General features: G+C 71.3%; 399 protein-coding genes, 11 tRNA genes, 1 other RNA gene, 6 pseudogenes and 1 riboswitch (2 of these 418 only partly in view). Of the genes and pseudogenes, 194 read left to right on the top strand and 223 right to left on the bottom strand.

Annotated elements, in window-relative coordinates; translation table 11 throughout:
- The 11 genes and pseudogenes from ACGFN2_RS04300 to ACGFN2_RS04350 all read right to left on the bottom strand — a co-directional run.
- Positions 1-2186, bottom strand: partial view of a Z1 domain-containing protein gene (locus ACGFN2_RS04300; RefSeq protein WP_393357423.1) — the 5' portion only. The gene continues 604 nt to the left of window position 1, outside the view; the window shows 2186 of its 2790 coding nt (coding positions 1-2186); it begins with the start codon at positions 2184-2186; its stop codon lies off the left edge, out of view.
- A gap of 49 nt (positions 2187-2235) precedes the next feature.
- Positions 2236-3711 (bottom strand): ATP-binding protein, encoded by a 1476-nt coding sequence (locus tag ACGFN2_RS04305; RefSeq protein ID WP_393357425.1) that lies wholly within the window; start codon positions 3709-3711, stop codon positions 2236-2238.
- A 327-nt stretch (positions 3712-4038) separates the two neighbouring features.
- Positions 4039-5200: pseudogene (locus ACGFN2_RS04310) on the bottom strand (IS3 family transposase).
- A 109-nt stretch (positions 5201-5309) separates the two neighbouring features.
- Positions 5310-6113 carry a phosphotransferase family protein gene (locus ACGFN2_RS04315; protein WP_393357427.1) on the bottom strand — a complete coding sequence of 268 codons (804 nt, stop codon included), beginning with the start codon at positions 6111-6113 and terminating at the stop codon, positions 5310-5312.
- Positions 6103-6585: an NUDIX domain-containing protein gene (locus ACGFN2_RS04320; protein ID WP_393357429.1), complete on the bottom strand. Its 483-nt coding sequence runs from the start codon at positions 6583-6585 to the stop codon at positions 6103-6105. The genes ACGFN2_RS04315 and ACGFN2_RS04320 overlap by 11 nt, the downstream gene beginning before the upstream one ends.
- A 38-nt stretch (positions 6586-6623) precedes the next feature.
- Positions 6624-8216: a hypothetical protein gene (locus ACGFN2_RS04325; protein ID WP_393357431.1), complete on the bottom strand. Its 1593-nt coding sequence runs from the start codon at positions 8214-8216 to the stop codon at positions 6624-6626.
- Entirely contained in the window at positions 8213-9247 is a 1035-nt protein-coding gene (locus ACGFN2_RS04330; RefSeq protein WP_393357433.1) for a glycosyltransferase family 4 protein, read from the bottom strand. The genes ACGFN2_RS04325 and ACGFN2_RS04330 overlap by 4 nt, the downstream gene beginning before the upstream one ends.
- The gene (locus tag ACGFN2_RS04335) at positions 9232-9807 is read right to left on the bottom strand and encodes a hypothetical protein (RefSeq protein ID WP_393357435.1); all 576 of its coding nucleotides are present in this window, start codon (positions 9805-9807) and stop codon (positions 9232-9234) included. Before ACGFN2_RS04335 ends, ACGFN2_RS04330 begins: the two co-directional genes overlap by 16 nt.
- Positions 9804-10889 (bottom strand): hypothetical protein, encoded by a 1086-nt coding sequence (locus ACGFN2_RS04340; protein WP_393357437.1) that lies wholly within the window; start codon positions 10887-10889, stop codon positions 9804-9806. The genes ACGFN2_RS04335 and ACGFN2_RS04340 overlap by 4 nt, the downstream gene beginning before the upstream one ends.
- Positions 10886-12301 (bottom strand): protoporphyrinogen/coproporphyrinogen oxidase, encoded by a 1416-nt coding sequence (locus tag ACGFN2_RS04345; RefSeq protein WP_393357439.1) that lies wholly within the window; start codon positions 12299-12301, stop codon positions 10886-10888. Before ACGFN2_RS04345 ends, ACGFN2_RS04340 begins: the two co-directional genes overlap by 4 nt.
- A 56-nt stretch (positions 12302-12357) precedes the next feature.
- A complete protein-coding gene (locus ACGFN2_RS04350; RefSeq protein ID WP_393357441.1) occupies positions 12358-12732 on the bottom strand; it encodes an ATP-binding protein in 375 nt (124 codons plus the stop codon).
- 436 nt (positions 12733-13168) lie between these two features.
- Here ACGFN2_RS04350 and ACGFN2_RS04355 point away from each other — a divergent pair, with 436 nt between their 5' ends.
- On the top strand, positions 13169-14554 hold the full coding sequence (locus ACGFN2_RS04355) for a hypothetical protein (protein WP_393357443.1): 1386 nt from the start codon (positions 13169-13171) through the stop codon (positions 14552-14554).
- A 26-nt stretch (positions 14555-14580) separates the two neighbouring features.
- A complete protein-coding gene (locus ACGFN2_RS04360; RefSeq protein WP_393357445.1) occupies positions 14581-15153 on the top strand; it encodes a GNAT family N-acetyltransferase in 573 nt (190 codons plus the stop codon).
- Positions 15154-15284: 131 nt separating this feature from the next.
- On the opposite strand, the gene ACGFN2_RS04365 is transcribed toward ACGFN2_RS04360, so the two are convergent.
- The 8 genes from ACGFN2_RS04365 to ACGFN2_RS04400 all read right to left on the bottom strand — a co-directional run bounded on the left by ACGFN2_RS04365 (position 15285) and on the right by ACGFN2_RS04400 (position 23726).
- Positions 15285-16196 (bottom strand): hypothetical protein, encoded by a 912-nt coding sequence (locus ACGFN2_RS04365; RefSeq protein ID WP_393357447.1) that lies wholly within the window; start codon positions 16194-16196, stop codon positions 15285-15287.
- The gene (locus tag ACGFN2_RS04370; RefSeq protein WP_393357449.1) at positions 16193-17500 is read right to left on the bottom strand and encodes a WXG100 family type VII secretion target; all 1308 of its coding nucleotides are present in this window, start codon (positions 17498-17500) and stop codon (positions 16193-16195) included. Before ACGFN2_RS04370 ends, ACGFN2_RS04365 begins: the two co-directional genes overlap by 4 nt.
- Positions 17500-17817: a WXG100 family type VII secretion target gene (locus tag ACGFN2_RS04375; protein WP_393357451.1), complete on the bottom strand. Its 318-nt coding sequence runs from the start codon at positions 17815-17817 to the stop codon at positions 17500-17502. Before ACGFN2_RS04375 ends, ACGFN2_RS04370 begins: the two co-directional genes overlap by 1 nt.
- 273 nt (positions 17818-18090) lie before the next feature.
- Positions 18091-19806 carry a relaxase/mobilization nuclease domain-containing protein gene (locus tag ACGFN2_RS04380; protein WP_393357453.1) on the bottom strand — a complete coding sequence of 572 codons (1716 nt, stop codon included), beginning with the start codon at positions 19804-19806 and terminating at the stop codon, positions 18091-18093.
- Positions 19803-20363, bottom strand: a complete 561-nt coding sequence (locus ACGFN2_RS04385) for a MobC family plasmid mobilization relaxosome protein (protein WP_393357455.1) — start codon at positions 20361-20363, stop codon at positions 19803-19805. The genes ACGFN2_RS04380 and ACGFN2_RS04385 overlap by 4 nt, the downstream gene beginning before the upstream one ends.
- Before the next feature lie 344 nt (positions 20364-20707).
- Entirely contained in the window at positions 20708-21478 is a 771-nt protein-coding gene (locus ACGFN2_RS04390; protein WP_393357457.1) for a DUF2637 domain-containing protein, read from the bottom strand.
- 473 nt (positions 21479-21951) lie between these two features.
- Positions 21952-23262: a DUF3631 domain-containing protein gene (locus ACGFN2_RS04395; RefSeq protein ID WP_393357459.1), complete on the bottom strand. Its 1311-nt coding sequence runs from the start codon at positions 23260-23262 to the stop codon at positions 21952-21954.
- 233 nt (positions 23263-23495) lie between these two features.
- A complete protein-coding gene (locus ACGFN2_RS04400) occupies positions 23496-23726 on the bottom strand; it encodes a hypothetical protein (RefSeq protein ID WP_168480677.1) in 231 nt (76 codons plus the stop codon).
- Between the two features lie 94 nt (positions 23727-23820).
- Here ACGFN2_RS04400 and ACGFN2_RS04405 point away from each other — a divergent pair, with 94 nt between their 5' ends.
- Positions 23821-24522 (top strand): helix-turn-helix transcriptional regulator, encoded by a 702-nt coding sequence (locus ACGFN2_RS04405; RefSeq protein WP_359824043.1) that lies wholly within the window; start codon positions 23821-23823, stop codon positions 24520-24522.
- Positions 24519-26306, top strand: coding sequence for a tyrosine-type recombinase/integrase (locus tag ACGFN2_RS04410; RefSeq protein WP_393357461.1), 1788 nt, complete (start codon positions 24519-24521; stop codon positions 26304-26306). The genes ACGFN2_RS04405 and ACGFN2_RS04410 overlap by 4 nt, the downstream gene beginning before the upstream one ends.
- On the opposite strand, the gene ACGFN2_RS04415 is transcribed toward ACGFN2_RS04410, so the two are convergent.
- The 5 genes from ACGFN2_RS04415 to topA all read right to left on the bottom strand — a co-directional run bounded on the left by ACGFN2_RS04415 (position 26306) and on the right by topA (position 36293).
- Positions 26306-26379, bottom strand: a tRNA-Thr gene (locus ACGFN2_RS04415). The genes ACGFN2_RS04410 and ACGFN2_RS04415 overlap by 1 nt on opposite strands.
- A 102-nt stretch (positions 26380-26481) precedes the next feature.
- The gene (locus ACGFN2_RS04420; protein WP_393357463.1) at positions 26482-28071 is read right to left on the bottom strand and encodes an alpha/beta hydrolase; all 1590 of its coding nucleotides are present in this window, start codon (positions 28069-28071) and stop codon (positions 26482-26484) included.
- Between the two features lie 383 nt (positions 28072-28454).
- A complete protein-coding gene (locus ACGFN2_RS04425; protein WP_362603252.1) occupies positions 28455-29690 on the bottom strand; it encodes a DNA polymerase III subunit delta' in 1236 nt (411 codons plus the stop codon).
- A 343-nt stretch (positions 29691-30033) separates the two neighbouring features.
- Positions 30034-33333 carry a dTMP kinase gene (gene tmk, locus ACGFN2_RS04430; RefSeq protein ID WP_393357466.1) on the bottom strand — a complete coding sequence of 1100 codons (3300 nt, stop codon included), beginning with the start codon at positions 33331-33333 and terminating at the stop codon, positions 30034-30036.
- A 122-nt stretch (positions 33334-33455) separates the two neighbouring features.
- Complete coding sequence (gene topA, locus ACGFN2_RS04435) at positions 33456-36293, bottom strand: type I DNA topoisomerase (protein WP_362603599.1); 2838 nt, start codon at positions 36291-36293, stop codon at positions 33456-33458.
- Between the two features lie 508 nt (positions 36294-36801).
- Here topA and ACGFN2_RS04440 point away from each other — a divergent pair.
- Together ACGFN2_RS04440 and ACGFN2_RS04445 are read left to right on the top strand one after the other, a co-directional pair.
- The gene (locus ACGFN2_RS04440; protein ID WP_393357468.1) at positions 36802-37431 is read left to right on the top strand and encodes a hypothetical protein; all 630 of its coding nucleotides are present in this window, start codon (positions 36802-36804) and stop codon (positions 37429-37431) included.
- Entirely contained in the window at positions 37428-37868 is a 441-nt protein-coding gene (locus ACGFN2_RS04445; protein ID WP_393357470.1) for a DUF2752 domain-containing protein, read from the top strand. Before ACGFN2_RS04440 ends, ACGFN2_RS04445 begins: the two co-directional genes overlap by 4 nt.
- A gap of 61 nt (positions 37869-37929) precedes the next feature.
- On the opposite strand, the gene ACGFN2_RS04450 is transcribed toward ACGFN2_RS04445, so the two are convergent.
- The 7 genes from ACGFN2_RS04450 to bldG all read right to left on the bottom strand — a co-directional run bounded on the left by ACGFN2_RS04450 (position 37930) and on the right by bldG (position 45546).
- On the bottom strand, positions 37930-38334 hold the full coding sequence (locus ACGFN2_RS04450; protein WP_362603605.1) for a hypothetical protein: 405 nt from the start codon (positions 38332-38334) through the stop codon (positions 37930-37932).
- A gap of 231 nt (positions 38335-38565) precedes the next feature.
- The gene (locus tag ACGFN2_RS04455) at positions 38566-38763 is read right to left on the bottom strand and encodes a hypothetical protein (RefSeq protein WP_362603607.1); all 198 of its coding nucleotides are present in this window, start codon (positions 38761-38763) and stop codon (positions 38566-38568) included.
- 93 nt (positions 38764-38856) lie between these two features.
- On the bottom strand, positions 38857-40404 hold the full coding sequence (locus ACGFN2_RS04460; RefSeq protein ID WP_393357473.1) for a methyltransferase: 1548 nt from the start codon (positions 40402-40404) through the stop codon (positions 38857-38859).
- 156 nt (positions 40405-40560) lie between these two features.
- Positions 40561-41145, bottom strand: a complete 585-nt coding sequence (locus ACGFN2_RS04465) for a small secreted protein (RefSeq protein ID WP_362603610.1) — start codon at positions 41143-41145, stop codon at positions 40561-40563.
- A gap of 218 nt (positions 41146-41363) precedes the next feature.
- The gene (locus tag ACGFN2_RS04470) at positions 41364-43769 is read right to left on the bottom strand and encodes a sodium-translocating pyrophosphatase (RefSeq protein WP_362603612.1); all 2406 of its coding nucleotides are present in this window, start codon (positions 43767-43769) and stop codon (positions 41364-41366) included.
- A gap of 887 nt (positions 43770-44656) precedes the next feature.
- Entirely contained in the window at positions 44657-45094 is a 438-nt protein-coding gene (locus tag ACGFN2_RS04475; RefSeq protein WP_362603614.1) for an ATP-binding protein, read from the bottom strand.
- Positions 45095-45204: 110 nt separating this feature from the next.
- On the bottom strand, positions 45205-45546 hold the full coding sequence (gene bldG / locus ACGFN2_RS04480; protein WP_046926810.1) for an anti-sigma factor antagonist BldG: 342 nt from the start codon (positions 45544-45546) through the stop codon (positions 45205-45207).
- A 277-nt stretch (positions 45547-45823) separates the two neighbouring features.
- On the opposite strand from bldG, the gene ACGFN2_RS04485 reads away from it, so the two are divergent.
- A complete protein-coding gene (locus ACGFN2_RS04485) occupies positions 45824-48085 on the top strand; it encodes a DEAD/DEAH box helicase (RefSeq protein ID WP_393357991.1) in 2262 nt (753 codons plus the stop codon).
- 168 nt (positions 48086-48253) lie between these two features.
- Here ACGFN2_RS04485 and ACGFN2_RS04490 read toward each other — a convergent pair.
- The 7 genes and pseudogenes from ACGFN2_RS04490 to ssd all read right to left on the bottom strand — a co-directional run.
- A pseudogene (locus tag ACGFN2_RS04490) lies at positions 48254-48445 on the bottom strand (Rv3654c family TadE-like protein); the annotation flags it as partial.
- Positions 48446-48500: 55 nt separating this feature from the next.
- A complete protein-coding gene (locus ACGFN2_RS04495) occupies positions 48501-48896 on the bottom strand; it encodes a TadE family type IV pilus minor pilin (RefSeq protein WP_393357476.1) in 396 nt (131 codons plus the stop codon).
- Positions 48883-49089 carry a DUF4244 domain-containing protein gene (locus ACGFN2_RS04500; protein WP_362603618.1) on the bottom strand — a complete coding sequence of 69 codons (207 nt, stop codon included), beginning with the start codon at positions 49087-49089 and terminating at the stop codon, positions 48883-48885. The genes ACGFN2_RS04495 and ACGFN2_RS04500 overlap by 14 nt, the downstream gene beginning before the upstream one ends.
- 314 nt (positions 49090-49403) lie before the next feature.
- A complete protein-coding gene (locus ACGFN2_RS04505; RefSeq protein ID WP_393357479.1) occupies positions 49404-50246 on the bottom strand; it encodes a type II secretion system F family protein in 843 nt (280 codons plus the stop codon).
- Entirely contained in the window at positions 50243-51163 is a 921-nt protein-coding gene (locus tag ACGFN2_RS04510; RefSeq protein ID WP_393357481.1) for a type II secretion system F family protein, read from the bottom strand. The genes ACGFN2_RS04505 and ACGFN2_RS04510 overlap by 4 nt, the downstream gene beginning before the upstream one ends.
- Entirely contained in the window at positions 51160-52326 is a 1167-nt protein-coding gene (locus ACGFN2_RS04515; RefSeq protein WP_393357483.1) for a TadA family conjugal transfer-associated ATPase, read from the bottom strand. The genes ACGFN2_RS04510 and ACGFN2_RS04515 overlap by 4 nt, the downstream gene beginning before the upstream one ends.
- Complete coding sequence (gene ssd / locus ACGFN2_RS04520) at positions 52323-53531, bottom strand: septum site-determining protein Ssd (protein WP_393357485.1); 1209 nt, start codon at positions 53529-53531, stop codon at positions 52323-52325. The genes ACGFN2_RS04515 and ssd overlap by 4 nt, the downstream gene beginning before the upstream one ends.
- Before the next feature lie 460 nt (positions 53532-53991).
- On the opposite strand from ssd, the gene ACGFN2_RS04525 reads away from it, so the two are divergent.
- On the top strand, positions 53992-54900 hold the full coding sequence (locus ACGFN2_RS04525; protein WP_362603627.1) for an HAD-IB family hydrolase: 909 nt from the start codon (positions 53992-53994) through the stop codon (positions 54898-54900).
- 368 nt (positions 54901-55268) lie between these two features.
- Here the strand turns inward: ACGFN2_RS04525 and ACGFN2_RS04530 are convergent, their stop codons facing one another.
- Complete coding sequence (locus tag ACGFN2_RS04530) at positions 55269-56141, bottom strand: oxidoreductase (RefSeq protein WP_393357487.1); 873 nt, start codon at positions 56139-56141, stop codon at positions 55269-55271.
- A gap of 101 nt (positions 56142-56242) precedes the next feature.
- Here ACGFN2_RS04530 and ACGFN2_RS04535 point away from each other — a divergent pair, with 101 nt between their 5' ends.
- The 7 genes from ACGFN2_RS04535 (at position 56243) to ACGFN2_RS04565 (ending at position 65853) form a co-directional block, all read left to right on the top strand.
- The gene (locus ACGFN2_RS04535; protein WP_393357489.1) at positions 56243-57229 is read left to right on the top strand and encodes an ATP-binding protein; all 987 of its coding nucleotides are present in this window, start codon (positions 56243-56245) and stop codon (positions 57227-57229) included.
- Between the two features lie 431 nt (positions 57230-57660).
- A complete protein-coding gene (locus ACGFN2_RS04540; protein WP_393357491.1) occupies positions 57661-59991 on the top strand; it encodes a bifunctional SulP family inorganic anion transporter/carbonic anhydrase in 2331 nt (776 codons plus the stop codon).
- A 149-nt stretch (positions 59992-60140) separates the two neighbouring features.
- A complete protein-coding gene (gene acs / locus ACGFN2_RS04545) occupies positions 60141-62105 on the top strand; it encodes an acetate--CoA ligase (RefSeq protein WP_393357493.1) in 1965 nt (654 codons plus the stop codon).
- Between the two features lie 470 nt (positions 62106-62575).
- A complete protein-coding gene (gene nhaA / locus ACGFN2_RS04550; protein WP_393357495.1) occupies positions 62576-63970 on the top strand; it encodes a Na+/H+ antiporter NhaA in 1395 nt (464 codons plus the stop codon).
- Positions 63971-64014: 44 nt separating this feature from the next.
- Positions 64015-64473, top strand: coding sequence for a phage holin family protein (locus tag ACGFN2_RS04555; RefSeq protein ID WP_393357497.1), 459 nt, complete (start codon positions 64015-64017; stop codon positions 64471-64473).
- Positions 64470-65408, top strand: a complete 939-nt coding sequence (locus ACGFN2_RS04560; protein ID WP_362603639.1) for an alpha/beta hydrolase — start codon at positions 64470-64472, stop codon at positions 65406-65408. The genes ACGFN2_RS04555 and ACGFN2_RS04560 overlap by 4 nt, the downstream gene beginning before the upstream one ends.
- Positions 65409-65655: 247 nt before the next feature.
- Positions 65656-65853, top strand: a complete 198-nt coding sequence (locus tag ACGFN2_RS04565) for a hypothetical protein (RefSeq protein ID WP_362603640.1) — start codon at positions 65656-65658, stop codon at positions 65851-65853.
- Positions 65854-65935: 82 nt separating this feature from the next.
- Here ACGFN2_RS04565 and ACGFN2_RS04570 read toward each other — a convergent pair whose 3' ends face one another.
- From ACGFN2_RS04570 to nth, 3 genes are read right to left on the bottom strand one after another with little or no spacing between them, the layout of a single operon-like run.
- Entirely contained in the window at positions 65936-67135 is a 1200-nt protein-coding gene (locus tag ACGFN2_RS04570) for a MarP family serine protease (RefSeq protein WP_393357500.1), read from the bottom strand.
- 13 nt (positions 67136-67148) lie between these two features.
- On the bottom strand, positions 67149-67862 hold the full coding sequence (locus ACGFN2_RS04575) for a CoA pyrophosphatase (RefSeq protein ID WP_362603644.1): 714 nt from the start codon (positions 67860-67862) through the stop codon (positions 67149-67151).
- A gap of 53 nt (positions 67863-67915) precedes the next feature.
- The gene (nth, locus tag ACGFN2_RS04580) at positions 67916-68962 is read right to left on the bottom strand and encodes an endonuclease III (RefSeq protein ID WP_393357502.1); all 1047 of its coding nucleotides are present in this window, start codon (positions 68960-68962) and stop codon (positions 67916-67918) included.
- A gap of 445 nt (positions 68963-69407) precedes the next feature.
- Here nth and ACGFN2_RS04585 point away from each other — a divergent pair, with 445 nt between their 5' ends.
- Together ACGFN2_RS04585 and ACGFN2_RS04590 are read left to right on the top strand one after the other, a co-directional pair.
- Positions 69408-70082 carry a Crp/Fnr family transcriptional regulator gene (locus ACGFN2_RS04585; protein WP_006604164.1) on the top strand — a complete coding sequence of 225 codons (675 nt, stop codon included), beginning with the start codon at positions 69408-69410 and terminating at the stop codon, positions 70080-70082.
- Positions 70083-70212: 130 nt separating this feature from the next.
- On the top strand, positions 70213-71022 hold the full coding sequence (locus ACGFN2_RS04590) for a nucleotidyltransferase (protein ID WP_393357504.1): 810 nt from the start codon (positions 70213-70215) through the stop codon (positions 71020-71022).
- Positions 71023-71074: 52 nt separating this feature from the next.
- On the opposite strand, the gene ACGFN2_RS04595 is transcribed toward ACGFN2_RS04590, so the two are convergent.
- From ACGFN2_RS04595 to ACGFN2_RS04610, 4 genes are all read right to left on the bottom strand, one after another.
- Positions 71075-71911, bottom strand: a complete 837-nt coding sequence (locus ACGFN2_RS04595) for an MBL fold metallo-hydrolase (RefSeq protein ID WP_393357506.1) — start codon at positions 71909-71911, stop codon at positions 71075-71077.
- Positions 71908-72897 carry an NUDIX hydrolase gene (locus ACGFN2_RS04600; RefSeq protein ID WP_393357508.1) on the bottom strand — a complete coding sequence of 330 codons (990 nt, stop codon included), beginning with the start codon at positions 72895-72897 and terminating at the stop codon, positions 71908-71910. Before ACGFN2_RS04600 ends, ACGFN2_RS04595 begins: the two co-directional genes overlap by 4 nt.
- 122 nt (positions 72898-73019) lie before the next feature.
- Positions 73020-73484, bottom strand: a complete 465-nt coding sequence (locus ACGFN2_RS04605; protein WP_393357510.1) for a RidA family protein — start codon at positions 73482-73484, stop codon at positions 73020-73022.
- Positions 73481-73642 carry a DUF4177 domain-containing protein gene (locus ACGFN2_RS04610; protein WP_003975360.1) on the bottom strand — a complete coding sequence of 54 codons (162 nt, stop codon included), beginning with the start codon at positions 73640-73642 and terminating at the stop codon, positions 73481-73483. Before ACGFN2_RS04610 ends, ACGFN2_RS04605 begins: the two co-directional genes overlap by 4 nt.
- A gap of 220 nt (positions 73643-73862) precedes the next feature.
- Here ACGFN2_RS04610 and ACGFN2_RS04615 point away from each other — a divergent pair, with 220 nt between their 5' ends.
- The gene (locus ACGFN2_RS04615) at positions 73863-74921 is read left to right on the top strand and encodes an ArsA-related P-loop ATPase (RefSeq protein ID WP_362603655.1); all 1059 of its coding nucleotides are present in this window, start codon (positions 73863-73865) and stop codon (positions 74919-74921) included.
- A complete protein-coding gene (locus ACGFN2_RS04620; RefSeq protein WP_393357513.1) occupies positions 74918-76303 on the top strand; it encodes an ArsA family ATPase in 1386 nt (461 codons plus the stop codon). Before ACGFN2_RS04615 ends, ACGFN2_RS04620 begins: the two co-directional genes overlap by 4 nt.
- A 242-nt stretch (positions 76304-76545) precedes the next feature.
- Here ACGFN2_RS04620 and ACGFN2_RS04625 read toward each other — a convergent pair whose 3' ends face one another.
- Positions 76546-76887 carry a WhiB family transcriptional regulator gene (locus ACGFN2_RS04625; RefSeq protein ID WP_362603659.1) on the bottom strand — a complete coding sequence of 114 codons (342 nt, stop codon included), beginning with the start codon at positions 76885-76887 and terminating at the stop codon, positions 76546-76548.
- A 383-nt stretch (positions 76888-77270) separates the two neighbouring features.
- Here ACGFN2_RS04625 and ACGFN2_RS04630 point away from each other — a divergent pair, with 383 nt between their 5' ends.
- Complete coding sequence (locus ACGFN2_RS04630; protein ID WP_362603661.1) at positions 77271-79460, top strand: transglycosylase domain-containing protein; 2190 nt, start codon at positions 77271-77273, stop codon at positions 79458-79460.
- A gap of 106 nt (positions 79461-79566) precedes the next feature.
- On the opposite strand, the gene ACGFN2_RS04635 is transcribed toward ACGFN2_RS04630, so the two are convergent.
- Positions 79567-80031: a GatB/YqeY domain-containing protein gene (locus tag ACGFN2_RS04635; protein ID WP_362603662.1), complete on the bottom strand. Its 465-nt coding sequence runs from the start codon at positions 80029-80031 to the stop codon at positions 79567-79569.
- 126 nt (positions 80032-80157) lie between these two features.
- Here ACGFN2_RS04635 and ACGFN2_RS04640 point away from each other — a divergent pair, with 126 nt between their 5' ends.
- The 7 genes from ACGFN2_RS04640 to ACGFN2_RS04670 all read left to right on the top strand — a co-directional run bounded on the left by ACGFN2_RS04640 (position 80158) and on the right by ACGFN2_RS04670 (position 91590).
- Positions 80158-81084 (top strand): metallophosphoesterase, encoded by a 927-nt coding sequence (locus ACGFN2_RS04640; RefSeq protein WP_362603664.1) that lies wholly within the window; start codon positions 80158-80160, stop codon positions 81082-81084.
- Between the two features lie 143 nt (positions 81085-81227).
- Entirely contained in the window at positions 81228-81956 is a 729-nt protein-coding gene (locus ACGFN2_RS04645; protein WP_362603666.1) for an integral membrane regulator, read from the top strand.
- A gap of 12 nt (positions 81957-81968) precedes the next feature.
- Positions 81969-82042 (top strand) — tRNA-Pro (locus ACGFN2_RS04650).
- A gap of 750 nt (positions 82043-82792) precedes the next feature.
- Complete coding sequence (locus ACGFN2_RS04655) at positions 82793-86830, top strand: hypothetical protein (protein ID WP_393357516.1); 4038 nt, start codon at positions 82793-82795, stop codon at positions 86828-86830.
- A gap of 663 nt (positions 86831-87493) precedes the next feature.
- The gene (locus ACGFN2_RS04660; RefSeq protein ID WP_362603669.1) at positions 87494-88258 is read left to right on the top strand and encodes a glycosyltransferase family 2 protein; all 765 of its coding nucleotides are present in this window, start codon (positions 87494-87496) and stop codon (positions 88256-88258) included.
- 447 nt (positions 88259-88705) lie between these two features.
- Positions 88706-89374: an ABC transporter ATP-binding protein gene (locus tag ACGFN2_RS04665; RefSeq protein WP_393357993.1), complete on the top strand. Its 669-nt coding sequence runs from the start codon at positions 88706-88708 to the stop codon at positions 89372-89374.
- The gene (locus ACGFN2_RS04670) at positions 89371-91590 is read left to right on the top strand and encodes an ABC transporter permease (RefSeq protein WP_393357519.1); all 2220 of its coding nucleotides are present in this window, start codon (positions 89371-89373) and stop codon (positions 91588-91590) included. Before ACGFN2_RS04665 ends, ACGFN2_RS04670 begins: the two co-directional genes overlap by 4 nt.
- A gap of 4 nt (positions 91591-91594) precedes the next feature.
- On the opposite strand, the gene ACGFN2_RS04675 is transcribed toward ACGFN2_RS04670, so the two are convergent.
- Positions 91595-92506, bottom strand: coding sequence for an FkbM family methyltransferase (locus ACGFN2_RS04675; protein WP_393357521.1), 912 nt, complete (start codon positions 92504-92506; stop codon positions 91595-91597).
- A gap of 258 nt (positions 92507-92764) precedes the next feature.
- Here ACGFN2_RS04675 and ACGFN2_RS04680 point away from each other — a divergent pair, with 258 nt between their 5' ends.
- Entirely contained in the window at positions 92765-93292 is a 528-nt protein-coding gene (locus ACGFN2_RS04680) for a hypothetical protein (protein ID WP_362603672.1), read from the top strand.
- Positions 93293-93370: 78 nt separating this feature from the next.
- Here the strand turns inward: ACGFN2_RS04680 and ACGFN2_RS04685 are convergent, their stop codons facing one another.
- The gene (locus tag ACGFN2_RS04685) at positions 93371-94588 is read right to left on the bottom strand and encodes an amidohydrolase family protein (RefSeq protein ID WP_362603674.1); all 1218 of its coding nucleotides are present in this window, start codon (positions 94586-94588) and stop codon (positions 93371-93373) included.
- A 189-nt stretch (positions 94589-94777) separates the two neighbouring features.
- Here ACGFN2_RS04685 and ACGFN2_RS04690 point away from each other — a divergent pair, with 189 nt between their 5' ends.
- Complete coding sequence (locus ACGFN2_RS04690; RefSeq protein ID WP_362603676.1) at positions 94778-95227, top strand: DoxX family membrane protein; 450 nt, start codon at positions 94778-94780, stop codon at positions 95225-95227.
- A gap of 99 nt (positions 95228-95326) precedes the next feature.
- Here the strand turns inward: ACGFN2_RS04690 and ACGFN2_RS04695 are convergent, their stop codons facing one another.
- Both ACGFN2_RS04695 and ACGFN2_RS04700 read right to left on the bottom strand, forming a co-directional pair.
- A complete protein-coding gene (locus ACGFN2_RS04695; RefSeq protein ID WP_393357995.1) occupies positions 95327-96451 on the bottom strand; it encodes an LCP family protein in 1125 nt (374 codons plus the stop codon).
- 609 nt (positions 96452-97060) lie between these two features.
- A complete protein-coding gene (locus tag ACGFN2_RS04700) occupies positions 97061-99157 on the bottom strand; it encodes a bifunctional polysaccharide deacetylase/glycosyltransferase family 2 protein (RefSeq protein ID WP_362603680.1) in 2097 nt (698 codons plus the stop codon).
- Between the two features lie 597 nt (positions 99158-99754).
- Between ACGFN2_RS04700 and ACGFN2_RS04705 the strand changes: the two genes are divergently transcribed.
- The 3 genes from ACGFN2_RS04705 (at position 99755) to ACGFN2_RS04715 (ending at position 104427) form a co-directional block, all read left to right on the top strand.
- On the top strand, positions 99755-100567 hold the full coding sequence (locus ACGFN2_RS04705; protein WP_362603683.1) for a TetR/AcrR family transcriptional regulator: 813 nt from the start codon (positions 99755-99757) through the stop codon (positions 100565-100567).
- Between the two features lie 303 nt (positions 100568-100870).
- Complete coding sequence (locus ACGFN2_RS04710; protein ID WP_393357525.1) at positions 100871-102163, top strand: cytochrome P450; 1293 nt, start codon at positions 100871-100873, stop codon at positions 102161-102163.
- Positions 102164-102615: 452 nt separating this feature from the next.
- Positions 102616-104427 (top strand): S9 family peptidase, encoded by a 1812-nt coding sequence (locus ACGFN2_RS04715; RefSeq protein WP_393357997.1) that lies wholly within the window; start codon positions 102616-102618, stop codon positions 104425-104427.
- Positions 104428-104514: 87 nt separating this feature from the next.
- Here ACGFN2_RS04715 and ACGFN2_RS04720 read toward each other — a convergent pair whose 3' ends face one another.
- From ACGFN2_RS04720 to ffs, 11 genes are all read right to left on the bottom strand, one after another.
- A complete protein-coding gene (locus tag ACGFN2_RS04720; protein WP_393357527.1) occupies positions 104515-105726 on the bottom strand; it encodes a cation diffusion facilitator family transporter in 1212 nt (403 codons plus the stop codon).
- A gap of 121 nt (positions 105727-105847) precedes the next feature.
- Complete coding sequence (locus ACGFN2_RS04725; protein WP_393357529.1) at positions 105848-106747, bottom strand: SURF1 family protein; 900 nt, start codon at positions 106745-106747, stop codon at positions 105848-105850.
- A gap of 89 nt (positions 106748-106836) precedes the next feature.
- Positions 106837-108396 carry a hypothetical protein gene (locus ACGFN2_RS04730; RefSeq protein ID WP_393357531.1) on the bottom strand — a complete coding sequence of 520 codons (1560 nt, stop codon included), beginning with the start codon at positions 108394-108396 and terminating at the stop codon, positions 106837-106839.
- Entirely contained in the window at positions 108393-109055 is a 663-nt protein-coding gene (locus ACGFN2_RS04735; protein ID WP_362603693.1) for a SigE family RNA polymerase sigma factor, read from the bottom strand. Before ACGFN2_RS04735 ends, ACGFN2_RS04730 begins: the two co-directional genes overlap by 4 nt.
- 515 nt (positions 109056-109570) lie before the next feature.
- Positions 109571-110764: an aspartate-semialdehyde dehydrogenase gene (locus ACGFN2_RS04740; protein WP_393357534.1), complete on the bottom strand. Its 1194-nt coding sequence runs from the start codon at positions 110762-110764 to the stop codon at positions 109571-109573.
- Positions 110761-112032, bottom strand: a complete 1272-nt coding sequence (locus tag ACGFN2_RS04745; protein ID WP_362603696.1) for an aspartate kinase — start codon at positions 112030-112032, stop codon at positions 110761-110763. The genes ACGFN2_RS04740 and ACGFN2_RS04745 overlap by 4 nt, the downstream gene beginning before the upstream one ends.
- 347 nt (positions 112033-112379) lie before the next feature.
- Positions 112380-113045, bottom strand: a complete 666-nt coding sequence (locus ACGFN2_RS04750; RefSeq protein WP_362603697.1) for a DUF5063 domain-containing protein — start codon at positions 113043-113045, stop codon at positions 112380-112382.
- Positions 113038-113637: a recombination mediator RecR gene (gene recR, locus ACGFN2_RS04755; protein WP_393357537.1), complete on the bottom strand. Its 600-nt coding sequence runs from the start codon at positions 113635-113637 to the stop codon at positions 113038-113040. The genes ACGFN2_RS04750 and recR overlap by 8 nt, the downstream gene beginning before the upstream one ends.
- Positions 113638-113688: 51 nt before the next feature.
- Positions 113689-114039, bottom strand: coding sequence for a YbaB/EbfC family nucleoid-associated protein (locus tag ACGFN2_RS04760; protein ID WP_078889642.1), 351 nt, complete (start codon positions 114037-114039; stop codon positions 113689-113691).
- Between the two features lie 166 nt (positions 114040-114205).
- The gene (locus tag ACGFN2_RS04765) at positions 114206-116743 is read right to left on the bottom strand and encodes a DNA polymerase III subunit gamma and tau (RefSeq protein WP_393357539.1); all 2538 of its coding nucleotides are present in this window, start codon (positions 116741-116743) and stop codon (positions 114206-114208) included.
- A gap of 46 nt (positions 116744-116789) precedes the next feature.
- An RNA gene (ffs, locus tag ACGFN2_RS04770) (signal recognition particle sRNA small type) lies at positions 116790-116888 on the bottom strand.
- 130 nt (positions 116889-117018) lie between these two features.
- Here ffs and ACGFN2_RS04775 point away from each other — a divergent pair.
- Positions 117019-117106, top strand: a tRNA-Ser gene (locus ACGFN2_RS04775).
- Positions 117107-117290: 184 nt separating this feature from the next.
- Here the strand turns inward: ACGFN2_RS04775 and ACGFN2_RS04780 are convergent.
- The 7 genes from ACGFN2_RS04780 to ACGFN2_RS04810 all read right to left on the bottom strand — a co-directional run bounded on the left by ACGFN2_RS04780 (position 117291) and on the right by ACGFN2_RS04810 (position 124617).
- The gene (locus ACGFN2_RS04780; protein WP_393357541.1) at positions 117291-118466 is read right to left on the bottom strand and encodes a Zn-dependent hydrolase; all 1176 of its coding nucleotides are present in this window, start codon (positions 118464-118466) and stop codon (positions 117291-117293) included.
- A 135-nt stretch (positions 118467-118601) separates the two neighbouring features.
- Positions 118602-119576 (bottom strand): DMT family transporter, encoded by a 975-nt coding sequence (locus ACGFN2_RS04785; RefSeq protein WP_393357543.1) that lies wholly within the window; start codon positions 119574-119576, stop codon positions 118602-118604.
- Positions 119573-120664 (bottom strand): hypothetical protein, encoded by a 1092-nt coding sequence (locus ACGFN2_RS04790; RefSeq protein WP_393357545.1) that lies wholly within the window; start codon positions 120662-120664, stop codon positions 119573-119575. The genes ACGFN2_RS04785 and ACGFN2_RS04790 overlap by 4 nt, the downstream gene beginning before the upstream one ends.
- 138 nt (positions 120665-120802) lie before the next feature.
- Positions 120803-121723 carry a LysR family transcriptional regulator gene (locus ACGFN2_RS04795; protein ID WP_393357547.1) on the bottom strand — a complete coding sequence of 307 codons (921 nt, stop codon included), beginning with the start codon at positions 121721-121723 and terminating at the stop codon, positions 120803-120805.
- A 548-nt stretch (positions 121724-122271) separates the two neighbouring features.
- Entirely contained in the window at positions 122272-123411 is a 1140-nt protein-coding gene (locus tag ACGFN2_RS04800; protein WP_393357549.1) for a hypothetical protein, read from the bottom strand.
- Positions 123412-123468: 57 nt separating this feature from the next.
- Positions 123469-123921, bottom strand: coding sequence for a hypothetical protein (locus ACGFN2_RS04805; RefSeq protein WP_393357551.1), 453 nt, complete (start codon positions 123919-123921; stop codon positions 123469-123471).
- A gap of 279 nt (positions 123922-124200) precedes the next feature.
- The gene (locus ACGFN2_RS04810) at positions 124201-124617 is read right to left on the bottom strand and encodes a DUF1707 domain-containing protein (protein ID WP_393357553.1); all 417 of its coding nucleotides are present in this window, start codon (positions 124615-124617) and stop codon (positions 124201-124203) included.
- 133 nt (positions 124618-124750) lie between these two features.
- Here ACGFN2_RS04810 and ACGFN2_RS04815 point away from each other — a divergent pair, with 133 nt between their 5' ends.
- Entirely contained in the window at positions 124751-125368 is a 618-nt protein-coding gene (locus ACGFN2_RS04815) for a TetR/AcrR family transcriptional regulator (RefSeq protein WP_362603733.1), read from the top strand.
- Between the two features lie 115 nt (positions 125369-125483).
- Here ACGFN2_RS04815 and ACGFN2_RS04820 read toward each other — a convergent pair whose 3' ends face one another.
- On the bottom strand, positions 125484-126803 hold the full coding sequence (locus tag ACGFN2_RS04820) for a VanZ family protein (protein WP_393357555.1): 1320 nt from the start codon (positions 126801-126803) through the stop codon (positions 125484-125486).
- Positions 126804-127277: 474 nt separating this feature from the next.
- Between ACGFN2_RS04820 and ACGFN2_RS04825 the strand changes: the two genes are divergently transcribed.
- The 3 genes from ACGFN2_RS04825 (at position 127278) to ACGFN2_RS04835 (ending at position 128997) form a co-directional block, all read left to right on the top strand.
- Positions 127278-127631, top strand: coding sequence for a hypothetical protein (locus tag ACGFN2_RS04825; protein WP_393357557.1), 354 nt, complete (start codon positions 127278-127280; stop codon positions 127629-127631).
- Between the two features lie 115 nt (positions 127632-127746).
- Positions 127747-128142, top strand: coding sequence for a DUF6153 family protein (locus ACGFN2_RS04830; RefSeq protein WP_362603736.1), 396 nt, complete (start codon positions 127747-127749; stop codon positions 128140-128142).
- A gap of 159 nt (positions 128143-128301) precedes the next feature.
- Positions 128302-128997, top strand: a complete 696-nt coding sequence (locus ACGFN2_RS04835; RefSeq protein WP_393357999.1) for a DUF305 domain-containing protein — start codon at positions 128302-128304, stop codon at positions 128995-128997.
- A 285-nt stretch (positions 128998-129282) separates the two neighbouring features.
- Here ACGFN2_RS04835 and ACGFN2_RS04840 read toward each other — a convergent pair whose 3' ends face one another.
- Positions 129283-129612, bottom strand: a complete 330-nt coding sequence (locus ACGFN2_RS04840) for an SHOCT domain-containing protein (RefSeq protein WP_393357559.1) — start codon at positions 129610-129612, stop codon at positions 129283-129285.
- 336 nt (positions 129613-129948) lie between these two features.
- On the opposite strand from ACGFN2_RS04840, the gene ACGFN2_RS04845 reads away from it, so the two are divergent.
- Positions 129949-131979, top strand: a complete 2031-nt coding sequence (locus tag ACGFN2_RS04845; RefSeq protein WP_393357561.1) for a TerD family protein — start codon at positions 129949-129951, stop codon at positions 131977-131979.
- Between the two features lie 37 nt (positions 131980-132016).
- Here the strand turns inward: ACGFN2_RS04845 and ACGFN2_RS04850 are convergent, their stop codons facing one another.
- Entirely contained in the window at positions 132017-132466 is a 450-nt protein-coding gene (locus tag ACGFN2_RS04850) for a hypothetical protein (RefSeq protein ID WP_393357563.1), read from the bottom strand.
- 132 nt (positions 132467-132598) lie between these two features.
- Here ACGFN2_RS04850 and ACGFN2_RS04855 point away from each other — a divergent pair, with 132 nt between their 5' ends.
- The gene (locus ACGFN2_RS04855; RefSeq protein WP_393357565.1) at positions 132599-133414 is read left to right on the top strand and encodes a helix-turn-helix domain-containing protein; all 816 of its coding nucleotides are present in this window, start codon (positions 132599-132601) and stop codon (positions 133412-133414) included.
- 4 nt (positions 133415-133418) lie between these two features.
- Here ACGFN2_RS04855 and ACGFN2_RS04860 read toward each other — a convergent pair whose 3' ends face one another.
- The 6 genes from ACGFN2_RS04860 to ACGFN2_RS04885 form a co-directional block, all read right to left on the bottom strand.
- Positions 133419-135077, bottom strand: coding sequence for an APC family permease (locus ACGFN2_RS04860; RefSeq protein ID WP_362603746.1), 1659 nt, complete (start codon positions 135075-135077; stop codon positions 133419-133421).
- 186 nt (positions 135078-135263) lie between these two features.
- Positions 135264-137213 (bottom strand): ABC transporter ATP-binding protein, encoded by a 1950-nt coding sequence (locus tag ACGFN2_RS04865; protein ID WP_393357568.1) that lies wholly within the window; start codon positions 137211-137213, stop codon positions 135264-135266.
- A 591-nt stretch (positions 137214-137804) separates the two neighbouring features.
- A complete protein-coding gene (locus tag ACGFN2_RS04870; protein WP_393357570.1) occupies positions 137805-139001 on the bottom strand; it encodes an ABC transporter permease in 1197 nt (398 codons plus the stop codon).
- The gene (locus ACGFN2_RS04875) at positions 138998-139726 is read right to left on the bottom strand and encodes an ABC transporter ATP-binding protein (protein ID WP_362603750.1); all 729 of its coding nucleotides are present in this window, start codon (positions 139724-139726) and stop codon (positions 138998-139000) included. The genes ACGFN2_RS04870 and ACGFN2_RS04875 overlap by 4 nt, the downstream gene beginning before the upstream one ends.
- A complete protein-coding gene (locus ACGFN2_RS04880) occupies positions 139723-140808 on the bottom strand; it encodes a peptidoglycan-binding protein (protein WP_393357572.1) in 1086 nt (361 codons plus the stop codon). Before ACGFN2_RS04880 ends, ACGFN2_RS04875 begins: the two co-directional genes overlap by 4 nt.
- Entirely contained in the window at positions 140805-141434 is a 630-nt protein-coding gene (locus ACGFN2_RS04885) for a hypothetical protein (RefSeq protein ID WP_393357574.1), read from the bottom strand. The genes ACGFN2_RS04880 and ACGFN2_RS04885 overlap by 4 nt, the downstream gene beginning before the upstream one ends.
- A gap of 132 nt (positions 141435-141566) precedes the next feature.
- Between ACGFN2_RS04885 and ACGFN2_RS04890 the strand changes: the two genes are divergently transcribed.
- The 4 genes from ACGFN2_RS04890 (at position 141567) to ACGFN2_RS04905 (ending at position 147347) form a co-directional block, all read left to right on the top strand.
- On the top strand, positions 141567-142253 hold the full coding sequence (locus ACGFN2_RS04890) for a response regulator transcription factor (protein ID WP_362603755.1): 687 nt from the start codon (positions 141567-141569) through the stop codon (positions 142251-142253).
- 7 nt (positions 142254-142260) lie between these two features.
- On the top strand, positions 142261-143787 hold the full coding sequence (locus tag ACGFN2_RS04895; protein ID WP_393357576.1) for an ATP-binding protein: 1527 nt from the start codon (positions 142261-142263) through the stop codon (positions 143785-143787).
- A 1689-nt stretch (positions 143788-145476) separates the two neighbouring features.
- The gene (locus ACGFN2_RS04900; protein WP_393357578.1) at positions 145477-146001 is read left to right on the top strand and encodes a MarR family winged helix-turn-helix transcriptional regulator; all 525 of its coding nucleotides are present in this window, start codon (positions 145477-145479) and stop codon (positions 145999-146001) included.
- An 89-nt stretch (positions 146002-146090) separates the two neighbouring features.
- Positions 146091-147347 (top strand): SLC13 family permease, encoded by a 1257-nt coding sequence (locus ACGFN2_RS04905; protein WP_393357580.1) that lies wholly within the window; start codon positions 146091-146093, stop codon positions 147345-147347.
- A 56-nt stretch (positions 147348-147403) separates the two neighbouring features.
- Here ACGFN2_RS04905 and ACGFN2_RS04910 read toward each other — a convergent pair whose 3' ends face one another.
- Positions 147404-147568, bottom strand: coding sequence for a hypothetical protein (locus ACGFN2_RS04910; RefSeq protein ID WP_393357582.1), 165 nt, complete (start codon positions 147566-147568; stop codon positions 147404-147406).
- 189 nt (positions 147569-147757) lie between these two features.
- On the opposite strand from ACGFN2_RS04910, the gene ACGFN2_RS04915 reads away from it, so the two are divergent.
- Positions 147758-148936: a sensor histidine kinase gene (locus ACGFN2_RS04915; RefSeq protein ID WP_393357584.1), complete on the top strand. Its 1179-nt coding sequence runs from the start codon at positions 147758-147760 to the stop codon at positions 148934-148936.
- Positions 148924-149568 carry a response regulator transcription factor gene (locus ACGFN2_RS04920; protein WP_362603768.1) on the top strand — a complete coding sequence of 215 codons (645 nt, stop codon included), beginning with the start codon at positions 148924-148926 and terminating at the stop codon, positions 149566-149568. Before ACGFN2_RS04915 ends, ACGFN2_RS04920 begins: the two co-directional genes overlap by 13 nt.
- Before the next feature lie 89 nt (positions 149569-149657).
- Here ACGFN2_RS04920 and ACGFN2_RS04925 read toward each other — a convergent pair whose 3' ends face one another.
- The 3 genes from ACGFN2_RS04925 to ACGFN2_RS04935 form a co-directional block, all read right to left on the bottom strand.
- On the bottom strand, positions 149658-152201 hold the full coding sequence (locus tag ACGFN2_RS04925; protein WP_393357586.1) for an FtsX-like permease family protein: 2544 nt from the start codon (positions 152199-152201) through the stop codon (positions 149658-149660).
- The gene (locus ACGFN2_RS04930) at positions 152198-153112 is read right to left on the bottom strand and encodes an ABC transporter ATP-binding protein (RefSeq protein ID WP_393357589.1); all 915 of its coding nucleotides are present in this window, start codon (positions 153110-153112) and stop codon (positions 152198-152200) included. Before ACGFN2_RS04930 ends, ACGFN2_RS04925 begins: the two co-directional genes overlap by 4 nt.
- Positions 153113-153323: 211 nt before the next feature.
- Entirely contained in the window at positions 153324-154070 is a 747-nt protein-coding gene (locus tag ACGFN2_RS04935; RefSeq protein ID WP_393357591.1) for a TetR/AcrR family transcriptional regulator, read from the bottom strand.
- Between the two features lie 118 nt (positions 154071-154188).
- Between ACGFN2_RS04935 and ACGFN2_RS04940 the strand changes: the two genes are divergently transcribed.
- Entirely contained in the window at positions 154189-155841 is a 1653-nt protein-coding gene (locus ACGFN2_RS04940; RefSeq protein WP_393357593.1) for an FAD-dependent monooxygenase, read from the top strand.
- A gap of 36 nt (positions 155842-155877) precedes the next feature.
- Here ACGFN2_RS04940 and ACGFN2_RS04945 read toward each other — a convergent pair whose 3' ends face one another.
- The 9 genes from ACGFN2_RS04945 to ACGFN2_RS04985 form a co-directional block, all read right to left on the bottom strand.
- Positions 155878-156498: a Pycsar system effector family protein gene (locus ACGFN2_RS04945; protein ID WP_362603776.1), complete on the bottom strand. Its 621-nt coding sequence runs from the start codon at positions 156496-156498 to the stop codon at positions 155878-155880.
- Between the two features lie 35 nt (positions 156499-156533).
- Complete coding sequence (locus ACGFN2_RS04950) at positions 156534-157499, bottom strand: hypothetical protein (protein WP_362603778.1); 966 nt, start codon at positions 157497-157499, stop codon at positions 156534-156536.
- Entirely contained in the window at positions 157496-159766 is a 2271-nt protein-coding gene (locus tag ACGFN2_RS04955) for a hypothetical protein (RefSeq protein WP_393357596.1), read from the bottom strand. Before ACGFN2_RS04955 ends, ACGFN2_RS04950 begins: the two co-directional genes overlap by 4 nt.
- Positions 159763-160749, bottom strand: a complete 987-nt coding sequence (locus ACGFN2_RS04960; protein ID WP_393357598.1) for a hypothetical protein — start codon at positions 160747-160749, stop codon at positions 159763-159765. The genes ACGFN2_RS04955 and ACGFN2_RS04960 overlap by 4 nt, the downstream gene beginning before the upstream one ends.
- A 177-nt stretch (positions 160750-160926) precedes the next feature.
- Complete coding sequence (locus ACGFN2_RS04965) at positions 160927-161619, bottom strand: Crp/Fnr family transcriptional regulator (RefSeq protein WP_393357600.1); 693 nt, start codon at positions 161617-161619, stop codon at positions 160927-160929.
- Between the two features lie 122 nt (positions 161620-161741).
- Complete coding sequence (locus tag ACGFN2_RS04970; RefSeq protein WP_393357602.1) at positions 161742-162560, bottom strand: chitin-binding protein; 819 nt, start codon at positions 162558-162560, stop codon at positions 161742-161744.
- A 145-nt stretch (positions 162561-162705) separates the two neighbouring features.
- Positions 162706-164889: a UvrD-helicase domain-containing protein gene (locus ACGFN2_RS04975; protein WP_393357604.1), complete on the bottom strand. Its 2184-nt coding sequence runs from the start codon at positions 164887-164889 to the stop codon at positions 162706-162708.
- A 125-nt stretch (positions 164890-165014) separates the two neighbouring features.
- Positions 165015-165209 carry a DUF397 domain-containing protein gene (locus ACGFN2_RS04980; RefSeq protein ID WP_393357606.1) on the bottom strand — a complete coding sequence of 65 codons (195 nt, stop codon included), beginning with the start codon at positions 165207-165209 and terminating at the stop codon, positions 165015-165017.
- Positions 165206-166042: a Scr1 family TA system antitoxin-like transcriptional regulator gene (locus ACGFN2_RS04985; protein ID WP_393357608.1), complete on the bottom strand. Its 837-nt coding sequence runs from the start codon at positions 166040-166042 to the stop codon at positions 165206-165208. Before ACGFN2_RS04985 ends, ACGFN2_RS04980 begins: the two co-directional genes overlap by 4 nt.
- A gap of 131 nt (positions 166043-166173) precedes the next feature.
- Here ACGFN2_RS04985 and ACGFN2_RS04990 point away from each other — a divergent pair, with 131 nt between their 5' ends.
- Complete coding sequence (locus ACGFN2_RS04990; protein WP_393357610.1) at positions 166174-166365, top strand: hypothetical protein; 192 nt, start codon at positions 166174-166176, stop codon at positions 166363-166365.
- Positions 166362-166523: a hypothetical protein gene (locus ACGFN2_RS04995; protein WP_362603798.1), complete on the top strand. Its 162-nt coding sequence runs from the start codon at positions 166362-166364 to the stop codon at positions 166521-166523. The genes ACGFN2_RS04990 and ACGFN2_RS04995 overlap by 4 nt, the downstream gene beginning before the upstream one ends.
- Before the next feature lie 175 nt (positions 166524-166698).
- On the opposite strand, the gene ACGFN2_RS05000 is transcribed toward ACGFN2_RS04995, so the two are convergent.
- The 3 genes from ACGFN2_RS05000 to ACGFN2_RS05010 all read right to left on the bottom strand — a co-directional run bounded on the left by ACGFN2_RS05000 (position 166699) and on the right by ACGFN2_RS05010 (position 171062).
- Entirely contained in the window at positions 166699-168933 is a 2235-nt protein-coding gene (locus tag ACGFN2_RS05000; protein WP_393357612.1) for a germacradienol/geosmin synthase, read from the bottom strand.
- A gap of 156 nt (positions 168934-169089) precedes the next feature.
- Complete coding sequence (locus ACGFN2_RS05005) at positions 169090-169998, bottom strand: RimK family alpha-L-glutamate ligase (RefSeq protein ID WP_393357614.1); 909 nt, start codon at positions 169996-169998, stop codon at positions 169090-169092.
- The gene (locus ACGFN2_RS05010; protein ID WP_393357616.1) at positions 169995-171062 is read right to left on the bottom strand and encodes a RimK family alpha-L-glutamate ligase; all 1068 of its coding nucleotides are present in this window, start codon (positions 171060-171062) and stop codon (positions 169995-169997) included. The genes ACGFN2_RS05005 and ACGFN2_RS05010 overlap by 4 nt, the downstream gene beginning before the upstream one ends.
- A gap of 212 nt (positions 171063-171274) precedes the next feature.
- Between ACGFN2_RS05010 and ACGFN2_RS05015 the strand changes: the two genes are divergently transcribed.
- The 3 genes from ACGFN2_RS05015 (at position 171275) to rocD (ending at position 174021) form a co-directional block, all read left to right on the top strand.
- On the top strand, positions 171275-171769 hold the full coding sequence (locus ACGFN2_RS05015; RefSeq protein ID WP_362603805.1) for an Lrp/AsnC family transcriptional regulator: 495 nt from the start codon (positions 171275-171277) through the stop codon (positions 171767-171769).
- A gap of 195 nt (positions 171770-171964) precedes the next feature.
- Positions 171965-172786: a dimethylargininase gene (ddaH, locus tag ACGFN2_RS05020; protein WP_393358001.1), complete on the top strand. Its 822-nt coding sequence runs from the start codon at positions 171965-171967 to the stop codon at positions 172784-172786.
- On the top strand, positions 172786-174021 hold the full coding sequence (gene rocD, locus ACGFN2_RS05025) for an ornithine--oxo-acid transaminase (protein ID WP_393357619.1): 1236 nt from the start codon (positions 172786-172788) through the stop codon (positions 174019-174021). Before ddaH ends, rocD begins: the two co-directional genes overlap by 1 nt.
- A 74-nt stretch (positions 174022-174095) precedes the next feature.
- Here the strand turns inward: rocD and ACGFN2_RS05030 are convergent, their stop codons facing one another.
- From ACGFN2_RS05030 to ACGFN2_RS05040, 3 genes are all read right to left on the bottom strand, one after another.
- Positions 174096-175682, bottom strand: a complete 1587-nt coding sequence (locus ACGFN2_RS05030) for a SulP family inorganic anion transporter (RefSeq protein ID WP_393357621.1) — start codon at positions 175680-175682, stop codon at positions 174096-174098.
- A 74-nt stretch (positions 175683-175756) separates the two neighbouring features.
- Entirely contained in the window at positions 175757-176359 is a 603-nt protein-coding gene (locus tag ACGFN2_RS05035; protein ID WP_393357623.1) for a carbonic anhydrase, read from the bottom strand.
- A gap of 235 nt (positions 176360-176594) precedes the next feature.
- Positions 176595-177194, bottom strand: coding sequence for a TetR/AcrR family transcriptional regulator (locus ACGFN2_RS05040; RefSeq protein ID WP_393357625.1), 600 nt, complete (start codon positions 177192-177194; stop codon positions 176595-176597).
- A gap of 95 nt (positions 177195-177289) precedes the next feature.
- On the opposite strand from ACGFN2_RS05040, the gene ACGFN2_RS05045 reads away from it, so the two are divergent.
- Both ACGFN2_RS05045 and ACGFN2_RS05050 read left to right on the top strand, forming a co-directional pair.
- Positions 177290-177748: a nuclear transport factor 2 family protein gene (locus ACGFN2_RS05045; protein ID WP_393357627.1), complete on the top strand. Its 459-nt coding sequence runs from the start codon at positions 177290-177292 to the stop codon at positions 177746-177748.
- Between the two features lie 195 nt (positions 177749-177943).
- A complete protein-coding gene (locus ACGFN2_RS05050; RefSeq protein WP_393357629.1) occupies positions 177944-179473 on the top strand; it encodes an IPT/TIG domain-containing protein in 1530 nt (509 codons plus the stop codon).
- 85 nt (positions 179474-179558) lie between these two features.
- Here the strand turns inward: ACGFN2_RS05050 and ACGFN2_RS05055 are convergent, their stop codons facing one another.
- A complete protein-coding gene (locus ACGFN2_RS05055) occupies positions 179559-181181 on the bottom strand; it encodes a PLP-dependent aminotransferase family protein (protein ID WP_393357631.1) in 1623 nt (540 codons plus the stop codon).
- Here ACGFN2_RS05055 and ACGFN2_RS05060 point away from each other — a divergent pair.
- The 5 genes from ACGFN2_RS05060 to ACGFN2_RS05080 all read left to right on the top strand — a co-directional run bounded on the left by ACGFN2_RS05060 (position 181180) and on the right by ACGFN2_RS05080 (position 185106).
- Positions 181180-181998: a methyltransferase domain-containing protein gene (locus ACGFN2_RS05060; RefSeq protein WP_393357633.1), complete on the top strand. Its 819-nt coding sequence runs from the start codon at positions 181180-181182 to the stop codon at positions 181996-181998. The genes ACGFN2_RS05055 and ACGFN2_RS05060 overlap by 2 nt on opposite strands.
- 199 nt (positions 181999-182197) lie before the next feature.
- Entirely contained in the window at positions 182198-182797 is a 600-nt protein-coding gene (locus ACGFN2_RS05065) for a TetR/AcrR family transcriptional regulator (RefSeq protein WP_362603823.1), read from the top strand.
- A gap of 16 nt (positions 182798-182813) precedes the next feature.
- Positions 182814-183467, top strand: coding sequence for a peroxiredoxin-like family protein (locus ACGFN2_RS05070; RefSeq protein WP_393357635.1), 654 nt, complete (start codon positions 182814-182816; stop codon positions 183465-183467).
- A 212-nt stretch (positions 183468-183679) separates the two neighbouring features.
- On the top strand, positions 183680-183931 hold the full coding sequence (locus ACGFN2_RS05075; protein WP_362603827.1) for a hypothetical protein: 252 nt from the start codon (positions 183680-183682) through the stop codon (positions 183929-183931).
- An 11-nt stretch (positions 183932-183942) separates the two neighbouring features.
- A complete protein-coding gene (locus ACGFN2_RS05080) occupies positions 183943-185106 on the top strand; it encodes an SPFH domain-containing protein (protein ID WP_362603829.1) in 1164 nt (387 codons plus the stop codon).
- 33 nt (positions 185107-185139) lie between these two features.
- Here ACGFN2_RS05080 and ACGFN2_RS05085 read toward each other — a convergent pair whose 3' ends face one another.
- A complete protein-coding gene (locus tag ACGFN2_RS05085; protein ID WP_362603831.1) occupies positions 185140-185661 on the bottom strand; it encodes a MarR family transcriptional regulator in 522 nt (173 codons plus the stop codon).
- A gap of 310 nt (positions 185662-185971) precedes the next feature.
- Here ACGFN2_RS05085 and ACGFN2_RS05090 point away from each other — a divergent pair, with 310 nt between their 5' ends.
- Together ACGFN2_RS05090 and ACGFN2_RS05095 are read left to right on the top strand one after the other, a co-directional pair.
- A complete protein-coding gene (locus tag ACGFN2_RS05090; protein ID WP_393357638.1) occupies positions 185972-187216 on the top strand; it encodes a cytochrome P450 in 1245 nt (414 codons plus the stop codon).
- 102 nt (positions 187217-187318) lie between these two features.
- Positions 187319-187525, top strand: a complete 207-nt coding sequence (locus ACGFN2_RS05095; RefSeq protein WP_393357640.1) for a ferredoxin — start codon at positions 187319-187321, stop codon at positions 187523-187525.
- An 84-nt stretch (positions 187526-187609) separates the two neighbouring features.
- On the opposite strand, the gene ACGFN2_RS05100 is transcribed toward ACGFN2_RS05095, so the two are convergent.
- Complete coding sequence (locus ACGFN2_RS05100; protein ID WP_362603850.1) at positions 187610-188041, bottom strand: nuclear transport factor 2 family protein; 432 nt, start codon at positions 188039-188041, stop codon at positions 187610-187612.
- A 370-nt stretch (positions 188042-188411) separates the two neighbouring features.
- Between ACGFN2_RS05100 and ACGFN2_RS05105 the strand changes: the two genes are divergently transcribed.
- Positions 188412-188759, top strand: coding sequence for a hypothetical protein (locus ACGFN2_RS05105; RefSeq protein WP_362603852.1), 348 nt, complete (start codon positions 188412-188414; stop codon positions 188757-188759).
- Here the strand turns inward: ACGFN2_RS05105 and ACGFN2_RS05110 are convergent.
- Positions 188714-189649, bottom strand: coding sequence for a helix-turn-helix domain-containing protein (locus tag ACGFN2_RS05110; protein ID WP_393357643.1), 936 nt, complete (start codon positions 189647-189649; stop codon positions 188714-188716). The two genes, ACGFN2_RS05105 and ACGFN2_RS05110, sit on opposite strands and share 46 nt — an antisense overlap.
- A 52-nt stretch (positions 189650-189701) precedes the next feature.
- Between ACGFN2_RS05110 and ACGFN2_RS05115 the strand changes: the two genes are divergently transcribed.
- The 6 genes from ACGFN2_RS05115 (at position 189702) to ACGFN2_RS05140 (ending at position 194375) form a co-directional block, all read left to right on the top strand.
- On the top strand, positions 189702-190757 hold the full coding sequence (locus tag ACGFN2_RS05115; protein ID WP_393357645.1) for an NAD(P)-dependent alcohol dehydrogenase: 1056 nt from the start codon (positions 189702-189704) through the stop codon (positions 190755-190757).
- A 206-nt stretch (positions 190758-190963) separates the two neighbouring features.
- On the top strand, positions 190964-191134 hold the full coding sequence (gene rpmF, locus ACGFN2_RS05120) for a 50S ribosomal protein L32 (protein ID WP_362603858.1): 171 nt from the start codon (positions 190964-190966) through the stop codon (positions 191132-191134).
- 6 nt (positions 191135-191140) lie between these two features.
- Positions 191141-192355: a GTP-binding protein gene (locus tag ACGFN2_RS05125; RefSeq protein WP_393357647.1), complete on the top strand. Its 1215-nt coding sequence runs from the start codon at positions 191141-191143 to the stop codon at positions 192353-192355.
- Positions 192356-192457: 102 nt separating this feature from the next.
- Positions 192458-193000, top strand: a complete 543-nt coding sequence (locus ACGFN2_RS05130) for an LPXTG cell wall anchor domain-containing protein (protein WP_362603862.1) — start codon at positions 192458-192460, stop codon at positions 192998-193000.
- 35 nt (positions 193001-193035) lie between these two features.
- Positions 193036-193740, top strand: coding sequence for an RNA polymerase sigma factor (locus tag ACGFN2_RS05135; protein ID WP_393357649.1), 705 nt, complete (start codon positions 193036-193038; stop codon positions 193738-193740).
- A complete protein-coding gene (locus tag ACGFN2_RS05140) occupies positions 193737-194375 on the top strand; it encodes a hypothetical protein (protein WP_393357651.1) in 639 nt (212 codons plus the stop codon). The genes ACGFN2_RS05135 and ACGFN2_RS05140 overlap by 4 nt, the downstream gene beginning before the upstream one ends.
- Positions 194376-194380: 5 nt before the next feature.
- Here ACGFN2_RS05140 and ACGFN2_RS05145 read toward each other — a convergent pair whose 3' ends face one another.
- Positions 194381-195997, bottom strand: a complete 1617-nt coding sequence (locus ACGFN2_RS05145; RefSeq protein WP_393357653.1) for an apolipoprotein N-acyltransferase — start codon at positions 195995-195997, stop codon at positions 194381-194383.
- Between the two features lie 234 nt (positions 195998-196231).
- Between ACGFN2_RS05145 and ACGFN2_RS05150 the strand changes: the two genes are divergently transcribed.
- Positions 196232-196846, top strand: a complete 615-nt coding sequence (locus ACGFN2_RS05150; RefSeq protein WP_393357655.1) for a DUF4232 domain-containing protein — start codon at positions 196232-196234, stop codon at positions 196844-196846.
- Positions 196847-197030: 184 nt separating this feature from the next.
- On the top strand, positions 197031-197327 hold the full coding sequence (locus tag ACGFN2_RS05155) for a type II toxin-antitoxin system VapB family antitoxin (protein ID WP_006604254.1): 297 nt from the start codon (positions 197031-197033) through the stop codon (positions 197325-197327).
- A gap of 106 nt (positions 197328-197433) precedes the next feature.
- Here the strand turns inward: ACGFN2_RS05155 and ACGFN2_RS05160 are convergent, their stop codons facing one another.
- Positions 197434-197883 (bottom strand): hypothetical protein, encoded by a 450-nt coding sequence (locus ACGFN2_RS05160; protein ID WP_362603871.1) that lies wholly within the window; start codon positions 197881-197883, stop codon positions 197434-197436.
- Between the two features lie 178 nt (positions 197884-198061).
- Between ACGFN2_RS05160 and ACGFN2_RS05165 the strand changes: the two genes are divergently transcribed.
- On the top strand, positions 198062-198712 hold the full coding sequence (locus ACGFN2_RS05165; protein WP_393357658.1) for a LytR C-terminal domain-containing protein: 651 nt from the start codon (positions 198062-198064) through the stop codon (positions 198710-198712).
- A 74-nt stretch (positions 198713-198786) separates the two neighbouring features.
- On the opposite strand, the gene upp is transcribed toward ACGFN2_RS05165, so the two are convergent.
- Entirely contained in the window at positions 198787-199422 is a 636-nt protein-coding gene (upp, locus tag ACGFN2_RS05170) for a uracil phosphoribosyltransferase (RefSeq protein ID WP_362603872.1), read from the bottom strand.
- Between the two features lie 175 nt (positions 199423-199597).
- On the opposite strand from upp, the gene ACGFN2_RS05175 reads away from it, so the two are divergent.
- From ACGFN2_RS05175 to ACGFN2_RS05190, 4 genes are all read left to right on the top strand, one after another.
- Positions 199598-199816 (top strand): hypothetical protein, encoded by a 219-nt coding sequence (locus ACGFN2_RS05175; protein WP_362603874.1) that lies wholly within the window; start codon positions 199598-199600, stop codon positions 199814-199816.
- 210 nt (positions 199817-200026) lie between these two features.
- Positions 200027-200566: a hypothetical protein gene (locus ACGFN2_RS05180; protein WP_393357660.1), complete on the top strand. Its 540-nt coding sequence runs from the start codon at positions 200027-200029 to the stop codon at positions 200564-200566.
- A 70-nt stretch (positions 200567-200636) separates the two neighbouring features.
- Positions 200637-201191 carry a nucleoside deaminase gene (locus tag ACGFN2_RS05185; protein WP_362603878.1) on the top strand — a complete coding sequence of 185 codons (555 nt, stop codon included), beginning with the start codon at positions 200637-200639 and terminating at the stop codon, positions 201189-201191.
- A 79-nt stretch (positions 201192-201270) separates the two neighbouring features.
- Positions 201271-201357, top strand: a tRNA-Ser gene (locus ACGFN2_RS05190).
- A 280-nt stretch (positions 201358-201637) separates the two neighbouring features.
- Here the strand turns inward: ACGFN2_RS05190 and ACGFN2_RS05195 are convergent.
- Positions 201638-202120, bottom strand: coding sequence for a hypothetical protein (locus ACGFN2_RS05195; protein ID WP_393357662.1), 483 nt, complete (start codon positions 202118-202120; stop codon positions 201638-201640).
- 526 nt (positions 202121-202646) lie between these two features.
- On the opposite strand from ACGFN2_RS05195, the gene ACGFN2_RS05200 reads away from it, so the two are divergent.
- The 6 genes from ACGFN2_RS05200 (at position 202647) to ACGFN2_RS05225 (ending at position 207365) form a co-directional block, all read left to right on the top strand.
- Complete coding sequence (locus ACGFN2_RS05200; RefSeq protein ID WP_167392858.1) at positions 202647-202811, top strand: hypothetical protein; 165 nt, start codon at positions 202647-202649, stop codon at positions 202809-202811.
- Between the two features lie 136 nt (positions 202812-202947).
- Positions 202948-203241 carry a Dabb family protein gene (locus ACGFN2_RS05205; protein ID WP_362603883.1) on the top strand — a complete coding sequence of 98 codons (294 nt, stop codon included), beginning with the start codon at positions 202948-202950 and terminating at the stop codon, positions 203239-203241.
- 219 nt (positions 203242-203460) lie between these two features.
- A complete protein-coding gene (locus tag ACGFN2_RS05210; RefSeq protein ID WP_168480565.1) occupies positions 203461-204270 on the top strand; it encodes an RNA polymerase sigma factor SigF in 810 nt (269 codons plus the stop codon).
- 191 nt (positions 204271-204461) lie between these two features.
- The gene (locus tag ACGFN2_RS05215) at positions 204462-205298 is read left to right on the top strand and encodes an RNA polymerase sigma factor SigF (RefSeq protein ID WP_362603885.1); all 837 of its coding nucleotides are present in this window, start codon (positions 204462-204464) and stop codon (positions 205296-205298) included.
- Positions 205299-205847: 549 nt separating this feature from the next.
- Positions 205848-206678 carry a hypothetical protein gene (locus ACGFN2_RS05220; RefSeq protein WP_393357665.1) on the top strand — a complete coding sequence of 277 codons (831 nt, stop codon included), beginning with the start codon at positions 205848-205850 and terminating at the stop codon, positions 206676-206678.
- A gap of 213 nt (positions 206679-206891) precedes the next feature.
- Complete coding sequence (locus ACGFN2_RS05225; protein ID WP_362603889.1) at positions 206892-207365, top strand: VOC family protein; 474 nt, start codon at positions 206892-206894, stop codon at positions 207363-207365.
- Positions 207366-207451: 86 nt separating this feature from the next.
- Here ACGFN2_RS05225 and ACGFN2_RS05230 read toward each other — a convergent pair whose 3' ends face one another.
- Positions 207452-208003, bottom strand: a complete 552-nt coding sequence (locus ACGFN2_RS05230; RefSeq protein WP_362603891.1) for a MarR family transcriptional regulator — start codon at positions 208001-208003, stop codon at positions 207452-207454.
- Positions 208004-208076: 73 nt separating this feature from the next.
- On the opposite strand from ACGFN2_RS05230, the gene ACGFN2_RS05235 reads away from it, so the two are divergent.
- Complete coding sequence (locus ACGFN2_RS05235) at positions 208077-209396, top strand: amidohydrolase family protein (RefSeq protein ID WP_393357668.1); 1320 nt, start codon at positions 208077-208079, stop codon at positions 209394-209396.
- 565 nt (positions 209397-209961) lie between these two features.
- Here the strand turns inward: ACGFN2_RS05235 and ACGFN2_RS05240 are convergent.
- Positions 209962-210900, bottom strand: coding sequence for a helix-turn-helix domain-containing protein (locus ACGFN2_RS05240; protein ID WP_362603895.1), 939 nt, complete (start codon positions 210898-210900; stop codon positions 209962-209964).
- A 258-nt stretch (positions 210901-211158) separates the two neighbouring features.
- On the bottom strand, positions 211159-211377 hold the full coding sequence (locus tag ACGFN2_RS05245) for a hypothetical protein (protein WP_362603897.1): 219 nt from the start codon (positions 211375-211377) through the stop codon (positions 211159-211161).
- 345 nt (positions 211378-211722) lie between these two features.
- On the opposite strand from ACGFN2_RS05245, the gene ACGFN2_RS05250 reads away from it, so the two are divergent.
- From ACGFN2_RS05250 to ACGFN2_RS05260, 3 genes are all read left to right on the top strand, one after another.
- The gene (locus ACGFN2_RS05250) at positions 211723-212196 is read left to right on the top strand and encodes a MarR family transcriptional regulator (RefSeq protein WP_362603899.1); all 474 of its coding nucleotides are present in this window, start codon (positions 211723-211725) and stop codon (positions 212194-212196) included.
- 11 nt (positions 212197-212207) lie between these two features.
- Positions 212208-214805 carry an MFS transporter gene (locus ACGFN2_RS05255; protein ID WP_393357671.1) on the top strand — a complete coding sequence of 866 codons (2598 nt, stop codon included), beginning with the start codon at positions 212208-212210 and terminating at the stop codon, positions 214803-214805.
- 241 nt (positions 214806-215046) lie between these two features.
- On the top strand, positions 215047-215889 hold the full coding sequence (locus tag ACGFN2_RS05260) for a YceI family protein (RefSeq protein ID WP_393357673.1): 843 nt from the start codon (positions 215047-215049) through the stop codon (positions 215887-215889).
- A gap of 52 nt (positions 215890-215941) precedes the next feature.
- On the opposite strand, the gene ACGFN2_RS05265 is transcribed toward ACGFN2_RS05260, so the two are convergent.
- The 6 genes from ACGFN2_RS05265 to ACGFN2_RS05290 form a co-directional block, all read right to left on the bottom strand.
- Complete coding sequence (locus ACGFN2_RS05265; protein ID WP_393357675.1) at positions 215942-216712, bottom strand: TetR/AcrR family transcriptional regulator C-terminal domain-containing protein; 771 nt, start codon at positions 216710-216712, stop codon at positions 215942-215944.
- 145 nt (positions 216713-216857) lie between these two features.
- Entirely contained in the window at positions 216858-218441 is a 1584-nt protein-coding gene (locus ACGFN2_RS05270; RefSeq protein ID WP_393357677.1) for an MFS transporter, read from the bottom strand.
- 156 nt (positions 218442-218597) lie between these two features.
- On the bottom strand, positions 218598-220949 hold the full coding sequence (locus tag ACGFN2_RS05275; protein WP_393357679.1) for an ArnT family glycosyltransferase: 2352 nt from the start codon (positions 220947-220949) through the stop codon (positions 218598-218600).
- Entirely contained in the window at positions 220946-222262 is a 1317-nt protein-coding gene (locus ACGFN2_RS05280) for a glycosyltransferase (RefSeq protein ID WP_393357681.1), read from the bottom strand. The genes ACGFN2_RS05275 and ACGFN2_RS05280 overlap by 4 nt, the downstream gene beginning before the upstream one ends.
- A gap of 292 nt (positions 222263-222554) precedes the next feature.
- Positions 222555-224183, bottom strand: coding sequence for a sensor histidine kinase (locus tag ACGFN2_RS05285; RefSeq protein WP_393357683.1), 1629 nt, complete (start codon positions 224181-224183; stop codon positions 222555-222557).
- Positions 224184-224189: 6 nt separating this feature from the next.
- Positions 224190-224945: a response regulator transcription factor gene (locus ACGFN2_RS05290; protein ID WP_362604087.1), complete on the bottom strand. Its 756-nt coding sequence runs from the start codon at positions 224943-224945 to the stop codon at positions 224190-224192.
- Between the two features lie 508 nt (positions 224946-225453).
- Between ACGFN2_RS05290 and ACGFN2_RS05295 the strand changes: the two genes are divergently transcribed.
- Complete coding sequence (locus ACGFN2_RS05295; protein ID WP_362603915.1) at positions 225454-225999, top strand: NADPH-dependent FMN reductase; 546 nt, start codon at positions 225454-225456, stop codon at positions 225997-225999.
- Positions 226000-226039: 40 nt separating this feature from the next.
- Here the strand turns inward: ACGFN2_RS05295 and ACGFN2_RS05300 are convergent, their stop codons facing one another.
- From ACGFN2_RS05300 to ACGFN2_RS05310, 3 genes are all read right to left on the bottom strand, one after another.
- Entirely contained in the window at positions 226040-226915 is an 876-nt protein-coding gene (locus tag ACGFN2_RS05300) for an amidohydrolase family protein (RefSeq protein WP_362603917.1), read from the bottom strand.
- Positions 226916-227145: 230 nt separating this feature from the next.
- Complete coding sequence (locus tag ACGFN2_RS05305; RefSeq protein ID WP_362603919.1) at positions 227146-228039, bottom strand: DUF2797 domain-containing protein; 894 nt, start codon at positions 228037-228039, stop codon at positions 227146-227148.
- 253 nt (positions 228040-228292) lie between these two features.
- Entirely contained in the window at positions 228293-229351 is a 1059-nt protein-coding gene (locus ACGFN2_RS05310; protein ID WP_393357686.1) for a GlxA family transcriptional regulator, read from the bottom strand.
- 71 nt (positions 229352-229422) lie between these two features.
- Between ACGFN2_RS05310 and ACGFN2_RS05315 the strand changes: the two genes are divergently transcribed.
- Complete coding sequence (locus tag ACGFN2_RS05315) at positions 229423-230223, top strand: NAD(P)H-dependent oxidoreductase (RefSeq protein WP_393357688.1); 801 nt, start codon at positions 229423-229425, stop codon at positions 230221-230223.
- 60 nt (positions 230224-230283) lie between these two features.
- Here ACGFN2_RS05315 and ACGFN2_RS05320 read toward each other — a convergent pair.
- Positions 230284-230357, bottom strand: a tRNA-Met gene (locus tag ACGFN2_RS05320).
- A gap of 218 nt (positions 230358-230575) precedes the next feature.
- Between ACGFN2_RS05320 and ACGFN2_RS05325 the strand changes: the two are divergent.
- Positions 230576-230971, top strand: a pseudogene (locus tag ACGFN2_RS05325) (hypothetical protein); the annotation flags it as partial.
- Between the two features lie 119 nt (positions 230972-231090).
- Here ACGFN2_RS05325 and ACGFN2_RS05330 read toward each other — a convergent pair.
- The 5 genes from ACGFN2_RS05330 to ACGFN2_RS05350 form a co-directional block, all read right to left on the bottom strand.
- A complete protein-coding gene (locus ACGFN2_RS05330) occupies positions 231091-232803 on the bottom strand; it encodes a caspase domain-containing protein (protein ID WP_393357690.1) in 1713 nt (570 codons plus the stop codon).
- A 2-nt stretch (positions 232804-232805) separates the two neighbouring features.
- On the bottom strand, positions 232806-233198 hold the full coding sequence (locus tag ACGFN2_RS05335) for a hypothetical protein (protein WP_393357692.1): 393 nt from the start codon (positions 233196-233198) through the stop codon (positions 232806-232808).
- A gap of 198 nt (positions 233199-233396) precedes the next feature.
- Complete coding sequence (locus ACGFN2_RS05340) at positions 233397-233594, bottom strand: cold shock domain-containing protein (protein ID WP_393357694.1); 198 nt, start codon at positions 233592-233594, stop codon at positions 233397-233399.
- A 46-nt stretch (positions 233595-233640) separates the two neighbouring features.
- A tRNA-Arg gene (locus ACGFN2_RS05345) sits at positions 233641-233713 on the bottom strand.
- Between the two features lie 590 nt (positions 233714-234303).
- A tRNA-Ser gene (locus ACGFN2_RS05350) sits at positions 234304-234394 on the bottom strand.
- Between the two features lie 240 nt (positions 234395-234634).
- Here ACGFN2_RS05350 and ACGFN2_RS05355 point away from each other — a divergent pair.
- Both ACGFN2_RS05355 and ACGFN2_RS05360 read left to right on the top strand, forming a co-directional pair.
- A complete protein-coding gene (locus ACGFN2_RS05355) occupies positions 234635-235372 on the top strand; it encodes an SSI family serine proteinase inhibitor (protein WP_393357696.1) in 738 nt (245 codons plus the stop codon).
- Between the two features lie 193 nt (positions 235373-235565).
- The gene (locus tag ACGFN2_RS05360) at positions 235566-239834 is read left to right on the top strand and encodes a PAS domain-containing protein (protein WP_393357698.1); all 4269 of its coding nucleotides are present in this window, start codon (positions 235566-235568) and stop codon (positions 239832-239834) included.
- A gap of 56 nt (positions 239835-239890) precedes the next feature.
- On the opposite strand, the gene ACGFN2_RS05365 is transcribed toward ACGFN2_RS05360, so the two are convergent.
- A complete protein-coding gene (locus tag ACGFN2_RS05365; RefSeq protein ID WP_393357700.1) occupies positions 239891-241543 on the bottom strand; it encodes a long-chain fatty acid--CoA ligase in 1653 nt (550 codons plus the stop codon).
- Between the two features lie 500 nt (positions 241544-242043).
- On the opposite strand from ACGFN2_RS05365, the gene ACGFN2_RS05370 reads away from it, so the two are divergent.
- Both ACGFN2_RS05370 and ACGFN2_RS05375 read left to right on the top strand, forming a co-directional pair.
- The gene (locus ACGFN2_RS05370) at positions 242044-242316 is read left to right on the top strand and encodes a hypothetical protein (RefSeq protein ID WP_362603933.1); all 273 of its coding nucleotides are present in this window, start codon (positions 242044-242046) and stop codon (positions 242314-242316) included.
- A 184-nt stretch (positions 242317-242500) separates the two neighbouring features.
- Positions 242501-242737, top strand: coding sequence for a hypothetical protein (locus ACGFN2_RS05375; protein ID WP_393357702.1), 237 nt, complete (start codon positions 242501-242503; stop codon positions 242735-242737).
- 72 nt (positions 242738-242809) lie between these two features.
- Here ACGFN2_RS05375 and ACGFN2_RS05380 read toward each other — a convergent pair whose 3' ends face one another.
- Positions 242810-244633, bottom strand: a complete 1824-nt coding sequence (locus ACGFN2_RS05380; RefSeq protein ID WP_362603937.1) for a SpoIIE family protein phosphatase — start codon at positions 244631-244633, stop codon at positions 242810-242812.
- 161 nt (positions 244634-244794) lie between these two features.
- On the opposite strand from ACGFN2_RS05380, the gene ACGFN2_RS05385 reads away from it, so the two are divergent.
- Both ACGFN2_RS05385 and ACGFN2_RS05390 read left to right on the top strand, forming a co-directional pair.
- Positions 244795-249216, top strand: a complete 4422-nt coding sequence (locus tag ACGFN2_RS05385; RefSeq protein ID WP_393357704.1) for a HAMP domain-containing protein — start codon at positions 244795-244797, stop codon at positions 249214-249216.
- Entirely contained in the window at positions 249213-250064 is an 852-nt protein-coding gene (locus ACGFN2_RS05390; protein ID WP_362603939.1) for a response regulator, read from the top strand. Before ACGFN2_RS05385 ends, ACGFN2_RS05390 begins: the two co-directional genes overlap by 4 nt.
- Positions 250065-250118: 54 nt before the next feature.
- Here the strand turns inward: ACGFN2_RS05390 and ACGFN2_RS05395 are convergent, their stop codons facing one another.
- From ACGFN2_RS05395 to ACGFN2_RS05415, 5 genes are all read right to left on the bottom strand, one after another.
- Complete coding sequence (locus ACGFN2_RS05395; RefSeq protein ID WP_362603941.1) at positions 250119-250301, bottom strand: hypothetical protein; 183 nt, start codon at positions 250299-250301, stop codon at positions 250119-250121.
- Positions 250302-250551: 250 nt separating this feature from the next.
- On the bottom strand, positions 250552-250950 hold the full coding sequence (locus ACGFN2_RS05400; RefSeq protein ID WP_362603943.1) for a hypothetical protein: 399 nt from the start codon (positions 250948-250950) through the stop codon (positions 250552-250554).
- The gene (locus tag ACGFN2_RS05405) at positions 250947-251159 is read right to left on the bottom strand and encodes a hypothetical protein (RefSeq protein WP_362603945.1); all 213 of its coding nucleotides are present in this window, start codon (positions 251157-251159) and stop codon (positions 250947-250949) included. Before ACGFN2_RS05405 ends, ACGFN2_RS05400 begins: the two co-directional genes overlap by 4 nt.
- A 90-nt stretch (positions 251160-251249) precedes the next feature.
- Positions 251250-252002, bottom strand: coding sequence for a helix-turn-helix domain-containing protein (locus tag ACGFN2_RS05410; RefSeq protein ID WP_393357707.1), 753 nt, complete (start codon positions 252000-252002; stop codon positions 251250-251252).
- A 631-nt stretch (positions 252003-252633) separates the two neighbouring features.
- Positions 252634-253047 (bottom strand): ATP-binding protein, encoded by a 414-nt coding sequence (locus ACGFN2_RS05415; RefSeq protein WP_362603949.1) that lies wholly within the window; start codon positions 253045-253047, stop codon positions 252634-252636.
- 111 nt (positions 253048-253158) lie between these two features.
- On the opposite strand from ACGFN2_RS05415, the gene ACGFN2_RS05420 reads away from it, so the two are divergent.
- Together ACGFN2_RS05420 and ACGFN2_RS05425 are read left to right on the top strand one after the other, a co-directional pair.
- The gene (locus ACGFN2_RS05420; protein WP_393357709.1) at positions 253159-254013 is read left to right on the top strand and encodes a helix-turn-helix domain-containing protein; all 855 of its coding nucleotides are present in this window, start codon (positions 253159-253161) and stop codon (positions 254011-254013) included.
- Positions 254004-254273, top strand: coding sequence for a DUF397 domain-containing protein (locus tag ACGFN2_RS05425; RefSeq protein ID WP_393357711.1), 270 nt, complete (start codon positions 254004-254006; stop codon positions 254271-254273). Before ACGFN2_RS05420 ends, ACGFN2_RS05425 begins: the two co-directional genes overlap by 10 nt.
- A gap of 1 nt (position 254274) precedes the next feature.
- Here ACGFN2_RS05425 and ACGFN2_RS05430 read toward each other — a convergent pair whose 3' ends face one another.
- Positions 254275-254667 carry a cupin domain-containing protein gene (locus ACGFN2_RS05430; RefSeq protein ID WP_362603955.1) on the bottom strand — a complete coding sequence of 131 codons (393 nt, stop codon included), beginning with the start codon at positions 254665-254667 and terminating at the stop codon, positions 254275-254277.
- Between the two features lie 49 nt (positions 254668-254716).
- On the opposite strand from ACGFN2_RS05430, the gene ACGFN2_RS05435 reads away from it, so the two are divergent.
- A complete protein-coding gene (locus ACGFN2_RS05435; RefSeq protein WP_393357713.1) occupies positions 254717-255577 on the top strand; it encodes a helix-turn-helix domain-containing protein in 861 nt (286 codons plus the stop codon).
- On the opposite strand, the gene ACGFN2_RS05440 is transcribed toward ACGFN2_RS05435, so the two are convergent.
- Both ACGFN2_RS05440 and ACGFN2_RS05445 read right to left on the bottom strand, forming a co-directional pair.
- Positions 255528-256664 carry a methyltransferase domain-containing protein gene (locus ACGFN2_RS05440; RefSeq protein WP_393357715.1) on the bottom strand — a complete coding sequence of 379 codons (1137 nt, stop codon included), beginning with the start codon at positions 256662-256664 and terminating at the stop codon, positions 255528-255530. The two genes, ACGFN2_RS05435 and ACGFN2_RS05440, sit on opposite strands and share 50 nt — an antisense overlap.
- Positions 256665-256784: 120 nt before the next feature.
- Positions 256785-257321, bottom strand: a complete 537-nt coding sequence (locus ACGFN2_RS05445; protein WP_362603961.1) for a SigE family RNA polymerase sigma factor — start codon at positions 257319-257321, stop codon at positions 256785-256787.
- Positions 257322-257798: 477 nt separating this feature from the next.
- On the opposite strand from ACGFN2_RS05445, the gene ACGFN2_RS05450 reads away from it, so the two are divergent.
- Positions 257799-258290 carry a luciferase family protein gene (locus ACGFN2_RS05450; protein ID WP_362603963.1) on the top strand — a complete coding sequence of 164 codons (492 nt, stop codon included), beginning with the start codon at positions 257799-257801 and terminating at the stop codon, positions 258288-258290.
- 140 nt (positions 258291-258430) lie between these two features.
- A complete protein-coding gene (locus tag ACGFN2_RS05455; protein WP_393357718.1) occupies positions 258431-258949 on the top strand; it encodes a DUF6640 family protein in 519 nt (172 codons plus the stop codon).
- A gap of 50 nt (positions 258950-258999) precedes the next feature.
- On the opposite strand, the gene ACGFN2_RS05460 is transcribed toward ACGFN2_RS05455, so the two are convergent.
- From ACGFN2_RS05460 to ACGFN2_RS05485, 6 genes are all read right to left on the bottom strand, one after another.
- Positions 259000-260178, bottom strand: coding sequence for a lipid-transfer protein (locus tag ACGFN2_RS05460; RefSeq protein WP_362603967.1), 1179 nt, complete (start codon positions 260176-260178; stop codon positions 259000-259002).
- The gene (locus tag ACGFN2_RS05465; RefSeq protein WP_393357720.1) at positions 260175-260687 is read right to left on the bottom strand and encodes a MaoC family dehydratase; all 513 of its coding nucleotides are present in this window, start codon (positions 260685-260687) and stop codon (positions 260175-260177) included. Before ACGFN2_RS05465 ends, ACGFN2_RS05460 begins: the two co-directional genes overlap by 4 nt.
- On the bottom strand, positions 260684-262006 hold the full coding sequence (locus tag ACGFN2_RS05470) for an acyl-CoA dehydrogenase family protein (RefSeq protein WP_393357722.1): 1323 nt from the start codon (positions 262004-262006) through the stop codon (positions 260684-260686). Before ACGFN2_RS05470 ends, ACGFN2_RS05465 begins: the two co-directional genes overlap by 4 nt.
- A gap of 1 nt (position 262007) precedes the next feature.
- Positions 262008-262991 carry a bifunctional MaoC family dehydratase N-terminal/OB-fold nucleic acid binding domain-containing protein gene (locus ACGFN2_RS05475; RefSeq protein ID WP_393357724.1) on the bottom strand — a complete coding sequence of 328 codons (984 nt, stop codon included), beginning with the start codon at positions 262989-262991 and terminating at the stop codon, positions 262008-262010.
- Positions 262988-264229, bottom strand: coding sequence for an acyl-CoA dehydrogenase family protein (locus tag ACGFN2_RS05480; protein ID WP_393358004.1), 1242 nt, complete (start codon positions 264227-264229; stop codon positions 262988-262990). The genes ACGFN2_RS05475 and ACGFN2_RS05480 overlap by 4 nt, the downstream gene beginning before the upstream one ends.
- A 282-nt stretch (positions 264230-264511) precedes the next feature.
- Complete coding sequence (locus ACGFN2_RS05485) at positions 264512-264820, bottom strand: hypothetical protein (RefSeq protein ID WP_362603975.1); 309 nt, start codon at positions 264818-264820, stop codon at positions 264512-264514.
- 745 nt (positions 264821-265565) lie between these two features.
- On the opposite strand from ACGFN2_RS05485, the gene ACGFN2_RS05490 reads away from it, so the two are divergent.
- Positions 265566-266489 carry a bifunctional DNA primase/polymerase gene (locus ACGFN2_RS05490; protein ID WP_393358006.1) on the top strand — a complete coding sequence of 308 codons (924 nt, stop codon included), beginning with the start codon at positions 265566-265568 and terminating at the stop codon, positions 266487-266489.
- 122 nt (positions 266490-266611) lie between these two features.
- Here ACGFN2_RS05490 and ACGFN2_RS05495 read toward each other — a convergent pair whose 3' ends face one another.
- The 4 genes from ACGFN2_RS05495 to ACGFN2_RS05510 form a co-directional block, all read right to left on the bottom strand.
- A complete protein-coding gene (locus ACGFN2_RS05495) occupies positions 266612-267370 on the bottom strand; it encodes a class I SAM-dependent methyltransferase (protein WP_393357726.1) in 759 nt (252 codons plus the stop codon).
- Positions 267371-267472: 102 nt separating this feature from the next.
- A complete protein-coding gene (locus ACGFN2_RS05500) occupies positions 267473-267958 on the bottom strand; it encodes a GNAT family N-acetyltransferase (RefSeq protein WP_362604097.1) in 486 nt (161 codons plus the stop codon).
- Positions 267959-268261: 303 nt separating this feature from the next.
- Positions 268262-268747: a peptidoglycan-binding protein gene (locus ACGFN2_RS05505; protein WP_362603979.1), complete on the bottom strand. Its 486-nt coding sequence runs from the start codon at positions 268745-268747 to the stop codon at positions 268262-268264.
- 202 nt (positions 268748-268949) lie between these two features.
- Positions 268950-270095: an SGNH/GDSL hydrolase family protein gene (locus ACGFN2_RS05510; RefSeq protein ID WP_393357729.1), complete on the bottom strand. Its 1146-nt coding sequence runs from the start codon at positions 270093-270095 to the stop codon at positions 268950-268952.
- Between the two features lie 635 nt (positions 270096-270730).
- Here ACGFN2_RS05510 and ACGFN2_RS05515 point away from each other — a divergent pair.
- Positions 270731-271414 carry a PepSY domain-containing protein gene (locus ACGFN2_RS05515; RefSeq protein WP_393357731.1) on the top strand — a complete coding sequence of 228 codons (684 nt, stop codon included), beginning with the start codon at positions 270731-270733 and terminating at the stop codon, positions 271412-271414.
- Positions 271415-271591: 177 nt separating this feature from the next.
- On the opposite strand, the gene ACGFN2_RS05520 is transcribed toward ACGFN2_RS05515, so the two are convergent.
- On the bottom strand, positions 271592-271930 hold the full coding sequence (locus ACGFN2_RS05520; protein WP_393357733.1) for a peptidase inhibitor family I36 protein: 339 nt from the start codon (positions 271928-271930) through the stop codon (positions 271592-271594).
- A gap of 715 nt (positions 271931-272645) precedes the next feature.
- Between ACGFN2_RS05520 and ACGFN2_RS05525 the strand changes: the two genes are divergently transcribed.
- Genes ACGFN2_RS05525 through ACGFN2_RS05535 form a run of 3 tightly spaced genes read left to right on the top strand, consistent with a single transcriptional unit; the run spans position 272646 to position 274386 of the window.
- A complete protein-coding gene (locus ACGFN2_RS05525) occupies positions 272646-273323 on the top strand; it encodes a hypothetical protein (RefSeq protein WP_393357735.1) in 678 nt (225 codons plus the stop codon).
- Between the two features lie 14 nt (positions 273324-273337).
- Positions 273338-273952, top strand: a complete 615-nt coding sequence (locus ACGFN2_RS05530) for a DUF488 family protein (RefSeq protein ID WP_393357737.1) — start codon at positions 273338-273340, stop codon at positions 273950-273952.
- Positions 273949-274386, top strand: a complete 438-nt coding sequence (locus tag ACGFN2_RS05535) for a DUF488 family protein (RefSeq protein WP_393357739.1) — start codon at positions 273949-273951, stop codon at positions 274384-274386. The genes ACGFN2_RS05530 and ACGFN2_RS05535 overlap by 4 nt, the downstream gene beginning before the upstream one ends.
- A 515-nt stretch (positions 274387-274901) precedes the next feature.
- Here the strand turns inward: ACGFN2_RS05535 and ACGFN2_RS05540 are convergent.
- Together ACGFN2_RS05540 and ACGFN2_RS05545 are read right to left on the bottom strand one after the other, a co-directional pair.
- Positions 274902-274988, bottom strand: a tRNA-Ser gene (locus ACGFN2_RS05540).
- Between the two features lie 52 nt (positions 274989-275040).
- Positions 275041-276513: a trypsin-like peptidase domain-containing protein gene (locus ACGFN2_RS05545; protein WP_362604005.1), complete on the bottom strand. Its 1473-nt coding sequence runs from the start codon at positions 276511-276513 to the stop codon at positions 275041-275043.
- Positions 276514-277105: 592 nt separating this feature from the next.
- On the opposite strand from ACGFN2_RS05545, the gene ACGFN2_RS05550 reads away from it, so the two are divergent.
- From ACGFN2_RS05550 to ACGFN2_RS05560, 3 genes are all read left to right on the top strand, one after another.
- Complete coding sequence (locus ACGFN2_RS05550) at positions 277106-277951, top strand: glycerophosphodiester phosphodiesterase (protein WP_393357741.1); 846 nt, start codon at positions 277106-277108, stop codon at positions 277949-277951.
- Positions 277952-278004: 53 nt separating this feature from the next.
- Entirely contained in the window at positions 278005-278682 is a 678-nt protein-coding gene (locus tag ACGFN2_RS05555) for an ATP-binding protein (RefSeq protein ID WP_393357743.1), read from the top strand.
- 112 nt (positions 278683-278794) lie between these two features.
- Positions 278795-279763 carry a DUF5926 family protein gene (locus ACGFN2_RS05560; RefSeq protein WP_393357745.1) on the top strand — a complete coding sequence of 323 codons (969 nt, stop codon included), beginning with the start codon at positions 278795-278797 and terminating at the stop codon, positions 279761-279763.
- Between the two features lie 249 nt (positions 279764-280012).
- Here ACGFN2_RS05560 and ACGFN2_RS05565 read toward each other — a convergent pair whose 3' ends face one another.
- Together ACGFN2_RS05565 and ACGFN2_RS05570 are read right to left on the bottom strand one after the other, a co-directional pair.
- On the bottom strand, positions 280013-280624 hold the full coding sequence (locus tag ACGFN2_RS05565) for a hypothetical protein (RefSeq protein WP_362604013.1): 612 nt from the start codon (positions 280622-280624) through the stop codon (positions 280013-280015).
- A 188-nt stretch (positions 280625-280812) separates the two neighbouring features.
- Positions 280813-281598, bottom strand: a complete 786-nt coding sequence (locus tag ACGFN2_RS05570) for a bifunctional DNA primase/polymerase (RefSeq protein ID WP_362604015.1) — start codon at positions 281596-281598, stop codon at positions 280813-280815.
- 519 nt (positions 281599-282117) lie between these two features.
- On the opposite strand from ACGFN2_RS05570, the gene ACGFN2_RS05575 reads away from it, so the two are divergent.
- Positions 282118-283944 carry a PP2C family protein-serine/threonine phosphatase gene (locus tag ACGFN2_RS05575; RefSeq protein ID WP_393358008.1) on the top strand — a complete coding sequence of 609 codons (1827 nt, stop codon included), beginning with the start codon at positions 282118-282120 and terminating at the stop codon, positions 283942-283944.
- A 246-nt stretch (positions 283945-284190) separates the two neighbouring features.
- Positions 284191-285651, top strand: coding sequence for an aminopeptidase P family protein (locus tag ACGFN2_RS05580; RefSeq protein WP_393358010.1), 1461 nt, complete (start codon positions 284191-284193; stop codon positions 285649-285651).
- 33 nt (positions 285652-285684) lie between these two features.
- On the opposite strand, the gene ACGFN2_RS05585 is transcribed toward ACGFN2_RS05580, so the two are convergent.
- The 3 genes from ACGFN2_RS05585 to ACGFN2_RS05595 all read right to left on the bottom strand — a co-directional run bounded on the left by ACGFN2_RS05585 (position 285685) and on the right by ACGFN2_RS05595 (position 287877).
- A complete protein-coding gene (locus ACGFN2_RS05585; protein WP_393357748.1) occupies positions 285685-286341 on the bottom strand; it encodes a TetR-like C-terminal domain-containing protein in 657 nt (218 codons plus the stop codon).
- Between the two features lie 179 nt (positions 286342-286520).
- Positions 286521-287102: a hypothetical protein gene (locus ACGFN2_RS05590; protein ID WP_393357750.1), complete on the bottom strand. Its 582-nt coding sequence runs from the start codon at positions 287100-287102 to the stop codon at positions 286521-286523.
- A 292-nt stretch (positions 287103-287394) separates the two neighbouring features.
- On the bottom strand, positions 287395-287877 hold the full coding sequence (locus tag ACGFN2_RS05595) for an ATP-binding protein (RefSeq protein WP_362604021.1): 483 nt from the start codon (positions 287875-287877) through the stop codon (positions 287395-287397).
- 246 nt (positions 287878-288123) lie between these two features.
- Here ACGFN2_RS05595 and ACGFN2_RS05600 point away from each other — a divergent pair, with 246 nt between their 5' ends.
- From ACGFN2_RS05600 to ACGFN2_RS05640, 9 genes are all read left to right on the top strand, one after another.
- Positions 288124-288960 carry a hypothetical protein gene (locus tag ACGFN2_RS05600; protein WP_393357752.1) on the top strand — a complete coding sequence of 279 codons (837 nt, stop codon included), beginning with the start codon at positions 288124-288126 and terminating at the stop codon, positions 288958-288960.
- A 145-nt stretch (positions 288961-289105) separates the two neighbouring features.
- Positions 289106-289894, top strand: coding sequence for a YcnI family protein (locus ACGFN2_RS05605; protein ID WP_393357754.1), 789 nt, complete (start codon positions 289106-289108; stop codon positions 289892-289894).
- A gap of 85 nt (positions 289895-289979) precedes the next feature.
- On the top strand, positions 289980-290624 hold the full coding sequence (locus ACGFN2_RS05610) for an SCO family protein (protein ID WP_393357756.1): 645 nt from the start codon (positions 289980-289982) through the stop codon (positions 290622-290624).
- Positions 290621-291067, top strand: a complete 447-nt coding sequence (locus ACGFN2_RS05615) for a copper chaperone PCu(A)C (protein WP_393357758.1) — start codon at positions 290621-290623, stop codon at positions 291065-291067. The genes ACGFN2_RS05610 and ACGFN2_RS05615 overlap by 4 nt, the downstream gene beginning before the upstream one ends.
- Positions 291068-291171: 104 nt before the next feature.
- Positions 291172-293418: a FixH family protein gene (locus ACGFN2_RS05620; RefSeq protein ID WP_393357760.1), complete on the top strand. Its 2247-nt coding sequence runs from the start codon at positions 291172-291174 to the stop codon at positions 293416-293418.
- Positions 293415-294833, top strand: a complete 1419-nt coding sequence (gene efeB / locus ACGFN2_RS05625; RefSeq protein ID WP_393357762.1) for an iron uptake transporter deferrochelatase/peroxidase subunit — start codon at positions 293415-293417, stop codon at positions 294831-294833. The genes ACGFN2_RS05620 and efeB overlap by 4 nt, the downstream gene beginning before the upstream one ends.
- Before the next feature lie 217 nt (positions 294834-295050).
- Positions 295051-295977: a prephenate dehydratase gene (pheA, locus tag ACGFN2_RS05630; protein WP_362604035.1), complete on the top strand. Its 927-nt coding sequence runs from the start codon at positions 295051-295053 to the stop codon at positions 295975-295977.
- A gap of 707 nt (positions 295978-296684) precedes the next feature.
- Complete coding sequence (gene serS, locus ACGFN2_RS05635) at positions 296685-297974, top strand: serine--tRNA ligase (RefSeq protein WP_362604037.1); 1290 nt, start codon at positions 296685-296687, stop codon at positions 297972-297974.
- The gene (locus ACGFN2_RS05640) at positions 297971-298801 is read left to right on the top strand and encodes an HAD family hydrolase (protein ID WP_393357764.1); all 831 of its coding nucleotides are present in this window, start codon (positions 297971-297973) and stop codon (positions 298799-298801) included. Before serS ends, ACGFN2_RS05640 begins: the two co-directional genes overlap by 4 nt.
- Here ACGFN2_RS05640 and ACGFN2_RS05645 read toward each other — a convergent pair.
- The 3 genes from ACGFN2_RS05645 to ACGFN2_RS05655 are packed head-to-tail and all read right to left on the bottom strand — an operon-like array spanning position 298789 to position 300991.
- Positions 298789-299520, bottom strand: coding sequence for a rhomboid-like protein (locus tag ACGFN2_RS05645; protein WP_393357766.1), 732 nt, complete (start codon positions 299518-299520; stop codon positions 298789-298791). The two genes, ACGFN2_RS05640 and ACGFN2_RS05645, sit on opposite strands and share 13 nt — an antisense overlap.
- Positions 299517-300038, bottom strand: a complete 522-nt coding sequence (locus ACGFN2_RS05650) for an Lrp/AsnC family transcriptional regulator (RefSeq protein WP_393357768.1) — start codon at positions 300036-300038, stop codon at positions 299517-299519. Before ACGFN2_RS05650 ends, ACGFN2_RS05645 begins: the two co-directional genes overlap by 4 nt.
- Positions 300035-300991 (bottom strand): MerR family transcriptional regulator, encoded by a 957-nt coding sequence (locus ACGFN2_RS05655; RefSeq protein ID WP_393357770.1) that lies wholly within the window; start codon positions 300989-300991, stop codon positions 300035-300037. Before ACGFN2_RS05655 ends, ACGFN2_RS05650 begins: the two co-directional genes overlap by 4 nt.
- Positions 300992-301314: 323 nt before the next feature.
- Between ACGFN2_RS05655 and ACGFN2_RS05660 the strand changes: the two genes are divergently transcribed.
- From ACGFN2_RS05660 to mltG, 5 genes are all read left to right on the top strand, one after another.
- Positions 301315-301629, top strand: coding sequence for an SAV_915 family protein (locus ACGFN2_RS05660; RefSeq protein ID WP_362604047.1), 315 nt, complete (start codon positions 301315-301317; stop codon positions 301627-301629).
- A gap of 193 nt (positions 301630-301822) precedes the next feature.
- Positions 301823-303163 carry a diaminopimelate decarboxylase gene (lysA, locus tag ACGFN2_RS05665; protein ID WP_393357772.1) on the top strand — a complete coding sequence of 447 codons (1341 nt, stop codon included), beginning with the start codon at positions 301823-301825 and terminating at the stop codon, positions 303161-303163.
- 324 nt (positions 303164-303487) lie between these two features.
- Positions 303488-304225 (top strand): FadR/GntR family transcriptional regulator, encoded by a 738-nt coding sequence (locus tag ACGFN2_RS05670; protein ID WP_393357774.1) that lies wholly within the window; start codon positions 303488-303490, stop codon positions 304223-304225.
- 79 nt (positions 304226-304304) lie between these two features.
- Positions 304305-305570 carry a CynX/NimT family MFS transporter gene (locus ACGFN2_RS05675; protein ID WP_393357776.1) on the top strand — a complete coding sequence of 422 codons (1266 nt, stop codon included), beginning with the start codon at positions 304305-304307 and terminating at the stop codon, positions 305568-305570.
- A gap of 171 nt (positions 305571-305741) precedes the next feature.
- Positions 305742-306566 (top strand): endolytic transglycosylase MltG, encoded by an 825-nt coding sequence (gene mltG, locus ACGFN2_RS05680; RefSeq protein WP_393357778.1) that lies wholly within the window; start codon positions 305742-305744, stop codon positions 306564-306566.
- 42 nt (positions 306567-306608) lie between these two features.
- Here the strand turns inward: mltG and ACGFN2_RS05685 are convergent, their stop codons facing one another.
- The 4 genes from ACGFN2_RS05685 to ACGFN2_RS05700 all read right to left on the bottom strand — a co-directional run bounded on the left by ACGFN2_RS05685 (position 306609) and on the right by ACGFN2_RS05700 (position 310370).
- Complete coding sequence (locus ACGFN2_RS05685; protein WP_362604101.1) at positions 306609-307328, bottom strand: ABC transporter permease subunit; 720 nt, start codon at positions 307326-307328, stop codon at positions 306609-306611.
- A gap of 79 nt (positions 307329-307407) precedes the next feature.
- Positions 307408-308319, bottom strand: coding sequence for an ABC transporter ATP-binding protein (locus ACGFN2_RS05690; RefSeq protein WP_362604057.1), 912 nt, complete (start codon positions 308317-308319; stop codon positions 307408-307410).
- A gap of 82 nt (positions 308320-308401) precedes the next feature.
- On the bottom strand, positions 308402-309313 hold the full coding sequence (locus ACGFN2_RS05695) for an ABC transporter permease (RefSeq protein ID WP_393357781.1): 912 nt from the start codon (positions 309311-309313) through the stop codon (positions 308402-308404).
- Positions 309314-309317: 4 nt separating this feature from the next.
- On the bottom strand, positions 309318-310370 hold the full coding sequence (locus ACGFN2_RS05700; protein ID WP_362604103.1) for an ABC transporter ATP-binding protein: 1053 nt from the start codon (positions 310368-310370) through the stop codon (positions 309318-309320).
- A 325-nt stretch (positions 310371-310695) separates the two neighbouring features.
- Between ACGFN2_RS05700 and ACGFN2_RS05705 the strand changes: the two genes are divergently transcribed.
- From ACGFN2_RS05705 to ACGFN2_RS05715, 3 genes are all read left to right on the top strand, one after another.
- Complete coding sequence (locus ACGFN2_RS05705; RefSeq protein ID WP_393357783.1) at positions 310696-311568, top strand: M24 family metallopeptidase; 873 nt, start codon at positions 310696-310698, stop codon at positions 311566-311568.
- Between the two features lie 206 nt (positions 311569-311774).
- Entirely contained in the window at positions 311775-313583 is a 1809-nt protein-coding gene (locus tag ACGFN2_RS05710) for an SDR family oxidoreductase (RefSeq protein WP_393358012.1), read from the top strand.
- 306 nt (positions 313584-313889) lie between these two features.
- Positions 313890-315059, top strand: coding sequence for a MerR family transcriptional regulator (locus ACGFN2_RS05715; protein WP_393357785.1), 1170 nt, complete (start codon positions 313890-313892; stop codon positions 315057-315059).
- A 151-nt stretch (positions 315060-315210) separates the two neighbouring features.
- Here ACGFN2_RS05715 and ACGFN2_RS05720 read toward each other — a convergent pair whose 3' ends face one another.
- Both ACGFN2_RS05720 and ACGFN2_RS05725 read right to left on the bottom strand, forming a co-directional pair.
- Positions 315211-316560: a carotenoid oxygenase family protein gene (locus ACGFN2_RS05720; protein ID WP_393357787.1), complete on the bottom strand. Its 1350-nt coding sequence runs from the start codon at positions 316558-316560 to the stop codon at positions 315211-315213.
- Positions 316557-317147, bottom strand: coding sequence for a hypothetical protein (locus ACGFN2_RS05725; protein WP_393357789.1), 591 nt, complete (start codon positions 317145-317147; stop codon positions 316557-316559). Before ACGFN2_RS05725 ends, ACGFN2_RS05720 begins: the two co-directional genes overlap by 4 nt.
- A 140-nt stretch (positions 317148-317287) precedes the next feature.
- Between ACGFN2_RS05725 and ACGFN2_RS05730 the strand changes: the two genes are divergently transcribed.
- Together ACGFN2_RS05730 and ACGFN2_RS05735 are read left to right on the top strand one after the other, a co-directional pair.
- Complete coding sequence (locus tag ACGFN2_RS05730; RefSeq protein ID WP_362604067.1) at positions 317288-317899, top strand: helix-turn-helix transcriptional regulator; 612 nt, start codon at positions 317288-317290, stop codon at positions 317897-317899.
- Positions 317900-318039: 140 nt separating this feature from the next.
- Positions 318040-318582: an RNA 2'-phosphotransferase gene (locus ACGFN2_RS05735; protein WP_362604069.1), complete on the top strand. Its 543-nt coding sequence runs from the start codon at positions 318040-318042 to the stop codon at positions 318580-318582.
- Between the two features lie 20 nt (positions 318583-318602).
- Here ACGFN2_RS05735 and ACGFN2_RS05740 read toward each other — a convergent pair whose 3' ends face one another.
- From ACGFN2_RS05740 to ACGFN2_RS05750, 3 genes are all read right to left on the bottom strand, one after another.
- Positions 318603-319166, bottom strand: coding sequence for a hypothetical protein (locus ACGFN2_RS05740; RefSeq protein WP_362604071.1), 564 nt, complete (start codon positions 319164-319166; stop codon positions 318603-318605).
- Positions 319167-319231: 65 nt separating this feature from the next.
- Complete coding sequence (htpX, locus tag ACGFN2_RS05745) at positions 319232-320131, bottom strand: zinc metalloprotease HtpX (protein WP_393357791.1); 900 nt, start codon at positions 320129-320131, stop codon at positions 319232-319234.
- 257 nt (positions 320132-320388) lie between these two features.
- Positions 320389-321288, bottom strand: a complete 900-nt coding sequence (locus tag ACGFN2_RS05750; protein WP_362604075.1) for an LLM class flavin-dependent oxidoreductase — start codon at positions 321286-321288, stop codon at positions 320389-320391.
- Positions 321289-321445: 157 nt separating this feature from the next.
- Here ACGFN2_RS05750 and ACGFN2_RS05755 point away from each other — a divergent pair, with 157 nt between their 5' ends.
- The gene (locus ACGFN2_RS05755; protein WP_393357794.1) at positions 321446-322375 is read left to right on the top strand and encodes an HAD family hydrolase; all 930 of its coding nucleotides are present in this window, start codon (positions 321446-321448) and stop codon (positions 322373-322375) included.
- Between the two features lie 55 nt (positions 322376-322430).
- Here ACGFN2_RS05755 and ACGFN2_RS05760 read toward each other — a convergent pair whose 3' ends face one another.
- The 5 genes from ACGFN2_RS05760 to hisC form a co-directional block, all read right to left on the bottom strand.
- Positions 322431-324110: a GAF domain-containing protein gene (locus tag ACGFN2_RS05760; RefSeq protein ID WP_393358014.1), complete on the bottom strand. Its 1680-nt coding sequence runs from the start codon at positions 324108-324110 to the stop codon at positions 322431-322433.
- Positions 324111-324315: 205 nt separating this feature from the next.
- A complete protein-coding gene (gene cydD / locus ACGFN2_RS05765) occupies positions 324316-327975 on the bottom strand; it encodes a thiol reductant ABC exporter subunit CydD (protein WP_393357796.1) in 3660 nt (1219 codons plus the stop codon).
- Between the two features lie 39 nt (positions 327976-328014).
- On the bottom strand, positions 328015-329016 hold the full coding sequence (gene cydB / locus ACGFN2_RS05770; RefSeq protein WP_393357798.1) for a cytochrome d ubiquinol oxidase subunit II: 1002 nt from the start codon (positions 329014-329016) through the stop codon (positions 328015-328017).
- Between the two features lie 9 nt (positions 329017-329025).
- The gene (locus ACGFN2_RS05775) at positions 329026-330534 is read right to left on the bottom strand and encodes a cytochrome ubiquinol oxidase subunit I (RefSeq protein ID WP_362604083.1); all 1509 of its coding nucleotides are present in this window, start codon (positions 330532-330534) and stop codon (positions 329026-329028) included.
- A 230-nt stretch (positions 330535-330764) separates the two neighbouring features.
- Positions 330765-331844 (bottom strand): histidinol-phosphate transaminase, encoded by a 1080-nt coding sequence (gene hisC / locus ACGFN2_RS05780; RefSeq protein ID WP_393357800.1) that lies wholly within the window; start codon positions 331842-331844, stop codon positions 330765-330767.
- Between the two features lie 401 nt (positions 331845-332245).
- Between hisC and ACGFN2_RS05785 the strand changes: the two genes are divergently transcribed.
- The 3 genes from ACGFN2_RS05785 (at position 332246) to ACGFN2_RS05795 (ending at position 335806) form a co-directional block, all read left to right on the top strand.
- Positions 332246-333346, top strand: coding sequence for a LacI family DNA-binding transcriptional regulator (locus ACGFN2_RS05785; RefSeq protein WP_362600247.1), 1101 nt, complete (start codon positions 332246-332248; stop codon positions 333344-333346).
- Positions 333347-333596: 250 nt separating this feature from the next.
- Positions 333597-334700 carry a metallophosphoesterase gene (locus tag ACGFN2_RS05790; protein WP_362600250.1) on the top strand — a complete coding sequence of 368 codons (1104 nt, stop codon included), beginning with the start codon at positions 333597-333599 and terminating at the stop codon, positions 334698-334700.
- A gap of 224 nt (positions 334701-334924) precedes the next feature.
- Positions 334925-335806: a hypothetical protein gene (locus ACGFN2_RS05795; protein WP_393357803.1), complete on the top strand. Its 882-nt coding sequence runs from the start codon at positions 334925-334927 to the stop codon at positions 335804-335806.
- Between the two features lie 149 nt (positions 335807-335955).
- Here the strand turns inward: ACGFN2_RS05795 and thiC are convergent, their stop codons facing one another.
- Positions 335956-337731, bottom strand: coding sequence for a phosphomethylpyrimidine synthase ThiC (gene thiC / locus ACGFN2_RS05800; RefSeq protein ID WP_362600256.1), 1776 nt, complete (start codon positions 337729-337731; stop codon positions 335956-335958).
- Positions 337726-337882: riboswitch (TPP riboswitch) on the bottom strand. (Overlaps the previous gene by 6 nt.)
- A gap of 71 nt (positions 337883-337953) precedes the next feature.
- Between thiC and ACGFN2_RS05805 the strand changes: the two genes are divergently transcribed.
- On the top strand, positions 337954-339375 hold the full coding sequence (locus ACGFN2_RS05805; RefSeq protein ID WP_393357805.1) for a YibE/F family protein: 1422 nt from the start codon (positions 337954-337956) through the stop codon (positions 339373-339375).
- Between the two features lie 39 nt (positions 339376-339414).
- Here the strand turns inward: ACGFN2_RS05805 and ACGFN2_RS05810 are convergent, their stop codons facing one another.
- From ACGFN2_RS05810 to ACGFN2_RS05825, 4 genes are all read right to left on the bottom strand, one after another.
- Positions 339415-339837, bottom strand: a complete 423-nt coding sequence (locus ACGFN2_RS05810) for an SsgA family sporulation/cell division regulator (RefSeq protein ID WP_362600259.1) — start codon at positions 339835-339837, stop codon at positions 339415-339417.
- Between the two features lie 103 nt (positions 339838-339940).
- On the bottom strand, positions 339941-340711 hold the full coding sequence (locus tag ACGFN2_RS05815; protein WP_393358015.1) for an IclR family transcriptional regulator: 771 nt from the start codon (positions 340709-340711) through the stop codon (positions 339941-339943).
- A gap of 414 nt (positions 340712-341125) precedes the next feature.
- Positions 341126-341350 carry a DUF5326 family protein gene (locus ACGFN2_RS05820; protein ID WP_362600262.1) on the bottom strand — a complete coding sequence of 75 codons (225 nt, stop codon included), beginning with the start codon at positions 341348-341350 and terminating at the stop codon, positions 341126-341128.
- 224 nt (positions 341351-341574) lie between these two features.
- Positions 341575-341892: a cupin domain-containing protein gene (locus ACGFN2_RS05825; protein WP_362600265.1), complete on the bottom strand. Its 318-nt coding sequence runs from the start codon at positions 341890-341892 to the stop codon at positions 341575-341577.
- A gap of 48 nt (positions 341893-341940) precedes the next feature.
- On the opposite strand from ACGFN2_RS05825, the gene ACGFN2_RS05830 reads away from it, so the two are divergent.
- The 5 genes and pseudogenes from ACGFN2_RS05830 to ACGFN2_RS05850 all read left to right on the top strand — a co-directional run bounded on the left by ACGFN2_RS05830 (position 341941) and on the right by ACGFN2_RS05850 (position 345202).
- Complete coding sequence (locus tag ACGFN2_RS05830; protein WP_362600267.1) at positions 341941-342318, top strand: phage holin family protein; 378 nt, start codon at positions 341941-341943, stop codon at positions 342316-342318.
- Between the two features lie 3 nt (positions 342319-342321).
- Positions 342322-342954: a low molecular weight protein-tyrosine-phosphatase gene (locus tag ACGFN2_RS05835; RefSeq protein ID WP_393357809.1), complete on the top strand. Its 633-nt coding sequence runs from the start codon at positions 342322-342324 to the stop codon at positions 342952-342954.
- On the top strand, positions 342951-344078 hold the full coding sequence (locus ACGFN2_RS05840) for a cystathionine gamma-lyase (RefSeq protein ID WP_393357811.1): 1128 nt from the start codon (positions 342951-342953) through the stop codon (positions 344076-344078). Before ACGFN2_RS05835 ends, ACGFN2_RS05840 begins: the two co-directional genes overlap by 4 nt.
- Positions 344079-344414: 336 nt before the next feature.
- A pseudogene (locus ACGFN2_RS05845) lies at positions 344415-344674 on the top strand (LysR family transcriptional regulator); the annotation flags it as partial.
- Between the two features lie 48 nt (positions 344675-344722).
- Positions 344723-345202 carry an NUDIX hydrolase gene (locus ACGFN2_RS05850; protein WP_362600276.1) on the top strand — a complete coding sequence of 160 codons (480 nt, stop codon included), beginning with the start codon at positions 344723-344725 and terminating at the stop codon, positions 345200-345202.
- A gap of 48 nt (positions 345203-345250) precedes the next feature.
- On the opposite strand, the gene ACGFN2_RS05855 is transcribed toward ACGFN2_RS05850, so the two are convergent.
- The 3 genes from ACGFN2_RS05855 to ACGFN2_RS05865 all read right to left on the bottom strand — a co-directional run bounded on the left by ACGFN2_RS05855 (position 345251) and on the right by ACGFN2_RS05865 (position 349187).
- Positions 345251-346186 carry a pyridoxamine 5'-phosphate oxidase family protein gene (locus ACGFN2_RS05855; RefSeq protein ID WP_393357814.1) on the bottom strand — a complete coding sequence of 312 codons (936 nt, stop codon included), beginning with the start codon at positions 346184-346186 and terminating at the stop codon, positions 345251-345253.
- Between the two features lie 49 nt (positions 346187-346235).
- Positions 346236-348104 carry a globin domain-containing protein gene (locus ACGFN2_RS05860; protein ID WP_393357816.1) on the bottom strand — a complete coding sequence of 623 codons (1869 nt, stop codon included), beginning with the start codon at positions 348102-348104 and terminating at the stop codon, positions 346236-346238.
- A gap of 447 nt (positions 348105-348551) precedes the next feature.
- Positions 348552-349187, bottom strand: a complete 636-nt coding sequence (locus ACGFN2_RS05865; protein ID WP_393357818.1) for an HAD family hydrolase — start codon at positions 349185-349187, stop codon at positions 348552-348554.
- A gap of 204 nt (positions 349188-349391) precedes the next feature.
- Here ACGFN2_RS05865 and ACGFN2_RS05870 point away from each other — a divergent pair, with 204 nt between their 5' ends.
- Positions 349392-349949 (top strand): DUF2269 domain-containing protein, encoded by a 558-nt coding sequence (locus tag ACGFN2_RS05870; RefSeq protein WP_393357820.1) that lies wholly within the window; start codon positions 349392-349394, stop codon positions 349947-349949.
- Positions 349950-350043: 94 nt separating this feature from the next.
- Here ACGFN2_RS05870 and ACGFN2_RS05875 read toward each other — a convergent pair whose 3' ends face one another.
- Both ACGFN2_RS05875 and ACGFN2_RS05880 read right to left on the bottom strand, forming a co-directional pair.
- Entirely contained in the window at positions 350044-350487 is a 444-nt protein-coding gene (locus tag ACGFN2_RS05875) for a heme-binding protein (protein ID WP_393357822.1), read from the bottom strand.
- Positions 350488-350588: 101 nt separating this feature from the next.
- Positions 350589-351806, bottom strand: coding sequence for an MFS transporter (locus tag ACGFN2_RS05880; protein WP_393357824.1), 1218 nt, complete (start codon positions 351804-351806; stop codon positions 350589-350591).
- 137 nt (positions 351807-351943) lie between these two features.
- On the opposite strand from ACGFN2_RS05880, the gene ACGFN2_RS05885 reads away from it, so the two are divergent.
- Positions 351944-352462, top strand: a complete 519-nt coding sequence (locus tag ACGFN2_RS05885) for a MarR family transcriptional regulator (protein WP_362600297.1) — start codon at positions 351944-351946, stop codon at positions 352460-352462.
- Positions 352463-352557: 95 nt separating this feature from the next.
- Positions 352558-353010: a GNAT family N-acetyltransferase gene (locus ACGFN2_RS05890; protein WP_393357827.1), complete on the top strand. Its 453-nt coding sequence runs from the start codon at positions 352558-352560 to the stop codon at positions 353008-353010.
- A 36-nt stretch (positions 353011-353046) separates the two neighbouring features.
- Here ACGFN2_RS05890 and ACGFN2_RS05895 read toward each other — a convergent pair whose 3' ends face one another.
- The 6 genes from ACGFN2_RS05895 to ACGFN2_RS05920 all read right to left on the bottom strand — a co-directional run bounded on the left by ACGFN2_RS05895 (position 353047) and on the right by ACGFN2_RS05920 (position 360283).
- Positions 353047-353793, bottom strand: coding sequence for a helix-turn-helix domain-containing protein (locus tag ACGFN2_RS05895; RefSeq protein WP_362600301.1), 747 nt, complete (start codon positions 353791-353793; stop codon positions 353047-353049).
- Positions 353794-354489: 696 nt separating this feature from the next.
- Positions 354490-355626 carry a pyridoxal-phosphate-dependent aminotransferase family protein gene (locus tag ACGFN2_RS05900; RefSeq protein WP_393358016.1) on the bottom strand — a complete coding sequence of 379 codons (1137 nt, stop codon included), beginning with the start codon at positions 355624-355626 and terminating at the stop codon, positions 354490-354492.
- 101 nt (positions 355627-355727) lie between these two features.
- Positions 355728-357176 (bottom strand): serine hydrolase domain-containing protein, encoded by a 1449-nt coding sequence (locus ACGFN2_RS05905; RefSeq protein ID WP_393357829.1) that lies wholly within the window; start codon positions 357174-357176, stop codon positions 355728-355730.
- Positions 357177-357225: 49 nt separating this feature from the next.
- On the bottom strand, positions 357226-357927 hold the full coding sequence (locus tag ACGFN2_RS05910; RefSeq protein WP_362600312.1) for a hypothetical protein: 702 nt from the start codon (positions 357925-357927) through the stop codon (positions 357226-357228).
- 31 nt (positions 357928-357958) lie between these two features.
- On the bottom strand, positions 357959-359221 hold the full coding sequence (locus ACGFN2_RS05915) for a MerR family transcriptional regulator (RefSeq protein WP_393357831.1): 1263 nt from the start codon (positions 359219-359221) through the stop codon (positions 357959-357961).
- An 87-nt stretch (positions 359222-359308) separates the two neighbouring features.
- A complete protein-coding gene (locus tag ACGFN2_RS05920; RefSeq protein ID WP_393357833.1) occupies positions 359309-360283 on the bottom strand; it encodes a GlxA family transcriptional regulator in 975 nt (324 codons plus the stop codon).
- Positions 360284-360425: 142 nt separating this feature from the next.
- Here ACGFN2_RS05920 and ACGFN2_RS05925 point away from each other — a divergent pair, with 142 nt between their 5' ends.
- Positions 360426-361394, top strand: coding sequence for an NADP-dependent oxidoreductase (locus tag ACGFN2_RS05925; RefSeq protein ID WP_393357835.1), 969 nt, complete (start codon positions 360426-360428; stop codon positions 361392-361394).
- Between the two features lie 55 nt (positions 361395-361449).
- Here the strand turns inward: ACGFN2_RS05925 and ACGFN2_RS05930 are convergent, their stop codons facing one another.
- Positions 361450-362295, bottom strand: a complete 846-nt coding sequence (locus ACGFN2_RS05930; protein ID WP_393357837.1) for a helix-turn-helix transcriptional regulator — start codon at positions 362293-362295, stop codon at positions 361450-361452.
- Positions 362296-362343: 48 nt separating this feature from the next.
- On the opposite strand from ACGFN2_RS05930, the pseudogene ACGFN2_RS05935 reads away from it, so the two are divergent.
- Positions 362344-362490 (top strand): annotated as a pseudogene (locus tag ACGFN2_RS05935) (SDR family NAD(P)-dependent oxidoreductase); the annotation flags it as partial.
- Between the two features lie 90 nt (positions 362491-362580).
- On the opposite strand, the gene dnaB reads toward ACGFN2_RS05935, so the two are convergent.
- On the bottom strand, positions 362581-364059 hold the full coding sequence (gene dnaB, locus ACGFN2_RS05940) for a replicative DNA helicase (RefSeq protein ID WP_235463802.1): 1479 nt from the start codon (positions 364057-364059) through the stop codon (positions 362581-362583).
- Positions 364060-364518: 459 nt separating this feature from the next.
- On the opposite strand from dnaB, the gene ACGFN2_RS05945 reads away from it, so the two are divergent.
- Together ACGFN2_RS05945 and ACGFN2_RS05950 are read left to right on the top strand one after the other, a co-directional pair.
- Complete coding sequence (locus ACGFN2_RS05945) at positions 364519-365856, top strand: MATE family efflux transporter (RefSeq protein WP_393357839.1); 1338 nt, start codon at positions 364519-364521, stop codon at positions 365854-365856.
- Positions 365857-365898: 42 nt separating this feature from the next.
- Positions 365899-366774, top strand: a complete 876-nt coding sequence (locus ACGFN2_RS05950; protein WP_393357841.1) for a trypsin-like serine peptidase — start codon at positions 365899-365901, stop codon at positions 366772-366774.
- 79 nt (positions 366775-366853) lie between these two features.
- On the opposite strand, the gene rplI is transcribed toward ACGFN2_RS05950, so the two are convergent.
- From rplI to rpsF, 4 genes are all read right to left on the bottom strand, one after another.
- Positions 366854-367300: a 50S ribosomal protein L9 gene (rplI, locus tag ACGFN2_RS05955; RefSeq protein ID WP_362600333.1), complete on the bottom strand. Its 447-nt coding sequence runs from the start codon at positions 367298-367300 to the stop codon at positions 366854-366856.
- Positions 367301-367318: 18 nt separating this feature from the next.
- Complete coding sequence (rpsR, locus tag ACGFN2_RS05960; protein ID WP_003978893.1) at positions 367319-367555, bottom strand: 30S ribosomal protein S18; 237 nt, start codon at positions 367553-367555, stop codon at positions 367319-367321.
- Positions 367556-367666: 111 nt separating this feature from the next.
- Positions 367667-368257 (bottom strand): single-stranded DNA-binding protein, encoded by a 591-nt coding sequence (locus tag ACGFN2_RS05965; RefSeq protein WP_362600336.1) that lies wholly within the window; start codon positions 368255-368257, stop codon positions 367667-367669.
- Positions 368258-368339: 82 nt separating this feature from the next.
- Positions 368340-368630 carry a 30S ribosomal protein S6 gene (rpsF, locus tag ACGFN2_RS05970; RefSeq protein WP_006604399.1) on the bottom strand — a complete coding sequence of 97 codons (291 nt, stop codon included), beginning with the start codon at positions 368628-368630 and terminating at the stop codon, positions 368340-368342.
- A 229-nt stretch (positions 368631-368859) separates the two neighbouring features.
- On the opposite strand from rpsF, the gene ACGFN2_RS05975 reads away from it, so the two are divergent.
- The 3 genes from ACGFN2_RS05975 to ACGFN2_RS05985 all read left to right on the top strand — a co-directional run bounded on the left by ACGFN2_RS05975 (position 368860) and on the right by ACGFN2_RS05985 (position 371510).
- Positions 368860-369174 carry a hypothetical protein gene (locus tag ACGFN2_RS05975; RefSeq protein ID WP_362600339.1) on the top strand — a complete coding sequence of 105 codons (315 nt, stop codon included), beginning with the start codon at positions 368860-368862 and terminating at the stop codon, positions 369172-369174.
- Positions 369175-369298: 124 nt separating this feature from the next.
- Positions 369299-370417, top strand: coding sequence for a peptidoglycan bridge formation glycyltransferase FemA/FemB family protein (locus ACGFN2_RS05980; RefSeq protein WP_362600342.1), 1119 nt, complete (start codon positions 369299-369301; stop codon positions 370415-370417).
- 61 nt (positions 370418-370478) lie between these two features.
- Entirely contained in the window at positions 370479-371510 is a 1032-nt protein-coding gene (locus ACGFN2_RS05985) for an alanine racemase (protein WP_362600345.1), read from the top strand.
- Positions 371511-371594: 84 nt separating this feature from the next.
- Here the strand turns inward: ACGFN2_RS05985 and ACGFN2_RS05990 are convergent, their stop codons facing one another.
- Together ACGFN2_RS05990 and ACGFN2_RS05995 are read right to left on the bottom strand one after the other, a co-directional pair.
- Complete coding sequence (locus ACGFN2_RS05990; RefSeq protein ID WP_393357844.1) at positions 371595-373076, bottom strand: glycosyltransferase family 87 protein; 1482 nt, start codon at positions 373074-373076, stop codon at positions 371595-371597.
- A 120-nt stretch (positions 373077-373196) separates the two neighbouring features.
- On the bottom strand, positions 373197-375854 hold the full coding sequence (locus ACGFN2_RS05995) for a transglycosylase domain-containing protein (RefSeq protein WP_393357846.1): 2658 nt from the start codon (positions 375852-375854) through the stop codon (positions 373197-373199).
- Positions 375855-376215: 361 nt separating this feature from the next.
- On the opposite strand from ACGFN2_RS05995, the gene ACGFN2_RS06000 reads away from it, so the two are divergent.
- The 4 genes from ACGFN2_RS06000 to ACGFN2_RS06015 all read left to right on the top strand — a co-directional run bounded on the left by ACGFN2_RS06000 (position 376216) and on the right by ACGFN2_RS06015 (position 380069).
- A complete protein-coding gene (locus ACGFN2_RS06000) occupies positions 376216-376896 on the top strand; it encodes a PadR family transcriptional regulator (protein WP_362600352.1) in 681 nt (226 codons plus the stop codon).
- A gap of 45 nt (positions 376897-376941) precedes the next feature.
- On the top strand, positions 376942-378024 hold the full coding sequence (locus ACGFN2_RS06005; RefSeq protein ID WP_362600355.1) for an inositol-3-phosphate synthase: 1083 nt from the start codon (positions 376942-376944) through the stop codon (positions 378022-378024).
- A gap of 79 nt (positions 378025-378103) precedes the next feature.
- Positions 378104-379363, top strand: a complete 1260-nt coding sequence (locus ACGFN2_RS06010; RefSeq protein ID WP_393357849.1) for an MFS transporter — start codon at positions 378104-378106, stop codon at positions 379361-379363.
- A 118-nt stretch (positions 379364-379481) separates the two neighbouring features.
- A complete protein-coding gene (locus tag ACGFN2_RS06015; protein ID WP_362600361.1) occupies positions 379482-380069 on the top strand; it encodes a hypothetical protein in 588 nt (195 codons plus the stop codon).
- A gap of 89 nt (positions 380070-380158) precedes the next feature.
- Here ACGFN2_RS06015 and ACGFN2_RS06020 read toward each other — a convergent pair whose 3' ends face one another.
- Positions 380159-381634 (bottom strand): CCA tRNA nucleotidyltransferase, encoded by a 1476-nt coding sequence (locus ACGFN2_RS06020; protein WP_393357851.1) that lies wholly within the window; start codon positions 381632-381634, stop codon positions 380159-380161.
- A 247-nt stretch (positions 381635-381881) separates the two neighbouring features.
- Between ACGFN2_RS06020 and ACGFN2_RS06025 the strand changes: the two genes are divergently transcribed.
- The 7 genes from ACGFN2_RS06025 (at position 381882) to trxA (ending at position 391551) form a co-directional block, all read left to right on the top strand.
- Positions 381882-384137 (top strand): DUF6049 family protein, encoded by a 2256-nt coding sequence (locus tag ACGFN2_RS06025; protein ID WP_393357853.1) that lies wholly within the window; start codon positions 381882-381884, stop codon positions 384135-384137.
- A gap of 46 nt (positions 384138-384183) precedes the next feature.
- Positions 384184-386409 (top strand): murein biosynthesis integral membrane protein MurJ, encoded by a 2226-nt coding sequence (gene murJ, locus ACGFN2_RS06030; protein WP_393357855.1) that lies wholly within the window; start codon positions 384184-384186, stop codon positions 386407-386409.
- Between the two features lie 107 nt (positions 386410-386516).
- Positions 386517-388238: a serine/threonine protein kinase gene (locus ACGFN2_RS06035; protein ID WP_393357857.1), complete on the top strand. Its 1722-nt coding sequence runs from the start codon at positions 386517-386519 to the stop codon at positions 388236-388238.
- Positions 388239-388453: 215 nt separating this feature from the next.
- Complete coding sequence (sigM, locus tag ACGFN2_RS06040) at positions 388454-389149, top strand: RNA polymerase sigma factor SigM (protein WP_362600376.1); 696 nt, start codon at positions 388454-388456, stop codon at positions 389147-389149.
- Positions 389146-390090 (top strand): anti-sigma factor family protein, encoded by a 945-nt coding sequence (locus tag ACGFN2_RS06045; RefSeq protein WP_393357859.1) that lies wholly within the window; start codon positions 389146-389148, stop codon positions 390088-390090. The genes sigM and ACGFN2_RS06045 overlap by 4 nt, the downstream gene beginning before the upstream one ends.
- Before the next feature lie 114 nt (positions 390091-390204).
- The gene (gene trxB, locus ACGFN2_RS06050) at positions 390205-391179 is read left to right on the top strand and encodes a thioredoxin-disulfide reductase (RefSeq protein WP_393357861.1); all 975 of its coding nucleotides are present in this window, start codon (positions 390205-390207) and stop codon (positions 391177-391179) included.
- A gap of 45 nt (positions 391180-391224) precedes the next feature.
- Complete coding sequence (gene trxA / locus ACGFN2_RS06055) at positions 391225-391551, top strand: thioredoxin (RefSeq protein WP_362600385.1); 327 nt, start codon at positions 391225-391227, stop codon at positions 391549-391551.
- 84 nt (positions 391552-391635) lie between these two features.
- Here the strand turns inward: trxA and ACGFN2_RS06060 are convergent, their stop codons facing one another.
- The 9 genes and pseudogenes from ACGFN2_RS06060 to rpmH form a co-directional block, all read right to left on the bottom strand.
- Entirely contained in the window at positions 391636-392253 is a 618-nt protein-coding gene (locus tag ACGFN2_RS06060) for a GNAT family N-acetyltransferase (protein ID WP_030075726.1), read from the bottom strand.
- 311 nt (positions 392254-392564) lie between these two features.
- Positions 392565-393662, bottom strand: coding sequence for a ParB/RepB/Spo0J family partition protein (locus ACGFN2_RS06065; protein WP_393357864.1), 1098 nt, complete (start codon positions 393660-393662; stop codon positions 392565-392567).
- Complete coding sequence (locus tag ACGFN2_RS06070) at positions 393659-394729, bottom strand: AAA family ATPase (RefSeq protein ID WP_393357866.1); 1071 nt, start codon at positions 394727-394729, stop codon at positions 393659-393661. The genes ACGFN2_RS06065 and ACGFN2_RS06070 overlap by 4 nt, the downstream gene beginning before the upstream one ends.
- A 305-nt stretch (positions 394730-395034) precedes the next feature.
- Positions 395035-395760 carry a 16S rRNA (guanine(527)-N(7))-methyltransferase RsmG gene (rsmG, locus tag ACGFN2_RS06075; RefSeq protein ID WP_362600394.1) on the bottom strand — a complete coding sequence of 242 codons (726 nt, stop codon included), beginning with the start codon at positions 395758-395760 and terminating at the stop codon, positions 395035-395037.
- Between the two features lie 134 nt (positions 395761-395894).
- On the bottom strand, positions 395895-396401 hold the full coding sequence (locus ACGFN2_RS06080; protein WP_362600397.1) for a R3H domain-containing nucleic acid-binding protein: 507 nt from the start codon (positions 396399-396401) through the stop codon (positions 395895-395897).
- 14 nt (positions 396402-396415) lie between these two features.
- On the bottom strand, positions 396416-397555 hold the full coding sequence (gene yidC / locus ACGFN2_RS06085) for a membrane protein insertase YidC (protein ID WP_362600400.1): 1140 nt from the start codon (positions 397553-397555) through the stop codon (positions 396416-396418).
- A 3-nt stretch (positions 397556-397558) separates the two neighbouring features.
- Positions 397559-397876 (bottom strand): membrane protein insertion efficiency factor YidD, encoded by a 318-nt coding sequence (yidD, locus tag ACGFN2_RS06090; protein ID WP_006604423.1) that lies wholly within the window; start codon positions 397874-397876, stop codon positions 397559-397561.
- An 86-nt stretch (positions 397877-397962) separates the two neighbouring features.
- A pseudogene (rnpA, locus tag ACGFN2_RS06095) lies at positions 397963-398331 on the bottom strand (ribonuclease P protein component); the annotation flags it as partial.
- Positions 398332-398352: 21 nt separating this feature from the next.
- The gene (gene rpmH, locus ACGFN2_RS06100) at positions 398353-398490 is read right to left on the bottom strand and encodes a 50S ribosomal protein L34 (protein WP_003949374.1); all 138 of its coding nucleotides are present in this window, start codon (positions 398488-398490) and stop codon (positions 398353-398355) included.
- A gap of 377 nt (positions 398491-398867) precedes the next feature.
- Here rpmH and dnaA point away from each other — a divergent pair, with 377 nt between their 5' ends.
- The 11 genes from dnaA to ACGFN2_RS06155 all read left to right on the top strand — a co-directional run bounded on the left by dnaA (position 398868) and on the right by ACGFN2_RS06155 (position 414301).
- Positions 398868-400802 carry a chromosomal replication initiator protein DnaA gene (dnaA, locus tag ACGFN2_RS06105; protein WP_393357869.1) on the top strand — a complete coding sequence of 645 codons (1935 nt, stop codon included), beginning with the start codon at positions 398868-398870 and terminating at the stop codon, positions 400800-400802.
- A 1017-nt stretch (positions 400803-401819) separates the two neighbouring features.
- A complete protein-coding gene (dnaN, locus tag ACGFN2_RS06110) occupies positions 401820-402950 on the top strand; it encodes a DNA polymerase III subunit beta (protein WP_030075713.1) in 1131 nt (376 codons plus the stop codon).
- Between the two features lie 205 nt (positions 402951-403155).
- A complete protein-coding gene (gene gnd, locus ACGFN2_RS06115) occupies positions 403156-404034 on the top strand; it encodes a phosphogluconate dehydrogenase (NAD(+)-dependent, decarboxylating) (protein WP_362600409.1) in 879 nt (292 codons plus the stop codon).
- Between the two features lie 81 nt (positions 404035-404115).
- Positions 404116-405306 carry a DNA replication/repair protein RecF gene (gene recF / locus ACGFN2_RS06120; RefSeq protein ID WP_393357872.1) on the top strand — a complete coding sequence of 397 codons (1191 nt, stop codon included), beginning with the start codon at positions 404116-404118 and terminating at the stop codon, positions 405304-405306.
- Positions 405303-405836, top strand: coding sequence for a DciA family protein (locus ACGFN2_RS06125; protein ID WP_362600414.1), 534 nt, complete (start codon positions 405303-405305; stop codon positions 405834-405836). Before recF ends, ACGFN2_RS06125 begins: the two co-directional genes overlap by 4 nt.
- Before the next feature lie 319 nt (positions 405837-406155).
- A complete protein-coding gene (gene gyrB, locus ACGFN2_RS06130; protein WP_362600866.1) occupies positions 406156-408210 on the top strand; it encodes a DNA topoisomerase (ATP-hydrolyzing) subunit B in 2055 nt (684 codons plus the stop codon).
- Positions 408211-408260: 50 nt separating this feature from the next.
- A complete protein-coding gene (gene gyrA, locus ACGFN2_RS06135) occupies positions 408261-410879 on the top strand; it encodes a DNA gyrase subunit A (RefSeq protein WP_393357875.1) in 2619 nt (872 codons plus the stop codon).
- A 15-nt stretch (positions 410880-410894) separates the two neighbouring features.
- Positions 410895-411575, top strand: coding sequence for a DUF3566 domain-containing protein (locus tag ACGFN2_RS06140; protein WP_393357877.1), 681 nt, complete (start codon positions 410895-410897; stop codon positions 411573-411575).
- Positions 411576-411662: 87 nt separating this feature from the next.
- Positions 411663-411736: transfer RNA gene (locus tag ACGFN2_RS06145), tRNA-Ile, on the top strand.
- A gap of 189 nt (positions 411737-411925) precedes the next feature.
- Complete coding sequence (locus ACGFN2_RS06150; RefSeq protein ID WP_003958712.1) at positions 411926-412060, top strand: DLW-39 family protein; 135 nt, start codon at positions 411926-411928, stop codon at positions 412058-412060.
- 837 nt (positions 412061-412897) lie between these two features.
- Positions 412898-414301, top strand: a complete 1404-nt coding sequence (locus ACGFN2_RS06155; RefSeq protein ID WP_393357879.1) for a hypothetical protein — start codon at positions 412898-412900, stop codon at positions 414299-414301.
- 54 nt (positions 414302-414355) lie between these two features.
- On the opposite strand, the gene ACGFN2_RS06160 is transcribed toward ACGFN2_RS06155, so the two are convergent.
- Together ACGFN2_RS06160 and ACGFN2_RS06165 are read right to left on the bottom strand one after the other, a co-directional pair.
- A complete protein-coding gene (locus ACGFN2_RS06160; RefSeq protein WP_393357881.1) occupies positions 414356-415888 on the bottom strand; it encodes a serine/threonine-protein kinase in 1533 nt (510 codons plus the stop codon).
- 41 nt (positions 415889-415929) lie between these two features.
- On the bottom strand, positions 415930-416478 hold the full coding sequence (locus ACGFN2_RS06165) for a DNA-binding protein (RefSeq protein ID WP_362600428.1): 549 nt from the start codon (positions 416476-416478) through the stop codon (positions 415930-415932).
- Positions 416479-416604: 126 nt separating this feature from the next.
- On the opposite strand from ACGFN2_RS06165, the gene ACGFN2_RS06170 reads away from it, so the two are divergent.
- Positions 416605-416677 (top strand) — tRNA-Ala (locus ACGFN2_RS06170).
- A gap of 167 nt (positions 416678-416844) precedes the next feature.
- On the opposite strand, the gene ACGFN2_RS06175 is transcribed toward ACGFN2_RS06170, so the two are convergent.
- Positions 416845-417555, bottom strand: coding sequence for a DUF5324 family protein (locus ACGFN2_RS06175; RefSeq protein ID WP_362600431.1), 711 nt, complete (start codon positions 417553-417555; stop codon positions 416845-416847).
- Positions 417556-417874: 319 nt separating this feature from the next.
- Between ACGFN2_RS06175 and ACGFN2_RS06180 the strand changes: the two genes are divergently transcribed.
- A complete protein-coding gene (locus tag ACGFN2_RS06180) occupies positions 417875-418402 on the top strand; it encodes a peptidylprolyl isomerase (protein WP_362600434.1) in 528 nt (175 codons plus the stop codon).
- A gap of 148 nt (positions 418403-418550) precedes the next feature.
- The gene (locus ACGFN2_RS06185) at positions 418551-419468 is read left to right on the top strand and encodes a rhomboid family intramembrane serine protease (protein ID WP_393357884.1); all 918 of its coding nucleotides are present in this window, start codon (positions 418551-418553) and stop codon (positions 419466-419468) included.
- Between the two features lie 235 nt (positions 419469-419703).
- On the opposite strand, the gene crgA is transcribed toward ACGFN2_RS06185, so the two are convergent.
- Positions 419704-419958: a cell division protein CrgA gene (gene crgA, locus ACGFN2_RS06190; RefSeq protein ID WP_362600440.1), complete on the bottom strand. Its 255-nt coding sequence runs from the start codon at positions 419956-419958 to the stop codon at positions 419704-419706.
- Between the two features lie 181 nt (positions 419959-420139).
- Here crgA and ACGFN2_RS06195 point away from each other — a divergent pair, with 181 nt between their 5' ends.
- From ACGFN2_RS06195 to ACGFN2_RS06220, 6 genes are all read left to right on the top strand, one after another.
- The gene (locus ACGFN2_RS06195) at positions 420140-420910 is read left to right on the top strand and encodes a DUF881 domain-containing protein (protein WP_362600443.1); all 771 of its coding nucleotides are present in this window, start codon (positions 420140-420142) and stop codon (positions 420908-420910) included.
- Between the two features lie 37 nt (positions 420911-420947).
- Positions 420948-421670: a class E sortase gene (locus tag ACGFN2_RS06200; protein WP_362600446.1), complete on the top strand. Its 723-nt coding sequence runs from the start codon at positions 420948-420950 to the stop codon at positions 421668-421670.
- Positions 421671-421751: 81 nt separating this feature from the next.
- Entirely contained in the window at positions 421752-421928 is a 177-nt protein-coding gene (locus ACGFN2_RS06205) for a hypothetical protein (RefSeq protein WP_362600449.1), read from the top strand.
- Complete coding sequence (locus ACGFN2_RS06210) at positions 421925-422581, top strand: aminodeoxychorismate/anthranilate synthase component II (protein ID WP_362600450.1); 657 nt, start codon at positions 421925-421927, stop codon at positions 422579-422581. Before ACGFN2_RS06205 ends, ACGFN2_RS06210 begins: the two co-directional genes overlap by 4 nt.
- Positions 422578-424029, top strand: a complete 1452-nt coding sequence (locus tag ACGFN2_RS06215) for a class E sortase (RefSeq protein ID WP_393357887.1) — start codon at positions 422578-422580, stop codon at positions 424027-424029. Before ACGFN2_RS06210 ends, ACGFN2_RS06215 begins: the two co-directional genes overlap by 4 nt.
- A gap of 25 nt (positions 424030-424054) precedes the next feature.
- A complete protein-coding gene (locus ACGFN2_RS06220; RefSeq protein ID WP_362600456.1) occupies positions 424055-424795 on the top strand; it encodes a class E sortase in 741 nt (246 codons plus the stop codon).
- 127 nt (positions 424796-424922) lie between these two features.
- Here ACGFN2_RS06220 and pknB read toward each other — a convergent pair whose 3' ends face one another.
- The 6 genes from pknB to ACGFN2_RS06250 form a co-directional block, all read right to left on the bottom strand.
- A complete protein-coding gene (gene pknB / locus ACGFN2_RS06225; protein ID WP_362600459.1) occupies positions 424923-426905 on the bottom strand; it encodes a Stk1 family PASTA domain-containing Ser/Thr kinase in 1983 nt (660 codons plus the stop codon).
- A gap of 146 nt (positions 426906-427051) precedes the next feature.
- Complete coding sequence (locus ACGFN2_RS06230; protein ID WP_362600462.1) at positions 427052-428521, bottom strand: penicillin-binding transpeptidase domain-containing protein; 1470 nt, start codon at positions 428519-428521, stop codon at positions 427052-427054.
- On the bottom strand, positions 428518-429903 hold the full coding sequence (locus ACGFN2_RS06235) for an FtsW/RodA/SpoVE family cell cycle protein (protein ID WP_362600465.1): 1386 nt from the start codon (positions 429901-429903) through the stop codon (positions 428518-428520). Before ACGFN2_RS06235 ends, ACGFN2_RS06230 begins: the two co-directional genes overlap by 4 nt.
- 23 nt (positions 429904-429926) lie before the next feature.
- Entirely contained in the window at positions 429927-431495 is a 1569-nt protein-coding gene (locus ACGFN2_RS06240) for a PP2C family serine/threonine-protein phosphatase (protein ID WP_362600468.1), read from the bottom strand.
- Positions 431496-431627: 132 nt separating this feature from the next.
- Complete coding sequence (locus tag ACGFN2_RS06245; RefSeq protein ID WP_362600470.1) at positions 431628-432161, bottom strand: FHA domain-containing protein; 534 nt, start codon at positions 432159-432161, stop codon at positions 431628-431630.
- Between the two features lie 10 nt (positions 432162-432171).
- Positions 432172-433005 carry a DUF3662 and FHA domain-containing protein gene (locus tag ACGFN2_RS06250; RefSeq protein WP_362600473.1) on the bottom strand — a complete coding sequence of 278 codons (834 nt, stop codon included), beginning with the start codon at positions 433003-433005 and terminating at the stop codon, positions 432172-432174.
- Between the two features lie 548 nt (positions 433006-433553).
- On the opposite strand from ACGFN2_RS06250, the gene ACGFN2_RS06255 reads away from it, so the two are divergent.
- A tRNA-Leu gene (locus ACGFN2_RS06255) sits at positions 433554-433637 on the top strand.
- Positions 433638-433917: 280 nt separating this feature from the next.
- Here ACGFN2_RS06255 and ACGFN2_RS06260 read toward each other — a convergent pair.
- Positions 433918-434568 (bottom strand): FMN-dependent NADH-azoreductase, encoded by a 651-nt coding sequence (locus ACGFN2_RS06260; RefSeq protein WP_393357891.1) that lies wholly within the window; start codon positions 434566-434568, stop codon positions 433918-433920.
- 126 nt (positions 434569-434694) lie between these two features.
- Here ACGFN2_RS06260 and ACGFN2_RS06265 point away from each other — a divergent pair, with 126 nt between their 5' ends.
- Positions 434695-435057, top strand: a complete 363-nt coding sequence (locus ACGFN2_RS06265; protein ID WP_393357893.1) for a winged helix-turn-helix transcriptional regulator — start codon at positions 434695-434697, stop codon at positions 435055-435057.
- A 61-nt stretch (positions 435058-435118) separates the two neighbouring features.
- On the opposite strand, the gene ACGFN2_RS06270 is transcribed toward ACGFN2_RS06265, so the two are convergent.
- The gene (locus ACGFN2_RS06270) at positions 435119-435553 is read right to left on the bottom strand and encodes a MarR family transcriptional regulator (RefSeq protein WP_362600482.1); all 435 of its coding nucleotides are present in this window, start codon (positions 435551-435553) and stop codon (positions 435119-435121) included.
- 178 nt (positions 435554-435731) lie between these two features.
- Here ACGFN2_RS06270 and ACGFN2_RS06275 point away from each other — a divergent pair, with 178 nt between their 5' ends.
- From ACGFN2_RS06275 to ACGFN2_RS06290, 4 genes are all read left to right on the top strand, one after another.
- Positions 435732-437042, top strand: coding sequence for an ABC transporter permease (locus ACGFN2_RS06275; RefSeq protein ID WP_393357895.1), 1311 nt, complete (start codon positions 435732-435734; stop codon positions 437040-437042).
- Positions 437043-437399: 357 nt separating this feature from the next.
- On the top strand, positions 437400-438842 hold the full coding sequence (locus ACGFN2_RS06280; protein WP_393357897.1) for a DUF2252 domain-containing protein: 1443 nt from the start codon (positions 437400-437402) through the stop codon (positions 438840-438842).
- Positions 438843-439130: 288 nt separating this feature from the next.
- On the top strand, positions 439131-440249 hold the full coding sequence (locus ACGFN2_RS06285; RefSeq protein ID WP_393357899.1) for a J domain-containing protein: 1119 nt from the start codon (positions 439131-439133) through the stop codon (positions 440247-440249).
- A 10-nt stretch (positions 440250-440259) separates the two neighbouring features.
- Entirely contained in the window at positions 440260-440604 is a 345-nt protein-coding gene (locus tag ACGFN2_RS06290; protein ID WP_362600492.1) for a rhodanese-like domain-containing protein, read from the top strand.
- A 227-nt stretch (positions 440605-440831) separates the two neighbouring features.
- On the opposite strand, the gene ACGFN2_RS06295 is transcribed toward ACGFN2_RS06290, so the two are convergent.
- The 6 genes from ACGFN2_RS06295 to paaA all read right to left on the bottom strand — a co-directional run bounded on the left by ACGFN2_RS06295 (position 440832) and on the right by paaA (position 445949).
- Positions 440832-441965 carry an acyl-CoA dehydrogenase family protein gene (locus ACGFN2_RS06295; protein ID WP_393357901.1) on the bottom strand — a complete coding sequence of 378 codons (1134 nt, stop codon included), beginning with the start codon at positions 441963-441965 and terminating at the stop codon, positions 440832-440834.
- 460 nt (positions 441966-442425) lie between these two features.
- Entirely contained in the window at positions 442426-443469 is a 1044-nt protein-coding gene (gene paaE / locus ACGFN2_RS06300) for a 1,2-phenylacetyl-CoA epoxidase subunit PaaE (RefSeq protein ID WP_393357903.1), read from the bottom strand.
- Positions 443469-443966, bottom strand: a complete 498-nt coding sequence (gene paaD, locus ACGFN2_RS06305) for a 1,2-phenylacetyl-CoA epoxidase subunit PaaD (protein ID WP_393357905.1) — start codon at positions 443964-443966, stop codon at positions 443469-443471. The genes paaE and paaD overlap by 1 nt, the downstream gene beginning before the upstream one ends.
- Positions 443960-444679 (bottom strand): 1,2-phenylacetyl-CoA epoxidase subunit PaaC, encoded by a 720-nt coding sequence (paaC, locus tag ACGFN2_RS06310; protein WP_393357907.1) that lies wholly within the window; start codon positions 444677-444679, stop codon positions 443960-443962. The genes paaD and paaC overlap by 7 nt, the downstream gene beginning before the upstream one ends.
- Positions 444676-445002, bottom strand: coding sequence for a 1,2-phenylacetyl-CoA epoxidase subunit PaaB (paaB, locus tag ACGFN2_RS06315; protein WP_362600505.1), 327 nt, complete (start codon positions 445000-445002; stop codon positions 444676-444678). The genes paaC and paaB overlap by 4 nt, the downstream gene beginning before the upstream one ends.
- Positions 444999-445949 carry a 1,2-phenylacetyl-CoA epoxidase subunit PaaA gene (paaA, locus tag ACGFN2_RS06320; protein ID WP_393357910.1) on the bottom strand — a complete coding sequence of 317 codons (951 nt, stop codon included), beginning with the start codon at positions 445947-445949 and terminating at the stop codon, positions 444999-445001. Before paaA ends, paaB begins: the two co-directional genes overlap by 4 nt.
- A 169-nt stretch (positions 445950-446118) precedes the next feature.
- Between paaA and ACGFN2_RS06325 the strand changes: the two genes are divergently transcribed.
- From ACGFN2_RS06325 to ACGFN2_RS06335, 3 genes are read left to right on the top strand one after another with little or no spacing between them, the layout of a single operon-like run.
- Positions 446119-446787, top strand: a complete 669-nt coding sequence (locus ACGFN2_RS06325; protein WP_393357912.1) for a DUF5819 family protein — start codon at positions 446119-446121, stop codon at positions 446785-446787.
- Positions 446784-448169 (top strand): HTTM domain-containing protein, encoded by a 1386-nt coding sequence (locus ACGFN2_RS06330; RefSeq protein ID WP_393357914.1) that lies wholly within the window; start codon positions 446784-446786, stop codon positions 448167-448169. The genes ACGFN2_RS06325 and ACGFN2_RS06330 overlap by 4 nt, the downstream gene beginning before the upstream one ends.
- Positions 448166-448840 (top strand): TrmH family RNA methyltransferase, encoded by a 675-nt coding sequence (locus ACGFN2_RS06335; protein ID WP_393357916.1) that lies wholly within the window; start codon positions 448166-448168, stop codon positions 448838-448840. Before ACGFN2_RS06330 ends, ACGFN2_RS06335 begins: the two co-directional genes overlap by 4 nt.
- A 59-nt stretch (positions 448841-448899) precedes the next feature.
- Here ACGFN2_RS06335 and paaN read toward each other — a convergent pair whose 3' ends face one another.
- Positions 448900-450582, bottom strand: coding sequence for a phenylacetic acid degradation protein PaaN (paaN, locus tag ACGFN2_RS06340; protein ID WP_393357918.1), 1683 nt, complete (start codon positions 450580-450582; stop codon positions 448900-448902).
- Between the two features lie 145 nt (positions 450583-450727).
- Here paaN and ACGFN2_RS06345 point away from each other — a divergent pair, with 145 nt between their 5' ends.
- Entirely contained in the window at positions 450728-452239 is a 1512-nt protein-coding gene (locus ACGFN2_RS06345) for a 3-hydroxyacyl-CoA dehydrogenase (RefSeq protein WP_393357920.1), read from the top strand.
- Between the two features lie 11 nt (positions 452240-452250).
- A complete protein-coding gene (locus tag ACGFN2_RS06350; RefSeq protein WP_362600525.1) occupies positions 452251-452841 on the top strand; it encodes a TetR/AcrR family transcriptional regulator in 591 nt (196 codons plus the stop codon).
- A gap of 98 nt (positions 452842-452939) precedes the next feature.
- On the opposite strand, the gene ACGFN2_RS06355 is transcribed toward ACGFN2_RS06350, so the two are convergent.
- On the bottom strand, positions 452940-453479 hold the full coding sequence (locus ACGFN2_RS06355; protein ID WP_362600528.1) for an Lrp/AsnC family transcriptional regulator: 540 nt from the start codon (positions 453477-453479) through the stop codon (positions 452940-452942).
- Positions 453480-453704: 225 nt separating this feature from the next.
- Between ACGFN2_RS06355 and pdhA the strand changes: the two genes are divergently transcribed.
- The 5 genes from pdhA to ACGFN2_RS06380 form a co-directional block, all read left to right on the top strand.
- Entirely contained in the window at positions 453705-454898 is a 1194-nt protein-coding gene (gene pdhA, locus ACGFN2_RS06360) for a pyruvate dehydrogenase (acetyl-transferring) E1 component subunit alpha (protein WP_393357923.1), read from the top strand.
- Complete coding sequence (locus ACGFN2_RS06365) at positions 454895-455929, top strand: alpha-ketoacid dehydrogenase subunit beta (RefSeq protein ID WP_393357925.1); 1035 nt, start codon at positions 454895-454897, stop codon at positions 455927-455929. Before pdhA ends, ACGFN2_RS06365 begins: the two co-directional genes overlap by 4 nt.
- A complete protein-coding gene (locus ACGFN2_RS06370) occupies positions 455929-457533 on the top strand; it encodes a dihydrolipoamide acetyltransferase family protein (RefSeq protein WP_393357927.1) in 1605 nt (534 codons plus the stop codon). The genes ACGFN2_RS06365 and ACGFN2_RS06370 overlap by 1 nt, the downstream gene beginning before the upstream one ends.
- A gap of 122 nt (positions 457534-457655) precedes the next feature.
- Positions 457656-458576, top strand: coding sequence for an NTP transferase domain-containing protein (locus ACGFN2_RS06375; protein ID WP_393357929.1), 921 nt, complete (start codon positions 457656-457658; stop codon positions 458574-458576).
- Positions 458573-460144, top strand: partial view of a molybdopterin molybdotransferase MoeA gene (locus tag ACGFN2_RS06380; protein ID WP_393357931.1) — the 5' portion only. The gene runs 90 nt beyond the window's last position; the window shows 1572 of its 1662 coding nt (coding positions 1-1572); its start codon is at positions 458573-458575; its stop codon lies off the right edge, out of view. The genes ACGFN2_RS06375 and ACGFN2_RS06380 overlap by 4 nt, the downstream gene beginning before the upstream one ends.

A 460144-nucleotide genomic window follows, 5' to 3' on the forward strand; every position in this document is an offset into this window, starting at 1 on the left:
GTGACGTCTGAGGCTGCGACACCACTCCAGGCGATGCTCCCGCTCCGCTCATCCACCTTCCCGGCGGAGAGCGCATCGAGGCGCGCAACGAACGACTCGAGGAGCTCGTAGTTGTTACGAACCACCTTCTCGGAGAGGTCGAAGATGGTCGTCTCGGGAAGCTCACCTGAGTAGCTGAGGCGGACACGCGTGCCCTGCCTCATCTTGTTGGAGGCCGTGATGCCGAGGCCGAGCGACGAGGTCCTGACCTTGAGACCGTACTCTCGGGGGGTGAGCCCCACCCCGGACATCTCCTCGACGTCGCGCCGGAGTTCGTCAGTGGCCGCAGTGATCTCGGCATACTGGCGCTGCAGCTTGCGTGTCGTGTACAGCCGGCACAAGTCCTCGTAGCGAGGGCGGTAGCCGAACCAGCGGCCCATCTGAAGCAGAGTGTCGTACGTCTTGGAGGCTCGCAGATAGTAGCTGACCGACAGCCCTTCGAGGGTCAGACCGCGGGATAGCTTCTCGCCCCCTACGGCAATGACCGACAGGCCGGTCTCCCGGCGCTCGTAGTACTGGAGAGCATCCTTCGCTGCACCGTTGACGGCCATGGTGGTGATCTTCGCGAGGGCAGCGTGGAGATGGCTCTCGACGTCCTCCCAGTCGAGCCTGCTCCCGGTCATCTCCTCTGTGCAGGGAACGAAGTCCTCCTCCCAGAGCTGCCGCAGCTCTTCCTCGAGTTCTTCGCGGGCACTGCTGAACCGGTCCTGGAGAACGTCGAAGAGCAGACGCACGTGAGCGTCGATCAGGTCCCGAACCTGCTGCTGCACGGCGGTGAAGCGAGTCACGTGCACCAACATGGAGTTGTGCACTGCGACCTGCCCGCGCGCTCGGCGGGCCGCACAGGTCAGGACGAAGGATCGGATGGCGCGCTGTAGCGACTCGGGCAGGAAATCGGGAACCTGATGGTAGGACTTGTGCTTGTCCGGCACCCAGAGGTCCGTGTCCTTGATGTGCCTTATGAGTGGCAGCGACTCGATGTCCTCCTCGTCGCCATCAGTCTGCAGACCGAAGAGACGCTCGGGGCCAAGGTAGTTGGACGGCGCGCGAAGGGTGCGGATGAAACTCTCGGGGAAGAGGTCGGGGCCCAGCTCGTCGTGGTCGGTATCGGGGTTTATGTAGATGTTCGCAAAGGGGGTCGCGGTGTAGCCGACGTAGGACGCCTTCGTGAAGCTGTTGACCAACCGCCTGATGGACTTGTTGATCGCTGACGGCTTGGTGTCGGGGTCCTTGGAGGTGTTCACCCCGGCGTTGTCAGCCTCGTCGTCAATAACGAACAAGGGAAGGTCGGGAACGACCATCCGGCCGGTCTCCGGATCCTCCACGCCGTGGTTGTCGATCACCCAGTCACGCAGGTTGTCGACGATCCGACGGTTCTTCTTGACCACGAGGACCACCGGAACGCTGCCCACCGGGACATTCGCGGAGACCGCAGTCTTCCGGGAGAAGTCCCCCTTCTCGTGGCTGGTGGTGAGCGACGCGGCCTTCAGACGCTTGCCGTGCGACATCGCGCCGACACCTATATGACGATGCGCGTCGTCGTCCGAGCGGAACTGGTACTGGGTGTCGAACCCGAGGAGCCCCTCGTCGATACGGAGCTGAGTCTGGCTGCGCAGGTCATTGTGGATCCCTGCGAACACCACGATGAGCCTGTAGCCGGCATCGGCTGCCTTCGCAGCGAGCCCGATGAACTGCCCAGTCTTGCCAGACTGGACCTGACCGATCACGAGCCCGGTCCGGCGCCAGGTGCCTTCCCGCTGAGGGTCTTCCAGCTCACCAAGAACGTCGTCGGTGCTCTGGTCGAGACGGCGCACGACCTGCGTCGGGAGCTTGGAGACGCTCAGGAGGTAGCGCCGGTAGCGGTCCCAGAAGTCCCATTTCCGGTCGGCCTTCGCGTCGGCGAGCCAGGGCACGTGCCCCTCGTCGTTCTTCATCGCGGAGGAATCGGCCTGGAACACGGAAGCCCGGGCCTCGAGCACCTTCCGCACCTGATCCCGCTCCACGGTGATCCCCTGGGCAGCGAGGATGCTGACCGCGGTGTTCACCGCGAAGTCCACCTCGGCCGGCGTTGCAAGGCGTTCACCTGGCAGGAGCAGCACCGCGGTCTGCTCGGCCTTCTCGAGACTGTCTTCGGGGGTGGTGCTCACAGCGACCTCCAGCGGCCGGGTCGGTTCGGAGTGGGGACTACCAGGTGGGTCAGGAGTTCCAGAAGCCTTGTTGCTCGTCGAAGGGAGGCATGGAGGTGAGTACTTCCCTGGCGTCTTCAGGGGAGCGGCCCTGCCCTAGGAGTGCTTCGTACACCTGGCGGGCGACGTCGATGGTCTCCGGAGCGGCTGGCCCCGGGCCGCCGAAGGGTTCAGGGTCATCGACCGTGTCGGTCTCGTGGAGCATGCGGAGCGCCGTGACTGGGACCGTCTCCTCAAGGAGACGGAGCATCGTGCGGACGACGTCCGGGGTGCCGCCCGGGTCGTGCAGCGCTGCCTTCACCAAAGGGTGCTTTCTGTTGATACGCAGGAGGATGCGGCCGTCCTGACGCTTCACGTTCCAGGCGAACTTCAGCGGGTCACCGTGCGCCCGCGACACCACCTGACCACGCTGTCGTGCGGAACGGGAGGCCGCCTCGCGGGTGTACCTGGCGATCCTCTCCAGGTGACGACGTAAGGAGACAGGAGGAACCACGCTCGCCTTGCGCACGTCCACGCCCCAGTCGACGTCAGCCTCCGCAGGGATGTCCACAGCGATCCGCGCGAGGTTGTACTTCTCCTCGCGCCGCAGGCCACGTATCCCCAGCCAGTCACCGGACAGGATCAGGCGGTCACGGCGGTAGACGTAGAACCCCTGCTGCCCCAGCCATCCGCTGAGGCCGGCAGCCGACTCGTACTCGTCCTCCGAGAGACGCTGTGCCGTGGGGAGGACGAAGGGCTCCACTCGCACCGACTTCGAACCAAGTGGCAGGGGCTCCCAGGGGATCCGCTGTACCGACGGGTGCGTGGACAGGAACGGGTCCCACGGGGAGACGTCGAAGCCGCGAACTCGGATCCGGCACCGGGCAGGGGGCTGCAGGAAACGGGCGAAGACCATCGAGAGGTGGGCTTCGGTACGCTCCGCCTCCGCATAGAACTCGGTCTGCGTCCTTTCGTCGTCGCTGGTCACTGGCGAGTTGTGGTAGCCAGAGAGCTGCTCCCACAGGACGACGGTTCCATGCTGCGTGCTTCCCGCAATCCGGCGTAGGAGAGCCATGGTCGTATCGCCGGGGTCACGGAGAAGCCGCCACTCCTTGTAGTGCTCCACCACACCGAGGTCCCATGTCCGAATGTGCCAGACCCCGTCCCTGACCGTGGCAACGGTGAGCTTGCGGCACTGGGAGAAGGAGGCGGACTTCAGCCCCACTCCGAAACGGCCGAGATCCGTGGCACTCCGCTCGGCGGACGGGCCTCGCGCCGCCACCGTCATGGCGGTCACCAGATCGTGCTCCGTCATCCCCCTGCCGTCGTCCGTCACAGCGATCCAGGAGCTGTGTCCGTCCCAGGTGAAATCGACGTCGATGTTCTTGGCCTCTGCCGAGACGCTGTTGTCCACGAGATCTGCGACGGCAGCGGGAAGCGAGTAGCCGAGTGAACTGAGCGACGCCACCATGCCAGCAGGGTCGGGAGCGGCGACATCAAAGTCCATCTTCACGCTCCGTACCCGGTGCGCCCGGTCAGTCCTGTGCGGTCGATTCATCTGTGCGCTCCGCAGAGCGGCATGTGGCAGGACTTGTCGGGCCTTGTGTGATGAGTACGCTGCCACTCGTCACGCGCCAGCCGATTCCCCCCGTTTGGAGCATGGTACCGAAAGGCGCTTCTCGGGTGTAGGCGATCTCTGTGGAGGGCGTCCGCCAGCTTCGCTGCATGACGCTGAGCCAGCTGGGGTGGCCTAGAGATGCTGCTCAGATAGAACAAGCAGCAACGGGACAGCAACTGACCTGGGGTCTGATGCAGGTTCGGGTGACAGGTTCGGTCACGCGGCCTGGAGGGCCGACGTGGTCATGACGGTCTCGAATTCGAGGGTGTCAGTCGGCCGAGCGACGTTTGTCTGCGGCGTCGGTGGTAGGTCCGCTCGATCCAGGTCACGATCGCGATCCGGAGTTCTTCGCGGGTGGCCCAGAGCCGGCGATCGAGGACGTTCTTCTGCAGCAGGCTGAAGAAGGACTCCATGGCCGCGTTGTCGCCGGCAGCTCCGACCCTCCCTATCGATCCGGCCATCCGGTGGCGGTCGAGCGCCCGGACGAACTTCCGGGAGCGGAACTGCGATCCGCGATCGCTGTGCAGAATGCAGCCGTCGACGCCTCCACGCCGGGCCACGGCATTCTCCAGGGCGGCCACAGCCAGGCGGGACTTCATCCGCGCATCGATGGAGTAGCCCACGATCCTGTTGCTGAAGGCGTCCTTGATCGCGCAGAGGTAGAGCTTGCCTTCGCCAGTGGCGTGCTCGGTGATGTCGGCAAGCCACAGCCGGTTCGCACAGGTTGCGGTGAAGTCACGGCGGACGAGGTCGTCGTGCACCGGCGGGCCAGCCTTCTTGCCCCTGCCGCGCTTCTTGCCGAACACGCTCCACCAGCGGTTGTCCCGGCAGATCCGCCACGCGGTCCGGTCCGCCATCACGGCCCCGGCGCCCCGCGCTTCGTCGACCAGAAAGCGGTAGCCGAACTCCGGGTCGTCACGGTGCGCGTCGTACAGCGCGTTCGCGCGATACGCCTCCTCCAGCACGGCACCGGTCACCGGCTGGTCCAGCCAGCGGTAGTAGGGCTGCCTGGCGAGCTTCAGCACCCGGCACGCAACCGTGACGGGCACCCCGTCCCCGGCCAGCTCCTTCACGAGCGGGTAGATCCTTTTCCCGGCAGATGGGCCTGCGACAGATAGGCCGCAGCCCGCCGCAGGACCTCGTTCTCCTGCTCCAGCAGCTTGATCCGCCGACGCGCTTGCCGAAGCTCTGCGCTCTCCTGGCTGGTCGTTCCGGGCTTGCTCCCGTCGTCGATGTCCGCGCGACGCATCCACTTCCACAACGTCATCGGATGGACTCCGAAGTCAGTGGCCACCTGCTCGACCGTCACACCCGACCCGCGATTCCTCGCGACCCGCACGACGTTCTGACGGAACTCCTCCGAATAAGGCTTGGGCACAGCGACATCCTTCCCACCTGCCCCACAGGGCAAGCCAGTTCAGATGGCACCCGATCGTGCATCAGACCCAGTCCACCAGCGGCACTAGCGGCTCGGTAGTCGCCATCAGCTACGTGACGTTCGAGCCAGGTAGCCTCCCAGCTGCCCGTTCCCGTACGACGCGGTCTGTGCTCAGTGCGGCGTCGGCGAGCAGGTGGATGCGCCAGTACAGATGGAGTCGGCCTTCGGCTGTGGCGCCGGGCTGACTGGCGAGAGCGAATACGGGCGTGGGGTCGTCGAGGCCGAGACGTACGGCGAGGCGAGCAAGGTCGGACCGCTGATCGCCGAAGATGGCCAGCTCCCAGTCGATGAGCAGACGGGAACCCGCGGGTTCCCGAAGGAGGTGGCCCGGCTGCAGGTCGTGATGGAGCAGCACTGGCTGGATGGCGTTGTCGCTGGCGTCGACTTCTTGGTGGAGGAGTCGGGCCACGGCGCGTAGGGACGGGGCGGATGCCGCGTACATGCGCAGGCGGTCGTGGAGGTAGTCGGTCCAGCTGTGGTGCTGTCGAGCGCCGGCGAGGCGGCCGAAGTGTGTGCCGGGGATGCGGTGGATGGCGGCCAGCGGTTCGGTGAGGTCTACCAGGAACCGGTCGATGGGCACAGGCTTCGCGTGTAGTGCGGCCTGTGCGGTCCATGAAGGGGTGCTGCTGCCGCTGGACGCGGCGAGCAGCTGTGGGCATGGGGCACGGTGGCTGGTCAGGAGCCGGAGAGCGGCGGCTTCGTTGGCGGCGCGGCTCGGGTCGCCGTAGTGCTTGAGGATGTACTGCGTCGGTCCTTCCACCGACCAGACCCGGTTGGCCTGGCCGGTGGTGATCTCGCGGGCGCTTGGTGGGACGCGGCCGTCGATACCGTCCATAGCGCTGTCAGGCGACATCGCCGAGGTAGGTGCCGGGGGGCTTGGGCGTCTCCGTGAGGGAGGCGATTGGCTGGCGGATGGCCTGCGGCAGCAGGTTGAGGGCAGGGACCTTGCCCAGCGGTACCCACTCCAGGCCGGTCTGCACCTCGTCCTGGGCATGGCCGCCGAGCTTGCCGGGATCGCTGGTGGGGGTGCACAGGAAGATCGCTTCGATGCGGTGGGTGTCGGCTTCGCTTTCGGGGTGGTCGTGGTTGGCGCCGATGTATTCACGGAGCCACAGCAGCCGCTCGACGGTGACGCTCAGGCCGGTTTCCTCGTCGACTTCGCGGGCGACGGCGTCGCCGAGACTCTCTCCGGGGTGTTGTCCGCCTCCAGGGAGGAAGTAACACTCCTGGTCCTCCCAGACGGCACGCATGAGGAGGATCTGGTCGTCATGGAGGACAACGGCTTTGGCAGAGGTACGAATTTCGGGGGTGGCGAATTCAGTCACTTGCTGGTCCAACTTCCTGATGCGGATTGGGTGGTGCTTCAGCGCTCAGTCTTGCCGAAGGTGGTCGCGTGTCCGGTGATGCGGCGGAAGATCATCCACCAGGGGCCGACGAGACGGATGAACGGTTGGGCGGGACTGCTTGCGATCAACCCTGCTCGGCGGCCACGTGTAGGGCATGGGGCAGCAGCGATGCGACCGGTTGGGGGTACGACCGCGGCATGGAGGGCAGGGGCCAGCCCGATGAGTCGGGCGGTCAGGACGGGGCCATGCAGCATGACGCCCGTGAGGGCAAGCGCGGACCACAGCGGACCGGCCCACCAGGCGGAGACGATCGCGGCGGCGATCAGCGGGGCGCCAGCAACCCAGGCGGCCTCGTCGCTCCATTCCCGGAATACCAAGAGCGCCTTACCGATGCGAGTGAGAGCGCTTGGCAGGTGAGCGACGGCCTTCGCATGGCGGTCCGGTCGGGCTGACGTGTGGAAGGCGAGGGCGTGGAGGTTGGTCAGGCCGTGTGGCTCGGTATAGAGCTCGTCCAGGACGGCGACGGGGGCGGGTGCGATGTCGGCACCGAGGAGGGAGAGGCGGTGGCCGGTGCCGAGATCCTCCATCGGTTCGGGGAAGCCACCGAGGGTACGCACGGTCGGCAGGTGGACGGTCATGCCACAGCCGACGCCGTAGATCATGGGCCGCAGCAGCGTCCTTACGAGGCGCGGGACTTGGGTGGTGGTGAGCCAGTGCGTCAGGCGGATTCGGGCGAGTTCGATGCCGAGTGAGCGGCGGAGCTGGTACAGCCATTCCCCCGCCAGAAACAAGCCGGTGCCGCCAGACGGAAAGGGACGGCGGCCGAGCAGTGGCAGTCGCTGCTGCTGGATCAGAGCCGGCGGCCGGCCGGTGAGCGCCCTGTGGCGAGTAGCCGTCTCGGCGAAGGCGGTCAGCGTACGGACGTCCGGGATGGCGTCGGCGTCGTAAACGCAGAGAAAGGTGTTGTCCACGTCGTTCTCGTCGTGCCAGCCGAGGGGGCCGAGGATCTCGCCGAGGCGGTCGACGGCATGGTTGAGCTGTCCGGCCTTGCGGCCGCCGGTGTCAGGTTGGTGCAGGTGTACCAGACGCAGTCCGACGGCTCGCTGGTTTTGGGCAAGGGCGGCGACAGCTTCGCGTGTCGTGGGCTCTGAGTCGTACAGCTCGGCGAGAAGGGGGAGGCGCTTCTCCCTGGGCGCGGCGTTGACCTCGTCAGCGACGTCGCCGCAGCGGGCGCGGGGGAATGCCCCGCGCAGTTGCGCCTCGGTGAGGCAGCTGGTGTCCGCCAGTGCCCGAAGGCGACCACGGTCGCGCCGACGGGCGTTCTCTTCTCGTTCGGTGGTGATGGCGACGACCACTGCACGTTCTCGTGGGTAGTCGAGGGCCGTGAAGGCGGCGATCGTCTCGGGGGCAAGGGTTTGCTCGCGGAGCATGGGCAGCAGGACCACCAGCCACGGCCGGTCCTCGTCGGTCGAGACGGGGTCTCGGCGTGCGTTGCCCAGCAGCCAACGGGCGCAGAGTTCGACTGCGACGAGTGCCCAGAGCCCGCGGGCCAGCAGGAGCACGAGCAGGACGGGAACGGCGTAGTGGAGCCACAGGTCGGCCAGCATCATCGTTCGTCCTCCAGCAGGCGGTAGACGGAGCGAACTTGATCGGCGATGCGCGGCCAGGCGAAGAGCTCGGCGCGCTCCCGGGCCGCGGCACGTCGTGCAGCGTGGGCTGCGGTTCCGAGTTCGCCGATGAGGGTTTCGACGGCTTCGGCGGCGGCAGCTGCGTCACTGGGCGGTGTGAGCGAGGCGGCCGAGCCGTGGCCCGTGTAGTACGAGATGCCTCCGGTGTCGGTGGCGACTACCGGGGTTCCGCAGGCCAGGGCTTCCAGGAGGGCATTGTTGGCGGTCGCGTCCGTCAGGGGGAGGAAGACGGCCGTGGCCTGGCGGTAGAGCTGGGTGAGGGTGAGTTCGCTGATTCCTTCCAGCACGCGCACGGCCGGGTGCCAGGTGCGCCGGTCGGCCTGACGGGTGACGACGGCGAGCTCGATGTCGTTGCCGTGCCGTCGATGGAGCTGGTCGTGGACCGTGTCCAGGACGTCCCAATCGCGCAGCCACCAGCCCACAGTCAGGATCAATGGTCGGCCGCCGGGCTTCGGGACTCCTGACGGCGCGAAGGCGGCGGTGTCGATGCCGTGCGGGATCAGGTGCACGCGCTCCTCGGACAGGTGGTTGGCAAAGAAAGCCAGCTGGTCGGGGGCGAGGGCGATGATCTGGCTTGCGTGGGCGGCGAGCCGCCGCCAGTTCGTGGTCGGCATGAAGCGGGCCAGGTGTGCGGGTGGCTGGTGATAGGTGACGGCGGTCGGGCCCGGTCGGTGGCGGGAGAACCAGAACTGTTCGTCGCCGTAGAGGATGTGGGCGGGCCCGCGTCTGGCGAGGACGCGTGCATCCGTGGCGAAGTGTTCGGCTGGGTAGAACGGCAGGGGGCAGCGGCGGCGAAGCCAGTGATGGGCGGCAGTGGCGATCTTCTGGCAGGTGATTCCCCGTGGCGGGGTGATGCGCGCGGCTTCCGGCAGGTAGTCAAGGAGTCGGTCGTAGCCCCCATGGTGGCTGTGCCAGGGGACGCGGACGGCCGAGGCGATCACGGTGTGCGGCACGGTGCCAGCGCCCTCGCGGCTGGGGGCAGCAGACTCATGGCTCGGAGTGCCGGCGCAACTGCCGTGGATCTGGTGAGGTGCAGCACGGGCAGCTCATGGGGCTTGCTGGGGCCGAGGTGGTGGTGCCAGCGACGGCGGTGCTGGCGGTGATGGGCCGGGCCCCAGAGGAGAATCGAGTCCCGGGCGAACAGATGCCGGAAGGTCTCCCGGTTGCCGGCGAACAGCTCCTCACCACGGGCAGCTCGCCGTAATGAGCGCTTGAGCAGTCGGGACAGGCAGGTGCGCAGGGGGAGGTCGAGCCAGATCGCCAGCTCGGCGTGCCTCAGAAGCGTCTCGCCGACAGGCCCGCTGTAGTTGCCGTCGGCGATCCAGGTCTCTGCGCCGAGCGCTTCCCTGACCCGGTTCTGGAAGGTCACGGCGTCGACGGGTGTCCAGCCGGCTCCCCAGAACAGGTTGTCGAGGTCCAGGTGAGGCAGTCCCGTGTGACCGGCGATCTCGGCGGCGATGGTCGATTTTCCAGAGGCCACGGGACCTACAACAGCGATGCGCTTCGGGATCACGAGAGCCTCCTGGCAACGGTGTCGGCGAGGCGTTCCAGCAAGTGGGGAGTACGCACACCGGCGGTGACCCTGAACACCGGGACTTTCGTGGCCAGGTCGTCCAGCACCTGACCGGCCTGAGCGCGCAGTCCCTCCACCGACCGGCCCCGACAGACGAACCATGGGTGAAGCCAGTCCTCGTCGTCCGGGGTACAGCACGCGGCGGCCAGCTCGGCACGGGCGGTTTCGCCGTGCAGCCCCTGGATGCTGAGCGGGGTGTCATCGTCGCGAAGCCGTGGCAGAAGCACGAGGCGCAGTGGAACGCCCTCGCGGACCTGGGCTGCGAAGGCGGCGGCGAAATCCCGCGGCGTGCAGCTCGCCTTCTGATCCGTACCGAACGTGCGAGGGAGCACCCGGTGCGGTGGCAGGGCCTCGCGCGGCGTCAGAGCCGACAGTGTGCCTCCCGCGATGCGGATGGACAGTGGGACACCGATGACGTCGGCCGCGTTCTGCGTGAGCATCGCGCGATCGGAGGCCACCAGGTCCGCTCGGCGGTGGCAGGCGAGAGCGGCGAGCACGGTGGTCTTGCCGGCTGTGGTGGGTCCGGCGATGAGCACCCCGTTTCCGTCGATGGACGCCGCGGCGGCATGGAACGCGGTCCAGCCACGGTCTTCGCCGCACCGCATCACGACTTCCCGGACGATGCGCAGCAGATAGCGCTCTCCACGATGTGCATCAGGGTGGAGGACGATGTGCAGGCGCCCGGTGGAGTCGTGCGCATAGAGATGGTCCTGGGACAGGTGCGAGCGGGGATGGGGGTGCCACCAGTCCACGTCACCCACGCGCGACCGCAGGTACGGCTCGCCGCGGAACGGCTCGACGCACCGGCTTTGCACCGTCTGGAGGCGGGCGGACCGGTCTACGAACAGCTCACGGTTGTGGCGGATACGGATGCTGGTCAGCCGACCACAGGGTGGAGCCAGCGCGGCCTCGGGGACGAAGCTGTGCAGGTGAGTGCGCTGTTCGACGGCGAAGTCCTGGTCCACCTCGACATCGAAGACGTGTCCGGCGAAGGTGACCGACGTCGTCGTGGTGGTGGTCATGAGCGACTCCCCGCGGGAACCGCGTCCTGGCTGCTGAGAAGCTCCTCGGTGGCGCCCGTGACCAGGCGGCGTGCGATATCGACGCCCATCTTCACCGCGTGGTCCATGTTGCCGATCTCGTACCGCCAGGTGCCGAACCGGCCGCGAGGGTAGATCGCTTGGCCTTCCAGCCACGGCACCGTCAACGCCAGCGCCTCGTCCCGGTCCAACGTGGGGATCGGGTAGGCGTACGGGATCATCTCCACATGGGCTGTGGCCAGCTCGGCCAGCCCGGGGACCAGGCGATGTCGCCGCAGCGCAGCATCGGCGGCTTTCACCAGGGCACGCTGGTTGACACGAGGCCCGGGCATCACGGAGATCTCCGTCATCCATGAGCTGAAGGCGGTGGTGTCGGCGCCGGGGACGTTGCCAGGCGCGTACTTGCTGAAGTTGGTGGCGCGGTAGAACGGCGCGTCGTCCTCTGGGAAGTAGAACCATGACCGCTCGTCCAGGGTGGGGGCTCGATATCCGAGGCCGACCATGGCGACGGTGGTGTGCTTCAGCCGGCTGGCCGCCTCCCGTACGTCGGGTGGGCTCGTCGTCGTCATGGCGGCGAGTCGGTCCAATGGCAAGGTGGCCACGACCTGGTCGTAAGGCACCGCCTCACCGCTCTCCAGTCGCACGAGGCAGGCGCCCGGATCGATCGACGTGGCCGGGGCTCGGGTACGGACTCGGTTGCCAAGGCGGGCGCCCAGTCGTCGCCAGATCTCTCCAGTCCCCCCGACGGAGGGGAAGGCGAACGTGGAGTTCGGCCCCCACTTCGGTGCGGGGGCTTTGACGCCGTAGAAGGCTGCCAGGATCTCGTCGAGGTCGACCGGTGCCACTCGCTCCGCGACCCAGCCCGCGCTCATTCTCTCTGGTGAGATCGCCCAGACCTTGGTGTTGTACGGGGCGAAGAAGCGCTCGACGAGGCCGCTTCCGTACTGGGTCTGTAGCCACGTCGCGAAGTCGGTGTCGGTCGGCAGGGTCTGTTCGCGCTGTTGGCAGGCGTGGGTCAACGACACCAGGCATGCTTCGGCGTCGGCCTGCGGCAAGCAGTGGAGGTGCTGCTGGAAGGGGTAAGGCACCCAATGGTCGCGGAATCGGATGTACGAGGACCTGTCGTGGTGCAGCAGTTCATGCGGGGCGAAGAGCTCGCCCAGGAGCCGGTCGAACTCTCCGAAGTGGGAGAAGACCACGTGGCCACCCAGGTCCCAGGTGAAGCCGGCACGATCGACCACGGATGACGCCAGCCCCCCGACAGTGGGCGCCGCCTCCAGCAGGGTCCAGTTGCGGTGGCCGAGACGGTCCAGTTCGTTCGCGCATGCCAGTCCGCAGGGGCCGGCACCGAGGATGACGATCCGGCCGGATAAGGAATGTTGGGCTTTGGGCATGGATTCCGCCTTTCTGTATGGGCGTTCGTGATCGGTGTGAACAGGTCGCATCCCCGTCAGATCTCGCCTTTGGGCGTGCGAGGCTTGGGGGCAGTGATCTTGAAGGTGATCCAGACGGTCTTGCCGATGCCGTGCTGCTCGTCCACGCCCCACCCATCGGACAGTTCGTCCACCAGGAGCAGGCCGCGACCCGAGGTGTCATCAAGGCGCGGATGCTGCCGATGCGGCCGGTCCGCATCCTGATCGTGGACCTCCAGCCGAACCACCGATCCGCTGATGGCTAGCCGTGCCCGAAATCCGAAGCTGGGCGGGCCTGCATGTACGAGCGCATTGGTGGCGACCTCTGACAGGCACAGACACACGTCATCGAGGCGGTCCCGGACTCCCCAAGCCGACAGAGCCTCGACGGCGAACTTCCGTGCCTCACTCACGGACGAGCCGTGTGGAGAGAAGGTCCGCTCGCGCCGCAGGGGCGGGCCGCTGTCGCTCCAAGTCGCCTCCGCGCTCCGAATCCCGGTACGGGGCTCTGCCTGTCGCCACATCGCGCTGTCTCCTGCTGCTGGCATTGCCGGAACACCACCTCGTCGCTCGCCTTCAGGGCGGGCATCGAGCCTGACGTCCAAGCGGCACGCCTCACCACGACATGAGTGCCGACGTCTGATTCGGGCTTGGCGAAGTGGACGACATGGGTACCGTCACGTTGCCGCCGTCTCCACCGTCATCTCCTCGCACACGGCAGCTCTTACTCCCGTATGGCGGCATTGCGGGGCTACCGTCGAACCGACGAGCCGACCGGAACCCATCGGGGGATTGATGGCTCAAAGGCCCACTCTTCTACGGACATTGATCACCAGGCGCCACTGGCAGGTGTTCGAGACCTTCAAGCTTCACTTCGAGCGCACTGCCAACGAACTCGCCGAACAGGACCGTGATCCGATGCTTGTCGGCCTGACGGTGTCCAAGCGGCAGTTTGAGCGGTGGTACGGGGGCGAGGTGAAGACCCGCCCCTACCCGGCCTTGTGCCGGGTACTGGAGGCAATGTTCCGATATCCCGTCGACGTCCTGCTCGGTCCAGCGGGCGAGGGCGGTGCCGCAGTCGATGCCGCTCCCCAACTTCGGCTCGTCATGCCGACACCGTCGCCGTCGCCCTCGCTCGAACCCAGCGAAGGGGACAGCGGCTTCGACGGCATCGAGTTCACCAACAGACCCGTTCCAGGCGACAGCGCCGGCCGGGACACGTTAGAGAGGCAGGTCGCCATGGCAGCTCGTCGTGCATTCCGCTTCAGCGCGATGGCAGAAGGCAGCAACGTCGGCCCCGAGACCCTGGACGAGCTACACCAGGAGGTACGTCGTCTCGCCGCCGCCTATCCACGGCTGCCACTTGTCCCACTCCTAGGAGACCTCGTCGAAATCCAGGACCTCTCCTTCCGCTTCCTCGAACACGGCCATGTCCGCCCTGGCCAGGCCCGCGAGTTGTACCTGCTCTCCGCCATCACCTCCGGCATGCTCGCCAAGGCCAGCCACGACCTCGGCGACCCGCGATCGGCGATGACACAGGCCCGGACCGCCTACGTGTGCGCGGACAACGCCGACCACCACGCCATGCGCGCCTGGGTCCGCGGCCTGCAATCCCTGATCGCCTACTGGGACGGCCGACACCAGGAAGCCTCCAAATACGCTGCCCTCGGCATCTCCCAGGTGGCAGGCGTAACCGGCACCAGCGCCGTATGGCTGTCTTGCTTGCAAGCCCGTGCCGGAGCCGCACTCGGCGATGTGGCAGCCGTACGGGAATCCCTCGCAGATGCTGAACGGGCCCGCGATGCGGCGTCCCCCGACGACCTGGACGAGTTCGGCGGCATCATGACCTTCCCCGTACCACGCCAGCTCTACTACGCCGCCGACGCCACCGCCTGGCTGCCGAACACCCCCGAGGCGGAGCATCAGGCTGAAGCGGCCGTCGCCGCCTACCGCCAAGCGGAACCCGAAGAATGGGCATTCGGTGACCAGGCCGGCGCCCACACCGACCTTGCCCTCGCCCGCATCCACGCCGGAAGCCTCGACGGTGTCGATGAGGCCATGCGGCCCGTTCTCGACCTGTCCGCCGATCAGCGCATCAACGGCATCGTTGCCTCGGTGCGGCAGGTCCACACCGCGCTGCGTGATCCCCGGTGGCTCACCGCACCCGAGGCCCGCGTGGCACGGGAGGAAATCGAGGCGTTCACCGCGGCCCCCGTCGCCGCCCTGCCCAGGTAACACCGCCCACGAGTAGGGTCCCCAGCATGCACCCGGTCGACATCGCAGGCCCCCGGCTCCAATTGCGCGAACTCACCAGCGACGACGTGGACGCCGTACACGCCATCTACGGCGACGCCGAGGCCACCCGCCACCTGAGCTTCGAACCCCGAACCCGTGAACAGGTCGGGGAGATCGTCGCCCGCTCCATCGCCTCTTCCGGGGAGCAGCCCCGCACCGAATACGCCCTTGGCGTGATCCGCCAAGAGCAAAGGGATCTGGTGGGCTTCGCCCGCCTGGCGCTCGACCCACACGCCCAGAAGGCCGCCACCATCGGCTTTGCCCTGCGCCCCCACACATGGGGAGCGGGCCTGGGCACCGAAACCGTTCACCTCATGTGCGACCTCGGCTTCAATCACCTTGGCCTGCACCGCATCTGGGCCGCTCGCGCACCGCTGAACTCCGCCTCCGCCAAGACCCTGCTACGCGCCGGCATGACGGAGGAAGGCCGCATTCGGGAGCACGTGTTCGTACGAGGAGCGTGGAGGGACTCGATCACGTACTCGGTCCTGGACCACGAATGGCGGGAGTCAGACGGATCCGCGACGACCAAGGGATGACAGTCACCACGCCGTGACCAAGCGCAGAGCGCCCACCGGCTATGACCGACGCATGCGGTCATAGCCGATGCATCAGCACCGCGTTCGGTCCACCTCGTATCGGGTCAGCAGATCCACGGAGGCGCTCGGCTTCATCCCCTGGACCAAGGCATGGGCTCGGGGCGGCGATACCACCACCAAGCCTTCTGCGCCGAACCAGCTGTCGGCTCATCATGGCCATCGACGATGACGTGCTCTTCGTCGTCGACCGTCAACTCTTGATAGAGGCTGTCAACCTTGTCGAGGTAGCGCTTGTACAGCGTGGCCACGTTCTCCGGGAGTTGGCGCAGATACCCTTCGATGTCATCGCGATATCCGAGCACTTCCCGGTAGAACTCCACGGGGTACCAACCAGATGGCTCCCAGTCATTCTCGGCGCGTCGAGAAAGCTTTTCCCACGCCCCCAGGTATGACTTGGCGATGCGTGCCACCTCGGCAACCTCAGCTGTGATGGTCAAACCATCCGCTTCGCCGCCGGCCCCCTTCAGCGACTGGAGGGATTCCGCAAATGAATCGGCCAGAGGTGTAGCAATCTTCTGCTCACGCACTACTTCCGGAAGGTTCATCACAGGAACATCCGGCAAGCCATCAACAAATGCCTCAACGGCTGCGACTGTGAATGTTGGCTCGTCATCGTCTGACTCGCTCAGCCGGGCCCGTGTTGTCAGCCCCTCTGGGGTAACCAACCAGTGAGCGCTCATGGCGCTCTCCTGAGGAGGGTACAATACGGACGTGCCAAGCATGCTCGCGAGCGCTGCGGAGAATTCGGCTTCTGGAGGCTGCTGCCCCACCGAGTCCTGAGCGTAGATATCCAGGGATAGCGACACGTTGCCCAGGACGCGCGAGTATTCGCAGGACGCCAGGGCATCCCAGTTGCGGTCCTCTTGGTCGCCATCAGCGTCGGCAACATCCACTTCTCTCAATTGAACTCGGAAGATCGCAGCGAGAGCTTCAGCCATGACGCCCGGGTCACAGCTATCAACGAGGAAAAGGTTGTACGTCATGGTGTGTAAGTCCCGTTGTAGATGGCCATGGCCTTTTCGACGACTTCCGGGTTGTTGACGAAGCGAGGGTTACGCGTCAGTTGCGGAGCCGCCGAGAGATCCCCCTTAGCCTTTACGATCTGCGATAGCGCCGCATACTCATTCCGGTCCATTTCCACAAACCCTGGACCCTTGGCAGGGTATACGGTCCCGTTCTCATGGACACCGTAAGTGCGACCGTTGATCTCATAACGCTCACCGTCCGGCAGCCAGGTCGCCTTCCCTTCAGCGATGCCGGCGATATCCTTCTCGACCTCCTGAGAATATCCCGGGAGGATGATGGTGTTCTCTTCTTTGATGTTCTTACCCGCTCGACCTGCGCCACCAATGGTATGCCGATCGTTTGGCCGCTTGAGTGTTTTCCCGGCCGCAGGTCCCTTTATATTGCCTAAGGTTTCCCAGCCACTGGCCTTGGGAGTTCCGGAGGCTCCCCCACCGCTGCCCTCTGTGTTGCGCATCAAGGGGCGCCCGGTCGGGCCGACAGGGCCGACTGGCCCCTCGCCGGCCATCACGAGGCGCGGGCCACCCACATCCAGCTTCATCTTGCCGAAGGCGTTCTTGAAGCCGCCAGCGTCGCCTATAGCCTTCGCGGCGCGGCCCGCGCCGCCCAGGGCGCCCCCCAGCAAGACCCCAGTGGCTCCGGCCTGCTTGATCTCATCTAGGTTGATGCCCTTCTGGTCCCCCAGAAGGTTGCGGCCGCCCTGGGCGACGACCACGTCGACGGTGATGGCTTCGATGCCGCCGATGGCGGCAGTGGCCAGGACCGTTCCGGCGATCTCGGTGACGGTGGCAGAAACGGCGATGCCCGCCGTACTCGCTGCGGCGACGATCGCTTCGGTGGCGCCGACTGCCGCGAGCTCGGTGATACCGCCGGTGAAGACGGCCAGGGCCGTACCGACGACCAGAACCGCGCCGGCGATCTCCAGCTCGTGCTCGATCTTCTTCTTGGCCTCGGCGACCTGGTCCGCGTACTTGTCCAGGGCCTTGGCCATGTCGCGGGCGGCGCTGGCCACGTCGTCGAGGTAGCCCTTGCCGCCGCCGTGGTACTTGCGCCAGAACCCCCCGAACGCCTCGATCGACTTGCCCTTGTTGTTGTCGATGACGTCCTGGGCCTTCTTGTGGCAGGCGGCCGTGCAGTCCTCGACATCGTCCGCGTACGTACGCCAAGCGCGGGCGGCTTCTCGGAGTTCGTCCTCGTCCCCCTCCGGCCACCACATGCCGGTGAGGTCCTGGACGATCTCCTTGGCCTTGTCGGCAGCGCCCATCACTTACCGCCCTCGAAGCCGGACTTGGCCGACTGGTCAGCGTCTTCGTGGTTGGCGGCCATGTCGTTCACGGCCTTGGTGATGCTGGACAGGCCCTTGACAAGGGCTGCGGCTGCCTTCGCGATCTGTGCCTGGTGCGGGGCGTAGGCGTGCTCGAACTTCTTGCCCTGCTCGTCACCGCCCCACGGCTCCCCCAGTCCGCTCAGTGTGTGGCGAAGCTTGGTTGTCGCCCGTTCCAGGGCAACAGACTCTCGGTGGAACGTTGGAGCGGCGGACTTGAGTTGGTCGGTGTCTATGTCAAAGCCGTCGCCAGCCATACCGTGCCTCCCCGTTGGCCGTGTACTCGTAACCCGTCGCGAGCCGCCGACAATGCGTCGGCTCACAGATAGCGACCCTCGCATACGGCACTGACAATCGCCCTGGTGGGAGCGGGTTTCAGCCACGGCAGGACGCTGCCCGAGTAGTGGCAGGGCAAGACCGCAGCCCCCTACCAGGCGGGTTCCAGCAGGGGGCGATTCGCCGAGCGCACGTCCAACCGCTCGTTGCACGACCGCAGCAGAGCCACAGTCGTACAGCGGCGTGTTGGACAGCTAGCGACGCGGGCGACGCTGCTGCGCGGCCGGTGCCGTAGTTGCCACTCCTGGCTGGGCGAAGTCAGGCCCGAGGGGCGGGTGTGGAGCCGCGGTAATGGTGCGGAGGCGGGCTGCTGCGGCGCGGCGGTTGGGGATGGGGTTGCGTCCGGTGTGCTGGATGCGGGTGATCAGGACGCGGGCGGGTTGGCGGGCGGTGGCCAGTTCGCGCTGGGCGGCTGCTTCTTTGAGGAGTTGGTGGGGTTTGTGGCCGCGGGCTTCGGCGTCGGCGAGGACGGTGGCGAGGGCCGGCCAGCCGGTGTCGGTGAGGATCCGCGCGGCGTGGTCGGGGATGGCGGCTCGTACGTCGCTGGCCAGGGTGCGGCGGGTCTCCTCCTTCGGCTGGCGTTGCACGAGGTCTGTGAGTTCCGGGGTGAGAGCGCGGTCGGCGGCGGTCCGAAGGTGCTGGAGAGCTTGGCGGGCGGCATCGGCTTGGTGTGCGTGGCCCTTGGCCTCATGCCAGCGTCCCGCGACGATTGCGGCCCAGACGAGCGCTGCGACCAGGGCAGCGAGGGCGCTGCCGTCGGGGCCGGTGGCGGTGTGGGCGATGTCGCGGGCCGCGTTACGCAGAGCATGGGCAGCTCGGTCTTCTGCCCGGATCTGGGAGCGCTGGGCCCGTGCGAACGCCTTCGAGGCGGCTTGCAGTTCAGCGCGCAGGTCGGTGGGCGCTGTCTGGGCGGTGGTTTCGATCAGTTCTCCGAGGGCGGTGATGTGCGCCTGGGCTCGTGCGTCGTAGGCAAGGTCGGTGTGGAGACTGTCGAGGGCGTCAGTTGCTCGGTGCCAGGGGGTGCTGGGCTGGGCGCGGCGGGCGGTGGGGTGCTCTTCGGGCTGGCTGTATTCGAGGCGGGCCTTGATCTTGGGAAGGGAGAGGTCGGGGGCGATCTTTCCGCCGGGGTGGAAGATCTGTTCGTCGTCCTTGTTGAGGTCGCCGGGGCGGCCGACGGCGTAGCCGAGGAGGTCGCCGGAGGGTCCCCGCTTGGCCTTGACTCGGAGGCCCTCGGCTTCGAGGTAGGCGAGGAGTTCTTCGGCGCTTGTGGCGTGTGGGATGGCGGCGCGGATGCGGTCCTGGAGCCAGTCCTTGCTGGTCTGTTCCCAGCCGAGGCGCTGGGCTTTGTGCATTTCGGCCTGGGTGGGGCGTCGGGTGTTGGTGCGGTCGCCCTTCTTCAGGCGGCGCAGACCGTAGTCCTTCTCGATCTCGCGGCATGCGTCGCCGACGCGTATGCCGCTGTCGTGGAGTTTGGGGCGTCGGCCGTCTTCGCGGACGGTGGTGGCGAGGATGTGGATGTGGTCGTCGGCGTGGCGTACGGCGATCCAGCGGCAGGCCAGGTCATCACCGGCAGGGGCGATGCCGGCCGCGGCGACGACGCGCTGGGCGATCTCGCTCCATTCGGTGTCGGAGAGGTAGCGGTCTTCGGGGGCGGCGCGGACGGGGCAGTGCCAGACGTGGTCGGTGACAGGCTTGCCGAACTCGCTGTTGCGCAGGCGGACGGGCTCGTCGAGGTGGCGGGCGAGTTCGGTGAGGGTGGCCGTCTCGTCGCGGCCGGGGTCGGGCATGCCGAGCATCGCGAAGCCGGCCACGATGTGCGGGTCGAAGTGTTCGTCGTGGGTTCCTCGGCCGTAGAGGTAGGCAAGCAGGCCACGGGTGTTGGCGCCGGGCGCCTTGATGGCGGCGATCATGCGGCAAGGTCCTCCCCCGGGTCGGCAGGCTGGCACAGGGCCTCGGCTATCAGTTCCAGCAGGTGGTGGAGTTCGTCGAGGCGGTGGCGTATGTCGGGTGGGGTGAGGTCACTGTTGAGGGCGCGGGCGATCTGGTTGACGTTGACGCCGATGCGGTTGAGCTGACGCAGGACCTGGGCGCGGAACATGTGCGTGCGGCGGCGATCCTCGGACAGGGGAAGGTTGGCAGTGAACCGGCCGGTGATGAAGGCCAGGACGACATCGGCGGCGAAGCCGGACTCGCCCTTGTAGCCGTGCTCGGTGGCGGCCTCCTGAAGGCCGGCGTGCTCGTCGTCGGTGAACCGCAGTGGGCCCACGCGGACGGTGCGCTTGTTGCCGCTGAAACGACGGATCGTGGGCTGGACGCTCTTCACGGAGGGCTCGCCGGTGGCGCTCTCGGCGGCACGGGCGGGGCGGAGGGTCTCGCGTTGGATGGCGTGGAGCGTGTCCGGGTCGGGGCCACCCTCGGCCCCGACCCCTTGGCCCGGCGTCCCCTGGCGCTGGGCCGTCTCTGCCACCCCTGGGGCGGAGATCCCCGAAGGCCGGCCTTGAGTCGGACTCGGGGTACTACTGGCTCCGCCAGGGGCAATCCATCCGAATGCCCGCCGCAAAAGGCCCATCGCTCCAGGGGACTTCGTCAGCAGCCGTGGCTCGTTGTGAGTGGCCTCGGCGTGGTGTGGGTCGTGCGTCATGGGTGGCTCTCCGGAAGGTGCGAGTGGGGCAGGCGGGCTGACGAGGAAGGGCAGGCAGAGTCCAGGCGGTCCACGGCCCCCTCCACAGGTGTGGATGACCAAGCGGTGAGGGGGCGGTGACCGGTGGCGGGGTGACCGGAAGGGTTCCGGTCACCCCATGGGGCGAGCGGTCAGTCCCTATCGGGACCGGTGCCGGAAGCGGCTTCGAGCTCGCGTCGAAGGACTTCCATCACCTCGGTCAGCCGTTCCCCGCTGACCGTCAGTCCCTTGGCCCGTACAGCCTTTTGGACAATGTCTCGGGTGGCTTTGCCCTGCTCTGCAGCGGAGATCCGACCGATCTCCACGAGTTCGTCGACCGTGGCCCCAGCTGGGCGGCCCCCACGTGGCTTGCTGTCCGATTCCCGGAGCTGAGGTTCCGACGACCGGGCGGAACTGCCAGCCGGTGGCTCAGTGGCACGGACAGCAGCACTGGTCGCTGACTCCGGCCCCTCATCCAACGCCGGTCCCATTCGGCCGATCGGCCGGTCGACCAGCTGGTGGATCTGCCGCATCAGGACGCCGAAGGCCAGCAGCGCGGCGGTCGGGGGTACGGCAGCGACCACATAGTCGAGCAGGGGCTTCGCTCCGGGCCCGCCGGCCCCGCTGACCCCGGCTATGTTCAGCGCGATGGAACCGATCGATCCGGTGGCCGTGAGGGCGATGGCCCACCCATCGGTGAGCCGCCGCAGGCCCGCGCGGAGCATCAGCAACTCTCCCGCGACGATGAACGCATCCAACGTCGCGGGCCAGGCCCATTGGCGTACGGGGGAACTCTTGAGCCCGTGCTGCCCAGCGACCTCGGCAAGGTGCGCGTAGGAGAGCCAGAACCCACCGGCAGTCAGGGCGACGATGACGGTTCCCGCCGCGACGAGCGCATACTGCTCGGCGGTCTGTTTGGTCATCACCTGCTTCCCTCCTGGCCTAAAAGCGCGGCTCCCACCGGTGTCCTGATCGGTGTGGTCGGCGAGTGGTGCGAGGGTGGTCAAGCGGGGTTCTCCTGTGGTGGTGGCGTGGTCCGTCTTGGCCGTCTTGGCCGTTGAAACCGCAGGTCAGGGTGAGTACGGCACAGGTGCTGGCGTTCCGTCTCGGCGGCGGTGCCGACGTATTGCGGCACCGCCGCCCTCGGGTTGGAGCGTGGGGGCGGCAGTGGACGGGGCGGATCCGTCTTCCGTCTTGGCCGAAGCTCCTGTGACCTGCGGCGATACGGCAGGGACGCCTAGGACGGCGCAAGACGGAGGTGGGAGACGTCCTGGCGGTCAGCGCGCCGTTGGTCATCGCGTTGCCGTCTTGAGCCTGGCTGCCGTCTTACCGACATGCCGTTTGACCTGCGGGATCACGGCAGGGACGGCAAGGACGGCAACCGGAGGGGCGGGGCTCAGCCCGAGCTGGGCGTGGGACCGGCGTCGACCGGGTGCACAGTGGGGCAGTAGCGCCGCCACGCGTCGAGGAACTTGTTGCGCATGTAGCCCTTGAGCTGCCTTCCGTCGGCCATGCGCACGTTGCCGGGCCGAATGTCGAAGTCGCGCAGCATCCTGCTGAGCTCTCGGGCCGTTAGGCCGTCACGTCCCCGCTCCGCCCACGGGGCTTCGGCGTCTTGGCGCAGGTGGTGGAGGAGGTCCCCTGTGGACAGGCTGTCCACCTCACGCTGGGCGAAGAAGACCCGGCGGATGTCGGCGAGGATTCGTGCACCACTGGGGTGGTCCTCCTCGGCCGCCACTTCGGCATTGACCATCCGCACGCAGGCGACCCGCGCCAGCCGGGGCCAGCGACCGCCTGCCAGATCGGCGACGATCACCAGGGGCTCCCACGTGTCTGCGGCGCGGTCTTCGACCGGCATGTCCGGCTCCAGGTTCGCGGCCTCCTCCAGCAGCGGCCTGGCCCACGCGTGGATGCGGTCGCGTATCTCGTGCAGGGCGGGGATGTCGCGGCGGGAGCGGAAGGGCCGGACCTTCTCGCCCTCGGCCCGGCGCCGCATGCGGATCACCACCGAACGGTCCATGACCGTGTCAGGCAGGTCACCGATTCCCGCGATGGCCGCCATGGCGAAGGTGGCGAACTTGTGCGGGGTGTGGTCGTTGCCGACGACTCGGGTGACGTACCGGCCGCGCTGATGACCGGCGTTGAGCAGGCCACGCGTCTCCTCGTTCTTCTCCGCCACCTTCGGGCCGAAGATGGTGTCGGCCTCGTCCACCAGCAGCGTCGGCGGCTCCTCCTCATTGATCGAGCGGAAGATGGCCGCCGGTGTGGTGTTGATGGTCAACATCGGCTCGTGGACCGTCTCGGTCAGCACGTCCAGCAGCCGCGACTTGCCGCAGCGCTTCGCCGGGCCCACCACCGCCAGGCGCGGGGCGTGCTGCCACGCGGGCTGGAGATGCGTCGCCGCCACCCAGAGAGTGATCGCGTCCAGCGCCTCCGGTGAGGGTGGGATGACGAACTGCGATATCTGGGCGCGTAGTTCGTCCAGCAGCTTCGAGCCAGCTGTCGGCTCTGCGTCGGGTATAGCCTCCAGCCCGCTCGCCGCATCCGCATCGTCGGCGCTGCATCCGGCCGCACCCTCGCTCGGGTCCGCCGAGGCGCTGTCGGCCTCCGCAGCACGCAGGTGGGCGCCGGGCTGACCGGGGATGGCCGTGGCGGGCCAGCCCGCTCGGGCGGGGGCGGAATAGGACTCGGGGTTCTCGGGTTGCACTGGGCGGCTCCTCGTCTGGCGGTGTCGGGCTTGCACGCCCCTGTCGCCGGGTCGGTTCTCATGGGATTGCTGGGGAGCCTTGGGGCCTCCGGCGTTGCACCGCCGGAGGCTCTCCCCCTTCTCGCGGGCGTCTCGGTACCGCGAGCGACCACGGACAGTACGTCCACGCCACGCCACAGTCCAGCGTTTCTGTGTCAGCTCAGCGCAGAAGCGCCTGCTACGCACCAGCCGCTTCACGCTGCCAGCCCCAGCAGGGCCAACAGGTCCGCCGTCACCACCCGGTAGGCATTGCCGAGTCGCAGCACCTTGCACGGGTACTGATCACGCTTGGCGAGCTCGTATCCCTTGCTCCGCCCCAGCCCCAAAGCTCGGTTGCCTGTCTCCAGGTCAACGGCGGCGGGAAGCTCCAGAAGCTCCTCGCGGCTCATCCCCTTCGCTCGCCCACCAGCTTCGTTCTCGCGCATGCGCGCTCCATCCACGACTGAGCCCTCGGCGAACGCGACCATCGCGCCCGTCTCCAGGTCACGAAATCGACGTTAGGCGAGCTAATGTGTCTACATGACACAACGTCGTAGCGACCATGGATACGAGAAGGCCGACGACGAGGACGACGTCCTTGAGTGGGTGGACCAGGTCATGGCCACCGTGGCCGACGAGGTCCGTAGACGACGGAAGGAACTGGGGTGGAGCGCACAGGACTTGGCCGACAAGTGCGAGGAGATCGGCCACTCGATCCCCCGCAACGTGATCGCCAACATGGAGTCCGGACGCCGCTCCAACCTGCCCTTGGTCGACGTCATGGTGTTGGCCGAGGCGCTGAACACCCCACCCATCTGCCTCATCTATCCCGTCGGCTACGTCGACGGTGTGCAGCGGCTCCCGCTTCAGCACCCCACCTCCCCCGTGAACGCCCTGCGCTGGTTCACCGGGGAGGAGACGGACCTCGGCGTGGACGACGACATGCTCCGCTACTTCCGCGCCCACCACGCCGCCGAGGAGCAACTGCAGAGCGCGCGACGAGATGAGGAGTACGCGCGCTACCACGCCGAGACCGCCCCGAACGCCGACCGAAAGGCCGAGGCCCTCCGCGCTCAGGCTCGTGCCGCCGAGGTGGCTGACGGCGCCGCGAACCGTCTGCGCAGGATCCGCGCCTTCATCCGGGAAGAGGGCGTCACGCCTCCATTCCTGTGGCCCGACCTTGCCGCCGCAATCGATTCACCCGGGAGCGATCCCGATATCACCGAGGAGAATGATCTTTGAAGGGCTCCACCTATCGCCGCTGCTCCTGCCGCGACCCGAAGACCGGCAAGGAACTCGGCACCTCCTGCCCCAAGCGCAACAGCAGGAACCACTGCACCTACTCCATACGCCAGGAGCTCTCGCCCCGTGAGGACGGCAGCCGGCGCTCGTTCGCCCGTGGCGGGTACAGCAGCCTCAAGTCGGCCCAGGCCGACCTCGACCACGTACGCGCTCTCCTTGGACTCGCCGAGTCGGACGACCCCGAAGGCACGGAACTCATCGCCGAGATGCTGGCGGAGGTCAGCCGCGAGCGGTCGCCTCTGCCTGACGTCGAGGAGACGAGGCGGCGCCTGAACGCCGGCCAGGACCTCATCGGCAGCCTGACGGTGAGCGAGTGGCTCGACCGGTGGCTGGCCGGTAAGCGCATACGCAAGTCCGGCCTCAACCGCTACGAGACCGACATTCGCGTGCACTTGAAGCCGCGCATCGGAAACCGGCGGCTGGACCGGCTGCGCGTCAGCCACCTCAGCGAGATGTTCACGGACATCCGCGACGCCAACGCCCAGATCCTGGAGGACAACGCCCAGCGGCGAGCCGCGATCGACGAGCTGGCGGCCGTACCGTGGAAGGGCGTGGAGAACCGTGCTCGTCGCAAGGCGATGAAGGCCGCGATCGACGAGATGCCGCGCTTCCGTCGCATCACCGGCCCCGCCACGCGTCAGCATGTCAAGGCCACTCTTCGCGCGGCCTTGAACGACGCGATCGGGCAGCAGATCATCACGTTCAACCCGGCCGCCCACGTCGAGATCGATCCCGCACGCAAGCCCAAGGCGCTCGTGTGGACGGACGAGCGGGTTGCCAAGTGGGAGCAGACGGGCGAGAAGCCGTCGCCGGTGATGGTCTGGACGCCCCAGCAGACCGGCACCTTCCTCGACTTCGTCGCCGAGGACCACCTGTACGCGATGTGGCACCTGATCGCCTTCCGCGGCCTGCGCCGTGGCGAGGCGTGCGGGCAGCCGTGGTCGGAGACGAACCTCGACACCCACTCCCTCACCGTCTCCTCCCAACTCGTGCAGGACGGATGGGAGATCGAGGCGTCCGATCCCAAGACGGACAGCGGGTATCGCGTGGTCGCGCTCGACGACGACACCGTCGATGTCCTGAAGCGGCACCGCGAGCGGCAGGAAGCGGACCGCGCGGAGTGGGGCTCGGCCTGGATCGAGACCGGCCACGTCTTCACTCAGGAAGACGGCTCCTGGCTCCACCCGGGCAAGGTGACCGACCTCTTCGAGCGCCTCGTCGCCGCCTCCGGCCTCCCGCCGATCCGTCTGCATGACCTGCGCCACGGCGCAGCAACGCTCATGCTGGCCGCCGACATCGACATCAAGATCGTGTCGGACACCCTCGGGCACAGTGACACCCGCATCACGCGGGACATCTACCAGAGCGTCCTGCCCCAGGTCGGCAAGAGCGCCGCCGAGGCGACGGCGAAGCTGGTGCCGCTTCAGCGCAAGGCCGAGGTGGAGAAGGCGGCACGCAAGGCGGCGAAGAAGGAGAAGGCCAAGAAGGCCGCGGCGAAGAACGCCGGCAAGGGCAAGGGCGGCAAGCCGAAGAACAAGGCAAAGCCCAGCCCAAGGCCGACAAGAAGACCGAGCTCCGGAAGCCCAAGAAGTAGGTCGCCGAGCGGCTCCGCTCACGCATCGCTCACGCAAGTCATCCCACGGCACCACGGCCGTGTGACGCGTCATGCCCCGAGCAACGCAAAAGGCCAGGTCACGGGCTATGTGACCTGGCCTTTTTACTGAGCCGCCTTCGGGATTCGAACCCGAGACCTACGCATTACGAGTGCGTTGCTCTGGCCAACTGAGCTAAGGCGGCTTGGTGCGCGGCCCAGTCTACACATTGTGGAGGGGTGCTCTGTAACCGGTTGAGGGGCTGGCCAGGGGGCGGCGGGGCGGGAGGGGGTGGGTGTGGTGTGGGTCACTTGCAGTGGGTGCCCTTTGGGGGGACGGTGCCCTTGAGGAGGTAGTTGTTGATGGCTCGGTCGATGCAGGTGCTGCCGCGGCCGTAGGCGGTGTGGCCGTCGCCGTCGTAGGTGAGGAGGGTGGCGCTGGAGAGCTGGGCGGCGAGGGCCTTGGCCCAGGTGTAGGGGGTGGCAGGGTCGCGGGTGGTGCCGACGACGAGGATCGGGGCGGCGCCCTCGGCCTCGATGCGGTGGGTCGTGCCGGTGGGCTTGACCGGCCAGTACGCGCAGTTCAGGGCGGCCCAGGCGAAGTTTTCGCCGAAGACCGGGGAGGCCTTGCGGAAACTGGGCAGGGCGGCGCGGACCTGGCCGGGGCCGTTGAAGGCCGAGGCGAGGTCGAGGCAGTTGACGGCGGGGTTGGCGTACATCTGGTTGGCGTAGGTGCCGTTCGGGTCGCGCTCGTAGTAGCTGTCGGAGAGGGTGAGCAGCCCGCGGCCGTTGCCGGCCTCGGCCTGGCCGAGGTAGTCGCGCAGGACGGGCCAGGCGCGCTCGTCGTACATGGCGGCGATGACGCCCGTGGTGGCGAGGGATTCGGTGAGCTTCCGCTCCTCGCCGGTGGCCGCCGGATGGGCGTCCAGCTTCTTGAAGAGGGCGGACAGCTGCCGGCCGGCGTCGTCGACGCTCTTGGTACCGAGCGGGCAGTCCTTGTGCTTGATGCAGTCCGCGGCGAACGCCCGGAAGGCGGTGTTGAAGCCGGCGGTCTGGTCGACGTTGACGGTGCGGGAGTCGAGCACCGGGTTCATGGCGCCGTCCAGGACCATGCGGCCGACGCGGGAGGGGTAGAGGCCGGCGTAGGTCGCGCCGAGGAAGGTGCCGTAGGAGGCGCCCACGAAGTTGAGCTTGTCGTCGTCCAGGACGGCGCGCAGCACGTCCATGTCGCGGGCCGCCTCGATGGTGGAGACGTGCTGGAGCAGCTTGCCGGCGCGGGAGGCGCAGCCCTTGGCGAAGCTGCGGTAGGCGCTGATGAGCTTGTTGACCTCGGCCGGTGAGTCAGGGGTCACGTCGGTCTGGGTGTAGCGGTCCATCTGCTTGTCGGTGAGGCACTCGACCGGTGCGCTGCGGGCCACACCGCGCGGGTCCATCGCCACCATGTCGTAGCGGGCGCGGACCGCGGCGGGCTGGGGCGCGTACTGCTGGAGGTAGTCGATCGCCGAGCCGCCGGGGCCGCCCGGATTGACCAGGAGGGAGCCGATCCGGCTGCCGGGGCCGGTGGCCTTCTTGCGGGCCACCGCGAGCTTGAGGTCGGTGTCCGCGCTGGGCTTGGCGTAGTCGAGGGGTGCCTTCATCGTCGCGCACTCGAAGTCCGCCACCCCACAGGAATGCCAGCTCAGCTTCTGGTCGTAATACGGACGCAGACCGGACGGGGTGGCGGCCGGCAGGGGCGCGAGGGAGGCGTCCTCGGCGGGCCGCTGGACGCCGGCCTCCGTTCCGCCGCCCGGGGACGCCTCACCGCCGGCGGACGAACTCCCCGAGGAGCAGCCGGAGATCAGCAGAGCGGTGGCCGCGAGGAGGGCGGCAGAGGTGCGGAGCAGGCGGCTGGTGGCCATGGGCGGTCCCTTGGTCTCGGTCCCTGGAACGTGGAGTGCCGTGAAGGGGAGTGGAGTGGAGCGCGGTGTCGGTCCCTGGAGGTGGAGGGCGGGGTGGGCGGTGGCCAGGCCGGGGGGGGCGACCAGTGGCCGTGGAGGGCAGGACGGCGGCGACCTGTGGTGGCGACCGGTGGCCGTAGCGGCGGGCGATGGATCGGCGGGAGGCGGTGGGGGTCGTGGAGGGCGGAAGGCGCTGGGGTCGTGGAGGGCAGGGATGGACGGAATGGGCGGCGAGTAACGACCCGCCCACGGAGAGTATCCAGCTAAGAGCGTGCTGTCTGCGGCTCCTGTGGATAACGGGCCGGTGCCGCGAAGAGCGGCGGGTCGCCCCAGGGCGGGAGGGGTCAGCCGGCCCGGAGGGCCACCGTCATCGCCTCGACCGCGAGGAGGGGGGCCACGTTGCGGTCCAGGGCCTCGCGGCAGGCGATGACGGCTTCTATGCGGCGGAGGGTGCGCTCCGGGGTGGAGGCGGTGGCGATGCGCTGGACGCTGTCGCGTACCTCGTCATTGGCGAGGGGGACGGACGCGCCCATCTGGAGGGCGAGGACGTCGCGGTAGAAGCCGGTGAGGTCGACCAGGGCCAGATCGAGGCTGTCGCGCTGGGTACGGGTCGAGCGGCGCTTCTGCTTGTCCTGGAGTTCCTTCATGGCACCGGCCGTGCCGCGCGGCAGGCGTCCGCCGGTGCCGGCCGCGGCGCCGAGCGCGGCGCGCAGTTCCTCGGTCTCCTTGGTGTCGACCTCCTCGGCGACCTGCTTGGCGTCCTCCCCCGCGGCGTCGATCAGCTCCTGGGCGGCCTTGAGGCAGCCGCCGATGTCGTCGACGCGGAGCGGGAGTTTGAGGACGGCCGCCCGGCGGGACCGGGCGCGCTCGTCGGTGGCGAGGCGGCGGGCCCGGTCGATGTGCCCCTGGGTGGCGCGGGCGGCCCTGGCGGCGGCCTCCGGCTCGATGCCGTCCCGCCGGACGAGGACGTCGGCGACCGCGTCGACCGGCGGCGTCCGCAGTGAGAGCAGCCGGCAGCGGGAGCGGATGGTGGGGAGGACGTCCTCCACGGAGGGGGTGCAGAGCAGCCAGACCGTACGGGGCGCGGGCTCCTCGACGGCCTTGAGGAGGACGTTGCCGGCGCCTTCGGTGAGGCGGTCGGCGTCCTCCAGGACGATCACCTGCCAGCGGCCGCCGGACGGGGAGAGCGAGGACCGGCGGACCAGGTCGCGGGTCTCCTTGACGCCGATGGACAGCAGGTCCGTACGGACGATCTCGACGTCGGCGTGGGTGCCGATGAGGGCCGTGTGGCAGCCGTCGCAGAAGCCGCAGCCGGGGGCGCCGCCGAGGGCCCGGTCCGGGCTGACGCACTGGAGGGCGGCGGCGAAGGCGCGGGCCGCGGTGGCACGGCCGGAGCCGGGCGGGCCCGTGAACAGCCAGGCGTGCGTCATCTGGGAGGTGCCGGCGTCGTCCGCGCGCTCACCGGGCGCCTGCTCCTGCCCCGTCTGCTGCGCGGTGACGAAGGCGTCCGCATCGCGCGCGGCCGCGGCCAGCGTCGCCGTCACCCGCTCCTGGCCGACCACGTCGTCCCATACCGCCATCGCTGTCCGCCGTTCCTTCCGTGCCGTCCTGCCCGTGCCGCCGCGGAGGGCGGGTGCGTCCGGCCCGCGCACCGCGCAGTGCTCCGCGCCCGACCCATTGTGGTGCAACCCACTGACAAACGAATCCGGACGCCGGCGCCCGGCGGCCGGACGGCCCGCTCCGACGGGCGGAAAACGGCCGTGGGGGGCGCCCGGGCGCGGGGGGCCCCCCCCCGGGGGGCGGGGGGGGGGGGGGGCCGGCGGGGCGGCCCCCCCCCCCCGCCCCCCCCGGCCCCCCCCCGGGCGGGGCCCCCCGCGCCCCCCCCCCCCCCACGGCCGGTCGTACGAGGTGTCGCGGTCTCCGCTAGCGCCGTCCCCGGCCGCCGCGACGGCCGTTCCCGCCCCGGCCGCCGTCCGCGTCCTCGTCGTCGTGCGAACCGAGGAGTTCGTCGGCGAGCGTGGGCAGATCGTCCAGCGGGGTCTCCTCCGCCCATTCGGGGCGGCGGCGCTGCGGGGGCTCCACGGGGTGGCCGGTCGCCGGGTCGATCTGCGGGAGTTCGCGGGTGCGCTCGGTGCGCGACTCCGCGGGCACGGACGCCGCGCCGTTCCTCCCGGAGGCCTCCGGGGTCTCCTTACGGAACATCCACGGCGGCACCCGGTCGGCGGGATCGCCGCTCCGCCGGTCCCCACCGCGCGCGTCCTCGCTCCGTACGGGCGGCAGCACGGCGGTCTCCTCCGGGTCAGCGCCGGTGTCCAGGCCGCGCCAGGGGTCCTGCCTGTCCTGCACCGAAGGCAGCACCGCGGTCTCGTCCGCCGCACGGGAGACCCCGTTGTCCGGCGCCGCGGGCCGCGGCAGCGACTCCTCGGTCCGCTCGCTGTCCGAGCCGGAACCGGAGGCCGGGGCCGCGTCCTCGGGCGCGCTCTCGCCGAGCCGCTTCCGCAGGTCCGCGACGTAGGTCTCCGCCGTGGGCGCGTCGGCCGCCTCCGCCGCCTCGGCCGCGGCTTTGGCCTCCGCCGCAGCAGCCGCCTCGGCCGCCGCCTTCCGCGCCTCCTCGGCGCGCACCAGTGCCGCCTCGGCCTTGCGCTGCTTCTCCAGGCGGCGCTCCTCGGCCTCCTTGCGGAGCCGCGCCTCCTCCTCGTGCTGCTGGCGCAGCCGCTCCTGCTCGGCCTGGCGGGCGCGTTCCTCCGCCTCGCGGCGGGCGCGCTCCGCTTCTGCGGCCAGTCGGGCCTCCTCGGCGCGCTTACGGGCCTCCTCGGCCTGCCGGGCCTCCTCGCGGGCCCGCGCCTCCTCTGCCTCGACGCGCTTGCGCTCCTCCTCCTCGGCGCGCAGCTTGGCGAGCTGCTCCTGGCGTTCCTGCTCCAGGCGCTCCTCCTCCGCCTTGCGCGCGGCCTCCTCCTCGGCCTTGCGGCGGGCCTCCTCCTCGGCGGCCTTACGGGCCTCGGCCTGTGCCTGCACCTCGGCCTCGGACAGCGGGAGCACCTGGTCGAGGCGGTGCCGTACGACGGTGGTGACGGCTTCCGGTTCCTGGCCGGCGTCGACGACCAGATAGCGCGCGGGGTCGGCGGCGGCCAGGGTGAGGAAGCCGGACCGTACCCGCTGGTGGAAGGCGGCGGGCTCGGACTCCAGCCGGTCCGGTGCCTCGGTGAAGCGCTCCCGTGCGGTCTCCGGGGAGATGTCGAGCAGCACCGTCAGATGCGGCACCAGGCCGTCGGTGGCCCAGCGCGAGATCCGGGCGATCTCCGTGGGGGCGAGGTTGCGCCCGGCGCCCTGGTAGGCGACGGAGGAGTCAGTGTACCGGTCGGTGATGACGACCGCGCCGCGCTCCAGGGCGGGCCGGATGACGCTGTTGACGTGCTCGGCGCGGTCGGCGGCGAACATCAGCGCCTCGGCGCGATCCGAGAGCCCGGACGTCGAGACGTCGAGGATGATCGACCGCAGCCGCTTGCCGATGGCGGTGGCGCCCGGCTCGCGGGTCACCACAACCTCGTGGCCCTTGCCGCGAATCCACTCCGCCAGCGCCTCGACCTGGGTGGACTTGCCGGCGCCGTCGCCGCCCTCCAGGGCGATGAAGAAGCCGGTGGGGGCGGGCGCCTGCACCGGGTCGCCGCCGCGCAGCGCCTCCCGCAGGTCACGCCGCAGCGGGATGCCCTGCCGGTCGTCGGCCTTGCCGAGCACCAGCGCGGCGACCGGCAGCAGCAGCGCACCGGTCAGCATCAGGGTGTAGGCGGCGCCGCCGTAGGCGAAGTTGAAGGCCCCGTCGCCGAGGTGGTGCGGGCCGATGACGGCCGCGAGCAGCGGCGCGACGATGGCGGCCAGCGCGATGGAGAGACGGACGACGGCCTGCAGATGCTCGGTCGTACGGGCGGTGCGGGACTCCTCCGACTCCTGGTCCAGCAGGACATGCCCCGTATTGGCCGCGACTCCGGCGCTGACACCGGCCAGCAGCCCGAGCACCAGCACCGTCGTCGGGTCCGGGACCAGGCCCATGGCCAGCAGCGCGAGGCCGGTGGCGGCCACCGCGAGGGCGAGCAGCCGGCGCCGGGAGAGCGTGGGCAGCACCCGCTGGGCGCCGCGGATGCCGACGGCCGTACCGCCGGTCAGCGCGAGGACCAGCAGCGCGAAGGTGGCCGGGCCGCCGGCCAGGTCGTAGCCGTGCAGGACGGCGAGCGAGACGGCCGCGGCGAGGGCTCCGGCCACCGCGGCGCAGGCCGCCACCAGCAGCGGGATCGCGCCCGTACGGCCCTTGTCGGCGGCCGGCCGGGCCGCGTCGTGCGCGTCCTTCTCGTCCTGGGGCCGGCCGGACTTCGCTGCCGCGGACTTCGGCCGGCGCAGCCCCTCCAGGGGGGAGCGCGGCCGCGGCGTCGGCACACCGGGGAACTCGATGAAGTAGAGGATCGACACGGAGGCGGCGAACAGCCCGGCGGCCACATAGGAGCCGAGGGCGGCCTGGTGGAGGTGGAACCAGTCGATGCCGGTGCCCAGCAGCTTGCTGATGAGGGTGACGACCACCAGGGCGGCGGCCGCGATCGGCAGCGAGACGAAGGCGGTGCGCAGCGAGAGGCGGCGCAGGGCGTCCATGTTGTCGGGCAGCGGGCGGACCGCGGCGCCCTCGGGGGGCGGGGCGGGCAGCAGGCCGGGGGCGGCGCTCTCCCGTGCGACGGTCCAGAAGCGCTCGGCGACACCGGTGACGAAGACCGTGACCAGCAGCCAGGCCAGCGCGTTGCCGGGCGTCCAGTCGATCCAGAGGGGCGCGATGACCAGCAGCGCGAGCCGCAGCACATCCGCGCCGATCATCGTCCAGCGCCGGTCCAGCGGGCCGGCCGGCGCCGTCAGCGCGGACAGCGGGCCCAGCAGGACGGCTCCGAAGAGCAGCATCGCCAGCATCCGGGCCGCGAAGACCACGGTGACCGCGAGGGCGGCTCCCCGATAACCGCCGCCGAAGACGGCCTCGCCGCCCAGGGGGACGTACAACGCCGCCTGGAGGGCGAGCAGTACGAGGACAAGCATGGACAGGGCATCGCCGATGCCCCCGACGAATTGGGCGCTCCACAGTCGCTTCAGTGGGGGGAAGCGGAGCAGGGCGCGCACGGCGCGCTCGCGGGAATCCGCCGCTAGGGCGCCTGATGTGGGGGTCACGACCGTTGGCTGCTCGGCACGCGTCATCTCGCCAGCCTATCGATACGGCGCGGAGCGTCGAGCGCCTGCCCGAACAAAGGGGCGGGCCCGACGGAACATGTCCGTCGGGCCCACCCCTTGACCTGCGGTTCCGCCGTGTGGCGCCGCCTTCAGTCCTCGGCCGGCGCCGCCGTCTTCTTCGCCGCCGCCTTCTTCGCGGTGGTCTTCTTGGCGGTCGTCTTCTTGGCCGTGGTCGTCTTCTTCGCCGCGGTCTTCTTGGCCGTCGTCTTCTTGGCGGCCGTCTTCTTGGCCGGCGCCTTCTTGGCCGCCTTCTTCGCGGTCTTCTTCGCCGGCCCCTTGGCGCGCTTCTCCGCCAGCAGCTCGTAGCCCCGCTCGGCGGTGACGGTCTCGACGTCGTCGTCCCGCCGCAGCGTCGCGTTGGTCTCGCCGTCGGTCACGTACGCACCGAAGCGGCCGTCCTTGACCACCACCGGCTTGCCGCTGACCGGGTCCGTGCCCAGCTCCTTCAGCGGCGGCTTGGCGGCGGCCCGCCCGCGCTGCTTGGGCTGCGCGTAGATGGCCAGCGCCTCGTCGACGGTGATCGAGAAGAGCTGCTCCTCGGTCTCCAGGGAACGCGAGTCGGTGCCCTTCTTCAGATACGGGCCGTAGCGGCCGTTCTGTGCGGTGATCTCGACGCCCTCGGGGTCCTTGCCGACGACCCGCGGCAGCGACATCAGCTTGAGCGCGTCCGCCAGGGTCACGGTGTCCAGGGACATCGACTTGAAGAGCGAGGCGGTGCGCGGCTTGACCGCGTTCTTGCCGGTCTTCGGGGTGCCCTCGGGCAGGATCTCGGTGACGTACGGGCCGTAGCGGCCGTCCTTGGCGACGATCTGGTGACCGCTGACCGGGTCCATGCCCAGCTCGAAGTCACCGCTCGGCTTGGCGAGCAGCTCCTCCGCGTACTCCAGGGTCAGCTCGTCGGGCGCCAGGTCGTCGGGGACGTCGGCGCGCTGGTGGCCCTCGGCGTCCTTCTCCCCGCGCTCCACATACGGGCCGTAGCGGCCGACCCGCAGCTTGATGTCCTCGCTGACCGGGAAGGACGAGATCTCCCGGGCGTCGATCGCCCCCAGGTCCTCGACCAGTTCCTTGAGCCCGCCGAGGTGGTCGCCGTCGCCGTTGCCGGCGTCCGCGGCACCGCCCTCGCCGTGCCCCTCGCCGAAGTAGAAGCGCCGCAGCCACGGCACGGACTGCGCCTCACCACGGGCGATGCGGTCGAGGTCGTCCTCCATCTTGGCGGTGAAGCTGTAGTCGACCAGCCGGCCGAAGTGCTTCTCCAGGAGGTTGACCACCGCGAACGACAGGAAGGACGGGACGAGCGCGGTGCCCTTCTTGAAGACGTAGCCGCGGTCGAGGATCGTGCCGATGATCGACGCGTAGGTCGACGGGCGACCGATCTCGCGCTCCTCCAGCTCCTTGACCAGGGTGGCCTCGGTGTAGCGGGCGGGCGGCTTGGTGGCGTGCCCGTCGGCGGTGATCTCCCGCGCGGCCAGCGCGTCGCCCTCGGCGACCTGCGGCAGCCGGCGCTCGCGGTCGTCGAGCTCCGCGTTGGGGTCGTCGGCGCCCTCCACATAGGCCTTCAGGAAGCCGTGGAAGGTGATGGTCTTGCCGGACGCGCTGAACTCGGCGTCCCGGCCGTCTGCGGAGCGGCCGCCGATCTTGACCGTGACGGAGTTACCGGTCGCGTCCTTCATCTGGGAGGCGACGGTCCGCTTCCAGATCAGCTCGTAGAGCCGGAACTGGTCGCCGGTCAGGCCGGTCTCGGCCGGGGTGCGGAAGCGGTCGCCGGAGGGGCGGATCGCCTCGTGCGCCTCCTGGGCGTTCTTGACCTTGCCGGCGTAGGTGCGCGGCTTGTCCGGCAGGTAGTTCGCGCCGTACAGATGGGTCACCTGCGCCCGGGCCGCGGCGACCGCGGTGTCCGAGAGCGTGGTGGAGTCCGTACGCATATAGGTGATGTAGCCGTTCTCGTACAGCTTCTGCGCCACCTGCATGGTCGCCTTGGCGCCGAAGCCGAGCTTGCGGCTGGCCTCCTGCTGGAGGGTGGTCGTACGGAACGGGGCGTACGGGGAGCGGCGGTAGGGCTTGGACTCGACCGAGCGCACCGCGAACTCGGTGTGCTCCAGGGCGGCGGCGAGCGCGCGGGCGTTCGCCTCGTCCAGATGAAGGACGTCGTTCTTGAGCTGCCCGTTGGAGCCGAAGTCCCGGCCCTGGGCGATACGGCGGCCGTCGACGGTGTTCAGCCGGGCGGTCAGCGTCGACGGGTCGCTCGCGTCCCCTGCCCGGCCGGTCGAAAAGGTGCCGGTGAGGTCCCAGTACTCGGCGGAGCGGAAGGCGATGCGCTCGCGCTCCCGCTCGACGACGAGACGGGTCGCCACGGACTGCACCCGGCCTGCCGACAGCCGCGGCATGACCTTCTTCCACAGGACCGGCGAGACCTCGTAGCCGTAGAGGCGGTCGAGGATGCGGCGGGTCTCCTGGGCGTCGACCAGCTTCTGGTTCAGATCGCGCGGATTGGCGACGGCCTCACGGATCGCGTCCTTGGTGATCTCGTGGAAGACCATCCGGTGGACGGGGACCTTGGGCTTGAGGATCTCCTGGAGGTGCCAGGCGATGGCCTCGCCCTCGCGGTCCTCATCTGTGGCCAGGTAGAGCTCGTCGGACTCGGCCAGCAGCTCCTTGAGCTTCTTGACCTGGTCCTTCTTGTCACTGTTGACGACGTAGATCGGCTGGAACTCGGCGTCGACATTCACGCCGAGGCGGGCCCAGGGCTCGCCCTTGTACTTCGCCGGGACCTCTGCGGCGCCGTTCGGCAGATCGCGGATGTGTCCGACGCTGGCCTCGACCACGTAGCCAGGGCCGAGGTAGCCCTTGATCGTCTTCGCCTTGGCAGGCGACTCGACGATGACGAGTCGGCGGCCGCCGCCGTCTGTGGTCTCGCTGGTCGGGGACAACTTCGCTCTTCTCTCCGGTCGACGCTGGGATTGCTCCCCGGCCGGACGCCGGGGCGCACTGCGGTGACGCTTGACGCTGCGGAGTGTGACGGTACCTCCCGGCCCCGTGTCAAACGGAAAAACCCCGCAACGCCACTCGAACGGTAACCCGACTACATGCCTTCATGCCGCCCGGACCGCTTCAGGCGCCCGGCACGGGCCCCGGGGGCGGCCCCATGGATCATGACGGGGCCGTTCCGCTCCCCGGTGTCCACGCCGGCCGTTCCGTGCGCGCCGCGGCCCCGGCACCTCCGGTGATCTCACACAGTGACGAATCCCTTGCACCACACCGCCCGCCCGGGTCCGGTCACCGCACCGTCCACCGGACCGGCGACTGTCACAAGGCGGCGCCGGATGCCGTCATTGCCTTGATACAGCACGTGAGCGGGCTGGCAGGATGGACACGGCACGGCTCGCCGTTGGAGCCGCATGTCGCCGTCGTCACGCACTCTCGGGGGGAACAGCACCCATGGCCCATCAGCACCCCGGACCGCCTCCGGAGCAGCCGCCCGGACCGCCCGGCCAGAACCCTTACGCCGCACCGGAGAGCGCCCCGCCCTCGGACGCCGGCTACGGCTACCCGCAGGGCGGCCGCCCCGGGGAGCCCGGATACGGCTATCCGCCCGCCGCGCAGCCCCAGCCCGGTTACGGCTATCCGCAGGACGCCGGACAGCCGGCGCCGCCGCCCGGTTTCCCGGCGGGCCCACAGATGCAGCAGCCGGGGCCCGCCGGCTTCCCGCCCGGCGCCCAGCCCGGCGGGATGTCACTGTCGCTCGGCGATATCGCGGTGACCGGCGACACGATCATGACGCCGGCCGGGCCGATGCCGCTCAAGGGCGCGGTGTGGACGGCGACCGACATGTCGCGGACGGAGGAGAAGATGCCGACGCACGCGGTCGTGCTGGCCATCGTCTTCTTCCTCTTCTGTCTGCTCGGTCTGCTCTTCCTGCTGATGAAGGAGCGGGTGACGACCGGGTTCGTGCAGGTCACGGTGAACAGCGGCGGCCGGCACCACTCCACGATGATCCCGGTGCAGTCCCGGGAGCAGGTGATGTTCCTGCTCAACCAGGTCAACTACGCGCGCTCGCTGAGCGTGTGAGCGCCGGGGAGCCCTGGGGGCCGGCCGAGCCCGCCGGCCCCACGGGGGCTTCGGTCCGGACCCGCACCCTCCGCCGGGCGGCGGTCATGCTCGGCGCCGGTACGGCGGCGGCCGCCTATCTCTGGCACACCGATCCGCACCAGCCGGGGCAGCTGCTGATCCCCTGCCCCTTCAAATGGGCCACCGGGCTGCTGTGCCCGCTGTGCGGCGGGACGCGGATGGCGTACGACCTGATGCACGGCGAGCTCGTGACGGCCTTCCACGACAACGCGGTGCTGCTCGTCCTGGGCGGGCCGGCCGTGGCGTACGCCGTGGGGCGCTGGCTGGTCGCCGGCCTCCGCGGGCGGGTGCACCGGCCCCGGCTGTCAGGCCGCGGCAATGCCGTGGTGCTCGGCATTGCCGCGGTGTGGATGCTCGCCCGCAATCTCGTCGGCTAGGAGGTCTGACGGTCCGGCGACGGTCCGGACCGTCCGGCCTCGTTGCCCCGCTGCGCCGGGGTCAGCGCACGGTGACGGTGACCACCGGGGAGACGGTGCTGCCGGTGGCCATGCGGAGCTGGTTGACGCCCTTGAGGCCGAGCTTGACCCGCACCGCGTACGCGCCGCTGGAGTTGACCGGGGTCTGCGCGGGCAGCGAGACCCACTTCGTGCCCTGCTTCTGCTGGACGGTCAGCTTGGTGCCGGCCTTGATGCCCTTGGCGATGCCGGTGATCCGGAACTGCTCCCAGGCCTTGACCGTCGTCGCACTGGCCTTGGCCGTCAGGGAGGCGGCGGCCGGTGCGGTGGCCACGACCGGCTTGGGCGAGTGGAGGTCCTGCGGGGCGGCGAAGGCCGCGGCCGAGCCGCCGGCCAGCAGGGAGACGGCGATGACGCCGACGGCGGCGGAGCGGAATGCACGGTTCATGGAGGTTCCTCACGGAAGGGGCCGGCCCGTTGGGCGACCGGACTGTTGGTGACCTTCACTGAGGAACATGCCCGGCGGCAGCGGAAAGTTCCCTCGTACCGGCACACACCGGCCATTTATGACAGAACTGGCCGGAAGTGAACGGAGCGCCCTTCGAGGGCAGTTGAGGACGACGCCTCGCCACGGGGCGGCGAACCGGCGGGCGGCCGGACAACGGCGCGACGCCCGCGGCTACAGCGCCACCAGCAGCCAGCAGCCGGTCGCCAGGAACGCCACCCCGGCCAGCAGCGTCGTCACGGCGGCGACCGGACGGCTGACACCGTCGGCGACCGGCGCACCGGTCCGTGCGCAGACGCCCGTCCACACCAGCAGTCCGGCGCCGAACAGCGCGAACACCACACCGGCGAATGCCTCGGGTCCAGTCTCCATGCGGGCAGCGTGGCACCCCGGGGCGGCATTCCGGCGAACGCCGGATGAACGGCGCCGGTATGTCGCCCGCCCTGCCCCCGTCTGCCGTACGCGTCAGTCCTGCGCGGCCACCGGCTCCAGGAACCCCTGCTCGACCAGCATCCGGATCGAGGCCGGAGTGCGGTCCCGCAGCAGGACCGGGTCCTCGCCGACGAGTTGGGCGATGGCGTCCAGAATCCGTCCGGCGGGCAGGGTGCCGTCACACACACCGGCGAAGCCCGCGCCGACCGTGTCCACCTTCGTGGCCCTCCGCACACCGCGGTTCTGACGCAGCACCACGTGCTCCGGGTCCTCCGCCCCGGGCAGCCCGACCTGCTCCTGGACCACCTCGTCGGCGAGCCGGAAGTGGCCGGAAAGCAGTGCCGCGTCGTCGGTGGTCCGCAGAAAGTCCTGGCGCTCGAAGTACCGTACGACCGACTCCCCAAGGGGCTGCTCGACCGGATGCGGCCATTCCTCGACGGTGACGGAGGGGTTGTCGGAGCCGGACTTGCGCAGGGTGATCCAGCCGAAGCCGATGGCCTTGGTCTTGCGGGCCTCGAACTCGTCGAGCCAGGCGTCGTACCGCGCGGCGTACGCCTCCTCGTCCGCCCGGTGGTCGCCCGCGTCGCGCAGCCACAGCTCGGCGTACTGGGTGACGTCCTGCACCTCGCGCTGCACGATCCAGGCGTCACAGCCCCGCGGCACCCAGGACCGCAGCCGGTCCTGCCACTCCTCGCCCGCCACGTGCTGCCAGTTGGCCAGCAGCTGGCAGTATCCGCCGTCGTTGAGGTGTGCGGCGGCCTGCTGGACGAGCGTGCGGCACAGGTCGTCGCCGCCCATCCCACCGTCCCGGTAGGTGAGCCGGGCGCCCGGGGAGATCACGAACGGCGGGTTGGACACGATCAGGTCGTACGTCTCGTCACCGACGGGCTCGAACAGCGAGCCCTCCCGCAGGTCCGCCGTGCCCGCCCCGGAGAGCGCCAGGGTCAGCGCGGTGATCCGCAGCGCCCGGGGGTTGAGGTCGGTGGCCGTGACACGGGAGGCGTGCTGCGCCGCGTGCAGCGCCTGGATGCCGGAGCCGGTGCCGAGGTCGAGCGCCCTGCCGGCCGGCCGGCGCACGGTGATCCCGGCCAGCGTCGTGGACGCCCCGCCGACGCCGAGCACCAGCTCCGCGCGGTCCGCCTCCCCGCCGCCCCGGATACCGCCGGCCCCGCCGACCGCACAGCCCAGGTCGGAGACGATCCACCAGTCCTGCCCCTCGGGGCCGCCGTAGGGACGCACGTCCACACTGGCGCGCACCTCGTCGCCGTCCTGCACCAGCCAGCCGTCGGCGAGGCAGTCCTCGACCGGCAGCGCGGCCCGCGCCCGCCGCAGCTCCACCGGGCGCTGGAGCAGGAACAGCCGCACCAGGGTCTCCAGCGGGCTGTCGCCGCGCGTCGCCCTCAGGGCGGGGACGGTCTCGCTGCGGGCGAGCGCGGCATAGGCCGGCGCGCCGAGCAGCTCCAGCAGCCCGTCGGCGGTGAAGGCGGCGGCCAGCAGCGCCTCGCGCAGCCTGGCCGTGCGGGCGTTGCTCTCGGGGTCCTGGGCATCTGCGGTGGGGAGGTGCGTACTCACACCCACCATTGTCGGCCCTGCCACCGACAATCGGCGACGGCCCGGCGGCACACCCTTCCCGGGCGCGTCGCCAGGCCGTCGGAGCCGTTGGCGGTGGTGCGGATCTCCCGGCTTCCGGGCGCGGCCCCTCGTGCGGCCGCGCCGGGAAGCTCGTGCGGACGCGGCCTAGGACTTCTTGGACTGCGTGGGCGCCGGGGAACCGGAGGCGGCCGGGCTCTGACAGCCCTTCTGGGCGGCCATCGCCGTGCCGACGTCACCGGCCTCCAGGTTCTTGAAGGCGGCCTCGCTCTGCTTGTTGAGCTTGTTGATGCCGTTGGAGAGGTCGCGCAGCCCGTCCGCGAACTTCAGCTTGTCCGAGGTGTCCAGGCCGTCGACCTGCTTCTGGAGGTCCGCGTAGCCCTTGGACAGCGAGTTGAGCTCCTTGACGGCGTTCTGCTGGGCCTGCTTGCCCTCTTCGGTCGGCGGGGGCCCGGCCTTCTCCAGGGACTTGGCCAGCGAGGCGTAGGCGCTGGAAATCTTCTGGAAGGCGGCGGAGTCCGTCTTCTGGACCTTCTTGGAGTCCGTGCTGCCGTTGTCGGCGGTCTGCATGGCGCCGTTGGCGTCCTGGATCTGCTTGAACTGAGCCTGCGCAGGGTCGCAGAAACTCTTCGCCCAGTCATTGAGCTTCTTGCTGCTGTCGTCGCTGCAACCGGTCAGCGCGAGTACCAGTGCGGCACCGCCGGACAGTGCAGCCACAAGCTTCTTGTTCACCGGATTGGTCCCTTCCATGGCTCTCGGCCCCGGAACATACACGCCGAAAGGGTCCGGCCCACCGGTCGGGCATCCCGCCCTGCCCTCATTGCAGCCATTTGCACCAAGGACCGCAGGGCCACCCGGGCACGCGGAAGGCGGGTGGCCGGCGCCTGCAAAATACGCCGTCCACCCGCCCAGTTGAGCGGTCCGCGGGCCCTTCCGGTGGTCCTTACCGGCTAGGAGGCCACCACTGTCTTGGCCGACTTGGCGATGCTTTCCGAATCCTCGGAGTTGTCTTCGTCACCCACGGCGATTCCGCGCCGCTTCGAGACATAGACCGAACCGACGATGACGGCGATCGCCAGCAACGCGACCACGAGACGGACGCCCGTGCTCTTGTCCTCGCCGTATGAGAACTTGACCACAGCGGGCGCGATCAGCAGCGCCACCAGGTTCATGACCTTCAGCAGCGGGTTGATCGCCGGGCCCGCGGTGTCCTTGAACGGGTCACCGACGGTGTCACCGATGACCGTCGCGGCATGCGCCTCGCTGCCCTTGCCGCCGTGGTGTCCGTCCTCGACCAGCTTCTTGGCGTTGTCCCACGCGCCACCGGAGTTGGCGAGGAAGACCGCCATCAGCGTGCCGGTGCCGATCGCACCCGCCAGGAACGAGCCGAGCGCGCCGACGCCGAGCGAGAAGCCGACCGCGATCGGGGTGAGCACGGCCAGCAGCCCGGGGGTGGCCAGCTCACGCAGGGCGTCCTTGGTGCAGATGTCCACGACCCGCCCGTATTCGGGCTTCTCGCTGTAGTCCATGATCCCGGGGCGCTCCCGGAACTGCCGGCGCACCTCGAAGACCACCGCGCCCGCCGACCGCGAGACCGCGTTGATCGCCAGCCCGGAGAACAGGAAGACGACCGAGGCGCCGAGGATCAGCCCGACCAGGTTGTTGGGCTGCGAGATGTCCAGGCTGAGCCCCATCCCGGTGGCGGCGTTGCCGACGCCCCGCACGGCGGTGGCGATCGCGTCCCGGTACGAGCCGAAGAGCGCGGCCGCGGCCAGTACGGCCGTCGCGATGGCGATGCCCTTGGTGATGGCCTTGGTGGTGTTGCCGACCGCGTCCAGGTCGGTCAGCACCTGCGCGCCGTCACCGGTGACATCGCCGGACATCTCGGCGATGCCCTGCGCGTTGTCGGAGACCGGGCCGAAGGTGTCCATCGCCACGATCACGCCGACGGTGGTCAGCAGGCCGGTGCCGGCCAGTGCCACCGCGAACAGCGCCAGCATGATGGAGGCACCGCCCAGCAGGAACGCGCCGTAGACGGCCAGACCGATCAGCACCGCCGAATAGACCGCCGATTCCAGGCCGATCGAGATACCGGAGAGCACGACCGTGGCCGGCCCGGTCAGCGAGGTCTTCCCGATGTCCCGCACGGGCCGCCGGGTGGTCTCGGTGAAGTAGCCGGTCAGCTGCTGGATCAGCGCGGCCAGCACGATGCCGATGGCGACCGCCACCAGCGCCAGCATCCGCGGGTCGCCGGGGGTGCTCAGGATCTCGACGTCGGTGACGCCCTTCAGGCCCTGGTAGCTGGACGGCAGGTAGGTGAACACGGCGACGGCCACCAGGACCAGCGAGATGCCCGCGGAGATGAAGAAGCCGCGGTTGATGGCCGTCATGCCGCTGCGGTCACTGCGCCGGGGCGCGACCACGAAGATGCCGATCATCGCGGTGAGCACCCCGATGGCCGGGACCAGCAGCGGGAAGGCGAGCCCGGCGTCGCCGAACGCGGCCATGCCCAGGATGAGCGCGGCGACCAGGGTCACCGCGTACGACTCGAAGAGGTCGGCGGCCATACCGGCGCAGTCACCGACGTTGTCGCCCACGTTGTCCGCGATGGTCGCGGCGTTGCGCGGGTCGTCCTCGGGGATGCCCTGCTCGACCTTGCCGACGAGGTCGGCGCCGACGTCCGCGGCCTTGGTGAAGATGCCGCCGCCGACCCTCATGAACATCGCGATCAGCGCGGCACCGAGGCCGAAGCCCTCCAGCACCTTGGGCGCGTCGACGGCGTACACGAGCACCACGCAGGAGGCACCGAGCAGCCCCAGCCCCACGGTGAACATTCCGACCACGCCGCCGGTACGGAATGCGATCTTCATCGCCTTGTGGGAGACGGCCGTGAGATCCCTTTCCCGGGGATCGCCCTCGTCCGGAGTGGCTTCCCGGGCGGCCGCCGCGACGCGCACATTGCTGCGTACGGCGAGCCACATGCCGATATAGCCGGTGGCCGCCGAGAATCCGGCGCCGATCAAGAAGAAGGCGCTGCGTCCGGCCCGCTGCGTCCAATTGTCCGCAGGCAGCAGCATGAGCAGGAAGAACACCACGACGGCGAATACCCCGAGGGTCCGCAACTGCCGTGCCAGGTAGGCATTTGCGCCTTCCTGCACCGCCGCCGCGATCTTCTTCATACTGTCGGTTCCCTCACCGGCCGCGAGCACTTGGCGGACCAGCACCGCCGCGACAGCCAGCGCCGCCAGGGCGACCACGGCGATCACCAGCACGATGCCGCGATTGCCCGCCGTGAGCGACGGCCCGGCCAGAAAAGTGGGGGTGTCAAGCAACTGAGGGGTGTAAGGCCCCGCCATTCGTCCTCCTTGACGTTTGGCACATGGGCGCGCGGAAGCACGCTCAGGCGTCCTGAGCAAGATGTGGACGGATTGTAGGGAGCCGCGGTTGATCAAAACAGTACGCGTCAAAGGGAATTCGCCGGTGGCAGCGAAGATCAAAAGGCCGGGGCGGTACGGAATTCGCCCGGACGAAGGAAAGCGTCGAATTCGCTGACCACGGCCCGATGATCTCCATGTCCTACTGATCGCCAATGGAGCACCGGCTGATCGCCGCTGCTCAAGGACGCCGCCCCGGAGCCTGAGCCGATTGAGGTACGCGTGACACCGGAGAGAATTGATCCGCCCGCCTACGGCCGAACGGGTGCCCCCTCCGGCCCGCACCGCTCCCCGCGCCCCGGTGAGGGACCGTCAGATCGAGTCCGGATCGCAACGCATGCGACGGGCACGGAGCGGGGGGCGGGCTGGGCCGGGGCGGCGAACCGTGGGGCGGTCCGGGGGCCCGTGCCGCGTCCGCACGGCCGGCGTGCGCCGGATCGGCGTCGGTACGGGGCTGAGGCCGTCACACGGCTTGGCTCTCGCGGGGCCGGGCCATCCCGCCGGAAGGGGAGCTGTTCGCCGGCTCAGAGCCCGGCAGAGGGCCGTAGGGGCGCTCTCTCCGGGATCTCGTGGCCGCGCGGCCGGGCCGGTGCCGCGCTGGTGAGCGAGGCCGCTACACCCGCTGTCACGGCCCTTGGGGCCACTGTGGGGAGATCGGGCACCCCGAGGACGTGACGGCCTCGTGCCGCGGCGCCTACGGAGGGCGTGGCCACCTACGGAGAGCAGGGTGTCGTCACCTACGGAGAACGTGGCCGGCTACGGGCAGCGCGGTTTTCGGAGACTCCCCGCTCACGGGGCCGCCGCACGCCCTACGGCAGGACCGCGGCCGTCGCGGTGGGCCAGGTCATGCGGATCAGCCCGCCGTCCTTGCCTGCGGTCACCTCGACGTCGTCGACCAGACCGCTGATCACGGCGAGGCCCATCTCGTCCTCGCCTTCGGCGTCGGTCTCCGCGGCGCTCTCGGCCTCGTCGGCGCCCCGCGCCGTGCCGGAGTCGCCGGTCACGCCGTCGCCCACCTCGATGGAGAACTTCTTCTCGTCCTCGATCAGCAGGACCCGGACGGGCGAGCTGATGTCATGGCTCTCGTGCAGGCCCACGGCGCGGCTGCACGCCTCACCGACGGCGAGCCGCACCTCGTCCAGGACGGCCTCGTCCACCCCCGCGCGCCGTGCCACCGCAGCCGCGACCAGACGCGCGGTGCGGACATGCTCGGGAAGGGCGCTGAAGCGAAGTTCGACGGTGGCCATGCCATCCCCCTAGTGATGCGGGCGTGCGACGCAGGGGGCCGGACCTCCGTCCGGTACCCCCCACTGCTTCCTCCCCCCGCGCCTGCTGGCGCGGGGGACCGGCAAAACCGTCAGTCAGTCGCCGAGACGGCTTCGTCGACCGAGGTGTGAATCGGGAACACCTTGGTCAGTCCGGTGATACGGAAGATCTTGAGAATGCGCTCCTGGTTGCAGACCAGGCGCAGCGAGCCCTCATGGGCACGCACTCGCTTGAGCCCACCGACCAGGACGCCGAGCCCAGTGGAGTCCAGGAAGTCGACACGTTCCATGTCCACCACGAGGTGGTAGCTTCCGTCGTTCACAAGCTCGACCAGCTGCTCCCGCAGCTTGGGCGCGGTGTATACATCAATCTCGCCACCGACCTCGACGACCGTACGGTCGCCAACGGTCCGGGTCGACAGGGACAGGTCCACGGATCCTCCAGCACCTTGCTATCGAGCGGTCGCCCCCCTGGGGCCTCCCCACCGTAGGTAGGGGCGGATCTGGCAGCCGCGATGGCATTCAATCACTTACCGGCAGGCGTGCACGACGCCCTTTAAGCATTGTCCGTCACTTCCGGTGACACACTCGGTGCCGATGGCCTCCAATCCAGTCCCGCCGGATGCGGGCGCGCGTACGTCCCCAGGCATGATTCTCGAACGTCTCACCAGGGGCGCGACCCGCGCTGCGCGCATCACTCATACGGAGCACTTGCCCCCGCGCATCGGCAGCCATGCCGACTGGCCGGAACAGATCCGGCCGGAAGTGATCGCCGCCATCCGCTCGGCCGGAATCGAGCGTCCCTGGGCCCACCAGGCACGGACATCCGAACACGCGCTGCGCGGCGAATCGGTCGTGGTCGCCACCGGCACCGCCTCGGGGAAGTCCCTGGCCTATCTCGCCCCGGTGCTCTCCACGCTCCTGGACGGCTCCGAGGCCCCGAACGGGAGAGGGGCCACGGCCCTCTATCTGGCCCCCACGAAGGCGCTGGCGGCTGATCAGCGGCGCGCCGTACGGGAGCTGGCCGCGCCGCTGGGCACGGCCGTCCGGCCCGCGGTCTACGACGGCGACACCCCCGTCGAGGAGCGCGAGTGGGTCCGCCAGTACGGCAACTACGTCCTGACCAACCCCGACATGCTGCACAGCGGCATCCTGCCGTCGCACCCCCGCTGGTCCTCCTTCCTGCGGGCGCTGCGCTATGTCGTCATCGACGAATGCCACAGCTACCGCGGCGTCTTCGGCTCCCATGTCGCGCAGGTCATCCGCCGACTGCGCCGTATCTGCGCCCGCTACGGCTCCGAACCGGTCTTTCTGCTCGCCTCCGCCACGGCCGCGGAGCCGGGGCAGGCCGCGACCCGGCTGACCGGTCTGCCCGTGGTGGAAATCACCGAGGACACCTCGCCGCGCGGTGAGGTGGTCTTCGCGCTGTGGGAGCCGCCGCTGACCGAACTCCACGGCGAGCAGGGCGCCCCGGTCCGCCGGACCGCCACCGCCGAGACCGCGGATCTCCTCACCGACCTCGCCGTCCAGGGCGTACGCACCGTCGCCTTCGTCCGCTCCCGGCGCGGCGCCGAACTCATCGCCCTCATCGCCCAGGAGCGGCTCGCGGAGGTGGACCGCTCGCTGCCCGGACGGGTCGCCGCCTACCGGGGCGGCTATCTGCCCGAGGAGCGCCGCGCCCTGGAACGCGCCCTGCACAGCGGTGAACTGCTCGGCCTGGCCGCCACCACCGCGCTCGAACTGGGCGTGGACGTGTCCGGTCTGGACGCCGTGGTCATCGCCGGCTATCCGGGGACCCGGGCGTCCCTGTGGCAGCAGGCCGGGCGGGCGGGCCGCTCCGGGCAGGGCGCGCTCGCCGTGCTCGTGGCCCGCGACGACCCGCTGGACACCTATCTCGTGCACCACCCCGAGGCACTCTTCGACCAGCCCGTCGAATCCACCGTCCTCGACCCCGACAACCCCTACGTGCTCACCCCGCACCTGTGCGCGGCCGCCGCCGAAATCCCGCTCACCGCCTCCGACTTCCCGCTCTTCGGGCCCGCGGCCGACGGGCTGATGCCGCAGCTGGAGGCCGCGGGCCTGCTGCGCCGGCGCGCCAAGGCCTGGCACTGGACGCGCCGTGAGCGCGCCGCCGACCTCACCGACATCCGCGGGCAGGGCGGCTCGCCGGTACAGATCGTGGAGACCGGTACCGGACGGCTGCTGGGCACCGTGGACGCCGCCGCCGCGCACATGACGGTCCACGACGGCGCGGTCCACCTCCACCAGGGCCGTACCTACCTCGTGCGGCAGCTCGACCTCGCCGACGACGTGGCGCTCGTCGAGGAGGCCGCCCCGCCCTATTCCACGACCGCCCGGGACACCACCGCGATCTCCATCCTCGACACCGAAACCGAGATCCCCTGGGGCGACGCCCGGCTGTGCTTCGGGTCCGTCGAGGTCACCAACCAGGTCGTCTCCTTCCTGCGCCGCAAGCTGATCACCGGCGAGGTGCTGGGCGAGACCAAGCTCGATCTGCCGCCCCGTACGCTGCGCACCCGCGCGGTGTGGTGGACGGTCACCGAGGACCAACTCGACGCCGCCCGGGTCAATCCCGAGCAGCTGGGCGGCGCCCTGCACGCCGCGGAACACGCCTCCATCGGCATGCTGCCGCTCTTCGCCACCTGCGACCGCTGGGACATCGGCGGTGTCTCCGTGCCGCTCCACCCGGACACCCTGCTGCCGACCGTCTTCGTCTACGACGGGCACCCGGGCGGCGCCGGATTCGCGGAACGCGCCTTCCACACCGCCGCCGCGTGGCTGGGCGCCACCCGTGAGGCGATCGCCTCCTGCGAGTGCGAGGCCGGCTGTCCTTCCTGCATCCAGTCGCCCAAGTGCGGCAACGGCAACGACCCGCTCCACAAACGGGGCGCCATCCGGCTGCTGGGAGAGCTGCTGCGCGGTGTGCCGCAGGGGGCGCAGCAGCGGGTGTAGTGGGCGTGGCGGGGACGCCGCGGCGGGCCGGGCGTGGACCGTGGTGGCCGGGGCCGGAGCGGTCCGGTCCTGAGCGGTTCGGTCCTGAGCCGGGGCACCGGGCTCCGGTGGCCCGGCCCGTGCCCGTACACGGGAGGTGAACGGGCGGCTGCCTGCCTCGGCCGAGACGTCGGCGACCTGCCCCGTCACCGCGCAGCGCACCAGGCGGGTGTGCTGCGCGACCGCCACCCGGCGGGCCGCCGCGCAGGCCACGGCCCGGCCCCGCAGCGCGTGATCCGCGGCGGCCAGCGCCGCCAGGTCCGCGGCGCCACCCGCCCGGTGCCGCGCCGCGACGGCCTGGCCCACGCCGATCAGGGCCACGAATACCGCGCAGAGCGCCGCCGTGGCGAAGACCGTGCAGACCGTCGCCGAGCCCTCATCGCCGTACCGTCTCCTCCGCAAGAGCCACCGCCTCCCCCGTGACCTGCACCGTCATCCGCCCCACCCCGGGCAGCGCGGCGGCGACCCGTACCCGCACCAGATCGCCCTCCCGTGCCACGGCGATCCGCGCGCCCCGTGGCGCCGCGCCCCGGGCCGCCGCGATCACCGCCGCCCGTGGTTCCGACCGCGCCGCGGCACGCGCCCCGGCCCGTGCGGCGTCCACACACTCGATACGGGCGCAGACCGCCATCAGCCCCCAGACGAGCGCCGCCACCACCGCCACCAGAACGGGGAGGACCACGGCCGTCTCCGCCGTCACGAATCCGGCGTCCCGGGTCCGCGGGGTGCCCCGGGCCCGCGGACCCGGGGCGGCGCAGTCAGAACTGGACATTGATCGCCCTCTCGAGCGCCGACCGCAGCAACGCCTGCACCGGTCCGCTCGTCACGACCTTGTAGAGCACCGCGGCCAACGCACACGCCGCGAGCGTCCCGACGGCGTACTCCGCCGTGGTCATCCCCCGGTCGTCCGCCCCGATGCCACGCAGCTCCGCCCACCACCGCCGCAGCCTTCCACTCCGAAACATGCGAACCCCCTTTGAACGGCCCCGATGGCGGGGCCCTGATGAATGGCCTCTGTTGAGTGGCCTCTGTTGGTTGGTCTGCTGGTTGGTCTGCTGGTTGGTCTGTTGGTTGATGCCTGCTGCTGTACGGCTTCTGCGGGCCGGGTCTTGGCGGCTTCTGGTGAGTCGGCTTCTGGCGTCTCGGCTGAGCGGATTCCGGCACGGACGGGGAACCGGTCTCGCCGGCAGGCCCGGGGGCGGCCCGGTCCGGCCCGACCCGCGTCCGGTCCGGTCCGGTGCGGCCAGGCCCCTGCCCACGAACGCGCCCCACTCGCCGCTCAGTTGTGTCCCAGCAGCCCGCTCGCCAGCCCGATCAGCACGGGTGCCACCCCGAGCGTCAGGAACGCCGACAGAAAGCACGCCGAGAGCGGCAGGGTGACCAGCACCCCGGCCCGCCGGGCCTGTGCGGTCGCCACCCGGGCCTGCTCCGCCCGGAGTTCGGCGGCGATCCGGGACGCCGACTCGACGGCCGGCACCCCGGATATCCCGGCGCGCTCCATACAGCGCGCCAGCCCTTCGGCACCGGGAAGGGACGCCAACCGTGGCCACACGACCGCCGGTTCACCGCCCAGGCGCAGTTCCGCCGCCACCTGGCGCAGCCGTTCGGCGACCGGCCCGTCGAGCGACCGGCCCACCGCCTCGGCCGATTCCCGTGGGCCCGCCCCGGCCGCGAGGCAGGCCGCCAGCAGATCGCCCGCCGGTGCCAGCTCCGCCCGTACCTCCGCGTCCGCCGACCGCGCCGCTTCCACGCCCCGTTGGCGGACCAGGCGGTGATGCACCCCGTAGCCCACGGCGAGTCCCACCAGGACGCCCGTCATGCCGCCGACGAGAACGGCCAGGAGACCGGCCGCCGCCAGGGGCCCGGTCCACTCCCGCGGCCGGGCGTTCCGCTGCCTGCCGTCGTTCACCGCCGCGGTGCGCCTCCGCCACCGGGCACGGACGGACGTTCCGGCCCGCGCCCCGCCCCTGCCGCACCGGTCCGGTCCGGCGCCCCAGACCGCCGAGGCCCGTCGCCGTACGGCGCGTCCGCGGCGTGCCTCCCGCACCAGCGCCACGGCGCACAGCATCGCCGCCATGGCGGCCAGCATCATCCCCACCCTGTGGACAACTTCCGCGCTCACACCGATCCCCCCTTTGCGCCTTCCGCGGCCGCGACGATCCGGGCCGTCCAGGCCACCCCGCCCCACTCCAGGAGCCCGCCGACCACCAGGCAGCCCCACCCGGCGGGGGTGTGCAGCAGCACCCGTAGGGGGTCGGCGCCCAGTGCGCTGCCCATCAGGAGCCCGGCGGCCGGCAGCAGCGCCAGCATCAGGGCGGTGGCCCGTGGGCCCGCCAACTGGGCGCGCAGTTCCTCGCGCTGATCCCGCTGCGCCCTGAGCCCGGCAGCGATCCGCTCCAGCCCCGAGGCCAGCCCCGCGCCGCCCTCCACGGCCACCTGCCAGCAGGCGGCCATACCGGTCAGCCCCGCGGCCCCTGGCCGGCGCGCGGCCGAGCGCAGCGCCTGGGGAACGTCGCCGCCGTACCGCGCGGCCGCCAGCACCGCCGAGCCCGCAGAGCCAAGGCCCGGCGTCCCCACGGCCAGCAGGGCCTGGGCGGGCTGCCGCCCGGCCCGCAGTTCCCCCGCCACGGCAGCGCACAGCCCGATCACCGCGGCGGCCCGCCGGTCGCGCACCCGCCCCGCGCCTCGGGTGGCCAGCCACCGGCGGACGAGGAACAGGGCGACCACGGAAGCGATCACCGGGGCCACGGACTCGCCCAGCACCGACAGCGCCAGCCCCACCGGCAGACACCAGACCTCCTGCCCGACGTCCCCCCAGCGGCCGAGGCTCCAGCGGCGCCCCGCCTCCCCCTCGACCAGCCGCCCGGCGCACCACTTCCGCACCTCCTCGCGCCGGCCCCCTGCCGGGTCCGCAGCGCCGGGGCCGGCGAGCAGCGCCCGGGCGCGCCGCCGTACGTCCTCCGGCCGGCCACCGGCCGACCGGAGGGCGGCACCCGCGCAGACCACCGCGCCCAGCAGCGCCACCCCTGCCACACTCATCGGGACACACCCCCGCCCCGCTCGCACAGCTGCCGCAGCCGCTCCCAGCCGCGCTCCTCCCGGAAGCCGGCCGGGCCCCAGACGGCGGCCGGTACGGTCACCACGAAGCCGTCGCGGTCCCGCTCCAGGACATGGAGTTCGGCGACCCGGCGCCGCCCGGCCCGGTCGCGTACGAGATGCAGGACGACCGAGAGCGCCGCCGCCAGTTGGCTGTGCAGCGCGGCGCGGTCGAGGCCGGCGGTCGATCCGAGGGCCTCCAGGCGCGCGGGGACGTCGCACGCGGCGTTGGCGTGGACCGTGCCGCAGCCGCCCTCATGGCCCGTGTTCAATGCCGCCAGCAGGTCCGTGACCTCGGCACCGCGCACCTCGCCGACCACCAGCCGGTCCGGACGCATCCGCAGGGCCTGCCGCACGAGGTCCCGCAGCGTCACCCGGCCGACGCCCTCCTGGTTGGCGGGCCGGGTCTCCAGCCGCACCACATGGGGATGATCCGGCCGCAGCTCCGCCGAGTCCTCGGCCAGGACGATCCGCTCGGCGGGTCCGACCAGGCCGAGCAGGGTGCTGAGCAGAGTGGTCTTGCCGGAGCCCGTACCGCCGCTGATCAGGAACGACAGCCGGGCCGCCAGCAGCGACCGGAGCAGCCGGTCGCCGCCCGGCGGGACCGTGCCGGCCGCCACCAGTTCGGCGAGGCCGAAGGCCCGCGGCCGCAGCACCCGCAGGGACAGACAGGTCCCGGCGACGGCCACCGGGGGCAGCACGGCATGCAGCCGGGTGCCGTCCGGCAGGCGGGCGTCCACCCAGGGCCGGGCGTCGTCCAGCCGCCGGCCGGCCACCGCCGCCAGCCGCTGGGCGAGTCTGCGCACCTCCGCCGCGTCCCGGAAGCGGACGTCCGTGCGCTCCAGCCCGCCGCCGCGGTCCACCCACACCTCGTCCGGTGCGGTGACCAGGACGTCCGTGACGTCGGGAGCGGCCAGGAGCGGTTCCAGCGGCCCACTGCCCACCATCTCGGACCGCAGGGCGGCCACCACGCCCAGCACTTCGGCGTCCCCCAGCAGCCGCCCCTGTTCGCGCAGCGCCACGGCCACCCGGGCGGGTGTCGGCTCCGCGCCGGCCTCGGCGAGCCGCCGGCGCACCCCCTCCAGCAGATCCTGTCCCTGGCTCATACCCGGCCTCCGCCCCGGCCGCCCGCACGCGAGGTCACCCGGGCGGCCACGGGCCCCCTCGCAGCGACACCAGACCCTGGCCCCGCGCCGGACGGCGGCCCGTTCCCGTCACCCCCGCTCTCCGCCAGCCGCTCCCAGAACGCCGTGCAGAACCTCGCCAGCGGCCCGCGCACCTGCGCCCCCGGTGGCGCCCCGCGCGACAGGTCCGCCAACAGGCCCGCCTCCCAGGGCACTTCACCGGCCAGGGGCAGCTCCATGAGGCGGGCGATCTCGTCCGGCGGCAGGCCGTGCCCATGGCGGCCGGGAGCGCCTCTGGCCACCACGCGCAGATCGCCGAGCGCCTGCTGCACCCCGGCGGCCACCCGCTGCGCCGCCGCGACCGCGCGCAGCTCCGAAGGGACGAGCAGCAGTCCCATGTCCACCTGGGCCAGGGCCTCCGTCACCGCCGCGTCGACCCGGCGCGGCAGGTCCACGACCACAACACCGCCTCGTCGGCGCGCCGCGGCCATCACCGCCCGCATGGCCGGGGGCGGGATGGTGACATCGGAACCCCGGTCCCAGCTGAGGACGCGCAGCGCGTGCAGCCGCGGCAGTGACTCGGCCAGCGCGCCGCAGGCCACCCGGCCCCGTGATTCGGCGAAGGCGGGCCAGCGCAGGCCCTTCTCCTTCTCGCCGCCCAGCAGGACGTCCAGGCCGCCGCCAAGCGGGTCGCCGTCGACGAGCAGGGTGCGCCGCCCCGCGCGGGCCGCGGTGACGGCCAGCGCGCCGGCCAGGGTGCTCGCTCCGGCACCGCCGCAGCCGCCGATGACGCCGACCGTCAGGGCCGGCGGTCCGACGCCCTCGACCGCATCGGCGATCCGGTCCGCCAGCCAGCGTTCGCCGTCGGGGAGCGCCAGCACCCGCTCGGCTCCGAGAGCGACGGCCAGCCGCAGGACCGATGGATCGTCGGCGTCCCGCCCGGTGACGATGACGCCCTCCCGGCGTCCGGCGCCGCGCATACGGGGCGCGCAGTCGGCACCGACGATCACCAGGGGCGGTGCTTCCCAGTCCGCTCTGCGCGCGGGCAGGCCGTGCGCCACTTCGGGCAGCGCCCCGGCTGCCGCACACAGCCGCAGAAGATCGTCGAGGAGTCTTTCGTCCTCGGTGATGATCAGCGGCGCGCCCCGCTCCTCGCCGGTGTGAACCGGCCGTTCCGATGGCGTCATTCCGGCCACGTTCCGTCCCCCTATCGCTACGCGACTCGCACGTCCCGCGAACTCGCGGACTTTTACGCTGCAACGATCGGGAAAATCTTGTGGATCTTGACGCGAAATTGTGGACAACTCCGTGGCTGTGGATATCCCTGTCACCTATTCCGGCGACAGGCCACTTCCGGGTTCGACACCTTCCACAGAGGAGCGCCTTGACTACGCCGCGTAATGGCGCGGGAGGCCTGGGTCTGCTGGCGCCGCGTGGGCGCGGGGAAGTGTGGATCAGCGTCCGATGACGGAAAATGCGTCCGGACATGCGACGACCCCCGCCGGGGGGGAGAGCGGGGGTCGTCCCCACGGCCGACTCGGGGGGGGAGGAGCCGGACCGGGTTAGCACGGTCGCGAACGATCCGTGACTTCCATGGTGTACCCGAGAGCCTTCTCAGGCAAACCCACGCGCCACACCTTACGCCGAATGGTGGGCGCCTATGCTCGCCCCGTGGAAAACCACTCCGTGCCTCACTCGACTCCCCGTACTGCCGCGTTCTTCGACTTGGACAAGACCGTCATTGCTAAGTCGAGCACGCTGACCTTCAGCAAGTCGTTCTACCAAGGCGGCCTGATCAATCGGCGGGCCGTACTGCGCACCGCGTACGCCCAGTTCGTGTTCCTGGCGGGCGGTGCCGACCACGACCAGATGGAGCGGATGCGGGAATATCTCTCCTCACTGTGCCGCGGCTGGGACGTGGCCCAGGTGCGGGAGATCGTCGCCGAGACGCTGCACGATCTGATCGACCCGATCATTTATGACGAGGCGGCCTCGCTCATCGAGGAGCATCACGCCGCGGGCCGCGACGTCGTGATCGTCTCGACCTCGGGCGCCGAGGTGGTCGAACCGATCGGTGAACTCCTGGGCGCGGACCGGGTGGTGGCCACCCGTATGGTCGTCGGCGAGGACGGCCGCTTCACCGGCGAAGTGGAGTACTACGCCTACGGCCCGACCAAGGAGGAGGCCGTACGGGAGCTCGCCGAGTCCGAGGGATACGACCTCGAGCGCTGCTACGCCTACAGCGACTCGGCCACCGACGTCCCGATGCTCTCGGCGGTCGGCCATCCCTTCGCGGTCAATCCGGACCGGGCGCTGCGCCGCGAGGCGGTCGCGCGGGGCTGGCCGGTCCTCTCCTTCAGCCGGCCGGTCCCGCTCAAGCAGCGGCTGCCGGCACTGTCGATGCCCTCGCGGCCGGCGCTCGCCGTCATGGCCGGGGTGGGCGCGGCCATGGCCACCGCGACCCTGGTCTGGTACGCGAGCCGGCGGAAAACCGCGAAGCCGCGGCTCGGCCTTATTGCCCGGAGCGGTCGCCCCGCCCGTAATGCCCGCGTCTGAAGTCGGACCCAAAGATCTGGTAGCTGGGGTTCCGCTTCCCCCGCCCGAGGAGTACAAAGGACTTAACGGCCCGCGAGACCAAGGACATCCGAGAGGAACACCTTTACGCAGGAAGTGGCCCACGGACCGATGCATGAAAGCTGGGCACCCACGCGACGCCGACCCGTCGATTACGGGCCAGCCGCACCAGGTAACCGGACGAAGATTCCGACCTGATGGGCACATATCCGAGCACGCTTGGTAACCCGGCGGACATGCCAGCGGCGGTACCACCGATTGGTACCGCCGCAACCCTTTGTTCAGGGTGAATGAAGCAAACCTTCCGGAATTCTCCGCGCGTAGCCCAAAAGGTTTCGCCCGACCGCCCGTTATGCTGCGCCGCGCTGCAGCGCCTCACAGACGGCGGTGCTCTCCCGTACGCCGAGTTCCACCGCGCGCCCGCAGTGGGCGATCCACGAGGCGACGCCCTCCGGGGTGCCCGAGACGTAGCCCTCCAGGGCCGCGACATACGCCGCGCGCCCCTGTTCGGCGTGCCCGACCTCGGCGGGACAGATCGACTTCGGATCGAGTCCGCTGCCGACCAGCACGATCCGTTCCGCGGCCCGGGCGACCAGCCCGTTGCACGTGGCGAACGGCCGCAGCGCGAGCAGCTCGCCGTGCACCACCGCCGCGGTCACCAGCGCCGGCGCCTCGCTGCCCGCGAGGAGCAGCCGCGCCAGCCCGTCCAGCCGCCCGGCGACCTCGTCGGCATCCGGCAGCGGCAGCTCGATGAGCGGTTCGTCCACCGGCTCGGCGCCCAGCCGGGGCCGGCCCACCGTCCCGTCGGCCGCATCGGCGCCCTGTCCGCTGCCTGACGCCGCCACCAGGTGGAGCCGCGCCAGGACCCGCAGCGGCGACTGCCGCCACACGCTGAGCAGCTGCCCGGCCTCGGCGGTCAGCCGCAGCGCCGCGCCGACCGTGCGCGGCTCGCCCTCGACGCCGAAGTCGGTGCGGCGCCGGACCTCTTCGAGCGCCCAGTCGGCGCCCGAGAGCGCCGCGGAACCGCGCGCTCCGCGCAGCGCCGCCTCGGACGTCACCTCGTTGCTGCGGCGCCGCATGACCCGGTGCCCGTAGACCCGGTCGACGCCCTTGCGTACGGAGTCCACGGAGTCGGCGACTCCCGGGAGCGAGGCCAGGGTCACGAGCGGGTCGCTGCTCGCCTGCGGGGGTTCGGGGGGCGTCCCCCGGGAGATTCCAGCCATGGGTACGACCCTACGCACCACCAGGCCGGACCCCTCGAAGGAGTGGTCTTCTTCACGCAGCCCTCTCACTCGGAGCGAGATCAACATTACCCTTGGTGAACATGAAGATCGCTTTCGTAGGCAAGGGCGGCAGCGGCAAAACCACGCTGTCCTCCCTGTTCATCCGGCACCTCGCCGCTTCCCGGGTCCCCGTGATCGCGGTGGACGCCGACATCAACCAGCATCTGGGCCCCGCTCTCGGCCTCGACGAGACGGAGGCCGCCGGGCTCCCCGCGATGGGTGCCCATCTGCCGCTGATCAAGGACTACTTGCGCGGCAGCAACCCCCGTATCCCGTCCTCCGAATCGATGATCAAGACCACTCCGCCCGGTGAGGGCTCGCGGCTCCTGAGGGTCGGCGAGACCAACCCCGTCTACGACGCCTGCGTCCGGACGGTGGACCTCGACGGCTCCGCCGTGCGGCTGATGGCGACCGGACCGTTCACCGAGTCCGACCTCGGCGTGGCCTGCTACCACTCCAAGGTCGGCGCGGTGGAGCTGTGCCTGAACCACCTCGTGGACGGCCGCGAGGAGTACGTCGTCGTCGACATGACGGCGGGTTCCGACTCCTTCGCCTCCGGGATGTTCACCCGATTCGACATGACCTTCCTGGTCGCCGAGCCGACCCGTAAGGGCATCGCCGTCTACCGCCAGTACAAGGAGTACGCACGGGACTTCGGCGTCCCCCTGAAGGTCGTGGGCAACAAGGTGCAGGGCCCGGAGGACCTGGCGTTCCTGCGGGAGGAGACCGGCGACGACCTGTTGGTCACCGTCGGCCACTCCGACTGGGTGCGCGCCATGGAGAAGGGCCGCCCGGCCCGCTTCGACCGCCTGGAGGAGGGCAACCGGCAGGCCCTGGCGACGCTGCACCGCACGGCCGACGCCGCCTATGGGCGCCGCGACTGGGAGCGGTACACACGGCAGATGGTGCACTTCCACCTGAAGAACGCGGAGAGCTGGGGCAATGCGAAGACCGGGGTCGACCTCGCAGCCCAGGTGGACCCGTCCTTCGTGCTGTCCGAGGGAGCGGTCGCCCCACAGCCCGCCTGACCTGGCGGAGAGCGCGGGCGGGTGCCCCCGGCGCCCGGTCCGCCGGGAGCACCCGCCCCTGATGCCGGGCGCCGGCCCGTCCGGCGCCCCTGGAACACGACAGATCAGCCGGCCGCCCCTTCCCCGGCGCCGGTGAGCGCCTTCCGGCACTCCGCCGGAAGCGCCGCCGGTGCCGGACACGCCTGGCGAAGAGCCGGAGAACCACAAGGCGAAATGCGCCGCATTCACCTGATAGAGGGGTGGATTGCGGCGAATGACCGCAAAGACTTCTCCTGCCCTTTACCTCTCATTACGGTTCATTTACCGATGCTTGAGAGTCACCGGACCGTCACCCAAAGGTGAGGACCGCCGGTCGACTCACGTCCCGCCGCAGTACACCGCCGCCCCACGCTCGCGCCCCGCGCGACCGCGTCGCCCCGGAGGAGACGGGAATGCCGCAGACCGAGAAGTTGCCGCCGCAGCCGCCGCGCACACCGCACCGCACCGAAACCGCTCCCGGGCCCCGTACACCCCCGGAACCCGGCTCCCGTTCGGAGAAGGGCCGAGCCGCGCGCCGGGACCTCTCCGCCTCGGTCGTCGTCTTCCTGCTCGCCGTCCCGCTGTCCCTCGGTCTCGCGCTGGCCACCGGTGCCCCACTACAGGCCGGTCTGGTCTCCGCGGTCGTCGGCGGGATCGTCGCCGGCCTGCTCGGCGGCGCCCCGCTCCAGGTGAGCGGCGCGGCGACCGGCCTCCTGGTGGTCACCGCCGATCTGGTCCAGCGCTACGGATGGCGCGCCACGTGCGCCATCACGGTGCTCGCCGGTCTCACCCAACTCGCCCTGGGCGCCCTGCGCGTGGCCCGCGCGGCGCTGGCCATCAGCCCGGCGATCGTGCACGGCATGCTGGCCGGCATCGGGGCCACCATCGCCCTGGGCCAGCTCCATGTGGTGCTCGGCGGGAGTCCGGACAGCTCCGCACTCGACAACGCCGCCGCACTGCCCGGCCAGTTGGCGCATCCACACGCCGTCGCGCTGCTGATCGGCACCGTCACCGTCGCCGTGCTCCTCGGCTGGGGACGGCTGCCGGGCCGCGCCGGGCGGTGGGCGCGGGTGCTGCCCGCCCCGCTGGCCGCCGTGCTCGCCGCGACGGCCGTCAGCGCGGGAACGGAGGTGGCACGGGTGGAGCTGCCGTCCTGGCGGATGCCCGAGCTGCCCGCGCTCCCGGACGCCTCCCTCCCGGCCCTGGCCGCGGCGGTGCTGACCGTCACCCTCGTCGCCAGCATGGAGTCGCTGCTGTCGGCGGTGGCCGTGGACCGGCTGGCGGCCGAACGGCCCGACGCGCCCACGGGACGCCTGCGGCTCAACCGCGAGCTGGCCGGCCAGGGCGTGGCCAACACCGTCGCCGGGCTGCTGGGCGGACTGCCGATCTCCGGGGGCGCGATCCGCGGCTCGGCGAATGTGCGGGCCGGTGCTGCCACCCGCCGCGCCACCGTGCTGCACGGCGTATGGGTGCTGCTGTGCGCGGGCCTGCTGGCCACGGCGCTGGAGCTGATTCCGCTGGCCGCGCTCGCCGCGCTGGTGATGGTCGTCGGCGTACGGATGATGAGCTTCGCGCACATCCGGCATGTGCAGCGGCACCGTGAATTCCCGGTGTACGCGGCCACGTTCGGCGGTGTCGTCCTGTTCGGGGTGCTCCAGGGCGTGGTGACGGGCATCGCGGTCGCGGCCTTCCTGGCGCTGCGCCGGCTGACGCACACCCGTGTCACGGTGACCGAGGAGCCCGACGGCCACCGGGTGCGGGTCAGCGGGCAGTTGACGTTTCTGGCGGTGCCGCGGCTGACCCGGGCGCTGGCGCAGGTACCCGCGCACACCGACGTCGTCGTCGAACTGTGCGGCTCGTTCATGGACCACGCCGCCTACGAGGCACTGCAGTCCTGGTCGGCCACCCACCGGGCGCACGGCGGCCAGGTGACGCTCGGCGGCCGTTCGGGACGGCCGCTCGCCGCGCAGGCCGGTGAACACTCCTGCCGGCCGTGGACGCCCTGGCGCAACCACCACTGCACCCGGCCCGCCCCGGACCCGGCGGCTGCCGGGGAGAGCAGCGGCAGCCAGCTTCTGGGCGGGGTGTCCGCCTTCCAGCGCCATACGGCTCCGCTGGTGCGCGAGGAACTGTCCCGGCTGGCGCGCGAGGGCCAGCGGCCCACCCAGCTCTTTCTGACCTGCGCGGACTCCCGGCTGGTCACGAGCATGATCACGTCCAGCGGGCCGGGTGACCTGTTCACCGTGCGCAATGTCGGCAACCTGGTGCCGCCGCCCGGCCCGGACACCCCCTGCGACTCGGTGGGAGCGGCGATCGAGTACGCGGTGGAGGTGCTGCGGGTCGGCTCGATCACGGTGTGCGGGCATTCCGGGTGCGGCGCCATGGGAGCGCTGCTCGGGGCCACCGCGCCGGAGGACACCGAGCCGACCCCGCTCGCCCGCTGGCTGCGGCTCGGCCGGCCGAGTCTCGCCCGTATGCAGCGCATCGGGCGGCGGGGACGGGGCGAAGTCGCGCTCAGCGGGCGGCCGGTGAGTGACGAGCAGGAGCGGCTGGCGCTCGTCAACGTCATGCAGCAGCTCGACCACCTCAGGGCGCACCCCTGTGTGGCACGCCGGGTGGCCGAGGGAACGCTCGCTCTGCACGGCATGTACTTCCATGTCGGCGAGGCCCAGACCTACGTGCTCGACGAGGCCGCCGGGCGGTTCTGCGCGGTGCGCGGCGAACCGGCGCCGGTTACGGTCTGACCTGCACGGCATCACCTCAACAGCCCCGCCGCGACCCCCGAACTGACAGGTCTAAACCAATAATTGTCCACAGCCCTTGTCAGGGCCGGGCGCGGGCTGATGAGCTATGACCTGGGGACACATCGGACGCCCTGGGAATGGGAGATGTTGTGAGCAACGAAAGCCTGGCCAACCTGCTCAAGGAGGAGCGGCGGTTCGAGCCGCCCGCCGATCTGGCCGCGCATGCCAACGTCACGGCTGCCGCGTACGAACAGGCCGCGGCAGACCGGCTGGGCTTCTGGGCCGAGCAGGCCCGGCGGCTGTCCTGGGAGACCGCTCCCACCCAGACCCTCGACTGGACCAACGCGCCCTTCGCGAAGTGGTTCGCCGACGGCAAGCTCAATGTCGCCTACAACTGCGTGGACCGGCATGTGGAGAACGGCCTGGGCGACCGGGTCGCCATCCACTTCGAGGGCGAGCCCGGCGACACCCGCGCGATCACCTACGCCGAGCTCCAGCGTGAGGTCTCCAAGGCCGCCCATGCGCTGACCGAACTGGGCGTGCGCAGCGGCGACCGGGTCGCCATCTACCTGCCGATGATCCCGGAAGCGGTCATCGCCATGCTGGCCTGCGCCCGCCTGGGCGCACCGCACTCGGTGGTCTTCGGCGGCTTCTCCGCGGACGCCCTGGCGACCCGCATCAACGACGCGGACGCCCGCGTGGTGATCACCGCCGACGGTGGCTACCGCCGCGGCAAGCCGTCCGCCCTCAAGCCCGCCGTGGACGCCGCCCTGACCAAGCCGGGCACGGAGAACGTCCGCAGCGTCCTCGTCGTGCGCCGCACCGGCCAGGAGGACGTCGACTGGCACGAGGGCCGCGACGTCTGGTGGCACGAGATCGTCGACCGGCAGAGCGACCAGCACACGCCCGAGGCCTTCGACGCCGAGCACCCGCTGTTCATCCTCTACACGTCCGGCACGACGGGTAAGCCCAAGGGCATCCTGCACACCACCGGTGGCTACCTCACCCAGGTGTCGTACACCCACCACGCGGTCTTCGACCTCAAGCCGGAGACCGACGTCTTCTGGTGCACCGCCGACGTCGGCTGGGTGACCGGCCACTCGTACATCACCTACGGCCCGCTCTCCAACGGCGCGACCGAGGTGCTCTACGAGGGCACGCCCGACACCCCGCACCAGGGCCGCTGGTGGGAGATCGTCCAGAAGTACGGCGTGACGATCCTCTACACCGCGCCGACCGCGATCCGCGCCTGCATGAAGTGGGGCGACGACATCCCGGCGAAGTTCGACCTGTCGTCGCTGCGGGTCCTCGGGTCGGTGGGCGAGCCCATCAACCCCGAGGCATGGATGTGGTACCGCAAGCACATCGGGGCCGACGCGACTCCGATCGTCGACACCTGGTGGCAGACCGAGACCGGCGGGATGATGCTCAGCCCGCTGCCGGGCGTCACGGCGACCAAGCCCGGCTCGGCCCAGATGGCGCTGCCCGGTATCGCCGCGACCGTCGTGGACGACGACGCCCGCGAGGTCCCCGACGGCGCCGGCGGCTACCTCGTGCTGACCGAGCCCTGGCCGGCCATGCTCCGCACGATCTGGGGCGACGACCAGCGCTACCTCGACACGTACTGGTCGCGCTTCGAGGGCAAGTACTTCGCCGGCGACGGCGCCAAGAAGGACGACGACGGCGACATCTGGCTGCTCGGCCGGGTGGACGACGTGATGCTGGTGTCCGGCCACAACATCTCCACCACCGAGGTCGAGTCGGCGCTGGTCTCGCATCCGAAGGTGGCCGAGGCCGCGGTCGTCGGCGCCGCCGACCCGCAGACCACCCAGGCCATCTGCGCCTTCGTCATTCTGCGCGGTGGCGCGGCGGAGGACGAGGGCCTGGTCGAGGAGCTGCGCGCGCATGTCGCCCAGCAGCTCGGCCCGATCGCCAAGCCCAAGCGGATCATGCCGGTCGCCGAGCTGCCCAAGACCCGGTCCGGCAAGATCATGCGGCGGCTGCTGCGCGATGTCGCCGAGAACCGCGCCCTCGGTGATGTCACCACCCTCACCGACTCCACGGTCATGGACCTGATCCAGGCGAAGCTGCCGAGCGCGGCCAGCGAGGACTGAGCGGGACGGAGCACCACAAGGGGGCATCGGGCCGGAGCGGCCGGGTGCCCCCTTGCCGCGGACGGCACCCCCTTGCCATGGCCGGGCATTCCGCCTGCTCAGCGGCCCCGCCCGCCCGGCGGCCGCGAACGGCGCGAAGCCACCCCAGCGGCGGCCCGCACCTCCGGCGACACGGCGGCCCCGCACGTCGGCGCCCGTGCTTCCGGCCGCCCGGCCCCAGCGGCCCGGCGCCCGAATTGACCGTAAAGTGAGACCGCCGGATAGCCGCTCGCGCCCGCCCGGTACAGTGGGACACGCGTCAATGACACGCTAAGAACTCTGGGTGCGCCGGGAAGTCTGGTCGGCAACTGCAACAGCCGTACACAGCTGCCGAAACCCGGAGGTCACCGAGTGAGCGCGCCAAGCCAGCAGACGATCAAGAAGTGTGCGCTGCGCGCATGCCGCCCCGCCGAGCGCGCCGAGGCCGGCGCATGAGCGCCCCCCGGAACCGCCGCGCCCCCTTCCTCGGACGGATGCCGCTGCCCGAGCGGAACTTCGTCGCGGATGCGCTGCGCACCGAAACCGTCGGCGGCGTCCTTCTGCTCGCCGCCGCCGTAGCCGCCCTGATCTGGGCAAACACCCTCGGCGGGAGCTACGAGGCGGTCCGCGGCTTCCACCTCGGACCGGCCGCACTGGGCCTGGACCTGTCCCTCCAGCACTGGGCCGCCAACGGGCTGCTCGCGGTCTTCTTCTTCGTCGCCGGTATCGAGCTCAAGCGCGAACTGGTCGCCGGCGAACTCCGCGACCCCAAGGCCGCCGCCCTCCCCGTGGTCGCCGCGCTCTGCGGGATGGCGATGCCGGCGGTCGTCTACTTCACCGTCAACGGCATCGGCGGCGGCTCGCTGCAGGGCTGGGCGGTCCCCACCGCCACCGACATCGCCTTCGCGCTCGCCGTCCTCGCCGTCATCGGCACGTCCCTGCCCGCCGCGCTGCGCGCCTTCCTGCTCACCCTCGCCGTCGTCGACGACCTCTTCGCCATCCTGATCATCGCGGTCTTCTTCACCTCGAAGATCGACTTTCTGGCGCTGGGGCTCGCCGCCGTGGGCCTGGTGATCTTCTATCTGCTGCTGCGCAAGGGCGTCCGCGGCTGGTACGTCTACGTCCCGCTCGCCCTGGTCATCTGGGGTCTGATGGAGAACAGCGGGGTGCACGCCACCATCGCCGGCGTCGCCATGGGCCTGATGCTGCGCTGCACCCGGCGCGACGGCGAGAAGCAGTCCCCGGGCGAGCACATCGAGCATCTGGTCCGCCCGCTCTCGGCCGGCTTCGCCGTACCGCTGTTCGCCCTCTTCTCCGCGGGGGTGTCCATATCCGGCGGTGCGGTCCACGAGGTCTTCACCCGGCCGGAGACGCTCGGCGTCGTGCTCGGCCTGGTGGTGGGCAAGGCGCTCGGCATCTTCGGCGGCACCTGGTTCACCGCCCGCTTCACCAGAGCCGAGCTCAACCCCGACCTGCGATGGCCGGATGTCTTCGCCGTCTCCGCCCTGGCCGGAATCGGCTTCACCGTCTCCCTGCTCATCGGCGAACTCGCCTTCGCCGAGGACCTGGTGCTGGCCGACGAGATCAAGGCGGCGGTGCTGATCGGCTCGCTGCTGGCGGCCGTCTTCGCGGGCATCCTCCTCAAGATCCGCAACGCCAAGTACCGCAAGCTGTGCGAGGACGAGGAGCGCGACGAGGACCAGGACGGCATCCCGGACGTCTACGAACTCGACAAGCCGGAGTACCACCTGCGGATGGCGGCGATCCACGAAGCCAAGGCCGCCGAGCACCGGCGGCTTGCCGAAGTGGCCTCCGACTCGCATGCCGGAGACGATGGTCCGGCATGATCTGAGAGGCTTTGCATCCGGGTGAAGAGAAGAGGGAGACGGCGATGAGCGCAGTCCACGACGGCACGGACCGCAGCCTCGGACAGCTGGTGGCCACGGCCACGGCCGAAATGTCCGCGCTGGTGCACGACGAGATCGCGCTGGCCAAGGCGGAGTTCCGGCAGGACGCCAAGCGCGCGGGCATCGGCAGTGCCGCGTTCATGGTGGCCGGCGCGCTGGCGCTGTTCGCGCTGCCGGTGCTGAGCTTCGCGGCGGCGTACGGCATCCACAACCTCGGCCTCGGGCTCGCCTGGTCCTTCCTGATCGTGGGCGGCGCCTTCCTGGTCCTCGCCGGACTGCTGGCCCTCATCGCGATGGCCAAGATGAAGAAGATCAAGAAGCCGGAGAAGTCCATCAACTCCGCCAAGGAGACCGCGGCCGTGCTCCAGAAGGCCAAGCCGCACCCGCGGCTGGCGCCCGTGGAGCACCCGGCCCTGGAGTCTGTGACACGCTCATCGGTATGACAGCCCCTGACAGCACCGCTTCGGTCGTGCGGATCGACGTCCCCGGCGGGAGAGAGGTGTCGCACCGCGACGTCGCGGCCAACGGCGCCCGCTTCCACATCGCGGAGATGGGCGACGGCCCGCTGGTGCTGCTGCTGCACGGCTTTCCGCAGTTCTGGTGGACCTGGCGGCACCAGATGCCGGCGCTCGCCGACGCGGGCTTCCGCGCGGTCGCCATGGACCTGCGCGGGGTCGGCGGCAGCGACCGCACCCCGCGCGGCTACGACCCGGCGAACCTCGCCCTGGACATCACCGGCGTCATCCGGTCCCTGGGAGAGGCGGACGCCGCGCTCGTCGGACACGACCTGGGCGGCTATCTCGCCTGGACGGCCGCGGTGATGCGGCCCAAGCTGGTGCGCCGGCTGGCCGTGGCGTCGATGCCGCATCCCCGGCGCTGGCGCTCGGCGATGCTGGCCGACGTCCGGCAGAGCGCGCGGAGTTCGCACATCTGGAACTTCCAGCGGCCCTGGCTGCCGGAGCGCGCGCTGACCGCGGACGACGCGGCGCTGGTGGGGCGGATGATCCGCGACTGGTCCGGCCCCCGGCTGCCGGACGACGACGCGCTGGCGGTCTACCGGCGGGCGATGGGCATCCCCTCGACGGCACACTGCTCGATCGAGCCGTACCGCTGGATGGTGCGCTCGATGGCCCGCCCCGACGGTCTCCAGTTCAACCGCCGGATGAAGATGCCCGTACGCGTCCCGACGCTGCATCTGCACGGCTCGCTCGACCCGGTGATGCGCACCCGCAGCGCGGCCGGCTCCGGGCAGTACGTCGAGGCGCCGTACCGCTGGCGGCTGTTCGACGGCCTGGGGCACTTCCCGCACGAGGAGGACCCGGTGGCGTTCTCCACGGAGCTGATCAGCTGGCTGAAGGACCCGGAACCGGACCGGTGACGGGCCGCCGCCCCGGAGGAGGGCAGGGAGCGACGGCGCCCCCGGGGCGGACCCGTTGGACCAGCCACGCACACCGGCCTGCCCCGCTGCCCGAAGACCGCTGAGCGGGCTCCCCGCACCGCTCTGCGGAGCCTCTCCCCGCCGGCCTCGAACGCGCGTATGACGAACAGCCAATTGCCCGGCGCATAGGCCAATTGGCGGTCCCCGAGGCGGTTACGGACCTTGGGCCACGGGCAGAGTCGAGGGTATGGGCTGGACGCACGACTACCGTGACGTGGCACGCAACCGCCGCAGCAGTGCCGCTGCAGTGGGTACGCAGGAAAGGGGAACCCCGGATCTCAGGTCCGGCGCCTCCCCCGCCCCGACGCACCCGATGGGAATCCCTCGCATCCTGCGCCGCAGAGCGCGCTGGATGAGCGCGCGGCTGCGCCATCCCCGTACCTGAACTCCCGCCCCGCCGACTGGGGCGCGGGACTCCTCTCCACGCGCCCCGGCGCCGGGCCCGGCAGTGGCCCGCCGGACAAGCTCTAGATCGCGCAGCCCTGGCTGTCGACCTGCTGCTGGGCCGCACGCCCCCTGATGACGTCCTCGCGCACCTCGTCGGCGGTCAGTGCGTAGCCGGTGCGTGAGTCGTCCCGCGACTTGGCGAAGACGACGCCGTAGACCTTGCCCTGCGGAGTGAGCAGCGGGCCGCCGGAGTTGCCCTGACGCACCGTGGCGTAGAGGGAGTAGACATCGCGGCCGACCGTGCCGCGCTTGTAGATGTCCGCGCCGTTGGCCTGGACACGGCCGCGGACCCGGGCCGCGCGGACGTCGTAGCCGCCGTTCTCCGGGAAGCCGGCGACGATGGCGTTGTCGCCGCTGTCCGCGTCCGCGCCGGTGAACTGGAGCGCCGGGGCGTTCAGCGTGGGCACGTCCAGGACCGCGATATCGCGCCGCCAGTCGTAGAGCACGACCTTGGCGTCGTACGTACGGCCCTCGCCACCCACCTGGACGGTCGGTTCGCGCACCCCGCCGACGACGTGGGCGTTGGTCATCACGCGGTGCCGGCCGAAGACGAAGCCGCTGCCTTCGACGACCTTGCCGCAACTGGGAGCCGTGCCGACGACCTTGACGATGCTGCGCTTGGCCTGCGCCGCCACCGGGCTGGTGGCCAGCCGGGGATCGGGGGCCGGCACGTTGGTGATCGGTTCGTTGGAGAACGGCGTGAAGACCTGCGGGAAGCCGTTCTGCGCGAGGACCGAGGAGAAGTCCGCGAACCAGGTGCCGGCCTGCGGGGGCATCACCCGGGACACCCCGAGCAGCACCTTGGAGTTGCGGACCTCCTTGCCGAGCGTCGGCAGGGACGTCCCGGCCAGCGCCGAACCGATCAGCCAGGCGACCAGCAGCATCGCGAGGACGTTGACCAGCGCGCCGCCGGTCGCGTCCAGCGCTCTCGCCGGTGACCACGTGATGTGGAGGCGCAGCTTGTTGCCCAGATGGGTGGTGAGCGCCTGGCCCACGGACGCGCACACGATCACGATGGCGACCGCCGCGATGGCCGCGAAGCTGTTGGGGGTCGCGTCCCCGGTGATCTCGTTCCAGATCACGGGCAGCAGATAGACCGCGATCAGACCGCCCCCGAGGAAGCCGATCACGGACAGGATGCCGACGACAAAGCCTTGCCGATAGCCGATGATCGCGAACCACACGGCCGCGACCAGCAGCAAGATGTCCAGGACGTTCACGCCGGACACCGTCTCACGAGCGCCAGTCGAGCGGGACCGCCTTGTCACGGTCCCACGGAATCTCCCATCCGGCGTAATGCAGGATGCGGTCGATGACTCCGGCGGTAAACCCCCAGACCAGGGCGTTCTCGACAAGGAAGGCAGGCCCGATGTGGCCACTGGGATGGCGCGTCGTCACACGGTGGGCGGGATTGGTGAGATCCGCCACGGGAACCGTGAACACCCGGGCGGTCTCCGCCTGGTCGACCGCGCCGACCGGGCTCGGCCGGCGCCACCAGCCCAGGACGGGCGTCACCACGAAGCCGCTGACGGGGATGTAGAGCCGGGGCAGCACGGCGAAGACCTGCACACCGGAGGGGTCCAGGCCGGTCTCCTCCTGGGCCTCGCGCAGCGCGGCCCGCACCGGACCGGAGCCCTCCGGGTCGCCGTCCTCCGGATCGAGGGCGCCACCGGGGAAGGAGGGCTGGCCGGCGTGTGAGCGCAGGGTGCCGGCGCGCTCCATCAGGAGCAGCTCGGGGCCGCGGCTGCCGTGACCGAAGAGGATCAGCACGGCGGACTGCCGGCCCCCGCTCTCGGGCGGCAGAAAGCGGCTGAGCCGGTGCGGCTCGATGGTGGCGGCCACCTCGGCCACCGGGTCCAGCCACTCGGGCAGGCCCTCGGCCGTCACCGCCGCCTCCCGGCCGGCATCCGCCTCCTTGCCGTACCGCTGCTCCCGTGCACTCCGCATCCGCGCCCCCTCAGGCCTGGCTTCGATCGTCGGTCACCTCTGGGCGGCGGGCGTCATGACGCGGCCACCGGGGGCGCCATCGGCGGCGCGGGCTGCCCCGGATAGTCGGCCGGGGGCTTCAGCCGCTGCCCCGGCTGGCCGCCCAGCTCGTACTTCAGCAGCTTCCTGGCCTTCTCCGGGTCCGTCTCGCCCTCGCCGTACGCGGGGCACAGCGGGGCGATGGCGCAGGCCCCGCAGGCGGGCTTGCGGGAGTGGCAGACGCGGCGGCCGTGGAAGACGACCCGGTGCGAGAGCATCGTCCACTCGCTCTTGGGGAAGATCTCGGCGACATCCGCCTCGACCTTCTCGGCGTCCTCAGCGGTGGTCCAGCCGAAGCGGCGGGCCAGCCGGCCGAAGTGGGTGTCGACGGTGATGCCCGGGACGCCGAAGGCATTGCCCAGGACCACGTTGGCGGTCTTGCGGCCGACGCCGGGGAGGGTCACGAGGTCCTCCAGGCGGCCGGGGACCTCGCCGCCGAAGCGGTCGCGGAGCGCCGCCGACAGGCCGAGCAGCGACTTCGTCTTGGCCCGGAAGAAGCCGGTCGGCCGGATCAGCTCCTCCAGCCGCTCCGGGGGCATCGCGGCCATGTCCTCGGGCGTCGGGCAGACCGCGAAGAGGCGCGGGGTGGTCTGGTTGACCCTCAGGTCGGTGGTCTGCGCGGACAGGACCGTGGCGACCAGCAGCTCGAAGGAGTTGGTGAAGTCCAGCTCGGGGTGGGCGTACGGATAGAGCTCGGCCAGCTCGCGGTTGATCCGGCGGGCCCGGCGCACCATGGCGACCCGGGACTCGGGCTTGCGCGCGGCGGCCTTCTTGGCGGGCGCCTTCCCGGTGTCCGCCGTCTTTGCGGCCTTCTTGGCCGTCGTCTTCTTCGCCGTCGTCGTCTTGGCCGGGGCGGCCTTCCCGGCGGCTGCCTTCTTGGCAGCCGTCTTCTTGGCCGGGGCCTGCTCGTCGGCCGCGGTGGCCGTCGTGGCGACGGCCTTCTTGGGCGCCGCCCTCTTCGTCACGGCCTTCTTCGCCGCGGCCTTCCTGGCCGCCGCCGGCTTCTCGGGGGTTGCGTTCACGGGGCGGCCTTCTTCCCTGCCGAGGTCTTGTCCGCCGGAGTCTTCCTCGCGGAGGTCTGCACGGTCGTGTCCTGCGCCGAGGGGCGCGACGCGCCGGGTCTCCGGGCGGGCGGCTTCCGGCGGGGCGCCACCCCGGAGTGCGATTTGTTACGTTTATCCGACATCGGGAGGCGGGCGGACGGCTGTTCGCCCACAGCGGAATCGCGCCCTGCGCTCACTCGTCCGGCCCCCCAGTCCTCTGCTCCCACCGGCGTATTGGACACTCGGCCAGACTAAGGCCAGCCACTGACATCCGGCTTGATCACTATGATTCGTGACCCCAATCGGCCCCCTGCCTTATGGCGGGCGGCACCGGTCCGGCAAACTTGTGATTGATCGCACTGTTTTGCATTCCGGCATGATGGGGACCACAGTCCCCCGGAGCATGTCGACAAGGAGAGATCTCGTGGACGACGTTCTGCGGCGCGCACCGCTCTTCGCGGCGCTCGATGACGAGCAGGCGGCCGAGCTGCGCGCCTCTATGGGAGAGGTCACGCTCGCCCGCGGCGACGCCCTGTTCCACGAAGGGGACCCCGGCGACCGCCTCTATGTGGTCACCGAGGGCAAGGTGAAGCTGCACCGCACTTCCCCGGACGGCCGGGAGAACATGCTCGCCGTCCTCGGCCCCGGAGAGCTGATCGGTGAGCTCTCGCTCTTCGACCCCGGCCCCCGTACGGCCACGGCCTCCGCCCTCACCGAGGTCAAGCTCCTCGGCCTGGGCCACGGAGACCTCCAGCCCTGGCTGAACGCCCGCCCCGAGGTGGCCACGGCGCTGCTGCGCGCGGTCGCCCGCCGGCTGCGCAAGACCAACGACCAGATGTCCGACCTGGTCTTCTCGGACGTACCGGGCCGCGTGGCGCGCGCCCTGCTCGACCTGTCGCGCCGCTTCGGCGTGCAGTCCGAGGAGGGCATCCACGTCGTCCACGACCTGACGCAGGAAGAGCTGGCCCAGCTGGTCGGCGCCTCCCGTGAGACGGTCAACAAGGCGCTGGCGGACTTCGCGGGCCGCGGCTGGCTGCGCCTGGAGGCGCGCGCCGTGATCCTGCTGGACGTCGAGCGGCTGGCCAAGCGCTCGCGCTGACCCCCGTAGACAGCCTGGAAGGGCCCCGCTCCGGCGGGGCCCTTCGTCATGGGCCCGCGGGCGGCCCGTACGGCCCCGCGGCCCGTAAAAGGGCTCGCCGGACCGCCGCCGCGCCCGCCATAGTGACGCCATGATCCACGGCACGGGGCTGGACGGGGACGGCTGCTTTCGCCGGGAGGGGGCGCTGGACCGCGTGTCCGCGCCGTTCGCGCCCGTGGTGGCGGCGCTGGGCGCCCGGCTGGGCGACCGCTTCGGCCCCGGCCGGCTGCACAGCAGCTACCTCTACGGGAGCGTTCCGCGCGGCACCGCCGTGCCCGGCGTGTCCGATCTCGATGTGCTGCTCGCCCTGCGGGACGGGCCCACGGATGCCGACCGGGCCGCCGCCCGCGCCGTCGAGGACCGGCTCGACGCGGCCTTCCCCCAGGTCAACGGCGTCGGCATCCTGCTGTTCGGGGTGCCGCGCCTGCTGAGCGCGCCGGAGCGGTACGACCTGGGGTGGTTCGTGGCCTGTCTGTGCACCCCGCTCAGCGGTCCCGATCTCGCCGCGCGGCTGCCCCGCTACCGCCCCACCTCGCTCCTCGCCCGGGAGACCAACGGCGACCTCCACCACGACCTGCCCGGTCTGCGCGCGAAGGCCGCGGCGGCCACCACGGACGCCGAGCGCATCCGGCTGACCCGTGGTGTGGCACGCCGGCTCGTCCGCACCGGATTCACCCTGGTCATGCCGCGCTGGGGCGGCTGGACGAGTGATCTCGCTGGGTCGGCGGAAGTGTTCGGCCGCTATTACCCGGCGCACGCCGAGGAGATGCGCGCCGCGGCGCACGCTGGTCGGACGCCCGCCGCGTACCCGGAGCTGCTGGACCAGCTGCTCTCCAGCCTCGCGCCCTGGCTGGCCGGCGAATATCTCGCCGTCCACGGGGCGAAGGCTCCCCGCCCGTAGGCGCGCCGGCGGAAGGCGCCGCGGACCGCCCGGCAGGCGGTCCGCGGCGGCGTCAGCCCTCGATCAGCCCGTGCTCGCCCAGATAGTCCAGCTGTGCCCGCACCGACAGCTCGGCGGCCGGCCACAGGGAGCGGTCGACATCGGCGTACACGCTCGCGACGACCTCGGCGGCGGTGCGATGACCGGCCTCGACGGCGGTCTCCACCTGGGCGAGCCGGTTCGCCCGGTGCGCCAGATAGAACTCCACCGCCCCCTGAGCGTCGTTCAGCACCGGCCCGTGGCCCGGCAGGACCGTCGCCACCCCGTCGTCGACCGTCAGGGAGCGCAGCCGGCGCAGCGAGTCCAGGTAGTCGCCGAGCCGCCCGTCGGGGTGCGCGACCATGGTGGTGCCGCGCCCCAGGATCGTGTCCCCGGTGAGGACCGCGCGGTCGGCCGGGAGGTGGAAGGAGAGCGAGTCCGCGGTGTGGCCCGGTGTGGGCACCACCCGCAGCTCCAGGCCTCCGGTGGTGATGACATCGCCCGCTTCGAGCCCCTCGTCGCCCAGGCGCAGTGCCGGGTCCAGTGCCCGTACGGACGAGCCGGTCAGCTCGGCGAACCGGGCAGCGCCGTCGGCGTGGTCCGGGTGACCGTGTGTCAGCAGGGTCAGCGCGACGCGCTGGCCGGCCCGCTCGGCGGTGTCGATGACGGCGCGGAGGTGGCTCTCGTCGAGCGGTCCGGGGTCGATGACGACCGCGAGGCCGGAGTCCGGCTCGGCGACGATCCAGGTGTTGGTGCCGTCCAGCGTCATCGGCGACGGGTTCGGGGCCAGCACGCAGTGGGCACGCGCGGTCGCGGGCCCCGCGATCACGCCACCGCGGGGCTGACCGGGGAGGGCGGCTGCTTCGGTCATGCGGAGGTCCCTCCCGAGGGGCCGGCGCCGTCCGTGCGCCCGTCGGGCTCGCCGCCCCCGGGAGCACCGGTACCGGCGTCCGTCCGTGTGATGTGCTTGGTGAACTCCTCGTGCCCCGGCCAGCTCAGCTCGATCTCGCCGCCCACCAGGCGGGCCCGGGCCAGCACCGGCGTCAGGTCCTGGGCCTCCGCCGCGGCCAGCGCGTCGGCGGCGGTGGCGTACGGCTGGAGCCCGCGCAGGGTGGCGATGGTCGGCGGCATCATCAGCAGCTCACCGCGGTCGTAGCCGGCGGCGGCCTCCGCCGGCCGAATCCACAGCGCGAGGTCGGCCTCGGTGGAGGCGCTGGGCGTCCCCGCCGGACCGGGGCCGGGTGCCGGCCCCTGGGGAAGGGTGCGCTGGCCCTCGGGCAGTGCGGCGACGAAGAACCAGGTGTCGTAGCGCCGTGGTTCGAACTCCGGGGTGATCCAGCGGGCCCAGGCGCCCAGCAGATCGGAGCGCAGCATCAGGCCGCGGCGGTCCAGGAAGTCGGCGAAGGACACCTCATGGGCGACCAGGGCGGCGCGGTCCGCCTCCCAGTCCTCGCCCGTGGTGTCCGCGACAACGGTGTCGGCCGAGGCGCCGGCGAGCAGCACGCCGGACTCCTCGAACGTCTCGCGCACCGCCGCGCAGACGATGCTCTGCGCGGTGGCCGGATCGACCCCCATACGGACCGCCCACTGGGCGCGTGACGGGCCGGCCCAGGCCACCGGCCGCTCGTCACGGGGATCGACGGACCCGCCCGGATAGGCGTACGCGCCTCCGGCGAAGGCCATGGAGGCGCGTCTGCGCAGCATGTGGACATCGGGGCGGCCGGAGGCGGAGTCCCGCAGCAGCAGGACGGTCGCGGCCCGCCGGGGCTCGGCAGGGGTCAGCTCGCCGTTCGCGAGCGCCCGGATACGGTCCGGCCACTCCGGCGGGTACCACTGGCCATTGGTCGTGGACGACATGGCCGGATGCTATGCGCTCGCGCGCGGATGTTCGAGGGCCTCTTTCGCGCCGGAGGGCCCCACCTGCGCGGGGCCCTCCGGCGTACGGCACACACCAGGGGTGCCGGTGTCGCTGTGGGTGCCTATTCGGCGATCTCGACCTGGATCTCGACCTCGACCGGCGCGTCGAGCGGCAGCACCGCCACGCCCACCGCGGACCGGGCGTGCACGCCCTTGTCGCCGAGGACCTCGCCCAGCAGCTCGCTGGCGCCGTTGATGACACCGGGCTGGCCGGTGAAGTCCGGTGCGGAGGCCACGAAGCCGACGACCTTCACGATCCGCTGGATCTTGTCGAGGTCACCGATGACGGACTTCACGGCGGCCAGCGCGTTGAGCGCGCAGGTCGCGGCGAGTTCCTTGGCCTGCTCGGCGCCGACCTCGGCACCGACCTTGCCGGTGACCGGCAGTGCGCCGTCCACCATCGGCAGCTGGCCGGAGGTGTACACATAGGCGCCGGAGCGCACCGCGGGCTGGTAGGCCGCGAGCGGCGGCACGACCTGCGGCAGCTTGAGCCCGAGCGCCGCGATCTTGTCCTCGGCCGCGCTCACGCCTGCTTCTCCCGCTTCAGGTAGGCCACCAGCTGCTCGGGGTTGTTCGGGCCCGGAACGACCTGGACCAGCTCCCAGCCGTCCTCGCCCCAGGTGTCCAGAATCTGCTTCGTCGCGTGCACGAGGAGCGGCACGGTCGCGTATTCCCACTTGGTCATGGGGCGAGCGTAATGCCTGTCCAGGACCGCGGTGGACGCCGTCCGCCGCGGCCCGCTCCCAGCCGTCCCGCACGGCGTCCGGTGGCCTGGTCACGGCCCCGGCCGCCGCACCCCTACGGAACATCCCTGATCCGTCCCGGACGGGCCGGCGGCAGATATCCGGGGCTTCCCAGGCGTATCCCGTGCGTAGCCGGGACGAGGACTGGTTAGGCTCCTTTGCGTGAGCAGGCTCCATGTCGTCAGCGGCAAGGGCGGCACCGGCAAGACCACGGTCGCCGCCGCCCTCGCCCTCGCCCTCGCCACCGAGGGGCGCCGTACCCTCCTGGTCGAGGTCGAGGGCCGACAGGGCATTGCCCAGTTGTTCGAGACCGAAGCGCTTCCGTACGAGGAGCGCAAGATCGCGGTGGGTCCGGCGTCGGAAGGCGCCTCGCCGTGGGCGTCCGTGCGCGCCGAGTCCGGCGGCGATGGCGCGCGCGGCGGTGCCGGGAGACGGGCGGGCGGCGAGGTCCACGCCCTCGCCATCGACGCCGAACGCGCCCTCCTGGACTACCTCCAGATGTTCTACAAGCTGGGCAGCGCGGGCCGGGCGCTGAAGAAGCTCGGCGCGATCGACTTCGCCACGACCATCGCACCGGGCCTGCGGGACGTCCTGCTGACCGGCAAGGCGTGCGAAGCGGTCCGCCGCAAGGACAAGAACGGCAAGTTCGTCTACGACGCGGTGGTGATGGACGCCCCGCCGACCGGTCGCATCACCCGCTTTCTGAACGTCAACGACGAGGTGGCCGGTCTGGCGAAGATCGGCCCGATCCACAATCAGGCGCAGGCCGTGATGCGGGTCCTCAAGTCGCCCGAGACCGCGGTGCATCTGGTGACACTCCTGGAAGAGATGCCCGTCCAGGAGACCGCCGACGGGGTCGAGGAGCTGCGCGCCGCCGGTATCCCCGTGGGCGGCATCGTCATCAACATGACCCGCCCGGCGCTGCTGGACAACGGCGATCTGGACACCGCCGCCCGGAGCGCCCGCGGGGGCGTGGCCAAGGCGCTCTCCCAGGCCGGTCTGGGCGGTGCCCGCCGCGGCGGTCTGGCGGAGCGGCTGATCGACCCCCTCCTGGAGCAGGCACGCGAACACGCCGAGCGGGTCGAGCTGGAGCGCGCCGAACACGCCGAGCTGACCGCCCTCGGCCTGCCCACCTACGAGTTGGAGCTGCTCCCCGAGGGAGTGGACCTCGCCGGGCTCTACCGTCTGGCGAGAGACCTGCGGAAACAGGGGCCCATATGACCTCGGACACCACGACGCTGGACGCCTCGGCCCCACGGCTCGAGGTCGACTCGCTGCTCGACGACCCGGCCACCCGCATCGTGGTGTGCTGCGGTTCGGGGGGCGTCGGCAAGACCACGACCGCCGCGGCGCTGGGCGTGCGCGCGGCCGAGCGCGGCCGCAAGGTCGTCGTCCTCACCATCGACCCGGCCCGGCGGCTGGCGCAGTCCATGGGCATCTCGGAACTCGACAACGTCCCGCGCCAGGTCAAGGGCGTCGAGGGGACCGCGGGCGGCGAACTCCACGCGATGATGCTGGACATGAAGCGCACCTTCGACGAGATCGTCGAGGGCCATGCGGACGCCGAGCGGGCCCGCGCGATCCTGGAGAACCCCTTCTACCAGTCCCTGTCGGCCGGATTCGCGGGCACGCAGGAGTACATGGCCATGGAGAAGCTGGGCCAGCTCCGGGCGAACGACGAGTGGGACCTGATCATCGTCGACACCCCGCCGAGCCGCTCCGCGCTGGACTTCCTGGACGCGCCCAAGCGCCTGGGTTCCTTCCTGGACGGCAAGTTCATCCGGGTGCTGATGGCGCCGGCGAAGGTCGGCGGCCGGGCCGGGATGAAGTTCCTCAACGTCGGCATGTCGATGATGACCGGCACCCTCAGCAAGCTCATGGGCGGTCAACTGCTGCGCGATGTGCAGACGTTCGTGGCCGCGATGGACACCATGTTCGGCGGCTTCCGCACCCGCGCAGACGCCACCTACCGCCTGCTGCAGGCGCCCGGCACGGCGTTTCTCGTGGTGGCCGCGCCGGAGCGGGACGCGCTGCGCGAGGCGGCGTACTTCGTCGAGCGGCTGGCGGCCGAGCAGATGCCGCTGGCCGGCCTGGTGCTGAACCGCGTGCACGGCAGCGGCGCCGCCCAACTGAGCGCCGAGCGCGCCCTGGCCGCGGCGGAGGCCCTCACGGACCGCATGGCGGAGGACACCCACGCGGACGCCCCCGAGGACACCGAAGCGGAGGCCGGCGCGAGCCCGGACACCGTGGCCGGCCCCGCCCCCGACCGGGCGGAAAATAATCTTGCCGCCGACGGCATTGTGGATCTCGACGGCGGGAAGGCTGGATCACGTACCGCCGACGGCCTCTCCCCCGCCGCGGCGGAGCCCGCGACATCCACCCCGGCCTCAGCGGCTCAACTGGCCGCCGGACTGCTACGACTGCACGCCGAACGCATGCAGGTCCTCGCGCGCGAACGGCGCACACGGGACCGCTTCACCGCGCTGCACCCCGAGGTTCCGGTGACCGAGGTCGCCGCGCTGCCCGGCGATGTCCATGACCTCGCGGGGCTGCGTGCCATCGGCGACCGTCTGGCGCTGAACCCCACAGACACCGACGACTGAGCCGACTGGGCCGTACGCACGGCCGGTTCAGCCACCCGCCCACCGACGAAGCGCCCTGCACCACACACCCCGGGCGCCGTATCACGTCTTCACCGGGCGCGCCGGATCAGCGCGCCCACCCCCATCCATGCCTCCAACTCCGGTGCAGCTCACGACCACTGACGCCCAGGGCGCCCAGGTGGCCGATCAGACCGCGCCATCAACCGAACCTTCTCGGCCGACTTCTCCGGCCGTGCCCGCGGCTATCCCACCGCGGCCAACGCGTCGAAGGCTTCGTCGTCACAGTCCACCGGCAGGATGCCCGTGCTGCGCTCATATTCCGTACGCGCTGTCTCCAGCAGCCGGCGCCATGACGTCACGGTCGGGCGGCGACGCAGCAGCGCCCTCCGCTCGCGTTCGGTCATCCCGCCCCACACGCCGAACTCCACCCGGTTGTCCAGGGCATCGGCCAGGCACTCCGTGCGCACCGGACATCCGGTGCACACCGCCTTGGCGCGGTTCTGCGCCGCCCCTTGAACGAACAGCTCATCCGGATCGGTCGTGCGGCACGCTGCCTGCGTACTCCAGTCGGTTACCCAGCCCATGCTGGCGCCGTCCTCTCCCGAATCGAGGCTCCCCCACGGCGGCAAGCGGCATATTCACCGTTGCCAGTTGAGGACGTTACGGAAGGCAGGCAGGGCGCAACACCCCCTTCGGGCCCAATCTTGGATGGCCCGAACGGACTATGCGTATGCGGCAGATCACCCAACGGAGTGACCGTGCGGCATACGTCACTTTGCGTACAAGGCGGGACAGTTCACCGCCCTGACACGGGGTTTTCCTCGGCACCTGCGGGCACGTGGGGGCGCGTCCCGCGGGAAGTGGGGCTTGACGAACCGATGCGTAACCGTTCGGCTGTGGCAGCTGAGGACAGGCTAAACGAACACGTGCGCCCCTGTCCGGCGGATTGAGAACGTAGGCTGCTCTCATGCCTAAGAAGCGCGATGGCGGAGGTCTGTCCAAGACGCAGCAGGCCGCCAAGTTCCTCGGTGTCAGCGTTCTGGCCGGAGCGGTCCTCGCCGGTCTTGCGCTCCCGGCGGCCGGGGCGCTCGGCCTGACCGCCAAGGGGTCGGTCGAGGGCTTCGACGAGATCCCGGCGAACCTCAAGACGCCGCCGCTCAGCCAGCGGACCAGGATTCTGGACGCGAAGGGCGGCGAGATCGCCAAGGTCTACTCCCGGGACCGTACGGTCGTCGGCCTCGACGAGATGTCGCCGTACGTCCGGAAGGCGATCGTCGCGATCGAGGACGCGCGCTTCTACGAGCACGGCGCCGTCGACGTGAAGGGCATCCTGCGGGCGGTCAACAAGAACGCCCAGTCGGGCGGTGTCTCCGAGGGCGCCTCGACGCTGACCCAGCAGTACGTGAAGAACGTCTTCGTCGAGGAGGCCGGCGACAATCCGGACAAGGTCGCGCAGGCCACCCAGCAGACCCTCGGCCGCAAGGTCAAGGAGCTGAAGTACGCGATCCAGGTCGAGAAGGAACTCGGCAAGCGGAAGATCCTGCAGAACTACCTGAACATCACGTTCTTCGGGCAGCAGGCCTACGGCGTCGAGGCGGCCGCCCAGCGCTACTTCAGCAAGCACGCCAAGGACCTCAACCTGGAGGAGTCGGCGCTGCTGGCCGGCATCGTCCAGTCGCCCACCCGCTACGACCCGGTCAGCGCCCCGCAGGAGGCCACCAAGCGGCGCAACACCGTGCTGCAGCGGATGGCCGACCTGAAGGACGTCAGCCAGGCGCAGGCCGACGCGGCCGCCAAGAAGCCGGTCAAGCTGGCGATCAGCCGTCCCAAGAACGGCTGCATCACCGCCGCCGACGGCGCCGGCTTCTTCTGCGACTACATCCGCAAGGTCTTCCTCACCAGCAAGAACTTCGGCAAGAACCGGAAGGTCCGCCTGCAGCGCTGGAACGAGGGCGGCATGACCATCCGCACCACCCTCGACCCGCAGTCGCAGAAGTCGGTCCAGGCCTCGCTGAGCGACCACGTCTACGACGACGACCCGGTCGCCGGTGCCGCCACCCTCGTCGAGCCGGGCACCGGCAAGATCCTCGGCATGGGGCAGTCGCGCCCGTACGGCTTCGGCGAGAACCAGACCGTGATCAACCTCTCGGTCGACCACGACATGGGCGGCGGCGCCGGCTACCAGCCCGGGTCGACCTTCAAGCCGGTGATCGCGGCGGCCGCGCTGGAACAGGGGACGAATCCGGAGCAGGAGTACCCCTCGCCGTACCGGATGCCGTACCCGAGCCCGGTCCAGACCTGCGACGGCGAGTGGCAGGGCACCGACACGACGCAGAACGAGAACAAGGAAGAGGTCGGCCCGTACGCCATGAAGGAGGCGACCGCGAAGTCGGTCAACACCTACTTCGTGCAGCTGATCAGCGACATGGGTATCTGCCCCGCGGTGAAGATGGCCGAGAAGATGGGCATCGAGCGGGCGGACGGCAAGCCCCTGCAGGAGGTCCCGTCGATGACGCTGGGCGTGCAGGAGATGTCGCCGCTGACCATGGCCTCCGGTTACGCCGCCTTCGCCAACGGCGGCGAGTACTGCTCCCCCGTCGCCATCGAGTCGATCACCGACGCGCGCGGCCGGGCGCTGAAGGTCCCGCAGACCAGCTGCCGCAGCGCGATGTCCAAGAGGACCGCCGACACGATCAACACCCTCCTCAAGGGCGTCGTCGAGGACGGCACCGGCAAGGAGGCCGGCCTCCAGGGCCGGGACAGCGCCGGCAAGACCGGTACCAGCGACAGCCGCTACGCCGCCTGGTTCGTCGGCTACACCCCGAACGCGGCCGGTGCGGTCTGGGTCGGCGACCCGATGCACAAGCGCAAGATGTACGACATCAGCATCGGCGGGGTCGCGCACGACAAGGTCTACGGCGCCGACACCCCCGGCCCCATCTGGCGCGACGCGATGACCGGCGCGCTCGACGGCCGGCCCGCGCCCCAGCTGCCCACCGTCCCGATCGACGACCCGGTCAAGGACCGGCACCAGGAGGACGACAAGGGCCGCGGCAAGCACAAGCCCGGCCGGGGTCACGGCGGCGCCAACAAGCCGGGCGGCGGCTGGCACATTCCGGGCTTCCCCGACATCCTGGGCGGCGGCAACGGCGGCTGACGGCCGACCGGTTGGCCCGTACGGCAACGGCTCACGACAACGGCTGAGGGGCGCCCCCACCACGGGGGCGCCCCTCAGCCGTCCTTCGAGAACGCGGACCGGCCGCTCAGCCGGCCAGCAGCTTCTTCACCGCGGCGGCCACCCGGCCGCCGTCGGCGCGGCCCGCCACCTGAGGGTTGACGATCTTCATGACGGCGCCCATCGCCCGCGGCCCCTCGGCCCCGGCACCCTTGGCCTCCGCCACGGCCGCCGCGACCAGCTGCTCCAGCTCGTCGTCGGTCAGCGGCTTGGGCAGGTACTCGGCGAGCAGCTCGCCCTCGGCGCGCTCGCGCTCGGCCGACTCCGCGCGGCCGCCCTTCTCGAAGGCGTCCGCGGCCTCCCGGCGCTTCTTCGCCTCCCGCGCGATGATCTTCTCGACCTCGCCGTCGGACAGCTCACGCGACTCGGTGCCCGCGACCTCCTCCTTCTGGATCGCGGTCAGCGTGAGACGGAGGGTGGAGGAGCGCAGCTCGTCGCGCGCCTTGATCGCGACGGTGAGGTCGTCCTTGAGCTTGGACTTGAGCGTGGTCATGACGTTGAGTATGCCCCCACCCGCCGACAACCGGCGCGCCTTTTCCTCCCGCCCCGCCACACCCGGCCCCCCGACGGGCCGCTCGTGCGCTGCATCCACCCCCCGCTCTCTGCGACGATGGGACCCATGCGCGCGCGATACGGAGTACCCCTGACCCTGACCGCAGTCGGCGCGGCCGGCCTGGCCTACGCCGCCGGCTTCGAAGTCCGCTCCTTCCGCCTCCGGCGCGTCACCGTGCCCGTACTGCCCCGCGGTATGCGGCCGTTGCGCGTCCTGCAGGTCTCCGACATCCACATGGTCAGCGGACAGCGCAAGAAGCAGCGCTGGCTGCAGTCGCTCGCCGGGCTGCGCCCCGACTTCGTCATCAACACCGGCGACAACCTCTCCGACACCGAGGGCGTCCCCGAGACCCTGGACGCGCTCGGCCCGCTGATGGAGTTCCCCGGCGCGTACGTCTTCGGCTCCAACGACTACTACGGCCCGAAGCTGCGCAACCCCGCCCGCTATCTGATCGAGCGGGCCCAGGGCCGGCACGGCCTCAACGGCAACGCCCCCGCCGTGGGCGTCGTCCACAACCCGTGGGAAGAGCTGCGCGACGCGTTCGACGCGGCCGGCTGGGTCGGTCTGTCCAACTCCCGCGGCCGCCTGAAGCTGGAGGGCCTGGAGATCGCCCTGACCGGCCTGGACGACCCGCACATCAAGCGGGACCGGTACGCCGAGGTGGCCGGCGGCCCGGAATCCGGCGCCGACCTCTCGCTGGCCGTCGTCCACGCCCCCTACCTGCGCTCGCTGGACGCCTTCACCGCCGACGGGTACCCCCTGATCCTGGCCGGGCACACCCATGGCGGCCAGCTCTGCATCCCCTTCTACGGGGCGCTCGTCACCAACTGCGACATCGACACCGAGCGGGTGAAGGGCCTGTCCACCCACACCGCCGACGGACGCACCTCCTACCTCCATGTCTCCGCGGGCTGCGGCACCAACCGCTACACCCCGGTCCGCTTCGCCTGCCCCCCGGAGGCGACGCTGCTGACCCTGACGGCGCGGGACTGAGGCCGCGCCCCGGCGGCTCGGGTTCCTGAGAGCCGAGCCGCCGGGCCCCACGTGTGGGCCTCGGACGTGGGCCTGGTGGACGACCCGCGGTTTTGCCGGATCAGGTCTCCCCGCCCCGGCGATCATCCCCCTAACGTGGAGGAATGTCCGATCCGACCCGGACCTCGCAGTCCACGCGCCACGCCACCGACCCGGCCGCGGCCGCCGCCCGCACCCCGGCCGCCGCCGTCGCCCCCACGATCCGCCGCCCACTGGCTGCCGCCTTCCGCGCCCTCGTCGCCGCGGCCGCACTGACCGGCCTGCTCCTCGCCGCCCTCGGCTCGCCCGCCCCGGCCCAGCTGCTCACCCGCTTCACCGTGCAGGCCAACCTCGCCCTGGCGCTGGTCGCCGCCTGCTCCGCGCACCGCGCCTGGACCGGCCGCCGCCCCGTGAGCCCCCGCCTCACCGGCGCCGTCCTCCCCTCCCTCGCCCTCCCGGCCCTGAGCCACTACGGCCTCCCCGCTGCCGACGCGACCGCCTTCACCCTGCCGCGGACCGGCGCCGCCACTACTGCCGAGGCCCTCTCCGCCCTCCTCCTCACCACCCTCACCCCGCTCGCCGCCCTCGCCGACTGGCTGCTGCTCACCCCTCCCCGCCGCTTCCGCCTGCCCTACGCCTGGCAGTGGGCGGCCTGCCCCCTCCTCTCCCTCGCGTTCGCCCTCGCCTTCCCCACCACGGCGGGGGCCCCGCCGCCCACCGCCACCACCGCTCTCACCCTCGCGCTCGCCGCCTTCCTGCTCCCTTTGATCACCATCGGAGCCGACCAGGTCAGGCCCTCTCCCCCGCTCCACAAGAACCGGATTTCACCTACGGGGATCAGTCCGCTAAAGTAGAGCTCGTTGCTTCGGGGTGTAGCGCAGCTTGGCAGCGCGCTTCGTTCGGGACGAAGAGGTCGTGGGTTCAAATCCCGCCACCCCGACTGAAGAAACAACGGCTCAGGCCCGGTTTTCCGTCAAGGAAGACCGGGCCTGAGGTGTTTCCGGGGCATCACGGGAGCGGCCGGGCTCGGATCGTGGATGCGCATCTTCGGAGTCCCCATCGCCAAAGGCCCGTCTCCTGGCGCCTCTTCGGCGAGTTTTCCGCCCGGCGGGCTTCGCATCCGTTGTGATCCGGGACACAAAAGGCCCCCATGGGGCCGGTGGTCTCGGTGGGGCGGGCTCCGGGGCTCCCGTTCATGGGAGCGGCCGTCGGTCCCGTCGGGCGGTCCGGCCGGGTCGCGTTGAAGTACGGAGCCGTACGCCGGACGTCACACCGCGCCGTTCGTCACCGGTCCCTCCCCTCGTGGGGACCGGTGCCGAACGGCGCGGGCGGTGTCGATCCGCACCCCCCGTACCGGCGCGGATCTCCGGGAAGGGCCGGAACCGTGGTCGGCGTGGCAGCGTTTCCGGAGGGGACCGGTGGTGCGGTCCCTGGTGCTCGCGGTCCGGGACGTCGTCACCGGCTCTTGACTCGGGCGGAAGGTGACCGCGAACGTGCGTCTGAAGTGGTCTCCGAGTGCTGAGCCGGCGGGCTGTCCGGGTAAGCCCGGTTGCTGCGCCGCTGGTTCGAGATCCTGCCAGTTGTGGCTTCCTGCGGGGAGGTTCCGGTATCGGAGCGACCGTTTAACCACAGGTCAGACAGCTAAGGTGAGTTTTCCGGTCCGGATGTCCAAGTGCGGGGGACGTAGGGGGTGGAAGCCTTGAGTGCCGACTCAGGGGCACGTACAGCCTTCGCGGAGCGTCTCGCGCTGCTGTACAAGGAGGCGGGCAACCCTCCGCTGAAGAAGGTGGCCGAGGCGGTCGTCCGGCTGCAGCGGGTCGACGAACGAGGGCGGCCCGTGCGGGTGTCCGTGCAGCGCATCAGCGACTGGCGGCGGGCCAAGAACGTACCCGCGCAGTTCGCCGCGCTCGCGGCGGTGCTGCACGTCCTGATTCCGCAGGCGCGGCGGCAGCGGCCGACGCCGGTGTCCCCCGGTCTCTACGACCCGGCCCAGTGGCAGCGGCTGTGGGAGCGCGCGGTCGCGGACCCGGTCGGCGACCGCGCCGCGGCGTCCGCACCGAAAGAGGAGCGCGCCCCGGCCGAGGCTCCGTCCGCCGCCGGAGTGTGTCCGTACCGCGGGCTGGCCTCGTACCGGCAGCAGGACGCCGGGTGGTTCTTCGGGCGGGAGCGGAGCACGGAGGCCCTGGTCGCCCAGCTGCGCGCGGCGGAGCGGACGGGGGGCCTGGTGATGCTGGTGGGCGCCTCGGGGGCGGGGAAGTCGTCGCTGCTGAACGCCGGTCTGGTGCCCGCGTTGCGCAGCGGCGCCCCGGACGACGGGAGCGGCCCGGAGCGGGAGGTGCTGCAACTGGTGCCGGGCGGCGATCCGCTCGCGGAACTGGCCGGGCGGATTCCCGAGTTCGCCCCGGTCCTGTCCGCCGGACCGTCGGCGCCGGAACCCGGCACTCCGGACTTCGCGCACGCGGTGCGAGAGGCCGCCGCGGCGTGGGCGGGGCAGGCGCCCGCCGCCGCCCGGCCGGTCGTGATCGTGGACCAGTTCGAGGAGGCGTTCACGCTCTGCCCGGACGAGGCGGCCCGGCGCACCTTCATCCAGCTCCTGCACGCCGTGTGCACGCCCTCCCCCACGTCCTCGGCCCCGCTCGAAAAGGGGGGACCCCCCTCTCCGGGTGACCCGGCCCCCGTGCTCGTCGTCCTCGGCATACGGGCCGACTTCTACGAGCAGTGTCTGGGGCATCCCGAGCTGGCCGACGCGCTCCAGCACCGGCACATGGTGCTCGGTCCGCTGACCACCGCCGAGTTGCGGGAAGCGGTGACCGGCCCGGCCAAGGCGGTGGGCCTGGAACTCGAACCGGGGCTGGCGGAGCTGATCGTCCGGGAGGTGAGCGCCGACGGCTCCAGCGGGGCGCACGACGCGGGCATGCTGCCGCTCCTCTCCCACGCGCTGCTCGCCACCTGGCAGCGGCGGAAGGCGGGCCGGCTGACGCTGTCCGGCTACCGCGCGACGGGCGGCATCCAGGGCGCGGTGGCGGCGACCGCCGAGCGGGCCTGGTCCGGTCTCGACCCGACGGCACGCACCGCCGCGCGGCTGCTCCTCCTCCGGCTGGTCCGGCTCGGCGAGGACACCCAGGCCACCCGTCGGCGGGGCAAGCGGAACCAACTGGCCGACGAGTCAACGGACCCGGGCAAAACGGAGGAATCGCTCGAAGCGCTGGTGCACGCCCGGCTGGTGACGCTCGACTCGGAGGCGGTGGAGATCACCCATGAGGCGCTGCTGCACGCCTGGCCGCGGCTGCGCGACTGGATCGACGAGGACCGGAACGGCAATCTGCTGCGCCAGCGCCTGGAGGAGGACGGCCGGGCCTGGGAGAGCTCGGACCGTGACGCGTCCCTGCTCTACCGGGGGTCCCGTCTGGAGCAGGCCCGCAGCTGGGCGGACTCCTCCGACGACACCTTCCTGACCCGCAGCGCGGTGGAGTTCCTGGCCGCCTCGGTCCGGCTGCGGCGGCGCACCGTACTGCTCAGCCGGGGCGCGGTGGCCGCGCTGGTCGTCATGGCGCTGCTGGCCGTCGGCTCCGCGGTGGAGGCCTGGCAGCAGCGGGACGACACCGTGTTCGCGCAGGTCCTCGCCCAGGCCGACCGCGCCCAGTACACGGACCCGTCCCTGTCGGCGCAACTCGACCTGGTGGCCCATGGCCTGCGGCCCGACGACGAGGGCACCAACAACCGGCTGATCTCGATGATGAACGAGCCGCTGGCCACCCCGCTGCTGGGCCACACCGGCGCCGTCTACCTCACCTCGTTCAGCCCGGACGGGCGTCTCCTGGCCACCGCCAGCTACGACCGGACCGTGCGCCTGTGGGACGTGGCGGACCCGACGCGTCCCGAGCCCCTGGGCAAAGCGCTGACCGGTCACACGAGTTGGGTGAGCACCGCCGTCTTCAGTCCGGACGGCGACACCCTCGCCACCACTGGGGACGACGGGACGATCCGGCTGTGGGACGTGCGCGACCCCCGCCGCCCGCACCCGATCGGGGCACCGCTGGCCGCCCACAACGGCACGGTCTTCCTGCTCGCCTTCAGCCCGGACGGCCGGACGCTGGCCACCGCCGACGAGGATCACACCGTGCGCCTGTGGGACCTCACCGACCCGCGCCGGCCGACGTCACGCGCCACCCTGACCGGCGCCACCGCCCCGGTGCGTTCCGTGGCGTTCGCCCCCGATGGACGGACACTGGCCGCCGGGGGCAACGACGGCAGGATCAGGCTGTGGGAGGTGGCCGGGCGGGGCCGTCCGAAGGCCGGCGCCGTGCTGACCGGCCACTCGGACACCGTGCACTCGGTGGCCTTCAGCCCGGACGGCGACACCCTCGCCAGCGGCGGCGACGACAACACCATCCGGCTCTGGAGCGTGGACTCCCCGCGTCACGCGGCACCGATCGGCGCGCCCCTCACCGGACACACCGGCCCGCTGTGGTCGGTCGCGTTCAGCCCCGACGGCAACATGCTCGCCGCCGGCAGCGCGGACAGCACGGCGAGCCTGTGGAACGTCAGCGATCCGGCGTACCCGTCGCAGGTCGGCGAGCCCCTCGCGGGCAGCAGCGGTGACATGTTCGCGGTGGGCTTCAGCCCCGACGGGCGGACCCTCGCCACGGGCAGCGGCGACAGCAAGGTCCGGCTGTGGTCGATCCCGACGTCGAACATGGTCGGCCAGGTCGGCGCCTTCCGCCCGGACGGCCGGGTGCTCGCCACGGCCTCCGGCGACAGACGCGTGCGGCTGTGGAACGTACGGGACTTCAAGCGGCCCGTCCAGCTGGGCAAACCGTTCACCCCCGGGAAGGGCGACCTGCGCTCGCTGGCGTTCTTCCCCGACGGGCGCACCCTCGCCGTGCTGATGGGAAGCCAGACGGTGGAGCTGTGGAACGTCTCCGATCCGGCCCGTCCGGTCTCCTACGGGAAGCCGCTGAGGCTGCGGACACGCTTCGCGGGCCCCGACGCGCTGGCCATCAGCCCTGACGGCCGCACGCTGGCGAGCGCCTACGAAGACCACACCATCCAGCTGTGGAACGTCGGCGACCCGTCCCGCGCCCGTCCGCTCGGCGCACCGCTCACCCGCCACAAAGGCTACGTCAACACGCTCGCCTTCAGCCCGGACGGGCGCACCCTCGCCAGCGGCAGCGCGGACGCCACGGTGCAGCTCTGGGACACCACCGACCCGCGTCACACCACACCGCGCGGCAAGCCCCTCCGGGGCCACCTGGGTCCCGTCAACTCGCTCACCTACAGCCCCGACGGCCACACACTGGCCAGCGGCAGCGACGACGACACCGTACGGCTCTGGAACACCACCGATCCCCGTAAGGCGACCCTGCGGGGCTCCCCGCTCACGGGCCACACCGAAGCGGTCGTGTCGCTGACCTTCAGCGAAGACGGGCACACGCTGGCGAGCGGCGGCAACGACAACACGGTGCGGTTCTGGCATGTGAGCCCTTCCAGGGCCGCTCCCATCGGGCAGTCGACGAGCCCCAACGCCAAGACGGGCAATTTCCTCTCGTTCAGCCCCCGAAGCCATCTGCTCGGGGTGTCGAGCGGCGCCGGTACCGTCCGGCTGTGGAACCTGGACACCGACAAGGCCATTCGCCGTATTTGCTCGACCACCCGCGGCGTTCTGACCCGGGAGAAATGGCGCGAGTATCTGCCCCTTCTCCCGTACGAGCCGCCGTGCGCTGAGTAACCGCACGGCGACTCCGCCGCACGACGGGGTCGGGAGCGCCGCCGGACGGGAAGCCCCCGGCCGTCTTCAAGGCGCCCCGAACTCCCCGTTTTTCCCCGTCGCCGGACCTGCGCCACGTGACTCCAGCCACAACTCCGCGTTTGAATTCAGCAGTTGGCTCCCATTGAGCGGGCAGGCTTGCTACTGTTGGCCATAGCCCGATCGCTGGTGCATCCCCCGTCGCCAGCGATCGGGCGCTTTCATGCCCCGCGCCGGAATAGGGAATGGGCTCCCCCTCTTGCCCGGCGGCCCGGAACGGCCGTCTATCCCCGCCGACTTCACGGGCTCCGCAGACTTCGCGGCTCCGCCGACTTCACGCTCTTCGGCCGCTTCGCGCTCTTCGCCGACTTCACTGCCTTCGTGGTCTTCACAAAGGGAGAAACCCTGCAACAGGTCCGGTTTTCCTGGAAGGGATTCCGCGCCGCGGGCATCCCGCACTTCCCGGTCCCGCTCGTGCACGGCGTCGCGGCGCCGGTTCCGCATTCTCCCCGCGTCGGCATCTCCCAGGGGCCGTAGGGTGAGGCCATCCGCGCAGGTGAGCCGGAGCCCAGGAGGCACGCTGGAACTCCCGCCCGGCGGCCGCACGGAATGCTGTTCACCACTCGCTGGAAAGGTGTGAGTGCCGTGCGCCGGCGCATCATCATCGTCACCGCCGTCCACGCCCCCTCGGCCCCCTTCCTTTCGGAGGCCTACGCGTCGCTCCGCCGCCAGGAACTCCCCGACGGGTGGGAGTGGCACTGGGTGATCCAGGAAGACGGCACGACCGGGGACGTCGCCCCCTGCGTCCCCGATGACCCGCGGGTGACGTTCCGGCAGGGACGGCCCGGCGGCCCCGGCGTCGCCCGCACCATCGCCCTCGCGCACGCGCAGGGCGAGTACCTCAAGGTCCTGGACGCCGACGACCAGTTGCCCCCCGGGACACTGGCCCGCGACCTGGCCGCCCTCGAAGGCGACAGCAGCCTCGGCTGGGCGGCCTCACGCGCCCTCGACCTGCTGCCCGACGGCTCCACCACCGGCTTTCCCGGCGACCCGGCACCGGGCCCGATCGAGCGGGGCGCCGTGCTCGACTTCTGGAAGGCGAACGATTTCCGCGCCCAGGTCCACCCGGCCACCCTCTTCATGCGCCGCGACCTGGTCCTCGCCCTCGGCGGCTGGATGGCCCTCCCGGCCTCGGAGGACACCGGCCTGCTGCTCGCCCTCAACGCCACGAGCCGCGGCTGGTTCTCCTCCGAGGTAGGCCTCCACTACCGCAAGTGGCCCGGCCAGGCCACCAGCCACCCCTCCCACACCGACACCACCGAACGCGCCGCCCGCATGGCCGTAGTGGAGGCCAGGGCCCGGCAGCTGGCGGGGTGGGAGTGGCGTTATCCGGGTGGGGGTGTGGGGTGAGGGGTGCCGCACGCACCGGGGCGGTCGCACCGTCCGGACGCCTGCGATCGCCACCGAGCGAGCTGTCCGAAAACGGCCAATAACGCGTCACTCCGCTTTCTTCCCGCGGCAGGGGAAGTGCCCCGTATTTCCGGGCCTGTGGAGAGTGACCACTTCTCCGACGTGCACCGGATTCGGTCACTGTTCCCCCCATCCCGCTTGTCCCGGCATCCGGGGCGCGGTAGAGATCCACAAGCTGGGCACGACGGCCCACACGGAGCGCTGCCGCGCCACATCCCCCGGCAGCGTCGTCCACAGCGGTATCGGCAGTGGTGACCGAGCTGCGCAGGAGCGTCCGGTTGCCGGACGTCCTGCGGTGTGAGGGGTGGGCGGGAGTGGGACCGGTGGGTCCCGGGAGAGGGACCAGTGGGTCGGGGCAAGGGTGGAACGGGCGCGGGCGAACCGGTGTTGACGGTCAGCGGACTGCGCTACGCAGTCGCGGACCGCATGCTGCTGGACGGTGTGGACCTCCAGGTCCGTGCCGGAGAGTCCGCTGCGGTGGTGGGACCGAGCGGCAGCGGCAAGAGCACCTTGCTCGGCTGTGTGCTGGGGCTGATCCGACCCGCGCAGGGGCGCGTCGACGTGGCCGGCCAGGATGTCGTACGGATGCGGCAGCGCGCACTGGAGCGCCATCGCAGCCGGTACATGGGTGTGGTCTTCCAGTTCGGTGAGTTGTTGCCCGAGCTGACCCCGGTGGAGAACGTAGCGCTGGCGGCGCTGTTGGGCGGGACCCCGAGTGCCCGGGCCTACGAGCGCGCGGAGGGCCTCCTCCGTGATCTGGGGGTGCCGTGTGACGGGGCACCGACGGACCGTCTGTCGGGCGGTGAGCGGCAACGCACTGCTGTCGCACGGGCCTTGGTCAATGAGCCGGCCCTCCTGCTCGCGGACGAGCCGACGGGAGCGCTGGACCGCGCTACGCGGGACAGCGTCAGTGAGCTGCTGTTCGACGTTCCCCGGCGCTGGGGCTGCGCGCTGGTCGTGGTCACTCACGACGCCGAGGTGGCCGACCGGGCCGACCGTTGCCTGGAACTCACAGGGGCGGCGCTGGTGCGGCGGCGGGCCGGGGACCGCTCGTGAGACGCGATGCGCTGTCGTGGCAGCTGCTGCGGATCGGCCGTGCAGCGGGGCGGCGGGCCGGTGGCAGCCAGGTCCGGGCGGTCGCACTGCTACTGGCCACCGCCGTTCTGGCCCTTGGGCTGACAGCGGTGGCCGCGACGTACGCCGTGTACGACGGGATCGGGCAGCGGACCGCCGCCCGCGGTCTGCAGTTCCAGGATGCCTTTCCCGCCCGCCCGGTGACGGCGCTGGCCAAGGCGGATTTCGACGAGGCCGGGGGACGGCAGTTCAGCCTGGTCTACGTGCGTCCGCTGTCCTCCCGCACGGCACCGCCGCCAGGCGTCGACCGCTGGCCTGCCCCGGGCGAGGCGGTGCTCTCCCCGGAACTGACGCGTCTCCTGCGGTCGGAAGGTGCCGTGCACCGGTACGGCGAGGTCGTCGGAACCATCGGTGACACCGGCCTGGCAGGCCCTGGTGAGCGCTACGCCTACGTGAACCCCACGGACCGGCAACTCGACAGGAGGAGTGCCTACCCCGTCGTCGGCTTCGGTGCCGGCGGCATGCCTACCGGCGATGTGCGGTTCATCGCCGACCGTGGCACGTTCCTGACAGCCCTCTATCTGATCCTGCTGCCCGCTGCCGCGCTCGCCTTCGTCGCGGTACGCACGGGCGCTGCCGGACGGGACAGACGCACGGCCCTTGTCAGCGCCTTGGGCGGTGGCCGGGGCCATCGCGCCCTCCTCCATCTCGGAGAAGCCGCGGTCCCTGTGACAGCCGGTGCCGTGCTCGGCACCCTGCCCGCCGTCGCGGTGACAGCCCTCGGCGACATCCGGTTGCCGTGGATCACGTACTGGCTGTCGTCAGCAGACCTCCGGCGGTGGTGGGTCGCGATCGTCCTCAGCGGTCTCGCAGCCTGGGCCGGGATGCTCCTTCTGGTGTGCCTGGTGCACCGCCCGGCAACCCGGCGGACGTCCCGGTCGACGCGCCTCGCCGCGCACCGGGGCCGGGCGGTTCACTGGGCGGCGCTCGCCTGCCCCGTTCTGCTCTTCGCCACGGTGTGGGGGCCCGCACAACTGGACCCTTCCCACTACGCCGATCTGAGAATGAGGCTCTACAACACCGGCGTGGTCGCGGTCATGGCGACCTTCCCCTGCGCGGTCGCGGTCGCTGCCGCCGCGCTGGGGCCGCGGCTTGCCCGTTGGTCACGGCGGACGGGCGACGCGGGGGCGCTGGTATCCGGCCGGTACACCGCCGCTCACCCGGGTGCGACCGCCCGCGTGGTCGCCGGAGTCGGCATCGCTCTGGTACTGGTCTCGCAAGTACAGCTGAAGAACGCACAGTTCGGGGCGAACGCCCGAGCGGCGGAAGCCACGGCGCGCCGGGTCGGCCACAGCATCCTGCTCGTGAACCTCTCCGACCAGCTCCCCCTCAGGAGGGTGGGAGAGGTACTCGGCCGTCTTCCGGCCGGGGTGGAGAGCTTCGCCGTGTACCGGCCGAAGAACCCAACGGCTGCGGCCCCGGCCCGTGTCCAGGGCCCCTGCCACACCTTGCGTACTCTTCGGCTCCGCTGCTCGGCACGGCCTGCGACCGTCTCCGCACGGGTGGCCGACCAGCGTCTGGTGGAAGCGCTCCGTTGGGTCGGTCCGGCGGTGGACCGGTTCGAGGTGCGGCAAGGTCCCGTCCTTCCCGGCCAGGCCTCTTCCGCCCCCGCGAAGCTGGTCCTCGTCGCCACCGGGGGCATGGATCTGCCTCAGGCGGAGATCAAGCAGCGGCTGCGGGACTCACTCCCGGTCGCTTCCGCGGGTGCCGATGCGCCGGGCGCCGAATGGCTCGTCGGGGCCCGGGAGTCCGCCGCGCACGGCAGGTGGGTCATCTTCTTCGGTGTGCCGGGAGTGCTGATCGTCGCCCTGGCCGTCGCCCTCGCCAACCTGGCCGAGTTCCTGAGGTTCAGCCGCAAGGTCGCGCCACTGAGCGTGCTCACCGGCACGCGGAAGGTCTACTACTCGACGGCGGCATGGGCGCTGCTCGTGCCCTTGCTGGCGGCGATCGCGACGAGCGTGATCACCGCCGACCGGCTCGCGGCCCCCCAGGAAAGGGCCGCCGCCGGCGTCGCACTGTCGGGTGACGTCCTGGCCACCACAGCGGGGGCGCTCGCGATCCTGGCCCTCCTGACCTGGTGGTGGGGCGCACGAGCGGCCGTACGCCAGTCGGGCCGGTGGCGCCCCTACGGCGAATGACCTCTCAGGGCAGCAGCTCCGCATCCGTCCGGGAGAAGATCAGGTCGCTTTCCTCGACGACCGGCCCACGCCACCGCACCGGCGCCGCCGGAGAACCGTGCAGCGCCGCCGGATAGCTGGCCGGGGCGTAGCTGTTGGGGAGGCGGTAGGGGTGGAATCCGTGTTCCTGCATGGTTTTGAGCAGGGCGTCGGGCGATTCGCCCAGGGCTTCCATGCGGGCGGGGGTGACTTCGACGGTGAGTTCCGCGTCCGGGCGGAGCTTGTCGAGGAGGGGGGCCAGGCCGCGGATGACGGCGCCTTCCGCGCCTTCGACGTCGATCTTGATCACGCGGGCCGTGGCGGTCTCGTCCGCGTCCAGCAGGTCGGGCAGCGGATGGGCCTCGACCTCGTGGGTGGCCTCCGCCGGTCCGTCGTACGGGACGATGCTGGCCGCGCCCATGTTCTGTGAGCTGGCGAGGATGAGGGTCACTGTCCGCTGTGCGTCGGCGACGGCGGTGTGGAGGGTGCGGATGTTGGTGTGGCCGTTGAGGTCGGAGTGGCGGCGGATCTGGGCGTGATACGTCGGTGAGGCCTCGATCGCGACCACCCGGCCCTGCTCTCCGACGAGTTGGGCGGCGAGCAGGCTGAAGTAGCCGACGTTGGCGCCGACGTCGACGTAGGTGTCGCCGGGGCGGAGGCGGCGTTGCAGCCAGTGCGTCATGTGGGGCTCCCAGAGGCCGAACATGTACACATAGCGCTGGATCAGGTCCTGGGTGTCGACGGCCATGGTGGCGCCGAAGCGGGTGCGGACTACGCGGCGGCGGGGGTGTTGCCGCAGCCGCGGGTTGAGGTAGCGCGTGGCGAGTGCCGCCTTTCCCAGTAAGCCGGGGGCGTCCCGCAGGTATCCGCGCCCGAGCGTGGTCAGCGTCTCGCTCATGGTGTTGCTCATTCGGTCGTCTCTCCGTCGGCTTCTGTCGCACCGTGGCCCTCGGCCGTCCCCGTACGGCCAGTGTCTCCGGGGCCCTCGTGCCGGTGTGTGCGGGCGGTGGGATTCGGGCACCGCTCTGGTCTGTTGAGGCCGGGCGTGCCACCCTGCGCGGCACCCGTCGCCCGGCTCTGACCGTCACCGTGCCCACGGCCGGCGGGGGATACCCGTCCGCGCGGCAGTGTCGCTCTGACAGACAAGGAGACGGCGATGAGTGAGTCCGACGCAGAGGTGGTGCCGGGGGCACCGCCCTCCCCTGCCGCTCCGGCCCGGGAGGCGGTGGCGACGGGTGCCGGGGAGGCGCTCAGGGCCCGGCACACCGCGCGTGCGCGCAGTGCCGACGGGCGTACCCGGGGCGCGTGCCGTTTCGCCGGGGTGGCGGCGGACCCGGGCGAGGTGATCGCGGTGCCGGCGGAGGACGCGGCGAAGGCGGTGAACGCGGTGCGGCTGTCCGCCGGTGCGCTCGCCGCGCTGGCCGAGGGGGTGGCGGACCCCGCGGCCGACGCCCGGCAGGCCCGGAACGCCGCCGCCGCTTCCGTACTCGCCGCCCAGATCGCGCGCTCCCACGGCGCCACGGAGCTCTGCGAGGCCGCGTACCAGGCCGCCCTCAAGGCCTCGCAGGCCGCGGGGCTGGCCGCCGGGCGGGAGGGGAGGGGCCGGAGCGAGGGGCTGAACGCCGCGGCGGAGGCGGCGGAGGACGCCGCGGTCGCCGCTGCCCGGGCGGCGGGCTGGTTGTAGCGCCGCGCCGCACGCTGTCCGGCAGCGTCGGTCCGTGACAGGGACGGTGCCGGACAGGAGCGGTGTGGGGTGGGCAGGTCAGTCCCGGTCGAAGGGGAGGTCCAGCATCCGGATCGCGTTGCCGCGCAGGATCTTGTACGTCACCTCGTCGGACAGGCCCGCCACATGCTCGGCCGCCACGTCCTTGGTGTGCGGCCAGGTCGAGTCGACGTGCGGGTAGTCGGTCTCGAAGGTGGCGTTGTCGACGCCCACGGTCTCGATCGACTCGACGCCGTGCCGGTCGCGGAAGAAGCAGCAGAAGATCTGCCGGTAGTAGTAAGACGACGGCGGTTCGGGGATCAGGTCCTTCACCCCGCCCCACGCCCGGTGCTCCTCCCAGACGTCGTCGGCGCGCTCCAGGGCGTAGGGAATCCAGCCCATCTGGCCCTCGCTGTAGGCGAGTTTCAGCCGGGGGAACTTCACGAGGACGCCGCTGAACAGGAAGTCCATCATCGAGGCCATCGCGTTGTTGAAGCTCAGGGAGGCTTGTACGGCGGGCGGCGCGTCCGGTGAGGCCGCCGGCATCTGGGACGACGAGCCGATGTGCATGTTCACGACCGTGCCGGTCTCCTCGCACGCGGCGAAGAACGGGTCCCAGTAGCCGGAGTGGATGGACGGCAGCCCCAGGTAGGTCGGGATCTCGCTGAAGGTCACGGCACGGACCCCGCGGGCGGCGTTGCGGTGGATCTCGGCGACCGCCAGGTCGATGTCCCACAGCGGGATGAGGCACAGCGGAATCAGCCGGCCGCCGCTGTCCCCGCACCACTCCTCCACCATCCAGTCGTTGTAGGCCCGGACGCAGGCCAGCCCGACCTCCTTGTCCTCGGCCTCGGCGAAGGTCTGGCCGCAGAAGCGCGGGAACGTCGGGAAGCAGAGCGACGCCTCCACGTGGTTGAGGTCCATGTCGGCCAGCCGGGCCTTGGGGTCCCAGCAGCCGCGCCGCATCTGCTCCCGGGTGATGCCGTCCAGGGTCATCTCGTCACGGGAGAAGCCCACGGCGGCGATGATGCGCTTGTACGGGAAGATCAGTCCCTCGTACTCCCACCAGTCCGTGATCTGGCCCTCGGGGTCCGTCGTGAACCGGTACTTCCCCCCGACGTAGGCCAGCTCGCCGATGCCGGCGGTGAAGGGCTTCGGCCCCTTGTCCTGGTACTTCTTCGGGAGCCAGGTACGGAAGAGGTGCGCGGGCTCGATCACGTGGTCGTCCACGCTGATGACCCTGGGAAGCTCCGCCGTGCCGCTCTGGTTGCTGATCACGCTGTACCCCCAACTGCCTGCCGCTGAGTCACGCCCTCGGGCCGATATCTGACGACCCATCAGTTCGGAGGTTATGGGCTCGCCCGTGCGACGACAAGGCGAGGCAGGCAACTCCACCCCTTGCGGTATCGCCCGCCGTCCGCTGAACTGACGCATCGTCAGTTCAGCTTGCGGAGTCGAGGGGGCAGCATGCAGACGGTGTGGCTCAGCGGTGCCGAGTGGTTCGCCGTCCTCCGGATCGGGCTCGGGCTGTGGTGGCTGGAGAGCTGGCGCCACAAGGACAAGAAGTCCTGGTTCGCGGGCGGCGGCATCACCTGGGCGGCCGGTATCGCCGCCGACCACCGGTGGCCCGTGGTCCGCAGGGGCTTCGACCGCCTGGTGAAGCCCCGCCCCCGGCTGATGGCGTACGTCGTCGCCTACGCGGAACTCGCGCTCGGCCTCGGCCTGATCGTGGGCTTCCTGACGCCGATAGCCCTGGTCGCCGGGGCGGTGCTCAACCTGGTCTACCTCGTGCTGATGATCCACGACTGGGCGGAGCAGGGGCAGAACCTGATGATGACGCTGATCTCCGTCACCGCGCTGCTCGCCATGAGCTGGCAGAGCTGGTCGCTGGACGGGGCCTGGGGGCTGTTCCTTTAGGCGAGGGGCTGTTCCCTCAGCCGGATCGGCCGGCCGGTCGCGGGCGGCCGCCCGTACGCCCACCCGGGACGGGGCCGTGCCGGGTGGGCGGCGTGACGGTCAGTTCTTCTCCTTGACGGTCACCGGGCGGTCCTTGCTCAGCTCGCCGAAGAGCTGTTGCGCCTTGCGCTTGTTCCACAGCACGGCGCTGCCCTTGGAGGTCGGGAAGCCGAGGCTCGCCACGGGCACATTGAGCCGCTTGCCGTCGCCCTCGGTGACGCCCTTCATCGCCTTGAAGAGCGAGGTGAGGTTCGGCAGGCCGGTGTCCTTGTCCACGATGAGGGTGCCGAGGCCCGCGCTCATCGTCGGGTACATCGTGCCCGGGTCGAACAGGACGCCCGGGGTGGCGGCCTTGTGGGCGAGCGCGGCCAGGAACTTCTGCTGGTTCTGGCTGCGGCCCAGGTCGCCCTTGGCCTCCTGGTGGCGCTGGCGGACGAAGGCGAGTGCCGTACGGCCGTCGAGGGTGTGGCAGCCCTTCTTCAGGTCGGCGCCCGACTTCTCGTCCTTGATGTCCCGGTCCAGGCACATCGGCACCCCGCCGACCGCGTTCACGATGCCGACGAAGCCCGCGAAGCCGATCTCCGTGTAGTGGTCGATGTGCACGCCGGTGTTGTGCTCGATGGTCCGGACGAGCAGATCGGGACCGCCGAACGAGAACGCCGCGTTGAGCTTGTTCTTCGACGCGCGGTAGTGCTTGCCGGTCTCGGGGCGGATGTGCGACGGCACGGTCACCCACGAGTCACGCGGAAGACTGACCATCGTCGTCCCGTGTTCACCTGTGTGCAGCAGGATCATCGAGTCGGTACGGCGTCCCGCGTCGGCCGAGCCACCGGTGTGCAGGTTCTTCCTGGCACGGTCGGACAGGCCCACCCGGCTGTCGGAACCCACAATCAGATAGTTGGTGCCCCCGCCCTTCGACGGGCGGTCGGCGATCTTGGCGAGGTCGACGTCGCGGTTGAGCTCGGTGTCGGCCCAGACGTAGGTGCCGGCGGAGCCGAGGCCCAGCACGGTGGCCAGAACGATCAGCACCCGGACGATCCGGCGCCGCGGGCCCGCGGCACGCCTGCCGCGACCGGTGTGACCGTCGCCGTCGCCCGGACCCGCGGGTCCGGTACGGAGCGGGGGCCGCCCGTTGCCGGGGGTGCTGTGTAAACGGGGTGGCGGTGCCGGGGGCGCCGCGGGCACCGGAGCCTGGGCCGTGGCGGGCGCCTGAGGGACGCTGTCGTACGCGGCGTCGTACGGGGTGCCGTATGCGGCGTCGTACGCCGTGCCGTATGTGGCATCGTGCGCCGTGCCGTACGTGGCGTCGTGCGCCGTGCCGTACGTGGCGTCGTGCGCCGTGCCGTACGTGGCGTCGTGCGCCGTGCCGTACGTGGCGTCGTGCGCCGTGCCGTAGGCGGCGTCGTGCCCGCTGCCGTACGCGTCGTAGTCCAAGGGCCATGCCGGGGGTGCCTGGGACGGGGGCGCCTGGGGCGGGTGTGCCTGCCGCGGGTGGCCGGCCGGGTGCCAGATCTGCCCGGTGCCGATGTACTCCGCCTGCGCTTCGCCGCCGCGCCAGTTCCCGTCGAGCGGCCCCTCCAGCCATTCAGTCATGCGCGGAAGTCTGCATGCTCATGTCCACTTCGCCAACCGGTGTGTGGGGATATGCACAAACGAAAGGGCAGAATGCACTGAATGTGCGCTCCTGGAGCGGCGTCGCGGACGCGGCGGCCGCCGGGCGGCGTCCGGCCGTGCCGCCCGGGTGTCCGCCCGGTCCTGAACCGGGCGGACACCTGTGGAGCGCGAAGGGGGCCGTCATCCCGACGGCAGGCTCTCGTACGCGGGCGCCTGGCCGATGTGCTGTGCGGCGGTGCCGGAGCGGTGCATGCGCTGCCACTTCAGCCGGGTGCCGAGCAGGAAGGCCACCACGGACTGGATGACCACCAGGTACATCAGCTGCCGGTAGACGAAGAGCTGGAGTGGCATCGCCCACAGTTCCCGCACCGGCTCGCCGTCGAGCTTCAGGGCGTATCCGGCGCAGGCCAGCTGGAGGGCGAGGAAGCCGGCCCACACCCCGGCCGCCAGCACCGGCCCCTGGAAGAGCGCCCCGTAGAGGGCGAAGACGTCGACGATCGGCGCGAGCAGCGGCAGGGCGACCTGGAAGACCGTGAGGTAGCTCAGGCCGCGGCGTCCGAAGCGGCCGGCCGGGCCCACCTCGATCACGGCACGCCGGTGCTTCCACATGGCCTGGAGGGTGCCGTAGCACCAGCGGTACCGCTGCCGCCACAGCTGCCGCAGCGAGGTGGGCACCTCGGTCCAGGCGATGGCGGACTCCTCGTAGACCACCCGCCAGCCCGCCTGCCACAGGGCCATGGTGAGGTCGGTGTCCTCGGCGAGGGTGTCCTCGCTGACGCCGCCGACGCCCATCAGCGCGTCCCGGCGGAAGGCGCCGATGGCGCCGGGGACCGTCGGCATGCACTCCAGGACCTCGAACATCCGCCGGTCGAGGTTGAACCCGAAGACGTACTCCAGGTGCTGCCATCTGCCCAGCAGACGGTTGCGGTTGCCGACCTTGGTGTTACCGCTGACCGCGCCCACGGCCGGGTGGGCGAGGGGCTGGACGAGCTGGTGGACGGCATCCGGCTCGAAGACGGTGTCGGCGTCGACCATGACCACGATGGCGTGGCGCGCGTGGGCCAGACCGGTGTTCAGGGCGGCGGCCTTGCCCGAGTTGGGCTGGCGGATCACCTCCACGCGGGGGTCGTCGATCAGGGCGGCGATGTCCGCCGTGTCGTCCGTCGACCCGTCGTCGATCACGATGATCTGGAGCTGCTGGTGGGTGGAGGCGAGCAGCGAACGGACGGTGGAGTCGATGCCGGCCGACTCGTTGTAGGCGGGGACCAGGACCGTCACCGGTTCGACGACCTCGCGCAGCCAGGGGGAACCCGGCCGGATGCGCGACAGCCGCCGGACATGGGCGCGGGCGAAGAAGAGGAGCGAGGCCAGCCGCAGCACCCCCAGGGCGCCGCCGATGCCGAGAACCCAGGTCATCCCGCCGACGAACGCATGCCCGGCGATCTTGATCCCGACCAGGGCCTTGCCCACCCACTGCTCCCAGGCGGGGGCCGGGGTGTCGGCTGCGGGCATGCCCGCCCCCCAGGTCACGGTGGTGAACTTGTCGATCCTGGGGTTGCTGAGCAGCTTCTCGGTGTCGTGATAGGCGATGTCGTTCTGGCTGAACTGGCGGACCACGCCCTGGGCCGGCTTACGGAACCACCGGTCGGCGGCCACCAGGGTGTAGCCGTCCGCGGCGGCCCGCTGGGCGGCCTTCCACTCGGGGCCGCACATGGTGTCCACCGCGGTGGTCTGGGGCAGCCGCAGCAGGTCGGTGTGGATGCCCGCGGTGCCCGCCAGCGCCGACTGCGTCAGCGACAGCTCCAGCCGGGCCCGGAAATCCGAGGCCGAGCCCATGACCGCACCGGTGTAGGTGTTCGAGCCGATCTCATGGCCCTCGGCCTTGATGCGCCGTACCAGGTCCGGATGCTGGGCGGCCTGCGCGCCCTGGAGGAAGAACGTGGCCTTCGCATGGTGCTTGCGCAGCAGGTCGAGCAGGCGCGGCGTCCATACAGGGTCGGGGCCGCCGTCGTAGGTGAGCGCGACATTACGGGCGGGCATCCCGGCGGACTTCACCTTGCCGCCGTCGAGGCGCACCACCGGTCCGCCCTTGTCCACGGCCCTGGGCACCGGCGTGGTGCAGTCGCGCCGGGTCTTCGCGGCGTCGACCTCGTGGGTGGTCCAGCCCTCGAAGAGCAGGGCGCCGAAGGCGAGGGGGAGTATGAGGATCAGCAACAGCCAGTGACCGCGCGGATCACGGGACTGTGCGTGCCGGCCACCCTTCGAGCGGCGGCTCACGGCGCGACCGGGGCGCCCTCGGGCAGGGTCGGGGCGAGGAGTCTTCGGACGGCGGCGCCGGTGGCTGTCGCCGGGGGTGTCCCGGCACGGGTGCGGCACGCCGGGACGCCGCCGTCGGCCGCGGCGGGCGCCCGGCGGGAGGCGCGTCCGAGCGCGTCGACGGCGTTCCGCAGCACCTTTCCGTGCCGGACGGAAGCGTCGGCACCCCGCTGGGAAGCACGTATTTTCTGCCGTTTTGCGTTCCGGCTGCCCTCACACATGGTCGGCGAGTGTACCCATCACGGATCACGGGCAGCGGCCTGCGGCCATGCCCCTTCACCGCGATGACAAGCCCCCGGACCGGCGGCGGGGCCACGCCACCCCGGGCCCGTTTGTCCAGGTCAGGAAGATATTGCGGGCGCCGTTTGCCCGGTATTGCGGCCTCTGCAACGCGGCACCGGGCCGCCCGGCGCTGAGAGTGTTCTAACACCTGACCGCTCCGGGAGGCCGTTCCGGCCGGTGGCCGAAAACACCCTTATCCATCGGGTTCGCCGGGCCTAACTTTGACTGGGTGACCGGATTCGAAATCTGGTCACGGAGCCGGCGGGGGGAGACGGCATGGAACGGGCGCAGCGCGCCGACCGCATCCTGGACGCGGCAGGGGACCTGCTGCTCGCCTGGGGCTACGGGCGGGTGACGATCGACGAGATCGCCCGGCGCGCCAAGGTCGGCAAGGGCACGGTTTATCTGCACTGGAAGACCAAGGACTCACTGCTTCTCGCCGTCATACTGAAGGCTCAATTCCGCATTCATCACCGGCAGTTGACGCATTTGCGGAACGATCCGCTGGAGATTCTGCCGAGCCGGATGATGCGGCGGCAGTTCATCGATTTCCAGGGCGAACCGGTATTGCGCGCGCTCTACTCCGACGACACCGAAGTCCTCGGCCGGCTCAACCACACCGCCAGGAACGAGTTGGCGGAGCTGATGGTGCAGGGCGACCGGAATCTGCGCCGCCATCTGGAAGTGCTCCGCGCACACGGTCTGGTACGCGACGACACCGACGTGGCGCACCAGCAATACGCCTTGCTGGCGATGTCCACCGGCTTCTTCCTCTCCGAGTCACTGCTCGCCGACCGCGGCCCGGAGAGCCTGGAGGCACGCGCCGACATCCTGGCCCGCACCATCCGGGACGCGCTGGAGGTGCCGGACGGCGCGGGGCCGGTCCCCGGCGTCCCGGACTCCGCCGCCGCCCCTGCCCCCGGCGCTGACCTGGTGTTCGGCTCCGCGCCGGACTCCGGTTCGGGGCCGGATGCCTTCTCTGCCCGTACGCGCGCCGCGGCGGCCGCGGCCGCGCCCGACATCATCGCCGTCCACGAGCATTTCACCGAACTCTGCATACAGGAGATGCGCCGGCAGATACGTGACTGAGGTGGCGCGGCGGATTCCTCCGCGGGACGGATTCGTGCGGTGCATTCCCGTACTGCGGCGGATGTGCGCGGCGGTCCCCCGCACCGAACTCCCCACCGGGGGACGCCGGAGAGGCACCTCACGACACCACCCCCGAGCGAATCCACCCCGGCGAATCCAACCGCCCGGCTCCGCCCGACGGACACCCGGCCACGACTGCTCCCGCGCGTTCCGCGAAAGAAAAGAGCCACGTCCACGTTCTGACCCGAACGGTTCCCACCCGGACCCGTCCGGACCGACTCCCAACCCGGAGGAGATCGAAAGATGTCGGCATTATCCAACTCCCCGCTCGCCGCACATGTCGGGAAACACCCGGGCGAGCCGAACATGATGGACCCGGCGCTGCTCACCGACCCGTTCGGCGGCTACGGCGCACTGCGCGAACAAGGCCCGGTCGTGCGGGGCCGGTTCATGGACGACTCACCGGTCTGGCTCGTGACCCGCTTCGACGACGTCCGCCAAGTGCTGCGCGACCAGCGGTTCGTGAACAATCCGACCGCACCGTCCCTGGGGCACTCGCTCCAGGAGAACCCCATGGTCAGGCTGCTGGACATGATGGGGCTGCCCGAGCATTTCCGGCCGTATCTGCTGGGATCGATCCTCAACAACGACGCGCCCGACCACACCCGGCTGCGGCGCCTGGTGTCGCGCGCGTTCACCACACGCAAGATCACCGATCTGCGGCCGAGGGTCGAGCAGATCGCCGACGAGCTGTTGGCCCGGCTTCCCGAGCACGCCGAGGACGGTGTGGTCGACCTCATCAAGCACTTCGCCTATCCCCTGCCGATCACCGTCATCTGCGAACTGGTCGGCATTCCGGAAGCGGACCGTCCGCAGTGGCGGAAGTGGGGCGCCGACCTGGTCTCGCTGCAGCCGGAGCGGATGAGCGTCTCGTTCCCGGCGATGATCGAGCACATCCATGAGCTGATCCACGAGCGCCGCCGCGCCCTCACCGACGATCTGCTCAGCGAGCTGATCCGCACCCATGACGACGACGGCGGCCGGCTCAGCGACGTCGAGATGGTCACCATGATCCTCACCGTCGTGCTCGCCGGGCACGAGACCACCGCCCACCTCATAGGCAACGGCACGACGGCGCTGCTGACCCACCCCGACCAGCTCCGGCTGCTCCGGGACGACCCGGCGCTGATGCCGCGTGCCGTCCACGAGCTGCTGCGCTGGTGCGGGCCGGTCCACATCACCCAGCTGCGGTACGCCTCCGAGGACGTCGAGGTCGCCGGAACACCGATCCGCCAGGGCGACGCCGTCCAACTGGTCCTGGTGTCGGCCAACTTCGACCCCCGCCACTACACCGAACCCGAACGGCTCGACCTGACCCGGCACCCCGCGGGACACGCGGAGAACCATGTGGGGTTCGGCCACGGCATGCACTACTGCCTGGGCGCCACCCTCGCCAAGCAGGAGGGCGAGGTCGCGTTCGCCCGGCTCTTCGCGCACTACCCGGAGATGTCATTGGGCGTCGCACCGGAACAACTGGAGCGGACAGCGCTACCGGGCAGCTGGCGACTGGAGGCGCTGCCGCTGCGGCTGGGGTGACGGGCGGGTCTGGAGGGGTGCGCGGTTGGTCGCGCGGGCGGGCGCGCGGTCGGCCTCGCGGTCGGGCGAGGAGCAGTGCGGGCCGTTGAGGGGGCGGGCTCCGTGCGGGACATCTCCGTACGGGGCTCGTCCAGTGCCCCTACGGGGCCCATGGCCCGCCCCGGCGCCGCCGCCCCTTCGTCCCACCTCGCACAATGGGCCTCCCGCCCATCATCGAGGCCGATAATTCTGCACATTCGGCGAAGTTATCCACAGCCTTCCGGCCCGTGCCGACGGATTTCCCGCACCGGGCGCAGAATGGGCCCATGACTGACGAGACGACCCCAGCCCCAGGCCTCGACGCCACCGCCCCGCACCCTTCGACGACCACCACCCCGCCCCCGGCCGGGACGGGCTCGGCCGGCCCGATAGCGGCGGCGGACGGGTCGGCGAGCGGCTCGGCGGACGCCGCGATGCCGGACTGGGAGAAGCGCTTCCGCGCACCGCGGATCGGGCTGCCCGACTGGGCCGAGGACGCCCCGGCCCGTTCCCTGTTCGTCTCGAACGCCACCGGCACCTTCGAGCTCTACGCCTGGGACCGGGCCACCGGCGAGCAGCGCCAGGCCACGGACCGGCCGAACGGCACCACGGACGGGACGCTGTCGCCGGACGGCCGCTGGATCTGGTGGTTCTCGGACACCGACGGGGACGAGTTCGGCGTCTGGATGCGGCAGCCGTTCGAGGGCGGCCCCGACGAGCCGGCCACCCCCGGCATCGCCCCCTCGTATCCGGGAGGCCTGGCGATCAGCCGGGACGGGACCGCGGTCGTCGGATGCTCGACGGACGAGGAGGGCTCGACGGTCCATGTCGTGCGGCCGGGGCAGCCGCCGGTGGAGATCTACCGGCACCGCGAGTCCGCGGGCGTCGGCGACCTCTCGCACGACGGCTCGCTGATCGCCCTTGAGCACACCGAGCACGGCGACGCGATGCACTCCGCGATCCGCGTCGTACGGCCCGACGGCTCCACGGTCGCCGAGCTGGACGACACCAAGGGCGGGACCGAGGAGCTGGGCCTGTCCGTGATGGGCTTCGCGCCGGTGGACGGGGACGCCCGGCTGCTGGTCGGGCATCAGCGGCGGGGCCGCTGGGAGCCGATGATCTGGGACCCGCTGACCGGCGTGGAGACCGCCCTGGACATCGACCTCCCCGGAGATGTGGGTGCCGACTGGTACCCCGACGGTTCGGCGCTGCTGGTGGAGCACGAGTACCAGGCGCGGAGCGAACTGTGGCGCTACGAGCTGGGCGCACCGGACGGCGACGACGCCCCGGCCGGCGCCGCGGCCACCGGTTCGCTGACCCGGGTCGAGACCCCGGCCGGCACGGTCTCGGGCGCCACCGCGCGGCCGGACGGCACGGTGGAGTTCCTCTGGTCGTCGGCGGCGCAGCCCCCGGAGGTGCGGTCGACGAGCGGCGAGGTCGTGCTGGACCCGCCCGGGATGAAGGCGCCCGGTTCGGTGCCGGTGCGGGACGTCTGGGTGGAGGGCCCCGGCGGCCGTATCCACGCACTGGTGCAGCAGCCCGCGGGCGAGGGCCCGTTCCCGACGGTGTTCGACATCCACGGCGGCCCGACCTGGCACGACAGCGACGCCTTCGCCTCGTCGCCCGCGGCCTGGGTGGACCACGGCTTCGCGGTCGTACGCGTCAACTACCGCGGTTCGACCGGCTACGGCCGCGCCTGGACGGATGCGCTCAAGCACCGCGTCGGGCTGATCGAGCTGGAGGACATCGCCGCGGTGCGCGAATGGGCGGTCTCGTCCGGACTGGCAGATGCGGAACGGCTGGTGCTGTCGGGCGGCTCATGGGGCGGCTATCTGACGCTGCTGGGACTCGGCACTCAGCCGGATGCCTGGGCTGTGGGCCTGGCGGCGGTTCCGGTCGCTGACTACGTCACGGCGTACAACGACGAGATGGAAGCCCTCAAGGCGATGGACCGCACCCTCCTCGGCGGCACCCCTGAGGAGGTCCCGGAACGCTTCGAGGCCTCGTCCCCCCTGACGTACGTGGACGCGGTGCGCGCCCCCGTCTACATCTCCGCGGGCGTCAACGACCCACGCTGCCCGATCCAGCAGGTGGAGAACTACGTCCAGCGCCTGGAGGGCCGCGCCCATCCGCACGAGGTCTACCGCTACGACGCCGGACACGGCTCCCTCGTCGTGGAGGAACGCATCAAGCAGGTCCGCCTGGAACTCGATTTCGCCCAGCGCTATGTGAACGGGAGGGGCTGAGCATTTCCCCGCAGTGACGGGAGGGGCGTCGCCGCGCCTGAGCGGACAAAGTGCGCTGGAGCGGCTGGGGCGGCGCCCCCGAAGCGGTCAAGAAACGACGTGGTGGGCCAAGGCCGCATGTGGGTCCCGGCCGTTGGGGCTGTCTTCGGGGGTGTGGTCTGTGTGGACGGTGGCGGCGGTGAGGCGGGGGACGGCGTGGATGAGGGCGTGTTCGGCGGCGACGGCGAGCGCATGGGCCTGCACCACGGTCAGGCGGGAGTCGACGACGATGTCCGCCTCGGCCCGCAGGGTGTGGCCGATCCAGCGCATCCGGACCTGCCCGACGCCGTGCACGCCGTCGACCGCGCGGAGTGCGGTCTCGGCGGCCTCGATGAGTTCGGGGTCGACGGAGTCCATCAGCCGCCGGTAGACCTCCCGGGCGGCGTCGCGCAGCACCATGAGGATGGCGGCGGTGATCAGCAGGCCGATGAGGGGGTCGGCCGGCCGCCAGCCGAGCGCAGCGCCGCCCGCGCCCAGGAGAACGGCGAGGGAGGTGAAGCCGTCGGTACGGGCATGCAGGCCGTCGGCGACCAAGGCTGCCGAGCCGATCCTGCGGCCGGTGCGGATGCGGTACCGGGCGACCCACTCGTTGCCGAGGAAACCGATCACGGCGGCGACGGCCACGGCCCACAGGTGCGTGACATCGCGGGGGTGCAGGAGCCGGTCCACGGACTCGTAGGCGGCCCATGCGGAGGAGGCGGCGATCGTCAGGACGATGGCGATGCCCGCGAGGTCCTCGGCACGGCCGTAGCCGTAGGTGTAGCGGCGGTTCGCGGCCCGGCGGCCGAGCAGGAAGGCGATGCCCAGCGGCACGGCGGTCAGGGCGTCTGCGGCGTTGTGGATCGTGTCGCCGAGGAGCGCCACCGACCCCGACATCGCGACGATCACCAGTTGGATCAGGCTGGTCAGGCCCAGGATGCCGAGCGAGATCCACAGCGTGCGCAGCCCCTCGCGGGAGGTCTCCAGCGCGGCGTCGACCTTGTCCACGGCGGCGTGGCTGTGCGGGGTGACCAGGTGCGCCAGCCGGTGCCGGACCCGCGCCCGGCGTCCGGAGCGGCGCGGGTCGGGCGACGGCTCGTGTGCGTGCCCGTGTGGTCGCCCCGGCCCATGGCCCGCGACGAGGCCGTGCCCGTCCCCGTGGGGATGACCAAGCCCGTGGGGATGACCAAGCCCGTGGGGATGACCGACGCCGTCATGACCATAGCCGTGCACGGGCTCGCGCCCGTCCGGCCCGTGCCGAGGTACGCCCTTGCCTGCCATACGACCCACCGTGGCACGCCGACCCGATTGCGGCTACCACCGTCATACACCCTCTGACCAGGTGCGACCTCGTTGCAGAAGCCGCTCAGGACGAAAAGCGGGAGCGCCGCCCGTCCGTGCCTCAGCCCCGCCCGGCCCCCGCCGCCTCGCCACTCTCCGGAACTCTGTCGGCAGCCCGGTCCGCGGCCTGCTCCCCCTCATCAGCGGACTCCCGCCCGGACTCCGGACCGTCCCCCGAGCCGATCCCCAGCGCCGCGTCCTTGGCTGCCTCGGTGTCGCGGCGGAAGAGGCGGAACCACATGAAGACGACGAAGCCGGCGAAGACGAACCACTCGCCGGTGTATCCGAGGTTCTGGAAGGACTTGAGGTCCAGCCCGCTGCCCTCGGCCGCGGCCGGGGGGACGGCGCGCAGCGGCGCCTGGGTGTCGGTGAGCGTGATCCAGGCGTCGTGGACCTCGTACGGCACGATGTTGACCAGCGACGCCGCGCTGATCATGCCGAGCTGGCCGGGCGCCAGTCCGCCGCCGGCGTGGGCGCCGTCGGTGCCCTGGTTCTCGGAGGCCTGGAGCGCGCCGGTGACCGTCACCTCGCCCTTGGGCGGCGGGGGCACCTTCGCCGTGTCGGCCTTCGCCCCGGCGTCGCCGGGGAGCCAGCCCCGGACGACCGGCAGGGCCTTGCCGCCGTCCGTACGGAGCAGGCTGAGGACGTAGAAGCCCTGCCGCTCGCCGTGCTTGTCCTTCAACGTACGGTCCGGCACGAGCAGTTGGTGCCCGGTGTCGTAGCGTCCGCGGGCGCTGGCCTGGCGGCCGGAGGTGATCTTGTCGACGGGCAGCAGCCGCTCCAGCGGGCGGGCGGCCGCGGTCTTGGCCCGCGCGGAGCGGTCCTCCTGCTGCTGGTGGCTGTCGACGCGGTCCTCGAAGCGGCTCAGCTGCCAGCTGCCCATGAAGATGCAGACGGGGATCGCCAGTACGGCGAAGACGTTGATTCCCCACCACCGCGGGGTCAGCAGGAACCGGTACACGCTCCCAACGGTACGGGGCCCGGGCGGCGGGGCCGCACCGCCCCCTCCACGGCCCGGTCCCGAGGGCCGGGACCTGGGGCCGTCGGCCCCTATCGGGCCGCCAGCGCCTCGGTGCGGTAGACCGTCCCGGCACACGCGTCCTTGACCTTGGCGTCGGCCGCGGCGGGTTCGCCGGCCTCCGGTGTGTGGCTGAGCACGATGTTCCCGGACGCGTTCCCGCCGTCGCCGGGCCCTTCGTCGCCGCCTCCCTGGCCGCCGCCGTCGCCGCCGGGCGTCGTTCCGGCGTCCGGGGACTGGCCCGGGTCCTTGGAGGCCTCGGGGGTCGGCGTCGGGCCCGGGGTGGCGCATCCCGTGGTGCCGCCGCCGGACTCCGGAATCCAGGCGAACTTGACCTCGTACGCCTCCCCCGGCTTGAGAACCAGCTGGTCAGGGGTGGTGGCCGGGTCGGGCAGCCCGGTGGCCTCGTCGCCCGAGGTGTGGTCGACGACGTGGATGCGGCCGGCGTTCGCGGCGCCCTGGGCGACCAGGCCGACGGTGCCGCCGCCCTCGACGGAGCAGGCGGCGCCGGACGTGTTGACCACCCGGAACGCGCCGTAGACGCGACCCACGGAGTCCGCCGCACCGACCGTGCTGGTGCCCCGGCCGAGCTGTTCACGCCCGCAGACCGGCGAGGTGACGTCCATGGTCTCGTCCGGGGCGGGTGCGCTGCCGGCCCCGCCATGGCCGGCGCCGTTCTTCTCCGTGGCCTTGCCGTGGGCCTCGGGTTCGCCCTCGTCGCCCGGCTCGCCGTCCTTGCCGGCCGGCAGGGGACCGGCCTGCTCGGTGCCCTCGCCGTGGGCGCCCTGGGTGCCGCCCTGGGGGTGCGGCGTGCCCGCCGCGTTGGCGGGCCGCTCCTCGGAGCTGCCGGCGAGGTTGGCGACATGGACCATGGCGGGGATGGACGTCCCGCCGAGCAGCAGCGCGGCCGCGGCGCCGACGACGGCGTGCCGGCGGCGCTGGCGGCGGGCGGGCACCGCACGGCGCAGCTGATCCAGGGCGTCCGGTGCGGGTTCGAGGTCGGCGACGCGGGCGTGCAGCAGCCGCCGCAGGTCGTCCTCGCCGCCGAAGTCGCCGCCGGTGGGGTGGCTCCGGCCGGGTCCGTCGCCGCCGCCGTTGCCACCGCCGGTACCGGCGGCGGTGGGCCCGTCCGTGCCGTACGCATGGCTGTCGGCCTCGCCGGCGCCGCCCGTCACACCCTCTGTCTCACCTCGCGCACCGTCCGTGACAGCGATGTCATCGCTGCCGCCGGAAAGTTGGCCGGTTTTCGCACCCTGCCCGCAGGTGTCGCCGGGCCGACGACCGCCGCCCGGCGCACCGTCGGGAAAACCTTGCGCCTCACGCGCCACATACGACCCAAGCACCCCGTCGACGGACTGTGCACGCGCGCCCGGGCGCGCCGCGTCGAGCAGGCCGGGCCCGTGGATGCGGATACCGCCGTACTCCATGGGGTCGTTCGAAGTGGGGACGCTCGAAGCGGAGCCGCGCGACACAAGGTCGCTCGGAATGAGGTCGTTGGGCGCGCTCGGGAACATCGGGGTACTCGGGCGGATCGTGTCGTGCGAGCCGTACGCGTCGTACGGGTGGTGCCGGCCGGACGTCGTGCCACTCATGCCGGAGCCTCCATCGCGACGCGCAGCGCCGCGATGCCACGTGAGCCGTAGGCCTTCACGGAACCGAGCGATATGCCGAGCGTCTCGGCCACCTGCGCCTCGGTCATGTCGGCGAAGTAGCGCAGCACCAGCACTTCGCGCTGGCGGCGTTGCAGCCCCCGCATCGCCTTGATCAGCTGGTCCCGCTCCAGCAGGTCGTACGCGCCCTCCTCGGCGCTCGCCATGTCGGGCATCGGCTTGGACAGCAGCTTGAGCCCGAGGATGCGGCGACGCAGCGCGGAGCGCGAGAGGTTGACGACGGTCTGCCGGAGATAGGCCAGGGTCTTCTCGGGTTCGCGCACCCGTCCGCGCGCGGAGTGCACGCGGATGAAGGCCTCTTGGACGACGTCCTCGCAGGAGGCGGTGTCGTCGAGGAGCAGCGCGGCGAGACCGAGCAGCGAGCGGTAGTGCGCGCGGTAGGTCTCGGTGAGGTGGTCGACTGTGGTGCCCGCTGCCATCGCGTCGTCAGCGTCCCCACGTTGCGGGGGAATCTGCGCGGGGCGCGTGGTGGGCCAGGGAGCGATCACCGGCATGCCCCCGGACACACGGGAGCGCGGTGGGTGCACTGCCGCGCCGGCTGCGCCCGCTGGGGCGATGGTGAATCCGAGTACCTCTGCCACGCTTGTTGGACACGCTTCCCCCTGTAAGGGTTGTACGCGCAAGGCACCGCTTTTGACGATGCATCAAATGCCCTCATGCGTACCAGCTCTTCCTGAATGCCCTGATTGCCCCTACGTGAAGACCCTGACGCCCGAGGGCTCACTCGTGACCCGCGGGCATCCCCGGGGTCACCCCTGAGGGCAGCCACAAAGACGCGCCCCGCCCAACTGTCGGTTGCAGTACGGCGGGGGCGAATGGCCGAGCGGAGCATCAGCCCAGATCACACGAGGGGGCCGACGATTCACTCACAGAATCTTCACACGCTGCACGAATTATCTCCCAGGCACGGGGCACACGGGGCCGAACCCGCCAAGTCGTATACCGATCCCGCCACGTCACCTGCCGAGCCCGGCCGTCGCGGTGGCGACGGCCCTCACCAGAGCCGCCGAACAACGGAGTAACCGCGCAACGAGGCACCACCGCAGCCGAGCACCACCGCAACCAACCAGCGGCGCAACGGAAACCGCCGCCTTGCCTACCCCCGCAGTTCGGCCGCCACCAGCTCGCCGACCTGCGCCGTGTTCAGCGCCGCGCCCTTGCGCAAGTTGTCGCCGCACACGAAGAGTTCCAGCGCCCGCGGATCGTCCAGCGAACGCCGTACCCGTCCGACCCAGGTCGGGTCGGTGCCGACGACATCGGCGGGGGTGGGGTACTCGCCCTGTGCCGGGTCGTCGCTGAGGACGACGCCGGGGGCGGCGGCCAGGATCTCGTGCGCGCCGGCGACGGTGACCTCGTTCTCGAACCGGGCGTGCACGGTCAGCGAGTGGGTCGTGATCACCGGAACCCGGACACAGGTCGCGGTGACCGGCAGCTCCGGCAGCCCGAGGATCTTGCGGGACTCGTCACGGATCTTGAGTTCCTCGGAGGACCAGCCGTCCTCCTGGAGCGAGCCGGCCCAGGGCACGACGTTGAGCGCGATCGGCGCGGGAAACGGCCCCAGGGTGTCCCCGACGGCCCGCCGTACGTCGCCGGGCGCGTTCCCCAGCTCCGTACCGGACACCGCGGACAGCTGTGCCCGCAGCGTGTCGACGCCCGTTGCGCCCGCCCCGGAGACGGCCTGGTACGAGGAGACGATCAGCTCGCTCAGCCCGTACTCGGCGTGCAGCGCGCCCAGCGCGACGATCATCGAGAGCGTGGTGCAGTTCGGGTTGGCGATGATGCCGCGCGGGCGGACCCGGGCGGCGTGCGCGTTGACCTCGGGCACGACGAGGGGCACGTCCGGGTCCAGCCGGAACGTGCCCGCGTTGTCGATGACGACCGCGCCCTTGGAGACCGCGACCGGCACCCACTGTGCGGAGACCTCGTCGGGGACGTCGAACATCGCGACGTCGACACCGTCGAAGGCCTCCTCGCTCAGCGCGACGACCTCGACCTCCGCGCCCCGCACGGTGAGCTTGCGGCCGGCCGAGGGGTGGGGGTCCCCCCTGCGCATGGGGGTCCCCCCTGTTCGAGCGGAGTCGAGACCTTGGGGGAGCAGCTGAGAGCTTGGGGGAGAGGCGATCAGCCGGATCTCGCCCCAGATGTCGGCCCGCTCGGACAGGATGCCCAGGAGGACCGAGCCGACGGCACCGGTGGCACCGACGACGGCGAGCTGCGGCTTGGCGGCCGTACGGGCGTCCGTCCCCAGCGTGTCAGCGAGGGACGGACGGCCCGCCTCGGCCGGAATCATCGACCGGTGCCGCCATAGACCACTGCCTCGTCACTGTCCGTGTCGAGACCGAAGGCGGTGTGCACGGCGCACACGGCCTCGTTGACGTCGTCGGCACGGGTGACGACCGAGATGCGGATCTCGGAGGTCGAGATGAGCTCGATGTTCACGCCGGCGCCCGACAGCGCCTCGAAGAACGTCGCGGTGACGCCGGGGTTGGTCTTCATCCCCGCGCCGACCAGCGAGATCTTGGCGATCTGGTCGTCGTAGCGCAGCGAGTCGAAGCCGACCGCTGCCCGGGTCTTCTCCAGGGCGGCGACCGCCTTGCGGCCCTCGGCCTTGGGCAGCGTGAAGGAGATGTCGGTCAGACCGGTCGAGGCGGCCGACACGTTCTGCACGACCATGTCGATGTTGACCTCGGAGTCCGCGATCGCACGGAAGATGCGCGCGGCCTCGCCCGGCTTGTCCGGGACTCCGACGACCGTGACCTTCGCCTCGGAGGTGTCATGTGCGACGCCCGAGATGATTGCCTGCTCCATCGGCTGGTCCCCTTGCGGTTCGTTGCTGACCCAGGTGCCCTTCAGTCCCGAGAAGGACGAGCGGACATGGATCGGGATGTTGTAACGGCGTGCGTACTCGACGCAGCGGTGCAGCAGCACCTTGGAGCCGGAGCTGGCCAGCTCCAGCATGTCCTCGAAGGAGATCCAGTCGATCTTCCGGGCCTTCTTCACGACCCGCGGGTCGGCGGTGAAGACACCGTCCACATCGGTGTAGATCTCACAGACATCGGCGTCCAGGGCTGCCGCCAGCGCGACGGCGGTGGTGTCCGACCCACCGCGCCCCAGCGTCGTGATGTCCTTCTTGTCCTGGGACACACCCTGGAAGCCGGCGACGATGGCGATGTTGCCCTCGTCGACGGAGGTCTTGATACGGCCCGGCGTGACATCGATGATCCGTGCCTTGTTGTGCACGGAATCGGTGATGACACCGGCCTGGCTACCGGTGAAGGACTGCGCCTCGTGACCGAGGTTTTTGATCGCCATCGCCAGCAGGGCCATGGAGATCCGCTCTCCGGCGGTCAGCAGCATGTCGAACTCGCGCCCCGACGGGATCGGGGAAACTTCCTGCGCGAGATCGATCAGCTCGTCCGTCGTGTCGCCCATCGCCGAAACCACCACGACAACCTGGTTGCCGTTCTTCTTGGCTTCGACGACTCGCTTGGCAACGCGCTTGATGCCCTCGGCATCCGCAACGGATGAGCCGCCGTACTTCTGCACGACAAGGCCCACGTGCGCTCCTCGCAACTGTCTCTTCGGGAGTTTCCTCCCGGACCCCCGGAAATGGGGGTACTGCGGTCGGCTCAGTCTAACGAGCAAGCGGAATCCGCCCTGCTGATACCACATCGTGAGACATGAGACTCACCCATTGATCACGGCTGGCTCACCGTGATCACCTGACGCGTGAGTTCCACGTCCCGCAGCGGATCTTCCACAAGGCGCACCGTTGCACCTGCTCGGCGAGCACATGCCCGCTCCAGACCGGTACACACGGAAACGTAACCCAGGTCACAGGGTCAGGGCGCGGCGAGGACACCCGGGCAGCAGGAGAATTCCGCCCCGACGGCCGTCCCCCGGGCTCACCGCCCCCGCAGCCCCAGCGGCCCGGCGATCTCCGCCGCCATGACCTTGCCGGCCTCCTCGGCGAGCAGCTCCTCGTCGCCGGTGGTGACGTCGCTGTCGGTGTCCAGGCCGTCCAGCTCGACCAGCGGCTGGTCGAGGCGTACGTGGGCGACCAGCGACTGCAGGGCGCGCAGGGCGGCCGAGGCGGTCGGGCCCCAGTTGGAGAGGTAGGAGAACTGCCACCACCACAGCGCTTCGCTGACCCGGCCCGCTCGGTAGTGCGCCAGGCCGTGCCGCAGGTCGGTGATGATGTCGGCCAGGTCGTCGGAGATCCGGCTGGCGACCGGCTCGCTGCGCGGCACATACGGGTCGAAGACCTCGGAGTACACGTCGACCGGGTCGAGCAGGTTCGCGAAGCGCTCGCGCAGCTCGTCGACGTCCGGCTCCGGGCCGATGTCCGGCTCGTACCGCTCGTCGGGGACGAAGTCCTCGTGCGCGCCCAGACGGCCGCCGGTGAGCAGCAGCTGGGAGATCTCCAGCAGCAGGAAGGGCACCGCGCTGTCCGGCTCGTCGCCCTTGGCGACCTCCGTGACCGCGACGATGAAGCTCTCGATCGAATCGGAGATCGATACGGCGAAGTCGTCCGGGTCCTGTGTCGCGTTGTGCAGCGTGGCATCAGACATCGAGAAGTCTCCTCCCTTCGAAGGCCCGCCCCAGCGTGACCTCGTCCGCGTACTCCAGATCGCCGCCGACCGGCAGTCCGCTCGCCAGTCGCGTCACTCTCAGGCCCATGGGTTTGATCATGCGGGCCAGATACGTGGCCGTGGCCTCGCCCTCCAGATTCGGGTCGGTGGCCAGGATCAGCTCGGTGACGGTGCCGTCCGCGAGCCTGGCCAGCAGTTCCCTGATCCGCAGGTCGTCGGGGCCCACGCCCTCGATCGGGCTGATCGCCCCACCGAGGACGTGGTAACGACCGCGGAACTCGCGGGTCCGCTCGATCGCCACGACGTCCTTGGGCTCCTCCACGACGCAGATGACCGCCCGGTCGCGCCTCGGGTCCAGGCAGACCCGGCACTGCTCCTCCTGCGCCACATTGCCGCAGGTGCCGCAGAACCGGACCTTCGCCTTGACCTCCATCAGCGCGCTCGCGAGCCGGCGGACATCGGTCGGCTCGGCCTGAAGAATGTGGAAGGCGATCCGCTGCGCGCTCTTGGGACCGACGCCGGGCAGTCTGCCCAACTCGTCGATCAGGTCCTGGACCACGCCTTCATACACGGAACGTCTTCTTTCTCTTCTGCCGTGCTGCGTACGCTAGTTGGCTACTCCTCAGAAGGGGAGACCGGGGATTCCGCCACCGCCCAGACCCTGGGCGAGCGGGCCGAGCTTCTGCTGCTGGAGCTGCTGAGCACTGGCGTTGGCGTCCCGGACCGCCGCCAGCACGAGGTCGGCGATCGTCTCGGCCGTCTCCTCCGCGGAGTCGGTGTCGACCGCCTTGGGGTCGATGACCAGGCCCTGGAGCTCTCCCGAGCCGGTCACCGTCGCCTTGACCAAGCCGCCGCCCGCGGAACCCTCGACGGGTGTCTCCGCCAGTTCCTGCTGGGCTGCCGCGAGGTCCTGCTGCATCTTCTGAGCCTGCTGGAGCAGCTGCTGCATATTGGGCTGACCACCGGGGATCACGACGTGACTCCTGCCATACGACAACGATTGGTGCGGTAGCCCGAGCCTACGTGTTTCACGGGCCCCGCGCCCTACGCCGGAGGGAGGAGCGCGGGTGTACACCCGGCGTACGCCCGGTTACCCGCTTTCGCCCCTCCCGGCCCGCCTACGCGCTGCCGCCCGGCGCCTACTCGTTGTTGAACTCCTCCACCACCGTGGCGCCGAGTTCCCGCACGATCAGGTCGTGTCCGCTGAGCGCGGAGTCGACGAGATCGGGGTCGTCCTCGGCCGGCATGTCGTACTCGATCGACGGGGGCTCCGGCGCGCGGTACGCGGGCTCCGCCGCGGGCGCGCCCTGGCCGCCGCCCGCGGACGACGGGGAGGACACCGCCTCCCGGGCCATCCGCGCACCCTGGCTTCCACCGCCGCCGCTGCCGCCGTCCGGCCCGTACGGGCCGCCGGACGACGGGGGTGCCGGGGGGCCGCTCTGCTGGGGCGGGGGCTGGGGTGCGCCCTGCTGCGGCGCGGCGGGCGCACCGCCGCCGAAGCCGCCGCCCCCTCCGCCGCCGAAGCCGCCACCGCCGCCGCGGGGGGCGCCGCCGGCCGCCGGACCGGCGCCGCCCGACGGGTCGACGATCGCCTCGACCCGCCACTGCACCTGGAACCGCTCGGCCAGCACGTCCTTGAGGACGTCCTCGCTTCCGCCGTTGGCGAAGCTGTCGCGGGCACCGGCATTGGGGAAGCCGATCTGGAGGGTGGTGCCGTCGAAACCGGAGACCTGGGCGTTCTGGCTCAGCAGAATCCAGGTGAAACGGCGGCGGTCCTTCACCGCCTCCAGGATGTCCGGCCACATCTGCCGCACCTGGGCGGCACCCTGCGCCGCCCCCGGGGCCGCACCGGCCGCCGCCGGAGGCTGGCTCGCGGGCGCGGGTGTGGGCGCAGGTGCACCGGCCGGCGGGCCGGACGCGGCGGGCGGTGCCGCGGGGGCCCCGTCCTGTGGCGCCCGGCCGCCCTGGCCCGGCGCCACGGCCGTGGGCCAGCCCCCGGGCTGCCGTCCGGCGCCACCTCCGGCGCCACCCGCAGGACCGCCGGAGCCGGGCGCAGCACCGCCGCCGGCGCTCTTGCCCGCGCCTCCGGGCCAGGCCCCGGGCCGCGCCGCTCCCGTACCGCTCTGGCCCCCCTGGGGAGCGTCCACCGCGCCCTGGGGCACCTCGGCGCCGCTGCCGTCGCCGGGCTGCTGCCCGCCACCGGGACCGGCCGCGGGGCCGCCGGACGCCGCCGGGGCGGGCGGGGCGGGCGGGGCGACAGGTGAAGTGGGAGGCGTGGGAGCCGGCGGAGCACCGGCCCCGGCGGCCGGACCGCCGCTCGCCGCGCCCCGTACCGCGGCACGCGCCGCAGCCGGCCCGGACGGCCCCGCGGGCATCGGTGGATGCGCCTCCGGCCCCGGTACGTAACCGGCCGCGGGCCCGCCACCGGACGCCACCACGGGCGATACCCCGGGCCCGAGGTCTCCCCCGGGCCCCGCGCCGCCGCTCATTCCGCCGGCCCCGGCCGCGAGCGCCGCGCCCGCGCCCCGCTCCAGCCGGTCGAGCCGCGCCTGCACCGACCGCTCGTCGTCGTACGCCGCGGGCAGCAGCACCCGCGCACAGATCAGCTCCAGCTGCAGCCGCGGCGAGGTCGCCCCGCGCATCTCCGTCAGGCCCGCGTTGACCAGATCGGCGGCCCGGCTCAGCTCGGCCGCCCCGAAGACGGACGCCTGCGCCGTCATCCGCTCCACGACATCCACGGGGGCGTCGATCAGCCCCTTCTCCCCCGCGTCCGGCACCGCCGCCAGGATCACCAGGTCCCGCAGCCGCTCCAGCAGGTCGGCGACGAAGCGCCGCGGGTCGTTGCCGCCCTCGATGACCCGGTCCACGACCTCGAAGGCCGCCGCGCCGTCCCCCGCCGCGAACGCCTCCACGATCGAGTCCAGCAGCGACCCGTCGGTGTACCCGAGCAGCGCCGTCGCCATGGCATAGGTCACACCGTCCGCGGCGGCACCGGCGAGCAGCTGGTCCATCACGGACATCGAGTCCCGCACCGACCCGGCGCCGGCCCGCACCACCAGCGGCAGCACCCCGTCCGCGACCGGGATCTCCTCCCGCCCGCACACCTCGCCCAGGTACTCCCGCAGCGTCCCGGGCGGTACCAGCCGGAACGGGTAGTGGTGGGTACGCGACCGGATCGTCCCGATGACCTTCTCGGGCTCGGTCGTCGCGAAGATGAACTTCAGATGCTCCGGCGGCTCCTCGACGACCTTCAGCAGGGCGTTGAAGCCCGCGGAGGTCACCATGTGCGCCTCGTCGATGATGTAGATCTTGTAGCGGCTGCTGGCCGGCCCGAAGAACGCCTTCTCCCGCAGCTCACGGGCGTCGTCCACGCCACCGTGCGACGCCGCGTCGATCTCGATCACATCGATCGAGCCCCGCCCGTTCCTGGCCAGGTCCTCGCACGACCGGCACTTCCCACAGGGGGTGGGGGTGGGACCTTCCTCACAGTTGAGGCAGCGCGCCAGGATGCGCGCACTCGTCGTCTTGCCGCAGCCGCGCGGGCCACTGAACAAATAGGCGTGGTTGACCCGGTTGTTCCGCAGTGCCTGCTGCAGCGGATCGGTCACGTGCTCTTGCCCGATGACCTCGGCGAAGGTCTCGGGCCGGTAGCGGCGGTACAGCGCAAGGGACGACACGCATACGACGATATCGGCCCGCACTGACAACCGGCGGGGCCCCGCAAACGCAAGCGCCCCCCACGCACCCGCCAGAGCCGACCTACCCTTGCTGCCTTCCGGCCCTGGGGGAGTTCAGTCAGATAGCGCCACGTGAGGGGCTGCGCACCACAGTAGCGGATACCCCGCCCGACGAACGACCCGGACCCCCGGCCCGACCCACTCCCCTCCCCCTCCGACCCCCTCCTCACGATCATGGTCGCGAGCACTCCCCAACGTCTTGTATTGTTTGCGGCGGAGGATTCGCCTAGTGGCCTAGGGCGCACGCTTGGAAAGCGTGTTGGGGGCAACCCCTCACGAGTTCGAATCTCGTATCCTCCGCCAGTGCTCTCACCGGGCACGATGTCGAAGGGCCCCACCGTTCGCGGTGGGGCCCTTCGGCGTTCCGCGGACGGATCATCCCCTTGTCATGCGCAGGCCCCGGTCCCCGGGGTTCGCATCCCGAAGACGGCTCCGCCAGGCCAGAAGAGTCCTGACCTGGCTTCCTCCGGCGCGGGGCGGACGGTCGTCAGGCGGCGACGGCCAGGCGTGGCTGGTGTGCCTGTTCCTCGGCCAGGGCTACGGCGGTGTCCAGGAGCGCCTGGGCGCCCAGGACGAGTTGGTGGTCGGGGGTGTGTTCCAGGATGTTGTGGCTGACGCCGGCGGTGCTGGGCACGAAGATCATCCCGGTGGGGACATGGGCGCTCATGACGCTGGCGTCATGGCCCGCGTAGCTGGCCATCCGCGTGACCTTGTCGCTGCTCCTGAGGCAGGTCTGCTCGATGGTGCGAACGATCTCCGGGGCGAAGGAGGCGACGGGCTTGGCCGATACCCGCACGATCTCGCAGGAGCAGTTCTCCTCCTCGGCGATGCGCTCGAACCGCTCGCCCATCGCGCTTCTCGCGGCCGCCAGCAGGCTGTCGGAGGTACCGCGGACCTCCACCTGAAGGCTGGCGTGGCCGGGGACGACGTTGGCGGCGCCGGGGCTGAAGGAGCAGGAGCCGACGTTGGCGATGAGCCCTTCGCGGTCGATCTCCTGGCACAGGGGCATCAGCGCGGCGGCGGCACGGGTCGCCGCGCGTCCGGCGTCGGCGCGCAGGTGGAAGGGCGCGGCGCCGGCGTGGTTCTCCTGGCCCTTCATGACGACCTCGTAGCGTTCCACGCCCACGATGCCGGTGACGGCGGAGAGGTCCAGGCCCGCCGCTTCCATCCGCGGCCCCTGCTCGACGTGGAGTTCGAGGTAGGCGCTGATGTCGCGGAGGTGCGGGCTGTCGCACAGCGCGGTCGAGCCGCCCAGGCCGCCGTTCGATCCGGGAGTGACGCCCTCCTCGTCCCAGAAGGCCACGATCTCGATGTGCTCGGCGGCGGGGTGGCCGGCCGCGACGAGGGTGCGCAGCACTTCGATGGCCGCGACGACGCCGTACGCGCCGTCCAGGTGCCCCGCTCCGGGCACGGTGTCCGCGTGCGAACCGAGCAGCAGCCAGGGCCCCTTGCTGTCCGGGGTGCGGCCGAACACGTTGCCGATCTCGTCCCGGTGCCCGGTGAGTCCTGCCACCTGCATGGTCTTGCTCAGCCAGTCCCGTGCCGCCAGGTCGGCCCTGGAGCCCGCGACGCGGTGGATGCCGCCTTCGGGGCCCTGTCCGATCTGGGCGAGGTGGGTCAGCTCGGTGAGCAGGCGCGGGGCGGAGATGGCCGGGTTGTTCATGACTGTTCCCCCTGGGACGAGTTCGGTGAGTGAGGTGCGATGTGGTGTGGTGTGGTGCTGTGCCGGCGTTCCTGGTCGGTGGAAGCGGGCACTCCGGTGTCCGGGCGGTGAGGCGCCCGTGGTGACGGCGGTCCGTCAGGTGCGCTGCATGGCGCGGGAGCTGAGCGTGACCCCGATGATGATCAGCCCCATGCTGATCAGCTGGGCGAGGTTGAGCCCGTCGCCGAGGGTGAAGTAGGCGAGGACGGCGACGATCGCGGGTTCGAGGTAGTAGACGATGCCGGCGCGGGCGGCACCGACCGTGGCGATGGCCTTGTTCCAGGCGAAGTACGCGACGGCGGACGACAGTACGCCCACGTAGAGCAGGGCGGCGACCGTGCCGGTGTGGACCGGGAAGCTGCCGTGGGCGGTCACGTCCCAGGCGTAGGCGGGCGTGAGGAAGGCCGTGCCGAGCACGAAGGTGGACAGCAGCAGGCTGAGCCCCGAGATGCCCCGGGGCGTGCGGCGGAGCATGAGGCTGTACCCCGCGAAGGTGGTCATGGCGGCGACCATCCACAGGTCGCCGGCGGAGAAGCTGAGGCCCAGCAGCATCGCCAGGGACCCCTTCGTGATCAGTACGACGATGCCGATCAGGGACAGGGCGGCGCCCGCCCAGCCGGCGGCGCCGGGCTTCTCCCGCCACAGCAGCCGGGCGCCCACCATGATCACCAGAGGTGAGGCGGCCGCGATCAGGGCCATGTTGGTGGCCGGGCTGGTCTGTCCGGCCGTGTAGATCAGGGTGTTGAAGAGCGTGACGCCGAGCAGCGCGACGACCGACAGGAAGCCGAGGTGGCGGCGGACGACGGGCCAGTCGCGGCGGATGTGCGGTAGCGCGAAGGGCGCTACGGCCAGCATCGCGATCACCCAGCGCCAGAAGGCCAGTTGGACGGGCGGGATGGCATGGGCCATGCCGTCGGCGAGCACGAAGTTTCCCGACCAGATGACGGTGGCGACCGTGGCCAGGATCATGCCCTTGCCCGCGGCGGGCATCAGGGACCGGCGCCGGGGCCGGGCGGCGGTGGGTTCGTAGGCGGCGGACGCGGACGTGGATTCCGCGGAGAGGGTGGTCATGCGACAGTCCTTCGGAGGAACGGGGTGGGGTGGGCGAAGAGTTCGGCCTGAGGGGCCGCGGCCTGGGCGGCGTCCAGGGTCGGGTAGGGGCGTGCGGTCGTGAATGCCTCGACGGCGTGGTCCGTCAGGCCGTGGGGCAGCAGCAGCGCGGCGATGCCGCTGTGGGGGAGCGTGTTGAGCCACCGCAGCCGCACCTGCTCGACGCCGTGGCCGGTGAGACGGCCCCACAGGCGCAGCCGCGCCAGGCCGCCGGGCCCGGAGAGGTCCAGCCGTATGTGGGTGGCGGGCCGCGGCCGCCCCACGGAGAAGCGGTGCCGGCTGCCGGGCCGCAGGGCGGCCGCCTCCAGGAGCGGAAACCAGGTGTCCGGAGCGTGGGCGTCCGCGGTCGTGGCGTCCATGGCGGACACGGACGCCTGTCCGGCGGGCGGATGGCGCAGCCCGCGGGTGTCCACCTCGATGTGCTCGACGACCGCGTGGGCGGCGAGCCGCCATTGGGCCCAGGCGTTGCCGCCGCTCCAGGACGGCGACGGCGGCTCCCAGCCCGTACCGGAGGCGCCGGCCCCGGTGAGCGTCTGCGGCCCCGTCCGGTGTGGCGTCGACGGGACCGGCCCTTCCCAGGGGGCGCCCGAGTGGTCGAGCAGCACGGCGCCGGATTCCTGCGCCAGCACGTCGACGGTGCGGCCTTCCAACAGGGAAGGCGCGGGGACCACTTCTCCCAGCACCCGCACCCTGGAGACCGGCTCCGGCGGGCTGAGCAGCACGCGTACGTGGGTCCAGCGCTCCGGGGCCACGACGTCGAGCACCCCGGTGGGACGGTCCCGGAGCCGTACGCCCTGCGTCAGCGTGGACCACCGGGCGGTGCCGGCGCCGTCCGGGCCCGCCCGGTGGACGGCCGCGAGGGACGCACCCTGGGCCGTCGCCACGGCGCGGGACCCGGCCGCGTCCGCCGGCAGATCGAGGGCCACCCGGTGGACCACCCCGGCGTGGGCCAGGCGGACCGTCGTGCAGCCGTCCTGCGCGGCGGGGTCCGTTTCTCCGCTGCCGAGCGGCGCTGCGCCCAGGTCCAGCAGCGAGACAGGGGTGGCCACGGGTTCTCCTCGGTCGTGCGGCGAGTGCGGCGGGCGGTGCTGCCCGTCCGTTCGGAACGCCCTCAGCTTCGACCGAGCACAACCGTTAGGTCCATCTCATAAAGCCATCCCAATCGTTCAGTTGAATTGCACGATCTCTCACATGGCGGGATGCAGCCTGCGCCGCTCCTCGGCGACCGCACGCAGGCACCGCACGACCTCCTGAAGCCGCGGTGCCACTTCGGCGCCCCGGCGCACCGCGCCGGTCACATGCCTGCGCGGCCGGTCGGCCGCCAGGACGCGCACCCGCACACCGGGCCGTCGCACATCCACCAGACGAGGAATCAGCGCCACCCCCAGCCCCGCCTGCACCAAGGACAGGATCACCCCCCAGTCCGCCGCGTGATGGGCCGCGCGCGGCACGAAACCGGCGGTCGCGCAGACCGCCAGCGTGATCTCGCGCCAGGGGCCGGACGCTCCGTACACCCACGGCTCGTCCGCCAGGTCCGCCAGCCGGAGCCCGGTCTTGTCGGCGAGCCGGTGCCCCGCCGGCAGGGCCACGTCGAGGGGGTCGGCCAGCAGCGGGAAGTGGGTGAACCTCGCGTCGGGATCGGTGTGCGCATGCGCCGCGAGCGACAGCCCCAGGTCGATGTCCCCCTGTTCAAGCAGCGAAGAGATGTCCGCCGCCTCCGCCTCCCTGATCTCCACCCGCAGGGTGGGACGCGACTCCCGCAGCAGGTCGAGCGACGGGAGCAGCAGCGTCTCCACCCCCGTGGCGAAGGAGCCCACCCGGACGACGCCCGCCGCACCCCCGAGGTACGCCTCGACGTGGGCCTCCGCCTGCTCCAGCTGCGCGAAGACCGTACGCCCGTGCTCCAGCAGGATGTACGCCAACTCGGTCAGCCGGACCCTGCGGCCCACCGGTTCGACCACCGCTCCGCCAACTTGCCGGCCGAGCGCGGCAAGCGCCTGCGACACGGCGGAAGGAGTCATGGACAACGCCTGCGCGGCAGCGGTCACAGTCCCCTGCCGCTCCAGCTCCCGCAGCATGCGGAACTTCCGCAGATCCCAGTCAATCATTCAGTGGAATTTACGATCAGCGCTGGGAGAGATCAACGGGGCTGGGGGAACTGGGCTTTTGTGGGGCGGGGGGCTGGGGATGGTTGGGGTGGGGCGGGATGGCTTCCGGTCGGGTAAGGGGGCGGAGAACCCGTGCCGCTCAGGCACTTGAGGTGCCGCCTCAGCCGCTCGGCTCGTGGGGCCGCTTCCCGCGACTCGGACGCAACGCTTGGGCCTGAAGGCCCCAGCCCCGCAGTCGCCGCAAGGGGGTTGTTGCATCGAGGGGAGGCTTTACGGGGTGAAGAGCCAGCCACCAGCGAAGGCCACAGCGACTACCCCCAAGCCCGCCGCAAGGAGCAGTCCGTGCCGTTCCCTGCGCCACCCCACCACGGCGAGGGCCGAACAAAGGAGAAGGAAAAGGTTGATCACGATGAGCATTACCCTGGGTTCACCTCTGCTGATGCTGATGACATCAGAGGCAGTAACCATCAGCGCGATACCGCAAATTCCCACGGCGATGTGAGGGCGGTAGTGGTCCGGCACAAAGGACATGGCTCTTCCATCCTCTCCTAAACGGCCTGGTGGTCGTATCCGGAGCCAGGCCGGGGGAAATCCTTGACTTGACTGCAGAGACCGGCCGAAGCAGCGAAGACAAGACCAATAACTGCGTGGACACCCGTGACGAGCTTCTCCAGGATCATCAGCATTTCGGTGTATTTTTTCAGGGCTGCCATCACCCGTGACATGGCGAGCGCTTCCAGCACGGGTGCAGCGGCGGACCCGTAGACCGAGGCTAGCGCGGCGGCCATCGCGATGTTGAAGAGAATGGCCTGGACCGCCAGGTCGCAGATCATCACGATGACGCCCTTGGTGAGCTCGGCGGCGGAGTACACCATTCGGGCAATTTGGTCGTAGTGCTGCTGCAGCGACCTAAAGGATTCGGCAGCCCCCTTGAGCTTCTGGCCGATTTCGTGAAAATAGCGCCAGGCGGTTTCTGCTGCATTCCCGTGCCAAGACTCGTCGAGCGATCGATTTCCCCACTGGATGTTATCTGCGACATCCTCGCAGAAATTCGCAATATTCCCCCAGGCCACGGAAGCCTTAAGGTACCCTTCCCAGTCGCCACCCAGAGCCTGCACCGGCTTGTCGAAAACATCGACGATTCCCGCGAATTTGAGGGCCTCGGTGACGATTCCGGTCGGACTGCCGAAATCCAGGAGGGTGCCGCCCGCCTTGGACACCGGGTTGAGCATGAACTCACCTCCCCACTCCTGAAAATAGTTCTCGTCGACATCCGTCGACTTCAGGCGGTCGGTCGACGAGCTGCGGTCGGTAAAATCGCTCGGGTTCACCGTGCCGAGGTCGGCGTCGGCTTCGTCCCACTCGCGGGCGCTGCTGGGACTCTCATACGTGCCGTCGAGCTTGGCCGCTTCCTTTTGGTCAGTTGCGCGATAGTATTTCGCCGACCGCGTCAGCTCCTTCTCCGAGGCATCGAGGATCTCGGTAAATCCCTTGATCGTCGTCTTTGCGTCGGCCACGGTCTGGTCATGATTTCCGCCGATGATGTCCCAAGCGAAGCTCGATAACGAGCCGCCGACCTGCGTGTTGTTGTCGATATAGGAGCTGGCCGAACGCATATCATCCGCCGCGCGGCCCACCAGCTTCCCGAAACCGGCAATATGGTCCGGATCTACCTTGAAGTTCATCATTCCCCGTTGACTATGGATGCCACTCGATGCATGCCCAGGCCGCGACCCCCTGCATCATTACAGCGACCAGGAACCGCCACTGTGACGCGGCACGGTACCCTTTGGGGAACTGCGGTGCATTTTCTCTGCACGCTCCTCGTCGATTTCTCGTTGCAGCTCTTCGAGGTGAAGATCCCCGCCGGCGGCCAGCGCATCACGCTCGCGCTCCGACATTCCATCCCAGCGGTCACGGACAGAATCCGACTGCTCGGCAATCTGCTCGGTGTAGGCGGAGACGCTCAACGCCTCACGCAGCCCGATACGGCCCGTGAGGACCTCTTGCGCCATTTCCTTGAGTACGTCACCCGCGCCACCCCCGGCGACCATCTCCAATGCCTTTTTTACGGCTCGCGCTTCCGCTGGGCTCTTGGCGATTTCCGAGAACTCGGACTCATCGACATACTTATCTCGCTCTTCACCCTGCACTTTGAAATACCCCCGGTGTCGCGGCATAGCACAGACATAGCTCATTCCGCATGCTATCCTCCGGCGTTTCTGACGATCCAGCCGGTACTGCTTTTCAGTCAGGCATTTGGCTGAATCTCGTGAATGACATTGAAAGAGCGCGCGATGAAATAGGGACGTCGTGCGGTCCGGACCTTCTGCCGGCGGAGGGTAGAAGGGGCGAACTCGCGACCGCTTGCCCCGATCCACTTTGACCTTCGTCGCGTTCGGGCCCGCGGGACGGCACCTCGGCAGTCCGCACTCCGACAGTCGCAAGGTGTTCATCTGCCGGGGTGGCGCATGCCGTCATGACTTGCCTTGCCCCTCCTCGCGCGGCCACACCGCGATGGCGATCAGGACGGCCGCCCAGATGCCCAACGGCAACACCGGCCAGTAGTGCGTCAACTCCTGCTTGCGGAGGCAGTTCGCGCCCCAGATCGCCGACATGATCACCGCGCCGCCGAGCCAGTAGCGCCACTCGTCGAGCCATTCCCGTAGGTCCCTGCGGTCCCGGTCCCGTGCGGTCGGTTCGGGTGTGGGCAGGTCCCGCGTCAGCGCGGCGAGTTCCTCGCCGGTGCGTGCCTGGAGTGCCTGCCGCGAGCGCTGGGCGTGCTCGTCCGCGGTCAGTCGGCCCTCGGCGAGTGCGGCGGCCAGCAGGTCGAGCGCGGTGTCGCGTTCACGGTCGGCGATCCGCAGGGCGGGATCGAGTCGTCGATCGTGCATCGGTGTCCCCCTTCACCTCGGCCGCGGTGGCGCGGCCGCCCGACTTTTGGGATACGACTGTATCCCAAAAGGAATACGGGCGTATTCTGACAGCGAAGTACGGGGCGGGCAGTGGAGCGAGGAGCCGTAGAGCGTGCCCAAGAGGGTGGACCGTGACGAACAGCGGCGGCAGATCGGTGGGGCCGTCCTGCGCCTCGCCTCCGAGCAGGGGCTGGACGAGGTCAGCGTGCGCACGGTGGCCGCCGCGAGCGGCCGCTCGCCGGGGGCCGTGCAGAAGTACTTCCGTACCAAGGACGAGCTGCTCACGTTCGCCGCCGAGTTGGTCGGCGAGCGCGTCGAGGAGCGGATGGCCGCCGTCGACTCCGGCCTCCCGCCACGCGAGGCGCTCCGCGCACTCGTCCTCACCACCCTCCCCGTGGACGCGGAACGCCGGGCCGAGGCCGCCGCCCAACTCGCCTTCGCCACCCGCGCGGCCCACCATCCCGGCCTCGGCGCGATCCGCCGGCAGGTCGACGAGGACGTCCGTACGGCCCTCGGGGCCTGGCTGGCGTCCGCCGGGCACGGCAGCGGCCCGGACGCGGCCGCGGACTGCAGGGCCCTCGCCGACGCCGTGATCGCACTCGCCGACGGACTGGCGCTGCGGCTGCTGTACGCGCCCGGTGAGCGGGAGGCGCTCCTGCGCGCGCTGGACCGTGCCCTGGAGGCGTTGATTCCGGCGCCTTCCAGGCCATCACCATCGCCGCGCCCTTGAGGGACGGCGATTCTCCTCAGGAAGTCCGTTCCGGGGCGTCGGCACCTATGAGTCGGCGGTGTGGAGCGGAGAGGCGTGGCCAGGGACCTTGTTGCCGGCTCGTGCCGGTCCGGGGTCAGTTCTGTGGGTCGCCGTCTTGGATGGGTTCCGGGGTGACCCGGGCGCCGGTGACGGCATCGATGAAGACCGTGGAGTCGGCCCGTTGCCCGGGGCCCGGGGACATGCCAACCCTCCATACCGGCCGCCAGGCCTGGTCGACGCGCTGTGCGAGAAGCGTGCCCGGCTTCGCGACGGAGTGACCGGCGCCACGTTCCGCTTGCTTCTTCGCAGCGGCCTCGGTGACGGCGGCCTTCGGCAGCTTGGGGTCCTTCGTGCATCGTGCGGCCATGCTCGTCACACGGCCCGCGGGCGAGACGCTCAGATCCAGCCTCATCGGCATCATCACCCCGTTCACCGAGCGGCGGTAACTCAGCATGTGCGGGCCCCGCTTGCCGTGCAGGGCGGTAACGGTGAGTTCAGCGTGTGCTATCTCGCTGGAGAACCACTTCTCGGCGAACTGTTCCCCGGTCGCGCGCATCTCGGCGACGGAAAGAGAGCCGGTGTCGCTTTCTCCCGCCTTCGGAGTGAGGCGTTCGAGCTTTCGGTCCGGCCAGAGAGCGACGACGGTCCCCCGTGAGGTTTCGGCTTCCAGGCGCCAACGCCCGCCCTTCAGCTTTCTACTGGAACTCCCGGTGATCTTCGCTTCCTTCTCGTACACCTCGGATACCGTTTGCTTCAGCCAGGCATCCTGCTTGAGCAGGTCACCCATCCTCGCGCGCAGACGCTGTGTTTTCTCTTCCGAGTTCGCCGGCGTGACAGTGAACGCGAATGCCGCGGTGATCAGCAGACCTCCCAGCGCGCCCACGCACACGCCCCACAGGGCATCTTTTCGGGTGAAGGGACGACAGCGCCTGTGGACCCACAGGAGCGCCGTTCCGACAACAATACCCAGGACGCCCCCCAGCGTGTTGGCCTTGATGTCGTCATAGCTGCACGCACGGCCCATATCCGTCCATGACTGCACCCACTCAATACCGCACGTCACCATCAGAATTCCGGCAAGGGTCATCACCGGGCGCCGGAAGAGCAATACGGCGAGACAGCTCACCGGGACGAACAGCAGGACGTTGAGCCGAGCCGACTCGGAATCCAGGAATTCCCACCGGGGCAGGCCGACATCGCAGATGCCGGCCTGCCCGGAGCCTCCGCCACCTGGCATGAGAGTCACGGCGAGCACACCGGCCAGGGCCGCCGAGAACAGCAGCACCAGGCTTATGGACCTGCCCCTGAGCTTCGCCATCACGGCCGCCGGAACACCCAGCAGGAGCGTGACGACGAGAAGTGCCGGGATCAGGCCGGGCAGGGCTCTGATAGATGCTTCAATCACCAGGTCCATCTTTCAAGAGGGCGGGATAGGAGCTGCTCAGCGAAGGTGCTCGCCCAGGGTGTTTCCATCCCTCAATGCCCCGCCGACAACGATGCCTCGAAGCATCTTCCGTGAAAAGAAATCACGCACATCCCCCTTTTTCCCGGCAGTTCGACGGTCAGATCGACGTGCCGGATTCTCCGTGCTCGGCAAGCACCGCAGCGACACTTGACCGCAAGATGATCTTATGTGGCAGTGATCGACTGGACAAGTGATTCCGGGCGGTGAGCCGATAGATGAGGACATTTCCGGTGTGGAGCCGAAGCGGCTTTCGCTGACTCCTCGGCTGCCGCCCGTCGTCACGGCGGCGGGCCGTTACGGCCACGCACGGGAGGGGGGTGCACCGAGGGGGAGAAAGCGAGTGGTCGCCGATGTTGCGGAGTGGTTATCCAATCGGAGGCGTGAGCGCGGTTTCGGGGGGTGGGGGTGGGCTATCAGGGAGGCATGAATAACACCCACGAACCCATGCCCACAAACAACTCGTATGACGGCTTTGGCGCCTATGACCACAACCGGTCCGGTGTCGGTGCGCATCGGACTGCACTGATCATTCACACGATCGGGGATGTGGCCGCCGGATTCCTTGGGCTCTGGATACTGCTCTACCTGCTCGAAGCGAACCAGGGAAATGTCTTCGTCGCATTCGTCCATGGAGTGGCCGACGTGCTCGCCTGGTGGTCGCAGGACATCTTCACCATGGACGCCGAAGGGGTGCGGGTTTTCCTCAATTACGGTCTGCCTGCGGGGCTTTACCTGCTGCTGGGGCATGGGATCGCCGCGCGGGTTCGTCGTATCTGAGCGCTTCCGTCCCGGGAGGGCCGGCTCGGTCGGAGGAGCGGGATCGGTCGGAGGAGCGGGATCGGCCGGAGGCGCTCGTTGGTGGGGTCGGGCGACTGCCTAGCATGAGGGGGTGATGTCCAGCAGCCCGTACGTATCGGCACGGCCCGCCGCCCGGCGGTGGCGTGTGCTGTGTGTGCTCGGGCTGCTGGCGGGCCTGTTGGGTATGCACGGGCTCGGTCCCGGGGGCGCGATGGCGCCCACCGGGCATGAGCACCGTATGGCCGTGGTGGCCGGCGTACAGGCGCACTGTCCAGGGGACGGTGACTGCGGCGGCAGTGGGCATCTGCATCACGCGGACGCGGCCTGCGCGTCCGCCGCGCTGCACGGGCCGCCCGCGGTACCGGCGCTCGTCCCCTCCCTCGACTGCCCCGTACAGCCCGCCGGTGCGGCAGGCGTGGGCGAACCCAGCAAACGGGACGGCGGGCGGGCGCCGCCCTCTCTGGCAGAACTCCAACTGCTGCGGATCTAGGAGCACCCGACGGCACGGACGCCCGCTCAAGGGCGCGGTGCCGCCGCTCGGCACGCCCTGATACCGCTGCATTCCAGGAGTTCACCCATGAAGTCCATGACTTCCGTCCAGTCCATGAAGTCCACGGAGTCCACCAAGTCCGTGGAGTCCGTCAAGTCCGTGGAGTCCGTCCGTCCGGTCGCGCGCCGCCTCGCGTTGGGGGCCGTGGCCGCCGTTTCCGCGGTGGCGCTGGCCGCTTGTGGCGGCAAGGACAGTGAGAGCCGGTCCGATGGCCGTTCGCCGTCGGAGGCCGGCTCGTCGGCCGGTGCCTCGGCGCCGGCCGGGGCGCACAACGCGGCCGATGTGGCGTTCGCGAAGGGGATGATTCCGCACCACCGGCAGGCCGTGGAGATGGCCGAACTGGCTGCCACCCGCGCCTCGTCGAGCCAGGTGAAGGAGCTCGCCGCCAAGATCAAGAAGGCGCAGGACCCGGAGATCACGACGCTGTCCGGGTGGCTGAGGGCCTGGGGCGAGCAGGTCCCCGAGGAGATGGCGGGCATGGACCACTCCGGTCCGTCGCACCCCTCCGACCGGTCGGAGCACTCCTCCCACAGCAGCATGCCCGGCATGGAGCACTCGGCCATGCCCGGGATGATGGGCGCGGAAGAGATGGCCGCGCTGAAGGAGAAGTCGGGTAAGGGATTCGACCGGTCCTTCATGGAGATGATGGTCGGGCACCACCGGGGCGCGGTGAAGATGGCGGGCGTGGAGAAGGAGAAGGGTGCCTACGGGCCCGCGAAGACGCTCGCCGACGCCGTCATCAAGGCCCAGGAGGCGGAGATCGCGCGGATGAAGCGGTTGCTGGGTGAGGGGTGAGGGGGTGGCCCCACACAGGTGGCTCCATGCGAGCGTGGCCAGCGCCCGGCCCCGGCCCCGGCTGCTGATGGGCCTCGCCGTCGGCGGTAAGCCGTAGCGATTGGCGGGGAACCGTAGCCATCAGCCGTAAGCCTTGCTGCCGGGTGGTAGGTGATGGGTGATGGGTGGGCGCCGCCTTCGGGCGGTCGCAGCCCGCTCGCCCACCTGACGGCCTCACCCGCCTGACCGTTGTCCGTCGAGCCTTCCAGGAGACGGCGGACAGCGGTCAGGCATCGAGCCCACCCCTTACGGCGACGGTGACGGCCCGCCCGGCGGGGCGCCGCGGAGGGTGGCGAGGCGTCGGCGGTACTCCTCTTCGTCGATCTCCCCGCGGGCGTAGCGCTCCGCGAGGATCTGCTCGGCGCCAGGGCCGGCGCCCGGTCCAGGACCGGTGCCTGGGCCTGGGCCGGGGCCTGGGCGGGTGCCCGGGGGCGCGGTGGGGCCCTGGCCCGAGCGGCTCAGGGCACGGACGATCAGCAGGGCGATGACGAAGAGCAGCGCCAGGAACAGGAACAGGCTGATCGACATCGCGAGCCAGGCCCATCCGCCGCCATGGCGGCCGTACCAGCACAGCATCGGCCCTCACCTCCCGCGCGGCGCGCGGAGCGGGCCCGGTGGCCGCAGGTGACGGCGGGTCCCCTGCCCTCATGGCTTCAGGCGCTGCCGCGCCACTTCCATGGTCTCCCGTTCCGGGGCGGGCGGCCATGGGTGGGCCGGCCGGCTGCGGAGCGTCCGGCGGCCGGAGGCGTCGCGCCTCGTCAGGCAGCTCTTTTCTTGTTCATCCCCACGTCGTCCGGCCGCTGTGAGCGCTACGGTGCAATCCGTGCGCAGCGAGTACACGTTGCGTCACGGATCGACAAGTCGTGGCTGCCTGGGCGTGCCCGAGTGCCGCCGCGCGTCTGGGGGGACTGCATGCACGAGATGACCAAAGGCGCCAACATCGGCCTGGCAGCCCTGAGCGAGGACACCGGCTCGGTGATCGTGAGCCTGAGCTGGAGCAGCGCGGCGGGGGCGGGGGACGCCGATGTGTCCGTACTGCTCCTGGGCGGTGACGGCAGGGTGCGCAGCGATGCCGACTTCTTCTTCTACAACAACCCCGCCTCCCCGGACGGCAGTGTGCAGCTGCTGGGCAAGACACCGACCGGCAGCGGCAGTGAGGACCGGATCAGCCTCGATCTGACCGCGATGCCCGCCGATGTCGACCGCGCGGTGCTGGCGGCCAGTCAGTACGGTGACGCCCGCTTCGGTGAGCTGGACGATCTGCGGCTGACGCTCTCCGATCGCGCGGGCGAGGCGCTGCTGGGTTACACCATCGCCGGGGCGAGCACGGAGAGCGCGTTTCTCTTCGGTGAGCTGTACCGGCGGGGCGAGGAGTGGAAGTTCCGGGCGATCGGCCAGGGGTACGAGACCGGTCTGGCGGGGCTGGCCACGGACTTCGGCATCGATGTGGATGACGCGAACGAGGACGTGCCCGTGGAGGAGGGCGCGGGGCAGACCGAGACCACGGGGCAGGCGTCGGCGGGGCAGGCGGTTTCCGCGGCCGAGGTGGCGGAGGCGCTGGACGGCGTACCGGAGGCGGCATCGGCGGGGGCGGCGCCGTCGGCCGAGGCCACGGTGCCCCGTGCGCGGCGGCCGCGCACCGCCAAGAAGAAGGTCACGCTGCCCAGGGCGGAGAAGAAGTCGCTGGCGGAGAACGACAGTTGGCGGACCGCACGGCTCTTTCCCGCGGGCTCGCTCAAGAGTGACCGGGAGCGGGAGGGCCGGGCCACGTCCGTGCTGCTGTCGGTGATGGCCGAGGTGCCGGAGTTCGGCCGCCGGCTGACCGCGGGCTTCGGCGCACCGGCCGGCCGGATGCAGACGTTCACCGAGGTCGCGCTGCCGCACGGCGACGGTCCCAGGCGCCCGGACGGGGTGATCCGGGTGGAGCGCGCGGGAAAGCTGTGGACCGCGCTGGTCGAGACGAAGACGAACGGCAACGCGCTGCGGTCCGAGCAGGTGCAGAACTACCTGGACATCGCCGCCCGTCGTGGCTACGAGGCGGTGATCACGCTCTCCAACGACGTGGCCCTGGAAGGCCGTCCGCTGGTGCAGGTCAAGACGGACGGGCGGCGGAAGCACAAGGTCGTGCTGTGGCATCTGTCCTGGGCCGAGGTCACCTACCAGGCGCAGACCCTGATCCGGCACGAGGGCGTCGGCAACGCCGCCCACGCCTGGCTGCTCCAGGAGCTTCTGCACTACCTCCAGCACGAGAACTCCGGCTGCCACGGCTTCCAGAACATGGGCCCGGCCTGGGTTCCGGTGCGCAACGGCATCGACACGGAGACCCTCTGCCGGGGTGACGAGCGGGCGGTGGAGGTCGTGGAGAGCTGGGAGCGGCTGATCCGGCAGGTCTGTCTGCGGCTGGGCGGGGAGCTGGGCCAGAAGGCGCTGCCCGTACAGCGCGGCAGGCGCGGCACCGATCCGCATGCCCGGCGGACCGTGCTCGCCGACCGGCTGTGCGACGAGGGGCGGCTGTCCGCCGAACTGCGCGTCGACGGTGCGCCCGGGGTGCTCGCCCTCACCGCCGATCTGCGGACCGGCAAGCTCCGCACTTCCATCGACACCCCCGTGCCCGATGGAAGTTACCCGCTCACCTCCGCGAAACGCCTGATCCGGCTGCTGGCCAAGGCGCCCGCCGACCTCCATGTCGAAACCCTGGTGGAGGGGGACAACGGCCCGCGCGGCACCCTGGAACGGCTCCGTCCGGAACCGGCCGACCTGCTGCCCAAGGGAGGGGCGGCGATCACGGGTTTCCGGCTGTCGTTGTTCAAGGGCATGGGCGCCACGCGGGGCAGCGCCGCGTCCGGGTTCATCCGCAGCGTCGACGAGGCGGTGGACCAGTTCTACGCGCACGTGGTCGCGCATCTGCCGGCCTTCGAACGGCGGCCCGCCCCCACCACGTGAGGCGGTGGGCCGGCCCCCGTCCGTGCCCCCGGCCGGGCTACCCCGTCCCCCGCTCCCCCCGATACCCCCGGTATTCCAGCCCCGCGAAGACGGCGACCGCGGCGGCGCCGGTGAGGAGGAAGGCGGTTCCCAGGGTGGTCAGGGGCAGGAGGCCGGTGAGGGGGAGCAGGAGGAGGGCCAGGGCGGAGAGGGCGTTGGCGGTGATGACGGTCAGGGTGAGACGGGCGGGGATGCGGGGGTAGCCGGCGATGAGAGCGAGGGCGGCGGCGCCACCGAGCATGGCGATGCCGAACGGGACGGACCAGGTGGTGGGCAGGCCGAGCGGGCCGCTGAGGGGGCTGCCGGCGGCCAGCAGGACGACACCGAAGGCGGCGGTGCTCCAGCTGTCGATGCGGAGGGCGGTGCGCAGGGGGTCCGGGGTGGCGGTGGATGCGGCGGCAGCTGTTGCGCCAACGGTGTTAGTGGCAGGGGTGGTTGACGTGGCCATAGGGGTCTCCTCCGTAGGGGCCGGGAGCTGAGTGGCGCCGGCCGGGGGTAGACCGTGACACCGCGGGGGTGACGTACTCAATGACCTGTGAGGTCATGGCCGCGGTGATGAGCGGGTGGCTATCCTCCGGGGATGACGGTGGATCAGTCGGCCCGGGTGGGCGTCCTGTTACGGGAGTGGCGGCTGCGGCGCAGACACAGTCAGCTCGATCTCGCGCTGCGCGCGGACACCTCCACCCGGCATCTGTCCTGTGTGGAGACCGGCCGGGCGCGTCCGAGCCGGGCGATGGTGCTGCGGCTGGCCGAGGCGCTGGACGTGCCGCTGCGGGAGCGCAACGCCCTGTTGCTGGCGGCCGATTACGCCCCCGCCTACCAGGAGAGCGGTCTCGATGACGCGGGGATGGCGCAGATCCGGGCCGCGCTCGACATGATGCTGACGGCGCACGAGCCGTATCCGGCCGTCGTGGTCGACCGCTGGTGGAACGTGGTGACCGGCAACGGGGCCATGTCCCTGCTCCTGGCGGGCGTCCCGCCGCAGCTGCTGACGCCGCGGCCGAACGTGTACCGGCTGACGCTGCACCCGGACGGGCTGATCGGCCGGCTGGCGAACGCCACCGAGGTCCGCGCCCTGGTCCTGGAGCGGCTGCTGCGCCAGGTCCGCACCACGGGGGACGAGCAACTGCGCGCACTGTACGAGGAGGTGTGCCGCTACCCGGTGCCCACGGAGCCGGAGACGGTCCGGGCCGGTGACGACCCGGCGGCGCGGCCGGGGCCGATTCAGGTGCCGCTCCGCATCCGGGTGCCGGGCGGTGAACTGTCACTGTTCAGCACGATGGCCACGTTCGGCGCCCCGGCCGATGTGACGCTCTCGGAGCTGGCGATCGAACTCTTCTATCCGCTGGACGAGTTCACCGCGGAGGCGCTGCGCCAGGCGGCCGCCGGGCGGTGACCGGTCAGCGTCCGGCGGTGCCGGGCTGCGGGGGCACGGACTCGCCCTCCTCCTCGTGCTGGACGGCCGCCTCGACCGCCTCGGGGGGCATCGCGAGCCGTACCGCGGTGTAGTGCACGGCCAGGCTGAAGACGATCACGATCACCAGGTCCCACCAGTCGGGGAGCGCGCCGGTGCCGCCGTAGCGGCCGAACCGGCCGATGAGGATCATGCCTCCCAGCCAGGGCCAGACCCAGAGGGCGTTCCGGGCGCAGAGTCCGGCGCGTTCGGCGGCCGGGATGCCGCGGCGGGTGAGCGCGAGGAAGACGAAGCCGAGGGCGGCGGCGATGCCGAGCTTCCAGTCCGCCTCGTACCCGGACCAGTAGAAGATCAGGTTGGCGAAGACGAAGCCCATGGGGGCCAGCACCGGTCCGGCCGGGAGCCGGTAGGGGCGGTTCCGGGCGCCGTCGCGTACGCGGAGGGCGTGCAGCGAGACCGGCGCGAACGCGTACATGATCGCCGCGGCCGAGGTGACCAGGCCGACCAGCGCCTGCCAGCTGGGGAACGGCAGGAAGGCGAGCTCGCCGACGACGAAGGCGAGGAGGGTGGAGACGACGGGCACCCGGCTGCGGCCGACCTGGGTGAGGGTCCGGGGCAGCACCCGCTCGCGTCCCATCGCGTAGGAGAGCCGCGCGGCGCCCGCCATGTAGACCAGGCCGGTGCCGGCCGGGGAGATGACGGCGTCGACGTAGAGGATGGTCGCCAGCCAGCCGGCGCCGACGGCGGTCGCCAGGGTGGCGTACGGGCCGAAGTTGCCCGCTCCCACGGGGTTGTCCCAGCTGCGGGACAGGGCGCCGGGGTCCAGGGCGGCGATGAAGGCGACCTGGAGCAGGAGGTAGAGCGCGGTGCCGACGGCCATGGCCACGACCACCGCCCGGGAGATGTCGCGCTGCGGGTCGCGGGCCTCCCCGGCCAGCTGGATGGCCTGTTCGAAGCCCAGCAGCGCGAACACCACCCCGGCGGGCAGTGCCGCGAAGACGCCGTGCGCCCCGTGCGGGGCGAAGCCGCCGCCCGCGGTGAAGTTCGAGCTGTGGAAGGACAGCGTCATCAGGACGATGACGGTCAGCAGCGGCACGGCCGTCTTGAACACGGCGGTGACCGAGTTGATCCCGGACATCAGCCGCACCCCGAGGACGTTGATCAGCGTGAAGACCATCATGAGGACGGTCCCGATCACCAGGCCCGGGGTGGTGAGGGTGCCGTTGGGGTTGAGCATGTCCACCCGGTCGTGGACCCAGCCGACACGGTCCAGGTACGAGAGGGTGGCCTCGACCTCGATGGGTGAGATCAGCACCGAGCGCAGCCAGGACATCCAGCCCGCGGTGAAGCCGGTCAGCGGGCCGAAGGCGAAGAACGGGAAGCGGGCGGTGCCGCCCGCGATCGGGTAGGTGGCGCCCAGCTCCGCGTGGGCCAGGGCGAGCACGGCGAGCATCGCCGAGGCGAGCACCCAGGAGATCAGCGAGGCCGGGCCGGCGATGACGGCGGTGGTGAGCGCGCCGAGCAGCCAGCCGGAGCCGATGATCGATCCCAGGGAGAGGAACATCAGCCCCCAGAACCCGACCGCCCGGCGCAGATGGCGGGTCCCGCCCGCGTTCCCATTCCCCGCTACGGCTGGCTTGCTCACGCGCGCTCCTGGTTCACCGAGCCATCTAGGTCCTGGGGCGCGGACCTCGCGCTGGTGGCGCGCGGTGCGTCGCCCGTATACGGAGAGTAACGCGTGGAGTCCCGGTCAGGTTCCGGCTTGGGCGGCGAGTTCCCTCGTCGGGCCGTGCGGGTGGCGGGTGGTCGGCGCGTGTGGCCGTGCGGCTGGTTACCGCCAGTGAGTGGCCGGGGGGTGGGCGAGGGGGTGCGGGGAGCCGTTGCGGGACGGGGGGTGGGTGTGGAACAGCGTGGCGTAGAGGCCGTGGCGGGCGAGGAGTTGGGTGTGGGTGCCGGACTCCACCAGGCGTCCCTCGTCCAGGACCAGGATGCGGTCGGCGTCCGTGGCGAGGTCCAGATCGTGGGTGATCACGATGGTGGTGCGGCCCTCGGCGAGGCGCCGTAGTGGCGCGAGGATGTGCTGGGTGGCCAGGGTGTCCAGGCCGGTGGTGGGCTCGTCGAGGATGAGGACGGGGGCGTCGCGCAGCATGGCCCGCGCGATGGCGACGCGCTGCAGCTGGCCGCCGGAGAGCCGGGAGGTGCCGGGCGCGATGACGGTGTCGTAGCCGTCGGGCAGGGCGTCGATGAATACCTCGGCGTCGGCCGCCCGGGCCGCGCGGACGACATCGCCGTGGGTCACGTCGTCCCGCCCGCAGGCGATGTTCTCCTCGACGGTGTCGTGCAGGACGAGGGTCTCCTGGGGCAGCAGGGTGATGTTGCGGCGGAGCCGGGCGAGCGGCATGCGGTTCACGGGGACGCCGTCGAGCCGGATGCTGCCGGTGTCCGGGTCGTAGAACCTCAGCAGCAGGGCGGCGAGCGTCGATTTGCCCGCGCCGCTGGGGCCGGTGATGACGACCAGTTCCCCGGGCACCGCGGTGAACGAGAAGTCCTGGAGGACCTCGGTGGGGCCGCCGGGGTAGCGGAAGTGGACGCGGCTGGCCTCCACGGCGCCGACCGCGCGGCTCGGTGTGGGGACGACGACGGCGGGGTCGGGGTCGGTGACGGCGGGGCGGGCATCGAGGATCTCCAGCAGCCGCTCGGAGCCGGCGGTCGCCTCGGTGACCGTCAGCCCGAGCTGGCCGAGGTCGCGGATCGGCGGGTAGAGGTAGCCGATGAAGGCGGCGAAGGCCAGCAGCTCGCCGAGCGTCATCCGCCCCGCGGAGATCTCCCACGCGCCCAGGCCGATGATCGCCAGGACACAGAGGGTTTCGAGGACCTCGACGATCTGCTCGTACAGCTCGTTGAGGCGGGCGCTGGTCACCGAGGCCCGGAACCACCTGCGCGCCTCGCGGCGGAGCCGTTCCTGCTCGTCGTACTGCCGGTTGTAGGCCTGCGTCAGGACGACGTTGACCAGCCCTTCCTCGACCACCGAGGTGATCGCGCCGTCGGCCGCGCGCTCCCGGCGGGAGACCTCCTTGACCCGGCCGGTGAAACGGCGGGTGGCGATCACGAAGAGCGGGGCGAGGGCGAAGGTGACCAGGGCCATGTCCCAGCGCAGCCAGATCGCGGCGCCGGCGTAGAAGATGATGCCGAAGACGGCGGTGGCCGCCTGGACCAGCCCGCTGACCACCAGTTCCTCGATGGCGTCGACATCGCCGGTCATCCGCTCGACGAGGTCGCCGCGGCGGTTGCGCTGGAAGAAGTGCGGCGGCAGCTTCTGGAGGTGGGCGAAGACCCGGGCGCGCAGCCGCATCACGAAGCGCTCGGCAGTCCAGGCGGCGAGCGAGTTGCCCAGGTACCCGACCACCCCGCCGGCGACGGCCACGCCCAGCCACAAGGCGGCCGGTGACCAGAAGGCGCTGACGGAGCCCTTCTGGAGAGCGTTGTCGGTGAGTTGGGCGAAGACCAGGATGGCCACGGTCTCGGCGAGCGCGGCCACGATGGCGCAGAGACAGATGAGGACGATCCAGCGCCGGTCGCCCTGGGTCAGCGGCCAGAAACGGTGTACCGATTCCTTGAACCCCACCCGCCGGGTGCCGATCGGGGCGTCGGCCACCAGGCCGGCGCGCAGGACCCGGTCGGCGCCGGGTTCCGGGGGTGGCGGGGCGGTGGGCCGTGGGCCGGGCGGGGGGAGCGGGGACGGGGCGGCGGGCTCGTGCGAGACGGACGAGCCGGGCCCCACGGGCGGTGCTTGCGGGCCTTGTTGAGGCGACGCCGCACGGCGCTCCGCGCGCCGGCGCGAGCTGCGAAGGTGCATGGTCGCTACGTCATATCGTCGCTGCTCGGGCGGATGGCCGGGGCCACAGGTGGCCCCTCAAACCAACGAGGCGGACCCGCGCGGAACGCGAGCCTGCCTCGGACTCAGGTTTTCGAGTCAGTGGCGACGACGCCTGCGCAGATACCTGCGTCCACGCCTCCTGCGACGCCGACGGCGGCCGTGGTCGTGGTCGTAATCGTCGTCGTGCCTACGCCTTCTGGGGAAGACATTGCGGAAGCTCATACTCGCCTCCTCGTTGCGTGTTCTTTATCGAACCGTTACCAGTACGACAACTCCCAAGCTACGACGCTCACCTGTCTCCAACAAGGCGGAATGCGTGAAATTTCAGATATAGACCAAGTTTCTTCGCAAACAACTCAAAGAGTGGTGAATCGTCACTCTCCGGATGCCACAGAACGGGAGCGCGGCCGGGCCGGTCCGGACTACCCCGCGGCGGCGCCCGCAGGGGCCGCACGGGCCCGTACGAGCGCCGCCGGACGGCACCGTCGCCCGGGGTCAGGTCGCGCTGAGCGCCACCGTCGGATGCAGCCGGGAGGCCCGTACGGCCGGATAGAGGCCGGCGACGACCCCGATCACCAGGGTGGCGCCCAGCCCGCCGGCCAGTGACCAGGGCGGGACGACGGCGGTCCACCCCTGGGCGCGGGCGAAGGCGACGGTGGCGGCGGCGCCCAGGGCCGCGCCCGCCAGCCCGCCGAGCGCCGACAACAGCAGCGACTCGGTGAGGAATTGCCTCCGGACCGCGCCGCGCGTCGCGCCCAGAGCACGGCGCAGCCCGATCTCCTGACGGCGCTCCAGTACGGAGATCACCATCGTGTTGGCCACGCCCACGCCGCCGACCAGCAGCGCGACCGCCCCCAGGCCGAGCATCAGCGAGGTCAGCCCCTCGTCGGTGGCCGCCTTGGCCGCGAGGGCGTCGGAGGGGCGGGAGACCTTCACCGAACCCTCGTCGCCCGGGTTGACCGTACGGGCCAGCACCCCCTGGACCGCCTCCACCGAGGCGTCCGTGGAGCGCTCGAAGAGCATGGTCGGGTGGCCGTCGAAGCCCAAGTAGCGCTCGGCGGAGGGGTATCCGACCAGGGCCGTGCGGTCCAGGTTCGGCACCAGCTCGACGGGCGCGAGGATGCCGGTGACCACGTACCAGCGGTCGTCCAGGAGGATCTTGCCGCCGGGCCCGGAGACGCCGAGACGGTCGGCGGCGACCGAGCCCAGCACGACGGTGGGCAGCCGCTCACTGGCGCGGTTCAGCCAGCTGCCCTGGCCGATACGGGCATTGAGCGCGGCGAGCAGGTCGGTGCGGGCGGCCTGGACCGTGACGCCGGCCGCCCTCTCCTCCGGTACGGCGTCGCTGCGCCGCACCCGGGCGTCGACCGCGCCGGTGGCCGTGGCGTGCTGGACCGGGCCGATCCGCTCGACCATCGCCACCGCGTTCTTGGGGAGCTTGACGGCGCCGCCCATGGGGTCCTCACCCGCCTCGGCGGTGAGCAGATTGGTGCCGAGCCGGTCGAGCCGGTTCATGAGGTCGGCGCGGCTGGAGGTGGACAGCCCGACGACCGCGACCATCGTGGCGATGCCGATCGCGATGCCGAGGGCGGACAGCACGACCCGGGCGCGGCGGCTGCGCAGGCCCTCGGCGCCGACCCGCAGTACGTCGGCCGGGGAGAGCCGGGCCGGGCGGAGCGCGGGGCCGCTCATGGGGACACCTCCTCGGCGGGCTCCACAGGGGAGCCGGGTGCGGCCGGAGCGGCACCGGAGTCGTCGACGATCTCGCCGTCGCGGAAGCGGATGCGGCGGGGCAGCGCGGCGGCGATCTCCTGGTCGTGGGTGATGACACAGACGGTCGTGCCGGCCGCGTGCAGCTCGCGGATGAGGTTCATGACCAGGGCGCCGGAGGCGGTGTCCAGCGCGCCGGTCGGTTCGTCGGCGAGCAGCAGGTCGGGGTCGCCGACCAGCGCGCGGGCGATGGCCACCCGCTGCTTCTCGCCGCCCGAGAGCTGGTGGGCGAGGTGGCCGGTGCGGTGCCCGAGCCCGACCTCCTCCAGGGCCGTACGGGCCCGTGCGCGGCGCTCGCGCAGCGCCGCGCCGCCGTACAGCAGTCCGTCGGCGACGTTGTCCTGGGCGCTGCGGCCGGGGGCGAGGTGGAAGTGCTGGAAGACGAAGCCGATGTGGCGGGCGCGCAGCGCGGAGAGCTGGGCGTCGGACAGCCGGTTCACGTCGTATCCGGCCACCCGGACCTCGCCCGAGGTGGCCCGGTCGAGGGTGCCGAGGAGGTTGAGCAGGGTGGACTTGCCGGAGCCGGACGGGCCGACGATGGCGGCCAGTTCGCCGCGCTCCACCCGCAGGTCCACACCCCGCAGGGCGTGCACCCCGCCCGGGTAGGACTTGGTGGCCGCCCGCAGTTCGATCACGGGTGGGGTCATTGCTCGGCCGCTCCGACCGTCATGCCCTCGGCCAGCCCGGACCCGCTGACCTCGATCCGGCCGTCGGCCGTCAGACCGGTCTCGACCGCCACCATGCGGGTCCTGGCGCCCTGTACGAGTTCCAGCCCGTAGCCGCCCTCGCGCAGCGCGACGACCGCCTCGACCGGAACCGTCAGGACGTCCTTGCGGCTCTCGCTGACGAACTTCACGCTCAGGGTGGCCTGCCGGTCCTCCTGCCGGAGCCCGGCGCCGCCGTCGAGCGTGATCTCCACGTCGATGCCGTCCGAGGACGAGCCACCCCCGCCCTCGGCGGACTCGGCGTCCTCGGGGGCCGCGACACCGCTGACCCTGCCGTGCCGGGTGCCTCCGCCGGGCAGCGCGATCTCCACCCTGGTGCCGTTGGCGGCCAGTGCCCGGTCGGCCTGGTCGAGCGAGGCCCGTACGACGGGCCTGGTGGAGGCGACCGTCAGGACCTTGCTGTCCGGGCCGACGCTGTCGGCGAGGGCGGCGTCGGCGGACACCACCCGGACCGGGCCGCGCTGGAAGACGACGTCCCCCTGGCCGACCTCGCCGTCGGCGGTCATGTCCAGGGACTTCTGCCACTGCCTGACGGCGGCCCCGGTCGCCCCGTCGAAGCGGGCGTCCACGTACAGGCCCGCCCCGAAGCCCAGGTCGCGGAGGTTGCGCTCCAGTTGGAGGACGTCCGGGCCGCGGGCGCCGGCCTTCATCGTGCGGAACATCGGGGTCGCACCGTAGAGGAGCGTCACCGGCCGGGCGTCGCGCTCGTACAGCCGCTGCCCGAGCGAGACGGTCTTCCCCGCTTCGGCGGCCTTGGTCACCGTGCCGTCCACGGGGGACTTCACCGCCCGCCGCTGTGCGTAGTCCAGCCGCCCGTCGACGGTCGTGCTCTGCACGAGGTCGGTGCGGGTGATCTCGGTCGTGGTGGGCGGCCCCTTCGGCTTCCCGGCCGAGGCGTCCTCCCCGGGGCCGGTGAGGATCATGACACCGGCGGTCGCCGCGGTCGCGGTGACCGCCGCCGCCAGGGCGACCAGGCCCCGGCGGCGCTTTCCCGACGGGCTCACTGCATGCCGTCCAGGCCGTCCAGGAGCTTGTCCTTGCAGGCCTGTTCGGCCTGCTTGTAGGCGGGCGAGTCCTGCGCGATCTCGGGCGAGGCGGGGTTCGGGTCACCGCCGGGGATCACATTGCCGTCCTGCAGCCGCGGGTTGGTGAACTTCGATACGCCATGGGCGCGCATGCACTTGGCGTGCGCGAGCATCGACTCGTAGTCCTTCTGGGTGTCGCGGGGCGGCTCCAGGCTCATGGCCTTCTGCATCTCGTTCTTGCAGGCGCCGCCCCGGCCGGCCTTGGCGACGTCGTCGCTGCCCCGCTGCTCCTGGAGTTCGTTGATCTTCGTCCAGTCGAGATGGCCGCTCAGCTTCGGGTCGGGGTAGTCCTTGGTGATCTTCTTGCGCATGCACTGGACGAACTTCATCTGTGCGTCGTAGAAGGCGCTCTTGCCCTGGGCCCCACCGGACCGGGACGCGTCGCCGGCGTCCTTGGTGCGGCCGGTGGAGGGCGCGTCGCTGACGGAGGCGACCCCGTCGTCGGACGACTCGGCGGCACCGCCGCAGGCCGTGGTCAGGACGAGGGCGGGGACGGCGGCCAGCAGCGCGAGGCGCGCGGCACGGGAACGTGTCTTCTGCGTCATGCCGACAATGTCGGGCCGGGAATTGGTGGCCGCTCCATGGCCGCATGATGAGAACGTAACAATGCCGCCGGCCCCCGCCTTCGCCCTGTGGATAACTCCTGAGCTGCGGAAACCCTCGCCCATAATCGCCTCATGCCGCATGTGCTGTTGATCGAGGACGACACGTCCGTACGGGACGGAATGGAGCTGGTGCTGCGTCGGCACGGCCACGAGGTCGACGCCGTCGCCACCGGTGAGGCGGGCCTGGAGCTGCTGTCCCGGCCGCGCGGCGGCGGCATCGAGATCGCGGTGGTCGACCTGATGCTGCCGGGTATCGACGGCTTCGAGGTCTGCCGCCGCATCCGTGGCCGGGGACAGCTGCCGATCATCATGCTCACCTCGCGCGGCGACGACCTGGACGTGGTCAGCGGCCTGGAGGCGGGCGCCGACGACTACGTGGTCAAGCCGATCACCGGCCGGGTGCTGGAGGCCCGCATCCGGGCGGCGCTGCGGCGGGCGGGGCCGGTCACCCGCACGGACACCGACGACTTCGACGGGCTCGTCGTCGACCGGGCCGGCCTGACCGTCACCAAGCGCGGCGAGCCCCTCCCCCTGCCGCCCACGGAGCTGCGGCTGCTGCTGGAGCTGTCGGCCTCCCCCGGCCGGGTCTTCAGCCGCGAACAGCTCCTCGAACTCGTCTGGGAGCACGACTTCCTGGGCGACTCCCGGCTGGTGGACGCGGCGGTCGGGCGGCTGCGCGCCAAGCTGGAGGACCTGCCCGCCAGGCCGCGCTACATCCAGACGGTACGCGGCTTCGGCTACCGCTTCGGGCCGCTGTGAGCGCGCCATGAGCACCACGGAAGGGAGCACGGAGACCGCGGCGCCGTCCGCTCCGCCGTCGGCCGCACGGACCGGACCGCGGGCCCGTCTGCGGCTCCCGCGCCTCGACGGGCTCCGCGGCCGGCTGATCGTCACCGTCGTCGTGGTCGCCCTGATCAGCGCCGTCACCGCCACGGCACTGGCCTACCGCGAATCCCGTGACGCGGTGCTCAAGCGGGCCCAGAACGCCGCCGTCGAGGACTTCCGCAACCGCGTCAACACCCTCGCGGCGGAGCTGGATGTCCCGACCGATCCCCGCTCCATGGCCCGGTTCGCCACCGATGTCTCGTCCGGCCTGCGCGGCGCGCTGGTCGTCGCCCAGTACCGCGACTACACCGCCTCCTCCGACCCGTCGGCGGACCGCAGCCGGATCACCGCCGAACTGCGCGCGACCGTGCGCACCCGCACCCAGGTCTCGCTCCAGCGGGTGGAGCACGGCGGGAAGCCCTGGCTGGCCCTGGGCGCCCCGGTCCTGCTGGACTCCGCGGGCCGGGCCGGCGGCTCCGGGCAGCCGTCCGGCGTCGAGATATTCGCGGTGGTCTCCCTGGCGGACGAGGAGCGCGACACCGCCGATCTGGTCCGCAGTGTGCAGAGCGGTCTGCTGCCCGTGGTGCTGCTGGCCGCCGTCCTGGCGCTGCTCGCGGCCCGTACGGTCCTGCGGCCGGTCCGCAAGCTGGCACGGGCCACCCGCCGGCTGGCCACCGGCGAGCTGAGCATCCGGGTCGAGGAGAAGGGCCGCGACGAACTGGCGGAACTCGCCCACACGTTCAACGAGACGGCCGGTGCGCTGGAGCACAGCGTCGGCGAGCTGCGCGAACAGGAGGCGCTGGCCCGCCGTTTCGTCGCCGATGTCTCCCATGAGCTGCGTACCCCGCTCGCCGCCATGACCATCGTCTCCAGCGTCCTGGAGGAGGACGCCGACCAGCTCACCCCCGACACCGCGCACGCGGCCCGCACGGTCAGCGCCGAGACGGCCAAGCTGACCCGGCTCGTCGACGACCTCATCGAGATATCCCGCTTCGACGCCCGCGCGGTGGCGCTCACGGTGCACTCGGTGGACATGGCCGAGGCGGTGCGCGGCACGCTCGCGGCCCGTGGCTGGACCGACCGGGTCGACGCCGATCTCCCGCCGGGCATACGGGCCCGGCTCGACCGCCGCCGGCTCGACGTGATCGTCGCCAATCTCGTCGGCAACGCGCTGCGGCACGGTGCGCCGCCGGTGACGGTCACCGTACGGGCGGTCGACGACCGGCTGACCGTCGAGGTCGCCGACCACGGACCGGGGCTGGCCCCCGAGGTCGCCCGCCATGTCTTCGACCGCTTCTACAAGGCCGACAGCGCCCGCAGCCGCTCGGAAGGCAGCGGCCTGGGCATGGCCATCGCCCTGGAGAACGCCCGGCTGCACGGCGGCACCATCGCACTCGCGCCCCCGGCGCCGGGCGTCGGCGCCGTCTTCACCCTCCAGATACCCCTCCGTACGGAACCCGCCTCATGAAGCGCCCCCGCACCGCCCTCACCTGCTGTGTGCTCGTGCTCCTCACCGCGGGCTGCGGCATCCGTCCCACCGGCGTCATCTCCGGCGGCACCGCGCCCTCCGGGATCTCGGACACCATGCGGATCTACTTCGCCTCCGACCGCGGACTGCGAGGGGTGTCGCGGCCCGGCATCAAGGTCGAGACCTTCATGGCCGCCTACAAGCTGTTGCTCGTCGGACCGAGCGCGGAGGAACGGGCCGACGGACTGGCCACGTTCGTGCCCTCCGACACGCGCCTCAGCATCACCTCGCACCAGGGCCATGTCACCATCCGCGCTCCCGAGTACACCTCCGGCTCCCCTCAGGACCAGAGCACCGGCCAGCTGGTCTGCACCTTCGCCCGGGCCGAGGTCCTCCTCCACGGCACCCGCCCGGACAAGGTCCAGGTGACCCTCGTCGGCGGCGACGGACGCGCCGGGCCGTACCAGTGCCAGCAGTTCCTGTCGCGCTGAGTCCCTACGGGTACCGGGCCGCGCACCACCGACGCCGCCGCCGGCGTCCAGGCGGGGGATGCGCCGCTGGGCGGCGAACGCGGCGGCCACGTACCGCGGGTCGGGCCGCAGGGCGTACTCCCGCAGGCATGCCTCGGTGAACTTGATGACGTGTTCGTCGCCGTGCTCGCCGGCGCGGGCGCCCAGTTCGCCCACCGGCGGCAGGTCGCCGGCCACCGACCGCCAGGCCGCCGTGCCCTCGTCCCGCCGGTCGGTGGTGAAGGCCAGCAGGAACGCGGCCTGCACCTGCCACAACTGGGCCAGCGTCGGCTCGTACAGCGCGGGCGGCAGATGCGGGAGCACCAGGCGTACGGCGGCGGGCGCGGTGACGCCGTGGATCAGCGGCACCGGGTACACCTCCGGGTGGCCGAGGTAGACATCGGCGAACTGGGCGGTCATCTCGGACAGCATCCGGGGCGCCTGCGCCGGATCGGGCCACTCCAGGGCGTCCTGGTAGCCGGGCAGTTCGGCGAGGGTGTCCAGCCGGTGCCGGGCGGTGCCGGGCCCCAGGCCGCCGTCCTGCGGCACCCGGGGCAGCGCGGCCACCGCGGACGGCAGGTCGTGGGTGCCGCGCAGCCGCGGCCGGCCGGGAAGTTCGGTGTAGCGGGCGGCCCAGTACGCCAGCCCGCGGGCGAGTTCGTTCAGCTGGAGCTGCGTGGGCTTGTCGGCGGCGGCATACAGCCCCCGTACGGCGTGCGCGGTGCGGATCAGGCCGTGGGTCAGGCCGGCGAACAGGCCCGGTATCAGGCGCGGCCACCACCGGACGAGCACCTCGCGCCAGTGCGCCCCGGCCAGTTCGCGGACGAAGAGCCGCTCCCAGTCCCCGGCCCGGGGGAAGTCGCCGAGCGCGGGGCGCCAGGAGGACTCGTCCGCGGCGTCCAGGGCGAAGCGCGGGGCCGGTGGCGCGTGGTGCTCCATGGCCCGCCGGTAGCGCCGCACCCACGCCGCGACCTCGTCCTCCTGCCCCAGCAGAGCGAGGGCCTCGGCGCCCATCGGGCCGTGGTTGGCGAGATCGACCCCCTGCCCGCGCTCGTACCCGAGGTCGTCCATGCGTTCCAGCGCGTCGTTGAGCGCGTCGTGATAGCTGATCGACGGCACAGGGCTCCACCTTTCGGATGTCCCAATGGTTTGGATATCCAAACCATCTACACTGCGCAGTATGCCGCACACGCACGAGGCCGGGAAGGCACCCCGGGTACCGACCCCTGACGAGACCGAAATCGTCGGCCTGGTACCGCTGTTGGAGCCGTACTTCCGGGGCGGCGTGGTGCGGGAGCTGATGCCGCCGCCACTGCTCCGGGCGATGGAGACGCACGGGCTGACGCCGCGCCACGGCGCCGTCCTGCCGCAGCTGCTGGCCGGACAGCCGCTGACCGTCAGCGAGATCGCCCGGCGGCTCCATGTGTCGCTGCCCACCGCCAGCGAACTGGTCGGCGGCCTGAGCCGGGCCGGGATCGTGGAGCGCGCCGAGGACCCGGCCAATCGCCGCCGCATTCTGGTGTCGCTCTCCGAGGACTACCGCCCCCTGCTCGAAACCTTCGTCGCCCGCCGGGGCGAGCCCCTGCTGCGCGCCCTGGACGGGCTGTCGCCGGACGAACGGGCGGGCTTCCTGGCGGGCCTGACGGGCTGGGTCCGCGAGGTACAGGGCGGGGAGCAGGCGGGCACCGCGGGCAGCGGGCGGTAGACGGACGCGCGGGAATCCGGGCCGCCGGCCGCCGGCGGAGGTACCGGCCCGGCGCCGGCGCGCACCGTGCGGAGGGGATCATTCAGCGCATGGTGCTCGCCGAATCCCTGTCCCTGGCCATGCTGCTCGTCGTGCTGGTGTGTGCCGTCGTCCGGCCGTTCCGGCTGCCGGAGGCGGTCTTCGCGGTGCCGGCCGCCGCCGTGGTCATCGCGGCCGGGGCGATCACGCCCGCCCATGTGCGTGAGGAGGCGGCGCGGCTGGGACCGGTGATCGGCTTCCTCGCCGCAGTGCTGGTGCTCGCCAAGCTCTGCGACGACGAAGGGCTCTTCCACGCCTGCGGCACCTGGATGGCGCGCTGGTCGGCGGGGCGCCCCGGCCGGCTCCTGGGCGCGGTGTTCGCCCTCGCCTCCACCATCACGGCGGTCCTGAGCCTGGACGCCACGGTGGTCCTGCTGACCCCGGTGGTGTTCGCCACCGCCGCCCACATGGGAGCCCGCCCCACCCCCCATGTGTACGCGTGCAGCCATCTGTCCAATACGGCGTCGACGCTGCTGCCCGTCTCCAATCTGACGAATCTGCTGGCCTTCGCCGCCACCGGGCTGAGCTTCACCCGGTTCGGGGCGCTGATGGCGCTGCCGTGGCTGGTCGCGATCGGCGTCGAGTACCTGGTCTTCCGCCGCTTCTTCGCCGCCCGGCTCCGGGACGTGACGCCCGGCCCGCACCCCGCCGAGCCGCCCGAACTCCCGCTGTTCGCGCTGATGACGGTGGCCGGCACGCTCGCCGGTTTCGTGCTGACCTCCGCCCTGGGCATCGACCCTGCCTGGGCCGCGGCGGCCGGTGCGCTCGTGATGGCAGTCCGCGCGCTGGCCCGGCGCCACACCACCCCCGCCGCCGTCGTCCGGGCCGCCGGGCTGCCGTTCCTCGCCTTCGTCCTGGCGCTGGGCATCGTCGTCCGTGCCGTCGTCGACAACGGGCTCGCCGATGCGCTCGGGCGGCTGCTGCCCGACGGCACCGCGCTGCCCGCGCTGCTCGGCACCGCCGCGCTGGCCGCCGTCCTCGCCAACGTGATCAACAACCTGCCGGCCGTGCTGGTGCTGGTGCCGCTGGCCGCGCCGAGCGGCCCCGGCGCCGTGCTCGCGGTGCTCCTCGGGGTGAATATCGGCCCCAACCTCACCTACGCCGGTTCACTGGCCACCCTGCTGTGGCGGCGTATCGTCCACCACCACGAACACGACGTCAGGCTGCGGGAGTTCACCGTGCTCGGGCTGCTCACGGTGCCCGCCGCGCTGGCCCTGGCGACGGTGGCGCTGTGGGTCTCGCTCCAGCTGATCGGCACCGGCACCTGACGCGAGCCGGCGCCTCACGGGCCGCCCGGCCCGCCTCACCGGCCGCCCGGCCCGCCTCAGGGCCGCCTTGTGCGCATCAGGAACAGCCCCACCGCCGACCCGATCACCACGATGCCGCTGCCCACGCTGACCAGCACCTGCTGCACCCCGTCGAAGGCGAAGCTGGTGGTGACGTTGAACGCGACGGCGACCACGAGCACGAACCAGAGCAGGGCTTTCATGGCAGTTCTTCCTTCCGAAGGGGCACGCACACCGCGGAGTTGATGCGCGTCTCGCTGGGAACGAGACTGCCCGCCGCGGGCCGCCGGTTCGAGGGAGCGGCCCCCCGGATGCGGGGTGGAGCCCGCTACACCCCGCATCCGGGGGCATACCCGACCGCGTCCGGGGAGCGGCTCGCTTAGCCTGAGCTCATGGGGGAGACGGTGCGGCGGGCGGGGCGGGCCACGGCTCAACTGATGACGGCGGCAGGGCTGGCGCTGCTGTCGTATCTGTTCCTCGCGGTGCTGCTGTTCACCGCCGTGGCGACGCTCATCGTGATCGGCGCCGGCGTACTGCCCGAGACGGTGCTGCTGCTGCGCCGGACGGCCGGGTTCAAGCGGCGGCGGGTGGCGGCCTGGACGGGTTCGGCGGTGCCCGAGGCGTATCTGCCGCTCACCGGGGAGCTGTCCGCGCGGGTGCGTACCGCGCTCGCGGACCCGGGCACCTACCGGGATCTGCGCTGGCTCGCCGTCCACTTCGGCTACGGCTGGCTCCTGGCGTATCTCGCGCTGCCGTTGTGGGCGGTCGGGCTGCTGGTCGACGGGGTGTGGTGCGGGCTGCTGCGGCGCCGCGCCGTCGTGCTGCCGCTGATCGGGCGCCTCGCCGACCTCGACGCGGCCTGGTCGCGCGCGCTGCTGCGGCCGCCGGCGGACGGCGGGCAGCGGGCCCGGCTCGCCGAGCGGGTCGAGGAACTGACCGTCACCCGGGCCGGCGCGGTCGCCGCGCACGGCGCCGAACTGCGGCGTATCGAACGGGATCTGCACGACGGCACCCAGGCCCGGCTGGTGGCGCTGTCGATGCGGGTGGGGCTGGCCCGGCGGGCCTACGACACCGACCCCGAGGCGGCCCGCAGGCTCCTCGACGACGCCCAGGACCAGGCCGAGGAGGCCCTCACCGAGCTGCGCCAGGTGGTCCGCGGCATCCATCCGCCGATCCTCACCGACCGGGGCCTCGTCGGCGCGGTGCGGGCGCTCGCGGCGAGCAGCGGCCTGGAGGTGACGGTCCACGAGGACGGGCCGACGGAGGGCCCGCGCGCCCCGGCGGCGGTCGAGGCGGCCGCGTACTTCGTCGTCGCTGAGGCCCTGACCAACGCCGCCAAGCACAGCGGGGCGGACCGGGCCCGGGTGGAACTCGCCCGCGCGCCCGGCCGTTTGACGCTGTCGGTACGGGACGAGGGGTGCGGCGGCGCGGAGGCCGCCTCCTCGGGGGCGGGCGGCAGCGGGCTGCTCGGCATCCGGCGCCGGGTCGCGGCGCTCGACGGGACCGTGCAGGTGACCAGCCCCGCCGGGGGCCCGACCGTGATCGATGTGGAGCTGCCGTGCGCGTGGTGATCGCCGAGGACAACGCCCTGCTCAGGGAGGGGCTGGTGCTCCTGCTGACCTCCGCCGGGCACGAGGTGGTGGCGGTCGCGGCCGCCGGCCCCGAGGTGCTGCCCGCGCTCCTCGCGCACCGCCCGGACGTCGCCGTGCTGGACGTCCGGATGCCGCCCGGCTTCCGCGACGAGGGGCTGCGGGCGGCGCTGGCGGCCCGGCGGGAGATCCCCGGCCTGCCGGTGCTGGTGCTGTCGCAGTACGTGGAGGAGACCTACGCCACGGAGTTGCTGGGCGGCGGTGCGAGCGGCGTCGGCTACCTGCTGAAGGACCGGGTGGGCCGGGTCGACGAGTTCCTGGACGCGCTGGAACGGGTCGCGGCGGGCGGCACCGCACTGGACCCGGAGGTGGTCACCGAACTGCTGACCCGCCGCCGCGACGACCCGCTCGCCACCCTGACCCCGCGCGAACGGGAGGTGCTGCACCTGATGGCGGAGGGCCGCGACAACACCACCATCGCCCGGCTCCTGGTGGTGTCGGACCGCGCCGTCAGCAAACACATCGGCAACGTCTTCACGAAGCTGGGCCTGCCACCCGGCGACAGCGGCCACCGCCGGGTGCTGGCGGTGCTGGCGTATGTGAACGGGGGGTAGGGGGCGGGGTGGTGGGGCGGGCCCGGAGGACGAGCGCCCCGGAACCGGCCCGGGCCCGGGCCCGAGTGAGGCACCGGCCGCCCCACAGCTCACCCGCCCGTCGCCCCGTGCCCCGGATACCGCCCCCGCAGCACCGCCCGTACCGGCAGCAGCGTCCCCGCCGCAACCGTCACGGCCACCACGGCGACGATCAGGGCGGCCGGACCCACCGGCAGCCGCGGCACCGTACGGGCCACCCCCAGGCCGAACGCCAGCAGCGGCACCGCGGCCACCGCGGCTCCGACGGCCAGGCCGGTCAGCGCCGTGGCCGCCGCCTCCAGCCGCATCATCCGCCGCAGGGTGCGCCGGCCCGCCCCCGCCAGGCGCAGCAGCCGCAGTTCGGGGCGGCGGCCGATCGCGATCAGCGACAGGGTGCTCAGCACCGAGATCACCGTGAAGCCGCCGATCGCCGACACCGCCGCCGCCGAGACCACTGCGGCGAGCGCCTGGTCCTCCGCCGTGACCCGGACCGGTGCGGCCGCGGTCGCCACCCGCGCGCCCGGCACCGCCGCCGTCAGCGCCGCCGCGACCGCCGCGCGGTCCGCTCCCGGGGCGGCCGTGACCAGCACCTGTGCGCCGTCCGGCGACGACCGGTGCCGGCGTAGCTCGTCCCGGGAGAGGAGGAAGTCCCCCAGGGCCAGCGACCGTTCGTAGAGCGCGACGACCCGCAGCCGGGCCGGGGCACCGTCGCCGAGGCGCAGCGTCGCCGTCGAGCCGGGCCGTACGCCCAGCGAACGGGCCCGGTCGGCGCCGACCGCGACCGTTCCGGGCCGCACCTCCCGTACGGTGCCCTCGCGCACCCCCGGGTCGAGGGTCCGCGTCAGCTGCCGCGCGGTGACGCCGAGCACCGGCAGCCGGTCGAGCCGTGGCTCCCCCAGGTCCTGATGGGCCAGCACCACCGTGCCGCGCACCACCTCCGTCGCGGCCCGCACCCCCGGCACCTCGCGGAGGCGCGCCACCGCCCCGGCCGGAAGCCCGCCGTCCGCCCGCACCACGAGGCCGGCCCGCAGCGCCTCACGGGCCTGCGCCGCCCCGGCGTGGGTGAGCGTCGCCCCCGCCGAGAGCTGGACGCCGATGAACGCGGTGACCAGCACGACGGGGGTCATTGCGGCTCCCGAACGGCGGGCCGCCGCCCGGACGTTGGCGGCGGCGAGGTAGCCGGCCGGGCCGCCGTACCGCCGCAGCGGCGCGCCCAGCACCCGCAGCGCCCCGTCCGCGATCCACGGCCCGAGCAGCGCACAGGCGCTCACCATGGTCACCGCCGCCGCCCCTGCCGCCGCCCCGGCGGCCTCCCCGCTCTGGAGAGTCGCGGTCCCCGCCGAGCTGACGCCCGCGAGCAGCAGCACCAGCCCGGTGACCTTGCGGGCCGTGCCGGGAGCCGGTTCGCGCAGTGCCTCCGCCGGCCGCAGCTTCCCTGCCCCGGCACCGGCGATCAGCGCGGCGAGGCGCGCCACCAGCACGGTCACCGCGGCGGAGACCAGGGGCGCGCACCACAGCCAGGGCGGGAGGGGGAGTTCGAGACCGGCCGGCAGCGCGCCACGCGCGTCCAGCACCCCGCGCAGCGCGAGGTAGCCGGGGCCCGCGCCCACGGCCCCCACCAGCGCCGCGGCGACCGCGACCCGCCCCACCTCCTTCCCCACCGCACCCCGCACCTGCCGCGGCGTCGCCCCGACGACCCGCAACAGCCCCAGTTCCGGGGCGCGTTGCCGGAGCGCCTGGACCACGGTCGACGCGACCACGAGCAGGGCGACCAGCACGACCGTGGCGGCCACCGAGCCGAGCATGTCCAGGAGACCCGCGCGGGCCGGTCCGGCGTCGAGGAACTCGGCGCCCCCGCGCGCGTTCCCGGTCAGGATGCCCAGGCCGGCCGTGTCCCCGCCGGCCCGCGGTCCCGCGCTCCGGGCCCCCGCCGCGTCCAGCGCCGCCCGCACCCGCGCGGCCAGCGCCTCCGTGTCCACACCGGGCCGGGCGACCACCCCGACCGCGTCCACGGCCCCCGGATGCCCGGCCAGCCGGCGGGCCTCACCCGCGGTGAAGTAGACGGCGTCCCGCGGGCCGTTGGCGACGCCGACGACGGTGTACGTCCTGTCGGCACCGTCCACCCGCAGCACCGCGCGCGCACCGTCCCGGGCCCCGCCGCCCACCACGACCTCGCCCGCACGCAGCGGCGCCCGGCCGTCCCGCAGGCCGTACGGCGCCAGCCGCGCCGCCGCCCAGGGCCGTCCGACGGCGGCCCGCCCGTCCCGCCCCACCGCGAACACCGCGTCGGGGACGGCCGCCCGCACCCCGGGCACCTTGCGCACCGTGCCGAGGGCGGCCTCCGGAACCCGTACCCGCTCGGTGAGCCCGGCCTCGACGGTCCGGGTTTCACTGCCCCACGGTGTGGCGGTGAAGCGGGTGTGCTGGTCGCCGGCCACGACGAGGTCCGCCGCCGCGTACCGCGCCACCCGCGGGTGTCCGAGCCCGGCCGAGGCGAGGGCGAGCGTGAGGGTGCCGAGCAGCAGGGAGGTGAGGGCGAGCGCGGCGAAGACGGCGGCCCAGGCCCTGCGGTGCGTACGGGCGGCGCGGGAGGCGAGAAAGCCGGTCACCCTCATGCGGCCCGTCCCCCTTCGGGCCCCGCGCACCGACCGCGCCCGCCGCCCCGCCCCGGGCACTCGCGGTCCCCGGCCGACGCCTGCCGAGCCTCGTACTCCGTCCACTCCTCCCGCTCCTCCCACTCCTCCCGTTCCTCCCGTTCCTCCCGCCCCAAGTCCCGCATGATGCGGCTGACTTCGGCGACATCGGGGCACACCACGCTCCCGGTCACCCGTCCCCCGGCAAGGAACAGCGCCTCGTCCGTCCAGGCGGCGGCGACCGGATCGTGGGTGACCATGACGACGGTGTGGCCGTCCCGGTCGACGGCCCGGCGCAGCAGGGCGAGTACGTCCCGCGCGGTGGCGGGATCGAGGGACCCGGTGGGCTCGTCGGCGAAGACGAGGTCGGGCCCGGTGACCAGCGCCCGCGCGACCGCGACCCGCTGACGCTGCCCGCCGGACAGCTCCGACGGCGCGGCGTCGCCCCGCTCCCCCAGCCCGACATCGACCAGCCCCCGCCGGGCCCGCTCCGTCCCGGCCGCGCCCCCGAGCAGCAGCGGCAGCGCGACGTTCTCCGCGACGGTCAGCGACGGCACGAGGTGGTGGGCCTGGAACACGAACCCGACGCGCTCCCGCCGCAGCCGGGTCAGCGCGGCCTCGTGGAGCGTGGACAGGTCCGTGCCGCCGATGCGCACCGTCCCCCTCGTCGGCCGGTCGAGCCCGGCGGCGCACTGCAACAGCGTCGACTTCCCCGAGCCGGACGGCCCCATGACCGCCAGGAACCGCCCCCGGGGCACCACGAGGTCCACGGGGTGCAGGGCGGCCTCCCCACGCCGGTACTCCCGGCCGACCCCCGCCAAGGTGAGCGCGTCGGGCACCGGGCCCTCCCGCCCTGCGCCGGCTGTCGCCGCACCGCGCCGCCGTCGGAACATTTCGCACGCCTCCCCGTTGGGTCGGATGGTTCACCGGACCACCGACGACGCTAGAAGGGGCGGAGCGCGGGGAGGAGAGAGCACGGTCCCGTCTTCAGGGTGCAGCGCACTCCACCACGGGCGGGGGGGGCGAGGGGCTGGGCGACGGGCGACGGGCGTCGGGGCGGACATCAGGCGGTTGCTTCGCCCCCGTTCAAGCCGTTGAAGCTCCTCAGGCCGTCCCCGGGCCCGAGCCGCCGGGCCCGAGGGCGCGCAGCCCCCGGAGCAGCAGCGTCAGCCCGAACTCGAAGTGGGCGGCGAAGTCCGTGCTGGTCAGCACCGGTAGTGCGGTGGCGAGATGGGGGTAACGGCCCGGCGTCACGGCCGCCCGCAGCCGTTCCGGGTCTGCCGGGCCGTGTTCGCCCGCGCCCTGGCGGGCGGCCTGTTCCTCCAGGGTGTGGCCGAGGGTGAAGTGGACGACGGTGAGGGCCGTCCGTGCCGCGTCCTCGGCGGTGAAGCCGGCCTCGCGCAGGACGCCGACGAGGGCGTCGGCGAAGCCGAGGGTGTGTGCGCCGGTGGCGTGCGTACCGGCGTAGACGCGGGCGCCGTCGCGGCGGGCGAGGAGCGCCGTCCGCATCCGCCGGGCCAGTTCGGCCAGCCGCTCGCTCCAGTCCGGTGACACCAGCGGCCGGTCGAGGCAGTCGGCCAGCAGCACTTCGGCCATCGCGGTGAGCAGGTCGTGCTTGGTCGCGAAGTAGCGGTACAGCGCACCGGCCCGTACGTCCATGGCCTCGGCCAGCCGCCGCATGGTGAGCGCGTCCAGCCCGGCCTCGTCCAGCAGCGTCAGCGCCACCTCGACGGTGCGCGCCTGGTCGAGCTTCGGGGGCCGGCCCCGCCCGGTGGTCGCGGCGGTCCGCTCGCCAGGAGGGCTGGACGGACTGGACGGGGTGGATGGGCTGGGGGTTGACGCGGCACTCATGGCGCTCACTATAGTGAACGGCGTTCACGTGAACACCGTTCACTAATTCGCCCGGACGAACCCGCGACGGACAAGCCGGAACGGGCAATGCCGGGACGGACATACGGGGAGGCAGCTGATGGACGCCGGAGCCGAGGGCGGGACCCAGAGGGCCCAGGGGCCCCAGGGGGCCCAGGTCGCCACCGAGGTCGATGTGCTCGTGGTGGGGGCGGGGCCGACCGGGCTGCTGCTCGGCGCCGAACTGGCGCTGGGCGGCGTACGGGTGGAGATCGTCGAACGGCGGGCCGGGGCACAGCGGGATTCCCGGGCGCTGACCCTGCATCCGCGCAGCGTCGAGCTGATGGACCAACGCGGCCTGGTGGACCGCTTCCTGGCCCAGGGGCGCCCCGTACCGGGCTGGCACTTCGCCGGGCTGGACACCCCGCTGGACTTCGGCGCGCTGGACACCCGGCACGGCTACACCCTGTTCCTCGCCCAGGCCCGCACCGAGCGGCTGCTGGCGGAGCGCGCCCGCGAACTCGGCGTACCGGTCCGGCGCGGCCACGAGGTGACGGGGCTGCGCCAGGACGACGGCGGGGACGGCGACGGGGCGGGCGGGGTCCTGGCCGAGGTGCGCGGGCCCGGCGGCGAGGTGCGGACCGTGCGGGCACGGTACGTGGTCGGCTGCGACGGCGGACGGAGCGTGGTGCGGCGGGCCGCCGGCATCGCGTTCCCCGGCACCGACGAGACCCTGACCGGCGTCCTGGGCGACTTCGCGGTGACCGACCCGGCGGCCCTCGACCGCGCGCGGGCCCATGGCGTCCTCGTCGCCCCGCTGGCGGAGCCGGGCGGCCCGGCGGAGCAGCGGGCGGACGGCCGGGCCGGGAAGCCGGCGGGCGGCCTCACCCGGATCGTCTTCGTCGACCCGCGGCGGATGCGCACCCCGTCCGCCGAGCCGGTGACCCTGGACGAGTTCCGGACCTCTCTGGCGGAGATCTGCGGGACCGACTGCGGGGTGGCGGAGCCCCGCTGGCTGTCGCGGTTCGGCAATGCGACCCGGCTCGCCGCCCGTTACCGCGCCGGGCGCGTGCTGCTGGCGGGCGACGCCGCCCATATCCACTTCCCGGCCGCCGGGCAGGGCCTCAACACCGGACTCCAGGACGCGATGAACCTGGGCTGGAAGCTCGCCGCCGAGATCAACGGCTGGGCGCCGCCCGGACTGCTCGACAGCTACCACGCCGAGCGCCATCCGGTCGGACGGGCGGTCACCGAGAACACCGAGGTCCAGACGCTGCTGCTGGAGCTGACCCTGCTCCCGCCGTATCAGCGCCCGGCCGCCGCACTGCGCACCCTGCTGACCGAACTCCTGGGCATCGATGAGGTCAACCGCCGCCTGGCCGGCCGGATTTCCGCCCTCGACACCGTCTATCCGCCCACCGCCCCTGACGCCGACCCCCTGACGGGACGGCGAATGCCGGACGTCGGCCTGACGGCGGCCGGTTCAGCGGCCGTACGCGCCCATGAGCTGCTCCCACCCGGCCGCTTCGTCCTGCTGGACCTCGCGGGCGACGCACAGCTGAGCCGGACCGTCACCACGGGCTGGGGCTCCCGGGTGACCCCCTGCCACGTCACCCGGCACGACCACCGCACCGACCTCGACGGCGTACGGGAGATCCTCGTCCGCCCCGACGGCCACATCGCCTGGGCCACCCGCACCCCGGCCCTGCCCACCCGCCGCCGCGAACGCCACCGGGCCCTGACCGGCTGGGCCGGGACGCCTGCGCAGGGGTAGCCAAGGGGGCCGCTCCCCCACCAGTGGCCCGCACCCTCACCCCGGCTGCAACGCGGCCGCGAACTGCGGCAGGGCCACCAACAGCAGTGCCGTTCCCGTCTCGATCCAGCGGTACTTGGAGCGGATGATCGCGCTGGTACGGCGGACGGAGTCCAGGAGCGGGCCGGTGGGATCGTGCGCGATACGGGCGAAGGCGTGGCTGAGGCCGTCGCCGTCCTCCCCCCGTCCGATGTGCTCGAAGTAGCCGGGGCCCGTCAGTCCGGGCTTCCGTCCCCCGCGCCGCCGGGGGGCGATGGCGGAGACGAAGCAGACGATGGCCAGCAGCGCGGTGCCGACCGCGCCCCACCACAGCACGTCCGCCTTCCAGGAGGTGGCGGCCTGCTGCGTCGCCGCGCCGCGGGTCACCGTGATGAAGGCGCCGAGCACCGCACCCATGAAGCCCAGCAGCACCGCGGCCTTGGTGTCCGCCCGTGCGATCTCCACGCCGTTGGCGGCCAGGAAGCGTTCCATCGCCGCCAGGGTCTCCGGGTGCGGCGTCCCCGCAGCGGCGCCGGGCGCGCGGCGGTCACGCAGGGTCCGGTGCGGCTGCCGGTGCAGGCGCGGAGCCGGGCGCCGGCGCGCCACGGCGGTCCCGGCCCGCGCAACCCGCTGCGGCACGGGGCGCACCGAAGGACGGCGGACGGCCGCGCGCCTCACACCGACCACTCCTTCGGCGTCCCGCGCCGGTGGCCGTTCACCCCCGGGCCCCTGGGCCCCTTGTCCGCCGGTGCTTCCTGCGACGCCGACGGTCCGGGCACCCGGCGTCCCAGTCCGGCGAGGCGGTCCCGCAGCAGCCCGGAGAGTTCCTGCCGCTCCTGCTCCGTCAACTCGCCGAGCAGTCCGGCCATTTCGTCCTGCCAGGTGGTCTCCTCCTTGAGCAGACCGCGGTGGTTCACCGTCCAGTCCAGCACCTGGCCGACCTGGTCGGGGTGCCGGACCAGCCAGAGCGCCGCCAGCGACACCGGGCCGTTGCGCACGGCCTGCTCACAGAACTGGAACTCCTCACGCCGGTTGGCGGTCCAGGAGTACGGCAGTCCGGGCCCGCCGGGCTGGCCGAGCCGCAGCTCGCCCTCCGCTTCCTGCCCGCTGATGTCCGTCACGCGGTACGTGAGGCCAAAGCCGTCCAGCTCCTGCGGTGCGGCCAGATCCTGCATGATCTCGGGCGCGCCGAGGGCCTGCCCGTCGGCCGCGTGGGCGTCCTCCAGGTGACGCAGCCGCCGGTCCAGCTCCTTGCGGACCGCGTCCCAGCCGTCCGCGGTCCGCGAGCGCACCACCTCCACCGGGTCGTGCACCCACCACAGCACCCGGAGGTCCACCGACTCCGTGCCGTAGGCGGTGGGCAGTGCCACGCTCCGGGTCCCCGACTGCTCGTGAAGCTGGACGTGGAAGGCGCTGTCGTAGCCGCCCAGCAGCCTGGGCGCGGACGACGCCGGCGCGGCCGTCTCGTCCACCGTCCCGAGCGGTACCCGCTTCCGGGAGCCCAGGACCCGGTAGGCGCCGCTGTACTCCCGCAGCACCAGGGCCCGGTCCAGGCGGCCGGACCAGCGGTGCCGCAGGATCTCCCGCCAAGGGGCCTGTGCGGCGGGGGCGTAGACGGGCTGGTTGCTGTCGGTCGTCATGACGTACTCCCGTTCGGGTGGGTGCTGCCGTTCACCGGCTGCCGTGGCTGCTCGCCGTTCCGCCAGGTGTGCAGGGCGTCCCGCACGATGTCGAGTCCGGCGAGATCGGGGACATCGGCCCGGTCGATCACGACGAAGAGGCGGAGCACCCCGTGCCGGAAGTCCGCCGCGAGCGCACTGAGCAGGGTCTCCACGGCCGTCCGCGGCAGGTCGCCCCACGTGGCCATCCGGCACCACCAGAGCACCGCGTTGCAGGTCGTCGCGAAGCGCAACTCGTCGTTGAGTGTCCGGTGGACGAGGGCGATGATCTGCGCCGCGTATTCACCGTCGTCGGCCACCTGCTCCGGGCACCACGAGGTGTTCTGGAGCAGTTGCGGGAACGTCCAGAGCGCGATGTCGGCCGAGGCTCCCTCGCCGTCCGCCCATTCCGCCAGATGCCGGAAGACCGTGGCCTGGCTGCCGGAGGCGAACAGATCGCCCAGCGCGTCGCTGACCGCCCGGTCCACGGTGTGCTCGTGCTCGTCACCCCGGCCCCCGGGCACATTCCGCAACAGCCGCATGGCCACCTCGGGACGGGAGGCACCGAAGTCCGCACCGCAGGCGTAGGCGACGGTGGAGCGCACCTGCCAGCTCTGCTGCGCGCTCCACCGGCTGAGGCGGTATTTGACCTCGCGGGCCAGGACGGGATCGCCGGCCGCCATGCCCAGCGCGTACGCGGCGATGGCGCGGCTGCTCCGGCGCGAAGACCTGGCGAGGGTGCCGATGTGTTCGAGAGCCCGGCGACCCCCGCCCCAGCCGGCGGCCCGGCCCATCACCCGGCCGACCGGTTCGGTCAGCTCGTGCTCGTTCTTGAGGTCCGCCATCCACTCGGTCAGCAGACCGGAGAGGTGTCCGTACTCCCGCCAGACATGCCGCAGCACGGCCTCCGCCTGCCGGTGACGGGTGAAGCGCACCGCCTCCACGGCATAGGTGTAGCCGGAGTTGGAGCGGATCTCCCGGGGGCGGCGCTCTGCCCGGACACTCCACAGGAGTTCGTCCAGCGATCGCCGGAAGACGAACTGCGGATTGGGCCGCGGCTTCCGTTCCTGGTCCCGCCGCCCGTCCTCGTCGGAGCGGTCGGCGCCCTCGGGCAGTACGGAACTGAGCCGCCCGTCCGCCAGGCGCAGCAGCCGTTCCGCCTCCTCCCGCACGATCCGGTGGTCCAGTCCCTCGAACACGCAGGTCGCGAGGAGGAAGGCGAGCCCGTCGGCGTCGTCCCGCAACTGGGCGAGCAGGTCCGGCACCTCACCCTCCGCGAGGAAGCTCAGCCTCTTCTGGATGTCGGCGAGGTCCGGCCCGCCGTCCCCCGCTGTGGCCACCGCGCCTACCAGCTCGGCCACCTGGGCCGGCACCAGCTCCGGGGCGAGCAGCTCGTCCAGCAGGCTGGGCGCCAGCAGGCCCAGCCGCCGGGCGCGCTCCGACGGGTCCGGCACCGCGTCCGCGAAGCGGGCGTCGAACACCGCCCGCGCGGCCGGCGGCGTACACCGGACGGGGGTGACATGAAGCTCCCGCGACAGGCGCCGGACCAGCTCCGGGGCGTCCGGCAGCACCACCACCATGCGGGCGTCGGCCGTGCTCAGCAGGCTCTGGAGATGGCGGACCATCCCCGGCTTCAGGGGGTACTCGGGAAGCAGCCCGTCCACCAGATAGCCGCGGGTGTCACGGTGCCTGGGGCGCCAGGAGGCGAGGTTCATATCGCCGTCGACCGCCCGCAGGCTCATGCTGCCGCCGCTGTGCCGGTGCAGCAGGTTGAGCGCCGCGGTGCGGCGGCCGGTACCGGGCTCGCCGGTGAGGAAGAGCAGCCGGCTGTCGAGTTCGGCGAGGGCCGTGGGGAACCAGTCGGGCTCCGCGAACCCGGCCTTGGCGTCGAGGATCTCGACCGCCGAGATGGGCCCCTCGTGCGCCTCGACCCGCCGCCCGCCGGTACCGCTTCCGGTGGCGCCGCCACGGTTCTCCACCCGCTGGCCGCCGTGCACGGAGCCGGTGTTGATGTTGGCGTGCGGGGCGACGATCACCGGGTACGGCTGACGCCCGAACGGCAGACCGCTGGACTCCCCGCCGTGGAGCGCGTACTCCACCGCCGCCTCGTCGAAGTCCCCGTCGTCCAGGTCCGCGAAGCCGATGTCGCCCTCCGGCGGCTCCCCGGCCGCTGCCTGCGGTTCCGGTTCCTCGCGAGACGCCCCCTCGCTCTGCTGCGGGTTGTCCCGACGCGCTTCCTCGGCGCTCATCGGCGGCCCTCGTGCTTGTCGCCATGGACCGTGTCGCCCTGGTTGCCGTGCACCGTGCCGGCCTTGTTGCCGCCGACGTAGTCCCCACCGAAGCGGTCGCCACCGACGTAGTCGCCGCCGATGTAGTCGCCCCCGGTCTCGACGTTCTGAACGCTCTGACCGCCATACACGGTCCCGCTGTTGATGTTCCCGCGGTCGGCCCGGTTCCGGACCTGCGGGGCGGCGGCCCGGCGCGCGGCGCCCCGGGAATCCTCCGCGGGTTCGCCGCGCCCGGACTCGTGGTCCTCGACCACCCGGTCCCCGAGGATGCGGCGGTCGTAGAGATTGCCCGACGGCGCCGGGACATACAGCCAGGCCGCCTGGTCGAACTGCTTGCCCTCGACGGTGGCCGGTACCTGGAGGAAGTGGTCGGGGTGCCGCCCGGTGTAGCCGCTCACCACCGCGTCCTGGTAGCAGCGGTCGGAGAGGATGGCTGCGACCTGGGTGATGTTGGCGCTGGAGGCGGCCAGCATGGCCTTGACCGGGCGGGAGTCGAGCAGTCGGTGGGTATCGTTCCGCGGGGTGCCGTTGCCGTCGTACTCCTGCCCCGCGTCGGGCAGCGGCCCGATGTGCAGGCTCACCCTGAGCCGGATGCGCACCGCGCCCGTGGAGTGCAGATGGAACTCGGTCAGCACGTCCTGGAGGGTGCTCAGCCAGGGGTGGATGACGAACGGCATCCTCGCCGGGTCGAACCCGAAGACATACCCGTCGCCGGTGGAGTCGGGGAACCGCCGCTCCGCCCAGACCTCGGCGATGCCGGCCCGCTCGAACGAGGTCTGGAGAAGCCGCGGAATGGCCCGGCTGATCGCACCGTGCTCGATGGCCGGATATCCGGTGAAGTCCTTGGCATCGACCGCCACGATGCCCCGGTAGGGCGGCAGCGAACGGCTGCGGGAGTAGGGCTGGGCGCTGGCTTCGGGCAGGTCCGGGCGGGACGATGACATCGGAACTCCTTGGCTTTCCCGTGCGGTCTTCACCGGGTTCATGGCCGGGCGACGGGCCGTCATGAACCGGGGCTGAATCCGTCGTTCAGCTCCGGACACGAGTCTCGCGAGCAACGGTTGCCCGGTGTGCACCCGCAGTGCAGTGACGGCGTGACGCGCACCACACCAGACGGGACGTCAGCTGCCGGGAGCGGCGGCCATCCGGCGCAGGGCGGTCAGATCGCCGAGGACGATGCTTTTCCGTCCAGTCCGCACCTCGCAGGACTCCAGCTCGGCGAGCGTCGACGAGATCGTGTTACGGGAAATACCCAGGTACTGGGCCAGTTCATGACGGGTGAGCGCCAGCTCCAGCGGCTCGGCGGGGCGGCCGCCCGTCTGCCCGGCGATATCGGCGAGCCCCACCAGGGTGGCCGCCAGCCGGGTCAGGGTGTCACCACCGCCGCGGGCTTCGTCCGACTCCCGCATCCTGGTGAAGGCGTACCGCACCAGCACCGGGAACAGGTCGTGGTCCGCGACGAACCGCAGGAACTCCGCCTTGCCGACGACCCCCACGGTGCACGCCGAGATCGTCTCCACGCTCGCCGACCGTACGTCGTCGTCCAGCACCGCGACCTCGCCCAGCAACTCCCCCGGCCCCCGGAACGCCAGCAGGGTGAGGTCCCCGTTCCGCTCGCGCCGGAGGACCTTGGCGACGCCGCTCAGCACGGCCAGTACATGCGTCCCGGGCTCGCCCTGACGGAGCATCATGGTTCCGGCCGGGTGGCGGCGTTCGTAGGCCTGGTCCAGGAGGTGCCGCCAGACCGTGTCGCCCACGAAGTGCCGCAGTGTCCGGCCTGCCGCGACCGGCGCTCCCCCTTCGCGCTCACCCATGTGCCGAGCCTAGAAGAAGTCCTCCCGCCGTGTCGGCGGAAGGCGGTGGGACGGGAGCCGGCCCCCGGCCGGCTCCCGTCCCACCTCAGCCTCCTGGCCTCCTAGCCCCCCTCAGCCGCGCCTCAGCCCGCGCGGACCGGGCGCCCCTGCCGTCCCGGGCGTCCCGGGTTTCCCGCGTTCACCGGGTCCAGGGGGTGCGCGCTCGCCGGGCTCGCGGGCCGGTCCCGGCGCTCCGTGCCGTTCGTGTCCTGTGGGGTCTCCGGGTAGTCGGAGTGATCCAGGCTGTCGGACGGGTCGGCGCTGCCCGTGGTGTCCCGGGTGCCGGCTTCGTCGGCACGGCCCGGGGTGTCGGAGGCATCCGAGTCATCCGCGCGGTCCGGGCGGTCGGAGCTGTCCTGCCGGTCGGAGCTGTCCTGACCGTCGGAGGTGTCCTGACCGTCGGAACGGTCCGGGCTGTCCGAACGGTCCTGGTCGTCGCGACGATCCTGGTCGTCACCACGGTCCTGATCGTCACGACGGTCCTGATCGTCACGACGGTCCTGGTCGTCGCGGCGGTCCTGGTCCTCGCCGCGGTCCTGATCGTCACGGCGGTCCTCGTCGGCGGAGGGGACGGGTTCCCGGGGGCCGTTCGCGCTCAGCTGGAGGCTGCCGAACTTCGCGGTGCGCCAGCCACGGGCGGGCACGACGGTCACCACGGAGCCGGTGCAGTCACGGCCGTTGTAGAGGACGAGGTCGGTGGGGGTGTCGTTGTCCACCTCGCCGTAGCCGTCCCCCACTCCGTAGCAGTGGTCGTCGCCGGGGTCGAGGATCTCGTGCGGCCGGTTCTCGGGCCGGGTGTGGTACGTGATGACGCCGGTGACGGCATGCGCGCCGGAGGGAGCGAACGCGACGAGCCCCCCGGTGAGAGCCAGCGCCCCAAGGAAAGCGGTCTTGCGTCGCACAGTCGGAACTCCTGTCAGCCATGGCGGCGGGCCGGTCCAGGTCAGGCCCATACGAAAGGTCGCCATGTGGGGTTCCCGACCGCCTCACGGGATATTCCGGTCTCATCGGATATTCACCATGCAGCAGGACATTCCCTACGCCGAGTCAGTCCTCCCGGGGCGGCCGGACGCTGCCCAGCCAGAGGACGTCGCGGGCCCGGGTCATGGCGACGTAGAGCTGACTGCGGGCCAGTTCCGCGCGCTCGTGGGCGGTTTCCGCGGGGGCGCGTCCGTCCGGGGCGCCCATGGGCAGATGGGCGTCGTGCCGCGGCAGATAGACGCGCTTGAACTCCAGGCCCTTGGCACGGCGGTAGCTGCCGAGTTTGACGGCCTCGACCGGTTGCCCGTCGTAGCGGTCCAGCAGGCAGACCGGCAGGCCTGCCCGGGTGAGGAGGCGCTGGTAGTGCTCGATGGCGCGCTTCGAGGGGCACAGGACGGCGGAGCCGGCCAGCTCCTGCGGGGTCAGGCCGCGCAGCACGGTCAGCAGCGCCTCGTCGTGCGCGTCGGGGGTGGGCAGGACGGCGCGCTGCACCTCGCCGTCGTGGTAGGTCAGATCGATGTCCCGCCGCCCCGGGGTGCGCAGCCCGTCGAGGTCCTCGAAGGAGTCGTCGGCCACCACGGCGAGCGCGGTGTCCACGATCTCCTTGCTGTTGCGGTAGTTGGCGCACAGCACCTGGCCGCGGTCGCCGCGGATGTCGATACCGGCGTCCGAGAGCCGGAACCCGCCCGGGTAGACGGCCTGTTGACCGTCGCCGACCAGGAGGAGGCCGTTGGGGGCGTCGCCCACCAGGGCATGCAGCAGACGCAGGCCGACGAGGGTCAGGTCCTGGACCTCGTCCACGACGACGGCGGTGTAGGCGCTGTGGCCGGTGCGGCCGGCCGCCTCGGCGAGCGCGAGGGAGAGCACGTCGTTGAAGTCGTGGACGGCGCGCTCGGTGCGCTGCGCCTCGTACGCCTCGTAGAGGGACCAGACGGCCTGGCGGTGCGGGCGGCGCAGACCCGCGCGGCGGCGACGGCGCGGGAGCGCGGCGTACTCCTCGAAGGTGGTGAGGCCGCGGCCCTTGATGACGTAGTCGATCTCTTCCCGCCAGTACGGGTGCTGCGGATCGATCTCGGTCAGACAGCTGTTCCGGCCGACGTGCTTCCAGGCGAGGCTGAAGGCCGTCTCCGCCTTCTCCCCGTGCAGGTGGACCGGGACGCCGCGGTCGCGCAGATACTCCTGCGCCCAGGAGTGCAGGCTGCGGAAGTCGACCCGGTCGGCCACCGCCGGGGCCATGATCTTCAGGAAGGTGGCCTGGACGCGCGGCAGGTTGTTGGCGAACGTGACGTACAGGACGCGGCTGTTGGTGCGCTGGGCCAGGTAGGCGGCGCGGTGCAGGGCGATGACCGTCTTACCGGTGCCGGCCGGGCCGCTGATCCGGGCCGGACCGGCCCAGTTGCGCCGTACGAGCGCGAGCTGGTCGGGGTCGAGGAAGGTCATCCACTGCTCGATGGGGGCCCGGCGCGCCTCGTCGAGCGCGGCCTCCCGCAGCCCGTCGAGATCGAAGAGGCCGTCGGCCCCGTCCGCCCCGCCGGCCTCCGGACGGGAGGCCGCGGACGCGCTGCCGACGGACGCGGTACCGACGGACGCGCTGCCGACGGACGCGCTGCCTTCGCTGGGCGGGACCTCGGCCGCCGGCGGGGTCTCGTACTCCGGGAAGGCCCGCTCCAGGTGCTCGGCGAGGGCGCGGACGGACTGCGCCGACAGCCGGGTGCGCTCCGACAGCAGCGCCGGGCCTATCTCGCGCTCCCCCAGCAGCCGCACCCGGCCCAGCTCCGCGTCGACCCGGTGCCCCGCGAAGGCCAGCAGCGGCCGCACCGCCACCGGCGACATGCCCAGCGACGCCACCGCGCCCTCCGCGGCCTTGGTGACCGCCAGCAGCTTGCGGCGGTGCTCGTCGCGGGAGAAGCCCCCGGCCCGCAGCCGGCCGCCGGAGGTCTCCGGCGCGGCCCGCCAGTTCTTGACGTCGATGACGAAGACCCCGCCGGGGCCGATCAGCAGCATGTCCACGTTGGCGGCGCGGGTGCCCGGCCAGCGCCGGTCCACGAGCAGCCGCCAGCCCCGCTCGGTCAGCATCAGCAGCTGGGCGGCGACCCGCCGCTCCCCCTCGCCCGCCGCCTCCCAGCGCTCGGCCCGCTGCCGGGCGGCCTGCCACTGCTCCCGTAACAGGCGCTCCTGCCGACGGGCCTGCTGCGCCCGCCGCGCCGCCGAAGCCCCGGCCGACCTGCCCGCCGCACTCCCTGCCGCCATCGTCCGCCCCCTCACCGCTCGCCCCCGTAGGCATGGGCCAAGAACCCTAGGCCGAGGTCACATGACACGGAAGTGCGCACGGGAGGGGCACGGGCGCATGGCGCGGAGGTCCGCGGTGAGGCGGGTTACGCGTGGGACTTGGCGAACTCCACGAGCCCGGCGAACCCCTGACGCGACAGGGCCAGATGCGGGCCGTTCGGGTCCTTGCTGTCACGGACCAGGAACTCACCGGTGGACGCCGCATGCTCAGGCGCCCACTCGATGCACTGCCCGCCGTTGTCGCTGTACGAGGACTTGAACCAGCGGAGGGATTCGGTCACGAGATGCCCTTTCGTAAGTCATTGATCATGGTCACGGACGCCGCTTGGGAAGGGGCATCGGCCTGTAGCTGATGGTAGGCCGTCAGTATCGGCAACACCGAGCTACTTTCCCGCTCAAGATGGCCCCGTTGGGCCGACTCGGCGTAGGACATGAGCGAGCGGTCCGGCAGCGTCAGCACCGTGATCGGCAGGTGGAACGGTCGCCGCTCCCCCATCTCGAACGGGGCGACATGAACCACAGTGTTCGGCAGCTCGGCGAACTCAAGCAATCGCGCCAACTGTGCCTCCATGACGGCTTTTCCGCCGATGGGACGCCTGATGCAGCTTTCGTCGAGCACCGCGAAGACCAGCGGCGGGGGCGTACGGACCAACGCCGCCTGCCGTTCCGCTACGAGCGACACCCGTTCGTCCGCCTGTTCTGGCGTGATGGCTCCGCGCCTGACATGACTCCCCGCGAGCACCGACGCGTACTCCGGGGTCTGGAGCAGACCAGGAATGATGCCCACCTCATACAGCCGGATCTCCGCCGCACGGCCCTCGTGGCTGACGTACTCCGGGAATCCCTCCAACAGGCTGCCGTGGCGGATCTCGCGCCACTGACGCTCGAACGTGTCCACGGTGCCTTCGGTGCCGAAGGTCCGGTCGGCACTGCGCGAAAAACGCAGAGTAGGGGGTTTCCGTGCAGTTTCGACCGCCGAGACGTGCGTACTGGAATACCCCATCAGCTCGGCGAGTTCGTCCTGCGTCCAGCCGCGCGCTTCCCGTGAGCTGCGCAGGCGCGCCCCGAAGGCTGCTTGCGGACTGCTGTCCGGCGTCAACTCCTTGCGGTTCACAGAGCTTTCACCAACGCTTCCCCCTCCTTCGACAGGTTGAGTAGCTCCCGACTCTAGGTCACTCTGGCCGCCCTTGGTAGTGGAATGACTACGGAGAGGAGCGGGCGTTGAGTGGTCCAGAGGATGCATCGGTGGACGTCGGCTTACCGGAAGACGCGGACCCGGAGGGCCCCGAACGGGCCGATGGCGACGACGGCGACAGCGACAGCGACAGCGACAGCGACAGCGACAGCGACAGCGAGACCCTCACGCGTCTTCGTGTGCGGATGCACCAGGACTACGCGCGGTGGCAGCGCCACGGACACCTTGGGAGGTCGCTGTGACGTGCACGACGTGCGAGATCTTGCGGGCCGAGCTGGCGGCGGCCGAGCGGGACGGTGACCGGTCGAGGGCCGTCGACTGCCGGGTGTTGCTGCGGCGGCATCCTGAGCACGACGACGTGCGGGCGGAGGGGAAGGCCGAGGGGAAAGGGGAGCCGTGAGGCCCCCGGGCTCGGAGGAGAAGGCCGCCACGGAGCCCTACGCCGGTACGCCGTACGAGGCGAGTCCCGAGGGGTGGTGGACGAGGCACGGTGGAGCGCTGGATGTGGAATCCGGGGTGGTCTACCTCCCGCCCGGTCCCGGCCTGCCGCCGTGCCCCGTCCCGGAGTGCCGGTGCTACCCGGCCCGCACGGCCGACCGGAAGAGCCGGGCCGCCGACGTGCCCAGCCCGGTCGGCGCGCCCAGGCGGCCCGGCGATCCTGCCGGGTGGCGCAGATCGGACGGCCGGTAGCGGCGGCAGTCGCGGTGCCAGATGAGGATGCCGGCCATCCAGTGCTCCAGCTCGCGGACATAGCCGTCCAGCGCCTCGCGCTCCTCCGGCGAGAGCTGGAAGTCGTCGCAGACGACGGGGAGTTCGTGGGCCGCGACATGCTGGAACTCGCGCATCCGCGAGGTCATGAGGTCGTGGACGATGGCCTGCGCGGTCGGCTGGTCGCAGTCGAAGAAGGTCTGGACGACCAGGATGCCGTTGTGGACCTCGCCCTCGTACTCGATCTCCTTCTGGTAGGAGAAGACGTCGTTCATCAGGCCCGCGTAGTCGGCGGCGGCGTTCTCCAGTGCGCGCAGCGGGCCGGAGCGGTAGATCTCCGGCGGGATCTGCCGGGCGTGGGCGAGCCGGCTCAGGCTCATGGTGAGGTCGGCGCCGAAGGTCGCCCGGCGCATCTCGACGTAGTCGACCGGGTCGGGGACGCGGTGCTGGATCTGGTTGCCGATCTCCCAGAGCCAGCTGGCCGTCATGGTGTCGACGGAGACCCGGAACGCCTCGCGCGCCTCGGGTGCCAGACCGACCGTCGTACGCCGCCACAGGTCGGCCAGGCCGCGTTCGAGGGCGTTGACCGGCTCCGGTACGGGCGTCGCGGCGTCGAGCGGCATGCAGGCCGACAGCCGCTCGGTGCACACCTTGGCCGCGGCGAGGTCGCGGGTGCGGCCGAAGACCGCAGGGTAGTAGTCGTCGGCGTAGGTGCCCCAGGCCAGCCAGGCGGCGGTCAGGTCCAGTTGCTCCGGGGTGGCGTCCGGGTGGATGCCGGCCGCGCACAGCGCCAGGTCGTGCCGGATCATCGCGGGCTCGTCCCAGAGGTCGGAGAGCGGGACACCGGGCTGGGGGCGGAGGAGGCCCATCCGGTGCGCCCACGCGATGACGCGGCTGCGGGCGCCCTCCAGGTGCGGGCTGAGCGTGGTCGTGAACGGCATGAAGAAGTCGGGGAGTCGGGAGGGTCCGGTCTTCTGGTGCGGGACGTGGGTGCCGCTGCGGAGGCGGAGCGCACCGGCCGTGGCCGGCGCGGTCGTGAGGTCCGCCGCCGAGGTGCCGAGGCCACCGAGGGCGAACGGCGACCAGGGCTGCGCGGTGCCGGCCGCGGTGCCGCCGCCGTTCATGTAGCGGCTGGAGCGCAGGTGCCACTCGTGGCCGCCGGCCTGCCAGTCCTGGAGTCCCTTGGCGTAGGCCAGCACCTTGGCACAGGACTCCGGGTCGAGCCCCTTCTCCAGGAAGAGGGCGGGGAGTTCGGCGAGGACGGTGTTCTCGAACTGCTGGAGCCGGGAGGTGATCAGATCGTTGACGGCGTCCGCCGCCTCCTGGGTGGTGCAGTCCAGGAAGGTCTCCAGTACGAGGACGCCGTTGCTCAGCTCGCCCTCCTCCTCCGTCTCCCGCTGGTAGGAGAAGAGGTCGTTGCGCAGGTGGACGCCGTCGGAGAAGGTGTCCCGCAGCACCCGCAGCGGGCGGGAGGCGGCGACGGAAGCGGGTACCTCGGCGCCGGTCGCGTACTCCACCAGGCCCGCCGACCAGGGGGCGCCGCCGACCTTGCGGCGCATCTCGATGTACTCGACGGGGTTGGGCACCCGGTGGATGTCGATATTGGACAGTTCCCACAGCGACTCGTTGAGCAGGTGCTCGGTGCTCTCGGCGAACCGCCGCCGCCAGTCCAGGGACATCCGCGGCACGGTGCGCTTCCACAGGTCGGCGAGCCCGGCCTCGACCGGGTTGGCCGGCTCCGGGAGGGGCGTGGCCAGATCCATCGGCATGAAGGCGGGCAGCCGGTCGAGGTAGGCCTTGCCGCCCTTGCGGTCCAGTGTCCGCTTGAACGTCTCCAGGAAGTGGTCGTCGAAGAAGAAGACCCAGACGTACCAGTCGGTGACGAGGGAGAGCGCGTCGGCGTCGCAGTCCGGGTGGGTGTAGGAGCACAGCAGCGCGTAATCGTGGGCGTCGAGGTCCCGCTGCTCCCAGATGCCCGAGCCCTCCAGCATCCCCATGTCACGGGCCCACTTCCCGGAGTGCGTACGCGCCGTCTCCAGGTGCGGGTTCAACCGCGCCGGATGGGGCGTGTAGAAGTGGGGCAGTTCAAATGGCTGTGTCACCGGTGCCGGCCTCTTCCCATACGTACGGAAGGAAGGCGCCCTGAACCACGCCCCCCTTGACGGGGCAGCGCTACCCCCGGGGTCGGCGCCTTAGGCCTTCTGGAGGAGGAGCTTCCGCCTCCCCTCCGCTTCGGTCCGGAGTGGCCCGAAGCGGGCTCATTTCTCGCTTACTTGTGGCACTTTTCTTTCGCCGGGGATGTTGGTCCGGGTGTCGGTCGGGGCGCTGGTCCGGGCGTCGGTCCGGGCGTCGGTCCGGGCGTCGGTCCGGCCGTTCGCCGCGGTCCGCAGAGCGAGGGCGGCCAGCGCCTCCGGGGCACCGGCCTGGCCGCGGATGCCGGGGAAGGCGTTGATGTCGACGATGAGGGGCGCGCCGCCCCCGGCGTCGAGGACGTCCACCCCGTAGACGTCCAGGCCGAAGACCTCGCCGACACGGAGCGCCGCGGCGGTCCAGGCCGCGGGCAGTTCGGCGGACGGCAGCGGCAGGGTCGGGCCGCGGCCGTCCGGGGCCAGCTCCGAGCGGCGCAGCGCGGCGAAGAGCTGCCCGTCGACCACCCACAGCTTGTGGTCCCAGCCGCTGTTGGGGGTGAAGTCCTGGACCACCACCGGCTCTTCGGCCCAGTCGGCGGCCAGTTCCCGCAGCCGTACGGCGCTGTCGGCGCGGGCCACCAGGTCGCCGCGGCGGCTGAACCGGCTCTTGAGCACCAGCGGGCCGCCCGGTGCACCGGCCGCGGCCAGCTCCCCGACGGTGGCCACGGCGCGGGTCGCGGCGAACGGCAGCCCGGCCGCGCGGGCCACCTCGGCCATCGCCACCCGGTCCTGGCACCGGGCGGTCGCCGCCGCCGAGTTGAGCACCGGCGCGCCGTGCTCCTCCAGGAGCGCGGCGAGCGCCAGCGCCCGGGGCGTCCGCGCCTTGAGGAGATAGACATCGGCGAGCGAGGAGAGGCCGGGGCCCGGCCCCGCGGCGCCCGGGTCCAGCGTCTCGACCCGGTGCTCCGGCGTCAGCAGCCCGGTGACCGCGGCCAGCAGCGGGTGTCCGGGGTCCGCGGTGACCAGACAGACCCTCACCGGCCGCCCCCGAGCGGCGCCACGGACCGGACGGGACGGGGCACGGACGGAACGGACGGCACGGAGGGCGCGGAGGGCGCGGACGGCGCGGACGGCGCGCTGGACGGGGATGCCGGAGCGACGGGCACGGCCGCCACGCCCTCCGGCACGAGGCCCCCTACGGCTTCCCCTACGGCGCCCCCTACGGCCTCCCGTACGGGCACCTCCCCCACGGAAGCCCCCCGCCCCCTCGCTCCCCTACGGGCGAGGTCCAGCACCGCCGCGGACACCCGGGCGACGGCGTCCGGGACCTGGCGGAAGCTGGGGAAGTCGTTGATGTCGACGACCACCGGGCCGTCGGGGCCGAGCAGGATGTCGACTCCGTAGAGGTCGAGGCCGAAGACCTCGCCGATCTCGGCGGTGATCCGGGCGATCTCCGGCGTCAGCGGCACCTGCCGTTCGCGTACCGCGTGCGCGGGGTGGAGCGGGGAGCGCCGCTCGGTGGCGTACAGCTCACCGGCGACGCTGTAGACCTTCAGGTCCGTACCGGAGTTGGGCACATAGGGCTGGGCGATCAGCAGCCCGCCGGTCGCCCCGTCCTCGCCCGCCGGGCCGCCCGGCCGCTCCGGCTCCCGCAGCCGGTCCGGCGTCGCCACCAGCCGGACGGCGCGCCCGGAACTGCCGTCGGCGGGCTTGACCACGAGCGGGAACTCCGCCGCCGCGACCTCCGCGAACTCCTCGGGACGCGCCGCCGCATACGTCACGGGGACCGGCAGCCCCTTGCTGCGGGCGATCACCGCGGCCAGCGCCTTGTCCCGTACGCCGCGGATGGCCCGGACGTCGTTCACCGTGGTCAGCCCGACGGAAGCGGCCGCCTCCAGGAGCGTCAGCCCCGGGCCGCCGGAGACGGTCTTCAGGACCCAGGCGTCGTGGCTGCCCGCCCGTATCGCCTCGGATATCCGGATCAGCGAGCGGCCCGGCCACACCACGTCCACCCGGTGGCCCCAGGAGCGGAGTTGGCGGACCACCTCCAGCGGCATGCCGTCATGGCGGTACTGCTCCTCCACCAGGAAGCAGAGTCTCATCGGGGCACCCTCGTCATCGCCGCACGTCCACCGTCCGTCCGGCAGATCCTGGACCCACCAGGATTCCATGCGGCCCCCGCCGGGGGCGGAGGGCCCACGCGCCCGGCCACGCCCCGCCCACCGGCGACGGGCGGCCCGCGCCCGGTGTCGCTACCGTGAGGCGACCGCGACGGAGCGGGCCCGGGAGGACCGGGGAGCCATCGGGAGGCCCAGTGACCCACAAGGCCGTGCCCTTCGACGACCTCGACCGCAAGATCGTTGCGGCGCTGATCGACAACGGCCGGGCGAGCTTCGCGGAGATCGGTGCGGCGGTCGGACTGTCGTCGACCGCCGTCAAGCGGCGGGTGGACCGGATGCGGGAGAACAACGTGATCACGGGGTTCACCGCCACCGTCCGCCCGGCCGCGCTGGGCTGGCTGACCGAGGCGTATGTCGAGGTCTACTGCGACAGCGCGGCGCCGCCCCGGCGGCTGGCGGAAGTGGTGCGCAACCACCCGGAGATCGCCGCCGCGATGACCGTCACCGGGGGCGCCGATGCGCTGCTGCACGTACGGGCGACCGATGTGGAGCACTTCGAGGAGGTGCTCGAACGCATCCGGACCGAGCCGTTCATCCGCAAGACGATCAGCTACATGGTGCTGTCCCATCTGCTGCCCGACAGCCCGGAGGCGGGCGCCCGGCGGTCCTCGGAAGGGACCGCGGGCTGAGGCGACCCCCGACGCAGCACCTTGCGCAGCAAAGCTGCGTTTCGGGTGAAGAACACGCAGGATTGCTGCGCCGCTGAGCAGCATTTGTTTCTTGTGACCGGAATCCCCTGCTCCTTACCGTGGAACCACCCCGGGTGACGCTCTGTGACCCCGGGTGACCCCGCACCTTGGAAGCGAAGGGACCGTCCCGTGCCGATGAGTCGTGTCTCGCGCCCCCGGCGCTATCTGGTCTGCGAACCCAGACACTTCGATGTGCAGTACGCGATCAACCCCTGGATGCGCGCGGACGTGCCGGTGGACACCGCGCTCGCCGCGCGCCAGTGGGAGACGCTGATGGGCACCTACCGCGCGCACGGCCACACCGTGGAGACCGTGCCCCCGGTGGCCGGTCTGCCGGACATGGTGTTCGCGGCGAACTCCGCGCTCGTCGTGGGCGGCCGGGTCTTCGGCTCGCACTTCCACGCACCACAGCGGCGCCCGGAGTCCACCGAGTACGAGACCTGGTTCAAGGCGGCCGGATACGACGTCTACCGGCCGGAGTCGCTGTGCGAGGGCGAGGGCGACCTGGTGCCGGCCGGCCGCTTCATCCTGGCGGGCACCGGTTTCCGCACCACCCCGGCGGCGCACCGCGAGGTGCAGGAGTTCTTCGGCGTCCCGACGATCGGCCTCCAGCTGGTGGACCCGTACTTCTACCACCTGGACACCGCGCTGTTCGTCCTGGAGGAGTCGCCGAAGACCGGTGAGGCGAACGTCGCCTACTACCCCGAGGCGTTCTCGACCGGCAGCCGTGAGGTGCTGCGGCGGCTGTTCCCCGAGGCGGTGCTCGCCACCCGGGAGGACGCCATGGCCTTCGGCCTCAACTCCGTCTCCGACGGCCGCCATGTCTTCGTCGCCCCGCAGGCGACCGGCCTGATCGCGCAGCTCGGCGCGCACGGCTACGTCCCCGTCCCCGTCGACCTGTCGGAGTTCCACAAGGCCGGCGGCGGCATCAAGTGCTGCACCCAGGAGATCCGCTGATGACCGCTCCCACCCGTACCGTCCCGGCCCAGGCTCCCCGTTCGTCCGCGGAGCTGATCCAGGCCGAGAGCCCGGTCCTGGCGCACAACTACCACCCGCTGCCGGTGGTGGTGGCGCGCGCCGAAGGGGTCTGGGTCGAGGACGTCGAGGGGCGCCGCTACCTCGACATGCTGGCCGGCTACTCGGCCCTCAACTTCGGCCACCGCCACCCGGCCCTCATCGAGGCCGCGCACCGCCAGCTCGACCAGCTCACCCTCACCTCACGGGCGTTCCACAACGACCGGCTCGCCGGCTTCGCCGAAGGACTCGCCGGACTGACCGGCCTGGACATGGTCCTGCCGATGAACACCGGCGCCGAGGCGGTGGAGAGCGGCATCAAGGTCGCCCGCAAGTGGGCGTACGACGTCAAGGGCGTCCCGGCGGACCGGGCCACGATCGTGGTGGCGGGCGGCAACTTCCACGGCCGGACGACCACCATCGTCGGCTTCTCCGACGACGACACCGCCCGCGTCGGCTTCGGCCCCTTCGCCCCCGGCTTCCGCACCGTCCCCTACAACGACCTCGCCGCGCTGGAAGCGGCCCTGGACGAGACGACGGCCGCCGTGCTGATCGAGCCCATCCAGGGCGAGGCGGGCGTCCTGATCCCCGACGACGGCTACCTCACCGGCGTCCGCGAGCTGACCCGGCGCAACAACTGCCTGTTCATCGCCGACGAGATCCAGTCCGGGCTGGGCCGCACCGGCACCACCCTCGCGGTCGAGCACGAGTCCGTGGTGCCGGACATGCTGCTGCTCGGCAAGGCGCTCGGCGGCGGCATCGTCCCGGTCTCCGCGGTCGTCGCCCGCCGCGAGGTGCTCGGTGTGCTCGGCCCCGGCCAGCACGGCTCGACCTTCGGCGGCAACCCCCTGGCGGCCGCGGTCGGTTCGGCCGTGATCGAGCTGCTGGCCACCGGCGAGTTCCAGCGCCGCGCCGCCACCCTGGGCGAGCAGCTGCGCACCGGACTGGCCGCCCTGGCCGGCAAGGGCGTGACGGGCTTCCGCGCCCGCGGCCTGTGGGCCGGTGTCGACATCGACCCCGCCCTGGGCACCGGCCGCGAGATCAGCGAACGTCTGCTGAAGGAAGGCATCCTGGTCAAGGACACCCACGGCTCGACGATCCGGCTCGCCCCGCCGCTGACCATCACCGAGGAGGAACTGGCCTCGGCCCTGGGCAGCCTGGAGCGGGCGCTCGGCTAAGGACGGCGGTCCCGGAAGACAGGGCGCGGCCCCGGCGGTTCGTTCACCGCCGGGGCCGCGCGGGCGTCTCGGGATCAGCCGCGGTGCGGCGGCGCCTCCGTGGACGCGGATGCGGATGCGGACGTGGACGCCGCCGCCGTGGCCGTGGCCGTGGGCCGCCCGGCCGTCGCCGCGGCCGGCCGGTCCTCGGGGGCCGGGGCCACCGCGCCGTTGTGCTGCGCGGTCCAGCCGTCCAGGGCGGTGCGGCAGGCGTGGTCCAGGTGCCGCAGGTCCGTCAGGTCCAGCTCGACGGGCCGGTCACCGGGCAGCGCCTCCAGCGCGTCCAGGATCTTGGGCAGCCGCAGGAAGGTCGCGTTGCCGCTGAGCGCGACGAGCGTCCGTCCGCCCGTCAGCTCCCGCACGTCGATCTGGACATGGGAGGTCTCCCAGGCGGTCTTCACGACGGCCAGCAGCAGGCCGAGCAGCACGCCCTCGAACATGTTGGTGAAGACGATCGCGCCCGCGGTCACCCCGAGGATCACCGCCTCGCCCCGGTGCTCCCGCCACAGCTGCGGCAGCTGCCGTACGGGCACCAGCTTCGCCCCGGCGTGCACCAGGACGGCGGCGAGCGCGGCGAGCGGGACGACGCCGAGGGCCGCCGGGAGCAGCGCCGCGAAGACCAGCAACCAGACGCCGTGCAGCACCCGGGAGGCCTTCGTCCGCGCCCCGGCCTGCACATTGGCCGCACTGCGGACGATCACCGCGGTCATCGGCAGGGCACCGAGCAGCCCGCAGACCGTGTTGCCCGCGCCCTGCGCCATCAACTCCTTGTCGTAGTCCGTACGGGCCCCGGTCATCCGGTCCACCGCCGCGGCGCTGAACAGGCTCTCCGCGGAGGCGATGAGGGCGAAGGCGAGCACGGTGCCGAGGACGGACAGCTGGGCCAGTCCGCCGAGTTCACCGGCGCCGGGCGGCTGGATCGACGCCAGCAGGCCGTGCACCTCCACCTTGGCGATCGGCAGCGCGAACACCGCGGTGACCAGGGTGGCGACGGCGATGGCCACCAGCGGCCCCGGCACCAGGCGGACCTTCGCGGGCAGCCGCGGCCACAGCACGAGCAGGCCGAGGGTGCCCACGCCGACCGCGAACGCGGTGAGGGCCTCGGGGCTGGTCGCGATCGAGGCGGCGAGACCGGGCAGCCCGGTGATCTTGGCGAGGCCGGTGCCGGGCTGGTCGGCGTCGGCCAGGGCGTAGACCTGGCCGAGGATGAGGATCAGCCCGATCCCGGCCAGCATGCCCTGGACGACGGCGACCGAGATCGCGCGGAACCACCGGCCGCAGCGCAGCGCGCCGAGAGCCAGCTGCAGCAGTCCGGCGGCGAGCACGATCGCGCCCAGGGCGGCGAGGCCGAATTGCTGCACGGCCTCGTGGACGAGCACGGTGAGTCCGGCCGCGGGGCCGCTGACCTGGAACGAACTGCCGGGCAGACAGCCGACGACGATGCCGCCGACGATGCCGGTGATCAGCCCGAGTTCGGCCGGCACGCCGGAGGCGACGGCGACACCGACGCACAGCGGGACGGCGACGAGGAAGACGACGAGGGAAGCGAGGACATCACGGCGGAGGGTGCCGGGACTGAGCCCGGGGAGCTTGGCGGTGGTGCGTTGGAGCGCGGTGAGCATGGGTCTCTCCGAGGGGGTGCGTGGGGCGGGACGGACGGCGGGCCGGTCGGGCGACGGGTAGGGCCGGCGCCCGCTCACAGCGCCTCGAAACGCCCCGTCTCCGGCCGGTGCCGGCGCACGGCCCCCGTGTGCACCTCGTAGAACCAGACGTCCAGGGACAGCCGCCCGGCGGCGAGGCCCTCCGCCACGCACGGGTAGGACCGCAGCCGCTCCGCCTGTGCCAGCGCGTGCCGCTGGACGGCGTCGGCGAGTTCCGGCGTGCCGGCGTCCGGCCCGGCGCCGCCCGGGAGGTCCGGTGCGGCGTTCTCCAGCCAGCCCCGGACCGCGGGCACCCCGGTCAGGTCCTCCCCACGGACCAGCGCACCGACCGCCCCGCAGTGTGAGTGGCCGCACACCACGATGTGCGCCACGCCCAGGACCTGTACGGCGTACTCGATAGTGGCGGCCTCCCCCGCGGGCCGCTCGGGTCGGTACTCGGGAACGATGTTGCCCGCGGTGCGCAGTTCGAACAGATCGCCCGGTGCCGCCCCGGTGATCAGTGCGGGCACGACCCGCGAGTCGGAGCATGTGACGAACAGCGCCTGCGGCGACTGCCCGGCTCCGAGCCTGCGGAACTCCTCGCCGCGCTCGGCGCAGCGGCTCTCGAAGGAACGGGCGTGCGCGGTGAGTTGTTGCATGGTGGCCTGCCTCCTACTCGCCCCCGTGGGGCGCGTGGTGTGGTCGGGTCATGGGTGGCGCGGCCGCCGCCTCGACGGTGAGACGGCGGTGTGCCCCGGCGCGGGACGGCTCCCGTGCCGGGCGCGCTCCCTGAGCACGTGGGCCACCCTCGCGCACCCTTCCTGAAGGCAACCTGAAGCCCACCGGACGCCGGGTGTCGCGGCCCGCGGGCCGGCCCGGGGCGTCACCCGGACGTCAGGCCCCGTCGCGCGCCGCCCCGGCCCCCGCCGCGCTGCCCGCCGCCGCCATGAGCGCGGCGGCGGCCACACGGGCCTGCCGGGCGGCGGCGGGCTCACCCATGAGGGCGGCACCGGCGATCGCACCGTCGATCAGCAGCACCAACTGCCGTGCCAGGGCTTCCGGTTCGGCGACCGGCACCGTGCGCACCAGGACGGTCACATACCCCAGCAGCGCCTCCTTGTGCTCCCGCGCGACACCGCCGACCCGGTCGGAGGTCGCCCCCAGCTCCCCGTACGCGTTGAGGAAGGCGCAGCCGCGGAAGCCGTCCTCCGCGAACCACTCGCCCAGCCAGTCGAAGACCGCGAGCGGCCGGGCCGCGGGGCCGCCCGCCTGCGCGTCGACATACGCGGCGAGCGCCGCGCGCCAGCGGGTGTCGCGGCGGCGCAGATACGCCTCGACGAGGTCGTGCTTGGCGGGGAAGCACTGATAGAGCCGCTTGAGCGACACCCCGGCCGCGGTGCGGAGTTCATCCATCCCGACGGACTGGATTCCGCGCTCGTAGAAGAGCTTCTCCGCGGCGTCGAGTATCTGCGTACGGGCTTCGTCGAGGTCCATGGCACGTCCGGGGCTTTGCGGGAGAACGGTCGTTCTCTACACTAGCCGACCAGGCGAGAACGACCGTTCTCCGATCTCGGCAAAAGGAGCCCGCCATGGCGCCACGACCGCCCCTCCCGCCGTTCGACGAGCCGAGCGCACTCCAGAAGGTGCAGGCGGCCGAGGACGCCTGGAACACCCGCGACCCGGAGCGCGTCGCCCTCGCCTACACCGAGGACTCGAACTGGCGGAACCGCGACACCTTCCTCACCGGCCGCGCCGAGATCGTCGACTTCCTACGGCAGAAGTGGACCCGCGAACTGGACTACGCGCTGCGCAAGGAGCTCTGGTCGTACGACGGCAACCGCATCGCGGTGCGCTTCCAGTACGAGTGCCATGACGCGGCCGGCCAGTGGTGGCGCAGCTACGGCAACGAGCTGTGGGAGTTCGACGAGAACGGCCTGATGCGGCGCCGGGAGGCCGGCATCCACGATGTCGCGATCACCGGCGACGAACGCCGCATCTTCGGCCCCCGCCCGGAGGAGGAGCGGGGCCGCCCGCTCCCGTTCCGCTGATCGTCCGGAACCGGGAACTCCCGGACACCGGCGGACGTTTCGTCTCCCCGCGCCGTGGGAACGAAGAAACCACCGAACCACTGGGCTGCCCATCCCTCCTCGGGGATGTGCAGCCCGCCGTGCTGTTGCCACGTGTGGACTGTGGTTGTGGTGCCCCGGAGCGGGATCTGGACGGCCCCCACAGAAGGGGTCCACATGAGCTCGAATCTCCTGATGCCGGCGCAGACTCCGCCGGCATCGGCCGCCTCCCCCGTCCCGGTGCGGGCAACGGCGGCGCCCGTGACCTTCCTGGCCGTCACGACGATCCCGGTCGGCACCAACCCGGTCGGGCTGGCGTTCATCCCCAACGGCGACCTCTACGTCGCCAACTCCGGATCGAACAACGTGCAGACCATCGACACCGCCACGGACACCGTCATCGGCGCCGCGATCCCGACCGGCACCACGCCGGCCTGGCTGACCGTCGCTCCCAACGGCAGCGCCTACGTCCCCAACAACATCTCCAACAACGTGACGGTGATCGACACCGCCACCAGCACCGTCATCACCACGATCCCCCTCGGCGGCGGCCCCGCCGCGGCGGCGGTCATCCCCAGCGGCAACGTCTACGTCAGCCGCTTCGGGGCGAACAGCGTGCAGGAGATCGACACCACCACCAACATGGCCGTCGGCGCCGCGATCCCCACCGGCAGCGGCCCGGTCGGGATCGCCGTCGCCCCCAACGGCAAGGCCTATGTCGCCAACCGGAACGCGAACAGCGTGACGGTGATCGACACCGCCACCGCCGCCGTCGTCACCACGATCCCCGGCCTCAACCAGCCGAACTTCGTGGCGATCGGCCCCAGCGGCAACGCCTACGTCGCCAACATCGGGTCGAACAACGTGACCGTGATCGACACCACCACGGACACGATCATCACCACGATCCCCGTCGGCACCAACCCGTGGGGCATCACGGTCGGTCCGGACGGCAACGCCTACACGGCCAACCGGGGTTCCAACAACGTGTCGGTGATCGACACCACCACCAACATGACCGTCGGCGCCCCGATCCCGGTCGGCAACCAGCCGATCGCCCTGGTGGTCGCGCCCAACAACAAGGTCTACGTCACCAACATCGCCGGGGCCAGCGTCAGCGTCATCCAGTTCGACCCGACGATCACCAGCATCGCCCCCAACTCGGGTCCCATCACGGGCGGCACGGTGGTGACGATCACCGGCACCAACCTGACCGGGGCGAGCGTCGACATCGGCGGCAACCCCGCGACCGGCGTGACGGTCAACGCCACCGGTACGCAGCTCACCGCGACCACTCCGCCCGGGGTGGCCGGTCCCGCGGACGTCACCGTGACCACGCCCGGCGGCAGCACCACCCTGGTGGGCGGCTTCACCTACTTCGTCCCCGTCCACGCCACCTCGCTGACCGCGACCCCGGCGCTGACGAAGCTGTTCCCGCCGCACGTGTACTTCCCGTTCCTGACGGCCACGCTGACCGACCAGGTCACCGGCCTGCCGGTGCCCAACCAGCCGATCCTGTTCAAGGCCGGCAGCAACGTGCTGGGCATCGCCAACACCGACGCCCAGGGCGTCGCCCGGGTGAACGAGACGCTCACCCTGACCCTCATCCTCCTCAACCACGGCTACGAGGTCAGCTTCGCCGGGGCGGTCACCCCGACGGCCATCCTGTCCCCGTCCAGCGACACGGCACCGGTCATCGAGCCCTGACCACCGCCCGGTTCCACCGGCTGGTGACCTCGCCCGGTCACCGGTCGGCCGGTCGTGCGGCGTCCACCGGACGCCGGGCGGCCCGTCACCCGCCGCGCAGCGCCTCGCCGATGACGGCCACGCCCTGCGTGATCTCGTCCGGCGTGCGGGCGGCATAGCCGAGGACCAGGCCCGGCGGGGCCGGGCGCTGGCAGTGCCAGGACAGCGGGTGGACCTTGACGCCCTCGGTGAGGGCGGCCGCGGCCAGGTCGGTGTCGCAGCCCCGGTAGCCGTCCGGGCCGAAGGTGACGGTCAGATGGAGACCCGCCGCGGCGCCGTGCACCTGGGCGCCCGGCAGACGGTCGCGGATCGCCGCGCTCATGGCGTCCCGGCGGCGGCGGTGGCGGCGGCGCAGGAGCCGCAGCCGGCGCTCCAGTTCACCGGACTCCATCAGCCGGGCCAGGACCAGTTGCGGCAGTGCGGCACTGCCGAGATCGGCGAACCGCTTGGCGTCGGCCAGCGCGTCCCGGTACTTCGGCGGCGGCACCAGCCAGCCCACCCGCAGCGCGGGAGCCAGCAGCTTGGAGACGCTGCCGGCGTAACAGACCTGCTCGGGCAGGAGCGAACGCAGGGCGGGGACCGGTGCGCGGTCGTAGCGGTGCTCGGCGTCGTAGTCGTCCTCGACGATCAGACCGCCGTCGGCCGCCCAGCGCATCAGCTCACGACGCCGTGCGCCACCGAGCACCACCCCGGTCGGGAACTGGTGCGCCGGAGTGAGCAGCACGGCCCGCGCCCCGCTCGCCCGCAGCGCGTCGACGCGTATCCCGTCCTCGTCGACCGGGACCGGCGGTGTCGCCATCCGCCAGTACTGGAGGTGCTGCCGCGCACCCAGCGACCCGGGGTCCTCCACCGCGATCGACGGCATCCCGTCGCGGTGCAGCACCTCGGCGATCAGGCCGAGTCCCTGCGCCGTACCGGCGACGATCAGCACCTCGTCCGGGTCGGCCCTGATCCCGCGGTTGCGGGCCAGCCAGGCGGCGACGGCCCGGCGCAGTGCGAGGGTGCCGCGCGGGTCCCCGTATCCGAGGCCGGCCGACGGCAGGTCCGCCAGCACCGCCCGTTCGGCGCGCAGCCAGGCGGTACGGGGAAAGGCGGTCAGGTCCGGCACACCGGGCGAGAGGTCGATCCGTGCGGGTGCGGCGCGCAGTTCGTCGAAGATCTCCGCGCCGGGCGCTGCCGCGAACGGGGCGGGGGCGCGGTGGGCGGGGGCCCGGTGGGCGCGGGGCGGCGCTCCCGTGGGCGGCGTGGCGGCCGTCACGGGTGCGGCGACGACGACCGTGCCGCCGCGTCCCCGCCCGGCGAGCTGCCCGTCCTCGGTCAGCCGCTGGTACGCCTCGGTGACCACCCCCCGCGAGACCCGCAGGTCGGCGGCGAGCGTACGGGTCGCGGGCAGTCTGCTCCCGACCGGCAGCCGGCCGTCCGCGACGGCCCGCCGCAGCTCCCGGGCCAGCCAGTCCGCCCGGCCGCCCACGGGCGCGTCACCGAGGTTCAGCTGCAGGAAGTCGGACGTACCGGGGGACGGGGAACGGGGCGGCGGGGCCGGGGAGGAGGGGGCCGGAGGCGGGGGTGAGGAGGACGGAGGAGGCGAGGGCGAGGGAGGTATGGACCCGTTGACAGGGCACTCTTTGGACCTGTGCACCGGTCCATTGTCCGGGCACGGTGGGGGCATGACGACGAACACGGCCTATCTGCACGGCTATTCACCTCAGGAGGCACGGCGCCTCGGCGACCAGGCGGACACCCTGGCCGCTCTGCTGCACGCCGGTACGGCCTACGCCCCCGGCAGCCGGGTGCTGGAGGTCGGCTGCGGGGTGGGCGCGCAGACCGTGCATCTGGCCAGGAGCAGTCCGGGGGCCCATATCGTCGCGATCGACCGGTCCGCGGAGTCGCTGGCGCGGGCCCGCCGGTATGTGACGGCGCAGGAGCCCACGGCCGACGTGGAGTACCGGACCGCCGACCTGTTACAACTTCCTTTTGCCTACGGCGAGTTCGACCACGTCTTCGCCTGCTTCGTACTGGAGCACCTCCCGGAGCCGGAGCGCGCGCTGTCCGGGCTCCGGCGCGTCCTGCGGCCCGGCGGCACCCTCACCGTCATCGAGGGCGACCACGGCTCGGTGGTCCTCCACCCGGACAGCCTCCACGCCCATGAGGTGATCGGGCACCAGGTGCGGCTGCAGGCCGCGGCCGGCGGAAACGCGCTGATCGGGCGGGCGTTGCAGCCGCTGCTCAGCGACGCCGGATTCGAGCGGGTGGCGGTCCGGCCGCGGACCGTCTACGCCGACGCCACCAGGCCCGCGCTGGTGGACGGCTTCACCCGGAAGACCTTCATCTCCATGGTCGAAGCGGTCCGGCACAAGGCACTGAGCACCGGCATGACCACCGCCGCCGACTGGGAGCGGGGCATCGCCGACCTGCGGCTGACCGCGGACGAGGGCGGCACCTTCCACTACACCTTCTTCAAGGCCGTGGCCGTCAACCCGGCGTGAGGCCGGGCGAAGGGACGGAGGAGCGGAGGGGCCGAGGGGCGGAGCGGAAGGTTCCAGATGTCGTCGCCGCAGATATCCCCAACTCCTCGACAGGGAAAGGGACTCGACGTATCTTGGAATGGTCGTTCCGAGATGACGGGGCGGCGGGACCGACCGACCCTGCACCCCCTCTCGTGACGGCGAAACGAGTGACCCGGCCATGCCCGACATCAAGCACTTCAACCCCGATCTCGTACTCGACGAGGCGATCCAGGTCTTCTGGCGCCACGGCCTGCCGACGACCGGCATCCAGGCGCTGGTGACCGCGACCGGAGTGAGCCGCTCCAGCCTCTATGCGACCTTCGGCAACAAGGACGGCCTCTACGCCGCCGCGCTGAACCGCTACATAGCGCAGCACTCGACACCGGCCTTCGCCCACCTGTCGCAGGCGTCCGCGGGGCTCACCTCGATAGAGGCGTTCTTCGCCGGGCTGATCGAGGTGCGCTGCTCCGGCCCGGTCGCCGGCTGGGGCTGCATGGTCACCAACGCCCACGCCGGCCCGGAGTGCGACGACACCGGCATCCGTACGGTGCTCGAAGACCATCACCGCATGCTCCGGTCCGCGATGCGCGCGGCCCTGGCCAACGCCGCCGACCTGGGGCACCTCCATCCGTCCTGCGATCTCGACGCCTCCGCCGATGTGCTGGCGACCCTCGCCTACGGCGTCAACCTGCGCTCCCGTGCCGGTGCCGACGCCCAAGAGCTGACCGACACGGTGACTGCCGCCCTCGCGCCCCTGCGCGCCCCACTCCCCTCCTAAGGAGCAACCCCCCGCAATGAACCTCCACGACGAACTCGCCGCCGTCCTGCGCGCCCTCCCCGACATCCCGGCCGCCGACCGCGCGGTGATGGAGCGGGCCGGCCGTGAGCTGGCCGCCTCCGGCCTGGCCGAGCGCGCCCTGCGGACCGGCGACACCGCCCCCGGCTTCAGCCTCCCCACCCCGGCCGGCGACACCGTCACCCTGGACGCCCTGCTGTCCGCGGGCCCGCTCGTGCTCACCTTCTACCGCGGCGCCTGGTGCCCGTACTGCAACGTGGCACTGCGCGCCCTCCAGCACCACCACGCCGATATCACCGCCCGCGGCGCCCAGTTGGCCGCCATATCGCCGCAGATCCCCGACGAGTCCCTCACCCTCACCGAACAGCACGCGCTCGCTTTCCCCGTCCTCAGCGACCTCGGCTGCGACACCGCCGAGCAGTTCGGCATCAGCTTCGACCTGCCCGACGACCTGGCCGCGGTGTACGAGTCCTTCGGCTTCGACCTCCAGCGGGTCAACGGCGGACATGCCCGCACCCTGCCGCTGCCCGCCACCTACGTCATCGACCGGGACGCCACCATCCGCTGGTCCTTCCTCGACACCGACTACACCACCCGCGCCGAACCGTCCGACATCCTCGCCGCCCTCGACGCCCTTCCTTCGGCACACTGAATTCCCCGTCCCGGAATTTCCGCCTCCGCCCTGAACCGGCGGAAGACGGACGGCTCCAAGGGAATTCCGTTCCGCACTTGGCTCTTTCTTCACGAGAAATTGACGAGCCGCGAAGCGTGATGCCAACTCGCCGCTCTCCCCCCATAGGCCGCCACGCACCGGAGCGCTAAGGTCGGATTTCCAGGAACGTGAACGGGGGAGGGCAGCCGCGGATGGTGCAGGACGATGCCGTGATCGGCTGTACGGGAGTGCTGCTGATCGGCACTCGTGGGGCTGCCGGCCCCGGTGAGGTTCTGGTGCGGGTCAGGGGCGGCTCCGAGGCCTTTCTCGCCTGGTCCGCCGAGCCCCTTCCGGTGGGGGCGACCGTACTCGTCATCGAGTCCCGTGGCAGTCGCCAGGTCGACGTCATGGAGTGGGCCGATCCGTTGGACGCGTTGACCGGGGAATCCGGCGACGCAGGCTGAGGAGACAAAGGATGTTCGGTTACCGCGTTCCTGCCCCCGACCAGGCGATGCTGATTTCGGGTGGCAGGCGTGGGCAGGGGGGCGCGCCATTCCGAGTGGTGACCGGGCACGGCAAGTTCGTGCTGCCGGTCTTCCGCAAGGTCCGCTTTCTGACCCTGGCGATGTGTGAGGCGGAGGTCGCCGAGACCTGTGTGACCCGGCAGGGCATCGCGCTGACGGTGCGCGCCGTGATCGCGTTCAAGGTCGGCAACGACACCGAGAGCGTGGTCAACGCCGGTCAGCGGTTCCTCTCCGACCAGGACCAGATGTCGGTCCTGACCGGCCGGATCTTCGCCGGTCATCTGCGCTCCATCATCGGTTCGATGACGGTCGAGGAGATCGTCACCGAACGGCAGAAGCTGGCCACCGAGGTCCTGGAGACCTCCAAGACAGAGATGGCGAAGATCGGCCTGATCGTCGACTCGCTCCAGATCCAGTCGATCGACGACGGCGAGACCGGCTACATCGAGGCGATGTCCGCGCCGCACAAGGCCGCCATCCAGCGGCAGGCGCAGATCGCCCAGGCCCAGGCCACCCAGGCCTCGGTCGAGGCGCAGCAGGAAGCCGCGCGGAATCAGGCCGAGTACTCCCGGCAGACCGCCGTGGTCCAGGCCGAGTACAACGCCGAGGTGGACCGCGCCCAGGCCCGCGCCGCCCAGGCCGGCCCGCTCGCCCAGGCCCACGCCCAGCAGGAAGTCCTCGCCGCGCAGACCGAACTCGCCGAGCGAGCGGCCCGGTTGCGCCAGCAGGAGCTGGTGGCCGAGGTCGTCAAGCCCGCCGAGGCGGAGGCCGAGCGCATCCGCCTGCTGGCCCTGGCGGAGGCCGAGCGGATGAAGATCCAGGCCGAGGCCGCCGCCTCGCACGACCGGGTGGCCCTGGACCGGATGCTCATCGACCAGCTCCCGCAGATCGTCAAGGAGGCCTCCGCGGGCCTGGCCAACGCCAACGTCAACGTGCTCAACGGCACCGACGGTCTCGGCGAGATCGCCGCCGGTCTGGTCGGCCAGGGCCTGACCATCCTCGACTCGGTCCGCCGTAACCTCGGCGCCCCCGAAGGCCAGGACACCACCACCGACAAGAACAGCGGCACCGGCACGGCCGGCAACGGCCACAGCGGCCGCGTCGAGATCGAATAGCACCGACGGTGCGGGGCACCACCGCCCCGCACCTCACCCCGCCCCCGCCGCACCCCGCTCACATCCGCGCCGCCGCAGACGTTCCTCGTCCTCGTGCTTCCGGCGGGCGTAGGCCACCAGACGGTTGAGGACGGCGACGGTGGTGGCGATGTCGCCGTCGTCGAAGCCGGCGAGGGCCTCATGGAAGTTGGCCTGCCCGGTCTGCCGCAGGCGGTCGAGAACGGCCCTGCCGTGCGGGGTGATCGCCACCTTGCGGGCCCGGCGGTCGAGGGCGTCCGGGGTCCGCTCGACCAGGTCCTGGGACTCCAACTGGCCGATCTGACGCGTGACATGAGGCGGTTCGACCATCAGCAGGGCGGCCAGATCACCGACCCTGCTGATGCCACCGCTGTCCTCCAGGGCCATCAGCAGCCAGAGATCGGAGCGCGCCGCCGTGACGCCCGCCTGGGCCGCCTGGCGCTCGTGCGCCCGGGAGCGGGTGAGCAGGTACGACAGCGTGGCCAGCACTCTCTGCAGTGCGACGGTGGGGTCCTGGTCTCTCGCGGGGTCCGGCATGCAGGCACTGTAGCGGCCCCCGCAGCGCCTCGATCCGCCCCGTGACCTGCCCGTTCCGCAGCCGCCCCCGGCCGGATCGAGCCAACCTCGCCCACGCCCCGCACATGCCCTTCCTTCCCCCTCCAGGGGTGCGTTAGCTTAGTTGCTTAAGTTAGGTAATTACCCGTCACCGGTGGTGACGGCCGCTGGTCACCGCTGGTCACCGCGGTGCCACATCGGTCACCGAGTCCGTCTGTCCCGTCGAGGAGTGGCGCCACCCGCATCGTCCGTCACGGCACCGCCGTGTCCCGACCGTGGAAGGACCAGCCGCATGACGACCGCACAACGCAGGGACAAGGAGAGGGAGCGGGACGCCGGGACGGGCACGGGGCGCGCCCCCGTCGCCGTCCCGGGCCAACGGGCCACCGGCTGCCCCTTCGACCCGGCACCCGAGATCGCGCGGGCCCACCGGGAGGAGCCGGTCACCCGGGCCACGCTGTGGGACGGCTCGGCCTGTTGGCTGGTGACCCGGCACGAGGACGTACGGCAGGTGCTCGGCGACCCGCGGTTCAGCGCCGACGCCCACCGCCCGGGATTCCCGTTCCTGACCGCCGGTGCACGGGAGTTCGCCACCGGCAACACCTCGTTCATCCGCCAGGACGACCCCGAGCACGCGCGGCTGCGCCGGATGCTCACCGCCGACTTCATGGTGAAGAAGATGGAGGCGATGCGCCCCGAGGTGCAGCGCCTCACCGACGAGCTGCTCGACCGGATGACCGAGGGGCGGCAGACGGCCGATCTGGTCGCGGAGTTCGCACTGCCGCTGCCGTCGCTGGTGATCTGCCTGCTGCTCGGCGTCCCCTACGACGACCACGAGTTCTTCCAGCAGCGCAGCAGTGTGCTGCTCGGTCTGCGGTCCACGCCCGCACAGGTCCGCGCCGCACAGCAGGAGCTCCACGACTATCTGTGCCGACTCGCCGATTCCAAGCGGCGCGCGCCCGACGACGGCATCGTCAGCCGGCTGGTCGCCCGCGGCGCACTCGACGACGCGGAGATCGCCGCCATGGGACGGCTGCTGCTGGTCGCCGGCCATGAGACCACCGCCAACATGACCGCGCTGTCCACCCTGACCCTGCTGCGCAACCCCGGCCAGCTGGCGCGGCTGCGTGCGGACCCGTCGCTCATCAAGGGTGCCGTCGAGGAGCTGCTGCGCTATCTGACGATCGTGCACAACGGTCTTCCGCGGGTCGCCGACGAGGACGTCGTCGTCGGTGGAAGGACGATCCGCGCCGGCGAGGGCGTGCTGTGCACGCTCAACACCGCCAACCGCGACGAGGCGGTCTTCCCCGGCAGCGAGGCGCTCGACGTCGGCCGGGACGCCCGCCGCCATGTCGCCTTCGGCTTCGGCGTCCACCAGTGCCTGGGCCAGCCGCTGGCCCGCGTGGAACTGCAGACCGCCCTGGAGACCCTGCTGCGCCGTCTGCCCGGCCTGCGGCTCGACGCCCCCTTCGAGGACCTTCCGTTCCGCCATGACATGGGGATCTACGGGGTGCACGCACTGCCGGTCGCGTGGTGAGCAGCCACGCCCGGTGCCGCCGCCCCGGCCGTACCCGTCATCCCGTCACCACCCGTCCGCCCACGGCCTTCGGAAGCCGGGCGACTCACTGTGGAGAGAGCCATGCGCGTACTCATTGACCAGGACAGGTGCTGCGGCGCCGGAAGCTGTGTGCTGTCCGCGCCGGAGGTGTTCGACCAGCGCGAGGAGGACGGCATCGTCCTGCTGCTCGACGCCGAACCGCCGGCCGCGCTGCACGACGCGGTGCACGAGGCGGCGGCCATCTGCCCGGCCTCGGCGATCACGGTCGAGCAGGCGGAGCGGGTGTAACGCCCGCCCCGACTGGGCGGCCCCGCCACGGCTTCCGGCCGGCGGCGGGGCGGCCCGAGCCGCCGGCCGCCGCCGCTACAGGCCCTACGCCTGCGGCGCCAGCCCGTCCTCGACCAGTCCGGCCAGCACGGCCTCGCCCAGCGCCTGCACCGCGGACTGCGGCCGCACCATCACCGTGAACTCCTTGATCAGGCCCGCCTCGTCGAACTGGAGCAGATCGATACCGTGGATCTGCCTGCCGTTCACGGTGGCCCGGAAGACCAGGACCGTGGAGTCGGCGGAGCCGCCGTCCGGTCCGGCCGCGGTCTGTGCGCTGCCCGTCAGCTCGCCGACGTAGTGGAAGTCCTCGAAGGTGCGCAGCAGCACCCCGAACAGCCCGAGCACCGCCGGGCGTCCCTCGAAGGGCGCGAACTTCACCGGGCTGTAGAGGCGGACGTCCTCGGTGAACAGCTCTTCCACCGCCTTGAGTTCCTGTGCCTCCACCGCCGCCTTGAAGCGCTCCGCGGTCGTCGCCATGTGACTCCTCCTCGCCTCGGCCGGGCAGCCGTCCACACCCGGCACGGCACACGCCGACCGGAGCGCGGACCCTGCCCTCATAGTCGCGACCATGATTAGTCATATTCTTGAGTATGGGAAGGGGTGGCGGGACCACGGCCGACGGCCCGGCCGCCGGCCGTCAGGTGATCCGGGAGCTCCGACCAGCCGGCGGCGCGGCCTTCGGCGCGCCGGGCCCCGGCTCAGCCCGGATCGCCCGGCCCCGCCCCGCCCCCGAACAACGGCCGAGCACGTGTCTCGACGCAACTCCTTCGTGTGACGGCGTACATCACCGGGCGAATGACCGGGAAGCACACATTCCGCACAGAACCGGAACGGAAGGAATGTCCGTATGCGTCTTCGCCACACCGCCGCCACCGCCCTCGGTGCGCTCGCGCTCGCCCTGTCCCTGCCCGCCGCCCCGGCAGGCGCGGCCACCGGCCCCTTCACCTACGTCTACACCGACCAGACCGGCACACCGCATGTGGGGCTGCTGCCCGACCCGGTGAGCCGGGTGTGCATCACCCTCCCCGAGGTGGCCGACCCGGCCCTGCCGCCCGCGCACACCCCGAAGAACTACACCTCGTCCGTCGCGACGGTGTTCGCCGGACCCGACTGCACGGGCGACTTCTTCAGCCTCCGGCCGAACGGCGGTCACGGCTCGGAGCGGCTGAAGGTCCGTTCGGTGGTCTTCGCCTGATCCGACGCCAGCCGCCGGAGCGCTGCGGCCGACCGCGACCCCGGTTCGGCGTGGTAGGTGATCACCTGCTGGTCGGGGTCGGCGGGCAGGGTCAGGGTCTCGTAGGCCAGGGTCAGCCGCCCGGCCAGCGGGTGGCGGAGGACCTTCCGGCCGAAGCCCTTGTCCTGTACGTCGTGCGCGGCCCACAGCCGGCGGAACTCCGGGCTCCCGACCGAGAGCCGGCTGATCAGCGCCGCCATCGCCGGGTCGTCCGGATTGCGGCCCGCGTCGCGCCGCAGATAGCCGACCACGTCGGCGGCCTTGGCGTCCCAGTCCTCGTACAGCTCACGGGCCGCCGGGTCCAGGAACACCTGCCAGGCCAGGTTGCGGCGCTCGGGCGGCAGGGCGGCGAAGTCGCCGAGCAGGGCGCAGGCGAGGCGGTTCCAGCCGATGACGTCCAGCCGCCGTCCGATGACATAGGCCGGGACCCGCTCCATCGTGTCGATCAGCTGCTGGAGCGCGGGGCGTACCCGCTGCGGACGGACGGCGGGCCGCAGCCGGCGGGCGACGGGGCGGACGAGATGGGTGAGGTGGTCGCGCTCGGCGGGGGTCAGCCGCAGGGCGGTGCCGATGGCGTCCAGCACGGCGGCCGAGACATTGCGGCCGCGGCCCTGTTCGAGACGGATGTAGTACGCCACACTCACTCCGGCCAGCTGCGCCAGCTCCTCCCGGCGCAGACCGGGCACCCGGCGCCGGCCGCCGAACTCCGGCAGCCCGACGTCCGCCGGCCGCAGCCGGGCCCGCCGGGAGCGCAGGAACTCGCTCAGCTCGGTGCGCTGGTCCAGGACCGCGTGCGGCGGCCGCCCCCCGGTCCGGTGGGTGGTTCCGTCAGTAGTAGGCACGCCATGCATATGTTCAAGGGTGCACTGGTTACGCACCCCCGGACGCCGCATCCTCGGTGGCATGACGCACACCTCTGTCTCCGCGTACGCCGCACCCGCCCCGAAGGCACCGCTGGAGCGGATCACGATTCCGCGCCGCGAGCTGGGTGCCCACGACATCCTGATCGACATCAAGTACGCCGGTATCTGCCACTCCGACATCCACACCGTGCGCGCCGAGTGGGGCGACGGCGGGGCCTTCCCGATCGTCCCCGGCCACGAGATCGCCGGTGTGGTCACCGAGGTCGGTGCCGAGGTCACCCGCTACCGGGCGGGCGACCGGGTCGGCGTCGGCTGCTTCGTCGACTCCTGCCGGGAGTGCGACAACTGCCGGGCCGGGCTGGAGCAGTACTGCACCGGCGAGCTGGGCAACGTCGGCACGTACAACGCCACCGGCCGGGACGGCGAGACCACCTACGGCGGCTACTCCACCCATATCGTCGTCGACGAGAACTACGCCCTGCGGATACCGGAGAGCATCCCGCTGGACGCCGCCGCGCCGCTGCTCTGCGCCGGCATCACCCTCTACTCGCCGCTCGCCCACTGGCAGGCCGGCCCCGGCAAGAAGGTCGCGATCGTCGGCCTGGGCGGCCTCGGGCACATGGGCGTGAAGATCGCGCATGCGATGGGCGCGGAGGTCACGGTGCTGAGCCAGTCGCTGCGCAAGAAGGACGACGGTCTGCGGCTGGGCGCCGACCACTACTACGCGACGTCCGACCCGGCCACCTTCGAGGAGCTGGTCGGCACCTTCGACCTGATCGTCAACACCGTCTCGGCCAACCTGGACCTGAACGCCTACCTCGGGCTGCTGCGCACCGACGGCACCCTGGTCCAGGTCGGCGCCCCCGAGAACCCGCTGCCGGTCGCGGCGTTCGCACTGATCCCGCAGCGCAAGTCGCTCGCCGGCTCGATGATCGGCGGCATCGCGGAGACCCAGGAGATGCTCGACTTCTGCGGTGAGCACGGGCTCGCCGCGGACATCGAGGTGATCGGCGCGGACCGGATCAACGAGGCGTACGAGCGGGTCATGGCCAGCGATGTGCGCTACCGCTTCGTCATCGACACCGCCACGATCTGACCCCGCCGGGGATCGTCCGGCCCAGGCGCCGGTCCGCCCGGGGTGGCCTGCCGCAGGCCGCCCCGGGCGGTGGCGTTCCCGGCCGCCGCCCGGGGCCCCACAGGGTCCAATTGAAAACGGTACCCATTTCCATATAGCCTCCCGGGGACGCCCGCCGCCGGTGTGCCGCACCGGCCCGCCCGCCCTTCCCGTAGGAGGCCCGCCCCATGGCCGTACCCAAGCGCAAGCTCTCCCGCAGCAACACCCGCCACCGCCGGGCCCAGTGGAAGGCCAGCGCACCGCAGTTGGTGCCGGTCACCGTCGACGGCTCCGTGTACCAGGTGCCGCGCCGCCTCGCGAAGGCCTACCGGCTCGGACTGATCGACCCGAAGGGCTGACCGGCCATGACGCACCCCCGGCTGCCCGTCACCGTGCTCTCCGGCTTCCTCGGCGCCGGCAAGACGACGCTGCTCAACCACGTGCTGGGCAACCGCGAGGGCCTCCGCGTCGCCGTCATCGTCAACGACATGAGCGAGATCAACATCGACGCGGCGCTGGTGCGCGGCGGCGACGCGGCGCTGTCCCGTACCGAGGAACGGCTCGTCGAGATGACCAACGGGTGCATCTGCTGCACCCTGCGCGACGATCTGCTGACGGAGGTCGAGCGGCTGGCCCGGGCCGGACGCTTCGACTATCTGCTGATCGAGTCCAGCGGCATCTCCGAACCGATGCCGGTCGCCGCGACCTTCGCCTTCCCCCGCGACGACGGCGCCACGCTCGGCGACCTCGCGCGCCTGGACACCATGGTCACCGTCGTCGACGCGGCCGGCTTCCTGCCCGAACTCACCGGCGGCGACGGCCTCGTGGAGCGCGGCCTGGACCAGTACGAGGACGACGAGCGCACGGTCAGCGACCTCCTGATGGACCAGGTCGAGTTCGCCGATGTCCTGGTACTCAACAAGACCGACCTGGTGGACGCCGCGACAACCGAGCGCCTGCGGGCGACGCTGGCCCGGCTCAACCCGGCCGCCCAGGTCGTCACGGCCCGCCACGGCGCGGTGGCGCTCACCGAGGTGCTGGGCACCGGCCGCTTCGACCTGGAGCGCGCCCAGCAGGCGCCGGGCTGGGTACGGGAACTCAACGGCGACCACGTCCCGGAGACCGAGGAGTACGGGATCTCCAGCACCGTCTTCCGCGCCGCCCGCCCCTTCCACCCGGCCCGCCTCTGGCAGTTCGTCACCGAGCAGCTCGACGGCGGCGCCTTCGGCCAGATCCTCCGCTCCAAGGGCTTCTTCCGCCTCGCCACCCGTCCCGGCCTCACCGGCCTGTGGTCCCAGGCCGGTTCGGTCGCCCGCTTCGAGCCGTCGGGCACGGACGACGGCACCGCCCCCACGAGCGGCACGGAGCCCGCCCAGACCGGCCAGGAACTGGTCTTCATCGGCACCGGCCTGCGCCCCGGCCCGCTGCACACCGCCCTGACCGCCTGCCTCCTCACCCCCGACGAGCCCACCCCCACGGCCACCGACGACCCGTTCCCCGCATGGGAGGTCCACGGCACGGAGGACCCCTGCACACACGAGGACACGGCGGACCCGCCGGCCGTGCCGCTCACCGGCTGAATTTTTTTCGCGCCGCCCGGCAACCCCCGCCCCTGCCGCACGTCGTCAGGGGTGAGGGCGCCATCCGGCGCCGCCCCGTCGAAGAACGTGGAGCAGCCGACCGTGAAGTCCACCCGTACCTTCCGCACCACCTCCGCCGCCCGGCCGTACGCCGCCCGCCCCCGACTGCGCGGTGCGGCCGGCACCGGGCTGGCCGCGGCGCTCGCCCTGGCCGCGCTGTCGGCCGGCACCGCGCACGCCGAGGACGGCCAGGCGTCCCGGCCGCACTACCTGGCCGCCGGCCACGCGGCCCCCTCGCCCGCCCCGAGCGACGGCAGCGAACGGCCCACCCCGCCCCCCAGCAGCCCCACCGAGGCGCCCACCGAGCCGCCCGCCACCCCGGCACCCACCGAGCCGCCCGGCGCCCCGCGGCCCTCGGCCGGCCCGACCCGCCCGGGGCCGCAGCCGAGCGACGCCACGCCGCCGCCCAGCGCCACACCGTCCTCCCCCGGCAAGCCCGCCCCCGCCCCCGGGAAGGACGGCGGCAAGGAACTCGCGCGCACCGGGGCTTCCTCCACGACCACCCTGGCGCTCGGCGGTGTCGCCGCGGCGCTGCTCCTCGCGGGTGGCGGCACCGTCTACACGGTCCGCCGCCGGCGCGCCTGAGCCACCGCTCCCCGCGCGCCCGCCCCGAGGAAGCGATGGAGTACTCCGCCGCCCCGCACCCCGCCCCGGTACGGTTCGCCCTGCCGGGGCCCCGGCCTGCCCTGTGGCGGTGGCTGCTGCGCACCGTCCGCCCGGCGGCCGCCCGCCGCGAGACACCGCGCACCGGCCACCCGTCCCGGCCCGCCGCCCACGGCCGACCCGACGGCTCCCCGAGCCGGTTGCCGGACGCCGGGGGCGCCGCGGCGCCCGATCCCGCGCCCACGATCAGCGAGCTGTACCACGCGCACCGGCTGCCGATGGTCCGGCTGGCCGTCCTGCTCGTCGACGACCGCGCCACCGCGGAGGACGTCGTGCAGGACGCCTTCGCCGCGCTCTACAAGCGGCACGGCGAACGGCTCGACGAGGTCGACAACGCGCTCGCCTATCTGCGCACCGCGGTGGTCAACGCCGCCCGCTCGGTGCTGCGGCGCCGGCGTACCGCACGCGACTACACCCCGCCGTACGAGGCGGATGCACCCTCCGCCGAGGAGCGGATCGTGCTGGACGAGGAGCACCGGGAGGTGTTCGCCGCGCTGAGCGGGCTGACCGCCCGCCGCCGGGAGGTGCTCGTGCTGCGCTACTGGGGCGATCTGACGGAGGCGCAGATCGCGACGACACTGGGCATCAGCCGCGGCGCGGTGAAGTCCCTCGCCAGCCGCGCCCTGGACTCGCTGGAGAAGATCTTGGAGGCGCGGTCATGAACGGCCCCGGCACCACCGGCCGCACCGGAGGCGGCCCGGCAGGCGGCGTCTCCGGCCCCGGCGGCGCGGGCGGCACCGGGCCCGGCCCCGAAGGCCCGCTGTCCGGGCGCCCCGTGGAGGACCGGCTGCGGCGGGCCTTCGCGGCCCGCGCGGAGAGCATCGGCCTCCGGGACCTGCGGCCCGCCGCGCCCCCGGGACCGGCGCTGCGCCGCGGGCGGCTGTCCGGTCAGCGGCCGCCCTGGCTGCGCCGTTTCGGGCTGCCGCTGGCCGCGGCCGCCGCGGCCGCCGCCGTCGCGCTCGGCTATCTGGCCGCCGCCCCCGACGGCCCGCCGGACCGGCCGCGGCCCGCACGGCCGCCGCACCCCGTCAGCCCGTCACCGGACGCGACGCCCACCGAACCGACGCCCGCGCCCAGCGCACCGCCGACCGGCGGCACGAGCACCGCCGGCCCCGGTTCACCAGCCCCCCGCACCGCCCCGGCCGAGCCACCGCGCAGCCGCCCCACGGAGCCCCCCACGGCCCGGCCGTCCGACCGCCCCTCCGGGACCGGGCAGCCGCCCTCCGCACCCCCGACCGGCACCGCCACGCCACCCGGGAGCGACCGGAGCGGCACCCCTTCACCGTCGGGGAGTTGAAGAGTTCACGGACGTCCGGCACCGGGCGCGGGGACACCGGCGGCGGACCGGCGCCCCCGCACCCCGAGCGCCACCACGAGCAGCGTCCCGCCCGCGCACAGCAGGGCGAACAGATCACCGGTCCGGCTGTAGAGGGTGTCGGTGCGCGGCTGCACCGGCACCTCGGCGACCAGCGTCTGCCGGTCCGCGGTGAAGTAGTCCGCCGCGGCCCGGACGCGGCCCTGGTGGTCCACGGCGGTGGCAACGCCGTGCACGGACTGCCGGACCATGGCGTAGCCGTACTCCACGGACCGGAGGACGGCCCGCTGGGCGTGCAGCGACTCGAAGCCCGCCCAGTCGTTGGCGGGCACCATGAGCAGTCCGGCGCCCCGGTCCGCCGCCTGCCGCATCAGCGCGGGGAAGTCGGCGTCGTAGCAGATCACCGTCGCCAGCCGCCCGTACGGCGAGCCGGTCACGGGCACCTCCCCCGGGCCGGGCGTCATCGGCTCCATCGGGGTCGGGTGCGTCTTGTCGTAGGTCCGGGCGACCTTCCCCTCCGGTGTCACCAGCGCGGCGACATTGCGCACATAGGGCGGCCGCGGGGTGTGGAGCGCGAAGGCGGTGTCGACGTAGACCTGACGCTTGCGGGCGATCGCGGCGACCCGGGCGAGCAGCCGTTTCCGGTCCGGTGCCAGGACGCGGGCCTGGGTCTCCGGCCACACCACGATCCGCGCCCCGGCCCGCGCCTCCCGGTCGGTGGCCGCCACCAGATCGTCGGTCACCGGCGCCAGCGCGGCGCGGACCCGCCGCGGATCGGCCCGCACGAGGTTCCGCGGCCGCCACAGCTCCGTCCCTGCCCCGTGCAGCGCCCGTTCACCGGCCCGTACCGCGGGATGGCCGGCGCTGACGCCCGCGACCCGTACGGTCGTCGTCGTCGGCGCGAAGGCCACCAGCCGTACGCCACCGGCCCCCAGCACCAGGGCGAGCACCCCGGCCCACACCAGCGCTCCGCGCCGGATCTCCCGCCACCGGAAGCCGCGCCCCCAGGCCCAGTGCGCGACCGAGGCCGTCCACGCCACGACGAAGCTGACGCCGTACACCCCGGTGACGGAGGCGAGTTGGACCAGCGGCAGAAAGCCGTGCTGGGTGAAGCCGAGCACCCCGTAGTCCCCGAAGCCGGCCAGCAGCGTGAAGAGATACTCGCCGCAGACCAGCACCACCGGGAAGACCAGCGTCGACCACACCGCACCGGAGCGCGCCGCGACCAGCCGGTCGGCCACGAACGGCAGCGTCTGCACCACGGTGAGCACCGCGAACACCGCCACCACGGACGGCACGAACACCAGGCCCGTCGAGGCCAGCCACGCCAACTGGGCCAGTCCCAGCGCGTATCCGACGCGCGGCAGCCCGCGCCAGGCCGGCCGCAGCCGGGCGTAGCGCAGCAGAAAGACCGGAAACAGCCAGGCGGCCGACGCCAGATGCCAGTTGCTGTGCACCGCGAGCACCAGCAGCACGGTGCCCGCTCCCCACAGCCACCGCCCGGCCGGCCGCTCCCGCGCCGCCCGCGCCCCCCGTTCCGCCGTCCCGCCCCGGGCCTTCCCCGCTGCCCCGCCCGCTGTCCCGCGCTCCCGTATGCCGAGCACGCCGTTCTCCTCTCGCCCTCCCCTTGCGCACCGCTCGGTGCGTACCGGGACGCTAGGTCCGGCGGTTCCCCGCTCACCACTGCCGTTCGGCAGGAACGGCCCCCGACTTTCGTCACGGTCCCGGGAGCGGCGGCCCGCGCAGGAGCCGCGCCCCGGCCCGCGTTAGCCGTGCGTTAGCCGATCGCCAGCACCCCCACCGAAGGTCGTGTACACGCCACCGTCCGGGGAGCACCCATGCCCATCACTGTCACCGCCACCGCCCGCCGGGCTGCCGCCGCAGCGCTCCTCGCCACCGCCACGCTGGTCCTGACCACCGGCTGCCACGACGCCGGCCGGCAGACCGAGGGCTCGAACAGGGCGGTGTCACCGGTCCCCACCCTGTCCGCCTCGCACGACGACGGCGCCCCGCCCCGCGGCCCGGACGGCCGGGTCGTCTGCACCCCCGAGATGCTCAGGTTCCACGCCGGCGCGATGCCGCGGCGGCCCCACCGCATGCTGCTGACGGTCACCAACTTCTCCGACCGTCCCTGCACGTTCGCCGCCCAGCCCTACCCACTGCTGCGGTTCGGCGACGACCGCCGGGCCCCCCTCCCGGCCATCGAGGCCAGTGCACCGCCCGCCGCCGTCGCCCTCGCTCCCAACCGGACCGCGTACGCCCTGATCACCACCTCCGCCGCACACCGCGGGCACCACCGGGGCCGCAAGGTCTCCCAGTTCGGCGTCGCCCTGACGGCCCGCGCCACCCCCACCCAGGTCGGCCTCGACGGCCGCGCCCCGGTCCATGTCGACCCGCACACCGCCCGGGTCACCTACTGGCAGCCGAGCCTGGCCACCGCCCGGAAGTGGTGACGCCCGGCCGCGCGACACCGGGGCCGGCCCCGCCACGACAGGCCGTCCCGTAGGCCGTTCGGGTCGCATCCGGCCATATCCGCCGCACCTCAGCTCCCCAAAGATCCAACTTTGCGGCCAATGATCCTTTTGCGCTGCTGCGGCATGGCTGCGCCCGGCGCCGCTCGCCCGGTAGGCTTTCCGTGTGATCTTCAAGCGCATCGGAAACGGCCGGCCGTACCCCGACCACGGCCGGGAGAGCACCCGCCAGTGGGCGGACGTGGCCCCGCGCCCGGTACGCCTCGACCAGTTGGTGACGACCAAGCAGCAGCTCGACCTGGAGACGCTGCTCGCCGAGGACTCGACGTTCTACGGCGACCTCTTCGCGCATGTCGTCAAGTGGGAGGGCGACCTCTACCTGGAGGACGGGCTGCACCGCGCGGTGCGCGCGGCCCTCCAGCAGCGCCAGGTGCTGCACGCCCGCGTGCTCGAACTGGACTGACGCCACCCCACACCGCCGCCCGTACGAGCAGGCCGGCCGGCAAGCGGCCGAAAACGGCGAACGGCCCACCGGTGAGCACCGATGGGCCACCCTGCTCAGCCGCGGGTCACGGCATCTGAATCCAGGGGCTGCGCGGGATCACATTGTGTGTGGACCCCGCACCGCGGAGCCGCGCCACCACCGTGTAGCGGCCGGCCGACTTCGGCTCCCAGTCGAACCCCTTGATGGTGTACTTGTTCACCTTGCTCTTGGGGCAGGGCCGGGTGGCCGCCTTGTAGACCTTGCTGCCACTGCCCTCCTTGAGGACGTTGAACTCCACCTGGCACTTCTCGTGGTTGGCGGGCAGCCAGACGCGCGCGTAGGCGCGCAGAATCCCCCGCTCGGGCTTGCTGACGCACGACTGCCAGTAGTAGATCTTGTTGTTGTGCTCGTGGGTGTTGGAGTAGTCGTAGCAGCCGCCCTTGCCTTCGGCGTAAGCCGCCGGCGCCAGGGTCAGTCCGGTCAGGGACACGGCCGCGCACAGCGTTCCCACCGTGGCGGACTTGAGCATCTTCACGTTCTTGTTTCCCCACAGAAGACGTGCTGGGGGCAGGAAAGATGCCCCCTGAAATGGTCATGACAAGCCTAACCACTTCCCACCCCTCCCGACAGAAGTTGATCCTTTTGGGTTGGGTCTCACGCCACGCGTTGATCATTTAGTAGGCACGGACCGCCCTTCGCACTACGCTGCGCCCATGAGCATGCTGACGCCCCCTGGCATGGGCGGTAGGAAGTACCGCATCACGGGCGACAGGTATCCGCGGATGCGCCGTCCCCGCCACCGTCGCCGCATCGTTCTCACCCTCGTCGCCGCCGCCTGCGCCCTCGGCCTGGCCGGCTGGGGGACCCTGCAGCTCATCGACGTCTTCGGCGGCCGGAGCAACACCGCGCACGCCGCCCAGGACAAACAGAAGTGCCCGGACGGCGCCCAGGCGGACGCCGCTCAGGCGAAGACCGCCGCCCGCAAGCTCCCCGCGCCCGGCGCGCTGACCGTCAACGTCTTCAACGCCACCCCGCGTTCCGGACTCGCCAAGCGCACCGCCGACGAGCTCCAGAAGCGCGGCTTCAAGATCGGCAAGGTGGGCAACGCCCCCGCCGCCTACGACAAGAAGGTCAAGGGCGCCGGAATACTGCTCGGCCCCGACGCGGCCGCCGACGGCCCGCTGAAGGTGCTCGCCACCCAGCTCACCGGCGCCGAGAAGAAGACCGACGGCCGCAAGGGCGCCGAACTCGACCTGGTCATCGGCGACGGCTTCAAGGCACTCGCCCCCCAGCAGCAGGCCGCCAAGTCGCTGTCCCTGCTGACCCATCCGTCCCCGGCCCCCGCCGCCGGCGCCAAGTGCTGAGCGTATGAGAACGGGCCCCGCACCAGCCGTGGTGCGGGGCCCGAACAGTGTTCAGGGGAAAAGGGCGGGGCCGCTCAGCCGGCCGTGCCGTACATCCGGTCGCCCGCGTCGCCGAGGCCCGGCACGATGTAGCGGTCCTCGTTGAGCCGCTCGTCGACCGCCGCGGTGACCACCGTCACCGGCGCCCCGGCCAGCTCCTTCTCCATGACCGCGACACCTTCCGGCGCGGCCAGCAGGCAGATCGCGGTGACATCGTCCGCACCGCGCTCGATCAGCTCACGGATCGCGGCGACCAGCGTGCCGCCGGTGGCGAGCATCGGGTCGACGACGTACACCTGACGGCCCGAGAGGTCGTCCGGCATCCGCGTGGCGTACGTGTGCGCCTCGTAGGTCTCCTCGTTGCGGACCATGCCCATGAAGCCGACCTCGGCGGTGGGCAGCAGCCGGACCATGCCCTCCAGCATGCCCAGACCGGCCCGCAGGATCGGGACGACCAGCGGGCGCGGGTGCGACAGCCGCACGCCGGTGGTCGCCGTCACCGGGGTTTCGAGGTCGACCTGCTCGGTGCGCACATCGCGGGTGGCCTCGTACGCGAGCAGGGTGACCAGCTCGTCGGCGAGGCGCCGGAAGGTGGGGGAGTCGGTGCGCTTGTCGCGCAGAGTGGTGAGTTTGTGCGCCACCAGCGGGTGGTCGACGACGTGAATCCGCATGACATCGACAGTAACCGAGGCGGAGAGCCCGGGAGCCCGCCCTGCGGCGCCCGGCAGACGGGCGCCGCCACCCGAGGCGACCGGCATCAAACCGCCGAAAGGAGGGAAAGGGGGCACGTACGCCCGATTGGCCGTTCCGCGATCGGGCGAAGTGCCGGCCCGAGGTGGTGTGCCCGTGCCCGACCGTAAGCGGACCGATGACCCGAACGACGCCGTCCCGGACGACCGGAGCGCGCCCCCGGACGCCGGGAGCGAAGCGGCGCGCCGACGGCGCCGCGCCCAATTCCTGCGGGAACTCCACGAGGCCAAGGAGCTGCGGGACCGCGTCCAGCCGCGCCGCGCACGGGCCGAGCGGATGCGTCAGGCCCTGCGGATGCGCACGTTCCGCGGGTAGCGGAGCCGATTGCGCCGGTAGCGGAACGCCCCCGCGCCCCCGCTCGCGCTGCGGCACGTGAGCGACATCTCTCACAACCTCCGCACGACGCAGCGCCGAAGACCCCGCGCGGACGCGTTGTTTCTGCCACGATTCCGAAGGGGCGGGACCAACGGCGTGCAGCGCCGCCCCGCCCGGCCCGGCACGCCTATGACCAGTGGGAGAGTCACGGTGTACTTCGCCGCACTGCTCGCGCGCACCGAAGACGGGTGGGAAGCGAGCGATACGGAGCTCGACGATGTGGAGACGCTGACCGATCTGGCCGACCTGGCCCGAGAGGCGGCGGTCGACGACGACACGGTGGTGGCCTTCATCGAGCAGGAGGACGCCTGGTTCGGCGTCATCCGGGTGGACGGCGAGGACGACCCACGGGTCTTCCTCTCCAATGCCGCCCTCGCCGCCAGAAGCTCGTACGGCGCCATGCTGACCGACGAGCTGCTCGGTCGCGACGACGAGGACGCGACCGACGACCTCGACAGCCTCGACCTGGACGGCACGGAGGACGGCGAACCCGAATCCGACAACAGCGTGGACGACCCCCTGGAGGCGGTGAACGGCTCGGACGGCCCGCCGCACGGCCCGCTCGGCGATGCCGGTCTGCTGGCCGACCTGGGTGTCGGCGAGCGGGAGCTGCTGGCCCTCGACGGTGATGCGCTGAGCACCATCGCGGACTCGCTGGGCTGCACGGAGGTCCTCGAAGCCGTGCGCTGATCCGGCCCGGCCGCGCTCGGCCCCCGGGGTCCGCGGGCCCCGCCCCGGTCACGTCCCCGACACTGGGGACATGACCGTCCCCCCATCCGCCTCTCTTCCCTCCCCCGCGCCCGACCCGCTGCGCGATCCCTGGACCGCGGCGATGCGGCAGGCGCTGGGCGAGGCCGCCCGCGCCCCCGGGACCGGCGACGTCCCGGTGGGCGCCGTCGTGCTGTCCGCCGACGGCACGGTCCTCGGCACCGGCCACAACGAACGCGAGGCCACCGGCGACCCGACCGCCCATGCCGAGATCCTCGCGCTGCGCGCCGCGGCCCGGACCCTGCGCGAGGCGGCCTCGCGCGCCGGGTCCGGCGGGGACGGCGGCGGGCGGCGGGCGAGCGACTGGCGGCTGACCGACTGCACGCTGGTCGTCACCCTCGAACCGTGCACGATGTGCGCCGGCGCGATCGTGCTCTCCCGGGTCGACCGGGTCGTCTACGGCGCCCGCGACGCCAAGGCCGGCGCGGCCGGCTCGCTCTGGGACGTCATCCGTGACCGACGCCTCAACCACCGTCCGGAAGTCATCACCGGCGTCCTGGAGGCCGACTGCGCGGCCCTGCTCACCGCCTTCTTCCGCGCGCGCTGACCGGTGCGCGGAGCCCGTGACGGCCGCCTCCGGGAATCCGATTTCGGCGCACGGCCACCCGTGGGCTAAGCTTCCTCTCGGTAGCGTGTCCGAGCGGCCGAAGGAGCGCGCCTCGAAAGCGCGTGAGGGGGCAACTCCTCCGTGGGTTCAAATCCCACCGCTACCGCTCAGAGGGCGAAGGCCCCGATCCTCACGAGGATCGGGGCCTTCGTCGTGTCCGGGGGCCGCGACGACCGGCTGTGCAGCGCAGGTGCCGCCATGGACCGCAGAGGATTCCGTGACCGGCGGCGGCTTCTGCTTGCGTACGGGTACGGACGGGGCGATGACTGCGACCCGGTGGGTACGGGGCGATGTCCGCGACCCGGTGGTGGGCGAACTCGTCGTCGCGCACGACCAGATCGTGCACCTTGCGCCGCCGGGCCGGCCGTGATCGGCCGGACAAGGGCCTAGTGGGCCTCGCGCCTGCGGCGGGAGCGGCGGACGAAACGCACCAGCAGCCAGATCGCCACGGCCACCAGCGCCAGGAAGAGGACGAAGAGCACGATCAGGACGATGCCGAGCTTCTTGAAGAAGCTGCCCTTCTTCTTCACCTTCGACTTCCACTTGGACGCCTTGGACTTGGAGACCGAGGTGACGTGCGACGTCTTGTGGGTGCGGTGGTGGCGGTACGAGAGGGGCTGCGCGGGCGCGGCGGCGAGCCCGGCGGAGGCCTCGGCGCTCCGGCTCGGAGCGCTCGCGGCGGCCGCCGTCCGTACGGTGTCCCCGGCGCCGGGGCCCGCCGCCGCCGCGGGTGCGACGGCCGCGGCCAGCAGACCGGCCAGCAGTACCAGCACGACGGCCGGGCGCCGCGTCAGAGGTGAACGGAGGCCGCCGCGGGCCGGCCGGGCGGCTCGGCGGGACGAATCGGGCGCGGTTGCTGCGGAGTTCATGGGCATCCTTCGGTTCCCCCTTGAGGCGAGCGTCCCGCCATTATGTGCCGCGGCCCGGCGCCTGTCTCCGCATACGAAGGGAGCCCCACCACCGTGCCGTTTCCTGGATTCCCCCGTGGTTGCCAGGGGCGGCCCGGTGGCGGAGCTCCTGCTCGGTGGGGGCGGCGGCGTCCGGGGACGGCCGCTCCCCCGAGGGGACCGCGCCTCCAGTCCGCGCCACCGTCCGGGGACGGTCCTGGCGCGGGCCCCGCAGCGAGGCTCCGGTCCCGGGGCCGTGGATTCCTGCCAGATCCCTTGGCCCACCTCTCAGGGTGCCTCCGGGAGCCGTCCCAACAGGCAGACGAAGGGCCCCCTTTGGTGGGCCTTTGGTCCATAAAGTCAGGATCAGTCCGGGCAGCGCCGGAAGCACCCTGCGGACGGGCCCGTGACCTCGGCTCCCGAGATCGAACACCTGTGGTTACACTCGCCCGACTGCAAAGGGAGCTGCAGGTACTGCCGTAGGGGACTGCGTAGGGGAGACGGGACGATGGCGCAGGCGAAGAAGATCGCGTTGTACATGATCATTGTCTTCGTGCTGTACACGATCATCACGTCCCCGCAGCGGGCGGCAGAAATGGTGCAGATAGGCTTCGAGGGCATCTCGTCCGCCGCGCAGGGCGTCGGCGAGTTCATGACCCAGCTGATCAAGTAGGGACCGCACGCCCCGGGCGGCGACCCCTGGGGGCCGCCCGGGACCGGGCCGGCCCACGGTCGGCCGGTGCCCCAGCCCCGGCCCAGCCGTCCGACGACCGGACCGGCTGCGCCTCGTATGCCGCACGGAGGCCCCCGTGATCCGCCACCTGGTCCTGTTCAAGCTCAACGAAGGTGTCTCCCGCGACGAGGAGCGGGTGCAGGCCGGCGCCCGCGCGTTCGCGGCGCTGGAGGGCGAGATCCCGGAGCTGGAGTTCTGGGAGTGCGCCTGGAACATCACCGACCGCCCGATCGCCCACGACTTCGCGATCAACTCCGCCGTGGCCGACCGGGACGCCCTCACCCGCTATATCGAGCACCCGGCCCACCAGGCCGCCGCCGCTCAGTGGCGCGAATTCGCCACCTGGGTGATCGCCGACTACGAATTCTGAGCCGCGGCACTCCCCCGGCCCGTCACGCCGAGCCCCTCGCCCCCGTGGGCGAGGGGCTTTGCCGTACCCCGGGCCACCACCGTCCGCCACCTGTCCGCGCACCCTCCCGCACCACTCAACTCTCTGTTCAACACGGCGTTATGGGGTGCTTGCACACAGTGCACATGTCTTGTGATGCTATGACCGCTTTTGCCGGATACATGCACTGTGAAGGGTGGCGTGACCGTGACGGCCCGTACTGCGCCCAAGGCTCCATCCCGCGAGAGCCGAAGCGCGGACACGCGGGCGCTCACGCAGGTGCTGTTCGCGGAGCTGACGGACCTCGACCCCGGCACGCCGGAGCACACGCGGGTCCGCGCCGCCCTGATCGAGGCCAATCTGCCGCTGGTCCGGTACGCCGCGGCGCGCTTCCGCAGCCGCAATGAGCCGATGGAGGACGTCATCCAGGTCGGCACCATCGGTCTGATCAATGCGATCGACCGATTCGATCCGGACCGGGGCGTCCAGTTCCCCACCTTCGCGATGCCCACCGTCGTCGGCGAGATCAAACGCTATTTTCGAGACAATGTCCGCACGGTCCATGTGCCACGCCGGCTCCACGAGCTGTGGGTCCAGGTCAACGGCGCGACCGAGGACCTGACGGTGCTGCACGGCCGCTCCCCCACCACCGCCGAGATCGCCGAGCGGCTGAAGATCGGCGAGGACGAGGTGCTGGCCTGCCTGGAGGCAGGCCGCTCGTATCACGCCACCTCGCTGGAGGCCGCACAGGAGGGCGACGGCCTGCCCGGCCTGCTCGACCGCCTCGGCTACGAGGACCCGGAGCTGGCCGGCGTCGAGCACCGCGACCTCGTACGGCACCTTCTCGTCCAGCTGCCCGAGCGCGAGCAGCGGATTCTTCTGCTGCGTTACTACAGCAATCTGACGCAGTCCCAGATCAGTGCGGAGCTAGGGGTGTCGCAGATGCATGTCTCGCGGCTACTGTCGCGGAGCTTCGCCCGGCTGCGATCCGCAAACAGGATCGACGCATAGCCGGGACGGGCGACCCGATCCTGCACAGATATGTCGACATGGCGCTACAGCGTGTTGCCGACATGTGACATTCTGCAGGAACCGCGTTTGCCGTGGCGCTGCCTCCGGTATTCAGGTGGAGGTATAACTCCTCGTTCCGCCCCGGTCCGAGGAGCGCCGCAGCGACCCGACCGCGACCTCAAGGGGGTGGCATGTCCGTAGAACTGGGCAGCTCAAAGGTGCTTCCCGCGATTCCCGCGCCCGCACCGCACGTGCATGACGACGACTCCATCAACACCCGCACGCTCTCCCGCTCCCTGTTCCTGCGGCTGGCCTCGCTCGACAAGGACTGTGTGGAGCGTACGTACGTCCGCGACACGCTCATCGAGCTGAACCTCCCGCTGGTCCGCTACGCGGCGGCCCGCTTCCGCAGCCGCAACGAGCCGATGGAGGACATCGTCCAGGTCGGCACGATCGGCCTGATCAAGGCGATCGACCGTTTCGATTGCGAACGCGGCGTGGAATTCCCGACGTTCGCGATGCCCACCGTGGTCGGCGAGATCAAGCGCTTCTTCCGCGACACCTCGTGGTCGGTCCGGGTCCCGCGCCGGCTCCAGGAGCTGCGGCTCGCCCTCACCAAGGCCAGTGACGAGCTCTCCCAGAAGCTGGACCGTTCCCCGACCGTTCCCGAACTGGCGCTGTGCCTGGGGGTGTCGGAGGAGGACGTCGTCGACGGCCTGGCCGTCGGCAACGCCTACACGGCCTCCTCGCTCGACTCCCCCTCCCCCGAGGACGACGGCGGCGAGGGCTCCCTCGCGGACCGCCTCGGCTACGAGGACAGCGCCCTGGAGGGCGTGGAGTACCGCGAGTCCCTCAAGCCCCTGCTGGCCAAACTCCCGGCCCGCGAGCGCCAGATCATCATGCTGCGCTTCTTCGCCAACATGACGCAGTCGCAGATCGGCGAGGAGGTCGGCATCTCCCAGATGCATGTCTCCCGGCTGCTCACCCGCACTCTGGCGCAGCTGCGCGAGGGCCTCATCTCCGACTGAGGAACGGTCCGCCGAGGGGCTGCACAAAGCCTCGTGCCGCTCGGCGGACAGTTGTAAGGGAACACGAGGAGCAGCGCAAGCAGACCAGCAGGACCAGCAGAACCAGCAGGAGGAAGGCGGGGCGCAGTGCGGGGGATTCCCGCCCCGGCCGACCGAAGTGCCGTATGAGAAGCCGTAGAAGAGTCGCAGGCGGCCGGCAGAGCCGTCGGTGGCCAGAGGCGGTCGTACGCGGCCTCATGGCTTCGCAGCTTCGTGACTTCCTGGTTTCGTGACTTCCGGGCTTCATGGGCTCGTGAGGTGAGCCGACGCCCGTGACGGCTTCAGGGTCTCCCAAGGTGGCTCGTGGACCGCGTACTTGATGCGGGTCCCGGCGTCCCGGCGTTCATGTCGCCCGGCCCGTCCGCCTCTTCCCGCGCACGGCCGTCAACCTCCCCGCCGATTCGGCCATCCCACTCTCCGGTGATGCGGCCCTCCAGGCGATTCAGTCCTCCACGAGTCCGGCGTCCGGACCTCTGTACACCTGACGCATCGTCAGCAACACTGCCCCCCATGCGACGGACGACGACTGTTGCCTCCGCCTCCGCGGCCGTGCTGTGTCTGGGTGTCCTGCTCACCGGGTGCGGCAGCACCGCCGGCGCGGGTCATGCCGCGGTGGGCGCCGCGGGTCCCGCCGACGGCCGGGGGCCGAATCAGGCCGTACCGCCCGAGGGCCGCGTCGAGCTGACGCCCCTGGACGGCGACGGGGGCCGCGGACGGCACGGAGACGGCAGCGGCGGCAAGGACAGCGGCGGCGGTACGGAGACCGGCCGGCCCGACTCCGGGGCGTCCGGCGGCTCCGGCGAGGGCGACGCGGATGACGGCGCACGGGCGCCCGGCCGGCCCGGCGTCTCCGGTGCCCGGCCCGGCGCCTCCCCGGGCCCCACGGGAACGCGCCCCGGCCAGGGAGGCGGCAGCACACCCCCGGCCTCTCCGAGCGCGCCCAACTCCCCCTCGCGTCCCGGCCCTCCCACCCCGCCGCACGGCACCCCGGCGCCGAAACCGCCCTCCCCGACCCTTCCGGCCGGCCCGGGCACCCCCGACGGCCTGCTGATCGGCCTGCCCGGCCGGTCCGGTACCGACGTGCGCTGGTGCGAGCAGGTCACCCTGGAGTTCCTCAACACCGGCGACCGGCCCGTCACCGCCGGCACGGTCACCTTCGGGACCCACATCATCGGCGGCCTCGGCATCGACTGGGCCACCATCAGCTCCACCCACAAGCTCCCGCTGCCGCTCGCCCCGGGGAAGCGGAAGACCGGCAGCTGGCGGGTGTGTGTGGACGGCTGGCGGGTGCCGGCGGGCATGCACCTCGACACCAAGGACGTGACGTTCGGCTGGAAGTGAGGCCGCCGGGGCGGGCCACCGGAGGCCGCCGGAGCCCGTCGCCGTCGGCCTGGGCCGGAGCGGACCGCCGGGACGCCCTCCGGGCCGCTGCGCCGCGCTCCCCCGCCTGCCCGCGGAAGCCTCTCCCTGAATAGCGATGAGTTCCGAGCGGTGCGACGGTCTATAGAGGCACAGCCGCGGCCACCGGCCGCGAACCGTCCCAGGGAGAAGACCATGCCCAAGATCACGCCCAACCTCTGGTTCGACACCCAAGGCAAGGAAGCCGCCGAGTTCTACTGCTCGGTGTTCCCGAACTCGAAGATCAACGCAGTCACCTATTACAACGAGGCGGGCCCGCGGGAGGCCGGCACCGTGCTGACGGTGGAGTTCGAACTCGACGGCCAGGAGTACCTCGCGCTCAACGGCGGCCCGGAGTTCACCTTCTCCGAGGCCGTCTCCCTGATGATCACCTGTGCCGACCAGGACGAGATCGACTACTACTGGGCCAAGCTCTCCGAGGGCGGCGAAGAGGGTCCCTGCGGCTGGCTGAAGGACAAGTACGGGCTGTCCTGGCAGGTGGCGCCCGGTGGCATGGCGGAGATCCTGAACGACCCGGACCAGGAGCGCGCGGCCCGTGCCATGAAGGCCATGTTCGGCATGAAGAAGATCGACATCGCCGCGCTCCAGGCGGCGGCCGACCAGGCCTGAACCGCCGCTTCCGGCGGCCGCCCCCTCACCGCGGGAGCCCAGGCCCGGTCCGGGGCTCCGTGGTGGGGCGGCCCGGACCCGCGGCCTCAGGAGCGGCTGGGATTCCGTCCGGTCCGTAGAGGGCGCGGGGCGGCGGTGTGGCGTATGTCCACGTCGCGCAGGGCCCGGGTGGCGGCGTCCAGGGTGGTGGGGGACGCCTCGGCGAAGAGGGCCTCATGGGCGTCGGCGTTGGCACGGACGGCGCGCTCGGCCGTGCGCACCCCGTCGGGGGTCAGCCTGATCATGGTGCTCCGGCCGTCGTCCGGCGAGGGCTCGCGGCGGACCAGGCCGCGGCCGGCGAGGTGGTTGACGACGTTGCTGATGCCGCCGGAGGACAGCAGCAGGGCACGGGCCAGTTCGTTCGGCTTCATACGGTACGGCTCGCCCGCCCGGCGCAGGGCGACCAGGATGTCGAACTCGGCGACGGTCAGCCCGAGTTCGGGCAGCACACCGCGGGTCGCCTGATCCAGGGCGCGGGCGAGCCGGGCTATGCGCTTGGACAGCTCCGTCGACGGGCGGAGCACGTCCGGCAGCTCGGTGCGCCAGGCGTCCAGCAGGGCGTCGACGGGATCGGGGCGTGGTCCGGGTGGAGCAGTCACGTCGGCAGGATAGATCAGCACCATGATAGCTTTCTATAAAGCTTTCTTCCGAATGTGTAGAGGGTGACTTGCCATGGGAACCGAGCGCCACCACTCACCGCGCCTGCTTCTGCGCGGCGGCCTGGTCATCGACACCTCCCCCCACCCCGTCGTCCACCCGCACACCGACGTCCTCGTCGAGGAGGGCCGGATCGCCGCCGTGGGCCGCGGGCTGCCCTGCGACGAGTCCGACACCGGCCTGGAAGTGATCGACGCCCGGCAGCTGGTCGTCCTGCCCGGCTTCGTCGACACCCACCGGCACCTGTGGCAGGCCGTCCTGCGGTCCGCCGCGGTCGACGAGAGCCTCGACAGCTACCTCGGCCGGATTCTCGGCGACCTCTCCGGCCGCTTCACGCCCGCCGACGTGTACACCGGCAATCTCCTCGGGGCGCTGGAGTGCCTGGACTCGGGCGTCACCACCGTGCAGGACTTCTCGCACGTCCAGTACACGCCGGAGCACAGCGCGGCCGCCGTCGAGGCCCTGGAGGAGGCGGGCATCCGCGCCGTCTTCGGCTACGGCTACCCCGTCTTCGACGACACCGCCCGACGGGCCGACTGGGTGCGGGAGGTCCGCGCCCGGTACTTCCCCTCGCGCGACGCACTGCTCACGATGGCCCTGGCGCCCGTCGGCCCGTCCTTCGCACCGCCGGAGGCCGTCCGGGAGGACTGGCTGCTGGCCCGTGAGCTGGGGCTGCCGATCGCCGTCCATGTGACCGCCGGCCCGGTGGCGATGCGGCCGATCACCGCCCTCCAGGAGCAGGGGCTGCTGACCTCCGGAACCCTGTACGTACACGGCAACTCCCTGCCCGACTCCGAGCTGCGGCTGATCGCCGAGTCCGGTGGTGCGGTGGCGATCACGCCGGCGATCGAGGCGTCGATGCGGTTCGGCGCCCCGATGGCGGGACGGCTGCGCCGGGCGGGCATCCCGACCGGCCTGGGCGCGGACGCGGTGACCTCGGCGCCGGGCGACATGTTCTCGCAGATGCGCGCCGCCCTGATGAGCAGCCACTTCGACGGCGACGGTGACGGCGAGGCCACGGTCAAGGCGGCCGACGTCCTGCGCATGGCCACCGCCGAGGGCGCCGAGGCCCTCGGACTGGCCGACGAGGTGGGCTCACTGGGCGTCGGCAAGCGCGCCGACCTCGTCCTCCTGCGCGCCGACGACATCAACCTCGCCCCGGTCGCCCACGACCCGATCGGCGCCGTGGTGACCGCCGCCCACCCCGGCAACATCGACACGGTCCTGGTGGACGGCCGCCCGGTCAAGCGCGCGGGTCGGCTGGTCTACGGGGAGCTGGGCGGCGTACTGGACACGGCCCACCGGTCGGCGGAGCGGCTGGTGGCGGCCTCCTGAGACCCATAAGGGCTGTCCCGTAATCCCTGGTGGATCAGCGCACGGCGTCAGTGGTGCGGGGGCACCTCCCGGCGTGAGCCGGGGGAGTGCCGTAGCTGTCGTCGTGCATCCGCCAGGGATTCCGGGACAGCCCTCAGTGGTCTGCCAAGGCCCCTGAGCCGGACGTCGTCACCGCCGCCCGACATCCCCCGGTCGACTACGGACCCGCTCGGCTTCGGTAGACCGGTGCCGGCGGCGTCTTCGGCGTGGTGGATGCGCCGGCCCGGCCGGACGGCCGCACCGTGGCCGGGGAGGCGCAGGCGGCAGGCGCCGCGCATGCCGGTGCCGCCGTCAGTCCGAAGGTGAGGCCGCGGGCGGCGACGAAGGCTCCGGCTGAGGTGAGAGTGCGCATGGATTCCCCCTGTGGACACTGCGGATCACCACATGGCTGGTCGTTTCGGGTCGGACGTCCTCGCGAAGGGCCCCCACCCCTCACCAGGACAATGATCGAACTGACGCCCTCCATGATGGTGGATGCGCCTGGCGAATCGTTAGCTCAGAGTGCACAACTGCGTTCGCAATGAGTTCACTTGTGGCCGTTGAGGGCCTGATGCCGGTGGTCCCTGGGCGTGGTGCCGTAGGCGGCGCGGTAGGCGCGGCTGAAGTCGGCCGCGCGGGGGAATCCCCAGCGGGTGGCGATGGTGTGGAGGGGGACGGCGCGGAGTGCCGGGTCGGTGAGGTCGCGGCGGGCCGCCTCCAGGCGTCGGCGGCGAATCCACTCGGCGACGGTGGCGTCCTCGTCACGGAAGAGACGATGCAGGTAGCTGGTGGAGATGTGGTGCGCGGCGGCGATGGTGGCCGGGGTGAGGTACGGGTCGTGCAGCTGCTCCCGGATGAACGCCTGGATGCGCAAGGTGAGGGCCCGTCGGTGGGTCTCCGGGGGGAGGCGGTCGCCGGCTTCGAGCAGGTGGGCGAAGAGCGCGGCAACCAGATCGTTCAGGACCGTGCCCAGCCGGGGTCCGTCGGAGGGCCGGTACGCGGTCGTGTCCGCGGTCAGCTGGGTGAGGAACCGTGCCAGGAGGGCACCCATACCTTCCCGGGCCGACACCGGCGCCCCGACCAGCCGTGGGGTCATGCCGGGAGGCAGCGGCAGCAGGGCCTTGGGAGTCTCCAGCGCGATGATCGTCACCGGGCCCCCGGTGCTGCTGCGGATGTCGTTCGGCAGTGAGGTGGAGGTGACGAACAGGTCGTTCGGCTTGTACGCGGTCTCCCGGTTCGGCCACTCGCCTGTCCCGCTCCCCTGGACGACGAGGGAAAGGTGGTAGGCCTCCGGGTCGGATTGCCGGATCAGCTTCGGTGTGCGCCGGAAGACCAGGGGCTGGTAGGTGGCGGACCACACGGTGACAGCACCGAGATCCAGCACGCGTTGGGAAGCGCGGAAGTCGTCGGGGCAGTCGCTGCGCAGCTCCATGGGGGCGTGGGTGCGGCCCAGCAACTCGACCCAGTAGTCGAACCTGTCCGCCACGGGCAGAGCGTCGGTCCGGAACACCGTCTCGTCCAGCAACAGTCTTTCCCCGTTTCAGAGGGCGCGGCTCAAGGGACTCCCGTCAGGTGGTCACCAGTGTGCTGGACGCCCCGGTTCCCTGCCTCGGCGGCCGCGGGTGGGGAGCACCCCGGCCGCACCTCCCGGAAGGGTGGCGGGCGGACGCACCAAGGGCCCGGCATGGCCATGCCGGGCCCGGACGCAGGTAGACGACTGCGGAGAACAGTGCGAAGGAAGGCGTTACGACAGCGCCAGCCAGGCGGCGCCCGCTACGGCCAGGATGGCGACGATCACGCCGACGATGAGGCCCACGCGGGGGCCGGCCGGCTGCTGGGGGGCGGCGGCGCGGCGGCTGCCGGCCTGCGGGGTGCCGCCCTCGTCCACGAAGGCGCGGAACATCTGCGTGCTGCCGGCCGGGTCGTGGGTGCCGCCGGGCTGGTTCTGCGGGTTGGTCGCCATGGGCAAGGACCCTAGCGAACCAAGGGCGGGGCGGCACCCCTGGGGCGGTCGCACCACACCGCCGGGGGCGCCTACGGAGCGGGCACCGGACGCGTACGGGGCGTGGGCGGGGGTGCGGGCAGGTCGTCTGAGGGCGTCCCGTTACCGACCGGTATCGGGCGGCGGCCGTCATCCGGCCTCCGACCTGCGGCTTTGCGGGTCTCGCCGACCCCATTGACCAATCCCCGGTCCAGACTTTTGGCTCCCTTTACTTCAACCCTGGACGAATCGTTTGCCTTCAGCAACCAACTTGCCTATGGTTGCCCCAAGCAACAAAAGATGTGCGAGGGATGCGTGGAGGAGCCGGTGGCAGCTCAGAGTCAGTACGAGGAGCTGGCCAGGCAACTCAGCGCCATCGGTGCCGTCAAGCGCGAGATGGGGCGGATGCTGCCCCAGGACTGCCCGCCGGCGTCGGCCGGGGTGCTCACCCTGCTCGACCGGCACGGCGAGATGCGGATGAGCCAGCTCGCCGAGCTGCTGGCGATCGACATGTCGGTGACCAGCCGGCACGTCGCCCATGTCGCCGAGCGCGGCTGGATCGAGCGGAAGCCCGATCCGGCGGACAAGCGCTCACGGCTGCTGCGGCTGACCCCGAGCGGCACCGCGCTCCTGGCGGAGCTGGCCGAGCGCTACACGGCCACGCTCGCCCGGTACCTGGACGACTGGTCCGACGACGACGTCGGGCTCCTCACCGAACTCCTCGCCAGGCTCCGTACGAGCTTCGGCGACTGCCGCCCCCGCGCGCATCACGACTGCACCACCCGTACACCCGCAGGATGAAAAGGAACTACATGGCTACGACCACACCAGCCGGTGTGCGGGGCGGCCACGCCAGACACGGAGGCGGACAGCACGCCTCCGACGGGGCCCCGATGACGCACCGTCAGATCATGGAGGCGCTGTCCGGGCTGCTGCTCGGCATGTTCGTCGCCATTCTGTCCTCGACGATCGTGTCCAACGCGCTGCCGGAGATCATTCATGACCTCGACGGCGGGCAGAGCGCCTACACCTGGGTGGTCACCGCCTCGCTGCTGGCGATGACCGCGACCACCCCGCTGTGGGGCAAGCTCTCCGACCTCTTCAGCAAGAAGCTGCTGGTGCAGGTCTCGCTGATCATCTACGTCGCGGGCTCGGTCGTCGCGGGTCTGTCGCAGAACACCGGGATGCTGATCGCCTGCCGCGTGGTGCAGGGCATAGGCGTGGGCGGGCTGTCCGCCCTGGCCCAGATCGTGATGGCCGCGATGATCTCGCCGCGGGAGCGCGGGCGTTACAGCGGCTACCTCGGCGCCACCTTCGCCGTCGCCACCGTCGGCGGCCCGCTGCTCGGCGGCGTCATCACCGACACCGACTGGCTCGGCTGGCGCTGGTGCTTCTACGTCGGCGTGCCGTTCGCGATCATCGCGCTGATCGTGCTGCAGAAGACCCTGAAGCTGCCCGTCGTCAAGCGCGAGGGCATCAAGGTCGACTGGGCGGGCGCGTTCTTCATCAGCGCGGCGGTCTCGCTGCTGCTGGTGTGGGTGACGCTGGCCGGCGACAAGTACGACTGGATGTCGTGGCAGACCGCCGCCATGGTCGGCGGCGCGGTGGTGCTCGGCGCGGTCTTCGTCTTCGTCGAGACCAAGGCCAAGGAGCCAATCATCCCGTTGCGGCTGTTCCGCAACAAGACGATCACCCTGGCGTCGGTGGCCTCGCTGTTCGTCGGTATCGCGATGTTCTCCGGCACCGTCTTCTTCAGCCAGTACTTCCAGCTGGCGCGCGGTGAGTCGCCCACGATGTCCGGCGTCCTGACGATCCCGATGATCGGTGGCCTGTTCATCTCGTCCACCGTCTCGGGCCAGGTCATCACCAAGACCGGCAAGTGGAAGGCGTGGCTGGTCAGCGGTGGTGTGCTGGTGACCGCGGGCCTCGGCCTGCTGGGCACCATCCGCTACGACACCGAGTACTGGCACATCGCGATCTTCATGGCGCTGATGGGCCTGGGCATCGGCATGATGATGCAGAACCTGGTGCTCGCCACGCAGAACCAGGTGGCCCCGGAGGACCTCGGCTCCGCCTCGTCCGTCGTGACCTTCTTCCGCTCCCTCGGTGGTGCGGTGGGCGTCTCGGCCCTCGGTGCGGTGCTGGCCAACCGGGTCAGCCACTACGTCAAGGACGGCCTGGCCGAACTCGGCCCGAAGGCCGCCAAGGCCGCCGCGCACGCCGGCAACAGCGGCGGCGGCATCCCCGACCTGGACGCCCTCCCGGCGCCGCTGCGCACCGTCATGGAGAGCGCCTACGGCCACGGTGTCGGCGATGTGTTCCTCTACGCGGCGCCCTGCGCGCTGCTCGCCTTCCTCTTCACCCTGTTCATCAAGGAGGTCGCGTTGAAGACGCGTGGCGGACTGGCCCAGAGCTCGGAGGGCGAGGAGGCCGCGGCCGCCCTGGCTGCGACCCCGGCGGCCACCGCCCCGGAGGCCGTCGTCCCGGCACAGGCCGAGGAGCGGGAGCCCGCCCTGGTGGGCGCCGCCCCGGTGGCCCCGGACGACGCGGCGCACACGCCCTCCTGGGCGCGCCCGGCCGCCGCGACGGCCACGCAGCCGCTGGCGGCGTACGCCTCGGCCGGCGGCGGGGACGGCATCCCGTCCGGTCCCGCGGTGCACGGCTTCGTCCGCAACGCGGAGGGCAACCCCGTACCGCGCTCCGCGGTGACGCTGATCTCGCTCGGCGGGCGGCAGTTGGGCCGCGCGGTCGCCCAGGCCAACGGCTCGTACGTGCTCGACGCCCCCGGCGCCGGCTCGTACGTGCTGATCGCCGCGGCCGACGGCCACCAGCCGCAGGCGTCCACGGTCGTCATCGGCGAGGCGCCGCACGCCTACGACATCCTGCTCAGCGGCACCAGCGGCCTCGGCGGGCAGGTCCGCAGCGCGGCCACCGGCGCACCGGTCGACGGGGCGATGGTCGTCGTCACCGACGTCCGCGGCGAGGTGCTGGCCACCGGAAAGACCGGCGCCGAGGGCCAGTTCGCCTTCGACGAGCTGGCGCCCGGGACCTTCACCGTCGCGGTGAACGCCCCGAACCACCGCCCGGCCGCACTGCCGGTCGAGATCGGCGGCCAGGGCACCACCCGGATCGAGATCGAGCTGCTGTCCGGCGCACGGGTGCAGGGCGTCGTGCGGGCCGGTGCGCAGCGCCGGCCGCTGCCCGACGCACGGGTCACGCTGGTGGACGCGGCGGGCAATGTCGTGGCCACCTCGACGACCGGGGAGGACGGCGCCTACGCCTTCACCGACCTGGACGCCGGCGACTACACGGTCATCGCGAGCGGCTACCCGCCCGTCGCCACCGGCCTCGCGGTCGAGGCGCACGGGGTCGACGGTTACGACGTCGAACTCGCGCACACCGGGGACTGAAATCCCCCGGGCCCGGGGATCTCACCCGGGAGCAATACCCCGGTCCGGCGCGCGCGTTGAGCGGAGGCGCGCCCCGGACCGGACCCAGGGCTCCGGCGGCGGCGCTGCGCACAGGCAGGGGACGGCCTGCACGCCGCCGTCCGGAGCCCGCACACTTCCCCACGCTCGTGGGGCCCCCGCACCACTTCGGGCGGGGACCCCGGGAGCAGGGGGCACCACCAGGCGACAAACGGGAGAGGCAATGACTTCGACGGGCGCGGGAGCTGCGGGACTGAGGGCCCAGGTCCGCACACGGGACGGCTGGGCGGTCCAGCACGCCGTACTGACCGTCACCGACATGACCGGCGCGCAGGTGCTGCGGGCCTCGGCGGACGACGAGGGCACCCTCCGCAGCGCGGAGCCGCTGCCGGCCGGCCCGTACACGGTCATCGTGACGGCCGTCGGCTACGCACCGGCCGCCGCCAGCGCGATCGTGACGGCCAGCGGCCGGATGGACGTGGGCACCGTCGTCCTGGCCCGGCAGGGCGGGGCCGAGCTGCCGCCGCCCGGCACCTGGACCATCGACCCGATGCACTCGACGGTGGCGGCGGTCGCCCAGCACCTGGGGATCTCCAGCGTGCACGGCCGGTTCACCGAGTTCAGCGGCCGGATCGAGATCGCCGAGGACCTCAGCGCCTCGCGGGTCGAGGCCGTCATCAAGGCCGCCTCCATCGACACCGGCAACGGGATGCGGGACGGCCATCTGCGCTCCGAGGACTTCCTGAACACCGAGGAGTACCCGGAGATCACCTACCGCAGCACGGGACTGGCACCGGCCGGGCCGGACCGCTGGACCGTGCACGGCGAGCTGTCGCTGCACGGTGTCGTCCGGCCGGTGGACCTGGCGCTGAGCTACCTCGGCACCGGCCCCGACCCGTGGGGCGGGGTGCGCGCCGCGTTCCGGGCCACCGCGGAACTGCGCCGCGAGGACTTCAAGATGAACTACAACCAGGTCGTGGCGGCCGGTATCGCGGCCATCGGAACCACGCTGAAGGTCGAGCTGGACGTCCAGGCGGTGCAGGGGGAGAGCCTGCCGACGGGGTGAGGCCTCCGGGTCTCCCCCGGGCCCCGGCCCGCGCCCGTCCGCCCCGCGCCCGTCACTCCCCCGCCCGGTCCCGCATCGCCTCGATGCCGGCGATCTGGAGGTCGAGGGCGAACGCGAAGTCGCGGTCGCGCATCTCCCGTACGGTGCTCCCGCCGCGGGCCGCCATGACCTTGGTGGTGTTCTCCACCGTCTGTGCGAACTCCGGACGGTTCCGGACCGAGGCCATGACCTGCTGGAAGTAGTCGTCGACGGGCATCCCCGCCTCCTCGCAGCGGGCGTTGAACAAGCCCTCGATGGTGGCGAAGCCGTAGACGAACTGGAAGACGGCGGAGAGCCCGCCGGTGATCTGCTGGAGCGACAGCCCGCTGTCCTTCATCACCCGCATGCTGGCGTCGGAGAAGGCGATCGAGTGCGGGCCGATGTTGATGTACGTGCCCAGCAGCCGGGCCACCCAGGTGTGGCCGGTGAGCAGCGTGCGGTACTCATGGGCCAGTGAGCGCAGATGGTCCCGCCAGTCCCGGCCGGTGTCGGCCTCGTCCGGCAGCCGCATCTCGCCCATGACGTGGTCCAGGGCGAGTTCCAGCAGGTCGTCCTTGGTGTCGACGTACCAGTAGACGGACATCGCGGTGACGCCCAGCTCGGCGGCGAGCCGGCGCATGGAGAACTTCGCCAGGCCCTCGGCGTCCAGCAGCCGGACCGTCGCCGCGACGATCTTGTCGCGGTCGAGTCCGGCCGGCTGGTCCGCCTTCCGTTTGAGCGGGGGGCTCTCGGTCAGCCAGACGCTGTTCGGCCGCTTCCCGGTACGGCCGTCCGTCGCTGCCATGGCGCCCCTCCCTGCCCGGAGCGTCTTCGACGTCCTGGGTGTCGTCGTCGGTGTCGTGTGCGGCGTCGTGGCCGGTGGACGGCGCGTACGGGGTGTCATACGCGCCGTCGGCACCCAACCGTTCACGATCATGTACCCGCCGATGCTATTCCGCCGCGGCGGCCGCCGGTTCCGCACCGGAGGAGGGGGCCGCCGCCGCGATGTCCTGGCCGGTGCGCTCGGCCCGGCGCAGCAGGACGGCGGCGACCAGCCCGCCGAGGAGCACCGCGGCCGCGCCGACCAGCTGGCTGGTGCCGATACCGGCGGCGAAGGCGTCGTGCACGGCGGCCCGTTCGGCGTCCGTACGGGTCCTGGCGAGCGCCGCGGGCAGCGAGCCGGCACCGGCGGCCACCAGCGGAAGCAGCGCGACGAAGCGGGAGTTGAGGACCGCGCCGAGGACGGCGACGCCGAGCCCCTGGCCGAACTCCATCAGCGTGCCGTTGACGCCCGCCCCCACCCCGGCCTTGGCCGGCGGGATCGCGGACATGATGGCGTTGGCCATGGTCGGCATGGCGAAGGCGACCCCGACGCCCATCACGATCAGGCCGGTCAGCATGCCGCCGTAGCTGTCGCCGCCGAGCAGGGCGATGGCGGCGAGACCGGCCGCGAGCAGCGACATCCCCGAGACGATCATTCCGGGGGTGCCGAGCCGGGGCAGCAGCCGCGCGCTCAGCCCGGTGAAGTTGATCAGGATGACGGTGACGGCGAGCGGCGCCATCCGCAGTCCGGCGTCCAGCGGGCCGTAGCCGAGGACCAGTTGCAGATGCTGGGTGAGCAGGAACATCGAGCCGCCCATGCCGAAGGCGACGAGGATGCCGCCGGAGACGGCCCCGATGAACCGGCGGTTGCGGAAGAAGTGCATGTCCAGCATCGGATACGGGACGCGCAGCTCCCACAGCACGAAGGCCGCGAGACCGATGAGGCCGATGGCGGCGGAGACCAGCACCCGCCCGGACAGCCAGCCGGTGACCGGCCCGGAGATGATCGCGAAGACCACCCCGACCATGCCGATCATGGACAGCACGGCACCCGGGAGGTCGACGGGCGTCCCCCCGGCCGGGCGCGCGCCGGGCCCGCCGCCGCTCGCGGACTCGGGGACCAGGGTGAGGACGGCGGCCAGCGACAGCACCGCGACCGGGAGGTTGACGAGGAACAGCGAGCCCCACCAGAAGTGGTCGAGCAGCGCACCGCCGATCAGCGGTCCGGCGGCGAAGCCGAGCGAGTTGACCGAGCTCCAGATGCCGATCGCCCGGGGGCGCTCCTCGTCGTCGAAGATCTGCATGACGACGGCGAGGGTGGTGGTCACCAGCAGCGCGCCGCCGACGCCCATCCCGGCGCGGGCGGCGATCAGCTGGCCGGGCGACTGGGCGAGGGCGGCGCCGAGCGAGGCGGCACCGAACAGCACCAGGCCGGCGGCGAGCATCTTCTTGCGGCCGTAGCGGTCCGCGGCGTTGCCCGCGGTGAGCAGCAGGCCCGACTGGACCAGCGCATAGGCGTTGATCATCCACTGCACGTCGGCGGTGCTCGCGCCCAGGTCCCCGGTGAGCGAGGGGATGGCGACGTTGAGGACGGTGTTGTCGAGGACGACCGTGAGCTGGGCGAGGCAGATGACGGCCAGGATCAGCCAGCGGGCGGCGGTCCGGCCCGGCGGCTGGAGTGTGGTGGTGGCGTCGGAGGCCACGGGGGACATACGGGCTCCCTGTCCGGTGTGGGCGTTGACTTACACCGTACAGGGAGCGCTATACGCCGTACATTTCCTTTTCGGCCGGGCGGGGCGGGCCCGGTTCCGGCCGCCCGGGCGGGGCGCGCCCCACCCGGGCCCACACCTCCTCGGTGACGCCCCCGGTCACGCCTTCCGGCTGGTCAGGTCGTAGAAGGTGGCGTCGCCGACGGTCACCTTCTTGAAGGTCTTCGTCACCCAGGCCGAGATCTTCGAGGCGTCGCCCCCGTTGCCACCGGGGCCGCGGCGTCCGCCCTCGACGAAGTAGTGGATCTTGCCGTCCGCGACGTACTCCTTGAACCGGGCGAGGGTCGGCGACGGGTCGCTCCCGTTGAAGCCGCCGATCGCCATCACCGGCTTCTCGGTGGCGAGTTGGTAGCTCGCTGCGGTCTGGGAGCCGATGGCCGCGGCGGCCCAGGTGTAGTCGTCCGCGTCCTTCTCCAGCAACGCCTTGGCCCGGTCGCTCACCTCGGCGCCGTTGAGCAGCCCGCCCATACCGCCCATCCGGCCGCCGCCCTCACCGAAGCGGCCCATACCGCCGGGGAAGCCGCCCCGGCCGCCCGGCCACCCCTGGGCACCCGGCGCGGGGAACCGCCCCTGGGCACCATGCTGGTTCCGGCCTTGCTTCTGGCCTTGCTTCTGTCCCGGGTTGGTGCCCTGCGGGCCGCCCGGGGGCCGGCCCTGGCCCTGGCCGGCGCCCTGGCCCTGACCTGCGCCCGGAGCGCCGCCGGGTGCACCGCCCGGAGCGCCGCCCTGCGCGCCTCCCTTGCGGCCGGGCATCCCGCCGCCCGGGAACCCTCCGCCCGGCCCGCCCATACCGCCGCGCACCGTGGGACCGGCCGTGACGATGGACCCGCCCTTGGCCGTGTTGACCGTGTCGAGCGTGTACGCCACCGGACCGGCCAGCGCCGTCACCACCCCGAGCCCGGCCGCGACCACCGCGAGCCGCCGACCCGCCCACAACGGCGCACCACCGGCCACGGGCGCCCCGTCCACAGCGGGCACCTCGTCCGGAGCCATCGCCCCCGCCGCGGCCGCCGCCTCCTCCTGCGCCGCCGCCTCCTTCGGTGCCACGGCCCCCCTCCGTGCCGACAGCAGCAGTCCCAGCGCCGCCGGCAGGCCGAGCGCGGCCACCGTCCAGCGCAGCCACGGCAGCCAGTCCGGGGAGCGGTTGAGCAGCACGAACGACCATCCGGCGGTCACCGCCACCGTCCCGGCCAGGACGTACGCCGCGAGCCGTCCGCCGCGCCGCCACAACAGCGCCGACCCCATCCCGACCAGCGCCGCGACATACGGGGCCAGCGCGATGTTGTAGTACTGGTGGAAGATCCCGGACATGAAGCTGAAGGTCGTGAAGGTCATCAGCAGCGCGCCGCCCCAGACCAGGAACTCCGTGCGCTGAGCGGCCTGTTCGGCGGCCACCGCACGCCGCGCCCGCCACAGCACCGCCACCGCCGCGACCAGCAGGATCAGCGCCGCGGGCAGCAGCCACGAGATCTGCCCGCCCATGTCGGACGAGAACAGCCGGGTGATCCCGGTCTCGCCCCAGCCGCCACCGCCGCCACCGGGGCGGCCGCCGCCCCCGACGCTGCCCGTCTCGTTGCCGGTGATCCGCCCGAAGCCGTTGTAGCCGAAGGTCAGCTCCAGGAAACTGTTGCCCTGCGACCCGCCGATGTACGGGCGCGAGGCGGCCGGCCACAGCTCGACGAGCGCCACCCACCAGCCGCCGGACACCACGAGCGCCAGCCCGGCGAGCAGCAGCTGACCGAACCGCCGGCGCAGCGCGACCGGCGCACAGCAGGCGTAGACGACGGCGAGCGGCGGCAGGATCAGCCACGCCTGCAGCGTCTTGGTGAGGAACCCGAGCCCGAAGCAGATCCCGGCCAGCACCAGCCACTTCGTCCGGCCGTGCTCCAGTGCGCGCAGCACGCAGGCGACCGCGCAGACCATCAGCAGGCACAGCAGCGCATCGGGGTTGTTGAACCGGAACATCAGCGCCGCGACCGGCGTCACCGCCAGCGTCGCGCCCGCGAGCAGCCCCGCCCCCGCGCCGAACCGCCGCCGTACGGCCCCGTGGAGCACCCCGACCGCCGCCACGCCCATGAGCGCCTCGGGCACCAGGATCGCCCACGAGCTGAGCCCGAAGAGCCGTACGGACAGCGCCATCGGCCACAGCGCGGCCGGCGGCTTGTCGACGGTGATGGAGTTCGCGGCGTCGGACGAACCGAAGAAGAAGGCCTTCCAGCTCTCGCTGCCGGCCTGTACGGCGGCCGAGTAGAACTGGTTGGCGTACCCGGAGGAGGACAGGCTCCAGAGGTAGAGCACCGCGGTGACCAGCAGCAACGCCAGCAGTGCGGGCCGCTCCCAGCGCGCGGCCGGCTCCGGTGCCAGGGGCGCCGGGAGCCCGGCGGCCGGTGCGCTCCCCTGTGCGGCGGTCGGCGGCGGGGCGGGTGTGCCGGGCCGGTGCTGCGGGGTCATCGAGTGCTCCTGGTGAGGTCGTTGTCGTACGAGGGGTGCGCCGGCGCGGCTGCTTCGTCCCGCCGGTCGCGGTCCGGGAAGACCCAGGCGCGGAAGAGCAGGAACCGCAGCACCGTCGCCGCGAGGTTGGCGGCCACCAGCACCGCGAGTTCGGTGCCGTGCGAGGCGGTGCCGCCGGCCGCTTCGAGGGCGGCGAGGGAGCCGCTGGTCAGCACCAGTCCGATGGCGAAGACCACCAGGCCCTGGGCCTGATGGCGGACCGCCCGGTGCCGGCCGCGCACCCCGAAGGTCAGCCGCCGGTTGGCGGCCGTATTGGCCAACGCCGACAGCAACAGCGCCGCCGCGTTGGCCAGTTGGGCGCCCGTGCCGAGGCGGAAGAAGGAGAAGAGGGCGAGGTAGAGCAGGGTGCTCAGCCCGCCGACGACACAGAAGCCGACCAGCTGGCGGGCCAGCCCGCCGGGCACACCGGCCAGCTCACGGTCCCGCGGATCGTCCCCGAACGGCCGGGCGAGCCGGTCCAGCGGCAGCCCGCCGGTCGCCAGCGCCCGCCCCACCCGCCACACGCCCTTGAGGTCGTCGGTGGCCGTCCGCACCAGCTGCACGGTGCTGTGCGGGTCGTCGACCCAGTCCACCGGCACCTCGTGAATCCGCAGCCCGGCCCGCTCCGCGAGCACCAGCAACTCGGTGTCGAAGAACCATCCGGTGTCCTCGACCATCGGCAGCAGCCGCTCGGCGACCTCGCCGCGGATCGCCTTGAACCCGCACTGCGCATCGGAGAACCGGGCGGCGAGCGAGCCCCGCAGGATGAGGTTGTACGTCCGCGAGATGAACTCCCGCTTCGGCCCCCGCACCACCCGCGCGCTGCGGCTGAGCCGGGAGCCGATCGCCAGGTCCGAGTGCCCGGAGATCAGCGGCGCCACCAGCGGCAGCAGCGCGTTGAGGTCGGTGGACAGATCGACGTCCATATAGGCCAGCACCGGCGCCTCGGAGAGCGACCAGACCGTACGCAGCGCCCGCCCGCGCCCCTTCTGCTCCAGCCGCACCGCGGTGACCTCGTCGAGCGCCTCGTCGAGCCGCGCGGCGACCTCCGGCGTCCGGTCCGTGCTCGCGTTGTCCGCGATGGTGATCCGGAACCCGTACGGGAAGGTCCGGGCAAGGTGCTCACGCAACCGCCGCACACAGGTTTCGAGGTCCCGCTCCTCGTTGTAGACGGGTATCACCACATCGAGAACGGTCGCGATCTGACCGAGCCGCACATGCTCACGCGGCGGCAGGGAGCCCAGCGGTACGCGGGCCGGCTGTGTCGTCGTCATGAGACGACACTCACCACCCCCGCTGTCACGTCCGTGTGCTGTGCCTGTGTCCGGGCTGTGAGTGCCCCCGGGGGGCGGGGGCCGGGGGTGTGACCTGGGGTGGGCCGGCTCTGGGGCGCGGGGGCTGCGTCTGGGGCGCGGGCTGCTCTCTCCGTTCAACGGGGCGCACGAGCCCACCGGCGCACGCCCCCACCCACCGTTTTCCCACCCCCCAACGGGAGGGGACGGGCCGGAGGGGCAGGGGTGTGGGACGTAGAGCGAAGCAGTCCCACACCCCTGCCCCGGAGGCCCGTCACCGCACCCCGACAGCCCCGCGCAGCGGCCCGGCGCCCTCAGACGGCAACGTCACCGAGAACACGGTCCGCCCCACCACGCTCCCCACCCGCACCGTCCCACCGTGCGCCGCCACCACCGCCTGCACAATGGCAAGCCCCAACCCCGTACTCCCAGCGGCCCTCGACCGCGACGCATCCCCCCGGGCGAAGCGCTCGAAGACATGCGGCAGCAACTCCGCCGGAATGCCCGGCCCGTCGTCCTGAACCTCCAGCTCCACGGCCCCGCCGCTCCCGGCGGCCCCGCCCGCGACGGCCCGCACCCGAGCAGTCACCGTGGTCCCCTCCGGGGTATGCGTACGCGCATTGGCCAGCAGGTTCACCAGAATCTGGTGCAACCGTCCGGCATCGCCGTACACCAGCGCCGGCTCCTCGGGCAGCTCCAGCCGCCACCGGTGACCGGGCCCGGCCACCCGCGCGTCGCTCACCGCGTCGACCACCAACGGCGACAGATCGGTGCGCGCGTGGGCGAGCGGGCGCCCGGAGTCCAGCCGGGCGAGCAGCAGCAGGTCCTCCACCAGCCCCGTCATCCGCTCGGCCTCCGACTCGATCCGTCCCAGGGCGTGCCGGGTCTCCGGTCCGGGCTGTTCCCGCCCGCGCCGGGTCAGCTCGGCGTAGCCCCGGATCGACGCGAGCGGGGTACGCAGCTCATGGCTGGCGTCGGCGACGAACCGCCGCACCCGGGTCTCGCTCTCCTGCCGGGCCGCGAGCGCCGAACCGACGTGCCCCAGCAGCCGGTTCAGCGCCGCCCCGACCTGCCCCACTTCGGTACGCCCGTCCGACTCGGACGCCGGGACCCGGACATGGAGCGCCACCTCGCCCCGGTGGAGCGGGAGTTCGGAGACGCGGGTGGCGGTCGCGGCGACCCGGCGCAGCGGCCGGAGCGCGATCCCGACCATGGCCGATCCCGCGAGCCCGGCCGCGGCCAGCCCGGCGGCCGTCACACAGGCCTCGATGAGGACGAGCCGGCCGACGGTCTTCTGGACATCGGTGAGCGGCATGCCGAGCACCAGAGTGCCGTTGTCCTTGGCGGACGCGACCCGGTAGTCACCGAGTCCGGGCAACTCGGCGGTGTGCGGACGGCCGTCCCGCGGGACCGAGTTCAGCGCCCTGACCTGCGCGCGGGTCAGCTTCGCCAGCCGGTCCTCGGGCATCCGTCCGGTCGGGTTGTCCAGCTTCGCGCCGTCCGTGACCCTCCCGTCGGGCCCGACCCGCCCGCCCACCGACCCGAGCGGCTGACCCCCCATCGCCACGAATTCCAGACCGTCCTGGGGCGGCATCGGGTCATGGGGGCGCATGAACTGGGCACGGAGCACGGAATCCCGCAGCCGTACGTCCAACTCCCCCTGCATGTAGGAGTACAGGGCGAGGGTCGTCACCGTCCCGATGACGGCACCGACGACAGCGATCAGAGCCACCGCCGACACCACGAGCCGCGTCCGGAGCGACCACCGGCGGCGGGGGGCACGGGCCGCCTCAGGCGGCTGGGGCGGCTGGGGCGGCGTGGGCGGCTCAGGCGGCCCGAGCGGCTCGGCGGCCTCGGCCGGAGCGGGCCCCGGGACGGTACTGGGGACAGGCTTCCCACCCATCGCCCGCTACCCGCCCGGCTTGATCAGATAGCCCGCACCCCGGCGGGTGTGGATCATCGGCGCCCGCCCCACGTCGATCTTCCGCCGCAGATACGAGATGTACAGCTCCACGACGTTGGCCTGCCCGCCGAAGTCATAGCTCCAGACCCGGTCGAGGATCTGGGTCTTGCTCAGCACCCGCCGTGGATTGCGCATCAGATAGCGCAGCAGCTCGAACTCGGTGGCCGTCAGATGGATCTCCTGGCCGTCCCGCCACACCTCGTGACTGTCCTCGTCGAGCACCAGATCGCCCACCGTCAGGCGCGATTCGCTGCGCGCCGCTGCCGCCCCGGCCCGGCGCAGCAGCCCCCGCAGCCTGGCCACCACCTCTTCGAGGCTGAACGGCTTGGTGACGTAGTCGTCGCCGCCCGCCGTCAGTCCGGCGATCCGGTCCTCGACCGCGTCCTTGGCGGTGAGGAACAGCACCGGTACGTCCGGGAGTTCGCGCCGCAGCCGCCCGAGCACGGTCAGCCCGTCCATGTCCGGCAGCATCACATCGAGCAGCACCGCGTCCGGCCGCCAACTACGGGCACAGCGCAGCGCACCGGCGCCGTCCCCCTCCGCGCGGATGTCCCAGCCCTCGTAGCGCAGCGCCAGCGACAACAGATCGGCGAGCGAGGACTCGTCGTCCACGACCAGCACCCGTACAGGACTGCCGTCGGGCCGCAGCAGCTCCGGCTGCTTACCGGGCGCGCCCCTGGAGGACGACGCCGGAGCCGGCATACGAAACGACGCTGAGGACGAAGAAGTCACGGTCATGCCCGGAGCCTGACCGCCCGCCGTGAAAGCACCCTTGCGGCTTCCTGTGAATCTCCTGAGAATCCGCCATGCTTCTGCCGCCCCCTTCCCTCCCCCCCGGGGCTCAGCCCCACCCCACCCCGTCGCACCCCGCCCCGTCGCGCGACGCCCCACTACGGACCCGACCCGCTCCCCCGAACCGGCCTCCCCCGCCCCGCAGTTCCCCCCGCCCGGACGCCCCTCCCCCTCGTCCGACCGATGTGGACCGACCTGGGCCGCCCCCCGCGCGGCCCAGGTCGATCACCACTTCTTAAGCATCGCACCCACCACTGACAATCGCCCTGACCAGCGCATTCCTTCCCTCAGACACCACCTCCGGCTCCCGGACCCGCACCCGCCGAAAGCCCCGCCCGCCCCACCTCGCGTCCGCCTCACCACACCCGTCCGCCCCGCGCCGCCGCACCCCACCCCGGGCACCCCGTACCGTCGCCCCATGAGACTCATCGCCCTCTCCGGCAGCCTGCGTGCGCGCTCCTCCAACGGTGCGGTGCTGCGCTCCGCGCTCACCTTCTGGGACGGCCCGACCGCCACCGCGGACATCGGCGCGCTCCCGCACTTCAACCCCGATCTGGACGGCGAGGACGCCACGCCCCCCGCCCCGGTCGCCGCCCTGCGCTCCGCCGTCGCGTCCGCCGACGCCCTGCTCGTCGTCAGCCCCGAATACGCGCACGGGGTCCCCGGCGCCCTCAAGAACGCGCTCGACTGGCTGGTCAGCAGCGGCGAGTGCGTCAGCAAGCCGGTCGCGGTGATCACCGCCTCGCCGTCCGCCGCCGGCGGTGACCACGCCAACGCCCAGCTCCGCGAGGTGCTGCGGATGATGACCGGCGAGGTCGTGACGGGAGCCTGCCGCGAGATCCCCGCCATCGGCCCGAAGATCGACCCCACTACGGAACGCGTGACGGACGAGGCCACACTCGCCGACCTGGGCACGGCCATGGCTCATCTGGCCGCGGCCGCCACCCCGCTCACCGCACCATGACGGCGGCCCGCCCCGCCGACCGCCACCGCGGCCGCCCCGCTCACACGCCGAACAGCCGTGCCGCGTTCCCGTGACAGACCCCGCGCAGCCAGTCGTCCCCCAGCTCCAGCCCGGCCAGTACCTCCAGCGCATGGGCGTACCCGTAGGGGATGTTGGGGAAGTCGCTGCCGAACAGCACCCGTTCGCCGAGGTCCCTGAGCCGGCCGCGTTCCGCCCGCGGGAACGGCGCGTCCCGCTCGGCGAAGTCCGTGAACGCCATGGTCGTATCGAGGTGCACACCCGGATAGCGCTGCGCGAGGTCCAGGAAGTCGGCGTACTCCGGCATCCCCAAGTGGGCGACGATCAGCCGCAGCCGGGGGTGGCGGGCCAGCAGCCGGGCGATCGGCTCGGGCCCGGTGTGCTTGCCCGGCACCGGCCCGGACCCGCAGTGGGTGACGACCGGCACCCCGGCCTCGGCGAGGGCGCCCCACACGGGGTCGAGCAGCGCGCCCGCCGGGTCGTACCCGCCCACCTGCACATGCGCCTTGAACACCCGTGCCCCGTCGGCGAGTTCGGCACGTACGTACTCCGCCGCGCCGTCCTCCGGGAAGAACGTCGCGGTCCGCAGGCAGTCCGGCGTACGGGACGCGAAGTCGGCCGCCCAGCCGTTCAGCCACCGCGCCATCCCCGGCTTGTGCGGATAGATCATCGAGGTGAAGGCGCGTACGCCGAAGCCGCGCAGCACCGCCAGCCGCTCGTCCTCCTCGTACCGGTAGGCGATCGGCCACTCCCGGTTCACCAGGGGACCGGCCGCGTCGAAGTACGCCCAGACCTTCGCCATCACCCGCTCGGGCATGAAGTGCGTATGCACGTCGATCAGCCCCGGCAGCCCCAACTCCCGCCAGAACGCGCCGACCCGCTCATCCCCGTCCGCCACCCGGCCCCTCCCTCACCGTCCGCCCTCAGGGTCCGGCCCCTACGGCCCCCTTACGGCCCCGCCCCTACGGCGCGAACCGGTACACGCCAGGCGAGGCGGCACCGACCGGCACCACCCAGCCGTGGCAGGGCCACACAGCCCGCTGAGCCACACCGGACCGCCCCTACCTGCACTGAGTCACACCTGCCCGCCTCACTACCTGCACGCACCATCCAAACGCCCGCACCCCCTCAGAACAACCCCTCCTGTCCCCCGGCTCCCTCCCGCTCCCCGTCCCCCGCCCCGCGCACCGCGGCCCGCACCGGAACCGTCGTCACCCGCCCCACGGCGGCCCCCAGCACCCACCCCGACAACAGCCGCGCATCCAGCACCGCGACCCCACCCCCGGCCGCGTCCCCCTCCCCGGTCCCGCGCCCGCTCCCGCCCTCGGCACCGCCACCGGACCCGCCCCCGGCCAACCGCAGATACACATCGGACCCGACCCCGGTCAGCACCTCCCCCACGACCTCCGCCCCGGGCGTCATCCCGCCCAGCTCCGCCACCTCCCCCGGAATCCGGTCGAGCCCGAACAGCTCCGTATGGTCGGCGCAGACGAACTCCACCGGCTCCAGCGTCTCGGGCCAGCCCGCCAACTCCCGTGCAGCCCCGTGCAGTTGAGCCAGCTCGTCGGCCCGGTCCGACAGCGGCGGCAGCGCCCCGCGCGCCGCCCGCTTGGCCGCCTTCGTGAACCGGTCGGGCACCGCCAGCGCGCTCCCCAGCAGCGCCTCCGCCCGCCGCGCCGCCATCAACGGCCCCCGGCCCAGCCAGGCGTACGCCACCGCCCCCTGCTCCACCAGCCGGGCCGGGCCGCGCTCGGCGGCCGTGATCCCCACCTTGAGCAGGCCGGGGCCGAAGTAGGCGAGGTAGACGGCGTACGGACGCGGATCGTCGGCCATGGTGTCCGCGGCCACCGAACGCGACCGGTCCAACTGGGCGCAGCGCGCACACTGGTCCCTGGCACTCGCACCGTCGAGCACCGCCCCGTACGGGCACACGATCCAGCGACCGGCCCGCCACACCCCCAGGCACAGCCGCTCGCCCCGCGCGGCGAAGGCCAGCGGCTTGCCCGCGGGGAGCGGACTCACCCGCGCCTCGCCCCGCTCCGCGCAATACCAGCCGAGCCGCTGCCCGAACCGCCCCTCCGGCCCCGGCCCCGGCCCGCCACCCGACCAGCGCGGTCCCGTACATCGCCACACACCGCCAGCGTACGACCACCCACTGACAACGCCACCCGCCCGGCCCCGGCGCCCCGCACACCCCTCAGCCGACCGACCACGCCCCGCGCCCCACCGGCCCCCAGAGCCCCACCTCAACGCCCCTCCTCAACCACCAACCCCCTCAAGCCACCACCCCAGCCGCGCCCCCACCCCCCGGCCCCCGGAACGTGCTCCGATAGGCGCGCGGCGACACCCCCAGCGCCGACTGCAGATGCTGCCGCAGCGAGGCCGCCGTCCCGAAGCCCGCCTCCGCCGCGATCCGGTCCACCGTCAGGTCCGTCTCCTCCAGCAACTGCCGGGCCCGCTCGATGCGTTGCCGGGTCAGCCACTGGAGCGGCGAGACGCCGGCCTCCTCCCGGAACCGCCGGGTGAAGGTCCGTACGCTCATCGACTCCCGCGCCGCCAGCTCCCGCAGGCTCAGCGGCCGGTCCAGATGCTCCAGCGCCCAGGCCCGCGCCACCCCGGTGGACGAGATCTGCGGCTCCGGCACCGGCCGCCGGATGTACTGCGCCTGCCCGCCCTCCCGGTGTGGCGGCACGACCGTCCGCCGCGCCACATCGTTGGCCACCGCCGCCCCGTGGTCGCACCGGACCATGTGCAGACACAGATCGATCCCGGAGGCGACCCCGGCCGCCGTCAGCACCCCGCCCTCGTCCGTGTACAGCACGTCGGGGTCCAGCTCGACCGCCGGGAACAGCCGCCGGAAGTCCGCCACCGACCGCCAGTGGGTGGTCGCCCGCCTCCCGTCCAGCAGCCCGGCCGCGGCCAGCACGAACGCCCCCGTGCAGGTCGACGCGATCCGCGTCCCGGGCCTGATCCGCCGCAGCGCCCCGGCCATCGCCGGAGTCAGCCGCCCGGCGCTCCGCTCCGCACCGGCTTCGTAGTCCGTCCCGGACGCCGGTACGACCACGGTGTCGGCCTCCGCGAGCGCCTCCGGGCCATGCGCGACGTTCACCGTGAAGTCCGTGTCCGTGCGCACCTCGCCGGGCTCCAGCGCGCAGGTCACCAGCTCGTACAGCCGCTCCCCGGCCGCCGACCGGGCCTCCCCGAAGATCCGGTGCACGATGCCCACCTCGATCGGCAGCATCCCGTCCCGCACCAGCACCACGACCCGGTGCCGCCGCCCGCTCCCCGGCCCGGCCGCGCCACCCCCACCGCTGCCACGCTCCATGACACCCATGGCCCGATCCTTGCACACTATGACCATCGGGCCACTCGTCCGGACGCCCGCACCCGCGCAGGGTGGACGTCATGAAGGTCCTCTGGCTGTTCGCCCACCCCGACCAGCGCTCCCTGAGCAGCGCCCTCAAGGACGAGGGCCTCCGCGCCCTCGACGCCCAGGGACACCAGCACCGGGTCTCCGACCTGTACGCCATGAAGTGGAACCCGGTGGTCGACGCCGCCGACTACGCCCACGACCCGGCCGACCGCCTCAAGGTCGGCGAGGCCTCGGAACGCGCCTATACGGACGGCCACTTGGCCCCCGACATCCGCGCCGAGCAGCACAAACTCGACTGGGCGGACACCCTGGTCGTGCAGTTCCCCCTCTGGTGGTACGGAATGCCGGCCATCCTCAAGGGCTGGTTCGACCGCGTCCTCGTCAAGGGCTTCGCCTTCGGCCTCACCGACGCCGCCACCGGCCGCCCCCTGCGCTACGGCGACGGCAGACTCACCGGCAAGCGCGCCATGGTCATCACCACCGCCGGTGCCCGCGCCGCCACCCTCGGCCCGCGCGGCGTCAACGGGGACCTCAACGACCTCCTCTTCCCCCTCCAGCACGGCACCCTCTGGTACACCGGGATGTCCGTCGTCCCGCCCCTGCTGATCCCCGGCGCGGACCGCACCACCCCGACCGCGTACGCGACCGCCGCCACCCGCCTGCGCGAGCGGCTGCGCACCCTCCCCACCACGGAGCCGCTCCCGTTCCGCCACCAGAACGGCGGCGACTACGACGACGAGCTGCTGCTCCACCCCGACCTGGCCCAGCTGCCCCCGCCCCGCACCGGCCCGGCCGTCCACTACACGGCCCCGCCGCCCCCGGCCCACGGATGAACGGCAGCACAAAAAGCCGCAGGCCCGGTGGAATCTCTTCCACCGGGCCTGCGGCGTCAGTAGCGGGGACAGGATTTGAACCTGCGACCTCTGGGTTATGAGCCCAGCGAGCTACCGAGCTGCTCCACCCCGCGTCGGTGAAATGAACACTACGCGACTCCTCCACCAATGCCTAATCGTTTTCCTCCCGCCCCTCCCCCCACGCGCCAACTTCCGTTCAAAACGGCCCTATTGACCCCATTCTTGGCAAACTGGCGCCATGACCCCAACCCACCCCAAGCAGTCCACCCACCCCACCTCCACCGCAGCAGCCCCCGCAGAATCCGCCCACCCGGCACGCCCGCTCCACCTGATCGCGGTCGCCGGCAACAGCCCCGGTGTCGGCAAGTCGACGCTCTGCCGTTCCCTGGCCGACTGGACGAAGGGCACCGGAGCCGCCGTCGACCACTTCGAGGAGGCCGACATCCTCACCCGGCCCGCCTTCCGCCCCGTCGCCGAGGAGTTCGCCGACGGCGCCCACAGCGTCCGCCCCGAGACCCTGATCGCGGCCACCCGCGCCTACGTCGCCGAGTCCCGCGCCGCCGGCATCGACGTCCTGGTCACCGACGCCCTGCTCCCCTTCATCCCGTCCCTGGTGGCCTGGGGCCATGACGAGCCCGCCCTCGCCCGGTTCCTGGGCGAGCTGGCCACCGCCGTCGAACCGGCCCGGGTGACCGTGGTCTACGTCCAGGACGACCCCGAGACCGCCCCCTGGCCCCCGTACTGGACGCCACCCTCTGACCCCGCCTACAGACGCCCCCGGTCCCGCCACGCCACACGACGGCGCCGGCCCGACGCCCGACAACCGACGCCATCGCCGGCGCCGTCTCAGCCCCGCTGGATGCCCTCCGTATCGAGCAGCAACCCCCGCCGTCCGTCCTGGCATTGCGCGAGGAGCGCCGTCCCGCGCTGCTCGACGGCGAGGTACCAGGTGCCGGGCGCCAGTTCGGCCACCGGCTCCAGGGAGCCGTCCGGGCTCAGGATCTCGCGGGGCGCGGGGACGGCGAACCAGAACGGCTGGAAGTCCGGTTCCGGGGCGGACGACACGGCCTCGGCCAGGCTCTTGGCCTTGCGCAGGTTTTGCTTGGCCTCGATCGTCGCAAGGACGCCGTCCCCGTGCTGGATGCCGTCCATGTCGTGCAGCAGTCCCCGGCGGCCGTCCTCGGTCCGCGCGATGAGGGCCCCTTCGCGCTGCCCGACAGCGAGGTACCAGACGCCCGGCACCAGCTCCGCCACGGCCTTCCGGGGCCGGGAGCCGTCCTCACGCACGAGCTGGCGGGCCTCCGGGACGGCGAACCAGAACGGCTCGAAGCCCGGCGCCCCGGCGCCCGGCCCCACGTCGCTGTAGTAGCCGCGCTCGATCCCCTCCGCGTCCAGCAGCAGCCCCCGGTTCCCCTCCTCGGTCTGCACCACGAGGGCCTTCCCCCGCTGCTCGACGGCGAGGTACCAGCTCCCCGGCACCAGCTCCCCGACCGGCCCCAGGGAGCCGTCCTGCCCCATGAGCGGCCGCGTGGCCGGCACGGCGAACCAGACCGGCTGGAAGGCCGGGTCGGCGGCGGCGGCCAGGGCGTTCGCCAGCCGCTGTGCGGTCTCCACCGTCTGGAGGGCGCGCCGCTCCGCCTCCTCCCGCAGCTCCTCGGTCTCCCGCCGCAACCGCTCCGCCCGCCACTCCATCTCCGCGAGCCGCCGCTCCGCCTCGCTCTCCCGCGCGGCCAGACTCTCCGAGCCGGACGAAGACGGCGCCCCGGCCCCGCCCTGCGCGGCTCCCCCCGACCCGTCCCCCTCTGCCGCGCCCCCCTCCGGTACGGCCCGGTTGCGGGCGATCGCGATACGGCCCCCGGTGTTGCGGTTGCGCTGCTGGGGCACCGGCCGGGACCTGCTCGCCAGCCGCCCGCGAAGGTGCCGGTAGAGGGTGTCCATGTCGAGCGGATCGGGCCGGTCCGGCACCCCCTGGGTCAGCGTCGTGATCAGCTCACCGGTGAACGCCGTGTAGGTCTCCCCGGGCGGCGACAGCGCGGGCCGGGTCTCGGCGGAGGCCGTCAGCAGGCAGGTCCCCTCGACGACCGCCTGGTCCGCGATGTGCTCGCTGGCACTCATCCGCCCCAGCAGCGCGCGTCCGCTGTAACAGCAGTCGAGGATCACCACGGTCCGCTGGGCCCCCGCCTGCTGGTCCAGCACCGCCCGGCGCAGATACTCGTACCGCAGCGAGGTGTACTCACGTTCCTGGTCCGAGTCGGGCAGGGCGAGGTAGAGCTCGTCGGTGTGCAGGTCGGTGAGACCGTGCCCGGCGTAGTAGACGAGCAGCGTGTCCCGGGCCTTACGGGCCCGCTCCCGCACCGTGTCCAGCACCTGCCCGGCACTTCCGGGCTGCGAGAGCACCGTGCACGCCTCGGCGGGCAGCCCCCACACCGCGGGATCGGTCAGCGCGTCCCGCAGCCCCTCCAGATTCCGGGCGACCGCCGGCAGCTTCTCCAGGTGGGCGTAGTCGTGCACGCCGACCAGTACGGCCTCCGAGCAGGCCGGGTCCGACAAGACCGCCACGGCTACTCGCTGTCTCCGTCCGCCGGCGCCGGAGCGGGCGCACCGCTCTCGTTCCAGACCCGCAGAACCCGCTCGATCTCCTCGGGCGAGGCGTCCTGGACGGTCACCACCACACCGTCCCGCTCCAGCCGGATCTGCGGCGCCCTCGGCCGCGACTCCCGCCAGGTGGCCACCGCGGTGATCAGACTCCCCAGCGCGATGCCGTTGGAGAGCACGACGTTGACGAGGTCCAGCGCCCCGCCCATGTGCCCCGGCTCCGCCTGTTCCGCCTCCAGCGACATCCGCGCCTGCCCCCGCAGTTCGGGCTCGGCCGCCAGCCACCGGTACAGCGAAACCGCCCCCTCAGCCTCCCCGCCATCCCCCACGCCACCCCCGACCGACAGCCTGACCTCCACCCGCCCCGGCCCCTTCCCTCACCCGAATTCCCACCCCAATCATAGAAACCCCACCCCCACCCCGACCGGCTTTTCCCACGTCCGACCGATGCCACCCCGGCCCCACAAAGTCAGCCCACAGCACCCGAACTGACCACCAGCCACCGACCGAGGCCCCTCGGACATGACGCGCACCGCCGTTGATGCCAGGTGTTGATGTCAGACAGCCCGAGGCACGATGCTCACCGCGCGGTAGTCATAGCCGTCCTGCTTGAAGCCCGGGGCTTCCCACGTGAGGTCGACCTGCTGTCCCGGCGACAACGTACGGAAGCCGGTCGCCTGGACGTCGGAGAAGTGGCCGAAGCAGCCACCGGGCGTCTCGACCGAGTCGAGCACGCCCCGGCGCGCAGTCCCCACGACAAAGCCCCCGTCCGGATTACCCGGCGGGGGCTTTGATCTGCTGTGCGCTCGGCAGGATTCGAACCTGCAACCTTCTGATCCGTAGTCAGATGCTCTATCCGTTAAGCTACGAGCGCTTGGCTTTCCGGCGGTTTTTCTTGCCGGTCGGCGTTGCGGGAACAACATTACATGACCTGCGGCGTGAGGCGAAATCCATTGCCCGCAAGTACTCTGACCTGCGGAAACGCCGTTGTGGCGGGGGTTGAGGGGTTGCTCGGACCCAGGGGGTCGTCGAGGGGTCGGGCGGAGTTCGGGTGAAGTTCGGGCGTGGGGTGCCCTCTTCGGAGTGGTTCAGGGCATTGGCGTTGCGGTGACGCCGGCGCAGGGGGCGTCGAATACGACGGCGGGTGTGACGGGGGCCACTCCAGTGGTGTGTGGCGGGGAATTCCGGAGTGGTGGTGGGCGGGGCTTGTGGCGGCCGTCCGGGTGAGGCCGAGTGGGTGGTGTGTGGGGTGGGTGATCTTGTGGAGGGGTGAGGGCTCCTCGGTCGTCCTCCGCGGGGTCGGCGCTGTGGTGCCCTAGGTCCGGGTGTGCGCGGCGGGTGTCCCGGAGGGTGGGCTGAAGCGTCCCGGAGGCGGGAGCTGGACCATCCCGGAGGCGGGGCGGGAAGGGCCGGGAAAGCGTTCAGGCCCCGGTCTGGGAGGACCGGGGCCTGAACGAAGAGGAGCGGAGGCGGAGGGATTTGAACCCTCGATGGGGGGTAAGCCCCAAACCGCATTAGCAGTGCGGCGCCATAGACCGGACTAGGCGACGCCTCCACACACCCCACGCGCGCATGCACGCTGTGGCGTGTCCAGATAATGGCACAGCCTCAAGGGCTGTCACCAATCGCCCCCTACGGTACCCGGCACGCGGGCCACCCGGCAAAGACGTTTTTGCAGCGCAACGTCGGGGGCGGCGGCGCGTTAGAGGAGTCGGGGCCGCGACGGCGTGCGTTGTCGTGCGCCCCCGGCGTGTACGTACCGCGTACCGCCCCGCACTCGCCTCTGGAGCCTGTGATGCCGTATCGCCGGACCTCGTCCTTCGCCACCGCGGCCACCACCGCCGCCATGACCGCCACCACGGCCGTGTCCCGTCTCTCCGCCGCCACCGCCGCCACCGCCGCCTCCGCCGCCGTGTCCGTCGTCTCCGCCGCCGCTGTGCTGGCCCTGGCGGCGCCCGCCGTGGTGGCCGCTCCGATCCCGCTGCCGCACGTCCGGTCCGGGGACGCCCTCGTCGGCGCCGGTCACCACGCCCCGGCCGCCAAGCCCCTCCCCATCGGCCGCCCTCTTCCGGTCGGCCACCACACCAGTGCCGGTCAGCCCGCCCCGGAGGAGCACCGCACCCCCGACGGTCATCGACACGACCCGGCCGGCCACCACCGCCCGACCACCCCCCACGACTCCGACGCCCCCTACCCCGGTGTCGTCGATCACCTCACCGTGACGGTTCGCGGGAGTGGTTCGGCGCGGGAGGACGGGACGTTCGAGCTGTACTGCCATCCGGCGCGGGGTACGCACCGGCATGCCAAGCAGGCCTGCGCGAAGCTGGACGGGATGACGCGGTGGGGGCGGGACCCGTTCGCGCCGGTGCCGCAGGGGACGAACTGCACGATGATTTACGGCGGCCCGGCGACCGCCCATGTCACCGGCACCTGGGCGGGGCGGCCCGTCAACGCGGATTTCCGGCGCACCAATGGGTGTGAGATCAGCCGCTGGCGCAGCTTCGAACCCCTGCTCCCGTCGACCGGTTCATGACCCGGTTCGTGCCGTAGTAGCGGGCCAGGTCAGGACGATGGGGCAGATGTCGGGCGTGCGGCGAGTCGCACACGGCCGTGGCATTACCTCCTCGTCATCCGCCTCCGCGACTCGGGCAAGTGCCCGTAGACTCCCTCCCAGCGATCCGCCACGGTGGGTCGGCAAGGTGCGGTAACAGGGAGGAAGCGTCGTCGTGAGCAGCAGGCCATCCCGAGGCGCTGCTCGCCTCGCAGCCATACTCGACGCCCTCCCCGACGCGCTGTTGCTCGTCAACTGCAACGGCACGGTCGTCAACGCCAACACCATCGCGCTGGAAACCTTCGAGGCACCGGGCACGGCCCTGGTAGGGCGCGGGCTGCTCGATCTGCTGCCGTCCTTCGACTCCAAGCGCATCCCGGGGTCCATGCGGCGCCGGGACGAGGAGGAGGAGCGCACCCGTACGAAGCCGACGCGGATGGTCGCCCGGCGGACGGACGGGACGGAGCTGCTGGTCGAGGTGACCAGCGCCAATCTGGAGGACGGGCGGACCCCGTACGAGTCGGCCTTCGAGGCGGCGTACGCCGATCACCGGAATGGCTACACGGGCAACGAGCTGCTGATGCTCGTCGTCCGTGATCTGACCGGGACGCTGGACACCGAGACCGAGCTGGCCCGTCAGCAGCGGCAGACCGAGATGATTCTGCGGGCCGCGGCCGAGGGCGTGGTCGGGGTGGACGCCGACGGCAAGGTCGTGCTGGTCAATCCGTCCGCGGCGCAGATCCTCGGCTACCGGGCGAGTGAGCTGGGCGGCAAGGAGCTGCATCCGCTGATCCACCACTCGCGGGCGGACGGCTCGACGCTGCCGTGGGAGGACACCCCGCTGGCCGACACGCTCAAGTCGGGGCGCAAGCACCGGGTGCGCGGGCAGGCGCTGTGGGCGAAGGACGGGCGGGCGGTGTCCGTCGATCTGACCACGGCGCCGGTGCGGGACGGCGATCAGCTCGTCGGCGCGGTGATGACCTTCACCGACCGCCGGGCCTTCGACGCGCTGGCGGCCCGGCACACCCAGCTGCTGGCGGTGCTCGACCAGGCGCTTCGCGGGCCGCTGGAGGAGCTGAAGGGCGAGCTGGGCACGCTCGCCTCCGACCCGGCGGGCCAGCTCTGGCCCGAGGCGAACCAGATCCTGCACCACCTCGCGGCCGGCCACGCCCGGATGACGACGCTGGTGGACAACGTCCTGAGCTATCAGCGGCTGGACTCCGGCACGGAGAAGCTCAACCGCACCAAGGTCTCCCTGGACGCGGTCGTCGCGGCCGGTGTCGAGGGCGCGATCGAGCTGATCGGTCCCGGGCGGGCGCAGTTCGCGGTGCACGCGCCGCCGATAGAGGCGACGGTCGACGCGGAGCGGATCGCGCAGGCCCTGTCGCATCTGATCGCGGATGTCGCGGGCGTGGACTCGACGGGCCGGATGCCGGCCGGTGAGGGCGCGGGCGGGCGTTCGGGGCCGGTTCCCGGCGACTCGACGATCGTGGTGGCGGCGGCGCAGCGCGGTGATGCCGTACGGATCGAGGTGCGCGGCCCGTTCAGTGGCGGCGACCCGGTCCATGAGCCGATCGTGCGCGGCATCGTGCGGCGGCACGGCGGGCTGATGCAGACGCATGAGGTGCCCGGCGGCGGGCCCGGCGCGGGCGGCAGCGCGTATGTGCTGGAGCTGCCGATGGCGGCGGACGGCACGCCCCCGGACGGTGCGACGTCCGGAGCGGAGGTGCCGACCGGCAACGAGACGACGGTGATGCCGGTACCGGCGGCGCGGGCGCGCGGCACGCAGGGCGACGCGGCGGCCCCGGGCACCGGCCAGGAGCAGCCGGACGACGACGGGCACGAGGGCGACGAGGGCCCCTCCGGCGGTGACGGCGGGCCGGGCGGTTCCGGCGGGCCCGGTGAGCCGCTCGGCGGCGGTGGCGGTGGTGCCGAGGCCGGTACGGCGGTGCCGGAGCAGACGGGCGCGCAGCCGACGGGTCGTCGGCGGGCGCGGCACTCGGGTGCGGAGCAGGGTGCGCAGCCGGGCGGCCCGGAGGCCGGGGTGCCGCAGGGTGCCGCCGGCGACGGTGCGCAGGGTGCGGCGGGCCCGGCAGCGGTGGACGGCGGCCCGGGGGCGCCCGCCCCGCAGGGTGACGCCGCGCAGGGTGGCCCGGCCACCGACGGCCGGGGGCTGCCGCCCGGTATGGCGGGGGCCGAGTCGGTGCCGCCGACGGGACGGCGCCGGGCCCGGCAGGGGGCTGCCGAGGGCGGCGGACTGCCCGCGCTCCCCTCCGGGGCGAGCGGGGCTCCCGGACAGCAGGGTCCCGGGGCGGGGGCGCCGGGCCAGGGTGCCGCGGCACCGGGCCAGGGTCCGGCGGCCGGTCCGCAGCGGCCCGCCACCCCACCGCCCAACGGCTCGGCGCCGATGCTGCCGGGTCCGCAGATTCCAGGTCAGAGCCCGGCTCCGGAGCAGACTCCGGCACCGGGCCGTCCGCATGTTCCGGGGCAGGCAGCGGCCCCCGGCCAGGGCCCGCAGGGGCTCGGCCCCGTCCAGGCGGGCGGGCGGCGGGCGCGGCGTGCGCTGGCCGAGGCGCCCCAGCGGACCGCCCCGGACGAGCGGGCGCCGGCGGCCTCCGCTGCGCAGCAGCAGGGCGGTGCGCGTACCGCCTTCGCGCTGCCGCCGGCCGCCGCCGACCGGACACCGGAGCCGTCCCTGCCGGCGCTGCCCGCGGCCGCCGAACAGGTGCCCGCGCAGCAGTCGGCCGGTCCGCAGGAGGCCACGGGCACGGGACGCCGCAGGGCACGCCGGCCGGTGGCCGGGGGCCCGGAGGCGGCGATGCCCGCGGGTCCGGACGCGTCGGCGCCCGGCGCGCAGCCGGCGCACCAGCTCGAAGCGGCCGCCGACTCCGGTGCGCCGCAAGGGGAGTGGGACGGCGAGCCGACCGGCAGACGGCGGGCGAGACGGGCCGCCGCCGAGGAGCGTGCGGCGGCGGCGATGGCCGACGCCGAGTCGTCCGGCACCTTTGTCGCGGGCCCGGAGGGGCTCGTGGCACAGCCCACCGAACCCGCCGAGACCACGGGTACGGCCGGCGGCACGGCGCCCGGGATCGCCCCCGCGCCGGACGCCGGTGCGCCCCAGGCGCCCGAAGCGCCGCAGCAGTCCCCCGCTCCCGCAGCGCCCCAGGACCCGCAGAGCGCCCCGGCGCCCACCGGCCGTCGACGGGGCCGTCCCAGCCCCGCCGAGGAGACCGCGGGCCCGCCGCCCGCGCCGCCGCAGGGCGCACCCGCCGCGGCGCACCGCCAGCCGATGCCGCCGCCCGCCGAGGACGACGGGCATGCCGCGGGGCACTCCCAGGGGCGGGCGTTCAGTGTGCGGACCCTTGGGCAGGGCGTGCCGTTCGCCCAGCAGATCGCCGATCAGCAGCGTCCGCCGGTGCCGCCGGGCAGCACCCCGCCCGGCGGTACGTCCGCGGGTTCGGGCCGCCGCCGTAAGCTCGCCGCGCCCCCGCAGGAGGACCGGCGGGCGACGGGCGCCGGGCCCGCTCCGGCCGAGGCGCCCGCGCACCCGGGCGCACCGCAGCAGCCCCCGGCCCCGCCGCATCTGATGGATGCCAGTGAGGGCCGGGCGTTCGCGATCTCCGCGCCGGACGAGGGCAGTGAGGGCCCCGAGCCGCTGGACGGGCCGAACGGCGCCATAGAGGTGATGGACCGTCAGCCGATGCCGATGGACGACGAGTTGCCGCCGGAGCCGCTGGACAATCCGCGCCGGCTGCTGGTCTGGCCGGCGCCGGACGTCGCCACCCAGCAGGCGCTGAGCGACCGCGGCTACCGCCCGGTGATCGTCAACTCCCGCGAGGAGGTGGACGCGCAGATCGCCGCGTACCCGGCGGCGCTCTTCGTCGATCCGCTGACCGGGCCGATCACCCGTACCGCGCTGCAGTCGCTGCGTCAGGCGGCGGGGGCGGCCGAGGTTCCGGTGCTGGTGACGGCCGGTCTGGGGCAGGCCACCCGGGAGGCCGCCTATGGCGCCGATCCGGCCGTGCTGCTCAAGGCGCTGGCCCCGCGCGACAGCGAGCAGCATCCGCCGCGGGTGCTGCTGATCGAGCAGAACGACGAGATCGCGGGCGCCCTGACCGTGTCGCTGGAGCGGCGCGGGATGCAGGTCGCACGGGCCTCCGCGGACGCCGACGCGGTGACCCTCGCCTCGCAGATGCGGCCGAACCTGGTCGTGATGGACCTGATGCAGGTGCGGCGCCGCCGGGCCGGCATCGTCGACTGGCTGCGTGCCAACGGGCTGCTCGACCACACCCCGCTGGTCGTCTACACCTCCTCCGACATGGACCCGGCGCAGCTGCCCCGGCTGTCGGCCGGCGAGACGGTGCTCTTCCTGGCGGAGCGCTCCACCAGCGCCGAGGTGCAGTCCCGGATCGTCGACCTGCTCGCCAAGATCGGCACGAACTGACCCGGGGTGGGACCCGGCGCTCCGGGCCCCACCGCAGGGCGTCCTGACGACAGGCCCTACGCCAGCAGCGTCACGTCCAGCTCGCCCTCCGCGTACTGCTTGCGCAGCACCTTCTTGTCGAACTTCCCCACGCTCGTCTTGGGCACCGCCGGGATCACCGCCCACCGCTCCGGAAGCTGCCAGCGCGCGATCCGCTCGCCGAGGAACGCCTTCAGCTCCTCGTAGCCGATGGTCACGCCCTCGTTGAGCACGACCGTGGCCAGCGGCCGTTCGCCCCACTTGTCGTCGGGTACGGCGACCACCGCGGCCTCGGCGACGTGCGGGTGCGCCATCAGGTGGTTCTCCAGCTCGACCGAGGAGATCCATTCGCCGCCGGACTTGATGACGTCCTTGGCGCGGTCGGTCAGGGTGAGGTAGCCGTTCGGGGTGATGGTGCCGACGTCGCCGGTGCGCAGCCAGCCGTCGGGGCTGAACTTGTCGTCGGGGCGCAGCGGTTCGCCCTGTGCGCCGCCGTAGTAGGCGCCCGCGATCCACGGTCCGCGGACCTCCAGCTCGCCCGCTGACGTTCCGTCATGGGGGAGCTCCTCGCCGCCGGGGCCGATCAGCCGGGCCTCGACGGAGCCGGCGAAGCGGCCCTGGGTGGCACGGTAGGCCCACTCCTCGTCGCCGCTGACCCCGGCCGGCGGGTGGGAGACGCTGCCGAGCGGGGAGGTCTCGGTCATGCCCCAGGCGTGCACGACGCGGATGCCGTGCCGCTCCTCGAAGCCGCGCATCAGGGCAGGCGGACAGGCGGAGCCGCCGATGACGACGGTGTGCAGACAGGCCACATCACGCTGCTTGGCGTCCAGTTCGGCCAGCAGCCCCTGCCAGATGGTGGGGACGGCGGCGCCGATGGTGGGCCGTACGGTCTCGATCATCTCGGCGAGCGGCGCGGGCTGCAGGAAGCGGTCCGGCATCAGCAGCGAGGCGCCGGCCATGAACGCGGCGTGCGGCAGGCCCCAGGCGTTGACGTGGAACATCGGCACGACCGGCAGCGTGATGTCACGGGAGCTGAGTGCGAACGCCTCGGCGGTGTTGACCTGCATCGAGTGCAGATAGAGCGAACGGTGGCTGTAGAGCACGCCCTTGGGGTCGCCGGTGGTCCCGGAGGTGTAGCAGAGCGCCGCGGCCTCCCGCTCGTCGATCTCCGGCCAGGCGTAGCCCTCCGGGCGTCCGGCGATCAGCTCCTCGTAGTCGTGCACCCGGGCCTGTGCGCCGTCGAGGAGCGAGCGGTCGCCGGGGCCCGCGACGACGATGTGGCGGAGGTTCGGCAGCTGCGGGAGCAGCGGGGCGAGCAGCGGCAGCAGGGTGCCGTTGACGAGCACCACGCGGTCCTCGGCGTGGTTGACGATCCACACCAGCTGTTCGGCGGGCAGCCGCAGATTGAGGGTGTGCAGCACCGCGCCCATGGAGGGGATCGCGAGGTAGGCCTCCATGTGTTCGGCGTTGTTCCACATGAGGGTGGCGACCCGCTCCTCGCCGGCTACCGACAGCTCGTCGCGCAGCGCGTGGGCCAGCTGGGCGGCGCGGTCGCCGATCTCGGCGAAGGTGCGGCGGTGGGGTTCCGGCTCGCCGGTCCAGGTGGTCACGGTCGCCTGTCCGTGGACCGTCCGGCCGTGCTCCAGAATCCGGCTGATCAGCAGGGGTACGTCTTGCATGGTGCTGTACACAGAACCTCCCGAGGGTGCCGTCGCCGCATCGCGACCGTGGGGACGATTCTGCGCACATACCGGACGGTATGTCACTACCCGACGGTAGGGCCCGTGCCTTCGGGTGTCGCCCGCGGGTCCGGTTCCCACCTGGGGTGAAGCGGAATCTCGTGATCTTCGGCACCGGGGCCGTGACGTACGAGGGGAAAAGGGCGCCGGCCGGCCCCCTTCGCCATCACGCGGGTAAACCCGTAGGCCTGTTCCCTGCACACCTTCGACTCAAACAGGGCGGAAGTATGTCCGAAAACAGCTCGTGTCGGCACGTGACCCTTTGTACCGTCAGACACCTACTCAACGGGGGGTTTTCCATGATTCGTCGTGCCTCACTGGCCGCCGCCGCGTGTGCGGCCGTCGGCTTCTCGCTTCTCACGGTTCCGGCTCACGCGGCCGGAACCCAGGCGGCGCCCGCCCGCGCGTCGCACGCGGTGGCGTCGGGGTCGGACCATGTCAAGTGCACCAGCATGAGCAACGGTCAGCTCTGCATCGTCATGAACAGCCGGCCGCAGTCCATCGACATCATCTACACCAAGAAGAAGGGCTCGGACGTCAAGGCGCAGCTCGGGTACCGCATGAACGGTTCGTCCTCGTACGCCGGTCTGGAGACCATCAGCAAGGGCGACCGGGCCACCCAGACCTGGAAGATGAGCTGGCCCTGCAAGAGCGCCGTCGGCCTGATCAAGGTCCGGGGGCAGGGGACCTTCGAGACCCCGTCGGCGACGTTCCCGGGCTGCTGACGCGGTAGCACAGGACAGTACAGGGGAGGGGCCCGCCAGGAGCGGGCCCCTTTCGCATGTCCGCACGCGCCCGGCGGGTCACCCGGTTACCCGGTCACCCTGCGCCCCGGTTGCTCGTTCACCCGGTTACCGGCCGTGCAACGTCACCGGCTCTGCGGAACGAACCCCTACCGAAGGAGCGTCCATGCGCCCCCACCTCCCCCGTTTCCTCGTCGCCGCCGCCCTGGGCGGTGCCGGTGTGCTCGCGGTGTCCGGTGCCGCCCAGGCGGCGTCGCCGGCCGCACCGGTCCAGCGGGCCTCCGGCGACGGTCCGTCCCTCGCGCGCCCGCTGTTCGGCGGGCAGTTCGACCCGGTGGCCGGGATGGGCGGGGGCGTGATCTCCGGCGGCGGGCGGCCGGTGGCCGCCACGGCCGGGCGCTGAGGCGGCGGCGCCGGCCGCGGCGGACACCGGCGGGCCGGCCGGCCGCTCACGGGCGCCGTCCGGCCGCCGGGGTCACCGCGGGGTCACCGCCTGGAGGACCAGCACCGACAGGTCATCCTCCACCGGTCCGGTGCCGAAGTCGTGCGCGGCCCGCCGTACGTGTTCGGCGAGGGCCTTGGCGCCCAGGCCCATGCCGTCCCGGACCACCTCGATCAGACCGTCGTTGTCGTCCAACTGCCAGTTGCCGCACCGGCGTTCGGTGACCCCGTCGGTCACGCACAGCAGCGTCTCGCCCGGGGCGAGGGCGAAGGAGCTGGCCTGGAATTCGGTGCCCTCGTCGATGCCCAGCAGCATCTGGGGCTCGGAGGCCGCCTCGACGGTGCCGTCGACGAACATGTGCAGCGGCGGCGGGTGGCCGGCGGTGGCGACCGTGCAGCGGGCCCCGGCCGCGCCCGGGTCGACCTCCAGCTCCCCGTAGAGCAGGCTCAGGAAACGGGAGCTGGCCTGCTCGCCGCCCAGCTCCACCGCCTCCGCGCTCTCCTCGGCCATGGCCAGGTTCAGCCTGCCGAGCACCGACTCGACGCCGTGCCCCTCGCGGGCCAGCAGCCGCACCAGGTGGCGGGCCAGCCCGGTGACGGACATCGCCTCCGGGTCCTTGCCCTGGACGTCCCCGAGCAGGAAGCACCAGCGGCGGTCGCCCATCGGGAAGACGTCGTAGAAGTCGCCGCCGACGGTCTGCCCCTCGCCGTGCGGCTCGTAGACGATCGCGGTGTCGATGCCGGGGATGCTGGCGAGCGTCGCGGGCAGCTGGCGCCGCTGGAGCGCCAGGCTGATCGTGGTCTGCCGGGTGTACTGCCGGGCGGTGAGCACGGCCTGGGCGACCCGGCGGGCCACGTCCTCGACCATCCGCACCACGGTGTCGGTCATCTGGAGGTGCCCGGCCCGGCCGAGCAGCAGCATGCCCTGGTCGGTGTCCCGGGCGACCAGGGGGAAGGCCAGCGCGGACCCGCCCGAGGAGGCCGCGCCCGCGCATTCCGGCCACGGCCAGGGCGTGCCGGCGGTACGGATGAGGTCGACCGGCGGGTCCAGCTCCAGGTCGGCGCGGAGCGGGGCGATCCGCCGCTCGTCCACGTGCCAGACCCGGGACAGCTGCATCCCGCCGCCTTCGGTGGTCAGCCAGATCGCGCACCAGTCGGCGAGCCGGGGCACCAGCAGCTGGGCGGCGAGCGCGGTGACCATGTCCTGGTCGAGCTGCCCGGCCAGCAGTTCGCTGGTCTCGGCCAGGAAGGACGGGCCGCCGCGGTCCGCCCACTCGGCGGCGTAGCCGTGCGTGCGGCGGCGCTGCGCGGCGGGCTGGGCGGCGGGCTGGGCCGGCCGCGGTGGAGGAGCGGCGCCCGGCGAGGCGAGCCGGGGCGCGGAGCCGGTCGTCCCGGGCTCGCCCTCGGTGGACTCCAGCCGGAACCACACGGTCTTCACGGACTTGCGGTAGGTCACGCCCCAGGACTCCGACAGCGCGCTGACCAGCTGGAGCCCGTATCCCGGCTCTCCGGTGCGGGCGTCCACCCCACCGCGCACCCGCCGGGCGGGGTGGCGGTCGGAGACCTCCATCACCAGGCCCATCCTGGCCCGGCGGCGCTCCCCGTCGCCGTCGACGGACACCTGGTCGTGCTCCAGGCGGCAGGTCACATCGATCTCGGTGCCCGCGTACATCACGGCGTTGGTGACCAGCTCGCTGGTGAGCAGGACGGCGTCATGGATGAGTTCCGCGTCGATCGCCGCCGCCCCGGGCCCCGCGGTGGCGGGTGGCGCGGCCGCCCGTTCGGTGAGCAGTGCGCGCACAAACTTCCGTGCGCCCGCGGCCGCGAGCTGGTTCGCGGGCAGACCTTTCCGGGACACGGATTCCGTCGTGTGCGGGGAGGACAGCGGTACCACTGCGCCCCCTGGATATGCCGGGAAAAAGTAATTACGAGCGCTTTATACTATGTCATAACTGCCCAAATGGATCACTCTCTGCCCCGACTGGATTTCCCCACACCGATCACTGGGGATGGTGTGCCATGGCGCTCGACCCGGCCCGGCCCGAGTCTGCTTCTTCGCGTCCGGAGCCCCCCGAGCCCGCTCAGCCCTCCGAGCCCACAGAACCGGCCGCATCGCCGTCCGACCCCTCCGCGCCGTCGCCCGAGGACCCCGGGCCCACGGCGTACGTCCCGCCTGTCCGGGCCGCCGCCCCGCCGCACGACGGGCAGTGGGTGCGCACGAGTGAGCTGCGGCCGCTGCTGGCGGCGATGAACGCGGTGCGCGACGGAGACTTCACCACCCGTGTGGAGAACCTGCCGGACGGCGGCGCCACCGACGGGGTGCTGGCCGACATGGCCGGGGTCTTCAACCAGATCATCGCCCGCAACGCCCATCTCGCCTCCGAGCTGCAACGTGTCCGCAGCGAGATCATCCGGCAGGGCAGGCTGGACGAGCGGATCTCCGCGAGCCCCGGCCAGGGGACCTGGACGACGAACATCGAGGCGGCCAACACCGTGCTGGAGGCGCTGGTGGTGCCGCTCGCCAAGGCCACCCGGGTGCTGGACGCGGTCGCCGACGGCGATCTGACCCAGCGGGTGGATCTGCACGACGGCAACCGCCAGCTCCGCGGCGATCTGCGCCGCCTGGGCAACGGCGTGAACCGCATGGTCGACCAGCTGTCGCTGTTCACCGGCGAGGTCACCCGGGTCGCCCGCGAGGTCGGCACCGAAGGGCGGCTCGGCGGCCGGGCCAAGGTGCAGGGGCTCTCCGGCGACTGGCTGCATGTGACCGAGGCGGTCAACACCATGGCGTCCCGGCTGACCGCGCAGGTGCGGGACATCGCCGTGGTCACGACCGCGGTGGCCACCGGGGACCTGACCCAGCAGGTGACGGTCGAGGCGACCGGCGAGCTGCTGGAGCTGAAGCTCACCGTGAACAAGATGGTGGACCAGCTGCGGGCGTTCGCCGACGAGGTCACCCGCGTCGCCCGCGAGGTCGGCACCGAAGGGCAGCTGGGCGGCCGGGCGCAGGTCCGCGGCGTATCGGGGGTCTGGAAGGACCTCACCGACAACGTGAACTTCATGGCGTCCAACCTGACCTGGCAGGTCCGCAACATCGCCCAGGTGACCACGGCGGTGGCCAACGGCGACCTGAGCCAGAAGATCACCGTGGACGCCCGGGGCGAGATCCTCGAACTCAAGTCGACGATCAACACCATGGTCGACCAGCTCTCCGCCTTCGCCGACGAGGTCACCCGCGTCGCCCGCGAGGTCGGCACCGAAGGCCGGCTCGGCGGCCGGGCGCAGGTCCGCGGCGTATCCGGGGTCTGGAAAGACCTCACCGAGAGCGTCAACTTCATGGCGGACAACCTGACCTCCCAGGTCCGCAACATCGCCCTGGTCGCCACCGCCGTCGCGGAGGGCGACCTCGGCAAGACGATCACCGTGGAGGCCAAGGGCGAGATCCTGGAGCTGAAGTCGACGATCAACACCATGGTCGACCAGCTCTCCGCCTTCGCCGACGAGGTCACCCGCGTCGCCCGCGAGGTCGGCACCGAAGGCAACCTGGGCGGTCAGGCGCAGGTCCGGGGCGTGTCCGGGGTCTGGAAAGACCTCACCGAGAGCGTCAACTTCATGGCCCTCAACCTGACGTCCCAGGTCCGCAACATCGCCCAGGTGACCACCGCGGTGGCCATGGGCGATCTGTCGAAGAAGATCGACGTGGACGCCCGCGGCGAGGTCCTGGAGCTGAAGGACACCGTCAACACGATGGTCCAGCAGCTGCGCGCGTTCGCGGACGAGGTCACCCGTGTCGCCCGCGAGGTCGGCACCGAGGGCCGGCTCGGCGGCCGGGCGCAGGTGCACGGCGTCTCCGGCGTCTGGAAGAACCTCACCGACAACGTCAACTCGATGGCGGACAACCTGACCTCCCAGGTCCGCAACATCGCCCAGGTCGCCACCGCCGTCGCCAAGGGCGACCTCTCCAAGAAGATCGACGTGGACGCCCGCGGCGAGATCCTGGAGCTGAAGACCACGATCAACACGATGGTCGACACCCTGTCCTCGTTCTCGTCCGAGGTGACCCGGGTGGCCCGCGAGGTCGGCAGTGAGGGCCAGCTCGGCGGCCAGGCCCGGGTCGAGGGCGTCTACGGCACCTGGAAGCGGCTGACCACCAGCGTCAACGAGCTGGCGCTGAACCTGACCACCCAGGTCCGCGCGATCGCCGAGGTGGCCAGCGCGGTCACCCAGGGCGACATGTCCGGCTCGATCACCGTCGATGCCCAGGGCGAGGTCGCCGCCCTGAAGAACAACATCAACCTGATGGTCGCCAACCTCCGCGAGACCACCCGCGCCAAGGACTGGCTGGAGTCCAACCTCGCCCGTATCGCCAGTCTGATGCAGGGGCACCGCGACCTGGTCGAGGTCGCCGACCTGATCCTGCGCGAGCTGACCCCGCTGGTGAACGCGCAGTTCGGCGCGTTCTTCCTGGCCGAGGCGGGCGCCGAACCCGGCGAGGGCCTGGAGCTGATCGCCGGTTACGGCACCGGCCAGCCCGAGGGCCGCCGTTCCCTGCCGCGGCTGCGGCTGGGCACCCCCGGCTGGGGCCTGATCACCCAGGCCGCCATGGAGAAGAAGCGCATCGTCGTCGAGGCCGTCCCGCCGGACTACATCACCATCAGCTCCGGGCTGGGCGCCGCGGCCCCGGCCAGCATCGTCATCCTGCCGGTCCTCTTCGAGGACCAGGTGCTCGGCGTCATCGAGCTGGCCTCCTTCAGCCGCTTCAGCGAGGTGCACCTGGCGTTCATCGACCAGTTCGTGAACACCATCGGCGTCTCCATCAACACCATCATCGCCAACTCCCGTACCGAGTCCCTGCTGTCGGAGTCCCAGCGGCTGACCGCCGAGCTGCGCCAGCGCTCCGACGAACTCCAGCTGACGAACGCGGAGTTGGAGGAGAAGGCGGCCCTGCTCGCGACCTCCTCCCAGTACAAGTCGGAGTTCCTGGCGAACATGTCGCACGAGCTGCGCACCCCGCTGAACTCCCTGCTGGTGCTCTCCCGGCTGCTCGCCGACAACCCCGACGGCCGGCTCTCCTCGCAGGAGGTGGAGTTCGCCGTCACCATCCACCGCGCGGGCTCCGACCTGCTCCAGCTCATCAACGACATCCTCGACCTGTCGAAGATCGAGGCCGGCCGGATGGACGTGCACCCCAAGGCCCTGCCGCTGATCAAACTCCTCGACTACGTCCGCGCCACCTTCCGGCCGCTGACCGTCGACCGCGGTCTCACCTTCGACGTCAAGGTCGGCGAGAACGTCCCCCAGGAGCTGTTCTCCGACGAGCAGCGCCTCCAGCAGATCCTGCGCAACCTGCTGTCCAACGCGGTGAAGTTCACCTCCTCCGGCGGAGTGGAACTCATCGTCCAGCGGGTACCGCGCACCGACTTCGAGGAGGAGTCGCTGCGCACCGCCGACGACGTCATCGCCCTGTCGGTCAAGGACACCGGCATCGGCATCTCCCCGGAGAAGCTCGACGGCATCTTCGAGGCGTTCCAGCAGTCCGACGGCACCACCAACCGCAAATACGGCGGCACCGGCCTCGGACTGTCCATCAGCCGCGACATGGCCGCGCTGCTCGGCGGCCGGATCATCGCCGAGAGCGAGCCGGGCGTCGGCTCGACCTTCACCCTGTACGTGCCCGCCCGCTACACCGGCCCGTTCCCCGCGCCGAGCCCCACCGCCGCCACCCGCCCCGCGGACAGCACCGCCCAGTCCGGCCCGGTCCTGGCCGAACAGCTCACCGCCAAGCCCGCACCGCAGCCGAGCCTGCCGGCCGCCGACGCCGACCTGTTCCCCGCCCAGCAGGAGCAGGAGCTGACCTCCCCCGCGCCCGCGGGCGGGCCCTCCGCCGACGGCGGCCCGGCCGTCACCTGGCCCGAGACCACCCGGCTCAAGGACTGGCTCAGCGGACGCGCCGGTGAGGTGCTGGCCAAGCGCCGCATCCTCATCGTCGACGACGACATCCGCAACGTCTTCGCGCTCACGCACGTACTGGGCCGGGTCGGCATCAGCGTGAAATACGCCGAGAACGGCCGCGAGGGCCTGGAAGTCCTCGACCGGACACCGGATGTGTCGCTGGTGCTGATGGACATCATGATGCCGGAAATGGACGGTTACGAGATGATCAAGGCGATCCGCCAGGCACCCCGGTTCGCTGACCTGCCGGTCATCGCGCTCACCGCGAAGGCCATGCCGGGCGACCGCGAGAAGGCCATCGAGAGCGGGGCCAACGACTACATCCCCAAGCCGGTGGACGTCGACCGGCTGCTGTCCGTGATCTGCCGTCTCCTCGACCCGGAGGCCGGCGATCCGTCGCCGCACCCTGATCCGGACACCCCCGACACCTCCCCTGCCGACGGCAGCGGCGGCCAGGACGACCAGGGAACGACGGGGCAGGAATCATGACGACACCCGACACCTCACCCAGCATCCTCATCGTCGACGACATGGAGGAGAACCTGGTCGCGCTGGAGGCCGTGCTGGGCTCCCTCACCCAGAAGGTGGTCCGTGCGCGCTCCGGCGAGGAGGCCCTCAAGGCCATGCTCCGCGAGGAGTTCGCGGTGGTGCTCATCGATGTGCTGATGCCGGGCATGAACGGCTTCGAGACCGCCGCCAACATCAAGGGCCTCGACCAGACCAAGGACGTCCCGATCATTCTGCTCACCGGCGCCTCGGTCGACCCGAACTACGCCTACCGCGGCTACACGGTCGGCGCCGCCGACTTCCTCATCAAGCCCTTCGACCCCTGGCTGCTGCGCACCAAGGTGAACGTCTTCCTGGAGCTGCACCGCAAGAACCGCCAACTGGCCTCCCAGGCCGACCAGTTGAAGCGTCTGCTGACCTCGGACGAGCGCCCCGGCGGCGAAGGGGCACCGCCCGGCCCGGCGGCCCCCACGACCATGGCCGGTACGGACACGGCGCCGCCCACCCCCGTGGTGTCGGCCTCGGCCCCCGCCTCACCTCCCCCGCCCCAGGAGCCCCCGGAACCGCAGCCACCCGGGGAACCCGGTTCGCAGGCCGGGCATCCTCCCCTCCCGCCGGAGGGCCCCGGCGCCCCACCGCCGCCCGAGCCGTCCCCGCCACCGGTCACCGGCGCGGGCGACGCGTCCCGCCTCGCGGAGATCGCCGGCCAGCTCGCCGAGGTGGAACTCCTGCTGCGCGACGCCCAGGGCTCCGACAAGGCGCGCCTGGCCGACCGCATCGCCGAACTGGAGGCGTCGGTAGGCAGGCTGATGGTGAGCCGGGGGACCTGAACCGTCCCGGCCGGCCCCGGCACCCCTGACACGGGGCGCCGAGCCCCCTCCGCCTCAGGGCCCTTCGCGGGCGCTCTTGCCCCGGCTCACCGGAAGCTTGTCGACAGTAAAGGCGTAAAGCCCGGCGAGGACGAATATCGCCAGGTACTGAGCCCAGGTGAAGCCATCGAGAAAGCTGTCCACCGCCATCAGCACACCGGCCCAGAGAACAGTGAATGCGACCTTGGCGCTCGTCATTGAATTTCCCCGATTCAACTTCATCATCCGGCACGGGCATTGGTCAGATGCCGCGCGCTCTTTGCTCTCACGAACGTACTTGCCGTGCTGCGCTGGGGAAACCCCGCCAAGGGGATCTTGATCTTGATGATTCTGTGAAATCCGCGCGTGCAGTTGATCTTCCGACTTCGGGCCGACTGATACGCCATGTCCGTATATCTGAGGGGGCGAAAGGCTGCGGAGCGGGGAAATAGGCGCCACGGGCACCGGGTCAGTGGAAGCCCAGCATTCCGGGTGAGTCGATGTCGACGGTGACCACGCCGGGCGGGTAGGCGTCCTCGTTGCCGGTCAGCAGGATCGACATGCCGGTGAACTCGGGGCGCGGCAGAGCGCAGTACAGGGCGTGGCAGGTGTCGGGGCCGCCGTAGCCGTCGCGGATCATGGTGCCGACGCTGACGGCGGCCATCGTGTCGAGGCTGTCGACGGCCACGGAGGAGAAGGCGAGGACGCGCTGCGAGAGGCTCTCTTCACCGGCTTCGGCCTGGGTCAGACACAGGGCGGGGATGCTGAGGCGTTCGCCGGGCGTCTCCGCCATGTTGCCGGCCAGGAGGTTCAGCGTTTTGTGACCGCCGGCGAGTGCCCTGACGGCGCTGGTGTCGAGGATGATCACGCTGCGGTACCCCTGGCGGCCCGGACCTTCTCGGCAGCGATCTTGTAGATATTGCCGAGCACATCGGGCGCCTGCTCGAACTCCTCGTCGGGGATGTCCACACCCATCATGCGGCGCACGACCTCCCGGTCGGCGGACAGCCGCTCTGCCCGCTGCGCCGCAGTCGGCTGCTGGGCGGCAAGCGCTTCGACCAGCTGGCCGATACTCACGCCTCGCTCCTTGGCGAGCTCAGCGAGGTGATCACGAGTCTCCCGCTGTACCTGAATCGTCGTCGATGCCATAGGCAAACTATAGGGCAACTATGGCGACTCGGTGCCACAGGTCTCCGCCGCCGGGTGGCGGCAGTCGCGGCAGCGGCCCGGGGTCGGGGCGCGGAAGGCGCGGTCGCAGCCGTCGCAGGTCTGGAGCGGGGACGGGTGGGCGCGGGCGGGGGCCGCCGGGGGCGTGGGTGGCAGGGGTGGTGGGAGGAGGTCCGTGAGGCGGTGGGCGAGCAGGGCGGCCGGGTGGCGGAGGGTGGCCGGGAGGCCGGTCGTCAGCGCGCCGCGTACGGCGTCCGGGGTGGCCCCGCGTTCCAGCCAGGCGGCTACGGGCGGGGTGAGGCGCTGGATGTCCCGTACGGAGAGCAGCAGGCGGGGATCGTCCCGCCGGAGGTTCGCGAGGAGGGCGGACGCCGGGGTGTGGTGGGCGCGGGTGCGGGGCTCGGGCGGGGGCGGGGACTCGGACTCGGACGGTGGCGGCGCGGGCTCGGCCCGTACGGGGTGAGTCCCTGCCCGTACGGGTTGGGGCTCGGCCCGTACGGGGGGAGCCTCTGGTCGTACGGGGTGGGGGCCGGTTCGTGCGTGGGGTGGCTTCGGGGCCGGAGTCGGGGTGCGGGCCGGGTCCGGCGACGGGCGGGGTGGTGCGGTGGCGGTGTGGCGTTTGGCCTGTTCGGCGGACTCGCGGGCGCGGCGGGCGCGGGTGGCCGACGGGTTGTTGTACGAGAGCGTGACCGTGACCATCCGCCCGTCGTCGGTGCGCTGACGGACCCGTTCGAGGTACCCGTACGCCTCCAACTCCCTTAGAGCGGCGGCGATCCGGGCCCGCCCCTCGGGGAACCGCTTCGCGAGCGTACGGATGTCGACCGGCGCGCCCTCGGGCAGCGACTGGATGTGCGCGGCGAGCCCGATCGCCAGGCCCGACAGCGAACGGTGCTGGGTGAGGTGGTTGCCGACGATCGTGTAGCCGGGGTCCTGGAATTCGGTGACCTGGCGGACGCCGGACGGGGACGGGGACGGGGACGGGGACGGGAACGGTTCCGGGGATCGGCGAATCGCGTACCGGTCGCGCGCAGGCGCATTAGGCTTCTCTTCAGCCATGGGGAAGGTGTCGACTTCCTTGTTGGTCAGGCCCTCGATCGGGATGCCAGTCCCGGCCGGGGGCCGTCGCATGTGTGCGGGCTTTCGGGGGTGTTCGGCGGTGTTCGGGGGGTGCTGCTGCCGAGAGTGCATGCACGGCGGCTGCGGAAGCCAATCCTCCGGTCATGTATCACCCGCGTGAGTGACGGCGCGGTGCAGCGGGGCCGGTTGGGCTGGGTGGGGTGGGTTTCTCTGCCTGCGGTTATGGGTCTTTTACGGGCCGAAACCCCGGCGTTCGGCGAGCCGGAGCCCGGTTTCCCGGCCGCCGGTTGACGGGCGGTCAGCCGCCTCACCGGCCCCACATGGGCAGGTCGAATTCCGCCCAGACCGTCTTGCAGGGGAACGGGCCCTGCGTGGTCCCCCAGCGGTCGGCGAGCGCCTCGACCACCACCAGGCCGTGCCCCGAGTCCCGTACGCCCGGCGCGGGCCGGGCCGGGAGCCGGTCGCCGCGCGCGTCCGTCACCTCGATACGGAGCGTGTCCGCGTCAGACAACACGGCCAGACGGAAGTCCCGGCCCGGCACCTGCCCGTGCGTGGCGGCGTTCGTGGCCAGCTCGGCGATGACATGCGCCGGGGACTCGAACGGCAGGCCCCAGGAGCGCAGTTCCTCCGTGGCCAGCAGCCGCGCCAGACGAGCGCCCCGGCGGGTGGCGGACAGCTGGACCCTGAACTGGAGCTTGTACTCGGCGATTTCCTGATTCATGTCACTCAGCGTGGTCGCCCGTGCTTACGCTGAATAGTGATGACGCCAGTACTCATGGTGATGTCCACGGGTTGTCCAGAGGCGTCCCCGCTGTCCAGGAGGTGGAAGTGGATGAGTGTTGACGGTGCGGACGAGACGGGTTGGGAGCTTGATCCGGAAAACGATGCACAGGCCGCTGTCGAAGCGGTCGGGCGCCAGCTCAAAATGTGGCGGGAGGCGGCGGGGATGCGCCCGGCGGAGTTCGGGGCGGCCGTCGGGTACGGGGAGAACCTGATCTACAAGATCGAGCGAGGTGTACGTATTCCTCGCCCTGAACTGCTCGACAAGGCCGATGAGGTGCTGGGGGCGAGCGGCAAGATCGCCGCGATGAAGAAGGACGTGGAGCAGGCCCGGTACCCGAAGAAGGTGCGGGATCTGACCAGGTGGGAGGCCGAGACAGTCGAGCTGGGCTCGTACGAAAACCACAACCTACATGGGCTGTTGCAGACCGAGACGTATGCGCGGGCGCTCTTCGAGATGCGACGTCCCGCGTGGACGCAGGATCAGGTGGACCGTGAGGTATCCGCCCGCATGACCCGACACTCGATCTTCGACAGGACGCCCCCTCCAGCGCTCACGTTTGTTCAGGAAGAGGTGACGCTTCGCCGTCCCCTCGGAGGCACAATGGTCCTGCGCCCGCAGCTCGAACGATTGTTGGAGGTGGGTCAGTTGCGGAACGTCGAGATCCAAGTGATGCCGACGAACCGCGAGGACCATGCAGGAATGGGCGGCCGGATTCAGCTGCTCAAGTTCGGTGACGGCTCAGTTGTGGGCCACTCCGAGGGCCAATTCGGCAGTCGCCGCGTCTCCCACCCGAAGGAGATCCAGGTCCTTGAGCTGCGCTATGGAACCATCCGTGCCCAGGCTCTCACGCCCCGGGAGTCACTGGCCTTCATCGAGAAAGTGCTGGGAGAGACATGCCCCTGAAGCCCTCCGCCGGAATCGGCCCCGAGCTGTCCTGGTTCAAGAGCAGCTACAGCGGTGACAGCAACAGCAACGAATGCCTCGAAGTCGCCTGGCAGAAGAGCAGCCACAGCGACAACGGCAACAGCAACGAATGCCTCGAAGTCGCCCCCACCCCCTCCACCATCCACATCCGCGACTCCAAGAACCCCCACGGGCCGCACCTGCATCTCCGGCCCACCGCCTGGGCCGACTTCGTCGCCTACGCCGCCGGGCAGGGCTGAGTCAGGCGAGGGGCTCGGGGGCCTTGGTCCTCGGCCCTCCCGCGTCGCCCGTATTGGGCGTACCGACCGGCTCGAAGAGCAGGATGGCGGTCTCCTCGTCCGCCAGTGGGCAGTGTTCGACGCCCTGCGGGACCACGTACAGCTCGCCGGGCCCGAGCACGACATCGCCGTCCCTGAGCTGGAGGGTGAGCCGGCCGCTGAGGACCAGGAACAGTTCATCGGTGTCGTCGTGCCGGTGCCAGACGAACTCGCCCTTCAGCTTGGCGAGCTTGACCTCGTAGTCGTTGAGCTGGGCGATCTTCTTCTGCGACCAGAGATCGCTGAACTGCGCGAGCGCGTCGGCGAGGTTGACAGGTTCGGGCACGGGCACGGGGGAAGCGGGTGAGGGGCTCATGCTGTGAGACTGCCGTGCCCGTTATCCGGCGGTCTTGTACGTTCCTGGCATGACAGCCGGCCCGCCCCGTACGACGATCAGCGCTTGGCGCCCGTCCGTGCCAGGTATCGCCGAGGTGTTCCACGCGCACTTCACCGAGCACGCGTATCCGGCCCATACGCACGACACCTGGGCCCTGATGATCCTCAACGACGGGGCGGTCGACTTCGCCCTGGACCGCCACCGTCATGACGCGACCGGCAGCGGCACGGTCGTCCTGCTGCCGCCCGGTGTCTCGCACGACGGGCGGACAGTCACGGCGACCGGCTTCCGCAAGCGGGTGCTCTACCTCGACACGAGCGTGCTCCCCGAGGAGCTGACCGGCCGGGCGGTGGACGGCCCGGTCTTCGGTGACGAGCTGCTGCGCCACCGCATCCACCAGCTGCACACGGCCCTCGGGCACCCGGGCGACGGGTTCGAGGCGGAGTCCCGGCTGTCCTTCATCCGGGAACGGCTGCTGCACGGTCACCTGGACGCGCTGCGGCCGCCGCGCATGCCGGGCCGGGAGGCGAACCGGCTGGCCACGGCGTTGCGGGAGCTGCTGGACTCCCGGCTGACGGGCGGGATGTCGCTGGAGGAGGCCGCCGCGCTCCTGCACGCGCACCCCACCCACCTGATCCGCTGCTTCAAGCAGACCTACGGCCTGCCGCCGCACGCCTACCTGACCGGCAAGCGCATCGAGCGGGCCCGGGGACTCCTGCTCGACGGCACACGCCCGGCGGAGGTCGCGGCAGCCGTCGGCTTCCACGACCAGGCCCATCTGCACCGGCACTTCACCCGGCACGTGGGCACGACACCGGCGCGCTACGGAGGCCGGAAGGTCAAGCCGGGACCCTCACCTCAAGGCGCGTACTCCGCCCGTCAGGGATGATCCGCAGCCGGTGCCTGCCCACGCCGGGCCGGCCGGTGGCCACGTACTCCTCGTACGCCCCGGCCACCTCGTCCCACAGCTTCCTCGCGCCGTACTGGGCCACCGCGAAGGCCGACGCCTGCTGTCCGTCGTAGTCCACCCAGGCCCAGCTGTCCGTCAGGCCGTCGGCCAGCCAGAGCCGCGTGTGGGCGGTGTCCGGCTCGGTGTCCCACAGGTGCCAGGCGCCCGGCACGCGCAGGCCGATGTACGTCTGCGCGTCGAGGTCGTTCCCCGCAACGGCCCAGGGCGACAGGCCTGTTGTGGAGCGCTCGGGGTCTTGGCCCGCGTGGGGGATGGCGCCCCGTAGTTCCGCCTCGACCTGCTGGGCGCGCATCAGCATGAACGAACCGTACGGAGCGAGCGTGCCCTCGGCGGTCCCGTCGGCCCGCTTCGTGGCGAGGAGCGTCCCGTAGTTGCACCAGGGGGTGTCCCACGGGATGACGAGGCGACCGCCGGTCACGGTCTGTTCCAGCCAGGGGAGGGGCACGGTGCGGACGGAGCAGGTGGCGATGATCCGGTCGTAGGGGGCGTTCGGCCGCCAGCCGCCCGCACCGTCCGCACAGATCACGTCCGGCTGCTGCCCGCTGGCCTTCAGGGCCCGCTGTGCGCGGCGCGTCAGTTCGGGGTCGACGTCGAGCGAGGTCACCCGCTCCGCCCCGCAGAGGAACGAGAGCAAGGCCGCGTTGAACCCGGTGCCCGTACCGATCTCCAACACCGCGTGCCCCGGGCGGGCGTCGAGCGCCATCAGCATCCGTACGACCACGCTGGGCATGGACGCGGAGGAGGACGGGGCGCGGGTGCCGTCGGGACCGTCCGCGAACTGGGTGACCAGCGGAACGTCGCGGTAAGCCGCGCGCCACCAGCGTTCGGGGGTGCTCTCCCGCTCACACGGCTGGTAGTCGCCGCTCCCGTCGCGCAGCCACAGGGTGGGCGGCAGGAAGAGGTGACGGGGTACGGCGCGCAGGGCGGCCCGCAGGTCGGCGGGGACCGGGGAACCGAGGTGCCCGGCGATCTGGTCCAGCAGATCGCCGAGGGCTTCTTCCGGCACCGGAGGACGCGAGGTCAACGAGCCTGCTCGGGCTTCGGCGGTGGGGTCGGCTCCGGGGCCGGTGGGTGGGGAGGCTGCATGCGCCGAGTGTGCCCGACGGGGGCCGCCCCGGTGTCCGGATCAGGACGAGAGCATGGTCAGTTCCGGGTCTTCCCGGAGTTTGGCCAGTGCGCGGGAGACGGCGCTCTTGACCGTGCCGACCGAGACCTCCATGATCTCGGCGGTCTGGGCCTCGCTCAGGTCCTCGTAATACCTGAGGACGACCATGGCCCGCTGACGGGCGGGCAGCCGCATCACCGCGCGCCACATCGCGTCGCGCAGACCCTGGAGTTCGGCCGGGTCGGGCGCCGGCAGCGGGTCCGGCTCCGGCAGCTCGTCGACGGCGAACTCCTCGACCTTGCGCTTGCGCCACTGGGAGGTCCGGGTGTTGATCAGCGCGCGGCGGACGTAGCCGTCCAGGGCGCGGTGGTCCTCGATCCGGTCCCAGGCCACATAGGTCTTGGTCAGCGCCGTCTGGAGGAGGTCCTCGGCGTCGTTGGGGTTGGGTGACAGCGACCGCGCGGTGCGCAGCAGGACCGGCCCCCGGGCCCGTAGGTAGGACGAGAACGTCGGGAACACAGCGGCGGTCGAAGCGCTGGTGCACACTGGCGTGGTCATGGGCACCACGCTAGGAGCGCGGGCGGGTTGCCGGATCGCCCCCAGGTGCCGAAGGCCTCTCCGTCTCAAGTTGTACGGGTGACGCCTGCCCTACCTCCTCAAGGGGGACAGCGGGGAACCCGGTTCGGTGCGCCGGTCTGATGGCGGAGCCGCAGCTCGACGGCCTGTCGACGGGCTTTCCCTTGAGGCGTTGCGTCCGGGGCACGTGCCTGCTCGCTGCTCTCGTGGTCCGTCCTGTGGGGGATCTCTGTGCCTTGGGTGCCCATGGGCGGCCGCGGTCGCTGTGACGTCTTGGGCGGCTGCGACGTGGCGGCGGCCGCGGTGCGGGTGCCGCCCGGCCGAGGGGGCACTTTCCTGGAGGTAACCAGTATCTCCAGGAAAGTAGCGTGGAGGGAGAGCGAGCCGGTAGCGGCCGGATCGCCGGAGCTGCCGCCGCCTGAGGCGCAGGCGCGGCACCCCCTTGGAAGGAGCAGCACCATGACTTTCCCGGCACTCCCCGAGCGGGCGGGCGACCGGCCCGAGACCGGCCCCGAGGTCCCGCACCTCCAGCTCACCCAGACCAGCCCGGCCCACCTCAGGGCGGAACTGCGGGACTGGATGGCCGCGGCGCTGCCGCACATCGCCACAGGCCGCAGCGAGATCTCCGCCCCGAGCAGCTGGGCGGTGTTCCTCGACGGCGTCGCACCGGCCGCCGGCGCCCGCCTCCTGCCGCCGCGCGGTGACGCGGAGTTCGCGCATCTGCACGCCGACGGCAGCCTGCACCTGGCCCTGGACCCGGCCGACCACGCCACGTTCCTCGCCTCCGGGTGGGGCGAGAGGCACCCGCTCCACCACCTCGGCATCAACGTCGTGATGCTCTACGCCCCGCGCGACGCGGCGGAGGTGGAGGTGGCCAAGAAGGTCATCGCCGCCTCGTACCGCTACGCGACCGGCCGCGCGCCGGCCTCCACTGCCACCGCCACGGCCTGACACCCCCGTCACGGTCGGACACCACCGCCACGGTCGGACACCACCGTCACGGTCGGACGCCGGCGCATCCGGCGACGCCCGATCCTGCGCGGCCCGCCGCCCCCTCTCTCCAACTCCCTTGCCACGAAAGGCTTTCAGCGATGTCCAGCACCTCCGCCGAGCGCACCGACGCCGACCGTACGAAGACCACCAGGGCCCGTGCGACGGCCGGGAAAGTGCTGCTCACCGTGGTCGCGGTCGTCACCGGGATCTCGCCGTACCTCGCGGACTGGAACGAGACCCACGTCCTGACCCCGCTCTGGACCCCGCACGCGAGGTTCCACAACGGCCAGACCATGGCGATGGGCACCCTGCTCGCCCTGGCCACCCTGTACTTCACCTGGCGCCGCCGCGGGGACGCCCGCACCAACCTCTACGCCGCGACCGTTTTCGCCGCCCTGTACTGGGTCAGCCAGGCAGCGGCCATCCTCTACCCCGGGGCTGCCTACTTCGACCCCGGGTTCGACACCCCGGACATGTACCTCGTGGGGCTGCCGGTACAGGCCGTTCTGGAGTGCGTCATGTTCGGCCTGATCGCGGGCGCGGTGGTGCTCAGCGGTCCGGGGCTGTCGGCGAGCCGTCCGGAGCTGTCGCCGGACCGTGGGCCGGCCGCCGGGTGACGGCGGTGCCGGATGACGGCGGTCGCGAAGCGCTCGGGCGGCGCCCGTCGTCACGCACCGCCCACGCCGTCCGCGCCGAGGACCAGCCCCGAGGTCGGCACCCCCGTACCCGCTGTGACCAGCACATGTGCGGGGGTGCCGGCTTGGTTGACGGAGGTGCCGCGGAGCTGGCGGACGGCCTCGGCGATGCCGTTCATGCCGTGCAGATAGGCCTCGCCGAGCTGGCCGCCGTGGGTGTTCAGGGGAAGGGTGTCCGCGGCGACGAAGTCCGAGGCCTCGCCGGGCGCGCAGAAGCCGAACTCCTCCAGCTGCATCAGCACGAACGGGGTGAAGTGGTCGTAGAGGATCGCGACGTCGATGTCGGCGGGGGTGAGAGCGGCGGTGCGCCAGAGCTGGCGGGCGACCACGTTCATCTCGGGGAGGCCGGTCAGACCGTCGCGGTAGAAGCTGGTCATCTGCTCCTGCGCGCGGCCCGCGCCCTGCGCCGCGGCCCTGATCAGCGCCGGCGGGTGCGGCAGCGCACGGGCCCGCTCGGGCGAGGTCACCACGATCGCCTGCGCGCCGTCCGTCTCCTGGCAGCAGTCCAGCAGCCGCAGCGGCTCCACGATCCAGCGGGAGGCGGCATGGTCGGCGAGGGTGATGGGCTTGTTGTGGAAGTACGCGGCCGGGTTGCGGGCGGCGTGGCGGCGGTCGGTGACGGCGACCGGGCCGAAGGCGTCCGGGGTCAGCCCGTAGGTGTGCAGGTAGCGCTGGGCGGCCATGGCGACCCAGGAGGCCGGGGTGAGCAGGCCGAAGGGGAGGTTCCAGCCGAGCGCCGCGCCCTCGGCGGACGGCTCCCGCTGCTGCACACCGGAGCCGAAGCGGCGGCCCGAGCGCTCGTTGAACGCGCGGTAGCAGACGACGACTTCGGCGAGGCCGGTGGCGACCGCGAGGGCCGCCTGCTGGACGGTGGCGCAGGCCGCGCCGCCCCCGTAGTGGACCCGCGAGAAGAACGACAGCTCACCGATACCGGCCGCCTGGGCGACGGTGATCTCGGGGTTGGTGTCCATGGTGAAGGTGACCAGACCGTCGACGTCCGAGGGCGTCAGCCCGGCGTCGTCGAGGGCGGCGCGGACGGCCTCGACGGCCAGTTGGAGTTCGCTGCGGCCGGAGTCCTTGGAGAACTCGGTCGCGCCGATGCCGGCGATGGCGGCCCGGCCGCCGAGGGAGTCGGGACGGTGGACGCTCATGCGGTGCCCTCCGGGAGGGCTTCGGGGGCGCCTTCCGGGACGGCTTCAGGGGCGCCTTCAGGGGCGCCTTCAGGGAGGCCCACGGTGACCGTGCCGGTGACGTGGTTGCCGAGGCCGTTCGCCCCGACGACCCGCACCACCGCCGTACCGTCCCTCACCTCGGTGACCGTGCCACGCAACACCATGGTGTCTCCCGGGTAGTTGGGGGCACCCAGACGGATGGCGACCTTGCGCAGGGTGCAGCGGGGACCGAAGTGGTCGGTGATGTAGCGGCCGACCAGCCCGTTGGTGGTGAGGATGTTCATGAAGATCTCCGGGGAGCCCTTCGCACGGGCCGCCTCGGGGTCGTGGTGCACGTCCTGGTAGTCACGGGAGGCGACCGCTCCGGCGACGATCAGGGTGCGGGTGAGGGGGATGGTGAGGGCGGGGAGCTCGTCGCCGGGGTTGGCGTGGCCCGGCCTGGCGTCGGCGGCTGTCGTGTCCGGGGCTGTGGCGTCGCCGGTTGTCATGGGGCCTCCGTCCGGGGGGTTGGGATCGGGCGGGCGGGTGCGGTCGGCCCGTCCGGGTCGAGGCCCGGGTCGGGGCCCGGGTCGGGGCCCGGGTCGGGGCCCGGGTCGGGGTCCCCGTCGTCCCCGGTGAGCAACTCCCCCAGCTCCTCCAGGACTTCGGCGCCCGTGCCGAGGTATCCGGCGAGCTGTCGGCCCCAGAGGAAGTGCCGGTGGACGGGGTGGTCGACGTCGGCGCCGATACCGCCGTGCAGATGCTGGCCGGTGTGCACGACCCTGGTGCCCGCCTCGGACGCCCACCAGGCGGCGGTCAGCGCCTGCGGTCCGGCGTCCAGGCCCGCGTCCCGGCGCCAGGCCGCCTCGTAGGCGGTGAGCCGGATGGCCTCGACATCCATATGGGCGTCGGCGGCGCGCAGCAGCACACCCTGGTTCGTGGAGAGCGGCCGGCCGAACTGTTCACGGGTGGTCGTGTGGGACACCGCACGCGCCAAGGAGCCGGCGCAGACCCCGGCCTGCAGACCGGCGAAGGCGATACGGGCGAGAGCCAGGACGTCGGCGTGGGCGGGGGCGTCATGGGCGGGGGCGTCATGGGCGGGGGCGTCATGGGAGTCGGCGTGGGCGTCGGCGTGGGCGTCGGTACGGCGGCTGCGGCCCCGTCGTTCGGCCGGCCCGCCGTCCCCGGTGAGGCCGGGGCCGCCCAGCCGTTCGGCGCGCGCCCCGTCCAGGGTGAGGCGGCCGCCCGACCACGGCGCGGTGGTCTCGACCGGTTCCCGCCGTACCCCGGCGTCATCGGTGCGTACGAGCCACAGCGCCCGCGTGGCCCCGTCCGGCACCAGGACGTGGGTGGCCGGGCCCAGCCACGGCACCACGGGGACGAGACCGCTCAGCCGCGCCGTCCCGTCGCCCGCCGCCCTGTCGTCGCCCGGCGCCCCGCCGCCCCGCGCCTCGTCCGCCCGTACACCGCCCCGCCGTGCCGGAAAGGCCCCGGTGGCGACCGCCTCACCGGCCCGCAGGGCCGGCAGCAGCCGCGCCCGCTGCTCCGCGGTGCCGTGCGCGCCGACCGCCAGCAGGCCGTACACACAGGTCGCGGCGAACGGCACCTGCGCCGTCGTACGCCCCTGCTCCTCCAGCATCAGGACGAGCCCCAGCAGGCCGGTCTCCTCCACCGCGCCCGGTAGCCCGGCCGCGCACAGCGCCTTCCACAGGTCGGCGTCGATACCGCCGCCGGACGCGGCGAGGCGCTCCGGTGTGGACAGATCGCCGAAGATCTCCGCGGCCAGCTCACCGGCCGCCGTCTGCTCCGGCGTGGGCGTGAAGTCCATCTCACCCCTCACCCCCCTCGATCACCCGGAAGACCGGAAGCTCCAACTCCTCATCCGCACAGAAGAATTCGAGCCGTACGGGCATGCCGATCCGCACCTTGTCGCAGGGGATGCCGACGATGTTGCTGACCATCCGCACCCCCTCCGCCAGCTCGATCAGGCCGACCGCGTAGGAGGCCGCGGTGGCGGCGCCCGCCCCCTCGCCCGGCCCGTCCCCCACCGAGAAGGCGGGGAACGGCGGGTGGTGCATCACGACGTACGAGAAGACCGTCCCCGCGCCGCTCGCCTCGACGGTGTCCCACTCCGGTGAGCCGCAGGCATTGCACCCCGGCAACCAGGGGAAGCGCAGCACCCGGCAGCCCGTACAGCGCTGGATCAGCAGCCGGTGCGCGCGGACGCCCTCCCAGAAGCCGGCGTTGTCACGGTTGATCACGGGACGGGGGCGCCGGGCCCGGGGCTGCTGGGGTGCCTTCGGCGGCTCCTCCGTTTTGGCGGGCCGTGCGGCCGGGGCGTACTTGAGGACACGGAAGCGATGCGTTCCGGCCGGCACGCCGTCCGCGTGGATGTCCATCCGGGTGGTGATGAAGTGCCCGGCGCCCAGCTTCGTGGTCTTGCGCTCCGACACCGACTCGATCACCGAGTCGAAGGTGATCCGGTCCCCGGGCCGCAGCGGCCGCAGATACTCCTGCTCGCAGTCGGTGGCCACGATGGAGGTGTACCCGGCACTGTCCAGCAGCCCGGACAGTTCGTCGTACGCCCCCGAACGGTCCGCGTGCCCCGAGAGGCCGCCCATCGTCCAGGCCTGCAACATGGTCGGCGGCGCGATGGCGTCCGCGCCCCGGTAGGCGGGGCTGGTGTCGCCCACGGCCTCGCACCAGTGCCGGATCATCGGCTCGTTGACCAGGTCCTTGCCCACACCGGCGGCCGAAGTGGGCCGCCCCTCATAGGCCTTGAGCTGCTCGTACGTGAGCTGCACCGGGCTCATCGCCGCCCCCTCCGCATCCCCAGCCGCATCGTCGCGACGATCTCCCGCTGGACCTCGCTCACTCCGCCCCCGAACGTGTTGATCTGGGCCGCACGGTTCATCCGCTCCAGCTCCCCGTCCCCGAGGACGCCCGGCGAACCGGCCCGTACCAGGGCGGCGTCCCCGGCGACCTCCTGGCAGATCCGGTAGACCTCGACGGTGCTCTCCGTCCCCGCGAACTTGACGCCGCTGGCGTCGCCGGGGCTGAGCGTCCCGGCGCCCACGTCGCCCACCAGCCGCCAGTTCAGCAGCCGGGTGGCGGCCAGCCGGGCGTGCGCCTCGGCGAGCCGCGACCGCACCCATGGCCGGTCGGCGGGCCGCCCACCGGTCTCCCGGTCCGGCGTCCGGGCGTACGCCAGCGCCGCGCCCAAGGCGTCCTCGGCCTGCATGCCGAGAGCGGCCAGCGCGACGCGCTCGTGGTTGAGCTGATTGGTGATCAGCTGCCAGCCGGAGTTCTCCGCCCCGACGAGGTTCCCGGCCGGGACGCGCACCCCGTCGTAGTACGTGGCGGTGGTCGTGAGCCCGCCAACGGTCTCGATCGGCGTCCACGAGAAGCCCGGGGCGTCGGTGGGCACCAGGATGATCGAGATGCCTCGGTGCTTGGGCACCTCCGGGTCGGTACGACAGGCGAGCCAGATCCAGTCGGCCCGATGGGCGTTACTGGTGAAGCTCTTGGCGCCGTCGATCAGCCAGTGGGGGGCTTGGGGGGTGGGGTCCTTGGGGGTGGGGGCGGTGTCCGCGGCGCCTTCGGGGGCGCGGGCGGTGCTCGTCGCGTCTTCGCCCGGCTGCTTCACCGCGCGGGTGCGGAGGGCGGCGAGATCGGTACCGGCCTCGGGCTCCGTGTAGCCGATCGCGAAGACGATCTCCCCACTGAGGATGCGCGGCAGGAAGTAGTCCTTCTGCTGCTGCGTGCCGTATTTCATCAGGGTCGGACCGACGGTGTTCAGGGTGACCATCGAGACCGGGGCGCCCGCGCGGTACGCCTCGTCGAAGAAGACGAACTGCTCGTCGGGGCCGCGCCCCTGCCCCCCGTACGCGGTCGGCCAGCCCAGGCCCAGCATGCCGTCGGCGCCGATCCGGCGCAGCACCGCACGCTGCGCCGCGGCGTCCTCGGCCGGCCCGTCCGGCAGCACCTCCCGGAAGTACGAGCGGAGTTCGGCACGCAGTCGCTCCAGGTGCGCGGTGGGGGCGAGGTGCACGTCGGCGGCCTCCCCTTCTGGTGGCCGTACGCCCGGTGCGCTGGGTTCGGGCATACGAACGAGCGAGCGGGTTTCTGACTGTCCGTCAGAAACCCGCTCGCTGTCAAGGTCGGCGCAGTGAACCCCGGAGAAGCCCCATTCCCTCCGTGCCGACCCTGACGCTCACCTACCGGTCAACGCCGCGACCCCTGCGCGGCGGGCCGGGTCCCCGCGCGGCGGGGAAGGCCCCGGCGCGGCGATGCGGGCCCGGCGCGACGAGGCAAGCCCGGCGAACCGGATCGATCACTCGGCGTTGGTGAAGTTCACGGTGGTGTTGGTCTGCTGGACCTCCGTGGGGCCGGAGGTGCCGTTCACGCTCGCGGTGTTGTTCTGGTTGGAGGCGCCGGCGCCATTGGCGACCTGCTGGCCGGTCGTCGAGTTGCCGAGGTTGTCACCGCCGACGCCGGTCCCCGTCTGGCTCGTCGCCGCCGAACTCGACCCACTGGTCGCGAAGCCGCCGTTGTCGGCCTGCGCCACACCGGTGAACAGCGCGGCCGCAAAGGGCAGCGCGGCGACAACGGCGATCGCGCGGGCGGTACGGGTGCTTGCCATGTGTCTTCCTCCTACGGAACACGACTTCTGGATCACTGAAACTGTGGGGCCGGCCTGCTTGAGTACGGCCTGATCTGCTCCGGCTCGGCCCGACCTGCCCTGCCCTGGCCTGCTGTATGAATCTGCGGGTCCGCGAGACACGCCCCCTCGACGGGCGGGCCGCCGACCGGACCTACCGGCCCCTCCCCCTCCGCTCCCGCACCCCGGACCGCCCCCATCACTGGACAGCTGACTCCTCTAACTCCCCCTATTCACCGGGCAGTTGGCCAACCACCGCGATGTTCTTCCCGACGTCGCGAAGTCAGCTTTGCCCACGAAACCCCGGTGAACCCGTCACGAGGCACTGATTCCCCCGCAAGCATGAGCAACCCCGGCTTAAACCCCTGCCCCACACGTCACCCCCGGCCACACCCCCGCGATGGCACCAGACCCCACCGCACGCCCACCCGCGACGGGACGGCGAGCGCCACCCGGCGCACCCACGATCCCGGCGCGCGGGCCACTGCACCACGCGCCCCCTTCCCTTCATCGAACATCCGTACGAAAATAGAGCCATGGCCATGCACCGCCGCCATGTCGGACCCCCACTGCCCACCGGCCCGATCCACGGGCCGACCACCCGCCCGATCCACCGACCGACCAGCCCCTCGCCGCACGCGCTGACCGCCTGCCCGAGACCCGGTCCGACCGGCCACTCGACCCCTGGGCTGATCAGCCACCGGGCCCCCGCACCGACCCCCCACTCATTTCACGGCCCGACCTGGCCCCTGCCGAGCCCACCGCCCCCAACCCCTCCACTCCCCGGGCAAGTCCCTCCGCCGAAAACCCCTCCACCGCCGCCACCGCACTCCCCCAGGCGCTCCTCGCCGCCGAGGCCGGCCACCCCGTCATCCCGCTGACCCGCAGCAAGCTCCCCGCCATCCGGTCCCCGCACCGCGGGCACCCGGAGCACCCTCCCTGCCGCGGCGCCTGCGGCCGGCTCGGGCACGGCGTACACGACGCGAGCACCGACCCGCTCACCGTCCGCCGGATGTTCGCCGCCGCCCCATGGGCCACCGGCTACGGCATCGCCTGCGGCCGGCCCCCGCACCACCTCATCGGCATCGATCTCGACACCAAGAACGGCGCCGACGGCCTCACCGCCCTCCGCTTCCTCGCCGAACAGCACGGCTTCCCGATACCGCCGACGGTCACGGTCCTGACGCCCAGCGGCGGCCGCCACCTCTGGTTCACCGGCCCGCCGTCCCCACCCGTACCGAACTCCGTCGGCAAGCTCGCCCCGGGCATCGACGTCCGCGGCGCGGGCGGCTACCTCGTCGGCCCCGGCTCACGCACCACCCACGGCCGCTACACCCTCGCACCGGACGCACCCCACCTCCCCGCCCCCGTACCGGACGCCCTGCTCGCCCTCCTCACGGCCCCGCCACCGCCCACCCACCGCGAATCCCCGTACGGCGTCCCACCCCAGCCCGCCGCCGCCCTCATACGCTTCGTCCGGGCGTCCCCGCGCGGCCAACGCAACGCCCGCCTCTTCTGGGCCGCCTGCCGCGCCCAGGAGTCCGGCCTCGCCCAGGAACTCACCGCCCGCCTGACCGCGGCCGCCCGCCACACCGGCCTCTCCGCGGCAGAGGCCCAGGCGACGATCGCGTCAGCCGCCCGCCACGGCTAGGGGACGCGATCAAGAGACGCAAGCAAGAGGAGACACCACCCGGTGCACAGCGGGGGGGGGCAAGGCTGGGGGCACCTGGGGCCGACACCCCGCCCCCGAACGCCCGCACCCAGAGCCCCGCCCTACACCTTCCGCGCCTCGATCAGGAACCGGGTCGTCCGGGCCACGAACGCCCCCTCCTTCCGGATCTGGGCATCCAACTCCCGCAACCGCTCCCGGTATTCCGCGACCGTGAAGCCGGGCACCATCCACACCACCTTCCGCAGGAAGTAGATGACCGCCCCGATGTCGAAGAACTCGGTCCGCAGCGACTCCGCGCGCAGATCGACCACCTCAAGCCCCGCCGCCTCCGCCGCCCGGCGCGCATCCTCGGGATGACGGGCCCGCCGTACGTGCTCCGGCTGCGGCCCCAGGAAGTACTCCACCAGCTCGAACACACTCGCCGGCCCGACCTGTTGGGAGAAATACCGACCGCCGGGCCGCAGCACCCGGGCGATCTCCTCCCACCACACGGTCACCGGATGCCGGCTCGTGACCAGGTCGAACGCCGCATCGGCGAACGGCAGCGGCGGCTCGTCCGCATCGGCCACCACCACCGCCCCGAGCGGATGCAACAGCTCGGTGGCCTTGGCGGCATTCGGCGGCCAGGACTCCGTGGCCACCATCACCGGCGGCAGCTTCGCCGCCCCGGCGAGCACCTCACCGCCACCCGTCTGAAGATCCAACGCGGCCGACGCGTGCGCCAACCGCTCACCCATCGCCCGCTGATATCCCCACGAGGGCCGCTCCTCCGTAGCCCGCCCCGCCAGCCACGAGAAATCCCACCCCGCGACCGAAACGGCCTCGGCCTCGGCCACCAGCTCCTCAAATGAACGCGTCATCCCCACACACTCACCGCGCAGGCCCTGCCTCGCCAGCGATTTACCCCCGGGCCGCCAGGGCCTGCACCGGCCCCGCCGCCCGCCTCCCACCGGCCCCAGAGGTCACGCCTCCCCCTCAGCCTCCACCAAGAAGGCAAGCTCCGGCCGGTCCCACATCACCACGGGCGGATTCGCCCGCACCGTTCCGACCGGCCGGGCGCCCACACTGCGGTAGAAGCCCTCAGCGGGCGGATGCGACACCACCCGCACCCTGTCGAGCCCGGCCCGACGCGCCTCACCCCGCAGATGCTCGACCAGCCGGCGCCCGATGCCGTACCCCTGCGCCTGATCCGCCACGAACATCAAATCCAGTTCGGCCGACTCGACCATGAGCGCATAGAACCCCAGGACCCGCTCTGCCTCCCCCGCACCCGGGCCCTCCTCCCCCCGTTCCTCCACGGCGACGAAAACCCGGTGCGCCTCGATGTAGTCCGGCCCCACCCGATACCCCTCGACCATCGAGGAATACCGCCCCTCATAGGCACGAGAACTCCGCACCAGCCGAGTCAGCCGCGCAGCATCCCGCCCCTCGGCCCGCCGAATCACCACAACCCCCCGCCGGAAACCGCCCGCTTTCCCCACCCTCCGCACACCCACCGTAACGACTACCCACTTTCCGCATCACATCTGAAAGGTAATTCCGGATTCCACAATTTTACCGCGCCCCCTCCCAGCAATCCCCACCCCCAATCCACGACACGCGAGAATCCCCACCCCACAGCCGCCATATCACCCAGCAGCCACAAGGCAGGGATTTCGCACTATTCACTACGGGTTGACCGGCACCGGCCGAGCTGGAGACCGCACGGCCTTGACCGCACTGACCGCACCGACCGTCCTGACCGCCTTGCCTCACTCCGCAGCCGCAGCGCCGTAATCCTCCTCCGGGATCGGAACCCGCAGCTGATCCCAGGACCTCCGCCCCGGCCAGCCGTCCGCATCCGAGCCCGAGTACCCCAACGCGCGCTGGAAGGAGGCATAGGCCTGACGGTGCTTGTCATTCCACTTCGGCCCCGGACCACTGAACCCGTAGGGCGCACCGCACCCTTCCTCCACGAGGCGCAGCCCCATCATCTGGATGATCGGGCTGGTCGGCAGCGTCTTGAACCATTCAGCACCGGGGAACGGAACAAAGCTGGGATCGCCGGGCTGCGGCTCTCCCACGGAGGCCTTGGCGACAATCAGCCGCTGCCCCACCTTGATGACGTTCGGGTCCGATATGTTGTTCCAGATCTGCAGCTGCTTCACAGTGGTATGGAAGTGAGACGCAATACCGGAGAGCGTGTCACCCGCAACCACCGTGTAGTACCTGTCCTGTGTTGTCTGTTGAGTGCTCATGACACTCACGCTAGAAGCGTTCCCAGGCACCCGCATGTTTTCGCAACTTAGCAGCACTCACCACGAATATCCCCACGCGACCGGGGCATTTTACCGCCCCACCACCCCACTTGCCTGCCCAAACGCCAATCCTCTCTCGGCGAACGAAATCAACAAATGCCTCCGTAAAATGTGACCCGGTCAACCAATCCATCCGCACCATTCAAAGGCTCTTGAGATCAAAGGCGTTGGCGATGGCCTGGTAGCCGGCGTCGTTGGGGTGCAACCCGTCCTCAGAGACATAGCCCGGACGCGGCCGCTCCGGATGAGCCGGGTCCGCCAGGGCCTTGTCGAAGTCGACGACCGCGTCATAGGCACCACTGGTACGAATCCAGTGGTTCACCTGCGCCCGCAGCCGCTCGACCCTGGCGGAATAGCCCGGATACCCACTCAGCGGTATCACCGTGGCCCCGACGACCTTGATCCCCCGAGCGTGCGCGGCCCGGATCAACGCCCGGTAGCCCTCGGTGATCTGGCGCGCCGAGACCGGCTTGTGCGACGACGGGAAGCAGGCCCCCGTGGCCCAGTTGGCCCCGATGTCATTGCCCCCCAGCTCGACGATCACCGTACGCACCCCCGGCCGGCCCAGGACATCCCGCCGAAACCGCGTGACCCCCTTCTCACCGAAGCAGGAACTGCTGGTCAGCAGCATGTTTCCGGCGATACCGGCATTGACCACACCCACCTTCCGGCGACCGGCGACCAGCCGCTCGGCAAGACCGTCCGTATACCGGCGGTCGGCCTCCGCCGTGGCCCCCACCCCGTCGGTGGCCGAATCCCCCAACGCCACCACGGTGTTCCGCCTCGCCCGGAACGGCCCGGAGACATCGACCCCGCTGAGGAAGTACGACGACTGCGAGGACTGCCGATAGGCCTCGGCCGACGCATCGTTGAGGTGATTGCCGTCGGCCCGGTAGGACGTCGCCAGCCCGACACGGTGGAAGGTGGCCGGCCCGGTCTTCCCGGCGAAGTACAACGTGACGACCAGCTTCTCCAACGGCGACGTCGGCAGCGACACCGCATCACCGACAGCCTCGCCGCCAACCGGAACCACCGTCGAACCGGAGCGCCGGAACGTCACCTTCCGCGTGGTCCCGGGCCACGCCTGCGCCCCTCCCCCGGACCGCGCCACCACCGCCCCTGACACCCGCAGCGGCCCCTCGCCAAACCGATTCGACACCCTGATCCGCACCCGGGCCCCACCCGCACTGACCCGGACAACCTGCCGAACCGACTGCCGCCGAAACCCCTCCCTCGACCAGTTCGCCACCTCATCCACATCACCGCCCATCGGCCGCTGCACCCCCACACCCCACCCCTGCACCCACCGATCCCCCCGCTCCGCCCCCACCTCCGCAGCAACACCAGCCCGGTCACCCCCCACCGCAAGTCCCGCCACCCCCTCAGCCCCAGCCCCTCCCGTCCCCACCAACGCCGCCGCCACCGCCACCGCGGTCGCAAGCCCCACCCACCGAACCGAACCCAACCGAACCAGCCCCATGACCCGCTCCCCTTCAACTAGTCGCCACCCACGCCCCGTTCGACCACCACAGCAGGCCCACACAGCCCACTCCCCGGGACGCCCCCGCAGTCTCGCCCCACCCCCACACCCCCCACATCTGCCATTCGGCAGAGAAACCAACCACTCCGCTTCCCCCCTCGCGAACCTCCCGCGGTGCCCCGCCCAAGGCCCGCCACAGGCCCGGAGCCAACGCCCAAAGGCGGTCCCCTGGCTGAAGAAAGAACGACTGACTGAAGAGAGAACGACACCGTCGACACTGCCCGGAAGGGGCGCCACGGACATCGCCCCACCCCCAACCTGAAGAACGCTTCAGAACTTCAGGCTGTGTTCAGGTTCGGATCGGCACTGTGGTGAATGTCGGAAGGGCGCGACAGGGCCCACCGACAGAACACAACCGCGACACGATCCGGAGGAACGTCCCCATGAAGGCCACCGCCAAGCGCACCCTCACCCCCCGCGCCGCCGTCCTCGCCACGGCCGCCGCTGTCGCCCTGATCGGCAGCACGAGTGCCGCGACCGCCTTCGCGGACGACGAGGGCCCGGCCCCGCAGTCCTCGGTCCAGCTCTCCCAGAACGAGCGCCACCTGGACGACACCGCCAAGGACCGCGCGCAGGTCAAGGCCGACAAGCTCAGCCAGTCCGAGGCCACCGCCAAGGCCCTCAAGGCCGTCCCCGGCACCGCGACTTCGGCCGAGCTCGACAACGCGGACCGCAACGGCTCCCTCATCTGGGAGGTCGACGTCTTCGGCAAGGACCACAAGAACCACGACGTCACCATCGACGCCGGCAACGGCAAGGTCCTCAACCAGCACACCGACCGCGACGACGACGCCGCCCAGGACGCCGCCGAGACCCAGGCCCTGATCAAGGCCGACAAGATCGGCCACAGCAAGGCCACCGACCAGGCCGTGAAGGCCGTCCCCGGCACCGTCGTCTCCTACGGCCTCGACGACAACGACCGCAACGGCTCCGCCGTCTGGGAGGTCGACGTCCTCGGCAAGGACCACAAGAGCCACGAAGTCACCATCGACGCGGCCAACGGCAAGATCCTCAACCAGCACATCGACCAGGACGACCAGAACGACCACGACGGCGACGACGACTGATCAGACATCAGGCCACCACCACTCGCCTGAAGCTCCAGCCCCTCCCCCGGAACCCGAAGGGGCTACGCCAAAGTCTGAGGACAAAGAAACGGCCCCGGCCCTCGCGATTGCAAGGGCCGGGGCCGTGTCCGTATCCGTGTCCGCCGTCAGCGGTGCCGAGTAACTCCTAAGCGCAGGTCACGGACCGAGGACCGCGATGGACTTGATCGTCGCCCCCGGCTTGGTCTGCCCCCAGTGACCGGGCTTGATGTCGACGGTCTTCCCGTAGCACGAGACGTCGCTGTAGACCCGGATCTTCCTCTTGCTCTGGTTGGAGACCGTCTTGCCGCTCCACGGGTAACAGCCCGGCGAGGGGTTCAAGCCACTGGTGCGCTTCGTGCCGCCGAAGTCATTCTTCGACCACGTGCACACCGACCCCTTCCGGCAGACCGTCGCGGCAGAGGCAGACGTAGAGGCGGCCAACGGCAGCGTCGCAATAAGCGCAGCGCCACCAAGCGCAATGAGCTTCGTCTTCAAGGGTGGTACTCCGTTCCCCCGTATGGATCACGTTCACCAACGAGCATCCCAGCGCTTGTTCGCCATAATCAATCGCTTTTCAGCCAAGCCCACTCCACCACTCCTCGCGCCCGGAGGGGCCATGCTCACAGCACCTCAGAGCGTCGGAGCGGCCTGCCCCCTCCACGCCCCCTCACCCACGCCCCTCAGGCATCAATGTCAGTCAGAAGCGACAGACAGCGCCCAAGGTCCCAGCCCTGCACGAACTCGTCAGCCATCCCGGCCTCCCATAGTCGACCTTGAGAGATCTGCAGTCTGCTTCACCAGCGCAGCAACCTGGATGCCATCTGACGCCGTGACCGCCGCAGATCCGCTCATCACTTCGCCAAGAGCAGGTCGGGATCTAGCCATTGTTACCCCAACCCCATGGGGCTGGCGGAGTTCGCGGTCACGCGATCTAGCCCAGCGCCGCTAGCCGGCCAGGGCATGCGTGACCATTGCAATCTCGCCGTAGGCTCGTTCTGACCTGCGGAATCGAAGGTCAGTCGTGATCAAGGCGGGAGCGCCAGTCTGGGCTATGAATCACGTGTGGCTCGGTCAGACCCCCTTCGAGCACGCAGATTCTCGACCTAACCCTGGCTGGTAGGGGTGCTCACATCCGCGGTAGTCGTCGCTTTGTGCTAGAGCGCTGAGTTACCGTCACGAACAGGCCAGCTCTTCAGCCATGGGGGTACACATGACAATGACCAAGACACTCGTGTGCTTAGCGAACTCCCGTAAGAATGGGGGCCGATGTGTCGCGGGCATCGTTGACGACGGTTCGAGGCAGTGGATACGCCCAGTCAGCGCCCGCTGGGACCATGGCGTACGTGAAAGCGAGCGCCAATATGCCGATGGATCGGAACCAAGAGTCCTCGATCTTGTCTCTATGCCGCTCCTCCGCCCTCAGCCAAGCGCTTACCAGAGCGAGAACTGGCTCCTTGATCCCCGCCCCTGGAAGAAGACCGGCAGGGCCGATTGGGCGAAACTACTCACGCTGGAGCAGTCCCCGGACACCATATGGGAAAACGGGTATAGCTCCTATAACGGAATCAACAACCGGGTCTCGATCGAAGAAGCAGACTCTTTGTCGGACTCACTCAAGCTCATACGCGTCAGCTCCCTTACATTACAAGTGCATGTCATTGGCGCGGAGTACGACGATGCGAAACTGGTCGTGGACGCACATTTTTGCCACGCTGGCTACAGGTACACGCTGCGGGTGACTGATTCTGAGTACGAACAGGCATACCTGGCCAAGCCAGAAGGACGATACAAATTGGGCGAATCTTTCCTTACGGTGAGTCTCGGCGAGGAATTCAAGGGCCACGCTTACAAATTGGTGGCAGCCATCATCGAGCGAGCAAAGATTTAAGCAGGCAGCAAGCAATGACATTGAATACCGTGTTTACCGTCGGCCACTCCACGCACAGTGCTTCACATTTCCTAAGCCTACTTCACAAGCATGAAGTTACGGCAGTCGCCGATGTGCGATCGACACCCGCAAGCCGTTTCACTCCCCATTTCAACCGAGATGCAGTGAAACGTAGCTTGTGCGAGGTTGACATCAAGTACGCCTTCCTCGGGAAGGAACTCGGCGCGCGCACGAAAGACGTCACATGCTATGTCGACGGACAGGTCCAGTACAGCCGCCTCGCCCAGACCCCGGATTTCGTCAGCGGCATCAATCGGCTACTAAAGGGTGCACAGAACGAGCGGATCGCCATCATGTGCACTGAACAAGAACCACTTGAATGCCATCGCTGTGTCCTTGTCTCGCGCGCGCTCGAAGAACACGGGATCACCATCGAACACATCCACGGCGACGGCCACATCGAGAGCCATGTCACGGCAATGGGACGCTTGATGGCGGATTTCGGACTGGATCAGGAAGAACTATTCCGGACGCAGACTGAGCGACTCCAGGAAGCTCTCAGCCGCCAGGAACACCGGATTGCGTATGTCGATGAGGAGCTCCGCACCAACGGGACGTCGGGAAAATGAAACTATACACAATCGGCTTCACAAAGAAGTCCGCAGAGAAGTTTTTCGGACTCCTACGCAAAGCTGAGGTGACAACACTGGTCGACGTGCGACTGAACAACGTCTCACAATTATCAGGCTTCGCCAAGCGCGATGATCTGAAGTACTTCCTCCATGAGATCTGCGACGTGCAATACGCCCATCGTGTCGATCTGGCGCCAACCCAGCCCATGCTCGAGGACTACAAGAAGCGAGGCGCCAGCTGGACATCCTACGAAGAACGCTTCCTGGAATTGATGAAGCATCGCCACATTGAGAACACCGTCCCACGGGAACTACTGAACAACGCAGTCCTGCTCTGCAGCGAAGATCATGCGGGGCATTGTCATCGTCGACTAGTCGCCGAATACATAGCGCAACAGTGGGGCGACGTCTCGATCGAGCATCTGAGATAGCGCCCATACCCACAAACGGTGCGTGCCTACGCGGGCGTGGCCCTCGCTCAGGACGCATACTCAAGCAACGCACCTCAAGGGGCAGGCACCCTACCAACCCGCTGTAGAGACCCGACTGGGCTGCCCCTTCGCTTCAGGGGGACGCACGGCGGAAGGCCCTACGAGGCGCGTGAGTTGAAACGGCCAGCCCGCAACACCAGTCGCTCCCCCTCGTCCCGCTAAGGCTCGCGAGACATTCAGGCACCACCAAAGAGGGGCGAGCCGGCCACAGCGTGGCCGGCCCCACCGCTTTCACACCGAGGTGCTGACAGGACTCAGACGCGAGCGAACGCCTTGATCGAGCAGGAGCTGGGCGGGTGAGGACACCCGCCACCGCCGGAATCCCGGCCCGCCACTGGCCCGTACGCCTTGGTCAACGCCGGGATACAGGCGGACCTGGTGAGCCAGGACGAACGCAGAAGGGGTGCCCGATCCACTCGGGCACCCCTTCTGACCAGCTAATTCGCTGACCTCTGCGGAGGCTGTGGGATTTGAACCCACGGTGACGTTGCCGCCACGACAGTTTTCAAGACTGTTCCCTTAGGCCGCTCGGGCAAGCCTCCCCGCGGCACCGGTGCGCGGGGCGCGAAGGTGTCGCGGGATCAGACTAGCGCGTCACTTGTCGCCTGTGCGCTGGCCCAGGGTCACCTGGGTCGTGTGCTCCTTGCCGCCGCGCTTGTAGGTGAGGGTGACCTCGTCGCCGGGCTTGTGCTGCCAGATCTCGCTGATGAGGGTGGGGCCGCTGTCGATCACCGTGTCGTCGAGCTTGGTGATGGTGTCGCCGGGGCGGAGGCCCGCCTTGGCGGCGGGGCCGTTCGGGGTGACGGCCTTGGAGCCGTTGTTGCCGGTCCTGGCGATGGTGGCGCCGTTGCCGGTGTCCCGCATGCCGACCTGGACGCCGATCTGGGGGTAGACCGGCTTGCCGGTCCTGATCAGGTCCTGGGCGACGCGCTTGGCCTGGTCGATGGGGATCGCGAAGCCGAGGCCGATGCTGCCGGACTGCTGGGACTCGCCGCCCATGCCACCGCCGTTGCCCGCGGACTGGATCGCGGAGTTGATGCCGATGACGTTGCCGGCGGCGTCCATCAGGGGGCCGCCGGAGTTACCGGGGTTTATCGAGGCGTCGGTCTGAAGGGCGCTCATGTACGAGGCGCTGGTGCCGCCGCCGTCGCTGGAGGCCACCGGGCGGTCCTTGGCGCTGATGATGCCGGTGGTGACCGTGCCGGAGAGGCCGAAGGGGGCGCCGATGGCGATCGTGGCGTCGCCGACCTGCACATTGCCGGACTTGCCGAGCGGGAGCGGGTTGAGCGGGGCGCCGGATGCGTTCTTCAGCTTGATCACGGCAACGTCGTAGCCCTGGGCGTTGCCGACGACCTCGGCGTCGTACTTCTTGCCGTTGGAGAACGTCGCGGTGAGCTTGCCGCCGCCGGCCGCGCTGGCGACCACGTGGTTGTTGGTGAGGATGTGGCCCTGCTTGTCGTAGATGAAGCCGGTGCCGGTGCCGCCCTCGCCGGTGGCACCCTGCGCCTCGATCGTCACGACGCTCGGCAGGGCCTTCTGCGCTATCCCGGAGACGGAGGTGGGCTTGCGGTTCAGCGCCCCGGGGTCGCCGGGCGCGGAGACCGTCGTCGAGGCGCTGTCGTTCTGGCCCGCGGCCCAGAAGCCGATGCCGCCGCCGATACCGCCGGCCACCAGGGCGGCCACCAGGACGGCCGCGATCAAGCCGCCGTTACGCCGCTTGGGCGCGGGGCTGCCGGCCACGCCCCAGGGGTCGCCGCCGTACGGGGGCTGCTGGCCCCAGCCGCCGCCCGCACCGGGGGTGCCGTGAGCGGCGCCCGGGTACGGCGGGATCTGGGCGGTCTGCTCGGTCATGGGGTCGTCGCCGGGGTGGCCGAAGCCGGGCTGCGGAGGCTGCCCGGGGCCCTGGGCCGAGCCGACGGTCGGGGCGAAGCCCGGCGGCGGGGGCGATGCGTACGGGGCGTCGGGAGTCTGGGCGCCGGAGGCGGACGCGGGGGCGCTGTCCGGCTGCGGCCCGGTCGGCGGCTTGGCCTCCGACGGGACGGCGGCTCCCTCGTTCTCGGTGCTCACAGCTCTCTCCTCAGCTTCATGACTGTCGTCGCCCACGGCCCTGGCAGGCTGCTTCCCTGCCCCCGCGGATCTCATCCCTGTCCGGGACACGGGGCGGGCCGCTTCTTCCGGGGCTTGCGGTTCGGCCGGACCCTGGGGGTGCGTCCGGGTGATGCGGTTGTTCCGGTTCCGGCGGGCCTGGCGGTCCGCCGGGTGGTGCGGTGCTTGCGGTCCGGCGGGCCGCAGGCGGCTCACCGAGTCGTACCGTTCCTCGTGCCGGTGGACGGGGGACCCGGTACTCCAGGATCAAGTATCCCGGCGATACGGGCGAGTCCCGGTCCGCCGGTCCGGGGTCGCCGGCCCTGGTCCGCGGGTCCCGTCCCGCACACCCCGGCCGTGCGTGAGTCCCGTCCGCGGGCCCGTCCGGCGATCCGGGCCGGGCGGGTGCGGGCGAGTCTCCCTACCACCCTTTCCCACCGCGCGTCAGAGCACCGTAAGCCGAGGCTGTGACTGTCCCCTCATCCTTTATTCCGGGCAAAAACGACGCATCCCCTGTTACCCGCCTCAGATACACACCCGGCGGCCCGTCGGCGGCGGATGGCACGATAACGCGGTGACCTCTGCACGCCCTGCCCAGGACGCCCGTCCGGACCGTCCCGCCATTTCCGTCATCGCCCACCGCGGAGCCTCCGAGGAGGCCCCGGAACACACCCTGGCGGCCTACCGCAAGGCGATCGAGGACGGGGCGGACGCCCTGGAGTGCGATGTCCGGCTGACCGCGGACGGACATCTGGTCTGCGTGCACGACCGGCGGGTGAACCGCACGTCCAACGGGCGCGGCTCGGTCTCCGCCCTGGAGCTCGCCGACCTGGCCATGCTCGACTTCGGCTCCTGGAAGGACGAGGGGTTCGCGAACGAGGCACCGGACCGGCAGCACGAGGACCCCGAGCGGACCTCCGTCCTGACGCTGGAGCGGCTGCTGGAGCTGGTCGCCGACGCGGACCGCCGGGTCGAGCTGGCCATCGAGACCAAACACCCGACGCGCTGGGCCGGACAGGTGGAGGAGCGGCTGGTCGAGCTGCTGACCCGGTTCGGGCACACGAATCCGGCCATGCGCACCGACTGGACCCCGTCGGTCCGGGTCATGAGCTTCTCGGCCCGCTCCCTGCACCGCGTACGGGCCGCGGCGCCCTGCATCCCGGGCGTCTACCTGATGCAGTTCCTCACGCCACGGCACCGCGACGGCCGGCTCCCGCCCGGCGTCGGCATCGCGGGCCCCGGTATACGCATCCTCCGTTCGCACCCCGACTACGTCGCCAAGGCGCATCGCGCGGGCCACCGCGTCCACGTCTGGACCGTCAATGACGCCGACGATGTCGCGCTGTGCCAGGAGTTGGGCGTGGATGCGGTGATCACGAACCGCCCCAAGCAGGTACGAAACCAACTCGGCCTTGGCTAAAGCCCTTCACAGGGTGTGCACCGGCGCATTCGGGCCGTATTCGAGAGTGTCCAATGCGTCACCATGTGCCGCTTGGCCGGTTTCCGGTCCAGTCCATTGGGGCATTCATCCCGTGGCGTGGGGCAAAGGAGGTCTCGGGGGTGGCGTTGGTGGTGGCACAAGAGGTGCCGACGTCGTCGATCATGGCCGTACCCCATGGTCCTGTGGGTGTCGGCATGGCCAGGCGGCGCATGCGTGAAGAACTGTTGGCAAGTGGAGTTCAGGACACAGTCGTCGATGACGCGGTCCTCATTCTTTCCGAGCTGTTGAGCAATTCGTGTCGCCATGCGCGTCCGATATACGAACGCGGAACACCGCTTTCCACGACGGTCGGCGCGCAGGACGCCCCGGCGGCGTCCGTCCGGGCCTCCTGGCAGATCGACGCGCAGGGCAGACTGACCGTCGCGGTCACGGACGGCGGCGGCCCGACCCGGCCCCTTCCGTCCACTCCCTCGGTCACCGCCCGCGGCGGCCGCGGCCTGGCCATCATCCGCTCGCTCGCCAAGGACTGGGGCGTTCGCGACTCGGCCGTCGGCGAAGTGACGGTCTGGGCGGCACTCTCGCTTCAGGGCGCGTTCGCTACGCGCGTGGACCTGACACCCGATCTGCCGCCCTCCCTCACCACGGACGCGGGGCCGGTCAGGGGCAGGCCACTGACACCGGACTTCCCGGACTTCGACGATCTGCCATAGCGGCACGGCGGGACACGGCCGCGCGCGGCCGGGCGCGACCTCGTACGCAATCCTCTAGGCTCGCGCCGATACGCGTCCGTACGCCCAGGATCGACCAGGAGACACCGTCGCCATGGCCAAGAAGCGCCGTCCTCAGCCCCAGGCCGCAGCATCGCAGATCAAGGGCGGCGAGGTGCCGGTCGTCGGCGCCCGTGAGCCCTGCCCCTGCGGCTCCGGCCGCCGGTACAAGGCCTGTCACGGGCGACAGGCGGCGCACGCCGCCACCGAGCTGGTGCAGCGCCCCTTCGAAGGCCTGTCCGGTGAGTGCGACTGGGTGGCGCTGCGCGAGCTGGTGCCCGCCGCCACCGCCGAGTTGACGCTGAAGGGCGGACTGCCCGAGGGCGTCCCGTCCGTGACGCTGGCGACCGTGCTGCCGATGGCCTGGCCCGCGCTGCGCCGCGACAACGGCGCGGTGATGCTCGGCGTGCAGAACGACACCGCCTCCGGCGACCTCAGCCGCGACCTCGCCGACACCCTCCAGCGCGCGCTGGCCACCGAGCCCGGCACCCCGGTCCCCGCCGGCCGCCCGTCGCCCGACGGTCCGCGGCTGCAGGACCTGCTCGACCCGGGCGCCGTTTTTGAGCCGACCGTCCACACCGGCTTCGAGTTCTGGGTGGAGAACGCCGAGAACGCCACCGGCGAGGTCGCGGCCTCTCTGGAGCGGGCCAACGCTGCGGCCATTCCCACCCAGCGGATTCCCGGCCTGGAGGGCGCGTACTGGTGCGAGGCCCCGGAGAAGAACCATCTGCGCTGGGTCACCGGGCACCCCGAGGAGCAGCTGCTGGACGCGCTCGCCCGGCTGCACGCCGCGGGCGCCTCCTCGCTCGGTGAAGGCACCCGTCTGGTGGGCTCGTTCCGCGCCCACGGCCTGGTCGTTCCGGTCTGGGACCTGCCCTCGTCGATGAGCGCCGAGGACGTCGCCAAGCCGGCCGCCGCGTTCGCCGAGCGGCTGGCCGAGGCGCTCACGGCCACCGCCCCGCTGACCTCCGAGGAACGCCGGGCACGCGGTGGGCTCACCAACCGCCAGGTCACCCTGAGCTAACCGGACCGCCCGGCCGTGCGATCCGGACGCCCACGGGGACCTCAGGCGTGACGCCTGTCACAACTCCCCGTACCTGCCGGTAAATAGGCGTCCGGAATTCCACGATCGAATTTGCGAACCGCCGATCTCTTGTTACGGTTCTAGAAGCCCGGTCGCTGGTGCATCCCCCGTCGCCAGCGACCGGGCGCTTCCATGCCCGGAGCCAGGCGCTCCGCTTGCCCGGCCCCGGCGGCCGCCCGCCCCACGCCGTCAGCGGCCCGAACCACGGGCTCCCGCCGCCGAGTTGCTGCCGGAGCGCAGCAGCAGCCGCTCCCCCGCCGCGTCGGAGAACTCCGCCACCGCGCCGTACGGCCCGCCCTTGCGCAGGGTCGCCCCGGTCGGCGTCTCGCACAGGCCCGGCGCGTCGGCCGCCGCCACCTCGCAGTGCACCTGGACGGTCGTACCGTCCGGCCGCAGCAGCGTCAGCGCGGCGCGCAGCGGAGCGCCGGTGCGATTGCGGTAGTAGGTCCGCCCCCAGGTCAGGCCGTCCTCGGCGAGCACACAGGTCTGGGCCTCGATCCGCTGGGGAGTGCGGAGTTGGGGGCCGCAGCGGGAGGTACGGCCCGGACGGGGCGACAGGGCGGGGCCGGCAGGCGAGCCGGTGGCGGTCCGGGTGCGGGCGGCGGCAGGGCCGATGCCCGGTTTGGCGGCACTATCGGAGCTGATGCCCCTTTTGGTCGCAGGGCGGTTTTCGGACGTGACGGCCATCCCGGACGCCACGAGGTCGGCCGGACCGGCCATTGCGGCACCCAGCGGTACGACGACGGCGAGCACCGCCACACCGGCGAGACCGGTCATGCGGAGTTTCTGGGCACGCTGCATGGGCCCCACCTGCGAGGAAGATGCCGCCGAGGGCGGCTTGAACGGTGGGCCGAACTTATCGGGCCGCGAGGGTGCCCCAGGACACCCGGACGCCCGATTCCCGTAGTTGTCCGGCCCGGTCACACCCGAACGGGTGATCCCTCCGCGCGTTGTTTCGACCCTCCGCCCGGCCCACGACCGCCGCGGCGTCAGTACGCGAGCCGACTGCCGCCGTCGGGGGTACTGGTGCTCGCCCTGACCAGGGCGTCCACGATCGTGCTCACCTTCGGCAGCCAGGGCGCAGCCGAGGGGGCGGGTCCCCCCTGCGCATGGAGGTCCCCCCGCTCCAACGAAGCGGAGAGCGGGGGAGACGTCGAGGGCTTGGGGGAAACCGGCGGCCGCTCCCAGCGGACCCGGCCGGCGCCGATCTGGGAGGGCGGGAGCACCAGATAGCCGCCCTCGCCGTGGAAGCGCAGGGAGCTGGGCACCCAGTCCTGGGAGTGCAGCAGCTCGCCCAACTCGGCGAGGTCGTACGGGGAGACGAGCAGCGACCAGCGGGTGGGCGTGGCCACTACGGGGCCGAGGCGCACGCCGAAGTGGTCCAGGGCCGCCAAGGCGCGGGCGCCGGCGACGGCGGGCAGGCTCACCGCGCAGGGCGCGCCGCCACCGGTGGCCAGCACGAGCGGGGCATCGGGGCGGTTGGTCCACCACCAACGCACCATCCGGGCATCGGTCGTGGCGGCCAGCAGGCCGGGGTCGAAGGGGTGCGCACCGGGCACCACACAGTCGGGGTCGGGACAGCTGCACCGGCGGCCGGCCCGCTCGCCGAGGCCGAGCCGGGCACCGGCCGGCTGCCGTCCGGCAGGCCTGATCCCCACGCCGGGAAGTACGGGCCACTGCCACTCGGTGGCGCAGTGGAGCGCCGCACCGAGCAGCGCCGACCTTCCGCCGCGCCGGAACAGGAGCTTGCGTCGCCTTCCGAGGATCTCGCGCATGAGCGCTCGTTCCTTTCCGTTAACGCCGAGGGCTTGTCCATCGCACTACATGGCACTTCTTGCCGGTTCGCCGTCGTTCCTGCCGAGCCGCTTCATGCCGTGGTGGGGCGGTTGCTGCGGCCCGGCGTGCAACCCGGGGTCGATCGCATATCGATCACGCCACGTGGATCACTGGTCACCGCGTGTACAAGGCAGCGCATCACGCCGTACGCCGAGCGTGGAACATGGCGGGGGGTGGCGCGCCCATGGCGCTTGCGCCTCCGTGGTGCAGTCCCCGCCTCTTGGGAGTGCGTCGCGGTCGTCGTCGTATGAGACGCCGGCCGCCGCCGGAGAGTTCCGGTGCGGCCCCAACTGGCCCCGCACCTTTCCGAGTACGTACCCGCCACTGTGGTGATGACGCGCTGGTGATCGCCGTCAGTCGACCTCAAATTGACGCTTGGGGGGCTTTTTTCAGGCCAATCTACAGACCTCGTTGACACCACAAACCCCAAGGGGAGAGTGCTGGACATCACATCGTTGATGCGTGTACATCTGGAGGCATTGATAGCGGAGCAGCATGACATGGGGGTTTGCGATGCTATTGAGGAAATTGAGCGGGTCGTCACACCGCACCACGTCTCTCAGCAAACTGCCGCACTCCCTGCCGAAGAGCGGCCTGACCTGGGTCATTGCCTGGCGCAACGAGAGCCGTCGGCCATGACCACCCCTCACGTACCGAAAGTGGCTGGAATCGAACCAGCCCTTCCCGCCCCCACTCACACTGTCGGCCCGCTCCCGGGGAAGGCCGCCGCGGACCCCACCGCCGGTGCCCCGTCCGACGGCGCGCCCCGGACCCCTGCGGCCCCCGCACCCGACGCGGTGTCAGGCGCCGCCCCCGGCGATGCCCCCGAAGGCTCCGTCGTCGACCAACTCGCGGCCGTCCAGGACCGGCTGGCCGGCTGGATCTCCGACCTCAGCACCCTGCACGACCTGACCGAACGGCTCGCGCGCACCCGCACGCTGGAGGCCGCCCTGCACGAGCTGCTGCGCGCCGGCGCCGCCCTGGTCGGTGCCCGCCGCGGTCTGGTCGTCCTCTGCCCGGCCGACGGCTTCGGCCCGGAGACCACCGTCGGGCTCGGCCTCGGCCACGCCGAGATCGGCACCATCGAGACCATCCCGCGCCGCGCCCTGTCGTACGCGCGGATACTGGACGGCCTTCCGGCGCCGGGCGGCACCGACGACCCCCGGACCGGACCGCTCGACGGCGGCCGGCACGAGGCGGGCGACGCGGGCCGCGGCACCGGCCTCCGCGGCGCGGCGGCCGGACCGTGTACCGAGATCTCCGAACCCGACATCCCCGGCGAGAAAGACCTCGACCCGCGGCTGCGCGAGGTCGCGGCCCGGCTCGGCTACGCCGCCAGCTACGCGGTCCCGCTCGCCGCCGACCCCATCGGCCGGACCGGCGCCGCGGTCTGGCTCTACGACGAGCCGGCCGCGCCCACCGAACGGCAGCGCCATCTCATCGGCCTCTACCGGGCGCACGCCGCCGAGCACCTCGCCCGGCTCCTCGAACTCCACCGCACCCGGCAGGCCGTCCGGACCCTCCGCGAGGAGCTGCTGCCGCACCGGCTGCCACGGGTCCCCGGCGTCCGCCTCGCGGTAAGGCACAGCAGCGGACCGCGCGGGGGCGGCGACTGGTACGACGCGCTGCCGCTCCCGGACGGCGCGCTGGGGCTGGCCATCGGCTCGGTGACCGGCAACGGGCCGAGCGCGGTCGCGGCCATGGGACGGCTGCGTGCGTCGCTACGCGCCTACGCCGTCATGGAGGGCGAGGACCCGGTCGCGGTGCTCTCCGACCTCGAACTGCTGCTGCGGCTGACCGAGCCGGCCCGCAGCGCCACCGCGCTGTTCGCCTTCACCGAACCGCCGCCCGGGACGCCGGGCGGGCCGCCCGCGCCCCCGATGCCCGGCGATGTCACAGACCCCTTCGCCCGCAAGATCCTGCTGGCCGGGGCCGGCCACTGCCCGCCGCTGATCCTCGGCGACCTGCGGACCGAGTACGTGGAGACCTCGCTGTCCGCGCCGCTGGGCATGCTGGCCTGCTGGGAAGCGCCGAGCGTGGAGATCGAGCCGATGGCCGGCGAGACCCTGCTGCTCTACAGCGACGGGCTGCTGCACCGCACCGGAGAGCCCATGGACCGCGCCTTCGCCCGGCTGCACGCGGCCGCCGCGAGCGTTCCCCGGGCCGCCCGGCACGATCCGGAGGCGGTCGTCGACCACGTCGTCCGCACGATGCTGCCGCAGGGCCTGGACGACCCGTCGTCGGAGGAGGACGTCGTGCTGCTCGCCGCGTACTTCGAGGAGTAACCCCCGGTCCGGCGACTCGGGGCCGGTCCGGCGGCCCCCGGCCCTGGTCGCGGGGCCGGCCCCGAGCACGCCACATACGGCGGGCGGACGCCCCGCCGCGTGCGCCCGCGCACTCCGCCCGCCCTGATCTGCCGGGCGCCATGCCTCCTATGGCCGGAGTGCCGGAGAGGTCACAGCTTCTTGCCCCTGGACCGATTTCGATCCGCACATACGATGGAATGCGGTTCAGTCTTTAAGGGAGGCATGGTGACCGACGCGCTCACTCCGGAGACCCCGGACGAGGACGAGCAGCCGATCAAGCAGCGCAAGAACGGCCTTTACCCGGGCGTCTCGGACGAGCTCGCGGCGAACATGAAGAGCGGCTGGGCCGACACCGAGCTGCGCGACCTGCAGCCGGTCGAGCAGGCCCCGCACGCGGCCCGGCGGCGGGCCGCGCTGTCCGCGCGCTTCCCCGGGGAGCGCCTGGTGATCCCGGCGGGCAATCTGAAGACCCGCTCCAACGACACCGAGTACGCGTTCCGCGCCTCGACGGAGTACGTCTACCTCACCGGCGACCAGACCGACGACAGCGTCCTGGTCCTGGAGCCGGCGGGCGTCGCGCATGAGGCGACGCTCTACCGGCTGCCGCGCTCCGACCGTGAGAACGGCGAGTTCTGGCTCAACGGCATGGGCGAGCTGTGGGTCGGCCGGCGCCACAGCCTCCAGGAGTCCGAGGCGCTGCTCGGCGTCCCCTGCAAGGACGTCCGCGAGCTGCCCGACGCGCTCGGGGAGGCCACCGGCCCGGTCCGCGTGGTGCGCGGCCACGACGCCGGCATCGAGGCCGCGCTGACCGACAAGGTCACCGCCGAGCGGGACGAGGAGCTGCGGGTCTTCCTCTCCGAAGCCCGCGCGGTCAAGGACGCGTTCGAGATCGGTGAGCTGCAGAAGGCCGTCGACTCGACGGTGCGCGGCTTCGAGGACGTCGTGAAGGTCCTCGACAAGGCCGAGGCGACCAGCGAGCGCTACATCGAGGGAACGTTCTTCCTGCGCGCCCGCGTCGAGGGCAACGACATCGGCTACGGCTCGATCTGCGCCGCCGGCCCGCACGCCACCACCCTGCACTGGGTCCGCAACGACGGCGCGGTCCGCTCTGGCGAGCTGCTCCTGCTGGACGCCGGTGTGGAGACCCACACCCTCTACACCGCGGACATCACCCGCACCCTGCCGATCAACGGCCGCTACACCGACCTCCAGCGCACGATCTACGACGCGGTGTACGAGGCCCAGGAGGCGGGCATCGCGGCGGTCAAGCCGGGCGCGGCCTACCGCGACTTCCACGACGCGGCGCAGCGGGTGCTCGCCGAGAAGCTGGTCGAGTGGGGCCTGGTCGAGGGTCCGGTCGAGCGGGTGCTGGAGCTGGGGCTGCAGCGCCGCTGGACCCTGCACGGCACCGGCCACATGCTCGGCCTCGACGTCCACGACTGTGCCGCGGCCCGCACCGAGCACTACGTCAACGGCACGCTGGAGCCCGGCATGGTGCTGACGGTCGAGCCGGGACTGTACTTCCAGGCGGACGATCTGACGGTCCCCGAGGAGTACCGGGGCATCGGTGTCCGCATCGAGGACGACATCCTCGTCACGGACGACGGCAACCGGAACCTCTCGGCCGGGCTGCCCCGGCGGTCGGACGAGGTCGAGGCCTGGATGGCCGGCCTGCTCGGCAAGTAACGGCGGCGGATACTCGTAACGGCTCCCGGCAGATCAACCGCTGCCGGGAGCCGTCCCGTTGCCGGGCCCGCCGCCCGTCTCCTTCGCCTGGTAGGCGCCCGCGCGGGCGGCCGCCCAGACGGCGGTGGCGGCGGACTCGGCGAGGTCCCGGTCGACGGGCCGGCGGGCGATCAGAATCCGGTAGTAGAAGGGCGCGCCGAGCGCCGACATCAGTTCCTCCGGGTCGGTGTCGGCGGGCAGTTCACCGCGGTCGACGGCCCGCCGCACCATCCGGCCGGCCAGCGCCAGCCGTTCGCCGAAGAAGGACCGCAGCACCGAGGCCGCCTGCGGGTCACGCGCCGCGGCCGAGACCACCGCCTCGATCAGCCCGCTCATCCGCGCCTCGCCGTAGAACGCGGCTATCGAACGGGCCAGCGCCCGCAGGTCCTCGGGCAGGCTGCCGGAGTCCGGCAGCGGCACATCGGAGCTCAGCTCGGTCAGCAGCTCGCACACCAGACCCTCCGGGCAGCGCCACCGGCGATAGAGCGTCGCGAGGTGGATTCCGGAGCGCTGCGCGACCTTGTCCATGGTCAGCCCGGCGAAGCCGCCCTCGCCCAACTCCTGGAAAACGGCGGTCAATACGGCCTGACGGGTGCGGGCCGTACGTCCGCCGGGCCGGGTCTCGCCCGGGACATGGTGCGCTGTCGTCACGACGGCTCCGTATTGCAGTGCAGGTTCACGCCAAGTATTGTCCGGGACGAGTTAACGCGAGCAACTTCGCGTTAATCCAGGTGCGCGCTGGTCTCGCAGGGACAGGGGACGCCGCGGGGGAGGTCCTCCCACCGCGAGACCGCGCTGCCGCTCCCCCTCAAGCGGCGATTTCCGGCCAATTATCCATGTGCCGGGGTTCGCCCGGATTGACACCTTGGCGTCTCAGCGGCAAGGACGGGAGCCGATACCTGTTCCTGCTTTACTCCGGGCGGCAGGAAGCAAGGGGTGTTCACCGAGAACACCAGGGCATTGCCGCTCCCGTAGGTCTCCACCGAGACGAAGAAGTTGTTGCTGCCGCCCTTCGCGTCCATGAGGGCTTGCGACGGCTGCTCACGGTATCCGCTGATTTCGTAGCCTTCGGCTTCAAGCTTCTTGCGCATGGGGCGCAGCGCCTTCCCGTGCTCGTCTCCGGGAAGCTCAGCACGAGCGGCATAGGACAGGTCGAAGCGTCCATCGTTGGCGCGTTCGTGGTTCTTGCCGAAGCAGTCGCGGAACTCCTTGCTCACGGGCTTGTCCTCAACCCGGAGGCGGTACTGACCGGCCAGCCGGTCGATCAGAGCCCGGGCTGCGTGCTCGGCTCCGCCCTTGCTCTTGACGGGCAGCGGATCGTTCTTCCCCAAGCCGGACGCGCATCCTCCAGATGCGAGCATGGCGACGAGTGCGACCGCGGTGATACGGCTCCGCGTGCGGCCGGTCGCCACTGCGGCACCTCGGCCTTGGGCGTGTTGGGCGGTGCACGTGATGTTCCCCCTGCTGGGGTGCCGGTCCGGCGATGTGCCCCTGGTCGCTGAGGCGGTCATGGTGCCGTTGGACATGATCCTGCATTCCCCCTGCTGATCGGACCTGTTGGAGACCTGGCCACATGATCAGGACGGCGGGACCGGAAGGTGAGTTGCAGGGGGGAGCGATCCGGCCGGAAGCAGGCGATGAACCAGCGGTCATCGCATCCCGGTCGCTTCGGGCGGGTGGCTCACCGCCGGACGCCTGCGGCGCTCACGACGCCATCGGCAGTGCCGCGCCCTCGCGCCATTTGAGGATCTTGTCGAAGCTGACCACGGCGCCGGGGCGGCCTGTGCGGTTGCGGTAGCGGACGTGGTCGGTGAGGGCCTCGATGAGGAAGAGGCCCCGGCCGTCCTCGGCGAACTCGGTGGGCTGCGCGGGGGTGGGCACGGGGGCCGGGGGGAGGGCGCGGTCCGTGGCCGTGTGGGGTGGGGCGCTGTGGTGGAAGCCGGGGCCCGAGTCGGTGACTTCGATGCGGCAGGTGTCGCCGTCGATGAAGGCGGTGACGCGGTAGTCCTCGGTGGCGTCGCCCCCGTGCTCGACGGCGTTGGCGCAGGCTTCGGAGAGGGCCACCGACAGGTCGTAGCAGATGTCCGGGTCCACGCCCGCGGTCTCCATCGTGCCCAGCAGCAGACGACGGGCGAGCGGCACGCTCGCAGCCTCGCGCCGCAAATGGAGTGACCACCAGATGCTCATCGCTCCAGCCTCCTGGCCGCGGCTCGACATATCGTTACCTATTGCCGCGCCCCAAGGTCCGTAAGCATGTCCGGCACGTGATACCGCTCATTCGGCGGATGCGAGGAGTGAGCGCATCGGTGTAGGCGCCGCGCGGCCCATGCGCCTCCGCGCGCCCTGCCTGACTCCTCGGACGCCCCACCGGGCGCCCCTTGACACCGACCTGCCGTCGGGCGCCCGTGGAACCAGTGGGATGATGGCGCGGCCATGACTCCACCGCCCGCCTCCACAGCGCTCGCAGCCGCCGATCTCCGGCTGTTGAGGGCCGCGGTCTTCACCGCGGTCTGCGTCGCGCTGTCCGCGGCCGGGCACATCCTCGCCTCGTGCGCCACCGTCCCGTTGTGGACGGTGGGCGTGGCCGCCGCCGCGGTGTTCGCGGTCGCGGTGCCGCTGGCCGGGCGGGAGCGCTCCCTGCCGGGGATCGCCGTGGGGCTCGCCGTGGGACAGCTCGCGCTGCATGCGCTGTTCTCCTGGGGGCAGCGGCCGGTGCCCGCCACCGCGCCGCGCGGCCCGGGTGCCGGCGGGCTCTCGGACCAGGCCGCGATCAGCCTGGCCCGGCATCTGACCTGCGGAGGCGGCAGCGGACGGCTGGACGGCGCGCAGGCGCGCCGGGTGCTCGGCTCGGGCGGCTTCGACACGGCCTCTGCGGCCGGGGTGGCACCGGCGGGGCACGGCACGGCCGGTGGCCCGGCCGCCGACCCGGTGGTGCTGCACGGTCTGCTGCCGTCGCTGCCCATGCTGCTGGGGCATCTGCTGGCGGCGCTCGCCCTCGGCTGGCTGCTGCGGCGGGGCGAGGCCGCGCTGTGGCGGCTGGTCCGGCTGTCGGCCCCGGCGGCCCACGGGATGGCCGTACGGACGCTGGTCGGTGCGGTGCGGAGGGCGCTGGTGCTGGTCCGTGCCCTGCTCAGGGGCCTGGGAGCGGCGCACGACGAGGCGCGGCGCGCACCCGTTTCGTACGGGGATGACAAACCCGGCCCGCGGGACCCCGCGCTCCACCACAGTGTCGTGAGGCGAGGGCCACCCACCCTTGCCCTCGCGGCCTGACATCGCGCGAAGCACGCTCCCACAGTGGGGCCCCTCCCATGCCCTTGAGGCATGGGGGAGGGTACGGGCTCGCGCGTCGTCGCCGCACGCGCGCCACCCAACACCGTCACCAGCACCTTTCTCCTTCCTGTGGAGTGTTTTTCCGATGTCGAAGATCTCGAAGACGACGCAGATGCCGCAGCAGCAGCCGGAGGCCTCGCGTTCGCGCCGGCTCGCCCGGCGCGTGCCGCTCGTCGCCGCCGCCGCGGCCGGCAGTGTGGTGTTGCTCGCAGCCCCGGCTTTCGCGCACGTCAGCGTGCAGCCGGCCGGCCCCGCCCCGAAGGGCGGCTACGCGACCGTCAACTTCAAGGTGCCCAATGAGCGCGACGACGCGTCGACGGTGAAGCTGGAGGTCACGCTGCCGACGGACCACCCGCTGGCGTCCGTCATGCCGCAGCCGGTGCCCGGCTGGAAGGTGGACGTCAAGAAGTCCAAGCTGGCCAAGCCGATCGAGATGCACGGCGAGAAGATCAGCGAGGCCCCCTCGAAGATCACCTGGACCGCGGACGACAAGGGCGTCGAGCCCGGTCAGTTCCAGCAGTTCCCGGTCTCCGTCGGCATGCTGCCCGAGGACGCCGACCAGGTCGTCTTCAAGGCCCTCCAGACGTACGACGACAAGGAGGTCGTGCGCTGGATCGAGCCGACGAAGGAGGGTGCCCCGGAGCCGGAGAGCCCGGCGCCCGTCCTCAAGCTCACCGCGGCCGAGGAGGACGGCCACGGCGCCGCCGGCGCGGACGACAAGAGCGGCGGCAAGGACCACGCCGAGAACGCCGCGGCCGGCGAGGACGCCTCCGCCAGTGACACCACGGCGCGCGTCCTGGGCGCCGTCGGCATCGTCGTCGGCATCATCGGTGTCGGCTTCGGTGTGTTCGCCGGACGGCGCCGCAGCGCCTGATCACGGACGGGCCGGCGCCTGACCCGCGCCGGCCCGACGCCCCTTCCCGGACACCACGGGATTCAACTCACGGGATTCATCTGCAATGCGTAGAACGACGCTGCTCGCGTCCGCCCTCACGGCGGCCGCGGCTCTCAGCCTGACCGCCTGTGGCGGGGACGACAGCAAGCCCGCCGCCGAGGTCTCCGGCGGCACCACCGCCAAGCCGATCATCACGCTCGACAGTCCGCTGGCGAAGCCGGACCTGGTCCTGACCGACACCCAGGGCGACACGTACGACCTGCTGGAGAAGACCAAGGGCCACCCGACGCTGATCTACTTCGGCTACACCCACTGCCCGGACGTCTGCCCGGTGACGATGGCCAACATCGCGGTCGCCGTGAAGCAGCTGCCCAAGGCCCAGCAGAAGGACCTGCGGGTGGTGTTCGTCACCTCCGACCCGGAGCGCGACACCTCCGCCACCCTCAAGACCTGGCTCGGCGGCATCAACAAGGACTTCACCGGCCTGACCGGGAAGTTCGACACCATCCAGGCCGGTGCGCGCAGCGTGAACATCGGCATCGAGAAGCCGGTCAAGAAGAAGAACGGCGAGGTCGTCTCCACCCACGGGGCGCAGGTTCTGCTGACCTCCCCCAAGGACGACAAGGTCCACTGGATGGCCATGGAGAAGGCGACCTCCGACGACTTCACCAAGGCACTCCCGAAGATCATCAAGGGGCAGAACCCGTGAACCGCCGCACCCCCCTCGCCGCCGCCCTCACCCTGACAGCCGGGCTCGCACTGACGGGCTGCGGCGGGGACAGCGCCCCGAAGATCGCGGTCGACGACGCGTACATGCCGCAGCCGGTCACCCAGCAGATGGCCGGTGTGTACTTCACCGTCAAGAACAACGGCGACACCGCCGACAAGCTCACCGCGGTCACCAGCAACGTGGCCAAGTCCCTCACGATCCACAAGACGGTGGGCACCAAGATGGAGCAGGTCGAGTCCCTGCCCGTGCCGGCCAACGGCACGCTCCGGCTCAGCCACGGCGGCAACCACCTGATGCTCATGGGGCTGAAGAACAAGCCGACCAAGGGCGACACCTTCACCGTCACGCTGCACTTCGCGGGCGCCGACCCGGTCAGGGTGCAGGTGCCGGTCAAGGACGCCACCTACCAGCCGAAGCACTGACGGGACACCACCACCGGACAGCCAGGGGGACCGGAGAGGCACCGGCCGCGGCCGGAAGCACGGACGGGCCGGAAGAGACAACGGGAGTAGAGGGAGCGATCACCATGGTCACCACCGGGCTTCGGCCGCGACGATCCGCCGTGCTGCGCCTGCTGGTCGTCGCGCTCGCGCTGGCCGGCACGCTGCTCGGCGGGCTCGGCGGTGCCGCACCGGCCTCGGCGCACGCCGCGCTGACCGGCAGCACCCCCGCGCAGGGGTCGGTGGCGGACCGCGCCCCCGGGCAGGTGACGCTCACCTTCTCCGAGGGCGTCGCGATGAGCGACGACTCGATCCGGGTGCTGAATCCGCAGGGCGAGCGGGTGGACGAGAAGAAGCTGCGGAATCTGAGCAGCGGCCGCGTCGTGAAATACGGCGCGGGGCTGCCGTCGGGGCTGCGCGACGGCACGTACACCGTCGCCTGGCAGGCGGTCTCCGCCGACAGCCACCCCGTGTCCGGTGCCTTCACCTTCTCGATCGGCGCGCCCTCCAAGACCACCGCCCCGGTCCCCCAACAGGAGGCCGGCGGCGGCGTGGTGGGCGCGCTCTACGGGATCGCCCGGTATCTGGCCTACGCCGGGTTCGTGCTGCTGGCCGGCGGCGCCGCCTTCGTGATGGCCTGCCGGCCCGCCGCGGCTCTCGTACGGTCCGTGCAGCGGCTGGTGGTGTACGGCTGGGCGCTGCTGGCCGGCACCACCGTCGTGATGCTGCTGCTGCGCACCCCGTACACCGGGTCCGGCGACCTTGCCGACGTCCTCGACCTCGGCGGGCTCCAGCAGGTCCTGCTCACCAAGCCGGGGACGGCGCTGATCGCCCGGCTGCTGCTGCTCGCCGCCGCGGCGCTGTTCGTGGCGATGCTCTTCGGAGCGTATGCGCGGGCGTACGAACCGGCGGAGGCGGACGGGGAGGGGACCGGGGACGGGGACGGGACCGGCGAGGAGCCGGTCGTGGACGCCGCCGAACAGGCCGGGCGGCGCAGGACCCTCACCCTCGGGCTCGGCTTCGGCGGGGCGATCGTCGCCACCGGGCTCGCCGCGACCTGGGCGATGGCCGAGCACGCCTCGGCCGGGCTGCAGCCCGCCGTGGCGATGCCGGTCGATGTGCTGCACCTGCTGGCGGTCGCCGTCTGGCTCGGTGGGCTGGCGGCGCTGCTGGTGTCCCTCTACTGGGGCCCGCCCGTCGAACGGACCGCCGTCCGCCGCTTCTCCCGGCTCGCGTTCGGCTCCGTAGTGGTGCTGGTGGCCACCGGCCTCTACCAGTCCTGGCGGCAGGTCGGCACCTGGCAGGCGCTGGTCGACACCACGTACGGGCAGCTGCTGCTGGTGAAGGTGGCACTGGTCGTGGTGCTCGTCGGGATCGCCTGGCTGTCGCGGCAGTGGACCGGGCGGCTGGCGGAGGTACCGGCGGCGGAACTCCGGGGGGCGGAGGACGCGGCGGATGCGGAGGACGCGGACGGGACGGAAGGGGCGGAAGGGGCGGAGGAAACGGGGAGGGTGTCTGTCGGGGCTTCGGCTGGTGCTGTCGCTGGCGGAGCGGGCCCTAAGGGCGGAGCGGCCCCTAAGGGTGGAGCACCCCTTAAGGATGGAGCGGCTCCGCAGGGCGGCACCGCCTCGGAGCCCGGCTCCTCCCCGGAGCCCGGCGCCTCCGCCGCGTCCGGCACCGGCGCGACCGGCGACGGCACCGGTGACGCCGACCGCGACGCCGCCGCGCCCGGCCCGGACCCCGCGCCCGATCCCGCCCGAGCCGCCCAACTCGCCCGGCAGCAGGACGCGTTGCGTACCGCGCGGACCAAGCGCGTACGGGACGCCGACCAGGAGCGGCTGGGGTTGCGCCGGTCCGTGCTGGCGGAGGCCTCGGTCGCGGTCGTGCTGCTGGTGGTCACCACGGTGCTGACCGCCACCGAGCCGGCCCGTACCGAAGCGGCGGCCAAGGCCACCTCGGGCGGGCGGTCGGCGCCCGCTCCCGGCCGGCCGCAGGCGCTGGTCCTCCCGTTCGACACCGGCGGCCCCCGCGGCAAGGGCACTGCCCGCGTCGACCTCGCCCCTGGGCGCAGCGGCCGCGCCAATACGGTGCAGCTGCGGATCACCGACCCCGCGGGCAAGCCCCTGGACGTCCCCGAGGTGAAGGTCTCCTTCACCGAGAAGTCCAAGAAGCTCGGGCCGCTGTCGGCCACCCTCCGGCACTCCGGCGAGGGCCGGTGGCAGGCGAGCGGGGTCCAGCTGCCGGTCCCCGGACAGTGGCGGCTGTCGCTGGTCGTCCGGACCTCCGACATCGACCAGGTGACCGAGTTCAGGAACGTGAAGATCGGCTCATGAGCAAGCAGACCCCCCGTAAGCAGCCCGCGCGCAAGCAGACGCCCCGCAAGCCGGCCGCCACGAAGCAGGCCCCCGCGCAGCAGACCGCCGCGCAGCAGGCCAACGGCAGGAAGAGCGCCGGGGCGGGCGGCACCCGCGTCCCAGGACCGGCCGCCGCGCCGGCACCGGAGAAGGCCGGGTCCGCCGGGACGGTCTCCCGCCGCCGGCTGCTCGGCACCGCGGGGGCGGCGGGCGCGGCCGGGCTGGTGGCCGGCGGGGCCGGTGGCGCCCTCGGCGTCTCGGCCGCGCGCGACGACGCCCCCGAGGCGCTGACCAGCATCGGCGCGACCCGGGTTCCGTTCCGGACGGCGGGCGCCGGGCACCAGGCGGGGATCACCACCCCGTTGCAGGCCACCGGCCATCTCGTCGCCTTCGATCTGGCGCCGGGCACCGACCGCAAGGCCGTCGCCGCACTGCTGCGCCGCTGGTCGCGGACGGCCGAGGAGCTGATGGCCGGACGGGCCCCGGACGCCGACACGGGGGTCGCGCTCGACGCCGGCCCGTCCTCGCTGACCGTCACCTTCGGCTTCGGGCACAGCTTCTTCGGCCGTACGGGCCTGACGAAGCGGCGCCCGGTGGCCCTCGACCCGCTGCCCGACTTCTCCGCCGATGCCCTGGACCCCGACCGCAGCAACGGCGACCTGTGGATACAGATCGGCGCCGATGACGCGCTGGTCGCCTTCCACGCGCTGCGCGCGCTCCAGAAGGACGCGGCCGGCCGGGCCCGGCCGCGCTGGCAGATGAACGGCTTCAACCGCACCCCGGGCGCCACCGCCCGCCCGATGACCGCCCGCAACCTGATGGGCCAGATCGACGGCACCAACAACCCCAAGCCGTCGGACAAGGACTTCGACGAACGGATCTTCGTCGGGCGGGACGCCGACCAGGCGTGGATGCGCGGCGGCTCGTACGCCGTCGTGCGCCGTATCCGGATGCTGCTGGACGACTGGGAGAAGCGCTCCCGGCACGACCAGGAGCGGGTCATCGGGCGCCGCAAGGACAATGGCGCGCCGCTGACCGGCGGTTCCGAGACCACCCCGATGCGGCTGGAGACGAACGGCCCGGACGGGCTGCCGGTCATCCCGGCCGACGCGCACGCGCGGATCGCGGCACCCGAGTCCAACCAGGGCGCGGCGATGCTGCGCCGCCCGTTCTCCTACCACGACGGGTTCCGGGAGGACGGTGCCCCGGATGCCGGGCTGCTGTTCATCTGCTGGCAGGCCGATCCGCTGCGCGCCTTCACCCAGGTCCAGCGGAAGCTGGACCGCGGGGACGCGCTGTCGCCGTTCCTGCGGCACGAGGCGAGCGGACTGTTCGCGGTGCCCCCGGCCGCGGAGCCGGGCGACTACGTGGGCCGGACGCTGCTGGAGGGGTAGACGCCCGGGGGGCGGAGGTCGCGAGGCTGCGGCTGGGCCCTAGGGAGGGGTCGAACGGATGCCGTAGGGGTGGGGAGTGCCCCCTTCGGGGCCACAACGGGGTGGGGGGTGGCGGTATTCCCGTGTACCGGCCGGTGCCGGAGCGGCTGGGTATCGTGGCAGGGCAGGGAGAACATCGGCGGGGTGCCCCCGCAGTTACGCGAGGGAGTCCTTATCCATGTCGGCCAGCCGCTATACCTACCTGGGCCCCGAGGGCACGTTCACGGAGGCCGCGCTGCGCACCCTGCCGGAGGCGGCGACCCGCGAGCTGGCGCCGATGGTGTCGGTGCCCGCGGCCCTGGACGCGGTGCGCGCCGGTGAGGCCGCCGCGGCGCTGGTGCCGATCGAGAACTCCGTCGAGGGCGGGGTGACCACCACCCTCGACGAACTGGCCTCCGGCGAGCCGCTGATGATCTACCGCGAGGTGCTGCTGCCGATCGCCTTCGCGCTGCTCGTACGCCCCGGTACGGCGCTCGGCGACGTGAAGACGGTGACCGGGCACCCGGTCGCCCAGCCGCAGGTCCGCAAGTGGCTGGCGGCGCAACTCCCGGAAGCCGTATGGGAGTCGGCGGCCTCGAACGCCGACGGCGCGCGGCTGGTGCAGGAAGGCCGCTACGACGGCGCGTTCGCCGGCGAGTTCGCGGCGGCGACGTACGGCCTCACCCCGCTGGTCGCCGACATCCATGACGCGCAGAACGCGGCCACCCGCTTCGTGCTGGTGGGCCGCCCGGCCCGGCCCGTGGCCCCCACCGGCGCCGACAAGACCTCGGTCGTGCTGTGGCTGGCCGAGGACCACCCCGGTGCCCTGCTCGAACTGCTGCAGGAGTACACGGTGCGCGGGGTGAACATGATGCGGATCGAGTCCCGGCCGACCGGCGAGGGCATCGGCCGCTACTGCTTCTCGGTGGACTGCGAAGGGCATGTCACCGACCGCCGTGTCAGCGAGGTGCTGATGGGCCTCAAGCGGGTCTGCCGCGAGGTGCGGTTCCTCGGGTCGTATCCGCGGGCGGACGCGGTGCCGCCGACCGTGCGGCGGGAGATGACGGACGCGGCGTTCACCGACGCGTCGGACTGGCTGGCGCGCTGCATGGACGGGCGGAGCTGAGCCGGATTCCGGTGCCGCGCGGGCGGGCCGGCGGGGGCCGCGGAAGGGCACGACCTGCGATTTCGGCAGGGCGCTCGGTTATCCACAAAGTTATCCACAGGCACGGTTCTCGACCTGTGGGTAAGTCGACATGCGAGTCGGACGCAGTCGACATATCGCCCTACTGACCCCACACCCATCCACAGCACCCCACGTCGGGCATCGTCAGCACAATTCACGTGTTCAATCCCTTAGAGCGAGGCAATCCCACACGAAAGAGTGCGTGAACGGGGTTTGGACGGGGAATCCATAGCCGAGCATTTCGGGAGCGGAATGATCACCTCCGACTTCCACAGATCTCACACACAGCCTGTGGATAAGAATCCCGAAACTCACCGCCCCTGTGGACAACCAGGGAGTCTCCGGGGGATAACTCGGGGCCCGGGCCCCGCCCCAGCGCCCGCTCAACTCCCGTCGTCCACATAGTGGATCATCGACGGCGGCCTCGCGAAAATCGCCCGCCAGGACCCCTCCGGGGGCCCACAAAGAGGCCACGAGAAGCCTGCGAAGAACCCCCGCCCCTGCTCCCGCAGCAGGGAATGCGCCGGAATTCTGCACGGCCTTTCGTCCCCCACCCCTAAGGGAATAAACAACCCCAAAACGGGCAAAATGCCGCGCCGGGGAATATGGCGTCGAGGGGCGGCGGGTGGCCCCGGTAGCCTGGGGGGGTGATTGACCTTCGCCTGCTCCGTGAGGACCCCGACCGTGTGCGCGCGTCCCAGCGCGCCCGTGGAGAGGACGTCGACCTCGTCGACGCGCTTCTCTCCGCCGACGAGCGGCGCAGGTCGTCCAGCGTCCGCTTCGACGAGCTGCGTGCCGAGCAGAAGTCGCTCGGCAAGCTCATCCCCAAGGCCGCCGGCGACGAGAAGGCCGCGCTGCTGAAGAAGGCCGGTGAGCTGTCCGCCGCCGTCAAGGCCGCCGACGCCGCCCAGGACGAGGCCAAGGAAGAGACGCAGGCGCTGCTGCGGAAGCTCGGCAACCTCGTCCACCCCGACGTCCCGGTCGGCGGCGAGGAGGACTTCCGCGTCCTTGAGACGCACGGCACGATCCGCGACTTCGCCGCCGAGGGCTTCGAGCCCAAGGACCACCTGGAGATCGGCGAGCTGCTCGGCGCCATCGACGTCGAGCGCGGCGCCAAGGTGTCCGGCTCCCGCTTCTACTACCTCACGGGCGTCGGCGCCCTGCTGGAGCTGGCGCTGGTCAACGCCGCCATCGCGCAGGCCACCGCGGCCGGTTTCACGCCGATGCTGACCCCCGCCCTGGTGCGCCCGCGCGCCATGGAGGGCACCGGCTTCCTCGGCCAGGCCGCCGAGAACGTCTACCACCTGGAGAAGGACGACTACTACCTGGTCGGCACCTCCGAGGTCCCGCTCGCCGCCTATCACATGGACGAGATCGTCGACGGGGCCAAGCTGCCGCTGCGCTACGCCGGTTTCTCGCCGTGCTTCCGCCGCGAGGCCGGCACCTACGGCAAGGACACCCGCGGCATCTTCCGGGTCCACCAGTTCGACAAGGTCGAGATGTTCTCGTACGTCGCGCCGGAGGACGCCCAGAACGAGCACCAGCGGCTTCTGGAGTGGGAGAAGCAGTGGCTGACCGGTCTGGAGCTGCCCTACCAGGTGATCGATGTCGCCACCGGTGACCTCGGCGCCTCCGCCTCCCGCAAGTTCGACTGCGAGGCCTGGATTCCCACCCAGGGCAAGTACCGCGAGCTGACCTCGGCCTCCAACTGCGACGAGTTCCAGGCGCGCCGCCTCTCGGTCCGGATGCGGGAGACCGTCGACGGCAAGCAGAAGGTCTCGCCGCTGGCGACGCTGAACGGCACGCTCTGCGCCGTACCGCGCACCATCGTGGCGATCTTCGAGAACCACCAGCAGGCGGACGGCTCGGTGCGCGTCCCCGAGGTGCTCCGCCCCTACCTGGGCGGCCGGGAGATCCTGGAGCCCGTCGCCAAGTGAGCGCAACCGCTCCGGCCGCGGGCTCACCGCTGCCCTACAAGCTCATCGCGACGGACCTCGACGGAACGCTGCTGCGCGCCGACGAGACCGTCTCCGAGCGCACCCGCCGGGCGCTCGCCGCAGCCACCGCGGCGGGCGCGGCGCACATCGTCGTCACCGGCCGGGCCGTGCCCTGGACCCGGCACATCCTCGACGCCCTCGACTACCGGGGGCTCGCGGTGTGCGGGCAGGGCGGTCAGGTCTACCACGCCGGGGAGCACCGGCTGCTGACATCCGTGACGCTCGACCGCCAGCTCGCCGGACTCGCGCTGGCCAAGATCGAGGCCGAGGTCGGCCCGCTGTTTCTGGCGGCGAGCCGGGACGGTCTGGAGGGCGAGGTGCTGGTCGGCCCCGGCTACCGCGTCCAGGAAGGCCCGCTGCCGAACGTCCTGCTGGACGACACCAGCGAGCTGTGGGCGGCTCCGATCAACAAGGTCTACCTCCAGCACCCGGCCCTGGACGACGACGCGCTGGCGCTGGCCGCGCGTCAGGTCGCCGGGGATCTGGTGGGGGTGACGGTGGCCGGTCCGGGCATCGTCGAGCTGCTGCCGCTGGGCCTGTCGAAGGCCACCGGGCTGTCGCTGGCCGCCCGCCGGCTGGGCCTCACCGCCAAGGAGACGATCGCCTTCGGCGACATGCCCAACGACATCCCGATGTTCGGCTGGGCCGCACACGGCGTGGCGATGGCCAACGCCCATGACGAGCTGAAGGCCGTCGCGGACGAGTGCACCGCCTCCCACGAGGACGACGGGGTCGCGGCCGTGCTGGAGCGGCTCTACCTCTCCTGAGGGCGTTCCGGCCGCCGCTCCGGCGGGGGTGTCGCGGCCCCTGCCGCGGGGCCGCTCCCGTCCTCCGGCGGCGGCTCCCCGGCGGCTGCCGGGGTCAGCGGCCAGGCCGCGAAGCCCATGAGCAGCGCGAGGGCATGGCCGAAGTCGGTGAAGTCCGCGCCGGTCAGCAGCGGAACGCCGAAGAGGACCAGCACCCCGGAGAGATAGCTGTAGCGCCAGGGCGGCCGCAGCCGGTAGGTCAGCACCCCGGCGGACGCCGCCAGCCCGTACGAGACGCCGATGTCCACGACATGGGTCATCGAAGGCGGCAGCCGGTGGCCCTCGATGGCCAGCAGGACGAGTTCCTGGCTGGCGAGGGTGGCGGCGATGTGCGCGCCGCCGACGGTCAGCAGCCAGCGCCCGGTCCCCGTCCAGCGCTCCACGTTGGCGTGCAGCAGCTCGAACATCACCGCGTAGAGCAGGAACGACGAGGGGCGTTCGATCCAGAAGCCGCTGATCAGCAGCGACGGCAGCGGGTGCTCGTTCAGCTCGTGGATGTTGCTGCTGGTGCGGTGGATCAGGAACTGCCCCACACCCTCGGACGCGGCCGCGACGACCAGGCTGGTGATGCCGATGACCAGCAGCCAGATGTGGGTGCCCGGGCTGCTGCGCACCCAGTCCTTCACCCAGGTCAGGGCGTTGGCGGGGGAGGGCCGGCGGCCGCCGCGCGGCGGCCTCACCGGCGGCGCCCCGGGACGGCGTGGCCGACGGGGAGCAGCGGCCCCGGCCCCTTGATGTGCCGGATGCGGGGCGCGCTCTCCATGGACCGCACGCCGGGCAGCGTCGCCACCCGGGTCGTCAGATACGTGTAGACCGCGCCGACGTTGCGGCAGAGCACCGAGGCGAAGAGGTTGTTCGGGCCGGTCGTGGCGCAGGCGTAGCCGACCTCCGGGTGTGCCGCCATCGCCTCGCCCGCGGCGGCGAGATGAGCGGGCTCGACGGACAGCCACAGAGCCACCATCACGCCGTACCCGAAACGCGCCAGGTCGTAGTCGACGTCGTAATACAGCGCGCCGTTCGCCCGTAGTTCCGCGCAGCGGCGGCGGACGGTGGTGGGCGACCAGCCGGTGGCGGCGGCGAGTTCGGCCAGCGGGGCGCGGCCGTCCCGGGCGAGAGCGTCGAAGAGCCGACGGTCGGCGTCGCTGAGCGGGCCGGGGGCGGCGGGCGGGCCGGGCGGGGCTGCCGGGCCGGGCGTCACGCCCTGACCACCGGCTCCTGGATCTCCGTGATCCACTTCTCCTGGTCCGGCGGGCACTCCAGGTACAGCTCGCGGGCGTATCCGGCGGAGCGATAGCCGTTGGCGTCGATCCAGTGCGCGAGATTCTGGGCGGTCGGCAGTATCCGGCTCATCGGGCCGTGGTGCACCACCGTGGCGGCGCTGTCCAGGCCGGGGAGGGTGACGACGTCGAAGCCGAGGCCGGTGGGGGTGGGCGTCCCCGGGCGGCCCGCGGTGGCGCCGGCCCCGGTGCCGACCTCCGTGCCGACCTCCGTGCCGACCTTGGCACCGGCCTTGGCCAGCGCCTCCTCGGTGATCACCATTCCCGCGTGCACGACGACGGCGTCCTTCCCGTCGCTCCCGCCGGCCGGCTGCTCGCCCGCCTCCCCCGGTTCCGGTACGTCCTCGTAGTACGCCAGTCCCGGCCCGGCCGGAGTCACCCCCGCCGCCGCCAGCAGCCGGCACAGCTCGGCGTAGAGCGGTGTGATCACCGGGCCGATGTCCCCCGGCCCGTAACTGGCGGCGATCCCGTGCAGCTCCGCGAGCAGGACCGTTCCGGTGCGCTTGACCACCACATCGTCGGCAGACATGCGTCCCTCACTCTCGATCGTCCGGAGCCTCGCCTCGACCTGCGCCAGCCGCGCGCCCGCCGCCGTCCGTGCCGCCTCCAGCTCGGCCTGCCGCAGCCGCAGCATGCCGCGCAGCTCCGGCACGCTCACCTCCTCGGCCAGGATCGCCCCCACCTGCTGGAGGCTGAATCCGAGGTCCTTGAGCGCGATGATGCGGTTGAGCCGGGCGAGCTGGGCGGCTTCGTAGGAGCGGTAGCCGGTGACGGGGTCGGTACGGGCCGGGCGCAGCAGCCCGATCGCGTCGTAATGGCGCAACATACGGGCGGACACACGGCCGTACCGGGCGAAATCTCCGATGCTGAACATGACGCCTTCCAGTGGAGTGCTTTCCACAGTGTCAAGGTCAAGCGCCACCCGGGCCACGGGCGAGGGGCCGGGTGGCGGACGGGGGCCGGGGCTCGGTCCCGCCGGGGCGTCGATGACCCGGAGGTGCCGATGGCCCGGAGTCACCGCCGCCGCACAATCGGCCACCGGGCGGCAGCATCGCGTCAAGTAGCGGCCGCAACCCGTCAATGACGCGTCAGCGACCCACGGGATGTCCCGATTGCCGGGCATAGCGTCAGAGCCGAGCCCCGGCGTACGCACTTCCCACCGGTCCGGGGCCGATGTCCTGTCCGAGGAGCAACGCCGTGTCCCACCCTCTGTACGCGGAAGATCCCGAACCTGCCGAACGGGTCCCGGCCGGGCCGCTGTTCGTCCCCGTCCGGCCGGGCCCCGCGGGCTGCACGGCCCGCCTGTTCCGCACTCCGCTCGGCGGCCGTACCGCCGTCGCCTTCACCTCCGCCCAGCGGCTGGCCGCGGCCCTCGGCGGCGGCCAGCCCTGGGTCAGGCTCTCCGAACCCGCGCTGCGGGCCCTGACCGAACCCGTCGGCGCCACGGCCCTGACCGTCGACCCCCGGTTCGTCCCCGACATTCCCCGTGGTCACCACCTACGGACCGTCTGAGGGAAAGGCCGTCGCGATGAGTCACCCCACACTCCCCCACCCCCCGACCACCCGCGGGACGACCACCCGCGGGACGACCACTGCTCCGCCGCCGGCCACCACCGAGGCGACCCCGACGGGAACTGCGGTAGCGACCCCGACGGGTGCCCCCGTGCCCCCGACGGGTACCACCGCGCCCCCGACGGAGACCTCTGTGGCACCCCGGACGGGTACCGTCGCCCGGCCGCCGTCCGGCGACGCACCGCGGTCCGTCTGGCCCGCCTCCGCCGTGCCGGTCGGCGCGGACGACGTCGCCGTCGGCGGTGTCCCGCTCACCGAGCTGGCCGACCGCTTCGGCACCCCCGCGTACGTCCTGGACGAGGACGAGGTGCGCCACCGCTGCCGCGCCTACCTACGGGCCTTCCCCGACACCGAGGTCTACTACGCGGCCAAGGCGTTCCTGTGCCGCGCGATGGTGCACTGGGTGCAGGAGGAGGGACTCGGGCTGGACGTCTGCTCCGCCGGCGAGCTGGAGTTGGCCGTCACCACCGGCTTCCCGCCCGAGCGGATCGTGCTGCACGGCAACGCCAAGAGCCCGGCCGACCTCCGGGCCGCGCTGCGGCTGGGCGTCGGCCGGATCGTCATCGACAGCACCTCGGAGATCGCCCGGCTGGCCGCCGCGGTCCCGGCGGGCAGCCGCCAGAAGGTCCTGATCCGGGTCGTGCCGGGGATCGCCGCCGGCGGCCACGCCAAGATCCGTACCGGGACCGACGACCAGAAGTTCGGCCTGTCGATCGCCGACGGCTCCGCGCAGCACGCCATCGCCCGGGTCCTCAGCCAGCCCCGCCTCGAACTGACCGGGCTGCACTGCCACTTGGGCTCACAGATCACCACCGTCAAGCCGTATCTGTCGGCGATACGGCGACTGATCGGCCTGCTCGCCCGGATACGGGAGCACCACGGCGTCACGCTGCCCGAGCTGGACCTCGGCGGCGGCCACGGCGTCGCCTACCGCCCCGGAGAGTCCGCGCTCGACCTGGCCTCCCTAGGCACCAAGGTCCGTGCCGAACTGGCCCGCGGCTGCGCGGCGGCCGGTCTGCCGGTGCCACGCCTCGCCGTCGAGCCCGGCCGCGCCATCGCGGGCCCGGCCGGGGTCGTCCTCTACCGGGTGCTGTCCGTCAAACGGACCGGCGACCACACCTTCGTGGCGGTGGACGGCGGAATGAGCGACAACCCGCGCCCGGCGCTGTACGGGGTGCGCTATGCGCCGCGGCTGGTCGGCCGCGCCTCGGTGGCAGCCCCGGAACCCGTCACCGTCGTCGGGCGGCACTGCGAGGCCGGCGACATCCTCGCCGCCGACGCCCTGCTGCCCGGCGACATCCGCCCCGGCGACCTGCTGGCCGTCCCCGTCGCCGGCGCGTACCACGTCTCGATGGCCTCCGGTTACAACCTCGTCGGCCGCCCGCCGGTCATCGCCGTCACCGAGGGCCGTGCCCGCCTTCTCGTACGGCGCGAATCCCTCGCGGACATCCAGGAGCGGGACATCGGACTGTAGGCGCGCACCGGGGGCCCGCCACGCCCGCCGCCGCAGATCCCATGGGGTCGGGGGAGGTGCGGGGCGGGCCCTTCGGCGCTGGTGGGGGCGCCGCCATAAATTCCGTGTACGATGAATCGATCAGTTGTAGGATGACTGGGCAACCGGGGCTCGGGCGGACCCGACAGAGATCGGAGCGGCCGGGACGGGCGAGCGGGGCGGGATCGGGCCTACGGGTCCTGAGCGCCGCTGCGGCCCTACGGGTTCCCCTACGAGTTCTGCGGGCCCTACGGGTCCTACGGGCCTCAGGACCCCTACGGGTTCATCGACACGGACGGGACGGACATGGCACTGCAGGCAGCTGGACGGCAATCCCTGGTGGACACCGTCGTCGAGGCCCTGCGGTCCCAGCTGACGGCCGGGGAGTGGAAGGTGGGGTCCCGGATTCCCACCGAGCATGCGCTCGCCGAGCAGCTCCAGGTCGGCCGTAACACCGTGCGCGAGGCGGTACGGGTCCTGGTCCACGCCGGGATGCTGCGCTCCCGCCAGGGCGAGGGCACCTTCGTCGTCTCCACCGCCGACCCTGGCGACATCATGCGCGGCATCCAACGCGCCGGAATCCGCGACGTATTGGAGCTGCGGATCGCGCTGGAGGCGGAGGCCGCCCGGCTGGCCGCGCTGCGCCACCGGCCCGACGATCTCGCACGGATGCGGGCCGCCCTGGACGCACAGGCCGAACTGGCGGACGCGGAGGGGCAGCCCGACTCGGGCAGTCTGGAGCTCTACGCCGACCATGACATCGCGTTCCACAAGGCCGTCGTCGAAGCCGCGCACAACACCGCGCTGACGGCGACCTACGACTGGTTCAGCAGCTCGGTACGGGAGGCGCTGGTCAACGCGCTCGACGACCAGGCGATGCCGAGGATCGTGCACGGCGACCACCGCGCGGTCCTGGACGCGATCGAGACAGGCGACCCGGACGCCGCGGAACGGGCCACCCGCGCCCTGCTGGACAAGCCGAAACGCGCCGTGGAAGCCCTGCTGGAGCCCGCTGACGTCTCCTCGCCCGCTGACGTCTCCTGACCGCCGGCCGGCCCGTCGCTCACGGCCCTTCTCCTTCCCCACTCCTGACTCACTCCTGACTCTGACGAGGTATGCACACATGGCAGGGCCCGAAGCACCCTTGATCGACGCCGAGGAGGATCTGGTCGCGGCACCGCCGGTCGCCGCGGCCCGCCGCCGGCTGCGGGCCCACCCGGCGCTGATCATGACCGGGATCGTGCTCGCCGCACTCAACATGCGGGCGGCGCTGGCCGGGGTCTCACCGCTGCTCGGTGAGATCGGCGCGCACTTCGGGCTGAGCGCGACCGCCAGCAGCCTGGTGACGACGATCCCGCTGATCTTCATGGGCCTCGGCTCGATCGCCGCACCGAAGCTCGCGCGCCGCTGGGGGACCGAGACCGTGCTCTGCGCGGCGCTGGCGATGCTGTGCGGCGGCATCGTGCTGCGGATCGCCCCGCCGGTGGTCGCGCTGTTCGCCGGGTGTGCGGTGGTCGGTTCCGCGATCGCCCTGCTGAACGTGCTGATGCCGGGCCTGATCAAGCGGGACTTCCCGGAGCGGGCCGCGGGCATGACGGCGCTCTACTCGACCGCGATGATCTTGGGTGCGAGTGTCTCCGCCGCCTCCGCGGTGCCGATGGAGAAGGCGCTCGGCGGCTGGCAGGGCTCGCTGGTCTCCTGGGCGCTGCTGGCCGCCGTCGCCGCGGTCGTCTGGATTCCGCAGACCCTGATGGCGCGGCGCGGTACGCGCCATGGCGCGGCCGCGGCCACCCCCGCGCACCACACCGCGGACGGCCCGCGGCTGAGCCGCTCCGCGCTGGCCTGGCAGGTCACGCTCTTCATGGGATCGCAGTCGCTGATCGCGTATGTGAGCATCGCCTGGATGCCGACGATCTTCACCGACCACGGCATGGGCAAGGGCGAGGCCGGGCTGGTCTTCGCCTTCAGCACGCTGCTGCAGATGGCAGGTTCGTTCGTGGTGCCGATGCTGGCGGGGCGGATGCGACAGCAGCGGCTGCTGGGAGTGGCCGTGTCCGCGCTGATGGCCTGCGGCGTCACCGGTCTGCTGGTGGCCCCCGTGGCCGGTGCCTGGCTGTGGGCCGTGCTCCTCGGTGTCGGGCAGGGCGGCGCGCTGGGCCTGGCCCTGACGATGATGGTGCTGCGCTCGGGCGACGCCCACACCGCCGCGCGCCTGTCCGGGATGGCACAGACCGGCGGCTACCTCCTCGCCGCCGTCGGCCCCCTGGCCCTCGGCGCCGTCCACGAGGCCACCGGCGGCTGGACCGTCCCCCTCGCCCTGCTGCTCGCCGTCTGCGCCGGCCTGGCCCTGCTGGGCCTGGGCGCGGGCCGGGACCGGCGCATCGGCTGACGGGCGGATCGGCGGGCCGCGGACCGGCGGGGCGGTGAGCCGGCGGGCCGGGCCTGCCCCTTATCGCCGCAGGTGGCGTGGCCATGGCGAGGCGGTGAAGGATCTTCGCGGCCGGCAACGATCCGGGCTCGGGCACCCCGCGTGCCCGCGCTCTCGCCTACCGTGCTGCCCATGAGCGATGCTTCGCCCACCGTTCGCCGGCCCGGTCCGCGGCTCTCCCGCACCGGCCGGTTCGTTCTTGTGGCCGTGCTGGGTGTCCTGATCGTGCTGGCCGCCCTGGCCGTCCTGCTGCTGCCGCGCGTGCTGCACGGGCCCGGGCAGACGCTGACCGTTCCGGAGGGGCAGCGGGCCGGGCAGGTCTACGCCGCCGCCGACAAGGCCCTGCATCTGCCCGCGGGGTCCACCGCGAAGGCCGCCAAGCGCACACGCCTTCCGCTCCCGGCGGAGGCGAAGGGCAATCCGGAGGGCTACCTCTACCCGGCGACCTATCCGATCGACGCCGACACCACCCCGGCGTCCCTGCTCGCGTACATGGTGAAGACCGCCAACCAGCGGCTCGCCACCGACAGGATCACCTCGTACCGGACGGTGCTCATCGCCAGCATCGTGCAGGCGGAGGCGGACCGGCCGGCCGATATGGGCAAGGTCGCCCGGGTCATCGACAACCGGCTCGCCCACGACATGCCGCTGCAGATGGACTCGACGATCAACTACGCGCTGGGCCGCAGCACCCTGCACACCAGCCACGCCGACACCCGGACCAAGAGCCCGTACAACACCTACCGCTACCCGGGCCTGCCGCCGACGCCGATCGACAATCCCGGTGCGGACGCGCTGAAGGCGGCCGGTGCGCCGCCCGCCGGTGACTGGCTCTACTTCGTCACCGTCAAGCCGGGTGACACCCGCTTCACCGCCGATTACCAGGAACATCTGCGCAATGTGCGGGAGTTCAACGAGCGGCAGCGCAGCAGCGGGAGTGGCGGGGGCGGGGCTTAGGGCGGCCGGGCGGCCGTACGTCGCCCCGCCGCCGGGGCGTGCTTACTCCTCGCCCGCCAGGGTGAGCGCCTTCAGCCGGCGGGCGGCGTACCAGGTCGCGGCGACCGTGAGCCCCACCAGCAGGCAGACGGCGAGCGGCAGCTGGACGTCGGAGGTGAGCGCACCGTCCGCGGCCGCCTTCTGGCCGACGGCCAGTGCCCACTGCTGGACGCTGAGGGTCTTCGCACCCGGGATGAGCGTCCCCACGAACGCCTCCCAGACCAGGGCGTAGACCAGGCCGAACACGACGGCGTGCCGGCTGATCGTGCCGAAGAGCAGGAAGAGGGCGCTGTAGGCGACCGAGGCGACGGCCGCCGCCACCGCGTATCCCACGGCCATCTGCTGGCTGTTGCCGTTGAGCAGGAAGCCGGCGAGCAGGACGGGGAGGGCGGAGAAGGCGACCGTGACGCCTATCGCGACCAGGAGTTTGGTGAGGATGATCGTCGGCCGGGAGACCGGCTTGGCCAGGAGGTAGACCACCGAGCCGTCGTCGATCTCCGGGCCGATCGCGCCCGTACCGGCGATGACGCCGATCAGCGGGACCATCGTGCCCAGCGCGAAGCCGCCCAGGATGCCGCCCGCGGTGGAGTCGTCGGCGCCGGTCAGCGCCCGGACGGCCACCGCGAGGGTCACCAGCAGGGCGGGCAGCACGAAGAGGATCAGGGCCCGCCGGCGGCCCAGCAGGGCGCGGTAGGTGAGCCGGGCGACGGTCGGGTGGAACAGTGCGGTCCTGGGCGCGGCGGGTGCTGCTGGCCGGGCCGCCGGAGTGGTCGTGGACATGCGTCAGGGCTCCTTTCAGGCCTCAGGCCGCTACGAGGTAGGAGAAGACGGATTCCAGCGACTCGTCGGAGGGCGAGACCGTCAGCAGGCGGATGCCGTGGTCGCGGGCGACCCGCGGCAGGAGTTCGGTGAAGCGGCCGAAGTCGACCGCCTGGATGCGCAGCGCGCCCTCGGTGAGGTCCACCTCGATACCGGCCGTCGAGGGGTCGGCGATCAGTGCGCCGGCCAGCGCCCGGTCGTTGTCGGACCGGACGAGGTAGCGGTGCGGGCGGTCCGTCATCAGCCGGCGGATCTTGCGGAAGTCACCGGACGCGGCGTGCCGTCCCGCCACCACCACCTCGATGTGCGTGGCGAGTTGCTCGACCTCTTCGAGGATGTGCGAGGAGAACAGGACCGTACGGCCCTCGTCGCCCATCCGCCGCAGCAGCTCCATCAGCTGCATCCGCTGACGCGGGTCCATCCCGTTGAACGGCTCGTCCAGCAGCAGCACCGACGGGTCGTGGACCAGCGCGGACGCCATCTTCACCCGCTGCCGCATGCCCTTGCTGTACGTCGAGATCTTGCGGTTCTGGGCGTACTCCATCTCGACGGTGGCCAGCGCCCTGGCCGCCTCCGCCCGGCCGAGGCCGTGCAACTCGGCGTTGGCGAGCACGAATTCGCGGCCCGTGAGGAAGTCGTACATCCCCTCGCGCTCCGGGACGATGCCGATGTGGCGGTAGATGCCGGCGTTGCGCCAGATCGTCGTCCCGTCGAGGGTGACGGAGCCGTTGGAGGGCGCGAGGAAGCCGCCCATCATGTTGATGAGGGTGGACTTGCCGGCGCCGTTGGGGCCGAGCAGGCCGGTCACGCCGGGGCCGATGGCCATCGTGATGTCGTTGACGGCAACGACATTGCCGAACCAGCGGGAGACATGGTCGATGTGCAGAGTCGTCATGGGCGCGGCCCATTCCTTCGGAGGGTGGTGGCGGGCGACAGACGGAAGGCGCGTGGGCGCAGCCCATCCCTGGGGTGGGCGGTCACAGTCCGGCCTTTCGGTAGCGGCGCATCAGGAGCGCGTAGCTGCCGACGATGACGGCCAGCGTCACGAGCAGGTAGACGAAGCCGGCGCCGGTGGTCGGGGCCAGGCCGTTGGGGAAGGAGCTGCTGCCGCCGAGGAAGGTCGACTGCACCCCGTCGATCAGCGTGATGGGGGAGAACAGCCCCAGCCAGCCGACGGCGGACTCGTTGCCCTGGACGAAGGTGATGCCCTGGACCGCGCTCACCGCGGCGTACGGGATGGTGAGGACGGCGATCACGGCGGCGACGCCGAAGCCGCGGCGCGGGGTGGCCGCGGAGACCACCAGGCCGATGCCGGCGAACAGCAGCGAGAGCAGCACTACGGTGATCAGTCCTTGCCCCAGGCCCTTGGTCTGGTCGAGGAAGTCCAGCTTCGCCAGCAGCGCCCCGACGTAGAGGATCAGCAGCGGCGCGCCGGTGAGGATGAACAGGGCCGCGGCCATGGCCGCGAACTTCGAGGCCACGTAGTCGACCCGCTCGATGGGCCGGGAGAAATACAGCGGTATCGACTTGAACCGCAGGTCGCGGGAGACCGACTGCGGGGCCTGGGCGGCCAGATAGAGGCCGATGACGGCCTGGAGGTAGACGGCGTAGCGGGAGTAGCCGACCGGGAGGGCCCCGGCCTTGGTGACCACCGCCACCGCCACCATGATCGCGGCGGGCAGGCACATCGTGGCGAAGAGCAGCATCGGCAGCACCTTGCTCTTGGCCGAGCGGCCCAGACCGTAGGCGCCGCGCAGGCTCTGCGAGAAGAGCGACCGGCGGGCGTAGGCGCGGCCCAGGCGGGGGCCGTCGTAGTGGCGGTAGCCGATGTTGTGGATGTAGGCGCCGCCCGGATCGGCGGAGGGGGCCGCCGGACGTGCGGACGTCATGGGCTCAGGCGACATCGTGGGCGCCTCCGTCCTGGGTGGCGTACGGGGCGCTCGGGGCGCCTGCGGGGGCGGGGGCGGACTGCGCCGCGTCCGCGTCGCGGAAGACCTCGGCGATCTGGTGGCGGCGCTGTTCCATCCGGATCAGGCCGAGTCCGAGTCCGGCGACGGTGTCCCGCACCAGGTCGTACGTCTGGTCGCCGGCCGCCTCGACGAACAGCAGGTGGCCGGCGGCGAGGCCCTCGGAACCGGCCGCGCGGGTGGTCACCGTGGCCCCGGCGGCGGCCAGGGCCGCACGCAGCGCCTCGGTGCCGTCCGGATGGGCGTCGGTGTCCGTGACCTCGACCGCCAGCGAGGCCGTGACCTGCGTGAACTCATCGGTCGAGGAGGACCGCAGCAGTTTGCCGCCGTCGATGACGACGACATGGTCACAGGTGCGCTCCAGCTCTCCGAGGAGGTGGGAGGTCACCAGGACGGAGATCCCGAAGTCGCTGTGGACACGACGGATCAGGCCGAGCATCTCGTCCCGGCCGGCCGGGTCGAGGCCGTTGGTGGGCTCGTCGAGGAACACCAGCTGCGGGTCGTGGACCAGTGCCTGGGCCAGCTTCACCCGCTGCTTCATACCCGTCGAGTAGCCGCCGATGGGGCGGTAGCGCTCCTCGTAGAGGCCGACATGGCGCAGGGTGTCCGCGGTGCGCTCGCGGGCGGCGGTCGGTGGCAGCCCGGACATCCGGGCCATGTGCACGACGAATTCGGTGGCCGAGACGTCCGGCGGCAGGCAGTCGTGCTCGGGCATGTAGCCGACCCGCTCACGGATGGTGCCGCCGTCCTTGGTCACGTCCAGGCCGAGGACATGCGCGGTCCCCTCGGTCGCCGGGGCGAGTCCGAGAAGGATCTTGATCAGGGTGGACTTTCCGGCGCCGTTGGCACCCACCAGGCCCGTAACGCCGGGGGCGATGTCAACGGAGAGCCGGTCCAAGGCGGTCACCCGCGGATACCGCTTGCTCAGGCTTTCGGTCACGATCACAGTCACGACATCGACGGTAGTGGCGCCGGCCACACCGGTCGTCAACCCAAACGATGGGATGTTCCTCCCCCTGCGGTATTACGTGCCCGTAGGGGTCTCCTGCTGTGAGCTGGTCCGGCGTAGGGGTCACGGGGTCGCCGGGGCGACGTTATGGGGGGCCGGGGCGGCGTCATGCGGGGGCCGGTGCGGGCGTCACGGGGTGGCCGGGGCGGGTACGCGGGCCTCTTGGGCGGAGGTGGCGGGTCCCCTTGCGCGGGCGGGCGGGCCTCTTGACGCAGCCGTCGGGCATTGTCACATTCATCAGTGTCACCTTGCGGGCGCGTACCACGATGAACGTCTCACGGACGGACGGTTGGCGATGGCCTCAGTCACCTCAGCGACGTCACCGGGAGCCGGCGAACTCAGCGCCCGGCTCAGGGGGTTCCGAGCGGCCCAACGGCTCGCCTATGCCTGTGCGGAAGCGGTGGCCGCCCAGCTCAGGCCCGGGGTGACCGAACGCGAGGCGGCGCGGATGCAGCGCGAGTGGCTGCGTGAGCGCGGGGTGCGGGACTGGTTCCATCTGCCGTTCGCCTGGTTCGGCGACCGCACCGCCTTCGTCAACTTCCGGGTGCCGCTCCAGTTCTTCCCCACCCATCGTGAGCTGGAGCCGGGGATGCCCTTCATCCTCGACCTGGCTCCCCTGCACAACGGCTACCCCGCCGACGTCGGCTACTCCGGCTGCCTGGGCCTCAACCCCGTGCACGACCGGCTGCTCGCCGACCTCGGGACGCACCGGGAGCTGATCCTGCGTGAGGTGCGCGAACGGCGCCCGCTGCGGGAGATCTATGCGGACGTCGACCGGCTGATGGTGCGGCAGGGCTATGCCAACCGGCACCGGGCCTACCCCTTCGGCGTCATCGCGCACAAGATCTACCAGGTCCGGCAGCGCCGCTGGTCCCCCACGCTCTTCGGGTTCGGCGTCCAGTCCCTGAAGGGCCTGGCCTCCGACGCGCTGCACGGTCACCGTGACGGCTGGTCCCCGCTGTGGAGCCCGTTCCGCTTCTCCGACCACCCGCCGCAGCCGGGTCTGTGGGCGGTCGAACCCCACCTCGGCTTCCGGGGAACGGGCGCGAAGTTCGAGGAGATTCTGGTCGTCACGGACTCCAAGGACCCGCAGGAGAGCGCCTTTTGGCTGGACGACGATCTGCCGCATGTGCGGCGCTGCCGGGAGCAGGAGGAGAGAGCCGCGTGAACACGGGACGTGGACGCGGAAAGGGCAACGGACGGGGCCCGGGAAAGGGACGCGGAATGCGACGGCGAATGGGGCGGGGCATGGCACGGGGCAGGGGACAAGGTAGGGGACGGGACCTGGGGAACGGGCCGGGCTCGGGACGGGGTCAGGGGCAGCGGCACGGGGGCGGGGCCGGCGCGGGTTCCGGAGCCGGGGCGGGCGTCGGGCTGGGCAGCGGGGCCGGGGGGCCGGGTGCGGCCGGGGCCGGTGCTGGTGCCGGGCTCGCCGGGGCCCGGGAGCGCTGGGTGCGGACCGGGGGGATCGAGCTGTGCGTCGCCGAACTGGGCGATCCGGCACAGCCCACGGTGCTGCTGGTGCACGGCTACCCCGACAGCAAGGAGGTGTGGTCCGAGGTCGCCCGCGGTCTGGCCGACCGGTTCCATGTGGTGCTCTACGACGTACGGGGATGCGGCCGGTCCACCGCTCCGCAGCCGCTGCGAGGCGGCTTCACCCTGGAGAAGCTCACGGACGACTTCCTGGCCGTCGCCGACGCCGTGAGCCCCGACCACCCGGTCCATCTGGTCGGTCACGACTGGGGCTCGGTGCAGGGCTGGGAGTTCGCCACGGTGCGGCGCACGGAGGGCCGGATCGCCTCCTTCACCTCCATGTCGGGCCCGTCGCTGGACCACTTCGGCCACTGGCTCAAGAAGCGGACGGCGCGCCCCACCCCACGGCGGGCCGCTCAACTCCTCAACCAGAGCGCCAAGTCCTGGTACATCTACCTGCTGCACACCCCCGTGCTGCCCGAGCTGGCGTGGAAGGGCCCCCTCGGCAAGCGCTGGCCGAGGCTCCTCCAGCGGGTGGAGAAGCTGCCGGGCGGTGACTACCCGACCGCTTCGCTGCCGGCCGACGCGGCCCATGGCACCTGGCTCTACCGCGACAACGTGCTCCCCCGGCTCCGCCGCCCGCGCCCCGACGCCTATGCGCACTGCCCGGTCCAGCTCATCACCCCCACCGGCGACGCGTTCCTCTCACCGCGGCTGTACGACGACCTGGAGCAGTGGGCGCCGCAGCTGGTACGCCGTACCCTCCCCGCCAAGCACTGGGTGCCACGCACCCGCCCCGACCAGCTTGTCTCCTGGATCGGTGAGTTCGTCACCGCCAAGGAGGAGGGAGATCCGGCGCGGCAGGTCGTGGCATCCGGCCCCTACGCCGAGCGGTTCGGCGGGCAGCTGGTGCTGGTGACCGGCGCGGCCGGCGGCATCGGCCGGGCGACGGCCTTCGCCTTCGCCGAGGCCGGGGCGCGGATCATCGCCGTCGACCGGGACGCCGAGGGCGCGGCCCGGACCGCCGAGATGTCCCGGCTGATCGGTGCGCCCCGGGCCTGGGCGGAGACCGTCGATGTCTCGGACGAGGCGGCGATGGAGAAGCTCGCCGACAAGGTCCATACGGAGTACGGCACCGTCGACGTCCTGGTGAACAACGCCGGTATCGGCCTGTCCGGGCCCTTCCTCCAGACCGGCACCGAGGACTGGAAGAAGGTCCTGGACGTCAATCTGTGGGGCGTCATCCACGGCTGCCGGATCTTCGGCAAGCGGATGGCGGACCGTGGCCAGGGCGGCCACATCGTCAACACCGCCTCGGCCGCGGCCTTCCTGCCGTCGAAGACGCTGCCCGCGTACAGCACCTCCAAGGCGGCCGTCCTGATGCTCAGCGAGTGTCTGCGCGCCGAGCTGGCGGGCCAGGGCATCGGCGTCTCGGCCATCTGCCCCGGGATCATCAACACCGGCATCACCGCCACCGCCCGCTTCGCCGGCGTCTCGCCCGACGAGGAGAAGCGCCGCCAGGCCAAGGCCACCCGGCTGTACGGGCTGCGCAACTACCCTCCGGAGAAGGTCGCCGACGCCATCCTGCGCGCGGTGACCCGCAACCAGGCGGTGGTACCGGTAACCCCCGAAGCCCGCGCCACCCTGCTGCTGTCCCGCCTCGCCCCCGGCGCGGTACGGGCCCTCGCCCGCTTCGGACCACGGTTGTAGGGGGAGGAGTCGGTGGGGACGCCGGGGGCGTCGCGCACGGCCGGGCCGCTGCGCCCCGGCCCCGCCATCCCCCCGGCGTCTGGGCGCTCCTATGGTTGGCGGCTCCCCCGGTCACCTGGCGTGGGGGAGCTGGGTGCGGCGAGTCCTCGGCGTCGAGGGCGGCCGTACCCTCCCTCGCAGGAAGGGTCGCTGCGTACGGCCACCGCCTGCCTGGCCTCCTCCCGGCCGAACAAGGCCGGGGCGGCATGGGCCAGTGGGCCACTCGGCCCTCTCGTCCCACGCGGCCATCTCGTAAGGAGCACCACAGTGACCGAGCAGCCGCCAACGGCCCAGCCCCACACCGCCGAATACCGCATCGAGGACCTGGCTCACCTCAGCGGCGCCACGGTCCGCACGATTCGCGCCTATCAGGACCGTGGACTGCTTCCCCGACCGGAACGCCGCGGCCGGGCCAATGTCTATGGCGACGCCCATCTGGCCCGGCTGCGCCAGATCGCCGATCTGCTCGACCGCGGCTACACCCTCGCCAGCATCAAGGAACTCCTGGAGGCCTGGGACGCGGGCCGCGACCTCGGCGGGGTCCTGGGCCTGGTCGCCGAGATCGACGGGCCGTGGACCGACGAGAAGGCGTCCCGCATCAGCCACACCGACCTGGAAGCCGCCTTCGGGGGCAGCCCCGATGAGACAGCGCTCGCCGAAGCCGTCGAACTCGGCGTCCTGGAACGCATCCCCGGCCGGGCCGACGAGTTCCTCGTCCCCAGCCCACAGGAACTCGCCGTCGCCACCGAACTGCACTCCGCCGGCGTCCCGCTGACGGCGGTCTCCGGTCATCTGCGGGAGGTACGCGGCCAGGTCGAGCACATCGCCGCCCGCTTCCTGGACTTCACCACCGAGCATGTCTTCCAGCCGTACCTGGACCACCCGCCCACCGAGGCCGAGGCCGCGGAGGCCACCGCCCTCGTCCGCCGGCTCCGCCCCCTGGCCCAGCAGACCATCGACGCCGAACTCGCCCGCGCCATGCGCACCCTGGCCACCCGCTACCTGCGCCATCACCTCAGCGAGGCACTGCCGGCAGAGACCCGGATGCCCGCAGGGGGGACGGCCAAGGCCGAGAACGGGCCCGGGGCCGATGCCAGGGCCGGAGCCGGGGCCAGGGCCGGGGCCGGGGCCGGGGCCGACAGCAGGGATGCCCCGCCGCCCGGCCTGGAGACGGTCCTACTCCCCGCCGAGGCCGTGCAGGCCGTACGGGATCTGGTCGGCGCGGAGAACACGACCGCCTTCATCGCCGCCGCCGCACACCGGGAGGCGCAGGCCCGCACCATGGACGCCCTGGTGACGGGCCGGACAGGAAACGGCAGCGACGGTGGCAGGGGCAGCGGCGGCAGCAACGGTCCAAGCTGCGGCGCATCGGCGGGTGACTCGGGCACCCCCACCGACAGCCCCGGCGACACCCCCGAGCCCGCAGACCGACCCTGACACCAGCCCACTCCCACCTCTCGCAGACCACCAGACCACCAGTCCGCCAGACCGCAGACCCGCAAACCCCCAGGCCCGTCCCCCACACACTCTTCAGCTCTCAAGAATCAAGCGGTCCGCAGCTCCTGCCGCGCCCTCCCCGCCCTCCACTTCAACAGAACTCATCCGGCAGCCAGTTGCCGTGGAATCCGTACGGCACACGCTGTGGAAGGTGGACCGTGGCGACCGGGTCGGCGGATATGTCCTCCGCGTCGAGTACGACGAGATCGCTGGTGTCGGTGGAGGCGTCGTAGACGTAGGTGATCAGCCAGCCCGGACCTCCCGGGCGGTCGTCCGCGGGGACGAAGACCGCCTCGCCCGGCGTGCGCCCGGGGCCGAAGTCATGCCGGACGGCCTCGCCGGTCCACAGGTCGTAACGGAGCAGGGCGCCGGGTATCGGGCCGGTGCCCGGCAGCTCGGCGACCGTGGCATGGCCGAAGCGGGCCGGCTGTCCGGCAAGACGGTCATCCACCCGGGGGAACTCGCAGAACTGGTCGTCGAGTTGCTCCTCGGTGACCGTGCCCGTCACCAGATCGATCGTCCAGCGCCAGAGGTGAGCCGGGGCCCGGCCGCCGTACTCGGCATAGCGGGAGACATGGAGGACGATCCGCTGGTCGCGGTCGTCATAGGCGTTCAGGGCGTGGAAGACATAGCAGGGGTCGAGGGGCAGCCAGCGGACCTCGCCGTAGGGATCGTCGCGGCGCAGCAGACCGAGCCGGGCGCCGTACTCCGGGTCCCAGTGGTACGGCATACCGGGGTGGCTACGGTCGAAGACGACCGGGAGGTCCATGAAGATGACATGGCCGGCGGTCAGATGGAAGTCGTGCATCATCGTGTGCCCCGGAACGTCGATGGGGCGGCTGATCACCAACTCCCCCGCTGCGTCGGCGCGGTGATAGGTCAGATAGGGCGGGGTGGGGCCGCCGTATCCGAAGAAGTGCAGCTCGCCGGTGGTGGGGCAGGTCTTGGGGTGGGCGGTCATGGCGGTGGTGAGCCGGCCACCGAAGTCATGGACGCCGACGGTCTCCAGCTCATGGCCGGGGCGGCAGTCGATCTCGTAGGGGAACGACGACTCGACCAGGGCGAGGGTGCGTCCGGCGTGCCGGACGACATGGGTGTTGGCCACGCCCGCCGCCGGATTGCGGCGGCCCTGCGCGTCCACCGGTCGCGCGCCGTCGGTGAAGGTGGCGGTGCGGACCCAGCGGTTGCGGTAGGAGACGGCCCGGCCGCCCTCCAGGCGCAGGCCGTGGACCATACCGTCACCGAAGAACCAGTGGGGAGTGGCGGCATCCCGCGGGTTGGGGCCGTTGCGCAGGAACCAGCCGCTGAGTTCGGGCGGGATCGTGCCCGTCACCGGCAGGTCGTAGGCGGTCAACTCGTCCGTCACCGGGGCGAAGTTGCCGGCCATGTGCGGTGCGGGAGCGGTGGATTCGGATGCGGTGGCCGGGGATGCGGATGTCATGAGGCCAGGCCTCCTTGGATGTCGGCCCGCGTGCCGGAGGCCTTCATGAAGCGGGCACGGGCCCGCTCCGGGTAGACGGCGGTGAAGCGGGCGGGAAGGACGAATCCGGCGAGCTGGATCAGGATCGAGAAGGCCATGTGCCACCCGTAGGCGGAAGCGGCCGCCTGGGCCAGGGCGCTGACGGTGAAGGACAGCGCCCACGCCGCCGTGAGCACGACGTTGATGCGGCGGAAGAACGGGGTGTGCCAGACCTCCGGCGGCGCCATCCGCCGCGCGATCCCCATCGTGAAGGGCCGCCGCACGGCGATCGACACCCAGGCGATGACCGCCAGCCACCCCATCGACAGGGCGCTGCCGTACATCCTGAGACCGCTGTCGGGGCGGGCGAAGGCCACCGCGGCGAGGGCCGCGAAGAACACGATCGTGCCGTACTCCAGCAGGCGCAGGCCGGGCGACAGGCCTGCGGCGCGGTCGGCGATGAGCAGCGCGGCAGCGGTCACCAGACCGGCGAGCGCACCCCACTGCCAGCCGGCCGAGGACACCCCCGCGAAGACCAGCCACGGGATGAAGCCCCGCAGATAGTTCATGTTCCCCCCTCTTCACGCGCGGCCGCACGACTCGACGTCGCGACGAGTCACCTGGAACCGCCCGCACATTCCAACTTCGACATGTCGAACATAGAAGCTCCACCTTTGACATGTCAACAGTGGAAGGTAAAGTGCCGGTCATGAGCCTGAGACATGCCGTGCTGGGCCTGCTGGCCGAGTCCCCCGCGAGCGGCTACGACCTGATGAAGCTGTTCAACGCCTCGCTCGCCAGCGTCTGGCCGGCCACCCAGAGCCAGGTCTACGGCGAGCTCACCAAACTCACCACCGCCGGCCTGGTCGAGGTCGCCGCCCACGGCCCCCGCGGCCGCAAGGAGTACGCGATCACCGGGGACGGCCTGGCGGAGCTGCGCCACTGGCTGACCGACGTCGAGCCCAGCGGACCCCAGCGCCACGACGGCCTGCTGCGCGTCTTCTTCCTCGGGGTCGTCACCCCGCTCGAAGCGCAGACGTTCCTGCTGCACCAGGCCGAGCGCGCCGCGCGTACCCGCACCTCGCTCGAACACCTCGACGAGACCGCCGAGTGGGACGAGGACATGATTTCGGTCTACGGGCGGATCGCGCTGGAGTACGGCCTGCGGATATCGGCGGTCCAGGAGGAGTGGGCCCGTTGGGCGGCCGATGAGGTGACCAGCGCAAAGGCGCGCAGGGCCGGCGAACTCACCCGGGCGCAGCACCAGGAGAGGGGCGGGGAACCACGCACGGAGGCCCGGCCGGGCAGCGAAGAGGAGTGACGCACCGGGCGGCCGCGGGGCCACTGGGCACCCGCCACAGCCGCCCTGCCACAGCCCCACGCCCCCAGGCCCCGGCCCGTCCACGGCCCCGCCCCGGAATTTCACGTGCCGCCGCCCGCTCCCCGCGGCACTCTGGAGGCATGAACAGCCAGCGCTCCGTGCGCCTCTCGAAGTATCTGGCGAAGCACCTCCGCCATGAACCGGAGCGGATCGGCCTCGCCCTCGACGCCCAGGGCTGGGTGCCGGTGGCCGAGCTCATGACGGCGGCCGCGCAACACGGATTCCCTTTCTCACGAGCCGAGTTGGCGGCCGTGGTCGCCGACAACGACAAGCAGCGCTACACCCTCGACGGCGACCGCATCCGCGCCAACCAGGGCCATTCGGTACCGGTCGACCTCGACCTGCCGCCGGCCGAACCCCCCTCGCTTCTCTTCCACGGCACCGTGGCCCGCAGCGTGGCCGCCATCCGGGACGAGGGGTTGCGGCCGATGTCGCGGCACGACGTCCACCTCTCCCCCGACCGCGAGACCGCGACCCGGGTGGGCGCGCGACGCGGCAGGCCCGTGGTCCTGACCGTCGACTCGGGCGCCATGCACCGCGCCGGTCATGTCTTCCGGGTCAGCGCCAACGGGGTCTGGCTCACCCGCCGCGTACCGCCCGAGTTCCTGCGTTTCCCGGGCTGAGCCCCCCCCGTCCCCAGGACTCAGAGCCCCGGCGCGCCCCACACCGGGAACCACCGCGCCAGGTCCTCCTCGATCGTCAGATCGTCCCCGAGCATCGCCCGCACCTGCAGTTCCAGCGGGCTGTCACGCTTCTCGCCGCCGTCCCGCTGCGGCGCGAAGGGGTAGAACGTGCCCCGCTTGTAGAGGTAGACCAGCGCCAGCGACCGCTGCTCCTCCGTACGGAAGCCGACCAGCGAACACAGCAGCTGGGGACCGAACCCGGCCTCCTCCAGGGACGTGTTGACCGCGTGCAGGTCGTTGACCAGGCCCGCCACGTCCTCCGGCGGATGCTCGACGAGCAGCCAGGTGTAGCCGTACGCGTCCCGGGTGAACTCCACCGAGCCGTCCAGCAGGGACCGCGCCTCCTCCTGGATACGGGCGAACGCGCCGCCCTCGACGCTCGCGAAGCACACCGATCCCCGTCCGGTGGGCACGAAACCGGACGCGGCCTGAAGGGTCACCGCGGCGGACGGCAGCGCGAAGAGCTGGTCGAGGTCGGGCCGGACCGGCTTGCTGCGGCCGAGGATGGCGTCCAGAAATCCCATCTGCTGCTCACTCCTTGATCGTCACGGCCGTCCGGTCGGCAGCGGCACCTCACGCGCACCGTGCCTCACGCCCGCCCCAGCTCCGTCGAGATCCGGGCCAGCTGGTCCAGCCGCTGTTCCAGCGTCGGGTGCGAGGACAGCAGCCTGCTGAAGCTCTCCTTGTTGAACGCGGGGGCGAAGTAGAAGGCGTTGTACGGCTGGGCCTTGCGCAGATCCTCGGTCGGGATTCTCGCGATCTGGCCGGTGACCTTGGTCAGTGCGGCGGCCAGTGCCGACGGCCGGCCGGTCAGCAGGGCGGCGGCCCGGTCGGCGGACAGCTCGCGGTAACGGGACAGCAGCCGGGTCAGCAGGAAGCTCAGCGCGTAGACGACCGCGCTGACGGCGGTGACGATGAGCACGGCGATGGCGGTGTTCTGGTCCCGGTTGTCGCGGCCGATACCGCTCCACAGGGCGGCCCGGGTGATGATCCCGGCCAATACGCCGAGGAACGAGGCGATGGTCATCACGGCGACATCGCGGTGCGCGACATGCGAGAGCTCGTGGGCCAGCACCCCCTCCAGCTCCTCCGGCTCCAGCCGCCGGAGCAGCCCCGTGGTGGCGCACACCAGCGAGTTCTTCTGGCCGCGGCCGGTGGCGAAGGCGTTCGGCACGTCCGACTCGGCGATCGCGACCCGCGGCTTGGGCATGTCGGCCAGCGCGCACAGCCGGTCGACGGCGCCGTGCAGTTCGGGCGCCTGCTCCGGGGTGACCTCCCGCGCGCCCATGCTGAAGGCCGCGATCCGGTCGCTGAACCAGAACTGCGCGACGAACAGGGCGCCGGCGATCACCAGCACCACCACCCAGGCGCCCTTGAGCAGCACCACCAGCACGCCGACGACCACGATGTACAGCAGTCCGATGAAGAACATCGTCGTGACCATGCGCGAGGTCAGCCCGCGGTCCGGGGCGAATCGGGTCTGTGCCATGGCTCCTCCACACACGCCGCACTTCGCGCAGTGCACCGGCCCGCTCGCGCGCCGCCTCGCACCGCGCGCCGCATGCCGCGCACTGCGCCGCTGCCCCAATTCTCCCTCTTCAGGGCTATATGCGGGATAAAGCCCTGGCCAGGGGGAGGCGCGGCGCGTCGGCGGACGGGAGCAGCGGGGCGCGCGGGCGGTGGCGCTCCCCGGTCCCGTAGGAGCGCCCGGCCGGGAACCGTCCACCGGGCGCCACCGGGACCGTCCTACAGAGCGGCCACCTGCGCCGCGCCCTCCGTGGCGATCCGCTCGAAGACCGCGGGATCGGCCTCGAAGAGCGAATCGGCGATCGGCCAGTGGAGGACCAGCTCGTCGATGCCCAGCTCGGCGTGGTGACCGGCGAAGTCCACGAAGGCGTCCACGGAGTCCAGCGGACGGTCCGGGGTGAAGCCGGCCAGCATGATCTTCTTCAGCTCGGCGACGTCACGGCCCTGGTCGGCGCAGGCCTTGCCCAGCCGCTCGATCTGTCCGCGGATCGCCTCGCGCGACTCGGCCGGCGTGCCGCCCCCGTTCGACACCTTGGGGTCGCCGGTCGTCACCCAGGCCTGGCCGTACCGGGCGGCCAGCTCCAGCCCGCGCGGGCCGGTGGCCGCCACCGCGAAGGGCAGCCGCGGCCGCTGCACACACCCGGGAATGTTGCGCACCTCGTGCGCGGAGTAGTGCGTGCCCTCATGGGAGACCACGTCCTGGCTCAGCAGCCGGTCCAGCAGCGCGACGAACTCGGCGAAGTGGTCGGCCCGTTCGCGCGGCGCCCAGGGCTCCTGGCCGAGCGCGGTGGCGTCGAAACCGTTGCCGCCGGCACCGACGCCGAGGGTGATCCGGCCGTCGCTGATGTCGTCGAGCGAGATCAGTTCCTTGGCGAGGGTGACCGGGTGCCGGAAGTTCGGCGAGGTGACGAGGGTGCCCAGCCGCAGCCGGGAGGTCACACCGGCGGCCGCGGTCAGCGTCGGCACGGCGCCGAACCAGGTGGTGTCGCGGAAGCTCCGCCACGAGAGGTGGTCATAGGTGTACGCGGCGTGGAAGCCCAGTTCCTCGGCGCGCTGCCACACCTCCCGCCCGCCCTCGGACCAGCGGCGGACCGGGAGTATCAAGGTGCTCAGTCGCATACACCGAGCCTACGGCCGCCCCCATGGACCGGACGATTCCGCGCGGTGCACCGGGACAGCGGCGCCCGCCTGCCCGAACGCCCCGGCCGGGCGGCGCCCGGGCTCATCCGCGCAACCCACCGCACGCCTGTGCACGGCGGTACGGGAAGATGGCCCCGTGACTGATGCCTCCGCCCCGTCCCTCCGGGCGCCCGAAACGGCCGTTACGCCCCGGCTGATCGCCACCGACCTCGACGGCACGCTGCTGCACGACGACAAGACGGTCTCCGACCGCACCATCGCCGCGCTCGCCGCCGCGGAACGGGCCGGCCTGGAGGTCTTCTTCGTCACCGGACGCCCGGCCCGCTGGATGGGCGTGGTCAGCGACCATGTGCACGGTCACGGCCTGGCGATCTGCGCCAACGGCGCGGCCGTCGTCGACCTGCACCGCGGCGGCCGGATCGTCGAGGTCAGCCCCCTGGAGCGGACCGCGGCCCGCCAGGTCGTGGACGCACTGCGCGGCGCCGCGCCGGGCACCTCGTTCGCGGTGGAACGGACCGGCGGCATCCACTACGAGCCGCAGTACCCGCCGCTGCTCCTCGACCCGGCCGCGGTCGTGGCCCCCGCGGAGAAGTTGCTCGCCGACGACTTCGTGCCGCCCCTGGGACCGGAGGACGCCGACCCGGACGGGCCGGACGGCGGCACGGACCTGCCTGCCTTCCCCGACCAGCCCGTGATCAAGCTGCTGGCGCACCACCCCGAGCTGGACCCCGACGCCTTCCTCGCCCTGGCCCGTGAGGCGGCCGGCGGTCTCGCCACCTTCACCCGGTCCAGCCCCACCGCGCTCCTGGAGATCAGCGGGCCCGGCGTCAGCAAGGCCGGCACCCTCGCCCGCTGCTGTGCGGAGCGCGGTATCGCGCCGGAAGAGGTCGTCGCCTTCGGGGACATGCCGAACGACATAGCGATGCTGTCCTGGGCCGGGGCCTCGTACGCCATGGCCAACGCGCACCCGGACGTGCTGGCCGCCACGACGCGCCGTACCGCGTCCAACAACGACGACGGGGTCGCGGCGGTCATCGAGCGCATCCTGCGGGACGGTCACCTCTAGGACGTCACCCCGGCACCCTGCCCGGCCCGCGCGACGCCGTCGCCCCCCCGCCGGCTCACAGCGGCGCCTCCCACACCACCGTCGTACCCGTGCCGCCCTCGCCCAGACCCGGGCCGTAGGTGCTGGAGCCGCCCAGCGACTCCGCCCGGTTGGCGAGGTTCCTGAGGCCACTGCGGCGGCCGTTCTCCGGGATGCCGATGCCGTCGTCGGCGACGGTGAGACGGACGCCGTCGGTGCCGTCCGGCAGCCGGATCGTGGCATCGACGACGACCTCGATCCGGGAGGCCTGGGAGTGCCGGAAGGCGTTCGACAGCGCCTCCCGCAGCGCCGCGATCAGGTTCTTGCCGGTCAGCTCGCCGACCCGGGAGTCGACCGGGCCGACGAAACCGGCCGAGGGCTGGAAGCCGAGCGGTACGGCGGCGGTGCCGATCTCGCGCAGCACCCGGGTCCGCAGCCCGGACGGCGCCTCGGCCGGGCCCTGTTGGAGGGCGAAGATCGCGGTCCGGATCTCCTGGATGGTCACATCCAGCTCGTCGACGGCCTTGCCGACGCCCTGGGCCACATCCGGCACGATGGTTCTGCGCTGGGCGCTCTCCAGCATCATGCCGGTCGCGAACAGCCGTTGAATCACGAGATCGTGCAGGTCACGGGCGATCCGGTCGCGGTCCTCGTAGACCGCGAGGCGCTCGCGGTCGCGCTGGGCATCGGCCAGCACCAGCGCCAGCGCGGCCTGCGCCGCGAACTGGGTGGCCAGCGTTCGCTCGGCACCGGTGAACGGGCGCGCGCCCCGTGACCGCGGTGTCGCGAGGGTCCCCAGCACCCGTCCGCCGCTTTTGAGCGGCAGCATCATGCTGGGGCCGAAGCGCTGCGCGATATCGGTGACCATGCGCGGATCGGTGGCCGAGTCGTCCACGAACACCGGCTCCCCGGCGAGGAGTTGTTCGACCACCGGGCTGTCGGTGGGAATCTGCGTCCCCATGATCCCGGCGGGATCGTCCGCCGACACCGCGACGATCTCCAGGCCGCCCTCCTCATCGGGCAGCAGCACGATCCCGGCCGCCGAGTCCGCCAGCTTCCTGGCCTGCTCGGCGACCACCGCGAGCGCGTCGTCGACATCGCTGCCGGCCAGGAGCTCGGTGGTCACCGCCACCGAACCGTCGATCCACCGCTCCCGCTGCCGGGTCGCCGCATGCAGCCGGGCGTTGCCGATCGCGATACCGGCCTCGGTGGCCAGCACCCGCACCATGTGCAGGTCCTCCTCGCTGAACACCCCGCCGTCGCGCTTCTCCGTCAGATAGAGGTTGCCGAAGATGTCGCCCTGGACGCGGATCGGCACCCCGAGGAAGGTCCGCATCGGTGGATGCCCCGGCGGGAACCCGGCCGAGCGGGCGTCCTTCGTCAGATCGTCGAGGCGCAGCGGCTTGGGATCGTGGATGAGCGCACCCAGCAATCCCTTGTGGCCGTCGGGCAGCGCCCCGATCCGCTCGTGCTGCTGCGGGGTCACGCCGTACGTCACGAAGTCCGACAGCCCCTCACGGGTGTCGTCGATGATCCCGATCGCCGCATAGCGGGCGTCGGCCAGCTCGGCGGCGGTCTCCACGATGCGGTCGAGGGTGACGTGCAGATCGAGCCCCGCGCCGACCGTGCGCATCGCCTCCAGCAGCTGCGGCACCCGGGCCGTCAGCTCCGACGAGAGACCCCGCAGGCTGCGGGTCGCCTCGGTGGCGGCGTCCATGGGGTCCGGGGCCGCGTCCGGGCCACCGCTCCCGATGCCCCCGGGGTCTGAGGGGGGTCCTGCCGTGGCTGCCATGCCCCGAGCCTAATAAGGGCTGATTTCCGGGGAAAGTCCAGGTTTGCGGCGGAGGGGTGCCGACGGGCTGCTCGGGCGGGCTGCCCCCTGCGTACGGGGCGCTCCCGCCCGCGCCGCGGCCGGGCCCGCGCTACACCACCGGCTGGGCCGCGCCGTACGCCGCGTCCACCGCCCGCTCACGCTCCAGCATCCGCCGGAACGGGCCGTCCGCCGCGGTCAGCTCCGCGTAGGTCCCGCGCTGCACGGCCCGGCCGTGGTCCAGGACCAGCACCTCGTCGACCGCGTCGAGGCCGGTGAGCCGGTGGGTGATCAGGACCGTCGTACGGCCTTCGGTCGCGGTCAGCAGATCGGCGGTCAGCGCGTCGGCGGTGGCCAGGTCGAGGTGCTCGGCGGGCTCGTCCAGGACGAGCACCGGGAAGTCCGCGAGCAGCGCACGGGCCAGTGCCAGCCGCTGCCGCTGGCCGCCGGACAGCCGGGCGCCGCGCTCCCCGACCATGGTGTCCAGGCCGGCCGGCAGCCCCCGCACCCAGTCGGCGAGCCTCGCCCGGCCGAGCACGTCCCACAGGTCCTGGTCGCCGGGAGTCCCGCGCCGGTCCGGACGGGCGAGCCTGAGGTTCTCCCGCAGCGAGCTGTCGAAGAGGTGCGCGTCCTGCGCACACAGCCCCACCAGCCGCCGCACCGCGTCCCCGGCCAGCTCCCTGGCCTCCGTACCGCCCAGCGTGTAGCTGCCCGACTCCTCGTCCAGGAAGCGCAGCAGCACCTGTGCCAGCGTGGTCTTGCCGGAGCCGGACGCGCCGACGACGGCGAGCCGGTGCCCGGCGGTCAGGGTGAAGCCGATGCCGTCCAGCGCCGGCCGGCCCTGTCCCGGGTGACGTGCGGTCAGCTCCCGTACGGCCAGCGGGAACGGCGTCGCGGGCGCGGGGGCCGGGGCGGCCGGCTCGGACACCGGCGCGGGCGCGTCCAGCACCTCGAAGACCCGCTCGGCGGCGTGCCGGGTGCGCCGGCGGTACTGCACGGCGAGCGGCAGCCCCGTCACCGCCTCGAACGCGGCCAGCGGAGTCAGCACGACGACGGCCAGCGCCACGCCCGTCAGCCGGCCCGCCTGCACGGCCTGGACGCCGGCCACCGCCGAGGCCGCGACCGTCAGCCCGCACAGCAGCGCCGACAGCCCGGCGCCGGCCCCGGCCACGGCGGCCGAGCGGGACGCGATCCGGGTCAGCTCCCGGTCCGCGCGGCGCACCGCGTCCGTACGGGCCCCCAGGGCTCCGGCCACCGTCAACTCGGCGGTACCGGTGAGCACATCGACGACCCGGGTGGCGAGCCGTCCGCGGGCCGGCGCCAGCCGGCGCTCCGTACGGCGGGCCAGCGCGCCCGAGAGCACCGGCACCCCCACACCGGTGAGCAGCAGTCCGGCGGCGAGGATCGCACCGGCCTCCGGCAGCAGCCATCCGGTGAAACCGACCGTCCCGGCGCCGACCAGCAGCGCCGCACCGACGGGCAGCAGCCAGCGCAGGAAGTAGTCCTGCACCGCATCGACATCGGCCACCAGCCGCGACAGCAGATCACCCCGGCTGCGCTCCCGGAGCCCGGCCGGCGCCAGCCGCTCCAGCCGCCGGAAGACGGCCACCCGCACGTCGGCGAGTATCCGGAACACCGCGTCATGGGCCACCAGCCGCTCGGCGTACCGGAAGACCGCGCGCCCGATGCCGAACGCCCTGGTCGCGGTCACCGCCACCATCAGATACAGCACCGGAGGCTGCTGCGCCGCCCGCGAGATCAGCCAGCCGGAGGTCGCCATCAGGCCCACCGCGCAGCCCAGCGCCAGGCTCCCGAGCAGCAGCGCCCACGCGAACCGCGCCCGGTGGGCACGGGCCAGCCGCCGCAGCCGGGTGAGCGCCGGCCCGCGGGCGGTGGCCTCGTCGGGCGCGGCTTCGGACGTCAGCTCGGGGGCATCGGGCACCGTGTCCGCGGCCGTCGCCGTCCCGGCGGGACCACCGTCCCCGGCGACCGCGTCCCCGGCCGTCTGCGGGCGCACCGCCGCCGGGGCGTCCGCCCCGGCCGACGCCACCTGCGGGTCCGGCAGCCGCACCACCCGGTCAGCCACCGCGAGCAGCGCCGGCCGGTGGACGACGAGCAGCACCGTACGGCCGGCCGCGAGCCGGCGGACGGCGGCCACGATCGTCTCCTCGGTGGCACCGTCCAGATTCGCGGTCGGCTCGTCCAGGAGCAGGATCGGGCGGTCGGCGAGGAAGGCGCGGGCGATCCCGAGGCGCTGCCGCTGGCCGGCGGAGAGCCCGGCACCGGACTCGCCGAGCCGGGTCGCCGTCCCATCGGGGAGCGCGTCGACGAAGTCCAGGGCGCCCGCGTCGCTCAGGGCGGTGCGCACCGCGGCGTCGTCCGCGTCCGGCCGCGCCAGCCGTACGTTCTCGGCGATGGTGCCGGCGAACAGATGAGGGTGCTGCGGCACCCAGGCGATCCGCTGCCGCCAGCTTCCGGGGTCGAGGGAGGCGATGTCGCGGCCGTCGGCCAGGGCCCGGCCCCCGGACGGTGCGGTGAAGCCGAGCAGCACGCTCAGCAGCGTGGTCTTTCCGGCGCCGGAGGGCCCCACCAGCGCGACGGTCTCGCCGGGCCGCACCTCGAACGAGGTCGCGGGCAGCGAGTCGGTGGTCCGCCCGGGATGCCGGACCACCAGGTCCTCGACGGCCAGCGCGGTGCCTCGCGGCGCGGGCGCGGTGCCGGGCGTCCGCAGCGGCGTCTCCAGCACCGCGAAGATCTCCTCCGCGGCCGAGAGCCCCTCGGCCGCGGCGTGATACTGCGCCCCGACCTGCCGCAGCGGCAGATACGCCTCGGGCGCCAGCACCAGCACCATCAGGCCGGTGTAGAGGTCGAGTTCACCGTGCACCAGCCGCATGCCGATGCCGACCGCGACCAGTGCGACGGAGATGGTGGCGAGGAGTTCGAGGGCGAAGGAGGAGAGGAAGGCGATCCGCAGGGTGCGCAGGGTGGCCCGGCGGTACTCGCCGGTGATGGACCGGATCGACGCGGCCTGGGCCTTGGCCCGGCCGAAGACCTTGAGGGTGGGCAGGCCCTCGACGACATCGAGGAAGTGGCCCGACAGCCGGGCGAGCAGCCGCCATTGACGGTCCATCCGCGCCTGGGTGGCCCAGCCGATCAGGATCATGAACAGCGGGATCAGCGGAAGTGTGACCACGATCGTCAGCGCCGAGATCCAGTCGCCGGTGACGATCCGGGCCAGCACCGCCGGCGGAACCACGACCGCCAGGCCCAGCTGCGGCAGATAGCGGGCGAAGTAGTCGTCCAGCGCATCGATGCCCCGGGTGGCGAGGGCGGTGAGTTCGCCGGTGCGCATCTCAAGCGTCCCCGGACCGGCCGCGGTGCCCGGACCGGCGGCGTCCGCGTCCGGGCCCGGCTCCCCGCCGTCCGCGCGGCCGAGTCCCGCGCCGGGGCCCAGCCGCGCCGCCCGCTCGACCAGCCGCATCCGCAGCTCGGACTTGGCCGCCGCGCCGGCCCGGTGCGCGGCCAGCTCGGTGAGCCAGGAGACCAGGCCACGCCCGACGGAGACCGCGGCGAGCAGCGCCAGCGGCGTGCTCAGGGCCGCGACCGGGAGATCGTGCTGGAACGCACCCACCACGACCTCGGCGATCAGCATCGCCTGGCCGACGACCAGGCCCGCTCCGGCCAGCCCGAGCACCACCACCGCGATCAGAAAGCCTCGGGTGGCGTGGGCGTAGCGGAGCAGACGCGGGTCGACGGGTTTCACGTGAAACATTCCATCCTGCTGAGTCCGCCCCGAGGGGCGGTGGCTCAACTAGTGGGTCTCGGCGAGGTGTTGGGTGCCGATGCGCTTGCGGAACACCCAGTACGTCCACCCCTGGTAGAGCAGGACGAGCGGGGTGGCGAAGGCGGCCCCCCACGTCATGATCTTCAGGGTGTAGGGGCTGGACGCGGCGTTGCTGACCGTGAGGTTCCAGCTCTCGTTCAGCGTGGACGGCATGACGTTCGGGAAGAGCGTCAGGAACAGCATCACGACCACGGCCACGACGCTCAGGCCGGAGAAGGTGAACGCCCAGCCCTCACGCCCGAGCCGGTTGGCCACCAGCGCCGCGACCAGCGCCACCACCGCCACGATCATGGCGACCAGGCTGCCGCTGTCACCGTTGCCGGCCTGGGTCCAGCCGAGGAAGCCGGCCAGCAGCACCGCGGCGACCGGCCCGAGGACGGCCGCCATCCTGCGCGCCCGCTCCCGGATGTCGCCCACCGTCTTGAGCGAGGCGAACACCGCACCGTGGAAGGTGAACAGCACCAGCGTGACCAGGCCGCCCAGGAGCGCGTACGGATTCAGCAGGTCGAGCAGGCTCCCCACGTATTCCATTTGGCGGTCGATCTTGACCCCGTGCACGAGGTTGGCGAACAGCACGCCCCACAGCACCGCGGGCAGCAGCGAGGCCCAGAAGATCGTGTGCTCCCAGTTCCGCTGCCAGCGCTCCCCGGTCCGCTTGACGCGGTACTCGAAGGCGACCCCGCGCAGGATCAGACAGACGAGGATCAGCAGCAGCGGCAGGTAGAAGCCGGAGAAGAGGGTGGCGTACCACTCGGGGAACGCCGCGAAGGTCGCACCGGCCGCGCTGATCAGCCAGACCTCGTTGCCGTCCCAGACCGGCCCGATGGTGTTGATCAGTACGCGCTTCTCGCTCCGGTCCCGGGCGAGGAGCTTGGTGAGGACGCCGATTCCGAAGTCGAATCCTTCGAGGAAGAAGTACCCGGTCCAGAGAACGGCGATCAGGATGAACCAGACGTCGTGGAGTTGCACAGTCGCCTCCTAGTACGAGAAGGCCATCGGCCGGTCGGCGTCCGTGCTGTCGCCGCCGATCTTGGTGGGCGGGTTGAGGTCGGAGTCACTGAGCTCCGGGGGGCCTGCCTTGACGTACTTCACCAGCAGCTTGACCTCGACCACGGCGAGGATCGCGTAGAGCGTGGTGAAGACGATCATCGAGGTGAGCACCTCGCCCTGCGAGACGCCCGGCGACACCGCGTCGGAGGTGCGCAGCACGCCGTAGACGGCCCAGGGCTGGCGGCCCATCTCGGTGAAGATCCAGCCCCAGGAGTTCGCGAGGAGCGGGAAGCCGAGGGTGACGAAGGCGAGCGACCAGTACCACTTGCTCAGACGGGCACCGAGCTCCTTGTTCCTGGTGAGCGCGAGCCGGGGTGGCTCCTCGTCACCCGTGCGCAGCCCCGGCGCCAGCCAGAACTTCTTCCGGGTGAGCCACAGCCCGGCGAGCCCGATGGCGAACGACGACATCCCGAAGCCGATCATCCAGCGGAAGCCCCAGTAGGCGACCGGGATGTTGGGCCGGTAGTCACCGGGCCCGAACTTCTGCTGCTCGGAGCGGTTGACGTCGTTGATGCCGGGGACCGGCGAGGAGAAGTCGTTGTGGGCGAGGAAGGAGAGCAGACCGGGAACCTCGATGGCGACCTTGTTGTGACCCTGGTCGACGTCCCCGTAGGCGAAGACCGAGAACGGCGCCGGCTTCTCCGTCTCCCACAGCGCCTCGGCGGCCGCCATCTTCATCGGCTGCTGTTTGAACATCACCTTGCCGAGCTCGTCACCGCTGACCGCGGTGAGGATGCCGGCGATGACCATCGTGACCAGCCCGAGGCGCAGCGACGTCCGCATGACCGTGAGGTGCTTCTTGCGCATCAGGTGGAAGGCGGATATGCCGACCATGAACGCGGCGCCCGTCAGGAAGGCCGCGGTCAGCGTGTGGAAGACGACGACCAGGGTGGTGTCCTGAGTGAGGACCTTCCAGAAGTCGGTCAGTTCGGCACGGCCGTTGGCGGCGTTGTACTTGTAGCCGACCGGGTGCTGCATCCAGGAGTTCGCAGCCAGGATGAAGTACGAGGAGAGAATCGTGCCGATGGAGACCATCCACATGCAGAAGCAGTGAATCCTCTTCGGCAGCTTGTCCCAGCCGAAGATCCACAGGCCGATGAAGGTGGACTCGAAGAAGAACGCGATCAGCGCCTCGAAGGCCAGCGGAGCACCGAAGACGTCGCCGACGAACCGCGAGTAGTCGGACCAGTTCATACCGAACTGGAACTCCTGGACGATGCCGGTGACGACACCCATCGCGATGTTGATCAGAAACAGCTTGCCCCAGAACTTGGTGGCCTTGAGGTACTTCTCCTTACCCGTGCGTACCCATGCGGTCTCGAGTCCGGCCACCAGAGCGGCAAGGGAGATCGTCAGGGGGACGAACAGGAAGTGGTAGACGGTCGTGATGCCGAATTGCCATCGCGCCAGAGTCTCTGGCGCCAACGCCAGTTCCATGTCGTGCTCCTTACGTCGCCGTGTCGCGCCACGGCAATGCCCCTTTTGCAACGCATAAACGCCACATAATGGACGAGCTTGTGAACGCGTTCACATTCACAAGCAATTATCTCCTACGGCTTTCGGCCACATCCGAGGGGGGTACGTGACCGCGGTCACGCCGGTGCGAAAACAGTCCGAGGCCGCGGGTCGACGGACCCGCGGCCTCGGAAAAACGCCCCTGCGACGGCCTACAGCGCCTTCCGGAACTCCTCCGTGGCCTGCAGGAACAGATCCATCGCCGGGCTCTCGCCGATCGTCACCCGCACCCCCTCGCCGGGGAACGGCCGCACGACCACTCCGGCCCGCTCACAGGCCGCCGCGAAGTCGGCCGTACGGTCCCCCAGCCGCATCCACACGAAGTTGGCCTGCGATTCCGGGACCGTCCAGCCCTGCCCGAGCAGCCCGTCCACCACCCGCGCCCGCTCCGCCACGAGGGCGTCGACCCGCTCCAGCAGCGCCGCCTCGCTGCGCAGCGAGGCCACCGCCGCCTCCTGGGCGAGCTGGCTGACACCGAAGGGCACCGCCGTCTTGCGCAGCGCCGCGGCCACCGGCTCATGGGCCACCGCGAAGCCGACCCGCAGCCCCGCCAGGCCGTACGCCTTGGAGAAGGTCCGCAGCACACACACATTGGGGCGGTCGCGGTAGAGATCGATACCGTCCGGCACCTCGGCGTCCCGGATGAACTCGCGGTAGGCCTCGTCCAGCACCACCAGCACATCGCCCGGCACCCGGTCCAGGAAGGACTCCAGCTCCGCACGGCGTACGACGGTACCGGTGGGGTTGTTGGGGTTGCAGACGAAGATCAGCCGGGTCCGCTCGGTGATCGCGGCCAGCATCGCGTCCAGGTCGTGCACGTCGCCGGAGGTCAGCGGGACCTGCACGGGCGTGGCACCGGAGACCTGGGTGATGATCGGGTACGCCTCGAACGAGCGCCAGGCGTAGATCACTTCGTCCCCGGGCCCGGCCGTCGCCTGGACCAGCTGCTGGGCCACCCCGACCGATCCGGTGCCCGTTGCCAGGTGCTCGACCGGCACCGAGAACCGCTCGGACAGCTCCGCCATCAGCCCCGTGCAGGCCATGTCCGGGTAGCGGTTGAAGGCCCCGGCGGCGGTCACCGCGCTCTCCAGGACGCCCGGCAGCGGCGGATAGGGGTTCTCATTGGAGGACAGCTTGTACGTGACGGGGCCGTCGGCCGCCGCCGGCCGGCCCGGCTTGTAGGTCGGGACACCGTCCAGCGCAGCACGCAGCTTCGGGGTCTTCTCGCTCACCGCAGGTCCTCCTCGACCGTCCGCTCATCTCCAATACTGCACACCTTATGAGGATTGACCCGTTCGGCGGCAGCCCCGGCCCGGCAGCGGCCTCGCTCCGCGCTCCGGACGGCCCTCCGGAGATCCCGCGCGGAGCCCCGTGGGAGCGCTCCCCGGACCGGCGCACGCCGGTGGCTTACGCCGTGGCGCGCGTCCCCCGTCAAGGTGACTTGAGACCGGTTCGGGACCGGAACCGATCGACAGGTGACGGCAGAAAAACTCCCCCGGAATGATCACTTTCTGCGTCAACTTCCTTTATTTTCCAGGGAATTGCGGATTGATCACCGTGCAGAAACGTGCCTTTCCACGGCCGTTGGCCGAGCCCCGTGAATGCCTCTAACGAGCCCTACTATCGGCTCGCCATGACAGCAGCAGGGAAGCACCAGGTGAGCCGGTCGACCGGTCGCCGGCTGGGACGGGCGGGCATCCGGGACGTGGCCGCCGCAGCCGGTGTGTCGATCACGACCGTCTCCGACGCGCTCAACGGCAAGGGCCGGCTTCCGGATGCCACCCGTAGCCATGTCCGCGAAGTGGCCGACCGGCTGGGCTACCGCCCGTCCGCAGCCGCCCGCACCCTCCGTACCGGCAAGTCGGGGCTCCTCGGCCTGACCGTGACCACGTACGGGGACGAACCCTTCACCTTCACCGAATTCGCCTACTTCGCCGAGATGGCCCGAGCCGCCACCTCGGCGGCCCTGGCCCGCGGCTATGCGCTGGTCATCCTCCCGGCGACCTCCCGCCACGACGTGTGGTCCAACGTCGCCCTCGACGGGACCGTCGTCATCGACCCCGCCGACGGCGACCCCGTCGTCACCGAACTCGTCCGGCACGGCATCCCCGTCGTCTCCGACGGCCGCCCCGGCGGCACGCTGCCGGTCACCGGCTGGGTCGACAACGATCACGAGGCGGCCGTCCTCGGCCTGCTCGACCATCTCGCCGACGCCGGCGCCCGCCGCATCGGACTCCTCACGGGCAACACCACCGACACCTACACCCGGCTCTCGACCACCGCCTATCTGCACTGGTGCGAGCGGGTCGGCCAAGATCCGGTGTACGAGTCCTACCCGGCGCACGACCCGTGCGCGGGGGCCGTCGCCGCCGACCGGCTGCTGGCCCGCCCGGACCGCCCGGACGCCGTCTACGGGCTCTTCGACCCCAACGGCACGGACCTGCTCGCCGCCGCCCGGCGCTACGGCCTGCGGGTGCCGGAGGACCTCCTGCTGGTCTGCTGCAGCGAGTCCACGCTCTACGCCGCCACCGAACCGCCGATCACCACGCTGAGCCTCAAACCGCGACGCATCGGCACCGCCGTCATCCAGATCCTCATCGACGCGATCGAAGGGCTGGACCACGGCCGGCCCATCGAACAGGTGATACCCACGGATCTCATCGTCCGTGCCTCGTCCCAGCGAAGGTCACCGCGCACGACCGTCAGTCCGCCGCGGGGACCGGCAGGCGACTGAAGGGGCTCCCGCATACGGACGACCGGGCGTTCTCAGCTACCAGGAAAAAACAGGGCGATCACGGGATAAACCAGCCTCGAATGCCGGGCTCCGGTGGATTGACCACCCCCGGGTGCGTCACAACCCGCGACCAGCATTCCTATGATGGGCGGACGACACTGCGGACCGCCGTCGACCAGGCAAAGGTCCGAGAGGTGCACGGCGGCGCGAGGTGGAGGGGTCGATGACTCAGGGGGCCAGTCTGGGACCCATGGTGCGGACCATGGCGGGAGAAACTCCGGCGCCTGCTCCGCCGCCAGGAGTGCCTTCCGGCACGCCCGCAGGGTCCCCCGTGCCGCCCGTCGGCCCGCCGCTCCACCTGCCCGCGGGCGCCCCGGCCGCGCCCCCCGCGGCACCGCCCGCCGAGCTGCCCGAGGAGTACACCCCGACCGCGCGGGACCTCCCGGTCATCACCCCCGGCCGTACGGACACCCTCATCGACCGCCCGGCGGTCGTCCCGGTGCCCGAGCCGGCCGGGGACCCCGACGCGCCCGAGGGCATGGGCCCGTTGTACGTCGTCGGCGATGTGCACGGCTACTACGACGAGCTGCGTGAGGCGCTGGCCGCCGAGGGCCTGATCGACGCCGACGGCAACTGGGCGGCGGGCAACGCCCGGCTCTGGTTCCTCGGCGATTTCACCGACCGCGGCCCGGACGGGATCGGCGTCATCGACCTCGTCATGCAGCTCTCCGCCGAGGCCGCTGCGGCCGGCGGCTACTGCAAGGCCCTGATGGGCAATCACGAACTGCTGCTGCTGGGCGCCAAGCGGTTCGGCGACACGCCCGTACAGTCCGGCGCCGGCACCGCGTCCTTCCAGGCCGCCTGGCTCCTCAACGGCGGCCAGAAGTCCGACATGGACCGCCTGGAGGACCACCACCTCCAGTGGATGGCCCGGCTCGACGCCGTGATGGAGGAGGACGGGCATCTGCTCGTGCACTCCGACACCACCGCCTACCTCGAATACGGCGACTCCATCGAGGCCGTCAACGACACCGTCCACGACGTACTCACCCGCAGTGAAGCGGATGAAGTCTGGGATCTGTTCCGGAAGTTCACCAAGCGCTTCGCCTTCCGCGACGAGTCCGGCTCGGACGCCGTCCGGGAACTCCTCGACGCCTACGGCGGTGACCGCGTGGTCCACGGCCACAGCCCGATCCCGTATCTGCTGGGCGAGGTCGGCGCGGAGGAAGGCGAGAGCGAGGCCATCGCCGTCGACGGTCCGCATGTCTACGCCGACGGTCTGGCGATCGCCATGGACGGCGGTGTCACGATGGCCGGAAAACTGTTGGTCGTTCAACTTCCGCTGGCCGGCTGAGAATTGCCGGAGGAGTCTGCCGCCGGTCGGCCGGCGGCAGGACGAAAGCCGGGGGCGGCACCGGCAAAAACCGGTCGTGGCATTACTCAATTTCCGCAAACTCTCTGTCACGGCGTGCCGGAGTCGCTCTACCATCGGTCTATCCGTAGCAGGCTCTCCTCCGTTTCCGCCCACTGCCCGGCCAACGCCGGCCGTACGGCCCTACGGAGCATCGGGGGACCCATATGAACAGCGCTCCGCACCTGCTGAACGAGGACCGCGCGGACTTCGCGCGCATCCTCGATGAGGCGCTGCGTACCGCCCCATACCGCCCGGACGACCTGACCGACGCCACGGGACACCCGCTCAACACCGAGCAGTTGCGCACGATGGCGCTCGGCGCGACCACCGCCATCGCCGCCTGCGCCGCGGCCGAATACCAACGCTATGTGCAGCTCCGCGCCGCACTGCGCGCACCGGCGCCCCTCGCGTCCGCCGCCGATACGGGCGGCGAGGAGCAGAGCGTGGCCGCCGGCGGGAGTCCGGACCCGGACAGCGCCACGATCCTGGAAGCGGCCGAAAGCACCGGCGCGGGGCTGACCGCCATGATCGCCGTGCTCGCGCCCCTGCTCGCCGGTATCGCCGCGGTCCTCTTCCTCCTCATCGGGTACGTGCTGCGCGCCATCAGCCCCGACAAATCCCTGGCCCAGCCGCTGATCAGCGTCGGCTGGATCTTCGCGGCGCTGACCGCGGCGGGCGGTCTCGTCGCCATGGCCGGACTGCTCCTCACGGCGCTGCGCAACGGCGCGTCCGCCCAGGTCGCCGGAGCCGAACCGGCCGAGGCACTGGACCGGGCCCGCGAGGACTGGCACCGCGCCCTCCTGGAACGCGGTCTGCTGCCCTTCCTCCGCACGGCCCTCACCGACCCCACCGCCGGCCCGGACGACGGCCCCGAACGCCATGTCCCACGCCGGACCACGTCCTCCGAGAGCCGTATCCCCACCCTCGGCTACACCCGCCCCGAGTTCACCAGCCCCGACAGCGGCTCCTTGGGCTCCCGCCCGCGCTACTCCAGCCCGGACTTCACCAGCCCGGACTACGGCGGGCCGGATCACCAGCAGGAGTAGGGCGGCGCTTTCGGGCCGAGCCCGCGCGGGTACGGTCCTGCGGCCTCGGTGGGCGCGCGCCGTGGCGCCGGCACCGGGAAGGCCCCCGCCCGTCGTCGGGCAGGGGCCTTTCCCCGAGTGCGTCCGGGCGGAACGGCCAGACGGGACGGCTAGTCCGCGATCGGCAGATAGACGCGGTTGCCCGCCGCCGCGAACTCCTTCGACTTCTCGGCCATGCCGGCCTCGGGGTCGACGGCCAGATCGCCGCCGTGCTCGCGGCGGATGTCCTGACTGATCTTCATCGAGCAGAACTTCGGGCCGCACATCGAGCAGAAGTGAGCCGTCTTCGCCGGTTCGGCGGGCAGCGTCGCGTCATGGAAGGCGCGGGCCGTGTCCGGGTCGAGGGCCAGGTTGAACTGGTCCTCCCAGCGGAACTCGAAGCGGGCGTCCGAGAGCGCGTCGTCCCACTCCTGGGCGCCCGCGTGGCCCTTGGCCAGGTCCGCCGCATGGGCCGCGATCTTGTAGGTGATGACACCGGTCTTGACGTCGTCGCGGTCCGGCAGGCCCAGGTGCTCCTTGGGCGTGACGTAGCAGAGCATCGCGGTGCCCCACCAGGCGATCATCGCCGCGCCGATACCGGAGGTGATGTGGTCGTAGGCCGGGGCGATGTCGGTGGTCAGCGGGCCGAGCGTGTAGAACGGCGCCTCCTCGCAGATCTCCTGCTGGAGGTCGATGTTCTCCTTGATCTTGTGCATCGGGACATGCCCCGGGCCCTCGATCATGGTCTGTACGCCGTGCCGCTTGGCGATGGTGTTCAGCTCGCCGAGCGTCCGCAGCTCCGCGAACTGCGCCTCGTCGTTGGCGTCCGCGATGGAGCCGGGGCGCAGACCGTCACCGAGCGAGAAGGTGACGTCGTAGGAGGCGAGGATCTCGCAGAGCTCCTCGAAGTGCGTGTAGAGGAACGACTCCTGATGGTGCGCCAGGCACCAGGCGGCCATGATCGAACCGCCGCGGGAGACGATGCCGGTCTTGCGGCGGGCCGTGAGCGGCACATAGCGGAGCAGCACACCGGCGTGCACCGTCATGTAGTCGACGCCCTGTTCGGCCTGCTCGATGACGGTGTCCTTGTAGATCTCCCAGGTCAGTTCCTCGGCCTTGCCGTCGACCTTCTCCAGCGCCTGGTAGAGGGGAACGGTGCCGATGGGGACGGGGGAGTTGCGCAGCACCCACTCGCGGGTGGTGTGGATGTTGCGGCCGGTGGAGAGGTCCATGACCGTGTCGGCGCCCCAACGGGTCGCCCAGGTCATCTTCTCCACCTCCTCCTCGATGGAGGAAGTGACGGCGGAATTGCCGATGTTGGCGTTCACCTTCACCAGGAAGTTCTTGCCGATGATCATCGGCTCGATCTCCGGGTGGTTGACGTTGGCGGGCAGCACCGCGCGGCCGGCCGCGATCTCGTCGCGGACGAACTCGGGCGTGACCTTCTCACGGAGGGCGACGTACTCCATCTCCGTGGTGATCTCGCCGCGCTGGGCGTACGCGAGCTGGGTGACCGCGCCCTCACGGCCGCGGCGCGGCTGACGGGGGCGCCCGGGGAAGACCGCGTCGAGGTTCTTGAGTCCGCCGCGCGGCGAGGTGTGCTTGAGGCCGTCGTCCTCCGGCCGCATGGGGCGGCCCGCGTACTCCTCGGTGTCACCGCGGCCGATGATCCAGTTCTCCCGCAGCGGTGCCAGACCACGGCGGACGTCGGTTTCGATATTGGGATCGGTGTACGGCCCTGACGTGTCGTAGAGCGTCACGTCCTTGCCGTTGGTGAGGTGCACCCGCCGGACCGGTACCCGAAGGTCGGGACGCGATCCGGAGACATAGCCCTTGTGCCAGCCGATCTGCGGCTTTTCGCCGTCGTTGGCACCGTTTTCGGGCGTGCGTGCATCCTGCAGAGTCATGGAGACCCAACTCCCTACGCCGGCATTACCCGGTAACAGGTTCGGCGGTCGACGCAGCGGCTTCCGTCCGCCGGCGTTTCACGTGAAACGCCGCTGGGACGAAGGTCAGCGCCCTCTCAGCCCGGTGCTCCGAGCTCCCGCGATTGCAAAGGTGCCACCACGGTAGCGGCCGATGTGGCGCGGTGAACAGTGGGCCCCTTGAGTTCTTGCGATGATCGGGCGGTGTCGCCTCATGAGTCCCACAGCCCCTCCGCCCCGCACTCCCACGGGCACGGCCATGGCCCTGCCGCACCCGTCTCCCGGCATCTGCGCAAGGTCATCGCGGCGGTGCTGATCCCGTTCGCGGCCGCTGTGGCGGTCGGCCTGGTCGTGCTCTGGCCCGGCGGAGCACCGCCGCACAAACCGTCGGGGGTCGGCTTCGACCAGCCCACCGAGACGGCCCGAGTGATCAAAGTGGTGGAGGTGAACTGCGCGGATGTCCATGCCGAGCAGCAGCCCCAACCCCCGTCGCCGACGGGGCAGCCACCGGCCGCGGGAGCGGACAAGGGAAAGCCCTGCCAGCAGGCGACGATCGAAGTCACCACCGGCCAGAACAAGGGGCACACCTTCCGGACCGTGGTGACACCGGACGCGCTGCGCCACTACACCACCGGCCAGGAGGTGGTGGTGGCGTACTCCCCCAAGGCGCCGAAGGATCTCCAGTACTCGGTCAGCGATGTGGACCGGTCGCTGCCGATGTGGCTGCTGGCCGCGATCTTTGCCTTCGCGGTCGTGATCGTCGGCCGGCTGCGTGGCGTCCTCGCGCTGGTGGCGCTGGCGGCCAGCTTCGTGGTCCTGACGCTGTTCATCCTTCCGGCGATCCTCCAGGGCTCCAATCCGCTGGTGGTGGCGGTGATCGGGGGCAGCGCGATCATGCTGATCGCGCTGTACCTGTGCCACGGGCTGACCGCCCGTACCTCCGTGGCCGTGCTCGGCACACTCGCGTCCTTGCTGCTGATCGGGCTGCTCGGATCGGTCTTCATCGGCTGGGCGCTGCTGACCGGCAACACGGATGACACGACCGGGCTGGTGCACGGTCTGTACCCGGACATCGAGATCCGCGGTCTGCTGCTGGCGGGGATCATCATCGGTTCGCTGGGTGTGCTCGACGATGTGACGGTGACCCAGACCGCCGCGGTCTGGGAACTCAAGGAGGCGGACCCGTCGGCCGGCTGGCGCAAGCTGTACAGCGCCGCGATGCGCATCGGCCGGGATCACATCGCGTCCGTCGTCAACACCCTGGTGCTGGCCTACGCGGGTGCCGCACTGCCCCTGCTGTTGCTGTTCTCGATCGCACAGAGCAGCGTCGGTACGGTCGCTTCGAGCGAGGTGGTCGCGGAGGAGATCGTCCGCACGCTCGTGGGCAGCATCGGACTGGTCGCCGCGGTGCCGCTGACCACGCTGCTGGCCGCGCTGGTCGTCTCGGCGGACCGGCAGGCCCCGGCGGCCCGGAAGGGGCGGGCCGCACCGGCGAGTGACGACCTGGGGGCCGGAGCCCCGGCCGGGGCGGCCTCCGGGACCGAGGCCACCGGCGGCGTGCCGACGAACCCCACGGGCGGCCGGCCGGGACGACGTGGGGGACGCGGCAAGCGGCGTAAGCAGTGAGGACGGGGACGGGAGCGGGGGAGGGCGGAGATGTGCCGGTCAGCCGGCCGGGGCCTCCGTGAGAATCCGGTCCAGCACGGCCTCGAGGGTGTCGCAGACCTCTTCCTTGCCCAGCGGCACCAGCCGGTCCGTGCGGTCCAGGAAGGCCACCAGCGGCGCCGCGCTCACCCGGAACAGCGCAGACTCGGCGCCGACCTGGAGGCTGATGAGGACATCGCTGAGGTTCTCGGGGGAGGCCGGCTCGATCCGCACATCCCCCTCACCGGACGGCCGACTCAGCCCGTCCAACAGCAGTTCCCGGCCGAACGCCCAGGTCACCGGCGCATCCCCGGGCAGGTCGAAGGTGAGGCGGACGGCGTACGGATCGGCGCTGGCGAAGTCCAGCTCCACCGGAATCCGGAACGCAAGCTCCTCCGAGACGACGAAGCTCATGATCACTTCTGCCTGAACTGTGTCGGTCATCAACCACTGCCCCGCACTTGATCGGAGATGGCCGGGAAAACCCCCGGTAGCCCTATTGGCGCCATCGTCTGCCACGCGCCAGCAGATCACAAGGAGTGAGTTTTCAGATACTGATAGAGAAGGCGAGTGTCGTTAGTGTCGTCTCCGCCATTTTCCGTAGTCGGTCTGTGACGGACCGCAATCGACGCAGTTCGTCCACGGGCAACGAAACCGCCAACGTCGCGGCGGCCGCCCCCACCTGGACGGGAATGGCGGCACACACCGTGCCCAGGGCATATTCCTGACGCTCGTAAGCGGCGTGACCGCGACGCACCGTATCCAAACGCCGCAGCAATTCGCCCTCAGATGACACGGAAAAGGGCGTTATCGACTGGACGGGATGGCGCGCGAGATGATCCTTCCGCGTCGGCTCGTCGAGCTGCGCCAGAAGACACTGCCCGATCGCGTGGGCGTGCGCGGTGGCGCGGAAGTCGGCCCACTCCACCACCGGCGGCCGCGCCGGATCACCCGTCACCGCCAGCACCTCGACTTCACCCTCACGGTAGACAGCGAAGTAGACGGCGGCGCCCAGTTCCTGGCCCACCACGGCCAGCGCTTCGGAGAGATGAGCCCGTTGCCGGCGCCCGGCCCCGGCCCGGCCGATCTCCTCGGCCGCCGCACCGAGGACGAAGACCCCGTTCTCCCGCTGGAGATAGCCCTCGTGCGTCAGGGTCCGCAGCAGGTGGTACGCCGTCGGCAGCGGCAGCCCGGCCTCTCGGGCCAGCTGCTTGGCGGGTGCGCCGTCGATATGCGCACCGGCCGCCTCCAACAGCCGGAGCGCCCGCTGCACCGAACCGATCAGGGTGGGGTGGGAGTCGGATTCGCCGTTCACCATCGCCAAGGCCAAACCCCCAGGTCCGCTCGCAGAGGGGCGCAGGGCCCCGGTCGCGGGACCAACTCCCGTGACCGCGCGCGTCTCCCGGCACCCGCGAGGGGCGGCCCGACCGGGCTCCTCGGGATTTTCCGGAACGCCGCCATCCGGAAGGCGCCTGCGACCGGCACCCTAGCTCGGCCGGGCCGGGCGGCAGGGCGAAAGCCGGGGGAGTTACCCCGCCCGCGCGCCCCTGAGCGGGACTGTGCGGGCGGGGTTCGACAGCGGACTCAACTGCGTCGCAATGAGGGGCGTTTGAGGTGATTTGATAGGTGATGGGCCCGGTGACCACCGCCGGGCAGGACCCTTGCCCGCTGACCATCCATGGTCGGGCGCTGGAGGTCGCGCGCACCGGCGGTCGGTCGCGTCGACGGTGGCTTACCAGTCGCCCTTCGAGGAAGACGATGACGAGCCGCCGACCCGGCGGACGAGGTAGATGACCCCGGCGATCAGGGCCGCCGCGATGAGGACCTTGAACAGCACGCCGATCAGAAAACCGAGCGCGCTGGCGATCAGTCCGCCGAAGACGACGATCACGATGACGGGCGCCACGACCCAGGTGACCCACCACGGAAGCCCTGCGAGTATCCCCTTACCGGCCACTGCTCTCCCCTGCTTTCTGTCTGTCGCGCTGTCGTTGTCCGTACCGCGCTGTCGTCCGCTGCGCTGTGCTCGCGCCGATGGCACCGTCCGCGTGCTGCGCGTCTGCTGCCGCACGCCTCAGGTTTCCCTTCACCCACGATGCTAGGACGCGGACCGCGGTCGCGGTGGCTTCGTATCCCCGGTCCTCCCCTGACCCGTCCCCTACGGGTTCCCGGGCCCGGCCCTTAGCTCTCAGGAGGAGAGAAGACCACCATCACCCTGAGGTCCTCGCTGATGTGGTGGAACTTGTGGGGCACCCCGGCGGGCACATAGACCACGCTTCCCCGCGCCACCGACTGCGTCTCCTGCCCTACGGTGATCGCCGCCCGGCCGCTGACCACGAGATACACCTCGTCCTGGGCGTGCGGCTGCTGCGGATCGACGCTGCCGGCATCCAGCGCATACAGCCCGACCGACATGTTGCGCTCCCGGAGGAACTGCAGATACGCACCATCGTTGGCGGCCCGCTCCGCTTCCAGCTCATCCAGTCGGAAGGCCTTCATGCCGTTCGCACCCCTCACTCGTTCAGAGTCGTCTGCGACGATCTCACCATGAAGCATTTTCTGGTCAAGACGATCGCCAACGCCGCGGCGCTTGCCGTGGCCATCTGGCTGCTCAAGGACATCACGCTCACCGGTGAGAACACCGGCCACCAAGTACTGACCCTGATCCTCGTCGCGCTGATCTTCGGGCTGGTCAATTTCCTGGTCAAGCCCCTGGTGAAGCTGCTCTCCTTCCCCCTGTTCATCCTCACGCTCGGCCTGATCACACTCGTCGTGAACGCGCTGATGCTGTTGCTCACCTCCTGGCTCGCCGGCAAGGCCGATCTCGCCTTCCATGTGAACGGCTTCTGGACGGCCATGCTCGGCGGCGTGATCATCTCCATCGTCGCCTGGGCGATGCATGTGATCCTTCCCGACGAGGACTGACCCTTGACCGCTCCCTTCCGTATCTGCTTCGTCTGCACCGGCAACATCTGCCGGTCGCCGATGGCCGAGTCCGTCTTCCGCGCCCGCCTCGCGGAGGACGGGCTCGACGGCCTGGTCGAGGTCGACAGCGCGGGGACCGGCGGCTGGCACGAGGGCGAGGGCGCCGACCCGCGCACGGTCGCCGTACTGCGCGCGGGCGGCTATGAACACGCGCACACCGCCCGGCAGTTCCAGATCTCCTGGTTCGACCGCCTCGACCTGGTCATCGCGCTCGACTCGGGGCATCTGCGCGAGCTGCGCCGCCTGGCCCCCACCACACAGGACGCCGCCAAGGTCCGCCTGCTGCGTGCGTACGGGACGGGCCCGGTGACAGAGAGCGGCTCCCCGGTGGCCACCCCGGCCTCCGGGCCCGCTCCCGCTGACGCCGGTGATCTCGATGTGCCCGATCCGTACTACGGCGGTTACGAGGGCTTCGAGGAGTGTCTGGAAATGGTCGAGACGGCGAGCGACGGCCTGCTGGCCGCGGTCCGCAGCGCGCTCCCGGCCCCTACCGTCGTCACGGCCCGCACCGCCGCCCACGACAGCCGGCCGACCACCCGTGAACCGCATCGGCCGCAGCAGAAGGAGCGCACATGACGGGCGACGGCACCCGCGCCGTACGAGCCGGGCTCCCGGAGCCGGACGCCCATGAACCGGCCCTCCCCGGGCCGGTGTTCGCGGCGCACTATCACCTCCCCGGCGACGCCACCGGCCCCTACACCTACGGCCGCGACGCCAACCCGACATGGACCCGCCTGGAACAGGCCATCGGCGCCCTGGAGTCGCCGGACGAGAGCGCACACACCGTCGCCTTCGCCTCCGGGATGGCGGCGATCAGCGCGGTCCTCTTCTCCCACCTGCGCTCCGGCGACGCGGTGGTGCTCCCCGGCGACGGCTACCAGCTGCTGCCCGCCGTGCGCACACGTCTGGAGAGCTACGGCATCGAGGTCCGTACAGCGCCGACAGCACACGACGCTCAGCTCGACGTGCTGGACGGCGCCCGGCTGCTGTGGATCGAGACGCCCTCCAACCCCGGCCTCGATGTCTGCGACATCCGGCGGCTGTCCGACGCGGCGCACCGCCGGGGCGCACTGGTCGCCGTCGACAACACCCTCGCCACCCCGCTCGGCCAGCGGCCCCTCGACCTCGGGGCGGACTTCTCGGTGGCCAGCGGCACCAAGGCGCTGACCGGCCACGGCGACGTACTGCTGGGCTATGTGAGCACCCGGGACGCCGCACTCGCCGATTCCGTACGGCTGTGGCGCAAGACCGTGGGCGCGATCCCCGGCCCCATGGAGAGCTGGCTCGCGCATCGCTCCCTCGCCACCCTCGCACTGCGTGTCCGCCAGCAGTCGGCCGGTGCGCTGGCCCTGGCCACGGCACTGACCGACCGCCCGGAGGTCAGCGGCCTCCGGTACCCCGGGCTGCCGTCCGACCCGTCCCACGAGCCGGCCACCCGGCAGATGCAGCCGGGCCGCTTCGGCTCCGTGGTGTCCTTCGTGCTGCCGGACAAGGCCTTCGCGGAGCGGTTCCTGGCCGCGCTGACCCTGGTGGACGAGGCGACGAGCTTCGGGGGCGTACGGTCCAGTGCGGAGCGGAGGGCCCGTTGGGGCGGGGACGCGGTGCCAGAGGGCTTCATCCGCTTCTCCGTCGGCATCGAGGAGCCGGAGGATCTGATCGCAGATGTCCTCCGGGCACTGGACTCGGCCGCGCACCGCTGACCGGGTGCCGGCTGAACCGCAGCGCCGGGACATGTCGAACAGACTGAGTGCGCCGCGACGTCCGGGCGGCCGGCAGGGTATCCCCCCTGGTCACCCTGCCGGCCTGCGGTTCCCATGGCCCCGAGCCCACGCGTTTCACGTGAAACCAGATGTTCCACGTGAAACCAACCGCTCGAACAAGGCTAGTTGACCGAGAGTCAGCGCCCAATCACGCTAGCGACACATCCCTATCGGCACATTTGTGGTTGTCCCGCGACCAGGCTTCCGAGGGTCGCAGGAGGCACGCGATGGATCTGACCCTGCTGCGCACCTTCGCGCGGTGCACCGGCCTGCCCGCTGGATTCCGTGCCGATCGTCGAGGTCCGCGAAAGTCTGCCGTTGATCGCCCGCTACTGGTCCGCGGTCTTCGACGCCAAGCCCACGGCCTCCGCTATCTGTGCGCCGACGCGCTCGCCGTCGGCGAGGTCATGATCCTGCTCGACCCGGCGGTGCCCCCGCTGCGGACCAATTTCCTGGCCGTACGGACCGGAACGCCGGGTCTGCCGCATATCGCGCGGGCGCAGGAAGGGCTGCTGCGCACCGCTGTCGACCGGTGACCGAGGGGCGTGGGTTTCACCAGGTCGTGACTGCGGCATCTGTCCCCTATGAACGAACGGCCAGTCGTCAAACGCACCGCCCGCGCGATTCTGCTCGACGGTGCGGACCTCGTTCTGATCAAGCGCACCAAGCCGGGCCGGGCCCCGTACTGGATCACTCCCGGCGGTGGTGTCGAACCCGAGGACGCCACCGTCATCGATGCCCTCCACCGTGAGCTGGACGAAGAGCTGGGCGCGAAGATCAAGGACGTGGTGCCGGTGTTCGTGGACACCGTCGAGCACTTCAGCGACGGCGGGGTGGACGGCGTGAAGGTCCAGCACTTCTTCGTCTGCCGGCTCGACACGATGGACCCGGCACGCCGGCACGGCCCCGAGGTCGAGGAGCCCTGCGGGGACTACGAGATCGTGCGGGTGCCCTTCACCCGCGTCGGCATCGCCTCCGTCGAGGTCGTACCGCTGTCGCTGCGGCACTACCTGGACGGCAACATCGAGGGCGTACGGGCCATGCACGCACCCGACCTGGGCTGAGCGGAGCGCGCGGGGCACCGCGCGCCGCCTGCTGCCGCAGGCGCCGTGTCAGCCGTCGCGCCGGTCGAACCAGCCGCGGAACCCGGCCTCGTCCTCCGCGGGGCGACGCGGCCGGGCGCGTGCGAGCACCCGCTCGACCCGGTCGAGGAACTCCGCGTTCAGCTCCTCCACGAAGTCCCGCCGGCCGGAGACACCGGGCGCCGAGCCGTACCCGGACTCGGGCCGTGCGGCCTGCGGCGCGGCGGCAGGTACGCGCTCGCCCCCGTACACCGGGGCCGCGGCCCGGCAGGCCGTGTCGTCCGTGTCCTCGTGGAGTCCGCCCCGCAGGTGCTCGTTGCCACGCTCCGGGCGCCGGAACGGCGGGCGCTCGTCCGCCTCGGCCGCAGCGCCGAAGAAGTCGCCGCCCTTGCGCTTGCTGTCGTCGGTGCCCCACGCCCGCGCCCCGCGCTGCTGCGCCGGGACCTTCTGCAGATGCGGAATGTGCTTGGCGCAGTGGATGTACGCCTCTTCGACCTCGACCGCGACCCACAGCTGGGCGCGCCGTCCGGGGACCGGGTCGACCGGCAGGCCGGTGTACTGCGCCCGCATCTCCTCGTCCATGACCACCCGCGCGCGGCCGTTGATGTGCAGCCCGATCCGGTCCCGGGTGAAGTCGATCATCAGGATGCCCAGGCGCGGGTTCTCCGAGATGTTCCCGACGGACGCCATGACACCGTTGCCACGGTATTCCGGGTACGCCAGCGTCCGGTCGTCGAGCACCTGGATGAACCCCGGCGGGCCGGCCCGGAAGGTCGAGTCGCAGTCACCGTGCCGGTCGGCCGTGGCCAGGAAAAACATCTCCTGACGGGCCACGAACTCCCGCATACGGGCGTTGAGATGGTCCAGGACCTGGTCCCGGTAGAAACGGTCGGCGCGCTCGGTCGTACCCAGCCTCTGCTGTACCAGGTGCTCGCCGTCGCTCCCGGGGCGCTCCTGCCTCGGCATACCCCACCCCTCCCCTGTCGGACCGTACTCGCCCTGCACTGCCAAGACCTCAATCGCCTGCCGAGACGAGCTCTTCAATGGAGTCGTGCCGTATGCGGTCGGTCGGGATGCCGACTCCCACCAAAGCGTCCACACCGCTGCGGATCAACCCCGGCGGCCCGGAAAGGTAGGCGTCGTACTCCGGGAACGGTCCGTATTGCCGCACTGCGTCCGGAAGCTGTCCGGTTTCGCTGCTGGTCCCGCCGCGGGCCGCCGGTCCGGTGGCGACGACCGGGCGGACCGAGAGCCAGGGATGGGCCTGTTCCAGGCGCAGCATGGTGTCGAGGTCGTAGAGGTCCTGGTCGCTGCGGGCGCCGTAGAAGACCTCGACGGGACGCCGGACGCCGTGTTCCGCGACGTCCTCGATCAGCGCCTTGATGGGCGCGATGCCGGTGCCGCCGCCGACGCACAGCAGACCGCTGCGCGTCGTGTGGTCGACGGTCATCGAGCCGCCGGGCGCACCGAGCCGGATGACATCACCGGGGCGGGCGCGATGCACCATGGCGTTGGAGACCCAGCCGGCCGGTACCGCCTTGACGTGGAACGAGAGCAGGCCGTCGGAGCGGGGCGCCGCGGCGAAGGAGTAGTGCCGCCAGATGCGCGGCCACCAGGGGGTTTCCACGCTGGTGTACTGCCCGGCGAGGAACGGATAGGGCTGGTCGGGGCGGACCGTGACCACCGCGATGTCGGGCGTGCGCAACTCGTGGGAGACGACCTCGGCCTGCCACCAGGCGGGGGCGACCGCCTCGTCCTCGGCGGCCGCGTCGATCATGATCTGCGAGATCGCCGTGTAGGCGCGCACCCAGGCGGCCTGGGTCTCCGGGTCCCAACTGGTCGTGGCATAGCGCGCGAGCGCGTTGAGCAGGCATTCGCCGACCGCCGGGTAGTGGTCGGGCTGGGTGCCGTATTTGCGGTGCCCGCGACCGAGGTTCGCGAGGTAGGCGGAGAGCACCTCGGCGTCGTCGACGTGCTGGGCCGCGGTGAGCAGCGCCTTGAAGAGCCGGTCGCGCTGGGTGTCCATCGAGGCGGGGAACAGCGCCCGCAGATCGGGGTACTGGACGAAGAGCAGCGCGTAGAAGTACGAGGTGACCTTGTCGGCCACCGGCTCGATCTCCGCCATGGTGCGACGGATGAGCACCGCGTCGGGAGAGGCCGGGCTCGTGTGGGAGGCCGAGGCGGTCAGGTCGTCGAGAGAGGGCTCCCGCGAGGGAGCCGCGGGACGTGCCTGGGGCGTGAAGACCGAGGGCGCGGGGGCCGCGCGCTGGGCAGGGGGCGCCGGGGCAGGCGGTGCCGCGGCGGGTGGTGCCGGGGCGGCACTGGCCGCGGCGACTCCCGTGGCGCGCGCCGATTCGTGTACGGGCTCGGGCTCCTGGCCGGGGCCGGACACCCGCTCCCAGGTCGGCTGACTCACCTGGAACGGCTGGTGTTCCCAGCCGGGACCGGTCTCACGGCGCTGCGGCGCGGCCGCCGGGGCGGCGTGCCCGGCCGCGGACTGCTCGCTGTAGTGGGGTGCGGTCGGCGCCCCGCCCGCCTCGTGCCGTGCCTGCGGAACCTGCGAGGGCTCGGTCTCACGCTCACGTGTGGCGGCGGTGCCTACCGGCCGGATGGGGTTGACTGGCCGACTGGGTATCCGTTCCCGGTCGTTGCGCTCATCTCTCTCGTACCGCTCAGGGTGGCCTCTGTGGTCCACGCGGTCGGGATGCGCACTCCGGTCGTCCGGTTCGGCCCGGCCGTCCTCGCCTTGTTGCCGGTCCTGGCTGTTTTGCCGCTCCTGCTGTTCCTCGGAGGACTTCTTCGCCGGCGGAGTGAACCAACCCCAATCGCCACTGCTCCCGCCGGAAGATCCGTTATCGGCCGACGTAGTGGTCGGAGCGTCCATGGTCTGCCTCGCCTCGAACGTCTATCGGTCGTCTTCGCACTTCCGTAGAACGGAACTGCCCGGAATTCCCCCGCCCTGCCCCGGAATTCTTCATCGACTAAGCGATCCCGGCAACATCCTCCAAAGCGGACAATCTCACTTCCTCGTGACAATACGGAGTAGATGCCGTGTCAGCAGCATGCCACCTTGCTCATCACGAGGGACAAATAGTCGGAAGTCCAGGTGTCGCGGGCCGCTTCGCCGCTAGACTGGAGGGTTTCACCCGCCCTTCGCGTACCCGCGGAAGCCTTCACTCCGCCAAGCCGGAGTCGACCATACCGGCAGTAGTTGAAACCACAAGTCCTGATCTTGGAACACTCCGCGCGGGCCTTCCGATAACAGTGATCCTCCCCACAGACTGCATTTTGAGCGCACACAGCGGACGAATCCGCCGTGGAAACTTCGGAATTACTGGCCAGTACGCACCAGCTCGTATGCCTCGCGCAGATCCTGGCCCCCATACGCAAAAGAGGCCAGGTCACTGACATGGTGATCCGCATTCACGGCCACGGACCGCGGAACTGCCGCAAACAGTTCGGCGTCCGACAGGGAGTCGCCGTATGCCACACAGTCGGCGCGGGTCACCCCGAACCGCGCACAGAGTTCATCCGCGACACGTACCTTCGCCGCGGCGGTGAGGATGCCGGCCGGCTCCACCGCCTGCCGGATCGGCACCGCCGGCCAGAGGGAGCCGTGCGCCGCGTCGGCGCCCCAGGCCAGCAGCCGTTCGACGAAGAAGGCCGGGGACAGGGAAATCACCGCGCACCGTTCGCCACGTGCCCGGATATCGGCCCAGACCTCCCGGATTCCAGTCAGCCACGGCGCCCCGTCGAAGGCCGCGGCCACCTGCATTTCGGTCAGTTCGGCGGCCCACAGCTCACAGGCCCGCTGTGCGAACCGCACCGGTGTCAGCTCACCCGCCGCGAATCCGCGTTCCAGCTCACCGATCTCCCGCTCCAGCCCGAGCTGCCGGGAGATCTCGATCGCGGCCGCGGACCCGTAGAGCAGGGTCCCGTCCATGTCGAACAGATGCAGCTTGCTCATGGCCCCGGAGCCTAGGGGGCCCGGCGACAGGATGCGTGGGCGGGAGGGGGGTATGGGTGCAACCAGGTTCTTACAGCACCAAATCCGGCCAGATAAGCGCCTCTCGTCCGCTGGTCCGGGTTCGTACGCATACTCAAGGCCGGGTACGCACGGATACTCCCGCCGGCAGATGTCATCCGCGGCGCGCGGCGGGACGGTGGCGGTATGCAGCAGCTCAGCCGCCCGGCCCGCCGGGCCGTCCTCGTCCTTCACCTCGCCGTCTCCGTCAGCTGGCTCGGTCTCACCCTCGGGCTGCTCGCACTCGGCATCACCGGTTACACCACCGGCTCTCCGGAGACGGCGACGGCCGCCTACCGGGCGATGAAGATCTTCAGTGACTGGCTGGTCCTCCCGCTCGCCTTCGGCTCGCTGCTCAGCGGATGGGCACTGTCCCTGGGCACCGCCTGGGGGCTGACGCTGCACCGCTGGGTCGTGGTGAAGTTCTGGCTGACGCTCATCACCGTGCTGCTGTCGGTGTTCTCGCTCCGGCCCGGCATCAACCGCCTCGCCGCAGAGGCCGCCGCGGGCAGCCCGGCCCCGGATGTCAGCCTCGTCATCGCGCCGTCGGTCGCCACGGCCACCTACCTCTTCCTCACCGCGCTCTCCGTCCTCAAGCCATGGGGCCTGACCGGACGCGGCCGCCGGCTGCGCGCGGCACGGTCGACGGAGGCCCGCACCGGCCGGGCACGGAGCAACGGCATCAAGGGCGCGGGCCTGCACTAACGGCGCGGAGGCCGGAGCGGGCGAGCCGGTGTCGGGCGAGCCGGTGTCGGGCGAGACCGACGTGAGACCAGGCCAATGTCGGGCCAGGCCGGTGTCAGACGAGGTCGGCCTCCGCTGTCGCCGCGGTGACGATCCGGTGGTCCTGTTCGGGGGCGCCGCCACCGAAGCCGAGCGCGCCGATCAGCCGGCCGTCCCGGTGCAGCGGCACACCGCCCGCGAGGAAGAGCAGCGGGCGGTCCAGCGCCGTGGGCAGCGTGTGGAAGAGCCCGTCGGGGCGTACCAGGTCGACGAGGTCGGCGGTCGGGGCGTCCAACTGCAGGGCGGTGTACGCCTTGCGGGTGCTGGTCTCCCCAGAGATCAGCACGGCGGTGTCGTCCCGCCGGAAGCCGAGCAGGTGACCGCCCGCGTCCAGAACGGTGACGCTGCCCTTGACCCCGAGGTCGTCGGCGGCACGGACGGCGGCCTCGATCAGGGCCTCGGCCTCGCCGGTGGTGAGGGGGCGGACGGTGGGAGCGGCAGTGGGGGTGGTGGTGCTCATGAGGAGGTCCTTGGGGGTGTGGTGGCGCGGGCCGTGCCGGGGGTGCGCGGAGCGCCGGTGATACAGGGGTCTCGTGGGGAGGGGTGGTGCGGACGCGGCCTTCAGCCGTGTGCCGGGACGGGGTCGTCGGCGGCCACGGTGGGTCCGTCGGAGGCCACGGCCTGGCCGCGGCCGGTCTGACGCCGCTCCAGGGCGGAGGCGAATATCGCCACGCCGAGCGCCGCGACGGTCATCAGGGCACCGACCCAGTTGGGCGCGGTGTAGCCCAGGCCGGCCGAGATGACGATCCCGCCGAGCCAAGCGGCCAGTGCGTTGCCGAAGTTGAAGGCCGCGATGTTGCCGGCCGAGGCGAGGGTGGGCGCCGAAGCGGCCTGGTCCATCACCCGCTTCTGCAGCGGTGGCACGGTGGCGAAGCCGAAGATGCCGATCAGCGCGATGGTGACGGTGGCGGCGGTCTTGTCGTGCGCGGTGAAGGTGAACGCGGCCAGTGAGAGCGCCAGACCGGTCAACGACACATACAGCATCGGCATCATGGCGCGGTCGGTGAACCGGCCGGAGACCAGGTTTCCGCCGACCATGCCGAGGCCGAAGACGGCCGTCAGCCAGATCACGGAGGACGGTGCGAAGCCGGTGACCTCGGTCATCATTGAGGCGAGGTAGGTGACGGCGGCGAAGACACCGCCGAAGCCCAGGATCGTCATCAGCATCGCGAGGCCGACCTGGGGGTTGCGGAACACGGCGAGTTCGCTGCCCAGGGGAGCGGCCGCCTTCGCCCGCTGTGCGGGGACCAGCCGGAGGATTCCCAGCAGGCCGAGCACGCCGAGCGCGGTGATGGCGTAGAAGGTGAATCGCCAGTCGAAGTGCTGGCTGAGCATGGTGCCGGCCGGGACGCCCACGACGTTGGCGACGGTCAGACCGCTGAACATGAGCGAGAGGGCGGTGGCCCGCTTCTGGGGTGCGACGAGGTCGGCGGCCACCAGCGCGCCGATGCCGAAGAACGCGCCATGCGTGAACGCGGCCACGATCCGCCCGGCCAGCATGATCCCGAAGTTGGGCGCGAGGGCCGTGAGCAGATTGCCGACGATGAACAGGCCCATCAGCAGCATCAGCATCTGCTTGCGGGTGAAGCGGGTGCCGAGAGCCGTCATCAGCGGCGCTCCGACGACCACACCGAGTGCATAGAGGGTGGTCGCGTATCCGGCAAGGGGGATGGAGACACCGAAGCCGGCCGCCATGTCGGGCAGCAGACCCATGACCGCGAACTCGGTCGTTCCGATCCCGAAGGCACCGATGGCGAGAGCCAGGAGTGCGAGAGGCATGACGGAGTGATCCCTTCACATCATTGCGTGCATCACTTACGAGCGTTCACAATAATTGCATGCGCGGGTTAATTGCAAGCGCCGTATATTTCGGAGGTGGCCTATCCTGGTTCCCGCGCCCCTTGAGGAGGTCTTCGATGACGCAGCAGACACGGGACACGCAGGAGACGGCGGCCCCGGAGCCGGCAGCGGCCGCGCCCGGCTGCACCCCGGCGGAGCCCCTGGGCCTGGCACAGGGCTGGTGCGCCCTGTCCGCACTGCACGGCCGGATCGAGTCGCACATCGAGCGCGCGCTGCAGACCGCTCACGACCTCAGCGTCCGGGAGTTCTCGGTCCTCAACGTGCTCAGCGAGCAGCACGACGGGCCGGGCGGTCATCTGCGGATGCACCAGGTCGCGGACTCCGTCGTCCTCAGCCAGAGCGCCACGACCCGCCTGGTCACCCGGCTCGAGGAGCGCGGGCTGCTCTCGCGCTACCTGTGCCCCGACGACCGGCGCGGCATCTACACCAACGTGACCCCCGATGGCCTCGCGCTCCTGGTGGAGGCCCGGCCCACCCACGACGGCGCGCTGCGCGAAGCGCTCAAGGACGCCTCGCAGCGCCCCGAACTGGCACCATTGGTCAACGCCGTCGAGACGCTCGCGCCACAGAAGTGACGCTGGCCGGCGGAGGAGAGGCGGGCCTGCGGCGGTAAGGGCGGCAGGCTTGCCTGCCCGCTGCCCCCGTGATTGCACGGCATAAGGTCGCGCCCATGAGCGATATCGAGATACGCCGCGCGACCGCGTCCGATCTTCCCGCCATTGTCGCGATGCTCGCCGACGACCCCCTGGGCGCCACCCGCGAGTCACCGGACGACCTGACTCCGTACCGCGCCGCGTTCGAAGCGCTCGCCACCGATCCGCAGCAGCACCTGGTCGTGGCGGACCGTGCCGGCCGGACGGTCGGCACCCTCCAGCTCACCGTCATCCCGGGCCTGTCCCGGCGCGGAGCCACCCGCTCGGTCATCGAGGGCGTACGGGTCCACCGTGACGAGCGCGGCGGGGGCCTCGGCACCCAGCTCATCGAGTGGGCGGTCACGGAGTCCCGCACACTCGGCTGTCAGATGGTGCAGCTCACCTCGGACGCGACCCGGATCGACGCACACCGCTTCTACGAGCGCCTCGGGTTCGAGGCCTCGCACCTGGGGTTCAAGCTCCCGCTCTGAGGAACGGGCGGTCGGCCGACACCCGGCCGCGCCTGCTCATGTCCGGCGCGTACGCCCCCGCGCCCGGTGCGCCTTCTGCCGGCAGGCACCACCGCAGTAGCGTGCGGGCCGGCCCGTGCGTGCCGCCGCGATGGCCGCACCGCACACCCCACATCGCGATACGTTACGTTTCACCGGCTCGGGGCCGAGTTCCGTTACCACGCGTTCCGGTCGCAGCGCATCGCACATCAGCGCCGTCATCCGGCTCGGAACGCCGCCCTCGTCCCCGGTTCCCGCCACGGCCCGCTCCATCGAAAGACAGCCGACCAGCAGCGCCCTGAGGTCGGCTATCCCGACGTCCTGCCGTACGGCATCCGCCGCCTGAGCCCTTCTGAGCAGGACTTCCAGCGCGTCATCGAAGTCCTGCCCGACTCCCGGCGAGGGCTCGAAGCGCCCCGCACCGGCCGCCTCCAGCGCATCGCACAACGCCCTGTTCCGTGACGCGAGCCGTACCACCGAGGACAGAAAGCGAAAGAAGACCGGTCCGGGGTCCGGAACCTCGGCCAAGTCCCTGGCGGTGTCGGCAAAAAGCTCGATCCGGTCCACGATCGTCGCCCTGAACAGGGCTTCCTTGGACGGGAAATGGCGATAGACGGTGCCGGCACCGACCCCAGCGCGGCGTGCGATCTCGCCGAGCGGAACCCTCAACCCCTGCTCCTCGAAGGCGAATCGGGCCGCCTGAAGCACCAGTGCCCTGTTGCGCCGCGCATCCGCACGGGAGGGTGCCGCACCGCCGTCCGCCACTGCCGTGCCTCCTGAAAACGCTCGATGCCGGGTCCCGCATGCCGCGATTTTCAAACGGGTCGTTCGTTCCGATTCTATGGGACGGTCTGAGCAAGATCGTTAACGGCTCGGCCGTCGCGCCGGCGGGATGCGCCGGACGGCTGGGCGGCGCGGTGGCCGTCGGCGGCCGGAGGGTGGCGGACGGCGGGGACGCCGGGCATCGGACGGCGGACGGCGGACGGCGGACGGCGGACGGCCCGACCGTGAAGGCGCTCGCCCACGACGGCGCTCGCCCCTGATCCGGCGGGCCCGGTACGCGCCAGCCGGTGGCCCGGCGCACCCTGGCCACCGGCTCCGGCACGCCAGACGGACAGACCGCCGAGAGGTCAGCCCGCGCCACGCCAGAGCCCACGCCAGAGCCCACGCCAGAGCCCACCAGCACCTACGGCGTCTTCAGCGTCCAGCCTGCCCCCGCACCCCCGAGCCCGCCACCGGGCTGCCTCCGGCGGGACAAGACCGCGAGCCCACCGCCACGCCGTAGGCCCGCGGCCGCCTCCGCGCGCGTACGCCTCCCCGTCCGCTGCGCCACCAACAGCGCCTGCGCACAAGGTGTTTCACGTGAAACGACGCCGCGTCCTGGCATGCGTGTGGGGTCGTGTTTCACGTGAAACACGACCCCACATCGACAGCTCGCCTGCGGCCAGGCGCTTGCCCGGCTCAGCCGGTGACCACCGCGTCCCACGCCGCGCCCGCAGCCTGGGCCGCGGCCTCAGCGTCCACGGACACGCCCAGCGCCCGCAGTCCGCCCGCCAGCGCCCGCAGCGAGGCCGTGACCACCGCCCGGTCGGCGGCGCGGCCATAGTGGTTCACCCGGATCATTTCCTTGGCCAGCGCGCCAGCCGCTGCCTGCACCGGCACCGCTGCGTCCTGCGCTACTGCGGCCGTCACGACCTCCCGCGCGTCCACGCCCTCGGGCGCCCGGAGCGTGGTGGCGACCGGCGCCGCGTCCTCTTCGCGCACGACATACGGAGCGAGCCCGCCCAGCGCCCGCACGCCGGCCCTGGTGGCCGCGGCCGCCGCCCGGTGCCGGGTGAGCACCGCCTCCAGACCTTCGGCCTCCAGACGGTCCGCGGCCTGCTCCAGCGCGAGCATCTCCAGCTGCGCAGGAGCATGCGGAAGTGCGGTCCGGCCGCCGTCGATCCAGCGCTCCTTCCAGTCCAGCAGCGAGAGATACGAGCGCCGCGGTGCCTGCTCGTTGGCGGCGATCCGCTCCCAGGCACGGGGGCTGACCGACGCCACCGACACCCCGGCGGGCCCGGCCATCGCCTTCTGCCCGCCGATCACACAGAGGTCCACGCCCCACTCGTCGGTGAGCAGCGGCTCGGCGCCCACCGAGGCGACCGCGTCCAGCATCAGCAGGGCACCGTGCTCCCGCACCACCGCGCCGATCTCGGCGACGGGGTTGGTGTTGCCGGTGGCCGCCTCGGCGTGCACCAGGCTCACGAAGTCGATCTCGGGGCGCTCGCGCAGCGCCTCCGCCACCTGCTGCGGGGTGACCGCCCCCGTGAACGGTGCGGTGACGGTGACCACCTCGGCGCCGCAGGAACGCAGCCAGCCGCCGAAGGTCTCACCGTACGGACCGGTGATGATGTTGAGCGCGGTGCTGCCGGGCCGCACCGCCGAGCGGATGCAGGCCTCCAGGGGCAGCAGCGCCTCGCCCTGCATCGCCACGACATCGCAACGGGTACCCATCAGGGCCGCCACCTTGTCCTCGATCCGCGCGAAGTGGGCCGCGGTGAGCGGCGGCAGATCGAGCAGGTCCGGGGCGGCGGAGTTCGCGGTCGGATCAGACACAGCAGTCACAGGGCCTTCCAGCGGTAGCGAGCCGGCTCGGCGCGGCTCCTGACATCGGGATCGACTGTACGTCCGTGCGCCGGGCCCCCGCCGTACGGGCCTCAGGTCCGCCAGCCCTCCGCATCCACCCCGCCGGGCACCGGTGCCGACGGCTCGTACGGACCGCGGGTGAACACGAAGGTGCCGAGGTCCAGATGGCTGACCGCCCCGTCCCGGTCCCGCCCCACCCGCAGCGTCTCGCCCTCGTAATAGCCGTCCAGCCCGGTCCATGTGCCGTCGCTCTCGGCCCGGAACCGCGCGCCGCGGCCCGTCCCGGACAGCGGGGTGAGCTCCAGTCCGCGCCCGGCCCGCAGCCGCAGCGCATGGGGGTTCGCGCCCCAGTACCAGGGGCCGGTCAGCGCCAGCAGCTCCGGATCATCCAGCGGTTCGGGCAGCGGACGCCAGGGCTCGGGGATGCGGGGTTCGTGTGTGCGGACGATCCCGATGAGGTCGGCGGCGACGGCCCCGGCCGCCGGGCCCGAGGTGCAGTTGGTGAGGACGACCCCGGCCAGGTCCTCCTCGGCATCGGTCCACAGCGCCGCCAGGAACCCGGGCATCGAGCCCTGGTGCCCGACCAGCAGCCGCCCCTCCCGCCGCAGCATCTGCACGCCCAGCCCGTAGCCCGCCTCCCATGTCCCGCTCTCCGGCGGCACGGCCGGTGTCCGCAGCTCCGCCAGGCTCGCCGCGCCCAGCACCCGCGCGTCGCCCCGCAGCAGGAACGCCGCCCAGCGGCACAGGTCCTGGACCGTCGACCACAGCTGCCCCGCCGGGCCCATCAGGCCGGTGTCCTCGGCCGGCTCCGGCAGCAGCGCGTCGGCCCATGGGTGCACCGCCCAGCCATGCGCGTACGGCGCTTCCGGCAGCAGCGTCGTACGGCTCATGCCCAGCGGCTCCAGGACCTCGCGCCGCAGGACCTCGCCCCACGGGACTCCGTCCCGCAGCCGTTCGACCAGCGCGCCGAGCAGGGCGTAGCCGAGGTTGGAGTAGTGGTGCCGCCCGGCCGGAACCCGCTGCGGGCGCTCGCCGAAGAGGTCGGCCGGCTCGGGCCGCAGCTCGCCCGTGGTCCGCTCCCACCACGGGCCCCGCGGCTCGGCCGCCAACCCCGCACTGTGGGAGAGCAGTTGCGCGAGCGTCGCGTCCGGCACCGGAGTGTCCTCCAGGTACCTGCCGACCGGGTCCTCCAGCCGCAGCAGCCCCTCGTCCCGCAGCCGCAGCACCAGCACGGCGACAAAGGTCTTGGTGAGCGATCCGATCCGGTACTGCACATCGCCGTGCGGTACCTCCCCGTCCACCGAGCCCAGGCCCCCGGTCCACACCGCCCGTCCGTCACGGATGACCGCGCCCGTCATCGACGGCGTGCGCCCCTCGGACTGGCCGACCGCCAGCCGGTGCAGCAACGCCCGCCGTGTCGGCGGCAGCAGCTCAGCGAACTCGTCGGCGGCAGCGGCCACGCTCAGCCCCTGGCCGACGGGCTCGGGGCGGGAAGACTCCGGGGACGGGGGGACGGTCATGGCGCTCCTCAACAGCGAATCCGGCTCGGCCGGGCCCATCCTCGCCGTCTCACCGGAGCGCGGGCGACCCGATTACCGCGCCCAGTGCGGTCTGCTCGTCCTCCGGCAGCCTCCGCGACGCATGCACCATGTGCAGCGCGGACCGCAGCCGCACCCGGTCAGCGGCCGTGCCGAGGAAGCCGAGGTAGGCGGGGAGTGCCAGTCCCAGCGCCATCAGCTCGCCCCGCGCACACCACCGCGACACCAGCTCCCGCACCCGCCCGTCGACCGCCTCGTCGAGGAGCCGCGGCGCCCCCGCATCGGCGGCTTCCTCCCCCGCGGAGTCGTCGCACGCCACGGCCGCCTCCCGCAGCCCCGCCGCGATCGCGAAGCGGTTCCAGTCGCCGTACTGCCCCTCGGGAGCCTGCTCCACCCGCTCCGCGGCCCGCACGAGATACGTATGCGCCGCAGCCGTCCGGCCGAGCTGACGGCAGGCCTGCCCCATGTTCAGGAACAACGACGCGTAGAAGCCCGCCACCCGCTCGTCACCCACCCGGTCGGCGCGGTCCAGGCACTTCTGATTCCAACGGAGCGTCTCCTCGGGCGAGTTCTGGTGCCGTGCGAGGTAGTGCGCGGCGATGCACGCCTCGTAGTCGTCGGTGGCCTCGTCCCACGCCTGCTGGAAGAGTGCGCGCGCCGCACCCGCCCGGCCCTCCGCCTCGGCCTGCATCCCCGCCACGCACAGGCGCACCACGGGCAGTTCCGTATCCATCAGTCCGCTCCCCTCCTCAAGTCCGCATCTCTCATCCGTTCTCATTGGCCGGCCCCCGGTCTCGGCCTCGGTCGCCGGTGCGCCCGGCACCGGCGCGGTCCGGTGCGGCGGTCTCGCGCACCGGCATCACCAAGGTCGTGAAACTTCCCTGGTCGGCGGAGCGGACCAGGACGGGCCGGTCCGGCGCGGTGATCTCCAGCAGCACATCCGGCCCCACCCCGGCCTCCAGCGCGGGCACCAGCACGGCCGGGTCGAAGGAGATCCGCAGCCCCGGCCGGGTGTGCACCATCCGCATCCGGACGGCCTCCCGGCCCCCGCCCGTCACCTCCAGCACCAGCCCGGCCGCGAGATTCCCCCGGTCTCCTGCCGGGTCCGGAGCCGGCGGACCGCCCGCGTCCGTCCCGTCCCGCCGGTTCGCGCCGACCACCGCCAGGGACACCGGCCCCGCCCGCCCGGTCACCGCGTCCCGCAACCCCATCCGGTCGACGATGACCCGGTGCCGCCCCGCCTCCAGGCCCTCCAGCAGCAGCCGGTGGTCCGGAAAGTCACCGGGCTCCCCGCCACCGCTCCGCCCCGGCCCGGCGCCCTCCGGCACCTCCCGGCAGTCCGCCCCGCTCCACAGCCGGACGCTCACCGCGTCCCCCGCGCACTCGATGTCGACCGTCACCTGCCGGACGGCCCACTCCGCCAGGCTCCGTGCCGTGTCCGCGGCGATCAACACCCGCCGCGGACCGCCCTCGAACGTCTCCGGCCGCAGCACCCGCACCGCCAGCCGGTAGCGGTCCGTCGCCACCCAGCGCACCTCGCCGTCGACGAGTTCGAGCAGCACACAGCCCAGCACCGGAAACTCCGCCCGGGCCGCACCGGTGGCGGCCGCGGGCGCCACCTGCCGTACCGCACTGGCGAGTTCGGCTCCCCCCACCCGCGCCCGTGCCCGGCTCCCGTCCTCCGGGGCGGCGGCCACCTCCCGCAGCAGCCCCTGCACGACGTCCCGTGCCTCGTCCGCCGTCCGCCGGGTGCGCTCCAGATGGGCCCGCAGTACGGCACGCGCCGCGTCCTCGGGGCCGTCCAGCACCACCGCGGCATCCACCAGCGGCAGCCCCGCCGCCCGCAACTGCCGCAGCGTCACCGCCCGCGCGGTCTGTCCCGTCCCGTAGCGCCGGTACCCCGTCACGGCATCCACCCGCGCCGGCCGCAGCAGCCCGCAGTCGTCGTAGAACCGCAGGGCACTCGGCGCGAGCCCCACCCGGCGGGCGAAGACGCCGATGGTCAGCAGCTGTCCGGTGTCGTCCATGGACGCGATTGTGGAGCTTCGACCAGGCTGAAGGTCAACGCCGCCGGCGCTCCCGGGCGGTGCCACGGCCGGTCGTGCCGCGCCGGTTCAGGCGGTCATTTCCGCGGCGCTCCGGAACGTCCGCCGGTAGGCCAGCGGTGCCACCCCCACCGCGCTGTGCAGATGCTGGCGCAGCGAGGTCCCGGTGCCGAAGCCCGCGTGATGGGCGACGAGGTCGATCGGCCAGTCCGTGGTCTCCAGCAGATGCCGGGCGCGCTCGATGCGCTGTCCGGCGAGCCACTGCCCCGGACTCATACCGACCTCGTCGCGGAACCGCCGGGTGAGGGTGCGCACGCTGACCCGGGCGTGCGCGGCGAGGTCGGTCAGGGCGAGCGGCTCACCGAGACGTTCCAGGGCCCAGGCGCGGGTGGCGGCGGTGCCGCCCGCCGAGGGTTCCGGCACCGGCTGCCGGATGAACTGGGCCTGTCCACCGTCCCGCCAGGGCGGCACCACACACAGCCGGGCCACCTCGTTGGCGACGGCGCTGCCGTGGTCACGGCGCACGAGGTGTACACACAGATCCACCCCGGCGGCGGCTCCGGCCGAGGTGAGGACATCACCGTCGTCGACGAACAGCACATGGGGATCGACCCGGACGGTGGTGAAGAGCCGTTGCAGTTCGGTGGCCTCCCGCCAGTGTGTGGTGGCCGGCCGGTGATCGAGCAGCCCGGCGGCGGCGAGGACGAAGGCCCCGGTGCAGATGGCGACCATGCGCGTACCGGGCCGGACGTACGCCAGCGCCACCCGCAGGTCATCGGACAGCCGGCCGTCCTCCCGGTAGCTGTGCGCCCCGTGGGCCGGCGGGATGACGACGGTGTCGACCTGCGCGAGGACGGAGGCGTCCGCGGCGACCGCGATGTCGTAGTCGGCATCGGTGCGCACCGTCCGCCCGTCCAGGCTGCAGGTGACGACGGAGTAGAGCGGTTCACCGGCGGCGTCCCGGGCCGCGCCGAAGATCCGCGCGGGAATCCCCAGCTCGAAGGGGACGACACCGTCCAGGGCGAGAACTGCGACGCGATGCATGACCCGATTCTTTCAAACGTTGGCCTTTAGGACACCGCCGGGCTCGCGGCCGCCGCGGAATGCTGGCAGCACCTCGGGAAACGCGGCCGCCGGGCGGCACGCGCACCCGCTCCCCGCCACAGGCACAGACGAAGGAGACCCCATGTCCGAGACCGGGAACCCGCAGATGCGGGCCGTCAGCCAGGACACCGCCGGAGGCCCTGAGGTCCTCAAGGTGATCACGACCGACCGGCCGGTGCCCGGCCCCACGGAGATCCTGGTCCGGGTACACGCCGCGGGCGTCAACCCGACCGACTGGAAGACGCGGAGCGGCGGCCGGTTCCTCGACGGCAGCAGCGAGCAGCCGTTCATCCTGGGCTTCGACGTCTCCGGTGTGGTCGAGGCGGTCGGCCTCGGCGTCACCCTCTTCGCGCCGGGCGACCAGGTCTTCGGCATGCCGCACTTCCCCCACCCCGCCGGGGCCTACGCCGAGTACGTCACCGCCCCGGCGCGGCACTTCGCCCACCTTCCCGCCGGCCTGGACCACGTCCACGGCGCCGCGCTCCCGCTGGCGGCGCTGACCGCCTGGCAGGCCCTGGTCGACACCGCGGACGTGCAGCCCGGCGCCCGGGTGCTGATCCACGCTGCGGCGGGCGGCGTCGGTCACCTCGCGGTGCAGATCGCCAAATCCCGCGGCGCGTACGTGATCGGCACCGCCCGGAAGGCCAAGCACGAGTTCCTGCGCGATCTGGGCGCCGATGAACTCGTCGACTACACGGAGCAGGACTTCGCGACCGCGGTACGCGACGTCGACCTCGTCTTCGACACCATCGGCGGTGACTATGTCGCCCGCTCGCTGCGCACCCTGCGCCCCGGGGGTTCGCTGGTCTCGATCGTGCCGCCGGACGACACCTTCCCCGCCGGCCAGGCGCGCGAGGCGGGCGTACGCACGGCGTTCGTCCTCGTCGAGCCCGACCGGTCCGGCCTGCAGGCCGTCGCCGACCTGGTGAACGCCGGAACGCTGCGGGTCAACGTCGAGACGGCCGTCCCGTTGGAGGACGCCGCGAAGGCCCACGCGCTGGGCGAGACGGGCCGCACCACCGGCAAGATCGTCCTGACCGTCGCGCCCTGACGCCGGCCACCGCTCCGAGACCCCACCCCAGTAGGACGCGTTCCTTGCGCGTGTCCTAGGGGTGCGGGTCCCGTGCCGTCCGCCGCCGGGTGGCGTCGAGGGTGCCAAGCAGGGCCAGTGCCTCGGCGCTCGGGCTGCCGGGTTCGGCGTGGTAGATGACGAGTTGCTGGCCGGGGGCATCGCGGACATCAAAGGCCTGGTAGGTGAGGGTGAGGAGCCCGACGTCGGGGTGGTTGAGCAGCTTGGCCTCCCGGGTCTTGCCGCGCACGGTATGGGCCTGCCACAGCGCCGAGAACGCGGGGCTCCGCTCGGTCAGGGTGCCGATGAGCGCGTTCAGCCGGGGGTTGTCGGGATCGCAGCCGGCCGACTGGCGAAGGTTGGCCACGGTGGCCTGTGCGGTCCAGTCCCAGCGGGTGTAGAAGTCCCGGCCGGCCGGATCGAGGAAGGCCATCCGCGCGAGGTTGTCCGCGGGGCTGAAGGGCGCGTACAAGGCGTCGGCCAGGGCGTTCGCGGCCAGAATGTCCAGGGCGCGGTTGACGACGAAGGCCGGCGTGGTGGTGTAGCCGTCCATGAGCTGGCGCAGCTCCGCGCTGACCACGTTCCGCTGCTGCACCGGGCGGTCGTGCGGTGCGATGCCGGCCAGCCGGTGGAGGTGGGCGCGGGCCTCGGAGTCGAGCTGGAACGCCCGGCTGAGGGCGTCGAGGACCTGGGACGAGGGATGGCGCTCCCGGCCCTGTTCGAGGCGCGTGTAGTAGTCGACGTTCACTCCGGCCAGCACGGCGACCTCCTCACGGCGCAGCCCGGCCACTCTCCGTACGCCGTAGCTCGCCATGCCGACGTCCTCCGGCTGCAGACCGGAGCGCCGGGCGCGCAGGAAGTCTCCCAGGGGGTTGTCGGACATACCCCGAGGTTAAGCAGGAGACGCGATGTACTGCCTGGGTGTGGGGCACCCAGGCAACGCCCCACCGGCAACGCCTCGGTGATCAACGCCTCGTCCGTCCTGGGCCTGGTGGGCAGCGGAGCGGCCGCGGCCTACCAGGCGTCCAAGGGCGCGGTACGCCTGCTCAGCAAGACCGCGGCGGTCGAGTACGCCCGCTGGTGGTCGACGGCCTGCTGACGGGCCCGGCCGGACGGTGACGAACCGCCGTGACAACCGCCGGAGTTGCGGGGCCTCACGCCCCACGCCTCAGGTCTGCGCCATGTCCACGAAGCGGGAGTAGTGGCCCTGGAACGCCACGGTGATCGTGGCCGTGGGGCCGTTACGGTGCTTGGCCACGATCAGGTCGGCCTCGCCGGCGCGCGGGGACTCCTTCTCGTAGGCGTCCTCGCGGTGCAGCAGGATGACCATGTCCGCGTCCTGCTCGATGGAACCGGACTCACGGAGGTCGGAGACCATCGGCTTCTTGTCCGTGCGCTGCTCGGGACCACGGTTCAGCTGGGAGAGCGCGATGACCGGGAGTTCCAGCTCCTTCGCCAGCAGCTTGAGGTTACGGGACATGTCCGAGACCTCCTGCTGACGGCTCTCGGCGCGCTTCGAGCCGCCGGACTGCATCAGCTGGAGGTAGTCGATGACCACCAGCTTGAGCTCGTTGCGCTGCTTGAGCCGGCGGCACTTCGCGCGGATCTCCATCATCGAGAGGTTCGGCGAGTCGTCGATGTACAACGGCGCGGCCGAGACGTCCGGCATGCGGCGCGCCAGCCGCGTCCAGTCCTCGTCCGTCATGCTGCCGGAACGCATGTGGTGCAGCGCCACCCGCGCCTCGGCGGACAGCAGACGCATCGCGATCTCGTTGCGCCCCATTTCCAGCGAGAAGATCACGCTCGGCAGGTTGCTCTTGATCGAGCAGGCCCGCGCGAAGTCCAGGGCGAGGGTCGACTTACCCATGGCGGGACGGGCCGCGATCACGATCATCTGGCCCGGGTGCAGGCCGTTGGTCAGCGAGTCCAGGTCGGTGAAGCCGGTCGGCACCCCCGTCATCTGGCCCTGGCGGGAGCCGATCGCCTCGATCTCGTCGAGGGCGCCTTCCATGATGTCGCCGAGCGGAAGGTAGTCCTCGCTGGTCCGCTGCTCCGTGACGGCGTAGATCTCCGCCTGGGCGCTGTTGACGATCTCGTCGACATCGCCGTCCGCGGCGTATCCCATCTGCGTGATCCGGGTACCCGCCTCGACCAGGCGGCGCAGCACGGCCCGCTCATGGACGATCTCGGCGTAGTACTCGGCGTTCGCGGCGGTCGGTACGGACTGGACGAGGGTGTGCAGATACGAGGCGCCGCCGACCCGGGCGATCTCGCCGCGCTTGGTGAGCTCCGCGGCGATGGTGATCGGGTCGGCCGGCTCGCCCTTGGCGTAGAGGTCGAGGATCGCCTGGTAGACCAGCTCATGGGCGGGGCGGTAGAAGTCCTCGCCCTTGAGGACCTCGACGACGTCCGCGATGGCGTCCTTGGACAGCAGCATGCCGCCGAGCACGGACTGCTCGGCGTCCAGATCCTGCGGAGGGACCCGCTCGAAGCCGCCGTTCCAGGAGCCGCCGCCGTCGTCGTCACGGTCCTGCCGGTCGCCGCGGCCGCGCCCCTTGCCCTCGCCCCGCCGGGAGCGTGCGGCCGGCAGCAGGTCGCTGGGACCGGAGTCCGCCCAGGGGTCTTCCATGGGCTCGGGAATGCTCACCCCGGCACCTCCTCCCGTCCGCGGCGCGGACCTTGCTGTGCGGTTCTTTCTTACGGCACAGCTCTGACAATCGAGACGCCCGACTCCGGTTACGGCGCGTCGAGTTCGGACGATGTCTCATAGCCGGAACAGGCGGCGGGTGCCGGACCACGGTAGGCCCGTGGGCACCGTCCGCCAATCTGGTTATCCACAGGCCATGTGGATGACCGCCCTACAGCTGTGGAGAACTCCCCAGATCCTGTGCACGGCCCGGGGGAAACTTCTGTGGACAAGCCCACACTCACCCCACCCTCAAGCTCCTGACCTGTACTTTCGTCATCCATAGCCTGTGGGGAAGAAAAACTTCCGCCTCCTGTTCAAGATCACGACAAAGGGCGCAGGGGAGGTAACTCCGCACAGCGGAAAGTAAGGACTGCCAAGGGTTTGCATCTCTTACCTGTGGAAGATTAGATTGCGCGCATGACCCAGGCTCCCGCGCCACCGCGCCGCACCGGCCGCCGCCATGACCGCGAGATCATCGCCCTGGCACTGCCCGCCTTCGGCGCCCTGGTCGCGGAACCCCTCTTCGTCATGGCCGACAGCGCCGTCATCGGCCACCTCGGCACCCCCCAGCTCGCCGGCCTCGGGGTGGCGGCCGCCCTGCTGACCACCGCCGTCTCCGTGTTCGTCTTCCTCGCCTACGCCACCACCGCCGCGGTCGCCCGCCGGGTCGGCGCCGGCGACCTGCCCGCCGCCATCCGCCAGGGCATGGACGGCATCTGGCTCGCCCTGCTGCTCGGCGCCGTCGTCATCGCGGTGGTGCTGCCCACCGCCCCGTGGCTCGTCGAGGTCTTCGGCGCCTCCGGCACCGCCGCCCCGTACGCCACGACCTACCTCCGCATCAGCGCGCTCGGCATCCCCGCGATGCTCGTCGTGCTGGCCGCCACCGGCGTGCTCCGCGGCCTCCAGGACACCAGGACCCCGCTCTACGTCGCCGTCGGCGGCTTCTCCGTCAACGCCGCGCTCAACATCGGCCTGGTCTACGGCGCCCGCCTCGGCATCGCGGGCTCCGCCTGGGGCACGGTCCTCGCCCAGTGCGGTATGGCCGCGGTCTACCTCGCCGTGGTCGTCCGCGGCGCACGGCGGCACGGCGCCACGCTGCGTCCCGACGTGGCGGGAATCCGTGCCTCCGCCCAGGCCGGGGTGCCGCTGCTGGTCCGTACGCTCTCGCTGCGCGCGGTGCTGATGATCGCCACGGCCGTCGCCGCCCGGCTCGGCGACGCCGAGATCGCCGCCCACCAGATCGTGCTCACGCTATGGTCCCTGCTGGCCTTCGCGCTGGACGCGATAGCCATCGCCGGGCAGGCCATCATCGGCCGCTACCTCGGCGCGGGGGACCGCGACGGCGCCAGGGCCGCCTGCCGCCGCATGGTCCAGTGGGGCATCGCCGCGGGCCTGGTCCTCGGCGTGCTGGTCGCGCTGGCCCGCCCGCTGTTCATCCCGCTGTTCACCGCCGACCCCGCGGTGCAGGGGCCGCTGCTCAGCACGCTGCTGGTCGTGGCCGCGACCCAGCCGGTCTCCGGCATCGTCTTCATCCTCGACGGCGTGCTGATGGGAGCCGGGGACGGTGCCTATCTCGCCTGGGCCATGGTCGTGACGCTGACCCTGTTCGCGCCGGTGGCACTGGCCGTCCCGCTGCTCGGCGGCGGACTGGTCGCCCTGTGGTGGGCGATGGCCCTGATGATGACCGTGCGGATGCTGACCCTGTGGCTGCGCACCCGGTCGGGCCGGTGGATTGTGACCGGAGCCTCTCGTTGAAGCATCTCCCCGTAACACGCAGTGCGTGTCAATAATGACCCTGTGCACTCACTGGCCAGGAATTCCGTGCTGCCCCTGACGTTCGTCGTCATGCTGGCCGCTGCTGTGGTGGGGTACGCCACGGAGGACGCCGATACGAACAGCGGCAGCGGCAGCGGCGGTGGCCGCAGCAGCTTCGGCAAATCCGGCGAGGCGGGCCAGGACCCCCAGGACCAGGACCCCGCCGCGACGGCCCCGGCCGGCGACGGCAACGCCTACACCCCGCGCCGCACCGAGCAGAACGCCCGGGTCGGTGCGCTCTTCGAGAAGGACGACTCCGGCGACCACTTCTGCACCGCGAGCGTGGTGCAGAGCCCGGGCCGGAACATGCTCATCACCGCGGCGCACTGTGCCTTCGACAGCGATGGCAAAACGCCGGTGGACGACTTGGTCTTCGCTCCCGACTACCGCGACCACGATGAGCCCACCGGCCTGTGGAAGGTCAAGAAGGTGGTCCTCGACGACCGCTGGACCGAGTCCAACGACGAGGACCTCGATGTCGCCTTCCTCGTCCTCGAAAAGAAGAAGGGCAAGCAGATCCAGGACGTCCTCGGCGGGAACACCCTCGGGATCGACCGTGGCTACCGCAACGAGGTCAAGATCACCGGCTACCCCACCAGCCGCGACACCCCGATCTCCTGCCAGAACCGCACCACGAAGTTCAGCAACACCCAGCTGCGCATCCACTGCACCCACTTCGAGGGCGGTACCAGCGGCAGCCCCTGGCTCGCCGACTACGACCCCAAGAGCCACACCGGCACGGTCATCGGCGTCCTGGGCGGCCACGAAGGCGGCGGCGACGAGGACGATGTCTCCTACGCCGCGTACTTCGACGACGACGTCGCCGCCCTCTACAAGCGCGCCCAGGAAGAGCACTGACGCGGTCCGTCCGCGCTCCGCACACGGCGAAGGGCCGCACCCCGGTGACGGGATGCGGCCCTTCGGCGTGGAACTGCGATTACGCGGCGATGACCTCAACGCCGAGCTTCGCCACGACCTCGGCGTGCAGACGCACGGAGATCTGGTGCGCGCCCAGGGTCTTGATCGGCGAACCGAACTCGACACGGCGCTTGTCGACGTCCGGACCACCGGCAGCCTTGATCGCCGAGGCGACGTCGGCCGGGGTGACGGAGCCGAACAGACGACCCGCGTCGCCGGCACGGACGGCCAGCTTCACGTTGACGCCCTCGAGCTGGCCCTTGACCTCGTTGGCCTGCTCGATCGTGGCGATCTCGCGGATCTTGCGACCGCGACGGATCTGCTCGACGTCCTTCTCGCCACCCTTGGTCCAGCGGATCGCGAAACCACGCGGGACCAGGTAGTTACGGGCGTACCCGTCCTTGACGTCAACGACGTCGCCGGCGGTGCCGAGGCCGGAGACCTCGTGGGTGAGGATGATCTTCATGATTCGGTCACCCTTCCCTTATCGCGCGGTGGACGTGTAGGGCAGCAGCGCCATCTCACGGCTGTTCTTCACTGCCGTGGCGACGTCACGCTGGTGCTGAGTGCAGTTGCCGGTGACCCGGCGGGCACGGATCTTGCCGCGGTCGGAAATGAACTTCCGCAGCAGGTTCGTGTCCTTGTAGTCGACGTAGGAGATCTTCTCCTTGCAGAACACGCAAACCTTCTTCTTAGGCTTGCGAGCAGGCGGCTTCGCCATTATCTCTCTCCAATGAGTTCAAGAAGTTTGTGCTGACGCCCTCAAGGCCCCTGGCCGCATCACGGCGCCGTTTCACGTGAAACGGCGCGGAAGCGGGCCGGTTGTACGGACCTAGAAGGGCGGCTCGTCCGAGTAGCCGCCGCCGGAGCCACCGCCCCAGCCACCGCCGCCGCCACCCTGCTGGCCACCGCCGGACGGACCGCCGGTCGCCCACGGGTCGTCGGCAGGAGCGCCGCCACCCTGCTGACCGCCGCCGGGGCCGCCGCCCCAGCCGCCGCCACCCTGGCCGCCACCCTGCTGACCGCCGCCACCGAAGCCGCCGCCCTGGCCACCACGACCGCTGGTCTTGGTGATCTTGGCTGTGGCGTTCTTGAGGCTCGCGCCCACTTCCTCGACGTCGAGCTCGTAGACCGTGCGCTTCACGCCCTCGCGGTCCTCGTACGACCGCTGCTTGAGGCGGCCCTGGACGACCACGCGGGTACCCCGCGTCAGGGACTCGGCGACGTTTTCCGCCGCCTGACGCCACACCGAGCAGGTCAGGAACAGGCTCTCGCCGTCCTTCCACTCATTGGTCTGGCGGTCGAAGGTGCGGGGAGTGGACGCGACGCGGAACTTCGCGACCGCCGCACCGGACGGGGTGAAGCGCAGCTCGGGGTCGTCGACAAGATTGCCGACAACCGTGATGACGGTCTCGCCTGCCATTAGGGGAACCTCTCGGCGGGTGTGCTGCTGGCTGCTGGTGTTGCTGCTACTCGAACCCGGTTACCGCTGGACGCTGACGCGTTCAGTGGGTCTCGGGACGGAGGACCTTGGTCCGGAGGACCGACTCGTTCAGGTTCATCTGACGGTCGAGCTCCTTGACGACCGCAGGCTCGGCCTGCAGGTCGATGACCGAGTAGATGCCCTCGGGCTTCTTCTTGATCTCGTAAGAGAGACGACGACGGCCCCAGGTGTCGACCTTCTCGACCTTTCCGTTGCCCTCACGGACGACGGAGAGGAAGTTCTCGATCAGCGGGGAGACAGCGCGCTCCTCGAGATCGGGGTCGAGGATGACCATCACCTCGTAGTGACGCATGTAGAACCCACCTCCTTTGGACTCAGCGGCCACGGTCGTTCCGTGGCAGGAGGGTCGTATGCGTTCCGCGCCGGGCCCGTCCGGGTACTCCGGGCAGACATAGGCGCAGACCGTACAGAGTACCTGCCTGAAGCCTTCCGGTTGAAATCCGTCCGCCCTACCCCGCAATCTGGAACACAACGGGTGTGAGCGGCGTTACAGTGCGCCGCCCTGTCATCGGAGGTGCCGCATGGCACAGGCACGGACCCAGCGCAGTCTGCTGTCGCTTCTCAACAGTGACGGCAAGGACCATCCCGTCGAGAACACCTTCGCCATCGTGACCGTGGTGCTCGGCGCGATCGCCGTCTTCACCACGCTCTCTCCCAGCCTGCACCTGGTCAGCTCCTGGGTCGGCCTGATCGGCATCGGCACCGGCCTGTGGGGCCAGTTCATCTCGTCGACGACCGGCGAGCGCTTCCTGTTGATCATCGGGCTCGGGGCGGCGGCCGTCGGCTTCTACCTCGGCCTGGCACACGGCGGCCTCTTCGGCGGCCTCATCGGCTGACCGGCAGGCCATCCGGGGCCCCGGCCCGTATGGCCCAGACGGGGCGCTCCGTGGTCACAGTAGGCTTCGGCGCGAGAGCCGGAGCCCCGACCACGGGGACACACCTGCCCGAGGAGCGCCCCGCATGAGCCTGACCCTGAGGACCATCAGCCGAGAGCAGCATCTGGCATATATCCAGAGCCTGCCCGCGGCCAGCCACATGCAGGTTCCTGCCTGGGCCGACGTCAAGGCGGAATGGCGCGCGGAGAACCTCGGCTGGTTCGACGCGAGCGGCGAGATGGTCGGTGCCGGCCTGGTCCTGTACCGCCAAGTGCCCAAGGTCAAGCGCTACCTCGCGTACCTCCCCGAGGGCCCGGTCATCAATTGGTACGCGCCGAACCTGGAGGACTGGCTGCAGCCGATGCTCGCGCATCTCAAGCAGCACGGCGCCTTCACCGTGAAGATGGGCCCGCCGGTCATCATCCGCCGCTGGGACGCCCCGGCGATCAAGTCCGGAATCCAGAACCCGGACGTCAAGCGGCTGCGGGACGTCGAGGCGACCCACATCGAGCCGCGCGCCTTCGAGGTGGCCGACAAGCTGCGCCGGATGGGCTGGCAGCAGGGCGAGGACGGCGGCGCCGGCTTCGCCGACGTGCAGCCCCGGTACGTCTTCCAGGTGCCACTGGCCGACCGTTCGCTGGAAGACGTCCACAAGAACTTCAACCAGCTGTGGCGCCGCAACATCAAGAAGGCCGAGAAGGCCGGTGTCGAGGTGGTCCAGGGCGGCTACGACGACCTGGCCGAGTGGCAGCGGCTCTACGAGATCACCGCGGTGCGCGACCAGTTCCGGCCGCGTCCGCTCAGCTACTTCCAGCGCATGTGGACGGCCCTCAACTCCGAGGACCCCAACCGCATGCGGCTGTACTTCGCCCGCCACAACGGCGTGAACCTGTCGGCCGCGACGATGCTCGTCGTCGGCGGGCACGTCTGGTACTCCTACGGCGCCTCGGACAACATCGGCCGTGAGGTCCGGCCCTCCAACGCCATGCAGTGGAAGATGCTGCAGGACTCCTACGCGCTCGGCGCCTCGGTCTACGACCTCCGCGGCATCAGCGACTCGCTCGACGAGAACGACCACCTCTTCGGCCTGATCCAGTTCAAGGTCGGCACGGGTGGGCAGGCGGCGGAGTACCTCGGCGAGTGGGACTTCCCGCTCAACAAGCTGCTGCACAAGGCGTTCGACCTCTACATGGCGCGCCGCTGACGCTCCACCGCACCGTTCGTCACTCTGAGACACAGCCACGAGAAAGGTTCCGGCCCCGGCCATGGCGCTCACCCTCTACGTCGACACCGCGCGCTGGCGGGCGCATCAGCAGAGCGTTCTCCAGCAGTTCCCCGGGTTGGTCCCGGTCTGCAAGGGCAACGGCTACGGCTTCGGCCATGAGCGCCTCGCCGACGAGGCCACCCGCCTCGGTGCCGACATCCTCGCGGTCGGGACGACCTACGAGGCGGCCCGCATCAAGGACTTCTTCAGCGGTGATCTGCTGGTCCTGACGCCGTTCCGGCACGGCGAGGAGCCGGTGCCGCTGCCCGACCGGGCGATCCGCTCGGTGTCGTCGGTCGAGGGGGTCGGCGGCCTGGTCGGTGCCCGGGTCGTCATCGAGGTCATGAGCAGCATGAAGCGCCATGGCGTCAAGCCGGAGGATCTGCCGAAGCTGGCCGCGGCGATCGAGGACATCCGGCTCGAGGGCTTCGCGCTCCACCTGCCGCTGGACCGCGCCGACGGGTCCGACGCGGTCGAGGAGGTCATCGGCTGGATGGACCAGCTCCGTGCCGCCCGCCTTCCGCTGCACACCATGTTCGTCAGCCACCTCAAGGCCGATGAACTCGCCCGTCTCCAGCAGCAGTTCCCCCAGACGCGCTTCCGTGCGCGGATCGGTACCCGGCTGTGGCTCGGCGACCACGAGGCCACCGAGTACCGCGGTTCGGTGCTCGATGTCACCCGGGTCGCCAAGGGCGAGCGCTTCGGCTACCGCCAGCAGAAGGCGGCCTCCGACGGCTACCTGGTCGTGGTCGCCGGCGGCACCTCGCACGGTGTCGGCCTGGAGTCGCCGAAGGCCCTGCACGGGGTGATGCCGCGCGCCAAGGGCGTGGCCCGGGCCGGGCTGGCGACCGTGAACCGCAATCTCGCGCCGTACGTGTGGGCCGGGAAGCAGCGCTGGTTCGCGGAGCCCCCGCACATGCAGGTGTCGATCCTGTTCGTGCCGGGGGATGCTCCGCAGCCGCAGGTCGGCGAGGAGCTGGTGGCCCATCTGCGGCACACCACCACGCAGTTCGACCGTCTCGTGGACCGCTGAGCCGGACACAGTCAGACGCCAAGGGCCCGGTGCCGCAGACCTCATCTGTGGCACCGGGCCCGGTGCGTGCACGCCGGAGCCGGCTCACTCCCGCAGCGTGCCCCAGTTCACCTGGGGTGCCGCCTGGAACTGCACCGCGTGCCGGGGCCGGTGGTAGGCCCGTCCGAGCACGAACACATCGGGACTGCGGTCCAGGACTCCGCCCGAGGGATCGTCGTCTCCGTCCCTGCGGACCACGTCGCGCTCCGGCATCAGGATGTCCCGCACGACCAGTGCGCACAGGTAGAGGGTGCCCAAGAGGTGCAGCGCGATGGCCAGTTGGTAGCCCTCGGTCGGCAGCCCCTGATGCTTGTCACCACTCCCTGTGTAGGCGAGGTACGTCCAGATCCCCAGGAAGTACATGACCTCGCAGGCCTGCCAGATCAGGAAGTCCCGCCACCGCGGCCGGGCGAGCGCGGCGAGCGGGGTCAGCCACAGGACGTACTGCGGCGAATAGACCTTGTTGGTGAGGATGAACAGCGCGACGACGAGGAACGCGAGCTGCGCGAAGCGCGGCCGACGCGGTGCGAAGAGGGTCAGCAGACCGATGGCGCCGCAGCCCACGAGCATCAGCAGCGTGGCATAGGTGTTGGCGTCCTCCAGGGGATTCCCGGTGCGCTGAGAGATCAGCAGCCAGATCGAACCGAAGTCGATGGGCCGTTCCTGGCTGAACGTGTAGAACTTCGCCCAGCCCTCCCGGATGTGGAAGCCCGCGGCATCATGCGTGATCATCACCGGCAGGTTCACGACCAGCCAGGACACGACGGCACCCACCAGCGCCTTCCGGTACGCGCGCCAGGTGCCCGCACGCCAGCACAGCACCAGTAGCGGGCCCAGCAGCAGCACCGGGTACAGCTTCGCGGCGGTGGCCAGCCCGATGAGGACGCCGGCTGCCAGCGGACGGCTGCGTGACCACATCAGCATCCCGGCGGCCGTCAGGGCGATCGCCAGCAGATCCCAGTTGATGGTGGCGGTGAGGGCGAAGGCGGGCGCCAGGGCGACCAGGAGGCCGTCCCAGGGCCGCCGACGGTGGGTGCGCGTCACGCACACCGCGATGACGGCGGCGCAGATCATCAGCATGCCGGCATTGACCAGCCAGTAGATCTGTTCGCGGTGCTGGATTCCCCCGCCGTGCGGAGTCATCCAGGAGGCGACCTCCATGAAGACACCGGTGAGCACGGGGTACTCGAGGTACTCCATATCGCCGGGCAGCCGGTCGAAGTACGGGATCAGGCCATCGGCGAAGCCCCGCCCCGCGTAGAGGTGGGGGATATCGGAGTAGCAGGCGTGGGTGTACTGGCTCGTGGCGCCGAAGAACCAGCCGCCGTTGTAGCAGGGCAGCTTCTGCACCATGCCCAGCGCGAACATCCCGATGGCGACAAGCGCGATGATCCGTACCGGTGTCAGCCAGTGCGTCCCGAGCAGTGCGCGCCGGCCGATCGGCCCACCGATCAGCTCGCTGCCGGCCGCTGCCACCTCATCCCGCTTCGTCGGCCGTACCGAATCGTCCCCTCGCACGCTCGTCATGGCCCCATCCTGCCGTACGGCCATGAGCGGAAGACGGCGAAGCCCCCGCCCGGGCAAACCGGGCGAGGGCTTCGTTGCTCCGCGTTTCACGTGAAACATTCAGCGTTTCACGTGAAACGGTCAGCCGTTCGGACCACCGAGCCAGCCTCCACCGTCTGTCGGGTCCGTCGGCTCAGGCGACGGACTCGTACCCCCGGGGCCGCCACCGGGACCACCAGCGCCGTTGCCGTTACCGCCGTTGCCGGCCCCACCGTTGTCCCTGCAGTTCAGGTCCCACGGGGAGCAGCTGTCGGTCGGGGTCGGGCTCGGAGAGTTCGTCGGGGAAGAGGACTCGCTGGGAGACTCCGACGGCGAGCTCGACGGCGTGTCCGACGGCGTGGGAGTCGGCGTCGGCGTCGGCACCCCTTCCTGGTCCAGCCGCTGCCCGATGGGCGTGGCCGGCGGGAAGGACTCCGGAGTCACGCCCTTCATCGCCTGGAGCATGTACTCGGTCCACACCTCGGTGGGCAGCGCACCACCGTGGATCGAGTCAAAGCCACCGACACCGTTCATGGACAGCTGACGCGGGTTACCGGCGTCCTCACGGAACATCGTGATGGCCGTCGACAGCTGCTTGGTGTAGCCGACGAACCAGGCCGACTTGTTCTCGTCGGTGGTGCCGGTCTTGCCCGCAGCCGGCATGTTCAGCCGCTTGGCTTCCTTCGCCGTGCCGTTGTCGATGACGTTCTCGAGCACCTTGGTCACGTTGTTGGCGATGTTGGCACTCATCGCCGTCGCGCTCGCGGGCTTCTCGAAGCCCTCCAGGTCGTCTCCCTTGTACGTCACCTTCGTCACCGAGTACGGCTCCACCTTCGTCCCCGACGTGGCGAACGTGGCATAGGCATCGGCCATACGAATCGCGCTCGGTGTGGAGGTGCCCAGCGCGAAGGACGGGTTGAGGTTCTTGTCGAAGCTGGCCTCCGAGATACCCGTGGACTCCGCCATTTCCCGGACCTTGGCCATCCCGACGTCCATACCGAGCTGCACGAACGGGGTGTTGACGGACTGCTCCATCGCCTTGGTCAGCGAGATATAGCCCCAGGGATGGTTGCTCTCGTTCTCCTGGAAGAAGTACGAGCCGTCCCGCCTCTTGACGTAGCCCCCCTGGGCGTCCTTCACCCTGAGGTGGTCATCGCCGTTGTACCGGCTGTCCTGCCTGACCGGCACACCGTTGCTCTCGACCGTTCCGTACTTCATCGCCGCCGCGAGCACGAACGGCTTCCAGGTCGAGCCGACCGGCACACCGAAGGTGTCCGCGTTGTTGCTGAAGTGCCCCTTGTCGTAGCCCTCGCCGCCGTACAGGGCGACGATCTTGCCGTCTCCCGGCACCACGGAGGCGCCGCCGAACTGGACGAATTCGTCCTTCGTGCGCTTCTTGGGGTTGATATACCGCTTGTTGACGTTCTTGACCGCGGTCTCGAGCTGGTTCGTCTTCTTCCGGCTGAAGGTGGTGCGGATCGTGTAGCCACCCTTGTCGAACCGGGGTTCACTGACACCCGACTTCTTCAGCACGTACTTCTTCGCGGTGTCCATCATGTAGCCGATCTGGCCACCCTTGCTGGCCACCGGCTTCGGCAGATTAGGCCGCGGGAAGTGCCCCCGGTACTTGTTCCGCTCCGTCTTGGACAGGAGGTTGTTCTCGACCTCCCGGTCGAGAATCCAGGACCACCGCGCCTTGGCCCGCTTGGTGTTCGCCGCCCGCGTGGCCCCCGGGCTGGTACCGCCCGCCGGGTCGTACAGGTCGGCGCCCTTGAGCACGGTGGCCAGGAAGGCGCTCTCGTTCGCGTTCAGCTTCTCGGCGTCCTTGCCGTAGTACGCCTGAGCCGCCGCCTGGATGCCGTACGCCCCGCGGCCGTAGTAGCTGGTGTTCAGATACCCCTGAAGGATCTGGTCCTTGCTCTTCGACCAGCCGACCTTGATCGCGATGAACAGTTCCTTGAACTTACGGTCAAGGGTCTGCTCCTGGCTCAGCATCGCGTTCTTCACGTACTGCTGAGTGATGGTCGAACCGCCCTGGGTCTCGCCGCCCCTGGCCATGTTGACCACCGCACGGGCGATGCCCATCGGGTCCACGCCCGAGTCCGTCCGGAATGACGCGTTCTCCGCGGCGATCGCGGCGTTCTGCATCTCGCTCGGGATCTCGCTGATCGTGACGTTCTGCCGGTTCGTCTCACCGTCCCGCGCCATGACCGAGCCGTCGGCCCAGAGGTAGACGTTGTTCTGCGACTTGGCGGCGTCACTCTCGCTGGGCACGTGCACCAGGGCCAGAGCGACGCCGGAGGCGCCCACGATCAACCCTATGAACCCGACGCACAGCGTGGTGACCTGCTTCCACGACGGCACGAAGCGCCGCCAGCCGACGCGGCCGGCCCGCGGGTAGTCGATGAGACGCTTCTTCGCGGGCTGCCCGCCACCGCGACCGCGGCCACGGCCGCCCTCGTGACCACCGCCGCCACCGCCTCGGCGGCCACCGCCGCCACGCCCTCCGGCACCGCCACCGGCAGCTGTCGCGGCGGCGTCGGACGACCGCCTGCGGCCGCCGCGCTGGGCGGCTCTACGGGCGTCGGCGCGCCCACCCTGCCCCGGTTCGTGACCGGACGGCTCGGAGTGAGAGGCAGGACCGGCAGCCGAGCCACGGGAAGGCGCCGCACGGCGTCCCGATGACTGCTGCGCGGCGCGTCGGGCCGCGGCACGTCCGCCACTCTGCGGCTGTGGCGGTTTGCGACGGTGCTCGCTCATGGAACGAATACTCCTCGGGCAGGCGCGCTTTCTCGTCGCCTGAAGGCGGCAGTTGTCTTCAGGTCCCCCCGATGCACGACCCGTTCCTGAGGCACGGGCCGCACTACACCGAGGATGAGGACGCCAGATATCGGCCCACGGTTCCCGGCAGTCTGCATGCCGCACAGACTACGCACGGCCAAAACCTGCCCAGTGTTGAAATTCACTCCAAATCAGTCAGGTTGATGAGAACGATTCGGTGATGTGATGCCGTTCACCGTGCCCCCACTTGTTCCGCCCCGGTGGCCGTTCTATCGTCTGGATGTATCGAGCCGATACATCAGCACGACATAAAGAACGCACCGGACCAAGGAGGCGGAGGATGAGCAGACGCTCCGGCATCCTTGAGTTCGCCGTCCTCGGCCTGCTCCGCGAGTCCCCGATGCACGGCTATGAGCTGCGAAAACGGCTCAACACCTCGCTCGGGGTCTTCCGTGCGTTCAGCTACGGCACCCTCTACCCCTGCCTCAAGGCGCTCGTCGCCAGCGGCTGGCTGATCGAGGAGACGGACGTCGCCCCGGAGGGCGTACCCGCTGCCTCTCTGACAGGGCGCCGGGCCAAGATCGTCTACAGATTGACCGCAGCGGGCAAAGAACACTTCGAGGAGCTGCTCGCCCACTCCGGGCCGGACGCCTGGGAGGACGAGCACTTCGGCGTCCGCTTCGCGTTTTTCGGCCAGACCTCGCGGGACGTACGGATGCGCGTGCTGGAAGGCCGCCGCAGCCGGCTGGAGGAGCGCCTGGAGAGGATGCGTACCTCTCTGGCCAGGTCCCGGGAACGGCTGGACGACTACACCCTCGAACTGCAGCGGCACGCCATGGAATCCGTGGAGCGCGAAGTCCGTTGGCTGAACGAGCTCATCGAGAGTGAGCGCGCCGGGCGTGACCGGCGCCCCACGGGTTCCGCAGCGCAGGACAGCAAGAACCAGTCAGGAGATACGGGCGGCCTGCCCCGGCACCGGGGTGGTTCCCGGCCGGATCCGTCCGATGACACCACCACATGAGGCTCTGCTGTGCAGTCCTCATCGAGAACACAGGGAGCAACCGGAATGGGTTCGGTTCGCGTAGCCATCGTCGGCGTGGGCAACTGCGCCGCCTCGCTGGTACAGGGCGTCGAGTACTACAAGGACGCCGACCCGAAGAGCCGCGTGCCCGGCCTCATGCACGTGCAGTTCGGCGACTACCACGTGCGTGACATCGAGTTCGTGGCCGCCTTCGACGTCGACGCCAAGAAGGTCGGGCTCGACCTCGCGGATGCCATCGGCGCCAGCGAGAACAACACCATCAAGATCTGCGACGTGCCGAACGCCGGCGTCCAGGTCCAGCGCGGTCACACCCTCGACGGCCTGGGCAAGTACTACCGCCAGACGATCGAGGAGTCCGCCGAGGCCCCGGTCGACGTCGTCCAGGTCCTCAAGGACACGCAGGCCGACGTGCTGGTCTGCTACCTCCCGGTCGGCTCCGAGGACGCCGCGAAGTACTACGCCCAGTGCGCCATCGACGCCAAGGTCGGCTTCGTCAACGCCCTCCCGGTCTTCATCGCCGGCACCAAGGAGTGGGCGGACAAGTTCACCGAGGCCGGTGTCCCGATCGTCGGTGACGACATCAAGTCGCAGGTCGGCGCCACGATCACGCACCGGGTGATGGCCAAGCTCTTCGAGGACCGGGGCGTCATCCTGGACCGCACGATGCAGCTGAACGTCGGCGGCAACATGGACTTCAAGAACATGCTCGAGCGCGAGCGCCTGGAGTCCAAGAAGATCTCCAAGACCCAGGCCGTCACCTCCCAGATCCGGGACCGTGAGCTGGGCGAGGACAACGTCCACATCGGTCCGTCGGACTTCGTGGCCTGGCTGGACGACCGCAAGTGGGCGTACGTCCGCCTGGAGGGCCGCGCCTTCGGTGATGTCCCGCTGAACCTGGAGTACAAGCTGGAGGTCTGGGACTCCCCGAACTCCGCGGGTGTCATCATCGACGCGCTGCGCGCGGCGAAGATCGCCAAGGACCGCGGCATCGGCGGCCCGATCCTCTCCGCGTCCTCGTACTTCATGAAGTCGCCGCCGGTGCAGTACTTCGACGACGAGGCACGGGAGAACGTCGAGAAGTTCATCAACGGCGACGTCGAGCGCTGAGCCGCCCCGACGCACCCTCCCTCCGCAGGCCCCCGGGCATTCCGCCCGGGGGCCTGCGGGCTGTGTGAGGCTGTGCCTCATGCATGCTGTGCGCGCCCTTCGCGTATTACTCCGGCTACGCGACTTCCGCTCGCTCCTTGCCGCACGGCTCCTGTCCCAGGCGGCCGACGGGGTGTACCAGGTCGCGCTCGCCACCTTCGTCGTCTTCTCGCCCGAGAAGCAGGCCTCACCCGCCGCCATCGCCTCCGCCATGGCGATCCTGCTGCTCCCGTACTCCCTCCTCGGACCGTTCACCGGGGTGCTGCTCGACCGCTGGCGGCGGCGTCAGGTGCTGCTGTACGGAAATCTGCTGCGCGCCCTGCTGGCCATGGCCACCGCGACGCTGATCGTGTCGGAGGCCGCCGACTGGCTCTTCTACGCCTCGGCCCTCTCCGTGACCGCTGTGAACCGCTTCGTCCTGGCCGGGCTCTCGGCCGCGCTGCCACGGGTGGTCGACGGGGAAGAACAGCTGGTCATGGCCAACTCCCTGACGCCTACCGCCGGGACGCTCGCCGCGACGGCGGGCGGCGGCCTCGCCTTCGCCGTCCGGCTGGCCGGCCCGGATGTGGACGCCTACGTCGTACTGCTCGCCGCTGTCCTCTATTTCTGCTCGGCCCTGACCTCCCTGCGCATGGCACCGCAACTGCTCGGTCCCGACCCGGCACGCCTCCAACCGCACCTGCGGGCAGCCCTGTTGAGCACCGCGCGCGGGCTGAGGGAAGGGCTGCGCCATCTCGCCGAGCGGCGCACCCCGGCCCGCGCGCTGATCGCGATGGCCCTGATGCGCTTCTGCTACGGGGCGCTGACGGTCATGGTGCTGATGCTGTGCCGGTACTCCTGGGCCGCGACCGAGTCCGAGGGACTGGCGCTGCTCGGCATCACCGTCGGCGTGTCAGGAGCAGGCTTCTTCGCTGCCGCGCTCGTCACGCCCTGGGCCGTCGCCCGGCTCACCGCGTTCGGCTGGATCGCGGCCTGCGCGGCACTGGGCGCGGTACTGCTGCCGTCTCTCGGGCTGTTCTTCGCACCGGGTCCGATGCTGGCCGCCGCGTTCGTCCTCGGCCTGAGCACCCAAGGAACCAAGATCTCCACGGACACGATCGTCCAGTCGACGGTCGATGACGCCTTCCGCGGCCGGTCCTTCGCCCTCTACGACGTGCTCTTCAACGTCGCCTTCGTCGGAGCCGCCGCGGTCGCGGCCCTCATGCTGCCTCCGGACGGACGGTCCGCCGCGCTCCTGGGCATGGTGACCGTGCTCTATGCGCTGATCGCCGCGGCGACGGTTCACTCGGGGCGCCGTTAGACATCGCCCCCTCGCCGCTCAGCCCCCCCTGGGCCCGGCAACGGGGCGCCACAGGGACCAGATACCTTACGGGCGTCCTGCAACACGAGCCTGTACACATCAATATCGGGGGAGTTCCATGACCACGCCGCCTCAGGGCCAGCATCCGTACGGCCAGGCGCCGTACGGGCAACCGCCATACGGACAGCCGCCCTACGGCCAGAGCGCGTATCCGCAGGCGCCGCAAGCGCCCCAGGCCCCCTACGGCCAGCCCCAGGGCTACGCCTACCCGCCGCAGCCGCAGGCTCCGTACGGACAGCAGCCGCCGACGGGTTACCCGATGGCTCCTCAGCAGCCCCTGCACGGCGGCGCCCCCATGCCTCCGCCGCCGCAGCCCGCCAAGCGCCGGTCCGTCAAGTCGATCCTGAGGGCCATCGGGCTCGTCATCGCGGTGATCGTCTTTGCGTTCTTCTGGATCACCAGCCAGAACGACGCGGAGAACGCCGAAGCCGGTGACTGTGTGCAGAAGTCCAGCAGCTCACTCGACGACGGGCTCAAGGTGGTGGACTGCAGCAGCTCCGAAGCCGAGTACAAGGTGAGCAAGGTGCACAACGACACCACGGACCCGACGGTGTGCGCCGAGGGAGAGTCGGCCTACACCAAGAACGTGCACCGGCGCAGGGGCGGCGACACCCGCATGGTGCTCTGCCTGACCACGGTGAAGTAGCGCACGCCGAACGCGCCGGAAGACAAAGGAGCGGTGTTTCACGTGAAACACCGCTCCTCGTTTCACGTGAAACACCGCCCGGTGCAGGCTCAGCTCTGAGCGGCCCACCACTCCTTCAACGCAGCGATCGCAGCGTCGCGCTCCATCGGCCCGTGCTCCAGCCGGATCTCCAGCATCTGCTGGTACGCCTTACCGACCTCGGGCCCCGGGCGGAGGCCCAGAACCTCCATGATCTCGTTGCCGTCCAGGTCCGGACGGATCGCGTCCAGCTCCTCCTGATCCTGAAGCCGCGCGATGCGTTCCTCGAGCCCGTCGTAGGCGCGCGACAGGGCTCCGGCCTTGCGCTTGTTGCGGGTGGTGCAGTCCGAGCGCGTCAGCTTGTGCAGCCGCTCCAGCTGCGGGCCGGCGTCCCGTACGTACCGGCGGACCGCGGAGTCCGTCCACTCGCCCGTACCGTAGCCGTGGAAGCGCAGATGCAGTTCCACCAGCCGCGAGACGTCCTTGACCAGGTCGTTCGAGTACTTCAGCGCGGTCATCCGCTTCTTGGTCATCTTCGCGCCCACCACCTCGTGGTGGTGGAAGGAGACCCGGCCGTCCTTCTCGAAGCGCCGCGTCCGGGGCTTGCCGATGTCGTGCAGGAGGGCCGCGAGCCGCAGCACGAGGTCGGGCCCGTTCTCCTCGAGGTCGATCGCCTGCTCCAGCACCGTCAGCGAGTGCTCGTAGACGTCCTTGTGACGGTGATGCTCGTCACTTTCCAGCCGCAGGGCGGGCAGCTCGGGCAGCACATGCCCGGCCAGGCCCGATTCGACCAGCAGCCGCAGCCCCTCACGCGGGTGCGGCGCCAGGATCAGCTTGTTCAGTTCGTCCCGTACGCGCTCCGCGGAGACGATCTCGATGCGGTCCGACATCGCCTTCATCGCGGCGAAGACCTCGGGGTCCACCGTGAAGTCCAGCTGCGCGGCGAAGCGGGCCGCGCGCATCATCCGCAGCGGATCATCGGAGAACGACTCCTCCGGCGTCCCCGGCGTCCGCAGCACCCGCGCCGCCAGGTCCTCCAGACCGTCGTGCGGGTCGACGAACTCCTTCTGCGGCAGCAGCACCGCCATGGCGTTCACCGTGAAGTCCCGGCGCACCAGATCCTGCTCGATGGAGTCACCGTACGAGACCTCGGGCTTGCGGGAGGTGCGGTCGTAGGCCTCGGACCGGTAGGTCGTGACCTCGATGTCGAAGGAGTCCTTCTTGCACCCGACCGTGCCGAAGGCGATGCCGACCTCCCAGACCGCGTCCGCCCACGGCCGGACGATCTTCAGCACGTCCTCCGGCCGGGCATCGGTGGTGAAGTCCAGGTCATTGCCGAGCCGGCCGAGCAGCGCATCCCGGACCGAGCCGCCGACCAGGGCAAGTGTGAACCCGGCCTCCTGGAATCGACGGGCCAGGTCATCCGCGACGGGGGACACCCGCAGCAGCTCGCTCACGGCACGGCGCTGGACATGGTTCAGCGCGTTCGTCGACTGCGCGGTCCGCTCGGCGATCGGGGCGTGGAGGTCATTGTTGGCGTTCGGCACAACAAAACAGGGTACGTGGCCGCGCAGCACACGGCGCCACGCAATAAAGGGGACAGGCCGGGCACAGGCCTCCACTCCGCGATCATGTGGAGCAGTCCGCGGCACTCCGACGCGCCGGGCCTCGTTACCATTCGTGGACGCACATTCCGACGACCACTGACGACGACGAGGGACGGACGAGCGCGTGGCCGAGGCGGCAGGGTTCCAGGCGACTGAACGGCCGCGTGGTCGATGGCTGCGACGGACCGTGACACTGCTCACTGGAGTGCTCCTGCTCGTGGGCCTGCTCCAGGTCCCGCACCCCTCCACCGCCCAGGCGGCCCCGACGGGCTCCCGCACGGTCGACGTCACCATCGACTCGATGACCCCGCCCGCGCCTTCCAAGGGCGGCAAGGTCACGGTCTCCGGCACGCTGACCAATGACAGCCGCGGCACGATCACCGACGCCCATGTCGGCATGCACCGCGGGGACGCGCTCGGCGGCCGTAGCTCCATCGACAATGTGTCCCGTCGCACGGGGTATCTGCCCAGCGCGGACGGCAGGGAGATCGACGGCAGCGAGAAGAAGATCGGCAAGCTGGAGCCCGGGGTCAGCCGCCCCTTCAGCCTCAGCGTGCCGGTCAAGGACCTCCGCCTCGACAAGGACGGTGTGTACCAGATCGGTGTCTCCGTGTCGGGGCGCTCGCAGGCCGCGCCCTACGGCCAGGTCCTCGGTTTCGACCGGACGCTGCTGCCCTGGCAGGAGGCCGATGCCACGAAGAAGACGCAGCTCACGTACCTGTGGCCGCTGATCTCCGCCACCCACCTCACCGCCGAGACCGACGCCGACGCCCAGCAGACACCGGTCTTCCGCAACGACGACCTCGCCGCCGAGCTCGCGCCGGGCGGCCGGCTCCAGCAGATGGTCGCGCTCAGCAAGAACCTGCCGGTGACCTTCGTCATCGATCCCGACCTGCTCGCGACCGTCGACGCGATGACCAAGTCGTACCGGGTGAACGGCCCGGACGGCCCCATGGGCAAGAACCAGGCGGTCGCCAAGCAGTGGCTGCACGATCTCGAAGAGGCGGCCAAGACGCATGAGGTCGTCGCGCTGCCCTTCGCCGACCCCGACCTGGCCTCGCTCGCCCATCACGGCAAGGGCGTGCCCAGCGCGCTCAGCCACCTCGGCCCGGCCACCGATCTCGCCGAGACGACCGTGGACACGATCCTCGATGTGAAGCCGCGCACAGACTTCGCCTGGCCCGTCGACGGCGCGATCGACTCCTCCGTCGTGGACGTCGCGACCTCGGCCGGTGCACACAACGTGATCACCCGCAGCGACAGCCTGCGGGAGACCGGCGGGCTGTCCTACACCCCGACGGCGGCCCGCCCCATCGGCGGCGGCAACACGGCCATCGTCGCGGACGCCCAGCTCTCACGGGCCTTCGAAGGCGATATGTCGAAGACCGGGAAGGCCGCCCACGCGGTCCAGAACTTCGTCGCCCAGACCCAGATGATCAGCCTGGAGGACCCGGGCCGGCAGCGCAGCATCGTCGTGGCGCCGCAGCGCATGCCGTCGGTCAGCCAGGCCCACGCCATGGCCACCGCGCTGCGGACGCTGGAGGACTCCGGGAGCTGGTCCCAGCCGTTGAGCCTCGGCAAAGCGGCCAAGGCCAAGCCCGACCGCTCGGCCACCCGCCGGGTCCCGAGCGGCGCCGCCTACCCTTCCTCGCTCCGCCGGCAGGAACTCCCCACCTCCGCCTTCCGGCAGATCCAGGGCACCCAGGCCGCACTGGACGACTACCGCGTGATCCTGGTCCAGCCGCAGCGTGTGGTGACCCCGTTCGGCAGCGCCATAATGCGGGAGATGTCGACGGAGTGGCGCGGCGACGCCGGCGGTGCCGCGAGCTACCGGCACTCCGTCCGCAACTACCTCGACGGTCTGACCAAGAAGGTGCACCTGATCCAGAAGTCGGGGGCGACGCTCTCCGGGCGCAGCGCCACGATTCCGGTGACGGTCCAGAACAACCTGGTCCAGGGCGTCAAGGACATGACGCTGAAGCTGACCTCGTCCCAGCCCAACCGTCTGGACGCGGGCAAGGCGCAGACGATCACGGTGGACGGCGGCCACAGCCAGTCGTTCAAGTTCGCCACCACGGCGAACGCCAACGGCCGGGCCTGGGTGACCGCCCAGCTCTACACGGCGGACGGAAAGCCCTACGGTGCCCCCATGAGGTTCCAGGTGAACGTCACGGAGATCACCGCCACGGTGATGCTCGTCATCGCCGGGGGTGTGCTGCTGCTCGTCCTCGCGGGCGTGCGGATCTATCTCCAGCGCAAGCGGGCGGCCTCCCAGCGCACCGACGACGGGCCCGACGGCGAGGGCTCCGACGGCGACAGCGGTACGGACGACGACAACGGCGGCACGGACGGTGACGAGCCGGAGCAGCCGAGTGACCCCACGCCGGACACCGGATCGGAAAGCTCCGACCCGTCCGGCTCAGGTGAGAAAGTGGACCGTTGATAGGTAGCGGGGCCGGTTGGCCGGCGACGGATGAGGTGGGGCAGCGATGAATGCGCCGTACGACGGTGACCGGGGCCGGGGCGCCAGTGGCGACCCCACCCACCCGGTCCCTCCGACGCCCCCGTTGCCCGCGGACCAGGACCCTTACGTCCAGGACGCCTACCGCAACGATCCGCGCCGCGCCCAGGACCCGACGGCGCCGGAGCCGGTGAACCAGGCGAGCTACGACCGCGCCGCTCACCCGCCGCCGGCCCCGGGACAGCCCGCGCCTCCGCTCTACCAGCAGCCCGCCTCGGGCCGCCACACGCCCGACCCGCAGCAGTGGGCCCCGCCCCCGCCGTCCGGGCCGCAGGACGCGACCCAGCACCTCCCGTACGTCGATCCGTACGCTGATGCCCAGGCGACGACGCAGTTCCTGGGCGTCCAGGGCCTGGCCCCCCAGGCCGCCGGCGAGCGTCCGGAGCCCGACGCCTTCGCGCACCTCTACCACGACCAGCAGCACTACGAGCACCAGCAGCCCGCTCCGGTGCCTCCGGGCCCCGCGGCGGCCGGCGCGGGGCCCGGTCCGGAGGCGGTGCCCCAGCAGCCCGCGCCGGAGCCGGAGCCCGCCCCCGTGGCGGCGGCCGGCAAGCCGTCCGGCGGCCGGGCGTCCGGTCTGCTCAAGTCGAGCGCAGTGATGGCCGCCGGCACGATGGTGTCGCGTCTCACGGGCTTCGTCCGCTCGGCACTGATCGTTGCGGCGCTCGGCGGCGCGGTGCTCGGTGACTCCTGGCAGGTCGCCTACCAGCTTCCGACGATGATCTTCATCCTGACCATCGGCGGCGGCCTGAACTCCGTCTTTGTCCCGCAGCTGGTCCGCGCGATGAAGGAGGACGACGACGGCGGCGAGGCCTACGCCAACCGGCTGCTGACGCTGGTCATGGTGGTCCTCGGCGTGCTGACGGTCCTGTCCGTCTTCGCTGCCCCACTGCTGGTGAAGCTGGTCTCCTTCGACATCTCCCGCGACCCGGCGGCCAACGAGGTCGCCGTCGCCTTCACCCGCTACTGCGTACCCACGATCTTCTTCATGGGTCTGCACGTCGTGATGGGACAGATCCTCAACGCCCGCGGCCGCTTCGGCGCGATGATGTGGACCCCGGTCCTCAACAACATCGTGATGATCGCCACGTTCGGCCTGTTCATCTGGGTCTACGGCTCGGCGGAGACCTCGCACATCGGCGTCACCACCATCCCCGACGAGGGCATCCGGCTCCTGGGCATCGGCACCCTCCTCGGACTCGTCGTCCAGGCGCTGGCCATGATCCCGTACCTGCGCGACGCCGACTTCAAACTCCGGCTCCGCTTCGACTGGCGCGGCCACGGCCTGGGCAAGGCCGCCAAGCTCGCCAAGTGGACGGTGCTGTTCGTGCTCGCGAACCAGGCCGGCGTCCTGGTCGTCACCCAGCTCTCCACCTGGGCCGGAAACACCGCCAACGACCAGGGGCACCCGGGCACCGGCTTCATCTCGTACGCCAGCGCACAGCTGATCTGGAACATGCCGCAGGCGATCATCACCGTCTCCGTGATGGCGGCCCTGCTGCCGCGGCTGGCCCGCTCGGCACACGACGGCGACAACGGAGCCGTCCGCGACGACATCTCACAGGGCCTGCGCACCTCCGCCGTCGCCATCGTCCCGATCTCGTTCGGCTTCCTCTCCCTCGGCATCCCGCTGTGCACGCTGGTCTACGGATCGTCCGGCGCCGGCATCCCGATGGGCTACATGCTGATGGGCTTCGGTGTCGGCCTGATCCCGTTCTCCGTGCAGTACGTCGTCCTGCGCGCCTTCTACGCGTACGAGGACACCCGCACCCCCTTCTACAACACGGTGATCGTCGCCGCCGTCAACGCCGCGGCCTCCGGCCTCTGCTTCCTGGTGCTGCCCGCCCGCTGGGCCGTGGTCGGCATGGCCGCCTCCTACGGCCTGGCGTACATCATCGGCGTCGGTGTGGCCTGGCGGCGGCTGGGCAAGCGCATGGGCGGCGACCTCGACACCGCCCATGTCGTGCGGACCTACGCGCGGCTGGCCGGTGCCAGCATTCCGGCCACGGTGATCTCCGGGGCCGTGGTGTACGGCATCATGCAGGTGCTCGGCAGCGGGTTCCTGGGGTCACTCGCCGCTCTGGTCGCCGGCGCCGCCGCACTAGTGGCCGTGTTCTACGCGGCCGCACGCAAAATGCGCGTCCAGGAACTCAACGCCCTGGTCGGCATGGTCCGGTCGAAGCTTGGACGTTGATTGAGCACAACCATCGACTGCCACCGTGTGTCGTGCATAGTGGCGGACTGTGGGCACAATTGTCTTGGCTCATTGAGCCTGCAACGGATGGGGAGGCAGGAACGACGGTGGCGGAACGGAGCACGGCTGCCGTCGACGTGGCAGACACGAGCGGTGAGGAACCGCTGACCGCCAAGGCGGGCAAGGCCACGGACGACGGTGCTAAGGCCGAGAAGGTATCCGGCAGGGAACAGGACGCCGCGGGCACCGATGAGGAGCGTGCCGAGGCGATCGAAGCCCAGCCACCGGAACTGCACAGCGGCCACAAGCTTGCCAGACGCTACCGCCTCGAAGAGTGCGTCACCCGTCTGGACGGATTCAGCAGCTGGCGTGCGGTGGACGAAATGCTGCGCCGCGCCGTCGGTGTGCACATCCTGCCCGCCGACCATCCCAGAGCCCGGCCGGTGCTGTCCGCCGCCCGCTCCTCGGCGCTGCTCGGTGACCCCCGGTTCGTCCAGGTCCTGGACGCCGTCGAGGAGAACGACCTCGTCTACGTCGTCCATGAGTGGCTGCCGGACGCCACCGAGCTCACCACGGTGCTCGCCAACGGCCCGCTGGAGCCGCACGACGCCTACCAGCTCGTCAGCCAGGTCTCCCAGGCCATGGCCGCAGCGCACCGCGAAGGGCTCTCCCATCTGCGGATCACCCCCGGCTCGGTGCTGCGCACGGAGTCCGGGCAGTACCGCATCCGCGGCCTGGCCGTCATGGCGGCGCTGCGCGGCATCACCTGCGAGTCCCCTCAGCGCACGGACACCGAGGCGATCGGTGCACTGCTCTACGCGGCGCTGACGCAGCGCTGGCCGTACGAGAACGACGCCCATGGCCTCACCGGCCTGCCCAAGGGCGTCGGGCTGATCGCTCCCGACCAGGTGCGCGCCGGTGTGCACCGCGGGCTGTCCGAGCTGGCCATGCGCGCGCTGATCAACGACGGTGCCACGGCCTCCCGCCAGGAGCAGCCGTGCACCACCCCGGAGGAGCTGGCCAAGGCCGTCGCGGCCATGCCCCGTATCCGGCCCCCGGAGACCGCCTTCTCCGCACCTCCGCCGTACCAGCGCACGGGCTTCCAGCAGGGCAGCTACCGGCAGCCCGCGGCGCGCAGCGCACAGGCCGGCGGGGCGACGCAGCCGGTCGCCACTCCGCCGCCCCCGCTGCAGAGCCGCACCGGACGGGCCCTGAAGTGGTCCGTCTCCGCGCTGCTCATCGCGGCACTGGGCCTGGGCAGCTGGCAGCTGGCGGACACCCTGCTGAAGCGGGAGAGCGACCAGGAAGACCCGGGTAACTCTCAGACGAGCAGCGGCGCGGCCACGAAGCCCACGGGCAAGCCGGTCAAGATCGTGGACGCCGGGGAGTACTACCCCGACGGCCAGCCGCAGCACGCGAACCAGGCGAAGGACACCTACGACGGGGACCCCAGCACCTTCTGGGGCAGCAGGAGCTATCAAGAGGGCCCCACGCTGAACCCGGCCTTCAAGAAGGGCGTCGGCCTCGTCTACGACCTCGGATCGAAGCAGCAGATAAGCGCCGCGTCGGTTGGACTGCACTTCGTCGGCGACCACACGACCCTTTCGCTCTACGCGGCCCATTCGCTCTCCCCGTCGGAACCGCTGAGCTCCATGCAGAAGCTCGGCACCGGGCAGACCTCGGGGTCGACCCTGAAGGTCAAGCTGGACAAGCCGGCGAAGACGCGCTTCGTGGTCGTATGGATCACCGCGATGCCGTTCGCGCAGAGTGACGGGTACACCGACCCCGGCTACCGGCAGGGTGTGACAGAGGTGTCCTTCACCGACTGAGCAGGCGGTGAGCAGGGACGACCGTGGGGGCTCCGGCTGGATTTCCGGCCGGAGCCCCCACGCATGGTGATCCGCTACGCCATGGGCCGTATCCGCACCCGAGAACGGCGCATTTCCGCCCCCGCCTGCTGATCACTGCTATTCGACGGCATTTACTTTCATGACCTGGCGGGCTTGAATGGGACCGAGATCAGGCAGCTACGGCCGGGGGGCCCGTGTCCACCGACAGCGACGAGGCTTCGACACCAACCGACGCCGATCTCCTTGCCCTGCACGTAAAGGGCGATCCCGATGCCTTCGGGGAGATAGTCCGGCGCCATCGCGACCGGCTCTGGGCGGTGGCGCTGCGCACGCTCGGCGATCGGGAAGAGGCCGCCGACGCCGTGCAGGACGCCCTGGTCTCCGCCTACCGAGCGGCGCACACCTTCCGCGGTCAGTCCGCGGTGACGACATGGCTGCACCGCATCACGGTCAACGCCTGTCTGGACCGGGCCCGTAAAACCGCCTCCCGGCGCACCTCTCCCGTCGCCGAGACCGAGCGGCTGGAGCAGCTGCTCGAGCCCGAGGAATCCGCTGAGGCACCTGCCGAACGTCAGGATCTGCACCGCGAGCTGCTCAGCGCCCTCCGCACCCTCCCTGAGGACCAGCGGGCCGTGCTCGTCCTCGTCGACATGCAGGGATACCCCGTCGCGGAGGCCGCGTCGATCCTCGACATCCCGGCCGGAACGGTGAAAAGCCGCTGTGCCCGCGGCCGGGCGCGGCTCCTCCCCTTGGTCACCCATCTGCGCGCCGGCAACGGGGATAGCAAACCCGTGAGCCGGGGAAGGAACCGGGCGCAGGGGACATCCGTCCCACCGACGGCAGGACCCAAGGGCACAGGTGCCGTGAAGGGCGGAGGTGGGCGAGCGTGACGTCGACGACCGGCACGGGTGAGCACCCCACAGGTGAGCACCCGGAGGTAACCGAGATCTCCGAGTTCACGGACGGGCTGCTTTCCCCCGCGCGCACCGCGGAACTGCGCGACCATCTCTCCTCCTGCCCCCTGTGCGACGACGTATATGCCTCCCTGGAGGAAATCCGGTCACTGCTCGGCACGCTCCCCGGCCCGCTGCGGATGCCGACCGATGTCGCGGGCCGCATCGATGCCGCCCTCGCCGCCGAGGCGCTGCTGGATGCCACCACTCCTGCCACGCCGGCTCATGTTTCACGTGAAACGGCCGCCGCCCCCGTCGTGGTTTCACGTGAAACCGACGACGAGGCGCCACGCCGGGGAGCGCCGTCCGCCCGGCCCGCCGGACGCCCCCGCGGCTCCTCCGGACCGGGACGCCAGACGCCGGGCGGCCGCGTGTCCCGTGCGCGGCGCTGGCCGCGGATTCTGCTCGGCACCGCGGCGGCTGCTGCGGTCTTCAGCGTGGGTGGCCTGCTCATCCAGAACGCCGCCTTCGACGGCAGCCAGGGGGGCAAGCAGGACCGAACCACCGCCGCCCCCGAGAGGAACGACGGTGCGGGCGCACTGACCGCGGCCAGCCTCGAATCACATGTCCACGATCTGCTGGCGACCAAGGGGACGCACAAGTCCCCGGGCATCGGCACCCGGAGCTCCCCCGACACGCCGCTGCGCGGCAGCGCCGACACCCTTCCGTCCTGCGTCCGTCAGGGCGTCGCCCGTCCGGAGCGCCCGCTGGCGACCAGCCACACCCGCTACCAGGGCAAGGACGCCTACCTCGTGGTGCTGCCCGATCCGTCCGACACCCAGCGCGTCACCGCGTATGTGATCGCTTCCTCTTGTGTCTCCGCCACCCCTCCGACTCCCGGAAAGGTTCTGCTGTCGCACTCGTTCCAGCGAGACTGAGCGACGAGAAGTGCGCTGTGACACTCCGGGAATGCTCGCCCCGTAGGATCCGTTGGGTGGGGTGAGAGAACCGAGAGCCCCAGCAAGCAGTCGGCAGAGACAAGGAAGACACCCGTGAGCGACGTCCGCAACGTGATCATCATCGGCTCCGGGCCCGCGGGCTACACCGCAGCGCTGTACACCGCCCGCGCGTCCCTGAAGCCGCTGGTCTTCGAAGGTGCCGTCACCGCCGGAGGCGCGCTGATGAACACCACCGACGTGGAGAACTTCCCCGGTTTCCGCGACGGCATCATGGGGCCGGACCTCATGGACAACATGCGTGCCCAGGCGGAGCGCTTCGGCGCCGAGCTGGTGCCCGACGACATTGTCGCGGTCGATCTCTCCGGCGAGATCAAGACCGTCACCGACACCTCTGGAAACGTGCACCGGGCGAAGACCGTGATCGTCAGCACCGGCTCCCAGCACCGCAAGCTCGGTCTGCCCCGTGAGGACGAGCTGTCCGGTCGCGGCGTCTCGTGGTGCGCCACCTGCGACGGGTTCTTCTTCAAGGACCAGGACATCGCCGTCATCGGCGGCGGCGACACCGCGATGGAGGAGGCCACGTTCCTCTCCCGCTTTGCCAAGTCCGTCACGGTCGTCCACCGCCGTGACACCCTGCGGGCCAGCAAGGCGATGCAGGAGCGTGCGTTCGCCGACCCGAAGATCAAGTTCGCGTGGGACAGCGAGGTCGCCGAGATCCACGGCGAGAGCAAGCTCTCGGGTCTGACGCTGCGCAACCTCAAGAGCGGCGAGACCTCGGAACTCCCCGTCACCGGCCTCTTCATCGCCATCGGCCACGACCCGCGGACCGAACTGTTCAAGGACCAGCTGAAGCTCGACGACGACGGCTACCTCAAGGTCGACGCGCCCAGCACGCGTACCAACCTGACGGGCGTCTTCGCCGCCGGCGATGTCGTCGACCACACCTACCGCCAGGCGATCACCGCGGCCGGCACGGGTTGCTCCGCCGCCCTCGACGCCGAGCGGTTCCTCGCCTCGCTGTCGGACGGCGAGGCGACGGCCGAGCCGGAGAAGACCCCCGCCGCCTGATCCGCGCACCCCGCTTTCCCACACCCACCGAGTAAGGAGAAACCCATGGCCGGCGCCACGGTGACCGTCACGGACGCCAACTTCGAAGAGGTCGTCCTCAAGAGCGACAAGCCCGTTCTCGTGGACTTCTGGGCCACCTGGTGCGGCCCGTGCCGCCAGGTTGCCCCGTCCCTGGAGGCGATCGCCGCCGAGCACGACGGGATCGTCATCGCCAAGCTGAACACCGACGAGAACCCGGCCACCACCGCCAAGTACGGCGTCATGTCGATCCCGACCATGAACGTCTACCAGGGCGGCGAGGTCGTGAAGACCATCGTCGGCGCCAAGCCGAAGGCCGCGATCGAGCGCGACCTGGCGGACTTCCTCGGCTGAGTCACGCCACCTCGTTTCACGGGAAACGGGCCCGCCCCCGACAAGGGGGTGGGCCCGTTCTCTGTTTCACGGGAAACGCCGGCTCTACAGCGGCCGCAGTGCGGGTTCCTTCTGGACGGCTCCCAGCAGGCGGTCGAGGGCCAGCTCCACATCTTCCTTCCACGAGATCGTGGTGCGGAGTTCGAGGCGCAGCCGGGGAAAACGGGGGTGAGGACGCACGGTCTTGAAGCCCACCGCGAGCAGGTGATCGGCAGGCAGCACACATGCCGGTTCGCTCCAGCGGGCATCGCCGAAGGCCTCAATGGCTTTGAAGCCACGCTGGATGAGGTCCTTGGCAACCGTCTGGACCATCACCCGCCCCAGCCCCTGCCCCTGATAGCCGGGGATCAGCCATGCCGTCAGCAGCTGTACCGCGTCCGGCGAAACCGGGCTGGTGGGGAAGGCCGTGGAACGTGGCACATAGGCCGGCGGGGCGTACATCACGAACCCGACCGGCACCTCATCGACATAGACCACCCGCCCACAGGACCCCCACTCCAGCAGTACTGCCGAGATCCAGGCTTCCTTCTCCAGCTCGGGGCGACCCGCTTTTACCGCGGCCTCGCCGCTGACGGGGTCGAGCTCCCAGAAAACACAGGAGCGGCAGCGCTTGGGGAGGTCCGGAAGGTTGTCCAGCGTGAGCGGTACGAGCCGACGGCCCATGAACCCAGGTCCTCGCTTTCCTCGCCTGCCACACCCCGAAGCGCCGTCAGCGCCACCTGCTCTCTGAGCAGACCACCAACGAACCCTCCGACAGCTGCGAGGCCGAACCCCGCTGCCAGCAGTCCGGTGCGGCTCACCGATCGCATGGCCCTCTCCTCGGTGTGTGAGATGTCTCCACATGGATACGTGCCATACCCGAACGCATCGTATCCACCCTTTACGGGCACGGGTACCGCAAGCGCGCAAAGGGCGGGCCGTGTTCCGGAATGGATTCCGGAACACGGCCCGCCCTTGGAGCCGAGAGCGTCAGCTCACTCCTCGTCGTTGTTCTCCTCGGCCAACGTCTGGCCCAGGACACGCCCCTCTCCCGGGGCGAGGGTGCCGAGGATGCGCTCGAGATCGTCCATCGAGGCGAACTCAACGACGATCTTTCCCTTCTTCTGCCCCAGGTCGACCTTCACCCGGGTCTCGAAGCGGTCGGACAGCCGGGAGGCGAGGCCCGTGAGCGCGGGGGACACCCGGGCGCCCGCACGGGGCCCCTTGGCCTTGCTCGCGCCCGTGGGAGTCGACCCCATGAGCGTCACGATCTCCTCGACGGAACGGACCGACAGCCCCTCCGCCACGATGCGGCGCGCCAGGTGATCCTGCTCTTCCGTGTCCTCCACGGAAAGCAGGGCACGGGCGTGGCCCGCGGAGAGCACACCCGCGGCAAGCCGCTTCTGCACGGACGGGGAGAGCTTCAGCAGCCGCAGCGTGTTGGAGACCTGCGGGCGCGAACGCCCGATCCGGTCAGCCAGCTCGTCATGCGTGCACTTGAAGTCCTTCAGCAACTGGTCATAGGCGGCTGCCTCTTCCAGCGGGTTGAGCTGGGCCCGGTGGAGGTTCTCCAGGAGCGCGTCGAGCAGCAGCTTCTCGTCGCCCGTGGCCCGTACGATCGCGGGAATCTTCTCCAGACCGGCCTCACGGCAGGCCCGCCAGCGGCGCTCACCCATGATGAGCTCATACCGCCCCGGTCCCGTCTGACGGACCACCACCGGCTGAAGCAGGCCCACCTCCTTGATGGAGGTGACCAGCTCGGCCAGGGCGTCCTCGTCAAAGACCTCCCGCGGCTGCCGCGGGTTCGGCTTGATCGCGTCCAGCGGCACCTCGGCGAAGTGCGCGCCGGCCACCTCCGAGACCCCCGCCGCCGGTGCCTCTGTCCCGGCCGGTGCTTCCGTTTCACGTGAAACACCGTGCGTGGGAAGCGAGGTCACCTTGGCCGCCGCCACTCCACGTTCCGGGGCCAGTACTGGTGCGGACGAGGATGAGCTCGCCCCCTGCCCCGCGGACCCGACCTGATCCGTGCTCTGCGGTGCTGCGGGGATCAGCGCACCGAGCCCACGGCCCAGGCCTCTACGTCGTTCACTCACTGAGTCCCCTCCGAGATGCTGTGCTGTGCTTCATAGTTGACGCTGAGGCCCTGACCTCCGGTCTGCGGGACCCCACGCAAGGCGATCTCCCGGGCCGCTTCGAGATAGGAAAGCGAGCCGCTGGACCCCGGGTCATAGGTGAGCACCGTCTGCCCATAGCTGGGTGCCTCGGAGATGCGTACGGAGCGGGGGATGCTCGTACGGAGCACCTCATGGCCGAAGTGGCTGCGCACCTCATCGGCGACCTGGGACGCCAGCCGGGTCCGCCCGTCGTACATGGTGAGCAGGATCGTCGAGACATGCAGCTTGGGGTTGAGATGCCCCCGCACCAGATCGACGTTCCGCAGCAGCTGCCCCAGCCCCTCCAGCGCGTAGTACTCGCACTGGATCGGGATCAGCACCTCGGCACCGGCGACCAGCGCGTTGACCGTCAGCAGGCCGAGGGAGGGCGGGCAGTCGATGAAGATGTAGTCCAGCGGCTGTTCGTAGGCCTTGATGGCGCGGTCCAGGCGGCTCTCCCGTGCCACCAGCGAGACCAGCTCGATCTCCGCACCGGCCAGATCGATCGTGGCGGGCGCACAGAACAAGCCCTCCACATCCACGACCGGCTGCACCACGTCGGAGAGAGGCTTGCTGTCCACCAGCACGTCATAGATGGAGGGCACTTCGGAGTGGTGGTCGATCCCCAGCGCCGTGGAGGCATTGCCCTGGGGGTCGAGGTCGATCACCAGGACTCGGGCACCGTGCAGGGCCAAGGAGGCCGCCAGGTTCACCGTGGTCGTGGTCTTGCCGACCCCGCCCTTCTGGTTGGCCACCACCATGACCCGGGTCTGTTCAGGCCGGGGCAGCCCCTCACCCGCGCGGCCAAGTGCCTCCACCGCCAGCTGAGCTGCACGACCGATCGGGGTGTCGTCCATCGGGGGCGGCGTTTCACGTGAAACGTCGTCCCCGAACGACTCGCTACGGGGACCGGGGACCGGATCGGTCATCGGTCCCGCGATGTTGGCGTCGGACCGCAAGGATTCACTCTCCTCGACATCAGGCTCGCAATGTTCAGAGCGTGCCATGCTTTTGGTGTCGTGAACCAGTGAGGTCCGTTCTCCTGTGGACGAATCCACTTCTGTGGATACTTCGCTGACCCTTGTGGGTCTACGGTCGCGCGGCGCGGCGGCCGCACGACCACGGTCGATGATCCCTTGCAGCAGAGAACGACGTTTCACGTGAAACACGATGCCAGCGTCGCGCCTGAATGAGTCGCGACACTCCGTCTTGCGTCGTTTTGGTGGCATTTGCGGAATTCACCCGTTCCTTGTTTCCCGGAACAGCATGTCCGCACCTCGATGCCGGCCGCTCGCACGCCGGCATCAGACCATCAGCGCCGGCGCCCCCTCGACACACGGCTCGCGCGCGCCGCCTTCGCCCGCTTGGCCGCGAAGCGCACACCGCCGGGGCTCTCGCCCACCTCGACCCGCACCACGGTCGACGGCGGATCGACGATGCCCTCGCCCACATGCACCACCGAGGTCTCCACCACGCCGAGCTTGCTCAGCGCCGCCCGAGCCCCCTTGAGCTCTTCCTCCGCGGCATCGCCCTTGAGCGCCAGCATCTCGCCGTAGGGACGCAGCAGCGGCACTCCCCAGCCGGCCAGCCGGTCGAGCGGGGCGACGGCCCGCGCCGTCACCACATGAACCTGGGGGAGCTTGCCCATGACTTCTTCGGCCCGCCCGCGCACGACGGTGACATGGTCCAGCCCGAGCAGCTCGACGACCTCCTGGAGGAAGTTCGTACGCCGCAGCAGCGGCTCCAGCAGCGTGATCTTGAGGTCCGGGCGCACCAGCGCCAGCGGGATACCGGGCAGCCCGGCCCCCGAACCCACATCACAGACCGAGACGCCCTCGGGCACCACCTCGGAAAGCACCGCGCAGTTCAACAGATGCCGCTCCCAAAGCCGCGGCACCTCGCGCGGGCCGATGAGCCCACGCGTCACCCCGGCGTCGGCGAGCAGTTCGCCGTACCGCACGGCTTCCGGAAAGCGCTCACCGAATACCTCCTCCGCCGTCTTCGGCGCAGGAGGGAGCTCCGCTGCTGCCTCCGTCACGGGAACCGCCCTTCCTCTGGACTGCTTTTTCTGCCGGGAACCCGGGTCATGCCCCGGGATAACACAAGAACGCTGACAAGTTTTGGCCCCGCCTGCGAGCAGACGGGGCCAAAGAAAACGGGAGCGCTGAGTGGTCAGGCCGGGAGGACAACCACTCGACGCTGCGGCTCCTCGCCCTCGGACTCGCTCCGGAGACCCGCCGCCGCCACCGCGTCGTGGACGACCTTGCGCTCGAAGGGCGTCATCGGGTCGAGCTTCACCGGCTGCCCGGTGCCCTTGGCCTCCTTCGCCGCCTTGGCGCCGAGCTCCGAGAGCTCCTCACGCTTGCGCGCCCGGAAGCCGGCGATGTCCAGCATCAGACGGCTGCGGTCACCGGTTTCACGGTGAACGGCCAGCCGGGTCAGCTCCTGCAGCGCCTCCAGCACCTCACCGTCGCGGCCCACCAGCTTCTGCAGATCACGGCTGGTCGAGTCGCTGATGATCGACACCGCGGCGCGGTCGGCCTCGACATCCATGTCGATGTCACCGTCGAGGTCGGCGATGTCCAGCAGACCCTCGAGGTAGTCGGCCGCGATCTCGCCTTCCTGCTCCAGGCGGCTCAGGGTGTCGGTGCCCTTGGTGGCAGGGGTCGTGTCCGTCACGAAAGGACTCCTTCTTACTTCTTGGTCGGGTGCTTGGGGCGCTGCTGGCCCTTGCGCTGTCCGGACTTGGAGGTGCGGGCCGCGGAGTCGCCGCCCTTCCCCTTGCCGTCCTGCGTGTCCTTCTTCTCCAGCGACTGCTTCTTCGCAGCACCCTGACCGGAGCCCGAGCCACCCGAGGCCGACCCGGCACGCGTACGGTTCTGCGCGCCGCCGGCCGGAGCGCCGCCGGACTGCCGCTTGCTCTTCGTCTGACGCTTGGGCTGCTGGCGGTTCTGGCGCGCCTCCTCGGCGGCCTCCTTCGCCGCAACCTCGGCCGGGGCCTCGACGAGCTTGCCCGCGGCCCGCAGCCGCTCCTGGCGCTCCTGGAAGGCCTTGCTGCCCGGCGTCGGGTTACGACGGATGATGAACATCTGCTGGCCCATGGTCCACACGTTGGTGGTCAGCCAGTAGACGAGAACACCGACGGGGAAGTTGATGCCGAAGACGGCGAACATGATGGGGAAGACGTACATCAGCATCTTCTGCTGCTGCATGAACGGCGTCTTCACCGTGAGGTCGACGTTCTTGGTCATCAGCTGGCGCTGCGTGTAGAACTGCGACGCCGACATCAGAACGATCATGATGACCGTGACCACGCGGACGTCGACCACGGAAGCACCCAGGCTCTGGATCTTCTCCGCGCTGTCCATGAACTTCGCCGCCAGCGGCGCACCGAAGATGTGGGCCTTCTGCGCGCTCTCCAGAAGCGGCTGGTCGATGACACCGACCACCTTGTTCTGGGCGATGTGGTTCAGGACCTGGTACAGCGAGATGAAGAACGGCGACTGGGCCAGAATCGGGAGACAGCTCGAGAGCGGGTTGGTGCCCGTCTCCTTGTAGAGCTTCATCATCTCTTCGGACTGGCGCTGCTTGTCGCTCTTGTAGCGCTCCTGGATCGCCTTCATCTTCGGCTGGAGCGCCTGCATGTTCCGCGTCGACTTGATCTGCTTCACGAAGAGCGGGATCAGGCAGATACGGATCAGCACCACCAGCGAGACGATGGACAGACCCCACGCCGCGCCACTGTCCTTGTCAAAGATGAGGCTGTAGAACGAGTGGAACTGGACGATGATCCAGGAAACAGCGATATAGAGGGGACTGAGGATCGTGTCCACGAATCAGGCTCCTTGGGCGTTGGGCTGAGTCTCGGGCTGGGCGACAGGCTCAGGGACGGTGGGCCCGCCCAGGCGGCTCCTCAGCCGCTGATGCCAAACCGGACGCTTCCGGGGAGGGACGTGGTCGACGCCACCGAGCGACCACGGATTGCACCGCAGGATGCGCCAGGCTGTCAGCGCAGTTCCTTTCACCGCGCCATGCCGGTCGATGGCCGTATAGCCATAGTGCGAGCACGACGGGTAGTACTTGCAGACCGGCCCCAGCAGGGGGCTGATGGTCCACTGGTAGATCTTGATCAAAAGCAGCAGCGGGTACTTCACTGTGCGCTCCCTCCCGGGTCCCGTCCGGGGTTCCGGGGGCCCGGGGCGCAGCCGCCGTCGGTCGCGTTCCCCGGGGGATTGCAGCCTCTCGGCACCCCTCCCAGCAGCCGCTCGAGGGCGGCATCCAGGTCGCGGGCCAGCTCGTCGTGATCCGCATCACCCGCGGCGGGCAGGGCCCGTACGACAACCAGGCTACCGGTGGGCAGCCGGTCCAGCCGGTCGCGCATGAGATGGCGAAGCCTGCGCTTGACCTTGTTGCGTACGACAGCGATGCCAACTGCCTTGCTCACGACGAAACCCGCACGTGCCAGGGGAACGCTTTCCCCCGACCCGTGCGGGTCCGTTGCACCGCTGCGAAGATGAACGACAAGGAGCGGGCGCCCGGCCCTGCGTCCCCGGCGTACCGCGGTCGCAAAGTCCTCGCGCCGCCTCAGCCGATACTCGGTAGGCAGCACGTCATGGACCTAGGTTGCTGCTCAGGCCGACAGGCGGGCGCGACCCTTGCCACGGCGGGACGCGAGGATCGCGCGGCCGGCACGGGTCCGCATGCGCAGACGGAAACCGTGGGTCTTCGCGCGGCGGCGGTTGTTCGGCTGGAAGGTGCGCTTGCTCACTCGGGGGCTCCAGGAATGCTTGTTGTCTCAGGAGAGACAGATGTGGGGCGTCGACTGGCTGTCACCGTGCGCCCACGAGTAGCTCGCAACGCCTAAGTGCACCGCTACACGATCACTCGAGCGTGATCTTTGCCCATCGGAGGCAGGCGGCAGCAGCCATCGACAACTCGACCTGGTCACGGTACGCGCGGCTACGCCATCCGGTCAAACCGGCTCCTCGGCAGCGCCCACCGGCCCCTTGTCAGGACACACTATGCACAGCCTGTGGACAACAACTTGAATCCCCAGGCCCGCCCTGACTACCGTGGCTGAACTTCGATTCCTTCCCGCCCGTCCTGAGAATCACACATTCGTGGGACTGTGAGAGAGCGTGCCCTGTGGCTGACGTACCTGCCGATCTTGCCGCAGTGTGGCCGCGCGTGCTCGATCATCTCCTTCGTGCGGAGATCGACGGGATCAAGCCCAAGGACCAGGACTGGCTCAAGCGCACCCAGCCGCTGGCGCTGGTCGCCGACACCGCGCTGCTCGCCGTCCCCAACGAGTACGCCAAGACCGTGCTCGAAGGCCGGCTGGCGCCGCTGATCGGGGAGGTCCTCAGCCATGAGTGCGGCCGCCCGATCCGGATCGCGATCACCGTGGACGACTCCGCCGAGGAGCCCCCGGCGCAGTCCGCGCCGCCCGCTCCTCAACACCAGTCGTCCCAGCCGTCCCCCACGCATCACCAGCCGCCGCGTCAGTCACAGCAGCAGCACGAACCGCAGCAGCACAACGCGTACGACAGCTACGAATCCCGGCACGACAGCCGCCATGACTCCCGTCACGACAGCCGTCAGGGCTATGGGCACCAGGGCGACGACCTGCCCGGCGTCCGGCCCGCCTATCCGGACTACCAGCAGCCCCGGCACGAGCCCGGCGGCTGGCCGCAGATGGGCGGCGCCCCCGGGCCGCGCGACGACTACGGCTGGCAGCAGCAGCACCTCGGCGGGTACCCCGAGCGTGACCCGTACGCCTCCCCGTCGTCCCATGTACCGCAGCATCAGCAGCGGCAGGGCGACTACCGTGCGCAGGCGCCCGACCGCAGCGGGCCGCCGCAGCACTCCGACGGTCCGCGCGCCCCTTATGACCCCTCGCGGCGCGACCTGTCCGAGCACCAGCCCGGCGGGCACAACGGCCGCTCGGGCAACCCCGGCTCCGGCCCCGGCGCGGTGCTGCCCGCGCCCAGCGGTGCGCCCAGTCCGCTCGCCGCACAGCCCGCGCCGGCCACCGGCCCCGGAGAGCCGACCGCGCGGCTGAACCCGAAGTACCTCTTCGACACCTTCGTCATCGGTGCCTCGAACCGCTTCGCGCACGCCGCCGCGGTGGCCGTCGCCGAGGCGCCGGCCAAGGCGTACAACCCGCTGTTCATCTACGGGGAATCGGGGCTGGGCAAGACCCACCTGCTGCATGCGATCGGGCACTACGCGCGCAGCCTCTATCCGGGCACCCGGGTGCGCTACGTGAGCTCGGAGGAGTTCACCAACGAGTTCATCAACTCCATCCGCGACGGCAAGGCGGACGCGTTCCGCAAGCGCTACCGCGACATGGACATCCTGCTGGTCGACGACATCCAGTTCCTGGCGAGCAAGGAGTCGACGCAGGAGGAGTTCTTCCACACCTTCAACACGCTGCACAACGCGAACAAGCAGATCGTGCTCTCCAGTGACCGACCGCCCAAGCAGCTGGTCACCCTGGAGGACCGGCTGCGCAACCGCTTCGAGTGGGGTCTGATCACCGACGTCCAGCCGCCCGAGCTGGAAACCCGGATCGCGATCCTCCGCAAGAAGGCGGTCCAGGAACAGCTGAACGCGCCGCCGGAGGTGCTGGAGTTCATCGCGTCCCGGATCTCCCGCAACATCCGTGAGCTGGAGGGCGCGCTGATCCGGGTCACGGCGTTCGCCTCGCTCAACCGGCAGCCGGTGGACCTGGGGCTGACCGAGATCGTGCTGAAGGACCTGATCCCCGGCGGCGAGGACGCCGCGCCGGAGATCACCGCGACCGCGATCATGGCCTCCACCGCGGACTACTTCGGGCTGACCATCGACGATCTGTGCGGCTCCTCGCGCAGCCGGGTGCTGGTGACCGCCCGCCAGATCGCCATGTACCTCTGCCGCGAGCTGACCGATCTCTCGCTGCCGAAGATCGGCGCGCAGTTCGGTGGCCGGGACCACACGACGGTGATGCACGCCGACCGCAAGATCCGCGCGCTGATGGCCGAGCGGCGTTCGATCTACAACCAGGTCACCGAGCTGACCAACCGCATCAAGAACGGCTGAGGCCGGCCACAGGACGCCCAGGGCGCTCCGGGACCCGCTCCCGGAGCGCCCTTCGTCATACGAGGACCGCCCGCCCGGCGCCCCGCTCGTCCCCTCTCTTCCCGCCGCTGCCCGCTTCCTTCCGCTTCCCTGTGCGCCGTTCTGCGCGCTGCTGCCGAGCGCGTCCGAGTCCGCTGCACGCCTCTCCCGAACCCGCTACGAGCCGCCCGGTCCCCCGTCTCGATCCGCCCTTCCGTCGTCCCAAACCTGTGGAGCGCGCCGCCTGTGTTCGATTCCGGGGCGGGTCACGGCCTCTCTCCACAGATTGGGCAAGAATCTTCCGTCCACATCCTGGGGAGGGGAAAGTTATCCCTGTGCGATCCACAGGCAGGTGTGCTGACGGGTCATCGGAGGAGGTCAGCCGCATGTGGAATTGTGGCCAACCGTCCTCCACAGGGTGTGGACAGAGGATTCGTCCACAGGGCGGCCAGCCTCTTGTCCACCGCCCGCCCACAGGAAAGCCGCTGTTGTCCCCAGCGATCACCGGCTTCTCCACATCGCTGTCCACTGTTCGGCAACACGACACCCGCCCTCACCGGGCCGAGTGAAAGCCGTCACACCAAGGTGCCCGGTTGGGCTGTGGGGAACGTGGGTAAAGCTGGGGACGGCACTGGGGAGAAGTACCTGTCCCCTGTGCATCGGGTGTGCAGAACTTCCGGCGGTCCACAGAACCGCCCGCTTATCCACGGCCGCCACCCACAGGGGCGGTGGACAAAAAGTCCGCGTTGACCTGCACAAAAGCAGTTGTCCACGGTTTCCACAGCCCCTACTACTACGACCACGGATATCTACCGGGGAACTCGTTCGGAAACGGGGCCTGTGCACAAGTTGGCCGCCGAGCGTCCGACCGCGGTCGAGCCGACTTGACCCCGAGCCGCACCGACTGTCGGTGGCGTGCGTCAGACTGGTCTCCGGCAACCCAGCCGACGACGAAGGCCAGCAGGGCGAAAAGCCAGCAACAGCAGGAGGCGGTTTCCGGTGAAGATCCGGGTGGAGCGCGATGTACTCGCGGAGGCAGTGGCCTGGGCGGCCAAGAGCCTCCCGGCCCGTCCGCCGGTGCCCGTCCTCGCGGGCCTGCTGCTGAAGACGGAGGACGGCACGCTGAGCCTCTCCGGCTTCGACTACGAGGTCTCCGCGCGGGTCTCGGTGGACGCGGAGGTGGAAGAGGAGGGCACGGTCCTCGTCTCCGGCCGGCTGCTCGCCGACATCTGCCGTGCGCTCCCCAACCGCCCGGTGGAGATCTCCACCGACGGTGTGCGGGTCACCGTCGTCTGCGGCTCCTCGCGGTTCACCCTCCACACACTGCCTGTGGAGGAGTACCCGGCTCTGCCGACCATGCCCACCGCCACCGGCACCGTTCCCGGTGAGGTCTTCGCCGCGGCCGCCGCCCAGGTCGCCATCGCCGCCGGCCGTGACGACACCCTTCCGGTGCTCACCGGCGTCCGGATCGAGATCGAGGGCGACACCGTCACCCTGGCCTCCACCGACCGTTACCGCTTCGCGGTGCGTGAGTTCCTGTGGAAGCCGGAGAGCCCGGACGCCTCCGCGGTCGCGCTGGTCCCCGCCAAGACCCTGCTGGACACCGCCAAGTCCCTGAGCAGCGGTGACACCGTCACGCTGGCGCTCTCCGGCTCCGGCCAGGGCGAGGGGCTGATCGGTTTCGAGGGCGCCGGCCGCCGGACGACGACCCGTCTGCTCGAAGGCGACCTGCCGAAGTACCGCACGCTCTTCCCGACCGAGTTCAATTCGGTCGCCGTGATCGAGACCGCCCCGTTCGTCGAGGCCGTCAAGCGCGTGGCGCTGGTGGCCGAGCGGAACACCCCGGTCCGGCTGAGCTTCGAGCAGGGTGTGCTGATCCTGGAGGCCGGTTCCAGCGACGATGCACAGGCTGTGGAGAGGGTCGACGCCGACCTGGACGGCGACGACATCTCGATCGCCTTCAACCCCGGCTTCCTGCTGGAGGGCCTGTCGGCCATCGACTCCCCCGTGGCGCAGCTGTCCTTCACAACCTCGACGAAGCCCGCGCTGCTGAGCGGCCGGCCGGCCAAGGACGCCGAGGCGGACGACGCGTACAAGTACCTGATCATGCCGGTGCGGCTGTCGGGCTGACGGCCGGGAGAGCGCGGGCCACGCGGGTGGCGGTCGCCGGTCCGTCCGGCCGGCCGCCACCGGACAACGTCCCTGGCCACGGGCCTTGTGGCGGCCGGCTGACCGGCCCCTGATGAGCGGCTGAGCCCACAGGTGTGCACGGACCTGCGGGCGTAGGCTCGGTCTCGGGTACACCAGCAATCACTACGTGCAAAGAGGGTCTCTGATGGAGCTCGGTCTCGTCGGTCTCGGCAAGATGGGCGGCAACATGCGCGAGCGCATTCGCCGTGCCGGCCACACCGTCATCGGATACGACCGCAACCCGGACCTGGCGGATGTCAACAGCCTCCAGGGGCTTGTGGAGAAGCTCAAGGGTCCGCGGGTGGTCTGGGTCATGGTGCCGGCCGGTGCCGCCACCCAGTCCACGATCGACGAGCTGGCCGAGCTGCTCTCGCCGGGCGACATCGTCGTGGACGGCGGCAACTCCCGCTGGACCGACGACGAGAAGCACGCCGAGGAGCTGAAGGCCAAGGGCATCGGCTTCGTCGACTGCGGTGTCTCCGGCGGCGTCTGGGGCCTGGAGAACGGCTACGCGCTGATGTACGGCGGCGACAAGGACGATGTCGCCAAGGTGCAGCCGGTCTTCGACGCGCTCAAGCCCGAGGGCGAGTTCGGCTCGGTGCACGCCGGCAAGGTCGGCGCCGGCCACTTCGCGAAGATGGTCCACAACGGCATCGAGTACGCGATGATGCAGGCCTTCGCCGAGGGCTGGGAGCTCCTGGAGAAGGTCGACTCCGTCACCGACGTCCGCGAGGTCTTCCGTTCGTGGCAGGAGGGCACGGTCATCCGTTCCTGGCTGCTCGACCTGGCCGTCAACGCGCTCGACGACGACGAGCACCTGGCGAAGCTGCGCGGTTTCGCCGCCGACTCCGGTGAGGGCCGCTGGACGGTCGAGGCCGCGATCGACAACGCCGTGCCGCTGCCCGCGATCACGGCCTCGCTCTTCGCGCGCTTCGCGTCCCGGCAGGACGACTCCCCGCAGATGAAGATGATCGCCGCGCTGCGCAACCAGTTCGGTGGCCACGCGGTCGAGAGCAAGAAGTAAGCGGCCGCCGCGAGAACCGCGGCGACCGGAAGCAAGAGTCAGCAACAGCACGCAGCAGCCGGGGGAGGTCGGCACCCAGCCATGCACCTTTCGCATCTGTCCCTCGCCGACTTCCGCTCGTACGCCCGGGTCGAGGTGCCACTCGATCCGGGCGTCACGGCGTTCGTGGGCCCCAACGGCCAGGGGAAGACCAACCTGGTCGAGGCGGTCGGCTATCTCGCCACGCTCGGCAGTCACCGGGTCTCCTCGGACGCCCCGCTGGTCCGCATGGGCGCCGAGCGGGCGGTCGTCCGGGCCGCGGTCGTCCAGGGCGAACGGCAGCAGCTGATCGAGCTGGAACTCAACCCGGGCAAGGCCAACCGCGCCAGGATCAACAGGTCCTCGCAGGTCAGGCCGCGAGACGTACTGGGGATCATCCGGACGGTGCTGTTCGCGCCGGAGGACCTGGCGCTGGTCAAGGGCGATCCGGGGGAGCGCCGGCGGTTCCTGGACGAGCTGATCACCGCCCGCTCGCCGCGGATGGCCGGGGTGCGCTCGGACTACGACCGGGTCCTCAAGCAGCGCAACACCCTGCTGAAGACCGCCGCGTTGGCGCGGCGGCACGGCGGCCGGCAGATGGATCTGTCCACCCTCGACGTGTGGGACCAGCATCTGGCCCGCGCGGGCGCCGAGCTGCTGGCGCAGCGGCTCGATCTGATCGCCACGCTGCGGCCGCTCGCGGACAAGGCCTATGAACAGCTGGCGCCCGGCGGCGGGCCGCTGGCGCTGGAGTACCGCGGTTCGGCGGGCGAGGCGCTCGCCGACGCCACCACGCGCGAGGAGCTGTACGGCGTGCTGCTGGCGGCGCTCGGCGAGGCCCGCAAGGGAGAGATCGAGCGCGGGGTGACGCTGGTCGGTCCGCACCGCGACGACCTGGTGCTCAAGCTGGGGGAGCTCCCGGCGAAGGGGTACGCCAGCCACGGCGAGTCCTGGTCGTACGCGCTGGCGCTGCGGCTGGCCTCGTACGACCTGCTGCGGGCCGAGAGTCCCATGGGCGGGCCCGAAGGGCCCTCCAACGGGGGCGGCGGCGGGCGACGGGCGGGCGAGCCGGTGCTGGTGCTCGACGACGTCTTCGCCGAGCTGGACACGCGGCGCCGTGAGCGGCTGGCGGAGCTGGTGGCCCCGGGTGAGCAGGTGCTGGTGACGGCCGCGGTGGACGACGATGTGCCCGGCGTGCTGACCGGGACGCGCTACGCGGTGTCCGGCGGCGCCGTGGAGAAGGTGACCCCGTGAGCGAGGAGCAGCCCGACCCGCCGCGGCCGCCGGAGCTCTCCGGGGTGGACCTGGCCCGCCAGGCGCTGGTGGCCGCCAAGGAGCAGGCGCGGGCGCGGGGCGCGGCCGCGCAGCAGAAGAAGCAGGCCCGGCGCGGTGGGCTGCGCTCGGGGGCGCGCGCGGACGGCCGCGACCCGCTGCCGCTCGGCGCGGCGATCAACCGGCTGATCACCGAGCGCGGCTGGGAGACCCCGGCGGCGGTCGGCGGCGTGATGGGGCGCTGGCCCCAGCTGGTCGGTCCCGAGGTGGCCCAGCACTGCGAGCCGCAGAAGTACGACGAGGACGCCCGGGTGCTGACGGTGCAGTGCGACTCGACGGCCTGGGCGACGCAGCTGCGGCTGCTGGCCCCGACGCTGGTGGCCCGCCTCAACGAGGACCTGGGGCACGGCACCGTGAAGATGCTCAAGGTGCTGGGTCCCGGCGGCCCCGCCCGGCGCTACGGAGCGCTGCGCGCACCGGGCAGCAAGGGCCCCGGCGACACCTACGGATGAGCCCCGGACCCCTTGGGCGGCCTGCCGAAGACCCCTGTATACGGGTGAGGCGGATGAGACTCCGCTCACGGTAGCCACCGGTTGACAGTCCGAAGCGCTGAGTGCCCGTGTGAGCGTCCTGAGGCCCCTTCTCGGATATGGGGAGTCGCCGGACGCCAGTTCAGGGCGGCACATGACGACTCAGGTACCTGCAAACCCCCATGAGTGTCAGCGCCACCGGTACACTGGTAGCAATCCCGCCCACTCGCGGAACATGTCGAACGACGCAGCCGCTCCCGCCTGTCTTCCTGGGGTCACCCGCACAGGCGCGGAAGGGCTTGTGCTGTGCCAGAAAGGGCGCTTCGTGGCCGACTCCGGCGACCTCAACGAGAACAACACGGCTTCTACTGAAGAGGAGGTTCCTGTCGGCCCGACGGGCGACTCCGCGGTGGAGAAGTCGTACGACGCCAGCGCGATCACCGTCCTCGAAGGCCTGGACGCGGTCCGCAAGCGTCCCGGCATGTACATCGGTTCCACCGGTGAGCGCGGTCTGCACCACCTGGTGCAGGAGGTCGTCGACAACTCCGTCGACGAGGCGCTGGCCGGCCACGCCGACACCATCGACGTGACGATCCTGGCCGACGGCGGCGTGCGCGTCGTCGACAACGGCCGCGGTATCCCCGTCGGCATCGTGCCGTCCGAGAACAAGCCTGCCGTCGAGGTCGTGCTGACCGTGCTGCACGCGGGCGGCAAGTTCGGCGGCGGCGGGTACGCGGTCTCCGGTGGTCTGCACGGCGTGGGCGTGTCCGTCGTGAACGCTCTGTCGCAGCGGGTCGCGGTGGAGATCCGCACGGACGGCTTCCGCTGGACCCAGGAGTACAAGCAGGGCGTGCCGACCGCCCCGCTGGCCAAGCACGAGGCCACCGAGGAGTCCGGTACCTCGGTCACCTTCTGGGCCGACGGCGAGATCTTCGAGACCACCACGTACAGCTTCGAGACGCTCTCGCGCCGCTTCCAGGAGATGGCGTTCCTCAACAAGGGCCTGAGCATCTCGCTCAAGGACGAGCGCCCGGACCACGTGGACGAGGACGGCACGCCGCTCTCGGTGCGGTACCACTACGAGGGCGGCATCGTCGACTTCGTGAAGTACCTCAACTCCCGCAAGGGCGAGCTGGTGCACCCGACGGTGGTCTCGGTGGAGGCCGACGACAAGGAGCGGAACCTCTCCGTCGACCTCGCGATGCAGTGGAACACCCAGTACAGCGAGGGTGTCTACAGCTTCGCCAACATCATCCACACCCATGAGGGCGGTACCCACGAGGAGGGCTTCCGCGCCGCGCTGACCGGCCTGATCAACCGCTACGCGCGGGACAAGAAGCTGCTGCGGGAGAAGGACGACAACCTCACGGGTGAGGACATCCGCGAGGGTCTGACGGCGATCATCTCGGTCAAGCTCGCCGAGCCGCAGTTCGAGGGCCAGACCAAGACCAAGCTGGGCAACACCGAGGTCAAGACCTTCGTCCAGAAGGTGGTCCACGAGCACCTCAACGACTGGCTGGACCGCAACCCCAACGAGGCCGCGGACATCATCCGCAAGGGCATCCAGGCGGCCACCGCGCGCGTGGCGGCCCGTAAGGCACGCGATCTGACCCGCCGTAAGGGGCTGCTGGAGACCGCGTCGCTGCCCGGCAAGCTGAGCGACTGCCAGTCCAACGACCCGGCCAAGTGCGAGATCTTCATCGTCGAGGGTGACTCCGCCGGCGGCTCGGCCAAGTCCGGCCGTAATCCCGAGTACCAGGCGATCCTGCCGATCCGAGGCAAGATCCTCAACGTCGAGAAGGCCAGGGTCGACAAGATCCTGCAGAACAACGAGGTCCAGGCGCTGATCTCGGCGTTCGGCACGGGTGTGCACGAGGACTTCGACATCGAGAAGCTCCGCTATCACAAGATCATCCTGATGGCGGACGCCGACGTCGACGGTCAGCACATCAACACCCTGCTGCTCACCTTCCTCTTCCGCTTCATGCGGCCGCTGGTCGAGGCCGGGCACGTCTACCTCTCCCGCCCGCCGCTGTACAAGATCAAGTGGGGCCGGGACGACTTCGAGTACGCCTACTCCGACGCGGAGCGGGACGCGCTGATCGAGCTCGGCAAGCAGAACGGCAAGCGGATCAAGGACGACTCGGTCCAGCGGTTCAAGGGTCTCGGTGAGATGAACGCCGAGGAGCTGCGGGTCACGACCATGGACACCGACCACCGTGTCCTCGGCCAGGTCTCCCTGGACGACGCGGCCCGCGCGGACGACCTGTTCTCCGTGCTGATGGGTGAGGACGTCGAGGCACGTCGCTCGTTCATCCAGCGCAACGCCAAGGACGTCCGCTTCCTCGACATCTGAGCCCTGTCGGCCCGTACAACAGCCGCAGCTCGAAAGGACTTTGAACCACCATGGCCGACGAGAACTCCCCTGTGACCCCGGACGGCGTGACCGCCGAGGGCGCGCCCGCCGCCATCGAAGGCGTCGGGATGCGCGTCGAGCCCGTCGGGCTCGAGACGGAGATGCAGCGCTCCTACCTCGACTACGCGATGTCCGTCATCGTCTCGCGTGCGCTGCCGGACGTCCGGGACGGCCTCAAGCCCGTCCACCGCCGCGTCCTGTACGCGATGTACGACGGCGGTTACCGCCCCGAGAAGGGCTTCTACAAGTGCGCCCGCGTCGTCGGCGACGTCATGGGTACGTACCACCCGCACGGCGACTCCTCCATCTACGACGCCCTGGTCCGCCTGGCCCAGCCCTGGTCGATGCGGATGCCGCTGGTCGACTCCAACGGCAACTTCGGCTCCCCGGGCAACGACCCGGCGGCCGCCATGCGGTACACCGAGTGCAAGATGGCGCCGCTGTCGATGGAGATGCTCCGGGACATCGACGAGGAGACCGTCGACTTCCAGGACAACTACGACGGCCGTAACCAGGAGCCGACGGTCCTGCCGGCCCGCTTCCCCAACCTGCTGATCAACGGCTCGGCCGGTATCGCGGTCGGTATGGCCACCAACATCCCGCCGCACAACCTGCGCGAGGTCGCGGCCGGCGCCCAGTGGGCGCTGGAGCACCCGGAGGCCTCCGCCGAGGAGCTGCTGGACGCGCTGATCGAGCGGATCAAGGGCCCGGACTTCCCCACCGGTGCGCTGGTGGTGGGCCGCAAGGGCATCGAGGAGGCCTACCGCACCGGCCGCGGCTCCATCACGATGCGCGCGGTGGTCGAGGTCGAGGAGATCCAGAACCGCCAGTGCCTGGTGGTCACCGAGCTGCCCTACCAGGTCAACCCGGACAACCTCGCGCAGAAGATCGCCGACCTGGTCAAGGACGGCAGGATCGGCGGCATCGCGGACGTACGCGACGAGACCTCCTCGCGTACGGGCCAGCGCCTGGTCATCGTCCTCAAGCGGGACGCGGTCGCCAAGGTCGTCCTCAACAACCTCTACAAGCACACCGATCTGCAGACCAACTTCGGTGCGAACATGCTCGCCCTGGTGGACGGGGTGCCGCGCACGCTGTCCCTGGACGCGTTCATCCGCAACTGGGTCACCCACCAGATCGAGGTCATCGTCCGCCGGACGAAGTTCCGGCTGCGCAAGGCCGAGGAGCGGGCGCACATCCTGCGCGGTCTGCTCAAGGCACTGGACGCCATCGACGAGGTCATCGCGCTGATCCGGCGCAGTGAGACGGTCGATGTCGCGCGCGAGGGCCTGATGGGCCTGCTGGAGATCGACGAGATCCAGGCGAACGCGATCCTGGAGATGCAGCTGCGCCGGCTGGCCGCCCTGGAGCGCCAGAAGATCACCGCCGAGCACGACGAGCTGCAGCGCAAGATCAACGAGTACAACGCGATCCTGGCCTCCCCGGAGCGGCAGCGCCAGATCATCAGCGAGGAACTCGCCGCGATCGTCGACAAGTTCGGCGACGACCGGCGCTCCAAGCTGGTGCCCTTCGAGGGCGACATGTCCATCGAGGACCTGATCGCCGAGGAGGACATCGTCGTCACGATCACCCGTGGCGGCTATGTGAAGCGGACGAAGACCGACGACTACCGCTCGCAGAAGCGCGGCGGCAAGGGCGTACGGGGCACGAAGCTCAAGGAAGACGACATCGTCGACCACTTCTTCGTCTCCACGACCCACCACTGGCTGCTGTTCTTCACGAACAAGGGCCGGGTCTACCGCGCCAAGGCGTACGAACTCCCGGACGCGGGCCGGGACGCGCGGGGTCAGCATGTGGCCAACCTCCTCGCCTTCCAGCCGGACGAGCAGATCGCGCAGATCCTGGCGATCCGCGACTACGAGGCCATGCCCTATCTGGTGCTCGCCACCAAGGCCGGCCTGGTGAAGAAGACGCCGCTCAAGGACTACGACTCGCCGCGTTCCGGCGGTGTCATCGCGATCAACCTGCGCGAGCAGGAGGACGGCACCGACGACGAGCTGATCGGCGCCGAGATGGTGTCGGAGCACGACGACCTGCTGCTGATCAGCAAGAAGGCCCAGTCGATCCGGTTCACGGCGACGGACGAGGCGCTGCGCCCGATGGGCCGGGCCACGTCCGGTGTGAAGGGCATGAGCTTCCGTGAGGGCGACGAACTGCTCTCGATGAACGTGGTCCGCGCCAACACCTTCGTGTTCACCGCGACGGACGGCGGGTACGCGAAGCGCACCGCGGTCGACGAGTACCGCGTCCAGGGCCGCGGCGGTCTGGGCATCAAGGCCGCCAAGATCGTCGAGGACCGGGGTTCGCTGGTCGGCGCGCTGGTCGTCGAGGAGACGGATGAGATCCTCGCGGTGACGCTCGGGGGTGGCGTGATCCGTACGCGGGTCAACGAGGTCCGCGAGACGGGCCGTGACACCATGGGCGTCCAACTGATCAACCTGGGCAAGCGCGATGCCGTCGTCGGCATCGCATGGAACGCCGAGGCCAGCCGCGAAGCCGAAGAGGTCGACGGGGGCGACGAGCCCGACGGGACCGAGGCGGCGGAGACCGCGGCCGCGGAGACCGAGGGCGAGCAGCCCGCGGAGTAACACGAGGAGTAGATCGTGAGTGGAGCCACGGGCGCTGCGGCGGGTGGATCGGGAGCTGAGAAGGGCTCCTCGTCCGGACCCGCGACCGTGACGGAGGACAGCGCCCGTGGCTCTGCCGTTTCCGGCACCGCCTCCGGGGACGACGAGGGCGCGCAGCAGGGGGGACCCGTGACCGACACCCGACAGCCGCAGCCGGAGCCGCAGGAGAAGGCCGGGAGCGGCGCCCAGAAGCCGTATCAGCCGCCTGAGGCGTATCCCGCCGGCGGCGGGCAGAAGGGCGGGCAGGCGGTGCGCGTGCCCCGTACGGACGCCCGTACGGCCCCGCGGACCCGCAAGGCCCGGCTGCGGGTGGCCCGCGCCGATCCGTGGTCGGTGATGAAGGTCAGCTTCCTGCTCTCCATCGCGCTGGGCATCTGCACGGTCGTGGCCGTCGCGGTGCTGTGGATGGTGATGAACGCGATGGGCGTCTTCTCCACGGTCGGCGGGACGATCAGCGAGGCCACCGGCTCCGGCGACGGTGGCGGCTTCGATCTCCAGGCGTTCCTGTCGCTGCCGCGGGTGCTGCTGTTCACCTCGATCATCGCGGTGATCGACGTGGTGCTGGCGACGGCGCTGGCCACGCTCGGCGCCTTCATCTACAACCTGTCGGCCGGGTTCGTCGGGGGTGTGGAGCTCACCCTCGCCGAGGATGAGTGACCCCTCGGGGGAGGGCGCTCGGGAGGCTCCGTGAACCGATTTTGGGAACGCCTCTGAAGTGCGCTAATCTTCTGGTGCAGCGAGCGCGCGGCTATAGCTCAGACGGTTAGAGCGCTTCCCTGATAAGGAAGAGGCCCCAGGTTCAAGTCCTGGTAGCCGCACTGCACAATCGGCCCGGTCGGGGAACTCCCCGGCCGGGCCGATTCGTTGTACGGAGACGGAAGTTGGCTCGCGACAGGTGCCTCGGAAGAGGTGTTGCCGACCGCGGGCTAGGTAACCGATCGGTATCGGTCGGTGTGTATCATCGGCCGACATAGGTCCCCTACGTCAACGAAAGACGAGGTCGCGCGGTGAAGAAGCTTCTCCTGGTCGCACTGGCCGCCATCGGCGGGCTCCTCGTGTACCGCCAGATCCAGGCGGATCGCGCCGAGCAGGATCTGTGGACGGAGGCGACCGACTCCGTGCCCGCAGGTTCGGGTGTCTGAGACCCCACACGCACAGCAGGTTCGTACGGACCCCGACTGCCTCCCGGTGGTCGGGGTTTCGTGCGTCCGGGGGCGGGTGAGGCGGTCGATGAGACCGGAGCCGGGGATGCTGTGGGAGTGGCTGATTGTCGTTGGGGAGCCGTGACGGTGAGGCCCTAGGGTTTGCTGTAGCACACGATTGACTTGCATGTGCAAATCGCCCTTCTGTGGTGTGACCAGCAGGATGTGAGGCCGGGGGCGACCTCGGGCCTCAGTCGCGTCCTGTCGCAGAGCGGTACCGGTGACCCGGTGGCGGTGACCAGGCCGGGCGGTACTGGCTGGTTGTCGACACGGGGCGGACACCGCACGGTGGTCGATGGAGCTGACGTTTCACGTGGAACGTCCGCCGCCGAAGGGCGTCCCGCCCGCGCAGTCGGAGCCGGAGTGCGGCGCGGGCGGCAAGGGCGCCGAGCTGCCCACCAGCGTCCCCAGGGATGTCACCGGCGGCACCGGCTTCCGTGGTCAGCAGCTGTGTGACGACGCGGAGTTCGCCAACGAGCCGACGGGCAGGGGCTGCAGCGCCGTGATGTCCTCCGGCGGAACCCAGGTCTGGACACCGTTCCGTGCGGCGGTCGGCAGTGTCAGCACGGGGCGCGGACGGTGGCTCCCAGGGCGATTCCCGGGGCTCGGGGGACGGGACGCCGGGTGGCGGTGGAGGATGGTCCACAGGATGTATGGCGGCGGTCGCCGTCGGCGGTGTGGCGTACCGCTGCCGGACGGCCTCGCGGTCGCCTATGGGCGGGCGCGCGGGAAGTCGCCTGCCGACGGCGGGAATTCCGATCCGATGAGGGGTGGCTCGTGGTGACGGGGCGCACGACGTACAGGGGCATAGCCGTGCTGACGGCGCTCGCCGTGGTGCCGGTCCTGCCGGGGACGGTGGGGGTGGCCTCCGCCGACGACGTCCCCCGCTACCGCACGGCGCAGGGCGCCACCGCGATCGAGGGCAGGCGGAGCGCCTCGGACGCACCGCCGCTCAAGCCGGGACTCCACACCGACTCCATCAGGCGCGGCGAGCAGAAGTGGTACGCGGTCAACCTGGATGCCACGACCAGCGCGTACTTCTCGGCCGTCGCGGCGCCCAAGCCCGGCACCAAGGTCAGGGACTACGGGGACAAGCTGACCCTCACCGTGCAGGACAGTGACGGCGCGACCTGTGGCTCTGAGGCCCGGCCGTCCTTCAACGGCGGCGGTATGGCCTACCCGATCGCCGACTACGCGTCCCGCCGCATCGGCGCCGACCGTACGGAGTGCCAGAAGGCCGGCCCGTACTACCTCGTGATCACCCGCGAGGGGCAGGCGACCTCCGGCTCCGATGCCTGGCCGCTGGAGCTCGACTACCTCAACGAGCCCCCGCTGGAGGGCAATCCGCCCGCCAGGCCCGGACAGGGCACCTGGAGTACCGAGACTCCGGCACCGCGTACGGACACCACCAAGCGCAGGGCCAAGGGCGGCACCGGCTTCAACGACGCGGGCTCGGTCGCCACGGGTGTCTGGACGGACCGGATCAGGCCCGGCGAGACCCGCTTCTACCGCGTACCGGTGGACTGGGGACAGCGGCTCAACCTGAGCGCCGAGCTGCCGAACGCGACCTCGACCCGCTCCTCCGCCTTCCTGGCCCGGGTGCTCGGTCTGGGCGTCTACAACCCGGCGCGCGGTGCGGTCGGCGAGCCCCGCTTCGTCTCGTACACCGGAAAACCAGCCGCCGCTAAGCAGTTCACCGCGCCCGTCGACTACGGCAACCGCTTCGGCTCGGCCGGCGCGGTCAGCGCGATGCGGTTCGCGGGCTGGTACTACGTCGAGGTGAGCCTGCACCCCGATGCCGCGCAGTACTTCCGCAAGGGCGCGGAACTGACCCTCCGGGTGGACGTCCGCGGCACCGCCAAGGCCGGACCTGGCTACGCCGCGCCGACGAGCGACTTCTCGGTCACGCCCGGGGACCGGGACGCGGCACGGAAGGGCCAGACCGCGCAGGAGGCGGGGAAGAGCGGCACCCTGCTGACGGTCGCCTACGCCGGGATCAGCACGGGCGTGGTGCTGCTGGTGGGACTGGGCATGTGGACGCTGGTGGCGCGGCGGACGGCGGCACGTGCGGCGGGCGCGCAGGCCGGGGCGGGCGGTCAGGCCTCGCTGCCGGGGCAGTTGGCGGACACCACCCAACAGAGGCCGCAGAACACCCGGTTCGGGCCGCCACAGGGCTGGTAGAGGGGCTCCGAGGGGTGGCGCCCCCCGGCGGCCCCACGGTTCCGTGGCGGGGCGTCAGGCGGCGATCAGCGCCCACACTCCGACCGCGATGCACAGGAGTGCCACGACCAGTACCGGGATCGCGACCTTCGGGGGCGGTCCCGGCTTCCGGTACGGCGCGGGGCGGGCCATGCCCGGGACGGTGGCCGGAGCGCCCGCCGGGGGTTGCCCGGGAACCGGGAGCGGGCCCGCCGTGTAGGGGCGGGTCGCGGGCCCTGCCACAGGGGCGGCGGTCGGCTCGTACGAGGGCGCCGGGGGCGGTGCGGGCGGACCGGCCGGGGCGCCGTGGTGGGTGCCGTGGCCGGTCGGCGTACCGACGTGCCCAGTCGGCGTGCTGCCGTGGCCCGTGAACGTGCCGCTGTGGCCCGTGAAGGTCCCGCTGTGGCCGGTAAAGGCGTCGCCGTGACCCGGGAAAGCGCCGCTGTGACCCGTGGATGCGTCGCTGTGGCCGGTGGGCAGTCCGTGCGGGCCGGTGGGCGTCCCGCCGTGGCCCGTGGTCGCGCCGCCCGGCATCGGGGCGGGCGTGGGCGCCGGTGGCGGCGTCTGCGGGTTGCTCGGCTCCGGCGGGGCGAGCTGGAAGCTGCCGGTGTCCGACATGGAGACCTGACCGGTGGTCCCGCTGCCCGTGGCGGCGCCGGCCGTCGCGGGGCCCGCCGTGTCCCTGGGACGCAGCGGCCCGTCCGGCCCGAAACCGGCCGGCAGTGGCCCTATGTGGTCGAAGACCTCGACGACCTCGTCCTCGATCGTCGACTCCGGCAGCAGCTCGACGGCCGACAGCATCGCCTTGCGTGCCCCGGTGGCCGTCTTGAACCGCGCGTCCGGATCTGGGTGGACCAGGGGCGCCAGCACCTGCCACAGCGGCTCCGGGACATCATCCGGCGCGTTCGGAATGCCGTGTTCGGCGAAGTGCCGGCTGAGCGCCTCGCCGTCCGGCTTGGTGCCGGTGATCAGATAGAGCGCTACCAGGCCGACCGCGAAGAGGTCAGCGGGGAAGTCCGGTTCGGCGCCCAGCAGTTGCTCCGGAGCGAAGTAACCGGGTGTCCCCACCACGTAGTTGGCCTCGGTGAGCCGTGGCTCGCCCTTGCGCATCGCGATGCCGAAGTCGGACAGCCGCAGATGCGGCCGCCCGGTGCCGGTGGCCTCCAGCAGGATGTTCGCCGGCTTGATGTCGCGGTGCACCACCCCCTCCGCGTGCACCGCGGCCAGCCCGGCCAGCAGCTGGTCGAGGAGCAGGCACACGTACCGGGGCGGTAGCGGGCCGTAGTCCCCGATCAGGTGTGCCAGCGAGCCGCCGTTCACCAGGTCCATGGTGAACAGGACCTTGTCGTCGTCAGCGGCCCAGCTCGCCGGGGCCAGCACATGCGGATGGTCGATCCGCAGCGCCTGTTCGCGGACGAAGCGCAACAGGGTGTGCGCGTCGCTCTGCTGCAGCACCTTGGCGGCAACGTAGCGGCGGCGCCGGGCGTCCCAGGCGCGCCAGACGGCGCCCACCCCACCCCGTCCGATCGGGTCGATCAACTCATACCGACCGGCGAAGACCTCACCCATTGCGCCCCGTCCGCCTTCTGAATCCGCGACGTCCCCTGCGGCTAACCCTGGTGCGCCTCGTAATGGGCGACCGCGTCCGCGGTGCGGCCGGCACCGTAGACCCGGAGGAACTCTGCCAGTTCGGGGTGAGCCGGGGCGAGAGTGTTCGCCGCATCGATGATGTCCCCGGCGTCGGCGACCGACCGCAGCAGCGACTGGATCTCACGCACCACGCGCCGCACCGTGGTCGCCCCCGTCGACGAGGTCTGCTGCGCCGTGTTGTTCAGCACCGAACCACCCGCCGTCTTCTTGATCTCCTCCATACGGTCCGTGGCCTCGGCGGCGCTCACACTGCCGTCCGCGACCTGTCCGGCCAGGTCCTGCAGCGCCTGTACTCGCTGCACCACGGCCGGGTTGCCTATCTTTGCGCGCTGCCCGCTCATCAGCTGGGACAGCATCGGGGCTGAAAGGCCGAGCACCGCGGCCAGCCGTGCCTGATTCAGCCCGAGATCGTCGATGAGACGGCGGAACAACGCACCCAGAGGCTCCCCGTACCAACTGCGCTGCAGCTCCCTGGCCCGCGCGGTGGCTTCCTGCTGTGCCGAGTCCATACCCTCTCCCCTGTCTCCCCATCGCTTCGCTGCCGCGAATCTCGCGAAGCATCCTACGGAGAGCGACGGTGTGCGGCGATACCCGGTCGGGAAAGCGTCCGGACACCGGGTACCCTGGTGCGCGAAGGGGCCTTAGCTCAGTTGGTAGAGCGCTGTCTTTGCATGGCAGATGTCAGGGGTTCGACTCCCCTAGGCTCCACTCCTCAAAGCCCTCCCGATCGGCGAAAATCGCTGGTCAGGAGGGCTTTTCAGGTTTCTGACGGGATATCGGGCGCCGCTCGGCACCGTCGGGCCGTACGCGACCGGGCCGGGCCCGACGCCCCCGTAGGGATGACGGGCCCGGCCCGGGAAGCCGGTGGACCGGCTTTAGGCCTTGCCGCCGCGGCGCTCGTCGGCCTCGGCCTGCTTGGCCTCGACATCGGGGTCCAGCGTGGCGCCTTCGCTGCCGTCGACCGCGCTCAGCCGGCCGCGGTCGCTGACCTCGGTGGGCGCCGGCGGCTCGACCAGCCAGTCCGGGTTGGCCTGCTTGTCCCACCACTTCCAGGCGGCGATCGCACCGCCGGCCAGGATGCCCAGCACGGTGAGGCGCTTGGCGAGCTTGCCGCACTTGGCCCGCCGGCTGTGCTTCTTCTGGAGCTTGGCGATCTCGGCGGCCGTCACCTGGCCGCGCAGCGCGGCGAGCGCGGCGGTGCCGCGGGCGAAGGCTTCCTCGCGGACCGGCTCGGCCGCGGCGCGGGCGTGGGTCACCGCGTGCTCCAGCCGCGGTGCCGTGTAGTCGGCCGCCTGGCGGGCCGCCTTACGGGTGCGGCAGGCGGCCCGGGTCGCCGCGGCGTCCACCTTGGGCGGCAGCGTGCCACGGGCGTGCTCGATACGCGGGTGCAGATGCGCGTCGTACTGCGCACGTGCCTGATGCGCGGCCTCGGCCACCTTCGGAGCGGCGCGCGTGCGGGCCTCGTGAGCGAAGTGCGCGGCGGCTTCCTTGGCCGTACCGGCATACGGAGCCACCACCTCCGCGGCGTGCCGCACGCTGTCCTTGGCCGTATCGGTCGCGGCGCGCACGCTTTTCTTGCGGGTCACGGAATCCTCCTCCTCGGTGGCGTGTCCGGGGCTTGGGGGGTGGTCCCCCGTGTCTTCTCTGTCGCCTGTCCACCCGTTTGAAGATCATGCCCGCTCATGCGCCGTACGGCATGTGCGAGCGGGCATCCGGGTCATTGCGGACGTTCCGGAGTCCTGTTGACGACAATGCCACGATTTGCCGCCCCGGGCGCTGGAAATCGGTACGAAAAGCGTGAAGAGGTGCGGGCCGGACGGCGCGCACATGTGGCGACAAGGTCTTCGGCGGGCCGGTCCGTGCGAGGATCAGGAACCGTCAGTGAAGACTTATGGAAGGTAGATCGTGGCTGAGCAGCTCTACGCCACCCTGAAGACCAACCAGGGCGACATCGAGATTCGGCTCCTGCCGAACCATGCACCGAAGACGGTGAAGAACTTCGTCGAGCTCGCCAACGGTGAGCGGGAGTGGACCCACCCGGCCACCGGCAAGAAGTCCACGGACCGGCTGTACGACGGCACCGTCTTCCACCGTGTGATCAGCGGCTTCATGATCCAGGGCGGCGACCCGCTGGGCAACGGCACCGGCGGCCCCGGCTACGAGTTCGGGGACGAGTTCCACCCCGACCTGGCCTTCAACAAGCCGTACCTGCTGGCCATGGCCAACGCCGGCCCGGGCACCAACGGCTCGCAGTTCTTCGTCACCGTCGGGGCGACCGCCTGGCTGACCGGCAAGCACACCATCTTCGGTGAGGTCAGCAACGAGGCGAGCAAGAAGGTCGTCGACGCCATCGCCGCCACTCAGACCAACCCGCGCACCGACCGTCCGCTCCAGGACGTCGTGATCGAGTCGGTGGCCATCGAGACCCGCTGACCCGCGTCATATGCCCCGGCCAGGTCCGGGGAACCATTGCGCCCCGCCCGGTCGTACATCAGGCGGGGCGCGACGCTCGTTCACGGGGCCAAGCCGGGCGGGCAGGCTATGTGCTGACGCGCCGGACGACGAAGAGGACGAGGGACGGATGGACCAGGTGCCAGGCAGCCCGAAGGAGCCGCAGGAAGCGCGGGGTGACGACGGCCTGCCGGGCTGCCACCGCCACCCGGATCGCACCACCGGTATTCGCTGCACCCGTTGTGACCGGCCCATATGCCCCGAGTGCATGGTCAGTGCCTCGGTCGGCTTCCAGTGCCCGGACTGCGTACGCAGCGGTGGTGGCACCGGACATCCGCCGCAGGCCGCCGCACCGCGCACGATCGCGGGTGGCACCATCGCGGCCGATCCGCGGCTGATCACCAAGATCCTGCTGGGCATCAACGCCGCCGTCTTCGTCGCCGTACTGGCGACCGGCGGTGAGCTGAGCCCGCTGGTCAACCGCCTCGACCTGCTCGGGCTCGCCGCCGACCCGAGTAGGTACCAGCTCGTCGGTGTCGCCGAGGGCGAGTGGTACCGCCTGCTGACCGCGATGTTCCTGCACCAGGCCATCGCGCACTTCGCGTTCAACATGCTCTCGCTGTGGTGGCTGGGCCCGCCGCTGGAGGCGGCGCTCGGCCGGCTGCGGTTCATCGCGCTCTATCTGCTGGCCGGCCTGGGCGGCAGCGCCCTGTCGTATCTGCTCGCCGCACAGAACCAGCCCTCACTGGGGGCGTCCGGCGCGATCTTCGGGCTGCTCGGTGCGACGGCGGTGCTGCTGCGGCGGATGAAGTACGACATGAAGCCGGTGCTGATCCTGCTCGGCCTCAACCTGGCCTTCACGTTCCTGTGGCCCAACATCGCCTGGCAGGCCCATGTCGGCGGCCTGGTCGTGGGCGCCGCGGTGGCGTTCGGGATGGTGCACGCGCCGCGTGCCCACCGGACGCTGGTGCACGGCGCGACCTGTGCGGCGATGCTGCTCGCGATCGTCGCGGTGGTGTGGGTACGGACCCTGCAGCTGCTGGGCTGAGAGTCCGTACCGCCACGTTGTCCACAGTGCGTGGCCGATCTTGTGCAAGCTGTGCGGAACTCTCGTTCCGGTCTGCTCCGGCCTGCGTTTCCCCAGTAAGGACAGGGGGAGCCGGAGGCCGGAGGAGGGTGCCGTCGATCACACCGGCGTCAACAGCCGGAGGGTTATCCACAGATCTTCTGAAGTTTTCCCCGGCTGTGGATAACCGTGTGGATGGCCTTGGGCAGGGCTTGCGCTACTTCCACTGGGTGGATACGCCGAAGCCCACCGCGATGAAGCCGAAGCCGCAGACGATGTTCCAGTTGCCCATGGCCCCGATCGGCAGATCGCCCTCGGACACGTAGAACAGCACGATCCATACGAGCCCGATCAGGAACATCGCCAGCATCAGCGGCGCCACCCAACCCCGGCCTGAGCTCATCTTCAGGCTGGTGGTCTTCGCCGGCGGCGGCGTGAAGTCGTCCTTCTTGCGGATCCGTGACTTCGGCACGAGGAACTCTCCTGTCGATGCGCTGCTCCCCCGCTCGTGGCTTCGTTCGAGCGGGCAGTGCCCCCATCCGCGGGGGAGGTACGAGGTGTGCGCCAGGGCGCGGACGCGGTGGGGAGCGGATTCCTTTCCCGGGCGTCCGTTAGCGTAGTGCTTCCGTGGCGCCGTAAGGAGTAAGGGTACGTTGAGCAATTCCGCTGACTCCCCCGACCGCCCCGCTCGTTCCCGCCTGCGGCCTGTGCGCCTCCTCACCCTGGTCGTCTTCGCGCTCGCCGGGCTGCTGTTCTGGCTGAGCTTCGACACCGCACGGGGTACGAATCTGCGCTCGGACGACTCGATGCTCCGGCTGTCCGACCTCATTCAGGAACGCAGCCACAAAAACGGCGCCCAAGACGACCGTAACGCCACTCTGCGGGAAGAGGTCGACGCGCTCGCACAGCGCGACAACGGCAGCTCCCGGGCCGAAGAGGCCAAGCTCAAGTCACTGGAGAAAAACGCCGGCACCAAGGCGCTGAAGGGCCAGGGCGTCACGGTCACGCTCACCGACGCCCCGCCGAACGCCACCGCCAAGATCCCCGGACTGCCCGAGCCGCAGCCCAACGACCTGGTCATCCACCAGCAGGATCTGCAGGCCGTGGTGAACGCCCTGTGGAAGGGCGGCGCCAAGGGCATCAAGGTCATGGACCAGCGGCTGATCTCCACCAGCGCGGTGCGCTGCGTCGGCAACACCCTGATCCTCCAGGGCCGGGTCTACTCCCCGCCGTACAAGGTCACCGCCGTCGGCAACCGTGAGGCGCTCACCACCGCGCTGACCGCGTCCCCCGCCATCCAGAACTATCTCCAGTACGTGAACGCCTACGGCCTGGGCTGGAAAGTCGACCAGCACGAGGCGGTGACTCTTCCCGGCTACTCCGGCACAGTGGATCTCCACTACGCACAGCCTGTGAAGCCGTAGCCCGCACGCCGCGGGCACCGGGGAGGGGCGGGGCCGGATGACGCTGCGGGGCCGGACGGCGGTGCGGTGGATCGTACGGACGCTCAGTGAAATCTGTGTCACCGCCGGAGCACTGATCGTGCTCTTCGTGGCCTACGTCCTCTTCTGGACCGGGGTACGGGCCGACAGCGCCATGGACGACGAGATCGGCACCCTCCGGCACCAGTGGTCCACGGGCCCGGTCACCGCCCCCGACCGCCCCCCGGCCCCCGACGGCGACTCCACCCCGGCCGAACGGCCCCGCCGCTACACCCCGGGCGCTCCCTTCGCCGTCATGTACATCCCGCGCCTGGGCGCCGACTGGACCAAGCCCGTCCTGGAAGGCACCGCGAGCGACGTCCTCAAGCGCGGCCTCGGCCATTACGCCCGCACCGCCCGGCTCGGCGAGACCGGTAACTTCTCCGTCGCCGGCCACCGCCGCACCTACGGCGACCCCTTCAAGGACTTCCCGCGGTTGCGCCCCGGCGACGCCGTGGTGCTGAGCGACGGCACGACCTGGTTCACCTACCGCATCGACAACCGGCCCTACACGACGCTGCCCGGCGACATCGGGGTGATCGACCCCGTCCCGCGGAAGTCCGGTTTCAACGGCCCCGGGCGCTATCTCACCCTGACCACCTGCGAGCCGGAATGGGGCCACAGCCACCGGCTGATCGCCTGGGCACACCTGGACGCCACCCAACCCGTGGCACAGGGAAGGCCATCGGCTTTGACCGGCTGACCCACCCGGGCCCACCCTCGCCCCTTACTCTGGTGTCGCAATCGACATCGTCATCGGCATCGGCAAGGGGACAGCGACAGCATGTACGGCTGGATCTGGCGGCATCTGCCGGGCAACACCTGGGTGAAAGCGCTGATTTCCCTGGTGCTCGTGCTGGCGGTCGTCTTCGTGCTCTTCCAGTACGTCTTTCCGTGGGCGGAGCCGCTGCTCCCGTTCAATGACGTCACTGTCGATGAAGGGATGGCAGCCACCCGATGACCGCACGGATTCTCGTCGTCGACAACTACGACAGCTTCGTCTTCAACCTCGTCCAGTACCTCTACCAACTCGGCGCCGAGTGCGAGGTGCTGCGCAACGACGAGGTCGAGACGCGCCATGCCCAGGACGGCTTCGACGGGGTGCTGCTGTCGCCCGGGCCCGGGACGCCCGAGCAGGCCGGTGTCTGCGTCGACATGGTCCGGCACTGCGCCGACACCGGCGTCCCGGTCTTCGGCGTCTGCCTGGGCATGCAGTCGATGGCCGTCGCGTACGGCGGCGTGGTGGACCGCGCTCCCGAGCTGCTGCACGGCAAGACCTCGCCGGTCCACCACGAGGACGTCGGCGTCTTCTCCGGACTGCCGTCCCCCTTCACCGCCACCCGCTACCACTCCCTGGCGGTCGAGCCGGACACCGTCCCCGACGAACTGCTCGTCACCTCCTGGACGGAGGCCGAGAACGTCCCCGGCGGACGGATCGTCATGGGCCTGCGGCACCGCGAACTCCCGGTCGAGGGCGTCCAGTTCCACCCCGAGTCGGTACTGACGGAGTGGGGCCACCGGATGCTGGCCAATTGGCTCGTCGAATGCGGTGACAAGGGGGCGGTGGAGCGCTCGACGGGGCTGGCCCCCGTGGTCGGCAAGGCCGGTGGGTGACCGCTCTGCGCCCCGAACGTGACGAAAGACCCTATGAGCCGAACGAGCCGGCGCGGTCCTCCTCTCCGCAGGACCCGTACGGCCCGCCCGACGCGTTCGAGGCCGCGGTGGAGCGGCTGGCCGACCCGCTGACCGATCCGCTGCCGGGCCGGTCGCCGCAGGCGCCCCCGCCCGGTCCGTACGGCCAGCCGGGCCGGGGCCGCCGACGGGGCAAACCCGCTCAGGAGGGCATGACGCAGGGCTCACCGTGGTTCCGGCCGCACCTGGAGCCCGAGCCGCCCTCCCGGCAGGATCGGCCGTCGTACGGCCCTCAGGCGGCCGCCTACGGCCCGGCGTACGGCTCCGATCACGTCCCCCGCCCCGCCACCTCCGAGCCGATACCCCCGCGCGATGCCGCCACCGAGGCCCCGGCGCCGCCGGCCCCCGCTCCGCGGGGGCGCCAGGATCAGGCCGGGAGCCCCGCTCCGGCGGCCGCCGCCCCCGCGTCCTGGCAGGACGACGAGACCATGGCGCTGCGCCAGGCCGAGAGCCCCGACGGGGACACCGTTTCACGTGAAACAGGCGCGACCGTTTCACGTGAAACGACGACGGCCCCGGCACACGGAGGGCGAGCGGCCCGGCGCAAGGCCGCCCAGGAGGCCGCCAAGCGGGGCGGCAGGCGCGGACGCCATGGTGACGCCGCCGCTACGGCAACGGCTGCCGACACCGCCGCGGAACCGGCGCCCGCCCCCATGTCCCGGCTGGAGGCCCGGCAGGCCGCACGCGCCGCCAAGGACAGCCCCAGCCTGATCGCCAGCCGCGCGCTGGGCGAGGTGTTCATCACCCTCGGCGTGCTGATGCTGCTGTTCGTCACCTATCAGCTGTGGTGGACGAACGTCATGGCCGAACAGGAGGCGGGCGGCGCCACCAGCAACCTCCAGCACGAGTGGGGCAAGGGCGGCGGCGAGAAGAAGAACCTCGCGGACGGTGAGCGCTTCGGGATCATGTATATCCCCAAGCTGGACGTGAAGGCCCCGATAGCCGAGGGGATCGACAAGCACAAGGTGCTGGACCACGGCATGATCGGTCACTACGACAAGAACAGCGGGATCAAGACCGCGATGCCCTGGGACAAGAAGGGCAACTTCGCGGTGGCGGCCCATCGCAACACCCACGGTGAGCCGTTCCGCTACGTCAACCGGCTCACCAAGGGCGACAAGATCATCGTCGAGACGAAGAGCTCGTACTACACGTACGAGATGGAGAGCATCCTCCCGCAGACGTCTCCGAGCAACACCAGCGTGATCGGTCCGGTGCCGCCCGGCTCGGGGTTCACCCGGCCCGGCCGCTACCTCACCCTGACGACCTGTACCCCGGAGTTCACCAGTACCTTTCGGATGATCGTCTGGGGCAAGATGGTCGACGAGCGGCCGCGGAGCAAGGGCAAACCGGACGCGCTCGCCGGCTGAGCAAACACAAGAGGGGTGCTACGCGGTGACTGCCACCGGAAACGACGAGGCATGCGACCGTTCCGCGCCGCCGCTCGCACCGCGCCGAGTGCGCCGGGCCATCGCCTCCACCGTCAGCGTCATCGGCGAGCTGCTGATCACGGTCGGGCTGATCCTGGGCCTGTTCGTCGCCTACTCGCTGTGGTGGACCAACGTCCTCGCCGACCGTGAAGCGCACAAGCACGGTGACCAGGTGCGCAAGCACTGGGCGCGCAGTGGGCCGAAGGGGCCGGGGGAGCTGGACACCAAGGACGGCATCGGCTTTCTGCACGTGCCGGCGATGAACAATGGCGAGGTGCTGGTCGAGAAGGGCACCGACTCCAAGATCCTCAACGAGGGCGTGGCCGGTTATTACACCAAGCCGGTCAAGTCGGGGCTGCCCAAGGACAAGAAGGGCAACTTCACGCTCGCCGCGCACCGCGACGGCCACGGCGCGAAGTTCCACAACATCGACAAGCTCAAGGACGGCGACCCGGTCGTCTTCGAGACCAAGGACACCTGGTACGTCTACAAGGTCTTCGCGACCCTGCCCGAGACCTCGAAGTACAACGTGGACGTCCTCGACGACATCCCCAAGGAATCCGGCAAGCGCACGGCGGGCCGCTACATCACCCTCACGACCTGCACCCCGGTCTACACCTCGACCTACCGCTATGTCGTCTGGGGCGAGCTGGAGCGGACCGAGAAGGTCGACGCGGACCGCACGCCGCCGAAGGAACTCCGCTAACGCGGTCCGAACGGCAGGCGCCGGTCCGCAAGGCCCGGCCGCGTGCACGCAACCGAAAGCCCCGGCGCCCTTGGAGGGCCGCCGGGGCTTCGTTGTGCCTGGCGGAGGAGACCGCCGGCCGATGGCGCTAGCCGAAGGCTCCGCCGATGAAGCCGCCGTCGTCGCCGCCGTTACCGCCATTGCCGCCGCCACCGATGGTGGTCAGCGTCACGGTGGTGGTCGCCGGGTCGGACGGGGTCTCCTGCGGCGGGTCCTGGGAGACCACGCGGGCGTTGTCCTCCTGCGCGCTGCCGGGGGCGAACTGGATGTTGGTGAAGCCGGCCTGCTGAAGCGCCTTCTTCGCCACCTTCACCGGCTGGCCGACGACGTTCGGCACCGGCGTCTGCGCCCCCGCCTTGCCGACGGTGAGGGTCACCGTCGAGCCTTCGCTGGCCTGGGTGTTGCCTTCGGGGCTCTGGGCGAGGACCTTGCCGACCTGGTTCGGGTCGGTGACGTCCTGCTCACTCTTGCTGACCTCGAAGCCGATGGCCTTCAACTGCTTCTCGGCGGCCGCGAAGTCCTGGCCCTTGACGTCCGGGATGTTCCGCTTGGGGGACTCCTGGGCGACGGTGAGGACGATCTCCGTGCTCTTCGGCGCCTCGCTCTGGGCCTTGGGGTCCTGACTGAGCACGGTGTTCGGGGTCCGCTCGGACTCCTTGTTGACCTGCCGGACGTGCGTGAAGCCCTTGCGCTTGAGGCGGTCGACGGCGTTCTCGTACGAGAGGTCCTCCACGTCGGGAACGGTGACCTTGACCGCCCCCGTGCACAGGATGAACTTGACCGTCTCGTTCTTGTCGATCGTGGTGCCGGGCTTCGGACTCTGCTCGGTGATCTGGTTCCGCTTCACGTTGTCGCAGGCCTTGCGACCGTCCTCGGAGACCTTGAAGCCGGCGTTCCGTCCGGACTCCTTCGCCTCGTCGCGATCCTTGCCGACGAGGTTGGGCACCGTCACCGAGCCACCCTTGTTGTTGCCGGTGAACATCGCCTTGCCGATGAAGATCGCACCGACCAGGACGAGGACGGCCGCGATCACCAGCAGGATCGTCGAGGTGTTGCTCTTCTTCTGACCGCCACCGCGGCGACGGTCACCGCGGTCGTCGTAGCCCCCGTCGTCCGGGTTCATCGGCGGAAGCATGGAGGTCTGGCCGGCCGGGTCCTGCGGACGCAGCATGGTCGTCGGCTGGTCCTGGTCGTAGCCCCCCGCGCCCATGGCGGCGGTCGCCGCGACCGGCTGGCCGTCGAGCGCCGCCTCGATGTCGGCCCGCATCTCGTCCGCCGACTGATAGCGGTAGTCCGGGTCCTTGACCAGCGCCTTCAGGACGATGGCGTCCATCTCCGGCGAGATCTCGGGGTCGAAGTTGCTCGGCTTCTGTGGCTCCTCGCGGACATGCTGGTAGGCCACCGCGACCGGTGAGTCACCGACGAACGGCGGCCGCACCGTGAGCAGCTCGTACAGCAGACAGCCGGTGGAGTACAGGTCGGATCGGGCGTCGACCTGCTCACCCTTGGCCTGCTCGGGCGAGAGGTACTGGGCGGTGCCGATGACCGCCGCGGTCTGCGTCATCGTCATGCCGGCGTCGCCCATGGCGCGGGCGATACCGAAGTCCATGACCTTGACCTGGCCGGTGCGCGTCAGCATGACGTTGGCCGGCTTGATGTCGCGGTGGACGATGCCGGCCCGGTGCGAGTACTCCAGCGCCTGGAGGACACCGGTGGTCATCTCCAGCGAGCGCTCGGGCAGCAGCTTTCTTCCGGAGTGCAGCAGCTCACGGAGCGTGGAGCCGTCGACGTACTCCATGACGATGTACGGGATCGAGACACCGTCGACGTAGTCCTCGCCGGTGTCGTAGACCGCGACGATAGACGGATGGTTAAGCGAGGCGGCCGACTGGGCCTCACGGCGGAACCGGGCCTGGAAGGACGGATCACGGGCGAGGTCCACCCGCAGCGTCTTCACAGCCACGGTGCGGCCCAGGCGGGTGTCATGCGCGAGGTACACCTCGGCCATGCCACCGCGGCCGAGCACCGAGCCCAGCTCGTACCGGCCGCCGAGGCGACGCGGCTCTTCCATAAGCTTCTCCAGCCCTCTCCGTCAGTCCCGACCGCACCGGTGTGTGGTCCGGCGGTGTGCTGTCCGGGCATACCGTACCCGCCACGCCGTACCGGACCTGGCCGGAGCCGCAACCTGATACGTGACCGGTATTGGCATGATCCGCGTCACTTCTCGCCTTCGAGTACCGCCTGCATGACGTGCTTCGCGATCGGAGCTGCGAGCCTTCCGCCGGCGATGTCGTCCCGGAGCGTGTCCGATCCCTCAATGACGACCGCGACCGCGACCGGCGTGCCCTTGTCGGTCTTCGCGTAGGAGATGAACCAGGCGTAGGGATTGTCCTTGTTGTCCTCGCCGTGCTGAGCGGTACCCGTCTTGCCGCCCACTGTGACGCCCGGGATCTGGGCGTTGGTTCCTGTTCCCGACTTGACCACGGTCTGCATGATGCTCTGGAGCTTCTGCGCGTTCTCCGGGCTGAGCGGCTGGCTCATCTCCTGCGGAGTGTGCTGCTGGACCACATTGAGGTTCGTCGCGACCAGCCGGTCGACCATGTACGGCTTCATCAGCTTGCCGTCGTTGGCGACCGCCGAGGCGACCATGGCCATCTGCAGCGGCGTGGCGCGGTTGGAGGCCTGGCCGATGCCGGCCATTGCGTTCTGCGGCCGGTTGTCCTCGGGGAAGATGCTCTCCGAGGCGCGGACCGGGGTGTTGATCCCCGGGTCGTTGAAGCCGAACTTCTCCGCCTCGGCCTTCATCTTCTTGTTGCCGAGGTCGGCGCTGATCTTGCCGAAGACGGTGTTGCAGGACACCCGCAGCGCCTCCCGCAGGGTGGCGTTCTTGCAGGGGATGTTGCCCTCGTTCTTCAGCTCGACGCCCGAGGTGTCGGGAAGCGTGTAGGGCAGCGGCGACCGGGTGTTGGTGTCGACGCCGTCGTAGAGACCGTTCTCCAGGGCCGCCGAGGCCGTGACGACCTTGAAGGTCGAGCCGGGCGGGTAGGTCTGGCGCAGCGCCCGGTTGAGCATCGGCTCGTCCGGGTTGCTCTTCTTCTGCAGACCGTTGTACGCCTCGGCGTCCTTGTTGCTCATCCCCGCGAAGGTGGACGGGTCGTAGGACGGGGTGCTGGCCAGCGCCAGGATCGCGCCGGTCTCCGGGTTGATCGCGGCGACCGCGCCCTTCTGCTTGCCGAGACCGTCGAAGGCGGCCTTCTGGGCCTTGGCGTCGAGGGTGGTCACCACGTTGCCGCCCTTCTGCTTGCTGCCGGTGAACATGTCGACCGTGCGGCTGAAGAAGAGCCTGTCGTCGGTGCCGGTGAGAATGCCGTCGTTGAGCTTCTCGAGCTGGTTGGCGTCGAAGGCCTGCGAGGCGTAGCCGGTGACCGGCGCCCACATCTTGCCGTTCTTGTACGTCCGCTTGTACTTGAAGTCGCCGCTGTCGGTGGTCGTGGAGCCGGTGATGGCCTTGCCGTCGACGATGATGTTGCCGCGCGGGGTGCTGTAGCGCTCGATGGCGACCCGGCGGTTGTGCGGGTCGTTCTTGAGCTCGTCACCCTGGACGAACTGCACCCAGTTGACGCGGACCAGGAGGGCGAGGACGAGCAGGCCGCAGAAGATCGCGACCCGGCGCAGGGGCTTGTTCACGGACGGACCACCTGGGTCATCTCGGCGTCGGTGGACGGGGCGGGGGCCGGCGCCGGGCGGCGCGCGGTGTCGCTGATCCGGAGCAGGATCGCGATCAGTGCCCAGTTGGCGATCACGGACGAACCACCCTGGGCGAGGAACGGCATCGTCATACCCGTCAGCGGGATCAGGCCGGTCACACCACCGGCGACGACGAAGACCTGCAGGGCGAAGGCGCCGGACAGGCCGATCGCCAGCAGCTTGCCGAACGGGTCGCGGGCCGCCAGCGCCGTACGGATGCCGCGCTCGATCAGCAGGCCGTAGAGCATCAGGATGGCCATCAGGCCGGCCAGCCCGATCTCCTCACCGACCGTGGCGAGAATGTAGTCACTCTTCGGCGCGATGCCCAGGATGAGGCGGGAGTAGCCCTGTCCCAGACCGGAGCCGAGGATGCCGCCGGAGCCGAAGGAGTACATGGCCTGGGCGGTCTCGGTGACACCGCCGTTGACCAGCTCCAGCGGGTTGAGCCAGTTGTGCACACGCGTCTGGACGTGCGACTCGAACGTCGCCACCGCGACCGCGCCGCCGGCGCTGAGCAGCAGACCGAACACGATCCAGCTGGTCCGCTCGGTCGCCACGTAGAGCATCACGACGAACAGGCCGAAGAACAGCAGCGAGGTACCCAGGTCGGTCTCGAAGACCAGGATCATCAGGCTCAGCGCCCAGATGACGAGAATCGGGCCGAGGTCGCGGCCGCGGGGGAGGTACAGGCCCATGAAGCGGCGGCTGGCCAGCGCCAGCGCGTCCCGCTTCACCATCAGATAGCCGGCGAAGAAGATCGCGATGATGATCTTCGCGAACTCACCGGGCTGCAGCGAGCCGAGACCCGGGATCGTGATCCAGATCTTTGCGCCGTTCACACCGGGGAAGAACACCGGGGCGACCAGCAGCACCAGCGCGACCACCATCGAGATGTAGGTGTAGCGCTGCAGGACACGGTGGTCCTTGAGGAAGATCAGGATGCCGAGGAAGAGGGCGACACCGAAGGTCGACCACATCAGCTGGTTGGGAGCCATCGCCTTGCCCAGCGAGGGCTCCTGGTCCAGTCGCCAGATGAAGATCAGACCCAGGCCGTTGAGCAGGGTGCCGATGGGCAGCATCAGCGGATCGGCGTACGGCGCCCACTTGCGGACGACGAGATGCGCGACGCCCGCCAGCAGGCCGAGCCCGAGGCTGTAGCCCAGCACACCGGCCGGCACCGTACCGTCCTTCGCCAGACCGACGTTGACGTACGCGAACACCGGAATCAGCACAGCGAAGACGAGCATCGCCAGCTCGGTGTTGCGGCGGCTCGGGGCTCCGATATTGCCGATGGTGGTGGTGTTGGTGGTGCTGCTGCTCATGAGATCTACGGCCCCCTACGCCCTCACTGCTGGGTGCTGCAATTCTTTTCCAGCTTCTGCTGCTCCTGGGAAGGGGCCTGGCTGGGAGTGGCTGTGGGAGACGGAGACGTGGTCGCCGCCAGCGTGCCGGCCGTGCCGGTGCCGCTGTTGTTGCCGGTGCTGCCGGGCTTGGCGCTCGGCGAGGAGGGCTGCGACGGGGAGCCGGGCTTCTTCGGCGTGCCCGTCTGGCCGCGGCCGGGGTGACGCGCCGCGTCCCGCTCGGCGGCCTCCCGCTGTTCCTTGCTGCGGCAGGCATTGGCCTGCTTGCTCAGCTCGGTGACCTTCTCGCCCGCCTGTGTGCGGCTGTCGACCGCGATCGTCTCCTTGACCTGATTCCGCTGGTACTGCGGCAGGTACTTGAGTTCGATCTCGGGGTGGTCCTCGTCCACGTCATTGAGCCTGATCCACGCGAGGTCCTGGCTGATACCCCGGTAGAGCGCGACGTGGTCGTCCTTGGCACCGACGAAGTACTGGGTCTGCGTCCAGTTGTAGCCCGCGTAGCAGCCGCCGCCCACGACGGCCAGCGCCAGCGCGATGAACAGCGACCGCTTGAGCCACCGCCCGCGCCGCCGGGGCTTGACGAAGTCCTCGTCCATGAACGCGCCGAAGGAGCCCTGCGGCTGCCCGCCGACCTCCGGGTCACCGCTGCCGGGCGGCCCGAAGGCGCCGCCGGGGGCGCCCGGGTTCGGCCCGCCGGGCCGGCCGAGTTCGGCGGCCCGGGCGGCGGGCGTCTGGAGCGTGCTCGGGTCGCTGAGCTGGTGCTGGTTCTCCGCGACGGCACCGACGATGACCGGGGTGTCGTTGAGCTGCCCGGCCATCGTGTCGTTGCCGTCCACGTCCAGGACGTCGGCGACGATGCAGGTGATGTTGTCGGGTCCGCCGCCGCGCAGCGCGAGCTGGATCAGCTCCTGCACCGTCTCGTGCGGACCGTGGTAGCTGGCGAGGGTGTCTTCCAGCGTCTGGTGGCTGACCACCCCGGACAGCCCGTCCGAGCAGATCAGATACCGGTCGCCGGCCCGCACCTCGCGGATCGACAGATCGGGCTCGACATGATCGCCGCTGCCCAGCGCCCGCATCAGCAGCGAGCGCTGCGGATGGGTGGTGGCTTCCTCTTCGGTGATCCGGCCCTCGTCGACCAGCCGCTGCACCCAGGTGTGGTCCTGGGTGATCTGGGTCAGGGCGCCGTCGCGCAGCAGATAGGCGCGCGAGTCGCCGACGTGCACGAGGCCGAGCCGCTGCCCGGTCCACAGCAGGGCGGTCAGGGTCGTGCCCATGCCCTCCAGCTGGGGGTCCTCCTCGACCATGACCCGCAGCTGGTCGTTGGCGCGCGTGACAGCCGTCCCCAGCGAGGTCAGGAGGTCGGAGCCGGGGACGTCGTCGTCGAGCTGGACGAGTGTGGAGATCACCTCGGAGGAGGCGACCTCACCGGCGGCCTGGCCGCCCATGCCGTCGGCGATGGCGAGCAGCCGTGGCCCGGCGTAGCCGGAGTCCTCGTTGCCCTCGCGGATCATGCCCTTGTGCGATCCGGCGGCGAAGCGCAGTGACAGACTCATGCGCACCTCACCCGTCGGCTCGGGGTACAGCCGGTCTCTTCGAGCCACACTGCCCACCCTCCGGTCGGGAGCACGCCCGGGTCCGCCGAGTGGACCGTCGCGGCTCGCTCGCTCCGCTCGCTCATTGTCGTACTACTTCCGCAGCTCGATGACGGTCTTGCCGATGCGGATCGGGGCTCCCAGCGGAATCGGTGTCGGGGTCGTCAGTCGGGTCCGGTCCAGGTACGTGCCGTTGGTGGAACCGAGATCCTCGACGATCCACTGGCCGTCACGGTCCGGGTAGATCCTGGCATGCCTGCTGGACGCGTAGTCGTCGTCCAGCACGATGGTGGAGTCGTGCGCACGGCCCAGGGAGATGGTCTGGCCTTGGAGGGCGACGGTGGTGCCGGTCAGCGAGCCCTCGGAGACCACCAGCTTGGTGGGTGCTCCGCGGCGCTGCCGGTTGTTGTTGCCGCGGCCGCCTTCCTGGCGGCGCTGCTGTTGCTGCGGTGGCGCGGCGGCCTGGCGCTGCGCACGTGCTTCCTGACCGCCGCGACGGGCGGCACCGCGTTGTGTGACGCGTGTGCCGAACAGATCGCTGCGGATGACCTGAACGGCCACGATGACGAACAGCCACAGTACGGCGAGGAAACCCAACCGCATGACCGTGAGGGTCAGCTCTGACATTGCCCCCGCTTCACCCTTCGGCTTGCCGGTAAACGATGGTGGTACTGCCCACGACAATCCGCGAGCCGTCGCGGAGATTAGCGCGAGTGGTGTGCTGCCCGTCCACCACGATGCCGTTCGTGGAGCCCAGGTCCTGGACCATGGGGGGCGTTCCGACCCGGATCTCGCAGTGACGCCGGGAGACACCCGGGTCGTCGATCCGTACGTCGGCGTCGGTGCTGCGACCCAGCACGAGTGTGGGGCGCGAGATCTGGTGGCGGGTGCCGTTGATCTCGATCCAGCGCCGTGTCTGCGCCTGGGGCTGCGGTCCTGCACCGGGCGGTGCCGTACGGGGTACGGACTGCGCGCCGCCGGGCGGCGGGGCCGAAGGCATGGGGGGCGGGCTCACATGGCCGCCGCCGGGCTGGCCGCCGCGCGGGGGCGCGGCGGAGCGGCGGTCGGCAGCGGGGCCCGGCTGGTCCTGCGACGAGCTGGAGGCGAGCGTTCGGCTGCGGACGCGGTACAGGCCGGTGTCGAGATCGTCGGCCTTCTCCAGATGGACCTTGATCGAGCCCATGAAGGTGTACCGCTGCTGCTTGGCGTAGTCGCGGACCATGCTGGACAGCTCGTCGCCGAGCTGCCCGCTGTAGGGGCTCAGCCGCTCGTAGTCGGGGGTGCTCAGCTCGACGATGAAGTCGTTGGGGACGACCGTGCGGTCGCGGTTCCAGATGGTGGCGTTGTTGTCGCACTCGCGCTGCAGCGCGCCGGCGATCTCAACGGGCTGCACCTCGGACTTGAACACCTTGGCGAAGGTGCCGTTGACGAGACCTTCGAGACGCTGCTCGAAACGCTTCAGTACTCCCACGGGGCACCTCCTTCCTCAGTCTTCGACGGGGTCGTCCTGATCGAGTCGTCCTGATACTGCTTACTGATCGTATCCACGCGTCGGGAAATCGGCTGGTTCCCCTTTCCCGCCTTGAGGACGAGTGTCGCCCCTCACAGGGTTGCCCGGTGCTCGTTTGCTCCTGCCCACTGTTCGTGCACTGCGATCGTAGATGTGCCCCGAACACAGTGTCCCGCAACCGCCGACCGCTCCGGCCGGGCGGGTGCCGGAGTCGGACATGACGCGGGTGCCGGCCGTCCCCGGCCGGCCCGGAGGCGGCACGGGCGGCCCGCACCCCGATGACGACTACCGCGAGTGTGGACCCTTTGGGCAGCGCTCCGCGAATGCCCGCGGTGAGAGGGGGTGCCGCCCTTGGCTGCCGCCCGGGTTGCCGCGAGGCGGGGACCGGGGGAAAGGCGTGTGAAGGCACCCCTGACACCGTGCTAGTGTTCTGGATGTCGGAAGGCGCTCGCAGCGGACCCGGACCGAACGGCCCGGATCGCGTGAGAGAATCAACCGGCAGCACCCATGCGCGGGTGGCGGAATAGGCAGACGCGCTGGATTCAGGTTCCAGTGCCCGAAAGGGCGTGGGGGTTCAACTCCCCCCTCGCGCACAGATGAGACCCCCGGTCTCCGGAGAAATCCGGAGACCGGGGGTCTTTCGTTGTGCTCGTCACGCTGTTGGCTATGTCACGGGTGCGGTGCCTGCCCCGGCTTGGCCGGCGGCGCCCCGGGTGGGCGGGTCTCGGGTGGGGTGCTGCGGTCGACGTCACAGCAGGGTTTCCTGCGGGTGCGGGCGGGGCCCCGTGGGCGGCCGCCCGCCCGGAGGTGGCTGCGGCAGGGCGTGGGAAACCGTGCCGGAGCCCGCACTCCGGCTCGGCGTTCCGGCCGGGCTCAGGCGGTGAGCTGCTCGGCGAGGGTCTTGGCCTTCGCCTCTGCGTCCTTGTGGGCCTGGTCGCGGGAGGTCTCGTAGAGCGGGATCAGCTCGGCCATCGCCGGGTTGTTCGGGGCCATGGTCAGCTCGGGGACGATGAAGTCGACCTCGAGGCCCAGTCCGCCGTTCAGTACGGCCGCCAGGTAGTTCTGCACGTACTCGAAGGGCTCACGGGGCGTGCCCGGCGCGTAGGAGCCGCCGCGGCTGGCGACGACGGTGACCGGGGTGCCCTTGGCTGACGGCTGCTGACCCGACGTGCGGCCCATGATGATCACCTGGTCGAGCCATGCCTTGAGCGTGGACGGGATCGTGAAGTTGTACATCGGTGCGCCTATGACGACCGCGTCGGCCTGCTCCAGCTCCTCGGCGAGCTGAACCCGCAGTGCGAAGGCCGCCTGCTGCTCGGGGGTGTGGGTGGCCGGGTCGGAGAAGCCGGCGGAGGCGCCGATGCCGTCGAGGTGCGGCAGCGGTTCGGCGGCCAGGTCGCGGTGGATCACGGTGCCGTCGGGGTGCTGTTCCTCCCAGGCCTTGCGGAAGGCCGCGGTGACCGAGCGGGAGGCGGAACCGCCCTCGGGGAAGAGCGAGGAGTCGATGAGCAGAAGAGTGGCCATGGGGACCGGTCCTTCCATAGGCGGCCGGGCGGCGCTCGACCACTGGTTGAATTCCGTACGTGACTATTGATAGCACAGGTACTTACTTTTTCGCAGTAGCCAACGGGAAGGCGGTACCCTGGGGGCATGGCGGACCATGGCGAGGCGATGTGCAGGCAGGTCGACGGCGGCATGACGCGCGTCTTCGAGCTGTTCGGGAAGCGCTGGACGGGGCTGATCGTCGCCACCCTGATGCCGGGTCCGGTGCACTTCGCCGATCTGCGGCGGGCCATCCCCGGGATCAGTGAGCGGATGCTCTCCGACCGCCTCATGGAGCTGGCGTCGACCGGCCTGGTCGTCCGTGAGGTGGACGCGGGGCCGCCGCTGCGCGTCTCCTACCGGCTGACGGAGGCCGGGCGTGCCATGGAGCCCGCGCTCAAGGAGCTGGGGCGCTGGGCGGAGACCTACCTGGCCGACGGCGGGCAGTGCCCGGAGCGGTTCCGGAAGTAGGACCCGCGGGGGCGGGCGGCGCGGCGGTCCCTGTCCTTGGGCGGGTGCTCGGGCGGTTGTGTCACCCCAGCCGCTCCTGGGCGGCGTTGTAGCGGCGCAGATAGGTCGAGAAGCGGTCGAGGTCCTCCTCGTCCCAGTCGGCCAGCCGCTCGTGGAACGCCTGGCGGCGGCTGGCGGTGACGTTGGCGAGCACCTGGGCGCCCTTGTCCGTGGGGTGCAGCACCTGGACGCGGTGGTCCTCCGGGTCGACGCGGCGCTCGACGAACCCGAGCTTCTCCAGTGCGGCGATCTGCCGGCTGACCGTGGACTTGTCCAGGAAGTAGTGCGCCGCGAGATCCGTGGCACGGCATCCCTGCTGGTCATCGAGGTGCGCCAGCAGCGTGTAGGAGACCAGCGACAGCTCGGGGTGCATCCGGGCGGCGGCCGCGCGGGCCCGGCGGGCGAACGCGGTCATCTCCTGCTGGATGGTCTCGACGGAGTCCTCGCGGTGAGCCACGGGTTGCCTTTCGTAGAGGTAGTTGTATAGTACAACGCGATAGAGAGTTGTAGAAGCCAACTGTTTTGCCCGTGGGCCCCCACCGGTCCCGGACCGGTGGGGCCCCACGGGCTCGGGCTGAGGTGAAGACCAGCCCAGTGACGACAGCTGAGCCGACGAGCTGAGAAGGCGAGGCCCCATGAGTACGGTCCGACGTCCCGACCACCGAAGCGACCACCGTTCCGCACGGTCCGCCCGCACCGCCGGGCTGCGTCACGTCCTGACGCACCTGATCACCCCGCTACTGATGTGTATCGGGATGGGGCTGGCGTATCTGGGGGCCTTCGCGCACCCCGCGCCGCACCATCTGCCCGTCGCGGTCGTCGGATCGGGCCCCAGCGCCCAGCTGCTCGCCCAGTCGATCAACGACAAGGCGGACGGTGACCTGGACGTACGGACCGTTGCTGACCGGTCGGCTGCGGTCGACCGGCTCAGGCACCAGGACATCTTCGGGGCGTATGTGATTCCTGGGGAGAGCCAGCAGGCGGCGAAGGCCTCGAAGGACGTGAAGGGCGCGCAGAGTGCGCACGGAGTGGGGCGTGCGGCGGGGGCGTCGAGTGGACCGGCGGGCAGGTCCGGTGCCGGCGGGGCGGCGGGCTCGGCGGCGCCGGTGCCCGAGCTGCTGGTGGCGACGGCTGGTTCCGACACCAGCGCGACCGTCGCCCAGAAGGTCTTCACCCCGATCGCGGCGCACCAGGGTGCTCCGCTGAAGGTCACGGACGTGGCACCGCCCGCCGAGGACGACCCGACGGGGCAGGGGATCTTCTTCCTGCTGGTCGCGATCAGCATCGGCTCGTACGCATCGGTCGCGGTGATCGGCGGCGCCGGAGCCGTGCTGCCGCTCCGGCTGCGGACGGCGCTGGCCCTCGGCGTCTCCTTCGTCGTCGCCCTCATCGGGACGGCGTTCGCCGGCCCGGTCTTCCACCTCGTCGACCACGGCCTCGGCGGACTGTGGGCGCTGGCCTGGCTCTACTCGGCGGGCATTCTGCTGATCGGCACCGGCCTGCACACCTTCCTCAAGCGCTGGACGACGCTCGGTGTGATGACCCTCTTCGTGATGCTCAACTTCACGTCCTCCGGCGGGATCTTCCGCCCCGAGATGCAGAACGGGTTCTTCGCCGCGCTGCACTCCTTCTGGAACGGCGCGGGCTTTGTGGAAGGCACCCGCAGCCATGTCTACTTCGACGGCTACGGCCTGCCGGGTCACGTCTGGACGCTGGCGGGGTGGCTGGTCGTCGGCCTGCTGACGGTCGGTGTGGCGGCGCTGGCCGAGAAGCGGCGGCGTACCGCGGAGGCGGAGGAGACGGCCCAGGCCGCGGCCGTGGCGGCGGCCGCGGTGGCGGCGACGGTGCCGGAACCGGCTCTCGCGGCTCCGGTCCACGGGGCCGGGGGTGCCGCCGTGGCGCTGGAGGAGGGGGAAGAGGAGATGGCGGAGGCGGTGGGCGTGTAGCCGCTCCGGAGAGTTATCCACAGGCTCTGCGGGGCGTGCCGGGGCCTCGGTACCGTCATGTGTGTCGCCGGGTCGGAACCGCCGCCCCGGCGCACGGAAGGGCGTAGCACGAGCGTTGTTCCAGGCAGAGCAGAACGGTGTGGAACGACGCAGAAGATGCACAGATCAACAACGCAGGGCGTGCGGAGATCAACGCAGAGCATGCGGAGATCGATGCAGAACAGGCAGAGCGCAGCAGAACACGGCGGCGCTGCATGGAGACACAGCGGCACCGGACAGCGACACTGCACCGCAGGGACATCAACAACAACCGCAGGACATCGACAACATAGGTCGTGAAGGGGGAGGTGGCCCGCTATGCCGCGTGTGCCGTACGTACCGGGGTTTGCCCATCCGGAGACAGAGGGGCCGTCGCCCAAGGCCGTTGGGCGGGCGCTGCGGGAGCGGCTCCCGCGTTCCGGGCAGGCCGAGCTGCCGATCGCGGACGGGCGGCCGGACGCAGTGGCGGCGGTCGAGGAGTCCAACGCCGGCCGGCTGCCCGAGCTGACGCCGATACGGGTCGGGCGGATGGCCGCGAGCCCCTTCGCCTTCCTCCGCGGCTCCGCCGGCCTGATGGCGTACGACCTGGCAGCCGGCCCGGTGACCGGCATCGGCACCCAGATCTGCGGAGACGCGCACGCCGCCAACTTCGGCCTCTACGGCGACGCCCGCGGTGGCCTCGTCATCGACCTCAACGACTTCGACGAGACCCTGCACGGGCCGTGGGAGTGGGATGTGAAGCGGCTCGCCACATCGGTGGTACTGGCCGGCCGGGAGGCGGGCGCCGACGAGGACGACTGCCGCAAGGCGGCGCGTGACGTGGCGGGCTCCTATCGGCGCACGATGCGGCTGCTGGCCAAGCGGCCGGTCATCGAGGCGTGGAACGCGATCGCCGACGAGGAGCTGGTCTCGCACAGCGACGCCCGGGACCTGCTGGGAACGCTGGAGCAGGTCGCGGAGAAGGCCCGTAAGAACACCAGCGCGCGGTACGCGGCCAAGGCGACGGAGCCGGCAGCGGACGGCGGCCGCCGGTTCGTGGACGCGCAGCCGGTGCTGCGGCGGGTGCCGGATGAGGAGGCGGCAGCCGTGGCCGCGTCCCTCACCGGCTATCTGGACACGATCGCCGAACACCGGCTGCCGCTGCTGGCGCGGTACGCGGTGCACGATGTGGCGTTCCGCGTGGTCGGCACCGGCAGTGTGGGCCTGCGGTCGTATGTGGTGCTGCTGCTGGACCACCGGGGCGAGCCGCTGGTCCTGCAGGTGAAGGAGGCCCGCCGTTCGGTGCTGGCACCCTTCGTGGAGAAGGCCGGCTTCCCGGTTCCGCCGGTGGTGCACGAGGGCCGCCGTGTGGTGCTCGGGCAGCGCCGGATGCAGGTGGTGAGCGACATCCTGCTGGGCTGGACGACGGTGCGGGGCGTGGCGTCGCCGGGCACGGCCGGCGCGGGCGCGGACAACGGCCCAGGGGAGGGACTGCCCTTCCAGGTCCGCCAGTTCAGAAACCGCAAGGGCAGCGTGGACCCGACGCAGCTGTCCGGTGACCAGATGGACGACTACGCCCGGATGACCGGCGCCCTCCTGGCCCGCGCACACTCCCACAGCGCCGATCCACGCCTGCTGGCCGGCTACTGCGGCAAGAACGAAGAACTGGACGACGCCATAGCGGCCTTCGCGTCCTCCTACGCGGACCGCACGGAAGCGGACCACGCGGCACTGACCACAGCGGTGAAGAACGGGCGCATCGCGGCAGAGCTGGGGGTGTGAGGGGGAGGCGACGGGGGGCTTGGGGCTGGCTGCCGCTTGGCTGCTTGGGGCTGGGGCGGGCTGTGCTTGGGCTCGGTCGAGGGTGCTCGGGCGTGGGTGTTGCGGGGTTGTGGGCGTGGCGGGGTTGGGGTGTGGGCTCGTGGGGGTGCCGGGCTGGCGTCGGGAATGTGAGGGCGGGAGGTAGGAGGGGTGGGTGGGCCGGGGGGAGGGGAGGGCCCCCAAGCGCAGCGCCCGAGGCGAGGGAATGGCCGTGGAGAGCCGCGTCCCGTGGGGCCGTACGCTGGCCGGGTGACGAACTCGCACGCGGAGAACGCGCAGGACGGCCAGCACCGACCGGACGTACCGGGCACCCCGGACGCTCAGGCCGACCCGCAGGTACCGGACGCCCGCGGCAGCGGGCGGGACGCCCGGCTCGGGCACGGCGGCGGCTCGGAAGATCAGGTCACGGGCCCGGACGGGTCGGACTTCGGTCAGAGTGCCCCGACCGATCCACTCGTGGGTCAGGACACGACAGTGCCTGACCCGAGTGCCGGTCAGGCCGGGAACGGGGCTGAGCCCGGTGCCGGCGCGGAGCAGCCTGTGGCAGGGGCAGAGCCGGGCGAGGCGTCGGACGACAAGGCGACCGCTGCTCAGGACGAGGCGACCCGGCGGCTGGCGAAGGCGGTGCTGGCCGCGGAGCAGGCGCTGATCGAGTTCGAGATCGCGGTGGAGACCTTCCGGGTGGAGGTGGAGAACTTCTCCCGTCTGCACCACCAGCGGCTCGGTCCCATGTACGCACGGCTGGACGAGCTGGACGCGCAGATCGCCGAGGCGGTGGCGGCGCGTACCGGCGACCCCGCGGACATCCGTAAGGCGCGCGAGGCACGGGCGTCGGTGCTGCCGATGCCGGAGGTCGAGGAGCTGTTCCACGGCTGGATGGGGTCGGACGGCCTGTTCGCCGAGGCTCAGGCGATGCTCACCGAGCAGTCGGTGCAGCCGCCGCAGAAGGTGCGGCCCAGCGAAGAGGCCCGCAAGGTCTACCGTGACCTGGTGCGCAAGGCCCACCCGGACCTGGCGCGGGATGACGCGGAGCGTGCGCGCCGGGACGCCTTCATCGCACGGGTCAACACGGCGTACGCCCAGGGTGACGCGGCGGCGCTGCGCGAGCTGGCGCGGGAGTGGGAGGCCGGTCCCGCGCCGGTCGAGGAGCGGCTCAGCGAGAGCGAGGAGCTCTACGCGCGGCTGGAGTGGCTGGCCGAGCGCAAGGAGCTGCTGGCCGCGGCGGCCGCCGAGCTGGAGGAGAGTGCGATCGGCGCGATGATCAAGATGGCGCCGGAGGACCCGGACGCGCTGCTGGACGAGATCGCCGAGAAGCTGCTCGCCGATGTCGCGGAACGCGAGACGTACCTCGCGCAGCTGGTCGGGTAGCGTCGGGAACATGCAATTTGGTTCTGTGCCCACGGTCGGTGTCGACGTTCTCACGTCGGAGGACTTCCTCCTGGACGTGCGAGAGGACGACGAGTGGGAGGCGGGGCACGCCGAAGGCGCTCTGCACATCCCGATGAGTGAATTCGTCGCCCGCTACGGTGAGTTGACCGAGGCCGCTCCCGATGGCGGCAAGGTGTATGTGTTGTGCCGGGTCGGCGGACGTTCGGCTCAGGTGGCGCAGTATCTGATCCAGCAGGGTCTCGACGCGGTGAACGTCGCGGGGGGCATGCAGGCATGGGAGGCCGCCGGCCGTCCCGTCTCGGACGGCAAGGGCGGCGCGGGGTCGGTTATCTAGCCGTCGCGCCGAAGGGGCTGAAGCGCCGGGGAGTGGGGAAGCCGCGCTGCCCGGCGGTTGGTTGGCCGGCGGGTTGTCCGTCGGGCGATCGTCAGCTGGCCCGGGGACGGTCGTCAGCCGTCGAACAGTCGTCAGCCGACTGCTCCCGTACGGTCGGCCGGGGCTGCCGCGCCACATGATCGTCCGGGACGCTGACGGGGCACCCAGCACCCAGCACCCGTCCCGGCTCAGCCCAGCGGATGCGCTGCGAGCAGTTCGCCGAGGGACTCCTCGTGGGCGGCGGCGGGGCCGAGGGACAGTTCGAGCTGCTTGGCCCAGGCGTGGTAGCGGTGCAGCGGATAGTCGGTGTCGGCGCCGAAGCCGCCGTGCAGATGCTGGGCGGTCTGGACGACACGGCGTACGCCCTCCGAGGCCCAGATCTTGGCCACCGCGACATCTCCGGCGAGCGGTAGCGGGCCGTCCGCCTCGGTGGTGATGCGCCAGGCGGCCTGCCAGAGTGTGGCCTCCATGGCGCGCAGGTCGATGAAGCGGTCGGCGGCCTGGCAGGCGACCGCCTGGAAGGTGGCCACCGGGAACCCGAACTGTTCGCGCTTGCTGGTGTAGTCGCTGGTCATGGCCAGTACGCGCTCGCCGAGTCCCAGGGCGAGGGCGCAGGTGCCGGTGGTCAGAACGTTGCGCAGCGCATCCCACGCGGTGGAGTCAGTGATCGTTTCCCTGGCGCTGATACGAACGGAATCCAGCCGGATCTCGGCCTGCGGCTCTCCGCTGGTGGATATCTGGTCGGCGAGCGTGAGGCCGGGGTGGACGCGGGGGACGAGGGCGAGTACGGCGTGGCCGTCGGGGGTGTGGGCGGGGAGCAGGATGCGGTCCGCGGTTCCGGCCCAGGGGACGCCGGTCTGGACACCGTCGAGAACCCATTCGGTGCCTTCCTGGTGGGCTTCCACGGCGAGGTCGGCCGGTTCGTGCCCGGTGCGGCCCTGGGCGGCGACGGTGACGACGAGGGCCCCGGAGCCGATCCGGGGAAGCACCTCCGCACGGAGTTCGTCGGTCGCACCACGCTGGAGGGTGAGCGCGGCGGCTCCGGACTCCAGCAGCGGTACCCGTGCCAGTACCTTGGCCGACTCGCGGAGTACGAGGCAGAGCGCGATCGGGTCCAGGCCTGCGCCGCCATGCTCGGTCCCGATCGTCAGGCTCAGCAGATCGGAGTCGGCGAGCTTGCGCCACAACGCGCGGTCGAAGTCGTCGGCGACCGCGCCGGGGGTGAGCGCCGGGCTGGGCACACTGTCCGGAGCGACCCCCGAGAAGACGGCCCTCGCCGCTTCGACGGCGGCCTGCTGCTCCTCGGTGAAGGTGAAGTCCACTGCTCTGTCCTCCCACGCGGCGCGTCGATCTGACGAAGCGTCAAAATAGAACAGGTTGCAGGAATTGGGAATGGTGGAAGCGGTGGAAGGATGAGGGAGTCGGGGCCGGGAGCGGCCAGCGAGCGGGTGGGGGGCTGCTTGCGGGAGCTGGGCCGGTACCTGCTTCGGAAGCCGCCTTTTGGTGCCAGTGCCAGTGCCAGTGCCAGTGCCAGTGCCAGTGCCAGTGCCGGTGACCGGCTGTCGGTTGCCCGTTGCTGGTGTTCGCATCGGTGCCGTTTGCTTGCCGGAGCGGAGGCGAAGCCCTTCCCTGCTTTCACGGCAGGCACGGTCAGCAGGCGGCTCCGTACGGCGCCCCGGGCCTGAGGCGCCGCCCCGGTGGGACTGTAGGGGCGGCGGCCCGGTGGCATCCGCGCCCCACCCGTCGCATGAGGCCGTCCTGCTTGGCTCGGTGCCGTCGGTCCTATCGGTCGAAGTCCAGCTCGACCTTCTCCGTGACCGGGTGGGACTGGCAGGCCAGGACGTAACCCGCGTCGACCTCGTCGGATTCCAGGGCGAAGTTGCGGTCCATGCGGACCTCGCCGGAGACCAGGAAGGCGCGGCAGGTGCCGCAGACGCCGCCCTTGCAGGCGTACGGGGCGTCCGCGCGGTTGCGCAGGACCGCGTCGAGCAGTGATTCGCTGTCATGGACGGGCCAGCTGCCGGAGCGGCTGTCGAGGGTGGCGGTGACGGTGCTGTGCGCGGGGGTGGCGGCTCGGGGGGCGGTCGGGGCGCCGTTGTCGACGTGGAAGATCTCTTCGTGGATGTGGGTGCGGGGGACCTCGAGGGCGCGGAGGGCGCGTTCGGCGCCCTGGACCAGGCCGTAGGGGCCGCAGAGGTACCAGCCGTCTACGGAGTCGATCTTCAGGAGCGAGGGCAGCAGGGAGCGGAGACGGGCCTCGTCCAGGCGGCCGGAGGGCAGGCCGGCCTGTTGTTCCTCGCGGGAGAGGGCGTGGATGAGCTGGAAGCGCTGCGGATAGCGGTCCTTGAGGTCGGCCACCTCCTCCAGGAACATCGTCGACGCCGCCGTCCGGTCACTGCGGATGAGGCAGAAGCGGGCGTCCGGCTGCTGGGCGAGCAGGGTGGTGGCGATGGACAGTACGGGGGTGATGCCGCTGCCGCCGACGATTCCGACGAAGTGGCCGGGGCGTGGTTCGAGGGTGAACCGGCCTGCCGGGGCCATCACGTCCACCGTGTCGCCGACCGCCAGTTCCTTGAGGGCGTACGTCGAGAACGCACCGTCCTCGACCAGCCGGATGCCCACCCGGAGTATGGGCTGGTCGGTGGCCGGGGTGCAGATGGAGTACGTACGGCGGATCTCCTGGCCGTCGACCGATCTGCGCAGCGCGATGTGCTGCCCGGGGGTGTGCCGGAAGGCCGTGCGCAGCTCGGGCGGGACCTCGAAGGTGACGGCCACCGCGTCGTCCGTGAGCCGCTCGATCTCCCGGACCTGGAGCGGGTGGAACATCACAACTCCTTGAAGTGGTCGAAGGGTTCGCGGCAGGACTCACAACGGCGCAGCGCCTTGCATGCCGTGGAGGAGAACCGGCTCAGCAGGGTGGTGTCGGTCGATCCGCAGTGGGGGCAGCGGATGGTGAGGTCGACGGCGACCGGTCCGCCGGCCGGCCCCGTGGGGCGGGGCGGGGCGATCCCGAACTCGGCGAGCTTGCGGCGGCCCTCGGCGGTGATCGCGTCCGTCGTCCACGGAGGGCTGAGGACCGTACGGACCTCGACCTCGGGTATGCCGTGGTCGTGCAGCACCCGCTCGATGTCCGACGACATCGCCTCGATGGCGGGACAGCCGGTGTACGTCGGGGTGAGTCGCACCTCGACCCGGCCGGGGGCGGTGAGCTCCAGACCACGCAGCACACCCAGCTCGGCGAGGGTGAGCACCGGCAGCTCGGGGTCCGGAACGGAGCCGGCCAGCGCCAGCAGTTCCTCTTCGAGGGCGGTGGTCGTCACCATGTCGCCCCCGGGTGGCTGCGGTGGAGGTGCTGCATCTCGGCGAGCAGCCGTCCGAACGATTCGGTGTGCAGGCCCTGGCGGCCCGCCCCGGCCCGCCAGGCGCCGTGTGCGGGGCCATCGGGGACGGTGAGAGTGGCTTGCTCCAGGCCGGCGGTGATGCGGGTGGTCCACTCGTCGTGCAGGGCCGACCAGGGCACCGTCTCCAGGCCGTCCACCGGCTCGAAGAGTTCGCCGGTGAAGCGCCACAGGGAGTCCAGGGCACGCTGCATCCGGGCGTGACTCTCGTCCGTGCCGTCGCCCAGGCGCAGCGTCCACTGGTGGGCGTGGTCGCGGTGGTAGGCGACCTCTTTGACGGCCTTCCCGGCAAGGGGCGCCAACTCGTTCCCGGTGGTGGCGAGATGCTCGAACAGCAGCTCCTGGTACGTGGAGAAGTAGAGCTGGCGGGCGATGGTGTGGGCGAAGTCGCCGTTGGGCTGTTCCACGAGCTGGAGGTTGCGGAACTGCCGCTCCTCGCGCAGATAGGCCAGCTCGTCCTCGTCCCCGGCCAGGGAGAGCAGCACACGGGCCTGGCCGAGCAGGTCCAGCGCGATGTTGGCCAGGGCGACCTCCTCTTCCAGGACCGGGGCGTGGCCGGCCCACTCGCCCAGGCGGTGGGAGAGGATCAGGGCGTCGTCGCCGAGGGGCAGGGCGGGGGTGGCGGTGAGGTTCCTCAAAGGTGATGCACCCCGTCCGGGATCTCGTAGAAGGTCGGGTGGCGGTAGGGCTTGTCGCCGGCCGGCTCGAAGAAGGCGTCCTTCTCGTCCGGGGAGGAAGCGGTGACCTGTGCTGAGGGCACCACCCAGATGGAGATGCCTTCCGAGCGGCGGGTGTAGAGGTCGCGGGCGTTGCGCAGCGCCATCTCGGCGTCCGGGGCGTGCAGGCTCCCGGCGTGAGTGTGGGAGAGACCGCGGCGGCTGCGGACGAAGACCTCCCACAGAGGCCAGTCGGTGGGCGCCACGGCGCCGGCGGCGGTTTCGGCGGGGAGCGGTGTCGTCATCGGGTGGCCTTCCCGTGCTTGGCGGCGTGGGCGGCGGCTGCCTCGCGCACCCAGGTGCCTTCCTCATGGGCCTGTCGCCGGCGGGTGATCCGTTGTTCGTTGCAGGGGCCGTTGCCCTTGAGGACCTCGCGGAACTCGGCCCAGTCGATCGGGCCGAAGTCCCAGTGGCCCCGTTCGTCGTTCCAGGTCAGGTCCGGGTCGGGGAGGGACAGTCCGAGGGACTCGGCCTGGGGTACGCAGATGTCCACGAAGCGCTGGCGCAGTTCGTCGTTGGAGTGCCGCTTGATCTTCCAAGCCATGGACTGTGCGGAGTGCGAGGACTCGTCGTCCGGCGGCCCGAACATCATCAGGGACGGCCACCACCAGCGGTTCACCGCGTCCTGCGCCATGGCGTGCTGGGCGTCGGTGCCGCGGCTGAGGGCCAGCAGGAGTTCGTAGCCCTGGCGCTGGTGGAAGGACTCCTCCTTGCAGATGCGGACCATGGCGCGGGCGTAGGGGCCGTACGAACACCGGCACAGCGGAACCTGGTTGGTGATCGCCGCGCCGTCCACGAGCCAGCCGATGGCTCCGACGTCGGCCCAGGTCAGGGTCGGGTAGTTGAAGATCGAGGAGTACTTCTGGCGTCCGGAGTGCAGCTTGTCCAGCAGTTCGTCGCGGCCGGTGCCCAGGGTCTCGGCGGCGCTGTAGAGATACAGGCCGTGGCCGGCCTCGTCCTGCACCTTCGCCATCAGGATCGCCTTGCGGCGCAGGGACGGCGCCCGGGTGATCCAGTTGGCCTCCGGCTGCATACCGATGATCTCGGAGTGGGCGTGCTGCGCTATCTGCCGCACGAGTGTCGAGCGGTAGGCGTCCGGCATCCAGTCCCGCGGTTCGATGCGCTCTTCCGCGGCCACGGTGGCGTCGAATGCGGCCTCTCGGGCCGTCTCTTCCGGCGCGATCGTCGTCATGTGGTGCCCCCTCGCTGCTCCCGACCGACCGATCGTTCGGTTCAATGGTGAGTGGGCGGACCTCGGGTGTCAAGCCTGTGGATAACGCGGGGGAAGGTGTGCCCGGCGGTGCCGCGTAGGTACGGTTCCGGAGCGGAGTCATCGCTTGGATTCTGGGAACGGGGCGGGAATGCAGTCATACGGGGACGAATCGCGGCCACTGGCCGCGCTCTCGCTGCCCTCGCGGATCGTCATCGGAGTGGCGGCCTGCGCCATCGCGGTCGCCGTCGCGATTCATCTCGCCATGATGTTCTTGCATGTCGCGCCGTCGAACACGCTCAGCAAACAGCAGGGCGCCCTGATCAGCGACTATGTCTATCCCGAGTACGAACAGAACTGGAAGCTGTTCGCACCCAACCCCCTCCAGCAGAACAGCGCGGTCCAGGTCCGCGCACAGCTGCGCACCGACGGCGGCGCCTCGCGCACCACCGGCTGGACCGATCTGACCGCCCGCGACGGCCAGGCCATCCGCCACAACCCGATGCCCAGCCACACCCAGCAGAACCAACTGCGCCGCGGGTGGGAGTTCTTCCTCAACACCCACAACGCGCAGAACCGCCCGGCCGGCCCGCGCGGTGAGCTGTCCGAGCGCTACATCCGGCGGCTCGTGATGCTCCGGATGGACGCCGAGTGGACCGGCAACGGCGCTCGGGTCGAGCGGATTCAGGTCCGCTCGCAGACGACGGCGGTCCGCCCGCCGCCGTGGAGCACCGAGAAGATCAGCGACAAGCCCGTGTACCGCGTGCTGCCCTGGTGGCAGGTCACCGCAGCCGACCTGCCCGAGGGGGCGAACCAGTGACGTCACCGACGCCCCAGCAGCCTCAGCAGACCCCCGGTGCACAGCAGGCCGTGCACCCCACGGAGCCGGCCGAGGCGCCCGAGCAGCCGCAGGCACCCCAGGAGCCCGCCCCGTACGAAGAGACCCGTATCGAGCGCGCCATCGGCCGCGGCTTCCGGTACGCCACGGGCCGGGCGCTGGCCCCGTACCAGACCGCCGTGGTCCGGATCGGCTTCTCGGCGACCTGGCTGCTGTTCCTGCTGCGGGAATGGCCGCACCGCGCGGTGCTCTACGGGCCCGACAGCCCCTGGAGCCTGGACATGGCGCGCCGCCTGCTCGGCGGCAACCACGCCTTCTCGATACTGCCCTGGTCCGACGGCCGCGGCTGGTTCGAGTGCGTCTACCTGCTGTCCCTCGTGTCCAGCGCGCTGCTGATGCTCGGCTGGCGCACCCGCACCATGTCGGTGCTCTTCATGGTCGGCGTGCTCTCGCTGCAGAACCGCAGCATCTTCATAGGGGACGGCGGCGACAACGTCATCCACCTGATGTCGATGTATCTCGTGCTGACCCGGTGCGGGCAGGTGTGGTCGCTGGACGCGCGCCGCGCGAAGCGGGCCGCGGCCGCGGCGGAGACCGACGGCGTACCCACCGGCTCCCGTGATCTGCCCGGCATCGTCCTGTGGTCCGTGCTCGGCCTCGCTCTGGCCGTCGCCCAGCTGGGCGGCAACTACGGCCTCAGCTGGTTCGAGAACGGCCCGTTCCCGCACATCGGCTGGAGCCTGGTGCTGTGGGGGCTGTGGGCGGCGCACGGACTGTGGTGGGCGGTGCAGCGGTACGCACCCGGCGAGCCGCGCACAGTGCTGGACACCCTCGCCAAGCTCGCCCACAACGGCGCACTGCTGGTGATCATGGTCGAGGTCTGCCTGATCTACGCCACCGCCGGCTGGTACAAGATCCAGGGCAGCCGCTGGCAGGACGGCACCGCGGTCTACTTCCCGATGCACCTGGACTACTTCTCCCCCTGGCCGGCGCTGTCCGAGCTGCTGGGCAGCAACGGCGTGATGATCATGCTGATCACCTACGGCACCGTGATCGTGCAGGTCGCCTTCCCGTTCACGCTCTTCAACCGCCGGCTGAAGAATGTGCTGCTGGTCGTGATGATCTGCGAGCACCTCTCGATCGCGTTCCTGCTGGGGCTGCCGTTCTTCTCGCTCGCGATGATCACCGCGGACGCGGTCTTCCTGCCGACGAAGTTCCTGACCTGGATCTCCGCGCGCGTCTCCGGCCTGCGCGAACGGCTGTTCTCGCGCGGCGAGCCGGCCCGTGCCACCGGAGGGTCCGGCGGCGGCGAGCCGGACGCCCGTACGGACCACGGTGGCGGTGGCCATACGCTCGTGGGGTGAGCAGCGAGAAAACCGCCCCCGCCGAGCCCCTCCAGTACGACGAGGGGTACGGGCCGCAGATCGGCGTCGGACCGCACCCCGAGCCCTGGCCGCAGGACGAGCGGTTCGACCCCGAGCTGCTCGCGCACGGCGACCGCCGCAATGTCGTCGACCGGTACCGCTACTGGACGCGGGAGGCGATCGTCGCCGACCTCGACACCCGCCGCCATGACTTCCATGTGGCCGTCGAGAACTGGAGCCACGACTTCAACATCGGCTCGGTCGTCCGGACCGCTAACGCGTTCCTGGCCAAGGAGATCCATATCGTCGGGCAGCGCCGCTGGAACCGGCGCGGCGCGATGGTGACCGACCGCTACCAGCACGTCCGCCACCACCCGGACACCGCCGACCTCACCGCCTGGGCGGCGGCCGAGGAGCTGCCGATCATCGGGATCGACAATCTCCCCGGCTCCGTACCGCTGGAGACGACCGTGCTGCCGCGCCGCTGTGTGCTGCTGTTCGGCCAGGAGGGGCCGGGGCTGACCGAGGAGGCGCGCCGGCATGTCTCCGTGGTCTGCTCGATCGCGCAGTTCGGCTCGACCCGTTCGATCAACGCGGGGGCCGCGGCAGCCATCGCGATGCACGCCTGGATCGGGCGCCACGCGCGGATCGAGGAGCCGGGCTCCCTCTGACGGGCCCTGACGGTCGCCGGGCGGGGCCGGGAAGAGCTCCCGGCCCCTGACCGCACCGGTCACGCCGGGCGGCGCACCTCCACCGTCCGGAAGCGGTTCGCCACGAAGGCGCCGTCGCACAGCACCGCATTGGCCGCAGGGTTGCCGCCCGAGCCATGGAAGTCCGAGAACGCCGCGGTCTGGTTCACATAGACCCCGCTGGTCAGATTCAGCGACAGCTGGGCGCACTCGTCCAGACAGGCCTCCGACACCAGCTGCTCGACCTCGGGCGAGGTGGTGTACGCGCCGACCGTCATGGCGCCCTGGTCGCGGACCGTGCTCCGCAGCAGGTCCACCGCGTCGGCCGCGGAGTCGACGGCCACCGCGAAGGACACCGGGCCGAAGCACTCCGAGCGATAGGCCGCCTCGTCGTCCGGCTTGGCCGCGTCCAGCTTGACGATCACCGGCGTCCGGACCGTGGCGCCGGGGAACTCGGGGTTGGCCACCTCACGGGAGGCCAGCGCCACCTCCCCGAGCCCGACCGCGGCCGCGATCCGCTCCTTGACCTGCGGATTGACGATGGCGCCCAGCAGGGCGTTGGCCCGGGCGTCATCGCCCAGCAGGCCGCTCACCGCGCCCGCGAGATCGCTGACCACCTCGTCGTACGACTTCGGTCCGGCGTCCGTGCCGATGCCGTCGCGCGGGATCAGCAGATTCTGCGGGGTGGTGCACATCTGGCCGCTGTAGAGCGACAGCGAGAAGGCGAGGTTGCTGAGCATGCCCTTGTAGTCGTCGGTGGACTCGATGACGACGGTGTTGACGCCGGCCTTCTCCGTGTAGACCTGCGCCTGCCGGGCGTGGGTCTCCAGCCAGTCGCCGAAGGCGGTCGAGCCGGTGTAGTCGATGATGCGGACCTCGGGACGGACGGCCAGCGTCTTGGCCAGCCCCTCACCCGGCTTGTCCACGGCCAGGCACACCAGGTCGGCGGGGAAACCGGCCTCGGTGAGCACCTCGCGGGCCACCCTGACGGTCAGCGCCAGCGGCAGCACGGCGCGCGGATGCGGCTTGACCAGCACCGGGTTGCCGGTCGCCAGCGAGGCGAACAGGCCGGGGTAGCCGTTCCACGTCGGGAAGGTGTTGCAGCCGATCATCAGAGCGACACCGCGCGGCACGGCCGTGAAGCTCTTGGACAGCTCCAGCGGGTCACGCTTGCCCTGCGGCTTGGACCACGGGGCCTGCTCCGGCGTGCGGACCTGCTCGGCGTACGCGTACGCCACCGCCTCCAGGCCGCGGTCCTGGGCATGCGGCCCGCCCGCCTGGAACGCCATCATGAAGGCCTGGCCGCTGGTGTGCATCACGGCCTGGGCGAACTCATGGGTGCGCGCGCTGATCCGGGCCAGGATCTCCAGACACACCGCCGCCCGCGTCTCGGGACCGGCGTCCCGCCAGGCGGGGAGCGCGGCGCGCATGGCCGGCAGCAGCACGTCCACATCCGGATGCGGGTAGCTGATGCCCAACTCCGGGCCGTACGGCGAGACTTCCTCGCCCGTCCAGTCGTCCGTGCCGGGCTGGTCGAGCTCGAACCGCTTGCCGCGCAGCGCCTCGAAGGCGGCCAGCCCGTCGGGTGCGGCGGTCTCGCCGTACGCCTTCGGGTGCTCGGGGTGCGGGGACCAGTAGGCGCGGGTGCGGATCGCCTCCAGCGCCTGGTCGAGGGTCGGGCGGTGCTTCTCGATCAACTGCGCTGCGGGCATTTCGGCGGCCATCGATGACCAACTCCTCGTCGAGCCGGGCGAGAGTGGATAGGGGCTGGGAGCGGACAGGCAACGGAGTTAGAGTAACCGAACGATCGGTCGGGGCAAGAGGGCCCGGCCAGCCTGTGGAAAAGTCGGTCGGGGAGGATCAGCTGGCATGACGGCAATCGAGCCCAGCAGCACCGTGGCAGTGGTGGGAACCGGCACCATGGGGCAGGGCATCGCGCAGGTCGCGCTGGTCGCCGGCCATCGCGTCCGCCTCTATGACACCGCCCCCGGGCGCGCCGCGCAGGCCGCCGAGGCGATCGTGGGACGGCTGGACCGGCTCGTCGAAAAGGGCCGGATTCCGGCGGACGAGCGGGACGCCGCCCGCGCGCGCCTCTCCCCCGCCACCGCCCTCGCCGAGCTGTCCGACGCCGCGCTGGTCATCGAGGCGATCCTGGAGCAACTTCCCGCCAAGCAGGAGCTGTTCACCGCCCTGGAGGACCTCGTGGCGGCGGACTGCCTGCTGGCCACCAACACCTCCTCGCTGTCCGTGACAGCCGTCGCGGGCCGGTTGCGCCACTCCGGCCGCTGCGTGGGCCTGCACTTCTTCAACCCCGCTCCGCTGCTCCCCCTGGTCGAGGTCATCAGCGGCTTCGCCACCGACGAGGCGGCCGCCACCATGGCGTACGACACCGCCGCGGCCTGGGGGAAGCAGCCGGTGCGCTGCGCCGACACCCCCGGCTTCATCGTCAACCGCATCGCCCGCCCCTTCTACGCCGAGGCCCTGCGGGTCTACGAGGAGCGGGTCGCCGACCCCGCCACCATCGACGCGGTGCTGCGCGACGGTGCCGGGTTCAGGATGGGGCCCTTCGAACTGACCGACCTCATCGGACAGGACGTGAACGAGGCGGTCACTCACTCCGTGTGGCAGGCCTTCTTCCAGGACCCGAAGTTCACCCCCTCCCTGGCGCAGCGCCGGCTGGTCGAGTCCGGGCTGCACGGCCGCAAGGCGGGGCGCGGCTGGTTCGACTACTCCGAGGGCGCCCGCCGCCCGGAGCCGCGGACCGCGGAGCCCTGCCCGGCGCCCGTATCCGTCGGCCTGCACGCGAAGCTGCCCGGCCCCGCGGTGGTGCTGCGCGACCTCATCGAGGAGGCGGGCATCAAGGTCACCCGCGACCGCACACCGGCCGAGTCGGAAGGCTTCGTCCGGCTTCCCGGCGGGGCCTGTTTGGCGCTGACCAATGGCTATCCGGCCACGAGCCGTGCCCATGAGAACTACATCCGCTTCGACCTGTCACTGGACTACCGTGCCGCGACCCGGATCGCCCTGGCGCCCTCCGCGACCGTGTCCGAGGAGGACCTCGCGGAGGCCGTCGGGCTCTTCCAGGCGCTGGGCAAGCAGGTCAGCGTGATCGAGGACGTCCCGGGCATGATCGTCGCCCGGACGATCGCGATGATCATCGACTTCGCTGTGGACGCCGCGGCCCGCGAGGTCGCCACCCCCGAGGACATCGACACGGCCATGCGGCTGGGCGTGAACTACCCCGGCGGCCCCATGGAATGGGTCGAGCGGCTGGGCGCCCACTGGGTGTGGGATCTGCTGGATTCGATGCACCACCAGGATGCCGGTGGCCGCTACGTACCGTCCTGGGCGCTGCGGCGCCGTGCGGACCTCGAGGAATAGGTGCTCTAATCATGACCATGGCCAAGCGCGACACCTATACACCCGATTCGCTGCTCGCGGTGGCCGTCGAGGTGTTCATCGAGCGCGGCTACGACGGCACGTCCATGGAGCACCTCTCCAAGGCGGCCGGTATCTCGAAGTCCTCGATCTACCACCACGTACGCAGCAAGGAAGAGCTGCTGCACCGCGCCATAAGCCGTGCGCTGGACGGGCTGTTCGGTGTGCTGGAGGAGCCGGGTGCCGTCCAGGGGCGGGCGATCGAGCGGCTGGAGCATGTCACCCGGCGCGTGGCCGAGGTGCTGATGGACGAACTCCCCTATGTGACGCTGCTGTTGCGGGTGCGGGGAAACACGGACACCGAGCGGTGGGCCATGGAGCGCCGCCGGGAGTTCGACCACGAGGTGTCGGACCTGCTCAAGCAGGCCGCCGCCGACGGCGATCTGCGGGACGACGTGGACATCCGGCTGGCCACCCGGCTGCTCTTCGGCATGATCAACTCGATTGTGGAGTGGTACCGGCCGGGGCGGGGCGGCGCGGCGAGCCGTGACGAGGTCGCCGAGGCCGTGGTGCGTACGGCGTTCGCGGGGCTGCGCAAGCCGTGATCCGCGCCGTCCCCGCGCCCTGAGAGCCCTGGTCAACGCGGCAATTCCGCAGGCCCGCGCCCGGTGAGGAGCACGCCGGCGGGTGTGCCCGGAGCCGGTCAGTCCTCTTCGGGGCCGAGGTCGGTCTCCTCGAAGACCAGCAGGGTGCGGGTGCTCAGTACCTCCGGTATCGACTGGATACGGGTGAGGACCAGCTCCCGCAGCTCGCGGTTGTCCTTGGTGTGCACCAGCAGCAGCACATCGAAGTCGCCGCTGACCAGCGCGATGTGGGTGGCCCCCGGAAGCGCCGTGAGCTGCTTGCGCACGGTCCGCCAGGAGTTCTGCACGATCTTCAGCGTGATGTAGGCGGAGGCGCCCTGGCCTGCCCGTTCCTGGTCGATGAGGGCGCTGAAGCCGCGGATCACACCGTCGTCGATCAGCCGGTTGATCCGGGCGTAGGCGTTGGCGCGCGAGACATGGACCCGCTCGGCCACGGAGCGTATCGAGGCCCTGCCGTCGGTCTGCAGCATGCGCAGGATCGAACGGTCGATGGTGTCCAGCGGGCGCGCGGCCGGTGCGGGCGGAGCGGAGACCGTCGGCGGCGGGCCGGCCGCGGCCGCCGGTTGCCCGCCGGAACTGGCCATCTGTTCGTCCGGCATGTGGTCCCGCCTCCCCTTTATGGACGCCCTGGCTTCATCTCAAGCTGTGGAGAACCGTTTGTCCACAGGCTGAGCCCGCCTGTAGCCAAAATGCATCAGCGACCGAACAATCGGTAGGGCAGGGCGTACCCGCCCTGGCCGATTCCATCCTGCCCACCCGCCGCCCGCCCGCCACCCCCACGAGGCGCATCGCGCCACCCCCTTCGATCCGAGGAGGTGCTCGACATGACGGTCCTTGAGCAGCCCGGCAGCAGCAGGAACACGAGCAGCCTGGCCGGTCCGCCGCCTGCGTGGCGGCCGCGCGTCGACCCCGCGCCCCTCCTGCCCGACGCGGAGCCGTACCGCCTTCTGGGCACGGACGCCGCGGCCCGGCTCGACCCCGGACTGCTGACCAGGCTGTACACCCAGCTGGTCCGCGGCCGCCGGTACAACGCCCAGGCCACGGCGCTGACCCGGCAGGGACGCCTGGCGGTCTACCCGTCCTCCACCGGTCAGGAAGCCTGCGAGGTCGCCGCGGCGCTGGCCCTCGAAGACCGGGACTGGCTCTTTCCCAGCTACCGCGACACCCTCGCCGCCGTGGCGCGCGGCCTCGACCCCGTCCAGGCCCTGACCCTGCTGCGCGGCGACTGGCACAACGGCTACGACCCCCACGAACACCGCATCGCCCCCCTGTGCACCCCGCTCGCCACCCAGCTCCCCCATGCGGTGGGCCTGGCGCACGCCGCCCGCCTCAAGGGCGACGAGGTGGTCGCGCTGGCCATGGTCGGCGACGGCGGCACGAGCGAGGGTGACTTCCATGAGGCGCTGAATTTCGCGGCGCTCTGGCAGGCACCGGTCGTCTTCCTCGTTCAGAACAACGGCTTCGCGATCTCGGTGCCGCTCGCCAAGCAGACCGCGGCGCCGTCCCTCGCTCACAAGGCGGTCGGATACGGCATGCCGGGCCGCCTGGTCGACGGAAACGACGCCCCCGCGATGCACGAGGTGCTCACCGACGCCGTGGAACGGGCCCGCAGGGGCGCCGGCCCCACCCTGATCGAGGCCGTCACCTACCGCATCGAGGCGCACACCAACGCCGACGACGCCACCCGCTACCGCAGCGACGCCGAGGTCGAGACCTGGAAGGCGCACGACCCGATAGTCCTTCTGGAGCGTGAGCTGGCCGCCCGGGATCTGCTGACCGACGATTTCGTCAGTGCCACCCGGGACGGCGCCGAGGACATGGCCGCCGACCTCCGGGACCGGATGAACGCCGACCCGGAGACGGACCCGATGGACCTGTTCACCCATGTATTCGCCGAGCAGTCCAGCCAACTGCGCGCGCAGGCCGCACAGTTGCGTGCCGAGCTGGACGCCGAGGCCGCCGGACACACCGAGGACGCAGCGGGCACCGACGGGCCCGCCGAGGAGGCCAGGCCATGACGACCACCGCTCCGGCGACCGCGCGCAAGCCCGCCACCATGGCGCAGGCGCTGACCCGCGCGCTGCGCGACGCCATGGCAGACGACCCGTCCGTCCATGTGATGGGCGAGGACGTCGGCGCCCTGGGTGGCGTCTTCCGGGTCACCGACGGACTCGCCAAGGAATTCGGCGAGGACCGCTGTACGGACACCGCGCTCGCCGAGGCCGGCATCCTGGGCACCGCCGTGGGCATGGCGATGTACGGGCTGCGGCCGGTCGTCGAGATGCAGTTCGACGCGTTCGCCTATCCGGCGTTCGAGCAGCTGGTCAGCCATGTCGCCCGGATGCGCAACCGCACCCGTGGCGCGCTGACGATGCCGCTGACCATCCGTGTCCCCTACGGCGGCGGCATCGGCGGTGTCGAGCACCACAGCGACTCCTCCGAGGCGTACTACCTCGCCACCCCGGGACTCCAGGTCGTCACCCCGGCGACCGTCGAGGACGCCTACGGGCTGCTGCGCGCCGCGATCGCCTCCGACGACCCGGTCGTCTTCCTCGAACCCAAGCGGCTGTACTGGTCCAAGTCCGACTGGTCGCCCGACGCGCCCACCGAGGTCGCCCCGCTGGGCCGCGCCGAGATCCGGCGCCGGGGCAGCAGCGCCACGCTGATCACCTACGGCCCGTCGCTCCCGGTCTGCATGGAGGCCGCCGAGGCGGCCCGTGCCGAGGGCTGGGACCTGGAAGTGGTCGACCTTCGGTCGCTGATGCCGTTCGACGACGAGACGGTCTGCGCCTCGGTGCGGCGGACCGGTCGGGCCGTGGTGGTCCATGAGTCCAACGGGTTCGGCGGTCCCGGAGGGGAGATCGCCGCACGGATCACGGAGCGCTGCTTCCATCACCTGGAGGCGCCGGTGCTGCGCGTGGCCGGCTTCGATATCCCGTACCCGCCGCCGATGCTGGAACGGCACCACCTGCCGGGCGTGGACCGGATTCTGGACACCGTCGCCCGCCTCCAGTGGGAGTCGGACTGGACCGAGGGACGTGGTGAGTGATGGCCGTGGTCCGCGAATTCACGCTGCCCGACCTGGGAGAGGGCCTCACCGAGGCGACGATCGTGCACTGGATGGTCGAGGTCGGCGAGGTGGTGGCCGTCGACCAGCCGGTGGTGGAGGTCGAGACCGCCAAGGCGATGGTGGAGGTGCCGTGCCCGTACGGGGGCGTGGTGACGGCCCGCTTCGGCGAGGAGGGGGCCGAGGTCCCCGTGGGGGCGCCGCTGGTCACGGTCGCCGTCGGGGCCGTGCCGGATGACCTCGCGGGGACAGGTCCCGCGGCGCCGGGCTCCGGCGCGGGTGCGGAAAGCGGTGCGCCCGATGCGGGTGCGCCGACGGCGCCGGCTGCCGGAGGGGCGTCCGCGGACGGAGCGGGGGATTCCGGGTCCGGGAATGTGCTCGTCGGGTACGGCACGAGTGCCGCGGCGGCGCGCCGGCGCCGTATCCGGCCGGGGACCGGAGCGGGCCCTGGGGCGGGCGTGCCACGACCGCCCGGCCGGGCGGCGGACGGCTCGGCCGGCGCCGGAGCGGATGAGGGGATGCCCGGTGTCCCAGGGGCGGTTCCCGCCGGAGCGACTGCCGTGGGGGCAGCCGGTACGGACGGATCGGCCAGGGCGGACGGGGCTTCCAGGGCCGGTGCGGTGGAGGACGCCAACCGTACGGTGGCCGTCATCTCCCCGCTGGTGCGGCGGATGGCCCGGGAACACGGTCTGGACCTGCGGGAACTGGCGGGTTCCGGGCGGGACGGGCTGATCCTCCGCACGGATGTCGAGTGCGCGATCCGGGCGCTGCAGGAGCGGGAGACGGCCGGTGCCGCCGGAGCGGTCGCCAGGGGCGGTGCCGGTGGGCCGACCGGTGTCGCGGGTGTGGCGCGCATCGGAGCCGTCGGGTCCGCGACCGGCGGCGCCGGTATGGCGGGTGAGGAGCGCATCCCGCTGAAGGGGATGCTCGGTGCGGCCGCCGAGAAGTTCAGCCGCAGCCGCCGCGAGATCCCCGAGGCGACCTGCTGGGTGGAGGCCGATGCCACCGAGCTTCTCGCCGCCCGTAAGGCGATGAATGTGCCGGGCGCCCCCAAGGTGTCGCTGCTCGCCCTGCTGGCCCGGATCTGTACGGCCGCGCTCACGCGGTTCCCGGCGCTCAACTCCACCGTCGACACCGAGGCCCAGGAGATCGTCCGGCTGCCCGCGGTCCATCTGGGCTTCGCGGCGCAGACCGACCGCGGCCTGGTGGTGCCGGTCGTCCGGGACGCCCAGGCCCGTACGGTCGAGGAGCTGTCCGCCGAGATCGCCCGGCTCACCGAGACCGCCAGGGCCGGCGGGCTCTCCCTGGCCGAGCTGACCCACGGCACGTTCACGCTCAACAACTACGGCGTCTTCGGCGTCGACGGCTCCACGCCGATCATCAACCACCCCGAGGCGGCGATGCTCGGTGTCGGCCGGATAGCCGCCAAACCCTGGGTGCACGAGGGTGAGTTGGCCGTCCGGCAGGTCGTCCAGCTCTCGCTGACCTTCGATCACCGGGTGTGCGACGGCGGCACGGCCGGGGGCTTCCTCCGGTTCGTGGCCGACTGCGTGGAGCAGCCTGCGCTGTTGCTCCGGTCGCTGTGAGGGGAGGGCGGCCGGTGGGGCGGGTGCACCGGCCGCCCCGGCCGCGCCCGCTGTGGTGGAGCTGACATCCGCCGCCCCTCCGGCAGCGGTGTGAACCCGCCGCCCCCGGCGATACTCAAGGGGTGACCGACCTCACCGACCACGACGCCATCGTGCTGGCCGGCGGTGCGGCCCGGCGGCTCGGCGGGGCGGACAAGCCCGCCCTGTCCGTCGGCGGCCGCCCGCTGCTGGACCGGGTGCTCGCCGCCTGCCCCGACGCGGCGACCACCGTCGTAGTCGGCCCCGTCCGCCCGGCCCTCCGCGCGGTCGTCCCTGCCCTGGAGGACCCGCCGGGCGGCGGCCCGCTCGCCGCACTGGACGCCGGTCTGCGCCACACCTCCGCCCCGACGGTGCTCGTCCTCTCCGCCGACCTCCCGTTCCTGACGGCGGACACCGTACGGAGCCTGCTGGCGGCGGCGACGGAAACGGCGGGCGCCGCCGGACCGGACGGGGACCCCGCGCCCCGCGACGGGGCGGTGCTCCGGGACGCCTCGGGCCGGGACCAGCCGCTCGTGGCCGCCTACCGGGCCGGGCCGCTGCGCCGTGAGCTGGCGCGGCTCCGGGCCGCGCACGGCGGTCTGGCCGGACTCCCGCTGCGGGCGCTGCTGGCCGAGTTGGTGCTCGAACGGGTTGTGGACCCCGGCGCCATGGCCTCCTTCGACTGCGACACCTGGGAAGACATCAGCGCGGCGCGCGCCCGTATCAGGGAGCATGGGAGCGTGTTGGATGAATGGATCACCGCAGTCAAGGCCGAATTGGGCATCGAGCTCGATGTCGACACGGCGGGGCTTCTCGACCTCGCACGGGACGCGGCCCATGGCGTGGCCCGCCCCGCTGCCCCGCTGACGACCTTTCTGATCGGTTATGCGGCGGGTCGCCAGGACCGTGACGTGAAGGAACTGGCCGACCGGGCCGCCGCGCTGGCCCATCGCTGGGCGGCCGAGGCCCAGGCCGCGTCCGACGCCGGCGGCGCCACGGGTGCCGAAGCGAAGCCCGCGGAATGACCGACGGGGAGTGGGGCGGGGAGCCCGGCGCGGTGGGCCGGGCCTGGGGCGAACCCCCGGCCGAGGGGGGCGGCGACCCCTTCGACGATGCGCTCGCGCTGGTCAACGGCACCGCACCGGCACGCGTCAGGGCCGGGTCCGGGCCCGAGGCGGCGACCGTCACCGTGCCGTACGCAGCCGGAGGGGCCACGGCGGCCGCCTCCTCCGCGACCGGCGGCGGCGACGCCCCCTACACACCGGACGACCCGTTCGCCCCCGACGACCCCGCCGCCGCCCGGAGCGGTCGCTCCGGCCCCGCGGAACCGGCGCCTGCCACGCGCTCCGGCCCGCGCCCCACCCCGGACGCCGTCCCCTGGCACACCGCCCGCGCCCTCGCCGGGCGGGCCGTCGCCGGGCCGCCCGCGCCCGAGACCGCGGCGCTCGGCGAAGCACTCGGCCGTACGCTCGCCGCACCCCTGACCGCGCTCACCGATCTGCCGTCGTTCGACACCTCGGCGATGGACGGCTGGGCGGTCTCCGGCCCCGGCCCCTGGCGCCTGGACCCGCCCGCGGACGCGGCCGCCGCGGGCGAGGCGGGCGCCCCGCCCGGCATCCTCGCCGGTCAGGACCCCGCCGACGGCCTCCTCGACGGCCACGCGATCCCGATCGCCACCGGCGCCCGCGTCCCGGCCGGTGCCACCGCCGTGCTGCGCAGCGAGCACGGCGAGGTCCGCGCCCTGGGCGACGGCGGACGCCGGCTGTACGCGCCACGGCCCGCGCCGCCCGGCCAGGACATCCGCCCGCGGGGCCAGGAGTGCCGCCGCGGCGACCAACTGCTGCCCGCGGGCACCCTGGTGACCCCCGCCGTCCTCGGCCTGGCCGCGGCGGCCGGCTACGACGAGCTGACCGCCTACCGCCGGCCGCGTGCCGACGTCTTCGTCCTGGGCGATGAGCTGCTGGACCGCGGGCTGCCGCGGGAGGGCCGAATCCGCGACGCCCTCGGACCGATGCTCGCGCCCTGGCTGCACGCGCTGGGCGTCGAGGCGGCACCGCCGCGCCATCTCGCCGACGACGCCGACACGTTGTACGCCGCCCTCACCGAGTCCACCGCCGACGTGGTGATCACTACGGGCGGTACCGCGGCGGGCCCTGTCGACCATGTCCACCCCACCCTGCGCCGGCTCGGCGCCGAGGTGCTGGTGGACGGCGTGGCGGTGCGCCCCGGCCACCCCATGCTGCTGGCCCGCCTGGCCCCGCGCCGGCACCTCGTCGGGCTGCCGGGCAACCCCCTCGCCGCCGTCTCCGGTCTGCTCACCCTCGCCGAACCGCTGCTGCGTACGCTCGCCGCCCGGCGTCCCGCGGCGCCGTACCGCGTACCGCTGGCCGCCGGGGTCCCCGGGCATCCGCAGGACACCCGGCTCGTTCCCGTGGCCTACCGCGACGACGAGCGGCACGGTCTGACGGCGGTACCGCTGCGCTTCCACGGCCCGGCCATGCTGCGTGGGATCGCCGCCGCCGATGCGCTGGCGGTCGTCCCGCCCGGGGGCGCGGAGCGCGACACCGAGCTCGACACCCTGGAATTCCGCTGG

The sequence above is a fragment of the Streptomyces sp. NPDC048612 genome, assembly GCF_043199295.1.
GTDB lineage: Bacteria > Actinomycetota > Actinomycetes > Streptomycetales > Streptomycetaceae > Streptomyces.

Coding starts and splice junctions, on each gene's coding strand:
- ACGFN2_RS05385 (WP_393357704.1), top strand. CDS start 244,795: ATGGCGCTCGACCCGGCCCGGCCCGAGTCTGCTTCTTCGCGTCCGGAG.
- ACGFN2_RS05530 (WP_393357737.1), top strand. CDS start 273,338: ATGACATTGAATACCGTGTTTACCGTCGGCCACTCCACGCACAGTGCT.
- ACGFN2_RS04875 (WP_362603750.1), bottom strand. CDS start 139,726: ATGACCCCACCCGTGATCGAACTGCGGGCGGCCACCAAGTCCTACCCG.
- pknB (WP_362600459.1), bottom strand. CDS start 426,905: ATGGAAGAGCCGCGTCGCCTCGGCGGCCGGTACGAGCTGGGCTCGGTG.
- ACGFN2_RS05785 (WP_362600247.1), top strand. CDS start 332,246: ATGACAGCAGCAGGGAAGCACCAGGTGAGCCGGTCGACCGGTCGCCGG.
- htpX (WP_393357791.1), bottom strand. CDS start 320,131: ATGGCACAGACCCGATTCGCCCCGGACCGCGGGCTGACCTCGCGCATG.
- ACGFN2_RS04340 (WP_393357437.1), bottom strand. CDS start 10,889: ATGACCACCACCACGACGACGTCGGTCACCTTCGCCGGACACGTCTTC.
- ACGFN2_RS06165 (WP_362600428.1), bottom strand. CDS start 416,478: ATGGACTCGGCACAGCAGGAAGCCACCGCGCGGGCCAGGGAGCTGCAG.
- gnd (WP_362600409.1), top strand. CDS start 403,156: ATGGAGCTCGGTCTCGTCGGTCTCGGCAAGATGGGCGGCAACATGCGC.
- ACGFN2_RS05860 (WP_393357816.1), bottom strand. CDS start 348,104: ATGGACGCTCCGACCACTACGTCGGCCGATAACGGATCTTCCGGCGGG.
- ACGFN2_RS04405 (WP_359824043.1), top strand. CDS start 23,821: ATGACACAACGTCGTAGCGACCATGGATACGAGAAGGCCGACGACGAG.
- ACGFN2_RS06370 (WP_393357927.1), top strand. CDS start 455,929: ATGGCCGTGGTCCGCGAATTCACGCTGCCCGACCTGGGAGAGGGCCTC.
- ACGFN2_RS04610 (WP_003975360.1), bottom strand. CDS start 73,642: ATGACCAAGTGGGAATACGCGACCGTGCCGCTCCTCGTGCACGCGACG.
- ACGFN2_RS04935 (WP_393357591.1), bottom strand. CDS start 154,070: ATGAGTGCCGCGTCAACCCCCAGCCCATCCACCCCGTCCAGTCCGTCC.
- ACGFN2_RS05990 (WP_393357844.1), bottom strand. CDS start 373,076: ATGACGAGCGTGCGAGGGGACGATTCGGTACGGCCGACGAAGCGGGAT.
- ACGFN2_RS05255 (WP_393357671.1), top strand. CDS start 212,208: ATGGCTACGACCACACCAGCCGGTGTGCGGGGCGGCCACGCCAGACAC.
- ACGFN2_RS05310 (WP_393357686.1), bottom strand. CDS start 229,351: ATGGGTGTCATGGAGCGTGGCAGCGGTGGGGGTGGCGCGGCCGGGCCG.
- ACGFN2_RS05035 (WP_393357623.1), bottom strand. CDS start 176,359: ATGCAACAACTCACCGCGCACGCCCGTTCCTTCGAGAGCCGCTGCGCC.
- ACGFN2_RS04440 (WP_393357468.1), top strand. CDS start 36,802: ATGGCCCATCAGCACCCCGGACCGCCTCCGGAGCAGCCGCCCGGACCG.
- ACGFN2_RS04625 (WP_362603659.1), bottom strand. CDS start 76,887: ATGGGCTGGGTAACCGACTGGAGTACGCAGGCAGCGTGCCGCACGACC.
- ACGFN2_RS04540 (WP_393357491.1), top strand. CDS start 57,661: ATGCCGCAGACCGAGAAGTTGCCGCCGCAGCCGCCGCGCACACCGCAC.
- ACGFN2_RS05975 (WP_362600339.1), top strand. CDS start 368,860: ATGGCACAGGCACGGACCCAGCGCAGTCTGCTGTCGCTTCTCAACAGT.
- ACGFN2_RS05235 (WP_393357668.1), top strand. CDS start 208,077: ATGGGAACCGAGCGCCACCACTCACCGCGCCTGCTTCTGCGCGGCGGC.
- ACGFN2_RS05690 (WP_362604057.1), bottom strand. CDS start 308,319: ATGACGACTCTGCACATCGACCATGTCTCCCGCTGGTTCGGCAATGTC.
- ACGFN2_RS04365 (WP_393357447.1), bottom strand. CDS start 16,196: ATGACGTACAACCTTTTCCTCGTTGATAGCTGTGACCCGGGCGTCATG.
- ACGFN2_RS04535 (WP_393357489.1), top strand. CDS start 56,243: ATGAAGATCGCTTTCGTAGGCAAGGGCGGCAGCGGCAAAACCACGCTG.
- ACGFN2_RS05855 (WP_393357814.1), bottom strand. CDS start 346,186: ATGCCGAGGCAGGAGCGCCCCGGGAGCGACGGCGAGCACCTGGTACAG.
- ACGFN2_RS04595 (WP_393357506.1), bottom strand. CDS start 71,911: ATGACCGAAGCAGCCGCCCTCCCCGGTCAGCCCCGCGGTGGCGTGATC.
- ACGFN2_RS04470 (WP_362603612.1), bottom strand. CDS start 43,769: ATGGCGGGGCCTTACACCCCTCAGTTGCTTGACACCCCCACTTTTCTG.
- ACGFN2_RS06260 (WP_393357891.1), bottom strand. CDS start 434,568: ATGGCCACTCTTCTGCTCATCGACTCCTCGCTCTTCCCCGAGGGCGGT.
- pdhA (WP_393357923.1), top strand. CDS start 453,705: ATGACGGTCCTTGAGCAGCCCGGCAGCAGCAGGAACACGAGCAGCCTG.
- ACGFN2_RS04955 (WP_393357596.1), bottom strand. CDS start 159,766: ATGAGCGCCGAGGAAGCGCGTCGGGACAACCCGCAGCAGAGCGAGGGG.
- ACGFN2_RS04375 (WP_393357451.1), bottom strand. CDS start 17,817: ATGGCTGGCGACGGCTTTGACATAGACACCGACCAACTCAAGTCCGCC.
- ACGFN2_RS05075 (WP_362603827.1), top strand. CDS start 183,680: ATGGTGCAGGACGATGCCGTGATCGGCTGTACGGGAGTGCTGCTGATC.
- ACGFN2_RS06200 (WP_362600446.1), top strand. CDS start 420,948: ATGACGCTGCGGGGCCGGACGGCGGTGCGGTGGATCGTACGGACGCTC.
- ACGFN2_RS05050 (WP_393357629.1), top strand. CDS start 177,944: ATGAGCTCGAATCTCCTGATGCCGGCGCAGACTCCGCCGGCATCGGCC.
- ACGFN2_RS04785 (WP_393357543.1), bottom strand. CDS start 119,576: ATGACCACCCTCTCCGCGGAATCCACGTCCGCGTCCGCCGCCTACGAA.
- ACGFN2_RS05045 (WP_393357627.1), top strand. CDS start 177,290: ATGGCGCCACGACCGCCCCTCCCGCCGTTCGACGAGCCGAGCGCACTC.
- ACGFN2_RS06290 (WP_362600492.1), top strand. CDS start 440,260: ATGCAATTTGGTTCTGTGCCCACGGTCGGTGTCGACGTTCTCACGTCG.
- ACGFN2_RS04915 (WP_393357584.1), top strand. CDS start 147,758: ATGGGGGAGACGGTGCGGCGGGCGGGGCGGGCCACGGCTCAACTGATG.
- ACGFN2_RS05140 (WP_393357651.1), top strand. CDS start 193,737: ATGAACGGCCCCGGCACCACCGGCCGCACCGGAGGCGGCCCGGCAGGC.
- ACGFN2_RS05420 (WP_393357709.1), top strand. CDS start 253,159: ATGAGTGTTGACGGTGCGGACGAGACGGGTTGGGAGCTTGATCCGGAA.
- ACGFN2_RS06160 (WP_393357881.1), bottom strand. CDS start 415,888: ATGGGTGAGGTCTTCGCCGGTCGGTATGAGTTGATCGACCCGATCGGA.
- ACGFN2_RS04870 (WP_393357570.1), bottom strand. CDS start 139,001: ATGAGCGGCCCCGCGCTCCGCCCGGCCCGGCTCTCCCCGGCCGACGTA.
- ACGFN2_RS04930 (WP_393357589.1), bottom strand. CDS start 153,112: ATGTTCCGACGGCGGCGCGGTGCGGCGACAGCCGGCGCAGGGCGGGAG.
- ACGFN2_RS04820 (WP_393357555.1), bottom strand. CDS start 126,803: ATGGACCTGGTGATTGAAGCATCTATCAGAGCCCTGCCCGGCCTGATC.
- ACGFN2_RS05125 (WP_393357647.1), top strand. CDS start 191,141: ATGACGCACCCCCGGCTGCCCGTCACCGTGCTCTCCGGCTTCCTCGGC.
- ACGFN2_RS05465 (WP_393357720.1), bottom strand. CDS start 260,687: ATGACAACCGGCGACGCCACAGCCCCGGACACGACAGCCGCCGACGCC.
- ACGFN2_RS04450 (WP_362603605.1), bottom strand. CDS start 38,334: ATGAACCGTGCATTCCGCTCCGCCGCCGTCGGCGTCATCGCCGTCTCC.
- ACGFN2_RS05945 (WP_393357839.1), top strand. CDS start 364,519: ATGACCCAGGCTCCCGCGCCACCGCGCCGCACCGGCCGCCGCCATGAC.
- ACGFN2_RS04675 (WP_393357521.1), bottom strand. CDS start 92,506: ATGAGCGAGACGCTGACCACGCTCGGGCGCGGATACCTGCGGGACGCC.
- ACGFN2_RS04795 (WP_393357547.1), bottom strand. CDS start 121,723: ATGATTGACTGGGATCTGCGGAAGTTCCGCATGCTGCGGGAGCTGGAG.
- ACGFN2_RS04780 (WP_393357541.1), bottom strand. CDS start 118,466: ATGAACAACCCGGCCATCTCCGCCCCGCGCCTGCTCACCGAGCTGACC.
- ACGFN2_RS04325 (WP_393357431.1), bottom strand. CDS start 8,216: ATGATGCTGGCCGACCTGTGGCTCCACTACGCCGTTCCCGTCCTGCTC.
- paaN (WP_393357918.1), bottom strand. CDS start 450,582: ATGGCCGCCGAAATGCCCGCAGCGCAGTTGATCGAGAAGCACCGCCCG.
- ACGFN2_RS04825 (WP_393357557.1), top strand. CDS start 127,278: ATGAATAACACCCACGAACCCATGCCCACAAACAACTCGTATGACGGC.
- ACGFN2_RS05725 (WP_393357789.1), bottom strand. CDS start 317,147: ATGAACTATCTGCGGGGCTTCATCCCGTGGCTGGTCTTCGCGGGGGTG.
- ACGFN2_RS04925 (WP_393357586.1), bottom strand. CDS start 152,201: ATGAGGGTGACCGGCTTTCTCGCCTCCCGCGCCGCCCGTACGCACCGC.
- thiC (WP_362600256.1), bottom strand. CDS start 337,731: ATGACTCTGCAGGATGCACGCACGCCCGAAAACGGTGCCAACGACGGC.
- ACGFN2_RS05095 (WP_393357640.1), top strand. CDS start 187,319: ATGCGCGTACTCATTGACCAGGACAGGTGCTGCGGCGCCGGAAGCTGT.
- ACGFN2_RS04750 (WP_362603697.1), bottom strand. CDS start 113,045: ATGTCTGATGCCACGCTGCACAACGCGACACAGGACCCGGACGACTTC.
- ACGFN2_RS04500 (WP_362603618.1), bottom strand. CDS start 49,089: ATGTTTCGGAGTGGAAGGCTGCGGCGGTGGTGGGCGGAGCTGCGTGGC.
- ssd (WP_393357485.1), bottom strand. CDS start 53,531: ATGACGCCATCGGAACGGCCGGTTCACACCGGCGAGGAGCGGGGCGCG.
- ACGFN2_RS05875 (WP_393357822.1), bottom strand. CDS start 350,487: ATGAGCACCACCACCCCCACTGCCGCTCCCACCGTCCGCCCCCTCACC.
- ACGFN2_RS05115 (WP_393357645.1), top strand. CDS start 189,702: ATGACGCACACCTCTGTCTCCGCGTACGCCGCACCCGCCCCGAAGGCA.
- ACGFN2_RS04895 (WP_393357576.1), top strand. CDS start 142,261: ATGAGCACCACGGAAGGGAGCACGGAGACCGCGGCGCCGTCCGCTCCG.
- pheA (WP_362604035.1), top strand. CDS start 295,051: ATGTCGGCCAGCCGCTATACCTACCTGGGCCCCGAGGGCACGTTCACG.
- ACGFN2_RS05425 (WP_393357711.1), top strand. CDS start 254,004: ATGCCCCTGAAGCCCTCCGCCGGAATCGGCCCCGAGCTGTCCTGGTTC.
- ACGFN2_RS04720 (WP_393357527.1), bottom strand. CDS start 105,726: ATGGCAGGCAAGGGCGTACCTCGGCACGGGCCGGACGGGCGCGAGCCC.
- ACGFN2_RS05910 (WP_362600312.1), bottom strand. CDS start 357,927: ATGGATACGGAACTGCCCGTGGTGCGCCTGTGCGTGGCGGGGATGCAG.
- ACGFN2_RS05225 (WP_362603889.1), top strand. CDS start 206,892: ATGCCCAAGATCACGCCCAACCTCTGGTTCGACACCCAAGGCAAGGAA.
- ACGFN2_RS05595 (WP_362604021.1), bottom strand. CDS start 287,877: ATGAGCATCTGGTGGTCACTCCATTTGCGGCGCGAGGCTGCGAGCGTG.
- ACGFN2_RS05555 (WP_393357743.1), top strand. CDS start 278,005: ATGCGTCACCATGTGCCGCTTGGCCGGTTTCCGGTCCAGTCCATTGGG.
- ACGFN2_RS04805 (WP_393357551.1), bottom strand. CDS start 123,921: ATGAGCTATGTCTGTGCTATGCCGCGACACCGGGGGTATTTCAAAGTG.
- ACGFN2_RS05535 (WP_393357739.1), top strand. CDS start 273,949: ATGAAACTATACACAATCGGCTTCACAAAGAAGTCCGCAGAGAAGTTT.
- ACGFN2_RS05775 (WP_362604083.1), bottom strand. CDS start 330,534: ATGGAACTGGCGTTGGCGCCAGAGACTCTGGCGCGATGGCAATTCGGC.
- ACGFN2_RS06345 (WP_393357920.1), top strand. CDS start 450,728: ATGACGGCAATCGAGCCCAGCAGCACCGTGGCAGTGGTGGGAACCGGC.
- recF (WP_393357872.1), top strand. CDS start 404,116: ATGCACCTTTCGCATCTGTCCCTCGCCGACTTCCGCTCGTACGCCCGG.
- ACGFN2_RS05280 (WP_393357681.1), bottom strand. CDS start 222,262: ATGACGACGACACAGCCGGCCCGCGTACCGCTGGGCTCCCTGCCGCCG.
- gyrA (WP_393357875.1), top strand. CDS start 408,261: ATGGCCGACGAGAACTCCCCTGTGACCCCGGACGGCGTGACCGCCGAG.
- ACGFN2_RS06185 (WP_393357884.1), top strand. CDS start 418,551: ATGGACCAGGTGCCAGGCAGCCCGAAGGAGCCGCAGGAAGCGCGGGGT.
- rpmF (WP_362603858.1), top strand. CDS start 190,964: ATGGCCGTACCCAAGCGCAAGCTCTCCCGCAGCAACACCCGCCACCGC.
- ACGFN2_RS05245 (WP_362603897.1), bottom strand. CDS start 211,377: ATGGCGACCAACCCGCAGAACCAGCCCGGCGGCACCCACGACCCGGCC.
- ACGFN2_RS04950 (WP_362603778.1), bottom strand. CDS start 157,499: ATGACGACCGACAGCAACCAGCCCGTCTACGCCCCCGCCGCACAGGCC.
- ACGFN2_RS04975 (WP_393357604.1), bottom strand. CDS start 164,889: ATGGCGGCAGGGAGTGCGGCGGGCAGGTCGGCCGGGGCTTCGGCGGCG.
- ACGFN2_RS04380 (WP_393357453.1), bottom strand. CDS start 19,806: ATGATCGCCGCCATCAAGGCGCCCGGCGCCAACACCCGTGGCCTGCTT.
- ACGFN2_RS06265 (WP_393357893.1), top strand. CDS start 434,695: ATGGCGGACCATGGCGAGGCGATGTGCAGGCAGGTCGACGGCGGCATG.
- murJ (WP_393357855.1), top strand. CDS start 384,184: ATGAATGCGCCGTACGACGGTGACCGGGGCCGGGGCGCCAGTGGCGAC.
- efeB (WP_393357762.1), top strand. CDS start 293,415: ATGAGCAAGCAGACCCCCCGTAAGCAGCCCGCGCGCAAGCAGACGCCC.
- ACGFN2_RS04710 (WP_393357525.1), top strand. CDS start 100,871: ATGTCGGCATTATCCAACTCCCCGCTCGCCGCACATGTCGGGAAACAC.
- ACGFN2_RS05760 (WP_393358014.1), bottom strand. CDS start 324,110: ATGGACGCCGCCACCGAGGCGACCCGCAGCCTGCGGGGTCTCTCGTCG.
- ACGFN2_RS05885 (WP_362600297.1), top strand. CDS start 351,944: ATGACGCAGCAGACACGGGACACGCAGGAGACGGCGGCCCCGGAGCCG.
- ACGFN2_RS05880 (WP_393357824.1), bottom strand. CDS start 351,806: ATGCCTCTCGCACTCCTGGCTCTCGCCATCGGTGCCTTCGGGATCGGA.
- ACGFN2_RS06245 (WP_362600470.1), bottom strand. CDS start 432,161: ATGTCAGAGCTGACCCTCACGGTCATGCGGTTGGGTTTCCTCGCCGTA.
- ACGFN2_RS04960 (WP_393357598.1), bottom strand. CDS start 160,749: ATGTCATCGTCCCGCCCGGACCTGCCCGAAGCCAGCGCCCAGCCCTAC.
- ACGFN2_RS05275 (WP_393357679.1), bottom strand. CDS start 220,949: ATGACCCCGCAGCACCGGCCCGGCACACCCGCCCCGCCGCCGACCGCC.
- ACGFN2_RS04565 (WP_362603640.1), top strand. CDS start 65,656: ATGGGCTGGACGCACGACTACCGTGACGTGGCACGCAACCGCCGCAGC.
- ACGFN2_RS06240 (WP_362600468.1), bottom strand. CDS start 431,495: ATGAGTCTGTCACTGCGCTTCGCCGCCGGATCGCACAAGGGCATGATC.
- ACGFN2_RS05815 (WP_393358015.1), bottom strand. CDS start 340,711: ATGGTGAACGGCGAATCCGACTCCCACCCCACCCTGATCGGTTCGGTG.
- ACGFN2_RS05495 (WP_393357726.1), bottom strand. CDS start 267,370: ATGACGCGTTCATTTGAGGAGCTGGTGGCCGAGGCCGAGGCCGTTTCG.
- ACGFN2_RS05825 (WP_362600265.1), bottom strand. CDS start 341,892: ATGAAGGCCTTCCGACTGGATGAGCTGGAAGCGGAGCGGGCCGCCAAC.
- upp (WP_362603872.1), bottom strand. CDS start 199,422: ATGCGGATTCACGTCGTCGACCACCCGCTGGTGGCGCACAAACTCACC.
- ACGFN2_RS05920 (WP_393357833.1), bottom strand. CDS start 360,283: ATGCATCGCGTCGCAGTTCTCGCCCTGGACGGTGTCGTCCCCTTCGAG.
- ACGFN2_RS04460 (WP_393357473.1), bottom strand. CDS start 40,404: ATGGTGGGTGTGAGTACGCACCTCCCCACCGCAGATGCCCAGGACCCC.
- ACGFN2_RS06060 (WP_030075726.1), bottom strand. CDS start 392,253: ATGGGCCGTCGGCTCGTACCGCTCACGCTGGACAACCTTCCGGACCTC.
- ACGFN2_RS05070 (WP_393357635.1), top strand. CDS start 182,814: ATGAACCTCCACGACGAACTCGCCGCCGTCCTGCGCGCCCTCCCCGAC.
- ACGFN2_RS05435 (WP_393357713.1), top strand. CDS start 254,717: ATGACAGCCGGCCCGCCCCGTACGACGATCAGCGCTTGGCGCCCGTCC.
- ACGFN2_RS05085 (WP_362603831.1), bottom strand. CDS start 185,661: ATGCCGGACCCCGCGAGAGACCAGGACCCCACCGTCGCACTGCAGAGA.
- ACGFN2_RS04905 (WP_393357580.1), top strand. CDS start 146,091: ATGGTGCTCGCCGAATCCCTGTCCCTGGCCATGCTGCTCGTCGTGCTG.
- ACGFN2_RS05295 (WP_362603915.1), top strand. CDS start 225,454: ATGAGACTCATCGCCCTCTCCGGCAGCCTGCGTGCGCGCTCCTCCAAC.
- ACGFN2_RS06205 (WP_362600449.1), top strand. CDS start 421,752: ATGTACGGCTGGATCTGGCGGCATCTGCCGGGCAACACCTGGGTGAAA.
- ACGFN2_RS05195 (WP_393357662.1), bottom strand. CDS start 202,120: ATGAACTCCGCAGCAACCGCGCCCGATTCGTCCCGCCGAGCCGCCCGG.
- ACGFN2_RS04810 (WP_393357553.1), bottom strand. CDS start 124,617: ATGCACGATCGACGACTCGATCCCGCCCTGCGGATCGCCGACCGTGAA.
- ACGFN2_RS05030 (WP_393357621.1), bottom strand. CDS start 175,682: ATGCTCACCGCGCTCCAACGCACCACCGCCAAGCTCCCCGGGCTCAGT.
- ACGFN2_RS05270 (WP_393357677.1), bottom strand. CDS start 218,441: ATGTCCCCCGTGGCCTCCGACGCCACCACCACACTCCAGCCGCCGGGC.
- ACGFN2_RS05575 (WP_393358008.1), top strand. CDS start 282,118: ATGCGTGTACATCTGGAGGCATTGATAGCGGAGCAGCATGACATGGGG.
- ACGFN2_RS04495 (WP_393357476.1), bottom strand. CDS start 48,896: ATGTCCAGTTCTGACTGCGCCGCCCCGGGTCCGCGGGCCCGGGGCACC.
- ACGFN2_RS04800 (WP_393357549.1), bottom strand. CDS start 123,411: ATGATGAACTTCAAGGTAGATCCGGACCATATTGCCGGTTTCGGGAAG.
- ACGFN2_RS05750 (WP_362604075.1), bottom strand. CDS start 321,288: ATGCGACTGAGCACCTTGATACTCCCGGTCCGCCGCTGGTCCGAGGGC.
- ACGFN2_RS05740 (WP_362604071.1), bottom strand. CDS start 319,166: ATGGGATTTCTGGACGCCATCCTCGGCCGCAGCAAGCCGGTCCGGCCC.
- paaD (WP_393357905.1), bottom strand. CDS start 443,966: ATGGTGACGACCACCGCCCTCGAAGAGGAACTGCTGGCGCTGGCCGGC.
- ACGFN2_RS04590 (WP_393357504.1), top strand. CDS start 70,213: ATGATCCACGGCACGGGGCTGGACGGGGACGGCTGCTTTCGCCGGGAG.
- ACGFN2_RS05285 (WP_393357683.1), bottom strand. CDS start 224,183: ATGGGTGGGAAGCCTGTCCCCAGTACCGTCCCGGGGCCCGCTCCGGCC.
- ACGFN2_RS04645 (WP_362603666.1), top strand. CDS start 81,228: ATGTCCGATCCGACCCGGACCTCGCAGTCCACGCGCCACGCCACCGAC.
- ACGFN2_RS04515 (WP_393357483.1), bottom strand. CDS start 52,326: ATGAGCCAGGGACAGGATCTGCTGGAGGGGGTGCGCCGGCGGCTCGCC.
- ACGFN2_RS05600 (WP_393357752.1), top strand. CDS start 288,124: ATGACTCCACCGCCCGCCTCCACAGCGCTCGCAGCCGCCGATCTCCGG.
- ACGFN2_RS04425 (WP_362603252.1), bottom strand. CDS start 29,690: ATGGCGGTATGGGACGACGTGGTCGGCCAGGAGCGGGTGACGGCGACG.
- ACGFN2_RS05570 (WP_362604015.1), bottom strand. CDS start 281,598: ATGCGCGAGATCCTCGGAAGGCGACGCAAGCTCCTGTTCCGGCGCGGC.
- ACGFN2_RS06365 (WP_393357925.1), top strand. CDS start 454,895: ATGACGACCACCGCTCCGGCGACCGCGCGCAAGCCCGCCACCATGGCG.
- ACGFN2_RS04360 (WP_393357445.1), top strand. CDS start 14,581: ATGCACCCGGTCGACATCGCAGGCCCCCGGCTCCAATTGCGCGAACTC.
- ACGFN2_RS05735 (WP_362604069.1), top strand. CDS start 318,040: ATGAACAGCCAGCGCTCCGTGCGCCTCTCGAAGTATCTGGCGAAGCAC.
- ACGFN2_RS05105 (WP_362603852.1), top strand. CDS start 188,412: ATGCGTCTTCGCCACACCGCCGCCACCGCCCTCGGTGCGCTCGCGCTC.
- ACGFN2_RS05505 (WP_362603979.1), bottom strand. CDS start 268,747: ATGAGCACTCAACAGACAACACAGGACAGGTACTACACGGTGGTTGCG.
- ACGFN2_RS04315 (WP_393357427.1), bottom strand. CDS start 6,113: ATGTCGCCTGACAGCGCTATGGACGGTATCGACGGCCGCGTCCCACCA.
- ACGFN2_RS05475 (WP_393357724.1), bottom strand. CDS start 262,991: ATGAGCCCGGTGCAGCTCACGTACGAGCAGCTCAAGGCCTATGAGGGG.
- ACGFN2_RS04830 (WP_362603736.1), top strand. CDS start 127,747: ATGTCCAGCAGCCCGTACGTATCGGCACGGCCCGCCGCCCGGCGGTGG.
- ACGFN2_RS05730 (WP_362604067.1), top strand. CDS start 317,288: ATGAGCCTGAGACATGCCGTGCTGGGCCTGCTGGCCGAGTCCCCCGCG.
- ACGFN2_RS04620 (WP_393357513.1), top strand. CDS start 74,918: ATGACCTCGGACACCACGACGCTGGACGCCTCGGCCCCACGGCTCGAG.
- ACGFN2_RS04530 (WP_393357487.1), bottom strand. CDS start 56,141: ATGGCTGGAATCTCCCGGGGGACGCCCCCCGAACCCCCGCAGGCGAGC.
- ACGFN2_RS05220 (WP_393357665.1), top strand. CDS start 205,848: ATGCGACGGACGACGACTGTTGCCTCCGCCTCCGCGGCCGTGCTGTGT.
- ACGFN2_RS04305 (WP_393357425.1), bottom strand. CDS start 3,711: ATGGACTTTGATGTCGCCGCTCCCGACCCTGCTGGCATGGTGGCGTCG.
- ACGFN2_RS05810 (WP_362600259.1), bottom strand. CDS start 339,837: ATGACCGACACAGTTCAGGCAGAAGTGATCATGAGCTTCGTCGTCTCG.
- ACGFN2_RS04455 (WP_362603607.1), bottom strand. CDS start 38,763: ATGGAGACTGGACCCGAGGCATTCGCCGGTGTGGTGTTCGCGCTGTTC.
- ACGFN2_RS05445 (WP_362603961.1), bottom strand. CDS start 257,321: ATGACCACGCCAGTGTGCACCAGCGCTTCGACCGCCGCTGTGTTCCCG.
- ACGFN2_RS05460 (WP_362603967.1), bottom strand. CDS start 260,178: ATGAGCGTCCACCGTCCCGACTCCCTCGGCGGCCGGGCCGCCATCGCC.
- ACGFN2_RS05100 (WP_362603850.1), bottom strand. CDS start 188,041: ATGGCGACGACCGCGGAGCGCTTCAAGGCGGCGGTGGAGGCACAGGAA.
- ACGFN2_RS05915 (WP_393357831.1), bottom strand. CDS start 359,221: ATGGACGACACCGGACAGCTGCTGACCATCGGCGTCTTCGCCCGCCGG.
- ACGFN2_RS04890 (WP_362603755.1), top strand. CDS start 141,567: ATGCCGCATGTGCTGTTGATCGAGGACGACACGTCCGTACGGGACGGA.
- ACGFN2_RS04400 (WP_168480677.1), bottom strand. CDS start 23,726: ATGCGCGAGAACGAAGCTGGTGGGCGAGCGAAGGGGATGAGCCGCGAG.
- ACGFN2_RS05870 (WP_393357820.1), top strand. CDS start 349,392: ATGCAGCAGCTCAGCCGCCCGGCCCGCCGGGCCGTCCTCGTCCTTCAC.
- ACGFN2_RS04850 (WP_393357563.1), bottom strand. CDS start 132,466: ATGGCCACGTCAACCACCCCTGCCACTAACACCGTTGGCGCAACAGCT.
- ACGFN2_RS05010 (WP_393357616.1), bottom strand. CDS start 171,062: ATGAGACTCTGCTTCCTGGTGGAGGAGCAGTACCGCCATGACGGCATG.
- ACGFN2_RS06350 (WP_362600525.1), top strand. CDS start 452,251: ATGACCATGGCCAAGCGCGACACCTATACACCCGATTCGCTGCTCGCG.
- ACGFN2_RS05215 (WP_362603885.1), top strand. CDS start 204,462: ATGTCCGTAGAACTGGGCAGCTCAAAGGTGCTTCCCGCGATTCCCGCG.
- ACGFN2_RS05165 (WP_393357658.1), top strand. CDS start 198,062: ATGAGCATGCTGACGCCCCCTGGCATGGGCGGTAGGAAGTACCGCATC.
- ACGFN2_RS05470 (WP_393357722.1), bottom strand. CDS start 262,006: ATGGACTTCACGCCCACGCCGGAGCAGACGGCGGCCGGTGAGCTGGCC.
- tmk (WP_393357466.1), bottom strand. CDS start 33,333: ATGACGCGTGCCGAGCAGCCAACGGTCGTGACCCCCACATCAGGCGCC.
- ACGFN2_RS05865 (WP_393357818.1), bottom strand. CDS start 349,187: ATGAGCAAGCTGCATCTGTTCGACATGGACGGGACCCTGCTCTACGGG.
- ACGFN2_RS05930 (WP_393357837.1), bottom strand. CDS start 362,295: ATGTCCGACAACCCCCTGGGAGACTTCCTGCGCGCCCGGCGCTCCGGT.
- cydD (WP_393357796.1), bottom strand. CDS start 327,975: ATGTTTCACGTGAAACCCGTCGACCCGCGTCTGCTCCGCTACGCCCAC.
- ACGFN2_RS05395 (WP_362603941.1), bottom strand. CDS start 250,301: ATGACGAGCGCCAAGGTCGCATTCACTGTTCTCTGGGCCGGTGTGCTG.
- rpsR (WP_003978893.1), bottom strand. CDS start 367,555: ATGGCGAAGCCGCCTGCTCGCAAGCCTAAGAAGAAGGTTTGCGTGTTC.
- ACGFN2_RS04510 (WP_393357481.1), bottom strand. CDS start 51,163: ATGAGTGTGGCAGGGGTGGCGCTGCTGGGCGCGGTGGTCTGCGCGGGT.
- ACGFN2_RS04630 (WP_362603661.1), top strand. CDS start 77,271: ATGCCTAAGAAGCGCGATGGCGGAGGTCTGTCCAAGACGCAGCAGGCC.
- ACGFN2_RS04640 (WP_362603664.1), top strand. CDS start 80,158: ATGCGCGCGCGATACGGAGTACCCCTGACCCTGACCGCAGTCGGCGCG.
- ACGFN2_RS05080 (WP_362603829.1), top strand. CDS start 183,943: ATGTTCGGTTACCGCGTTCCTGCCCCCGACCAGGCGATGCTGATTTCG.
- ACGFN2_RS05980 (WP_362600342.1), top strand. CDS start 369,299: ATGAGCCTGACCCTGAGGACCATCAGCCGAGAGCAGCATCTGGCATAT.
- ACGFN2_RS05605 (WP_393357754.1), top strand. CDS start 289,106: ATGTCGAAGATCTCGAAGACGACGCAGATGCCGCAGCAGCAGCCGGAG.
- ACGFN2_RS04715 (WP_393357997.1), top strand. CDS start 102,616: ATGCCGGACTGGGAGAAGCGCTTCCGCGCACCGCGGATCGGGCTGCCC.
- ACGFN2_RS06280 (WP_393357897.1), top strand. CDS start 437,400: ATGCCGCGTGTGCCGTACGTACCGGGGTTTGCCCATCCGGAGACAGAG.
- ACGFN2_RS06325 (WP_393357912.1), top strand. CDS start 446,119: ATGCAGTCATACGGGGACGAATCGCGGCCACTGGCCGCGCTCTCGCTG.
- ACGFN2_RS06015 (WP_362600361.1), top strand. CDS start 379,482: ATGACCACGCCGCCTCAGGGCCAGCATCCGTACGGCCAGGCGCCGTAC.
- nhaA (WP_393357495.1), top strand. CDS start 62,576: ATGAGCGCCCCCCGGAACCGCCGCGCCCCCTTCCTCGGACGGATGCCG.
- ACGFN2_RS05985 (WP_362600345.1), top strand. CDS start 370,479: ATGGCGCTCACCCTCTACGTCGACACCGCGCGCTGGCGGGCGCATCAG.
- ACGFN2_RS05090 (WP_393357638.1), top strand. CDS start 185,972: ATGACGACCGCACAACGCAGGGACAAGGAGAGGGAGCGGGACGCCGGG.
- ACGFN2_RS04740 (WP_393357534.1), bottom strand. CDS start 110,764: ATGATTCCGGCCGAGGCGGGCCGTCCGTCCCTCGCTGACACGCTGGGG.
- ACGFN2_RS04900 (WP_393357578.1), top strand. CDS start 145,477: ATGCCGCACACGCACGAGGCCGGGAAGGCACCCCGGGTACCGACCCCT.
- ACGFN2_RS04730 (WP_393357531.1), bottom strand. CDS start 108,396: ATGAGTGGCACGACGTCCGGCCGGCACCACCCGTACGACGCGTACGGC.
- ACGFN2_RS05925 (WP_393357835.1), top strand. CDS start 360,426: ATGTCCGAGACCGGGAACCCGCAGATGCGGGCCGTCAGCCAGGACACC.
- ACGFN2_RS04525 (WP_362603627.1), top strand. CDS start 53,992: ATGGTGGGCGCCTATGCTCGCCCCGTGGAAAACCACTCCGTGCCTCAC.
- ACGFN2_RS05260 (WP_393357673.1), top strand. CDS start 215,047: ATGACTTCGACGGGCGCGGGAGCTGCGGGACTGAGGGCCCAGGTCCGC.
- ACGFN2_RS06070 (WP_393357866.1), bottom strand. CDS start 394,729: ATGGCACGCTCTGAACATTGCGAGCCTGATGTCGAGGAGAGTGAATCC.
- ACGFN2_RS05840 (WP_393357811.1), top strand. CDS start 342,951: ATGACGGGCGACGGCACCCGCGCCGTACGAGCCGGGCTCCCGGAGCCG.
- ACGFN2_RS06000 (WP_362600352.1), top strand. CDS start 376,216: ATGAGCAGACGCTCCGGCATCCTTGAGTTCGCCGTCCTCGGCCTGCTC.
- rocD (WP_393357619.1), top strand. CDS start 172,786: ATGACCGCTCCCACCCGTACCGTCCCGGCCCAGGCTCCCCGTTCGTCC.
- ACGFN2_RS04560 (WP_362603639.1), top strand. CDS start 64,470: ATGACAGCCCCTGACAGCACCGCTTCGGTCGTGCGGATCGACGTCCCC.
- ACGFN2_RS05485 (WP_362603975.1), bottom strand. CDS start 264,820: ATGGCAAGCACCCGTACCGCCCGCGCGATCGCCGTTGTCGCCGCGCTG.
- ACGFN2_RS05055 (WP_393357631.1), bottom strand. CDS start 181,181: ATGCCCCCACCGTGCCCGGACAATGGACCGGTGCACAGGTCCAAAGAG.
- ACGFN2_RS05110 (WP_393357643.1), bottom strand. CDS start 189,649: ATGCATGGCGTGCCTACTACTGACGGAACCACCCACCGGACCGGGGGG.
- mltG (WP_393357778.1), top strand. CDS start 305,742: ATGAGCGATGCTTCGCCCACCGTTCGCCGGCCCGGTCCGCGGCTCTCC.
- ACGFN2_RS05430 (WP_362603955.1), bottom strand. CDS start 254,667: ATGAGCCCCTCACCCGCTTCCCCCGTGCCCGTGCCCGAACCTGTCAAC.
- ACGFN2_RS06005 (WP_362600355.1), top strand. CDS start 376,942: ATGGGTTCGGTTCGCGTAGCCATCGTCGGCGTGGGCAACTGCGCCGCC.
- ACGFN2_RS05890 (WP_393357827.1), top strand. CDS start 352,558: ATGAGCGATATCGAGATACGCCGCGCGACCGCGTCCGATCTTCCCGCC.
- ACGFN2_RS05795 (WP_393357803.1), top strand. CDS start 334,925: ATGAACAGCGCTCCGCACCTGCTGAACGAGGACCGCGCGGACTTCGCG.
- ACGFN2_RS04370 (WP_393357449.1), bottom strand. CDS start 17,500: ATGGGCGCTGCCGACAAGGCCAAGGAGATCGTCCAGGACCTCACCGGC.
- ACGFN2_RS05390 (WP_362603939.1), top strand. CDS start 249,213: ATGACGACACCCGACACCTCACCCAGCATCCTCATCGTCGACGACATG.
- ACGFN2_RS04855 (WP_393357565.1), top strand. CDS start 132,599: ATGACGGTGGATCAGTCGGCCCGGGTGGGCGTCCTGTTACGGGAGTGG.
- ACGFN2_RS05995 (WP_393357846.1), bottom strand. CDS start 375,854: ATGAGCGAGCACCGTCGCAAACCGCCACAGCCGCAGAGTGGCGGACGT.
- ACGFN2_RS04690 (WP_362603676.1), top strand. CDS start 94,778: ATGCAGACGGTGTGGCTCAGCGGTGCCGAGTGGTTCGCCGTCCTCCGG.
- ACGFN2_RS04845 (WP_393357561.1), top strand. CDS start 129,949: ATGCACGAGATGACCAAAGGCGCCAACATCGGCCTGGCAGCCCTGAGC.
- ACGFN2_RS05060 (WP_393357633.1), top strand. CDS start 181,180: ATGACGACGAACACGGCCTATCTGCACGGCTATTCACCTCAGGAGGCA.
- ACGFN2_RS05265 (WP_393357675.1), bottom strand. CDS start 216,712: ATGGCAGCGACGGACGGCCGTACCGGGAAGCGGCCGAACAGCGTCTGG.
- paaB (WP_362600505.1), bottom strand. CDS start 445,002: ATGACGACACCGCTCCCCGCCGAAACCGCCGCCGGCGCCGTGGCGCCC.
- ACGFN2_RS05040 (WP_393357625.1), bottom strand. CDS start 177,194: ATGGACCTCGACGAAGCCCGTACGCAGATACTCGACGCCGCGGAGAAG.
- ACGFN2_RS04575 (WP_362603644.1), bottom strand. CDS start 67,862: ATGCGGAGTGCACGGGAGCAGCGGTACGGCAAGGAGGCGGATGCCGGC.
- ACGFN2_RS05850 (WP_362600276.1), top strand. CDS start 344,723: ATGAACGAACGGCCAGTCGTCAAACGCACCGCCCGCGCGATTCTGCTC.
- ACGFN2_RS05065 (WP_362603823.1), top strand. CDS start 182,198: ATGCCCGACATCAAGCACTTCAACCCCGATCTCGTACTCGACGAGGCG.
- paaA (WP_393357910.1), bottom strand. CDS start 445,949: ATGACGACGATCGCGCCGGAAGAGACGGCCCGAGAGGCCGCATTCGAC.
- ACGFN2_RS04940 (WP_393357593.1), top strand. CDS start 154,189: ATGGACGCCGGAGCCGAGGGCGGGACCCAGAGGGCCCAGGGGCCCCAG.
- ACGFN2_RS05830 (WP_362600267.1), top strand. CDS start 341,941: ATGAAGCATTTTCTGGTCAAGACGATCGCCAACGCCGCGGCGCTTGCC.
- ACGFN2_RS05515 (WP_393357731.1), top strand. CDS start 270,731: ATGAAGGCCACCGCCAAGCGCACCCTCACCCCCCGCGCCGCCGTCCTC.
- ACGFN2_RS05135 (WP_393357649.1), top strand. CDS start 193,036: ATGGAGTACTCCGCCGCCCCGCACCCCGCCCCGGTACGGTTCGCCCTG.
- ACGFN2_RS05720 (WP_393357787.1), bottom strand. CDS start 316,560: ATGACATCCGCATCCCCGGCCACCGCATCCGAATCCACCGCTCCCGCA.
- ACGFN2_RS06275 (WP_393357895.1), top strand. CDS start 435,732: ATGAGTACGGTCCGACGTCCCGACCACCGAAGCGACCACCGTTCCGCA.
- ACGFN2_RS04705 (WP_362603683.1), top strand. CDS start 99,755: ATGGAACGGGCGCAGCGCGCCGACCGCATCCTGGACGCGGCAGGGGAC.
- ACGFN2_RS04965 (WP_393357600.1), bottom strand. CDS start 161,619: ATGGGTGAGCGCGAAGGGGGAGCGCCGGTCGCGGCAGGCCGGACACTG.
- ACGFN2_RS05450 (WP_362603963.1), top strand. CDS start 257,799: ATGACTTTCCCGGCACTCCCCGAGCGGGCGGGCGACCGGCCCGAGACC.
- ACGFN2_RS04475 (WP_362603614.1), bottom strand. CDS start 45,094: ATGGCCACCGTCGAACTTCGCTTCAGCGCCCTTCCCGAGCATGTCCGC.
- ACGFN2_RS05610 (WP_393357756.1), top strand. CDS start 289,980: ATGCGTAGAACGACGCTGCTCGCGTCCGCCCTCACGGCGGCCGCGGCT.
- ACGFN2_RS04600 (WP_393357508.1), bottom strand. CDS start 72,897: ATGTCGTCCACGACCAATGGCCAGTGGTACCCGCCGGAGTGGCCGGAC.
- ACGFN2_RS06235 (WP_362600465.1), bottom strand. CDS start 429,903: ATGAGCAGCAGCACCACCAACACCACCACCATCGGCAATATCGGAGCC.
- ACGFN2_RS05675 (WP_393357776.1), top strand. CDS start 304,305: ATGGCAGGGCCCGAAGCACCCTTGATCGACGCCGAGGAGGATCTGGTC.
- paaE (WP_393357903.1), bottom strand. CDS start 443,469: ATGTTCCACCCGCTCCAGGTCCGGGAGATCGAGCGGCTCACGGACGAC.
- ACGFN2_RS05370 (WP_362603933.1), top strand. CDS start 242,044: ATGAGCAACGGTCAGCTCTGCATCGTCATGAACAGCCGGCCGCAGTCC.
- ACGFN2_RS05375 (WP_393357702.1), top strand. CDS start 242,501: ATGCGCCCCCACCTCCCCCGTTTCCTCGTCGCCGCCGCCCTGGGCGGT.
- ACGFN2_RS05415 (WP_362603949.1), bottom strand. CDS start 253,047: ATGAATCAGGAAATCGCCGAGTACAAGCTCCAGTTCAGGGTCCAGCTG.
- ACGFN2_RS05965 (WP_362600336.1), bottom strand. CDS start 368,257: ATGGCAGGCGAGACCGTCATCACGGTTGTCGGCAATCTTGTCGACGAC.
- ACGFN2_RS05185 (WP_362603878.1), top strand. CDS start 200,637: ATGACCGTCCCCCCATCCGCCTCTCTTCCCTCCCCCGCGCCCGACCCG.
- ACGFN2_RS04910 (WP_393357582.1), bottom strand. CDS start 147,568: ATGAAAGCCCTGCTCTGGTTCGTGCTCGTGGTCGCCGTCGCGTTCAAC.
- ACGFN2_RS05455 (WP_393357718.1), top strand. CDS start 258,431: ATGTCCAGCACCTCCGCCGAGCGCACCGACGCCGACCGTACGAAGACC.
- ACGFN2_RS04885 (WP_393357574.1), bottom strand. CDS start 141,434: ATGACGCAGAAGACACGTTCCCGTGCCGCGCGCCTCGCGCTGCTGGCC.
- ACGFN2_RS05290 (WP_362604087.1), bottom strand. CDS start 224,945: ATGCCGGCTCCGGCGTCGTCCTCCAGGGGCGCGCCCGGTAAGCAGCCG.
- ACGFN2_RS05655 (WP_393357770.1), bottom strand. CDS start 300,991: ATGTTCAGCATCGGAGATTTCGCCCGGTACGGCCGTGTGTCCGCCCGT.
- ACGFN2_RS06355 (WP_362600528.1), bottom strand. CDS start 453,479: ATGCCGGACGAACAGATGGCCAGTTCCGGCGGGCAACCGGCGGCCGCG.
- ACGFN2_RS05200 (WP_167392858.1), top strand. CDS start 202,647: ATGGCGCAGGCGAAGAAGATCGCGTTGTACATGATCATTGTCTTCGTG.
- ACGFN2_RS05315 (WP_393357688.1), top strand. CDS start 229,423: ATGAAGGTCCTCTGGCTGTTCGCCCACCCCGACCAGCGCTCCCTGAGC.
- ACGFN2_RS05560 (WP_393357745.1), top strand. CDS start 278,795: ATGGCCAAGAAGCGCCGTCCTCAGCCCCAGGCCGCAGCATCGCAGATC.
- ACGFN2_RS05525 (WP_393357735.1), top strand. CDS start 272,646: ATGACAATGACCAAGACACTCGTGTGCTTAGCGAACTCCCGTAAGAAT.
- ACGFN2_RS04635 (WP_362603662.1), bottom strand. CDS start 80,031: ATGACCACGCTCAAGTCCAAGCTCAAGGACGACCTCACCGTCGCGATC.
- ACGFN2_RS06210 (WP_362600450.1), top strand. CDS start 421,925: ATGACCGCACGGATTCTCGTCGTCGACAACTACGACAGCTTCGTCTTC.
- rplI (WP_362600333.1), bottom strand. CDS start 367,300: ATGAAGATCATCCTCACCCACGAGGTCTCCGGCCTCGGCACCGCCGGC.
- ACGFN2_RS05695 (WP_393357781.1), bottom strand. CDS start 309,313: ATGACGTCCGCACGTCCGGCGGCCCCCTCCGCCGATCCGGGCGGCGCC.
- ACGFN2_RS04680 (WP_362603672.1), top strand. CDS start 92,765: ATGAGTGAGTCCGACGCAGAGGTGGTGCCGGGGGCACCGCCCTCCCCT.
- ACGFN2_RS05620 (WP_393357760.1), top strand. CDS start 291,172: ATGGTCACCACCGGGCTTCGGCCGCGACGATCCGCCGTGCTGCGCCTG.
- ACGFN2_RS06010 (WP_393357849.1), top strand. CDS start 378,104: ATGCATGCTGTGCGCGCCCTTCGCGTATTACTCCGGCTACGCGACTTC.
- ACGFN2_RS05150 (WP_393357655.1), top strand. CDS start 196,232: ATGCCCATCACTGTCACCGCCACCGCCCGCCGGGCTGCCGCCGCAGCG.
- ddaH (WP_393358001.1), top strand. CDS start 171,965: ATGAGTCGTGTCTCGCGCCCCCGGCGCTATCTGGTCTGCGAACCCAGA.
- ACGFN2_RS04345 (WP_393357439.1), bottom strand. CDS start 12,301: ATGCCCAAAGCCCAACATTCCTTATCCGGCCGGATCGTCATCCTCGGT.
- trxA (WP_362600385.1), top strand. CDS start 391,225: ATGGCCGGCGCCACGGTGACCGTCACGGACGCCAACTTCGAAGAGGTC.
- ACGFN2_RS04555 (WP_393357497.1), top strand. CDS start 64,015: ATGAGCGCAGTCCACGACGGCACGGACCGCAGCCTCGGACAGCTGGTG.
- ACGFN2_RS04420 (WP_393357463.1), bottom strand. CDS start 28,071: ATGGCCACCAGCCGCCTGCTCCGCACCTCTGCCGCCCTCCTCGCGGCC.
- ACGFN2_RS05355 (WP_393357696.1), top strand. CDS start 234,635: ATGCCGTATCGCCGGACCTCGTCCTTCGCCACCGCGGCCACCACCGCC.
- ACGFN2_RS05705 (WP_393357783.1), top strand. CDS start 310,696: ATGGCCTCAGTCACCTCAGCGACGTCACCGGGAGCCGGCGAACTCAGC.
- ACGFN2_RS05905 (WP_393357829.1), bottom strand. CDS start 357,176: ATGACCGTCCCCCCGTCCCCGGAGTCTTCCCGCCCCGAGCCCGTCGGC.
- ACGFN2_RS05565 (WP_362604013.1), bottom strand. CDS start 280,624: ATGCAGCGTGCCCAGAAACTCCGCATGACCGGTCTCGCCGGTGTGGCG.
- ACGFN2_RS04840 (WP_393357559.1), bottom strand. CDS start 129,612: ATGCTGTGCTGGTACGGCCGCCATGGCGGCGGATGGGCCTGGCTCGCG.
- ACGFN2_RS05790 (WP_362600250.1), top strand. CDS start 333,597: ATGGTGCGGACCATGGCGGGAGAAACTCCGGCGCCTGCTCCGCCGCCA.
- ACGFN2_RS04390 (WP_393357457.1), bottom strand. CDS start 21,478: ATGACCAAACAGACCGCCGAGCAGTATGCGCTCGTCGCGGCGGGAACC.
- ACGFN2_RS05670 (WP_393357774.1), top strand. CDS start 303,488: ATGGCACTGCAGGCAGCTGGACGGCAATCCCTGGTGGACACCGTCGTC.
- rpsF (WP_006604399.1), bottom strand. CDS start 368,630: ATGCGTCACTACGAGGTGATGGTCATCCTCGACCCCGATCTCGAGGAG.